Genomic DNA, 446,932 nt, shown 5'->3' with positions numbered 1-446,932 from the left:
CATGGGCGCCGCGGGGACCGACACCGCGATCGAGACGGCCGACGTGGCCCTGATGGACGACGACCCGCGCAAGCTCGCCGAGTTCATCGACCTGTCCCGCGCCACCAAGGCCGTGCTGTGGCAGAACATCACCCTCGCCCTGGGCATCAAGGTGGTGTTCCTGAGCCTCGCGGTGGTGGGTGAGGCCACGCTGTGGATGGCGGTGTTCGCCGACATGGGCGGCAGCCTGCTCGTGGTGTTCAACGGCCTGCGGCTGCTGCGCCACCGCCGGCGCTGATTCAGTAGGCGCGGTCGCGGTCCAGCAGGCCGCGCTGGACGAAGAGCGCGCGCAGCGCGTCGTGTTTGAAGACACCGCAGCGCTCCAGCACCTGGAGCGTGTTGCCGCAGCGGCTGCGCATGTGCGCGTGGCGCAGGCCCTTGCCACTCACCTTGCTCAGCACGCGTTCGGTGGCGGCGGCATCCAGGCCGGCATCGCCCAGCAGGCGGCGATGGAAGCCGTCGTCCCAGGTGTGGAAGGCCGCGATGACGTCGGGCAGCAGGCGGCCGAAGAAGGCCTGGCTGTTGCCGTCCAGCCGGGGCCAGATCCGCTCGAACAGGTGGGCGAAGTACTTCGCATGCACCCACTCGTCTTCCAGGTGCGCGAGCAGCATGCCCTGCACCGCCGTGTGCGCCGTGCCGCGCATGACGTCGACGATGGCCTTGGTGATCATGGTCTCGCCGACGAAGCCGACCATGAACCAGGCCAGGTCGCGCCGCTGCGCCGGCACCTGGGCCGCCAGCGCCTCGATGGCCGAGATCTTCAGGCTGGGTTCGTCGCGCGCCTCCAGCGCGAACACCTCGCGGATGGCGCGGCTCGCGTGGGCCGTGAAGTAGGCGTGGTAGCCCTCATCGGTGTACAGCTTCAACGCGTCGAGCGCGAGCGCTTCGGGCACGAAGGCGCGCAGGCGGTTTTCCGCGATGACCTGAGCCGCCACGTTGACGATGCGGTGCTCGGTGAGCGCCATGTCGTCCAGGAAATGCACCAGCCGCGCGGCGCACAGGCGGTTGCGCCGGGCCATGTCGAGGTGGCGCAGCGCCGGGTGCGACATGAGTTCGTCGGTCTGACCGAAGACGAACCACTGCACGCTGCTGAACTCGCCCGCGCTGCCGGACAGATCGAAGTCGGTCAATGAGGACTTGGCGCGCACCGAGGCGGTGGCGATCCAGTCCTTGAAGGGCGAGTCGGCTTCCTTTCTGGCGCGCATCCGGGTTCTTCCGCATTCGATTGAGGGGTTCTCGAGTATGTCAAGAATCCGTGGCGATATTCCCTAAAGGCGGTGACCTGCCCCTTAGGGCAGTGCCCAAAAGTGCATGGCGGGCCCAGAATCGACACGCCCATGAACCTGCTTCTCATCGATGACCACCCGATGTTCGGCGTCGGGTTCGTTCACGCCCTCACCCACCTGCGCCCAGGCATCGACGCCCGGGCGGTGCTGCACCTGGAACACGGGCTGGCGCTGGCCCGGCAATGGCCCGGGCTGAACGTGGTGCTGATCGACTACCGGCTGGCGGGCGACGATGGGCTGGCCGGCTTGCGGCGCTTCGGCACGCAACACCCGCTGGTCGCGCGCGTGCTGATCTCGGGCCAGGAAGACCGGCACCTGCTGGCGCAGGCGCGCACGGCCGGCGCCGCGGGCTTTCTGGGCAAGTCGTTGCCGATCGCCGAGATCCTCGCCGCGCTGGAGAAGATCGTCGGCGGTGGCGAACATTTTCTCCCGACGGCATCCACCAGCCAGGTGCCCGCGAATACCACCACCACCCCAGGGCCGACGGCACGCCAGCTCGAGGTGCTGCTGCTGATCGCGCGGGGCCAGCAGAACAAGCAGATTGCGCACGAACTGGGCATTGCCGAGCGCACCGTGAAGCTGCACGTCACCGCGCTGCTGGATGCGCTGGGCGCGCGCAACCGCACGCACCTGCTGGTGCTGGCACGCGACTCGGGCCTCATCTGAATGGACCTCCCCACCAGCGCCCCGGGCCCGACCGCGCTGGAGGTGGACCAGATCAACCGGCTGGTGCGCACCACTCCTGCGGTGTGGTTCCTGAGCACGCTGGGCGCGTTGATCTGCTACCTGCAGTTCGCCGACTCGCAGACCGATTCGCGCCTTGACTGGTGGCTGGCTGCCTTCTGCGCGGTGAGCACGCAGAGGCTGGTGGCGTCCCTGTTCGTGTACCGCGTGCCGCGCTCGGTCCGCCTGATCCGCTGGTGGCTGAGCAGCACGCTGGTGCATGCCGCGCTGTGGGGCCTGCTGAGCGTGGTCCTGCTGACCCCGGGGCCGCCCCAGGCGGAGTCCATCCTGCACATCACACTGGTGGCAATCGCCATGGGCGGCTCGGTGCGCCTGCCCGGCTTCCGCCTCACGCTGATCGCCCATGTGGGCCTGGTGCTCGGCCCACTGATCCTGCGCGACCTGTGGACGGCCAACCCGTACCACGCGGTGCTGGCGTTCCTGGTGTTCCTGATCGGGGTGTACGCCCTGGTCAGCGGTCGCAACCAGTCGCTGGCCCTGCGCGAGATTCACGTCCAGCGCCAGCGCAACGAGGAACTGATCGTCGCATTGCAAAGAGAGAACGAACGCAGCGAAACCGCGCGCGGCGTGGCCGAAGAGGCGAACGCGGCGCGCACCCGTTTCTTCGCGGCCGCCAACCACGACCTGCGCCAGCCCCTGCACGCCATGCGCCTGCTGTCGCAGACGCTGCTGGAACAGGGCCACAAGGTGGACGTGGCAGCGGTGTCCACCCACCTGGTCGAGTGCGTGGAGGGCATGGCGGAGGTGATCGACGACCTGCTGGAGATCACGCGGCTCGACGTGGGCCACATGGCGCCGCACTGGTCGAGTTTTCCGCTGGACGATCTGGTGCGGGAGTGCTGCCGGCCCCACGAACCGCTGGCGCTGGCCAAGGGCCTGCGGCTGGACATCGATGTGGGCCGACTCGCAGTGCACAGCGACCGCGCCCTGCTGGCCCGCGTGCTGAGCAACCTGGTCTCCAACGCCATCCGCTACACCGAGCGCGGCGCCGTGCGGGTGGCCTGCGCCCTGACAAGCGACGAAAGCCACGTCTGGCTCGATGTGGAAGACACCGGCATCGGCATCGATGAAGAGGACCTGCCGCGCATCTTCGAGGAGTTCTACCAGGTGGGCAACCCGGCCCGCGACCGCCACCTGGGCCTGGGACTGGGCCTGCGCAGCCCGTGAAGCGCCTGAGCGACCTGCTGTCGCTGGATGTGTCGGTGCTGCGCTCGGCGCCCGGCCAGGGCAGCGTGTTTTCCCTGAAGCTGCGGCGCGTCGCGCATGGACGAAGTCACGATGAGCGCCACGGCCCATCCCGAGCCGGGCGCCCAAGAGGCTTTGCTGCCCGGCCACCGCGTGCTGGTGATCGAGGACGACGCCGATGCGCGCGCCGCGCTCACGGGCCTGTTGCGCTCGTGGGGTTGCGACGTGCGTTCGGCGGCGGATGCGGCCACCAGCCTGAGCCACATTCGGACGGGGTTCCGGCCCGATGCCCTGGTGGTGGACCTGCGCCTGCCCGACGGTGCCAGCGGCATCGACGCCTTGCGCGACGTGCGCGCGCTGCTGGGTGACGAGGTGCCCGCCGTGATGGTGACGGGCGACGCCGGAAGCCCCCACATGCGGCGGGCTCAGGACGTCGGCCTGACGGTGATGGTCAAGCCGGTGCGGCCGGTGCAGCTGCGCGCGTTCCTGGGCCTGGTGTTCGCCAGGGAGCAGGCGCCGCAGCCCGACTGAGGAAGGGCTCAGCGCAACAGGGGGTTGCGCGCGGGCGGCGCGCCCTTGCGGCTGCACACCGCCTCGGACACCGAGCGCCCCAGCACGTTGAAGGACCCGCCGACGAAGCAGCCGTATTCCTGGCCGCTCTTGGTGCGCACGGCGTAGCGGGTGGTGGTGCCCTCGTCGACGCGGTTGCTCACGGTGAACGCGTTTCGCTCCAGGCCGAGCGCAAAGGCGGTGCGGTCGACGATGGCCTCGTCGGTCACGGCCATCGATGCGCAACCGGCGGTGAGCAGCAGCGCGGCAAGGGTGGGTACCCAGAGTCTGGGTGAGTGCATGGGTTCTCCTGTCCTGAAAGAGTGAGGTGGTGACGGCAAGGTCTGCCGCGAACCCATGCTAGGCAGGACCTCCCCGGCGGGGAACAGCACCTTCGGGCAGGTGATGCGCGCGCGCATCGCCCTGCCCGATGGTGCTATGGAGCCGCGCGCCCTTCGTTCCTAGCATCCGCCCCATGTACAACCATGGAGCACATGAATGAAATGGCAAGGAACGATCGCACGGCTGTCCGTGCTGGCGGCGGTGGCCGCCGTGCTGGGCGCCTGTGGAGGCTCGAACAACAGCAGTGGAAGTGGTGGCAACAGCCCCGCTCCCGCTCCGGACACCAGCAGGCTGGAGGTGACCGTGGTGGGCAGCGGCAACATCAGCTCACTGCCCACCGGGCTGGACTGCAACGACGCCTGCGGCGCACCCTTTGCGACCGGCAGCGCGGTGACGCTGACGGCCACACCGGCGGCGGGGCAGCAACTGGCGAGCTGGAGCGGCGCCTGCAGCGGCGCGGCGCTGACCTGCACCGTGTCGATGGACCAGGCGCGCTCGGCCACGGCCACCTTCGTGGCGCACCACGGCCACGCGCTTCGACCTGTCGGTCACGCGCACCGGCAGCGGCGATGTGACTTCGTCACCGGCGGGCATCAGCTGCGGCAGCAGCTGCGAGGCCCAGTTCAACGCCGGCACCCTGGTCACGCTGACGGCCAGCCCCGCGTCGGGCCAGGTGTTCGATGGCTGGAGCGGCGCCTGCCGCAACCAGGCCCTGAGCTGCGACGTGACGATGAGCGCGGCGCGAGCCGTGGCGGCCGCCTTCAAGGCAGCGCCCAGCCAGGCGGGCTGGGGTGAGCTGGTGAACCTGGCGGGCGCGGGCGCGGCGACGCCGGTGGTGGCGATCGACGACGCGGGCCGGGCCACCGCCGTGTGGCGCCAGCTGAACCCGGGCACCACCGAGCACCACGTCTGGAGCAGCCGCTCGGTCTCGGGAGGCACCTGGTCCACGCCCGAGCGGCTGGAGAGCAACACCGGCAACGTGAGCGAACTGCGCTTGTCGGTGGACGCGGCCACGGGGCGCGGCATGCTGCTGTGGATCCAGGCCGGCCCCACGGTGGACCTGCATGCGAGGCCGCTGGACCCCACCACCGGCTGGGGCGCCGCCGCGGTGGTGGACAGTGGCGCGGGCATGGTCGGCGTGAGCAGCGTGGGCACGGACCACAGCGGCAACGCGGTGGCGGTCTGGTCGCAGATCGGCCCGGCGACGCGCTTCAGCATCCACGCCAACCGCTACACGCCCGGCGGCGGCTGGGGTTCGCCGCAGCTGATCGAGACCAACGAGGTGGTCGGCAGCGTGGACGGTGACCCCGTGGTGGCGGTGACGCCCGCCGGCGACGCACTGACCGTGTGGAAGCGCTCCGGCGGCGGCGGTGACCTCTGGGGCAACCGCTTCACCGTGGGCGCGGGCTGGGGAACCGCTGCCGCCATCGTGACCGACGCGGGCGCCTTCCAGACCCTGGGCCGGCACGACCTCGCGCTCGATGCCGGTGGCAACGGCCTGCTGGCCTGGGGCCAGCTCGACATCGCGGGCGGCACCGGCAACAACGCCATCTGGTTCAAACGCTTCAATGCCGGCGCCTGGCAACCGGCGGTGGGCACCGTGGCACCAGCCGTGCCCAACACGCAAGGCTTCGTCAGCACGCCGGTGCTGCGCATGAACGCGGCGGGCACGGCGGTGGTGGTCTGGGGCGATGCCGACCAATCGCTGAACGCGGCGGCGGCCGCCCCGCAGGCGGTGGCCTTCAGCGGCCCGACCACGCTGCGCAGCGCCAACGGTGGCACCTGGGACAGCCTGCCGGTGGTGGGCGTGGACAGCGCGGACCGCGCGATGGTCGCCTGGGTCGATCCCGTGGGCAGCAACGTCACGGTGTCGCGCCTGACGCCGGGCAGCGGCTGGTCCACGGCGGAGGTGGTGGAAACCTACACCGACCCGTCGTACACCCCGGCCCTGGCGATGAACGGGCAAGGCCACGCGGTGCTCGGATGGGCGCAGCTCTTCTCCGCCACCGGCACGCAGATCGTGGTGCGCCGCTGGAACGCGGGGCCGTGAACGGCGACGGCCGTCAGGCCGCGGCCGACTCCGCCGACCTCGATGAGGCGGCGGGGTCGGCCTTTTTCATGGCCTGCAGCGCCTTCTGCACCACACCCTGCTGCGTATTGACCGGGCGCAACAGGCGGCTGGCGATCAGGCGTTCGCAGCTGCGCTTGGTCATCGAATGCGGCCGGCCTCCCCGGCTCACGAACATGAACAGCGTGCCCTTGCTGCTGGCCCAGATGAGTTGGGCGCGCAGCCACTCGCGGTGGGAATACAGGTCCACCCAGTCGCCTTCGTGCAGGCCCACCAGCGTAGCGGCGGCGTTGATGTCTTCCAGTTCGCCCTCTTCGGCCAGGGCCGCGGCCTGCGAATCGTCCTCGCTGGCGCGGGCCTGCACCTGGGTTTCGATGAGGTCGCCGTAATCGGTCGGCATGGTGTCCTCGAAACCGGCGGCCTCCAGCTCGCGCTTGCCCAGCCAGGGCTGCGCGCGCGGCTTCGGCTTGCGCTGCTCGGGCGTGGCGGGCAGGGTTTCGTCGAGGTCCATGGACATGGAGGAAGGCACCTCCTCCAGGGGCATCGCGCCGGAGTTCTCCATCGGCGGCAGGCCGGAGTGGCTCGCGTCGGCGCGGATGCGCGCGCGGCGCAGGCCCAGCACCGGCTGGTGCAGGCGCATCAGCGCATCGAAAAAGGGCTTGGTTTCCTCGCGCGTCTTGCCCAGCATGTCCAGCCCCGCGTGCAGCGTGGCGAGCATGCCCGGCACCATGGCGAACAACTCCTTGGGCCGCTTGAGCGTGACCTCCTTCTTCACGCTCCACAGCAGGTTGGACACCACCTTGCGGTAGCCGCCGGGGTCGGCCTCGTCCGGCTCGTTGAGCTTGGCCGAGGCGATCACCAACGACCAGGGGCCGTAGAGGAAATCGAGGATCACGCCGGGCGCGTTGTCCACGTCGGGCCGCTGGCTCAGGTCCCAGGCGATCTGGTCCGCCATGGCCTGCCGCTCTTCGGCATAGCGGATGGACTGCAGGCTGTTGTCCTGCAGCGCGAGTTCCTTCTGGTCCTGCGCTTCCCAGCCCTGCCGCAGCTCGGTGAGCACGTCGGCGAACGGCTGGGGGTCGCGGGTGGCGGTGGCATTGAGCTCGTTGAACGCGCTCTGCACCGGCTGGAAGAAGCTGTCGAATTCGGGCGCGAACTCGTCGTTGAACTTGAAGCTGCGCTGCGCCACGCTCTCGATCAGGCGCCGCGCGGGGTGTTCGTCTTCGTTGAAGAAGCGCGGGTTTGCCATGGCCAGGCGCAACAGCGCCGGCTCCAGCGCCACCACCGATTCGCGCACCGGCCCCAGAAGCAAGGGATCGCTCGCCACCTGGCTGACCAGCGTGCGCACCAGGTCCAGGCCCACGGCCTGGCTGACGCGCTGCGCTTTCTGCTTGAGGTGCATGAGCACGCGCGAGCGCTCGTGCGCGGCGGCGTAGGTGCCCCAGGCCTTGTGGCTGAGCTGGCTGGAGATGCCGATCTCGCGCGCCGGCCGGTCCACCACCGGCAGGTCGCGGTACTGCGTCTGCTGCTCCAGGATCATGGACTCGTCGAGCACCGGGATCGCGGCAAACGCCTCGATGGCGGCGAGCTCTTCGCTCACCTGCTCGTAGTAGTCCGGGGTCAGGTGGCGGTCGAAGTGTTTGCCGCCCTGCTTCAGGAAGTCATGGAAGACCTGGTGGTCTTCACCCGGCTGCATGCGCGCCAGCGTCTGCATGGACGGCAGTGGATCGGCACTGGCCCAGCCCGGCGCGTGGTGGCCGCTGCCCCCGGTGTCGCCGGCGTCCTGCCACTGGCTGCTGGGCGGGACGCCCAGCCCGGCCGCGCGGGACGACGTGCCCAGGTTGCCCGAGCGGGTGGACAGGCCGCCGGATCGGGTGGACGCGCCCGACTCTTCCACCAGCCGCACGCGGTAGCCGGCTTCCTGCACGTTGGCGCGCTGCAGGATCAGCGCCACGCGCTCGTAGAGTTTCTGCAGCTCGCGGGCCAGCGCGTCGCCCATGTGCCGCAACCACAGGGCGCGCACCTCGGGCTCGGACTCGGCCGAGGCCATGAGCTCGCGCAGCGCCCGCACGAAGACCGAGGGCCGCATGGGGTTGCGCTCGGCCTGCACCGTCTGCAGGCCGATCACCGAACTCATCAGGGCATCGAGCACGCCGAGTTGCTGCTCCACCACCGGCATGAGGCTGTGCACCAGCCGGGCCGATTCGAGCGACTCGTTGACCGCGTCGTCCTCCACCAGCGACAGCAGGGAGGACTCGGACAGCAGGGCCGGGCGCGAGCTGTTCATCTCGGGCGAGGCCATCAGGGCATCGCGCAGGTGCTGCGAGAAGCTGCGTCCCCACTGGATCTTGTTCTGCAACAGACCCCACCAGGCCAGAGCGAGGCGGTCGCGCTGGGCGACTTCCTTGGAGGCTTTTTCCGCGGCCTGCAGGCTGGCGATGGCCGAGTCGGCGCAGCGCGCCAGCATGTCGGGCGCGCCAGAGAGTGCTTCCTGAAAGCACTGCTGCAGCAAACGGGAGGGCGCCGTCATGGGCGGTGTGCGGGAATCGGCCGGGTGGGTATATGTATCAAGATGCTTTTATACCCGCTGGCAAGGCCCACCGCGTGAAGGGCGGCAAATATTCGGCAGCCGGGCGCAACACCAGCATCGGCGGCGCCCGGGTGGCCGGCCGGCTTCAGGCCGGCGCCAAAACGGTGCGCCGCACCCGGCGCACGTTGAAAGCGCTCGCGATGAGCACCGCCTGCACCACCGCCAGGCCGATCAGCACGCCCTGGAACTGGCCGTGGTCCATGAGCACGCCGAAGATCAGCGGCGAGATGGCCTGGCCGATGTCCAGCCCGGAATACACCACGCCGTACACACGGCCGGTGGCGTTGTCGGGCGTGGACTTCTTCACCAGCAGGTCGCGCGAAGGGCCCGCGATGCCGGCCGAGAAGCCCATGGCGCCGAACAGCACCGGCACCACCGCCGCCGGCACATGGGCAAAGGCCAGCACCAGCGCGATGACCGCCGCCAGGCCAAAGCCCACGCCCACCACGCGCTCGCAGCGCGCCGGATCGGACGCGAGGAAGCCACCCAGCACCATGCCGCCGGCCGCGCAGACCATGTAGATCGTCAGGCACACCGCCACCAGCGCGAGCGGCACGCCGTGCAGCTGGCGCGCGGCTTCGGGCGCGAAAGCCTGCACCACGCTGAGCGCCATGGCATAGAAAAAGAAGAAACCGAAACACATCCACACCGCCGGAATGCGCAGGAAAGCCGTGGAGCTTTCCGTGGCCGCGTGGGCCGGTCCCTGAACCGGCTTGGGCGCGGCCGGCAGGCTGAGGCGCTCGCGGTTGAACCACAGCACGGCCAGCACCGCGAAGGCCAGCACACCCGCGCTGGCCAGGGCCGCGCGCCAGGAGAAGGCCAGCGCGATCGGCACCATCATGGCCGGCGCCAGCGCCCAGCCCAGGCTGCCGGTGATGCCGTGCACGCTGTAGGCGTGCCCCAGGCGGGGCGCGCTCACCTTGCGGTTGAGCAGGGTGTAGTCCACCGGGTGGAACACCCCGTTGCCGATGCCGGCCACGATGGCGAAGAAGGCCATCATCCAGTAGCCGGTGCTGGCCGCGAACCCGAAAGCCGCCACGCCCAGCAGCGCCAGGCCGGCGAACAGCACCGGGCGGGGACCGAGGCGGTCCACCACGAAACCCGAGGCGGTCTGCACCGCGCACGAGGTGACGAAGAAGATGGTCATCAGGAAACCCAGTTCCGCGTAACTGGCGTTGAACGCGTCCTTGAGCCAGGGGAACAGCGGCGCGAGCAGCAGCTGGCTGAAATGGCTGACCATGTGGGCCAGGCCCACCAGCCCGATGAGGCTGGCGTCCTGCCGCAGGGCCACGGGCGGCGGCAGGGATGAGGTGGTGCTGGAGGAAGACATGGCGTGATCGTAGATCGGCCCGACTTCGCCGAATCGCGACGATCTGTCAGAATTCGTTGAAAGTCCGCCAACGCACCAAAACGATGCCTCAGCGCCCTCGCCCCGGCCCCACGCTCCTCGGAGACACCGATCCCTTCACGCCCGACGCGGCCCGCCCGGTGCGCGTGCGCGCCCGCGACCTGAGCGCGGACACCCACTTCGAACCGCACCGCCACCCCTGGGGGCAGTTGGCCTACTGCGCCACGGGCATCGTGCAGGCGATGGCCTCTCCCGACGACCCGAGCCTGCAGGCGGTGACCTACATCGTGCCGCCCTCGCGCGCGGTGTGGATTCCGCCCGGCATGCGCCACGCCGTCACGGTGCGCGAGGCCGCCGAGCTGCGCACGCTCTACATCCACGCGGGCGCCGCGCCCGCCGGCTGGACGGCCTGCCGCATGATCGTCGTCTCCCCCCTGTTGCGCGAGCTGATCCAGGCCATGGACGCGGCCACGCGGCGAGCGGCCGAACCGGCGCGCGACCGCCTGCTGACCGATCTGGTGCTCGACGAGCTGGCGCACGCCGACACCCAGACCCTGGGCGTGCCGCTGCCGCGCGACAAGCGGCTGCGCGCCCTGTGCGAGGCGGTGCTGCGCGCGCCCGGCGAACGCGCCACGCTGGCCGAGTGGGCGGCCGACACCGGCGCGAGCGAACGCACCGTGGCGCGGCTGTTCCGCGAAGAACTGGGCACCACCTACCAGCAGTGGCGGCAGCAGGCGGTGCTGGCACACGCCTTGCCTATGCTCGCCCGGGGCATGCCCATCGGTCAGGTGGCGGCGGCCACGGGTTACGCCAGCGACAGTGCGTTCAGCGCGATGTTCAAGGCGGCCATGGGCCATCCGCCAACGCGCTGGGGCTTGCGGGCCGACGGCCAGCAACGCTGAAGGAGACTCGGCGCGGCCGTCTTTCCGCCCTTCAAGGAGCTGTCATATCTGACAGGCAGCATGGGACATGCTCGGGCCAGAATGGTGCCGAGATTCGGGGAGTAAAAAGATGGAATGCAACAACCAACGCTACGTGAAGACATCCCGCGCCTGGGATGCCCTCACTTGGCCCGACCGACTGGGCCGCCAGACACACACCGTCCTGTTGCTGGCCAACGGCAGGCGCAGCGAGCAGGAACTGGTGGGCCTGCTGGGCAACGATGTGAAAGAACTTCTGCAGCGTTTGCAGCAAGAAGGTTTGCTGCAGTGCGCCACGACCGGGGCCACGGCGGAGACCGACGACGACGCGGTGGCGGGCGCCTGACTCAGAGCCAGCGCTTGAGCAACCCCATCACACGCTGGAACCGCGCCCCATACGGCGGGTAGAACAGCCAGCCCATCGCCCAACGCGACTGCACCAGCACCGGCTTCTGCTGCGTGAAGCGCAGGAAGCCGGCCTCGCCGTGGTACGAGCCCCAGCCGCTTTCGCCCACGCCACCAAAAGGCAGGCCTTCGTGCGCGATGTGCATCAGCGTGTCGTTCACGGTCACACCACCGCTGACCGTGCGGTTCAGCAACCTGTCTCGCGCGGCGGTGTCGCTGCCGAACCAGTACAGCGCCAGCGGTCGGGGTCGCAGGTTGATGAAGGCGATGGCGTCGTCGATGCCGTCGTAGGCCACCACCGGCAGGATGGGGCCGAAGATTTCTTCGCCCATCAGGCGCAGGCCCGGCGCCGCATCGAACACCAGCACGGGGTTCATCTGGCGCGCACCGCCGCTGGTGCCACCGGGTGGCGCCACATTCACCACGCGCGCGCCGCCTGCCTGGGCTTCGTCCAGCAGCGCGACCAGGCGCGCCTGGTGCCGCTCGCTCACGATGGCGGCGTAGTCGGGGTTGCCCGCGATGCTGGGGAACAGGCGCGCCACGGCGGCGGTGTAGGCGCGTTCGAACTCGGCCTCCCGGTCGCGCGGCAGCAGCACGTAGTCGGGCGCGATGCAGGTCTGGCCGGCGTTGAGCAGCTTGCCGTGCGCGATCTTGACGGCCGCATCGTTCAGGTCGCACGAGGCATCGATCACGCAGGGTGACTTGCCGCCCAGCTCCAGCGTGGTGGGCGTGAGGTTGGCCGCCGCGGCCGCCGCCACCTGGCGGCCGACCTGGGTGGAGCCGGTGAAGAACAGGTGGTCGAACGGCAGGCGGGAGAAGTCCTGCGCCACGTCCGGCCCGCCCAGCACCACGCTGAACTCGTCGGCCGCGAAAGCCTGCTGCACCAGCGTTGCGCATGAGGGCCGAGGTGTGGGGCGTGAGTTCGCTGGGCTTGAGCATCACGCGGTTGCCGGCCGCCAGCGCCGTGGCGGCCGGGCCGAACGTGAGTTGCAGCGGGTAGTTCCAGGGACCGATGACGCCGACCACGCCCAGGGGCTGGCGCTGGATGTGGGCCCGCGCGGGCTGCAGGTACAGCGGCGTGCGCAGCGCGCTGCGGCTTCATCCAGCCGGGCAGGTGCTTGTGCAGCTGGGCCATGCCCGCGCGCAGCACGAACAGGTCCGCCGCCTCGGTGAGCTGCGGCGAGCGCACGCCGAAGTCGGCCTCCACTGCCTCGGCCAGGGCCGGCGCGTGGCTGTCGATCAGGGCACGCAGTCGGGCCAGCCGGTCGCGCCGCAATGCCAGTGGCACGTCCACCTGGGCGCGGCTGGCGTTGTACTGCGCGTCGAACAGCGCCCGCAGAGGCAGGGAGGGAGGGATCTGGGTCATGGGTTTCATGATAGGCCGCCCCTCCCGTCAAGGGTAGAGCCCCTCCCCCATCCACGACGGACGGAGGAGCCCCCTGCCTCAGGCCTGCACGACGCCGTCGCCGAACTCGAACACGCCGGGGTTCTGCACCGGGTCCACGTCCACCGGAATGGACGACTTCGGTGGGTAGCGCCCTTCGAGCAGGAACTTCGAGAGCGGGTTCTCGATGCGCTGCTGGATCGCGCGCTTGAGCGGGCGCGCGCCGAAGACCGGATCGAAGCCGACCTTGGCCAGCTCGGCCAGGGCCGCCGGCGAGACATCCAGGTGCAGGTCCATCCTGGCCAGGCGCGCTTCGAGCACCTTGAGCTGGATCGCGGCGATCGATTCGATGTGCTTCGCGTCGAGCGCATGGAACACCACCGTCTCGTCGATGCGGTTGAGGAACTCGGGCCGGAAGTGGTTCTTGAGTTCGTCCCAGACCGCTTCCTTCACCTCGTCGTACGGCGCGCCGACCATGGCCTGGATCATGTGCGAGCCGATGTTGCTCGTCATGACGATCACGGTGTTCTTGAAGTCCACGGTGCGGCCCTGGCGATCGGTCAGGCGGCCGTCGTCGAGCACCTGCAGCAGCACGTTGAACACGTCGGGGTGGGCCTTCTCGACCTCGTCGAGCAGCACCACGCTGTAAGGCTTGCGGCGCACGGCTTCGGTGAGGTAACCGCCCTCCTCGTAACCCACGTAGCCGGGTGGCGCGCCGATCAGGCGCGCGACCGAGTGCTTCTCCATGAACTCGCTCATGTCGATGCGGATGAGGTGGTCTTCGCTGTCAAACAGGAAACCGGCCAGCGCCTTGCACAGCTCGGTCTTGCCCACGCCCGTGGGGCCGAGGAACAGGAAGGAGCCGGTCGGGCGGTTCGGGTCGGACAGGCCCGAGCGCGAACGGCGGATGGCGTTGGCGACGGCACCGATGGCCTCGTCCTGGCCGACCACGCGCTCGTGCAGCTTGCCTTCCATCAGCAACAGCTTGTCGCGCTCGCCCTGCATGAGCTTGGACACCGGAATGCCGGTGGCGCGCGCCACGACCTCGGCGATCTCTTCGGCGCCGACCTGCGTGCGCAGCAGCTGTGGGCGACCCTTGCCGTCCTTGTTCAGCGCCTTGCCCGACTCGACGGCCTGCGCGTCCTTCAGGCGCTTTTCCAGCTCGGGCAGCTTGCCGTACTGCAGCTCGGCGACCTTGTTGAAATCGCCCTTGTCGGTGAAGGTCTTGATCTGCGAGCGGATGCGATCCATCTCTTCCATCACGTCCTTGGAGCCGAGCGCGGCGGCCTTCTCGGCCTTCCAGATCTCGTCGTAGTCGGAGATCTCTTTTCCAGCCGCGCGATCTCTTCCTCGATCAGGCCAAAGCGCTTCTGCGAGGCCTCGTCCTTCTCGCGGCGCACGGCTTCGCGCTCGATCTGCAGCTGGATCAGGCGGCGGTCGAGCCGGTCCATCACCTCGGGCTTGGAGTCGAGTTCGATCTTGATCTTGGACGCGGCCTCATCGATCAGGTCGATCGCCTTGTCGGGCAGGAAACGGTCGGTGATGTAGCGGTGGCTGAGTTCGGCCGCGGCCACGATGGCCGGGTCGGTGATCTGCACGCCGTGGTGCACTTCGTACTTCTCCTGCAGGCCGCGCAGGATGGCGATGGTCGCCTCCACGCTGGGCTCGCCCACGAGGATCTTCTGGAAGCGGCGCTCCAGCGCGGCGTCCTTCTCGATGTATTTGCGGTATTCATCAAGCGTGGTGGCGCCCACGCAATGCAGTTCGCCACGCGCCAGGGCCGGCTTGAGCATGTTGCCCGCGTCCATCGCGCCTTCGGCCTTGCCCGCGCCCACCATGGTGTGCAGCTCGTCGATGAAGACGATGGTCTGGCCCTCGTCCTTGGCCAGTTCGTTGAGCACGGTCTTGAGGCGCTCCTCGAACTCGCCGCGGAACTTGGCGCCGGCCAGCAGCGCGGCCATGTCCAGGCTCAGCACGCGCTTGCCCTTGAGCGAGTCGGGCACTTCACCGGCCACGATGCGCTGCGCCAGGCCTTCGACGATGGCGGTCTTGCCCACGCCGGGTTCGCCGATGAGCACGGGGTTGTTCTTGGTGCGGCGCTGCAGCACCTGGATGGCGCGGCGGATCTCGTCGTCGCGGCCGATCACCGGGTCGAGCTTGCCCAGGCGGGCGCGCTCGGTGAGGTCCAGCGTGTATTTCTTGAGGGCTTCGCGCTGGCCTTCGGCCTCGGGGCTGTCCATCTTCTGCCCGCCGCGCACGGCGGTGATGGCCGCTTCCAGGCTCTTGCGGTTCAGGCCGTTTTCATTGGCGATGCGGGCGAGTTCGCCTTTGCTGTCGGCCACGGCGAGCAGGAAGAGCTCGCTGGCGATGAACTGGTCACCGCGCTTGATTGCCTCCTTTTCGGTGGCCTGCAGCAGCTTGGCCAGCTCGGGGCCGACCTGCACCTGGTCCTGCCCCTGCACTTCGGGCAGGCGCTGGACCGCCGCTTCCGCGGCCTTGGCCAGGCCCGGCACGTTCACGCCCGCGCGCTGCAACAGCGACTGCGGGCCGTCGGCCTGGCGCAGCAAGGCCAGCAACAGGTGGGCGGGTTCGATGTAGGCGTTGTCGGCGCCCAGGGCCAGGGTTTGCGCTTCGCCGAGGGCTTCCTGGAACTTGGTGGTGAGTTTGTCGAGACGCATGAAAAGGCTCTCCGTGAATTCAGAACTGCATCACACATGGCGCTGATCCCCGGGTTTTCAAGGCGCGGCACCCGCTGCCGCCACCCGGGTTGACGCCGATCAAACCGACGCAGGGTCGGGCCGTCGCCAGTAAGCGTAAGCCCAGGCCGTGGAAAAGCCCAGCCTCTGGTAGAGCGCGAGCGCCGGTGCGTTGCTGGCGTCGACCTGCAGGAAGGCTTGCGGAATGCCGCGTTGCGCGGCCTCCTGCGCCATCGCGCGCAGCAAGCGCCCAGCCAGGCCGCGGCCGCGCTGCGCGGCCGCGGTGCGCATGCCGTGCACCCCCAGCCAGCCGTGGCCGAACGAGGCCGCGCCACAGGCCAGCGTGTGGCCGTTCTCGCGCAGGCTGGCATACCGCGTGCCCGTGGCGCGGCTCAGCGAGCGGGCACGGCTGGCCCCATCCACCGGGTCCAGGCCCTCGCCCAGGAACATGGCCATCCAGGCCGCGTCGGGCACATCGGCCAGGACAGCGGCCGGATCGGCCTCGACGTTCAGCAGCGCCTCGATCGGGGCGGTCTGCGTCAGCGTGGGCTGCCGGCGCACGAAACCCTGCTGCCGCAAGGCCTGCTGGAAAGGCTCGAACGCGGGCAGGTCCGGCAGGCGGAGCGCGGGGGTGAAGCCACGGGCCTCGTACCGCGCCAGGATCGAGGCCAGCAAGCCAAGGTCGGGCGCTGCATGGTGCAGGGGCACGGCGCTGCGCGCGCGGCCCACGGTGCCGCTGTCCATGGGCAACAACCAGCCGGGCAAGGCCTCCACCACCTCCGGCGCCACCGCCTGCAGCGTGGCGCGTTCGATGGCTTCGACGTCGGCGGCGCGGGTCATGTCAACCGTTGCGCGCCTCGATGCCCCAGCGCGCGAGCGCCGCGTCGTCGCTCACGCGGGCGTCGACCCAGCGCGCGCCCTCGGGCGTCTGTTCCTTCTTCCAGAACGGCGCCTGGGTCTTGAGGTAGTCCATGAGGAACTCGCAGGCCTGGAAGCTTTCGCCCCGGTGCGCGGAGGTCACGGTCACCAGCACGATCTGGTCCAGCGGCTGCAGCAGGCCCACGCGGTGGATCACGCGCGCGCCGTACAGATCGAAACGCTGGAAGGCCTCATCGATCATGGCCTCGATCGATTTTTCGGTCATGCCTGGGTAGTGCTCCAGCTCCATCGTGCTCACGCTCTGGCCGTCGTTGCGGTCCCGCACGGTGCCGATGAAGCTGCAGACGGCGCCCACGCGCGCGTCCTGCAGGCGCAGTTGAGCGACCTCGGTGCTGAGGTCGAAGTCTTCCGTCTGGATGCGGACGCGGGGCGCCATTTCAACCACCCGTGACGGGAGGAAAGAACCCGACCTCGGCGCCCTCGGTGAGTGGGGCGGACTCCTCGCTCATGGCCTGGTTCAGGGCCACGCGCACCGCCCGGCCCGGCGCCAGCACGTCCGCGTACGCGCCCCCGCGCGCCACGAGCTCGGCGCGCAAGGCCGAGAGCGTGGTGGCCTGGGTGTCCACCGCTTCGCTGCCCATGCCCAGGGCCTCGCGGATGGCGGCGAAGTAGCGCAACTGAACTTTCATGCGAGCAGGTCCGCAAAGGAGATGTAGGACACGGGGTCGCCGTGGGCGATGGTGGTACCGGCCGGGTTGTCGACCAGGCCATCGCCCCAGACGGCGGAGGTGAGCACACCCGAACTCTGGTTGGGGAACAGGTCCAGCCCGCCCGCGGCGTTGCGGCGAACGCGCAGGAACTCGCGGCGCTTGTCGGCCCGCGCCACGGTGAAATGAGCGGGCAGCGTGGTGGCCGGCGGCAGCGCCTGGAAGCGGTTCGCGGGCACACCTTGCAGCTTGAGCAGGAAGGGCCGCACCAGCAGCAGGAAGGTGACGAAGCTGGACACCGGGTTGCCCGGCAGGCCGATGAAATGGCAGGCAACGCCCGCCGCCGCACCCGCGCCACCATCGCGCCGCACCGTGCCGTACGCGAAGGGCTTGCCCGGCTTCATGCCGATCTGCCACAGGTCCAGGCTGCCGAGCTGTTGCACCGAGGGCTTGATGTGGTCTTCCTCGCCCACCGACACACCGCCGCTGGTGAGGATCAGGTCGTGGTGGTCGGCCGCGGTCTTGAGTGCGGCCAGCGTGGCTTCGCGACGGTCGGGCACGATGCCGAGGTCGCTCACCTCGCAGCCCATGCGCTGGAGCAGCGTGCGCAGGAAGAACCGGTTGGAGTTGTAGATCGCGCCAGGTTTCATGGCTTCGGGCGGCACCTCGCCCGGCATCACGAGTTCGTCGCCGGTGGAGAACAGCGCCACGCGCGGCCGCGCGTTCACCAGCAGGTGTGCCAGACCCAGGCTCGCGGCCAGGCCCAGGCTCGCGGGCGAGAGCTGCTCGCCCCGGGCGAGCACCACGGCGCCGCGCGTCACGTCTTCGCCCGCGCGGCGCACCCATTGGCCCGCCTCGGGCACCGCCTGGATGTGCACGGCGTGGATGTCACCCCCCACCTCGATGGTGTCTTCCTGCATCACCACGGCATCGGCCCCGGCGGGCATGGGTGCGCCGGTGAAGATGCGCGCGCAGGTGCCCGGCTCCAGAGGCTGGCCCGCGTGGCCGGCGGCGATGCGCTGACTCACGCGCAGCACCTGGCCCGGCTCGGTCACATCGGCCACGCGCACCGCGTAGCCGTCCATGGACGAGTTGTCGTTCGGCGGCACCTGCAGGGCCGAGACCAGGTCTTGCGCGAGCACGCGGCGGTCGGCGTCGAACGTGGCGACGGTCTCGGTCGCGCTCAGCGCCTCGACACGGCCCAGCAGGTCGGTCATGGCGTCGGCCAGCGACATCAGCGGTGCGCGTGCGGGAGGTTGGGAGGCGTTCATGGCGTCGTGGAAGGCGGATGGGCCTGGTAGGCGAAGCGGTCTGCATTGTCGAGCAACCAGAGCGCCACGTCATCGGGGTGGTTCAAATCCAGCACCGTGCGTGGGGTGGGTGCGGGCAAGGCCTGCGGGCTGTCGGTCACGACGGCAACGATGCGATCGTCGGCGGGGTAACGCACCGGCTTGCCATGGGCCTGGCGCCAGACCTCGACCTTGGCGAGGTCGCTGTCCTTGAAACCCTCGACCAGCACCCAGTCCACCGCGGGGTGCAGCTCGGCGATGAGGCTGTGCACCGAGTGCTCCACGCGATCCTGCAGCTCGCGCATGATCACCAGCCGCCGGGGCGAGGCGGCCAGCACCTCGAAGGCGCCGGCCTCGCGGTGGCGCCAGGTGTCCTTGCCCGGGTGGTCAATATCGAAGTCATGGTGGGCGTGCTTGACCACCGAGACGCGCTGCCCGCGCAGCTGCAGCGCGGGAATCAGTTGTTCGACCAGCGTGGTCTTGCCGGATCCGGAGTAGCCCGCGAATCCGACCACCTTCATGCGCGGGCGCAGTGCTCGGCGATGAAGGCCTGCACGTCGGCGGTGCGGGCCGGCATGACCTTCACCCGCTTGGGCAGGTCTTCGATGCCCTGGAACTGCGCCGGGCGATCGGGCTGGCGGCCCAGGGCTTCGACAATGGTTTCGGCGAACTTGATGGGCAACGCGGTCTCCAGCACCACCATGGGGGTGCCGGCTTCACGGTGTTCGCGCGCCACCTTCACACCGTCGGCGGTGTGGGTGTCGATCATCAGGCGGTGGCGCTGGTACACGTCGCGAATCGTGTCGAGCCGGTTGGCATGCGTGCTCTTGCCGCTGCGAAAACCATAGTGGCTCGCGGCCTCGGCGAACACCGGGTCGGTGCTCAGGTCGAAGCGGCCCTCGCGCGACAGGCCTTCACCGAAGAAGGCCTTGACGCGATCGCCGTCGCGCCCGAGCAGGTCGAACACGAAGCGCTCGAAGTTGCTGGCCTTGGAAATATCCATCGACGGGCTGGAGGTCTCGTGCGTGTCGGCGCTGCCGCGCACGCGGTACACGCCGGTGCGGAAGAACTCGTCGAGCACGTCGTTTTCGTTGGTGGCGACCACCAGCGTGCGGATCGGCAAGCCCATCTGGCGCGCCACATGGCCCGCGCACACGTTGCCGAAGTTGCCGCTGGGCACGGTGAACGAGACCTGCTCGGTGTCCTTCGTGGTGGCCTGGAAATAGCCAGCGAAGTAGTAGACCACCTGGGCCAGCAGGCGGGCCCAGTTGATCGAGTTGACGGTGCCGATCTTGTGGGCGCGCTTGAACGCGAGGTCGTTGCTGACGTCCTTGACGATGTCCTGGCAATCGTCGAACACGCCTTCGATCGCGATGTTGTGAATGTTCTCGTCCATCAGGCTGAACATCTGCGCCTGCTGGAACGGGCTCATGCGCCCGTGCGGGCTGAGCATGAACACGCGCACGCCGTGCTTGCCGCGCATGGCGTACTCGGCCGCGCTGCCGGTGTCGCCGGAGGTCGCTCCCAGGATGTTGAGTTCTTCACCGCGGCGCGCCAGCTCGTACTCGAACAGGTTGCCGAGCAACTGCATCGCCATGTCCTTGAAGGCCAGCGTGGGGCCGTTGGACAAGGCTTCGAGGTAGAAGCCGTCTTCGAGCTTCTTCAGCGGCACGATCTGCGGCGTGCCGAAGACCGCCTCGGTGTAGGTCTTCTCGCACAACGCGCGCAGGTCGGCGGCGGGGATGTCGTCGATGTAGAGCGACAGGATCTCGAACGCCAGCGCGGCGTAGCCCCCGGGCCGGCCGCCGTTGAACGACTCGCGCAGGCGCTGCAGCGCAATGGCATCGACCTGCGGGTAACGCTCGGGCAGGTAGAGGCCGCCGTCGGGCGCCAGGCCTTCCAGCAGGATTTCACAGAAGCGCTTGCGGTCGGCATGGCCGCGGGTCGAGAGGTAACGCATCAGTTGAGCTCTTCCTTGCGGATGCGCACGATGGGCGCCAGCACGGTGGGCAGCGTCTGCAGTTGCGCCAGGGCGTCGTTCATGGTGCCCTCGCGCGTGTCGTGCGTGAGGATGATGAGGTCGGTGGAGGTGCCACCTTCGCCGCTCACCTCGTCGGCCTCGCGCTGCAGCACCGCGTCGATGCTGATGCCGGCGCCGGCCAGCAAACCGGTGACCTTGGCCAGCACGCCGGCCTGGTCGGCCACGCGCAGGCGCAGGTAGTAGCTCGTCACCACCTCGCTCATGGGCAGCACGGTGAGATCGCTCAAGGCGTCGGGCTGGAAGGCCAGGTGCGGCACGCGGTGGTGCGGGTCGGCCGTGTGCAGGCGGGTGATGTCCACCAGGTCGGCGATGACGGCGCTGGCGGTGGGCTCGCTGCCCGCGCCCTTGCCGTAGTAGAGCGTGGTGCCCACGGCGTCGCCGTTGACCACCACGGCGTTCATCGCGCCTTCCACGTTGGCGATCAGGCGTTTGCTCGGCACCAGGCTCGGGTGCACACGCAGCTCGATGCCTTGCGCCGTGCGCTTGGTGATGCCCAGCAGCTTGATGCGGTAGCCGAGCTGTTCGGCGTACTTGATGTCGGTGGCGCCCAGCTGGGTGATGCCTTCCACATAGGCCTTGTCGAACTGCACGGGAATGCCGAAGGCGATCGCGCTCATGAGCGTGACCTTGTGCGCCGCGTCCACGCCTTCGATGTCGAAGGTCGGGTCGGCCTCGGCGTAACCCAGGCGCTGCGCCTCCTGGAGCACGACGGCGAAGTCCAGGCCCTTGTCGCGCATCTCGGAAAGGATGAAGTTGGTCGTGCCGTTGATGATGCCGGCGATCCACTGGATGCTGTTGGCGGTGAGGCCTTCGCGCAGCGCCTTGATGATGGGAATGCCACCGGCCACGGCCGCCTCGAAGGCCACCATCACGCCCTTGGCCGAAGCGGCCGCGAAGATCTCGGTGCCATGCACGGCCAGCAGGGCCTTGTTCGCGGTGACCACGTGCTTGCCAGCGGCGATGGCTTCCATCACCAGGGCCTTGGCGATGCCGTAGCCGCCGATGAGCTCGATCACGATGTCGATCTCGGGGTTGGCGATCACGGCGCGCGCGTCGTTCACGACCTTCACGTCCGGACCCACGATGGACTGCGCGCGGGCCACGTCCAGGTCGGCCACCATGGTGATTTCAATGCCACGACCGGCGCGCCGGCGAATCTCCTCCTGGTTGCGCTGAAGCACGTTGAACGTGCCACTGCCTACGGTGCCTATGCCCAGGAGGCCTACTTGGATCGGTTTCATGTCGGTCATGGTTGGGAAGCGGAAAAATCAGGTGCCGTGGCGTTTTCGCCAGCCCTCGAAAAACTTGGCCACGCGGTGGATGGCCTCGCGCAGGTCGTCCTCGTGCGGCAGGAACACGATGCGGAAATGCTGGTTGTCCGGGTAGTTGAACCCGGTGCCCTGCACCAGCATCACGCGCGTTTCCTGCAGCAGTTCCAGGAACATCTGCTGATCGTCCTCGACCGGGTACATCTTCGGGTCGAGCTTGGGGAACATGTAGAGCGCGGCCGAGGGCTTGACGCAGCTCACGCCCGGAATGGCGGTGATGAGTTCGTAGGCAAGGTCGCGCTGGCGGCGCAGGCGACCGCCTTCGCACACGAGGTCGTTGATGCTCTGGTACCCGCCCAGCGCGGTCTGGATCGCCCACTGGCCCGGCACGTTGGCGCACAGGCGCATGTTCGAGAGCATGTTCAGGCCCTCGATGTAGTCCTTGGCGGGCTTCTTGTTGCCCGAGACCACGAGCCAGCCCGCGCGGTAGCCGCACGACCGGTAGCTCTTGGACAGTGAATTGAAGGTCAGCGTGAGCACGTCGTCCGACAGGCTGGCGATGGCCGTGTGTTTGGCACCGTCGTACAGCACCTTGTCGTACACCTCGTCGGCGAAGATCACCAGCCCGTGCTCGCGCGCGAGTTCCACGATGGCCTTGAGCAGATCGTCGGAGTACAGCGCACCCGTGGGGTTGTTCGGGTTGATCACCACGATGCCCTTGGTCGCTGGCGTGATCTTGCGGCGGATGTCGTCGATGTCCGGCATCCAGCCGTTGGACTCTTCGCACATGTAGTGCACCGGCGTGCCGCCCGACAGACTGGCCGCGGCCGTCCACAGCGGGTAGTCCGGTGCCGGCAGCAGCAGCTCGTCGCCGTTGTCCAGCAGCGCGTTGGTCGCCATCACGATGAGCTCGCTCGCGCCGTTGCCGAGGTAGATGTCTTCCAGGGCCACGCCTTTGATGCCCTGCTTCTGCGTTTCGTGCATCACCGCCTTGCGCGCCGCGAAAATGCCCTTGCTGTCGGAGTAACCCGCCGAGTTCGGCAGGTTGCGGATCATGTCCTGTTGAATCTCCTCCGGCGCATCGAAGCCGAACACCGCCAGGTTGCCGATGTTGAGCTTGATGATCTTGTGGCCTTCCTCTTCCATCTGACGCGCCGCGTCCATGATGGGCCCGCGGATGTCGTAGCAGACGTTGGCAAGCTTGGCGGATTTCTGGATGCTTTTCAAAGGCCCTCCGGAGGGGGTTGTGGGGTCATGACCAACATGCCCCGCCGAGGTGCACCGGGCGTTATATTCGGTCTCTTCAGCAGGGAAAACCTGCAATTTGACCACAGATCCCCAGCCCTTCTGATCCACTGCCTTCCCATGAAACTTCACGCCGACAAGCTGGACACACAGTCCATCACCTCCTACGGCGAGGGGTGGATCGCCGTGAACGGCCAGCGCCATGCCGGCAGCCTTGTGCTCGCCTCGGGGGGCCAGCTGATTCCCTGGGAATGCCAGCGCTTCGAAGACCTCACCGCCACGCACTTCGAGCAGTTGGCCAGCGTCATGCCCGAAGCACCTGAACTGGTGGTGTTCGGCAGTGGCTCCCGGTTGCGCTTCGTGCGGCCCGCGCTGCTGCAGGGTTTGATGGAGCGCCGCATCGGCGTGGAAACCATGGACACCGCCGCGGCCTGCCGCACCTACAACATCCTGGCTGGCGAAGGCCGCCGCGTCGTGGCGGCGCTTTTGATCGAAACCTGAAACGCCCTCGTTCCCCTCTCCAGCCAAACCGTGACGGAATGGCGCAATCAGGGTAAAATAGCGGATTGTTTCCTGCCACGGCCCCCTTTTGCATGTCCAGTGCAGGGCATGCCGTGAAGCACCCGGGAAGCCAACGAATCACCACCAACTTACGTCAGGGGTCCACGCAGTATGGCAGTCGTTGTCAACAAACCCATTCCCGAATTTGAATCGCAGGCCACCGGTGGCGTGAAGGTCAGCAACCAGACCCACCTTCGCCAGACCATCGTTCTGTATTTTTACCCCAAGGACAACACCCCCGGTTGCACGACCGAGGCCATGCAGTTCCGCGACAAATACAAGGATTTCGTCAAGGCCGGCGCGCAGGTGTTCGGCGTGTCGCGCGACAACATGAAGTCGCACGACGACTTCAAGACCAAGCTCGAACTGCCCTTCGAGCTGATCGCGGACACCGAAGAGAAGATGTGCCACATGTTCGGTGTGGTGAAGAACAAGATCATGTACGGCAAGAAGGTCAAGGGCATTGAGCGCAGCACCTTCCTGATCGGCCCGGATGGCGTGCTCAAGCAGGAATGGCGCGGCCTGAAAGTGCCTGGTCACGTGGAAGACGTGCTCAAGGCGGTCAAGGCGCTCAAGAAGGCGCCCTGACCCCCTGAATCGAGGGAGTGGGACCACGCTGATGCAGAGATTTCCGGGTCACACGACTCGTGCATAATGAATTCATGACAACGGGAAGCTTTTCAGCCCCACCCTCTTTCGACAAGCTCCGCAGCTCTCAAAGCCGCCCGGTTTTCCCGGCGGCTTTTTGTTTTCCGGCCCCGCGCTGACACCACAAGTCCTCCATGCCACTGCCTCCCGCACCCTCCAAACGCGCAGCCCTGCTAGCCCCCGACGCCTACTCCCTTCGAGCCGCCGAAGAGCCACTGGACTTGAACCCTGTTCTGGAACCGTCCGCACCGGTTGCACCCGCCACCCCGGCGGGCTCGGCGCCGAAGGGCAATGGGCGGGGTCGAAAACCCTCGACGACAGCTGCCGTTGCACGTGCCGAAGTGCCGAAGGCACCCGTGCGCCCGCCCGCGCCGGTGGTGCGCAAAGCCCCCGAGGTGCGCCAGCCCGTCCCCGAGGCGCCCGCCGAACCCCGGGCCCCCGTGGCACCAGTGCCAGCAACCGCCGGCGCACCGCAGGCAAGGCCGGCAACGGGCCGGCGCGGCTGTTCGTGCTGGACACCAACGTCCTGCTGCACGATCCCATGAGCCTGTTCCGCTTCGAGGAACACGACATCTTCCTGCCCATGATCGTGCTCGAAGAACTCGATGCGCAGCAAAAGGGCATGACCGAGGTGGCCCGCAACGGCCGCCAGACCAGCCGCACGCTCGACGCCCTGGTGGCCCAGCAAGGTGGCGACATGGCCAAGGGCCTCAAGCTCTCGGCCACCGGCCATCAGTCGGCCCGTGGCCTGCTGTTTTTCCAGACCGAGCCGCTGGACAACGCCCTGCCTTCCAGCCTGCCCCAGGGCAAGGCCGACAACCAGATCCTGGGCGTGGTGCATGCCCTGCGCGAACGGCATCCGCAACGCGAAGTCATCCTGGTGTCGAAAGACATCAACATGCGGGTGAAAGCGCGCGCGCTGGGCCTGGCCGCCGAGGACTACCAGAACGACAAGACCCTGGACGACGGGGAACTGCTCTACGCCGGCGCCCTGGCCCTGCCCCAGGACTTCTGGACGCGCCAGAGCAAGACCATCGAGAGCTGGCAGAGCGGCAGCCACACGTTCTACCGCGTGAGCGGCCCTGCCGTGGGCCAGTTCTACATCAACCAGTTCGTGTATTTCGAGGCGCCCGGCGAGCCCTCGCTGTACGCCCGTGTGACCGAAATCCGCGACAAGACCGCGGTGCTCAAGACGCTGAAGGACTACACCCATTTGAAAAATGCGGTATGGGGTGTGACCAGCCGCAACCGCGAGCAGAACTTCGCGCTCAACCTGCTGATGGATCCGGAGATTGACTTCGTCACGCTGGCCGGCACCGCGGGCACGGGCAAGACGCTGATGGCGCTGGCCAGCGGCCTGACCCAGGTGCTTGACGACCGCCGCTACACCGAGATCATCATGACGCGCGCCACCGTGAGCGTGGGTGAGGACATCGGCTTCCTGCCGGGCACCGAAGAGGAAAAGATGGGCCCCTGGATGGGTGCGCTCGACGACAACCTCGAATTCCTGGCCAAGGGCGACGGCGGCAATGCCGGCGAGTGGGGGCGCGCTGCCACCAATGAGCTCATCCGCAGCCGCATCAAGGTCAAGAGCATGAACTTCATGCGCGGCCGCACCTTCATGAACCGCTACGTGATCATCGACGAGGCGCAGAACCTGACGCCCAAGCAGATGAAGACGCTGATCACCCGCGCCGGCCCGGGCACGAAGATCATCTGCATGGGCAACCTCGCACAGATCGACACGCCCTACCTGACCGAGGGTTCGTCGGGCCTGACCTACGCGGTCGATCGTTTCAAGGGCTGGCCGCATGGCGGACACATCACGCTGGCGCGCGGCGAGCGTTCGCGCCTGGCCGATTTCGCCAGCGAAGTGCTCTGACCTGAAGGCTTTTCGCCATGAAAAAACCCGGCCTTGGCCGGGTTTTTTCATGCGCGTCACCTGTCGTCAGTAATCGCTGCCACCGCCCATGCCACCGCCTGCCAGGCTTTCGAAACGGGTGAGCATGTTCAGGAAGGCCAGCTTCACCACGCCGGTGGGGCCGTTGCGCTGCTTGCCGATGATGATCTCGGCCACACCCGGCTCCTTGCAGTTCTCGCGGTTGTAGTACTCGTCGCGGTAGATGAACATGATGATGTCCGCATCCTGCTCGATGGCACCGGACTCACGCAAGTCCGACATCATGGGGCGCTTGTCGGTGCGCTGCTCGACCGACCGGTTGAGCTGGGAGAGCGCGATCACCGGGCATTGCAGCTCCTTGGCCAACATCTTCAACCCCCGCGAGATTTCGCCCAGCTCGGTGGCGCGGTTGTCGCCCCCGGACGCGCCGGAGCCACTCATGAGCTGCAGGTAGTCGACCACGATCAGACCCAGCTTGCCGCACTGCCTGGCCAATCGGCGGGCATTGGCGCGCAGCTCGCTGGGCGTGAGACCCGGCGTCTCGTCGATGTGCAGCGACACGGTGCGCAGCTTTTCGATCGCCTCCGTCAGGCGGGGCCACTCGTCGTCGGTGAGCTTGCCGGTGCGCAGATGCCCCTGGTTGATCCGGCCGATGGAGCCGACCACACGCACCGCCAGCTGCGATGCGCCCATTTCCATGGAGAACACGGCCACAGGCAGCCCTTCGTTCAGGGCCACGTGCTCGGCGATGTTGATCGCGAACGCGGTCTTGCCCATGGAGGGACGCGCCGCCAGCACCACGAGGTCACCCGCCTGCAGGCCCGAGGTCATGCGGTCCAGATCGATGAACCCGGTGGGAACACCCGTCACGTCCGCCGGGTTGTCGGCCATCTCCTGCACACGGTCCAGGAGGTCCACCACGAGCTTGTCCATGCTCTGGAAGCCCTCCTTCATCCGGGAGCCTTCCTCGCCGATCTTGAAGACCTTCTGCTCGGCCTCGTCCAGGATCTTGGCGACCGGCCGTCCTTGCGGATTGAAGGCGGCGGTCGCGATCTCATCACTGGCGGTCACGAGTTTGCGCAGGATCGCGCGCTCGCGCACGATCTCGGCATAGCGGCGGATGTTCGCCGCACTCGGCACGTACTGCGCGAGCGAGTTGAGGTACGCCAACCCACCCGCCTCTTCGGCCTTGCCCAGGTTCTGCAAGTGCTCGAACACCGTCACCACGTCGGCAGGCTTGCTCCCGTTGACCAGGGTCGCGATCGCAGAATAGGTCAGCCGGTGCTCGTGCCGATAGAAATCGGAGTCGTTGATCAGGTCGGCCACACGGTCCCACGCGCCGTTGTCGAGCAGCAGGCCGCCCAGCACACTGGATTCGGCTTCGATGGAATGCGGGGGCACGCGCAACTGGGCGACCTGACGATCACCCACAGGGTCTTCAAAGCCCGCATCAAAGTCGGGGAAGGGACTGGAAAAGGCAGTGGACATGGAGGTATCGCAGCTAAAGAGCGATGGTACGCCCCAGGGGATGGATCAGGGGTGGACAACCCTGTGGAAATCCGGTGTGAATCGCGTGCAGAAGGCGGGATAACCCGCCCGCGCCGCGCAAAAAAAAGCCGCTGCCCGAAGGCAGCGGCTTTTTGCAGAACGCTGCGCGGAACTCAGGCGGTTTCGCCGAGCACCGAGACGTTGACGTCGACCGTCACGTCGGTGTGCAGGTTGACGCTGACGGTGTAGTCGCCCACGTTCTTGAGGGGGCCGTTGGGCATGCGCACTTGCGACTTGGCCACAGCGAAGCCTTGCTTGTTCAGCTCTTCGGACACGTCGTGGTTGGTCACGGAGCCGAACAGGCGGCCGTCCACGCCGGCCTTTTGCGACAGCTTGACCGTCACGGCAGCGAGCTTCTCGCCCAGGGCCTGGGCTTCGGCCAGCTTGGCCGCCGCCACCTTTTCGAGTTCCGCACGGCGGGCTTCGAATTCAGCGATGGCGCTCTGGGTGGCACGGCGGGCACGGCCGGTGGGGATCAGGAAGTTGCGGGCATAGCCCTCTTTGACCTTGACCACATCGCCGAGGGCGCCGAGGTTGATCACTTTGTCGAGCAGGATGATTTGCATGTCAGGCTCTCTTTCAGACGCGGTGCTGGTCGCTGTAGGGCAGCATCGCCAGGAAGCGCGCGCGCTTGATGGCGGTGTTGACCTGGCGTTGGTAGAACGCACGGGTGCCGGTCAGGCGCGCGGGAATGATCTTGCCGTTTTCGGCGATGAAGTCACGCAGAACGTCCACGTCCTTGTAGTCGACTTCTTCGACGTTGGCCACGGTGAAGCGGCAGAAGCGCTTGCGCTTGAAGAGCAGCGACTGGGTGTTGCGCTTCGGGCGCTTGTCTTTGTTGAAACGTTTGGGTGCAGCCATGATGGGCCTTCCTATGTTTTGCTGAAATCTTGGATGTGGAACACCACGCCTTTGCCATTGCGCGCATTCGTCATGAAACCGTGAAACTCACAAGCCGCATCCAGGCCCTGTCGGGAGAGGATTTCGGCCTGGGCACCGAAGGCCACGGCCCTCAGCTGCAATTTCACCTGTCTGGGGGTGTCCATCTCGACGACCTGGGACTCGTGTTCAAGCACGAGGTTGACGGCCGGGATGCCTGCCGGTGTGTAACGCAGGCTCTGCACCTGCACCACCACGGCGGACAATTGAAGACGGTTCACCCGATGACGATTGGCGCCACAGACTTAGGCGGCGGCCTGCTCCTGCGACTGGTGCGTGGCCGGCTGTTGAAGCTTGCGGGCTTCTTCGCGCTCGACCGACTTCATCATGGCCGACGGACCGGTGTCGGCCTTCTTGCGCAGCACGGTGAGGTGGCGCAGCACGGCGTCGTTGAACTTGAACGCGTGTTCCAGTTCGGACATCACGGCCTGATCGGCCTCGATGTTGACGCACAGGTAGTGGGCCTTGGACAGCTTGTTGATCTGGTAAGCCATCTGGCGGCGGCCCCAGTCTTCAACACGGTGGATCTTGCCACCACCGGTGGTGATCATGCCCTTGTAACGCTCCAGCATGGCCGGAACCTGTTCGCTTTGGTCCGGATGGATCAGCAAAACGATTTCATAGTGACGCATAGACACTCCTTGAGGATGAGCCGTGGGGAGCCACGGCGGGATTCAGCCACCCGCCGCGTCTGGAAGCGGTGTGGCAAGGCGAAAAGCTCACGATTATAGCAAATCGCGGCTTTTCGGTACCCCAGCTGCTTCAGCGGTTGTTCAGCGCCTTGTCCAGGGGCACGAACTTCTCGGGGCCCACGGCCTCGCGGATCCTGGGAGCCAGCTCGAGCAGTTGCTCGTAGTTGCCGGCGGCCTCCACCGCCAGATTCAGGCGAAACCCCCTCAAGCCCAGGCTGGCGGTGAGCCGGGTGGCGATGGGATAGGCATCCTGATAGCGCTGCACCGGACTGCGCGAGTTGTGCTCCTTGAGCACTTCGTCGTGGGCCGCGGCCACCGCCTGCTCCGCGGCCGAGGGCTTGGGTGCCGAATCGGTGATCAATCCGAGCGCGAACAGGTGCTCTACGTCTTCCTGGGACACCCCCATGGCGGCCGATGCCGCCAGCAGCTCCGCCATGGAACGCCGGCCATCCACGAGGATGAAGACCGACCGTTGTCGCGGCGTCAGCGGCACCGATCGGTCTTTCATGACCTGCAGGCCGGTTTCGGTTTTCACAATGCTCATGGGTTCTCTCGAGGAAGCTCCACCGGGGGTGGTTTGTACCGGTCACCGGGATGACTCAACGCGGAAGTTGGATGAAACGAGCTTTACATGCGACTGGCGGCATTTGAATTGGGGTTTATCCATACCGGAGCGCCCATGAAAAAGCCCGCACGGGGCGGGCTCTGTGAAGAAAGTCGCACCCGCCCGCGGGCGGGCGCGACCCTGCTCAAGCTCAGTCCTTGGCGTAGATGTCCACGTCCTTGGTCTCGCGGATGAAGATCATGCCGATGATGAACGTGCCGGCCGCCACGATCACCGGGTACCAGAGACCGTAGAAGATGTCGCCGGTGGCGGCCACCATGGCGAAGGCCGTGGTGGGCAGCAAGCCGCCAAACCAGCCGTTGCCGATGTGGTACGGCAGGCTCATCGACGTGTAGCGGATGCGCGTGGGGAACATCTCGACCAGCATCGCGGCGATCGGGCCGTACACCATGGTCACCAGGATCACGAGGAACACCAGGATCAGCAGGACCATGCCCTTGTTCATCTTGGCGGGATCCGCAGGGGTGGTCAGGCCTTCGGCCTTGGCGGTGTCGGTCAGTGCCTTGCGGAAGTCACCAATGGCCTTCGCGCTGCCAGCCGCAAAGGCATCGCGCTTCTCGTTGAGCACGCCCACCGGCGAGTTCAGCACCTTGTCGCCCAGCGTCACCGTCGCGGGTGCACCGGCCGGACCCTGCACGCTGGTGTACGGGATGTACGCCTGCGTGAGTGCGCGCTTGGCGATGTCGCACGAGGTACGGAAATCGATGTCGCGTGCAATCGGGCTGCCCTGGAACGAGCACTCCTTCAGATCGGCCGTCACGGTGACCTTGTTCGCCTGTTGAGCCGCCACCAGCGCCGGGTTGGCGTAGTTGAGCAACATCGGGAAGACGGTGAAGTAGGTCAGCGCAGCGATCAGGCAGCCGCCCATGATGATGGGCTTGCGGCCGATCTTGTCGGACAGCGTGCCGAAGAAGATGAAGAACGGCGTACCGATCAACAGCGAGGCGGCGATCAACAGGTTGGCGGTTGTGGCGTCCACCTTGGCGATCGTGGTCAGGAAGAACAGCGCGTAGAACTGCCCCGTGTACCAGACCACGGCCTGGCCGGCGGTCAGGCCGAGCAGCGCCAGGATCACGACCTTCAGGTTCTTCCATTGGCCGAAGGACTCGGTCAGCGGCGCCTTGGAGGTCTTGCCTTCGGACTTCATCTTCTGGAACGCCGGCGACTCATTGAGGCTCAAGCGGATCCAGACCGAAATGCCCAGCAGCAGGATGGACACCAGGAACGGAATGCGCCAGCCCCATTCGCCGAACTCCTTGTCGCCCATCGCGGTGCGCACGCCCAGGATCACCAGCAGCGACAGGAACAGACCCAGCGTGGCCGTGGTCTGGATCCATGCCGTGTAGGCGCCCCGTTTGCCGTGCGGCGCGTGTTCGGCCACATAGGTCGCGGCACCGCCGTACTCACCACCCAGCGCCAGGCCTTGCAGCATGCGCAGGATGATCAGGATGACGGGAGCGGCCAGGCCGATGGACGCGTAGCTGGGCAGCAGGCCCACGATGAACGTGGACGCGCCCATGATCAGGATGGTCACCAGGAAGGTGTACTTGCGCCCGATCATGTCGCCCAGGCGGCCGAAGAAGATCGCACCGAACGGCCGCACCAGGAAGCCCGCCGCGAAGGCCAGCAAGGCGAAGATGTAGGCGGATGTTGGATCCAGGCCGGAGAAGAACTGGCGCGCGATGATGGCCGCGAGCGAGCCGTAGAGATAGAAGTCATACCACTCGAAAACCGTCCCTAGAGAAGAGGCGAAGATCACCTTTCTCTCCTCCTTGGTCATCGGTGCAGAAGCACTGGCCGTCGAAGTTGCCATGATGTTGAAGTCTCCTAAGTTAGATGGCTGGCACAAGATGCCATCGCAGTGTTTTAGGAGCGTCTGACAAGAAACTGACAGAGGGTGTCCTGGGCACGCCAGCACCCTCGGAACTGGTGTAAACCCCTAAGCGCTGGCGCCCTTGCGGCGCTGCAACAAGCTCAGAAGACCGATCACCACAAAGCCCACCGGCACACCGAAGACCCCCGCCGACAGAGGTTGGATGCCGAACCAGAGGTCTTGCCCCGCAGGCATGGCGAAAAAGGCGCGCACGGAGGGGGCGTTGATCATCATGTAGAGCACCGTGGTGCCCAGGCCGATCAACATGCCGGCCACCGCGGCCGGGCCCGTGGTGCGGGACCAGAAGATGCCCATGATCATGGCGGGCACGAAGGCGGAGGCGGCCAGCGAAAACGAGGACGCCACCAGGGGCAGGATTTCGGCGGGCTTGAGCGCCGCGACGAAGGCCGCCACCGTGCGCACACTGAGCAAGGCGAACTTGGAGAGGATCACGCGCTGCTCGGGCGTGACGATGCGTTTGACCTCGTGGCAGTAGGTGTCGCGCACCAGCGAATTGCTGATCGTCAGCAGCAGGCCATCGGCGGTTGACAGCGCGGCCGCGAGCCCCCCGGCGGCCACCAGGCCCGAGACCACATAGGGCATGCCACCGAGCTCGGGGGTCGGCGCAGCATGATCACGTCGGCGCCAAGGCGGAGTTCGCTGAACTGCAGGATGCCGTCGCCATTGATGTCGCTCACCGAGACCAGCGAACCGTCCATGCGCGACCACTGCGCGATCCAGGGCGGCAAGGCATCGAAACTGCTGCCCACCACGTTCTGCATTACCTCGTACTTCACCAGCACCGCCAGCGCGGGCGCGCTCAGGTACAGCAGGGTGATGAAGAACAGCGACCACGCCACCGAAGAGCGTGCGGTCGCCACCGATGGCGTGGTGTAGTAGCGCGTGAGCAAATGCGGCAACCCCGCCGTGCCCACCATCAGGCAGAACATGAGGGCCAGGAAGTTCGCGCGCGAGGACTGGAAGGTCTCGCGCTCGGCGGGCGTGCCGTCCGGATCGCCCGCGAAGGCCTGGCTGTGCGGCATGAGCCCACCCAGCGGCCGGGACCGCTCCTCGCTTTCCTGCATGGCGCGCGTCCACCGCTCCCGCGCCGTCGCCACGTCAGGGGGCAAGGCCGCCAGTTCGCGCGTGGCCGCGACCACCAGCTCCATGTCGGCGTTCTGGGACTTGAGCGCGCGGACGCGCTCCTGCTTGGCGGCGCGCTCGCGCTTGAGCGTGCCCTCCACGTCCTGCAGCCACACCGCGTACTCGCGCGCGCGCCGCGCGAACTCGTCCTGCACCTGCTTCTCGGCCGGCGAGGCCATCAGATCGTGCTCGAGCTGGGCGATCTTCTCGAGTTGCTCGCCGTACACCAGGGGCGCCAGCGGGTTGCCCAGCTGCTTGTAGGCCAGCCAGGACACAGGGATGAGGAAGGCGAGCAGCAGGATGATGTACTGCGCCACCTGGGTCCAGGTGATGGCCCGCATGCCGCCCAGGAACGAGCACAGCACCACTCCACCCAGGCCCAGCATGATCCCGATCTCGAACTGCACACCGGTCAGCCGCGAGGCCACCAGACCGATGCCGTAGATCTGCGCGACCACGTAGGTGAAGGAGCACAGCACGGCCGAAAACGCCGCGATGCGCCGGGGCCAGCGCCCGCCGAAACGCTCCTTGAAGTAGTCCGGCACCGTGTACAGGTTGAGCTTGCGCAGGTGGGGCGCGATGAGCAGGGCCACGAGGCAGAAGCCCCCGGTCCAGCCCAGCACATAGGCCAGCCCGCCGGCCTGCGTTTCGGTGCCCCCGAAGCCCTGCAGGTACAACCCTCCCGCGAGGCTGATGAAGGAGGCCGCGCTCATCCAGTCGGCGGCGGCGGCCATGCCGTTGTAGACCGGCGGAATGCGCCGCCCGGCCACGTAGTACTCCTCGGGGTCGGCGGTGCGACCATAGATGCCGATGCCGCCGTACATCATCACCGTGGAGAACAGGAAGATGGGGCCCAGCCAGCGCCGGGACAGGCCGCTCTGCTCGGCCCAGGCCATCAGCAGCAGGAAAGCGATCAGGGCGAGGATGTAGAACGCCAGGATGCGGTGCAGCCGGCGCTTGTAGGCCGCGTAGGCCGGGCTGTCAGGCATCACTGGCCTCGCTCGCCTCGCCGCGCGCCTCCTCGGCTTCCAGACGGCTCATGACGCTGGCATAGACCACCACGATGACGATGAACACCAGGACCGCGCCCTGGGCCGCCATCCAGAAGTGCAACGGCCAGCCCATGACGACGACGCTCAGCTCACGCGCGAAGAAGCAGACCCCGAACGAGGCCAGCACCATGACCGACAACAGCACCGCCTTGAGCGCCAGGGCGCGGCGGTCGTGTTCGTCGGTCGTGGGGCGCTCGGACATCACCGGATCATCGCACCCGGGCGGCTCGCGCCGCCTAGGTATTTGCTCGCAGCAGCGAGGCGATCACTCCTTGGCCAGCTGCTTCCAGGTGTCGATCACGCTGTCCGGGTTGAGCGAGATCGAGCTGATGCCCTCGTCGCGCAGCCACTCGGCGAAATCGGGGTGGTCGCTGGGGCCCTGGCCGCAGATGCCCACGTACTTGCCTTCGGCCTTGCAGGCGCCGATGGCCATGGTCAGCATGGCCTTGACGGCCGGGTCGCGCTCGTCGAAGTCGTGCGCCAGCAGCTCCAGGCCCGAATCGCGGTCCAGGCCCAGCGTGAGCTGCGTCAGGTCGTTGGAGCCGATCGAGAAGCCGTCGAAGAACTGCAGGAACTGCTTGGCCAGCACCGCGTTGCTAGGGATCTCGCACATCATGATGACCTTGAGGTCGTTCACGCCGCGCGCCAGGCCCTTTTCGGCCAGCAGCCCGGTCACGCGCTCGGCCTGGGCCAGAGTGCGCACGAAGGGCACCATCACCTGCACGTTGCTCAGGCCCATGTCCTCGCGCACGCGCTTGAGCGCCTCGCACTCCATGGCGAAGGCTTCGCGGAACTCGTGGCTGACGTAGCGCGCCGCACCCCGGAAACCCAGCATGGGGTTCTCTTCCTCGGGTTCGTAGCGCGAGCCGCCCACCAGCTTGCGGTACTCGTTGCTCTTGAAGTCGGACAGGCGAACGATGACGGGCTTGGGCCAGAAAGCCGCCGCGATCGTGCGCCGCGCCTTCGGCCACCTTGTCGACGTAGAACGCGCGCGGCGAGGCATGTCCCCGCGCGACGGACTCCACCGCCTTCTTCAGGTCGGCATCGATGTTCGGGTAGTCGAGGATGGCCTTGGGGTGCACGCCGATGTTGTTGTTGATGATGAACTCCAGCCGCGCCAGGCCCACCCCGCCGTTGGGGATCTGGGCGAAGTCGAAGGCCAGCTGGGGGTTGCCCACGTTCATCATGATCTTCACGTCCAGCGGCGGCATGTCACCGCGCTGCACCTCGGTGATTTCGGTCTCCAGCAGGCCGTCGTAGATGTTGCCGGTGTCGCCCTCGGCGCAGCTCACGGTGACCAGCGTGCCGTCCTTGAGCAGGTCGGTCGCGTCGCCGCAGCCCACCACGGCCGGGATGCCCAGCTCGCGCGCGATGATGGCGGCGTGGCAGGTGCGCCCGCCCCGGTTGGTCACGATGGCGCTGGCGCGCTTCATCACCGGTTCCCAGTTCGGGTCGGTCATGTCGGTCACCAGCACGTCGCCGGGCTGCACCTTGTCCATCTCGCTGATGTTGTGCACCAGGCGCACGGGGCCGGTGCCCACCTTCTGGCCGATCGCGCGACCGCTGGCCAGCACGGCACCCTTGCCCTTGAGCTTGTAGCGCACCTCGGTCTTGCCGGCGCTCTGGCTCTTCACCGTCTCGGGCCGGGCCTGCAGGATGTAGATCTGGCCGTCGGTGCCGTCCCTGCCCCACTCGATGTCCATCGGGCGGCCATAGTGCTGCTCGATCACCAGCGCGTACTTCGCCAGTTGCTCGACGTCGGCATCGGACAGGCTGTAGCGGTTGCGCTGCTCCACCGGCACATCGATGGTCTTCACCAGCTTGCCGCTGCCGGCCTTTTCCTCGGGCGTGCTGAACACCATCTGGATCAGCTTGGAGCCCAGGTTGCGGCGGATCAGCGCGCGCTTGCCCGCCTTGAGCATGGGCTTGTGCACGTAGAACTCGTCCGGGTTCACCGCGCCCTGCACCACCGTTTCGCCCAGGCCGTAGCTGGAGGTGATGAAGACCACATCCTCGAAGCCGCTCTCGGTGTCGATGGTGAACATGACGCCGGCCGCGCCGGTGTCGGAGCGCACCATGCGTTGCACGCCGGCGGAGAGCGCCACGTCGGCATGGGCGAAGCCCTTGTGCACGCGGTAGCTGATGGCGCGGTCGTTGTACAGCGAGGCGAACACCTCCTTCATCTTGTGCAGCACCTCTTCGATGCCCACCACGTTGAGGAAGGTTTCCTGCTGGCCGGCGAACGAGGCGTCGGGCAGATCTTCGGCCGTGGCCGAGGAGCGCACCGCGAACGAGGCCTTGGCGTTGCCGGCGCTCAGGGTCACGAAGGCGTCGCGGATCGCTTTTTCCAGGTCGGCCGGGAACGGCTGGTTTTCGACCATGGCGCGGATCTCGGCACCGGCCTGAGCCAGAGCCCGCACGTCTTCGGTGTCCAGCTGGTCCAGCCGGGCGTTGATGCGCTCGGTCAGGCCGTCGTGCTTGAGGAATTCGCGGAAGGCGTGCGCCGTGGTGGCAAAGCCGGTCGGCACCTTCACGCCGGTGGGCAGTTGCGAAATCATCTCGCCGAGGCTGGCATTTTTGCCGCCGACGGACTCGACATCGCTCATTCGCAGTTTTTCGAACGGCACGACCAGATCGGTCGCTCCAAACAGCTGGGACATGGGAAAGCTCCTAAGGTTGAAAAACCGGGGTTCCAAGCGCCAGCGGGGCGACCTGTTGTTCTGTTGTGGGTCCGACGCCGGGCAGGGAAGCAGATACGGGGGCGCCTGCGGCAGGATAATGGCTGGCGCAGACACAACACCCAGCATTGTAAGGACGCGGCCCACATGCCCAATCGAACGGTCTTCTTCATCTCGGACGGCACCGGCATCACGGCCGAAACCTTCGGCAACGCCATCCTGAACCAGTTCGAGGCCACCATGCGCCGGGTCCGGCTGCCTTTCCTGGACAGCGTGGACAAGGCGCACCAGGCGGTGCGCCAGATCAACCACGTCGCCGACGTCGAAGGCAAGCGACCGCTGGTGTTCACGACGGTGGTCGACATGGACGTGCTGTCGGTGTTCCGAACCCAGTGCAAGGGCGTGCTGCTGGACATGTTCGGCACCTTCGTCGCCCCCCTGGAGCACGAGCTCGGCATCAAGTCCAATCACCGCGTGGGCCGTTTCTCGGACGCCTCCAAGAGCCAGGCCTACCACGACCGCATTGAGGCCATCAATTTTTCGCTGGCCCACGACGACGGCCAGAGCCACAAGGACCTGGAGGGCTCGGACGTGATCCTGGTCGGCGTGAGCCGCAGCGGCAAGACCCCGACCTCGCTCTACCTGGCGATGCAGTACGGCCTGAAGGCGTCGAACTACCCGCTGATCCCGGAAGACTTCGAGCGCCGCCAGCTGCCCCCGGCCCTGGTGCCGCACCGCAAGAAGATCTTCGGTCTGACGATCGCGCCCGAGCGGCTGAGCGAGATCCGCAACGAGCGCCGGCCCAACTCGCGCTACGCGCAACTCGACAACTGCCGCATGGAAGTGGCCGAGGCCGAGGCCATGATGCGCCGCGAAGGCATCCGCTGGCTCTCGACCACCACGAAGTCGATCGAGGAAATCGCCACCACGATCCTGCAGGAGATCCGGCCCGAGCGCCTGGAGTACTGAGGGCCCGGCTCGGGCGCTGTCAGAAAGACGTCAGCCAGTGCCCGAAAAATGGGCTGGCGGGCCCTGCCCGTTCCCGCCCTCCCCTGCCCTCGCGGCAGACGCCAACCAGTACACGAGACATGATCAAGATCTTCATCGCCTTCGCCATCTTCGCCGCCGTCGCCCTCTTTGCACTCATGAAGGGTGGCGACATCGACATGGGTGGCGAGAAGCACGGCATGGATGCGCCGCACACCGAACAGGCCGCTCCTGCTGCACCGGCAGCGGCACCTGCCACCCCCGCCGCACCCGCGCCGGCCGAACAGCCGAAGTAAGCCAGGAACAAGGCGCGGGTCAGCCCCGCGTCAGCCCGGGGTCAGTGCTCCGTAAGTGCCAGGTCCTACGCTCCATGTCACCCGAAATCAACCCGAGAGACATGCATGGACGAGAGTCTGGTTCAACAGATCGCGAGCAACCCCGCTTACCTTCAACTCAAGGCCAAACGATCGCGCTACGGCTGGTGGCTGACGCTGGCGATGATGGTCGTGTACTACGGCTTCATCCTGCTGGTGGCCTTTGACAAGGCCTTGCTGTCGCGGCTCACGGGCGATGGCGTCATGACCGTCGGCATCCCGCTGGGCTTTGGCGTCATCGTCTTCACGATCGTCATCACGGCGGTCTACGTCAAGCGAGCCAACACCGAGTTCGACGAACTCTCCGCGGCCGCTGCGCCAAGGCGGTGCGGAAATGAGGCGCGTGCTCACCCTGCTGGCCCTGGCCAGCGTGTCCGTCGCGGCCTGGGCCGCCGGCGCCGACCTCGGCCAGGCCGACAAACAGGCCACCAACTGGACCGCCATCGGCATGTTCGGCCTCTTCGTGCTGGGCACGCTGTACATCACCAAATGGGCGGCCGCCAAGACCCGCTCCGCGTCCGACTTCTACACCGCCGGCGGCGGCATCACGGGCTTCCAGAACGGTCTGGCGATCGCGGGCGACTACATGTCGGCGGCTTCGTTCCTCGGCATCTCCGCGGCGGTGATGGCCTCGGGCTTCGACGGCCTGATCTACTCCATCGGCTTCCTGGTGGGCTGGCCCGTCATCACCTTCCTGATGGCCGAACGTCTGCGCAACCTGGGCAAGTTCACCTTCGCCGACGTGGCCGCGTTCCGCTTCCAGCAGGCGCCCATCCGCATCTTCGCGGCCTCGGGCACGCTGGTGGTGGTCGCGTTCTACCTGATCGCGCAGATGGTGGGTGCGGGGCAGCTGATCAAGCTGTTGTTCGGCCTGGAGTACTGGATCGCCGTGGTGATCGTGGGCGCGCTGATGATGGTCTACGTGCTCTTCGGCGGCATGACCGCCACCACCTGGGTGCAGATCATCAAGGCCTGCCTGCTGCTCGGCGGTGCGTCCTTCATGGCCTTCATGGTGCTGCTGCACTTCGGCTTCAGCCCCGAAGCCATGTTCGCCGGTGCGGTGAAGATCAAGACCGAACTCGCGGTCCAGGACGGCAAGGTGGCCGAGGCGGCGGCCTCCATCGGGCAGTCCATCATGGGCCCGGGCAACTTCGTCAAGGACCCGATTTCGGCCATCAGCTTCGGCATGGCGCTGATGTTCGGCACCGCCGGCCTGCCCCACATCCTGATGCGTTTCTTCACCGTGCCCAGCGCCAAGGAAGCGCGCAAGTCCGTGATGTGGGCCACCGGCTGGATCGGCTACTTCTACCTGCTGACCTTCATCATCGGCTTCGGCGCCATCACCTTCGTGCTGACCAACCCGCAGTTCCTCGATGCCAAGGGCGGCCTGCTCGGCGGCAACAACATGGCCGCTGTGCACCTGGCCAGCGCCGTGGGCGGCAACGTGTTCCTGGGCTTCATCTCGGCCGTGGCCTTCGCCACCATCCTGGCCGTGGTGGCCGGCCTCACCCTCTCGGGCGCCTCGGCCGTGTCGCACGACCTCTATGCCACCGTGCTGAAAAAGGGCAAGGCCGATTCGGCCGCCGAGCTGCGGGTGTCCAAGATCACCACGCTCTGCCTGGGCGTTGTCGCGGTGGTGCTGGGCATTGCCTTTGAAAAGCAGAACATCGCCTTCATGGTCTCGCTGGCTTTCGCCATCGCGGCCTCGGCCAACTTCCCCGTGCTCTTCATGAGCGTGCTGTGGAAGAGACTGCACCACCAAGGGCGCGGTCATCGGCGGTTTCCTGGGTCTGGTGTCCTCGGTGGCCCTCACCGTGGTCTCGCCCTCGGTGTGGGAAGCCACGCTGGGCAACCCCAAGGGTTCGGCGCTGTTCCCCTACACCTCGCCGGCGCTGTTCTCGATGGCGATCGGTTTCGTCGGCATCTGGCTGTTCTCGGTGCTGGACAAGAGCCAGCGCGCGCGGGTGGACCGCGCCGGTTTCCTGGCCCAGCAGGTGCGCTCGGAGACGGGCATCGGCGCTGCGGCGGCCGCCGCGCATTGAGGGGCAGAAGCCAGGCCGAGGCGCCGCCTCGGCTCTGGCTTCGTCGCATCAGGCCGCGACGGCCTCGGCCGGTGCCACCACCGGCTGGCGGATCAGGTGGTCGAAGGCGCTGAGCGCGGCCTTCGAACCCTCACCGGCGGCAATCACGATCTGCTTGTACGGCACCGTCGTGCAGTCACCCGCCGCGAACACGCCGGGCACGTTGGTGTGGCCCTTGGCGTCCACCACGATCTCGCCGAAGCGGCTCAGCTCCACCGTGCCCTTGAGGAACTCGGTGTTGGGCACCAGGCCGATCTGCACGAACACGCCTTCGAGCTCGACGTGCTTCACGTCGCCGCTCGCGCGGTCCTTGTAGCTCAGGCCATTCACCTTGCCGTCGGCGCCGGTGATCTCGGTCGTCTGCGCATTCACGTGGATGTCCACGTTGCGCAGGCTCTTGAGCTTGCTCACCAGCACGGCATCGGCTTTGAGCGCATCGGCGAACTCGATCAGCGTCACGTGCTGCACGATGCCGGCCAGGTCGATCGCGGCCTCGACACCCGAGTTGCCACCACCGATCACCGCCACGCGCTTGCCCTTGAACAGCGGACCGTCGCAGTGCGGGCAGTAAGCCACACCCTTGTTGCGGTACTCGGCCTCGCCGGGCACGTTGACATTGCGCCAGCGCGCGCCGGTGGACAGGATCACGCTGCGCGCGCTCAGCACCGCGCCATTTGCCATCTGCACCTGCACCAGGCCGTTGGGCTCGCTCGCCGGGATCAGCTTGTCGGCGCGCTGCAGGTTCATGATGTCCACGTCGTAGTGGCGCACCTGCGCTTCGAGCGCGGCGGCGAACTTCGGGCCGTCGGTTTCGAGCACGCTGATGTAGTTCTCGATCGCCATCGTGTCATTGACCTGGCCGCCGAAACGCTCGGCCGCCACGCCCACGCGGATGCCCTTGCGGGCGGCGTACACCGCCGCCGCGGCACCAGCCGGGCCGCCGCCGACGATCAGCACGTCGAACGGGTCCTTGGCGTTGAGCTTCGCGGCTTCGCGCGCATCGGCGTTCACGTCCAGCTTGCCGACGATCTCTTCCACCGTCATGCGACCCGAACCGAACACCTGGCCGTTGAGGAACACGATGGGTACGGCCATGATCTCGCGCGCCGTCACCTCGTCCTGGAAGGCACCGCCTTCGATGACCGTGGTCTTGATCTTCGGGTTCCGGATCGCCATCAGGCTCAGTGCCTGCACCACGTCCGGGCAGTTGTGGCAGGTCAGGGACATGTAGACCTCGAAATTGAAGTCACCGTCCAGCGCCTGGATCTGTTCGAGCACGTCCTGCTCGACCTTGGGCGGGTGGCCGCCGGTCCACAGCAGGGCCAGCACCAGCGAGGTGAACTCGTGGCCCAGCGGCAGTCCGGCGAAGCGCAGCGAAGTGTCGCTGCCCGCGCGCTGCAGGGTGAACGAAGGCCGGCGCGCATCCTGGCCGTCGGTCTTCAGGGTGATCTTGTCGCTGCGCAGCGCCTGGATGGTCTGCAGCAGATCAAGCATTTCCCGGGAGCTCTCAGAGTCGCTCAAGGAGGCGACGATCTCGAAAGGTTGTGTCACGCGCTCGAGGTAAGCGCCGAGTTGAGCCTTGAGGGTGTCGTCCAACATGTTGTGTTTCCTTTATCTAAGCGACTTTGAGAACCGGCCTCCTCAGGGATTGAAAGGCGGCCAGGGGTCCACCCGGCGGGCCTTCTGGGCCCGCGGGTTCTTCGATGGGCAACCGGAGAGGCTGGGCCTCATCGCGGATGGAACGGAGGATCAGATCTTGCCGACCAGGTCCAGCGAAGGAGCGATGGTCTTGGCGCCTTCGTTCCACTTGGCCGGGCACACTTCGCCGGGGTGGGCGGCGGTGTACTGGGCGGCCTTGAGCTTGCGCAGCGTTTCCTTCACGTCACGGGCGATCTCGTTGGAGTGGATCTCGGCGGTCTTGATCGTGCCTTCGGGGTTGATGATGAAGGTGCCGCGCAGCGCCAGGCCTTCTTCAGGGATGTGCACGCCGAAAGCGTTGGTCAGCACGTGGGTCGGGTCGCCCACCAGCGGGAACTTGGCCTTGCCCACGGCGGGCGAGGTTTCGTGCCACACCTTGTGCGAGAAGTGCGTGTCGGTCGTGACGATGTAGACCTCGGCACCGGCCTTCTGGAATTCGGCGTAGTTCTCGGCCGCGTCTTCCACTTCGGTGGGGCAGTTGAAGGTGAAGGCAGCGGGCATGAAGATCAGCACCGACCACTTGCCCTTCAGCGTCTCGTCGCTGACGTCGATGAACTTGCCGTTCAGAAAGGCCGTGGTCTTGAAAGGCTGGACGGTGGTATTGATCAGGGACATGGTTTTCCTTGGGTTGGGGTTGAGAAAGAGGCGGCGATCAGAAAGGGTTTTCCGTATCGCCATGGGGTGAATGATAGCAAATAACTACCAATCTTCGGGATTGATAGTGTTTATCCACCCGATAGCTTTTCTTGTTGCTGTGCAGCAACTCGCCCGATGAGGGCCGTTCGTGTTTACCACATTCCGGCGACAGCAGCGTTTTGGCGAGATTTCAGAGGGCAAACCGCGTTCCCGCCGGAAGCTTTACGGCAGGCACCGAACGAGCTATCACAAAAAAATTATCAAAAACTTAACAAGAATGGTTTTCATTTGTAATAATAAGAAAAGTAGCCAGCCAGCCCCTCCCCAGCCCCCGTCCCTTGTGTGATGCGCGCGATACCGAGTGGATGCATGCCAGCCAACTCCATCAACGCATGCATACGTAAGGATTTTTGATGTCGAGAGCATCCACCCCGTCGGCTGGCCAGCGCGGCGTTTCGTCGGGCTACCGCTTCCCCTTGCAAGCCACCGCCGTGGCCTGCAGCCTGTACGCGCTGAGCCTGGGCGCGGCCCACGCCCAGCAAGCCGAGGGCTCGCTGTCCGAAGTCGTGGTGTCCGCTTCCGGCGTCGAACAGAAGATTGCCGATGCGCCCGCCAGCATTTCGGTGGTGACGCGCGAAGAGCTCGCGAAGCGCCCCTACACCACCCTGCTGGATGCCGTGCGCGACATCGAGGGCGTGGACGTGGGCGAGACCACGGACAAAACCGGTCAGGGCACCATCAGCATCCGGGGCATGGGCGCCGACTACACGCTGATCCTGATCGACGGCAAGCGCCAGAACAACAACGGCGACCTGTACCCCAACTCCTTCGGCGGCAACCAGTTCAACCACATCCCGCCGATCGAGACGATCGAGCGCATCGAAGTCATCCGCGGCCCCATGTCCACGCTGTACGGCGCGGACGCGCTGGGCGGCGTGATCAACATCATCACGCGCAAGATCCCCGACCAATGGACCGGCTCGGTCACGCAGTCCTTCACCGTGCAGGGCAACAGCGACTTCGGTGACGACAAGACCACCGACTTCAACCTCATGGGCCCGATCAAGCCCGGCGTGCTCGGCTTCCAGCTGCGCGGCAGCCTGTACGACCGGGACGCATCACGCCCCGAGTACGCGGACGTGGTGTATCCCAACGGCGCCGTGCGCCCGCGCGCCCTGGGCTTCGGCGGCGGCGGCAAGACAGTGGACAACAAGAACCAGAGCCTGGGCATGCGCCTGGCGCTCACGCCCAGCGCCCGCCACGAATTCCTGTTCGACGTCGACACGTCACGCCAGACATACAACAACCGCCCCGAAGCCGACGGCAGCTTCCCTCTGGGCACGGTGGACAGCATCGCCACGATCTGGCGCTCGAACAACGCCACGTTCGCAGCACCCCAGGTGGGCTACCTGCCTGAACAGAAGTTCACGCGCGACCAGTGGTCGCTGACGCACAAGGGCAAGTGGGACATCGGCAACAGCGAGATCTCGCTGTCCTACGTGGACACGGCCAACAAGGGCCGCACCTTGCCCTTCTCCCCCGAGGAGCGGGCGCGCCTGCAGGCCCTGTGGGCCGCGGTGCCCGGCGCCAACGCCACGGCCAAGCTCAACAACATGACGCCCGCGCAACGCGCCACGCTGGAGTCCTTCCTGCCGCGCCCCGCGCGCGTGATGGAGACCCGCCAGTACACGCTGGACGGCAAGCTCGACATCCCGCTGGGCAACCACCTCGTCGTGGTGGGCGGCCAGTACATCGACGGCGAAATGGAGGACGGCACCTTCGGCATGTTCGGCAACAACCCGCAGCCGGGCACCGTGCAGAAGCACGAGATGACCTCGGTGTTCGCCGAAGGCAACTGGCAGCTGCGCCCCGGCTTCACGCTCACCACGGGCCTGCGCCACGACAACCACAACATCTTCGGCGGACAGACCAGCCCGCGCGTGTACGGTGTCTGGGAGGCCAATCCTTCGTGGACCTTCAAGGGTGGCGTGAGCACGGGCTACAAGACGCCCAAGACCAGCCAGCTGTTCCCAGGCATCACCGGCTTCGGTGCGCAGGGCACCTCGCCCTTCGTGGGCAATCCGGATCTGAAGCCCGAGACCAGCGTCAACGGCGAACTCGCGGCCTACTTCAACAGCACGAACGGCCACAGCTTCAACGCCACGGTGTTCCAGAACCGCTTCAAGGACAAGATCGACAGCGGCGGCCCGACCATCGCCAACTGCGAAGGCGCGGCGCCTGGCGTGCCCTGTGCCGACGTCGGACTGGGCTGGCGCGACCTGGGCTTCGCTTCCTTCAGCCAGACGCAGAACATCAGCCGCGCGGAACTCAAGGGCCTGGAGCTGGCCGGCCGCTACCGCCTCTCGCCGACGTGGATGGTGCGCGCCAACTACACCTACACCGACTCGGAACAGAAGACCGGTGCAGCCATCGGCCGCCCCCTGTCGGAAAGCGCCAAGCACATGGCCAACGCTGCCCTCTCGTGGTCGGCCACGCCTTCGCTGGAACTGTTCCTGAACCTGGAGGCGGTGTCCGACCGCTACCGCGGCTGGGACGCGCCGACCAACAGCGCGATGTACTACAAGGCCTACAACATGCTGCACCTCGGTGGCAGCTACCGCATCAGCAAGAACGTGACGCTCAACGCCCGCATCAACAACCTGCTGGACCACGACTTCACGAGCTACAGCACCAGCTTCACGAGCTGCACCAGCGGCAACACCTGCGTGGGGGGCCAGCAGCCGGTCTTCCGCGACGACTACAACGTCAAGGCCAAGGCTCGCAATTTCTGGATCAGCCTGAACGCGCGGTTCTGACGCGCTTTTCCTCAATCGCTGACCCGTTCAGCGACCCCGCGCCACGGCCTCAGGGCCCTGGCGCCTTTCGTCGTTCCTGACGCCAATTCACAACAAAATGGAAAAATTGTGAATAGGAATGATTTTTATTTGTGATAATCCCGGCCGAAGCCAGCCAAAGCCCCCGACGACCTGCCGTGCCCTTGCACCGAGCCGGTGCGATGTGGACGCCTGCCAGCCAACACACCATCGCACCGCACCGCAAGGACTCACCCATGGCCCATATCCGCAGCCGCAAGCACAGCAAACCCGTCCACCTCCTGGCCCTCCTGGCCGCCTCCGTTCCTGCCGCCGGCATGGCGCAGCAGACCACCACCCTGCCCACGGTGACCGTCAAGGAAGCCCCCGAGGTGCCGTACAAGGCCGACAAATCGGCCAACGAGAAGATGACGGCCCCGCTGGTGGACACGCCCAAGACCATCCAGATCATCAAGAAGGAAGTGCTGGAAGAGCAAGGCGCGGTCACGCTGATGGAAGCCCTGCGCAACACCCCCGGCATCACCCTGCAGATGGGTGAGAACGGCAACACCTCGGCCGGCGACACCTTCCAGCTGCGCGGCTTCTCGCTGCAGCAGAACACCTTCGTCGACGGCATCCGCGACCTCGGCGCCGTCACGCGCGACACCTTCAACCTGGAACAGGTGGAGATCGTCAAGGGCGCCGCCGGTGCAGAAACCGGCCGTGGCGCTGCGTCGGGCTTCATCAACCTGATCTCCAAGCAGGCCCATCTGGGTGACGAAAGCAGCGCCTCCGGCACGGTCGGCACCGCCAGCCGCAAGCGCGCCACCGTCGATCTGAACAAGCAACTGAGCGAAACCTCCGCCTTCCGCCTGAACGCCATGGTGCAGGACAGTGGCGTGGATGGCCGCGACTATGTGGAGAACAAGGGTTATGGCGTGGGCCTGTCCTACGTCACCGGCCTGGGCACGCCCACCCGCCTGCACCTCTTCAGCCAGCACCTGCGCCAGAAGAACGTGCCGGACGGCGGCATTCCCGCCATCGGCTACGAAGGATTCACCTCGCCGCTGGGCGCCAAGGTGCGCCGCGAGAACTTCTATGGCAGCCCCAACGACCAGGAAAAGGTCGATGCCGACATGATCACGGCCAAGATCGAGCACGACCTGGGCCAAGGCACGACGATCCGCAACATCACGCGTTTCGGCAAGACCCACATGGACCGCACGCTGACCGGCATCATTGGCATCACCGCCACGAACACCGCCGCCACCGCTGTGAACCCGGCCGTGGTGGCCGCCAACCCGGCCACCTGGCTGGTGGCCCGCTCACGCCAGCGCGTCGATCAGGAAAACACCATCCTCGCCAACCAGACCAGCGTGAACACCGAGTTCAAGGCGGGCGGCATGGAGCACTCCCTGGCAGCCGGTGTCGAGTTGCTGTATGAAAAGCAGAACTCCTTCGACCATGGCACCGCCGTGGGCACGACGCCATCAGCCAACCTGTACAACCCGAACCCGTTCCAGACCATGGCCAGACTTCGGCGGGCGCACGGGAGGCGAAACGGGCGGCACCACCAACACCATCAGCGCCTATGCGTTTGACAACGCCAAGCTCAACGAGCGTTGGTCGATCAACGGTGGTCTGCGTGTGGACGTCTACAAGCTGAGCACCGACAACGTCACCTCAGGGGGCGTTCGCACCTTGTTGGACGATTCGCGCAGCCTCGTGAGCTGGAGCGTCGGCAGCGTCTACAAGCCGGCGGAAAACGGCAGCGTCTACGCCTCGTACGCCACCTCGGCCACCCCGCCCGGTACCAGCAACTTCCAGTTGAGCAACGCCGCAGGCAACCAGGCCAATTCGACGCTGGATCCGCAAAAGACCGACACGATCGAACTGGGCACGAAGTGGGAACTGCTGAACAAGCGCATGAACGTGGCCGCGGCCGTGTTCCGCACCGAGAACGATGGTCAGACGTCGCAAGACCCCATCACCGGCCAGGTGTTCCAGTACGGCAAGACGCGTGTGCAAGGTCTTGAGCTGTCGGCCGTGGGCCAGATCACCAACTTCTGGCAGATCACGGCCGGCCTGGCCAAGACCAGCACGAAGGCGCTCAGTCAGCGCTCGCGCAACGCCACCACCGGCGTGGTCACGGTCACCGACGGCGTGCGCTGGTCGCCCGACCTGACCGCCACCGTGTGGAGCTCGTACCAACTGGACAAGCTGACGCTGGGCCTGGGTGCTCGCTACACCTCCGAGCAAAAGCGCGTCGTCACCGTGGGCGGCACGGGCAACGTGCCCGACATCCCCTCGTCCTGGGTCGCCGACGCGATGGTCGCCTACCAACTCACCGACAAGGTCAGCCTGCGCCTGAACGTCTACAACCTGTTCGACAAGGAATACCTGATGGCCCTGAACAACGGTGGTGGCCGACTGGCGCTGGGCCTGCCCCGCTCCGCTGCGCTGACCGCCAACGTCAAGTTCTGATCCCGACCACCCGTCAGAACGCTACCATCGAAAAGGCCCGCCCCATGGCGGGCCTTTTCCCGTTTCAGGAACCCTGTCCATGCTGTTGCACATTCCCCAGGTCCTCACACCAGCCGAAGTGGCCGAGATCCGCCAGGTGCTCGACACCCAGGGCTGGGTGGACGGTCTGCGCTCCACCGGTCCGCAGGCGGCCAACGTCAAGCGCAACCTGCAGCTCGACACCGCGTCCCCCGTGTTCGCGCCGCTCTCGCAGCGCATCGCGCAGGCGCTGCAACGCCATCCGCTGTTCGTCTCTGCCGTGCTGCCAGCCACCATGCTGCCGCCGATGTTCAACCGCTACCAAGGCGGTGGGCACTATGGCAACCACATCGACAACACGATCCAGACCGACCGCTTCAGCGGCCAGAAGGTGCGCACCGACGTGTCCACCACCGTGTTCCTCAGCGCGCCCGACGAGTACGAAGGCGGCGAGCTGATCGCCGAGGACAGCTTCGGCACGCACGAGATCAAGCTCGATGCGGGCGACGCGATCGTCTACCCGTCCACCAGCCTGCACCGCGTGGAGCCGGTGACCAGCGGCGTGCGCGTGGCCTCGTTCCTCTGGACGCAAAGCCTGGTGCGCGACGCGTGGCGGCGCTCGATGCTGTTCGATCTGGACATGACCATCCTCAAGCTGCGCAACCAGCTGGGCGACACCGCCGAGGTGGTGGCGCTGACCGGCCACTACCACAAGCTGTTGCAGCAGTGGGCAGAGACTTGATCCCCCCGCGCCGGATGCGCCACCCGGTTCAATACACGTCGCGGCGGTAGCGACCGTCGGCGGTGAGCTGCTGCAGCGCCTCTTCGCCCAGGATGGTCTGCAGCGTGCCGTTGACTTCGCCGGCCATGCCTTCAAGGCTGCCGCACACGTACAACGCAGCACCCTGCCCGACCCATTCCTTCACGTCCGCTGCGGCCTCGGCCAAGGCGTGTTGCACATAGCGCCGCTCGGTCTGGTCACGCGAGAACACCCAGTCCACACGGCGAAGCCAGCCATCGCGCTGCCAGGCGTCGATCTCGTCGCGGTAGTGCGCGTCGCACGCCGCGTTGCGTTCGCCGAACAACAACCACATGGGCACCTGCCCCTTCCCCGCCGCAATACGCGCCCGCATGTGCCCGCGCAAACCCGCCAGGCCCGTGCCGTTGCCAATCAGGATCAACGGACGCTGAGCGTTGTCACCAATGCGAAAACCGCCATGCGAGCGCACGCGCAGCGTGACGGTGTCGCCGGTCTGCGCAGCTTGCGTCAGCCAGCCCGAGGCCAGGCCGGGGCTGCCGTCGGCGCGGCGCGTTCGGCGCACCAGCAGGTGCACGGCGCCATCCTGCGGCACGGAAGCGATGGAGTAGTCGCGCGGTTCGCCCGGCGCGGTGGGCACCTCCACCTGCACCAGGTCGCCCGCCTGCCACTCGGGCAACGCCGCGCCGGCCTCAGCAGGCACCAGTTCCAGGTGATGCACCTCCTCGCCCGCGCTGCCGGGGTTGAGGTGCTGGCGCGCGCGCAGCCGCCAAGGCTGCAAGGCCGGTGCCTCCCAATCCGGCAGGTCGCTGGTGCCGGCCAGGTGCGCGAGGTGCTGGCGCCAGCGCTGCAGCGCGTCGGGATCGCTCTTGTCCACGTCGATGCGCTCGAACAGGGCCTGCGCGCCGCGGTCCATCAGCCACTGGTCCAGCTGGCGGCCGAAGCCGCAGAAGTGGGCGTAGGTCTTGTCGCCCAGCGCGAGCAGGCCCACGTGCAGGTGCGACAGCGTCACACCCGCGTTGGCCATCACCTGCCGGGCGAACAGCACGGCGCTGTCGGGCGGATCGCCCTCGCCGTAGGTGCTCGCGATGCAGAGCAGGCGATCGGCCTGCTGCAGGTCGGCCAGGCTGATCTGGCTCAGCGGCGCCAGGCGCACCGGCACGCCCGCCGTGTGCAAGGCCTGCGCGGTCTGCAAGGCCAGCTCTTCGGCCTGGCCGGTCTGGCTCGCGTACGCCACCCACCACACGGGCACACCGGGCGTGGCCGGCAGCAGCGCATCCACCCGGCGCTGCGCGGCGCGCTGCCGGTTGCGGTGCTGCCAGGCGATGGCGCCGCACAGCAGCGCGTAGCACAGCAGCGCTGCGCCAGGGCGTAGAGCCATTTTTCGCTGGTCATCCGGCGAGTTCCTTCATCGCGGGTGTGAGGGTTTCGGTCAATCGGCCATCGGGCTCGCGCTGCACGAACAAGGCCGCGATGCCGTGCGCGGTGGCCAGGGCCAGGCCCTGCTCTCTTCCGAGCACGGTCAGCGCGGTGGACCAGGCATCGGCCCACAGGCATTCGGTGTGCAGCACGCTCACGGACGCCAGACCATTCGCCAGCGGCCGGCCGTTGCGCGGATCGATGGTGTGCGGCCAGCGCGCGCCATCGTGTGTGTACACGCGCCGGTAATCGCCCGAGGTGGCGACGCACAGCCCATGCAGGGCCACACGTGTGGTGGGCAGCGGTGCTTGTCCAGGCGCGGTGGGCGGCGATTCGAGGTCCACCCACCAGGGCTGCGCCACCCAGCCGCAGGCCCTGGCCCCGCAGCTCGCCCCCCACCTCCACCAGGCTGTGGGGCAAGCCCATGCCGCTCAACCGCCGCGACACCCGGTCCACCGCATAGCCCTTGGCAATCGCCGAGAAGTCCAGCCGCACGCCACCGGGCTGGTGAAGCTGGCGGCTGGCCGCCTGCCATTGCAGGGCGCGCCAGTCGTTGAGCGCCAGGGCGTGCTGCACCGCGCCCTCCGTGGGAGGGGCGAAGCCAGGGTCGGTGTAGCGCGGGCTGGGGCCGAAGCCCCAGAGGTTCACCAGCGCGCCCGCAGCGGGGTTGAACGCACCGCTGGAAATCTCGGCCAGCCACAGGGCCGCCGCCAGCACCTCGGCCATGGCCTCGGGCACGGTGTGCCACGTGCCGGCCGGAGCGCGGTTGAAGCGCTCCAGGTCGGCGCTCTCCAGCCAGGTGCTCATCTGGGCCACGACCAGATTCAGCTCATCCTGCACGGCGACGCGCACCGGCTCGCTGGGCGAGGCACCGGCCGCCACCCACCGCACCTGCCAGGTCGTGCCCATGGTCTGGCCGTCCAGGCAGTGTGCCTGGGCACCCAGCATGGGCATCGAAGCATCCAGCTCCAGGGGCACCAGCACACGGTTCATGTTGCGTGGGTCAGAAAACCAAAAAACAACCCCAGCCATCTGCATGGTCTGGGGCATGCCGGCTTGCGCCGGGGCATCAACGGGGCAGGACTTCCAGCGTCAGGCTGTAGCCCGAGCGGCGGACCGGCTCGGCCAGCGTGCCTGCCGGGCCCGTGGGCGCGGGACGCGGTGCGTCGGCGACAGGGGCTGCGCCCGCGGCGGCAGGCGCAGCGGGGCCACCGGCGCCAGGACCGCCAGCGCCGCCGGGACCGCCCATGCCAGGCGCGCGCGGCGGCGCGATGTTCACCCAGTACATGCCGGCCGCCGGCCACTTGACCTTGATCTCGCCCTTGTCGTCGGTGGTGGTGCGGATTTCACCCAGCTCGCTGCGGTAGCGCAGGCCGGCCAGGATGACGGTGGCCGCGTAACCGGCCGCGGGCTTGCCGTTGTCGATGAAACGGAAGGTGGCGGTGTCGCCTTCCACCAGATCGTTCGGGTGCGTCACCGGCACCAGCTCGATGCCGCGGCCCGTGGGCTTGAGGGCTTCGGTGGTGGGCTTGCCGGAGGTCACGAAGGTCTCCACGCGGTTCTGCGACTGGCTCACGCGCAAGTCTTCCGCATTGGCAGGGATTTCCTTGGCCAGCGACTCGGCGGTGCCGCGCAGGCGCTTGCTCTCGGTACCCACCTTGAAGCTGGCGATGAGGGCGTCGTTCACCAGCGCGAGGCGGTAGGTGCCGGGCTTGTCGAGCTTCACGTCGAACATGCTGCGGTAGCGGCCCTTGGCCTGGTTCTCGGCCTGCACCGGCTGGCCATCGGGACCGATCACCACCAGGTTGTCCAGGCCGGCGGCGTTGTGCTCGTAATAGAAGATGTCGTTGGAGACGGCGGCATCGACCGACACCCAGGGCAACTGGCCCGAGTAGATGGTGCCCGAGGGCAGCAGCCAGGAGCGGTGCGCATGCACGGCGGCCGGCAGGGCCAGCACGGCCGCGGCGGCCAGGGTGAGAACGCGGGCGCGAACGGTGGTGGTTTTCATGAGGGTCTCCAGTCGGGGTCAGGGTTTGACGGTGACGCTGATCGCGCCGAGTTCGTGTTCGCCACGGGCTTGTGTGGTGGTGGCGGCCTTGGGGGGGCCACACGAAGGGCACCTTCACCACTTCACGGCCACCCACTTCGCGCGCGGCTTCGAGCACGAGGCTGTATTCACCCGGGGCCAGCTTGCCCAGCGCGGTGCTGTCGGCGAACTGCACCGACTGCTCGCCGGGCGCGCGCGTGGCGCCACTGATGCCGTCCACCGGCATCGTGAGCTCGCGGCCGCTCTTGCGCCACCAGGCGCGCATGTCCTTGAGCCACTTGGTGCCCTCGTTGTTGCGCATCTTGATGTCGTACCGAACCGCGAGGTTGCCCGCGAAGGACTGGTCGTTCTTCTCGATCCAGATCGCCACGTAGGGGCGGTGGTACTCCGCCACGGTCAAGCGCGGAATCTCGACTTTGAGCGCCATGTCGGCGGCCAGGGCGGGGAAGGCAAACCCAGCCGCGGAAATGGCGGTGGCGTATCGGATCAACATGGGAACGCAGCTCCTTCGGCAGTCAATGGATGAACAGGATCACGAGCAACAAGGGAATCACCAGGCCCGCGCCCACCATGGGCCAGGTCGTGGGGCGGCTTGTCGCGTGGAACTTGAGGATGAACAGGCCGGTGATGCAGAACACCAGGCAGGCCACCGAGAAGATGTCGAGAAACCACTTCCAGGCCAGGCCGGTGTGGCGGCCCTTGTGCAGGTCGTTCAGGTAGGAGATCCAGCCCCGGTCGGTGCGCTCGTACTCCACGCTGCCCGACTCGCGCTCGATGCGCAGCCAGGCATCGCCACCAGGGCGCGGCAGCGAAAGGTAGATCTCTTCGGGCGACCACTCGGCGGTGGTGCCGGGCAGGGGCACGTCCAGCGCCTCGGCCAGCCAGCGGTGCACCTCGGGCGGCAGCACCGCGTTGTCCGGCTCGTCGTCCTTGGGTGCGAGCGCCGTCTGCAGTTCGGCGGGCAATTGCACCAGCTTCTGCTGCACCTGGGGAGCGGCCGCGATGTCGGCCGCGTGGTTGAGGGTGATGCCCGTGAAGGCGAACAGCAGCATGCCGATCAGGCACAGCGCCGAACTGATCCAGTGCCACTGGTGCAGGGTCTTGAGCCAGTAGGCACGGTTGGACGCCGCTTGGGCGGCTGGGGGGTTCTTCACGGGAGTAGAGACAACGCAGAAACGGATCGGAAGCCAACGGAAGGCGGGACATCGCGAGGGCGGAAACCGCCTGCGCTCATCAGCCTGAGAATTATAACTATTCTCATTTAGAAAAGCCCTTGGAGCCCCGCAAAAAGTTGCTGTCCTGCTTCTGTTTTTCAGGAAATCGGCGGCGGCGGACCGGCCCAGTCACCGCCCAGGGCCTTGTACATGTCCAGCGCGGCGGTCAGGCGCGAGAGGCTTTGCGTGCGCCAGGGCGTCCAGGGCGGCGAACAGGGTGCGCTGCGCGTCCAGCACCGAGAGCAGATCGCCACTGCCCTCGCGATACCGCAGCTCGGCCAGCTGCAGCGAGCGGCGCGCCTGCGCCACCACCTCGCGCTGCAGCGCTTCCTGGCGCTCGCTGCGCGCCACGTTGCCCAGGCCGTCGTCCACCTCCTTGAGCGCGGTGCGGATGGCCTTGCCGTAGTTCTCGATCAGCACCACGCGCTGGGACTCGGTGCTGCGGATCTGCAGGCGCTGGCGCCCGCCATCGAAGATCGATTGCGCCAGCGAAATGCCCAGCGACACGCTGCGCGTGGGGTCGGCCAGGCTGATCAGGGCCGAGGTGCCCAGGCTGCCCGACGCCGACAGCGACAGGCTCGGCAGCAGCGCCTTGCGCGCGACTTCCACGTTGGCATCGGACGCGGCCAGTTGGGCTTCCGCGGACGCCAGATCGGGGCGGCGCGTGAGCAGCGAGGACGGCAGGCCCGGCGACAGCGCGGGCACACGCAGCTGCGTGAACTCACCCGCTTCAGGCGCGTAGCCTTGCGGCACGCGTCCCAGCAACAGCGCGAGCGCGGTGGCGGTCTGGCGCTGCTGCAATTCGATGGGCAACAAGGCCGTGCGCTGCGACAGCACCGTCGTGCGCTGTTGCGACACTTCCAGCGCCGTGCGCAGCGCCGTTGCGCTGGCGCGCTTCCACGATCGCCAGCACGCGCTCGGCGATGGCCAGGTTCTCGCGCGCGATGCGCAGGCGCTCGGCGGTGTTGAGCCACAGGAAATAGTTGTTGCGCCACGGCCGTGAGCAGCGTCAGGCGCGCGGTCTTCCAGTCGTACTGGCTGGCCTGGAACGAGGCCTCGCCCGCGCGCACGCCGGCCGCGATGCGGCCCCAGAGATCAACCTCGTAGCTGACGGACAGCCCGGCACTGCTCGACTCGCGGGAGGTGGACGCGGTGCCCGGCGCGTCGGTCCGGCCGGCCGTGCTGCCCAGGCTGCCGTTGACCGACGGCAGGCGCGAGACGCCCGCCTGCTGCAGGGCGATGTCGGCCTGGCGCATGCGTTCGATCGCGATGCGCAGGTCCGGGCTGCCGGCCTGCGCCTCTTCGATCAGGCGCTCCAGCGGCTGCGAGCCGAAGGACTGCCACCAGGCGGTGGTCAGCTGCGGCGCGTCGGTCGCGGGCAGCGCGGGCGCGAAGGCGGCGGGCATCTCGACCACCGGCCCACGCGCCGGCTCGGTGCTGGCACAGGCCTGCAAGGCCAGCACGGCGGCCAGGAGCAGCGGTTTGCGCAAGGGGAACGTTGACGGTTTCATCACGGTGTTCATTCGGAAGACAGGGCCACGACGGGGTCGAGCCGCGCGGCCTTGCGCGCGGGCAGGTAGCCAAAGATCAGGCCGGTGGCGAAGGCGCAGCCGAACGCCAGCACGACCGGGGTGACGGAGAACTGCACCGCCGTGCCGGTGGCACCGATCACGAAGGCCACGCCCAGGCCGATGACGACGCCGATCAAACCGCCCAGCGCGGAGACCACCAGCGCCTCGATCAGGAACTGCTGGAGGATGTTGCGCATGCGCGCGCCCGTGGCGATGCGGATGCCGATCTCGCGGGTGCGCTCGGTCACGCTCACCAGCATGATGTTCATGACCCCGATGCCACCGACCAGCAGCGAGATCGCCGCGATCGAGCCCAGCAGGATGGTCATGGTGTTCTGCGTCTCGGTCGCGGTGTCGATGATCGACGCCATGTTGCGGATCTGGAAGTCGATCACGCCATGGCGCTCGGCCAGCAGGGATTCCACCGCCGACTGGGTTTCGTCGATGCGGCTCACGTCGGACACAGCCACCGTCACGTTGCGCAGGAAGCGCTGACCCGACAGGCGCAACTGGCTGGTGGCGTAGGGCACCAGCACCACGTCGTCCTGGTCCTGCCCGTTGGGCGAGGCGCCGCGCGTGCTCATCACGCCCACCACCTGGAAGATCAGGTTGTTCACCAGCACGAACTTGCCCAGCGGCTCCTCGCCACCCGGGAACAGGGCCTTGGCCACGGTCTGGCCCAGCACCGCCACGGTGGCGTATTCCTGCTCGTCCTCGTCGGTGAAGAAGGTGCCGCGCTGCACCTTCCACTGGCGCGCGAGCGGGAACTTGGACGAGGTGCCCAGGATGCTGCTCGAATAGTCGGACTCGCCATAGCGCAAGGTCGCGTTGCTGCTCTGTTCGGGCACGGCCGCCAGCACGTTGGGCACTTCCTTGTCGATCGCGTTCACGTCGGCGAGCACCAGCGTCGCGGTGTTGGAGAAGCCCCGCTGGTTGGGCGCGCCCGGGCGCACCAGCAACAGGTTGGAGCCCATGGCGCTGATGCGGTCGATCACCACCTGCTTGGCGCCGTCACCGATGGCCAGCATGGCGATCACCGAGGCCACGCCGATCACGATGCCCAGCAGCGTGAGGATGGCGCGGAACACGTTGGCGCGCAGGGCGCGCAGCGCGGTCTTGGCGGCCTCGACCACATCGCTCAGGTGCGAGATGCGGCCGGCGCGCGCCGTCCAGTTCTGCGCCGCCAGCGCGGCCTGGCCTTCGGGCGGACGTGGGCCCGGGTCGGCCAGGATGTGGCCGTCCTTGATCTCGATCACGCGCTGCGCGTGTTGGGCGACCTCGGCGGCGTGGGTGATGAGGATCACCGTGTGCCCCTGTGCCGCCAGCTCCTTGAGCAGGACCATCACGTCGGCGCCGCTCTTGCTGTCCAGCGCGCCGGTGGGTTCGTCGGCAAGGATCACGCGACCGCCGTTCATCAAGGCCCGGGCGATCGACACGCGCTGCTGCTGCGCACCCGAGAGCTGGTTCGGCCGGTGGTGCATGCGCTCGCCCAGGCCCAGCGAGCCGAGCAATTCGCTCGCACGCTGATGGCGCTCGGCCGGGGGGATGCCCGCGTAGACGGCGGGCACCTCGACGTTGTCGGCCGCGGTGCCGGTGGCGATGAGGTTGTAGCTCTGGAACACGAAGCCGAAGGCATCGCGGCGCAGCTCGGCGAGTTCGTCGCGCTCCAGTTCGGAGACATCGCGGCCCATGAAGAGGTAGCGGCCGGTGGTGGGCTTGTCCAGGCAGCCCAGGATGTTCATCAGGGTGGACTTGCCCGAACCGGACGCGCCCATGATGCGCAGCCAGCTCACCGGGGTAGATCTTCAGGTCGATGCCGTGCAGCACCTCGACCGACAGGTCACCGTTGTGGTAGGTCTTGGTGATGCCGCTCAGGTCGATCAGCGGCACGCCCGCGCTCTGCGGCGCGGCGCGCAGCGCCTCGGCCTCATGCGACTGCGGCAGCTGGCTGATCGGCGCGCCCCACCGGCGGCGCCACCCGGCATGCCACCAGGACCACCCATGCCCTGCGGCTGCCCCAGGCCCGTGCCTTGTGTCGGGTTGGCAGGACGGCGCTCGGGTTCGCGCACGCCGGCGATCACGCGGTCGCCTTCCTTCAGGCCCGACAGCACCTCGGCATGCACCCGGTTGCTGATGCCGATGGTGACGTCGCGCTCTTCGATCGTGCCGTCCTCGGCCATGACCTTGACCTTGGCCTGGCGGGGGCCGCGCGCCGGGCGGGTGGGCCCGTCGTTGCGGGGCATGCCGCTCACGTTCGGCGCCGTGGGCTTGGCGGCCGCGGCGTCCTTGCCGCCGGCATCGGTGCCCGAGGCGGCCCGCTTCTGCGTGGGAGCAGCACCATTGGCGCCGCCGGGTGCCGTGGCCGCGCTGCCACCGTTGGCCTGCGCCTGCTCGCGCTCCTTGCGGCGCTGCTCGCGGAAGCGGGCACGCTCCTCTTCGCTCATGTTCTGGAACGCTTCGGGGCTCATGCGCGGGCGATCGCCGCCCGCACCCGCCGCGTTGCCCGCGCCCGCGCCGCCCGGCGCGGCACCACCGGCGGCTTCGCGTTCCTTGCGGCGCTGCTCGCGAAAGCGTGCGCGCTCCTCGTCCGTCATTTTCTCGAAGGCCTCACGGTCCATGCGAGGACGCTCGCCGCCCGCCTGCGCGACCACGGTGTCGGCCACCGTCTTGAAGGACGCCGACGGAATGGCGGACGTGCTCGTGCCGCGCTGCGTCGGCGCCGCCGGGGCGGCGCCCGGCGCGCCGGGTGCGGGCGTGGCACCCGACGGCGCGGCCGGCGTGGGCGCAGTGCCCGCGCCCGGGTTGTTGCGCGCCCCGCCCGGCCCGCCTTGCTGCCCGCCGCGGTTGCCCTGGGCGCCGCGCTGGATCGTCAGCGCCGACATCGGCACCACCAGCACGTCCTTGGCCTCGGCCACCACGAAGAACACCTGCGCGGTCATCTGCGTCATCAGGCTGCGGTTGTTGTTGGGCACCTCGAACAGCGCGTTGTAGAGCACCACGTTGTTGGTCACCGTGGGCGTGGGTTCGATCTTCTTGAGTTCGCCGTACCAGCGGCGGCCCTGGCCACCCAGGGTGGTGAAGTACACCGGCATGCCGCCGCGCAGCTTGCTCACGTCGGCCTCGGACACCTGGGTCTGCACCGTCATCACCGAGAGGTCGGCGATGCGCATCAGCGTGGGGGCCTGCTGGTTGGTGTTCAGCGTCTGGCCCTGGCGCGCGGTGATGCTCACCACCGTGCCGGCCATGGGCGCGTAGATCTTGGTGTACTTGAGGTTGGCCTCTTCCACCCGCATGCTGGCCTGCAACTGCTCCATCGAGGCCTTGAGCGACTGGATCTGCGCACGCGCCGTCTTCACCGCGGTTTCCGCGTTCTGCAGCGTCTCGGCGGTGGTCGCCTCTTCGGCCATCAGGTTCTTCTGGCGCTGCAGGTCGCGCTCGGCCTTGGCCAGTGTGAGTTCGCGCTCGCCCATCTGGGCCTGTTGCGAGCGCAGCTGGGCGCGGCTGGCGTCCACGCGCGCCATCGAGGTCTCGGCGTCGATCTCGGCCAGCAGGTCGCCCTCCTTGACCTCGCTGCCCACCTCCACGTGGATCTTGCGCAACTGGCCCGACACCTGGGCGCCCACGTCCACATAGTCGCGTGGCTGCAGCGAACCGGTGGCGCTGACCTGGTCCTCGATGTCGCCGCGCTGCACCGTGGCGGTGATGTAGGCGCTCTCGGTCTTGGCGCCCGGCCCCCAGCGGTAGTACGCAAAACCGCCACCCCCGAGCACGGCCAGGCCCACGAGCGCGATCAGCGCCAGCTTCCAGGTCTTGCGGCGGCGGGCGGCGGGGGCCTTGCCCCCTTCACGTTGGACTTCGTTCATGACAATGCGTTGAGGTTCTGGATGGAGGGCGCCCGCAGGGCTTGCCGGGATGATGCGGGATATTGCCCGCGAAATATGGAAAGAATGAGCAAGCAGAACGCCCTGGCTTGCACAAAGTTTGAAAGATTTGGGTTTAGTCTCGACCACACCATGCAGACCGACCGTGCCACCCCCTCGTCCAGCCGCCGGGCCTGGCTTTCGCGCTTCGACACCCTGCGCGTCAAGCTCTTCCTGGCCATCGCGGGCGCCAACGTGGTGCTGGTCATGTCCGCCTACCTCATCTACAGCTGGAGTTTCGACAAGGGCCTGGTCGAGTACCTGAACAAGGCCGACGAAAACCGGCTGCAGCCCATGATCGTGCGGCTCGCCGAGGGGTACCGCCAGCAGGGCAGCTGGGCCTGGATCACCGAAGACCGCCAGCGCTGGCAGGACCTTTCGCGCGAAGTGCTGGGCACCGGCCGCATGCAGCGCCGCCCCGCCGAGCCGCAGGCAAGCTCACCCGGCCTCCCCCCGGCGCAGACGCCGGCCGACGTGCAGCCCCATGCGCATCCACCACCGCCGCCGCCATCCGCGCAGCCGGCACCCGGCACGCCGAGCGTGCCGCCGCCCCTCACCATCGACCCCCGGCTGCTGCTGCTCGACCCCGAGCGCAACCTGCTCGCCGGCCCGGAAGGCCGCACCGAACAGGCCGTGCTCAAACCCATCCAGGTCAACGGGCAGCTGGTGGGCTACCTGGGCTACGTGCCGCGCCTGCAGATGGTGGCCTCGCTCGAACGCGTGTTCCTGGCCCAGCAGACCCGCACCTTCGCCGCCATCGCGCTGGGCATGCTCGCGGCCGTGCTGCTCAATGCCGCGCTGATCGCGCGCTGGCTCTCCCGGCGCCTGCACGTGCTCGGCGAGGGCACGGCGGCCGTGGCCCGGGGTGACTACAGCGTGCGCCTGCCCGCGCGCGGCCACGACGAACTCGCGCAATTGGCCGATGCCTTCAACCACATGCGCAGCCTCGCTGCAGGCCGCGCAACAGGCGCGGCAGCAATGGATCGCCGACATCGCCCACGAGCTGCGCACGCCGCTGGCGACCTTGCGCGCCGAGATCGAGGCCTTGCAGGACGGCATCCGCCAGCCCGACACGGCCAACCTCGACTCGCTGGCGCAGGAGGTCAGCCGCCTGACGCGGCTGGTGGAAGACCTGCGGCTGCTCTCCCTGTCCGATCTGGGCGCGCTGGACTACCGCTTCGCCCCGCTCGACCTCGGCCGCTTCGTCGGCCACCACCTCAGCGACGCCGCGGGCCTGCCCGGCCGGCGCCTGCAGGTGCGCACCGAACTGGCCGACGGCGTGGAGATCCGCGCCGATGGTGATCGGCTCGACCAGGTGCTCAACAACCTGCTGCAGAACACGCAGCGCTACAGCGCCGACCCCGCCACGCTCAGCGTGCAGGTGCGCCGCCAAGACACCGAGGCCCAGCTGACCTGGGAAGACACCTCGCCGGGCGTGCCGCCCGACGCCCTGCCCCGCCTGACCGAGCGGCTCTACCGCGTGGACGAGTCGCGCGCCAGCGCCAGCGGTGGTTCGGGCCTGGGCCTGGCGATCGCGCACGCCATCATCGTCGGCCACGGCGGGCGCATGCAGGCCTCGGCCAGCGCGCTCGGCGGCCTGCGCTGGGACATCTGGCTGCCCCTGAACACGGAAGCCGCGCATGGCTGAGCGCAGCATGATCGGCCAGCCGCATCCTCATCGTCGAGGACGAAAACAAGATCGCCGGCGTGCTGCTGGACTACCTGAAGCAGTCCGGCTTCGACACGCACCACCTCACGCGCGGCGACGAGGTGGAGGACTGGCTGGAACACCACCCGGTGGACCTGGTGCTGCTGGACCTGATGCTGCCCGGCAAGAGCGGGCTGGACGTCTGCAAGGCCCTGCGCGCCGGCACGCCGGGCAAACAGGCGCCAGCCATCATCATGGTCACGGCGCGCGTGGAGGAGATCGACCGCCTGCTCGGGCTCGAACTCGGGGCCGACGACTACATCTGCAAGCCCTTCAGCCCGCGCGAGGTGGTGGCGCGCGTGAAGGCGGTGCTGCGGCGCGGCACGCACGCGGTGGAGGCCACGGCCGACGACCTGCCCCATGGCCTGCAGCTGGACGACGCCGCCTGGCGCGCCACCATCGCCGGGCACGACCTGGGCCTGACCGCCGTGGAGTACCAGCTGCTCAAGGTGCTGAGCGCGCGGCCCGGGCGCATCTTCTCGCGCGAACAGCTGATGGACTCGATGTACCAGGACGAGCGCATCGTCTCGGACCGCACGGTCGACAGCCACATCAAGAAGCTGCGCCGCAAGATCCAGGAGCACCTGCCGGAGCAGGAGCTCATCCACTCGGTCTACGGCCTGGGCTACAAATTCGAACCACCCCTGTAGCGGCTGCGCCGCTTTCCCCTCAAGGGGACGACACCAGCGGCCTGGCGAAGCCAGTTCCGCGGTGCCTCTGGAATCGACACCGTGCGCGCCGGACGCGCCCCTTCTCCTCCGTGCCTTCAGCGGGCGGCGATGGCGCCCAGGCGCTGGGCGTTCTCGCGCAATTCGCCCACCGGGTCGCGGCCCTCGGTCAGCAGCACTATGGCGCGCACGCCGGCCTGTTGCACGGCCTGCGCCACGGGCGGCGGCAGCTCGCGGTGGTGCAGCACGGCGGACACCGAGGCGCTGCGCAGCCGTTGCGTCAATTGCGTGAGCGCCTCCGGCGTCCAGGCTTCGTCGGCGCGGGCGTCGGTGCCCGCGAGGTCGAGGTTGAAACCGTTGACGAGGTAGTCGAGCCGGTCCGAGAGGCTGAACACCGCGAGGTTGCTCGCGTTCGCCAGGCGGGCTTCGCTCTGCGCCGTGATGCCCAGCAGCTGCTGGCGCAGCGCGCCCACATTGGCCTGCAGGCGCGGCTTGGCGGCGGGCACCAGCCGGCCGACGTCGCTGGCGATCACGTCGGCCATGCGGCCCAGGTTCACCGGGTCCAGCCAGGGCAGCGCGTTCGCCGCGGCGTCCTGCTCCTGCAGCGCCATGCCGGGCAGGGAGGCATCGAGCGGGCGCGCCGCGTCGATCTCGACCAGGCGGATGTTCTGCCGGCGCGCCAGCGGAAACAACGGGTCGTCGGGCCAGATGGAGCGCAGGGCGATCACGGCGTCGGCCTGGCGCGCGGCCTCACCGAGCCCGGCCGCGCCACGGCCGGAGAAGAAAGCCAGCTGCCGGTTCGGCGGCAGCGTCTCGGGCACCGGCCGCAGCACCACGATGCCGGTGTCGCGCACCAGCGAGGTGGTGAGCGCGGCCACCACGGGATGGGCCACCAGCAGGCGGGCCGGCGCCGCGGCGGCGGCCACGGGCGCGGCAGGCGCCTGCGCGGTGGCGGCACCGGCCGACAGGGCCAGCAGACCGGCCAGGCACCAGGCCGGCGGGGACAGAAGACGCGAGGTCATCCAGCATGTCCTTTCAGTGACGGGGTGAAGCCCCGGATGACCGCCGCGAGCGCGAACAGCGCTCCGGCGGTGAGGATGATGGCCGCGCCCGAAGGCACCGGCAGTTCGAGTTCGATCGGCACCAGGATGCCGATCTGCGTGCTGACAGTGGCGATCGCCACGCTCAGCCAGAAAAAGCCCCGCAGCGACAGGCTCAGCAGGCGCGCAGCGGCCGCGGGAATGATGAGCAAGGCACCGACCAGGATCGCGCCGATCACCTTGACCGAGGCCACCGTCACGATGGTCACCAGCACCACGAACAGGTAGTCCAGCAGCTTCACGCGCACGCCGCGCACGCTGGCCAGCTGCGGGTTGAAGCTGGCGAGCATGAAGCGGTTGTACAGCGGCACCGTGAGCGCCACCACCAGCGAGCCGACCACCGCGAGCACCAGCAGGTCCCCGGCGTCCACGGTCAGCACCGAGCCGAACAGCACGTTCTCCAGGATGTGGATGTTGACGCGGCCCGACAGCATCAGCAGCAGGCTCGCCCCCATGGCCAGCGAGACCGCGAGGAACACGCCGATCAGGGTGTCGGGCGAGAGGCCGGTGCGGTTGCGCAGGTAGTTCAGCAGCATGCCGAACAGCAGGCAGTACGCGAACAGGCTGCCGTAGGGCCCGGTGTAGGGCTCGCCCAGCAGGATGCCGATGCGCCACCCCGGTAAGCGCGGCGTGGCCCACGGCCTCGGAGAAGAAGGCCAGTCGCTTGACCACGACCAGCGTGCCCAGGCCACCGAGCACGGGGCCGATGAACAGCCCGGCCAGCACGGCGTTGACCACGAAACCGTAGGCCAGCGACGCGGGCAGCGTGCCCTGCTCGGCCAGGTGCTGGATGCCCTGGCGGAAGGTATCGAATGCGCTCATCAGGCCACCGCCTTGTCTTTTTCTTCTTCGCGCCGCTGCCGGCTGGAGAACAGCGCGAGCACGCGCTGCGGGGTCAGCGTCTCGGCGGCCGGGCCGTCGAACAGCACCTGCCGGCTCAGGCCGGAGACGTGGTCGGCCAGGCGCGTGACGGCATCGAGATCGTGCTCGATCCACAGCACGGTGACGCGGGTCTCGCGCCAGTGCGCGAGCAGCTTCTCGAAGATCGCTTCACCGGCTTCGTCCAGCGCGGACATGGGTTCGTCGAGCAGGATCAGGTCGGGCGAAGGAATCAGCGCCTGCGCCAGCAGCACGCGCTGGCGCTCACCGCCGGAGAGCGCGCCCATGCGGCGGCCCGCCTTCTCCAGCATGCCCACCTGCTGCAAGGCCTGCTCCACCGGCTCGCGCCAGCGCGGCGACAGGCCGAGGAACACCGGCCGGCGCTGGCACATGGCGCCCATGAAGTCCATCACCGTCATCGGCAGGCCGGCATCGAAAGCCAGGGCCTGCGGCACGTAGCCCACCACGCCCGGCAGCTCGCCAGGCCAGGTCAGGCTGATCTGCCCCCGGTGCGGCACCTGGCCGAGCAAGGCCTTGAAGAGCGAGCTCTTGCCGCCGCCATTGGGGCCCACGAGCGCGTGCACGGTGCCCGCCGCCACGTGCAGGTTCACCTGCCGCAGGATGTCGGTGTGGCCCAGGGTGAGGTCGACGGATTCGAATGCGATGCCGGGTCCACCCGCGATCGCGCTCACGCGGACTCCTTGATCGCGCGCACCACAGTGGCCAGGTTGCGGGCGATCTCGTTCTCGAACTTGTCGGCCGTGTACGGGCCGTGCGAGATGTGCGTCAGCGCGTACAGGCGCACGCCGGTTTCGCGGCGGATGGTGTCGACGTAGGCGGACGGGAAGTCCATCTCCGAGAAGATCACCTTCACGTCGAGCGAGCGGATCTGGTCGATGGTGCCCTTGAGCTGCGAGGGGCTGGGTTCGATGCCGTGCGCCGGCTCCACCACCGCCGCCACTTCCAGGCCGAACTCGCGCAACAGGTAGTCGTAAGCGCCGTGGATGGTGGCGATGCGCAGGCCGCTGGCGGGCGCCTGGGCCAGCTGGCCCAGCGCGTCGGCGCGCAGCTTGCGCAGCTTCTGCGCGTAGGCGCGCGCGTTCGCGGTGTAGGCGTTGGCGTTCGCGGGATCGAGCTTGCCCAGTTCGCGGGCGATGGTGTTCACCTGCGAGATCGATGCCGTGACCGACAGGAAGGTGTGCGGGTTCACCACCTTGCCCGAGGTGCCCCGGCCGGTGCCCACCGCAGCGAGCAGCGGCACCTGGGCGTTGGCTTCGATCACCTTCAGGTCGGGCTTCTCGCTCGCCGCGATCATGCGGCCGGCGAAGTCGTCGTGGCCCACGCCGTTGAGCACGATCACATCGAGCGAACCGATGCGCTTGATGTCTTCGGTGCGCGGCTCGTAGGCGTGCGGGTTGAAGCCGGCGGGAATGACGGGCACCACCTCGGCCAGATCGCCCACCACGTTGGCGACGTAGCTGTAGTAGGGGTGCAGCGTGACGCCAACGCGCAGCTTGCGCGCCTGCTGCGCCCAGGCCGGCACGCTGGTGGCGGCCAGGGCCATGGGGGCCCAGGCCAGCGCGGACAGCAGGTGTCGGCGGCGCGCGGAAGGCGGGTGGTGGTCTGACATGAGAGGGATCCCGAAAGAAAAGAAAACGGAAGCGCGAAAGACAGAGAGGTCAGTGCGCGGTGTCCTTGCGCGTCACGCCGGCGTCGTAGCGCACCACGACCTGGCGCCAGCCCTGGCGCGTGAGCGAGGCATCGTCCAGCTGCTCGGGCCAGGCGTTGGGGCCCTCGCGGTGCACCCAGACCTCGACCTCGTCGTCGTGCGCATGCGCCTTGGGCGATGCTTCACCCTCGCCTTTGGCTGGCAGGCGCAACAGGAAAGACGCCGCGACATCCGGTGCCGCGCTGCGGCCCACATAGGCCACGTCGTGGCCTTGCACCTGGGTGCGCCATTCGTTGCGCACCGCGCGCGGCGGCACCGACACCGGTGACGAAGGGCGGCAGGTCCATGCCACGCAGCTGCTCGATGGCCGGCAGAGCCTTGTCGGTCTCGATCAGCGCGGTGATTTCCTCGGCCGCCACCAGCAGGTCGGCGTGCACGCCCTGCTCCGCCGCGTTGAGCTGCGTGCGGGCGTCGATCTGGTGCGACGACAAGGCCGCCGCCGCCAGCGGCTGCGCGCGCGCGCCGATCAGGATCGCGGCCACCGCCAGCACGCAGGCCGCGGCCAGCACCACCCACAAGGTTTCGTGTCCCGCGCCGGCGGGGCGCACCACTTGCGTGGTCATGGCTTGACGTCGGTGTGATCGACCTCGGCCGAGTGCTCGCCGCCGTCCTCCAGGCGCACGAAGAATTCGCCCGCGGGCCGCTTGAACTGCAAAGCCGAATCGCCGCCCAGCGTGCCCTTGAACAGCACGCGCTCGTCGTAGGCCTTCACCTGCACCGACATGCCGACCGCGTCGCTGCCATCGGAGAACTCCCCGACGCAGCGCACCATGTTCTCGGCCGCGGGCTTACAGGTCAGCAACAGGCTGTGGGCCGACGCCAGACCGGGCAGCGCCGCGGCCCCCACGAACAGGGCGGACAGGAACAGGGGGTGAAAGCGTTTTTGCATGGACCAGGGTTCGTCGAGACATGCCCGGAGCGGCCGAACCGGCCCGGCATGGACAATAATGAACGATAAATGAGAATTGTTCCCATTATAAACAGCAGCTTGAATCCCCCAAAGGCTCTGCTCCTGTTTTTGCTGCACCGCTCCCAGGCCCGCCGCCCACCCACGAACCCATGACGCCCCAACACACGCACCCAGCCCTGCCCCCGGGCGTGACCACCCTGGCCGATCACGAGCGCCACGCCCGCGGCGTGCTGGACGAGGCCAGCTGGGCCTACCTGTTCGGCGCGGCGGCCGACGAATTGACCTTCGCCCGCAACATCGAGGCCTGGCGCGCGCTGGAGCTGCTGCCCCGCGTGCTCAAGCCTCTGGCCGGGGGCCACACCCGCGTCGAGCTGCTCGGCCGAACCCTCGCCCACCCCATCCTGGTCGCGCCCATGGCGCACCAGCGCCTGGCGCACCCCGATGGCGAACACGCCACCGCCCTGGCCGCCGCCGCACTGGGCGCGGGCCTGGTGTTCAGCACCCAGGCATCGGCACCGCTGGACGAGATCGCGGCCCGCTTCCTGCCGGAGCCTGGGCGCGGTCCCTTGTGGTTCCAGCTCTACCTGCAGCCCGACCGGGGCTTCACGGCCGAACTCGTGCAGCGCGCCGAAGCCGCCGGCTTCGAAGCGCTGGTGCTCACGGTGGACGCGTCGGTGCAAGGCGCTCGCGACAGCGAACGGCGCAGCGGCTTTCGGCTGCCGGCCGGCATCGGTGCGGTCAACCTCACTGGCCTGCGCCACCCGCCGCCCCACACACTGGCCGCGGGCCAGAGCGCCCTGTTCGACGACCTGCTCACCCACGCGCCCAGCTGGGACGACGTGGCCTGGCTGCGCTCGATCACGCGCCTGCCCGTGCTGCTCAAGGGCGTGCTGCATCCCGACGATGCCCGCCAGGCAGTGGCCTGCGGCGCCTCGGGGCTGATCGTGTCCAACCACGGCGGGCGCACGCTCGACACCGCCATCACCACAGCCAACGCCCTGCCCCGCATCGCGCAAGCCGTGCAAGGCGATCTGCCCCTGCTGGTGGACGGCGGCATCCGGCGGGGCACCGACGTGCTCAAGGCCATCGGCCTGGGCGCGAGTGCGGTGCTGGTGGGCCGCCCCGTGCTGCACGGCCTGGCCACCGCGGGCGCGACCGGCGTGGCCCATGTGCTGCGCCTGCTGCGCGACGAGCTGGAAATCGCGATGGCGCTCACCGGTTGCCGCACGCTGGCAGAGGCCTCCACGGTGCTGGCGCCCACCGGCCGCTAAAAAAACCGCTCTTTTTTTGGCACAATCATGAGAATGCGAAACATTCTCGTTTAGAATCGATAGCAGTTTCCTGTCACACGTCGCACTGTCGACCCACGCGAAAGGGATTTCCATGACCACCGGCCTCGCTGTCCTCGGCGCCAGCCTCATGCTCATGCTGATCGCCGCGTGGTGGATTTTTCGACACAGATAGTTCATAACGAGGCCTTCACCACGGCCCCACGCCACCGTCCTGCCGAGCCTCTTCCGACTTCACCATGCCGACCGCCAGCGCCACCATGGCGCCTCCCATCTCCCCCTCGCCTGACGCCCCACCGCGCCGCATGAACCGCCGCATCCTGGTGGTGGGCGCGGTGGTGGGCTTTCATGTGCTGGCCGTCTGGGCTCTGCAGAGCGGTCTGCTGCGCCGCGCCGTGGAGATGGTGATCCCGGTCGAAGTGCTGGCCGAGATCATCGAGCCGGCGAAGCCGCAGATCATTCCCGAGCCGCCACCGCCTGCGCCTGCGGTGCAAAAGCCCCAGCCCAAGCCAAAGCCCATCGCGCGCCCCGAGCCCACGCCGCAACCGGTGTTGCAGCAGGAGCCCTCGCCCATGGCGCCCGTGGTGGCGCCCCCGGAACCCGCGCCGCCCGTCGTGGCCGCCGAGCCCGCGCCACCGGCCCCGCCCGCGCCGCCAGCGCCACCCGCACCGCCGCGCGTGGAGCTGCCCTCCAGCAGCGCCGATTACCTGAACAACCCGCGCCCGCCCTACCCCGCCTTGTCCAAGCGCATGGGCGAACAGGGCAAGGTCGTGGTGCGCGTGTTCATCGAGACCAACGGCACGGCCAGCAAGGCCGAGGTCCGCACCTCCAGCGGCTTCGACCGGCTGGACCAGACCGCCGTACAGACCGTGCTGCGCTGGCGCTATGTGCCGGGCAAGCGCAACGGGGTGGCTGAAGCCATGTGGTTCAACATCCCGATCAATTTCGTTTTGGAATAAACCTCTTCCCCTGGAGTCAGAGAATCATGGATCCGCAAATCGCTTCGACGGGCTTGGCCCACGTCTGGACACAAGGTGACTGGGTCACCCGCTCGGTGGCGATCGTGCTGCTGGCGATGTCCCTGACCACCTGGGTCATCATCCTGTGGAAGGCCCTGGACCAGCGCGCCCAGCGCGCCCAGGCCAAGGGCATCGAAGGCTTCTGGCACAGCGCCGATTTCGCCGAAGGCCTGGACAAGCTGGGCTCGTCCGAAGGCAACCCCTTCCGCAGCGTGGCCCTGGAAGGCCGCGAAGCCACCCGCCACATCCTGCACAAGGACGGCCACAACGGCACGCCGCCGCAGCGCCAGCTGCACGACAGCCTGGACGTCAGCGACTGGGTCGAGCGTTCGCTGCGCAAGAGCGTGGACGACCACACCGCCCGCGCCCAGAGCGGCCTGTCGGTGCTCGCCTCGGTGGCCTCCACCGCGCCTTTCGTGGGCCTGTTCGGCACCGTCTGGGGCATCTACCACGCCCTGCTGAGCATCGGCGCGGCCGGCCAGGTCAGCATCGACCGCGTGGCCGGCCCGATCGGCGAGGCGCTGATCATGACCGCGCTCGGCCTGCTGGTCGCCATTCCCGCCGTGCTGGGCTACAACGCCCTGGTGCGCGGCAACAAGGGCATCAGCCACCAGCTCAACCGCTTCGCACACGACCTGCATGCCTACTTCGTCACCGGCGCCCGCGTCACCGCCGGCGCGGCCGACGGCAAGGTGCTGCCGATGAAGAAGGCCTCGTAAGGACCCGCCATGGCCATCGGAACCCAATCGGACAGCGACGAGGTGATGAGCGAGATCAACATGATCCCGTTCATCGACGTCATGCTGGTCCTGCTGATCATCTTCATCATCACCGTGCCCGTGATCAAGCACTCGGTCAACATCGAGCTGCCCCAGGCGAGCATGGAGAAGGTGCTGGACAAGCCCGAGAACATCCGCCTGTCGGTGGATGCGGACGGTGTCTATTACTGGAACGACCAGCGCGTGGAAGACGCCGACTTCGCCAACCGCCTCGCGGCGGCGGCCGCGCAAGATCCCCAGCCCGAGCTGCACATCCGTGGCGACAAGGCGGTGCGCTATGAGCGCGTGGCGCAAGCCATCGGCCAGCGCGCAGCGCAGCGGCGTGCGCAAGATCGGCTTCATCACGGAACCCGGCACGCCATGAACCCGAACCCGGACACCACCCCCGCGCCCGCCAACGCAACCGCATCCGATGCGCCGACGACGCTGCAGCTCCTGCACGAAGGCCATCCCGTGCCGGTGCTGCCCAGCGCCGAACTGCTTCGCGGCCAGAAGGTGGTGGCGATTCATCACAACGGATCGCTCTATCGGCTGCACGCGACGCGGCAGGGCAAGCTGATCCTCACCAAGTAACCAGGCGGCAGCGCAAGCCCGCCTCGCACCGTTTTTTCATCGTGGGGCGACCCGGGGACATCACCATCCCCGCGCGTCGTTTTTAGCCAGCCAAGGGGCCGAAGGTCCCGTTAGCCAGGCACTTTTTTCGGGTGTGCCACCCGGCAAAGCTCACAAGTTTATCGCAGCAATGCCCGCGCGCGCGATCTGCGCGTCTTCGGTCGACTTCACACCGCTCACACCCACCGCGCCCAGGCACTGGCGATCCTTGAGGATGGGCACACCGCCTTCGAGCATGCCCGAGAGCGTGGGCGCGCTCAGGAAGGACATGCGGCCCTGGTTGATCACGTCTTCGTAGATCTTGCTCTCGCGACGGCCCATCGCGGCCGTGTGGGCCTTGGCGGGGGCGATGTGGGCCGAGATCGCGGCCGCGCCGTCCAGCCGCTGCAGCCAGAGCAGGTGCCCGCCGTCGTCCACGATGGCGATGGTCACGGCCCAGTTGTTCTTCACGGCCTCGGCTTCGGCCGCGGCGGCGATGAGTTTGACGTCGGCGATTTCGAGCATTGCCTTGTTTTTCATGAACTTGGTCCTAAATGGGGGATCAGAGAAGGAATTGCAGAGCGGGAGCTTACCGCCCGGGCGCAAAGTGCGAACGATAACGCGTGCATTGGCACACCAGAGGTCACAAGTGACCATACCAAAAATGCGTTGTCCCGCGCCGGGTGCTCACGGCGGACCAGCCTCCTACAATGCAATTTCGCCGGTTGCGCGTCATTCCGACGCGCAGCGACCGGCCTAGGGCGTCAGATGATGAAGGAGATCACCACCATGACCGACCAAGCACAGACCAGCGGCCGCTTCGGCACCGCCGTCTCTTCCGATGCGCTGCGCAACAAAGTCATGCGCAACACCTACTGGCTGCTGGCCCTGTCCATGCTGCCCACCGTGCTGGGCGCCTGGATCGGCGTGCAGACCGGCATCACCGCCGCGCTCACGGGCGGCCTGGGCCTGATCGTCTTCCTGGGCGGCGCCTTCGCCTTCATGTTCGCGATCGAGAAGACCAAGAACTCCGCCGCCGGCGTGCCCGTGCTGCTGGCCTTCACCTTCTTCATGGGCCTGATGCTCTCGCGCCTGCTGGCGGCGGTGCTGGGCTTCTCCAACGGCTCCAGCCTGATCATGACCGCCTTTGGCGGCACGGCCGGCGTGTTCTTCATCATGGCCAACCTCTCGGCCGTGATCAAGCGCGACCTCTCCGGTCTGGGCAAGTGGCTCTTCGTGGGCGCCCTGGCCATCATGATCGGCGCGATCATCAACGTGTTCGTGGGCAGCCCGGCCGGCATGGCCGTGATCGCCACCCTGGCGATCGTGGTGTTCAGCCTGTACCTGCTGTACGACCTCAAGCGCATCGTGGACGGCGGCGAAACCAACTACATCACCGCCACCCTGGGCCTGTACCTGAGCCTGTTCAACATCTTCCAGAGCCTGCTGATGCTGCTGGGCATGTTCGGCGGCGACCGCGAGTAAACGGGCCCTCGCCCATCGAAAAAGGACCTTCGGGTCCTTTTTCTTGGCCTGTCGCACGGGCAATGTGACATTTTTGCCGCCTGGGGCGTCAAGTTCGGGCCCCAGGCGCCGAAACAAGGCTGAAACCCACTGCACAGCCATGCGACACACCGCCCTCACCCTCTGCCTCCTGGCCGCCGTCAGCCTGCTGACCGGCTGCGAAGCGCTGGGCATCGAGACCGCCACGCAGGTCGCGGCCAAGAAGGAAGCCGAGGGCAAGGCCATCGGCAGCGCCTGCCGGCATGCGGTGCGCAGCATCGAAAGCTGCTTCAGCAACTACCCGCGCGCCGGCAAGGCCGCCGTGTTCGCCGGCTGGCGCGAGATGGACCAGTACATGCGCGAGAACTCGGTGGTGGGCATGCCCTCCGAAACCGAGTCCGGCGCCGCGCCTGCCGCAGCCGACGGCGCCAAGCCCGGCGCCGAATCGCAGAAGTCCTGATTCAGCCCTCGTCGGCCACCGCCGGCGCCGCATCGGCGCCCGGCACCTTCGACGGGTCCAGCTCGAACACCGCCATGCTCTCGACGTGCGCCGTGTGGGCAAACATGTTGACCACCCCCGCCGCCACGCAGCGGTAACCCGCCTGGTGCACCAGCAGCCCCGCGTCGCGCGCGAGCGTGGCCGGGTTGCAGCTCACGTAGACGATGCGCTGCGGCGGCGTCCAGTCACCGCGCAGGGCCGGGTTCTGGTGCAGGTCGGCCATGGCCTTGGCCAGCGCGAACGCGCCCTCGCGCGGCGGGTCCACCAGCCACTTCTGCGCCACGCCATCGGCCACCAGTTGCTCGGGCGTCATTTCGAACAGGTTGCGCGCCGCGAAGGTGGTGGGCGCGAGCGCGCGGTCCCGGCCGGCCTGGTTGCCCGCCAGGTTTTCGCGGGAGCGCGACACCAGGGCCTCGCTGCCTTCGATGCCCAGCACCTCGCCCGCCGTCGTGGCGATCGGCAGGGTGAAGTTGCCCAGGCCGCAGAACCAGTCGATCACGCGCTCGTGCGCCTGCGCATCCAGCAGGCGCAGGGCGCGCACCACCAGCACACGGTTGATGTACGGGTTGACCTGGGTGAAGTCGGTCGGCTTGAACGGCATGGTGATGCCGAACTCGGGCAGCGAGTACGAGAGCACCGCCCCACCCTCGTCGAGCAGCTTGACCGTGTCCGGCCCCTTGGCCTGCAGCCACCATTGCACGCCATGCTGGAGGCCGAAGGCCCGCAGGCGGGCGCGGTCGTCCTCGCTCAGCGGCTCCAGGTGGCGCAGCACCAGCGCCGTCACGTCGTCGCCGCTGGCCAGTTCGATCTGCGGGCAGGTGTCGCGCGCGTCCATGCCGAAGATGAGTTCGCGCAAGGGCATGAGCATGTCGCTCACGTGCGCGGGCAGCACCGGGCAGACCTTCATGTCGGCCACATAGCGGCTCTTGCGCTCGTGGAAGCCGATCAGCACCTCGCCCTTCTTGTGCACGTGGCGCACCGAGAGGCGCGCGCGGTGGCGGTAGCCCCAGGCCGGGCCTTCGATGGGGCGCATCATGGTCTCGGCCCTGACCTTGCCCAGGTGCCAGAGGTTGTCTTCCAGCACGCGCTGCTTGACGGCCACCTGGGCGGCCTCGTGCAGGTGCTGCATCTTGCAGCCGCCGCACGCGCCGGCGTGCAGGCCGAAGTGCGGGCAGCCGGGCCGCACGCGCTGCGAGGATTCGCGGTGGATCGCCGTCACCGTGCCGGCTTCCCAGTTGTTCTTCTTGCGATGCACGTTCACGCTGACCTGCTCGAAGGGCAGCGCACCTTCGATGAACACCACCTTGCCGTCGGGCCGGCGGGCGATGCCCTGGGCATCGATGTCGAGAGATTCGATCGCGAGCCAGCCCTCAGGCAGGGTGCTGGCCGCTGTTTCGTGGGCCGCCTCGGTGCTGGCGGTGGTGAGAAGGCTGTTTTCGTGGAGGGAGGACGCTGTCATCCCCCGATTGTCTCAGGCCCAGGCCCGCAGGTACTCGTCCCAGTGCGGCTCGGCCGGGGCCAGGTTGCCCAGCGTCTCCTTGACCATGGCGATTTCCTGCTCGTATTCGGCCTCGGTCAACCCGCCGCGCATCTTCTGGAAACGGCAGTACACCAGGTAGGTGTTCATCACGTCGGTCTCGCAATAGCGGCGGATCTCTTCGGTCTGCCCCGCCAGGTACTGCGCGTACACCTGCGAGCCGTCCATGCCCAGCTTGCCTGGAAAGCCGCAGAGCTTGGCCATGGCGTCCAGTGGCGCGTTGTTCTTGGGCGAGTACATGGCCAGCAGGTCCATCAGGTCCAGGTGCCGCATGTGGTACCGGCTGATGTAGTTGTTCCACTTGAACTCGCGGTCGTCCTCGCCCAGGTCCCAGTACTTGCTGGCCTCCACGCCATGGCGCAGGCCGCGGTAGTGCAACACCGGCAGGTCGAAGCCGCCCCCGTTCCAGCTCACCAGATGGGGCGTGTGCTTCTCGATGGAATGGAAGAAGGCCTGCACCACCTTGCCTTCGCTCTGCCCGTCGCGGTCCACGAAGGAGTGGATGCGCAGGCCTTCGGCGTTGCGGAAGACGCAGCTGATGACCAGCACGCGCTGCAGGTGCAGCGGCACGAAGTCGCTCTGGCCCTTTTCCTTGCGCTCGGCCAGCCAGGCAGCGTGGACCTGCTCGTCGGTCAACTCGGGCGCCGCGCCGCGCAGGGCGCGCAGCCCGGCCACATCGGGAATGGACTCGATGTCGAAGACGAGAACCGGCCAGGCCATGCCGCGCCGGTGTTCAGCGCTTGGGCAGGTGGCCCATCGGGTCGACCGGCTTGCCCAGGCGGCGCACCTCGAAGTGCAGCTTCACGCGATCGGTGTCGCTGCTGCCCATCTCGGCGATCTTCTGGCCCTGGCGCACGGCCTGGTCCTCACGCACCAGCAGCGCCTGGTTGTGGGCGTAGGCGGTGAGGTAGGTGTTGTTGTGCTTGAGGATGATCAGGTTGCCATAGCCGCGCAGGCCGGCACCGGCGTAGACCACACGGCCATCGGCCGCCGCGACCACCGGGTCGCCGATCTTGCCGGCGATGGACACGCCCTTGTTGTTGGCCTCGTCGAACGGCGTGATGACGGTGCCCTGGGCCGGCCAGATGAAGCTGATCTCGTCGGCGCCGCCCGCGGCCGGGGCGGGTGCCGGGGCCGGCGGGGTGGTGGGCGAGGTGGAGGCCGCGGGGGGCGCGGTTTCCGACAGGGGCCGCGAGGCCACGCCCGAGCTGGTCACCGGGCTCGTGGTGGGGCCTGTCGGTGCCGTGGCCGTGGTGGTGGCGCCCGGCGGCTGCACGCGCAGCACCTGGCCCACTTCCAGCGCGTTCGGGTTGGTGAGGTTGTTCCAGGCCTGGATGTCGCGCCAGTTCTGGCCGTTGTCCAGCGCGATGCGGAACAGGGTATCGCCCGCCTTGACGGTGTAGTAGCCCGGCTTGCCGGCGTTCTCGGCGCCCGGCATGGGCACCACCTCGGCCGGGCGGGGGCCGGCGGAACCGCCTCGGTCTTCCACGGGCGCCGGGCGGTCCAGGCGGGTGGAGGAACAACCGGCGGCGACCATCAGCGCCGCCAGCATGGACATGACCGCGACGCCTCGCCATGCAGGACGACCCGACTCCTGGGGACGCCCCGAGCATTGGAAAACACGCTTGTTCATGAAAACTCCCACGAATTGCAAGGAACCCTGGCCGCCTGCGCGGTCAGGGCCCTGAAAAAGACACGTTGCACCGCCCGGGAGGCGGTGCAACATCATGCGACACCCGATTTTAGAGGCACAAAGAGCACGGCCTCCAGCTCGGTGCGGACGATGCCGGTGGCGGTTTTGTCCACCACCACCAGGTTCTGCCGACCGGCCGCCGTGACCGCGGGCGCCACCAGCCGGCCACCCACGGCCAACTGGTCGATCCACGCCTGCGGAATGTCGTTGCCACCCGCCGCCGCGATGATGGCCGCATAGGGTGCCCCTTTGGGGTAGCCCAGCATGCCATCGCCAAACAGCAGGTGCAGGTTGGAGAGGCGGAACCAGCGAAGGTTCTCGCGCGATTTTTCGTGCAGCCCCTTGAGCCGCTCGATGCTGTAGACCTCGCGCGCCAGGTGGCTGAGCAAGGCGGCCTGGTAACCACAACCGGTGCCGATCTCCAGCACCCGGCCCATCTTCTCGCCGCGGCCCTGGCAGAGCAGCTCCAGCATGCGCGCCACCACGCCGGGCTTGGAAATGGTCTGCCCCAGGCCGATGGGCAGGCTGGTGTCTTCATAGGCCTGGTTGACCAGCGCCGAATCGACGAAGCGGTGGCGTTCCACCGCCTGCAGGGCCGCCAGCACGCCCGGGTGCGTGACGCCCTGCCCCTGGATCTTGCGCACCATGGCGGCGCGCACCGCCTGCGATTCCATGCCCACGCCGGTGGGCGCCACCGGGTGTACCGGCACCCGGGGCGCGGCCTTGGGCTGCGGCAGGGCCGGCGGTGCCACGGCGCGCGCCGCCGGCCGGGGCTGCAGCTGGTTGCGCGGCACCGGTGCGGGCGCGGCGGCGGGCAGGCGCGCCGGAAAACCCGGCCTGGGCTTCGCGCCCGCCGCGGGGGCGGAAGACGGTGACGGTGGAACCGGCAGACCGCGCTTCACGAGCCGGCACCACCCGTGGACAGGCTCGCGGCCGTGGGCGCCCAGTAGGCGAGGCGGTCGTGGTCGGTCAGGTCCACCTGCAGGGGCGTGATGGTGGCATAGCCCTGCAGCGAGGCGTGGAAATCCGTGCCTTCGGCGTCGTCCTTGGCCTTGCCCGCGCTGCCGATCCAGTACATGGTGTCGCCGCGCGGGTTGGTCTGCGAGATCACCTGCTCGGCCGCGTGCCGGCGGCCCAGGCGCGCCACCTTGAAGCCGCGCAGCTCGGCCAGCGGCCGGTTGGGGATGTTGACGTTGAGCAGCCAGGGCTCGGCGGGCGGGCCGTTTTCCAGCGAGGGCAGCAGCTGCGAGACCAGGCGCGCGGCCATCTGCCCCGCGTCTTCCAGGTGGCCCCAACCCTTTTCGGTCTGTGAAAAGGCGATGGCGGGCACGCCGAACAGGTAGCCCTCCATGGCCGCGCCCACAGTGCCGGAATAGATGGTGTCGTCGCCCATGTTGGCGCCGTTGTTGATGCCGGAGACCACCAGATCGGGCCGGTAGCCCAGCAGGCCGGTGAGCGCGATGTGCACGCAGTCGGCCGGCGTGCCATTCACATAGCGAAAACCGTTGTAGGCCGTGTGCACGTAAAGCGGCGAATGCAGCGAGAGCGCGTTGGACTTGGCGCTGTTGTTGTGCTCCGGGGCCACCACCTCCACCTCGGCCAGCCCCTTGAGGGCCTCGTAGAGCGCCACGATGCCGGGCGCCTGGTAACCGTCGTCGTTGGAGATGAGTATTTTCATTGCCGCGATTTTAGGTGGATCGCCCCGGTCACGCCCGGGACACGCAAGGGGCTTACCCGCTGCGGAAGACGGCCCCCGCTGCCTATCATGGAACGGTTTCATGACCATTTGAACGAGGACACACCATGCATGCCTGGCTCTGCGAAAACCCCGTGGGCGTCGACGCCCTGACCTGGAAGGAACTGCCCACGCCAGCGCCCAAGGCGGGCGAGGTGCTGATCGAGATCCAGGCCGCGAGCCTGAACTTCCCCGACCTGCTCATCGTGCAGAACAAGTACCAGATGAAGCCCGCCCTGCCCTTCGTGCCGGGCTCGGAGTACGCCGGCGTGGTGCGCGCCGTGGGCGAAGGTGTGAAGCACCTGCAGGTGGGCCAGAGCGTGGCCTGCCTGAGCGGCACGGGTGGCTTCGGCACCCACACCATCGCACCGGCCGCGCTGTGCATGCCGCTGCCGCCCGGCTTTCCGGCGGTGGACGCGGCCGCCTTCATCATGATCTACGCCACCTCGTGGCACGCGCTGATGGACCGGGGCGCGCTCAAGGCCGGCGAGACCGTGCTGGTGCTGGGCGCTGCCGGCGGCGTGGGCACGGCGGCGATCCAGATCGCCAAGGCCGCCGGGGCGCGCGTGATCGCGGCCGCCTCGAGCGACGAGAAGTGCGAGCTGTGCCAGCAGCTGGGGGCGGACGCCACCATCAACTACAGCGTGCACACCCCCAAGGAGGGCCTGCGCGATGCGATCAAGCAGCTCACCGACGGCAAGGGCCCGGACGTGATCTACGACCCGGTGGGTGGGGACTTCGCCGAGCCCGCGTTCCGCTCGATCGCCTGGCGCGGCCGTTATCTGGTGGTGGGTTTTGCCAGCGGCCCGATTCCCGCCCTGCCGCTGAACCTCACCCTGCTCAAGGGCGCCAGCCTGGTGGGCGTGTTCTCGGGCGATTTCGCGCGCCGCGAACCCAAGGCCAACGCCGAGATGATGCAGGCGCTGGCGGGCATGTACGCCAAGGGCCAGGTCAAGCCGGTGATCGACCAGACCCTGCCCATGAGCGAGCTGCACAAGGCCTACGCGATCATGGGATCGCGTTCGGTCAAGGGCAAGCTGGTGATGGTGAACTGAAGAAGGCCGCGAAGCCTTCTTCGTTCAGAACGATTCCCAGTCGTCCGCGCCACCCGCCGTCGCGGGCACGGGAGCGGCCACCGGCGCGGGCTTGAGGCTCTTCGCCACCGCGACAGGGGCCGCGGCGGGCTTTGCCGCCGGTGCCTTGGCCACGGCCTTCACGGAAGCAGGTACCGCTTTCGGCGCGGCTGCCGCTGCGGCCACCGGCTTGGCGGCCACGGCGTTGCCGCGCTTGTGCAGGTCGTTGACGTTCAGTTGAGCGATCGAGCTGGCCGCATCGGCCGCGTCCACGCGGAAGATGCGCACCACCTCGGACAGGCGCAGCGCCTGGTCGTTCATGCTCGATGCGGCGGCCGCGCTTTCCTCGACCAGCGCCGCGTTCTGCTGCGTCATCTGGTCCAGGTTGGAGACGGAGGCGTTGATCTGGTTGACGCCTTCGGCCTGCTCGCTCGACGACGAGGCGATCTCGCCGATGATGTCGCGCACGCGCACCACGTTCTCCACGATCTCGCCCATGGTCTGGCCGGCCTGGCCCACCAGCTCGGTGCCGGCGGTCACCTTGTCGACGCTGGCGCCGATCAGCACCTTGATTTCCTTGGCCGCCTGGGCGCTGCGCTGCGCCAGGTTGCGCACCTCACCAGCCACCACGGCGAAGCCCCGGCCCTGTTCGCCGGCCCGCGCGGCTTCCACCGCCGCGTTCAGCGCCAGGATGTTGGTCTGGAAGGCGATGCCATCGATCACGCCGATGATGTCGCTGATCTTGCGCGAGGCCTGGTTGATCTCCTCCATGGTGGACACCACTTCGTTGACCACCTGGCCGCCCTTCTGGGCGCTCTGGCCGGCCACGTCGGCCAGCTGGTCGCCACGCGCGCCGAGTCGGCCGACTGGCGGATCGCGCCCGACATCTGCTCGATGCTGGCGGCGGTCTGCTGCAGGTTGGCGGCGGTCTGTTCGGTGCGGGCCGAGAGGTCGTTGTTGCCCGAAGCGATCTCGCGCGCCGCCACGGTGATGTTCTCGGTGCCACGCTTCACGTCGGCCACCACGTGCACCAAGCGATCGCGCATGTCGGAGAGGGATTTGGTCATCGCGCCGAACTCGTCGCGGCGGTCGTTGCGGATGCGCGCGGTCAGGTCGCCGCCGGCCACGCGTTCGGCAAACGCCACCACTTCGCGCAGCGGCGTGCGGATGTTGCGGATGAGGAAGAAGGCGCCCGCGATGATGCCCAGGATCAGCAGGCCGATCTGCGCGCTTGCCATGGTCAGGTTGCTGGCGCGATCGGCGGCGAACTTCACCTGGGCCTCGGCCTGCATGCTCACCTGCATCTGCGCGAACTCGCGCAGCGCCGCCACGTAGGGGGGCACGGCCGCGTTGAAGCGGGACGTGATTTCGGCCACGGCCCCGGCGGTGTCACCGTTCTTCTTCATCTCGTTGGCCTTGGCCAGCGAGCCCAGCACGGCCTGGCGCAGCCCGGCGATCTTCGCGAGCTGGGCCTTCTCGGCGTCGTTCATCGGCATCGCGTCCAGCCGCTTCTGCAGCGCGGAGATCGAGGCCACGCCCACGGGAATGACGTCCTTGTAGAGCTGGTCGATGGACGGGTCGGTGCTCAGGATCGAGGCCTGCACGCGCGTCACGTTGGTTTCGGTCAGGCCGGCCCATTCCGTGGCGATCACGGTCTTGTCGGACATCCGGCCGAGCACTTCGTCGGCTTCCTTGGTCAAGGCACTGGAGCGGGTGCCGGTGAAGGACAACATCGCGCCCAGGGCGAGCACGATGGCAAGAACGCCGGTCCAGAGTTTGGCGTTCACGGTCATGTGGCGAAAGAGGTTCATGTTGGGAGGTTCAGGCAAAAGGATCGGGTCACCTCCGGCCTATCGACATGAACCGCCGGCACTGAAATCCAGCCGACGAACGCGCTGTCCCCCTCGGGACCGGCCCTCTCGAGGCCCCGTTCAGCCGCCCGCGATGCGCTGCGCCAGGCGCCAGACGGCCAGGCGGTGGCCGGCCGCCAGGGCGTCGGGCGAGCCGTCGGTCAGCGGGACCTCGATGTCGGCCTGACCCAGCGTGGGCGGCGTGGCGCCGCCGCGCAGGTCGGTGAGCCACCAGCGGGCCTGCAGGCGCAGGGTGCGCCGGCCGCTGTCGGCCATCAGCGAATCGATCTCGACGCGCAGCTGCCGCGTCACGTTCGCCCCCGAGGGCGCGGGCGCGCGCCAGACCAGGCCCTCCCCCCGCAGCAGGGCCAGGTCGGCCACCAGGCGGCGTGGCACGCTCTCGCGCAGCGGCTCGGCCCAGCGGTGCCCGGGCAGCGGCAGCAGGGACGACGCGCCGCTGGAGACCATCAGCACGTCCCGGTCCAGGGAGCCGGGCAGGCGCACCAGGCCGGAGACCTCCCACACCGCGCCATTGCCCGGGCGGGGCGCCGGCCGGGGTTCCGGAGGCTCGGCGCGCAGCTCGTACCAGCGCGTGGGCGGCGCATCGGTGCCGGCGCAACCGGCGGCGAACACCACGGGCGCCAGGCCCAGGGCGGCGAGCAGGCCGCGTCGGTTCATGGCTGGGCGGTTCATTCGTTGACCTTTCTGCCCCGCAGGAGCGCATCGGGTTGTTGTTCCAGGGCCTCGGCCAGGTCGCGCAGCGCGCGGGCGGCGCGCGAGAGGTCGTCCAGCGCGCGGTCGGCCCCCACCATCAGCTGCGAATCGCCCGCGGTGGCCTCGCGCAGCGCGCCCGCGGTGCGGCTCACCTCGTTGGCCGCGCGCTGCAGGTTCTGCACCAGGGGCGCGTCGGGCGCCAGCAGGTCGGACACGCGCTCGGACGTGCGGCCAAAACCGACGGCGCTCTCGTTCACCGATTTGGCCGCCTTCTCCATGCCGTCCATCGCGGTGCGGGTGGACACGAGCGAGCGCTGCAATTCGTTGGCCAGCGGGTCCAGGCGCTTGTCGAGCCGCTCGGACACGCGCTTGAAGGTCGCGGTGATCTCGGCCAGGTCGCTCAGGGCCTGGTTGAGCTGAGGCCCCGAGATCACGGCGCGGGCCGAAGCCGCGATCGCCGCCAGGTCGTCGGTGATCTTGCGCAGGTCGATGCCTTCGAGCTGGTCGCGGAAGGTCTGGATCGCCGTGGGCGCGGTCGGGATTTCGGTCAGGCCGCGCCGCGTGCCATGCGTGCTGGCCGCGCGCTTGGGGCGCAGATCCAGGTCCACATAGAGCAGGCCAGTGAGCAGGCTTTGCATGGAGAGCTGCGCGCTCATGCCCCGCTCCACCAGCGCGGGCAGCGCCAGTTCGGAATCGGAAGCCGCATCGCCGTGCTTGCCATCGAGCCCACGCAGGGCATCGCTGTCAAGCGAGGCCACCACCGGGATGGAGAAGGCGTCGGTCTCGCGGTTGTAGGAGACCTCGATGGACTCCACGCTGCCCACGCGCACGCCACGGAACACCACCGGCGCGCCGACCTGCAGGCCGTAGACGGAGCCGCTGAAGTACATCACGGTGCGCTCCTTGCGCGTGAAGTAGCTGCTGCCGGCCAGCGTGATGATGGCCACCGCGATGAGTGCGAGGCCGGCCACCACGAAGGTGCCGATGAGGGTGGGATTGGCCTTGCGCTTCATGATGGGGTTTCCTCTTTGACGGGGGCGGCGGCACCGCGGCGCAGGAAGCGCTGGACCTCCTCCGGGCCGTCCTGCCGCAATGCCTTGGGCGGGCCGAGCGCCGTCATGGTCTTGCTTTGGGCGTCCAGGAACAGCAGGCGATCGGCCAGCGCGAAGATGCTCTCGAGTTCGTGGCTGACCATCACCACCGTGGTGCCCAGGTCGTCCCGCAGGTGCATGATCAGTTCGTCCAGGTGGGCGGAGGTCAGCGGGTCCAGGCCAGCGGAGGGCTCGTCCAGGAACAGCAGTTGCGGATTCAGCGCCAGGGCGCGCGCGATGGCCGCGCGCTTGCGCATGCCGCCGCTCAGCGTGGCGGGTTCGGCCTCGAAACTGCCCGCCAGCCCCACGAGCGCGAGCTTGAAGCGGGCCTCCTGTTCGCGGCGTTCGGGCTCCATGTCGGTCAGCACCTGCATGGGCAGCATCACGTTCTCGCCCACCGTCATGCTGCTCCACAGCGCGCCGGCCTGGAACATCACGCCGAAGGAGCGCAGCAGCGCGGCCTTCTCCTTGTCGTCGGCCGCGTACAGGTCCTGCGCACCGTAGAGCACCCGGCCCTTGGCCGGCACCTGCAAGCCGATGAGGTGGCGCAGCAGCGTGCTCTTGCCGCAGCCGCTGCCGCCGGCCAGGGCCAGCACCTCGCCAGGCAGGATCTCGAAATTCAGGTCGCGCTGGATCACGTTGCTGCCGAACGCCATGGTCAGGTTCTCCACGCGCACCAGCGGTTCCGCACCGGGCTCGGGCGGGGCGGGATGGGCGTGCAGGTGTTCGTTCATCTAGAAGTCCAGGCGTTGAAACACCACAGTGAGCGCGGAAGCGACCACCACGATCCACACGATGGCCTGCACCACCGAGGCCGTCGTCGCGTCGCCCACGGCCTGCGCGCTGCGCCCCGCCGCCATGCCCTGCAGGCAACCCGCGAGCGCCACCAGCACCGAGTACGTGGTGCCCTTGATCAGCCCCACCACCACGTGCGGCAGCGTGATGGCCTGGGCGCTGGCGTACACGTACTCCAGCGGTGTGACGCCATAGATGCCCACCGCCACCAGCCAGCCCACGGCCATGCCCACCAGCGCGCCGAAGGCGGTCAGCATGGGCCCGACGATGAGCAGCGCCAGCACGCGGGGCAGCACCAGGAAGTCCACCGGGTTCACGCCCATGGTGGCCAGCGCATCCACCTCTTCGTTGGCGCGCATGCTGCCGATCTGCGCCGCGAAGGCCGCGCCCACGCGACCGGCCAGCACGATGCCCACCAGCAGGGCCGCGACCTCGCGCACCACGCCCACCGTCACGAGGTCGGCGATGTAGTTCTGCGCACCGAAGCGCTGCAGCTGGGCCGCGCCCATGTAGGCCACGATGAGACCGACCAGGAAACACACCAGCGCCACGATGGGCAGGCTGCGCGGCCCCGTCTGTTCGATCTGCCACGCGAGGTCGGAGGCGCGCATGTCGCTGCGCCCGCGCAGCCACCGCCCCAGGGACAGCAGCACCTCGCCGAAGAAGGTCAGCGTCTTGCGGCGCAGGGCCCACCAGGCCGTGACGCGCGCACCCAGGCGGGCCACGCGGCCGCGTGTGGCGGCCGGGGCCGCCGTGGCGGGGGGCGGGGTGTCCAGCGCGAGCGCCAGAATCTGCTGGAGGCCTTCGGGCAGGGCCTGCAGATCGACATCCGCACCGCGACGCGCGAAGGGTTCGATCTGATGCCACAGCGCGGAAGCCAGGGGCGCGTCCCACGAGCGCAGGCCGTCCGCGTGGACGCGCACGGCGCCCACGACCTCGGTGGCCGGAAGCTCGGGGAGAGGGGCGCTGTGTTCGCGCCAGGCGCCGCTGAGTTCCAACACCCAGTCGTCGCCTTGTGAGAGCCAGCGTGCATCCGGGGCATGCGTCTCGTCATTCACCTCCATCGTGTCCGACACGGCATCTCCGCTCGGGGCATCGCGCATGGAAGAACCCATTCAGATTCGGAATCTGGATTCTATCGACCGGCCTGCGGGCTGGCCGCCGCCGCCCTGTAGGACAAGGCCGCGTCATCGGGCCGAAACCGAACGATCCGGCCCATGCTGCGTTCCAATGAAGCGTGGACGCTCAGACCAACCCTCCCCCATCGAAGAGGCGACGCCCTCGAACCCTCTGGATCGCCGGTGGCGTGCTCACCGTGCTCGTTCTGGGCGTGGCATGGGGCGAATACAGCGGCTGGCCCGTGCTGCGCCAACCCATCGAGAACGCCGCCACGCGCGGCGTCGGCGTGCCGGTGCAGATGCAGGGCCAGGTGCGCACGCACCTGCTGTGGCGGCCCCGACTGGAGGTGGAGCACCTGCGCATCGCCTCGGACGCGCGCTTCGGCGCCCCCCATCTGCTCGATGCGCGCCACATCACCCTGGTCTGGCACTGGGGCGACATCTGGCGCTGGCAGCGCGGGGATCGCCTGCTGCTGCAGCGGCTGCAGGCGGATCAGCTCGACGCGCACCTGATGCGCATCGCCGGTGGCGACGCCAACTGGCAGCTGGGCAATAAGGACGACAAGCCTCGCGCCGAAGAGAACAGCGATCCGCTGGGTGGCCTGCCGCGCTTCGGTTCGCTCGTGATCGGCCAGGGCCAGGTCGCCTGGAAGGATGCGGTGCAGGACGTCGATCTGGCCATCGGCGTGAAAGGCAGCGAAGGCGAGGCCGTGACCGGCGCCGCCTCGGGTTATGAGGCCACCTTCAAGGGCCGCTACCGCACCATGCCCATGGACCTGCAGGTGCGCGCGGGCAGCACCCTGCCCTTGCTGCAGGACCCCGAGGCCGCGCCCGATGCGCAGTGGGTGCCGGTGCGCGTGGCGGGCACGGTGGCCTCGGCCAAGCTGCTGTTCGACGGCCAGGCCGCCGCCTTGCTGGGCACACCCCGGCTCGATGGCGCGCTGTCGTTCCAGGGCCGCTCGCTGGCCGAGGTGGGCCGCCCGCTGGGCATCACCCTGCCGCAGACCCCGCCCTTCGACCTGCGCGGCCGGCTCTCGCAAGCCGACGGCGTGTGGCGCCTGCAGGCCTCGCGCGCCACCATCGGCAGCAGCCGCCTCGCGGGCGACCTGCGCTTTCACCAGCTCACCAGCCCGCGCCGCCTCACGGGCGAGCTCACCGGCCCCAAGCTCGCGTTCGCCGACCTGGGGCCGGCCATCGGTGGCGAAGGCGGCACCGCCAAGGCGCCACCGCAGCAGCAAGCCCAGGGCCGCGTGCTGCCGCAGCGCCGCTTCGACCTGCCCTCGCTGAAAGTGATGGACGCCGACGTGAACGTGGCGATCGATGAAGTGGACTTCGGCACCGACGCCATGGCGCCCTTGAAGGGACTCAAGACCCGCATCCACCTCGACGCGGGCGTGTTGCGCCTGGACGACTTGCAGGCCTCGGTGTCGGGCGGCCAGTTCAAGGGCATGACCCAGCTCGACGCCAACGCGCAACCCGCGAAATGGCAGGCGCGGCTGGACGTCGCCGGCGTGGACATCGCCGGCTGGATGCGCGGGATGCGCAAGGACGCCGCGCCCCCCGCCCCCTCGGCCAACGCCACCAAGGCCCTGAAGAAGGAACGTGAACAGGCGCGCCAGGGCGGTGAACAGGCGGTGCGTTCCTATGTCACCGGCGTGCTCTCCGCCAAGCTGGACGTGCGCGGCGCGGGCAACTCCACGGCCGACATCCTGGGCTCGCTGAACGGCCCGGTCGATCTGACGCTGCGCGACGGCACCATCTCCCACCTGGCCACCGAGGCCATGGGCCTGGACCTGGCGCAGGCCCTGGGCGTGCTGATCCGGGGCGACCACCCGCTGCCCCTGAACTGCGCGCGCTTCGACATGGTGGCGCGCAACGGCGTGCTCGAACCCCGGCTGGCGGTGATCGACAACCGCGACAGCACCGTGCGCATCGACGGCCACGTCAACCTGCGCGACGAGTCGATGGCCCTGCGCCTGGTCGCCAAGCCCAAGGACTGGTCGCCGCTCTCGCTGCGCACGCCCATCACCGTCACCGGCACGCTGGGCAACCCCGATGTGGGCATCGAGGGCCGGCGCCTGGCGGGCCGGGTGCTCGGTGCCCTCGCGCTGGGCGCGGCGGCGGGCCCGGCGGCAGCGGTGATCCCCTTGATTGAGCAGGGCGACAAGACCGGGGGCGACCCCTGCGTGCTGGTGCGCCACCGCGCCCGCACCGGCCAAAAAACCCTGACACATGCCGGGGGCACAATGGCCGGATGTCGACCCAGTCCAACCCCATTCCCGCGCGCCTGCTGAACAGCGCCTCCAATTTCCGCGACCTCGGTGCGCAGCGCCGGCCTGGACGGGCGGCGCGTGCGCCAGCGCCGCGTCTACCGCTCCGACCACCTCGCGGGCCTCACGCCCGAAGACCGGGCCACGCTGCAAAGCCTGGGCGTCACGCACCGCATCGACTTCCGTGGCGTGGCCGAAAGCGCCACCCTTCCCTCCGAGGTCGAGGGCCTGACCACGCTGGCGCTGTCGATCGAACCCACCGTGGTGCACCGCGTGCAGGAACTGCTCGCGGCCCAGCAGGTGCCCACCGAGGCCGAGACCGTGGCGCTGATGTGCCAGACCTACCGGGGCTTCGCGCGCGAAGGCGCGCCGGTGTACGCGCGCTTCTTCCGCCACCTGCTCGACCAGCCCACGCCGCTGGTGTTCCACTGCACCGCCGGCAAGGACCGCACCGGCTTCGCGGCCGCGCTGCTGCTCAGCGCGCTGGGCGTTTCGCGCAACGACATCGTGCAGGACTACCTGCTCACCAACCACCTCTACGTGCGCAGCCCGCTGGTGGAAGCGCGCGGCCCGGCGCATGTGATGGACGTGCTCTGGAGCGTGCAGCCCGCTTTTCTCGACGCGGCCTTCACCACCATCGAGCAGGAGTTCGGCGGCCTGCCCCGTTACCTGGAAAGCGCCATGGGCCTGGGCCCACGCGAGCTGGAGCGGCTGCGCGCCGCCTTGCTCGAGGCCTGACTCAGCCCGCGGGCGCCAGCACGCGGTGCAGGCAGGCGGCCGCCTCCAGCAGCGCGCGGTCGCTGCCCGGCGGCCCGACCAGCTGCATGCCGATGGGCAGGCCGCCCGGTCCCACGAGCCCGGGCACGTTCACGCAGGGCCAGCCCAGCAGCGTCCACACGCGGGAAAACACCGGGTCGCCGGTGGCCGCCAGGCCTTCGGGCGCTTCGCCGGGTGCGGCGGGCACCAGCCAGGCGTCCACCTCGCGCACCAGGCCGGACAGTGCCGCCCGGCCGGCGTGCGCCAGGGCCTGCGCACTCTCGTGGTCGGCACGCGACGTGGCGCGGCCGGTCTCCAGCAGCGCGCGCATGGCCGGGCTCAGCTGATCGGCATGGCGCTCGGCCTCGGCCGCCAGCTCGATCGCCGCCTCGTAGGCCATCACGGTCTTCTGCGCCTGCAGCAGGCCCACCAGGGTGTCCGGCATGGGCACCGGCACCACGGTGATGCCCGCCGCCTGCGCGCGCTCGGCAGCCTCTGCGAAGGCGGCCTGGCCGCCCGCGTCGGCCTGCGCCCATTCGTGCGTGCGGCACAGGCCCAGGCGCAGCGTGGCGGCCGGCCGCACACCGAGTTCGCGGTGGGCCTGGCCCGTGAGCAGGCAGCGCATGAGCTCCAGGTCGTCGGCGTTGCGCGCCAGCCAGCCCAGGGTGTCCAGCGAGGGCGCGAAGCGCTTGGCGCCGGCCCCGTCCACGCTGCCGAAGGTCGGCTTGAGCGCGAACACGCCGCAATAGGACGCGGGCCGGATGAGCGAGCCGGCGGTCTGCGTGCCGAAGGCCAGCGGCACCATGCCGTCGGCCACGGCGGCGGCCGAGCCGCTGGAGGAGCCGCCCGGGGTATGGCGGGTGTTGCGCGGGTTGGCGGTCGGCCCGGGGGAGAAGTAGGCGAACTCGGTGGTCACCGTCTTGCCCAGGGGCACGGCACCGGCGCCGCGCGCCAGCGCCACGCAGGCCGCGTCCTTCGTGGGCTGGTGGTTCGCGTAGATGGGGGAACCGTAGCGCGTGGGCATGTCGGCGGTGTCGAGCACGTCCTTGACCGCCAGCGGCACCCCGCCCAGCAGGCCGGGGGCGCCCTGGTGGTCGAGCGCGCGGGCGCGGGCCAGCGCGCCGGCCTCGTCCAGGTGCCGCCAGGCGTGGATGGCCGGTTCGCGCGCGTGGATGTGCGCGAACGCGGCCTCCACCACGGCCTGCACCGAGGTGCGGCCCGAGGCGATGGCTTTGCGCAGTTCGAGCGCGCCGAGGCGCGCATAGTCTTGGGGGTTCATGTCATCGGGCTCTCGGTCAGGATGCCAGCCATTCGCGCACCGCGGCGCGCACGAAGGCGGCGTCTTCGGGGCTGCGCTGCGGGTTGCCGGCCAGGTGCCCCCCACACGCTGGGGATGGGCAGCAGGCGCGCGTGGCGCAGGTGGGGCAGCTCCAGTTCGTTGTCGGCGACGCGGAAATAGAGGTCGGTGGCGCCCGGCATCAGCAGCACGCGCGCCGTGATGGCGCGCAGCGCCGCCGTGAGATCACCGCCATGCCGCGCGTTGGCGCTGATGTCGCTGGCGTGCCAGCCGCGCAAATGGGCCAGCAGGTCTTGCGCATGGCGCGCGGCGAAACGCCCGTCCCAGTTGGCCCGCAGGAAGGTCTCCAGGTCCGGCGCGCCAAAGGCCGAGCGGTGCAGGTCCGCGCGGAAGAAGTCCTGGCTCAGGGCCCAGGCCGCGTAGATGCGGCCGAAGGCGCGCAACGCGGCGGCCGGTGGCGCCGAGAAGCGCCCCTGCCCCAGGTGCTCGGGCGCGGCCTCCAGCGTGGCGATGAGCGAATCCAGAAAGACCTGGTTGTGCACCGCCGTGCGGGCGCTGCCGCAGTTGACGACGACCCGCTCCACCTCGTCCGGGTACAGCGCGGCCCAGTGGTAGGCCTGCTGCGCCCCCATGGACCAGCCGTAGACACAGGCCAGCCGCTGCACGCCCAGGTGCTCGCGCAGCAGCCGGCGCTGGGCGCTCACGTTGTCGGCGGCGCTCACCAGCGCCGGGTAGTCCGGCGTGTTGGACGGGCTGGAGGACAGCCCGTTGCCGAACATGTCCACGATCACGATGAACCAGCGCGTCGGGTCCAGGATGCCCTCGGGCGAGATCAGCCATTCGATGTCGCCGTGGCGCACGGCAAAGCTGGTCGGGTAGAGGATCACGTTGTCGCCGGAGGGCGAGAGCGTGCCGTGGGTCTTCCAGGCCAGGCGCGCGCGTGGCAGCTGCGCACCCGCGGCCAGCGGGTGGTCGCCCAGTTCGAAGAAGCCTTCATTCACAGGCCATGGCATGTCGGCTCCCATCAGAACAACCACCAGACGGTGACCAGCGCGATGCTGGGGAACATCACCGTGAGCGCCAGGCGCACGATGTCGCTGAGCACGAAGGGCAGCACGCCCTTGTAGGTCTCGACGATGGGCACGTCCTTGACGATGCCGTTGACGACGCAGACGTTCAGCCCGATCGGCGGCGCGATCAGCCCGATGCCCACGGTCATCAGCACCAGCACGCCGAACCAGATGGCCTTGTCCTCCGCGCCCAGGCCCCAGAGGTCGAGCGACATGATGGTCGGGAAGATCACCGGGATGGTGAGCATCAGCATCGACAGCTCGTCCATGACGCAGCCCAGCAGGATGTAGAGCAGCATCACGCAGGCCACGATGGTCACGGGCGACACGCCGAGCTGGCCGATCCACTCGGAGAGTTCGTGCGGCATGCGGGTGAGCGCCAGCGCGGCGTTCATCAGGTCGGCGCCCATGAAGATCATGAACACCATCGCCGACGTCTCCGCCGCGCCCACGAAGGAGCGCGCGATCTCGCGCTTGCGCAGCTCGCCGAAGGCCACGCCCGCCACGAAGGTGCCCACGGCGCCCACGGCCGCGCCCTCGGTCGGTGTGAACACGCCGCCGTAGATGCCGCCGAAGACCGAGAGGAAGATCAGCGCGATGGGCCAGATCTTCGCCAGCGCCTGGCGCCGCTCGCGCCAGCCGATCGCCGCGGCCGGCGGGGCCAGATCGGGGCGCAGGCGGCAGTAGAGCCAGACCACGCCCAGGTAGCCGAACATCGCGATGAGACCGGGGATCAGCGAGGCCGCGAACAGCTTGGCCATGTTCTGCTCGGTCAGCAGCGCGTAGATCACCAGCGGCACCGAGGGCGGAATCAGGATGCCCATGGTGCCGCCGGTGGCCAGCGCGGCGGTGGACAGCCGGCCGCTGTAGCCGTGGCGCTTCATCTCGGGATAGGCCACCTGGGTGATCGTGGCCGAGGTGCGCACCGAGGACCCGCAGACCGCGCCGAAGCCGCCCGCGGCCAGGATGGACGCCATCGGCCAGGCCGCCGCGCACGTGGCCCACCAGCGACGAGGCCGCCTGGAACAGCGCGCGCGACAGGCCCCCCTGGGTGGCGAACTGGCCCATCAGCAGGAACAGCGGCACCACCGTGAGGTCGTACACCGACAGCCGCCCGACGGCGGCGCCCTTGAGCAGGGCGAGCAGCGGCAGCGGCCCGGAGACCGCGAGGTAACCCAGCGCGCCGGCCACGAACATGGCGACCGCGATCGGGATGCGCACCGCCATCAGGAGCAGCATGCCGGCGAACATCAGCAGGGCAATGGTCATCATGCTCATGGCGCCACCCCCAGCAACGGCTCGCACGCGGCCTCGTCCTGGTCGGCGATGACGCCGGCCGCCTGCAGCAGCGCGATCAGCATCGTCATGGCCAGCCCGGGTGCGAGCACCGCGTAGACCAGCCACATCGGCAGACCCAGGATCATGGTGGTCTCCCCCACGGCGCGCGAGGCGGCCGCGCCCACGGCGGTCTGCCAGGCGAGCACGCCCATCATCGCGGCCAGTGCCACGGCGCCGATGGCGTCAAGCACCCGCACCGTGCGCGACGAACTGCGCGAAGTGAAGAAGTCCACGATGATGTTGCCGCGTTGCAGTTGGCACCATGGCAGGCACATCGAGATGCTGATGGCGATGCCGAACTGCGTGAGTTCCACGTCGCCGGGAATCGGCGCCGACCAGAACCAGCGCCCCAGAATGCTCAGCGTGGTCAACAGCGCGGCGGCCGAGGCGATCACGCCCGCGGCCACGGCGAAGACCGTGCTGGTCTTGTGAATCAGAGCGGCCATGCGCTTACTCGGCGGCTCGCGCGGCGTCCAGCAGCTTCCTGCCATCCTGGCCACGGGCCGTCACCTCCTTGATCCACTCGTCGGTGATCGGCTGGGCAACCGCCATCCAGCGGCGCGCCTCCTCGACGGGCACGGTGTGGAAGACGTTGTTGCGGTCTTCGGCCGTCTTGCGCGCGGGCACGCTGGCCGCATCGAACGCCTTGCCCGCCAGGGCCGAGGCCTCCTCGCCGCTGTTGGCGTCGATGACCTTCTTCAGGTCGGCCGGCAGCGAGTCGTAGCGCGCGTTGTTCATCACCATCGCGAACACGGTGTTGGACAGGCGCGGCAGCGACGCGTCGATGTCGGTGTGGAACTTCACGATGTCCTGCAGCTTGAGCGCGGGAATCACCTCCCACGGCAGGATCGCGCCGTCGATGACCTTCTTGGACAGCGCCTCCGGCACCGGTGGCATGGGCATGGAGATGGGCGCGGCGCCCAGGGCGGTGATCAGCTTGGCGTTGAGGCGCGTGGCCGCGCGCAGCTTCAGGCCCCGGAAGTCTTCCAGCGCCTTGATCTGGCGCCCGGTGGTGTGCACCAGGAAGCCGTCGTTGACGTGCAGCACCAGCGGGCGCACGCCGGCGAATTCGGCGCTGGAGTGCTGGGCCACATAGCGCCACAGCGCGCGGCTGCTGCGTTCGGCGTTGCTGGTGATGAAGGGCAGCTCGAAGACCTCGGTCAACGGGAAGCGGCCGGCCTGGTAGCCCGGCAGCGTCCAGACCACGTCGGCCACGCCGTCCTTGGCCTGATCGAACAGCTGCGGCGGCGTGCCACCCATCTGCATGGCCGGAAAGATCTGGCACTTCAGCCGGCCGGCCGACTGCGCCGAGATGCGCTCGCACCAGGGCTCGATCAATTGCTTCTGGGCCAGCGAGTACGGCGGCAGGTAGTGATGGACCTTGAGCGTGACCGTGGACTGGGCCAGGGCCGGCTGCAGGGCGCCAGCCAGAACCAGGGAGGTGGCAGCCAGCCATCGTTGAATCGTCGACATGGGGAGTTCCTTTTGAAGGGTGGTGGGGAGGGATCGGACGAAAAACCAAGCGTTGGACTCGAAAGTTTCCTATAAAGAACAAAACATGACAATAGGAAATTTATGCACCTTATTAGGGTTTTCATGCACATCAACGGTGCTTTTGAAGCGCAAATCGCTGCCTCGCATGCCCGAATCCGCGCCTGAGAGCCCCTGAAAAGGCTGTCGCAACGCCAGTGGAGACCGCGTGAGCAATATGCAAGCCAGGGCAAAAGGCAAGAAGTTCTTGATCGGAAACTAAGTTTCCTTTTAGAATCTTTTTTCCCTCAACCACCAGGAGCTTTGCTTTATGTCTGTTACCACCGCCACGGCCTTCAAGACCACGGAACTGGTTCCGCTGTTCAGGCGCATGCTGGAGCTGTGCAAGCTCAAGGCCACCGAATCGCTCATCGTGCTGACCGAGCCGGATGCCAACCAGGACTACGCAGCCGCGCTGTACGGTGCCGCGCGCGACATCGGGGCCGAGACGCTGATCCTCATGGTCCCCTCCGCGCCCCCCGAGCAGGTGCCGGTGATCCGCACCGGCAACGTGTCCTCCGCCATCCTGAGCGGCGGCACGCTGGCCATCGAGACGCTCAAGCAGGCCGATCTGGTGATCGACCTCTCCACGGGCGGGCTGCTGCACTCCAAGGAACAGCGCCTGATCCTGGAGAGCGGCACGCGCATGCTGATGGTCCATGACCCGGTCGAAGCGCTCGAGCGCATGTTCCCCACGATCGAGGACAAGGCCCGCGTGGAGCGCGGCATCGCCCGCCTGAAGGCCGCCAAGCGCATCCGCATCACCTCGGAGAACGGCTCGGACGTCTGGTTCGACATCGGCGGGCGCCCCATCATTGGCCAGTACGGCTACACCGACGAGCCGGGCCGCTGGGACCACTGGCCCGGCGCCTTCCAGTACACCATCCCGTCCGAAGGCAAGGGCGACGGCGTCATCGTGCTGGACCCGGGCGACATCTGGTACCCCGCCAAGCGCTACATCACCACCCCGGTGACCATGCGCTTCGAGAACGGCGCGGTGACCTCCATCGAAGGCGGGCTCGACGCCTTCCTGATCCGCGACTACATCCAGGGCTGGCAGGACCCCGAAGGCTTCGCGATCTCGCACACCGGCTGGGGCTCGCACCGCCGCGCGCTGTGGAACTCGCTGAACTTCCAGAATCCGCTGGACGTGATCGGCCAGGACGGGCGCACCGCCTGGGGCACGACGCTGTTCGCGCTGGGCGAGAACGCCACCTTCGGCGGCAAGCACACCACGGGCTGCCACCAGGACTTCGCGCTGCGCCACCACCAGTTCTACCTCGACGACGAACTGATCGCCGACAGCGGCCGCATCATTCCCGAGGACCTGCAATGAAGCCGTCCGTCCTCATCGCCGGCGCGGGGATCGGTGGACTGACCGCGGCCCTCAAGCTGCACCGCCTGGGCGTCAAGGTCAGCCTCATCGACGCCGCGCGCGAGCTGCAGCCGCTGGGCGTGGGCATCAACCTGCTGCCCCACGGCGCGGGCGTGCTCTACGGCCTGGGGCTGGGTGACGAGCTCAAGGCCACGGGCATCCAGACCCGGGCCATCGAGTACCGCACGCAGTACGGCCAGCTGATCCAGCGCGACCCGCGCGGCCTGCACGCCGGCTCGCCCTGGCCGCAGTACTCCATCCACCGCGGCCAGCTGCAGATGCTGCTGCACCGCGCCGTGCAGCGCGAGATCGGCGCCGTGCGCACCGACCACCGCATGGACCACTTCGAGCACGAAGGCAGCGGGGTGCGGGTGCACATGCGCCAGGGCAGCACCGGGGAGGTGACCAGCGAACGCTTCGACGCCCTCATCGGCGCCGACGGCATCCACTCGGCGACCTGCGCGCAACTGCACCCCGACGCATCGCCGCTGGTCTTCTCCGGCACGATGATGTGGCGCGGCGCCGTGGAGCGCGAGCCCTTCCTCGACACCGAGACCATGGTGATCTGCGGCCACCACGACAGCAAGGCCGTGATCTACCCGATCTCGCGCGAGGCGGCCCAGCGCGGCCGTTCGCTGATCAACTGGGTGGCCGAGATCAACATCGGCCGCGACGCCAAGTACCAGCGCGAGGACTGGAACCGCGCCGCCACGGTGGAGGAGTTCCTGCCGGCCTTCGCCGACTGGCACTTCGACTTCCTCGACGTGCCGGCGCTGTTCCGCGCCACCGAGCGGATCTTCGTGTACCCGATGGCCGACCGCGAGGCGCTGCCCTTCTGGAGCCAGGGGGGCGTCTCGCTGCTGGGCGATGCCGCGCACCCGATGTACCCCATCGGCGCCAACGGCGCGTCCCAGGCCATTCTGGACGCGGACGCGCTGGGCACCGCCTTCAGCGAGGCGGACCTGGACGTGCACGCCGCGCTCAAGCTGTACGAAAGCCGCCGGCTGCCGGCCACCGCGAAGGTCGTCGCGAGCAACCGCACGCTGGGCCCGGAAGCGGTGCTGCAACTGGCGCGCGAACGCATCAAGGGGCCCGACGACGTGGTCAGCGACCTGATCACACCCGAGGAAATCGCCGCGATCACCCAGGGCTACCAGAAGGTGGCGGGCTTCGACGCGGCGACCCTGAGCGCGCGCGCCCAGACCATGCAAAGCGCGGGTTGACCTGCGCCAGCGGAACCGGGGGGCTTCTCGTTCGATAATGTCTGGCACTGACCCAAGCCCGATGCCCAAGAAGCCCCCCGCCCCCACCAAGACCGCCCCCCCTCCCCCGCCCGCGGCGAGGGGTGCGCCGACCGCCCGCTCCTTCCGGCTGGGCGAACACGTCCGCCGCATCCGGGCGGACAAGGAACTCACCCTGGAAGAAGTGGCCCGGCGCGGCGAACTGGCGCGCTCCACGCTGTCCAAGATCGAGAACGAGCAGACCTCGCCGACCTTCGAGGTGCTGCTCAAGCTGGCCACCGGCCTGGGCGTGCCCATGGACGAGCTGCTGGCCCCCCGGACCATGCCGCCGCCCTCGGGCCGGCGCAGCATCACCCGCGCCGGCCAGGGCCGCCAGCACACGGCCACCAACTACACGCACGAATTCCTCTGCACCGACCTCACGCACAAGAACGTGGTGCCCTCCAAGGCCCGCGTGCACGCGCGCTCGACCAAGGATTTCCCCGACTGGGTGCGCCATGACGGCGACGACTTCATGATCGTCCTGGAAGGCGCCGTCGAGCTGCACACCGAGTTCTACGAACCCACGGTGCTCAACGTCGGCGACAGCGCCTACTTCGACGCCCGCATGGGCCACCTGTGCATCTCGGTCAGCCCCGAGGACGCGCTGGTGCTGTGGGTGCCCACGCACACCAGCGACGCCGAGGTCATGCAGGCCATCGGCCGGTCACCGGCCATCTGAGGCGCCCGCGCCCCGGTCCGGGCGTGGGGCGGGGCATCTACAATTCGCGCCCCCAAGCCTCTCCCTCAGCCTGACCCATGCACCTCACCGTCAACCCGGAACTCAAAGCCTACATCGACCCCCTCACGCCCGACGAGCACGATGCGCTGGAGCGCAGCATCCTCGCCGAAGGCTGCCGCGATGCGCTGGTGCTGTGGGGCGACGTGCTGGTGGACGGCCACAACCGCTACGGCATCTGCCAGAAACACGGCCTGCCCTTCCAGACCGTGCAGAACCCGCGCTTCCAGACCCTGGAGGACGTGCACCTGTGGATGATCGACCAGCACCTGGGCCGGCGCAGCGTGTCGGACTTCCAGCGCGGCGTGCTGGCCCTGCGCAAGCGCGAGATCCTGGCCGAGCGGCGCACCCGCATCCTGGCGACCTCGCCCTCGCCGGAGGACCTGCCGCCCGATGAGGAAGCCCCCGCGCCCGTGGCCGCGCAAAACCCGGCCGTCGCCGCGCTCGAACCCCGGCCGCTGCACAGCCGCGAAGACATCGCCAAGGCCGCGCGCCTGAGCAGCAGCCAGGTGGTGATGATCGAGAAGATCCAGAAGCAGGCCGCGCCCGAGCTCGTGGACGCGCTCAAGGCAGGGGCCGTGTCGCTCAACGCCGCCGCGGCCGTGGCCAGCCTGCCGCCGGAAGAACAGAAGGCCGCCGCCCTGGCCGGCAAGGACGAGCTCAAGCTCGCGGCCAAGCGCGTGCGCGAGGCCCGCCGCAAGCCGCCCGAGGCCGATGCGGACGCGGCCGGCGAAGCGGCCGAGCCAGGCACCGATGAACTCACGGCCCTGCGCCAGAAGGTCGCGGCGCTGCAGGCGGAGAACACCGCGCTGCGCGAGCAGGTGGCGACGTTGCGGGCGCAACTGGAAGAGGCGCCGTCGGCCTGACGGCCCCGCCTCCCGGACCTTCATGGGCACCTCGTCCGGCGATCTGATCAGCCTGGTCCTGGGCACCCTGCGCACGGACCGCGCCGTGACGGCGCGCTTCTCGCTCACGGCGCCGTGGGCGCTGCGCTCCGAAGGCGTGGAAGGCCTGCTGATGCGCGTGTGCACCGGCGAGCCCTACTGGATCCAGATGGACGGGCTGGACGCGGTGCACGTGCAGCCCGGCGACATCGTGATGCTGCCGCAGGGCGGCCCCCACGTCGCCGCCTCCGAGATCGGCCTGGACACCGTGCCGTTCCGCTCGCTGCTGCAGCGGCACATGCGCGGCGCGCACGGCGACCACCCCATCACCTTCGCCCACGGCGGTGGCGGCGCGGCCACCGAGCTCTTCTCGCTGCACCTGTGGATGCCGCAGCACCAGGGCGTCTCATTGCTGTCCTGGCTGCCGCCGCTGATCGTGCTGCGCGCGGCCGAGATCGCCACCACGCGCACCCTGGCGCTGCGCAGCCCAGGCCATGGTGGACGAGACCATCGAGCAGCGCCCCGGCTGGCAGCTGTCCACCGCGCGCATGGCCGACCTGCTGCTGGTGCACGTGCTGCGCGAGCACCTGCACCATGGCCCCGCCGGCGCCCAGGGCTGGCTCAACGGCGTGCGCGACAAGGCCATCGGCAAGGCCCTGGCGCAGATGCATGCCCACCCGGAACTGCCGTGGTCGGTGGAGAGCCTGGCCCGCGTGAGCCACCAGTCGCGCTCGGTGTTCAGCGAGCGCTTCGTGGAACTCATGGGCACCACCCCGCTGCGCTACCTCACCTCGGTGCGCATGGGCATCGCGCGCCAGCAGTTCCTCAAAGGAGCGGACGACGTCTGGCGCGTGGCGCAGGGCGTGGGTTACGGCTCGGAGAAGGCGTTTTCCCGCGCGTTCGAGCGCTGGGCCGGGCAGACGCCCAGCCAGTGCATCAAGTCGCGGACGATCGGTGCCCAGATCCGGCGCCCCGAAGGTTGAACACGGGCGGGGCCTGACCAAGAATCGACCGCGTCCGCGTTGCTCTTCTGGTTCCCCCATGAAAAAAGTTCTGATCGTTGGTGCCGGCATTGCCGGCTGTTCCGCCGCCCTGGCGCTCGCGCAGCGCGGCTGGCAGGTCGAGGTGATTGAAAAGCAGCCGCAATGGCGCTTCCAGAGTTCGGGCATCTTCGTCTACAGCAACGGCCTGGACCACTTCCGCCAGATCGGCGCGATGCAGGACCTGGTCGAGGCGGGTTTTCCCATCGCCTCCGGCCGCAACGTGTACCTGGACCAGGACGGGCGGCACCTGGTGGACGTGGTCTACCCCAGCCTGGGCTCACCGCCCGCGCCCGCCATCCTGGGCATCAAGCGGGCCGAGATGCACCGCGTGCTGTCCGGCCGGCTCGACGCGCTGGGGGTGCCGGTGCGCCTGGGCACCACGGTGTTGTCCCTGCGGCAGGACGAGGGCGGCGCGCACGTGCGCTTCTCCGATGGCGGTGAGGCGTCCTTCGACCTCGTGGTGGGCGCCGACGGCATCCGCTCGGGCCTGCGCGCCCTGCTCTGGCCCGAGGTGCAGCCCACCTACTCGGGCTTCGGTGTCTGGCGCAGCGTGCACCGGCGCCCGCCCGCGCTGGTGGACAAGATCATGATGATGGGCCTGGGCAAGCGGCTGGGCATCATGCCGATTTCGCCGGAGCGCCTCTACATCTTCGGCACCGTGGCGCAGCCGAAGGACACCTGGTTCGAGCCCGCCCACTGGCCCGAGACCATGCGCGCGAGCTTCACCGAATTCGGCGGGCCGGTGCGCCCCTTCCTCGACGAGATCTCGCCCGACACCGAGGTGCTCTACACCGCGGTGGAAGAGGTGGTGATGCCCCTGCCCTGGCACCAGGGCCGCGTGGTGCTGATCGGCGACGCCGCCCACGCCTCGACCCCCTTCATGGGGCAAGGCGGCGCCCTCGCGGTGCAGGACGCCGTGGTGCTCGCCCGCCTGCTCGAAGACGGCGCGCCGGTGCCGGCGGTCCTGGCCCGCTTCGGCGAGCGCCGCGCGCCCGTGTGCCGCTTCGTGCAGGAGGCCTCGCACCGCGTGGGCCGCGCCGGCGCCGAACAGGACCCGGCGCGCCATGCCCAGGCCCTGCAGGCCCTGCCCGCCAGCGCCCAGGCCCACGTGGACGACTTCTACCGCCAGCTTCACACCCTCAGCCATTGAAAGGACTTCCCATGCCCCGACTGTTCCGTCCCCTGGCCCGCACGAGCCGCCGCAGCGTGCTGGCACTGCTCATCGCCAGCGGCACCGCGTTCCCGCTGCTGACCCACGCGCAAGCGCAGGAAGTCACCTACCTGCTGCCCGCGCCGGCCACGCTGCCGGCCTTCGGCCCCTGGATGCTGGCCCAGGCCAAGGGCTACTACGAACAGGAAGGCCTCAAGGTCAACTTCGTCACCGCGCGCGGCGGCGTGGACGTGGCCAAAGCAGATCGGTGCCGGCAACGCCGTCATCGGCGGCGCCATCGGCGACACCCCCATCATCGCCCGCGCCCAGGGCATCCCCGTCAAGGCCGTGGCCGTGCTCGGCGCCGGCTCGCTCACCCAGCTCGTGAGCCACAAGGACGAGAAGATCGAGAGCCCGCGCGAACTCAAGGGCAAGACCGTCACCGTCCTGGCCTACACCGACACCACCTACTACGCCCTGCTGGGCATGCTCAGCAAGGTCGGCCTGACCAAGAACGACGTCAACATCCAGGCCGCCGGCCCGGGCGGTGTGTGGCAGCAGTTCGCGGCGAAACGCGCGTCCGCCATGGCACGGTGCCCGACTGGACGGTGAGCGCGATGGAGGCCGGCGCGCAGGTCGACATCCTGCCGGCCGACATCTACTTCAAGAGCATGGCCCAGGCCATCCTCGCCTCCGACGAGACCATCGCCAAGAACCCCCAGCTGATCCAGAAGCTGGTGCGCGCCACGCTCAAGGGCATGAAGGACATCATGGCCGACCCCAAGGCCGCCACCGCTGCCTACGTGGCGCACGTGCCGGTGCACAAGGGCAAGGAAGCCAGCATCCAGAAGGCCTTCGAACTCTTCAACAAGTACGTCTACGCCGCGCAGAAGGTGCCCGGCACGATGGACGAGGCCCGCCTGGCCGAGCTGCAGAAGTTCTACGTCACCAATGGCGTGGTGCCGCGCGAGACCCCGGTAAAAGAGCTCTACACCAACCAGTTCGTGCCCGGCGGCCGCTAGGGCTCAGTCGATCTTCACGGCGCCCGAGCGGATCAGCCCCCGGTAGTGCTCCAGCCGGTCCTTGATCAGGCTGCGGAATTCCTCGCGGGAGTTGCCCACGGGCTCGTAGCCCATCGCGGCGATCTGCTCGCGCACCTTGGGCAGCTTGATGGCCGCGCGGAAGGCCTCGCTCACGCGATCGAGGATCTCCTTGGGCACACCGGCGGGCGCCACATAGCCCACCCACCCGTCCGTCCGGAAATCGACGCCGAGTTCGGCGAAGGTCGGCACGTTGGGCAGGATGCCCACGCGCTGGCGGGACGTCACGGCGATGGGCTTGATCTTGCCGTCCTGGATGTAGGGCCGCGCCGACTGCCCGGCCAGCATGAACTCGATGGAACCGCCGGCCAGATCGATCAGCGCCGGCGCCTCCCCACGGTAGGACACGTGCGTGGCCTGGATGCCCAGCTTGTCCGTCAGCACCACGGTGTTGAAGTGGAAGCTGCTGCCGCTGCCGGGTGTGCCGTAGTTCATCTGCCCGGGGTGGGCCTTGGCCTTGCGCGCGAGTTCGCGCAGGTCCCCCGTGGCCGAGACGCGCGGGTGCGTGACCAGCACGTTGTACGTGTCCACCGCGATCGTGATGGGCTCGAAGTCCTTCAGGGGGTCGAACTTGTAGGTCTTCTCCGTCAGGGGCTGGAAGATCATCATGCCCGGCACCGTCGCGGCGAGGGTGTAACCGTCCTTCGGCGCGCGCGACAGCTGCTCCAGGCCGATGCGGCCGTTGGCGCCGGGCCGGTTCTCCAGGATCAGCGGTTGGCCCAGGATGCGGCTGACCTCCTCGGAGAGCGAGCGGCTGACCGCATCGGCCAGGCCCCCCGCGGGGAAGGGAACGATCAGGGTGATGGGCCGCTCGGGCCAGGCGGCCATAGCCGAACCCGACACCGCCAGTGCCACCACCGCCAGCCAGTTTTTCCAGAATTTCACGTCTTGTCTCCTTGGTGCATATCAAAACATCACAACGCGGTCTCGGCCGCCCGCTGACCGAACCGGCGCCATTGCCGGGTCGCTTCCCCGTACTCGCGCTCCAGCTCGTCCACCACCGCCGCCACCGGGCTGATGCGCTTGATGGCGCCCACGCCCTGGCCGGCGGTCCAGGTATCGACCCACTTGCGCTGGGTGAACGAGCGGTTGCTGTCGTAATTCCGGGGCGGTGTGGGCGGCAGGTCGTCCGGGTCCAGGCCCGCGGCGCGCAGCGAAGGCTTGAGCCAGCTCGCCGGGGTGCCGGTGATGCCGCTGCTGATGACGAGGTCTTCCGCCGTCGAATCGATCAGCATCTGTTTGTAGGCGGGTGAGGCCATGCTCTCCTGCGTCGGAATGAAGCGCGTGCCCATGTAGACCAGGTCGGCGCCGGCCATGGTGGCGCCCGCCACGCTGTAGCCGTCGGCGATGCCGCCACCGATGACGACGATGCCGTCGAAGAATTCGCGCAGCGCGCGAACGAAGGCGAACGGCGACATCCAGCCGGTGTGCCCGCCCGCGCCCGCACTGACACAGGCCAGGCCGTCCACGCCCGCGTCGGCCGCCTTCTTGGCCAGGCGCAGGTTGACGACATCGGCCAGCACGATGCCGCCGTAGCCGTGCACCACCTCCAGCGCGGGCTTGGGGCTGCCCAGCGCCGTGATGACGATCGGTGGCTGGTGCTTCTCGATCAAGGCCAGGTCCTGCGAGAGGCGCGCGTTGGACGAGTGCGTGACGACGTTGGCGGCCCACGGCCCCACGATGGCATCGGGGTGGGCCTGCCGGTGCGCCCGCAGCCCTTCGGTGATGGTGAGCAGCCACGACTCCAGCGTTTCGATGGGGCGCGCGTTCGGCGTGGGGAACGCCCCCACGATGCCGGCCTTGCAGGCTTCGAGCACCAGCTCAGGGCCTGACACGAGGAACATCGGCGCGGCCACCACGGGCAGGCGCAGCGGCGTGCGGTTGAAGAAGGACGTGACGGGGTCTGTTTTCATCATGCGATGCGTTGATCGATGGCGGTGGACGGCGGAGGGTCGATCGCGTCCAGCCCGTCCAGGATGTGTTGAAGGTCCTCGCCCACCCGAGGGAAGCGCGGCGGCGCGCGGCGCCCATGCCAGGGCGCCGCGCCGGGCACCCTGACCAGGGGGCATGGCCCGGCATCGGGCAGCGCCAGGGTTTCGATCAGATCGAGCCCGTCGCTGTGCTGCGATGCGAGGAAGTGGGGAATGTCGCGGGCCTCGCAGGCCATCACACCCTGGGGCGCGAGCAGTTGCTCCCACTGCGCCGCGGTCCGCGCCTGCAGAACCACCGCGAGTTCGCGCCGCAGGGCCTCGGCGTTCTGCAGGCGGGAGGCCGGCGTCGAGAAACGCGCGTCCTGCAGCAGCTCCGCCCGCCCCAGCAGCGCGAACAGCTTCTCCACGTCGGCCGGTTTCTGCACCGCCACGACCAGGGTGCCTTGCCGGGTCGGGTAGTCCCCGGTGGGCGCGGTGAATTCCGCGTTGCCCACCTTGCCGTCGCTGAGCGCGCTCGAGATGATGCGCGGCGCCAGGAACGCGGCCATGGCGCCCGCGAGCGTCACCTCCAGTTGCTGCCCCGTGCCAAAACGGAAGCGGCGAAGCACAGCACTGGCGATGGCCTGGTAGGCGTACAGCCCTGTGATCTGGTCCGCCAGCACCACGTTGCGCGTGCGTTGCGGCATGCCGCTCTCGTCCGCGTTGACGTGCATCCAGCCCGAGTAGGCCTGCGCGACGTGGTCGATGACCGGCCGGTCCCGGAGCTCGCTGTCGCGACCGAAACCGGTGACCGAGCAATAGACCAGCGTGGGCCGGTCCTGGCACAGCTGTTCGGCACCGAGTCCCAGGCGCTCGACCACGCCGGGCCGGTAGCTCTCGACCACCACATCGCAGGTCTGCGCGATGCGCTGCGCGAGGGCGAGTTCGCCCGGGTTCTTGAGATCGAGCTGGATGCTGTGTTTGCCCACGTTGACGGCGATCGCGGCCGGCGCGTGCCCCCGGATCTGGTTGCGCGCGTTTCGGATCCAGTCCCCGCCCGGCGGCTCGACCTTGATCACCTCGGCCCCGTGCGCCGCCATCAGCATGGTGGCGTAGGGGCCCGCGATGCCCTGGGTCAGGTCCAGCACGCGGATGCCGTCCATCGCCAGTGGTGTGGTGTTGTGGCTCATGGGGTGCGCACGATCCAGTGGGACAGGGCATCGGCCACCGCCTGCGGTTGCTCCAATGGCAGAAGGTGCCCCGCGCCCGGGATCTCCACGTACCGGCAGTGCCGGGCCTGGGCGGCCTCTTCGGCCTGCTGCTGGACGGGCACGACCGCATCGTGCGAACCCGCGAGCCACAGCATGGGCACGGACCCATCCAGCAGGTGCGAGCGGTCCTGGCGCTGCAGGGTGGCGCGCACATGGGCCAGGTAGCGCTGGGCGCCGTAGGCCGATGCCAGCTCACGGCGACGGGCCACGAGGTCGGGCCGCTGGCGGTTGTCCGGATGGAACGGGGCCACCGACGACGAAGCGGTGTCCACGTAGGTCGCGGCGTCGAGCGACTGGATCGCCTGCTGCCGTTTGAGCTTCTGCGCGTCGGAGTCGGCGCGGGCGCTCGACCCCATGAGGCACAGGCCCCGCACCCGCTCGCGCGCTTTTTCGAGCACGCCCAGGGCCACATAGCCGCCGAAGGAATACCCGGCCAGATAGAAGCGCTCCGGTACCTCGGCCAGCACCGCATCGGCCAGGGCCTCGATGTGCTCCAGCGGTGGCAGGTCCGGGCAATGGCTGCGCAGGTGGGTCGGCAATGCGGCGCTCACGTCGCGAAAGACGTCGCCGGTGTTGTTCAGACCGGGGATGAAGACGATGTCCATGGCTTTTTTCCTCAGGGCAGCATGCGGCTGTCGCGGTGCTCGCCGTGGATGCGATCGCCTTCGACCCAGCAGGCATGCACACCCACCGAAATCCGCTCGGGCAGGATCACCGTGGCCAGGGGCCCTCGGGCGATGTCGGTCGCGTCGAACACCAGGGCCTCGGAGCGGTCCTGCACCATGTCGGTGACGTAGACCAGCAGGTAGCCGTCGTCTTCGCCCGTCGCGCCCAGGCGGCGCGCCATCTGGGGCTCGCTGCCATAACGGCCGGGCCCGTACTCGAAACGCTGCGTGGCGCCGGTCTGCAGGTCGAACTTCTTCAAGCCGCAGAACAGCCACTCGCCCGGCTGGTAGAGGATGTTGTAGCTGTAGCGGTACGGACGGCCCACGTAGTCGTTGCTCACCACCGGGAACTCGGTGATCTCGTCGTCCAGGTACTGCTCCGTCGTCTGCCCCGTGCGCAGGTTGAAGCGCCAGCGGTGCATCATGGTCGGGTTGTTGTGCTTGTCCAGGCGCGCCTTCATGCGCGCATACACATCACCGCCTTCGGTCTTGCCCACAGGGTGCATCACGGGCCTGGGCATGATGCAGCCGTCCATGACGATCTCGTCGCCGTCCTCATAGCAGTTGGACAGGTGCAGGATGTGGCAGGACGTGGCCTCGAACCACTTCACGTCGGCCCCACTGCCCCGGCGCGGGATCACCCCGAAGCGCGCCGGCACCTCCGGGTGGAACGCCAGCTTTCTCACCCCCTTCTTCAACAGCGCCGGATCGAAGAACTGCGGCGTGTCGTGCAGGATGGTGTAGTTCTTCGTGATGCCCAGGTCGTGCGGCCAGCGCGCGCCGGGCAGCTCCACCGGCACGTAGTGCACCAGCTGGTTGTGGCGGTCCACCACGCCGTAGTGCATGTAGGGCCAGACCTCCGGGTAGTTGAAGAACATCATCTCCCCGGTCTCCGGGTCCACCTTGTAGTGCGATCCGATGCCGTGCGGCATGACGTGCCGGGCCCAGCTGGCGTCAGGCCCCTGCGTGTCCAGCGAGATCGGGTCCAGGCGCCAGGGCTCGCTGCCCTGCGACATCGTGGCCAGCAGCCTGCCCGCGTGGCAGATGATGTCGGTGCCCGCGTTGTCCTTCATCGACCCCATCGCGCCCCAGCCGCGCCGCGCGCCCTTGTCGGGTTCGAGAATGCCGGTCCACAGCGACGCCTGGGCCGCCTGCTCCGCCAGGAAGCCCGTGGTGCGCACGAAGCGGCTGCGGTAGGACGCCTGGCCGTTCTGGAAATGCACGGCGTGCAGCATGCCGTCGCCATCGAAGGGGTGGTAGATCCCCATGGGCTCGTGCACCTGGTTGTGCGTGTTGCGGATGTAGAGGCCGTCCAGGTCCCTGGGAATCTCCCCGATGACCTTCAGGCTGCCCACGTGCGCGACATGCTCGTTGAAATTGGGCCGGAAGGCGCCGTTCAGAAACGGGTTGTCGGTGGGCTTGAGGGTGCTGTGAACGGTGTTGACGACGGTGCTGCTCATGTCGATGCTCCTCTTTCTGTGGGTCTCAGGCGCGCAAGGCGGGCAGCTCGGACAGGAAGCCCAGCAGCGCGGCGTTGAACGCCGGCGCCTGCTCCGCGAAGGCGTAGTGCGCGGCGCCGTCGATGCAGACGAAGCGCGAATCGGGAATCAGCGCGGTGAGCGACTGCATGCCCTCTGGCCGCCCCACCTTGTCCTGCGCGCCCGCGATCAACAGCGTCGGCACGCTCACCGCCTTCAGGTTGTCCTCGCCGTCGTAGCCCACGATGGCTTCGATGGCGGCGCAGAACGTCTCCGCCCGCATGCCGGAGGCCACGTCCACCACCAGGTCCACCAGGGGCCCCGACGAGGTCGGCGCCAACATGCCGCGAATGACCGGCAAGGCCGCTTCCTTGAACGGCAGGCCGCGCCGGATGGGGCCGATGCGCTCTTCGGCGAAGGTCGCCTTGTCCTGCGCCGACTTGCGCGAGAAGGTGGCGACGGTGGCCGAGATCACCACGCCGTGCACCCGGCCCAGGGAGAGCAGCGAGGCCAGTGGCGCCACGATGCCGCCCATGCTGTGGCCCACCACCACATTGCGCCGGCTGCCTTCGCGTTCGATCAGGCGCGCGGCGGCTTCGGCCAGGCCTTCGATCGACAAGCCTCCTTGCGGCAAGGGGCTCAGGCCGTAGCCCGGCGCGTCCCAGGCCACCACCCGGTAGCCGGCCCGGACCAGGGTGTCGATGAGCGGGCGGAAGTAGGCTCGGCTGCCGTACGCACCGTGGAGCAGGAAAACCGTGGTGTCGGCATCGCCGGCCACTTCGTAGTCAGGAAATCGGTAGGTGTTCATGCGGTGCAACTCTAAGAAGCGGCCCGCATTCGGGCGACCGATATGCGCTTCAGTTCCGCATGCCGGAACTGAAGAGGGTTCCGTGGCCGATGGCGAGTGTTTCGATACCATGGCTGGCGACCTCCGCTTTGGCTCCCCCACGCACACCGACCGCGCATGTCCTCCATTCCCCACCCGAACGACCGGGGGTTCGTCGCCTCGCTGGCCAAGGGCTTGTCCATCCTGTCCGCCTTCGAGCAGTCGGACGTGCTGGGCAACCAGGAACTGGTGGAGATCACCGGCATGCCCAAAGCGACCGTGTCGCGCTTCACCGGCACCCTGGAGAAGCTGGGCTACCTGCGGTTCGACGACCAGGTCCGCAAATACCGGGTGGGCGGCCGCACGCTGAACTTCGGCTCCATCACCATGCAAAAGCATGGCATCCAACGCATCGCCGCCCCGCTCATGCGGCAACTGGCCCAGACGCTGGACGTCACCGTGCTGCTGGCCACGCGCGAACACGCCCACATGCTGCTGCTGGAGGTGGTCCGCCCGCCCGTCAGCACCATCACCATCAACAAGGCCGTGGGCGACCTGCTGGCGATGGAGACCACCTCCCTCGGGCTGGCCTACCTGGTGGCCGCCGCGGCCAACGAACGCACCGCCATCCTGAAAAACCTCCAGCGCATGGCCTCGGTGGACTGGACCAGCTACCGCGCGGACGTGGAGCGCGTCCATGCGGAGTACAGGCGGCTGGGGTTCGTCGTGTCCCGCCGCGTGCGCGGCGGCGTGTTGAGCGCGGCGGCGGTGCCCATCGTGACGGGCTCGGAAATCTTCGTGCTTTCCTGCGCGGGCCCTTCGCAGCAATTGAGCAAGACCCTGCTGGAAAAACGCGTCGGGCCCTTGGTGGCCCAGGCGGCCCGCAGCATCAAGGACGCCATGCGCGACCCGTGAATCGTCGCGCGCCCGGCCCCCGAGCCCTAGGGCTTGCGAATCACATAGGCCAGGGTGGCCCAGCTGTCGCCGGCAATGCGCCAACCGCCCGCCGTGAAGGCCTCGCTGTCGGTGGCCTCCAGGTTGCGCGCCGCGAGCGTGCCGGATACCGCGCCGCGATCCACGCTGTTCAACGTGGACCAGGCGCTGGCGTTCGCGATCACCGGGTCATCGTCCACGGCGCCCCAGCACACCAAGCGCCCGCCCCCATCGGTCGAGCCCGCGCTGAAGGCGGGCGACAGCACCGTGGTTTTCAGCGCCCCCCGCGCTCGCGCGCGTGGCGGTGGCGCCGACCGGTGTCGATGCGTCGAACTCGCCCGCGCGCACCTTGAGGACGGCGGCGGTCCACTGCTCGCTGGCACTCGGCGTGAACGTGCGCGTGCCGGCACTCCAGGCGCCCGTGGCGATGTACCGCCAGGCCTGCGCCCGCACCTCCGTGCCACTCGATGCGATCGGGCCCGCGATGGACGTCGCGACTTCACCGTTCGGGCCGGTGGGCGCGCTCACCGACGTGGTGTCCGTGCTGTCGTCCCAGGCCAGATGGAAGGTCAGCAGGTCGCCAGCCGCGGCAGCCGGATGGCTGACCGCCCAGCTGCTGCTCGCGGTGTTGTTGCCGCTGGCGGTCACGTCCGCAGCCACCGGGAAAGCGACCGTTGGCGCAACCGTGGCGAGGCTCGCCGGGGCCCAGGTCGCCAGGGTGATCGGCCCGGCGTACGTGTTCTGCGTCGTGGCGGTCTCGGTGCCCGTGACCGTGATGGGCTTGGACCGAAGGCGGGAGCTCGCCCAGTAGCCGAAGGTCCCGGAGGACTCTCCGGTGAGCACCGAATCCCAGCCCGACTGGTTGCCGGGAAAGGCACCGGACGACGCGTTCAGCCGGGTGTCCAGCGCGAGGGCCAGGCCGCCCGACACGCCGGACGCGCTGGCGCACGCCCGGCGTGGTGCCATCGCCCGTCGCCTGGCCATAGCCACGCGCGGTGACACCCGTGGTGTCCTGGATGAAGCAGACGAAGGCGTGTGCGCCAGCCAGTGAATTCGCTTGCGTGAACGCGATGGTGACACTGCGGCCGGCGGCCCAGTTCGCCACCGGTGCCGTGCACACCCAGCCACCCGCCGCCGTGGCGATGGCGCCGTTGCCCGTGTGGCTGAAGGCTGCCGCGAAGTCCGAAGCGATGGAGGCCAGATCGGTATAAGGCACAGCCGTGTCATCGCTGCCCACGATGTGCACGTCCACGAATTCCGCCCACTGCGGCACGTTGACGGTGCGCGCGCCGGGCGTGGCCGAGGTGCCCAGGTCCACGACCTGAGGCACACCGAGAATGCTGGGCAGGTAGGTGAAATCGCTGCCATCGCCGCACGGGTCGGCGGGATTGTCCGCCAGGGGAGGCTCGCCGGGCATCGTGTCGTCGAACCGCCCGCTGCCGGCATCCATCGGCCAGTTGTGGATCAGGTTGCGCGTGCGAAACGGCACCGTCGAGCGGTACTCGCGGCGGTGCTCCGCCTCGGTCAGCACGGCCGTCCACATGCGCCAGCGCGCGATCGTGCAGTCGGTGTAGCCCGCCAGCTCGCCATAGCCGCCCCATTGCAGCGAGCGCTCGCCGGCCGTGCCCGCATTGGGCACGAACGCCATGGAGAGCACCTCCGCGCCATCGAGCAACATGCGCACGGTGCCCGCGCCGTTGTAGTCGATGGCCAGGCGGTATTCCCGGCCCACCTCCAGCGTGTAGCTGGAGCTGACCGTGGGCGACCCGCCGTTGTAGCCCTCGAGCTGGCAGGTGATGCCGTCGGAATTCATGTAAAGCCCGACCCACGAAGCCGCGTTCGTGGTGCCGTACAGCGCGACGATCAGGGTATTGAGGTTGACGTCGGCTTCGAACCGGAACAGACCGGCGACCGACCATGGTGTGTTGAGCGCCGGGACCTCATGCCCCAGCGGCTCATGGATGTAGACCGCCTGATAAGGCGCGTTGACGCGGATCGCCACTGTGTTCTCCCTCGGCGACCATGGGGCTCAACGCCGGTGGTTGAGGTTCAGGCTTTGCCGTTCGCCGGCCATTTTGGCTTAACGGCGTGCGCCGGCGCCTACAGCGTGCGGATGTAGGCCAGCAGTTCGTCGCGAAGCGCCAGCGTGGCCGGCGACAGCGTGCCCTCGCGGCGCCGATAGAGCGCAAATCGGCGCACGGAGCGAACGTCCTGCAGAGGCAGGATGCGGATCGCACCCTCTCCCGGCCCGGACAACGAGGTCACGAGCTGGCGTGGCATCCAGCCCAGGAACGAGCCCCCGGCCACCAACTGGCGCAACGCCGCCATGGACCGGGACTCCACGGTGGCCTGCGGCGGCGGCAGGTGGTGGTCCAGGTACATCTGCTTCAACTCGTCACGCGGCTGCGTTCCCCGTGGGGCCAGGGCCCAGGCCTCACCCAGCAAATCCTGCAAGCGCAGATCCTGGCGCCCGCACAAACGGTGGGTGGCCCCGGTGACCACGTGGCAACCCTCCTGCCATTCGCTCTGGGAAACGGTGGTGATGTCATCGGAGGTGGACACGGCAAACGCCAAGGCCAGGTCGATCTCGCCACGGGCGAGCTGCTGCAGCAGGTCTTCCGAGAGCCCTTCGACCAAGACCACCTGCAGACCCGGCATCCGGGCCAGCAAGCGTTCCACCACGCCCGGCACGAAGCTCGCGAGCGCGCTGACCACCGCGCCAAAACGCACGACGCCCCCGGGCTGATCGCGCAGGGCATCGACTTCCTGCACGGCCCGGGAAGACTCGGACAGCATCAGCCTCGCATGAGGCTCCAGCCGCCGGCCGAAGTCCGTCAGCGCCACGCCGTACTGGTGCCGCTCGAACAAGGCCACGCCCAATTGTTCCTCCAGCCGCCGAATGATCCGGCTGAGCGCCGGCTGCGTGATGTGCAGGCTCTCCGCCGCCTTGCTCAGGGAGCCCGCATCGATCACCGCCTGAAACGCATGAAGCTCGCGCAGATTCAACAGCATGGAGGGCATGGCCGCGGCCTTGGAGGAAGGGGATCGGATCTTAGTCTGCTCCGGTTCTTGAGCATTCCGATTCGGTATGCCTCAGGGCCCACATGGCATGTCCGGCGCGATGGGGCGTCCCTAGACTGCGCCACACCACAACGTTGCCCCACCAGGAGACACACATGCCCCTCTTCAGACAACTCGGCGCGGCCCTCGTCGCGTCGCTGGCGATCACCGCCCTGGCCGCGGACCCCTACCCCACCAAGCCCATCAAATGGGTGGTGGGCTATGCGGCGGGCGGCGGAACCGACGCCTTGGCCCGCACGGTCGGCGCGCAACTGGCGATCCAGATGGAGCAGCCGGTGCTGATCGAAAACCGCCCGGGTGGCGCCACGGTCATTGCCGCCGATGCCACCGCGAAGGCCGCAGGCGATGGCTACACCATGATGAGCGTCGATGGTGGCACCCTGGTCTACAACACGGCCTTGTTCAAAAAACTCAGCTACCAACCGTCCAAGGACTTTGCTCCCGTGGCCCTGCTGGGGCGCTTCCCGTTGTTGCTGGCCGTCAACGCCATGTCCAACCTCACCGATGCGCGCCAGCTCATCGAAGAGATCAAGCGCAACCCCGGCAAGCTCAGCTACGGATCGCCCGGCGTGGGCGGGCCTCACCACCTCGCCATGGAAATGCTCAAGGACCGCAACAAGCTCGACGTGGTCCACACCCCCTACCGTGGCGCCGCGCCCGCCCTTCAGGACCTGCTGGGCGGCCAGATCCCGCTGATCGTGGTGGACACCGTCGCGGCCATGCCCATGATCAAGGCCGGCAAGATCAAGCCCCTCGCCACCTTCGGCAAGGCCCGCCTCGCCTCGCTGCCCAGCGTGCCGTCGCTCATCGAACTGGGCTACGCCGACATTGAAATGCTGCCCTGGCAAGGCATCGTCGTTCCCGCCGCCACGCCCAAGGACGTGATCGCCAAACTCAGCGCGGAGCTGCAGAAGGCGGTGGCCCATCCGTCGGTCAACAGCCGCCTGCTGGAGCTCGGCTTGATTCCGACGCCCACCGACACCGCCGCCATGGCACTGCAATGGAAACAGGATGCGGACTACTGGCCCAAGCTGATTCAGCAAAAGGGCATCTCCGCCGAGTGACACCAGGGCCCGCGAAGTGCGGCGCTCCTGCGCACCGCTCGCTCCCACGATGAAAGATTGACATGCTGAACAACGACGAACTCGCCGTCTTGCTGAAGGAACGGAAACAACTGCGCGAACAGGTCTCGCCCGAGGAATGGGCTGCCCGGGTGGAGCTGGCCGCCTGCTACCGGCTCATCGCCCATTTCCGCATGACCGACTGGATCTACAACCACATCTCCGCGCGGGTTCCAGGGTCGCACGAGCACTACCTCATCAACCCCTTCGGCCTGCTCTACGAAGAGGTGTCCGCCTCCAACCTGGTCAAGGTGGATGTGCACGGCAACCTGGCCGAGGACGTGCAGCTGGACGTGAACCCGGCGGCCTTCGTCATTCACGGCGCCATCCACAGCGCGCGCCCGGATGTGGGTTGTGTCCTGCACACGCACACCGCAGCCGGCGTGGCGGTGGCGGCACAGCAGGATGGCCTGCTGCCCATCTCGCAACACGCCATGCGCGTGTACGGGCAGCTCTGTTATCACGACTTCGAAGGCATCGCGCTGAACAACGACGAGCAGCAGCGATTGATTGCCGACGTGGGCGACAGAAACGTCCTGATCCTGCGCAACCACGGGCTGCTCACCATGGGGCGCACCGTGCCGGAGGCGTTCGAGCTGATGTTCTACCTGGAGCGCGCCTGCCAGATTCAGATCGCCGCCACCTCGGGCACCCAGAAACTCATCTACCCCGCTGAAGACGTGTGCCGACACGCCATCGCGCAATTCGATGGCTCACCGTCCTACATCCAGGGACGTGATTGGCAAGCCTTGCTGCGCCTGCTCGACCGAACCGACCCTTCCTACAAGGAGTGAGGTGGGCGGCGGCCGCCTCGTGCGCTACTTGCCCTTGCGCGCCTTCGCCACGCCCACGCCGCGGACGGGCTTTTTCACGGCAGGCTTGTTCACCGAAGGCAAAGGGGATCCCCTGCCTGCGGGTGTCTGGGGCGACATGCCCGCGGCCAGCAGCGCCATGTGCTGGACCGCTTCCATCTGCCGCTGCGGGGAGCACTGCGCCAGGCTGCCCAGCACGGCGCTCTGGATGGGGTCGAGGGTCAGCTTCGACGACATGCGCTCGCCCGTGAGGACATAGAACACATCCAGACCGTGCGGTGCGGCAAGCGCCAGAAATTCGGAACTCACTGCGGCAATGCCGCGCTCCCAATCTTGATAGGTCCGCAGCTTGAACTCGGCAAGCGCTGCCATTTGCACTTGGCTCAGATCAAGCCTCTCCCGCTCTTCACGCAGTCGGGCGCCGATAGACGAACGGATATCTGTTACCATAAAGTTTTACTGACAGAATTCCGTTATAAAATTCGGTTGATGTGTATTTTCCCGTTACTCAATGCTAACTGAGTGATGTGGTCACGCTCTGGTGAAACATGGTCAAAACCACCTTGCCCGCACGACGCAAACGAGCACCCAACGGCGCGATCAGCGAGCGCCCCATCGCACTGCGCTTGCTCCCAGACGAACTCGAACGCGTGAAAGAAAGGGCCGACAGGGAACAGCGCTCCATGGCCAGCGTGTGCCGCCTCGCGGTGCTGCGCGATCTGGGCCTGATGAAGAAGGACAAGCCGTGAAATTCCCCTGCCCCATTGCAATGCCCTGATCGGGCCACCGCAGCCGCGCGGCGCTACAACTCTCTGTCGCCATCCATCTTTTGAAGCGCGGCAGGCGGCACGCCCGTGTTGAATGTCAGGAGCTGGAGGTGCTGGCGCAGCTCATGCCACCCGGTCTTGACCTGTCCTCCGAACCGCTCCTCCGCGACCACGTGGCAGCGCCCCTTGTGGGCGTGCAGCACCTCGGAGGTGTCATCGTCACCGGTCATCTTGCGAAAGACCACAGCACCCGCGTCGGCGTCGTCGATCCAGCTCCCGCAAACGTCGCAGCAGATAACGGGCACGCTCCGGTGACCCTTGCTCATGACCTTGATCATCGCCCCTCCTGTTACAGGGTGAGTGAATGTCTCCGTCCATCCATCTTTGCATGCCTGCCCATCTCTGAGGATGGGTACAAATCCCGACCTCAGACCTGCGACTCGGGTAAGCGCTTGGTCAGATTGCGATGGCGCAGCGTGGAGGGCGCGATCCAACCCACCAACAAAAAAGCCCGGCAGGAGCCGGGCTTTTTGGGGAAATCATCTGGGGTGGCTGATGGGACTCGAACCCACGACAACAGGAATCACAATCCTGGACTCTACCAACTGAGCTACAGCCACCGCAAGCTAAGCATTATAGCCCGAACCGAAGCCCTCTCATCGGGCCGGTGCCGGCGTGGTGGCCGGCTCGGGCACCAGGATGCGGGCCTTGAAGCGTTCCTTGAGGCCTTCGACGTAGGCTTCGTTTTCGGCCGAGGCCCACCACTGGTTGTATTGCTGCACTTCCTGGGCCAGGGCTTGCGCCTCGCGCACGTCGCGCGGCAGCACCTTCTCCACCTTCACGATGGCGTAGCCCTGGTCGGCCAGGTTCACGCCCGTCCAGGCGGGCAAGGTCTTCGGGTCCACGCTCAGGGCGGCGGTCAGCACTTGCTGCGCGAGGCCTTGCGGGTTCTCGCGAGAGACCACCACGGCATTGCCCAGGCCCTTGGCATCGCCGCCCGCCTTCCAGGCCTGCAGCTGCTTCTCGCCTTCGGCGCGCGCCAGTTCGGCCGTGCGCTGAGCAACCAGGCGCGCACGCACCTGCTCGCGCACCTCCGCCAGGGGCTGGGTGTGGGCGGGCGAGTGCTTCACGACGCGCGCCGAGACCAGTTGGCCCGAACCCGTGTCGATCGCTTCGGTGTTGCGCTTCTTGTCGATCGACTCGGTGTCGAACAGCGCGCCGAGCAGGCGCTCGCTGGCCAGCGCGCCGGTGGCACCGGGTTGCGGCTGGCGTTGCACCGTGGCCTTGCGGACCTGCAGCTTCAGGCGATCGGCCGCGGGTTGCAGGGAATCGGCCTGTTCGTAGACGAGGTTGCTGAAGGTGTCGGCGGCTTCGGCGTACTGCTTCTGGGCCTGTTGCTTCCTCAACTCGGCCTCGATCTCGGGGCGCATGGATTCGAAGCTGCGCACCGGCGGCGCCTTGATGTCGGTGAGCTGGATGATGTGGAAACCGAAGTCGGTTTCCACCACATCGGAGATCGCGCCCTTGGCCAGCGAGAACACCGCGTCCTCGAAAGGCTTGACCATGGCACCACGGCCGAAGTAGTCGAGGTCACCGCCCTTGGCGGCCGAGCCCGGGTCTTGCGACTGGGCCTTGGCGAGCGTCGGCGAAGCTCGCGGGCTTGGCGCGCACCTGCGCGAGCAGTTCTTCGGCGCGCTTGCGCACGGCGTCCTTGTCGGCGGCGGGCGCGCCGGCCGGCACGGTCAGCAGGATGTGGCGCGCGCGGCGCTCCTCGGCGCCGGAGAGGCGCGAGGCGTTCTGTTCGTAATAAGTCTTCACGTCGGCTTCGTTGAAGGTCACGCTGTTCTGCAGCGCCGCCGCGTCGAGCACGAGGTATTCGATCTCGGCCTGCTCGGGCGCCTGGAACGATGCCTGGTTCGCGCTGTAGAAGGCTTCGATGTCGGCATCGGTCGGCTTGACCTGCGAAGCGAAGTCGCTGGCGGCGAAGCGCGCCACGCGCACTTCACGGCGTTCGAAGAAGGCGTTGAGCGAGACGTTCGCCAGCGCGGTGGGCGCGAAGCTCGAACCGAGGATGCCTTGCGACACCTGGCGCTGCGAGAGGTCGGCGCGCACGCGCGCTTCGAACATCTCGGGCGTCAAGCCCTGGCGGGCAACGAGCTGGCGGTAGGCCTCCACGTCGAGCGCGCCATCGGGCTTGCGCAGCGCGGCGATGGCTTCGTTCTGCTGCAGGTCGCGCGCCAGGCGCGCGTCGCTGGTGTACAGGTTGAGCTTGGTCGCGGCGGCGGCCAGCAGGCGCTGGCGCACCAGGCGCTCCAGCGTCGCGTAGCGCGCGCCATCGCTGTCGAGCAGGCGCGAGTCGAGCGAGGGCATCGCTTCGCGCAGGCGCTGAGACTCCTGCTGGTGCGCCTGGTCCCACTCGGCCTTGGTGATGTCTTTTCCATCGACGACGGCCACTGGTGCGCCGCTCTCGTTGAAGCGTGTGTAGCCTTCGATGCCGAACAGCACGAACGAGGGAATGATCAGGATCATCAGGAAGCCCATGAGGTACTTCTTGTGATTGCGGATGGAATCGAACATGCCTTGAATCCTGCTACGTGGTGCTGCCGTTTCCGACAACAAAAAAGGCGAACCCTGGTTCGCCTTTTCGATGGTGGTGGGTGCTGACGGGGTCGAACCGCCGACCTACGCCTTGTAAGGGCGCCGCTCTACCGACTGAGCTAAGCACCCCACCGGAAATCCGGTGAGCGCTTCAGTTCAGCGCATCCTTGAGTGCCTTGCCCGGGCGGAACTTCGGCACTTTGGCGGCCTTGATTTTAATCTCAGCGCCGGTGCGGGGGTTGCGGCCCTTGCGAGCGGGGCGTTTGGTCACGGCGAAAGAGCCAAAACCGACGAGCGACACAGTGCCACCCTTCTTGAGCGTGGTGCGGATCGCGGTGATGGTGGAATCCAGTGCACGCGTTGCAGCCGCCTTGGAGATGTCGGCGTGCTTGGCAATGTGTTCGACGAGTTCTGTTTTGTTCACAAATAGCCCCTCTTGAAGGTGAAATGAATGTTCCGTAAGGACAGGTTTTTTCCGAAGACGGCGCGGGCCGCGGGCAAAAAACCCCAATCGCTCTAGACCGCAGGACGATGCCAACACCGTGGCAAACGCTGGGTGATTAGACCCACTGGGCACAACCCCTGTCAATACTGAGGAGCCTGGGCCCGGTGCCTGTCGGCGCAAGAGGCGAGATTCTAGACGCTTTCATCCACCGGATGTCGCGCGCAACAATCTGTCGCAACTCCACCCATCCTTCACGAGGCCGCAAGCACCCCGGCAATGGCCTGGCCCACGTCGCGCGTGCCGGCCTGGCCCCCCAGGTCGGCGGTGCGCGGGGCACCGCTGCCGGGCTGCAGCACGGCCTCGATGGCCTGCATGATCGCGTCGTGTGCACCACGATGGCCCAGGAAGTCGAGCATCATTGCACCGCACCAAATCTGACCAATCGGGTTCGCGATCCCCTTGCCCGCGATGTCGGGCGCCGAGCCGTGCACCGGCTCGAACAGCGAGGGATGCTGGCGCGTGGGGTTGAGGTTGGCGCTGGGCGCGATGCCGATGGTGCCGGTGCAGGCCGGCCCGAGGTCGCTCAGGATGTCACCGAACAGGTTGCTGCCGACCACCACGTCGAAGAAGTCCGGGCGTTGCACGAAGTGCGCGGTGAGGATGTCGATGTGGAACTTGTCGACCTTCACGTCCGGGTATTCCTTGGCCATCTCGACCACGCGCTCGTCCCAGTAGGGCATGGTGATGGCGATGCCGTTGGACTTGGTGGCGCTGGTCAGGTGCTTCTTGGGGCGCGAGCGCGCGACCTCGAAGGCGTGGCGCAGCACGCGGTCCACGCCGATGCGCGACATCACGGTTTCCTGTACCACGATCTCGCGCTCGGTGCCGGGGAACATGCGCCCGCCGATGCTGGAATATTCACCTTCGGTGTTCTCGCGCACGATCACCATGTCGATCTCGCCGGGCGCGCGCGGGCTGCCGTCGCGCCGCACCACGGGCGCGGTGACGCCGGGCATGAGTCTTGCCGGACGGATGTTGACGTACTGGTCGAACTCGCGGCGGAACATCAGCAGCGAGCCCCAGAGCGACACGTGGTCGGGCACCTTGTCGGGCCAGCCCACCGCACCAAAGTAGATCGCGTCGTGGCCGCCGATCTGGTCCTTCCAGTTGTCGGGCAGCATCTTGCCGTGGCGCTCGTAATAGTCGCAGCTGGAAAAATCGAAGTGGTCGAACTGCAGGTCGATGCCGAACTTCGAGGCCGCGGCCTCCAGCACGCGGATGCCTTCGGGCATGACTTCGGTGCCGATGCCGTCCCCGGCGATGACGGCGATGCGGTGTTTGCTCATGGTTGCTCCTCGAAAGGGGATTGAAAAAAGGACAGGGCTTCGGCGATAAGGCGCTCGGGCGCCTCTTCCGCGATGTAGTCGCGACACGGCAGGGCGTGGCCCGAGACCTTGGCCGCGCGCTCGCGCCACAGCGCCAGCACATCGAAACAGCGCGCCACCGTGCCGTGTTCGCCCCACAGCACGCGCAGCGGCTGCAGGAGCCGGCGGCGGGCCGCCACATCGGCGCGGTCGTGATCGAGGTCGATGGTGGCGCTGGCGCGGTAGTCCTCGCAGACCGCCTCGGCGGTGCCGGGCAGCGCGGCGCAGCGCTCGTACTCGGCCAGCGCGGCCGGGTCGAACGGCGCCAGGCCCGCGTGGCGGCTGCCCATGACGCTGCGCACATAGCGCGCCGGGTCGGCGCTGATGAGAGCCTCGGGCAGCGGCGGCGGCTGGATCAGGAAGAACCAGTGCCAGTAGGCACGCGCGAAGGCTTCGCCGGTCTGCTCGTACATGGCCAGGGTGGGCGCGATGTCCAGCAGCAGCAGGCGCCGCACCGCCTCGGGGTGGTCGGCGGCCAGGCGGTGCGCCACGCGCGCGCCCCGGTCGTGCGCCAGCACGTCGAAGCGCTCGAAACCGTGGTGCGCCATGGCGGCGATGGCGTCGAACGCCATCTCGCGCTTGCTGTGGGCGAGGTGCCCCGCGTCGGCGGCGGGCCGCGCGGAATCGCCGTAGCCGCGCAGGTCCATCAGCACCAAGGTGAAGTGCCGGGCCAGGGTGGGCGCCACGCGGTGCCACATGGCGATGCTCTGCGGGTGGCCGTGCAACAGCAGCAAGGGCGGCCCTTCCCCGCCGATGCGGCTGTGCACGGCGACGCCATCGCGGTGCACGGTGTGGGGGAGGAATCCGTTCAACATGGGCGCCAGCATAGCCCGCATTGCGGCAATAATCCGGCAATTGATTCATTCCCAAAAGGAAACAATTGGACCGCCCCGATCTGGAACTCGTGCTCGCCGTCCGCCAGCATGGCAGCCTGGTGATGGCCGCGCGCGCGCTGCGCGTGGCGCCTTCGGTGGTCACCAAGCGCCTGGCCGCTCTCGAAGCCCGCCTGGGCCTGCGGCTGTTCCAGCGCACCACGCGGCGCGTGAGCCCCACCGCCGAAGGCGACACGCTGTGCGAGCGCGCGGTGCAGCTGCTGCGCGCCTTCGACGAGGTGGAGGCCGAGTTGCGCGAGCGCCAGGCCGAGCCCGCCGGCCCGATCCGGCTCGCGGCCACCTTCGGCTTCGGCCGACTCTGGCTCGGGCCCGCGCTGGCCGAGTTCCAGGCGCGCCATGCCGGCATTCAGGTGCAGCTGCAGCTGACCGAGCAGTTGCCCGATCTCGCAGTGGAAGGCTTCGACGGCGCCATCTGGCTGTGGAACGCCCCCACCGAGCGCGCGGCTGAATGGGTGTCGCGCCGCCTGGCGGCCAACCAGCGCGTGCTGGTGGCCTCGCCCGCCTACCTCGAGCGCCACGGTGCGCCCCGCAGCCTGCAAGAACTGCAACAACACGCCTGCCTGGTGGTGCGCGAGAACGGCGGCGGACCGGGCCAGCGCTTCGACCACTGGCGCCTGCAGCGCGCGTCGGACGCACAGGTGCAGCACGTGCCGGTGAGCGGCCCGCTGTCGAGCAACTCGGGTGAGCTGGTGCGCGACTGGTGCCTGGCGGGCCACGGCCTCATGTTGCGCAGCCTGTGGGACATCGCGCCGCAGATCGCCAGCGGTGAGCTGGTGCGCGTGCTGCCCAGTTACGCCATGCCCGACGCCGACATCCACTGGCTGGCGCCGTACCGGCCGCAGACGCCGCGCCGCATCCGCCTGCTGGTGGACTTTCTGGTGGAGAGCTTCCGCAAGGAGCCCTGGAAAAAACGCCTCAGCGCGACGAAGAGCGCACCACCAGCGCCACGCCAAAAGCGGTGAGCGCGGTGCCGGCCAGGGTGACTGCCGTGATGGGTTCGGCGAACAGCAGCCAGGCGATGAGCGCGGTGCACGGCGGCACCAGGTACATCAGGCTGGTGACCGAGGCCGCCGCGCCGCGCTGGATCAGCAGGTAGAGCAGCGAGCTGCCGCCCAGCGTGAGGCCCAGCACCGACCAGGCCATGGCGCCGATGAGTTCGCCGTTCCAGTCCATCAGCTCGGCTTCCAGCAGCGTGAGCGGCAGGGTCACCAGCAGCGCCGCGAGCAGCTGCACCGCGTTGGCGGTGCGCACATCGCAGGCGGCCACGAAGCGCTTCTGGTACAGCGTGCCCACGGTGATGGCGATCAGGGCCATCACGGCGAACGAGAGGTTGAGCCAGTTGGCCTGATCGCCCGGCCCGCCCGCGCCGAACTTGCGCGAGACCACCAGCACCAGGCCGGCGAAGCCCAGCACCAGGCCCAGCCACTGGCGTTTGGACACCTTGGAGCCGGTGCCCGAGAGCCAGATGGCGGTGAGCACCGGCTGCAGGCCGACGATGAGCGAGGACAGGCCCGAGCCCATGCCGGCCTTGACCGCCGCCCACACGCCGCCGAGGTAGCCCGCGTGCATGAGCACACCGGTGACCGCGAGGTGGAACCACTGGGTGCGGTTGCTCGGCCACTTCACACCGGCCAGGAAGATCCAGGGCAGGAAACACGCGATGGACAGCGCGTAACGCACGGCGAGGAACTTCATCGGCGGCGCGTGCGGCATGCCGTAGCGCGCCACGATGAAGCCCGTGCTCCAGATCAGCACGAACACCCAGGGCATGGCGCGCAGCCATGCGTTGTCTTGCGCCGGAGAATTCATGGCGGCGCCTCAGCGCGACTTGGCGCGGATCTCGGGGATGGCCTTCTGCAGGTAATACACCATGGACCAGATGGTCAGCACAGCGGATATCCAGATCAGCCAGGTGCCCCACAGCTGCGTGTCGATCATGCCGAACAGCGTGCCGTGGAACAGCAGGAAGGGAATCGCCACCATCTGCACGGTGGTCTTGACCTTGCCGATCATGTGCACGGCCACGCTCTTGGTCGCGCCGATGATGGCCATCCACTCGCGCAGCGACGAAATGGCGATCTCGCGGCCGATGATGATGAGGGCCACGAACACGTCGGCGCGGTCCAGGTGCACCAGCACCAGCAGGCTGGCGCACACCAGGAACTTGTCGGCCACCGGGTCGAGGAAGGCGCCGAAGGCCGAGGTCTGGTTGAGTTTGCGGGCCAGGTAACCGTCGGCCCAGTCGGTCAGCGCGAACACGATGAACAGCACCGTGGCGATCAGGTTCTGCTGGGCCGGGCTGAGGTTCTCCAGATAGAGACCCCCACGATCAGCGGGATGGCGACGATGCGGGCCCAGGTGAGCAGGGTGGGGAGGTTGAAGAACATGGGCCGATTATGCGTTGGCAACCCGGAAACCGCAGCAGGCGGGCTCTTCAGTGCAAGGCGCGGTAGATCGCGTCCGCCAGCTCGGGGGAGATGCCTTCCACCGTGCTCAGGTCTTCCACGCTGGCCGAGGCCACGCCGCGCACCCCGCCGAAGCGCTGCAGCAGGCGCGCGCGCTTCTTGGGGCCGACGCCGGGAATGTCCTCCAGCCTGCTGCCGCCGGTGCGCACCTTGGCACGCTGGGCGCGCATGCCGGTGATGGCGAAGCGGTGGGCCTCGTCGCGGATCTGCGCCACCAGCATGAGCGCGGCGGAGTCGTGGCCGAGGTAGACCTTCTCGCGGCCGTCGACGAACACCAGTTCCTCCAGGCCGACCTTGCGGCCCTCGCCCTTTTCCACGCCGACGATGAGCGACAGGTCCAGGCCGAGCTGCTCGAAGACCTCGCGCGCCATGCTGACCTGGCCCTTGCCGCCGTCGACCAGCACCAGGTCGGGCATGCGCGGGCCGGCCACGGACTCGACCGTGGGCTCGGTGCCAGCGCCTCGTCCGGCGCGTCGGCGGCCACCGCGGCCTCGGTGGGCGGGAGGGCGGGCGCGCCCTCTTCCGCCCGCAGGGCCTCGGCGATGCGGCCGTAGCGGCGCAGCAGCACCTGGCGCATGGCGGCGTAGTCGTCGCCCGGGGTGATGCCCTCGATCTTGTAGCGGCGGTACTGGCTGTTCTGCATCTTGTGGCCTTCGAACACCACGCAGGACGCCTGGGTGGATTCACCCGCGGTGTGCGAGATGTCGAAGCATTCGATGCGCAGCGTGTCGAGCTGGTCGTCGGGCAGGTTCAGCGCATCGGCCAGCGCGCGCGTGCGGGCCTGCTGGCTGCCTTCTTCGGCCAGCAGGCGCGCGAGCGCGATGTCGGCGTTCTTCTGCGCCATCTCCAGCCAGATGCGGCGGTGCTCGCGCGGGTGGTGCACGGCGTTCACCTTGGCGCCGATCTGCTCGGTCAGCGCGTCCAGCAGCGGCTTGCCCACCGCGTGGCTGGTCACCAGCGTGTGCGGCATCGCCACGCCCAGGTAGTGCTGCGCGATGAAGGCCTCCAGCACCTGCACGGCCACGCGCTCGGCGGGGTCCGCCGGCTTGGGGGCTTCACCGCCCTCCTCGGCCAGCGCGTTGTCGATGGCGGTGGCGTCGTCCACGTGGGCGGGGAAATACGGCCGGTCGCCCAGGTGGCGGCCGCCGCGGATCATCGCGAGGTTCACGCAGGCCCGCCCGCCGTGCACCTTCACCGCGAGCACGTCCACGTCCTTGTCCGACACGGTGTCCATGGCCTGCTGGTGCAGCACGCGCGAGAGCGCGCTCATCTGGTTGCGGATCTCGGCGGCCTGTTCGAACTCCAGCTTCTCGGCGTGCGCGAGCATGCGCTGCTCCAGCGTGTCGAGCACGGCCTGGGTCTCGCCGCGCAGGAAGCGCTCGGCGTCGCGCACGTCCTGCGCATAGGCCTCGTGGTCGATCAGATCCACGCAGGGGCCGCTGCAGCGCTTGATCTGGTACAGCAGGCAGGGCCGCGTGCGGTTGGCGAACACCGTGTCCTCGCAGGTGCGCAGGCGGAACACCTTCTGCAGCAGGGTGATGGATTCCTTCACCGCCCAGGCGCTGGGGTACGGGCCGTAGTAGCTGTGGCGGCGGTCGACCACGCCCCGGTAGTACGCCATGCGCGGAAACGCGAGCGAGGGCGAGGGCAGGCGGGCCGAGGGCTTGAACACCTCGCGCGTGCCGGTGATCTTGAGGTAGGGGTAGCTCTTGTCGTCGCGGAACAGGATGTTGAACTTGGGGTTCAACGTCTTGATGAGGTTGTTTTCCAGCAGCAGCGCCTCGGCCTCGGAGCGCACCACGGTGGTCTCCATGCGCACGATCTTGCCGACCATGTGGCCGATGCGCGTGCCGTCGTGGTTCTTCTGGAAATAGCTCGACACGCGCTTCTTGAGGTTGCGCGCCTTGCCCACGTAGAGCAGCTGCCCCTGGGCGTCGAAGTAGCGGTACACGCCGGGCAGGCCCGGCAGTGCGGCCACCTCGCTGAGCAGTTGTTCGGAATGCGTGTCGGACATGGGCGCGTATTGTGGCCCGTCCCCGCCAGCCCCGCCGGCGTGCGGGCCTCAGCGCGAGCCGAGCGTCTTGCGGAAGAAGGCCAGGATGGCCTGCGCGGCCTTGTCGCGCGCGGCGCGGTCGCCCTGCACGTGGGCGCCAATGGCGCTGCACGACTGCCGCGTGAGCGCCTGCAAGGCCTCGCCGCTCACGCGCTGGCCGGTGTTGCGGTCGTAGGTGGCCAGCGTGTCGATGTCGAGCTCCAGCGGGCAGGTTTCCAGCGTGCGCTGCGCGCCGCGCACGTTGAGGCGGCGCGTGTCGTCCTGGTCGAACTTGTGCATCGCGCCTTCGAGGGTGACGAACTCCACCGGCGTGCCGGCCTTGCCGATGCGATCCGCGTAGTCGCGGCAGGCGCCGATGGTCGTGTAGTCGTCCGCATCGCCGTGCACCCACAGCATGGGCGCCTTGGTGGTGAACACGCCGGGCTTGACCATCAGGCGGAACGCGCCCACGCAGCCGCCCGAATACATCGGCACGTGGGCGGCGAAACGCAGGTTGTCGGGCAGCTTCTGCGCCGCCGCGATGCGCTCGACCGCCGTGCGCCAGGTGGTGATGCCCCCGCGTGAGAACCCCATGATGGCGATGCGCGCCGGGTCCACGCGCGGGTGGCTGCGCCACGAGTTTGAGCGCGGCGAAGGCGTCGGCGGTGTCGGCGGCGAAGGGCACTTGCGACTGGTCCTCCGCCGTGCTCTTGACGCCCCGAGGCCCGAAGGAATCCACCGCCAGCACGGCGATGCCCGCGGCGTTGAACTGCCTGGGCCAGAAGTCGAGCATGGCGTCGTAGAGGCCGCCCGAGCCGTGGATCAGGATCACGGCGGGCCCGCGTTCCGTGCCGGCGGGCAGGAACCAGTGCCCCACCGGCTGCGCCGGCTCGCCCTGCCCCGGCCCCTTGAGCAGGTCCGGCAGGCTGCGCGGGGTGCTGCTGGCGAAGGCATAGCGGCCGGTGGGAGGGCCGGCGCTCATGTCGGCGATGAGGTCCTGCGCGGCCAGCAGGGGAGACAGGAGCACCAGGGGCAGTGCGGCCAGCCAGGGGGTGAAGCGTCGCAAGGCCATGGTGCGGGTCTCCGCGCCTTCAGCGACCCAGCGGGCCCGGCCTGCAGCGCCCGCAAACTGTAGCCCGGCCAGCGGGCGCCGCCAAGCCCCGACAATGGCGCCCATGCGCTGGGACATTTTCTGCAGGGTGATCGACAACTTCGGCGACGTGGGCGTCTGCTGGCGGCTCTCGGCCGAGCTGGCCCGCCGGGGCGAACAGGTGCGCCTGTGGCTGGACGACCCGCAGGCCCTGACCTGGATGGCGCCCGGCGCGCAGCAAGGCGGCGTGCCGAACATCGAGGTGCGGACCTGGACCTCGCCCCTGCCCGCCGGCCAGGCCGACCCGCAGCCGCCGGCCGACGTGTGGATCGAGGCCTTCGGCTGCGAACCGCCGGCCGAGTGCATCAAGGCCCTGGCCGCCCGCGTGGCCACCGGCGCGCGCGCGCCGGTGTGGATCAACCTGGAGTACCTCAGCGCCGAGCCCTACGTGGAGCGCTCGCACCGCCTGCCCTCGCCGGTCATGAGCGGGCCGGCGCGCGGGCTCGGCAAATGGTTCTTCTATCCGGGCTTCACCGCGCGCACGGGCGGCCTGCTGCGCGAACCCGATCTGCTGGCGCGCCAGGCCGCGTTCGACGCCGAGGCCTGGCTGGCCGATCTGCGGCTGCCGGTGCGCCCCGCGGCCCGCCGGGTCAGCCTGTTCTGTTACGAACCCGCCGCCCTGCCCGCCGTGCTGCGGCAGGCGGGGCAGGACGCGGCGCCCAGCGACTGGCTGGTCACACCGGGGCGGGCCTGGCAGGCCGTGCAGCAAACACCCCCGCCCGGCCGGGGCTGCCGGCTGCACGCCCTGCCCCTGCTGAGCCAGCGCGATTTCGACCACCTGCTCTGGGCTTGCGACCTCAACTTCGTGCGTGGCGAGGATTCGCTGGCCCGCGCCCTCTGGGCCGGCCGCCCCTTTGTCTGGCACATCTACCCCCAGCACGACGGCGCGCACCACGCCAAGCTGGAGGCGTTTCTGGACTGGCTGCAGGCACCGCCCTCGCTGCGCGCCTTCCACCTGGCGTGGAACGGCATCGGCCCGCAGGCGGCCGTCTGGCCGGATGCCGGCACCCTGGCCGACTGGCACGGCTGCGCCCGGGCGGCGCGCGAACGCCTGCTGGCCCAGGCCGACCTGTGCAGCCAGCTGGTCCGTTTCGCACTGGAAAAGCGATAAAATTCGAGGCTTTGCGGAAAACCGGGCCGGATTCGATCCCACGCACCATTCCGCGCCCAACCGTTGGAATCCCTATGAAAATCGCTCAAGAACTCCGCGCCGGCAACGTCATCATGCACGGCAAGGACCCGATGATCGTCCTCAAGACGGAATACAGCCGTGGCGGCCGTGGCGCCGCCACCGTGCGTCTGAAGCTCAAGGCCCTGTTGAACAACATGCGCACCGAAGTCGTCTGCAAGGCCGACGACAAGATGGACCAGATCATCCTGGACAAGAAGGAGTGCACCTACTCCTACTTCGCCGACCCGATGTACGTCTGCATGGACGCCGAGTACAACCAGTACGAAGTGGAAGCCGAGAACATGGGCGACGCCCTGAACTACCTCGAAGACGGCATGACCGTCGAAGTGGTGTTCTACGACGGCAAGGCCATCTCGGTCGAACTGCCCACCAGCGTCGAGCGCGAAATCACCTGGACCGAGCCGGCCGTCAAGGGCGACACCTCGGGCAAGGTGCTCAAGCCGGCCAAGATCGCCACCGGTTTCGAAATCTCCGTGCCGCTGTTCGTGGCCCAGGGCGACCGCATCGAAATCGACACGCGCACCGGCGAATACCGCAAGCGCGTCTGAGCGTTACACGCCCACGACCCACCCTCGAAGAGGCTCCTGCGGGAGCCTTTTCACTTTCCGGCCTCCGCACGCTGCCCCCTCCCTCCGCATGGACCTGATCGCCCGCATCGCCGACGTCATCATCCCGGTGTTCCTGATCGTGGCGATCGGCTTCGCTTACGCGCGCCGGCAGGCGCCCGACATGGGCACCTTCAACCGCATCGCGCTCGACGTGCTCGCGCCCATGCTGGTGTACTCGGCGCTCGCGTCGCGCGACTTCGTCATCGCCGAGCACCTGGTCCTGCTCGTGGGGGGCGCGGTGATCATCCTGGGCGGCGGCCTGCTGGCCTGGGCCCTGTCTCGGGCCTCGGGCGCGCAGCCGCGCACCCTGGTGCCGGTGGTGATGTTCAACAACTGCGGCAACATGGGCCTGCCCCTGGCGCTGCTGGCCTTCGGCCCGGCCCACTTCGGCGCGGCCGTGGCGCTGTTCTCGGTCAGCAACCTGCTGCACTTCTCGCTCGGCGCGCGCATCACCAGCCGCATGGCGCGCACGCGCGACCTGCTCACCAGCCCGCTGATGATCGGCACGGCGCTCGGCTTCGCGAGCGCCCTGACCGATGTGCGCCCGCCCGACGTGGTGCTCTCCGGCCTGAAGCTGCTGGGCGACGCGCTGCTGCCCATGATGCTGTTCTCCCTGGGCGTGCGCCTGACCGCGCTGACCCGCGAGGGCCTGGCGATCGGCCTGCTCGGCGCGCTGGCCCGCCCGCTCATCGGCCTGGCCATCGCCCTGCCGCTGGCCTGGGCGCTCGACCTGGAAGGTGCGGCGCGTCGCCAGCTGCTGCTGTTCGCCGCCTTGCCTCCCGCCGTGATGCAGTTCATGCTGGCCGACCGTTACCACCAGGAGCCCGACAAGGTCGGTGCCATGATCATGCTGGGCAACGCGCTGGCCGTGGTCTTCGTGCCGCTGGCCCTGGCGCTCGCCCTGTGAGCGGCATCATCCGAATCACACGACAAACGAAGGAATCCCACCATGGCAGCCCCCCAAGACCTCAATGAACGCCGCCTGGCCGATGCCTGGGCCGAACTCCAGACCCACGCCAACGAAGGACTGCCCCTGCAGGCCGACGCCTACCGCCTGGCGTTCGCCGACCCCGAATTCCTGCTGCGGCGCGAGACGCGCGGCATCCGCCTGCAACTCGAGATGCTCAAGCCCGACCTCGCTCAGCGCGAAGCGGGCATCGAGAACACCATCGTCGTGTATGGCAGCGCGCGCTTTCGCGAAGCCAGCGAGGCGCAGGAGCAGCTGGTGCGCGCCGAGCGCAGCGGCGACGCGCGCGAGATCGCGCGCGCGCAGGCCATGGTGCGCAACGCGCACTACTACGACAAGGCGCGCGAGTTCGCGCGCATCGTGGCCCGCTACAGCTCGAGATGCGCGAAGGCCGAGCAGCTTTTCATCTGCACCGGTGGTGGCCCCGGCATCATGGAAGCGGCCAACCGCGGCGCGCACGATGAAGGCGCGCCCACCGTGGGCCTGAACATCGCGCTGCCGCACGAACAGGCCGCCAACCCCTACGTTTCACCCGAGCTGAGCTTCAAGTTCCATTACTTCGCGCTGCGCAAGATGCACTTCATGATGCGCGCCAAGGCCCTGCTGGCCTTCCCCGGTGGCTTCGGCACGCTCGACGAGCTGTTCGAGGTGATCACGCTGGTGCAATGCAAGAAGTCCAAGCCGGTGCCGATCCTGCTGTTCGGATCGGACTACTGGAAGCGGCTGATCAACCTCGACGTGCTGGTCGAGGAAGGCACGATCTCGCCCGAGGACCTGAACCTGTTCAAGTACGTGGACGATCCGCAGACGGCGTGGGAGCACATCCTGCGCTTCTACGACTTGAAAGCCTGACTCACGGCGCGCGAGGCGCGTCTGCCAGAAACGCCGAGGAACCGGCTTCGCCGGGCCTCAGGCGTTGTCCCCTTTCAGGGGGAAGCCGCGTCAGCGGCGCAGGGGGTTACTCCGGCCCCCAGCCTCCGCCCAGGGCCTTGTACAGGTTCACCTGGTTCTGCTGTTGTGCCAGGCGCGTCTGCGCCAGCGCCTGCTGGGTGGCGAACAGCGAGCGCTGTGCGTCCAGCACGTCCAGGAAGCTCGCCACGCCATTGCGGTAGCGCAGCTCGGCCAGGCGGAAACGTTCGGCTTCGGCCGTGGCCTGCACCTGCTGCGCGCTGAGCTGGTCGCCCAGCGTCGCACTGCCAGCCAGCGCATCGGCCACTTCGCGGAACGCGGTCTGGATCGCCTTTTCGTACTGGGCCACCGCGATGTCGCGCCCGGCGTTGGACGAGTCCAGATTGGCGCGGTTGCGCCCCGCATCGAAGATCGGCAGCAAGGCCTGCGGCGCCATCGTGAAGCCCCAGGAGCCGTCTTTGAACAGGCCCGAGAGGCTGCTGCTGGCCGTGCCCGCCGTCGCGGTGAGCGAGATGCGCGGGAAGAACGCGGCGCGCGCGGCGCCGATGTTGGCGTTGGCGGCGATCAGCTGCTGCTCGGCCTGGCGGATGTCCGGGCGGCGCGTGAGCAGGTCCGACGGCAGGCCGGCCGGCACGTCGCGCAGCATGGACGCGGCAGGCACGGGCGCGGTCGGCACGACCACCTCGTTGGCATTGGCGCTCTGCGCGGGCACGGTCGGCGGCACGGGCAGCAGCTCGGCCGGCGGCGCCTGGCCGACCAGCAGCGTGAGGGCGTTGATGTCCAGCGCGCGCAGGCGGCGCTGCTGCGCCAGCGCGGACTGGGCCGCGGCGGTCAGCGACTCGGCCTGGCGCAGGTCCAGCGCGGAGGTGGCGCCGTTGTCGAAGCGCAGCTTGCTCAGGCGCAACGAGTCCTCGCGCGTTGCGCACGGTGCGCTCGGTCAGCACCAGCAGCTCGTCGTTGGCCTGCAGGCTCAGCCAGGTGCTGGCGACAGCCGCCACCAGGCTGGTCTGCGCGGCGTGGCGCGCTTCCTGGCTCGCGAGGTACTGGGCCAGGGCCGCTTCCTTCAACGCACCAAGGCGGCCGAAGAAATCGATCTCCCAGCTGCTCAGGGCCAGGCCCACGCTGTAGACGCTGGTGATGCCACCATTGCCGTCGGGCTGGCGGTTGCCGGTGGCGGCCAGGCCGATGGTCGGGAACTGGTCGGCGCGGCGGATCTGGTACTGCGCGCGCACCTGCTCGATGTTGAGCGTCGCCACGCGCAGGTCGCGGTTGTTCTTCAGCGCCAGCGCGATCAGCTCGCGCAGCTTGGCGTCACCGATGAACTCGCGCCAGGCGACGTCAGCGCCCGACTTGGCATCGGTCGCCGCCGCGGGCTGCGGGCCAGGAAACTGCGAGGCCACCGGCGCCTCAGGCCGCTCGTACTTCGGAATGAACGAACAAGCCGACATCGCGGCAACGGCCAGCAGCGTCAAGCCGAGGCGCGACAAGCGCCGAGGCGAAACATCCAGGGCATCGGCGGAACTGGCTTCGCCAGGCCGCACGGTGCGCCCCCTGAAGGGGGTGCCGCCGAAGGCGGCGCGGGGGTGGGCATTCTTAAACATCGATTTGCACTCCTGGGCCATGGTGGGCGGCCGCTTGTTCGGCATCCCGCTGGTGCTGGCGTTCGCTGCCCTTGAACAGGGTGCGAACCACCACAAAGAAGATCGGCACGAAGATCACCGCCAGCACGGTGCCGGTGATCATGCCGCCGATCACGCCGGTGCCGATGGCGCGCTGGCTGGCCGAGCCGGCGCCCGAGGCGATCGCCAGCGGCAGCACACCGAGCGTGAAGGCCATCGAGGTCATGATGATGGGGCGGAACCGGATGTGGGCCGCTTCCAGCGCCGCCGCGATCACGCTCTTGCCCTGCGCCTGCAGGTCCTTGGCGAACTCGATGATCAGAATCGCGTTCTTCGCCGAGAGGCCGATGATGGTGATCAGCCCCACCTGAAAGTACACGTCGTTCGAGTAGTCGCGCATCAACGTCGCCAGCAGCACCCCGAGCACGCCCAGCGGCACCACCAGAATCACCGACAGCGGAATGGTCCAGCTCTCGTACAGCGCGGCCAGGCAGAGGAACACGGCCAGGATGGCGAAGGCGTACAGGATGACCGCCTGCGAGCCGGCGAGCTTTTCCTCGCGCGTCTGGCCGGTCCACTCGTAGCCGATGCCTTGCGGCAACTGGGCCGCGAGCTTCTCCATCTCGGCGATGGCCGCACCCGTGCTCATGCCGGGGGCGGCGCTGCCGCTGATGCGCACGGATGGGTAGCCGTTGTAGCGCACCGTCTGCATCGGGCCGGTGATCCATTTCGTGGTGGCGAAGGCCGACAGCGGCACCGCCTGGCCCTTGTTGTTCACCACGTTCAGGCGCAGCAGGTCTTCCGGTTGCATGCGGGCGGGCGCGTCGGCCTGCACCACCACGCGCTGCAGGCGGCCGGCGTTGGGGAAGTCGTTGACGTAGCTCGAACCGAGCGAGGTGCCGATGGCGGCATTGATCACGTCGAAGCCCACGCCCAGGGCGTTGGCCTTGTCGCGGTCGATGTCGATCTGCAGCTGCGGCGCGTCTTCCAGGCCGTCCGGGCGCACCTGGGTGATCACCTTGCTCTGCGAGGCCATGCCCAGCAGCTGGTTGCGCGCGCTCATCAGCGCGTCGCGGCCCAGACCGCCCCGGTCCTGCAGACGGAAGCTGAAGCCGGACGAGGCCCCCAGTTCGGGAATGGGTGGCGGGCTCAGCGGGTAGATGAACGCGTCGCGGATGCTCGAGAGCGCGCCGAAGGCCCGCCCGGCCACCGCCTCGGCCGAACTGCCGGGCGCGGTGCGCTCGGCCCAGTCCTTGAGCGTCACGAAGGCCAGCGCCGCGTTCTGCCCCTGACCGGAGAAGCTGAAGCCCAGCACGCCGACCATGCTTTCCACCTCGGGCTGCTGCAGGATGAAACCTTCCACCTGCTTCATCACATCCAGCGTGCGCTCCTGCGTGGCGCCCGGCGGCAGCTGCACGTTCACCAGCAGCGTGCCCTGGTCTTCATTGGGCAGGAACGACGTCGGCAGGCGCATGTAGACCACGGCGGCGGCGGCGATGATGGTCACGTAGATGATCAGCGTGCGACCGGCGCGCGGCAGCAGCGCGGCCACGCCACGTTCGTAGCGTTTGGCGGTGCGAGAGAAGCCGCGGTTGAACCAGCCGAAGAAGCCCGTCTTCTCGTGGTGGTGGCCGGCCTCGACCGGCTTGAGCAGGGTCGCGCACAGCGCGGGCGTGAGCGACAGGGCCAGGAAGGCCGAGAACGCGATCGACACGCCCATCACCGCCGAGAACTGGCGGTAGATGTTGCCCACCGAGCCAGCGAAGAACGCCAGCGGCACGAACACCGAGATCAGCACCACGGTCACACCGACGATGGCGCCGGAGATCTGCGACATCGCCTTGCGGGTTGCCTGCAGGGGCGGCAGCCCCTCCTCGCTCATGATGCGCTCGACGTTCTCCACCACCACGATGGCGTCGTCCACCACGATGCCGATCACCAGCACCATGCCGAACATGGTCAGCACGTTGATGGAGAAGCCCATGGCCAGCAAGGCGCCGAACGTGCCCAGCAGGGCCACCGGCACGACGATGGTCGGGATGATGGTGTAGCGGATGTTCTGCAGGAACAGGAACATCACCAGGAACACCAGCAGCATGGCTTCGCCCAGGGTCTGGGCCACCTGCGTGATGGAGATCTTCACGAAGCGCGAGCTGTCGTAGGGGATCGACCATTTCATGCCGGTGGGGAAGAAGCGCTCGAGTTCGTGCATCTTGGTGCGCACCGCCTCGGCCGTGGCCAGGGCGTTGCCGCTGGGCGAGAGCTGCACACCGACACCGACCGCGGGCTTGCCGCTCAGGCGCGCCGACGTGGCGTAGGCCTGGCCGCCGAGTTCGATGCGGGCCACGTCCTTGAGGCGCACGGTGGCGCCGTCGGCGCTGGCGCGCAGCACGATGTTGCCGAACTGCTCGACGCTGCCAAGCTGGCCGTTGACCACCACGGTGGCCGCGATGCTCTGGCCGGCCACGTTGGGCAGCGCACCGATCTCACCAGCCGAGACCTGCGCGTTCTGCGCGCGGATGGCGTTGTTGACGTCGGACGCGCTCAGATTGAAGCCGAGCAGCTTGGCCGGGTCGATCCAGATGCGCATGGCGCGCTCGGAACCGAACAGCTGGGCCTGGCCCACACCGGGCAGGCGCTGCAGCTCGGGCACCACGCTGCGCGCGGCATAGTCGCCCAGCGCCACGGGGTCCAGCGCCGGATCGTCGCTCGAGAGCATGGCGAACAGCAGGAAGTTGCTGTTGGACTTGTCCACCCGCACACCCTGCTGCGTCACCGCCGCCGGCAGGCGCGGCGTGGCCCGGGACAAGCGGTTCTGCACGTCCACCTGCGCCAGTTCCGGGTCGGTGCCGGTCTCGAAGCTCAGCGTGATGCTGCCGCTGCCATCGGCCTGCGCGACCGATTCCATGTAGATCAGGCCGGGCGCGCCGTTCATCTCGCGCTCGATCACCGACAGCACGCTGTCTTCCAGCGTGGCGGCCGAGGCACCGGGGTAGGCGGTGTTGATGACGATGGCCGGCGGGGCCACCGGCGGGTACTGCGCGATCGGCAGCTGCGTGATCGACACGCCGCCGATCACCATGATGAAGAGCGCGATCACCCACGCGAAGATGGGTCGGTCAATGAAGAATTTCGCCATGTCGGGCGCTCCTTACTTCGCGGCCTCGGGCGCCGGGGCCGCGGCCGCCGGGGCGGCCGGTGCACTGCCGGGCGCCTGCCAGGGCACGGCCTTCACGGGCGTGCCAGGCGGCATCATCTGGAGCTTCTGGAAGCCGTCGACCATGATCTGTTCGCCGGCCTTCAAGCCGTCGAGGATGACCCACTGGCCGTTCTGCTGCCCGCCCACCTTGACCTGGCGAGGAGCGATCTTGCCGTCGGCGCCAACCACCGAGACGGTGTCGCCTTGAGCCGAGCGCGTCACCGCCTGTTGCGGCAGCGTGATCGCATTGCCGGCCTTGGCCTGCTCCAGGCGCACGCGCACGTACAGGCCCGGCAGCAGCGTGCCCTTGGGGTTGGGCACTTCGGCGCGCAGCGTCACCTGGCCGGTGGCGCTGTCCACCGTCAGGTCGGCGAACAGCAGGCGGCCGGGTTGTTCGTACACGGTGCCGTCTTCCAGCACCACCTGCACGGCAGCGGCTTGCGAGCCCGCGCCCTTGAGCTGGCCGTTGTCCATGGCCTTGCGCAGTTTGAAGACCTCGGCGGCGGACTGCGTGAAGTTCACGTACATGGGGTTGATCTGCTGGATCACCGCCAGCTGCGTGGCCTCGCCCTGCCCGACCAGCGCACCTTCGGTCACCAGCGCGCGGCCGATGCGGCCCGAAATGGGCGCCGTCACACGGGCATAGCCCAGGTTGATGTTGGCGGTCTGCACGGCCGCCTTGCCGGCCGCGACGTCGGCCTCGGCCTGCTTCTGGGACGCGACGGCCGAGGCGTATTCCTGCTGGCTGATGGCGTTTTCCTTCACCAGCGGAGCGTAGCGCTCGGCCAGCGCCGTGGCCTGCGTGAGGTTGGCTTGCGAGCGCGCCAGGCTGGCCTGGGCGCTTTGCAGGGCGGCCGAGTACGGCGCGGGATCGATGCGGAACAGGGGCTGGCCTGCCTTCACGTCGCTGCCCTCGCGGAACAGGCGCTCCTGCAGGATGCCGGCCGCGCGGGCCCGCACCTGCGCCACGCGCGACGCTTCCAGGCGGCCTGGCAGTTCGGTCGTCAGGCCCACGTCGCCGGGGGCGACCGTGACCACGCCCACTTCGGGGGCCGGCATGCCACCACCCGGGGCGGCAGCCTGCGGGGGAGCGGATTCGCCGCAGGCGGCCAGCACCGCGGCCAACGCGAGGACGGACAAGCCACGCCACAACGGGGCCGGGGGCAAGGGGGCGAACCGGGTGCGCGAAACGGGCACTGACTTGATAAGGCTCAAGGCGGGCATGGGAGTCCTTGGGTATGAAAGAGGGATGGCGCGCAACGGCAGGGAATACCCTGACGGGTTGTGCTGTCGCAAAACGGCGAAGTATACATACATACAAGAATGTATGTATAGTCCTAACCATCCCCACGGGCTTCCATTCTGGAGACACACACACCATGGTTCGACGCACCAAAGCCGATGCGCTGCGCCACCCGCCACAGCCTGCTGGATGCTGCCGAGCATTTGTTTCAGGAGCGAGGCGTCTCCCGCACCTCGCTCAACGACATTGCCACCGCCGCCGGCACCACGCGCGGCGCGATCTACTGGCACTTCAAGGACAAGGCCGACTTGTTCAACGCCATGATGGAGCGCGTGACCATGCCCCTGGAGGGCACGCTGGCCTGCACCGCGCGCACGGCGGACACCACCGCCAACCCCCTGCTCTCCCTGCGCGACTCGATCATGAACGCGCTCCAGCAGACCGCCAACGACGAACAGACCCGCCGGGTGTTTGAGGTCGCCACGCACAAGGTGGAGTACGTGGCCGAGATGCAGGCGGTGCGCGACCGCCATCTGCAGGTGCGCAACGAATGCATCGCCATGACCGAAGAGATCCTGCAGCAGGCGGTGCAGCGCGAAGGCATCCAGCTGCACATCCCGCTGGGCACCGCCGCGCTCGGCCTGCACGTGATCATCGACGGGTTGATCCAGAACTGGCTGCTCGACCCCGAGGCTTTCGATCTCGTGAAGAGCGGGCGCGACACGATGGACGTGTACCTCGCCGGGCTGGGCTTCACCCAACCCGCCGCGCGGGCCCCGCAACGCGCGGCCGCTCCGCGCAAGCTCGCACCCGCCTAAGGCATGCGCTGAGGCGCCTCGGCCGAAGGCGCCGGCAGGCGCCAGGCCAGCGGCGAACCCAGGCCGACCACCGCGCCCACGAGCCAGAACACCGCGCCCACCCCGATCAGGGCGCCGGCCGAGCCGAACATCAGCGGCATCACCACGCTGGACCCATTGACGGCAATGGCGCGCAGGCCCAGCGCCTCGCCGTGGCGGTGGTGCGGCGTCATCTGGTGCAGCGAACTCATGATCATGGGTTGCACCGACCCGAGTGCGAAACCCAGCAGCACCGAGAGCGTGCCCATGGCCCAGGCCGCGTGCACCATGGGATAGGCCGCGAACAGCAGCGCGGTGGCCAGCATGGCCGTGCCGATCACCACCGACTCGCGCAGGTGCGAGGCCAGCCAGGGCAGGAGCAGGCGGATCGCGGTGGCGGCCAGGGCGAAAGCGCCGAGGATGGTGCCGATCACGGTCGCGCTCAGGCCGCGCTCGTGGCCCAGCACCGGCACCAGGAAGGTGTGCACGTCCCAGCAGGACGACAGCATCCAGTTGATCATCATCAGCTGGCGAAAGCCCTTGTCCTTCAACAGGTTCCACGACGAGCCGCTGGCCTGGCGCAGCTCGGGCGCCACCGGCTCGTGCTCGACGGTGTGCCGCACGCCATACCAGGCCAGCGAGGGCAGCAACGCGAGCAGCAGAAAGGCGGCGCGAAAACCGAAGCTGTCGATCATCACGCCCGCGGCGAAGGGCCCGAGGAAGTTGGAGATCGAAGGGCCGATGGCCATCCAGCTGAACACCTGCTTGAGCTCGGTCGGGCCGTGCGCGAGGCGGCCCACGTGGCGCTGCAGCGCGATCATGGCCATGCCCGTGGCCGCGCCGCAGGTCAGCGCGGTCAGGCACAGCACCGGGAACACCGGAAAGGCCACCGCCAGCGCCGCGCCGGCCGAGGCCACGGCCACCGAAAGCATCACCGGTTTGCGCAGGCCACGCCGGTCGGCGTAGCGGCCGGCGGGCAAGGCCATGAAGACGGGCGCCAGCGCGAACAGGGCCAGCAGCATGCCCACCGCGGCCGGGCTGTAGCCCTCGCGCAGCGCCATGAGCGGCGCGGCCATGCGAAACCCTGTCATGCAGGCATGCAGGCAGATCTGCGCCGCGATGAGGCGCCAGAGGACGGATCGGAGCTGGGGGTTCAAGCGTCTCCGTTGTCGGTGGGGTCCAGCGGCAGCAGCGCGCTGGCCTGGTCCTGCGGCAGGGCTTCCACCGCCTTGAGCGCGCGGCCCATGGCGCGGCTGCGCGTCTCGGCACTGTCCAGCGTGTTGAGCACGGTCTGCGTCTGGCTCTTCACGCGCGCGAGCACGTCGCCGAACTTGCCGAACTCGGTCTTGACCGCGCCCAGCACCTGCCAGACTTCGCTGGAGCGCTTTTCCAGCGCCAGCGTGCGAAAGCCCATCTGCAGCGAGTTGAGCATCGCCATGAGCGTGGTGGGCCCGGCCAGGGTCACGCGGTGCTCGCGCTGCAGCACTTCCATCAGCCCCGGTCGGCGCAACACCTCGGCGTACAGGCCTTCGGTGGGCAGGAACAGAATGGCGAAGTCGGTCGTGTGCGGCGGCTGCAGGTACTTGTCGGCCATGGACTTCGCTTCGAGCCGGATGCGCTGCTCCAGCCCACGCGCGGCCAGGTCGGCGCCTTCGACGTCGGCGCGCTGCTGCGCATCGAGCAGGCGCTCGTAGTCCTCGTTGGGGAATTTGGCGTCGATGGGCAGCCAGCAAGGCGCGCCATCTTCGCTGCGGCCGGGCATCTTGATCGCGAAGTCCACCGTGAAGCGGCTGCCCGGCTTGGTCATCACCTGCACGGCGTACTGGTCGGGCGCGAACACCTGTTCGAGCAACGCGGCCAGCTGGGCTTCGCCGAACATGCCGCGCGTCTTCACGTTGGTCAGCAGGTGCTTGAGGTCGCCCACGCCCTGCGCCAGCGTCTGCATTTCGCCCAGGCCCTTGTGCACCTGCTCCAGGCGGTCGGCCACCTGCTTGAAGCTCTCGCCCAGACGCGCCTGCAGCGTGCTCTGCAGTTTCTCATCGACCGTGGCGCGCATCTCATCGAGCTTGGCGGCGTTGTTCTGCTGCAGTTGCGCGAGCTGCGCGTCCAGCGTGGTGCGGATCTCGGCCAGGCGCCGCGCGTTGCCTTCGCTCATGTCCTGCAGCTGGCGCGTGAGCGTGTCGCCCAGCGTGCCGCGCAACTGCACGAGTTGCAGGGCGAAGGCGTCGAGCTGGGCGTTCTGCGTGCGCGTGGCCTCGGCCTCCTGGCGCGACAGCGTTTCCTGGAAGGTTGCGCAGGGTCTGCTGCATTTCCTGGCGCCCGCCACGCGACTGCTCGCTGATCTCGCGCCGCAGTTCGCTTTCCACCCGCTCCACGCGCTGGCCCACCTGCTGCCCTTGCTGCTGCACCTGGTCGAGCAGGCGCTCTCGGTGCGCGAGCTCCTGGGCATCCACCGGCGCACGGCGCAGCAGCAGCCACAGGCCGAGCGCGAGGTTGAGCGCCACCCCGATCAGCAGCAGCCAGAGAAGCAGGTCGTTGCTCATCGTGTCGTTCAACGCTGGCCCGCCACTTCCGGGTTGAGCGGCGTGAGGGTCTTGCCCTGCGTGAGGTAGGCGATGACGTTGTCGGCCGCCAGGTGGGCCATCGCCTTGCGGGTGGTGATGGTGGCGCTGGCGATGTGCGGCGTGAGCACGATGTTGGGCACGGTGAGCAGGTCGGGGTGCACCTTGGGCTCGCCCTCGTACACATCCAGCCCGGCGGCGGCGATGCGCTTCTCGCGCAGCGCCACGGCCAGCGCCGCGTCGTCCACGATGCCGCCGCGCGCGATGTTGACCAGCGTCGCCGTGGGCTTCATCTGCGCGATCTCGGCCGCGCCGATGGCGTGGTGCGACGAGGCGCTATAGGGCAGCACGAGGATGAGGTGGTCGGCCGTCTTGAGCAGCTCTTCCTTGCTCACGTAGCTGGCCTTGCATTCGGCTTCCGTCGCCGCGTCGAGCCGCGAACGGTTGTGGTAGATCACCTTCATGCCGAAGCCGTGCGCGCCGCGCCGCGCGATGGCCTGGCCGATGCGGCCCATGCCGAGGATGCCCAGCGTGCTGCCATGCACTTCGGCGCCCGCGAACATGTCCAGCGCCCAGCGGTTCCACTGGCCGGCGCGCAGGAAATGCTCGCTCTCGGTGAGGCGGCGGGCCGTTGCGCAGCAGCAGCGCGAAGCCGAAGTCGGCGGTGGTTTCGGTCAGCACGTCGGGCGTGTTGCTCGCCAGCACGCCCGCGGCGGTGATGGCCGGCAGGTCGAAGTTGTTGTAGCCCACGGCGATGTTCGCCACGATCCTGAGTTGCGGGCAGGCCGCGATCAGGGCCGCGTCCACGCGCTCGCTGCCGGTGGTGATCACGCCCACCTTGCCCTGCAGGCGCTCGATCAGCTGGGCCGGCGCCAGCGGTGCGTCGTCCTCATTGGTGTCCACATCGAAGTGCTGCCGCAGCTTGTCCACCACCTCGGGGAAGACTTGGCGGGCAACGAAGATGGCGGGGCGGGAGGTCATGGCGGGAGGTTCCTTCAAGGGGTCAGACAAACCAGATCCAGGTCATCAGCGCGAACAGCGGCACCAGGATGCCGACCGACCAGAGCATGTAACCGAAAAAGCTGGGCATGCGGATGCCGCGGTCTTCGGCGATCGCCTTGACCATCAGGTTGGGCGCGTTGCCGATGTAGGTGTTGGCGCCCATGAACACGGCACCGGCGGAGATGGCCACCAGCGTGGGCGCCATGGTGGTCATCAGCGCCTGCGGATCGCCGCCGGCCGTGTTGAAGAACACCAGGTAGGTGGGTGCGTTGTCGAGGAAGGAACTCAGGGCGCCGGTGGCCCAGAAGTACATGGCCGGGTTGGGCGAGCCGTCCGCATTCGTCACGGCCCTGACCACCGCGCCGAACGGGCCGTCGACACCGGCCTTGAGCATGGCGATCACCGGGATGATGGTGAGGAAGATCGCGGCGAACAGCTTGGCCACCTCCTGCATCGGCCCCCAGGCGAACTGGTTGCTCTCGTGCACGCTGGACGGTGTGAGCTTGAGCGAGATGAGCGTGACCACGATCAGCCCGATGTCGCGCAACAGGCCCGGCAGGCCGACGTCGGTGCCCGCGATGTGGAACACCACGGGCGACTTCCACAGGCCGCTCATGAGCACGAGCGCCACGACCACACCCAGCAGCGCGAAGTTGAAGCCGCCGTCGAAACCCAGGCGCGCGGTGTCCGGCGTGGGGTCCTGCGGCTGGAGCTCTTCGCGGCGGTGGTAGTACCACCAGTCGATGGCGTAGAAGATCACCAGCAGCGCGCCGATGAGCGCCACGGTTTCCATCCACAGGTGAGCCATGGTCCAGAAGAAATCGATGCCCTTGAGGAAGCCCAGGAACAGGGGCGGGTCGCCCAGCGGCGTGAGCGAGCCGCCCGCATTGGAGACGATGAAGATGAAGAACACCACCACGTGCACCTGGTGCTTGCGGTTGTCGTTGGCGCGGATCAGCGGGCGGATCAGCAGCATCGACGCGCCGGTGGTGCCCATGAAGCTGGCGAGCACCGCGCCGATGGCCAGCAGGCCGGTGTTCAGGCCCGGGCTGCCATGCAGGTTGCCCCGCACGAAAATGCCGCCGGCCACCGTGAACAGCGCGGTCAGCAGCACGATGAACGGGATGTACTCGGCCAGCAGCGCGTGCACGACGCTGGTCCCTGCCAGGCCCGGACCCGCCACGATCGCGAACGGCACGAGAAAGGCCAGCGCCCAGGCGGCCGACACCTTGCCGAAGTGGTGGTGCCAGAAAGCCGGTGCCAGCAGGGGCATCAGGGCAATGGAGAGCAGGACGCCCGCGAACGGCACGCCCCACCACACGGACAGCTGGCTGCCGTCGAGATCTGCTGCCCGGGCCAGGCCGGGCAGCAGGGTGGCCGCCAGGCACAACCGGCGCAGGGTGGGTGATGTCATGTTGTCTCCGAAGCGCCTTCGCTGGGCGCGGTAGGGCGCCCATCAGAGCGCCGGCATGCCGTCAGACGGCCAGCAGGTCCACTTCGAACAGCAGCGTGGCGTTGGGCGGGATCACGCCGCCGGCACCGCGCGCGCCGTAGCCGAGCGCGGCCGGAATGACCAAGCGGCGCGTGCCGCCCACGGCCATGCCCTGCACGCCCTCGTCCCAGCCCTTGATGACGTGGCCGGCGCCGAGCGGGAATTCGAACGGCTGGCCGCGGTCCTTGCTCGAATCGAACTTGGAGCCCTGCACGCCATCGTTGTAGAGCCAGCCGGTGTAGTGCACTTGCACGGGACGGCCGGCCTGGGCCACTTCGCCGTTGCCGACCACGGTGTCTTCGTACTGCAGGCCGCTGGGGGTGGTGATCATGTTGTGTCCTTTGGAATGAAAAGTGGAACCGGCGATTATTCCAGCCAGTGGGTGAAGCTCTCGACCGGCTCGCGCGGTGTGTGGAAGCCGTTGACCAGGTGGCTGGGGTCGGCGTAGCCCAGGGCCATGCCACACACCAGCATTTCGTTGTCGCCGGCACCGATGTGCGGCAGGATGATCTTCGCGAAGCCGTTCCAGGCGGCCTGCGGGCAGGTGTGCAGGCCGTGGCCGCGCGCGGCGATCATGAGCGTCTGCAGGAACATGCCGTAGTCCACCAGCGAGCCCCGGCCCATGATGCGGTCCACCGTGAACATGAGGCCCACCGGGGCGTCGAACAGGCGGAAATTGCGCTGGTGCTGCGCGTGCATCTTGTCCTTGTCGCCTTTGGTGATGCCGAGCAGGCCGTACAGGCCCCAACCGTTCTCGCGGCGGCGGTCGATGTAGGGGCTGACCCATTTCTCGGGGTAGTAGTCGTACTCCTCGCGGTACTCGGCGGCCAGCGCCGGATCGGCGCGCAGCGCGTCGTGCGCGGCGCAGACCTTCTCCACCAGGCTGTCGCGGCTGGCGCCCTGCAGCACGTACACCTTCCAGGGCTGGGTGTTGGTGCCCGAAGGCGAGCGGCTGGCCAGCCGCAGCAGGTGCTCGATGGTCTCGCGCGGCACCGGGTCGGGCAGGAAGGCCCGGGTGGACATGCGGCTGTTGATCGCGGCATCGACGCTGGCGGCATCGATCAGGGGCGACGCGGGGTTCTGGCTCATCGCAGGGTCTCCAAAGTCTTCTTGAGGATGTCGGGCAGCGGCACGGGGCGGCGGGTTTCGCGGTTCACGTACACGTGGACGAAGTGCCCGCAGGCCGCGGCGGTCTCTTCACCGTCGGCGAACAGGCCCACTTCGTAGCGCACGCTGGAACTGCCCAGGTGCGCCACGCGCAGGCCGGCCCACACGGTCTGGGGAAACGCCAGCGGCGCGAAGTAGTTGCACTGGGTCTCGATCACCAGGCCGATCACCTCGCCGCCATGGATGTCGAGCGCGCCCTGCTCGATCAGGTGCGCATTGACCGCCGTGTCGAACCAACTGTAGTACACCACGTTGTTCACATGGCCATAGATGTCGTTGTCGCTCCAGCGTGTGCCGATGGGCCGGAACACCCGGTAGGCGCTGCGGGGCAAGGCTTGCGGACGCGGAGGTGGGCTGCTGGCGGTGCTCATGCCGGGGCATTGTGCCAGTGGGTTGATCCGGCAACCGCCGCCGCCCAGCCGCGCCAGCGCTGCCGGTACTGCAGCGCGGTGCGGTAGGTGTTGACCTGCACCTGCACCGTGGCCTCCAGGTCGTGGCCGTAGCCACCGCCCATGGCGATGGCCAGCGGCAGGCGCTTCTGCCAGGCCCAGTCCATCACCCGGCGGTCGCGCGCCTCCAGGCCATCGAAGCTGAGCTTGAGGCGCCCGAGCCGGTCGCCCTCGTGCGGGTCCGCTCCCGCCAGGTACAGCACCAGGCCCGGGTCGAAGCGGCGCTCCAGCTCACCCAGCGCCCGCTCCAGCGCGTCCCTGTAGGTATCGTCGTCGCAGCCATCGGGCAGCTCGACGTCGAGGTCGCTGGGCTCCTTGCGGAAGGGGAAATTCCTCGCGCCGTGCAGCGACAGTGTGAACACCGACGCGTCGTTGGCGAAGATGGACGCCGTGCCATTGCCCTGGTGCACGTCGAGGTCGATGATCGCGACCCGCAGCGGTCCCCGGGCGCGGTTCAGCCGCGCGTGCTCGGCCTGCATCAGGCGGGCCGCCACGGCGAAGTCGTTGAACACGCAGAAGCCACTGCCCTTGTCGGCATAGGCGTGGTGCGTGCCGCCGGCCAGGTTCGCGGCCAGCCCGGCACCGCCCAGGGCGCTGCGGCAGGCCTGCAGGGTGGCGCCCACCGAGCGGCGCGCCCGTTCGGCCATGGCCGGGCTCCAGGGAAAACCGATCTCGCGCTGCGCCGCCGGGCTCAGCGTGCCGCTGGCCACGGCCTCGATGTACGCCGGGGTGTGCACCAGGGCCAGCTCGCCGCGGCTCGCGGGCAAGGCCTCGAGCATCTGCACCTCGGGCAGCTCGGCCACCAGCCGCTCGCGCAGGCGCGCGTATTTCCCCATGGGAAAGCGGTGCCCGCTGGGCAGCGGCAGGACAAAGTGGTCGGCGTAGTAGGCGTGCACGGAAGGGAGATCGGGGCGAGGGATTCGGTCGGGCCGGGCCATTGTGGGCGCAGGACGATGCCGCAGTGCCACCACCGACTTTTAGAACACCGCATCTAGAATGCTGCGGCGCAACAAAAAGAGCTTGCACGTCCGCGGCATCTCCCTATAATTCGAGTCATGTTGCAGTGCAGCAAAGCGAACGAAAACAACAGCGTCCCGACAGCGCGGTGTTCTCAGCAGCCTTCAACTAAGCCCTTGTTTTACAAAGTTTAGGAGTATGAATATGTTGACCGCTGAACAAATCGTTGCCGCCCAGAAAGCCAACATCGAGACCCTTTTCGGCCTGACCCAGAAAGCCTTCGAAGGCGTGGAAAAGCTGGTCGATCTGAACGTGCAAGCCACCAAGGCTGCCCTGTCCGAATCCGCCAACAGCGCCCAGGCCCTGCTGAGCGTGAAGGACGCGCAGGAACTGCTGTCCCTGCAAGCCAACCTGATGCAGCCCCTGGCCGAGAAGACCGTGGCCTACAGCCGCCACCTGTACGACATCGCCGCCGGCACCGGCGCCGAGTTCGGCAAGGCCGCTGAAGCCCAAGCCAGCGACACCCAGAAGAAGTTCCTGGCTGTCGTGGACAACGCCGCCAAGAACGCTCCCGCCGGTTCCGAAACCGCCGTGGCCGTGATGAAGAGCGCCGTTTCCGCCGCCAACAACGCCATGGAATCGGTCCAGAAGGCCGTCAAGCAAGCCACCGAAATGGCCGAAGCCAACTTCAACACCGTGACCGCCTCGGCCGTGAACGCGACCAAGACGGCCGCCAAGAAGCGCTAAGCAGCACAGCACCGCGATCGTGCCGTTGATCGGCCCGCTTGACACACGTCAAAAAGGCCCCTCTAGTATCAAGTCACGGCGCGCTACCCCTCAAAGGCAGCGCTTGAATCTCAAGTCTGTTTTTCTGGTTGTCTCCTCGGGTCCTTTTCGAAATTCGATTTCATCGGACCCCTTAAGCCCTCACTGCAAGGTGAGGGCTTTTTTTATGGCCGGTTGGCCGGCAGGCGCCGGGCCAGCTGGGTGCGCAGCTGCGGCAAGGCCGCCTGCATCGCGGCCCGGCCCGCTTCGATGGCGCGCAGCCGCGCCGTGAAGTCCGCGCTGCCCACGCCCACCAGCGCGGGGCGCAGCACCACGTCGGCCCCCGCCAGTTCGTGGCGGTTGATGCTTTGCCCCATGATGGCGAAGGTCTGCAGCAGCACCTGCACGCTGCCGACCGCCGAATTGCCCTCGGGCGCGCTCGAGATGTCCACCGCCAGCACCACCTCGGCGCCCATGTCGCGGGCGTAGCGCACCGGCACCGGCGCCACCAGGCCGCCGTCCACATAGTCGCGCCCGGTGATGTTCACCGGTGCGAACACGCCCGGCACGGCGCTGGAGGCGCGCACGGCCTGAGCCGCGTCGCCCCGGCGGAACAGCACGCCCTGCCCGGTCGCCAGGTCGGTGGCCAGCACACCCAGGGGAATGGACATGTTCTCCAGCAGCTTGCCGCCCACGGCTTGGCGCACGTAGCGCGTGAGCGCCTCGCCGCGCAGCATGCCCCGGCCCATGATGGGCAGGGACCAGTCGGTCAAGGTGGCCTCTTCCATGCTGAGGGCCGTGGCCTCCAGCTCGGCGGCGGTCTTGCCGCTGGCGTACATCGCGGCCACCATGCTGCCGGCGGAGGTGCCCACCACCAGATCGGGGCGGATGCCGTTCTGCTCCAGCACCTGGATGACGCCCACATGGGCGAACCCGCGCGCGGCGCCACCACCGAGCGCCAGCCCCAGGCGGGGCGCGCGCGTGGGTACCTCAGGGGTTGGGGGAACGGTGGCAACCGGGGGGGTCTCCGGCAGCCGGCGTGGACCGCTGGAGCAGCCCGCGATCAGCAGGACGGCGGCCAGAATCCAGGCGGTTCGCGGCAAGTTGGGGCGTAAGTTTTTGATAAGAACCATTCTCGTTCGTGCTAGCATGCTCGGCGGAATTATCCCCTCGCCCACCGATCCGATCGACGGGGCGTCCCCCTCCTCTGCTCCGTTTCAAACCACCTCCAAGGACCGCGTCATGACCCGACTTCCCAAACTCGCCATGATGGCCATCGCCATGGCCGCCGCGCTGGGCGCCCATACCCAGATCCAGGCCCAGGACAAGGTGCTCAACCTGTATTCCGCCCGTCACTACCAGACCGACGAGGCCATGTACGAGACCTTCACCAAGACCACCGGCATCAAGATCAACCGCGTGGACGCGGACGACGCCGGCATCATCGCCCGCCTGCGCGCCGAGGGCGCGGCCTCCCCCGCCGATGTGATCATGCTGGTGGACGCCGCCCGCCTGGCCGTGGCCGACACCCAGGGCCTGTTCCAGCCGATCAAGTCGGCCAAGCTCGACGCCGCCATTCCCGCCAACCTGCGCGCCAGCGCCACCGCCGACGGCGTGACCTGGACCGGCTTTTCCACCCGCGCCCGCGTGATCGTGTACGACCCGGCCCGCGTGAAGGCCGAAGACGCCGCCGACCTACGAACAGCTCGCCGACCCCAAGCTCAAGGGCCTGGTCTGCACGCGCTCGGGCTCGCACCCCTACAACCTCTCGCTGTTCTCCACCATCGTCGAACACCTGGGCGACCAGAAGGGCGAAGCCTGGCTCAAGGGCGTGGTGGACAACATGGCGCGTGCGCCCAAGGGCGGTGACACCGACCAGATCAAGGGCGTGGCCTCGGGCGAATGCGGCGTGGCCTTGACCAACACCTACTACGTGGCGCGCCTGATCAAGTCCGACAAGGCGGAAGACAAGGCCGTGATGAGCAAGGTGAAGGTCATGTTCCCCAACCAGGCCACCAGCGGCACCCACGTGAACATCGCCGGTGCGGGCGTTGCGCAAGCACGCCAAGAACCGCGACAACGCGATCACCTTCATGGAGTTCCTGTCCAGCCCCTACGCCCAGGACTACTTCGCCAACGGCAACAACGAGTTCCCCACCGTCAAGGGCCTGAAGGTCGACAACCCGGCCATCAAGGCCATGGGCGGCGACAGCTTCAAGGCCGAGACCGTGCCGCTGGGCGTGGTGGCGAAGAACATGACCAAGGTGCAGCAAATGCTGGACCGCGTGGGCTATAAGTAAGAACACCCCCCGCCGCGCTTCGCGCGACCCCCTCAAGGGGGCAACATCTGCGGACCGGCGAAGCCGGATCCGCGATGTTCTGGACTTGAGGCGCTTCGGCTAAAGAAAAAAGCCCCCGTGTGAATGCATGGGGGCTTTTTCTTTTTTGTGGCGGTCAGTACACCTGAGGAACGTAGATCTCGCCGGGCACCTGGTGGCGCCGGTAGCCTTCGTGGCGCACGCGGTCGGGCAGCGTGATGGTGGCGCGCTCCACTTCGCCGTAGGGCATCTGCCGCAGCAGGTGGTGGATGCAGTTGAGGCGGGCCTTTTTCTTGTCGTCGGCCTGCACCACCCACCAGGGCGATTCGGGGATGTGGGTGCGTTCCAGCATCACTTCCTTGGCCTGGGTGTAGAGCTCCCAGCGGCGGCGGCTCTCCAGGTCCATGGGGCTGAGCTTCCACTGCTTGAGCGGGTCGTGGATGCGGCCCAGGAAGCGCAGGTGCTGTTCTTCGTCCGAGATCGAGAACCAGTATTTGATGAGCTGGATGCCCGAGCGCACCAGCATCTTCTCGAACTCGGGCACCGAGCGGAAGAACTCTTCGTATTGCTCGTCGCTGCAGAAGCCCATGACGCGCTCCACGCCCGCGCGGTTGTACCAGCTGCGGTCGAACAGCACCATCTCGCCCGCGGCGGGCAGGTGCGCGGCGTAGCGCTGGAAGTACCACTGCGTGCGCTCGCGGTCGTTGGGCGCGGGCAGCGCGGCCACGCGGCACACGCGCGGGTTCAGGCGCTGGGTGATGCGCTTGATCGCCCCGCCCTTGCCGGCCGCGTCGCGGCCCTCGAACACGATCACCACCTTGTGCCCGGTGCGACCACCCAGTCCTGCAGCTTCACGAGTTCGGCCTGCAGCCGGAACAGCTCGCGGAAGTAGGTGCGGCGCGCTTCCTTGTGTTTGGCCTCTTCATCGGCGTCCAGGGCCTGGTCCAGCACGCGGTCCTCGAGCTCCATCTCCAGCTCTTCGTCGTAACCGTCCATGAGGTCGGTGTGGATGCGGCGCATCAGCTCGTCCTGGCTGTCAAACATGTGGGCTCCATGATGGAAACAAAGTGCCCAGACTAGGGCACCCGCGTGACAAGGGCGTGACACGGGCATGTCGCATAATCCGGGTCGAATTGACGTTTACGTCAACGTCACATCCCCTCTCATCACACAGGAGCACACCCATGGACATTCAAGGCAAGGTATTCATCGTCACCGGCGGCGCATCGGGGCTGGGCGAAGGCACGGCGCGCATGCTGGCGGCCAACGGCGGCAAGGTCGTGATCGCCGACATGCAGGCCGACAAGGGCGAAGCCGTGGCCAAGGAGATTGGCGGCGCGTTCGTGAAGTGCGACGTGAGCAACGAGGCCGACGGCCAGGCGGTGGTGGCGCAAGGCCCTGTCCCTGGGCAAGCTCATGGGCCTGGTGAACTGTGCCGGCATCGCCCCGGCCGAGAAGACCGTGGGCAAGAACGGTGCGCACAACCTGGGCGTTTACACCAAGACCATCATGGTCAACCTGGTGGGCAGCTTCAACATGATCCGCCTGGCCGCCGAGGCCATGTGCAAGAACGAGCCCGAGGCCACCGGCGAGCGCGGCGTGATGATCTCCACCGCCAGCGTGGCGGCCTACGACGGCCAGATCGGCCAGGCGGCCTACGCGGCGTCCAAGGGCGGCATCGTCGGCATGACGCTGCCGATCGCGCGCGACCTGGCGCGCAACGGCGTCCGCAACATGACCATCGCCCCCGGCATCTTCGGCACACCCATGCTCTTCGGCATGCCCAAGGAAGTGCAGGACGCGCTGGCCGCCGGCGTGCCCTTCCCGAGCCGCCTGGGCACCCCGGAGGACTACGCCAAGCTGGCCAAAACACATCTTCGAGAACGACATGCTCAACGGCGAGGTGATCCGCCTGGATGGCGCGATCCGCCTGGCACCGAAGTAATCCCGAAACGGTTTCTTACGCCTCCATGGACCGCCAAGGCGGTCCATCCGCGTTTCTGGGATACGGTGGCCGTCTCGACAACGATCTTCAAGGAGCCATTGCCATGACACGCCTTGCCTGCCTGATCGCCTCGCTGAGCCTGCTCAGCGCCTGCGGCACACCCACCACCCCTTCCTCCTCTTCCATCCAGCAGCCCGAGGGTGCCTCGGGCCTCACGGTCAAACCGGGCTGGGCCTTCCCGCGCCAGGCCGTGGCGGCGGCCAACCCGCTGGCCACCGAGGCCGGCGCGCGCATCCTGCGCGCCGGCGGCAGCGCGGTGGACGCGGCCATCGCCGTGCAGATGGTGCTCACGCTGGTGGAGCCGCAGTCCAGCGGCATCGGCGGCGGTGCCTTCCTGCTGCACCACGACGGGCGCCGCGTCCAGGCCTTCGATGGCCGCGAGACCGCGCCCGCCGGGGCCAACGAGCAACTCTTCCTCGACGAACAGGGCAAGCCCCTGCCCTTCATGGTGGCCGTGGCCAGCGGCCGCTCGGTGGGCACCCCCGGCGCGGTGGCGATGCTCGCGCAGGCCCACCGCCAACACGGCAAGCTGCCCTGGGCGCGCCTGTTCGAGCCCGCCATCGCGCTGGCCGACCAGGGCTTCGCCGTCAGCCCCCGGCTGCACACCCTGCTGCTGGCCGAGACCGCGCTGAAGAACGACCCGGTCGCGGCCGCCTACTTCTACCGGCCCGACGGCCAGCCGCACCCGGTGGGCCATGTGCTGCGCAACCCCGAACTCGCGCAGGTGCTCAGGAACATCGCGGCCCAGGGCCCGATCGCCCTGCACGAAGGCCCGGTGGCCCAGGCCATCGTCAACAAGGTGCGGCAGCACCCGGTGCGACCCGGCAGCCTCAGCCTCGAAGACCTCCAGCGCTACCAGCCGCGCGAGCGCGAAGCCCTGTGCCACGACCACACGGCCGCGCAGCGCGCCTTGCGCGTCTGCGGCTTCCCGCCACCCAGCTCGGGCGCCATCGCGGTCGGCCAGATCCTCGGTCTGCTCGCGCGCACGCCGCAGGCCCAGGAGCCGCTGGTGAAACCCGCGATGGGCACCGCCCTGCCCTCGGCCGACTGGCTGCACAGCTACACCGAGGCCTCGCGCCTGGCGTTCGCCGACCGCGCGCAGTACGTGGCCGACCCGGATTTCGTCGCCGCCCCTGGTGGCCGCTGGAGCAGCTTGCTCGATGCGCGCTACCTGGACGAGCGCGCCCGCCTCATCAGCCCGAACGCCCGCATGCCGCAGGCGCCCGCCGGCGTGCCGGGCGGCGTGCAGGTGGGCTGGGCGCCCATGCCCGAGCAGCCCGAGTACGGCACCAGCCACATCAGCATCGTGGACGCCTACGGCAATGCGCTGGCCATGACCACCACCATCGAGGCCGTCTTCGGCTCGCGCCTCATGGTCACCACCGATCCGAGCCGCCCGGGTGGTTTCCTGCTCAACAACGAGCTCACCGACTTCAGCTTCGCTCCCCGCAACGCCCAGGGCCAAGCCATCGCCAACCGCGTCGAACCGGGCAAGCGGCCGCGCTCCTCGATGTCGCCCACCCTGGTGTTCGACAAGGCCAGCGGCGAGCTGCTGATGAGCGCGGGCAGCCCGGGCGGCGCGCTCATCATCCACTTCACCGCCAAGACCCTGCACGGCACGCTGCAATGGGGCCTGTCGCCGCAGGACGCGATCAACCTGCCCAACTTCGGCACCACCGGTGGGCCCTTGCTGCTGGAACAGAAACGGTTTGCGCCCGCCACCGTGGAGGCCCTGCGCCAGCGCGGCCACACGGTGGAGGAAGCGGACATGACCAGCGGCCTGCAGGCCCTGATGCGGGGCACGCAGCGCGGCCAGCGGGTGTGGCTGGGCGGAGCCGATCCCCGCCGCGAGGGCATCGTCGCCGGGGACTGAGCAACCGGGGTGCATCGGTCAGAATACCCCGGCGGCGATCCCCCCAGACCTTCATCCAGGAACTGCTCAACCGCGTGGACGTGGTTGACGTGGTGGGCCGCTACGTGCAGCTCAAGAAGGGCGGCGCCAACCTGATGGGCCTGTGCCCGTTCCACGGCGAAAAATCGCCCTCGTTCAGCGTCAGCCCGAGCAAACAGTTCTACCACTGCTTCGGCTGCGGGGCCAACGGCAACGCCATCGGTTTCCTGATGGAACACGCCGGCATGAGCTTCATCGAGGCGGTGAAAGACCTCGCCCAGCAGGCCGGCATGCAGGTGCCGGAAGACGAGGCCTCGCCGCAGGACCGCGAGCGCGCCGCGCAGCAGCGCCAGAAGCAGGCCACGCTCACCGACGTGCTCGAGAAGGCCGCGCAGGCCTACGCCAAGCAACTCAAGGTCTCGCCGCGCGCCATCGACTACCTCAAGGGCCGCGGCCTCTCGGGCCAGATCGCCAAGACCTTCGGCCTGGGCTACGCGCCCGAGGGCTGGCGCGCCCTGGCCAGCGTGTTCCCCGACTACCAGGCGCCCCTGCTGGTCGAGTCGGGCATGGTGATCGAGCACGAGGACGAAAAAGGCGCCGACGGCCAGGCCAAGCGCTACGACCGCTTCCGCGACCGGATCATGTTCCCGATCCGCAACGTCAAGGGCGAGTGCATCGGCTTTGGCGGGCGCGTGCTCGACAAGGGCGAGCCCAAGTACCTCAACTCGCCCGAAACGCCGGTGTTCAGCAAGGGCCGCGAGCTCTACGGCCTGTTCGAGGGCCGCACCGCCATCCGCGTGGCCGGCTACGCCCTCGTCACCGAAGGCTACATGGACGTGGTCGCGCTGGCCCAGCTCGGCTTCGCCAACGCCGTCGCGCGCTGGGCACGGCCTGCACGCCCGACCACGTGCAAAAGCTGTTCCGCTTCACCGACGCCGTGGTCTTCAGCTTCGACGGCGACGGCGCCGGCCGGCGCGCCGCGCGCAAGGCGCTCGATGCCGCCCTGCCCCTGGCCACCGACACGCGCAGCGTCAAGTTCCTGTTCCTGCCGGCCGAACACGACCCGGACAGCTTCATCCGCGCCAACGGCGAGGCGGCTTTCGCGCAGTGCGTGAAGGAGGCCGTGCCGCTGTCGCGCTTCCTGGTCGAATCCGCCGGTGCCGACTGCGACCTCAGCACCGCTGAAGGCCGCGCGCGCATGGCCAGCCAGGCGCGCCCACTCTGGAGCGCCCTGCCCGATGGCGCGCTCAAGCGCCAGCTCATCGGCGAACTGGCCGCCGGCATCGGCATCGGCAGCCCGGACCTGCTGCAGCTCTGGCAGCAGACCGGCGGCGGCCCGCGCAAGCCCCGGGCCGCCAGCCCGGCGCCCGCGCAGCCGGGGCACGACGCCGGTTACGACGGCGGCGGGGCCAGCGCGGCCTACACCTCGGACCCGGGCTACGACAGCGGCGCCGGCGGCGGTTACAGCAGCGGCGGTGGCGGCTACGGCGGTGGTGGCAAAACGCCACGGCGGCGGCGGCAAGGGCTTCGGCAAGTGGCGCAAAGGCCCGCCGCCCCCGCCCCGCATGCTGGGCACGCGCCGCGCGGGGGGCAGCCGGGCCGACCGCGCGGTGGGTCTGCTGCTGGCCAGCCCGCAGGCCTGGGACACGCTCTCGGCCGACGACCACGCCCTGCTGGCCCACCTGCCCGCGCCCCACGGCCCGGTGTTCGTCTGGCTGGAAGCCCAGCTGCACGAACACGGGCACCAGCCCTGGGCTGCGGTGCGCGAGGCCCTGCGCGGCCACGAACACGAGACCTTTGCCTGCGTCCAGGTCGAGCAGGCGACCCTGGGCGGCGACCCGAGCGCCGAGCTGTCCGAGCTGAACGACGTGATGCACCGCCTGCGCCGCGACGGGCTGGTGGAACAGGCTCGCCAGCTGGCCGAGCGCGTGGCCGCGGGAGATGCCAGCGCCATGGAGGACTACAAACGGGTCAACGCCCAGCTGCAGGCCCTCCAAAGCGACACGCCCGCCTGACAAAAAAACTTTGTCAGCGGTATAATCCAAGGTTTTGCACCGCAAGCGCGACAGCAGCACCTCCGGCACCGGCCCGGCCCCAGCAAGGGGCTAGATGGAACACCTTCCTGGCCGCCTCGGCGACCTCCCCGGCCCGACGGAACCCCGCAAGGACTGCACACCAAATGTTCGCCCCACAGCTTGCAGGCCTGCCCTTTCCGGCGAAAGGCAGGCGTTGTGCCCAACAAAATCACCGGAACGGACCGCGTCGCGCGGCCTTTCAGGCGTTTTTTGTGTGTTCTGCCGGCTCCAGTTCGACATTTTTTTGAGGTCCCCATGCCCGCGAAGAAATCCAGTACGTCCGTTGCGTCCAGCACCAAAACCGCCAAGAAGGCCAGCCCGCGCGCGGCCGCCCCGGTTTCTCCCCCGAAGAAAGCCCCCGCTGTGACCCAGAAGCCCCCCGTCAAAGCCGCCGCCAAGGCCGCGCCCGCCAAGAAGACCGCCGTGAAGGCCAAGTCCGAGGCCGAACTGCTCGAAGAACCCGCGAAGAAGAAGGCCGGTCGCCCGGCCAAGGCCGATGCGGGCGACAAGCCCGCGGCCAAGCGCGGCCGCAAGCCCAAGGCGGACGCCAAGGGCAAGGGAGGCGATGCCGACCTGGACGATGCCGACCTCAGCGACATCGAGGACGACCTGACGGGTGACGAGACCGAAGTCGAGGCGGTGGACACCACCGCCGCGCAGACGACCGAGAAGGTCAAACCCCTGCGCATGAAGATCAGCAAGGCGAAGGAGCGCGCGCTGATGAAGGAATTCGGCCTGGACGAAACCGTCCTGTCCGAAGAGGAAGCCCGCAACCGCCGCGAACGCCTCAAGACCCTGATCAAGCTGGGCAAGACGCGCGGCTACCTCACGCACGGCGAAATCAACGACCACCTGCCCGACAAGCTGGTGGAAGCCGAGACCCTGGAAGTGGTGGTCTCGCTGCTCAACGACATGGGCGTGGCCGTCTACGAACAGACGCCCGACGCCGAGACCCTGCTGCTGAACAACACCGGCCCGACCGCCGCCACCGAAGAGGAAGCCGAGGAAGAAGCCGAAGCCGCCCTGTCCACGGTGGACAGCGAATTCGGCCGCACCACCGACCCCGTGCGCATGTATATGCGCGAAATGGGCACGGTGGAGCTGCTCACGCGCGAAGGCGAAATCGAGATCGCCAAGCGCATCGAGGGTGGCCTCAACGACATGATGGCCGCCATCAGCGAGAGCCCGGCCACCATCGCCGAGATCCTGGTGATGGCCGAGGACATCCGCGAAGGCAAGGTCGTCATCTCCACCGTGGTGGACGGTTTCGCCGACGCCGACGAGGCCGATGACTACGTGGCCGAAGAAGACTTCGACGATTACGACGAAGCCGACGACGACGACGGCAAGGGCGGCTCCAAGGCCCTGACCCGCAAGCTCGAAGAACTCAAGCGCGAAGCCCTCACCCGCTTCGACAACATGCGCGCGCTGTTCGAGAAGCTGCACAAGACCTACGACAAGGAAGGCTACGGCACGCCGAGCTACCTCAAGACGCAGACGGCCATCACCGAAACGCTGATGTCCATCCGCTTCACCGCCAAGGCGATCGAGAAGCTCTGCGGCACCATGCGCAGCCAGGTCGACGACGTGCGCAAGAAAGAACGCGAGCTGCGCCGCATCATCGTGGACAAGTGCGGCATGCCGCAGGAAACCTTCATCAAGGAATTCCCGCCCAACCTGCTCAACCTCAAGTGGGTCGAGAAGCAGGCCGCCGCCGGCAAGCCGTGGAGCGTGATCATCGAGCGCAACATCCCGCCGGTGCAGGAGCTGCAGCAGGGCCTGATCAACATCCAGAGCAGCGTGGTCGTGCCGCTGGCGCACCTGAAAGACATCCACAAGCGGATGAACCAGGGCGAGTCCACCTCGCGCGACGCGAAGAAGGAAATGATCGAGGCCAACCTGCGCCTGGTGATCTCGATCGCGAAGAAGTACACCAACCGCGGCCTGCAGTTCCTGGACCTGATCCAGGAAGGCAACATCGGCCTGATGAAGGCGGTGGACAAGTTCGAATACCGCCGCGGCTACAAGTTCTCGACCTACGCCACGTGGTGGATCCGCCAGGCCATCACCCGCTCGATCGCCGACCAGGCGCGCACCATCCGCATCCCGGTGCACATGATCGAGACCATCAACAAGATGAACCGCATCAGCCGCCAGCACTTGCAGGAGTTCGGCTTCGAGCCCGATGCGTCCATCCTGGCCGAGAAGATGGAGATGCCCGAGGACAAGATCCGCAAGATCATGAAGATCGCGAAAGAGCCGATCTCGATGGAAACCCCCATCGGCGACGACGACGATTCGCACCTGGGCGACTTCATCGAAGACCAGGCCAACACCGCGCCCATCGAGGCCGCGATGCAGGCCGGCCTGCGCGAAGTGGTCAAGGAGATCCTCGACAGCCTCACGCCGCGCGAAGCCAAGGTGCTGCGCATGCGCTTCGGCATCGAGATGTCCACCGACCACACGCTGGAAGAAGTGGGCAAGCAGTTCGACGTGACGCGCGAGCGCATCCGCCAGATCGAAAGCAAGGCGGTGCGCAAGCTCAAGCACCCGAGCCGCTCGGACAAGCTGCGCAGCTTCATCGACACGCTGTAAGCGGCGGTCGGTCACAAAAAGGGAGCCACTGGCTCCCTTTTTTTCTGGGTGGCGCACGCCTCAGGCTTCGCGCGGCCGCACCACCAGTTCCGGGAAACCGGTGGCGGGGTCGGCCTCGCGCGAGAAACGCCATTCGGGCAGCAGGCCCAGCAGCACCTCGGCCGTGGTGCGCACGCGGCAGCCCGGCACCACGTGGCCGCCGAAGACGGCACCGCTGGCGGTGGACACGGCCATGTGCAGGTGCGAGTGGCTGCGGCCCTCGCCGTCCACCCCCACCGTGCCCGACAGGCTCAGGATCTCGCTGTCACCGTCCAAGGTCTGGGCCTGGTCCACGCCCGCGAAGCGCAGGCGCGCATCGCTCAGGCTGCCGATGCCCGAGATCACGAACGCGGCCTCACAGCCCTGCTCGCGCACTGCCGCCTCCAGGGCCGAGCGCAAGTCCTGGCCGGGAGTGAGGCGGAGCGGCAGGGTCTTCATCTCGTTCACGCCGACTCGTCCACTTCGGCACCCAGGTCCCCCGCAATCAGCTTGAACTGCTCCAGCGCGGCTTGCAGGTCTTCCACGATTTCCTGCGCAATCACATCGGGTGCCGGCAGGTTGTCGCTGTCTGCCAGCGAATCGTCCTTGAGCCAGAAGATGTCGAGGCTGGCCTTGTCACGGGCCATGATGTCTTCATAGCTGTAGTCACGCCACCGCCCCGTCGGCTGTTCGGCGCTCCAGGTGCCAGGCGCTGGTTGCGGTTGGCCATGTTGTAGAGCGCCACGAACTCGTCCAGGTGCTCGCGCCGCAATGGATTGGTCTTGAGCGTGAAGTGCTGGTTGGTGCGCAGGTCATAGATCCACAGCTTCCGTGTCCAGGGCGTTTCGCTGGCGGGCTTCTTGTCGAAGAACAGCACATTGGCCTTGACGCCTTGTGCGTAGAACAAACCTGTGGGCAAGCGCAGCAGGGTGTGCAGGTCGCATTCCTGCATCAAACGACGGCGAATGGTTTCGCCCGCCCCGCCTTCAAAAAGGACGTTGTCGGGCAGCACCACCGCCGCGCGCCCGTTCGTTGCGCAGCAGCGTCTTGATGTGCTGCACGAAGTTGAGCTGCTTGTTGCTCGTGGTGGCCCAGAAGTCGTCGCGTTCGATGATGTCTTTTTCCGTGCTCGTGCGGCCGTCTTCACCCACGATCACGGTGCTGCTTTTCTTGCCGAACGGCGGGTTGGCCAGCACCACGTCAAAGCGCGCGCCGGGATCGGCGCCCAACGCATCACCCACCACCACCGGCACCGACTTTTCGGATCCGATGCCGTGCAGCATCAGGTTCATCGCACACACGCGCGCCGTGGCCTGCACGAGCTCGTAGCCGGTGAAGGCCTTTTCCTTCAGGTGTTTGAGCTGGTCGCGTGTGAGATTCTTGTGGTGCGCGGTGATGTGGTGGTGCGCGGTGAACAGAAAACCGCCCGTGCCACAGGCCGGGTCGCAAATCGTCTCGCCCGGCCGCGGGCCGATGCAGTCCACCATGGCCTGAATGAGCGCGCGCGGCGTGAAGTACTGGCCCGCGCCGCTCTTGGTGTCTTGTGCATTGCGCTCCAGCAGGCCCTCGTAGGCATCGCCCTTCACATCCGCGCCCAGGATGGTCCAGGTTTCCGCGTCGATCAGGTCCGCCACCACGCGGCGCAGCTTGGCCGGGTCCTGGAACTTGTTTTGGGCCTTGGCAAAGATCAGGCCCAGCGTGCCGCGTTCCAGCCCGAGGCGCTCCAGGGTGTGGCGGTAGTGGTCAAACAGTGCGTCGCCATCTCGTGCCAGCAGCTCGGGCCATCCATAGCCCTTGGGCACGATGCTCGCCTGGTTATGCGGCGGCTGGCTGCGCTCATGCGCCATCTTGAGAAACAGCAGATAGGTCAGTTGCTCCACATAGTCGCCATAGCTCATGCCGTCGTCGCGCAGCACATTGCAGTAGTTCCAGAGCTTCTGGACGAGGGAATGGGTGTTGTTGTTCATGCTCAAGCAAAAAATGAAATCTGACTCAGACGCGCAAGGGCAGTCTCTTCGCGCTCCGGGTCGCTCAGGAGACCGGGCAAGGCATTGGTGAAGGTTGGCAAGGCCAGCAAATTTGCCACCGACCGGGCGATATGCAACCGCACATTGTCGGGCGCGGCCTTGACCTCCTTCACAAGGGCTGCACGCCCCTCCACCACGGTCATGATGTCCTCCAGATCATGGCTCACAAACACATCGTTGCGACCGCGATCCTTGAAGGCTTCGAACTTGGTGCGCAGGAAGTACGGCGCCGAAAGGTGCCGTAGAACCAAACCGTCTTCCCCTGTGGCCTGCTCCGCCGATTCGAAGCCCGCCCGGTACCACGGGTTGGCGAAACCCAGCACCTTTTCGTCCAGCGGGGCCAAGTCCAGTTGCAGGCGGTTCCAATACCAGCGAAACGGTGGCGTGTTGTCCGCCATGGTCTGCTTGAAGCCGCGTTGCGCCAAGTGCTCGGCCAGCTGGTGGTAACCCGCCAGTGACGTGACTTCCACGATGGCGTCCACATCTTCGGTGGGCCTCACGTCCATCAAGCCTGGGTTGTCGATGAGCAGCCCCGTGGCGCAACCGCCTACGAACACCACCTGCTCGCACAGTGGACCCATCGCGCGCGCCATGGCCATCAACAGCGCCAGATTCGGGTCAGCCACGCGGCGAATCCTTTTGCGGCGTGGGCGCACTCGGGTCGATCAAGGCCTGCAGCCGCTCCATGGCCATGTTCCGCTCGCGCGCCTTGCCCACGCGCAGAGCATCGAACAGCGCCAGCATGTCGTACAGCTTCGCGTCCTGCATGGCGGCAAAGGGCACAGAAGGGTGCAGCGGCTCCACCCCCATGCCGCGCACCGATCCGTTCGGGTGCGGCCAGACAAAGTCTGTGCTGCCGGGTGCGAACACGCCGGCAAACGCGGGCGCGCTGTGGCTCGTGGGCACCCCGACCGCCAGCGGCAGACGCACGCCGGGAAAAGCGTACTTGGCCCCGTGCAGGGCGAATTCCGCCAGCGCCTGGGCATGTACGCGCACCGGGTTATCCGGCAGCCCGACATCTTCTTCCGAGTGCACCGCACTGCGGCGCACCCGTTTGCGCGTGACCCGATAAATGCCCTGTGGCTCCCGCAGCGCTTGGGCTCCCGCGCCGGCCGCGCCCGCGAACGAAGCCGCCGAAGCGCGGTTCTGCAGCAGCAACCCGGACAGCAAACCCCGCTTTACCGAAGCATGGGCTTCCGAAGCGCTCAGCCCCAGCTCCTGCGCCAGGCGCGCATACGTCCAGCGCTGGTCGCCCCAAGCCACGAGCTTGAGGGCGACGAGAAAATCCTGGGGTTTGAGCTGCATTTGTTCAATATTCTCGATTTGCGAATATAGAATTTAACAGCCAAACGGCTTTTCCGCAAGTCGACACGGCAGGCCGTCAGGGATACAGCACCAGATCGCCCACCACCTGGATGACCTTGGCCTCTTCCAGACGCCGAGACAAGGCGTCCGCGTCTTCGGCCGTCGCTCCCTGCCCCACGATGGACTTCAGGTGGCGCAGCAGAGAAGTGAGCTTGATTGGGCGGTTCTTCCCCATCTTGGCCAAGGACGCTTTCGCCCGCGCCAATACCTTGTCCGCTGGAGCGGGCGTTGTCTGGGCCGTTGCCTGCACCGCAGACGCCGGCATTTTGGTCACCGCTTTTTTCGCCACCGCCGTCTTGGCAGGCACCTTCTTGGCCGGTGCCTTTTGCGCAGCAAGCTTCTTGGCTGGTGGCGCCACTTTCTTGGCCGGTGCGGCCTTCTTTGCCGTGACCTTCTTCGCTGGCGCGGCCTTCTTGGCGGCAGGCGCCTTCCTGGCCTTGAACCCCACCCGCGTCGCTCTGAACTCCAGCAACTTGGCGTGACCGAGCATCGAGTCATAGCCCTTGTCGTTCGCCACCACCACCAGGTTGGCCTCCGGGTGTTTGGCGGCCAGGTAGCCCAGGTAGAACGACAAGTGGAAGTCCAGCGCGTTCTTGCCCTTGCCTGAGTGCGGCACCAGCGTCACCCGCTCATGCGCCGCCTTCAGTTGCTCGGCGCGTTTGGTCTGGTTCGGGCCATGAAACAGCCATACATCGGTGAGCTTCGGCGCGATCTTCAACAAGTCTTCCATGCCGGGCTGAACATTTTCGAAGTCCACCAGCAAGTGTTGTTCTTTCATGTTGTCCCCCTGGTGGCCAATCGGCTTCGGCACGCCTCGCACAACCGTTGTTTACATCATCCTTGCTTGCTCTCAGCTTCTTGCAACTCTTTCAGCGTTCGCCCGCGGGAGTCTTTCCAAACAGTCCGGCCATTGGTCACGCTCCCCAGCACCATATCGGACGCCGCTGAAGGAGACGTAAAGGCAAAATCCTGAGCAAACCTGTAGCAGCTCTCGTCAGGCACCAGTACGCCGTTCGCGATCAGTTCATCACGGCGCCGAACGCTTCCCGGGAAAGTCTGAAACGAAGGCGTGACGACCTGCACTGCCTGTGAGCCTTTTTGCACCACAAAGCCTTGGCTCGACTCAAACCCAGCAGCTGAAACGCCCTTTGCGCTGCATGTCATCAACGTTCCAGCCTCATAGATGACCTCTCGTCCAGCGTCAGGTACTTCAGCTGGCGGGACCGGTCTCGGAGCAACCTGTTCGAACGCATGCACCCCCAACACCGGCAGCATGCCCAGAATGTGATCCAGAAACACCAACATGTCCGACCGGTCCGCCTCGCTCAGGCTGGGCTCGCTGGGATAGTTGCCGTTGTCCAACGGCACGCGCTTGGCCGCGCGGGCCAGCGCGATCAGCCGCGCCTCCAGAAACTGCACATGCGCCTTGTTCATCAACCCACCCACCGCCACGAAACCAATGGCGCGGGTCCAGAAGTCTTTCTGCGCGTAGTGGCTCTCCAGCCGGGGGCGAATGGGGTCGCCCTCGCCCACGTACAGCAGTTCACCCTCGCCGTCCGGCCGCGGGCCGAGCAGCAGGTACACCCCGGTCTGCTGCAATTCGGGCCGGGCCTTCACCTGCGGCAGCAAGGCCCGCGGGAACACCACGGCGCGGGCGCTGGCGTTGAAGCGCTCGACGATGCGCAGGCCGTCAGGATCGCCGTCGGCGACGAAGATGCGAAGGGAGAAAGGCTGAGTGTTGGCTGTCATCCTAGTCCAGCGCAGCAATCGGTATCGCAATGGCCTGCATCGCACGACTGTTCGCTTCGTAGACCTTGCTTTGCATCAACGCCCTCATTGGCACCCGGCGGTTGCTGTAGTGCGCTTCTCGATGATGGTTGGGACAAAGAGCAATGACGTTGGTTTCGCCATCCCCGCCTTTCTCAGACAAGGGGATCACATGATGAGTTTCCAAGAAAATTCGGCCGTCATATTTCACAAACCCAAGCGCACCACAGAATTCACATAGCCCAGCGGCTCTCCGAAGCACACGCTTCCGTATTTCAGCACTGCGAACAAAGACCTTTCCGTTTGCATCGCGCTGCTCCGGAGAGTGATAGTGATCACCGGGGACCTCGTCAAACTGATCAGTGAAGCGATCTGGCTCAGCACCACGTGTCACGACGCAAGCACCAGTTGTCTGATCGTAGAAGGTAATGGCCCATGGCTCGGGGTCCAACGCTCTTCGATAAACGTGGGAAGGCTCCGCATCAGGATCTTCTGCCGTTCTCATTTCGCCTTGGCAAACAATCACACGAATCGGCATCTTGGTCCTTGCTGACTGCTGAATACAGCGGTCCATTCTGGACGCTCGACGCTCCCAAGTCTTTCGTCCGGCTCTTCCCATGTCGATACCGAACTGACGTGGATTGATTTCCTGGCGCAATGTCTCGCCCTGCTCTTTCATCGAGTCAAACCAAAGATTTAGAACGACAACCTTGCCTGGTTCTACGAACGCCCATTCGTAACAGTACTTCGGATTGCTCGCGGCGCGTTCCGGCTTGGGGCCACTCTTGAAGTTTGACCAATCAGACACGTTCACCCCAGCTTCGCGCACAAGGTCAATAACGCGGCGATGTCCTTTTGGATCCACTTCACTCAATATGTTTGACATCTGCTCTTTCAAGTTGCATGAACTCAAGGCTACCCTTCAGTGTGCCCAACCAAGCTCCCGCAGCAAAAAACCCAAATTGTGTAGGCACAACTCTGCGTCCTCTTCAACGGGCAACCGAAGCGACCTAGAGACCTGCTCATTCGACTTGCCGCGCACATGCAAACGGGCCAACAATTGACCGACCCAAGCCGCACATTGCTTGGACGGGTTCACAGTTTCCATGGCCTTTGCCAGTGCCGCCAAGTCTTTGCCAGCAAAAGCCGAGTCCCCCGTGTCTGCAACCAGCCAGCGAGACAACACGACCGTCATCGCATTACGGCATTGATCGATGACGGAGACAGGTGTTTCACGGAACGCCGAATCCAGCACACGGTCCACCGCTGACCTGACAGCCGCTCGATCCGCTTCAGGAATGGCGGAGAGTGCGAGTTCGGGCAACACACCGAATGCACTCAGCGCCTTGAGTGTCAACATGACATCGTCACCGAGCACCATCTCCGCTTGGATCACCCGCCAAGCCGATGAGCCACGCACCTGCCCGATGAGCAACGTTTGTCCGAGGCCGCCATTCGGCATGTGCAGCACAGCGGTGCAAGGCATGTAGGTGTACAGCCTGCGAGTACGCCCACCGCCCGCCACGGAACGGAGTGCGTTCTCAATAAGTGGATGGCCTGCCGTAAGCACGGACTCTGGTTGGCTTTGGCTCTGAGGCTGAAATAGCCGCCCACGGCGTACTCGAGTCACCGTGTCAAAACTGTCCTCCCGGAACACCCAGGCAAACGGATCAGAAAACAAGCCTTTGGGTGGTGCGCTCCAGTCCTCGGGATTGGTGATCAACTTGGCCTGGGAGAGAAGCGGTGGAGGCAAAACGGCAAACTGCGGCGCACTGGCGCCTTCATATACATGGCCGGTATCGCTCTCAAACCCGATGCGCATAGTTCAGTCCGCTTTCATGAAAGCTTTGGCAAGCGTTGCTTTCCGCAACGAGTGCGCACGCAGGAGGTTAGCTGCAACTTCGGCCTCCACTTCGCGAATAACTGACAGGCAACGATCAAGCTCTTCGACAATCCGCACCTGCTCCCCAATGGGCGGCAAAGGGACTACGAACTTCCGGATGTGAGCGAGCCCCAAATCTGGCTGCGCAGTAGCGCGAACGTCTCGCTTGATCTGAGCCGTCACTACCTCTGAACGCAATGCTGCAATCAAGAATCTGACCGGGAAATTTTCTCTAACGGGCTTGAGGATCGCGACACTGTAAGACGCCTGAAACGGTGAGTCGACCGTCACCGCTCTGACCTCACCAACAGTGCCATATCGAGACAATAGTACGTCACCGCGCTCTGGTTTCACCTTTCGGCAGAGTGCCTCGTAGTCTTCTGACGAAATTCGTTTGGCTCCCGCGAAGTCGATGCCTTCATCGTCCAAGAAGTCCTTCGTACTGACGTACGGGACACCGTCCTGCTGCCCCTTTGGCATCCTGTGATCCACGTCAGCGATCTGAAGATGCAATTGCTCTAGCGAAGCCCATGTCCATCCTTCCGGAATGTCCACGCGGCTCACGTTTGTGAGGAACTCGGGTTCTTTGTACTTGCCACGCCCAGCCCACTGAATACGTCGTTGTTCGAGGATTCGTTGCAGTAGTTGGTTGCCAGTTTCGTAGCTGCGGCCTTCGCGGTGGGCGAGGCTGGCTTCGGTTTCTACGAGGCGGCCTTCGACGGCGGCTTTGAGGATGGCGGCTTTGTAGCGTTTGAGGTTGGCCTTGACGCGCTGGAGGTTGGCGACGGCTTCGTCGAGGCGGGAGAACTGCTTTTCGATTTCGGCGACGATCTCGCCCTGTACTTCTCGAGGAGCCACTGGGATGGGCAATTGCCTCAACACGCTCAGATTGATACGTGGTCGCGTGGTGCCCTTTGTGTGTAGTTCGAACTGTTTAATGATCTCTGGGGAGTTGATTGCGTAAGTGAGGTATCGGCGATCAACTTGGTTCTCATCTGGTCGCACCCGAACCAAATCCGCAACGATTACCCCACGCCCAATCGACTCAGGAACGATGCAGGCCTTGCCCAAAGGGTCACCGAGCTTGGTGATCAAGATGTCGTCTGGCTTGAACTCGTGGCGTGCCAAGTCCTGTGCTTTCTCAAGTGTCAAAAATCGAATGTTCTTAGTAACAAAAGCATTGCGATCAATGTTTTGCAAGCGTGCGATTGGAACGCCCTCGCTCACGTACTCTGAAGCCTTCAGGTCGGACCCGAAAGGCCCATCGACCACATCCTGCCTTGGATTTTTCGTGAGGCTCTGCAACGGCTTCCAAGCCCAGCCTGCGGGCAATTCGCTAAGAGCATTGAACTCAACGAGTGCGCTCACGCCGCCAACTCCCGATTCAGCGTCTCAATCACCTGTGGCAGCTCAGCCCCAAACAACTGATGCACCTTGCCCAGCCCGCCTTCCTGCTCAAAGGGGGCGTAGCTGAAGTCTTCGATGTCGATGCCGAGGTTGGCGGCTATGTGGTCGCGGATCATTTCTAGCCAGTGGAGTTGGTCGGGGGTGAAGGGGGAGCCCTCACCCCTGCCCTCTCCCGCACGCGGGAGAGGGAGTTGAGATTGTTGTGCGAACCAGGCTTTGAAGTTGGCTTGCACCCGTTCGGGGTACGGCACGAGTTCGTTGTCTTGTTGCATGGCGAAGCGCACCAGGCTCACCAGATCGGTGAGCAGGCGGCGCTGGCTGGTGCCTTTGACGCGGGTCTTGTTGAGCGCGGCGTAGGCCTGCCACAAGGCGCTTTCGTCGATCAGGTGTGGCGGGCTGTGCAGGGCGTCGGCCAGGGCCTTGATGTCTTCGAACTTCAGCGGAGCGCGCACCGGGCGGTTGTAGAGGATCTGCAGCGCGGTGATCTCGTCCTTGTGCTGGGCGATGAAGGCTTCGAAACTCTGCACCAGCTCCTTGGCGCGGTCGCTGCCTTCGGCAAAGCCGGCGTGCAGCAGCGCGTCTTGCGTGACGGTGTCGATGACGAGATCGGCTTTCTGTCTGAGCTTGAGGATGAGCTCGCGCAGGGTGGGGTTGGTGAAGGGTTGGGCGGCTTGTTGCAGGCGTGATTGCTGTGCGAAGGGGGTGGAGTCATCGTCTTCTTCGGCATTGAGGGCTTGCACGATGCCGCGTGCCAGTTCGCGCAGGCTGTGGCCGCCGCTGGCTTCGATGATGCGGGCCTGGTCTTCTTCGTCAAGGTCCTTGTCGAGCCGGCTCAGGCGGGCGGCCACGCTGCTGAGCACTTCGTCTTCCACATTGCCCAGGGCCACCGCCTGCAGCAGTTTGTCGAGCGGCACGCTCTTCTTCTGGTCCAGGGGGCGGCTGTCGGTCTTGTCGCGCTCGCACACGCCCACACAGTCGACGATGACGAAGTGGTCTTTGCGCAGGTGCTCGCCGGGGTTGACCTGCATGAGGTCGGTGGGGTTGCACACGCGCACGCCCCGGCCTTTCATCTGCTCGAAGAAGCTGCGGCTTTTCACCGAGCGCATGAACATGACGATTTCGACCGGTTTGATGTCGGTGCCGGTGGCGATCATGTCCACGGTGACGGCCACGCGCGGGTAGTAGGCGGTGCGGAAGTCCTTGATGAGCTGTTCGGGGCTGGTGCCGGTGGTGCGGTAGGTGATCTTCTGCGCGAACTCGTTGCCGCGGGCGAACTCTTCGCGCAGGATCTCGACGATCTTTTCGGCGTGGTTGTCGTCCTTGGCAAAGATGAGTGTCTTGGGCAGTTCCTGCCGGTGGGGAAACAGGTCCACATTCCAGTTGTCGCGCAGGGTCCGCACCACGGTGCGGATCTGGTCGGGCGTCTGCACGGCGCGGTCCAACTCAGTGGGGTCGTATTCAAAGTCTTCGTCGAGCTGCCAGGCGGTCTTGCGGCGGGTGGCTTTGTCTTGGGTTTCCAGCCAGTAGCCCTTGTCCACCTTGGCGCCGGCTTCGGTCACTTCGGTCTTGATGCGGTAGACGTCGTAGTTGACGTTGACGCCGTCGGCCACGGCCTGGGCGTGGCCGTATTCCATGACCAGGTTCTGGTTGAAGAATCCGAAGGTCTGCTTGTTGGGCGTGGCGGTGAGGCCGATGAGGTACGCGTCAAAGTATTCCAGCACCTGGCGCCAGAGGTTGTAGATGCTGCGGTGGGCTTCGTCGGTGACGACGATGTCGAACATCTCGATGGGGATGGCCGGGTTGTAGCCGATGGGCTCGGGGTCCTTGAACAGAGACTCGGCACCTTCCGTGCTAGTCTCGTCAGCCTCTTCGGGCAGGTCTTTGCCCTTGAGCATGCTGAACATGCGCTGGATGGTGCAGATGACGACGCGGGCGCTGGTGTCCAGGTTGTTGCCTTGCAGGTGCTGGACGATGTACTCCTCGCCAAACTTGTAGTTGTTGTGCGGGCTGGCGTAGGCGTCGAACTCTTTCTTGGTCTGGCGCGCGAGGTTGCCACGGTCCACCAGAAACAGCACGCGCCGGGCACCACCGAACTTGATGAGCCGGTAGATGAAGCTGATGGCGGTAAAGGTCTTGCCGCTGCCCGTGGCCATCTGGATCAGGGCCTTGGGCTTGTTGGCGGCCAGGCTCTTCTCCAGGTTCTGGATGGCCTTGATCTGCGCGGGCCACAGCTGGTAGCTGGCGCCGCCACTGCCCCATTCGGTCACGAGCGGGGGCATCTGCTGCAGGCGGGCGAGGAAGGTGCCGGATGAACCGTATCTCGCCGCTGGCTCCTGTACCGTTCGCCCTGAGCTTGTCGAAGGGTGGGCTTCGACAGGCTCAGCCCGAACGGGAGTGAGCCAGTGCAGCAAGAGATCAGGCCGGTAGAAGGCGAACAGCGGCCGGGCGCGGGGTGCAGGGTCCAGCCCGTTGGTGAAGCGGGTTTCCACCCCGGTAGACTCGAACACGAAGGGCAGCGGCCGGCGCCAGGCCGGCAGACTGACGGGCAGTCCCTGCGCATATCGGGCGCTTTGCCCTTCCACACCACTGAGCGTGGCGCCTTCCTTCTTGGCTTCGATCACGCCACAGGCTTTGCCGTTGACGTACAGCAGGTAGTCGGCGTAACCGTGGCCCGGGTTGAGGGGAAACTCGCGAATGGCGACGCCTTTGACTGCGCCATCACCTGCATGGATGTTGGCGTTGCGCAGCACTGCAGACGTGCCAGCCCGCTGCGATGAGCAATGCGTCGATGGTCTGGCGGGCGCGGGCCTCGGGCGTCATGCGTGTGGTAGTGGCGTTGTTTCCTCTTGTTGCATTCTAGGGGGCGGAAGGCAAGGTCACCGTCACCGCCAGCCCGGGGTGTGCATTGCGCACCGCGAAAGTGCCCCCGTGCGCCTGCGCCACCAGCCTGCACAGGTAGAGGCCCAGGCCCACGCCGCCGGCGTTGCGCGTGCGCGCGGTGTCGGGGCGGAAGAAGGCCTGCGCAAGGTGGGGCAACTGGTCGTCGGGTACGCCGGGGCCATGGTCGCGCACTTCGAGTTCGATGCCCTGCCCCGCTTCCAGCGCGCGGATGTGCAGTTCCACCGCCCGCGGCGCGCCGGTGCTGTGGCGCAGTGCGTTGTCGAGCAGGTTGCGCAGCAGCAGGCGCACGCGGATCTGGTCCAGCGGCAGCGTGGGCAGGCTGTAGGGAGCGTGCAGCTGGATGCTGCGGGCCGCGGGCTGCGTGATGGTGAGTTCGTCGATCACGTCACGGGCCAGCGCAACCGGGTCGGTGGGCTCGCGACTCAGCGCCTGGTGGCGCCCGGCCAGTCTCTCGCTTTCCAGCAGGTCGCTGATGAGGCGGGCCATTTCGCTGAGGTCGCGCAACAGGGCCTCGCGCTGCGGGGCGACGTCGACGCCCTCGGGCAGCAGCTCGGTGTTGAGCCGCGCGCGGGTCAGCGGGCTGCGCAGCTCGTGGCTGATAGCCAGCAGCAGGGAGCGCTGGGCGTCGAGCATCTGCTGGATGTCCTGGCCCATGGTGTTGATGGTCGCGGCCAGTTCGCCCAGTTCGTCGGGCCCCCGGGGGTGGCGCACAGGAATGGGCTGGTCGAACCGGCCCGCGCCGAAGCGCAGGGCGCCCTGCCGGATGTCGTCGAGCGGTCGCAGCAGGCGGCGCACGTACAGGAAGGCGAGCAGCGTGAGGATGAGCAAGGCCACCAGCGTGTAGCCCACGATTTTGGGCCGGCGGTCGAACACCGCTTCGTTCAAGCCGAATTCCAGGCGGTGGCGATCGGCCGTGGTGCGTTGCAGCAGCTGTTGCCAGTCCTTGTCGTCGCCCCAGCCGGCGTCGTCGTCCGCGCCCCGGTCCCGGGCCCGCTCGCGCAGCCAGTGCGGGCGCTGGTGGTCGGGGTGCGAACGCCAGTTGACCCGCGGGCCGACGATGTCGATGGTGAGCGGCAGGCGCTGCGTGAGGGCTTGCGCGCGCTCGATGCTGGGGCTGCCGCCGGCGGCCACATCGGCCGTCAGGCGGTCCACGTAGTCCATGAGCACCGGGCGCGCGGCCTCGCGCCAGCCGACCGAAAAAGCCTTCTGCGCCCCGCTGATGAAGGTGAACGACATCGCCATGGCCAGCAGCAGGAACACCATCACCATGCGCAGCTTGAGGGAGCAGCGCAAGGCCAGGAAAGCCCGGCGGTACCAGGGCAGCGCCTGGGTCATGGCGCGATGCGGCGCAACGCCAGCGAGTAGCCCGCGTTGCGCAGGGTCTTGATGCAGTCCAGCGGCTCGAGCTTCTTGCGCAGGCGGCTCACCACGATGTCGACCGCGCGCGTGTAGAGGTCGGCCTCGTGGCCGCGCAGCTGGTTGAGGATGTCGTCGCGGCTGAGCACGCGCCCGGCCTCGCGCGCGAGCAGGTGCAGCAGGTCGAACTCGGTGCTGGTGAGCTCCACCGCCTGGCCCTCGCGCAGCACGCTGCGGCGCGTCGGGTCGATGGTGAGGCCGTCGAACACCAGGGTGCCGGGCTCCACCGCGCTGGCGGGCGCGGCCGGCGGGCCGTTGCCGCCATGGCGGCGCCGCAGCACGGTCTGGATGTGCGCCACCAGCTCGCGCGGCTCGAAGGGCTTGGGCAGGTAGGCGTCGGCGCCGAGTTCGAGGCCGACCACGCGGTCCATCACGTCGCCGCGCGCGGTGAGCATCACGATGGGAATGTCGCTTTCCTTGCGGATGGTGCGGCAGAGTTCGAAGCCGTCCATCTCGGGCAGCATCACGTCGAGGATGGCGGCGTCGAAGGCTTCGGCGCGCAGGCGCGCCAAGCCCTCGCTGGGCCGCAGCGCGTGCGCCAGCGCCAGCTCGAAGCGCTGGAAGTAGGTCGCCAGCGGCGGGCCGAGCTGTTCGTCGTCGTCAATGAGCAGAACGCGGTGCATGCGGCATTGTCACATTGCGCCCGTCAGGCTGCGGTGGCGCACGATGAGGCGGCGAAGCCGTTGCTGCGCGCCACGGTCCAGCCCGTCGAAACGGTCGGCCACCGAGAGGATGGCCGGCAGCGCGGGCACGGCGTCGTTCGGCTGGCGGCGAGAGAGCCGCGCCCACAGCCCCAGCGCGTGCTCGCGGTCGAAGCGCGGGCCCCACACCAGGGCCAGCAGCTCGTCGTGCGGGTCGTCCACCCCGGCCAGCAGCGCCGGACCGTGGTCGCGCAGGCGCTGGGCGATCGGTTGCAGCACGGGCGACATGGGGTTCACCCCGCTCAGCCGCGCGAGAACCAGCCGCGGCGCTTGCCCATGCGCTCGCGCACCTCGGCCTGTTGCGTCGGGCTCAGGCTGTCGTAGAAGTCGGCCAGGGCGTTGATCACCTCGGGGCTGCTGACCTGCACCACGCGGGTCTTCTCGTCGAGCAGGTTCAGCGCGCGGGCGCGGTCGAACTTCTCGCCGGCGATCAGCGCCTGCATCTCGCCGCGCGGGTTCGTGGTCTGGCCGATCAGGGCCGTGCGCTGGGCCTGCACCTTGTCGGCCAGCACGTTGAGCTTCTGCTGCTGTTCGGCGTTGAGGTCGAGCTTGCTCGTGATGCGGTTGACCACCTTGCCGCGCACTTCGGCGATCTTCTCGGCGCTCATGGGCGCGCGCTCGTGGTGACCGCGCGTGCCGCAGGCGGCCAGGCCGCCGATGGCGATGGAGATGCCGGTGAAGGCCATGAGCGAGCGCTTGATCCAGGGTTTCATGACGGTGTCCTTTCAAAGGGACTGTTGAACATGACCGCCATGGTGCCGGCAGCGGTGCGCCTCGGGGTCTCAGCGCAGTTTCGGTTTTTTTCGTTTTGTATCGACGCCGGCCGCACGCACCTGGGCCAGGTAGTCGTTCACATGCGCGCCCAGGCGCTCGGCGACCATGCGCGCGATGCGCGGCAGCGAGCGGCTCGCGCTGATCGCCACGCCCACGGTCTGCGGCTGGGCACTCTTGTCCTTGAGGGGCACGAAGCACAGACTGCCCGCGAGGATCTCGGGACCGGCATCGAGCTCGGAGGTGAGCGCCACGTGGCTGCCGCTGCGCACCAGGCTCTTGACGAGCTGCAGCGAGTTCGTCACCAGCGGTGGCCGGGCTTCCTCCAGCAGCCAGTTGTGGCGCCGCTCCAGGTAGCGGCGGATCGCCAGCACCCGGCTTTGCGCGGCCATCGGCCAGGCCGCCACGTCCTTGAACGTCACCTGGGCCTGCGCGGCCAGCGGATGGCCCGGCGCCACCACGCAGCCCAGCGGCAGCTCGGCGCTGGCCACGATGTGCAGGTCGCGGCCGGGCTTGAGGTTGAAGGCCACCGCCAGATCGACCTCGCCCGCGCGCAGGCGCTGCACGGCGTCGTCGGTGCTGACGATGTCCACCTCCAGCACGATGCCCGGGTGTTCCCGCGCCACCACCGCCACGAACTCGGGCAGGAAGCCGTTGACGTGGCTGTCCATCGCGGCCAGGCGCAGCTGGCCCTGGCTCACGCCCTGCAGGTGCTTGATGTCGGACAGCGTGCGGTTGAGGTCGGTCTTCCATCGCTGCGAGAGCGCCAGCAGCAGTTCGCCCGCGGCCGTCAACCGCATGCCGCGCGGCTGGCGCTCGAACAGCGGCAGCCCGAGGTCTTCTTCCATCAGCAGGATGTGGCGGTCGATCGCGGAGGCGGAAATGGACACCTCGCGCGCGGCCGCCTGCACCGAACCGAGCTGCGCGACAGCCGCCAGGTAGCGCAGGGCCTTCGGATGCAGAAGCTGGTTCAGTGAACTCATGCGCACTGAAAATTCGAATGCAACATGCCCAATTATGCGATGGACAGCAATGCAATGGCGCCGCAAACTGCGACCGCATGAACACCCCGACACTCTCACCCCTGGCCTGGCATGCCCTGGCCTCCCTGGACGAAGCCACTTTCTGCGCGCGCCTGGGGCCGGTGGTCGAGCATTCGCCCTGGGTCGCCCGAGAGGCCTGGGCCGCCCGCCCGTTCGCCGACTGGGCGTCGCTGTACGACAGCTTGTCGCGGGTGATCCATGGCGCCGACGAGGCCCGCCAGCTGGCCCTGCTGCGCAGCCATCCGGAACTCGCCGGCCAGGAGGCGCGGGCCGGCACCATGACGGCGGATTCGCAGAGCGAACAAGGCCGCCTGCGCCTGCTGGCGCTGGACGCCGCCACCGTGCAGCGCATCGAATCGCTCAACCGGCGCTACCGCGAGCGCTTCGGCTTTCCCTTCATCGTCGCGCTGCGGCTGCACGGCTCGCTGGCGCACGGTGCTGCAGGCCGGTGAAGCGCGCCTGGCGAACGACGCGCGCACCGAGCGCCGAAACGCCCTGCAACAGGTCTGCGAAGTCATGCGCGGACGGCTGGCGCAGACCGTGTCACCCGAGCCCTCCCCTCCGTCCTCCCCGTCCGTCAACACCCTCGCAGGAACCCCGTCATGAACACCCCACGCCGCCTTCTTCTGGCCGTCAGTGCCTTGTCGATGCTGGCCTCGCCGCTGGTCCACGCACAGGCCTGGCCGCAACAGAAGCCGATCCGGATCATCGTGACCTTCTCGCCCGGCGGCTCGTCGGACATCGTGGCGCGCCTGCTGCAGCCCGGCCTGCAGGAGAAGCTGGGCCAGACCGTGATCGTGGAGAACAAGCCCGGCGCGGGCAGCACCATCGGCGCCAACGAGGTGGCGCGCGCCGCGCCCGACGGCTACACGCTGCTGCTGTCCAACACCGCGCCCATGAGCATCTCGCCCTTCATGATGGACAAGGCACCCTACGACCCGGTGAAGGGTTTCACGCACATCGCCTACATCGGCTCGGTGCCCAATGTGTTCGTGGTGCATCCTTCGGTGCCCGCCAAGACCATGCCCGAGCTGGTGAAGTGGATCAACGCGCAGGCCAAACCCGTCAACTACGGCTCGGGTGGCGTCGGCTCCATCGGCCACATCGTGGGCGAGATGTTCAAGCAGCAGTACCAACTGAAGATGGAACACGTGCCGTACAAGGGTTCTTCTCCCATGCACAACGACCTGCTCGGCGGCTCCCTGCAATTCGCGGTGGACACGCTGACGCAGAACGTGCCTTTCATGAAGGAGGGCAAGCTGGTCGGCATCGCGGTCACGTCGCGCGCCCGCGCGCCCATGTCGCCCACCGTGCCCACGGTGGGTGAAGCGGGTTACCCCAAGCTGGTGGCAGAGAACTTCCTCGGCATCTCCGGGCCCGCCGGCACGCCGGCGGACGTGGTCGACAAGGTCAACAAGGCGGTGACCGACGTCGTGGCGCGGCCCGACGTGGCCAGGCGACTGAGCGACCTGGGGGTGGAGTCGGAGCCCATGAGCGCCGCGCAGTTCACCCGATTCGTCACCGACCAGGTGAACGAATGGGCGCCCGCGGTCAAAGCGTCCGGCGCACGGTTGAATTGAACGCCATGAACGGTGGACTCTCCATTCATTGTGTGGACGTGGCCAGTGGCCGCGTCGCCGTCGGCCTGCAGGTGACCGTGGTGCGGCTGGGGCCGGACGGCCTGCCGCACGGCCCGGTGCTCGCCGAAGGCCGCGTGGGCGCCAACGGTCTGCTGCAGCACCCGGTGCTGATGAGCGAAGCCATCACCGCCGGCGGCTACGAGGTGCGCTTCGCGGTGGGCGACTTCTACCGCGACCAGGGCACCCCCGTGCCCGAGCCGGCGTTCCTGGAAACGGTGCCCTACCGCTTCCACATCGCCGACACCTCGCAGCACTACCACCTGCCGTTCAAGTTCACGGCCTGGGGCTTCTCGCTCTTTCGCGGCGGCGCCTGAAACGCCGTCGCGCGACTCAGGTTCAATACGTTTCGGTGTCGACTTCGCGGTTCGACTGCTCGTTGTAGCGGCTGCCGCTCACCGTGCGCTGGTTGATGAGTTCGTCCAGCCGGGCCAGCGTGGCCGCGTCCAGCGTCACGTCCACCGCGCCCAGGTTGTCGCGCAGGTGGTCTTCGCGCGAGGTGCCGGGGATGGGCAGCACGTCCGGCCCCTGGTGCAGCAGCCAGGCCAGCGCGAGCTGGGCCGGCGTGCAGCCCACGTCGTTCGCGATCGCGCGGTAGGCGGGCAGCAGCTTGAGGTTGGCGGCGAAGTGCTCGGGCGCGAAGCGCGGCATGGCGCGGCGGATGTCCTTGGCGTCGAAGGCGCTCACGTCCAGGTCGGGGCCGCACAGGAAGCCGCGCGCCACCGGGCTGAAGGCCACGAAGGCGATGCCGAACTCGCGGCAGGTGTCGAGCACCGCGATCTCGGGGTTGCGCGTCCACAGCGAGTACTCGGTCTGCACCGCGGTGATGGGGTGCACCGCCTGCGCCTTGCGGAGGGTGGCGGCCGACACCTCGGACAGGCCCAGCGCGCGCACCTTGCCCGCGCGCACCAGGTCGCTCATCGCGCCCACGCTGTCCTCCACCGGCACCTGCTTGTCCCAGCGGTGCAGGTAGTAGAGGTCGATCACGTCGGTCTTGAGGCGGCGCAGGCTGTCTTCGCAGTTCCTGCGGATGGCCTCGGGCCGGCCGTCGATCACGCGCTTCACGCCGTCGTCGAACTGCACACCGGCCATGCCGCCCTTGCTGGCCAGCGTGAACTTCTGGCGGTGCTTCGCGAGCACATGGCCCACGTGCGTTTCGCTGGCGCCGAAGCCATAGAGCGCCGCGGTGTCGAAGTGCGTCACGCCTTCGTCGAAGGCCGTGAGCAGCACGCGCTCGGCCTGTTCTTTCGACACCGGCGCGCCGTAGGCGTGGCAGATGTTCATGCAGCCCAGGCCGATGGCGCTGACGCTGAAGGGGCCCAGTTGGCGTTGGTTCATGGCGGGTTTCTTTCTCAAAACGGGTTTCAGGGACTGGCCTCGGCGATGGACGAGGTCAGGTCATCGAGGGGCGCGGCCAGGTCTCGCCGCCACAGCCGCCCATCGGCGGACCAAGGCGCGAAGCCCAGCTTCGCATACAGGTCGGCCACCACGGCGTTTCGCGCGCTGGCCAGGTATTCGCCCACCAGGGCCGACGCGCCCTGCTCGCGGGCCCACAGGACCAGCGCGCGCAGGATGAAGGCCTCGGCCCCGCGCGAGAAGACGCGGCAGCTCAGCAGCCAGCTGTCGATGCGCAGCGCCTGCGCTTCGCGCACCGCGAGCAGCGAGCCGACGAGGCCGTGATCGCCAAAGCGGTCCTTCAGGTGGAAGGCCAGCACCAGCCGGTCGGGCTGCTGCATCTGCGCCGCGAGCTGCGCCTGGGTGTAGCGCCGCGTGGTGAGATTGAACTGGTTGGTCTTGAGTTCCATCTGCGCCAGCCGGGGCAGGTCCTGCGCGCGCGCGGGCCCGGCGCGGCCCTGCATCGCCAGGCCCGCGAGGTAGCTGCCGATGTCGGCCGACGAGGTCTGCACCGCGCGCGCCTGGCGCAGCGCGGCGTAGGCGGCGCTGCGCCCCTGGTCCACCTCGGTGTAGGCCTGCTGGTCGAACCAGTGCCCGGCCTCCAGGCGCTCGATGAACTGCGCCGGGTCGGCGCCGATGTCCACCACCGCCACCTCGGGCAGCTGCTGCTGCACCAGCGCGCGCTCGGCCGGGTTGTCGTCGACGAACACGGCGGCGTCCAGCCCGAGGTTGAGTTCCTGCGCGATGCGCCGCAGGCCCGTGGCCTTGTCGCCCCAGCTGCAGACGAAGGCGGCGAAGTCCTCGCGGCGCAGGGCGCTGTCGGCGTGCTCGAAGCCGGTGGCGGCGATCTCGGGGGCGTTCTTGCTGCAGACCGCGAGCACCACGCCGCGCCGCGACAGGCCCGCCAGGTGCTGCTGCCAGGCGGCGAAGGCCTCGCCCTTGCCGCCATGGGTCGGCCCCAGGGCGATGCCGCCGAGACCGTCGTCGCCGATGGTGCCGCCCCACAGGGTGTCGTCCAGGTCCAGCACCAGCAGCTTGCGGGTGCGGCCCGTGGTGGCCCGCCAGGCGCCACGGAACCAGGGCAGGTAGTCCGGCAGGAAGCGCGGATCGAAGCCGAGCTTGCCGGCGTGGAAGAAGCGCGGCGCCGACCACGCGGCCAGGCCCACGCCGGCCGCGAGCCGGTCGGCTTCCAGCCAGGTCACGCGGCCCGCGCCGGCGTCGATCAGCGCGTCGTTGAGGGCCTGCACGCGGCGCGTGTCCGACGCGGGAGAACGGCGGTCGGCCACCCCGCGCCACAACGGCGCGGGCGGCACGAACAGGTGCTGCACGATGCGGCAGCCGCGCGCTTCCAGCGCGGCCCAGATCGCTTCGAAGCCTTGCACCTGCCGCGCGGTGTCGGCCGCGACCGCGTCGGCATCGGCGTCCAGCGGCAGGGGTTCGAGGGCCTGGCGCCAGTCGGGCACCAGCACCACCACCTCGGGCTCGAAAGCGTGCAGGGCCGAACCCCCATCGAGGCATGCCTGGCGCATCGCGCCATAGGGGGCGGCCTGCACCAGCGCCAGTTCGCCCTCCTGGGCGATGGCACAGGCGATGGCCTGGCGCAGCAGGTCGGGCGTGAGGTCGGCGGCCAGCGCGACATGCCGCACGGCACCGCCCGAAGCGGCGGCCTCGGCCGCGAGCTTGGCGATGTCCGTCGCGCAGGCCATCAGCTCGGGCAGCGGCGGCCGGGCCACGGCCAGGCGCTCGCGAATGCCCGCCCAGCTAGACATGGCGGGCGATGACCTCGCGCACCGCGCTCACGCTGGTCAGCCGCTCGATGTCGCTGTTGTCGAGCGTGATGTCGTAGGTGATCTCGATCATGCTGGCGAGCATGACGGTCTTGAGGCTGTCCCAGGACTCGACCGTCTCGGCGCCGTCGTCGTCGTGGAGGGCATCGGCAGGGATCTGCAGCACCGAGGCGATCAGGGCGCGGACTTCAGGCATGGGCGGTTTTCTCGAAAGACGTTGAAAGGAAGCGCGCCAGTATAGGGAGGCGTGGGGCTCTCACGAGGGCATCTCCAGCGCCACCGCCAGGGCCTCGCCGCCGCCCATGCAGAGCGTGGCGATGCCGCGCCGCGCGCCCCGCCGCTCCATCGCGTGCAGCAGCGTGACGAGCATGCGCGCGCCGGTGGCGCCCACGGGGTGGCCGAGCGCGCAGGCGCCGCCGTGCACGTTCACGCGCGCCAGCGGCACGCCCAGCGCCCGGCACACCGCCAGCAGGCCGACGGTGAAGCCCTCACCGACCTCCCACAGCTCGACCGTGTCGATCGGCCAGCCGGTTTTGTCCAGCAGCTTGCGCACCGCGCCCACGGGCGCGGTGCTGAACTGTGCCGGTGCCTGTGCGTGCGAGGCGTGCCCGCGCACCAGCGCGCGCACCGGCCAGCCGCGCTCGCGCGCCCGCGATTGCACGGTCATCACCAGGGCCGCGGCGCCGTCCGACAGGGGCGAGGCCGTGGCGGCCGTGGCCGTGCCGCCCGGGCCGCTCAAGGGCTTGAGTTCGGCGAACTTCGCCGGCAGGACGTTTTGCACCGGTTCATCGCGCTCGACCACACGGCCGTCGGCCAGCGTCACCGGCACGGTCTCGCGCTCGAACGCGCCGCTGTCCTGCGCCGCCCGCGCGCGCTCGAACGAGCTCAGCGCCTGGGCCTCCTGCAGGGCGCGCGTCAGGCACAGTTCCGCGGCGGTGGCATCGACGAAATGGCTCAGGCCGATCGGTGTCGCGCCGGTGCAGGCGTCCTGCATCACGTCGAACATCAGGTGGTCGAGCAGGCCGGCGAGGTGCGCGCCGCGCTCGCGCCCGAGCAGCATCGGCGCGCGGCTCATGTTCTCCATGCCGCCGGCCAGCGCGGTCGACACCGTGCCCGCCCGCAGCAGGTCGTGCACCAGCATCACCGCCTGCAGGCTGGAGCCGCAGACCTTGGAGATGGCCGTGCACGGCACCTCGGGCGCCAGCCCCGCGCGCAGCGCGGCCTGGCGCACCGGCACCTGGCCCAGGCCGGCCACCACCACGTGGCCGAAGAACACCTCGTCGATGTCCGCCGCCGCCCCACCGCCCTGGGTGAGCACGGCCTGCATCGCGCTCATGCCGAGGGCGGTCGCGGGCACGTCCTTGAACACGCCCTGGAAAGCGCCGATCGGCGTGCGCGCCGCGGCTGTGATCACCACCGAGTCAAGGTTCACGCGACGGTCCTCACCAACTGGTGTCGTATTCGATGTAGCGCTGGATGTACTCATAGTAGGTCCATTGCTGCGTGTGCCAGCGGTAGGCGAAGTCCGTGTGCCAGAAGCGCAGCTCCAAGGCCTCGGCGACCAGGGGATGGATGGGGTTTTGATGGACCCCCATGCCGCCGTCGTGCGATGCGGCGGCCAGGCAGGCCTCGGCCCGCGCGGCGCTGCCGCCGAGCACCGGCCGCGCGCGCTCGGCCACGCGGCGCGTCAGCTCGGCCATGGCGGGCGCGGACATGTGACCGCTGGTCCAGAACAGGTGCTCGTCGCGGAAACGGTCCAGCACGTAGTCGGTCAGCCGCACGTCGCTGTGGGCGTCGTAGTGGCGCATGCGGTCGATGTCGCGCTGCAGGCGCACCCGCAGGTCGGGCATCTTGCGCTCGGACAGGTCCATGTACGCCGCCACCGCCATCGGCCCGGTGAGCCCCGACTGCGCGATCCGCAAGCCCAGCATGTCGCCCAGCGGGTAACGCTTCCACAGCGTGTAGGCCGGGTCGTGATGCACACGCGGCTCCGGGCATTCGAAGGGCCAGGCGCTGAGCAGGGCGAAGCTGGGGTAGCGGATCACCGGGCAGTGGGCCGGCAGGCGCGAGGTCAGCGCGGTCAGGGCCGGGTTGTCCTGCTGGTCCTCGAACTGGCGCAGCAGCAGCACCACGTCCTTCAGGTCCTCGTCGGGAATGGCCGGCGCGAGCGCATCGCCCGGCAGCGCGTGGTTGAGCGCGACCACGAAACGGTAGTCGCCGTTCAGGTCGTCGAGCGACGCGAGCATCTGAGCCAGGTACGGGGCCTGACAGTTGCCGTAGACCAGCACCGTGCGCGCTCGCGCGCTGTGGCTCCCGAAGACCATGGCGTGGGGCGAACGTTGCGCGGCATCAGGGGCGTTGTCGTCGGCGGGCACTATTAATAAGAAAGCAGCAAGTCGAGGCAAATTGTGATGAGCAAGCGTGTCAATCGCGCATCAAAGCGGCCAATTCAACACGTTACAAGACATCACAGTGTGTATTATCAAACGCGCTTTCACCGCCCATCCCCATCCCAGGAGCCTGACCCCATGCGTGTGCCGGACACCCGACCACTGCGTTCCTCTGCCGTGGCGCTTGCCACCTGGAGCCTTTTCTGCACCGCTGCCTGGGCTCAGGCACCCAGCAACCCACCGCTGGAACGGCAGGTCGACGAGGCCTTCCGCCAATCGATGCGCTCGCCCGGCGATGCAGCGGCCACCACACGCTACGCCCAGTTGCTGGCGCAGTCAGGCAACTACGAAGGCGCGATCGCCGCGATCGAGCGCCAGCTGCTGGACCCGAACGCACCCGCCTCGGTGCGACTCGATCTGGGCGTGCTGTATTACCGGCTCGGCTCCTACGACATGGCCGCCGGCCTGCTGCGCCGCGCCATCGAAGACCCGCGCCTGGACCCCACTCAGCGCAGCCAGGCCGAGGCCTTGCTCAAGGACATCGGCAAGCGCACCCAGGTCTCGCGCCTGGACGGGCAGGTGGTGTTGGGCCTGCGGGCCCAGAGCAACCCCACCGCGCGCAGCGACAGCGCCAACCTGCTGGCGGGCGGCGCGCTGGTGAACAACCCCAACCGCCCCGAGAGCGACACCGACATCCAGGCCACCCTGCGGCTGGACCACCAATACGACCTGGGCCTGCAGAACGAAGCGGCCATCGTCAGCTCGCTGACGGCGCAGATGATCAAGTTCAGCTCGTCGTCGGGCAGCACGCTGCAGGCCAACCAGACCGACCCGTACAACCTGGGGTTGATCGAAGTCACCTCGGGCGTGCGCTTCAAGCCCTCGCCCACCGGCGCGCCAGCGTTGACGATCCGGCCCTACCTGGTCGCCGCCGGGCTGGTGGCGCAGGGCCACCGCTACCTGAGCAACCACGGCGCGGGCCTGGACGCGGCCTACAGCCTCAACGACCGCACCTTCATCGACGGCGGCTTCGAGTACCGCTACAACGACTACGCCACCCGCATCGACGTGCCCGCCGCGGACGAGCTCAGCGGCCCCAGCAACCTGCTGCGCGTGCGCCTGACGCGCGAACTCGCGCCCGGCCACGTGCTCAGCGGCGAGCTGCGCACCCGCTGGCAACGCACGAAGCGGAGCTATCTCGACCACGATGCCCAGGAAGTCCGCGTGACCTACGTGCGCAGCTACGCCAGCCCGCTCAAGAGCGGCGGCTTGTGGAGCACCTCGGTCTGGGGCGGGGTGCTGCGCCGCAGCTACGACGCGGCCGATCCGGCGGTCGATGCGAACACCGCGCGCCGCGACACCGAATGGCGCATCGGCGTCGGCCAGACCGTTCCGCTGTCGGACGCCTGGTCGCTGCTGGTGCAGCTGGAGCACATGAAGACCAACGCCAACCTGCCCAACAACGAGAGCAAGAACACCTCGCTGTACCTGGCGGCCGGCTACCGCTTCTGATGCCGATGCACGGCCCCGCACACCCCCCTTCGACCGCATTCCCGAGGACCCCGAAATGACCCCGCCGATTTCCAAGGACTGGTGGCTTGCCGCCGCACTGTCGACCGCCACCGTGCCCGCGACCATGGCCCAGAGCCCCACGGCCGCGGGCGGCGACGGCCGCACCGGCGTGGTGACGGCCGTCGCCCCCGGCGGCAAGGTCACCGGCAACAACGAGCTGATGGTGGTGGGCAGCAGCGTCGTGCCGGGCCAGCGCCTGCGCACCGATGCCGGCGGCTCGATGCATGTGCTGTTCATGGACCAGTCGGCCCTGACCCTGGGCCCGAATGCGGAACTCACCATCGACGAATTCACCTTCGACCCGGGCACCAAACAAGGCCGGATCCGCCTGGGTCTGGTCAAGGGCCTGGTGCGCGTGGTGGGCGGCCAGATCAGCAAGAACACCGCGACCACGATCGCGACGGCGCACGGCAAGATCGAGATCCTGGGCGGCATCACCATCGCCGAAACCGATGGCGCCAGAACGTCGGGCACCTTCCTGTTCGGCCAGGGAATGACCCTGACCGACAACAAGGGCAACACCCAGACCGTGACCCGGGCCGGCTTCGGCAGCGCGCTCACCATCAACGACCCGCCGACATCCCCGCAACGCCTCCCCGTTGCCGAACTCAACAACATGTTGCAGCGGCTGGAGAGCCGCCCTCCTGCGGGCAATACGGCCTCGAACCCGGCGCCGGCCCCTCCAGGCCAGCTGATCAGCACCGGCAACACGCCGGGCGGCGCGAACGGCCCTGGCTCGACCCTCGCCAACGACCGCCTGAAAAGCGTGGTCGACAGCGTCACCGGCGCCAATCCATCCAACATGCTGCGAAATCTGTTGGGCACCGGTCAGGTTCAAAACCAGTCCTGACCGAGGAACGGCCGCGCCCCTTCCACAGACCGGCGGCTCGCCTTGGCGCAGCCGCCGTTCTTTTTGCATTGATCCGCCACCATGCGCGTCCTGTTCGTCTCCACCTACCCGCACCTGCCCGACATCGTCGGCGGCCTGCAGACCACCACCCACGACCTGTGCCTGGCGATCCGCGCCATGGGGGCCGAGGCCGCCGTGCTCTGTGGCCAGGCGACGGCCGCCGCCGGTGACACGGAGGCGTCCCTCACACAGGACGGGCACCTGGGCTACCCGGTGCTGCGTTCGCCCCGGCCGGTGCAGGCCCTGCCCGCCGCCGCGGCCCGCTTCGACGCCGACGTGATCGTCGTGCAGAGCGGCACCACCCTGGCGCCCCTGGTGCTGGCCAGCCTGGACACCGGGCGGCCCACCGCCGTGTACCTGCACAACGTCGAGACCAGCCAGCTCGGCGGCCACCTCGTGGCCGACCCTTCGCTGCTCTACCTGGCCAACTCGGACTTCACGGCGCAGCGCTGGCACGCCCTCTACGGCCTCGATTGCGCGGTGATCCCACCGGTGGTCTCGCCGCAGGACTACCTTGCAGCGCGCACCGGCGACAAGGTGCTGTTCGTCAACCCCACGCCCATCAAGGGCGTGGAGCGGATGTTCGAGCTGGCGATGGCCTGCCCCGAACTGCCCTTCCTCGTGATGGAGAGCTGGCACCTCGACCCGCACTGGCGCGCGCACTGCCAGGCCCGCGCGGCCCAGCTGGGCAACATTCAATGGCGCGGCCCGAGCGCGGCCATGCACGAGGTGTTCGGCCAGGCGCGCGTGCTGTTGATGCCCTCGGTGTGGGAAGAGTCGTTCGGCCGCACCGTGGTCGAGGCCCAGCTCAACGGCCTGCCGGTGCTGGCCAGCCGGCGCGGCGCCCTGCCGCAACTGGTGGGTGGCGGCGGCATGGTGCTGGAACCGCACGCACCGCTGGAAGACTGGGCCGCCGCGCTGCGCCGCCTGTACGACCCCTTCGCCACCGCCGAGCGCGACGCCGCGCGGCGCCTGGGCGCGGCGCATGTCGCCGGCACCACCACCACCGTGGCCCGGCTGCTGGGCCTGCTGCAAGTGCACGCCGCGCAGACGGCCGGGCGCGAGCCCGTGCCGGCCCAGGACACCGTGCCACCGACCCCGGCCGGCGCAGCCGCCTGGCGCGAGGTTCCGCCGCGCCAGCCGCGCCGCGAAGACTGCCTGTTCTATCACTCGTACAACCTGGCCGATGGCGAGGAAGTCAGCGGTGACTGGGACCTGCGCCCGGCCACCGCCCAGTACTTGGGCGAGGTGGACTTCGCGGGCCGCTCGGTGATCGAGATCGGGCCGGCCAGCGGCTTCCTGTCCTTCCACATGGAGGCCGCCGGGGCCGAGGTCACCTGCCTGGAGCCGCCCATGTCGCACCTGTGGGACGTGGTGCCGTTCGAAGGCTTCGACACCCCGAAGTGGCGCAAGACCTTCACCCGCAACATCGAAGGCGTGCGCAATTCGTTCTGGTACGTGCACCAGCAGCGGCATTCGCGCGTGCGCATGGTCGAGGGCGACCCCTACGCCCTGCCCGAGGACTGCGGCCCGTTCGACATCGGTCTGCTCGCCGCCGTGCTGCTGCACTGCCGCCGCCCCTTCGACATGCTGCAGAGCGTGGCCCGGCGCACGCGCCGCACCCTGATCGTGACGGACCTGTACGACGCCACGCTCGGCCCGCGGGCGCTGGCCGAACTGCAACCGCACCGAGGTGTGGATCAGGTGGACACCTGGTGGCAGTTCACGCCCCAGTTCATCGTCTCCGCGCTGGGCCTGCTGGGCTTCACCGAGGTGCGGGTCAGCGTGCACCACCAGCGGCAGCCCTCGATGGACCGCATGGTGCCGCTGTTCACCGTGGTCGGCGAACGGCCCGAGGTGTGACCCCTTGAGCACGGACCCCCACGCCGGCACCGACGACCTGCTCGGCGAGGCCTGGCAGGCCTTCCGTGCCGGCCACCTCGACACGGCCTTGCACCTGGCGCTGCAGGCCCACGCCGACGCGCCGACGCCACAAGCCGCCGCCGCGCTCGGCCACTTCCTGACGCACGCCGGCCATCTGGTGGCGGCCGAAGACGTGCTGCTCGCCGCGTGCGAGCGCACGCCCGATCACGCCCCCCTGCACGCCTGCCTGGGCCTGCTGCGCCAGCGGCAGGGCGAACCGGCGCAGGCCGCCGCGTCCCTGCGCATGGCCTGCCTGCTGGACGAATCGCTGCACGAGACCGCCTTCGCCCTGGCCTGGCTGCTGCACGACCTGGACGAACTGCCCGAGGCGCGCGCCTGGGCCGAGCGCGCGCTGCAGGGCGCGCGCCTGCCGGGCCGGCTGCTGCAAGTGGGTTGGCTGCACCAGAAGGCGGGCGAATTCGAAGACGCGCTGGCCCTGTACGAGGAAGCCGTCGCGGCCTACCCCTGGAACGCGGCCGAACAGGTGCGCCTGCACCTGCACCGCGCGCAATGCCTGGTGGCGCTGGGACAGGCCGCGCGCGCCGCCGACTGCCTGGCCGACGGGCTCGCGCGCCACCCCGACGAGCCCGAACTCCTGACCGCCCTGGTGGACTGGGAGTGCGAGCACGGCCACCTGGACCGCGCCGTCGACGTGGCGCGCCGCCAGGTCGACGCCTTTCCCGATCAGGCCGCCGCCTGGCACCTGCTCGGCGCCCTGCAGCAGCGCGCGGGCGACCTGAAGGCGGCCGACCGCAGCTTCAACGAAGTCCAGCAGCGCGACATGAGCCGCTGGGACGCGCTGCTGCGGCGTGCGCAGATCCTGGTCGCGTGGCAGCACCCAGTGGACGCCGAATGGCTGTTGATGCAAGTCCTGGCCAGCCGGCCGGACTGCCTGCCCGCGCAGTCGCTGATGGCCCGCGTGCAGCTCGATCTCGGGCGCGTCGAGGCCGCGCGGCGCCAGTTGCTGCAGGGCTTGCGCGCCCACCCGCGCCACGCCGGCGCCTGGCTGGTGCTGGCGCAGGTGCACGCGCGGCGGCACCGCTGGGTGCTGGCGCGGCGCGCGCTCGCGCGGGCCGCGCGCGCCGGCGGCGACGAGGCCGAGGTGCTGCGCCTGCTGGGCTGGATCGCCAAGGACCAGGGCGACCTGGCCACCGCCAGCGGCGCCGTGCGCGAGTTGCTGCGGCACCGGCCCGACGAGCACCTGGCCCGGGTGCAGGCGGCGTTCGTGTTCGCCGCCGCCGGCGACCTGGCCCCCGCCGCCCTGCAAGCGCAGGCCGCCGTGGCCCAGGACCCGGCCAGCGTGCAGGCCTGGCGCGCGCTGGCCCAGGTGCGCTACCGGCAACAGCGGCTGGACGAAGCCCAGAGCGCCATCGAGACCGCCCTGCTGCTGCAACCCGAGCGCGTCGACAGCCTGCGCCAGCTCGGCTGGATCCTGCTCGACGCGCAACGCTTCGGCGCGGCCCGCCTGGCCTTTCTGCACGCCAGCGAACGCGCCGCCGACCCCGCCGTGCCGCTGCGCGAGCTGGCCGAAGCCTGCTTGCGGGGCGGCGCGTTCGCGCAGGGTCTGCAGGCGATCGACCGGCTGCAGACCCTGCACCCTGACGATGCAGAGGCGCGGCTGCTGCGGGCGCGTCTGCTGGGCGAAGACCCGACATCGACCGCCGACGACCTGGCGCGCGCGGTGGCCCTGTGCCGCGAGCTGATCGTCGAGCGCGAGCGCGGCGCCGAGGCCGTTCGCGCCCTGCTGCGCCTGCACAGCCTGGGCGCCGGCGGTGCGCCCGCCGCGCTGGCCCTGGTGCCGCACGCCGACCGCCGCGCCGCCTACCGGGCAGCGATCGCCGAGGGCACGGCCCGCCACGGCCACGACGCCCTGCAGCGGCTGGCGCAGGCCGCCGCGCACGACTTCCCGCAAGACCCCTGGCTCGCCAGCGCCGCGCTCTACACCCAGTCGCTCTGCGCCGACGCCACGCGCGACCGCCTGGCCGAGGCCGCGCGGCACGTGTTCCGCGATCTCAAGCTGCGCTCGGGCCTGCACACCTGGCAACGTCCCGACCTGCCGCGCCGACCGGGCGCGCGCCCCCGCATCGCCTACATCGCCGGCCAGCTGCACGAGCGCCTGCTGCGCCGCGTGCTCGCCGGCCACGATCCCCTGGCCGCCGAGGTCTTCCTCTTCGCGCACCGGCCCATGGCCGGCCTGCCCACCCACATCCACCAGGAACCCCTGGACCCGCCCGAGCTGGCGCGCGCCTGCGCCGCCAACCGCATCGACGTCGTCATCGACGCCGGCGGCCTGCACCCGTTCGAGGGCCAGTTCGAGGTGCTGCAAGCTCTCACACGGCGGCTGGCGCCGCTGCAGGTCGGCTGGCTGGGCTGCTGGGGCCCGGCCGGCGGCCTGTTCGACGCCCTGCTCTGCGACGCCGCGACCGTGCCCGCCGCCCACGAGGCGGCGCACGAAGAAGCGCTGTGGCGGCTGGACGGCGGCCAATGGTGCTGGGACCCGCCCACGCACGCCCCGCCGCCGCTGCCGCCGCCCGTGCAGCGCACCGGCGCCGTGACCTTCGGCGTGGTCGCGCGCGGCTTGCGGCTCAACGGCGCCAGCCTGCGGACCTGGGCGCGCTGCCTGGTGGCCTGCCCCGGCTCGCGCCTGCGCTTCGTCGGCCAGGTCGCCGCCGACTGGCCGCAGCGCGCGCGCATCCTCGCCACCCTGCACGCCCACGGCGTGGCCGCCGAGCGCGTGAGCTTCGACCCGCCGCGCTCCTACGAAGACCTGCTGCTGTGGTTCCAGCAGATCGACCTGGTGCTCGACAGCTTTCCCGGCAACGGCGGCCTCAGCCTGCTGGACCCGCTCTGGATGGGCGTGCCCGTCGTCACACTCAGCGGCGACCGCGCCGGCGCGCGCCAGGGCCATGCCATCCTGGACGCCCTCGGCCTGCAGGCCTGGGTGGCCGACACGCCCGAGCACTTCGTTCACATCGCCGCGGCGCTGGCCGGGGACGCGGCGGCCCTGGCGCAGCACCGCGCCACGCTGCGCGCGCGCCTGCTCGACGCGCCGCTGACCGACGGCCGGCGCGTGGCCCGCCAGATCGAAGCCCTGTGCGCGCAGGCCGTGGCCGGCGCCGACCCGGGCCTGTTCGCCGCCGACCCCAAGACCCGCCTGCGCGCCCAGGCCCGCCACGCGCTGCAGGTCTGGCTCGACAAGCCCGGCAGCCGCATCGCCCTGCCCGAACCCGCCCCGGACAGCGTGCCCGACCTCTCCGTCGTCGTGGTGCTCTACAACCAGGCCGGGCTGACGCGGCGCACGCTGCAGGCCCTGGCCGACCAGCGCGGCCTGTCCTTCGAAACCATCGTCATCGACAACGCCTCCCGCGACGAAACGGCCCAACTGCTCGCGCGCGTGTCGGGCGCGCGAACCGTGATCAATGCCGACAACACCGGTTTCCTGCTGGCCGCCAACCAGGGCGCGGCCCTGGCGCGCGGGCGCCACCTGGTGTTCCTCAACAACGACGCCATCGTGCAGCAGGGCGCCCTGCGGGCCGCGCGCGACCGGCTCGACGCCGACCCCGCCGTCGGCGCGCTGGGCGGGCGCATCGTGCTCAGCGCGGGCGGGCTGCAGGAGGTGGGCAACCTCATCTTCCGCGACGGCAACGCGCACGGCATCGGGCGCGACGAAGACCCCTTCTGCCCCGCCGCCATGACCAGCCGCGCCACCGACTACGTCTCCGGCGTGTTCCTGGCCGTGCCGGCGCCGCTGTGGCGCATGCTCGGCGGCTTCGACGAAGCCTTCGTCCCGGCCTACTACGAGGACGCCGACTTCTGCCTGCGCGTGTGGCGCGCCGGCTTTCGCGTGGTGGTCGAGCCCGGCGTGCTGGTGGAACACGTGGAATGGGGCAGCGCCCCCGGCGACGAAGCCGGCCACCGCATGCGCGAGAACCGCGCGCGCTTCCAGGCGCGCTACGCCGACTGGCTGCAGGACCGCCCCTACCCCATGGCCCCCCGGCTCGACGGCGACCGCTGGCGTTCGCCCGAAGACCAGCCGCGCCGCCCGCGCGTGCTCATCATCGACAACGAGGTGCCGCACATGGTCAAGGGCGGCGGGCTGCCGCGCGCGCGCCTCATGCTGCAGGCCCTGCGCGACTGGCCGGTGAGCTTCTTCCCGCTGTGGCAGACCGACGACGACTGGCGCGAGGTGCACGCCTCGGTGCCGTCCAGCGTCGAGGTGGTGCTGCACCATGGCCTGGCGCGGCTCGAGGACTTCCTCGAACGCCGGCGCGGCGTGTACGACGTGCTGCTGGTCAGCCGCCCGCCCAACCTGCGGGCCCTGCAGCCCTTGCGCGCGCGCCGGCCGGAACTCTTCGCCGGCATGCGCCTGGTCTACGACGCCGAAGCGCTGTTCGCGCTGCGCGAGATCGCCGAGGCCGGCGTGCGCGGCAAGCCGATGTCGCGCGCGGCGGCGCAGGCGCATCTGGCGCGCGAGATCGCCCTGGCGCGCGGCGCCAGCGACGTGCTGGTGGTGTCGCGGCGCGACGCCGAGTGTTTTCGCGCGGCCGGCCACCGCGTCACGCTGTTGAGCCACGGCATGGCCGTGCGCCGCGACGCGCCCGGGCCGGCCGGGCGCAGCGGCCTGCTGTTCGTGGGCGCGCTGCACCCCGACACGCCCAACGAGGACGGTCTGGTGTGGTTCATCGAACAGGTGATGCCGCTGCTGCGCGCGCAGCTGCCGCAGCCCCCGGTGCTCTCCGTCGTCGGCATCAACCGCTCGGCGCGGGTCATGGCGCTGGCCCGTGACGATGTGCAGGTGCTGGGCCCGCGCGAGGCGCTGGAGCCGCTGTACGACGGCGCGCGTGTCTTCATCGCGCCGGTGCGCTTCGCCGGCGGTGTGCCGGCCAAGGTGATCGAGGCCGCCGCGCAGGGCATCCCGGTCGCCGCCTCGGCGCTGCTGGTGCGCCAGCTCGGCTGGCGCGAAGGCCTCGACATCCAGGCCGGCCGCGACGCGCGCAGCTTCGCCGACGGCATCGCGCGCCTGCTGCGCGACGACGGCCTGTGGACACGGCAACAGCAGGCCGCGTGGCAGCAGTGCGCCGAACGTTACGCCCCGCAGCGCTTCGGGCAGCTGTTGCGGCAGGTGCTGGAAGGCGCCGCGTGAGCGCCCCCGTGCATCCGCTGGAGACCTCGGCCCTGCGCCGCTGGCGCCGCCTGAGCGCCGAGGGCGCGACCGCTGCCGCCGAAGCCGTGCTGTGGGACGCCCTCGCGCTCGAACCCAACCTGCCCGGCGTGCACGTGACCCTGGCCCGCCTGCGCTGGCCCGGGCCGGACTACCGCCACTGGCTCGCCTGGTTTCACCAACAGCTGAAGCCGCGGATCTACCTCGAGCTGGGCGTGGAGCATCGCCAGCACGCTGGCCCTGGCGGGGCCGGACACGCGGGTGATCGGCGTCGATCCCGCGCCCAAGGGCGATCCCCTGAGCCGCTGCGCGGGGCCGGCGCGGCTCTACCGCCGCACCAGCGCCGACTTCTTCGCCGCCGTGCCGGCGGACAGCGGCCTCGCCGACACCGGCTTCGACCTCGCCTTCATCGACGGCGATCACCGCTTCGACACCGTGCTCGACGACGTCATCGGTGCCGAGCGCCTGGCCGCGCCGGGCGCGGTGCTGCTGCTGCACGACACCGTGCCGCTGACCGCCGAGACCGCCGGCCGCGAACACCTCACCGGTTTCCACACAGGCGACGGCTGGAAGATCGTGCCCTGCCTGCGCGCCCTGCGGCCCGATCTGCGCATCGTCACGCTGCCCACCGCGCCCTCGGGACTCACCGTGGTGACCGGGCTCGACCCGTCGAACACCCGCTTGAGCGAACGGCGGGCCGCGATCCGCGAGAGCTACGCGCGGCTGCCGCCCGACGCCGCCCTGCATGCGCCCTCGCGCGTGCTGGCCCTGGGTCTCAACGATCCGGAGGCGGTGCGGCGCTGGCTGCGGCAGGCCGCGGACGCGCGATGACGCAGGCGAAGTCGTGCCCGATCTGCCCCGCGCGGATCAGCTCGTCCTCGGCCTCCATCAAGGCAGTCAGATAAGGCGCCTCGGCCGCCGGCGCGAAGTTCTGCGCGATGCTCCCCAGCACCAGGTGCAGCATCGAGCCGCCGTAGGGGCGCACGGCCTGCACCTCGAAATGGCCCGGCAGCAGCGGCAGCAACTCGGACGAGCGCACCGCTTCGCTGGCGTCCACCGCGATCACCTCCTGCACGCTCGGGCGGCGCGCGTTGCCCTTGAGCCGGCCGTCGGTCGTCATGCGCAGGCGCGGCGGCAACAGGTCCAGCAAGGTGTTGAGGTGGCGCTCTTGCGCCTGCGGCCACTGGAAGCGGTCCGGGCCCACGTACTCGTCGAGGAAGAACCAGCCGCCGGGCACCAGCAGCGCGGCCACGTCCGCGTACAGGCGCTCGAGGTCGCTGCCGTGGTGCACGCCGGCCACGCCCAGCACGGCGTCGAAGGTCCCGGGCAGGAAAGGCGCCTGCCCCAGGGGCAGGCGGTTCATGTCGGCATGGTGGTACTCGACGGCCAGCCCCTCGGCCTGGGCCTGCGCGCGCGCGCGCGCCAGCACCTGGGACGAGAAGTCGATCGCCACCGCCGAGGCGGCCCAGCCCCGGGACACCGCCTCGCGCTCCACATACCCCGCGCCGCAGGCCAGCACCAGGATCCGCCGCAGCGGCAGGGGCCGCTCGGCGGCCACCTGGCGGAAGAACCACTCCAGCGGGTGGATGCCCGCGTCGCCCGAGACCATCTCGGCGATGCGGGCCTTCACCGCCGGCAGGTGGGTCCAGTGCAGGCCGTGTTCGGTCCAGGTGGCCGGGTCGCCCCAGACGGCGTCGAGCTGGGCGGCGGCGCCGGGGTCGGCGGGGTTGGAAGGGGTCGCAGGGGACATCGCTGGGGCGTGAAAAGAGGATGCGGACCCGCCTAGTGTGCTCGATAGAATTTGTCCGCCCGACCGCCACCGCACCCGAGACCGCCCCCACCATGTTTCCGCCCGGCCACTACTACTCGCCCTTGCCCGATCTGGACGAGGTTCGGCGCCACGAGGCCCGGTTGTTCGGCGCGCCGCCCGCCACCCTGCCCGGCATCGACCTGCGCGAGCCCGAACAGCTGGCGCTGCTGCACGGCTTCGCGGCGCTCTACCCCGACATCCCCTTCGGCGACGAGCCCCGGCCCGGGCTGCGCTACCACTACCTGAACCCGGCCTACAGCTACTCCGACGCGATCATGCTGCATTGCATGCTGCGCACCCTGCGGCCCGCGCGCCTGGTGGAGGTGGGGTCGGGCCACTCGTCGTGCGTCACGCTGGACACCCGGCAGTACTTCCTGGACCCGTGGATGCACACCACCTTCATCGACCCCTACCCGCAGCTGCTGCAGTCGCTGCTGCGGCCCGAAGACCTGGCCACCACGACCGTGCTCGCCCAGGCGCTGCAGGAGGTGGACCTGGCGGTGTTCACCCAGCTGCGCGAGAACGACGTGCTGTTCATCGACTCCACGCACGTCGGCAAGATCGGCAGCGACGTCAACCGCCTGCTGTTCGAGATCCTGCCGGCGCTGGCCCCGGGCGTGGTGATCCACCTGCACGACGTCTTCTACCCCTTCGAGTACCCGAAGGAATGGATCTACGAAGGCCGGGTCTGGAACGAGGCCTACATGGTCCGGGCCTTCCTTCAGTACAACAGCGCCTTCGAGGTGCTGCTGATGAACACCTACATGGCCCACTTCCACCGCGATTTCTTCGCCGCGCACATGCCGGCCTGCCTGCGCAACACCGGCGGCAGCCTGTGGCTGCGCAAGACCGCCTGAGCCGCCACGCCAGGGCTCAGCCCAGGCCCTGGGGGTGGCCGGTCAGGCGGCGCAGGCGCGCGCCCTCTTCCGTGTGGTCCTGCGGGCACAGGATGCCCTGCACGCCGTGGCGGCGGCCATTCATGTAACGCCCCACCCGATCGAGCATGCGCGCGGGGTGGCGCTCAACGCAGGCCTCGTCCTTCACGAACACCGCCACGAAGTCGCTCCACACGTCGAGCTGCTGGTAGGCGGTGAACGACTCCAGCAGGGCCGGGCGGTGGCCCGAGCGCACGCCCCAGCGCACGAGCGCGCCGCCGGCGTCGGGGTAGAAGCGCCAGCAGTCCACCGGGTAGCGGTGGAAGTCGCCGTTGGAGGGCGCGTTGAGGTAGAACAGGCCCTCGGGCTTGAGCACCCGCAGCACCTCGTTGAAGCTCAGCCAGAACAGCTCGATGTGCTCGAAGCAGGAGCTGCTGACCACGGCGTCGATGCTCCCGTCGGCGAACGGCAGGTGGTACGGGTCGTCGAGCACCACGTCCACCCCGCGCCCGGGCGCGAAGTCCACGCCGATGTAGCGGCTGGCCGCTGGCGCCAGCGAGCGCAGCGAACCGTTCACGTCCTGCGCCCCGATGTCGAGCACGGTCGGTGCGGCCTGCGGATCGAGGTAGGTGTCGAAGAACAGGCGACCGTGGTCGAAGGCACTGGGGTGCATCTGGGCCGATCGGCGCGCCGGCTCAGCCGGCCGCGTTGAGCTGCTGCTCGAGCTGGTGCAGCACCTGGTAGCAGGCGAACACCCGGCCCACGCTCGAGTTGGGCTCGCGGCCTTCCTTGATCGCGGCGAAGAACTCGCGGTCCTGCAGCTCGATGCCGTTCATGCTCACGGCCACCTTGGACACGTCGATCTGCTCTTCCTTGCCGTTGAACAGGTCGTCGTAGCGCGCGAGGTAGGTCGCGGTGTCGCCGATGTAGCGGAAGTAGGTGCCCAGCGGGCCGTCGTTGTTGAACGAGAGCGACAGCGTGCAGATCGCGCCGTTGGCGGCCTTGAGCTGGATGCTCATGTCCATGGCGATGCCCAGCGTCGGGTGGATCGGGCCCTGCACGGCGTTGGCCTGCACGATGGGGCTGTTGGCCTGGTAGGCGAACAGGTCCACCGTGTGCGCGGCGTGGTGCCACAGCAGGTGGTCGGTCCAGCTGCGCGCCTGGCCCAGCGCGTTGGTGTTGGTGCGGCGGAAGAAATAGGTCTGCACATCCATCTGCTGGATGTTGAACTTGCCGGCCTGGATCTGGTTGTGCACGTACTGGTGGCTGGGGTTGAAGCGGCGCGTGTGGCCGCACATGGCGACCAGGCCGGTCTTCTTCTGCAGCTCCACCACGGCCTGCGCGCCCGCGAGGCTGTCGGCCAGCGGAATCTCCACCTGCACGTGCTTGCCGGCGTTCAGGCAGGCCAGGGTCTGCTCGGCGTGCATCTGCGTGGGCGTGCACAGGATGACGGCGTCCAGCTCCTTGAGCGCGAGCGATTCGGACAGCTCGGTGGTGACGTGGCCGATGCCGTACTTGGCGGCCACTTCCTTCGTCTTGTCCAGCTCGCGGCCGACCAGCGAGATGACCTCGACGCCGTCGATGTTCTTGATGCCGTCCAGGTGCTTGACGCCGAAGGCGCCAGCGCCCGCCAGGGCGACTTTGATGGTTTTGCTCATGTCAGGTGTTCTCCAGGATCAGGTGGCCCACCGCCGTGTTCGACGCGGGCACGTGGTAGAAGCGTTGCACGGCCTTCGGGCGGGGACCGCCGGCCGCATCGGCCATCGCGCCGCGCGCGATCAGCCACATCACGAGTTCGATGCCTTCGCTACCCGCATCGCGCACGTAGTCGATGTGCGGGATGTCGGCGGCGGCCTCGGGGTCGCTGATCAGCTTGTCGAGGAAGGCGTTGTCGAAGTCCTTGTTGATCAGGCCCGCGCGCGGTCCCTGCAGCTGGTGGCTCATGCCGCCCGTGCCCCAGATGTGCACGTTGATGTCCTCGTCGTAGCTGGCTACCGCCTTGGCGATGGCCTTGCCGAGGTTGTAGCAGCGCCGGCCGCTGGGCACGGGGTACTGCACCACGTTGACCGCGAACGGGATCACCGGGCAGGGCCAGGCGCCCTTGACCGGGTCCTGCGGGCCGCACATCAGCGAGAGCGGCACGGTCAGGCCGTGGTCCACGTCCATCTTGTTGACGATCGTGAGGTCGAAGTCCTGCTGGATCACCGACTGCGCGATGTGCGAGGCCAGGTCCGGGTGGCCGATCACCTTGGGCACGGGACGCGGGCCCCAGCCCTCGTCGGCCGGCTGGTACTCGGCGGCGGTGCCGATCGCGAAGGTGGGGATCATGTCCAGGCTGAAGGCCGTGGCGTGGTCGTTGAAAACCAGGAAGATGACGTCGGGCTTGTTGTCCTTCATCCACTGCTTGCCGAACTCGTAGCCCTGGAAGACCGGTTGCCAGTAGGGCTCGTGGGTCTTGCCGAGGTCGAGCGCGGCGCCGATGGCCGGGACGTGCGAGGTGTAGACGGATGCGGTGATGCGGGCCATGTCAGTTCTTTCCTTTTCCCTGTGGCTGGCGGTGCGCCTGGGCATCGCCGTCTTCGCCGACCACGCGGTTGCCTTCGGCCGAACGGCCGCCGGCCACCATCATGTTGCGGTACTCCTCTTCGGTCATGCCGGTCATGGAGCCCGCCATCTGCTGGAAGCTCTTGCCGTCGGTGGCACCGATCTTGGCCAGGAAGTAGATGTTGCCGCCCAGGCGGATGCACCAGTTCAGGTCGCGCGCGAGCACGGCCTGCTTCTGCTCTTCCGTCATGGCCCACTCGTCGAGGTAGGCGCGCTCGTCCTTCTTGAAGCGCTCGCGGTTCTCGGCCTTCATCAGGCTCATGCAGAACTGGTTGAGCCAGTAGCCCTTGCGGCTCTGCTCGGCGTCGAAGATGGTCGTGCCGGGCACGTCCAGGTAGGGTTTGTCCAGGGCCATGGTTATGCCTCCCGCCGAGCCGCCTCAAGGGCGGCATGCGCCCCCTCGGGGGGCAGCGAATACACGAAGTGATGAGCGTGGGGGTTCATACTTGTTCCTCGGGCCAGTAAAGGCGCATGGGGTTGGTGACGAGCAGCTTCTTCTGCAGCTCGGCCGTGGGCGCGATCTGCGGAATGAAGTCGACCAGCAGGCCGTCGTCGGGCATGTGGTCCTTGAGGTTGGGGTGCGGCCAGTCGGTGCCCCACAGCACGCGGTCGGGGAACTCCTCGACCACCTTGCGCGCGAACGGCACCACGTCCTGGTAGGCCGCCTGTTCACCGTTCAGCGCCTTGGGGCCGGTCACGCTCAGGCGCTCGGGGCAGCTCACCTTGCTCCACACATTGGGGTGCTGGCGCATGAACTTGAGGAACAGCTCGAACTCGGGGCCGTCCACCGGCTTGCTCACATCGGGGCGGCCCATGTGGTCCACCACCACGGTGGTGGGCAGCGCGGTGAAGAAGTCCCACAGCTCGGGCAGGTCCACCGCCTCGAAGTAGATGACCACGTGCCAGCCCAGCTTCTGGATGCGCGCGGCGATCTCCATCAGCTCGTCCTTGGGCGTGAAGTCCACCAGGCGCTTGACGAAGTTGAAGCGCACGCCGCGCACGCCGGCGGCGTGCAACTGCTGCAGTTCCTCGTCGGTCACGCTGCGCTTGACGGCTGCGCACGCCGCGCGCCTTGCCGCCGCTGGAGAGGCAGGCATCGACCATGGCGCGGTTGTCGGCGCCGTGGCAGGTGGCTTGGACCACCACGTTGCGCGAAAAGCCGAGGTGGTCGCGCAGCGCGTACAACTGGGCCTTGCTGGCGTCGCAAGGCGTGTACTTGCGCTCGGGCGCGTAGGGAAATTCGGCGCCCGGGCCAAACACGTGGCAGTGCGCGTCCACGGCGCCGGCCGGCAGCTGGAAACGCGGCTTGCTCGGGCCGTCGTACCAGTCGAGCCAGCCCGCGGTCTTGGTGAAATCACCGGAAGTCGGTTTTGTCATTCTCGAATCCTTCTGCATGAAGTGACGCTGTCCAGAAACACCGCGGAACCGGCTTTGCCGGGCCGCTGGTGTTGCCCCCTTTCAAGGGGGTCGCGCAAAGCGCGGCGGGGGTTAGTCGATATAGCGCAGGCCGGCGGCGGCCAGGGGCTCGCGCATCTTGTACATGTCCAGCCCGAGCACGCCGCTGGCCAGCTTGGCGCGCTTCTCGCCCTCGAAGCTCTCGCGCTTGCGCGCGGCCTCCAGCGTGGCGGCGGCGCGCGCGGCGGGCACGCAGACCACGCCGTCGTCGTCGGCCACGATCACGTCGCCCGGCGTCACCAGCATGCCGGCGCAGACGATGGGGATGTTCACCGAGCCCAGCGTGGCCTTGATGGTGCCCTTGCTGCTGATGGCCTTGCTCCACACCGGGAAGTTCATCTCCTGCAGCGTCTTCACGTCGCGCACGCCGGCGTCGATGATGAGCGCGCGGGCGCCGCGCGCCTGGAACGAGGTGGCGAGCAGGTCGCCGAAGTAGCCGTCGGTGCACTCGGCGGTGACGGCGGCCACCACGATGTCGCCGGGCTGGATCTGCTCCGCGGCCACGTGCATCATCCAGTTGTCACCGGGCTGCAGCAGCACGGTGACGGCGGTGCCGCTGACCTGCTGGCCCGCATAGATCGGGCGCATGTAGGGCTTGAGCAGGCCCACGCGGCCCATGGCCTCGTGGACGGTGGCCGAGCCCAGTGCGGCCAGGCCGTCGGCGGCCGCGCGGTCGGCGCGGGTGATGTTGCGGTAGACAACGCCCAGTTCGTACATGTGAAACTCCTTACAGGCCCTTGGCCTTGAGACGCGCATCCAGGCGCGGGAACACGCGGCGCACGTTGCCTTCGTAGATCTGGTGCTTGTCGTCCGCACTCAGGATCTTCGACGCCTCGATGTAGCGCTTGGTGTCGTCGTAGTAGTTGCCGGTCGTCGGGTCGATGCCACGCACGGCGCCGATCATCTCGCTGGCGAACAGCACGTTCTTCACCGGGATCACGGTGTTGAGCAGGTCGATGCCGGGCTGGTGGTACACGCAGGTGTCGAAGAACACGTTGTTCATCAGGTGCGTGTCCAGCAGCGGCTTCTTCATCTCCTGCGCCAGACCACGGAAACGGCCCCAGTGGTAGGGCACCGCGCCGCCGCCGTGCGGGATCAGGAACTTCAGCGTCGGGAAGTCCTTGAACAGGTCGCCCTGGATGAGCTGCATGAAGGCGGTGGTGTCGGCGTTGAGGTAGTGCGCGCCGGTGGTGTGGAAGCAGGCGTTGCAGCTGGTGCTCACGTGGATCATGGCCGGCAGGTCGTACTCGGCCATCTTTTCGTAGATGGGGTACCAGTGCTTGTCGGTCAGCGGTGGGCTGGTCCAGTGGCCGCCCGAAGGATCGGGATTGAGGTTGATGCCGACCGCGCCGTATTCCTTGACGCACTTCTCCAGCTCGGGGATGCAGGTCTTCGGATCAACACCGGGCGACTGCGGCAGCATCGCCACCGGCACGAAGTGGTCGGGGAACAGCGTGGAGACGCGGTGGCACAGCTCGTTGCAGATGGCGGCCCAGGTGCTGGAGACGTTGAAGTCACCGATGTGGTGCGCCATGAAGCTCGCGCGCGGCGAGAACAGCGTGATGTCGCTGCCGCGTTCCTTCATCAGCTTGAGCTGGTTGGTCTCGATGGACTCGCGCAGTTCGTCGTCGCTGATCTTCAGGTCGGCGACCTTCGGCATGAGCGCCGGGTCCTGGATGCCCGCGATCTGCTGGTTGCGCCAGGCCTCCAGCGCCTTGGGGGCGGTGGTGTAGTGGCCGTGGCAGTCGATGATGAGACTCATGTAGGGGCTCCTCTTGGGGGTCGGTGGATTCAGGCGGGTTCCATGCCCTGGCGGCGCTTGGCCGCTTCGGCATCGGGGGATGTCATGAATTCGAGCAGGGCGCGCACGCGCGCGGCCTGGGGTCCGTCGGCGGGCAGGCCGGCGGAAAAGACGGTGGTGATCTCGACCTCGGGCGGCATGCCGCCGACGAGGGTGATGCCGTCGACGTGGATCAGCTCGCTGAGCTGCTGGAAGCCCAGCTCGACCTCGCCGCGCGCCACCAGCGTGCCCACCGGCACACCGGGCGGTGCCTGCACGGTGCGCCCGCGCATCTCGTCGGCCACGCCCCAGCGTTCGAACAAAGCAGCCAGCGCCACGCCGCTGGGGCCGGTGGAGTAGCTGATGCTGCGCGCGGCCAGCACGGCGCGCTTCAGCGCGGCTTCGGAGCCGATGTCGGGCACCGGCGCGCCCGCGCGCACCGCGATGGCCACGCTCGAGCGCACCAGATCCACGCGGCTGCCGGCCTGCAGGTGGCCGGCGGCGATCAGCTTGTCGATCGCGTCGGAGGCGAGGATCACCACGTCGAAGCGCTCACCAGCGGCAACGCGTTTGGCCGCGTCCACGCCGCCGACGGCCTCGATCGCCACCGCGCCGCCCGCGCGTTGCTCGAACGCCGCGCCCAGTTCGGCCAGCACCTGGCGGGTGGCGATGGACGAAATGCCTCGGATGCTCGGTGGGGTCTCGGTGGTCATGGGCAGGGACTCGGGTTGAAGGGCGCATTGTGACCCCCAGCACCCCTCAAGAAAAGTCACAGTCGCGGCTATCAGCTAGAACAAAATCACATAACTATGATGGGGGCTGCAACCCGACCTTTTCCATGGACCTGAAACAACTCGAATACTTCGTGCGCGTGGCCGAACTCGGCAGCTTCACACGCGCCGCCATGGCGCTGAACGTGGCGCAGCCCGCGCTCTCGCGCCAGGTGCGCCTGCTGGAGGTGGAACTGCGGCAGAACCTGCTGGTGCGCAACGGCCGGGGCGCCACGCCCACCGAGGCCGGCAAGCTGCTGCTGGCGCACGGGCGCGGCATCCTGCACCAGGTGGAGCGGGCGCGCGAAGAGCTGGGCCGGGTGCGCGGCGCGCTGGCCGGGCGCGTGGCCATCGGCCTGCCGCCCAGCCTGGCGCGCGTGCTCACGGTGCCGCTCACGCGCGCCTTCCGCCAGCAGCTGCCGCAGGCCAGCCTGTCGATCAGCGAGGGCCTGTCCATGACCATGCAGGAATCGCTGGTGAACGGCCGGCTGGACATCGCCGTGCTCTACAACGCGCAGCCCTCGCCCGAACTCGAGATCCACCCGCTGCCCGACGAGGAACTGGTGCTGGTGGAGCCCCGCCCACCGGGCCTGCCGGAAGACCCGCCGCCCCTGGCGATCCCGCTGCGCGAGGTGGCCGAACTGCCGCTGGTGATCCCGAGCAGGCCCAACGCGATCCGCATGCACGTGGAAACCGAGATGGCCAACATCGGCTGCCGGCCCCACATCGCGCTGGAAATCGACGGCGTCTCGGCCATCCTCGACCTCGTGGCCGACGGCGCGGGCGCCGCCCTGCTCTCGCGCAACGCGGTGTTCAGCTCGATCCGGCCCTCGGCCTACCGCATGCGCCCGGTGAGCGACCCGCCCTTGCGCACCCGCCTGTGCCTGGCCGTGAGTTCCCAGCGCCCAGCCACGCTGACGCAGCAGACCACGCTGGAACTGATCAGGAAGCTGGTGACTTAGCCCAGCCACCCGGCGCTGTGGCGCATCAACCAGAGGATGGCGCTGAGCGTGAAGAACGAGGCCACGGTGGTGGCCAGCAGCGCGGCCGCGGTGAAGCCTTCATGGCCGTGGCGCTGCGCGAGCAGCGGGTAGATGCCCAGCATGGGCATGGCGGCGGACAGCACCACCGCGGCGCGCAGCTCGCCGGTGAGCGCGGGCAGGCCGATCAGGGGCAGGAGCATCACGGCGGCCCACACCGCGGCGGGGTGCAGCAGCAGCTTGCCGAGGGTGATCTGCGCCACCTGGCGGCGCAGGCCACGCACCTGCAGGCCCACCAGCGTGCCGCCGATGATGAACAGCGCCAGGCCGCCGCTGGCCGCGCCGAACAGATTGACCGTGCGCGCGATCACCGAAGGGATGGGCCAGCCCAGCAGCGCGACCACGAAACCCAGCACGATGGCGATGATCATGGGGTTGCGCACCAGGCGGTGCAGCGTCTCGCGCAAGGCGTGCCTCCAGGACGAGCGCGCCGTGTCCGACGCCCCCACATCGGCCAGCGTCATCAGCAGCGGCAGCTTGATGAGGTTTTCCACCAGCAGGTTCATCGCCAGCGCCACGCCCGCCAGCGGCCCGATCGCCAGCAGCACCACCGGGTAACCGATGAAGGTGCTGTTGCCGCAGGTCATGCCCATGGTGGTGTAGGCGCTCTCGGTCAGCGAGCGCTTCTGCAGGCGGTGCGCGCCCCACAGGCTGATCAGCAGCCACACCACCGAACCCACGCCGAAAGCCAGCAGGTAGGCCGGCTGCAGCAACTCGGCGATCGGCCGCGAAGCCAGCGCATTGAAAAGCAGCGCCGGCAGCGCGAACTGGATGACGAACTTGCCCATCACCCGCATGTCCGCAGGCGAAAACACCCGCCAGCGCACAGCCGCAAAACCCAGCGCGATGCAAAGGTAGATCGGCCCGGTGATGGCCAGGATATCGAGCAAGGGGGAGAGAAAAGAGAAGAAAAAGAAAACCAGGCAGCCGGCGCGCGTGCCTCAACCCAGAATGCCCGCGGAACCGGCTTTGCCGGGCCGCAGGGCATGCCCCCCTTCAGGGGGGACGCGCGTCAGCGCGGCGGGGGGTGCTCCGATCACTGCTTCTGGATCTTGGCCTTCTCGATCACACCGCTCCAGCGGCGGATGTCGGACGCGAGCAAGGCCGCGTTCTGTTCCGGCGTGCTCGAGCGCGCGTCGATGTTCAGGCCGCGCAGCTTTTCGCGCACACCGGGATCGGCCACGGCGGTGGCGATTTCCTTGTGCAGGCGCTCCACCACCGCGCGCGGCGTCTTCGAGGGCACGGCCAGCGCGTTCCAGGACGACGCGATGTAGTCCTTGACGCCGGCCTCGACCGCCGTGGGCACCTCGGGCAGCACGATGGATCGCTTCTCGCCGGTCACGGCCAGCGCGCGCAGGGCGCCGCCCTGGATCTGCGTGAGCACCGGCGCCAGGATTTCCACCGCCACGTCGACCTGCTGGCCACGGATGGCGCCGATCAGCGCGGGCGAGCCGTTGTAGGGCACGATCTGCGCGTCGATGCCGGCCGTGCTCTTGAACAGCTCGGCCGCGAGGTGCTGGGTGCTGCCGATGTTGATGCTGCCGATGTTGATCTTGCCGGGGTTGGCCTTGGCGAAGCTCACCAGCTCGCCCAGGGTCTTGTGCGGCGAGTTCGCGGGCACCACCACGGCGATGTCGAAGTAGCCCAGCGTGGAGACCGGCGTGAAATCCTTGATGGTGTCGAACGGCAGCTTCTGGAACAGGCTGGCCGTCACGGCGGTGCCGTTGGACATCAGGAACATGGTGTGGCCGTCGGGCTCGGAACGCGCGACCGACTCGGCGGCCACCACGCCACCGGCACCGGGGCGGTTGTCGATCACCACCGGCTGGCCGAGCTGGCTGGTCAGCTTCTCGGCCACGATGCGCGCGGTGAGGTCCCCCACGCCACCGGGGCCGAACGGCACCACGATGCGCAGGCCTTTGGACGGGAAGGCGGACTGCGCCACGGCCGGCAGGGCCACCAGACCCATGGCCGCAGCAGCCAGGGTGGCACCGAGCACGGCGCGGCGACGGAGATTCAGGAATGTCGTCATGTCATTTACCCCACAAATTGAACCAACCAGAGAGAGACGGCCGGGAAGAAGAGCACCAGCAGGGTGCGCACCACGTCGCTGGCCAGGAAAGGCATCACGCCGCGGTAGCTCTCGCCAATGGGCACGTTCTTGGCCAGGCCGTTGACCACGTAGACGTTCAGGCCCACGGGCGGCGCCAGCAGTCCAAAGCCCACGGTCATCAGCACCATGATGCCGAACCAGATCGCCACCGACTCCTGCGGCATGCCGAAGTCCAGGCCCATGACCACGGGGAAGAAGATCGGGATGGTCAGCAGGATCATGGAGAGTTCGTCCATCACCGCGCCCAACACCACGTAGAACAGCAGGATGCCGCCCACCACCATCAGCGGCGAGACGTCCCAGCCCTGGATGACCGAAGCCAGCTGCGCGGGCACCTGGGTGAGGGCCAGGGCCGAGTTCATGAGGTCGGCGCCGATGAAGATCATGAAGATCATCGCGCTGGCCGCTGCCGTGGAGTAGAAGCACAGCTTGACCTTGGCCCAGGTGAGCTCGCGCTTGAACAGGGCCGCGACAAAGGTGGCGGCCGCGCCGACACCCGCGCCCTCGGTGGGCGTGAACAGGCCGCCGTAGATGCCGCCGAAGACGACCAGGAACACGATCGCGATGGGCAGCACGCCCATCAGGGCCTGAAGCGTGAGTTTCTGGTCGTTCTCATCGTGCTCGGGCGCATCGCCAGGCACCAGGCGCACATAGACCGCGATGGCGATCATGTAGCCCACCATCGCGATGATCCCGGGGATCATGGCCGCGGCGAACAGCTTGGCGATGTTCTGCTCGGTCAGGATGGCGTAGATCACCAGCGGCACTGAAGGCGGGATCAGCACGCCCAGCGTGCCGCCCGCGGCCAGCGTGCCGGTGGCCAGACGACCGGAATAACCGTGGCGCTTCATTTCAGGCAGGGCCACCGAGGTGATGGTGGCCGCCGTGGCGACCGACGAACCGCAGATGGCACCAAAACCCGCGCTGGCCAGCACGGCGGCCATGGCCAGGCCGCCCTTGAAGCGGCCCATGACCACGGCGGCAAACTGGAACAGCGCCTTGGAGATGCCGCCCTGGGTGGCGAAGTTGCCCATCAGGATGAACAGCGGAATGACCGAGAGGTCGTAACTGGCGAAGCGCGCGAACGCCATGCCGTTGAGGTTGTTGAAGAAAGGTGGCAGGCCCACCTGGTAGATGTAGCCGAAGGTGCCGGCGGCGAACATGGAGACGGCGATCGGCACGCGGATCGCCATCAGGATCAGCATCACTGCGAAGATCGACCCCGCGAGACTCAAAGAACTCATTCACCCTGCTCCGAAAAATTGCCAATGAATGCCTGGTACAGGGCGATCAAGCCAGTCAGCACGAACGGCGGAACCATGAAGGCGTAGGTGATCCATTCAGGAAAGCCGAGCATCATGGTGGTGGTCTGCGAGCTGTGGGCGCTCATGCCGCCGATGGCGGTGCGCCACGCGAGCGCGAACATGAGGATCGCCAGCAGCAGGCTGCCGAAGCGGTCCAGGCGCGCGATGCCGGCTTCGGACACCTTGGCGGTGAAGAAGTCGACGATGATGTTCTCGCGCTTGAGCTGGCACCAGGGCATGAAGAGCGCGACCGCCGCGCCCGCGGTGACAGCGGTCAGCTCGTAGTCACCCACCAGCGTGACGCCGATGGTGTTGCGGCCGATCAGGCTGAAGCAGGTGATGATGGTGATCACCGTGAGCAGGACCCCGGCCAGGATGGCGCAGAACCTGGCCAATAAAGACAGCACTTTCAAACTTGTCACCTTCAAAAAAAGGACCAATTCACGTCCGCTGAGCACAGCGAAAGCGAATCGGTCACTCAGTAGAGGGACGGCCAGGAGGGCCGTCCCGTGGGGGGTGCGGGATTATCGCTGGTACTTCGCGATCAGCGCACGCGCTTCCGACAGGAGTTTGGCCCCGTCGATGTTCTTGCCCTTCATTTCGTTGACCCAGTCGGTCTCGACCGTGGCCGCGGTGCGGCGCCAGCGCTGCGTCTCGGCCGCGTCGAGCGCCACGATGTTGTTCTTGGCCTTCTCGGCGATCTCGCGGCCGGCCTTGTCGCCGTCGTCCATGGCCTTGCCGAACAGGGCGGCGGTCTCGATGCCGGAGTTGGAGTCGATCACCTTCTTCAGGTCGGGCGGCAGCTTCTCGTAGCTGGCGCGGTTCATGGAGAACGCGAAGGTCTGGGTGTACAGGCCCTGCTTGCCGGCGAAGGTGGTGTGGTTCTTCACCAGCTCCGTGACCTTGAGCGAGGGCGTGACTTCCCAGGGGATGGTGGTGCCGTCGATGGTGCCCTTGGACAGGGCGTCGGTCACGGCCGGCACCGGCATGCCCACGGGCGTGGCGCCCAGCTTGGTGAGCATGTTGTTGATGACGCGCGAGCCGCCGCGCACCTTCATGCCACGCAGGCTTTCCAGGCCGGTCACCGGCGTCTTGGTGTGGAACAGGCCGGGGCCGTGGGTGTGCACCGCGATCAGCTTGACCTCGCGGAATTCGTCGGCGGCGAACTTCTCGACGTATTCCTGGAAGGCGCGCGAGGACTCCTCGGCCGAGCCGCTCATGAAGGGCAGCTCGAAGACTTCGGACTTGTTGAAGCGGCCCGGGGTGTAGCCCAGCACGGTCCAGGTCAGGTCCACCACGCCGTCGCGGGCCTGGTCGTACAGCTGCGGGGGCGCGCCGCCCAGGGCCATGGCATGGAACAGCTGGACCTTGATCTTGCCGCCCGACTCGGCCTCCACCTTCTGCGCCCAGGGGATGAGCGCGCGCGCCGGGATGGTGGCCTGCTGCGGCAGCATCTGGTGCAGCCGCAGCGTGACCTGCTGCTGGGCCATGGCGTTGCCCGCCATCAGGGCACCAGCGAGGGCACCCACGGCCAGCAAGGCGGTTCGGCGTTGGATGAATCTCATGCTTGTCTCCAGTTCCTTGTGTTCGCCGGGTCGGTAGCGTGTGGGCGCACTCCGACTTCCGGCAGGCTTGAAGAACGTCTTGCCCACACTGTGCATGGCCGCCGGCATCTCCGCCAGCCAGATAACCGACTTTCAGTTATGCCGTTTTTCTATGAAACCTTCGGGTGGTCGCCCGCCTCAGCGGCGGCGGATGAGCTTGATGGCCGGCATGGAGGCCGGCGCGTGCACCGTGGCGTGACCGGCCAGCACCTCGCGCAGGTTGCGCTGGGCCAGGCGGGAGTGCTCGCGCATGATGGCCTCGGCGCGCGTGCCTTCGCGCTGTTCGATGGCGTCGAGCACCTGGCGGTGCTGGTCCTGCGCCACCACCAGCATGTCGCGCGCGCGCTGGGAATGGGCCTGCATCACGACGAAGCCCGAGGGCGAGGCGAACGGCAGGGTGAGCACTTTGTCCAGCTGGCGCGCGATGGTGGGGCTGTCGGCCATTTCCCAGACCAGGGCGTGGAACTGGCTGTTGAGCGCCACGTAGTCGGAAAAGCCCTTGTCGTCGAGCGCGGGCACGGCGAGCACGGTGTCCAGGCGGTTGAGGCATTGCCGGGCTTCGAGCAGCACCGCGCCGGGCGCGCCGCGCTCGGCCGCCAGCCGGGCCAGCAGGCCTTCGAGCGTGCCGCGCAGCTCGATCGCGTCGGCGATGTCGCGCTCGGAAAAGGTCTGCACCACGTAGCCGCCGTTGGGCAGGGCTTCGAGCAGGCCTTCCTGCTCCAGGCGCATCAGCGCGGCGCGGATGGGGGTGCGCGAGACGCCCAGGCGCTCCACGATGGCGAGTTCGGCGATGCGCGAGCCGCCGGCCAGCTCACCCGAGAGGATGAGTTCGCGCAGCTGCAGCAGGGCGCGCACCTGCGCGCTCTCGGTGGCGGCGCCCACGGGCTCGGGCGGGGACAGGGTGGTGGCGTCCAAGGTCATGGGATACGCAATGTATACAGAAACCGCCATTTTTCAAGCGATTTGCCATCGAGTCGGGGTTTTCCATAGGTTTATGTATGCATTGAAGGCTGGCAAAGTGCGCCTTCACCCCATTTCCAGAACCCAACGACCCGAGGACGTTTTCCACCATGAGCCTGCGCACCCATGCCCCGTTCCGCGCCGACCACGTCGGCAGTTTTCTGCGACCGGCCTACCTGCTCGAAGCCCGCGAGCAGAAGGCCAAGGGCGAGATCAGCGCGGCGCAGCTACGCGAGGTGGAGGACCGGGCGATCACCGAGATCGTGAAGTTCCAGGCCGATGTCGGCCTGCAGTCGATCACGGACGGCGAGTTCCGCCGCACGTATTTCCACATCGATTTCCTGGAGCAGCTGGGCGGTGTGAAGACGGACATTCCGGTGACGATCCGCAAACCCGACGGCACGGAGGAGCTGGCGCCGCCGGTGATCCGCGTGATCGACAAGGTGCGGCACGCGAAGAACATCCAGTTGGCGGACTTCGAGTACCTGAAGGCGCAGGTGGCGGCTATGGGTCTGCCCGCGCCGGTGACGCCGAAGGTGACGATTCCGTCGCCGACGATGTTGCATTTCCGGGGTGGGCGCGCGGGGATCAGCAAGGAGGCCTACCCGGAGCTGGACCCGGTGTTCTACGACGATGTGGCGAAGGCGTATGGCGAGGAGTTGCAGAGTCTGGCGGACGCGGGTTGCACTTACGTGCAGATGGACGACACGAACATGGCGTATCTGTGCGATGAGCGGATGCGGGAGGCGGCGCGGCAGCGGGGGGACGATCCGAACGAGTTGCCGCACCGGTATGCGGGTTTCATCAACAAGGTGGTGGCGCACAAGCCGGCGGGGATGACGCTGGCGATGCATTTGTGCCGGGGCAATTTCAAGAGCACGCACGCGGCGGCGGGGAACTACGAGCCGGTGGCGGAGGCTTTGTTGTCGGAGATGAAGCTGGACGCGTTTTTCCTGGAGTACGACGACGATCGTTCGGGGGATTTCCGGCCTTTGCGTTTTTTGAGCAAGGGCAAGGTCGTGGTGCTGGGGCTGGTGACGACGAAGTTCGGTCAGCTGGAGAGCAAGGACGATCTGAAGCGGCGCATCGATGAGGCGGCCAAGTACGCGCCGCTGGAGCAGATGTGTCTGTCGCCTCAGTGCGGGTTCTCTTCGACCGTGCATGGGAACAACATCGCTGTGGAGGATCAGCGTCGGAAGCTCGCCCTTGTGGTGGAGACGGCTCGGGAGGTTTGGGGCTGAGTTTCCTTTTCTGGCGTTGACCTCGCGTCAGGCCCGTGGCGACGCCCGCCTGCAAGAGGCGTGGGCACACCAAGCTTGGCGCGCCCACCCAGCAGGCACAAAAAAAGGCCGCCCCGAAGGAGCGGCCCATCCAAGAGAAACTTGAATTATTTGCTGTGCTTGGCAAGCAGGGCCCGAGCCTCGGACACCAGCTTCGCGCCGTCGATGTTCTTGGCCTGCACTTCCTTCACCCAATCGGCCTCCACAGCCGCCGCCGTCGCCTGCCAACGCTTGGTTTCAGCAGCGTCCAAGGTCACCACCTTGTTGCCCAGCTTCGTCGCCGACGCCAGACCCATGCGGTCACCCTCGTCCATCGCGCGACCGAACAACGCCGCCGTCTCCACACCCGAATTCGCGTCGATCACCTTCTTCAGATCCGCCGGCAGCTTGTCATAGCTGTTGCGGTTCATCGTCAGCGCGAACGTCTGCGTGAACAAACCCTGTGGGCCCGAGAACGTGGTGTGGTTCTTCACGATCTCCGCGATCTTCAGCGAAGGCACCACCTCCCACGGAATCGTCGTGCCCTGAATCACACCCTTGGTCATCGCCTCCGTCACCGCTGGCACCGGCATGCCCACCGGCGTCGCGCCCAGCTTCAACAACATGCTGCTGATCACCCGCGAACCGCCGCGCACCTTCTTGCCCTTCAGGTCTTCCAGCTTCGTCAGCGGCTCCTTCGTGTGGAACAGGCCCGGGCCGTGCGTGTGCGCCGCCAGCAGCTTCACGTCCTTGAACTCATCGGCCGCGTGCTTCTCCACGAACTCGTGGAACGCGCGCGACGCCGGCTCGGCCTTGCCGCTCATGAACGGCAGCTCGAACACCTCGGCCTTGTTGAAACGGCCCGGCGTGTAACCCAGCACCGTCCAGGAAATGTCCACCACGCCATCGCGCACCTGGTCGAACAGCTGCGGCGGCGAACCACCCATGGACATCGAGTGGAACAGCTGCACCTTGATGCGGCCACCCGACTCCGCCTCGACCTTCTTCGCCCACGGCACGATGGCCAGGGCGGGGATGGGCGCCGTCGGCGGCAGGAACTGGTGCAGGCGCAGCGTCACGGTCTGCTGCGCCAGGGCGCTGCCCGCCAGGGTGGCCGCGCCAAGGGCGGCCATCGCCACGATGGCGTTGCGGCGTCGAAGGAATGTCATGGAGATGCTCCTGAGAGAAAGGGGGAAGGCGAGAAAAAACGAAATCCGTGCGGTCCACCCCCTGAAGGGCGGCCAGGACATGACATGTGCCGCGTCAGGCACAAGAGGCACACTGTGCAGCCATCGCGCGCCCCGCGCCAGCCTGTTTAGGTACAAACAGCTATTCCATCTTGTTATGAAACCTGCTAGGCGGTTTTTGATCGCTCGCCCTCACCCATGAGCTCACCGATCCAGTTCCACTTCGACTTCATCTCGCCCTACGGCTACTTCGCCTCGCTGCGCATCGAGGCCCTGGCCGCCCGCCATGGCCGCGCGGTGGACTGGCGCGCCATGCTGCTGGGCGTGTCGGTGATGAAGGTGATGGGCCTCAAACCCTTGATGGACACGCCCCTGAAGGGCCCTTACACCGCGCGCGACGTGCTGCGCCACGCGCGCGAACACGGCCTCCCGATGAAGCGCCAGCCGAACGACCCGGTGATGAACCCCCTGCCCTGCGCGCGCGCCTTCGCCTGGGTGAAGCAGCACCAGCCGGCCCACGCGGCCGCGCTGGCGCACGCGATCTACGCGGCCTATTGGGGCGAGGGCCAGGACCTTTCCACGCCCGAAGCCCTGCGCGGCCTCGCCCTGCCCGAGGGTTTGTCGGCCGATGCCGTGGCCGAGGCGGCCGCGGGCGACGAAGCCGCGTCGCTGCTGCGCGCGATGGTCGACGCGTCGCTGAAAGCCGGCGTGTTCGGCTCGCCCACCGTGGTGGTGGACGGCGAACCCTTCTGGGGCGTGGACAAGCTCGATCAGGTCGAGCGCTGGCTCACGCGCGGCGGCTGGTAGCCCTCGCTCAGTCGAAGCGCAGCTCGGTCTCGACGGCCATGGCCGCGAGACCTTGCATGAGGCGCTCGCGCAGCGCTTCGTCGCGCGGACCGGACACGGTGATCACCGCGCACTGCCGCCCGCCCCGCTCCAGCGCCTGCACGCGCGCCGGCACACCGGGCGCCCATTCGCGCAGCGCCTCGGCCAGCTTGATCTCGATCGCGCGCAGCCGCAGCTCGGGCTTGAACACCTTGCCGATCGCGGTCATGGGCAAGGCCTCGAGCAGCACCACGCGTTTGGGCACCGCCGGCCGTTCGTAGACCTGCGGTGCAACCAGCGCCAGCAACTCATCGGCAAGCAGCGTCGTACCCGGCTTGAGCGTCACGAAGGCCACCGGCACTTCGCCCGCGTAGGCATCGGGCTCGGCCACCACGGCGCACAAGGCCACGGCGGGGTGCGCGAGGAACGCGTCTTCCACCAGGCCGGGGTCGATGTTGTGCGAGCCGCGGATGATCACGTCCTTCGCGCGGCCGGTGATGTGGATGCGGCCGGCATCGTCGAGGTGGCCCAGGTCGCCGGTGACGATCCAGCCCTGCTCGAACATCCCGGCGTTGCGCGCCGCGTCGGTGTAGCCCGGGCTCACGTGCGGGCCGCGCAGCACCAGCACGCCGGTCTCGCCCGCCGCGCAGCGTTCGTCCAGCTTCGCCTCGCCATCGCGCCAGGGCACGGCATGCACCTCGGTGTAAGGCAGGCGCAGGCCGGCCGAGCCGGGCGTGCGCGGCCCGAGCAAGGGCTCGATGCTCACCAGCCCCGCGCACTCGGTCATGCCCAGGATGTTGCGCACGGGGATGCCGCTGGCGGCTTCGAAGCGTTGCGCGAGTTCGGACGGCAGCGGCGAGCCACCGGTGTAGGCCGCGCGCACGGTGGTGATGTCCGCGTCCACCGGCACGCCCATCAGGGCCGCGAGCACCGTGGGCACGCAGGCCAGGTGCGTCACCCGCTCGCGCTCGCAGAACCGCCAGTAGCGCTGCACGAACCCGGTGTTGCGCATGCCGCTGAGTGTGGGCAGCACCTGCCGCGCGCCCACCGCGAGCAAAGCCAGGCCATAGACGAAGGCGCCGGCCACGTGGAACAGCGGAAAGCCGTTGATCTCCACCGCGTGTTCGTCCAGGTCGTAGAAGGCGTGGGCGAACCAGGCCGTGTGCGCCTCGTTGCCCTGGGTGTGCTGCGCGAGCTTGGGCGCGCCCGTGGTGCCGCCGGTGTGGAACAAGGCCACCACACGGTCGGGGTTCAGGTCGGGCTCGAAGCCCAGCGCCTCGGGCTGCGCGGCGAGCAGGTCCTGCAGCACCGGCACGTCGGGCGCGGTGGACTCGCCCACGCGGATCTGGATCAACGGCAGCGCATGGTGTTGCACCACCTGCTGCGCCACCGGCCACACCGCGAGCTCGCCGTTGGGCCCGAGCGCGACCAGCAGCCTGGCGTTCGAGGCTTTCAGCAAGGCCGCGATGTGATCGGGCTGCAGCAGGTAGTTGATGGGACACACGCGGCCCGCGAGCTGCGCGCCCCAGAGCACCGCATGCGCCTCGGGCAGGTTGGGCGCGAGCAGCGCCACCGCGTCGTCCGGCCCCACGCCCAGCGAGCGGAACAGGTTGGCCGCGCGGTGGATGTCGGCCACCAACGCGCGGTAGCTGATGCGGCGGGGCTCGGTGGCGAGATCGGCGTCGGGCAGAAAGCGGAACGCCTCGCGCTCGGGGAAACGCTCGGCCGTGGCGCGGATCAGCGCATACGGACTGCGGTGCGGTGCGGTCTGTTCGCGCGGGGTCTGCTCCAGCCGTTCGATGTCGGCCAGCGTGGTGAAGGCCTGCATGGGCGCGGCCTCAGGCATCCAGCCCCAGCAGGCGCACCGCGTTGCCCTTCAGGATGCCGGGCATCACCTCGGGCTTGAAACCGGCGACCTCGAAGTCCTTCATCCAGCGCTCGGGCGTGATCAGCGGGTAGTCGCTGCCGAACAGCACGCGGTCCTTCAGCAGCGTGTTGGCGTACTGCACCAGCTGCTTCGGGAAGTACTTCGGGCTCCAGCCCGAGAGGTCGATCCACACGTTGGGCTTGTGCGTTGCGCACGCTGAGCGCCTCGTCCTGCCACGGGAAGCTGGGGTGGGCCATGACGATCTGCATGTCGGGGAAATCGATCGCCACGTCGTCCAGGTGCATGGGGTTGCTGTACTCCAGCCGCAGGCCGCCGCCGCAGCGCATGCCCGAGCCGATGCCGCTGTGCCCGGTGTGGAAGATCGCGGGCAGCTTGTGCGCGTTGATCACCTCGTAAATCGGCCAGGCCATCTTGTCGTAAGGGTGGTAGCCCTGCACAGTGGGGTGGAACTTGAAACCCTTGACGCCCTCTTCCGCGATCAGCCGCTCGGCCTCGCGCGCGCCCATCTTGCCCTTGTGCGGGTCGATGCTGGCGAAGGCAATCATCATGTCGCTGTTCTCGCGCGCGGCCTGCGCGATCTCCTCGTTCGGGATGCGCCGGCGGCCGAGCTTCGATTCGCTGTCCACCGTGAACATCACCAGGCCGATCTTCTTCTCGCGGTAGTAGGCGATGGTCTCGGCGATGGTGGGCCGGCGGTTGCTGCCGAAGTACTTGTCGGCCGCGCGGTCGTACTCCTCGCCGTAGTTGTCGAAGGGGTTGCGGCAGCTCACTTCCGCGTGGGTGTGGATGTCAATCGCGAGCAGGTTCTTGTGGTCCATGGGTGTCTCTTTACCTAGGGTAAACACGGGGGTCGTTTTCGACCAGTGTGCTTGTTTTGGTTATTGTTTATAACAATAATGCGACCTCACTTCAAGCAAGCCCTTCCTGCCTCATGCCCATCCATTCCACCGACATCAGCCTGAGCCTGCAAGGCGAATCGTCCGAAATCGCGGTCATCACGCTGAACCGGCCCGCCAAGCGCAACGCGCTCAACGACGGCCTGATCCTCGCCTTGCGCGACATCTTCCAGGGCATGCCGCAAGGCGTGCGCGCCGCCGTGATCCACGGCGCGGGCGAGCACTTCTGCGCCGGCCTGGACCTCTCCGAACTGCAGGAACGCGACGCCGGCCAGGGCCTGCACCACTCGCGCATGTGGCACGCCGCGCTGGAGTGCGTGCAGCACGGCCCGGTGCCGGTGGTCGCGGCGCTGCACGGCGCGGTGGTCGGCGGCGGCCTGGAGCTGGCCAGCGCCTGCCACATCCGCGTGGCCGACGCCTCGTCCTTCTTCGCGCTGCCCGAAGGCTCGCGCGGCATCTTCGTGGGCGGTGGCGGCTCGGTGCGCATCCCGCGCCTGATCGGCGCCGCGCGCATGGCCGACATGATGTTCACCGGCCGCGTCTACAAGGCCGAGGACGGCGAGCGCATCGGCCTGGCGCAGTACCTGGTGCCCGAAGGCACGGCGCTGGAAAAAGCCATGGAACTGGCGCACGCGCATCGCCAGCAACGCACCGCTGACCAACTACGCGCTGATGCACGCCCTGCCGCGCATCGCCGAACAACCGGCCGACCAGGGCTTCTTCACCGAAGCGCTGATGGCCGCCATCGTGCAGAACGCCCCCGAGGCAAAAGAGCGCGTGCGCGCCTTCCTCGAAGGCCGCGCGAACAAAGTGCAACGCGACTGACGTCGCTCCCCCCGCGCCGCCTTCGGCGTCACCCCCCGGAGGGGGGCGATGCCAGCGGCCCGGCAAAGCCGGTTCCGCGGCATCTCTGGAATGAGACACGCGACTCGAGAAACTGATCGATAAAGAAAAGCCCGAGAGAGACATGAGCCAGAACCCCGCCACGGCCGCCCGTTATCGGCCCCTGACCTTCGGTGTCACCCGCGCCACGCTGCGCGACGGCGACACCGGCGTGCACTACCTGAGCGCGCAGCAGGACCTGCCCGCCTTCCCCGGTCGCATCACCGACCGGCTGGTGCACTGGGCCCGGACGCGCCCCGACCAGACCGTGTTCGCGCGCCGCGCGAAGAACGCCGACGGCACCACGGGCGACTGGCGCCACATCAGCTTCGCGCAGGCGCTGGACGCGGCGCGCCGCATCGGCCAGGGCCTGCTGAACCGCGGCCTGTCCGCCGACAAGCCGGTGCTGATCCTGAGCGAGAACGACCTGGAACACGCGCTGCTCGCGCTGGGCTGCGTCTACGCCGGCATCGCCTACTGCCCGACCTCGCCGGCCTATTCGCTGGTGAGCCAGGACTTCGACAAGCTGCACCACGTGGTGAAGACGCTCACGCCCGGCCTGGTGTTCGCCGCCGACGCGCAGCGCTACAGCCGCGCCATGCTGGCCACGCTGGGGCCCGACGTGGAGCTGGTGACGACCGCGGGCAGCGTGCCCGGCCGCGCCACCACCTCGTTCGCCTCGCTGCTGGCCACCGAGGCCACACCGGCGGTGGACGCCGCCATGGCCGCCACCGGCCCGGACACCATCACCAAGTTCCTCTTCACCTCGGGCTCGACCAAGATGCCCAAGGCCGTGATCAACACGCAGCGCATGTGGTGCGCCAACCAGCAGCAGATGACGGAGTCGATGCCGGTGCTGGCCGAGAACCCGCTGGTGCTGGTGGACTGGCTGCCCTGGAACCACACTTTCGGCGGCAACCACAACGTCGGCATGGTGCTGTACCACGGCGGCACGCTCTACATCGACGACGGCAAACCCACGCCCGCGCTGATGGCCGAGACGCTGCGCAACCTGCGCGAGATCGCGCCCACGGTGTACTTCAACGTGCCCACGGGTTTCGAGGCGATTGCCAACGCGATGAAGACCGACGAGGCCCTGCGCAAGACCCTGCTCTCGCGCGTGCGCATGTTCTTCTACGCGGGCGCCGCCCTGGCCCAGCCGGTGTGGGACGCCCTGCACGCGGTGCAGGAACAGGAGATCGGCGAGCGCATCGTCATGGGCACGGGCCTGGGCATGACCGAGTCGGGCCCGTTCGGCCTGTACGTGACCAGCGCCAACGTGAAGGCCGGCGACCTGGGCCTGCCCACGCCGGGCCTGGTGCTCAAACTGGTCGACACCGACGGCAAGACGGAGGTGCGCTACAAGGGCCCGAACATCACGCCGGGCTACTGGCGCATGCCGGCGGAGACCGCCGAGTCCTTCGACGAAGAAGGCTTCTTCAAGACCGGCGACGCGGTGAAGTGGATCGACGAGACCGACATCCACCAGGGCCTGAAGTTCGACGGCCGCATCGCCGAAGACTTCAAGCTCGCCACCGGCACCTTCGTGAGCGTGGGCCCGCTGCGCGCCAAGATCATCGCCGCCGGCGCGCCCTACATCCAGGACGTGGTGCTCACCGGCCTGAACATGAAGGAAGTCGGCGCCATGGTGTTCCCCACCGGCGCGGTGCGCGCGCTCAGCGGCCTGGGCGCCGAGGCCTCGCTGCACGAGGTGCTCGACAGCGCGCCCGTGCTCGCGCATTTCCAGCGCGTGGTGACCGAACTGGCCAAGACGTCCACCGGCAGCGCCAGCCGCATCGCGCGCCTGTGCCTGCTGGCCGACCCGCCCACCATCGACCGCGGCGAGATCACCGACAAGGGCTCGATCAACCAGCGCGCGGTGCTGGCCCACCGGGCCGAGACCGTGGAGCGCCTGCACGCCGACACGCTGCACGCCATCCTGAAACCCGAATAAACGAAAGACGACATGGCTTCCCGAGGATTCTTCAACGCGTTCGACGACGTCTGGCTGCTCGACGGCGTGCGCACCCCCCTGGTGGACTACTGCGGCGCGCTCGGCCACATCTCGCCCACCGACCTGGGCATCAAGGCCGCGCGCGAAGCGCTGGCGCGCGCGGGCGTGCCGGGCGAGCACATCGGCTCGGTGGTCACGGGCAACATGGCGCCCGGCGATTTCGACCAGTTCTTCCTGCCGCGCCACATCGGCCTGTACGCCGGCGTGCCGGTGGAGGTGCCGGCCATCATGGCGCAGCGCATCTGCGGCACCGGCTTCGAGCTGTTCCGCCAGGCCGGCGAACACATCCAGGGCGGCGCCTGCGAGGCCGCGCTGGTGGTGGGCACCGAGAGCATGACGCGCAACCCCATCGCCGCCTTCGACCACCGCACCGGCTTCAAGCTGGGCGCGCCGGTGGGCTTCAAGGACTACATGTGGGAAGCGCTGAAGGACCCGGCGGCGGGCATCAACATGATCCAGACCGCCGAGAACCTGGCGAAGCAATACAGCATCACCCGCGAAGAGGTGGATGCCTTCGCCTCGGCCTCGTTCGCCAAGGCCGTGGCCGCGCAGGAAAGCGGTTTTCTCGCCGGTGAGATCGTGCCGGTGGTGACCGAGAAGTTCGAGCTCGCGGGCTACAAGGCGCGCGGCATCAAGCTGCAAGGCAAGCTCACCGAGGTGCGCACCGACACCCACCCGCGCCTCTCGCCGGTGGAGGTGCTGGCCAAGCTCAAGCCCGTGTTCGAAGGCGGCGTGCAGACCGGTGGCAACAGCTCGGCCCTGGTGGACGCCGCCGCGGCCTGCGTGGTCGCCTCCGGCGCCTACGCGAAGGCGAACGGCAAGCAATCGCTGGCCCGCGTGGTCGCCGCCGCCGCCGTGGGCGTGCCGCCCGAGATCATGGGCATCGGCCCGGCGCCGGCCATCCGCCTGCTGCTGGAGCGCACCGGCCTGAGGCTGAGCGACATCGCGCGCTTCGAGGTGAACGAAGCGCAAGGCGCGCAGACCCTGGCGGTGGCGCGCGAGCTCGGCATGGACCTCGACAAGCTCAACGTCAACGGCGGCGCGATCGCGCTGGGCCACCCGCTCGCCGCCACCGGCGTGCGCCTGACGCTCACGCTGGCGCGCGAACTGCAGCGCAGCGGCCAGCGCTACGGCATCTCCAGCGCGTGCGTGGGCGGTGGCCAGGGCATGGCCCTCCTGATTCAAAATCCGAACGCCTGAAACCAGAGAAGAAGGAGACCTCTATGAACATTCAAGGACACGCGGCCCTCGTCACCGGTGGTGGCTCGGGCCTGGGCGAAGCCACCGCGCGCGAACTCGCGCGCCTGGGCGCCAAGGTCGCCGTGCTCGATGTGAACCTGGACAACGCCAAGCGCGTGGCGGCCGACATCGGCGGCGTGGCGCTGCTGTGCGACATCACCGACACCGAGAGCCTGCAGGCCGCGATCGACCAGGCCGCCGCGGCCCACGGCCCGGCGCGCATCCTGATGAACATCGCCGGCATCGGCTCGGCCAAGCGCGTGGTCGCCAAGGACGGCAGCCCCGCGCCGCTGGAAGACTTCGCCAAGGTCATCAACGTCAACCTGATCGGCACCTACAACGTCAGCCGCCTGTTCGCCGCCGCCTGCGCCAGGCTCGATGCGCTGGAAGACGGCGAGCGCGGCGTGATGGTGTTCACCGCCAGCGTGGCCGCGTTCGACGGCCAGATCGGCCAGCAGGCCTACAGCGCCTCCAAGGGTGGCCTGGTGGGCATGACGCTGCCGATGGCGCGCGACCTCGCGCAGCACGGCATCCGCGTCTGCACCATCGCGCCCGGCCTGTTCAGCACGCCGCTGATGAAGCAGCTGCCCGAGCCGGTGCAGCAGTCGCTGGCCGCCAGCATCCCCTTCCCGCCGCGCCTGGGCAAGCCCGAGGAGTTCGCCCAGCTCGCCGCGCACATCGTCACCAACACGCACCTCAACGGCGAAGTGATCCGCCTCGATGGCGCACTCCGCATGGCCCCCCGGTAAACCCCCTCATGACCAAGACCGTTGTTTACGAAGTGGAAGTGATGTTCGGCGACTGCGACCCCGCTGGCATCGTCTTCTTTCCGAATTTCTCGAAGTGGATGGACGCGTCCTCGCTGAACTTCTTCGTCAAGTGCGGCGTGCCGCCCTGGCGCGAGCTGGTCAAGACGCGCGGCATCGTGGGCACGCCTCTGCTGGAGATCCACACCAAGTTCAGCCGCCCGGCCACCTACGGCGAGCGCCTGCAGATTCACACCAGCGTGACCGAGTGGCGCGAGAAGGTGTTCATGCACCGGCACGTGGTGAAACGCGGCGACGAGGTGCTCTGCGAAGGCACCGAGACGCGCGCCTTCGTGATCCACCCGCCCGAGGCGCCCGAGCGCATCAAGGCCATTCCCGTGCCCGAGGACATCAAGGCCCTCTGTTCCTGACCCCTGCGTTTTCCCTGCCCTTTCCCTTTTCACCACCCCAGAAGGAGACTCGAATGAAAGCCGTCAAAACCCTCGTCGCCGTCGCCGTCACGGCCCTGGCCAGCACCGCGGCGCTGGCCGACATCAACGTCGGCGTGATCCTCTCGCTCACGGGCCCGGGCTCCGGCCTCGGCATTCCGATGCAGAACCAGTTCAAGCTGTTTCCGCAGACCATTGGCGGCGAGAAGGTCAACCTGATCATCCTGGACGACGCGAGCGACCCGGGCAAGGGCGCTGCCAACGCACGCCGCCTGGTGACCGACGACAAGGTCGACGTCATCATCGGTTCGACCCTCACCCCGGTGGCCGCGGCCATCGCCCCGGTGGCAGCCGAAGCCAAGACCGTGCAGCTGGCCGCTTCGCCCGTGGGCGTGCCGCCCGGTGCCGACCAATGGCTGTTCCGCCTGCCGCAGGGCAACGATGTGATGGGCTTCGCCGTGGTCGAGCACATGAAGAAGCAGGGCATCAAGACCATCGGCTTCCTGGGCTACACCGACGCCTACGGCGAGCTGTGGCTCAAGGCCATGACGCCGCTGGCCGAGAAGGCCGGCATGAAGATCGTGGCCGCCGAGCGCTTCGCGCGCGCCGACACCAGCGTGACGCCGCAGGCGCTCAAGCTCACCGCCGCCAACCCCGATGCGATCCTGGTGGTGGCGACCGGCTCGGGCGCGGCCATGCCGCACAAGGCCATCGTCGAGCGCGGCTACAAGGGCAAGATCTACCAGACGCACGCTGCCGCCACGCCCGACCTGGTGCGCATCGGTGGCAAGGACGTGGAAGGCTCCTTCGTGGTCTCCGGTCCGGCTGTGATCGCCGAACAGTTGCCTGACAACCACCCGTCCAAGAAGCTGGCCATGGACTTCGTCACCAACTACGAGAAGCTGGTCGGCCCAGGCATGCGCAACCAGTTCGCGGGCCACGCCTACGACGCCGCCATCGCACTGAACAAGGCCGTGCCGATCGCACTGAAGACCGCCAAGCCCGGTACGCCCGAGTTCCGCGCCGGTCTGCGCGACGCACTCGAAACCATGGGCCGCACCGTGTTCGCGCACGGCGTGATGAACTGGACCAAGGACGACCACTGGGGCTTCACCAATGAGACCGGTGTGATGCTGAAGGTCGTCGACGGCAAGTTCAAAGTCGAGTGATTCGAAACTCCCCCCTGCGCCGCTGACGCGGCTTCCCCCTCTGTGGCGCGCCTTCGGCGCTTCGAGGGGGGACGACACCTGGGGCCGGCGGAGCCGGACCCTCGGTGTCCCTGTTCGAGAGTGTCTCTTTCTTGCGCTGAGGCTTTTATGGATTTCTCAATCGCCAGCATCCTGGCGTTGGATGGTCTGACCAACGGTGCGGTGTACGCACTGCTGGGCCTGGCCATCGTCCTGGTGTTCACCGTCACCCGGATCATCTTCATTCCCCAGGGGGAGTTCGTCGCTTACGGCGCGCTCACCCTGGCGATCTTCCAGACCGGCAAGGTGCCCGGCACCGTGTGGCTGCTGTTGCTGCTGGCCAGCGTGGCCGCGCTCATGGAGCTGTTCGGCCGTTGGCAGCACCAGCGCAATGCGCTGATCGCCGTCAAGGCGGCCGCGCGCACGCTCGCCTTGCCCGTTGTCGTCTCTCTCGTCGCCATCTGGGCCGCGCCGCAGCAGTTCCCGCTGTGGGTGCAGGCGGTGCTCAGCGTGGCGGTGGTCACCGTGTACGGCCCGCTGGTGTACCGCGTGGCCTACCAGTCGCTGGAGAGCTCCACGCCGCTGGTGCTGCTGATCGTGTCGGTCGGCGTGCACTTCGCCTTGACCGGCCTGGGCCTGCTGTTCTTCGGCGCCGAGGGCTTCCGCAACCCGGCGTTCTCGGGACGCGCGCTACGCCATCGGCCCCGTCATGCTGTCGGGTCAGGCCATCATCACCTTCGCGGCGACGGTGGCCCTCATCGTCATGCTCTGGCTCTACTTCGAGCGTTCGCTGCGCGGCAAGGCGCTGCGCGCCATCGCCGTCAACCGCACCGGTGCCCGCCTGATGGGCATCTCCTCACAAGCCTCCGGCCAGCTGACCATGACCATGGCGGCCTTCATCGGCGCGCTCTCGGGCCTGCTGATCGGCCCGACCACCACGGTGTTCTACGACTCCGGCTTCCTGATCGGCCTCAAGGGCTTCGTGGCCGCCGTGGCGGCCGGCCTGGCGAGCTACCCGGGCGCGCTGGTCGCGGCCCTGGGCGTGGGCGTGATCGAGGCCTTCGGCTCCTTCTGGGCCAGCGCGTTCAAGGAAGTCATCGTCTTCACGCTCATTCTTCCGGTCCTGCTGTTCCGCTCGCTGCGCAGCAAGCACTCCGACGAGGACCACTGACATGCCAAAAAATCAAAACCTGGGCCTGCTGATCCTGGCCGTCGCGATCCCGTTGCTTGCGCTCGCGCCCCTGCCCGATTTCTGGGTCACACAGCTCAACTACATCGGCATCTACAGCATGACGGTGCTGGGCCTGATCCTGCTCACCGGCGTGGGCGGCCTCACCTCGTTCGGCCAGGCGGCCTTCGTCGGCATCGGCGCCTACACCACGGCCTGGCTCACGCTCAACCTGGGCGTGTCGCCCTGGATCACGCTGTTCATCGGCATGGCGCTGACCGCCGGCAGCGCGCTCATCGTGGGCCTGATCACGCTGCGCATGTCGGGCCACTACCTGCCGCTGCGCCACCATCGCCTGGGGCCTGTCGCTGTACTACCTCATGGGCAACCTGGACGCGCTGGGCAAGTACGACGGCCTGCTGGGCATCAAGAGCCTGTCCATCGGCGGCTTCGACATCGGCCAGGGCCGCGCCTTCTTCGTGTTGACCTGGGTCATCCTGCTGGCCTTCGTGGCCGCGCTGATGTTCCTGCTGGACTCGCGCGCGGGCCGCGCCATGCGCTCGCTCAAGAGCGGCTCGCAGATGGCCGAGGCGATGGGCATCAACACCTTCCGCTACAAGGTCACCATGTTCGTGCTGGCCGCGCTGTTCGCCTCGGTGGCGGGCTGGCTGCTCGCGCACTTCCAGCGCACGGTGAACCCCTCGGCCTTCGGCCTGAAGATGGGCATCGAGTACCTGTTCATGGCGGTGATCGGCGGCGTGGGCCACGTGTGGGGCGCCATCGTCGGCGCCGGCCTCATCCGCGTGCTGGAAGACCAGCTGCAGGTGCTGCTGCCCCGCCTGATCGGCACCAGCGGCAGCTACGAGGTGATCGTCTTCGGCATCGCGCTGGTGGTGGTGCTCAAGTACCTGCCCGACGGCCTGTGGTCCGTGGTCGGCAAGGGCAAGGCGCCGAAGCCGCGCGCGGTGGACTGGCAGAACGCCGCCGCCCTGCCCGAGCGCGCCAAGCCCGCCGCTGGCGAGCTGGTGCTGGACGTGCAGAAGGCGCGCATGCAGTTCGGCGGCCTGGTGGCGGTGAACGACATCAGCTTCCAGATCCACGCCGGCCAGATCGTCGGCCTGATCGGCCCCAACGGCGCCGGCAAGTCCACCACCTTCAACCTGATCACGGGCGTGCTGCCCGCCACCAGCGGCGAGGTGCGCTTCCAGGGTGGCAACGTGATCGGCAAGCCCTCGCGCGCCATCGCGCAGCTGGGCATGGCGCGCACCTTCCAGCACGTGAAGATGATCCCGGACATGACGGTGCTCGAGAACGTGGCACTGGGCGCGCACACGCGCGGCCGCAAGGGCGTGCTGCCCGCCATGCTGCGCGCCAACCGCGCCGAGGAACGCCAGCTGTTCCGCGAGGCGCAGCGCCAGCTCGAGCGCATCGGCATGGGCGAGTACCTGCACGAACAGGCCGGCAACCTGGCCATGGGCCCGCAGCGCCTGATGGAAATCGCGCGCGCCCTGTGTGCCGACCCGACCCTGCTGCTGCTGGACGAACCCGCCGCCGGCCTGCGCCACAAGGAGAAGCAGGCCCTGGCCGGCGTGCTGCGCCAGCTCAAGGCCGAGGGCATGAGCATCCTGCTGGTGGAACACGACATGGACCTGGTGATGCAGATCTGCGACCACCTGGTGGTGATGGAATTCGGCACCCTGCTCACGCAGGGGCCGCCCGAGCAGGTGCAGCAGGACCCCAAGGTGCGCGCCGCCTACCTGGGCACGGAACACTGAGGCACGAGACATGAGCAACCCCATTCTTCAAGTCAAGGGCCTGCGCGCCGGCTACGGCCGCGCCGAGGTGCTGCACGGCATCGACCTGCAGGCGCAAGCCGGCGGCGTGATCACCGTCATCGGCCCCAACGGCGCGGGCAAGTCCACGCTGCTCAACACCCTCATGGGCATCCTGCCCGGCCAGGGCGCGATCGAGTTCCGCGGGCAGGACATCAGCACCCTCACGCTCGAAGAGCGCGTGATGAACGGCATGGCCCTGGTGCCCGAGAAGCGCGAGCTGTTCGGCACCATGGCGGTGGAAGACAACCTGCTGCTCGGCGGTTTCCGCCAGATGCGCCTGGGCAACGCCCAGTGGCGCAGCCGCCTGGACGACGTCTACAGCATCTTCCCGCGCCTGCAGGAGCGCCGCGTCCAGCTCGCCGGCACGCTCTCGGGCGGCGAACGCCAGATGCTGGCCGTGGGCCGCGCGCTCATGTCCGCGCCCGACCTGCTCATGCTCGACGAGCCCAGCCTGGGCCTGGCGCCGCTGATCGTCAAGGAGATCTTCGCCATCATCGACCGCCTGCGCCAGACCGGCGTGACCATCGTGCTGGTGGAGCAGAACGCGCGCGCCGCGCTGCAGGTGGCCGACCACGGCTACGTGCTCGAGATGGGCGAACTCAGCGCCCAGGGCCCGGCCAGCGAACTCGCCAGCGACCCGCGCGTGATCGAGACCTACCTCGGCACCGCGCGCAAAGCCACCGCCGCATGAACGCCTACCAGCCCCGCGCCGCCGAACATGCCTTCGTGCTGTTCGACGTGCTGCGCGCGCACGAACACATCGCCGAACTGCCCGCGCTGGCCGAGCACGCCGACACCGGCCTGCTCACGCAGGTGATCGAGGAAGCGGGCAAGTTCGTCGGGGAAGTGATCGCCCCGCTCAACCGCGAAGGCGACGAAGTGGGCGCGCAATGGAACGCCGGCGCGGTCACCATGCCGCCCGGCTTCCGCGACGCCTACCAGGCCTTCTGGCAGGCCGGCTGGCCCTCGCTGGCCAGCGCCCCCGAAGACGGCGGCCAGGGCCTGCCCACCGTGGTGGAAGCGGTGCTGCACGAGATGCTCAACGCCGCCAACCACGGCTGGACCATGGCCCCCGGCCTGCTGCACGGCGCCTACGAATGCCTGCGCCACCACGCGAGCGACGAACTCAAGGCCCGCTACCTGGAGAAGCTGGCCTCGGGCGAATGGCTCGCCACCATGTGCCTGACCGAGCCCCACGCCGGCAGCGACCTGGGCCTGGTGCGCACCAAGGCCGTGCCGCTGGCCGACGGGCGTTGCGCCCTCAGCGGCACCAAGATCTTCATCTCGGGCGGCGAACACGACCTGGCCGACAACATCGTGCACCTGGTGCTCGCGCGCCTGCCCGACGCCCCGCCCGGCCCCAAGGGCCTCTCGCTCTTCCTCGTGCCCAAGTTCCACGAAGACGGCAGCCGCAGCGCCGTGCACTGCGAGCGCATCGAGGAAAAGATGGGCATCCACGGCAGCCCCACCTGCGTGATGCGCTTCGACGAGGCCGCCGCCTCCCTGGTCGGCGAGCCCGGCAAGGGCCTTAACGCCATGTTCGTCATGATGAACGCGGCGCGCCTGCTGGTGGGCCTGCAGGGCGTGGGCCTGCTCGACGCCGCCTGGCAGAAAGCCCATGCCTACGCGCAGGAGCGCCGCCAGATGCGCGCGCCCGGCACCACGAGCAAGGCCGGCGAGGCCGACCCGATCGCCCTGCATCCTGCGATCCAGCGCATCCTGGGCACCCAACGCGCCTGGATCGACGCCGGGCGCGTGATCGCCTACCGCACCGCGCTCGAACTCGACACCCAGAAACACCACCCCGACGCCGCCCGGCGCGAGGCCGCCGCGCGCTGGTGCAGCCTGGTCACGCCGGTGCTCAAGTCCGCCTGGACCGAGCAGGCCTTCAGCGGCGCCAGCGCCTGCCTGCAGGTGTTCGGTGGCCACGGCTACGTGCGCGAATGGGGCATCGAGCAGCACGTGCGCGACGCGCGCGTTGCGCATGATCTACGAGGGCACGAACGAGATCCAGGCGATCGACCTGCTGGTGCGCAAGACCCTGCCCGACGGCGCCACCGCGCTGCAGGCCCTGCTGGCCGACCTCAACAGCGACCTGGCCGCCCTGCCCGAGGCGGCGGCCACCCGTGGCGCCCTGGCGCGTTTCGGCGACTTCGTGCGCGAGCGCGTCGTGCCCATGGCCGGCGCCTCGGCCGAGCGCCCGTTCTGGCTGGCCGACGACTTCCTGCGCGCCACCGCCCTGCTGCTCATGGCCTGGGCCTGGGAGCGCCTGGCCGCCACCGCCGGCCACGGCGCCGAGGCCCGCGCCGCCTTCTGGCGCTGGGTCTGGCCCGAGTTCGAGATGCGCCTGGCCATGATGGACGCCACCCTGGTCACCTAAGCTCCGCGACCATGTCCGAAACCGCCCTCTCCACCGCCAATGCCCTGCGGCGCCCGCGCGGCCCGCGCAAGCCCGCCGCCCCGGCGCCGCTGGACAGCGCGCCGGAGAGCGCCGGGCCCGAGATCGACACCAGCTACCTCGAAACCCTGCTGGGCTACAACGCGCGGCGCACCGCGCTGGCCGTGATCACGGTGTTCCTGCGCCGCATGGAGCCCTTCGGCATGCGGCCGGTGGACTTTTCCGTGCTCTCGGTCGTCGCGCACAACCCGGGCGTGACCTCGCGCCAGATCTGCGCCGCCCTGGACATCCTGCCGCCCAACCTGGTGGGCATGGTCAAGAGCCTGCAGAAACGCGGCCTGATCCTGCGCAAACCCCACCCCACCGACCGGCGCGCCCAGGGCCTGCACCTCTCGGCGCCCGGCGAGCGCCTGTACCGCGAGGCCCAGGCCACGGCCACCGCGCTGGAGCGCGACGTGGCCGACCGCCTCTCGCCCGAGGAGCTGCAGACCCTCATCGGCCTGCTGCGCAAGGTCTACCGCCGCCCGGCCACGCCCGCGCAATCCGGGTAAGTCCGTAGCCTTGGCCTTTGCGCCACAGAACGGGGGTTCCCGCAGCTAGCAAACCGGTAGCGCGGGCCGTATATTGCGAGAACCAGACGGGCCCGTCGCAGGAGACCTCGCATGAGTGCCAAGGACAACGCTGCCGTGATGCAACTCTTCGACTTGCTGGAATCGCGCTACGCCATGCGCGTGATCTGGGCCCTGAGCGACGGCCACCCCCAGACCTTCCGGCTCCTGCAGGACAGCGTGGGCGGCGTCACCCCGAACACGCTCAACACCCGCCTGAAAGAGCTGCGCGCCGCCCGCCTGGTGGACCACAGCGGCCATGGCTACCGGCTCACCACCCAGGGCGCCGATCTGGCGCGCCGGCTGGTGGAAGTGCAGCAATTCGCGGGCAAATGGTCACACCAGCAGGCGCGCGCTACCCATCCCCTGCCCGCCGGGACATAGAATCACGCCCCTGGACAGGCCGCCTTCGCGCCGGCAGCGTCCACCGGTGGCGAAAGTGCCACCTCCCACCCTTGAATCCGGGCCCGTCGGCCCCAATTGCCCTGCATGGCCGTCCTGGCCATTGACTTCACGCACTTCAAAGACCCATGAGCCAGACGACACCCCATACCGCCCAGCCCGACCCGAACGCGCCTGTGAGCCCCGAAGAGGCCCTGGCCGCCGAGGCCGCCAACCAGGCCGATGCCGTCGCCGCCCTGACCCAGGATCTCTCCACGCTCAAGGCCCAGAACGCCGACCTGGCCGACCAGTTCCTGCGCGCCAAGGCCGAGGCCGAAAACGCCCGCCGCCGCGCCGAGGAAGAGGTCAGCAAGGCCCGCAAGTTCGCCGTGGAGAGCTTTGCCGAGAGCCTGCTGGCCGTGGCCGACAGCCTCGAAGCCGGCCTGGCCATCCAGGAAGCCACGCGCGAACAGCTGCGCGAAGGCACCGAGGCCACGCTCAAGCAGCTCAAAAGCGCGCTGGAGCGCCACAAGGTGCTGGAAATCAACCCGACCGGGGCCGCGAAGTTCGACCCCCACCAGCACCAGGCCATCAGCATGGTGCCTGCCGACCAGGAAGCCAACACCGTGGTCAGCGTGCTGCAGAAGGGTTACCTCATCGCCGACCGCGTGCTGCGCCCGGCCCTGGTGACGGTGGCAGCCCCCAAATGATCACCCGGCGGGCTTGAAATACCCACCGGTTATCCACACCTTCCCCACATCGTTTTTCACAACATCCTCACTTTTCGCATCGGAGCAACAACATGGGACGAATCATCGGCATTGACCTGGGCACCACCAACTCGTGCGTGTCCATCATGGAAGGCAACAACACCAAGGTGATCGAGAACGCCGAGGGTGCGCGCACCACGCCGTCGATCGTGGCCTACCAGGAAGACGGCGAAGTGCTGGTTGGCGCCTCGGCCAAGCGCCAGGCCGTCACCAACCCCAAGAACACGCTGTACGCGATCAAGCGCCTGATCGGCCGCAAGTTCACCGAGAAGGAAGTCCAGAAGGACATCAACCTCATGCCCTACTCCATCGTGGCCGCCGACAACGGCGACGCCTGGGTGGAAGTGCGCGGCAAGCAGATCTCGGCCCAGCAGGTCAGCGCCGACATCCTGCGCAAGATGAAGAAGACCGCCGAGGACTACCTGGGCGAGCCGGTCACGGAAGCCGTGATCACGGTGCCCGCGTACTTCAACGACGCCCAGCGCCAGGCCACCAAGGACGCCGGCCGCATCGCCGGCCTGGACGTCAAGCGCATCATCAACGAGCCCACCGCCGCGGCCCTGGCCTTCGGCCTGGACAAGCAGGAAAAGGGCGACCGCAAGATCGCCGTGTACGACCTGGGTGGCGGCACGTTCGACGTGTCCATCATCGAGATCGCCGACGTCGATGGCGAGAAGCAGTTCGAGGTGCTCTCCACCAACGGCGACACCTTCCTGGGCGGTGAAGACTTCGACCAGCGCATCATCGACTACATCATTGGCGAGTTCAAGAAAGAGCAAGGCGTCGACCTGTCCAAGGACGTGCTCGCGCTGCAGCGCCTGAAGGAAGCCGCCGAGAAGGCCAAGATCGAGCTCTCCAGCTCGGCCGCGACCGACCTGAACCTGCCCTACATCACGGCCGATGCCTCGGGTCCCAAGCACCTGAACATCAAGCTCACGCGCGCCAAGCTCGAAGCCCTGGTGGAAGAGCTGATCGAGCGCACCATCGCGCCCTGCCGCACCGCCATCAAGGACGCCGGCATCAGCGTGTCCGACATCCACGACGTGATCCTGGTCGGCGGCATGACCCGCATGCCCAAGGTGCAGGAAAAGGTGAAGGAATTCTTCGGCAAGGAACCGCGCAAGGACGTGAACCCCGACGAAGCCGTGGCCGTGGGTGCCGCCATCCAGGGCCAGGTGCTCTCCGGTGACCGCAAGGACGTGCTGCTGCTCGACGTGACCCCGCTGAGCCTGGGCATCGAGACCATGGGTGGCGTGATGACCAAGATGATCACGAAGAACACCACGATTCCGACCAAGTTCGCGCAGACCTTCTCGACCGCCGAGGACAACCAGCCGGCCGTGACCATCAAGGTGTTCCAGGGCGAACGCGAGATCGCCTCGGGCAACAAGCTGCTGGGTGAGTTCAACCTCGAAGGCATCCCGAGCGCGCCGCGCGGCATGCCGCAGATCGAGGTCTCGTTCGACATCGACGCCAACGGCATCCTGCACGTGGGCGCCAAGGACAAGGGCACCGGCAAGGAAAACAAGATCACCATCAAGGCGAACTCGGGCCTGTCGGAAGACGAGATCCAGCAGATGGTGAAGGACGCCGAGCTCAACGCCGCCGACGACAAGAAGAAGGTCGAGCTGGTGCAGGCCCGCAACCAGGCCGAAGCCATGGTGCACAGCGTGAAGAAGTCGCTGGGTGAACACGGCGACAAGCTCGAAGGCGCCGAGAAGGAAGCCATCGAAGCCGCGTTGAAGGACGTGGAAGAAGCCGCCAAGGGCGAGGACAAGGAAGCCATCGAGGCCAAGACCGAAGCCCTGATGGCCGCGAGCCAGAAGCTGGGCGAGAAGGTGTACGCCGCGTCGCAGGCCGAAGCCGCCGCCGCCGCGGGTGGTGCTGGCGCCGATGCCGCACCGCAAGGCAGCAGCAAGCCGGACGACGACGACGTGGTCGATGCCGAAGTCAAGGAAGTGAAGAAGGGCTGATCGGGGCCCGCTTCCCACCCCATTCGCCGCGTCCGGGCAACCTGACGCGGCGTTTGTGCTCCAAACGAACCGCAAGAAACCATGGCTAAACGCGATTTTTACGAAGTGCTGGGCGTGCCCAAGAACGCCGGCGACGACGAGATCAAGAAGGCGTATCGCAAGCTGGCGATGAAGCACCACCCCGACCGCAACCAGGGGGATGCGGCCAAGGCGGCCGAAGAGAAGTTCAAGGAGGCCAAGGAGGCCTACGAGATGCTGTCGGACCCGCAGAAGAAGGCGGCCTACGACCAGTACGGCCACGCGGGCGTGGACCCCAACATGCGCGGCGGTGCGGGTGGCGCCGAAGGCTTCGGCGGTTTTGGCGACGCGTTCGGCGACATCTTTGGCGACATCTTCGGTGGCGCGCGCGGCGGCCAGCGCGGCGGGCGCCAGGTGTACCGCGGTGCCGACCTCTCCTACGCGATGGAAATCTCGCTCGAAGAGGCCGCCGCCGGCAAGGAAACGCAGATCCGCATTCCCTCGTGGGACAACTGCGAGACCTGCAGCGGCACCGGCGCCAAGCCCGGCACCAGCGTGAAGACCTGCACCACCTGCCACGGCCAAGGCTCGGTGCAGATGCGCCAGGGCTTCTTCAGCGTGCAGCAGACCTGCCCCACCTGCCATCGCCAGGGCAAGATCATTCCCGAGCCCTGCACCACCTGCCACGGCCAGGGGAAGATCAAGAAGCAGAAGACGCTGGAGATCAAGATCCCCGCCGGCATCGACGACGGCCAGCGCATCCGCAGCACCGGCAACGGCGAACCCGGCCAGAACGGCGGTCCCTCGGGCGACCTCTACATCGAAGTGCGCCTGCGCAAGCACGACATCTTCGAGCGCGAGGGCGACGACCTGCACTGCCAGGTGCCGGTGAGCATGACGGTGGCCGCCCTGGGTGGCGAGATCGACGTGCCCACGCTGGCGGGCAAGGCCACCATCGACCTGCCCGAAGGCACGCAGAGCGGCAAGACCTTCCGCCTGCGCGGCAAGGGCGTCAAGGGCGTGCGCAGCAGCTACCCCGGCGACCTGTACTGCCACGTGGCGGTGGAAACGCCGATCAAGCTCACCGAGCACCAGCGCAAGCTGCTCAAGGAGCTCGACGAGTCGTTCAAGAAGGGCGGCCACAAGCACAGCCCGAACGACAAGGGCTGGTTCGAGAAGGCCAAGTCGTTCTTCAGCTGATCGGCCGGCTCAGACCTGACAGGCTCAGACCTGAATGAAAAAGCGGCGCCGAGGCGCCGCTTTTTTTTGCTTTCAGAATCGTTGCAGCGGTCTGAAGCAAGACACAGGGGACAGATTGGCCAGCGGCTTGTCAGGTGCCTTCTTCTTCAAAGTAATCGCTGTCCAGCTTCGGTATCTTCACCGCCCGCGCGGTGATGCCCACCTCATGTTGGATCATCAGCTCCGCGAGTCGGTTTCCATCGATCAGCACCATGCCATCGACCGATCCCGCAAACTCCCGGGCTTGCACCGTGTAGCCGGACGTGGTGATGAAGACACCCTTCTTGGCCTTCTGACCTGCCAGGGCACCATAGAACGCCTGCAAGTCGGGTCGGCCGACGGTCGATTGCCACCTCTTGGCCTGGACATACACCTTCTCAAGTCCCAGCTTGTCGAGCGAAATAATGCCGTCGATACCGGCATCGCCGCTGCCGCCAACCTGCTGGAGATCTGCACGGCTGGCCCCATAGCCCATTCGATGCAGAAGATCCAGAACAATCGTCTCAAAAAAGGCCGGGCTGACCTGCGCCAAAGCGTCCAGCAACTCGGTGGTTGCAGCTTCATGAAGCTCCGTCAGCGCCTGGCCAAGACGATCGTCTGGACTGACGGTCGCGGAAAAAGAGGTCGGGGCGAAAGCAGGAAGCGACGCACTGGATGTCGCGCCCGGAAGGCTTTGCGGCTTCAGTTTCACGCCGACAAACCCCATCGCCAGCTGCTCGACCAACTCCGGTGTGAAAGGGTCACCATGTTCTTTCGCGAAAGCCATTCCTTCGGGGGTTACTTTCCAGAAGCCCCTCTTTGGGCTGCTGGAGAGACCCGCACGCTTCAAACGGTCGTGGCCCCAACCCGCGCGGTTCTTGTACATCGGTTGACTGCCGCTGGGAAGAAGCTGCTCTCGATCTTCCGCGGTCAATCCGAGTTGGTTGGCGGCGGCCTCGTGAGCGACTTTCGCATCAACACCCAGAGGGTGCTGGGCCAGATACCTCAGCAGTGGCTCAATGAACTTGTCGTACGTGGGAACAGGCATGTCGTGCAACTCATCGAAAATGAAGCAAAGACTGAAGCGATGGGAGAAAGGCGTTCAAGATCGTCAATCTCCTCACCGGAAAGAGGTTTCATGCAAATGTAACGCTGCATGCCCTCACCGGCGGACCCAGCAAACCGCTCAGTAGTTGTAGAACGCCCGGATCACATTGCCGTCCGGATCGCGCACCACGAATTCGTGCAGCGGGGACCAGGGCTTGGACTCGGGCGGGTGCTGGATGTCGGCACCGTTGCGGACCCAGGCCGCGTGCAAGGCATCCACTTCCTCTTTGCTGTCGAGGTTCAGCCAGATCACCACCGGTGCTGGGTTGCCGAAGTAATCGCGAAACGAGGTGTCGGTGAGGAAGATGCGGCTCCGTCCCTGCGAGATGCCCGCGATCCCGCCCCCCCTCGCGACCCCAATCCACCGTGAAGCCCAACTTCTCTTCGTAATAGCTGAGCGCGGCGGCCATGTCGGTCACGGGGATTTCGGGTACGGCCTGAGGCAAGTCCTTGGTCATGACGGGTCCTTCAATGGCGAGGACCGATACACCACCTTGAAGCGCTCGCAGGCCAGCAGTTGGTCTTCGGTGAAGGCGCGGCCATGCAAGGCGCACTCGCGCTGGAAGAACTGCTCATGTGCTTCGCGCCAGTACGTCAGCGAGCCATCGCCCTCGCCCTCCGTGGCCGCGAACTCGGCGCTGACCTGGTTGAAGGGAACCCGGTCGACGGCCACGGTTTCGATGACGCATTGCGGCACACCGGCCCAGTTGGTCACGACGCTGAGGTCGCCCGGCACCGGCGCGCGCCTGCCCTGCGCCTCGAAAGTCCAGAAGGCCGAGGCCGTCGCGCGCTTCGTGCCGGACAGCACGAGGGCGGCCAGTGAATCCGCCAGGGCCTCGCTGTCGGCGAAGTAGAACGCCTCGTAGAAACGCGATTCGTCCACGCCGGCGGTCGACGCGACATAGGCTTGCCAGAACTCGGCGATGGGGGGAGGCATGGGTGACATGGCCGGCATTGTGCGGGAGGCACTCACCGCCTCAGGGCTTGGTGCCACCCGCAGCCCCGCGAAGGGCCGTGAGCTGATCGCCCAGCCAGCGGCGGCTTTCCACTGGCGCCTGGCCGCCACAGCGGACCTGGTACGGCCGGCCCGAGAGGCTGCTGCGCGACGCGGCCAGCTCGATGAACTGCTCCGCGCTCTGCACCGTGCCCCGCTTCTCGATGTAGGCGAGCTTGTCCAGCAGGTGCGCCTTGGCCCGCGCGCCGTCGTGCCAGCTGCCATTGCGCAGGAACTGGCAGCCCGAGGTTTCGAGGCGGTTCAGCATGGCGTCGATCTCCGCGCGCACGGGCGCAGGCGTGGGGTCGGCGAACGCGGCGCCCCACACGCCCGCCAGCACCAAGACCAGCACCGGCCAACGCGCCCATGCGCGCCGGGGTGGAGCGAGCCGGTCAGGCCGCACGGCGCAGCAAAGCCATGGCATGGCTGTCGATGAATTGGCCGTCCACCCGGAACGCCTGCCGTTGCACGCCTTCGTGCTGAAAGCCCAGGCGCTCGTAGAGCGTGCGCGCGTTGGGGTTGTCCGCGCGCACGGTGAGTTCGATGCGCGTCAGGCCCTGGCGCCACGCCTTGTCGATGGCCGCGACCATGAGCTGCCGGCCCAGGCCCCGGTGCCTCGCCGAAGGCAACAGGCCAATGCCCAGGACGCCGATGTGCGCCCGCGACTGGCCAAACACCGGCAGCACATCGCACCAGCCGACCACGGCACCGTCGATCAGCGCGACGAAATGCGGGCGATCGTGGTCCAGGTTCTGCCGAAAGAAGGCGATGGTCTCGGCCAAGGGCGGCGCCTGCGTCAGCGCGAGAAAGCGCTTTTCGCGCGCCACCGCATCGAGCACCGCGTGAAGCTCGTTGAAGTGCGGTTCGGCGAGGGGGGTGATCGACGAGTTCATCCTGCCCGACTGTACCGGCGCTCCCTATCCCCTTCATTGGCAACATCGATTGGCCTGCGACGATAGTTTTTGTCAAACTAAACGTCAAATTCCATTCGACGCGGGAGCTTCCATGGCCGAACTGATCCGACAAGTCCGACCCGCCTGGGTCCAGCTGCAGCAACTGCCGCCGCTGCCGCCCCACGCCCTGCGCAACGCCTTGCTGGCCCTGGGCACCGGCCTGCTGGTGATGGCAGGCCTGGCCTCGCTCAGCACCTTCTGGGCGCCCACGCGCGCCTGGTGGGACGCGGCCGAACACGGCAGCGCCATGGCGGCCGGCGTGCAGGCCTCGCTGCTGGCCGCGGTTGCGCACCGCCGTGGGCGCGCTGCCGGTGTTCCTGGTGCAGCGCGTGAGCAAGCTGCAGGAAGCCGCCCTGCTGTCGTTCTCGGCCGGCGTGATGCTGGCGGCGGCGATCTTCGCCTTGTTGCTGCCCTCGCTCGATGCGGGCCAGGCGCTGTTCGGTGGCCGCATCGGCGCGGCCGCGCTCAGTGGCGCGGGCCTGGCGCTGGGCATGGGCCTGATGCTGGCGGTGGACCGCTTCACGCCGCACGAACACGCGGTGCTGCCACCGGCCGCGCCGGGCCATGCCGCCAGCGCGCACACGCCCGGCGCTGTGCAGAGTGCCAAGCTCATGGTGCTGGCATCCTGATCCACAACGTGCCCGAAGGCCTGGCCGTGGGCGCCGCCTATGCCGGCCCGCAGGACGCGGCGGGCGCGCAGACCGGCGCCTCGGTGGCGCTGGCCATCGGCCTGCAGAACATGCCCGAAGGCCTGATCGTGGCCATGGCGCTGCGCACGCTGGGCCGCAGCGCGGCGCAGGCCTGGGGCGTGGCCGCGCTCACCGGCCTGGCCGAGCCGCTGGGGGCCATCCTCGGCCTCGCGGTGCTGGGCAGCCTGCCGGCGTTCTACCCGCTGGGCCTGGCCCTGGCGGCCGGCGCGATGCTGTTCGTGGTGAGCCACGAGATCATTCCCGAGACGCACCGCAACGGCTTCGAAACCCTGGCCACGGGCACGCTGCTGGCGGGTTTCGTGTTCATGCTGTTACTCGATGCCGCCTTGAACTGAGGCCCCCGGCGGGGTGCGTGGCTAAGATCGGGCGCATGAAAGCCCGACGCCCCGCCCCGCCCCTGCTCGCCGCCCTCTGCACCGCCCTGTTCGCCACCGCCGGCCTGGCACAGGCCCCCAACCCCACCCCGGCGCCCGCACCCCAGGAATTCGAGAACTGCCTGAACACGCTGCGCGCCCCCGCCCGCGCGGTGGGCGTGAGCGAGGCGACCTTCACGCAGCACACGCTGGGCCTGGTGCCCGACATGAGCGTGATCGACAAGCTGAACTTCCAGCCCGAATTCCGCACCGCGATCTGGGACTACCTCGCCGGCCTGGTGGACGAGCAGCGCGTGGCCGAGGGCCAGGCCATGCTGGCGCTGCACGCGGAGACGCTCAAGCGGGTGCAGGAGCGCTTCGGCGTGGACCCCGCCACGGTGGTGGCGGTGTGGGGGGTGGAGAGCAACTTCGGCCAGACCTTCGGCAAGTCGCCGCTGGTGCAGTCGCTGGGCACGCTGTCCTGCTTCGGCCGGCGGCAGGCCTATTTCCGCACCGAGTTCTACGCCACGCTGCGCATCCTGCAGGCCGGGCACATCGCGCCCAACCGGCTGGTGGGCTCGTGGGCCGGCGCGTTCGGCCACACGCAGTTCATGCCCAGCACCTTCGAGCGGCTGGCGGTGGACTTCGATGGCGACGGCCGCGCCGACCTGATGGACAGCACGCCCGATGCCCTGGCCTCGACCGCGAATTTCCTCGCCAAGGCCGGCTGGCAGAGCGGCCAGCCCTGGGGCTTCGAGGTGAAGCTGCCCCCGGGCTTCAACGCCGGCAACGAAGGTCGCCGCACCAAGCGCACCATGGAAGACTGGGTGTCGCGCGGCGTGAAGCGGGTGGATGGTTCGCCCCTGCCGGCCAGCGGCAGCGCCGGCCTGCTCACCCCCGCCGGGCCGCAGGGGCCGGCCTTCCTGGTGCTGCGCAACTTCGATGCGATCTACAGCTACAACGCGGCCGAGAGCTATGGCCTGGCGATCGCGCACCTGTCGGACCGGCTGCGCGGCGGCGGCCCCTTCGTCACGCCCTGGCCCACCGACGACCCGGGCCTCTCGCGCGCCGAGCGCCGCGAGGTGCAGACCCTGCTGATCGCGCGCGGCCACGACATCGGCGAGGTGGACGGCATGCTGGGCGAGAAGAGCCGCGTGGCGATCCGCGTCGAGCAGGAGCGCCTGGGCCAGGAAACCAGCGGGCGCGCCGGCCAGAAGCTGCTGAAGGCGCTGCGCGGCGGCTGAAATCAGCGGCCCGCGCGGGCCAGGTTGCGCGCCAGGCGCTCGCCGGCCGCGCGCAGGCGCTCGTGCAGCGCGGGCGGCTCCAGCACGTCGAAGTCCACGTCCATCGCCATGAGCCAGTAGGCCAGCGAGTCCAGAGAATCCAGTTGGCCGGCGCCACACCGCATGAGACAGCGCGTGTCGTCGATGGCCTCCAGCGTGGCGGCCGAGGCCGGGATGATGCGCGCCATGGCCTCGCGGGGCCGGTGCAGCACCACGCGCGCCTCGTCGCCGTGCTGCACCCCCGCCAGCGTGCCCGAGACATAGGCGCGCAGGTCGCCCGCCGGCGCGGCCCGTGGCGTGAAGTGCGCGCCGGTGCTCGGCGCGCCTTCCACGCGGTCGATGCGGAAGGTGCGCCAGTCGTCGCGCGCGGGGTCCCAGGCCACCAGATACCAGCGGCTGCCGGTGTGCACCAGGCCTTGCGGCTCCACCGTGCGCACGCTGCTCTGGCCGCGCATGTCGCGGTAGTGGAAGCCCACCTGCAACTGGTCGCGGCAGGCAACGGCCAACAGGGCCAGCACGCCCGCATCGATGGTCGGCCCGCCGCGCTGCAAGGGCACGATGGCCGAGCGCAGCGCGCCGGTGCGGCGGCGCAGCCGGGTGGGCATCACCTGCTCCAGCTTCACCAGGGCGCGCAGCGAGCTCTCTTCCACCCCGCTCACGGTGCCCGAGGCGGCGACCTGCAGCGCGATCGCCACGGCCAGCGCCTCTTCGTCGTCCAGCAGCAGCGGCGGCAGCGACTGGCCCGCGCGAAACGCGTACCCACCCGCCACGCCGCTGCTGGCGTGGATGGGGTAGCCGAGCTGGCGCAGGCGGTCGATGTCGCGCCGCAGGGTGCGGGGATGCACCTCCAGCCGCTCGGCCAGCTCGGTGCCCGCCCAGTGGCTGCGGGTCTGCAGCAGGGACAACACGCGCAGCAGCCGTGAAGACGACGAAAGCATGGCGCCACTCTACCTCGAATCGAGGGCCGAATCTGTCCTCAATAGGCGCGACATTGCAGGCACGTGCCCGACGCGGTGTCGGGCCGATGCTTCAACCCCCTTTCAGGAGTCCACCATGTCCCAGATCGTTCTCTACTGGCACCCCATGTCCAGCGCCACCCCGGTCGCCTGCGCCCTCGCCGAACTGGGCGTGAAACACGACCGCGTGAAGATCGACATCACGAAAGGCGAGCAGCGCCGCCCCGACTACCTGGCCCTCAACCCCAACGGCAAGGTGCCCACCATGACGGTGGACGGCGCACCCCTGTTCGAGGCGCTGGCGATCGAGATGTGGCTGGGCGAGACCTACGGCGTGAAGAAGGGCCTGTGGCCGGCCGAGGGCACGCCCGAGCGCCTGCAGGCGATGGCGTGGAGCACCTGGTCCTACGTGACCTACGGCGCGCAGCTGGTGCGCCTGCAGGCCGCGCGCGACATGGGCACGCCCGACGACGCCCACGGCACGTCGGCGCACAAGGGGCTGGACCAGTTGCTCGCGCTGCTGGACGCGCGCCTGGCGGCCCAGCCCTGGATGCTCGGCGCCGCCTATTCGCTGGTGGACCTGATCGTGGGCTCGGTGATCGGCTACAGCGCCTACATCGGCGCGCCGGTGGGCTCGCACCCGCACGTCGCGGCCTGGCTGGGCAAGGTGCAGGCCCGGCCGGCGATGCAGATCGACGCCTAGAGCTTCACCGCCGTGCCGCTCACGGCGACCATCATCATCCCGTTGGTCTCGCCGAGCACCTCGTAGTCGAAGTCGATGCCGATCACGCCGGTGGCGCCCATCTCGCGCGCCGATTCCATGAGGTCTTCCATGGCGGCGTCGCGCGCGCCCGAGAGGGCGCGCTCGTAGCCCCCGGCCCGCCCGCCCACCACATCGCGCACCGAAGAGAACAGGTCGCGGAAGATGTTGGCGCCGATGATGGCCTCGCCGTGCACGATGCCCAGGTACTGCGACCGCTCCACGCCTTCCGGCGTGGTGGTGCTGAGGAAGAAGCCGTCCTTGCTCTTGGAAAACCAGCCCATGTGAACACTCCCGCAAACGCACCACCCGCCGGGTGCCCGGGCATGGTACCGTGGGCCACACCCTCCACGAAAGCTCCCATGCCAGGCTACCAAGTCCGGACCGAGACCCTCAGCCTCGGCGGCGAAGACTGGCACATCCGTCGGCTGCTCGACGACCAGCAGTACACCGACACCCAGCACCACGCGGCCGACATCGGCCTGCCACCAGCGGGCTGGTCGCATTTCGGGCAGGTGTGGCCCTCCTCGCGCGTGCTCGCGCTGGCCATGCTCACGCACCCCATCGCGGGATTGCGCGTGCTGGAAATCGGCGCGGGCCTGGCGCTGGCCAGCCTGGTGATGCACCGGCGCGGCGGCGACGTGACGGTGAGCGACTGGCACCCGCTGACCGAAGAATTCCTGCGGCACAACCTGGCCCTCAACGGCCTGGGCCCCATGCCCTACCAGGCCGGCAACTGGGAAAGCACCGCCGCCACCGACAACCCGGCCCTGGGCCGCTTCGACCTCATCGTGGGCAGCGACCTGCTCTACGAGCGCCAGCAGCCGGCGCAGCTCGCGGCCTTCATCTTCCGCCACGCCGCGCCCCAGGCGGTGGTGATCATCGTGGACCCCGACCGCGGCAACCGCGCGGCCTTCGGCCGCGACATGGCCGCGCTGGGCTTCACGCTGAGCATGCAGGCGGCCGACCGGCTGCTGGAAGACGGCGAGGCCTACAAGGGCCGCTTCCTGAGCTTCACGCGCTGAGTTGCTGCGGCGCTCAGTGCGCGCCGCCCGCGTCCACGGAGCCGCCGAGCACCGGCTTGGAGAACCAGATCACCGCCACCAGCACGAAGAACAGCGCCGCCGAGAGGTAGAACAGGTCGGTCACGGCCAGCGTGAAGGCCTGCTGGTTGATCAGGCGGTCGATCGTGGTCAGCGCCTGTTCGCGGCTCATGCCGCTGCCCATGAGCTGGTCCAGCGTTGCCATGGCGGTGGCGTTGCCGGTGTGGATCGACTCCACCAGCTGCGCGTGGTGCAGCGAGGCCCGGCTTTCCCACAGCGTGGTGAACAGCGAGGTGCCCACCGCGCCCGCCGTGATGCGCACGAAGTTGGACAGACCCGCGGCCGACGGCGTCTGCTGCGGCTGCAGGCCCGAGAACACGATGGCCTGCAACGGAATGAAGAAGAACGCCATGGCCGCCCCCTGCAACAGCGTGGGGATCAGGATGGTCATGAAGTCGGCCTGGGTGTTGAAGTTCGAGCGCATCCACAGCACCGCGCCAAAGCCGAGGAAGGCCACGGTGGCGAGCTTGCGCGGGTCGATGCGGCTCACGTTCTTGCCCACCCAGGGCGAGAGCACGATGGCCAGCAGACCCACCGGCGCCGTCGCCAGGCCGGCCCAGGTGGCCGTGTAGCCCATGTGCTGCTGCAGCCACAAGGGCAGCAGCACCACGTTGCCGAAGAACAGGCCGTAGGCGATGGACAGCGCGAGCGTGCCGGTGACGAAGTTGCGCCGCGCGAACAGGCGGATCTCCACGATGGGGTGCTTGTCGGTCAGCTCCCAGGCCAGGAAGAACAGGAAGCTCACCACCGCGACGACGGCCAGCGCGATGATCTCGCCCGACTCGAACCAGTCCAGCTCCTTGCCCATGTCGATCATGATCTGCATGGCGCCGACGAACAGCACCAGCAACACCAGACCGATCACGTCCAGCGGCACGCGGCGCGGGCCGGGGTCGCGGCTGCGGTAGATGGACCAGGTGAGCGCGGCGGCCACCAGGCCCACCGGGATGTTGATGTAGAAGATCCAGGGCCAGGAGATGTTGTCGGTGATCCAGCCGCCCAGCAGCGGCCCGGCCACGGGCGCGACCAGCACGGTCATGGCCCACATGGCCATGGCGGTGCCCGCCTTGGCGCGCGGGTAGCTCGCCAGCAGCAGGGTCTGCGACAACGGAATCATCGGGCCGGCGACCAGGCCCTGCAGCACGCGGAACGCGATCAGCAGGCCGATGTTGGGTGCCAGGCCACACAGCCAGGAGGCGATCACGAACAGCAGCACGCTCATGGTGAACAGGCGCACCTGCCCGAAGCGCTGCGTGAGCCAGCCGGTGAGCGGCACCGAGATGGCGTTGCGCCACCGCGAACGAGGTGATGACCCAGGTGCCCTGCGCCGGGCTCACGCCCATGTCGCCCGCGATCGCGGGAATGGACACGTTGGCGATCGAGGTGTCGAGCACGTTCATGAACGTGGCCAGCGACAGCGCGAGCGTGCCCAGCACCAGCTGCGCGCCCTTGAGGGGCTCGAACACCGGTGGCGAGGCGCTCGGCGCGGGCGCCGGCGGTGGGGCCTCGGCGGGCAAGGCCCCCGAGGCGGGAAGGGCGTGGCTGTCGGCCATGGCGGTCAGCGCCGGTTCAACGGGCCAGGGCCACCGAGCCCGTGCTCACCGGGGCGGCCGGCAGGGCCGGCGCGGCGGGGGCGGCGGGCGCCCGCGTGGCGGCCGCCGTGCGCGACCCACCACCACCATGCTGGCCGATGATCTGCTGCACGCGCGTGTCGGCTTCGCGGTTGTCCTGTTCGAACACGGCGGTCTGCACCTCCTGCGGCGCGGCGGCCGCATCGGCCAGCATGCGGCCGTCGGTCTTGCTCACGTCCACGCGCGCTTCCATCGACAGGCCCAGGCGCAGCGGGTGGTCCACCAGTTCCTTGGCGTCCAGGCGCACGCGCACCGGCACGCGCTGCACCACCTTGATCCAGTTGCCGGTGGCGTTCTGCGCCGGCAGCAGCGCGAAGGCCGCGCCGGTGCCCGCGCCCAGGCCCTCGATGGTGCCGTGGTAGGTCACGTTCTTGCCGTACACGTCGGCGCTGAGTTCCACCGGCTGGCCCAGCCGCAGGTTCTTGAGCTGGCTTTCCTTGAAGTTGGCGTCCACCCAGACCTGGTCGAGCGCGATCACCGACAGCAGCGGCGAACCGGCCGGCACGCGCTGGCCCAGCTGCACGTTGCGGCGGGCCACGTAGCCGGCCACCGGCGCCTGCAATTCGACGCGCTTGAGCGCCACATAGGCCTCGCGCACGCGGGCCGACGCGCGCAGCACGCTGGGGTGCTGGTCGACCGCGATGCCTTCAGTCAGCGTCTGGTTCGAGGCCAGCTGTTCCTTCGCGGCGAGCACGGCCGCGCGGGCCGCCTCGGTGGCGCTGCGCGCGGCGGCGAGCTGCGCCGTGGCGTGCTTGAATTCTTCCTGGCCGACGGCACCCGAGGCCACCAGCGGCTGGCGCCGCGCCACGTCGTCCTGCAGGCGCTGCAGGTCGGCCTGCGCGCGCGCCAGGTCGGCTTCGCGCAGGGCGATCTGCGCGCCCTGGGGTGCGGTTGTTGGCGTACAGCGTGCGCACCTCGCGCACCGTCTGCGCGAGCTGGGCCTCGGCCTGTTCGAGCGCGATCTTCGCGTCCGTCGGGTCCAGGCGCACCAGCCACTGGCCGGCCTGCACGTGGTCGTTGTCGTTGGCGCTGATCGCCACCACGGTGCCCGCCACCTGCGGCGTGATCTGCACCACGTTGCCCTGCACATAGGCGTTGTCGGTGGTCTCGTAGTGGTTGAGCACCAGGGCCCAGTAGGCGGCGTAACCCAGGCCGGCGGCGAGCACGACCGCGCTCACGGCGGTCAGGGCTTTCTTGCGGGCGGGGTTGCCTTGCGGTGCGGTGGTGTCGGAAGGGGTGGTCATGAGGGGCTCCGTTGGTCGGTGAGCAAGATGAAAAAGGAAGTCAGTGCGAGGCCGGGGTGTCGGGCGCGAAGCCGCCGCCCAGAGCGCGCACCAGCGCCACCTGGGTGGACAGGGCCCGCGCCTGCAGGTCCACGGTCTGGCGCCGCTGGCTGAACAGCGAGGTCTCGGCGCTGAGCACGGTGAGGTAACCGCTCAGGCCCGCGCGGTAGCGCTGGGTGGCGATGTCGTAGGCCGCCTCGGCGGCGCTGCGCGCCTGCGCCTGCTGCTCGCGCTGGCGCTCCAGCGACTGGCGGGCGTTGAGCTGGTCGGCGGTCTCGCGCACGGCTTCGAGCACCGCGCCGTTGTAGCTCTCCACCGCGGCGTCGAGGTCGGCCGTGCGGGTGCGCAGCTGCGCGCGCAGGCGGCCGGCGTCGAAGATCGGCAGGTGGATCGCGGGGCCGATGCCGTAGTGCTGGCTGCCCGAGTCCACCAGGCGGTCCAGCCCGATGCTGGACAGGCCCACGAAGGCGGTGAGGCTCACGTTGGGATAGAACTGCGCCTTGGACACGTCCACGCCCTTGGTGGCCGCCTCCATGCGCCAGCGCGCGGCGGTGATGTCGGGGCGGCGGCCCAGCAGGTCGGCCGGCAGCACCTCGGGCAGCGCCAGGGTGCGCAGGGCCTGCAGGTCGGGCTTCAACTGGTCGTAGCTTGCCGGCGGCAGGGCCGCGAGCGCGGCCAGGGCGTGGCGCGTGGCCACGATCTGTTCGTCCAGCTGCTCGATCTGCACGCGCGCGTCGGGCAGCGCACCCTCGCCCTGCTTGAGCTCCACGCGCGTGTCCAGCCCGGCGTCCACGCGCTGGCGGATCAGGCCCAGCATCTGCTCGCGCTGGGTCAGGGCCTGCTGCGCGACCTCGCGCTGCGCGAGCAGGCGGCCGAGCTGCACATAGGTCTGCGCCACGTTGCTGGCGAGCACGTTGCGCGCGGCCTGCAGGTCGGCGGCGGCGGCGCGCTCGCTGCCCACGGCGGCTTCGATCGCGGAGCGGTGCAGGCCGAAGAAGTCGAACTCCCAGCTGCCGGCGATCTGCGCGTTCGCCAGCGTGCGCGTGGAGCCGCCCAGCGGCGCCGGGTAGATGCTGTTGGCGCTGAAGTGCTGGCGCGTGGCGTCGGCACTGCCGTTGATCTTCAGGCCGTCGTTGGCCTCTTCGCCGGCCGTGGCGGCCTGGGCGCGCCGCAGGCGGGCCTCGGCCACCTTCAGCGAAGGCTGGGCCTGCAGGGCCTGGTCGATCACCTGGGTCAGGGACACATCGCCCCAGCCGCGCCACCAGTCGGCGGGCACCGGTTCGGCGGTGGCCGCGCCGCTGCCGGCGGGCTGCGCCAGGCCCACGGCCTGCGGTTCCAGCACCGTGGATTGGGATTGAATGCCCGCGCTGCTGGCGCAGGCCGCGAGCACGGCGGCCAGGGCCAGGGTGCTCAGGGCGGCCACCGTGCGGCGTGCGGGGGATATTTGATGGGGCTTCATTTGCTTAGGCAAGTAATGGGGTCAACAAGGCGATGAGGCGGGGGTTCACGAACGGTCCGTCAACCGGAGTCCTTCAGTGCCTCGCCCGTCTCGACCATGCGGCGCAGGTAACCCAGCAGCGCCTGCCACTCGGTCTTGCTGAAACCGGCGAGGTGCTGGTTCATCACATCGGCCAGCACCTCGGGCACGTGTTCCATGGCGGCCTTGCCTTCGGGCGTGAGTTCCACCACCACCACGCGGCGGTCTTCGGTGGAGCGCACGCGCGTGCACAGGCCTTTCTTCTCCAGGCGGTCGAGCAGGCGCGTCATGGCTCCGGCGTCGATCTGCGACCAGCGCGCGAGCTCGGCCACGGTGGCCGTGCCCTGCATGCGCAGCTTCATCAGCGGCCCCCACTGCGCGGTGGTGAGGTCGTGCAGGCACAGGCGCTTGTCGGCCTGGTAGACGATGGACATCATCACGCGCTTCATGAGGTAACCCACGCTCTGGTCGGGCGTGAAGTTGTGTCCGTCGTAGAAGGCGGGGGTCGGGGTGGTGCGAGGCATGCCGCGAATATACATGCCTAGGCAATATTTGTCTTGGCTTCAAAAAAGCCCGCGAGCACGAGAGGGCCAAAAAAGCCGCGTCGAAAAAACGAAAAGGCCCGCGATGCGGGCCTTCTGTCTGGGGCCTGGCCGGGTGGGCCAGGGGGCGATCAGCCGCCCTTCTTCGAGCGCTTGCCCGGGTTCTTCTTGCTGCGCGTGCGCAGCACCACGCTCCAGGCTCACGCGCTGCGCCACGGCCGGGCGTGGTCAGGGTGACGCCAGCGACGGGCTTCGGACGGGGAGTGGCTTTGCGGTCGGCTTCGGTGACGATTTTGTTGCCCATGGCTGGTTCCTGAGAGAGATTGCAAAAGCCGCTATTAGGCCATAGACGGCGCGCCCTCTCCCAGGCACGCCCTCCCCCGCGTTCCAGGCCGGTCCGCCCGCCCAGGCCAATACCCCGCGGCCTTAGTAGGTTTTTGCAGACAAAGTGGGGCAACGGCCCTAGCATTGATTCTGTAATGAATCAACGTTTCATATACAAAACACCCTAATCCACCCGCAGGTCCCCATGAACGACGCACTTCACGGCTCCCGCGCAACCGCCCCGACCAGCGGCGGTTTGCATCCCGCGATCGAATTCATCGGGGTGGACAAGCGCTTTCCCGCACGGGGCAAGAACCCGGAAGTGATCGCCGCGCGCAACGTGACGCTGTCCATCCAGCCGGGCGAGGTGGTGTCCCTGATCGGCCCGTCGGGCTGCGGCAAGAGCACGCTGCTCAACATGGGTTCGGGCCTGGCCAAGGCCTCGGCCGGCACGGTCAAGGTCAACGGTGAAGTGGTCACCGGCCCCAACAAGCACGTCGCCTTCATGCTGCAGAAAGACCTGCTCATGCCCTGGCGCACGATTTCGCAGAACGTCGAGTTCGGCCTGGAGCTGCGCGGCGTGCGCGCCGCCGACCGCGCCGCCATCTCCGAGAAGCTGCTGGCCCAGTGCCACCTCAAGGGCTTCGGCAACAGCTACCCGCACCAGCTCTCCGGCGGCATGCGCCAGCGCGCCGCCATGGCGCGCACGCTCGCGGTGGACCCGATCGTGCTGCTGATGGACGAGCCCTTCTCCGCGCTGGACGCGCAGACCAAGATGATCCTGCAGCAGGACCTGGCGCGCACCGTGGCCGAGCACAAGAAGACCGTGCTCTTCATCACCCACGACCTGGCCGAAGCCGTCGCGCTGTCCGACCGCATCCTGGTCATGAGCGAGCGCCCCGGCACCATCGTCGAAGAGATCGTGGTCGACATCCCCGGCCGCGACAACCCGATGGCGCGCCGCAAGCACCCCGCCGTGGGCGACTACGTCTCGCGCCTGATGGACCTGCTCAAGCTCGACGCGCAGACCGACGTGCACTGACCCCCGCATTCCCATTCACCCACCTCCTGGAGTTGCCATGAAGATGACCCGCGCTTTCAACGGTACCCGCCGTGCCTGCCTGAGCCTGCTCGCCACCGCGGCGCTGGTCTCGCCCCTGGCGGCCCACGCCCAGCTGCAGGAGATCACCTACCTGCTGCCCGCGCCCGGCACGCTGCCCGCCTTCGGCCCCTGGATGCTGGCCCAGGCCAAGGGCTACTACGAGCAGGAAGGCCTCAAGGTCAACTTCGTCACCGCGCGCGGCGGCGTGGACGTGGCCAAGCAGATCGGCGCCGGCAACGCCGTCATCGGCGGCGCCATCGGCGACACCCCCATCATCGCCCGCGCCCAGGGCATCCCCGTCAAGGCCGTGGCCGTGCTCGGCGCCGGTTCGCTCACCCAGCTCGTGAGCCACAAGGACGAGAAGATCGAGAGCCCACGCGAACTCAAGGGCAAGACCGTCACCGTCCTGGCCTACACCGACACCACCTACTACGCCCTGCTGGGCATGCTCAGCAAGGTCGGCCTGACCAAGAACGACGTCAACATCCAGGCCGCCGGCCCCGCGGGCGTGTGGCAGCAGTTCGCCGCCAAGAAGGCCTCGGCCATGGCCGGCGTGCCCGACTGGACGGTGAGCGCGATGGAAGCCGGCGCGCAGGTCGACATCCTGCCGGCCGACATCTACTTCAAGAGCATGGCCCAGGCCATCCTCGCCTCCGACGAGACCATCGCCAAGAACCCCCAGCTGATCCAGAAGCTGGTGCGCGCCACGCTCAAGGGCATGAAGGACATCATGGCCGACCCCAAGGCCGCCACCGCTGCCTACGTGGCGCACGTGCCGGTGCACAAGGGCAAGGAAGCCAGCATCCAGAAGGCCTTCGAACTCTTCAACAAGTACGTCTACGCCGCGCAGAAGGTGCCCGGCACGATGGACGAGGCCCGCCTGGCCGAGCTGCAGAAGTTCTACGTCACCAACGGTGTGGTGCCCAAGGAGACCCCGGTCAAGGAGCTCTACACCAACCAGTTCGTGACGGCCAAGTGAGTCGCGCCCCCCTTCCCTTCCCGCATCTGAGAGTCGCGACATGAAAGACGTACTGCAGCGCTACAGCACAGCGCTCTGGAGCCTGCTGGTCCTGGTGGTGTTCATGGCGGTCTGGGAATACGTTCCCGGCCTGCTGGGCGTGCCGGAATTCGTGCTGCCGCCCTTCTCGCGCGTGTGGGAAGAAGCGGTCCGCATCTGGGGCACCGAGCGCCTGCTCTGGCACGCCGGCATCACCGGCGCGGAGGTCGTCATCGGCTTCATCCTGGGCTCGCTGCTGGGCGCGCTGATCGGTTACGCCCTGGGCCTCTCGCCCAAGGTGGAGGCCGTGCTCTCGCCCTACCTGCTCGCCCTGCAGATCGCGCCCAAGGTCGCGTTCGCGCCGCTGTTCGTGATGTGGCTGGGCTACACCATGTACCCCAAGATCCTGGTCGCGATCCTGATCGTGTTCTTCCCGGTGCTCATCAACGTGCTCTCGGCCATGCGCACCATGGACCACGACCTGATCAACCTCGCGCGCTCCTTCTCCGCCACCCGGCTGCAGGTGTTCCGCATGGTCGAGTTCCCGACCACGCTGCCGCCCCTGTTCTCGGGCCTGCGCATCGCCAGCACGCTGGCCGTCATCGGCGTGGTCGTCGGCGAACTCGTGGGCGGCAACATGGGCCTGGGCTACATGCTGGTGTTCTTCGAAGGCCAGGGCAACACCGCCGGGGTGTTCGTGGTCATCGGCGCGCTCACCGTGATCGGCATCGTCGCCTACTACGCCGTGGTGATCGCCGAGAAGCGCGTGCTTCACTACCTGCCCAGCGCCGAACGGCGCGTGGCCTGAGGAACACCATGGCACAGGAAATCCAACTCGACAACCGCCGCGTGCTCGTCACCGGCGCCGCGCGCGGCCTGGGCGCGAGCTTCGCCCAGTCGCTGGTGCAGGCCGGTGCGCGCGTCGTCATCAGCGACGTGCTGCACGAGGCCGGCCAACAACTCGCCAAGGACCTCGGCCCGAACGCGCACTACGTGCCGCTGGACCTGCTCGACGCGGCCAGCGTGCGCGCCGGCGTGGACGCCGCCGCGCAATGGCTGGGCGGCCTCGACGGCCTGATCAACAACGCGGCCATCACCAACTCCGGCGGCAAGGGCATGGGCGAACTCAGCCCCGAGACCTGGGACCTGGTGATGGACGTGAATGTGCGCGGCACCTGGCTCGTCACCGCCGCCGCGCGCCCGCACCTGGCCGCCGCCGGTGGTGGCCGCGTGGTCAACATCGCCTCCGACACCGCGCTCTGGGGCGCGCCCCGCCTGCTGGCCTACGTGGCGAGCAAGGGCGCGGTGATCGCCATGACCCGTTCGCTGGCGCGCGAGATGGGCGAGGACGGCACCACCGTCAACGCCATCGCCCCCGGCCTCACGCTGGTCGAAGCCACCGCCTACGTGCCGCAGGAGCGGCACGAGCACTACCTCAAGGGCCGCGCGATCCAGCGGCCGCAGATCCCCGAAGACGTCAACGCCGCCGCCCTGTTCCTGCTGACACAGGCCAGCGGCTTCATTACCGGTCAGCTGCTGCCCGTCAACGGCGGCTTCACGATGAACTGAAAAGGAGAAAACGCATGAGCACAGCCACCATCACCAAACCCGCAGCGGCCAACGCGCCCGTGTTCAACGAACGCGGCCTGATGGACGCGAACATTCCGTCCGAGGCCGAGACGCAGCGCGTGATGATGCGCCAGGAAGGCCAGAGCTTCGCGCAGTGGATGGAGAGCCGCGTGGCGCGCAGGAGCACGCGCAGCTACGACTGGGACGCGCTGAAGTTCCAGGCCGACTACGACCCCAAGTACCGCCGCGCGCAGATGCGCTACGTGGGCACCGGCGGCACCGGCGTGAACAAGGACACCAACACCGTGCCCGCCGCGCACTTCACCTTCTCCACCATGGTGATCCCGGCCGGCAACATCGGCCCTTCGCACATCCACTACGACGTGGAAGAGATCTTCTTCGTCATGCGCGGCGCGATGAAGGTGGTCTGCGAGAAGGACGGCGAGCGCTGGGAAACCATCGTCGGCGAGCGCGACCTGATCTCGGTGCCGCCCGGCGTGTACCGCGAAGAGCACAACGTGGGCGACGAAGACGCGCTGATGTGCGTGATGCTGGGTTCGCCCAAGCCCATCACCCCCACCTACCCGCCCGACAGCCCGCTCGCAAAAATCAAGCGTTGAGCCCCGCGACGCCCACCGCCATGACGCCTCTTCAAGCCCTCGCCCAACACCCGCTGCGCAGCGCCACGCTGCCCGGTGGCGCGCGCCTGTCCTACCGCGAGGCAGGATCGGCCAAGGACGTGACGCACGTGCTGCTGCACGGCATCGGCTCGGCCTCGGGCAGCTGGGTGCGCCAGCTCGACGCCGCGGCGGGCAAGCCCCTGCGCGTGCTGGCCTGGGACGCGCCGGGCTACGGCACCAGCGACCCGGTGAAAGCCGACTGGCCGCGCGCCGACAACTACGCCGAGCGCCTCTGGGCCTGGCTCGACGCGCTGGGCGTTGCAACGCCCATCACGCTGGTGGGCCACTCCCTGGGCGCGCTCATGGCCGGCCGGGCCGCCCTGCTGGCGCCTGCGCGCGTGCAGCGCCTGGTGCTGCTCTCGCCCGCCGGCGGGTATGGCAACGCCGAGCCGGCCGTGCGCGAGCAGAAACTGCGCGACCGCCTGGCCACGCTGGAGCGCCTGGGCCCGCAAGGCATGGCGCAGGCGCGCGGCGCGGCCATGCTCTCGCCCGGCGCGGCGCCCGAGCTGGTCGAGGCCGTGCGCGAAAGCATGTCGCAGGTGATTCCCGCCGGCTACACGCAGGCCGCGCGCCTGCTCGCCCACGGCACCCTGGCGGCCGACCTGACGCAGCTGCGCCTGCCGGTGGTGGTGGCGCAGCGGCGCCGCCGACGGCATCACCACCCCCGCCTCCTGCCAGGCCGTGGCCCAGGCCGCCGGCGTGGCATGGAATGATCTGGGTTCTGCGGGCCACGCGTGCCCGCTGGAAGCCCCCGGCGCGGTGAACGCCCTGCTGGGTCTCAACTGAACAAGGAGAAGACCATCGCCACCGAGAAAAACGACGACCGCTACACCGTGCCCGCGCTCATGCGCGGCCTGCAGCTGCTGATGCTGTTCAACCGCGACGAGCGCGAACTCACCGGTGCCGAAATCTCGCGCCGGCTCGAACTGCCGCGCGCCTCGGTGTTCCGCATGCTGCAGACGCTGGAGCAAGGCGGCTTCGTCGAGCGCGTGGGCGACGGCGCCTACTATAAGCTCGGCCTGTCCGTGCTGCGCCTGGGCTTCGAGTTCCTGGCCTCCATGGAACTCACCGAGCACGGCCGCCCCATCATCGAGGCGCTGCGCGACCAGTGCGGCTACTCGGCCCATGTGGTGGTGCGCGACGCGCGCGACGTGGTCTTCATCGCCAAGGTCGCCGGGCGCAGCGCCCTGTTCCATTCCATCCAGGTCGGCGCGCGCCTGCCGGCCCACGCCACCGTGCTGGGCCGCCTGCTGCTCAGCGACCTCGACCTGCACGCCCTGCGCCAGCTCTACCCCGAACCCGAGCTGCCGAAGTACACCCCCCGCACGCCGGCCACGGTCGAGCAGCTCAAGCAGCTGATCGACCAGGACCGCGCCAACGGCTACGGCGTGAGCCAGGGCGGATTCGAATCCGGCATCTCGACCATCGCCGCACCGGTCTTCAACGACCGGGGCGAGGTCTCGGCGGCCATCAGCATCACCGTGCCGGCGCAGCAGGTGCAGCCCGGCGAACTCGAAGTTCTCGTCAACCAGGTGCGCGAGGCCGCGGCCCAGCTCACCGAACGCATCAGCCACCTGCCCAACCGCGGTGGCTGGCAAACCAAACCGACCGAAAAGAAAGTCGCATGAGCCCATCTCACCAACGCATCACCGTGGGGGAACTCGCCGCCCGCTTCCTGGAGCAGTGCGGCGTGCGCGCCGCCTTCGGCGTGATCTCCATCCACAACATGCCCATCCTCGACGCGTTCCACACGCGCCAGAAGATCCGTTTCGTCTCGGCGCGCGGCGAGGCAGGTGCGTGCAACATGGCCGACGCCTATGCCCGCGTGAGCGGCACGCTGGGCGTGTGCGTCACCAGCACCGGCACCGGCTGCGGCAACGCGGCGGGCGCGATGGTCGAGGCCATCACCGCCGGCACGCCGCTGCTGCACCTCACCGGCCAGATCGAGTCCCCCTTCCTGGACCGCGACCTGGGCTACATCCACGAGCACCCGGCCCAGCTGGCCATGCTCAAGGCGGTGGGCAAAGACGCCTTCCGCATCCGCAACCCCGAGACCGCCCTGCGCAGCGCTGCGCGAGGCCGTGCGCCTGGCGCAGACGCCGCCCTGTGGCCCGGTGAGCATCGAGATCCCGATCGACGTGCAGAAGATGAAGCTGGACCTGCCGGCCGATCTCTCGCCGCTGGCCGTGCCACCCGTGCAGCCCAACCTGGCCGCCGTGGACCTGCTCGCCGAGCGCCTGCTCAGCGCCAAGCGCCCCCTGCTGTGGCTGGGCGGCGGCGCGCGCGGCGCCAGCGCCGCCGCGATGCGGCTGGTGAACATGGGCTGGGCCGTGGTGTCCTCCGTGCAGGGCCGCGGCATCGTGCCCGAAGACCACCCCGCCACGCTGGGCTCCTACAACCTGCAGAAGCCGGCCGAAGAGTTCTACGAAACCGTGGACGCCTTCCTCTCCGTGGGCACGCGCCTGCGCAGCAACGAGACGCTGAACTACAAGCTCAAGCTGCCGGCCACGCGCTACCGCATCGACGCCAACCCCCTCACCGACGGCCGCGGCTACAGCAGCGAACTGTTCGTGCACGGCGACGCCGAGATCACGCTCAACGCGCTGGCCGACCGGCTCGAAGGCCGCATGCGGATCGACCCGAAGCTGGCGACCGATGTGAAGCGCGCGCGCGCCGAAGCCGCCTCGCTGGTGGACGGCACGCTGGGCCAGTACGCCAAGCTCAAGAACACGCTGGCCGAGGTGGTCGGCAAGAAACTCTGGTGGGTGCGCGACATCACGCTCTCCAACAGCATGTGGGGCAACCGCGCCCCGGTGCTGGACCACCCGCGCGCCGGCGTGCACGCCCTGGGCGGCGGCATCGGCCAGGGCCTGGCCGATGGGCGTGGGCGCGGCCGTGGCCGATGCCGAACACGCGCTGGGCCGCCGCACCATCTCGCTCTGCGGCGACGGCGGCTTCATGCTCAACGTGGGCGAACTCGCCTGCGCCGCGCAGGAGAAGGCCAACGTGGTCTTCATCGTCATGAACGACCAGCGCTACGGCGTCATCAAGAACATCCAGGACGACATCTACGGCAGCCGCCACGCCTACGTGGAACTGCACACGCCCGACTTCGCTCAGCTCTGCGCCAGCCTGCAGGTGCCTCACCACAAGCTGGCCGACCCGGCCGCCGCCAAGGACACGCTGCAGAAAGCCCTGGCCCACGCCAGCGGCCCGGTGGTGGTGGAAGTGGACATGAACGCCTGGGGCCCGTTCGCCGTGAAGTTCGCCGGCCCCCCGAAGAAGAAGGAAGAAACATGAGCGACGCGCAGGGCCGTTCCCAAGCAAGCTCGCACCGCAGTGCGCAGCACGAAGGTTCTGGCATTCATTTTCAGCAGGTCACGCTGATCGGTTACGGCGCCATCGGCCGCACGCTCTTCGCGCGCATGGCCGGCCACCCCACGGTGCGCATCACGCACGTGGTGCTGTCCGAGAGCCACGTCGCCGACGCGCAAGCCGCGCTCGGCACGGCCGCGACCGTGTGCACCGAGGTGCCGCCCGAGACCGCTCTGCTGCTGGAATGCGCGGGCCACGCCGCCATCGGCAGCCACGTGCTGCCCGCGCTGGAGCGCGGCATCGAATGCGCCGTGCTGTCCATCGGCGCGCTGTCCGAAGACGGCCTGCCCGAGAAGCTGGCCGAGGCCGCGCAGCGCGGCGGCACGCGGGTGCACCTGCTGGCCGGCGCCATCGGTGGCATCGACGCCATCGCCTCGGCCCGCCTGGCCGGCCTGGACAGCGTCACCTACACCGGCCGCAAGCCGCCCGAAGGCTGGCGCGGCACCCCCCGCCGAACAGGTGGCGGACCTGGGCACGATCACCGAGCCCACCGTCATCCTCGAAGCCACGGCGCGCGAAGCCGCCCACCTGTACCCGAAGAACGCCAACGTGGCCGCCACCGTCTCGCTCGCCGGCCTGGGGCTGGACGCGACCCGCGTGCGCCTGATCGCCGACCCGACCGTGACCGAGAACATCCACGAGGTCGACGTGCGCGGCGCCTTCGGCGAGATGCGCATCACCATGCGCGGCAAGCCCCTGCCCGACAACCCCAAGACCTCGGCGCTGACCGTGTTGTCCGCCCTGCGTTTCCTGCACAACCGCACTTCCTCCGTGACGATATGAAGCCCACCCCCGCGCCGCGCTTGCAGCGCGTCACCCCCTCAAGGGGGCGGCGTCTGGGACCGGCGTAGCCGGATCCGCGACGCCTCTGGATCAACAGCCTTTCGCGCCGACAAAAGAGACATTCCATGACCGACAAACTTCAAAGCTACTTCGCAGGCCAATGGCGCGACGCCTCGGGCCCGGAATACACCACCGAATACCCGCACGACGGCAGCACCGTCGCCCGCCTGCACGCGGCCACCGCCGCCGACGTGGACGAGGCCGTGCAGACGGCCGAACGCGCCCGCCTGCAGCCTTCCTGGGCCAGGCTCAAGCACCACGAACGCGCCGGCATCCTCTACCGCATCGCCAACGGCATCCGCGAGCGCGGCGAAGAGCTCGCCCAGCTCCAGCGCCTGGACAACGGCAAGCCCATCAAGGAATGCCGCGCCCTGGTCGCCAGCGCCGCCGGCACCTTCCAGTTCTTCGGCGCCGCCGCCGAGACCTGGGAAGACACCATCACCCCCTCGCGCGGCGACTACCTCAGCATGAGCGTCAACGAACCCCTGGGTGTCGTGGGCGCCATCACGCCCTGGAACTCCCCCATCGCCAGCGAGGCCCAGAAGCTCGCCCCGGCTCTCGCCGCCGGCTGCGCCATGGTCTTCAAACCGGCCGAGATCACCCCGCGCATGGCCCTGGAGCTGGCGAAGATCGCCGAGCAGGCCGGCGTGCCCGCCGGCATCATCAGCGTGCTGCCGGGCAAGGGCAGCATCGTGGGCGACGCCCTGGTCAAGCACCCGCTGATCAAGCGCATCGCCTTCACCGGCGGCACCACCGTGGGCATGGGCATCCAGCGCCTGGCGGCCGAGAAGCTCATGCCGACCTCGCTGGAGCTGGGCGGCAAGTCCCCCACCATCGTCATGCCCGACGCGGACCTGGACCACGCCGTGGCCGGCGTGCTCTACGGCATCTTCAGTTCCTCGGGCGAGTCCTGCATCGCCGGCTCGCGCGCCTTCGTGCACGAGAGCGTCTACGACGAGTTCAAGGCCCGCCTGCTCGAAGGCGTGAAGAAGCTGCGCGTGGGCGACCCATCCAGGGAAGAGACGCAGATGGGCCCGCTGGTGAACCTGGGCCACCGCGCCTCGGTGGAGAAGTACGTGCAGCTGGGCCGCGACGAAGGCGGCACGGTGCTGTGCGGCGGCGAGCGGCCCACGGGCAGCTTCTACGACGGCGGCAGCTACTACCTGCCCACCATCTTCGAAGGCCTGCCCAACAGCGCGCGCATGTGCCAGGAAGAGATCTTCGGCCCGGTGCTGGCCTTGCTGCCGTGGAAGGACGAGGACGACCTGATCGCGCAGTGCAACGACAACATGTTCGGCCTGGCCTCGGGCATCTGGACGCGCGACTTCAAGAGCGCCTGGCGCATCGGGCGCGCGCTGCAGACCGGCACCGTGTGGATCAACACCTACAAGGTCTTCTCCATCAGCACGCCGTTCACCGGCGTGAAGATGAGCGGCTACGGCCAGGAGAAGGGCCGCCTGGGCATCCTCGAATACACCAGCCAGAAGAGCTTCTACTGGGGCTTGAACGAATCGCCCATGCCCTGGGCGACCAGCTGATTTTCTTTTTCCAACCTTGCAACCTTCTCTCGACATGACAAGCCGCCGCACCCTTCTCGCCCTCGCCTCGCTGTTCGCCCTCATGGGAACCGCGCAAGCCCAGACCGCCGCCGAGAAACAGCTGGCCTCCGACAAGTTCACCCTGGTCGCGCCCTTCCCCGCCGGTGGCGCCATCGATGCGCTGGCGCGCCTGCTGGCCGACGGCCTGGCCAAGCGCTACGACCAGACGGCCATCGTGGAAAACGCCCCCGGTGGTGCCGGCACCATCGGCATGGGCAAGATCAAGCGCGCCAAGGCCGACGGCCACAACCTGCTGGTGATCCCCGCCGGTAACCTCACCATCAACCCCACGCTGATGCCGAAGTTCCCCTTCGACGTGCAGAAGGACTTCGTGGCCGTCACCATGCTGGCCACCACGCCCAACGTGCTGGTGACCCACCCCAAGAGCGGCTTCAAGAACGTGGCCGACGTGATCAAGGCGGCCAAGGCCAAGCCCGGCACGCTGTTCTACGCCTCGACCGGCATCGGCAGCGGTCTGCACATCGCGGGTGAACTGTTCAAGGACCAGGCCGACATCGACATCCAGCACGTGGCCTACAAGGGCTCCACGCCGGCCATCAACGACCTGATGGCGGGCACGGTGCCGCTGATGTTCGGCAACCTGCCCACCATGCTGCCGCACCTGGAAAGCGGCCGCCTCGTGGCGCTGGGCCTGACCGATCGCGCGCGCACGCCCAACGCGCCCGACATCCCCACCCTGGCCGAACAAGGCGTGCCCGGCGTGGTGGTGCCCTCGTGGTACGGCCTGCTCGCGCCCGCGGGCACGCCGGCCAACGTGGTCGATCAACTCGCCAAAGACATGGTCGAGATCCTGGCGCAACCGCACGTGCGCGAGACGCTCAAGGCCCAGGGCATGACCGAGTGGACGATGAAACCCGCCGCCTTCGATGCGCACATCCGCACCGAAACGGCCAACTGGGCCAAAGTCATCAAGCAACGCAACATCACGATGGAATGACACCATGACCAACCGCCGCACCCTTCTTGCCGTCACCTCGCTGCTCGCCTTGCTGGGCACCACCACCGCCCACGCACAGACGGCCGCCGAGAAACAACTGGCCGCCGACAAATTCACGCTCGTCGCACCCTTCCCCGCCGGCGGCCCCATCGACACGCTGGCCCGCGTGCTGGCCGATGGCCTGGGCAAGCGCTACGGCCAGGTGGCCGTGGTCGACAACGCCCCCGGCGCGGCCGGCAACATCGGCATGGAGCGCGTCAAGCGCGCCAAACCCGATCGCCAGCACGCTGCTGGTGATCCCGGCCGGCAACCTCACGGTCAACCCCACGCTGATGCCGAAGTTCCCCTTCGACATCCAGAAGGACTTCGTGCCCGTTGGCAGTGCTGGCCAAGACGCCCAACGTGCTGGTGACGAACCCGGCCACGGGCATCAAGAGCGTGGCCGATCTCATCGCGCGGGCCAAGGCCAAGCCCGACTCGCTCGCCTACGCTTCGCCCGGCGTGGGCAGCGGCCTGCACCTCGCGGGCGAGCTGTTCAAGTCGCAGGCCAACGTGGACATCCTGCACATCGCCTACAAAGGCACGCCGCCCGCCATCAACGACGTGATCGGCGGCACCGTGCCCCTGATGTTCAGCAACCTGCCCACCGTGCTGCCGCACATCCGCAGCGGCAAGCTGGTCGCCCTGGCCGTGACCGACAGCGCGCGCACGCCCACGGCGCCCGAGATTCCGACGCTGACCGAACTGGGTGTGCCGGGCGTGGTGGTGCCGTCCTGGTACGGCCTGCTGGCGCCCGCCGGCACGCCGGCCGACGTGGTGGCGCAACTCGCGCGCGATGCGACCACCATCCTGGCCGAGCCTGCCGTGCGCGAGCGCCTGCAAGGCCAGGGCCTGAGCGCCTGGGACATCCAGACCTCCGCGTTCGACGCCCACATCCGCGACGAAACCGCGCGCTGGGCCAAGGTCATCAAGGCACGCAACATCACGATGGAGTGAAGGTCATGAGCGCAGCGCAGGGCCGCTCCCAAGCAAGCTCGCACCGCAGCCCGCAGGGCGAAGGTACGCCAGTGCACGCCTGCGCCAATGTGTTGATCACCATCGTGTTGAAACACCACGCCGGCCTCACGCTGGACGACGTGCAGGCGAAGCTCAAGGCCAGCGAATGGTGGGAGCGCTTCCCGGTGGAAGGCACGCGCGTGGTGTCGTGGACCGTTGCCATGGGCCTGGGCCAGATCGTCACGCTCGAAGTGCCACCGCACCTGCTGGGCCGCGTCAACCTCGAACTGGAGCGCTCCGCCTGGGGCGTCTTCCAGACCGAGTGCTACCCCACCTACGACTTCGTGCCGGTGCGCGAACGCATCAAGGAACGCGTGCGCGCCGGAGGCCAGTGATGACGACCGTCGCGCACAAGATCCAGAGCCCGCAGGTGCCCGACCTGCCCACCGCGAGCTGGACCAACGGCTACCGCATCGGCCAGGAGGTGGTGGTCTCGGGCATGACCGGCCATCCCGCCACGCGCCAGGCCGCCGAGCGCGGCGAAGCGCTGGGCGCCTACGAGCAGGCCATCGTCGTGCTCAAGAAGCTCGAAGCCCTGGTGACGGCCGCGGGCGGCCACCGGCACAACCTCATCAAGACCGTGGTCTACCTGACCGACATCGCCGACAAGGACGAGGTCGGCCGCGCCCGGCGCGATTTTTTTGGCGAGCACACGCCGTGCTCGACCCTGTTGGCCGTGAAGGCCCTCGTGTTCCCGGAGCTGCGCGTGGAGATCGACGCCTGGGCCCGGCTCGACGTGGACCTTCGCGAAGCCCAACCCCTTCTCTCTACTGAAAGCTGAACCACCATGGACCTGGGTATTGCCGGCAAGAAAGCGCTCGTGTGCGGCGCGAGTTCGGGGCTGGGCTATGCCTGCGCCGAGGCGCTGGTGAAAGACGGCGTGCACGTGGTGATCGCCGCGCGCACCGAAGGCCCGCTGCGCGAGGCCGCGCAACGCCTGGCCGCGCACGGCGCGGGCCAGGTGGACTGGGTCGCCGCCGATGTGACGACCGACGAAGGCCGCGCGCGCATCTTCGCCGCGCACCCCGATTTCGACATCCTCGTCACCAACGCGGGCGGCCCGCCGCCCGGCGACTTCCGCACCTGGGACCGCGAGACCTGGCACCGCGCGATCGACGCCAACATGCTCGCGCCGATCGAACTCATCAAGGCCACCGTGGACGGCATGATGGCGCGCGGCTTCGGCCGCATCATCAACCTCACCTCCAGCGCCGTGAAATCGCCGCTGGACGGCCTGGGCCTGTCCACCGGCGCGCGCAGCGGCCTCACCGGCTTCGTCTCGGGCCTGGCGCGCACCACCGTGGCGCGCGGCGTGACCATCAACAACCTGCTGCCCGGCACCTTCGACACCGCGCGCCTGGAAAGCAACTTCGCCGCCCAAGCCAAGCGCGAAGGCAAGACCGTGGACGAGGTGCGCACCGCGCGCCTGGCCAAGCACCCGGCCCACCGCATCGGCCAGCCCAGCGAACTCGGCCACACCTGTGCCTACCTGTGCAGCGTGCACGCGGGCTACATCAACGGCCAGAACATCCTGCTCGACGGCGGATCGTTCACCGGCGTGTTCTGAACAGGCACCCGACGGCCCCGCTTTCTCTGTTTCGGTTTCAGTTTTCCCTGCCAGCCCACCCCACTAGGAGACATCGAACATGACCGCCCGCCGCCCCCTGCTGCTCACCGCGCTCGCAGCAGCCGCCGCCCTCGCCCTGCCCACCGGCAGCGCGCTGGCGCAGACCTACCCCAGCAAGCTCATCACCCTCGTCGTGTCCTTCCCGCCCGGCGGCGACACCGACGCGCTGGCGCGCACCTTCGCCGAGAAGCTGCAGGCCCGCGTCGGCCAGACCGTGGTGGTGGAGAACAAGACCGGCGCCAGCGGTACCATCGGCAACGCCTTCGTGGCCAAGGCCGCGCCCGATGGCTACACGCTGCTGTTCACGCCCAACACCTTCGCCACCGCCCCGCTGGTGCTCAAGCCCGGCACCGGTGCCGTGTACAACCCGCTCACCGACTTCACGCCCATCCTGCTGGCCGGCACGCAACAGCTGTTCCTCGTCACCCACGCCGGCTCGGGCCTGAACACCGTGAAAGACGTGGTGGCCGCGGCCAAGAGCGGCAAGGTCACCAACTACGCCAGCCCCGGCAGCGGCTCGCCCATGCACATCCTGGGCGAGATGTTCAACCGCTCGGCCGGCGTGAAGCTCACCCAGGTGCCCTACCGGGGCAGCGGCCCGGCCATCGTCGACCTCGTGGCAGGCCACATTCCCATGATGTACACCACGCTCGGCCCGGTGGCGCAGTACATCGCCCAGGGCAAGCTGGTCAACGTGGCGGTGGCCGACCCGCAGCGCTCGCCGCTCGCGCCCAACGTGCCCACCCTGGCCGAGGCCGGCGTGAAAGACGCCGAAGTCGGCGCCTGGCAAGGCTTCATGGGGCCCAAAGGCATGCCCGCCGACGTGGTGCGCACGCTCAACGGCCACCTCAACGAAATCCTCAAGATGCCCGACGTGATCGCGCGCATGAACACCATGGCGCTGATTCCGGCCGGTGGCGACCCGGCGGCGCTGGCCAAGATCAACCAGTACCACAACGAACGCTACGGCAAGGTGATCCGGGAGACCGGCATCATGGCCGACTGAGCGAGGCGCGCGCAGCGATGAAGGAAGTCATCGACGTCGGCCTGCCGCCGTTCAAGCAGCCGTTCTCGTGGATGGTGCGCGCCGGCGGCGTGCTCTACACCGCCCACGGCCCGGTGCGCGAAGACGGCAGCGTGGACACCACCGGCAGCATCGAACAGCAGGCCCGCCTGACCTTCAGCAACCTGCAGCGCGCGGTGGAACGCGCGGGCAAGACCATGGACGACGTGGCGCAGGTGCTGATCTACATGACCGACGTGGCCGACATGGCCGCCATCGACGCCGTGTACCGCGAGTTCTTCCGCGCGCCCTGGCCCAACCGCTCCAGCGCCGGGGTGGCGCTGGTGGTGCCGGGGATGAAGATCGAGATCGTGGCCTACGTGGCCTGAGGGGCACCGCGCCGGCCTTCAGCGGGCCGAACAGCGGAAGGGGACAATGGCGTCCCCACCGCCGTTCCCTCGCCCTCACGCCGCGCATGCCACCTCCTCCCGCCCCGCCCGGCGCCGCCTCTTCCTCGGCCGAGTTTTCCCTCAAGCGAATCGCGGTGCCGGTCTTCGGCCCGTCCCTGCTCTTCGGGCTGGGCGAAGGCGCCATTCTCCCCATCATCCCGCTCGTGGCGCGCGAGCTGGGCGCCTCCGTGCCCATGGCCGCGCTGGTCGTCGCGCTGATGGGCCTGGGCTCGCTGCTCAACAACATTCCCGCGTCGCTCATCACCATGCGCTGGGGCGAGCGCTGGGCCATCGTCGCCGCAGGCCTCTGGAGCGCCCTGGGCATGGCGCTGTGCGTGGGGACCTCGCACCTGGCGCTGTTCGCCACGGGCTGCCTCATGGTGGGCATGTCCCGGGCCGTCTACAACCTGGCGCGCCAGAGCTACATGGCCGAGGCCGTGCCGATCGCGTACCGCGCGCGGGCGCTCTCGACACTGGGCGGGGTGAGCCGCATCGGCATGTTCATCGGCCCGTTCCTCGGTGCGGCCGCCGTGCATGTGTTCGGCCTGGCCGGCGCCTTCGGCGTCGGCATCGCAGGGGTGGTGGCTGCGGCCGCCCTCGGCGCGCGCGTGCCGGACCTGGAGACGCCTCACCTGCCGGCCGGCCAGACGCCGCCCGCGGCCACCACCATCGCCTCCACGCTCAGGGACCACCGCCAGGTGTTCCTCACGCTCGGCATCGGCGTGGTGCTGGTCAGCGCCGTGCGCGCCTCGCGCCAGGTGGTCATACCCCTGTGGGCGGATCACCTCGCGCTGGCGCCGGCCGTGGCCTCGCTCATCTACGGCCTGGCCGGCGGCATCGACATGCTGGTGTTCTACCCCGCCGGCAAGGTGATGGACCACAAAGGCCGGCGCTGGGTCGCCGTGCCATCCATGGTCATCATGGGCACGGCGCTGCTGCTGATGCCCTTCACCTCGGGCTTCACCACACTGCTGCTGGCCTCGCTGGCCATCGGCTTCGGCAACGGCATCGGCTCCGGGATGATCATGACACTGGGCGCCGACCATTCCCCGCGCCATGGCCGCGCGCACTTCCTGGGCGTGTGGCGCCTCATGTCCGACATCGGCGCCTCGTGCGGGCCGGTGCTGCTCTCGTTCCTGGCCGGCAGCCTCTCGCTGGCCACCGGCATCGCCGTCACCGGGCTCATCGCCTTCGCGGCGGCGGGCTCGCTGGCGTATTGGATTCCCCGGACACACGCCGCCGGACGGTGACGGCGCCTCACTCGGCCGTTGCTGCGATCGACTCGGTGTAGATGAAGCTGCTGCACGCCGCCACGAAGGCCCGTGGCGTCTGCCGCGCGCCGAAGCCGTACACACGCACCCCCTCGCGCCGCACACCGAGCGCCAGCGGCGTGAGATCGCTGTCCGACGACACCAGGCAGACCGCATCGAACTGCCCCGTGTTCACCAGCGACATCGCCTCCACGCTGAGCATGATGTCGGCCGCGTTCTTGCCCTTGGCGTATGGGAAAAGCTGCACCGCCTCGATCGCGTTGTAGAGCAACACGTTCTTGAAGCGGCTCATGTGGGGCCGCGTCCAGTCGGCGTACGCGCGCTTGACGATGAGCGCGCCGTAACACGCCGCGCGCAGCAGGATGGAACGGATCAGTGTGTGAGAGACGTTTTCCGCGTCGATCAACACGGCAATCTTCTGTTGCTTGTGCTGCAGCCTGGGCATGGAGTGCCTGCCTTCCCTGTTCGTTGGAGAACAGCCGCCGCCACACAACACAGAGTGGCGGCGGCCCGAACGGGCTGAGAACCGGGCATCGCAGTGGAAACCGGCAGGACCTTTCGGACCTCCCGTCCGGGCCGCCAAAACATGGGACCAGAACGACAGAGGCTGCAATCCTTGTCGATGTGATGCAGCCTCTTGGACTGCGATGCAACGGGTTCTCAGGCCCGTGCTCACCTTTTTCGTGAGCGGGGAAGACTTTACATCAATACGACGAAAGCATTCATGCAGAACGCAAGAAAAATCTGCCGCGGGCACCGGTCTCGGTGGCCGGTGCGGGTTGGACCTGTGCTGTTAGCCTTGCAGGGTCGGCAAGGCCTCCGCCATGCCGGCCCCGGCGAACGTGCCCCAATTTATAAAAGTGAATTCACCATGACCAGCCCGCTGTACAACGCCTCCGTCCCCGTCCTTCAGCAGATGCTGCGCGCCCTGTCCGATGTGCTCAAGAAAGCCGAAGACCACGCGACGCAAAAGAACATCGATCCCAACGCGCTGCTGCAAGCGCGGCTGTTCCCCGACATGTTTCCGCTGGTTCGTCAGGTCCAGATCGCCGCTGACTTCTCCAAGGGCATCGCATCCCGCCTGGCGGGCGCCGAGGTGCCTTCCTGGCCCGACACGGAAGCCAGCTTCGCGGACCTGCAAGCCTTGATCGCCAAGGCCTTGGCCCACATCGGCTCCTTCAAGCCCGAGCAATTCGATGCCAGTGAAAGCCGCGAAATCGTGTTGCGCCCCGGCACCCCCAAGGAAAAGAAGCTGATCGGCAGCGCCTATCTTCTGCACTACGGCCTGCCGCAGTTTTTCTTCCACGTGACCACCGCCTATGCCATCTTGCGCCACAACGGTGTTGAGGTCGGCAAGCGCGACTACATGGGTGCCTATTGACGCAAGACGCCTGAGTGCAGCCGGGCGCCAAGCGCGCCTTGCCGCGCTCGCTCAGGCGCCGGTCTCACGCAGCGCGGCCTCAAGGCTGGCAAGGATCTGGGCCCAACCCTGGCGTGCACGGTCGGCGTAATCCTTCCACTCAGGCTGCATCTCCGCCGTGAGATGCAGCGTGCAGCCGCCATCCGCTTCCGGCGTGATCTCGATGGTCACGATGTCGAAGGTCGGCGATGCGGCCGGGATACCGAATGTGAACACGAGCCGCCGTGGCCGCTCCATGACGAGGTACTCCCCGGTGTGCTCCACATCGCCGTCGGGACGCCTGTCGGTCAGCACGAACTGCCCGCCGACACGCGGGTCGATGTCGCAGCGGACCATCTCGCCGGTTTCAGTCGAGAACAGGAAGCGGCTCGCCAGGCGCGCATCGAGCCAGGCATCGAACACCCTCTCGGCCGATTGGCGGAATCTGTGATGGACAGCAACTGCGAGATGGTCTTCGCTCTTCATGATCGATGGACTCCTTTGGTTTGCCGGGATGAAATTGCATCCTCCTCGTCCAGCAGCGCCTGCAGGCGCTGCAATCGGCCCGCCCAGTCGCGTTGGCGCGACTGAAGCCAGTCCGACGCCTCTGCCAGCGGTCGCGGTTCGAGACGCAGGATATGTTCGCGGCCAGAGCGGCGGCGCGTGACAAGGCCGGCGCGCTCCAGGATGCGGATGTGCTTGGACACGGAGTTGAGCGAGATGTCGAACGGCACGGCCACCTCGGTCACTCGGGCTTCGCCCAGGGACAACCGCGCCAGGATGGCGCGACGGGTCTCGTCGGCCAAGGCGACGAACATGTTGTCGAGTCGGTTGGCCGTCAACGCGTTATTCATTCACCCATTTTGGTGAATATTTATCAAGCTGTCAACAGAACTCGAGACGGGACGTTCCACTGCCTGCTCGCGAAGCGGAGCGTGCGCGCTGCGCAACATCCAGTGGCAGCGCTGCGCCCCATCAAGCCTTCACTTCGACCACCTGTTCGAAGCCGCCGAAGATCATGCGTTTGCCGTCGAAGGGCATGGGCGGGTTGCCGGGTTTGGACGGGTCCATGCGCGGGTCTTCCATCATCTTCTTCATGGCCGCGTCGCGCGTGGCTTTGTCCGGCCATTCGACCCACGAAAAGGCCACCGTCTCCTCGGCCGTCGCCTGGACCGCACGGCGAAAGTCGGTGACTTTGCCGTCAGGGACGTCGTCGCCCCAGCCCTCGATCACACGAAGGGCGCCCAGCTCGATGAATATCGGGTCGAACTGGCGTGCGTGTTCAATGAACTTCTGCTTGTTGGCGGTGGGAACGGCGATCACGAAACCATCGATGTAAGACATATCAGACTCCTGTGGGGTTGACCTGCAAGGTGCCCCCTATGGGCACCTTGTAGCTACACGACGAACGACAGCAGGACAAATCGACACGACCTTCCAGCGTCAGGTCTCAACAGCCGTCGTGAACGTATCGAAGGACATGGTGAGCAATGCCGGAGCGCGAGGCTGTAGGACAGCCGCGCTTTTTGCGGGCGGGCCTCGCGTGCAAAAATCGACCGCAGCCGCGACGATCCAGCCAGGAAAGCACCAGCACCCATGGACAACGACCTGACCCAAGCCCTCGCCAGCGCCGAATGGCTCGGCCGCCACGCGGTCCCCATGCTCGCCGCCGCGCTGGTGCTGGTGCTCATCGCCGTCGCCGCCTTCGTCATCGGCTTCAGGCGCTACGGCAGCTACGCCGCGTGGGACCGCTGGCCGCGCCCGCTGCTGCTGGGCGTGTGCCTGGCGCTCGGCGCGGGTGTGCTGGTCGCCACAGCTTCGCTGTTCGCCGAGATGCTGGAGGTGTTCGACGCGGACGAGGAGATCGGCCAGTTCGATGTGCGGCTCACCGAGACCCTGGCGCGCGAGCTGCCGCCTTCTGCCCTGCGCTTCTTCGGCAACCTGACGCACCTGGGCGACCCTCTGCCGCTGACGCTGCTGGTGAGCGGCGTGGGTGTGCTGTTGCTCGTTCGCCGGCGCACCTCGCTGGCCTTGGGCTGGGTGGTGGCGTGCGCGGGTGCGGGCGCGCTCAACCGGGTGCTCAAGCACATCTTCGAGCGGGTGCGCCCCTTGCACGACCACGGCTTCGCGCAGGCCGATGGCTACAGCTTTCCCAGCGGGCACACCTCGGGTTCGCTGGTGGTGTACGGCATGCTGGCCTACTTGTGCCTGCGCTTGCTGCCGCCGCGCTGGCATCTGCCCAGCGTGCTGCTGGCCTCGGCCTTGGCTTTCAGCATCGGCTGGAGCCGCGTGATCCTGCAGGTGCATTGGGCGAGCGATGTGGTCGCCGGCTTCGCCTTTGGTGTGGCGTGGTTGACGGTGTGCATCGCCGCGATCGAGATCACCCGGCGCCGCGCCCGCGCGTAGCCGGTCGGTTCGGAAGGAGACATCATGGGTCGCAAGGAATTCGAAGTCTCGCTGGCGGGCGGCGTGCACGCCCAGCTGGCGCGCATGGCCGGGCAGTGGCAGGGGCGCTTTCGCCTCTGGTTCGAGCCGGGCGAGCCGGCCGAAGACTCGGTGCAGCGCGGCAGCATCCGCGTGCTGCTGGGTGGCCGCGTGCTGTTGCACGAGTACAGCGGCCACTGCGGCGGTGAGCCCATGGAAGGTGTGGCGCTGATCGCGCACCACCTGGACGAGCGCCGCTACGAGTCGGCGTGGGCCGAGAGTTTCGGCACGGGCACGTCCCTCATGTTCAGCACCAGCGCGCCTGGCGACCCGCGCCTGTCGATGCTGGGCAGCTACGCCGACGGCCAGGGCGGCCCGCGCTGGGGTTGGCGCACCGCGATCGATCAGCCGAACGACGACACGCTGGACCTGCGCATGTACAACATCTCGCCCACCGGCGAAGAGGCCTTGGCCGTCGAGGTGAATTACCGCCGCGTCTGACATGCACAGATGGGGTAAGAGCAGCGGCGAAACGGGCGCCAGCGGTTGATGCCAAGGGAAATCTTGCCCAGAATCCAGCAGCGTCCTCTGGCGCAAGACCTGCGGGCCGATCCGCCAGGTTCAACAACAACAACAAGGAACGCCTCTTGGCCAAGTCTCTCATCCGCGTGATGCTCTCCAGCCGTTGCCTGGACACCTTCCCCGCCGACAGCAAGACCACCTTGACGGACCTGCGCCAGGCGCTGAAATCCGAGATCGAGTCCGCGCAGGTGCTGGGGCGAAAGCTGTTCGAGGTCTGGATCAACGAAGACGCGCCGCCCGCCGAAGGCACGCAGGACAGCTGGGATGCCTGCCTGCAGGCCGTGCGCGACTGCGATGTGCTTATCGTGCTGAGCAACGGCAACGCGGGCTGGGCCGCGGGCGAGCAGGACATCGGCATCTGCCACGCGGAGTACATGGAGGGCCTTCGCTCGGCGCAGGCCAAGGTGCGACTGGTGGCGCTGCCGACCGTGGCCGAGGCCAAGGGCGCGGCGGGTGAGCGCAACCGGCGCTTCCAGGACTATCTCTCGCGGCAGACGGCCTTCCGGGGCGGCGAGGTGAAGACGGTGGCCGACGCGAAGAAGCGCGTGTTCGAAGCGCTCTCGGATGCCGTGATCTCGCTGGCGCAACGCGGCGTGCAGGCGGGTGCCTCGACGCGCTTCGATGTCGGCGCGGCCCTGGACGGTGTGGTGGTCAAGCTGGATGGCAAGGACGTGGCGGTGGTGGTTCATGCGATTCCGGCCTCGTTCAGCGTGGCCGCCGCGCGCGAGCTGGTGGGGCGGCCCTTTCTGGAGGATCACCAGCGCATCGACTTGCTGGCTTCGGCGCACGGGCCGCTGCACCTGATCGCCTGCCACCGGGGCGCGACGGAGACCCAGGCCACCTCGCTGCTGGGGTTTCCGGGCGCGACGGTGGTGAGCGGCCCCTTCGGGGTGTTCGTGGCGGACGACGTGCAGAAGGTGCAGTTCGCCTTCCTGGCCAACTGCCGCGACGACACGCAGACGCGCCACGCGAGCCAACGGTTTTTCGAATGGCTGCAGCAGACGGGCGAAGCGGCGCTGGTGGCGCGCAGGGCGGTGTCTCGCGCCCGCATCGTCAAGGTGGTGGCGAAAGAAATGGATGTTTGAAAGGGGAGACGACCGTGAATGAAAAGGATCTTCTGCTGGGGCCGGTGTTGTCGTTCCGCGGCATCGGCAAGGGTGATGTCTGGAAGGTGAGCGCGCTGATGGGCCTCAAGGCGGGCGCGGCCGTGCCTGTGCTGGAGGTGGACGGCAAGGCCTGCCCCGCACCGAAGGAGCTGCTGGCGATCCCCGGCGAACGCTATCTGCGCTACGACGTTTCCTGCAAGGTCCTGAAGAGCGAGCGCACGGTGAGCTACGGCGTGCCGGGCGGACCGACGTGGCGCATGACGGTGCCGGGCAAGGATTTCTCGCCGCGCATGGCCTATGTGTCGTGCAACGGGTTTTCCGACCCGGCCGTGATGCGCAAGCTCATCCGCACGTCCGATGCGGTGTGGGAAGACCTGCTCTACAGCCACGACCGCGCGCTGCGCAGGAAGAAGGGTGCGGGTGAAGTCAAGCTGCTGGACAAGGAACAGCTGTGGCACGAGACGCGCATCCACGACAAGGGCCTGCAGCGCTTTCACCTGATGCTGATGGGGGGCGATCAGATCTACTTCGACTCGATCTGGGAAGACATCAAGTCCCTGCGGCAGTGGGTGGCCTTGCCCCGGCAGGCGCAGCTGGACTTCAAGGTCACCAAGGCGCTGGAGCGCGAGATCGAGGCCTACTACTTCGGGCTGTACAAGCACCGCTGGCTGCCCGCTGAGCGCAAGCCCTGGTCGTCGCCCACGCCCGCGCTGGATGCGAGCGCGGCGATGGCGTCCATGCCCACCATCATGATGTGGGACGACCACGACATCTTCGACGGCTGGGGTTCGTACAGCTGCGAGATGCAGAACAGCCCGCTTTTCCAGACGCTGTTCCGCCACGCCCGGCGCGCCTTCTGGGTGTTCCAGATGCAGCATGCGCTGGAAGATCTGCCCGAACTGGAAGACACGACGCCGGCGGGTTTTTCCCGCCAGGACCCGCTGCTCAAACCCATCGCCTGGAGCCAGGTGCTCGCCAAGGATGCGCTGGCGCTGCCCCTGCTGGATGGCCAGCCGGGCTTCACCTCCGCGCACGCCATCGGGCCGGTGGCCATCGTGGCGGCCGACCTGCGCACCGAGCGCTCGCGGGCGCAGGTGATGGGCTCGGACACCTGGGGCCAGATCAAGAAATGGACGACCAGCCTGGCATCCGGCAACGCGGGCACCCAACCCAAGAGCGCGTGCCAGCACCTGCTGTTCATGTCCTCGGTGCCCGTGGTGCACCCGAAGCTGCCCCTGGCCGAGCTGCTGATGGACAAGTTCGGGCAAGAGCACGTCACCGACAGCAATGCCGACGACCTGAAGGACCATTGGTCCCACGACGACCACGAGGGCGAGCGAAAGCGCCTGCTGGAGGTGCTCTCCAACCTCGCGCGCGACAAGAAGATCCGCGTGTCCCTGGTGTCCGGCGATGTGCACGTCGCGGCCTGGGGCACGGCCTACCGCAAGGACCTGCCGGCCACGGAGACCTGGTCCCAGATCCATCAGTTCACCTCGTCGGCCGTGGTGCATCCCTCGCTCATGGGGGTGATGGAGCGGCTGTTCCTGTCGTGGCTGAACAGCAATGCCAAGCAGCCGCAGAACATCGACGTGCAGTACGTCGCGGAGGTGATGCCCTTCCCGGGGCACGACAAGCATGTGATGGCGGCCCGCAACTGGCTGGCCCTGGAGCTGGACATGGGGTCGGCCGAAGGGTGCAAGCTGTGGGCCACCTGGCGCTGCGAAACCGAGACCAGCTTTTCCAACCACCTGCTGGCCGTGGCGCCCATCGCGCCCTGAGTCAGTCCCCCGCCGACGCCGTGTGCGGATCGGTCATGGCGGTGCGCCGCGCCACCTCGCGCTTGGCATACGCCGTGGGCGACAGGCCCGACCAGCGCCGGAACGCGCGCGCGAACACCTTGTCGGACTCGTAGCCCGCGTCCTGCGCCACCTGGGCCAGCGGCAGGTGGCCGGCTTCCAGCTGTTCGGCCGCCAGCGCCATGCGGTGCCCGCCCAGGTAACCCATGGGCGTGTCGCCCACCAGGGCCTTGAAGCGGTCGCTGAAGCGCGAGCGCGACATGGCGGCCTCGCGCGCCAGGGTCTCCACCGTCCAGCTGCGCGCGGGTTCGCGGTGCATGGCGGCGATGGCACGGGCGATCGCGGGGTCGGACAGGCCGCGCCACCAGTTGGCCTCCACCGGGCCGGCGCCGCGCAGCAGGTGGCCGCGCAGGATGTTGATGAGCAGCAGCTCGCCCATGCGGCTGGCCGAGAGGCGCCAGCCCGGGCGCTGGTCCAGCGTTTCGGTGACGAGCGTTTCCATGGACGCGGCCAGGATCACGGCCGTGGGCAGTTCGCTCGCGCGCACGTGGATGAGCGGCGGCAGCACGCTGAGCACGGAGTGCCGGCAGTAGGCCGAGAACCAGAGCAGCGCGCTGAACATCTCGCAGCCCTCGCCGCCGCCGCCGTGGCGCAGGTCCAGCGGCGCTTCGTCGCGCGCGCCGGGCGTGCGCTGGGTGAGCAGCTGGGCGAAGGGCACGGTGGGCGCGTCGGGCGCGGAGCCCATGCGGTGGGCCGCGCCCAGCGGCATCATCACCAGATCGCCGGGCTCCACGCGCAGCGGCCCGCCGCCGCCGGCCGCTTCCACCCACCAGGGCGCGCCGCGCGCCATGCGGATCATGGCGGCGCCAGACACCCCATTGGAATGCAAGCCCCAGGGCGCAGACAGGTGGAACCGGGCCGTGACCGCGCGTTCGGCGCGGCAGATGGCGAGCACTTCGCTGAGGACATCCATGGACGAATCGTACCCATTTCAGGCGCCCAAGCGGTTGAGTGCGCGGGGCCCGCGCTGAACAATGCACGCTTCGACATTGCAGGAGCAGCCCCATGAGCAGTTTGAAAATCGGTATCGCCGGCGGCGGTGTGGGCGGTCTGGCCGCCGCGATCGCCTTGCGCAAGCAGGGCCACGAGGTGACCGTGTTCGAGCAGGCCAAGGGCTTCTCGCGCGTGGGCGCGGACATCAACCTCACGCCCAACGTGGTGCGCGCCATCGACGGCCTGGGTGCGGGCGCCTTTATCCGCCGCACCGGCGCCCAGCCCACCTTCCGCATCAGCCGAGACTGGGACACGGGCAAGGAAACCTCGCGCCTGGGCATGGGCAACGTCGCCGAAGAGCAGTACGGCGCGCCGCAGGTCACGATCCACCGCGCCGACATCCTGGCCGCGCTGGCCGAGCAGTTCCCCATCGAGCAGATCGCGTTCGACAAGCGCCTGAAGACGCTGAACCAGAGCGACGCGGGCGTGACCCTGCAGTTCGACGACGGCAGCGAAGCCAGCTTCGACGTGGTGGTGGGCGCCGACGGCATCCACTCGCGCGTGCGCACCGCCCTGTTCGGCGAAGAGAGCCCGCGCTTCACCGGCGTGGTGTCGTTCCGCTCGGTGGTGCCCACCGAGCGCGTGAAGCACGTGCCCGAGATCGAGGCCTTCACCAAGTGGTGGGGCCCCAACCCGCAGAGCCAGATCGTCACCTTCCCGCTCAACCAGGGCAAGGAGACCTTCGTCTTCGCCACCACCGGCCAGGAGAGCTGGACCGAAGAGTCCTGGACCAGCCCGGGCGACGTGCACGAGCTGCGCGGCTTCTACAAGGACTTCCACGCCGACGCCCGCGCCCTGCTCGAGGCCTGCGACACCACACTCAAGAGCGCGCTGTACGAGCGCGAGCCGCTGCCGCAGTGGTCGCAGGGCACGGTGACCCTGCTGGGCGATGCCTGCCACCCCATGCTGCCCTTCATGGCGCAAGGCGCGGGCATGGCGATCGAAGACGCCGTGGTGCTGGGCCGCGCGCTGGCCGGTGTGGGCACCCGTGCGCAGGCCGCCGAGGCGCTGCGCCGCTACGAGAAGACGCGCCAGGAGCGCACGGCCAAGATCCAGATCGGTTCGCGCGGCAACCAGTGGATGAAGGGCCAGGGCAACGCCGACTGGGTCTACGGCTACGACGCCTGGAACGTGCCGCTCGCCCAGGCCTGAGATTTCCCCACCTTTCCCTAGGAGACACACCATGAAAAACCAGAAACGCCACTTCACCCTGGGCCTGATCGGCCTCGCGCTCGCCTCGGCCCTGCCCTTCGCGGCGGCGCAGACCTTCCCGAGCAAGCCCATCACCATCGTCGTGCCCTTCCCGCCCGGCGGCGGCCCCGACCTGGCCGCGCGCGTGCTGGCCGAGAAGATGGCGCCCAAGCTGGGCCAGCCGGTGGTGGTGGACAACCGCCCCGGTGCCGGTGCGCTGCTGGGTGCCGGCGCGGTGGCGCGCTCGACCGCCGACGGCCACACGCTGCTGCTCACGCCCAACACCATGGTGATCTCGCCCCACGTGCTGCCGGCCGGCGCGGGCGGTGGCGTGGACGTGCACAAGGACCTGGTGCCCGTGATCTCGCCCGCCACCACGCCCATGGTGCTGGTGGCGCAACCCCTCGCTGGGCGTGACCAACCTCAAGGCCGCGCTGGAGGCCGCGCGCAAGTCGCCCGGCCTGCCCTACGGCAGCCCCGGCAATGGCTCGCCCATGCACTTCGCGGGCGAGATGCTCAAGAGCGCGGCCAAGGTCGATCTGATGCACGTGCCCTACCGTGGCGTGGGCCCCTCCATCACCGCCGCGCTCAGCGGCGAGGTCAAGCTGCTGTTCACCGGCCTGGGTGGCGCGGTGCCGCACATCAAGGGCGGCAAGCTGGTGCCGCTGGCGCTGACCGAAAAGAAGCGCTCGCCGCTGCTGCCGGATGTGCCGACCGCGACCGAGCAGGGCGTAAGCGGCGTCGAGGTGAACGCCTGGTACGGCGTGTTCGTGCCGACCGGCACGCCCGCGCCGGTGATCGCGCGCCTGAACCAGGCCTTCAACGAAGCGCTGCAGCTGCCCGACGTGCGCGAGAAGCTCGCCGGCGCCGGCCTGGACGTGCTGGGCGGCACGCCGCAGGTGCTGGCCGACTTCATGAAGGCCGACAACGAGCGCTACGGCAAGCTGGCCAAGGAACTCAACATCAAGGCCGATTGAGGCGCACAGCGGCATGGCACGGCGACCGAACTTCCTGCTGTTCATCACCGACCAGCACCGCGCCGACCACCTCGGCTGCTACGGCAACACCGAGGTGCGCACGCCGCACATCGACGCGCTGGCGGCGCAGGGCTGCCGCTTCGACGACTTCCACGTCGCCACGCCCATCTGCCAGCCCAACCGCGCCTCGCTCATGACCGGGCGCCTGCCCAGCGTGCACGGGCTGCAGATGAACGGGCGCGAGCTCTCGCTGGGCGAGCGCACTTTCGTGGAGACCTTGCGCGAGGCGGGCTACCAGACCGCGCTGGTGGGCAAGTCGCACCTGCAGAACATCACCACCCTGCCCACGGCCTGGCCCGGCAAGGGCCCGCGCCGCCCGCACGAGGCCCTGCGCCCCTACCCGGGGCGCTACGGCCAGGAGGTGTGGCAGCGCTGGGAGGAAGACCCGGCCCACGAGCTGGAGCTGCCCTACTACGGCTTCGAGCAGGTCGCGCTCACCATCGGCCACGCCGACGAACAGCACGGCCACTGGCGGCGCTGGCTGCGGCAGCAGACGCCCGACGCGGACCGCCTGATCGGCCCCGCCCACGCGATCCCCACGCCCGACCTGCACCTGGCCCGCATCGGCCACGCCTGGCGCACCCGCGTGCCCGAAGCGCTGTACCCCACGGCCTACATCGCCGAGCAGACCTGCCACGCGCTGGACCGCATGGCGAGCGCGGAGCAGCCGTTCTTCATCCAGTGCTCGTTCCCCGACCCGCACCACCCCTTCACGCCGCCCGGCCGTTACTGGGACCTGTTCCGGCCCGACGACGTGTCGCTGCCCGCGTCGTTCCACGCCGAGCTGACCGACCCACCACCGCCGGTGCAATGGCTGCGTGAGCAGCGCCGCGACAACCCCGCGTTCCGGCCCGGCTACGGCAGCTTCGCCTGCTCCGAACAGGAAGCGCGCGAGGCCATCGCACTGAACCACGGCAGCCTGGCCAACATCGACGACCACATCGGCCTGGTGATGGCGCGGCTGCGCGCGCTCGGCCTGGACGAACACACGGTGGTGATGTTCACCAGCGACCACGGCGACCTGCTGGGCGAGCGCGGCCTGATGTTCAAGGGCGGCCTGCACTACCCCGCCCTCACCCGCGTGCCCTTCATCTGGCGCGATGGCGCGCAGGCACCGGCCACGGCGGCCACGGCCGCGCTGACGCAGACCATCGACATCGCGGCCACCGTGCTGGAGCGCGCCGGCCTGGAGCCCACCAACGGCATGCAGGGCGCTTCCCTGCTGCCGGTGGTCACCGGCCAGGCGAGCGGGGTGCGCCAGCAACTGCTGATCGAGGAAGAAAGCCAGCGCAGCGATTTCGGCATGGACCGCCGCGTGCGCATGCGCACCCTGCGCAACCACGACCACCGCCTCACGGTGTACGACGGCCAGCCCTGGGGCGAGCTCTACGACCTGCGGCAGGACCCGCTGGAGCTGCGCAACCTGTGGGCCGACGCGGCCTCGCTGCCGCTGCGGCAGTCGCTCATGGAGCAGCTGGCGCGCGCCATGCTCACGGCGGCGGACACCAGCCCCTACCCGGGCGCCGCCGCCTAGAAAAAAAAGGCCCGCTCGAGCGGGCCTTTTCTTTTGAAGATGCGGTGGGTCAGACCAGCGTGCGCAGCCAGGCCGCGCAGTCCTGCGAGGCCTGCACCGGCCAGTGCACGGTGATGGTGGTGTCGCCGCGCCGCACTTCCACGCGGATGTCCTGACCCGAGCCGCCCCACAGGCGCGCCCAGAAGCCGGGGCGTTGCGCGCTCGCCTCCGGCGGCGGCGTGGGCTCGGGACGCGCCGGGGGCGGCGGCACCGGCTCCACGGGCACGGCGGCTTCGACGACCACCGGGGGCACCGGCACGTCCACCGCCGCCCCGGTGCCGCCGGCCAGGCGCGCCGCCGCGTTGACGCCGAACTCATCCCACATGCGGTCGGCCTTGGTCTTCATCACGCCCAGGCCGAAGGTGCCCATGCGGCCGAGCACGTCCACCTTGACCTTCATGCGCAGCTCGGTGCCACCGCCCTCGCGCTCCTGCAGCCACATCTCGCTGTTCTGCTTGAGCGAGCTGGCCGCCGAGGCGTCCTCGCCCGTGCCTTCGGCGCGCAGGTAGCGCGGCTCGTCGCGTTCGACGATGCGGGTCTTGAGCTTGAAGCGCGCGCTGATGAAGGCGATCTTCACCTTCATCACGGCCACGTACTCGTCGTCGCTCACGACCTCAATGGACTCCATGCCGGGCACGCAGGCGCCCATGGCATTCGGGTCCAGCAGCAGGGCCCAGACACGCGCCGGTGGCGCGTCCAGCAACAGGGTTTTTTCAATTTCCACGCATCTTCTCCGCAGCGGTCAGGATGGATTCGACGATCTGGGTGTAGCCGGTGCAGCGGCAGAGGTTGCCGTTGAGGCCATGGCGCACCTCGTCTTCGCTCGGCGAGGGGTTGGCCGCCAGCATCGCGCACGAGGTCATGAGGAAGCCCGGCGTGCAGTAGCCGCATTGCAGGCCGCCGCACTGCATGAAGCTCTCCTGCAAGGGGTGCAGGGTCTCGCCCTGCGACAGGCCTTCCACGGTGGTGATGGCGCGGCCGCTGTGTTGCACCGCCAGGCTCAGGCAGGACTTGACGACCTGCCCGTCGACCAGCACCGAGCAGGCGCCACAGATGCCGGTTTCGCAACCGCGCTTGGTGCCGGTGAGGTGCAGGTCGTCGCGCAGAAAGTCGGACAGCAGGCGCCGCGCGGGCACGGTGCTCTGCACGGCCTCGCCGTTGACGGTGAGGGTGATGGGGTGTTGGCTCATGGCTTACTCCTGGGGCAGGCCGAACAGGCCCGCGATGTTGCGCCGCGCGACCACGCGCACCATGTCGCGCCGGAAGTCGGCGTCGCCCCGGGCGTCGGACACGGGTTCGATGTCGGCGGCGACGATGTCGGCGGCCTCGGCCGCCACGTCGGCGGTGAGGGTCTTGCCGGCCAGGTACGCCTCGGCGCGCGGCAGGCGCACGGGAATGGGGGTGGACGCACCGACGGCGATGCGCGCCTCGGTGCAGACCGCGCCCTGGCGCCGCGCGACGAAGGCCACGCTGACCAGCGGCCGGTGCTCGGCCGCCGTGCGCAGGAAGCGCGCGTACTGGCCGCTCGCGTCGGCGGGCAGCGCGGGCACGCGGATCTCGCTGAGCAGCTCGTCGGGTTCGAGCGCGGTGGTGTAGTAGTCCACCAGGAAGTCGCTCAGGGCCAGCACGCGCTCGCCGCGCGCGCTGGCCAGCACCACCTGCGCGTTCAGCGCCAGCAGGCAGCCCGGCGGGTCGGTGGACGGGTCGGCGTAGCAGAGGTTGCCGCCGATCGTGCCCTGGTTGCGCACCTGCGGGTTGCGCGACGCGCGCGGCCATGCTGGCGAGCATGGGCCAGCGCTCGCGCACCAGGGGCGAGGCGGCCACCTCGGCGTGCAGCGTGAGCGCGCCGATGCGCAGGCCGCCGCGCTCGTCCAGCGCGATGCCGCGCAGCGCGCCGAGTCGGCCCAGCGACACCAGGTGCGAGGGCGTGAGCATGCGCTGGCGCATGCCGAGCATGAGCGCGGTGCCGCCCGCGATCACGCGGCACTCGTCGCCCAGGTCGGCCAGCATGCGGCTGGCCTCGGCCACGCTGGCGGGTTCGAGGAAGTCGAAGTCAAGCATGGGCCGTCTCCTTCAGGGCGCGCAGCGCGGCCAGCACCTTCTGCGGCGTGATGGGCAGGTCGGTGATGCGCACGCCCACCGCGTGGTACACCGCGTTGGCGATCGCCGGCGCGCCGGGCAGGATGGCGGTCTCGCTCGCGCCCTTGGCGCCGTGCGGGCCGTTGGGTTCGTGGGATTCCACCAGCCCGCCGCGCAGCAAGGGCACGGCGTCGGCGGTGGGCATGTTGTAGTCGGCGAAGTTGCCGTTCATGAGGCGGCCGCCTTCGAGCTGCAGCTGTTCGTAGAGCGTCCAGCCCATGGCCTGCACGGTGGCGCCGTTGGTCTGGCCGTGGATCGCCAGCGGGTTGAGGGCCTTGCCGCAGTCGTCGCTGACGTAGCTGTCGATCACCGTGACCTGGCCGGTCTGCGTGTCCACCTCGACCTCGACCGCCTGCGCCGCGAACGAGTAGGCGGGCGCGATGTTGCCGTGGACCTGGTCGTCGTGCATCTGGGTCTTGGCGTCCCAGCTGCCCATGACCTGGATGCCTTCGCCGCCGTGGCGCCAGATGTGCTGGCGCGCCACCTCGGCCAGCGTGCGCCGCTGCCCGGGTTGCTCGCGCACGCGGATGTGGCCTTCGGCGATCTCCAGCTGGTCGGCTGGCGCACCGAGCATCTGCGCGGCCAGGGCGAAGAGCTTGTCGCGCGCGGCCTGCGCGGCCACGATGGCGGCGTTGCCGGCCGCCATGGTCACGCGCGAGGCCAGCGTGCCGATGCAGAACGGCGCGCTGTCGGTGTCGGGCGCGACCACGAGCACATGGGCCAATGGCACGTTGAGCTCGTGGGCCACGATCTGGCTCAGCATGGTCATGGCGCCCTGCCCCATGTCGCCTTCGCTGCAATGCACCACCAGGCGGCCGTCTTCGTTGACCTTGATCATCACGGTGGAGCCGTCCCAGTTGCCGATGGTGCGGTTGCCGCTCACGTGCATGGCCGCGGCCATGCCCACGCCGCGCCGGCGGCTGCCCGTGCCCGGTGAGCGCGCGCGCTTCTCGCCCCAGCCGATGGCTTCGGTGCACTGGGCGATGCATTCGAGCAGGCCGGTGCTGCCGATCTGCCAGCCGTGGATGGAGGTCTCGCCACGGCCGATGGCGTTGCGCTGGTGGATCTCCACCGGGTCGAGCCCGAGCCGCTCGGCCATGGTGTGGATGTGGCTGTTGAGCGCGAACAGCATCTGCGTGCCGCCAAAGCCACGGAACGCGCCGTGCGGCGGTGTGTGCGTGTAGGCCATGGTGGCGTGCGAGCGCACGTGCTGCAGCCGGTGCATGTTGTCGCTGCGCATGGCGCTCACGTGCATGACCTCGGGCGAGAGGCCGCAGTAGGCGCCGCAGTCGGCCACGATGTGCACGTCCTTGGCGACGATCAGGCCCTCGCGCGTCATGCCCAGCTTGAGCGTGATGCGCTCGGGCACGCTGGAGCACGCGGCCTGGAAGTCCTCCAGCCGGTTGTTGACGAGGCGCACCGCGCGCCCGGTCTTGAGCGCGAGCAGGCCGGCCACCAGTTGGTTGTCGTCCTCGACGATCTTGCCGCCGAAGCCCCCGCCCACGGTGGCCGCCAGCACCCGCACGCGCGAGACCGGCAGCTCCAGGGCCGCGGCCAGGCGCGCGCGCGCCAGGAACACCGACTGCGTCGAGGTCCAGACCTGCAGGCGGCCGTCCGCGTCGATCGCCGCGACGCTGGCCATGGGCTCGAGGTAGCCCGGGTACTGCGCGTGCGTGGTGTAGGTGGCCTCATGGATCAGGTCCGCCTGCGCGAACCCGGCGTCGACGCTGCCGCGCTCGAAGCGGATCTCGTGCGCCACGTTGCCGCGCCCGGGGTGCACGCCGGGCGCGCCCTCGGCCAGCGCTTCCTCGGGGGTCAGCAGCGGCGGCAGTTCCTCGTACTCGATGTGGATCAGGTCCAGCGCGTCGCGCGCGATCTCTTCGGTGGTGGCCGCCACGGCCGCCACCTCTTCGCCCGCGAAGCGCACCACGCCGTCGGCCAGGATGCGGCGCTCCTTCTGGTGCACGCCCCACATCGTGCGCGGCGCGTCGGCGCCGGTGAGCACCGCCTTGACACCGGGCAGGGCCAGCGCCGCCGAGGTGTCCACGCGGACGATGCGCGCATGGGGGTAAGGGCTGCGCAGGATCTTGCCGTGCAGCATGCCGGCGACCTTGATGTCGCCGGCGTACACCGCGCGGCCCAGCACCTTGGCGCGGGCGTTGACCTGCGGCGTGTCGCGGCCCAGGGTGGATTCGCTCATGGGAGTTCCTCGCCTGGGCTCAGTCGGCCTGGATGTTCAGGTCTTTGATGAGCTTGGAGAGGCGCGCGTAATCGTCGGCGTTGATCTTCGCCAGCGCCTCGGGCTTGCCGCCCACCGGGCGTGAGCCGAAGGTCGCCATCTTCTCGACCACGTCGGGCATGCGCAGGATCTCGTTCATGTGCTCGTTGAGCTGCTTGACCACGGCCGGGGGCGTGCCCTTGGGCGCGAAGATGCCGTTCCAGGCGCCGAGCTTGACGTCCTTGTAGCCCTGCTCGGCCACGGTGGACAGGTTGGGCAGCAGCGGTGTGCGCTCGCCGTCGGTGAGCGCCACCGCCACCAGCTTGCCGGACTTGAGGTGCTGCTCCACCGCGCCCAGGGTGACGTAGCCCATGCTGACCCGCCCGGCCAGCATGTCGGGAATCATCGGGCCGACGCCGCGGAACGGGATGTGCTGCACCTGGATGCCGGCAGCGCGGTTCAGCCACTCGGCCACGATGTGCATCGGCGAGCCCGCGCCCGGGCTGGCGTAGGTGAGCTGCTTGCCGGCCTTGGCCTGGGCCACGAGGTCGGCCACGCTCTTGATGCCGCTCTCGGGGTGCGTCACCAGCAGCACCGACTGCATGGCGCTCAGCACGACCGGGTCGAAGCCGTTGAGCGCGTCGTAGCTGGCGTTGGGCGCGAGCTTGAGCACCATGGGCGCGGTGGTGAAGGGGTTGGGTGTGAAGAGCAGCGTGTAGCCATCGGGTTTGGCGCGCGAGACGTAGGTGTTGCCCACCGTGCCGCCCGCGCCGGGCCGGTTGTCCACGATCACGGGTTGCTTGAGCCGCTGCGACAGCTTCTCGGCGAACAGCCGGGCGGTGGCGTCCGAGTCGCCACCGGGTGGATAGGCCACGACCAGGCTGATGGTTTTCTCGGGGTAGGCCTGGGCGGCCGCGCCACCCGCAAACAAGGCCGTGGCCGCCAGGGCCAAGGCCATCCACTGTCGACGATCCGTTTTCATCAATGCACTCCTGTGAAGGCGATTCATGCCGTTGGGTGGGGTCCAGGCCGGTGTCCGTCCGCGCCATTTAGACGTTTCATATTGGAAACATGGGTTCACAACAGAAACACCTTCATCGTATGCCTTCGTCGTTGACTGATCAACGATGAAATCCCGATTTCTGACAATTTGTTGCAATTTAATTGACTGATCAACAACGAGATCGCGGCGCGAAGCCGATCGGGCGCGCCGCTTCCCTGAGAATCCCCGCATGCCCCAAGAAGAGCCCCTGACGAACCCCTCTGCCCTGCCGCCCGAAGGGGTCGACGACGGCGCCAGCAACCCCTGGGCCGATCTGGCGCCCGATGGCGCGGGTCTGGCGGTGCACGACTTCTTGACCACCATGTTCAGCCACACCAGCAATGGGCTGCGGCGCGCGATCACCCTGCCCTATGCCAACCGCTTCGAGCTCACGGTGTCGGAGTGGCGCATCCTGTCCGTGCTGGCGCACGCGGGCTCACTGCCGTTCGCGGAACTGGTGGAACTGGCGGCCGCCGACAAGGCGCAGGTCAGCCGCGCGCTGCGCCTGCTGGGCGACCGGGGCCTGGTGGAGATGCAGACACCGGGTCCCCGGGGTCGCAAGGGCCTCATCTGCTTGATGACCGAAGCCGGTCAGGCGCTGTACCAGGAAATCATGCCGCTGGCGCGGCGCAGCCAGGCGCAGATGATCCTCACGCTCAGCCGGGACGAGCGCCGCGTGCTGTACACGGTGCTCGGCAAGCTGCGGCGGCAGTGCGGGGCTGCCGACGCCGACGGCTCGATCGACGCTTAGATATCGAGCACCAGCCGGTCGCTCTTGCAACCGGAGACGCAGACCATCATGGCCTTGTTGGCCGCGCGCTCGGCGTCGGTCAGCACCATGTCGCGGTGGTCGGGGATGCCTTCGAGCACCTTGGTTTCGCACGAACCGCAGATGCCCTCTTCGCAGCTGAAGGGCACGTCGGCGTTGATCTCGATCAGGCGCTTGTGCAGCGTGGTGTCGGGCGTGACCTCGAACATCTGGCCACTGCGGCGCAGCTCGACGGTGAAGCTGGTCTTCGCGTCGTCCGCGGCCGCCACCTCGACCGCCGTGAAGCGCTCGATGTGGGCGTTGCTGTGGCCCAGCGCGGCGCAGGTCTTCTCGAAGTTGTCGAGCATCACGGCCGGGCCGCAGGCGTAGAAGTGCTCGCTGGCCGCGGGCGCGCGCCGGCCCAGCAGGGCCGTGAGGTCGGGCGGGCCGCCCTTCTCGTCGTCGAAGTGCCAGGTCACGGGCACGCCCAGGGCCTCGATCTCGGCGATGAAGGCCGCGCTCTTGCGCGAACGCGCGAAGTACAGGAATTCGAAGCTGCGGCCCAGGTCTTTGAGGCGGCGCGCCATGCACAGCACGGGCGTGACGCCGATGCCGCCGGCCACCAGCACCGTGTGGCTGGCCTCTTCGTGCAGGCCGAAGTGGTTGCGCGGCGCGCTGATGGTGATGCGCATGCCCACGCGCAGCTGCTCGTGCACGCAGCGCGAGCCGCCCCGGCTGGTGCGGTCCTTGAGCACGCCCACCACGTAGCGGTGGCGCTCCTGGCTGTTGTTGCACAGCGAGTAGCTGCGCACCATGCCGTTGGGCAGGTGCAGGTCGATGTGCGAGCCGGCCTCGAACGGCGGGAACACGACATCGGGGGCGGGACGCAGGTCCACGCTGATCACGTCATCGGCTTCGTGGCGCAGCGTGTGGACCCAGGCTTGCAGGGTGGTGGCGTTGTTGCTCATCCCGCGATTCTCACATGGGCTTGTCGAGCTGGGCCTTGGCCAGGTTTCTGAGGTGGCGGCGCAGGCGCACGATGCCCATGTCGTGCGCGTACAGGTGCTCGCGCTTGTTGGCGTCGGGCTCCATGTTCTCCACCGCCACGCGGTCCTGCTCCAGCACGTTCCAGTGGCGCTCTTCCAGGCGGTTCTTGTAGAGGAAGCGCCAGGTGTCGCGCTGCCAGCCGCTCACGCGGCGGCAGCGCCAGTGGAACACCCCCGAGGTGCGGTTGCTGATGGGCGTGTAGCTGCCGATGATGGTGAAGTTGCCACCGGGGCCGCCGGTCTTGGGGTACGGGATCTCCAGGCGCATCACGTGGATGCCCAGGTCCATCCACTCGGTCCAGTCGAAGTTGACGCCGCGCTGGCCCTTCTTCTCGAAGCAGAAGCCGTTGGGGATGTCGCGGATCTGGAATTCGGCCTGGCTGTCGCCCTCGCTCATGGTGTGCGACTGCTTGTGCAGGTACACGCCGTGCATCGGGTCCATGACGTTGTCGACCACGTAGCGGTAGTCGCCGCCCCACTCGGTGTAGCAGAGGAAGTTCGACCACTCGGGCGAGGTCAGTTCCTCGGGCAGCTGCAGCGGCGGCGCGTCGTCCAGGATGGGGTTGCTCGCGTTGTAGAGAAAGATCGCGCCGGCCGCTTCGGCGGCGTGGAACATGCGCGCGGGGCGCGAGCCTTCGAGCTTGCAGCCGGGGCTGCCGGGCACGCGGGTGACGGTGCCGTCGCAGCGCACTTCGACGCCGTGGTACGGGCAGGCCAGGCGGTCGCCCAGGTTCACACCCAGCGAGAGCGGCGCGCCGCGGTGCGGGCAGTGGTCTTCCAGCGCATGGACCTGGCCGGCCTGGTCGCGCCAGAGCGCGATCTTGTAGCCCAGGCGGCGGATCGAGATCGGGTCGTTCTTCACGAAGCTGGACGGGCAGACCGGGAACCACAGGTCTTTGAGGCCGACTTCGAGGACGGCGTCGACCGGGTCGAGCTGAACGTTGATGACAGAGGTATCCATGGACGTGTCTCCTGGCGGTGGGGCTGGGGTCGGGCGGCGGGGTTCAGGCGCCGAGGCGGGCCATTTCCTGCTGGAAGGACTGCTCGGTCCAGCGCTGGCCATTGGGGCCCGAGGGCCCCGCGTCGTTGAGGTACTTCACCAGGCCTTCGAGGTCGTGGATGCCCTGAGCGTAGGCGCGTTCGATCGAATCGCCCAGCAAACCCTCATACGAGGTCGGGGGTGCGGTGCGCGTCTGGTGGGTTTCGTTGTAGAGGTCGGGGGTTCGCATGCGGTGTCTCCTTCGGTGTCGTCATTCCGTGGGCGGCTTGGGCTTGTCGGTCATGAATTTGCCGCTGGGCGCACCGGCGTTCACCTGGCGGCGCGTATGGCCGTCGATGCCGCCCTTGATGGCCCATTCGGCGAACACCGTCGGACCGGGCGTGAATTCACGCGGCTCCCAGTCGGCGGTGAGTTCGTCCTCGTCGGTGTAGTACTCCACCAGCGCGCCGGCCGGGCTCTCGAAGTACCAGAACATCGCCGAGGAGATCGGGTGTCGGCCCGGGCCGAGCTCGGTGCTCCAGCCGCTGCGCGACATGTGCATGCCGCCGCCGACCACTTCGTGCAGGTCGCGCACGGAGAAGGCCACGTGGTTCAGGCCCTTGCGCGGCTCGGGCGGCTGCAGCAGGAACAGGTCGTGGTGGCCGCCCTCGGCCGCGCAGCGCAGGAACAGGCCGCGCTCGGGGTACAGGTCGGAGACCACGAAGTCCAGGTTGTCGATGTAGAAGGCACCGGTGGCCTTGAGGTCGGTCACGAAGAACACCACGTGGCCCACCTCGACCGGCGTGGCGCGGTCGTAGGCCGGGCTGCGCTGGTTGCGGCGCGGGCGGTCGCTCCAGGTGTTGACGAGCGCGCTCTCGATCTGCACCTCGCGCTTTTTCGTGAGCTGCAGGCGCACCGCCAGGCCATTGGGGTCGGTGCAGCCGAAGCGGCCATCGGCCTCCACGAAGCCGGGCTGGCCCTGCAGGCGGCTGCGGTAGAGCGCCAGGCTCTCGGCCGTGTCCACGCCCCAGACCACCTCGCGCAGCGTCGGGTCGGGCTCCACGCCGGCCGGCAGGCCGGGCTTGTCGGAGTGCGCCACGACCACGCGGCAGCCGTTGAGCGATTCGAACACCAGTTCCTGTGGAGATTCCTGCACCAGCGACAGGCCCCAGTCCAGGAAGAACTGGCGGCAGCGCGGCAGGTCGGCGGCGCCGTAGGTGATTTGATCGATGCCCAGTACGCTCATCTGCAATCCTTGAAGTGCCTGGCCGCCTCCGGGCGCCAAACGTTTCTTTAGTAAACCCGTGTTTCTTACTTGAAACGAACTGAATTCTACCGGCAAACGTTCGGCGTGGGAAGTGGCATGCAGACTAATTTGGTCGGCTATGCCCTGTCGGGCGTCGGGCAAGGCCCGTCGGCCAGCACCTTTTGCGTGACGTGGAACAGGCGGCCCTGGAACCAGGGCCGGATCTGCGCGAGCTGGGCTTTCAGCACCTGGCGAACGGGATCGGCAAAGGCGCGCTCCATGGCGTCCACCGAGTCGTAGGAGGATTCGAAGGTCATGTGCAGGCGCGGGCCGCCGTCCTCGATGGACAGGGCGCGCAGCACCCGCACGGCGCGCACGCCGGGAAAGCGCTTCATCAGCGGCACCAACTGCTCGATCACGAAGGCATCCAGGCGGTCCACGTCCTCCGGCTTCACGGTGCCTTCGAGACACGCGGTTCGAACGATCATCGCGGCCTCCTTACAGGCCCAGGCCGCCCAGCGACTTGCCACCATCCACGAACAGGGTCTGGCCCGTGATGAAGCGGGTGCGCGGCGACGCGAGGAAGGCAATGGCATGGGCGATCTCGCCCGGATCGGCGGGCCGCCCGCTCGGTTCGAAAGCGCTGGCCGCCGCGTGCTGCTCGGGCGTCATGGCGCGCGTCATGCCGGTGTCGGTGAAGCCCGGCGCGATCGAGTTGACCGCGATCTGCCGCTGGCGAAGGTCCATCGCCATGGCCCGGGTCAGGCCCACCACCGCGGCTTTCGAGGCCACGTAGTGCGCAAAACCAGTGCCGCCCAGCGCCGCGCGCGAGGACACCGTCACGACCCGACCGCCCGGCTTCATGCGCCGCGTGGCTTCCTGCGCGGCGATGAAGACGCCCAGCACATTCACGTCCAGCACAGAGCGGAAGTCTTCGTCGCGGATGTCGTCGAAGGACCGGGCGGGGCCGATCCCCGCCGCGCACACCATGACGTCGACCCGCGCCTCGGCGGCGATCAGCGCCGCGATGGCCGGGCGGTCGCACACGTCGACCGCGTGGCCGGCCGCGTCGCGCCCGGCCTGGGTGAGTTCCGCGAGCAGCGTGTCGACCTGCGCCGCGTTGCGGTCGATCACCACGACGCGGAAACCGTCCTCGGCCAGGCGCAGCGCCGTGGCGCGGCCGATGCCGGAGGCGCCTCCGGTGATGAAAGCGGTTTCCCTCTCGGCGGGGGTGGGGGTGGTCTGCATTCTTTTTCCTCTCAAACAGCGGATGGATCCAGGCGCCGGTGGGCCTGCAGCAGGCCGGCCAGGCGCTGGTACCACGCCGCCTTCGGGTCGCGCAGGCAGGTGTGGGTCGCAAAATGGTCCAGGCCGGGCTCTTCGTGCAGCTGGGACGGCGCCGGCTGCCTGGCCAGCAAGGCCGCCATGCGGCGGTTCGAATGAACCACCCGGGCACTGTCGGACTCGCCATGGCTGAGGTACATGGGGATGGTGTTGCCCACCGTCCAGCACAGCGGGCTCATCACGGCGTCGTGCGCCGCGTCGCTCAGCACCATGCTGTAGATGCGCTCTTCCAGGCTGGCCGCGGGGGGATCGGGGTGGTGCAGATCCATGATGCCGCTCACGGGCAGGCAGGCCCGGATCGCGCCCGGGGGAATGCCGGCGCCGCCCGCTTCCTCGCGCCGCAAGGCCACCAGCGCCGCCAGATGCGCGCCCGCGGAATGCCCCGCCAGGTAGATCTGGTCGCCGCGACCGCCGAAGTCGGCCGCATGGGCGATCACATGGCGGGTGAGCGCCAGGCCGTCTTCGAACGCCGCCGGCAGCCGGTGCCCCGGCGCCAGCCGGTAGCCCGGCGCCACCAGCACCATGCCCAGGCCGACCACGGCTGGCGCCATGAAGGCAACGTACTCCTTGTAGCCGTTGGTCCAGCCGCCGCCGTGCCAGAAGATCAGGATGGGGGCGTCGTCCCGCGCATCGGTGGACCGGTACACGTCGCAGCGGTGCTGCGGATCGGGGCCATAGGCGCGGTCGCGCGCGACGGCGATGCCGGCCGGCAGCGGCGCGTCGGCGGCCCAGCCCAGCACGGTCTCTTCGTAGGCCTGCGCGGCTTCGAAGGGAAGCGGCGGCTGCGGTGAAAGGCGGGACAAAAGGTTCTGTGGATGGTGGGTCACGGTGCTTGCGGCGCTCAGTCCGCCTTGATACCAAATTCGGCCACGACCTTGCCATAGCGGACATAGTCGGCGGCCACCAGCTTCGCGAGCTTGCCAGGGTCTCCACCCGCTGGCGCGAGCGCGATGGTCTCCATCCGCGCGATCACATCGGGCATCTTGAGGATTTCGTTGACATGCTGGTTGATCAGCTGGACCAGGTCGGCGGGCATGCCCTTGGGCCCCATCAGCGCCTGCCAGGCCCCGACCTCGGCCCCCATGATGCCCTGCTCGGCGAGCGTGGGCACATCGGGCAGAAAGGGCGAGCGCTTCAGGTCGGCCACCGCCAGCGGCACCAGGCGGCCCGACTTGATGTGCGGCGCGGCGGGACCCAGCGTGGTGTACATCAGCGGGATCGCCCCGCCCACCACGTCGGCGATGGCGGGCATGCTGCCCCGGTACGGAATCTGCGTGATCTTCGTGCCGGTGGACTTGTTGAAGAGTTCGCCGAGGATGTGCATGGGCGAACCGTTGCCAGGGCTGGCGTAGCTCACGATGCCGCCGGCCTTGGCCTTGGCCACCAGTTCCTTCACGGAAGAAACGCCGGTCGAGGTCGCCGCGACGACGAACAGCGATTGGCTGCCCAGCTGGACGATGGAGGTCAGTTCCGTGCTCGGGTCGATCGCGCTGCCGGCGGCCGTCATCACGTGGGGCGTGATGGCCGCGGTGTTGGGGGCCAGCAGCAGGATGCTGGCGATCCGGGCGTGCCTTGGAGACGTAGTTGGTCGCGATGGTGCCGGCGGCGCCGGTGCGGTTGTCGACCACCACGGGTTGTCCCAGGCGGGGGGCGAGCTTCTCGGCGATCAACCGCGCCAGCACGTCGGTGTCGCCGCCAGCGGGGTAGCCCACCACGATGGTGACCAGCTTGTTGGGGTAGTTCGGCGCCTGGGCCTGCGCCTTCGGCGCGAGCAGCGCCGCGGCGGCGAAGGTGGCGAGCAGCAGCCGCAGCGAGGAGCGGCGATGGAAGGAGGTGTTCATGGTGTCTGAAGGCAATGGAGGGAAGGACGCTTCTGGCGCGCGGCAGGCGTCAGAAGGCATGGCGGATGCCGACGTTGTAGGCCCGGTTGCCCAGCCCTTGTTCGGTGGCGTTGCCCACCCGGTAGAAGCCGGTGGGGGAGCCTGCGGGCACGCTGTTGTCGATGCGCGCGATCGAGGCGTAGACACCCGTTCGCCTGGACAGGGCGTGCGTGTAGCCCAGCGCCCACTGGCTCGCATCGTGGTGGGCGGCGGTCCGGTCGTTCTTGCGGATGTACGAGGCCATGAACCGCCCTGCCCCATAAGGCACCGACACCCCCAGCAGCACGTCGCGCGAGTCCGCGTTGACCAGGCCGAACACCGCCGAGCCCTTGTTCACCACGTAGTTGAAATGCGCCGTCGCCACGCCAAAGTCGTATTTCGCCCCGAGGAAGCTCATCTTCGCCGGCACCGATGCGGCGCTGTTGACGTTGTGGTGGCCCAGCTTGACGTACACCGGACCCGACACATAGCCGATCGCGCCACCGTACTGGCGCCGCGCGCTGCTGTCGCCGGGCGTTTCGCCCAGGCCGTAGACCACATCGGCGGTCCAGCCGGCCTTGGCCGCGTAGGTGTAGCGCACGGTGTTGTCCATGCGGTTGTTGCCGCCCGCGCCGCCGGCGCTGATCAGGTTGGCGGACGTCCCGGCCAGGCCCGTGATGAAGGGATCCGTCTCGGTCTGGACGAAGGCGATGGGGGTGTACTGGCGGCCGAGCGAGAGGCTGCCGAAACCGCCCTGCAGGCCCACGAGCGACTGCCGCCCGAACGCGAGACCGCCCTGCCCCAGCGTGCCGTTGTCCGCGTTGAGCCCCATTTCCAGGACATAGAACGCCGAGAGCCCCGCACCGAGGTCTTCGGTGCCGCGAAAGCCCAGCCGCGAGCCGCCGGCAACGCCGCTGGTGAGCTTGGAGGCGCTGGCGCCGTTGGGCCCGCCGCTTTCGCGCACGAAGGCCAGGTCGACGAGGCCGTAGACCGTGCTGGTGCTCTGGGACCACGCGGCGCCGCTGACCAGGACCAGCGCGGGGAGAAGGGTGCATCGTTTCAGTTTCATGGGTACTTTCGGGACAGGGGGGTGAAAACGCCTCTTTCGCGGCGGGGAGAAGGCGGCTCACCGGCCCACGGAGGGCGGTCGGTGCGATAATTTCTCCGTTTGCGAAAGTCGCTGAATTTCATGAAATATACGTTTTTCATGAAATATTGTGTTTCGTATAAACTCCTATTTACTTCATGAATCAGTTCGTTGTAGAAGACCCCGCCCTCGATTCGGGCTCGCGCACCGAGCGCGCGTACCACCGCCTGCGGCAGGAAATCCTGTTGGGCGACCTGGGGGCGAACGACCGCTTGCGGGTCGCGGAGCTGGAAGAGCGGTTCGGCCTGGGGCTCACGCCCATCCGCGAGGCGCTGGCCCGCCTAGCCAGCGAGGGGCTGGTGTCCATGGAAGCGCGGCGGGGCGCGCGCGTCCTGGAGATCTCACTCGCCGAGCTGGCCGATCTGATGAAGACGCGCCGTGAGATCGAACGCCTTTGCCTGACCGAATCCATCCAGCACGGCGACGCCCGCTGGGAAGCAGAGGTGGTTGCCGCCCTGCACGTGCTGGGGCGCACCCCCCTGCCCGGGAGCGAAGGCAGCACCACGGATCTCGAGTGGGAGAAGCAGCACCGCCACTTTCATGCGGCGCTGGTGAGCGCCTGTGGTTCGGAGTGGCTGCTGCGGTTCTGGAACCAGTTGATGGACCATTCGCAGCGCTACCGCAAGGCCCGCCACAAGGGCCCGCTGGTGGCCCGGGACGTGCAGGCGGAACACCAGGCGATCCTCGACGCGGTCCTGCGCAGGGATACGACGGCCGCGGTCGCCCTCATGGAGCAGCACCTGCTCGCCACGGAGAAAGCGGCCCGCGCCGCGCTTGAGCAGCGTTAGCCGCCCGCCTGCCAGCCGCCGTCGGTCGACAAGGCCTCGGGCCGGTGCACCGGCATCAGCCAGCCGTGCTGCGGGCTGGTCTGGGCCGAGATGTCGATGCGCGGCGCGTGCGTGACCACCCCGCCGAAGATGGTGGCGAACGAGGCGTCGGCCGCGTCGCGCCCGGTGCCGATGCGCAGGAAGCCCATGGGGATCGCGGTGCCCGAGGGATCGAAGATGTACCAGCGGTGGCCCACATAGGCTTCCACGTAGGCGTGGAAGTCGGTCGGGCCCAGGGCGGGGTCGGCGCCGAAGTCGACCGCGGTGGTGAAGCGCGCGGGAATGTTGAGCGCGCGGCACATCGTGATCATGAGGTGCGCGAAATCGCGGCACACCCCCTTGCGGTCGTTGAGCGTGTCCAGCGCCGAGGTCATGGAATTGCTGGTGTTCGACTCGAACGTCACCTGGCTCTGCACCCATTGCTGGATCGCCTGCACCCGTGTGTAACCCATGGGCAACTGGCGAAACAGCTCGTTGGCCATGGCGGTGACGCAGTCGGACTGGCAGTAGCGGCTGGGGTAGATGTAGGCCAGCGCCTCGGGCGGCAGCTGGGCCACGGGCGTCTCGAACACGCTGTCGGGCTGCGCCACGTGGTGCTCGATGTCCACCGTGGCGCGGTAGCGCACCGACAGCGCGCCCGGCCCGGCGCTCAGGCGCAGCGTGCGCGTGCGCGTGGCCGCGTCGGTGTGCATCAGCAGGGGCACGGGCTGGCTGACCTGCAGCTGCTCCCAGCTCACGGTCTGCTGGGGCGAATGCGCGGCCTGCACGTTGAAGATGAAATCGGCACCGGGTGGGTGGATCTCGTACTGCAGATCGATGGCGAGGTGGATGCGAACCATGGGGGTCACCGTGTGGGGAGAAGTGGACCCGCCTTGCGGCGGGCGGCAGCGCGTGAAGGCGCTGTGTGATCGGTGAACGCCAGACAACCGTTGGACCATCTTAGGCCTTTGCCGCGGCTTCGTCGGTGCGCTGCCTCACCAAGCGCGAGGGCTTAAGCTCCACGCCATGCGCGCGCTGCTCTCGACCTTCTCCTTGCAAGAGTTGCGCCACCACCCCTGGCGCAACGCCTCGGCGGTGGTGGCGGTCATGCTGGGCGTGGCGCTGGCCTTCGCGGTGCACCTGATCAACGCCTCGGCGCTGGCCGAGTTCTCCAGCGCGGTGAGCTCGGTCAACGGCCAGCCCGACGTGGAGCTGCGCGCGCGTCAGGGCTCGCTGGACGACACCCTGCTCGCCCGCGTGGCCGCGCACCCCGGCGTGGCGCTCGCCAGCCCGGTGCTGGAAGGCCCCGTGCAGGCCCTCGCGCGCGACGGCGAGCGCCTGGGCGCGAAGCTGGTGGGTGTGGACGCGCTGGTGGTGGCCGGCCTCTCGCCCGCCCTGATGCCGGTGACCGACGGCGAAAACACCACGCGGCGCTTCGACCTCTTCGCGCCCGACACCGTGTTCCTCAACGCGGCGGCGCAACAGGCCTTCGCGGGGCAGAGCACCGTGCGGCTGCAGAACGGCGCGGTGCTGCGCGTGGCCGGCCGCGTGAACGCCCCCGGCGCGCCGCTGCTGGTGATGGACGTGGCCGCCGCGCAAGCGCTGATGGACCGCGTGGGCCAGCTCAGCCGCATCGACCTGCGCCTGGCCAGCGGCGCGCGCGCCAGCGAGGTGCTGGCCGCGCTGGACCTGCCGCCGAACGTGATCGCGCAGCGGCCCGAGCAGTCGGGCGAGCGCGTGAGCAACCTCTCGCGCGCCTACCGCGTCAACCTCACGGTGCTCGCGCTGGTGGCCCTGTTCACCGGCGCCTTCCTGGTGTTCTCGGTGCTCTCGCTGTCGGTGGCGCGGCGCCAGCCGCAGTTCGCGCTGTTGGGCGTGCTGGGCCTGTCCAGCCGCGAACGGCTGCGCCTGGTGCTGGCCGAGTCGGCCCTGCTCGGCCTGCTGGGCAGCGCGCTGGGCATCGCGCTGGGCACGGCCCTGGCCGCGCTCGCGCTGCGCCTGCTCGGCGGCGACCTGGGCGGGGGTTATTTCTCGGGCGTGGCGCCGCCGCTGCTGTGGAGCCCGCTCGCGGCCATGGTCTACCTGCTGCTGGGCGTGGTGGCGGCGCTGGTGGGCGGCTGGTGGCCCGCGCAGGCCACCGCGCGCCTGGCGCCCGCGCTCGCGCTCAAGGGCCTGGGCGCGCCGCCGCGGCCCGGCGCGCGCCGCCACACGCTGGCATTGGCCCTGGTGCTGCTGGCCGCCGCCATGGCCTGGGCACCACCGGTGGCGGGCATTCCCCTGGCGGCCTATGTGTCGGTGGGCCTGCTGCTGGTGGGTGGCATCGCGGCGCTGCCGCTGGGCGTGGGCTGGCTGCTGGACCGCATCGCGCCGCGCATCGCGCGCCACGCCCTGCCGGTGCTCGCGGTGGAGCGCGCGCGCCGTTTGCGCGAGACCGCCGCCGTGCGCCCCAGCGGCGTGGTCGCGAGCCTGGCGCTGTCGGTCGCGCTCACGGTGATGGTGGCGAGCTTTCGCGACTCGGTCACGCATTGGCTCGACGCCGTGCTGCCCGCCCAGCTCTACGTGCGCAGCGTGGGCAGCGGCGCGGGCGACGGCAGCCACCTGCCCACCGGGTTCGTGACCGCCGTGGCCGGTGTCCCCGGCGTGGCGCGCGTGGACACGCTGCGCGCCACGCCGGTGCAGCTCGCGCCCGAGCGCCCCGCCATCGCGCTGCTCACGCGCCCGCTGGAGAGAACCACCGGCGGCACGCTCAGCCTGCCCCTGGTGGGCAACCCCCTGCCCGCCCCTGCCGTGCCCGAGGGCGAACAGCGCGTGGTCACGGTCTATGTGAGCGAGGCCATGGTGGACCTGTACGGTGCCCGGCCCGGCAGCTGGCTGCCCGCGCTCGCGCAGGCCTTCGCCGAGCCGCAGGTGCGCGGCACGCGCTTCTTCGTGGCCGGCGTGTGGCGCGACTACGCGCGCCAGCACGGCAGCGTGGTGATGGACCGCGCCGACTTCGTGCGCCTCACCGGCGACGCGCGCGTGAACGACCTCGCGCTGCACCTGGCCGAAGGGGCCGACGAAAACGCGGTGCGCGAACGCATCCGCGCGCTGGCCGAGGCACAGGGTGCGGCGAATGCCATCGAGTTCGCCTCGGTCGGCCAGATCCGCGCCAACTCGCTGCGCATCTTCGACCGCAGCTTCGCCGTCACCGTGTGGCTGCAAGCGGTGGCGATCGGCATCGGCCTGTTCGGCGTGGCCGCGAGCTTCAGCGCGCAGGTGCTGGCGCGCCGCCGCGAATTCGGCCTGCTCGCGCACCTGGGCCTCACGCGGTCGCAGATCCTGGGCGTGGTGGCGCTCGAAGGCCTGGCCTGGACGGTGCTCGGCGCGCTCGCCGGCCTCGCGCTCGGCCTGGCCGTGAGCCTGGTGCTGGTGCACGTGGTCAACCCGCAGAGCTTCCACTGGACCATGGACCTCGTGCTGCCCTGGGCCCGCCTGCTCGCGCTGTGCGCCGCCGTGGTGGTGGCCGGCACGCTCACCGCCTGGCTCGCCGGCCAGGCCGCCGCCAACCGCGATGCGGTGCGCGCGGTGAAAGAAGACTGGTAATACACAATGCCTGCCTCCCCCCGCCTTCACCGAAGATCGACATGACCCCCTCCACCGCCTGGGTGCACCAGGCCATCGCGCGCATCGAGGCCGACTTCTGCCGCAGCGCCGACACGCACCTCATCGCCCTGCCCCTGCCCGGCTGGGCGGCGCACGGCATCGACTTCTATCTCAAGGACGAGTCCACCCACCCCACCGGCAGCCTGAAGCACCGGCTGGCGCGCTCGCTGTTTCTCTACGCGCTGTGCAACGGCTGGGTGCACGAAGGCACCACCATCGTGGAAGCGTCCAGCGGTTCCACCGCCGTGAGCGAGGCCTACTTCGCCCGCCTGCTCGGCCTGCCCTTCATCGCCGTGATGCCGCGCAGCACCTCGCAGGAAAAGCTGGACCAGATCGCCCTCTACGGTGGGCGCTGCCACTTCGTGGAGACCACCGGCGAGGTGTACGCCGCGGCCCACGCGCTCGCGAAGGAAACCGGTGCGCAGCTACATGGACCAGTTCACGAACGCCGAGCGCGCGACCGACTGGCGCGGCAACAACAACATCGCGCAGAGCATGTTCGAGCAGATGGCGCACGAACGCCACCCGGTGCCGCGCTGGATCGTGGTCGGCGCGGGCACGGGCGGCACCAGCGCCACCATCGGCCGCTTCCTGCGCTACCGGCGCCACGCCAGTCAGCTGTGCGTGGCCGACCCGGCGGGCTCGGTGTTCTGCGCCTACCACCGGCTGCGCGACGGCACGCTCACCGCGCCGGGCTCGCGCATCGAAGGCATCGGGCGCCCGCGCGTGGAACCCAGCTTCATCCCCAGCCTGATCGACCGCATGCTGGAGGTGTCCGATGCCGATTCGCTGGCCGCGATGCACGCCCTGTCCGACCTGCTGGGCCGTCGCGTGGGCCCGTCCACCGGCACCAACCTGGTGGCCATGCTGGACCTGGCACAGGGCATGAAGGCGCGGGGTGAGAGCGGTGCCCTTCTTTCGCTGCTCTGCGACAGCGGCGAGCGCTACCGCCAGACCTACTTCGACCCCGGCTGGGCGCAGGAGCGCTTCGGCGATGTCGCGCCCTCGCTCGCGAGCGTGCGGGCGCAGCTGCAAGGTTGATGGCGCCATGAATCGGCCCGGGCTTCCCACGCGGCGGCACCTGCTGCTGGGTGCGGCGGGGCTGGCCTGGCCCCTGGTTCATGCACAACCGGCGCACCGCCCGGGCGATGCGCTGCGGCCGCGCCCACTCGTGTTCCCGCGCGACCACGGCACGCACAACGAGACGCGCACCGAATGGTGGTACCTCACCGGCCAGGCGAAGGACGCGGCCGGGCGCGACTTCGGTTTCCAGGTGACGTTCTTCCGCAGCCGCGTGGACGGCACGCAGGCCCTGCGCGGCCCGCTGGCCGCGAAGCAGCTGCTGTTCGCGCACGCGGCCATCACCGACGTGCAGGGCGGCCGCTTGCTGCACGACCAGCGCATCGCGCGCTGGGACGGCGAGCCGCCCGCGCCAGTCGCCGAGCGCGGCGTGTTCGCCAGCGCCGAGGACACGCAGGTGGTGCTGCGCGACTGGTCGCTGCGGCGCCGGCCCGACAACGGCCACTACACCGCGCGCGTGGTGGGCGACGAACTCGGCATCGATCTGCAGGCGGTGCCGCAGCAGGCCTGGCTGCTGCAGGGCGACCAGGGGTTTTCGCGCAAGGGGCCGGACGCGTCGCAGGCCAGCTTCTACGTGAGCCAGCCGCACCTGGCCGTGCAAGGCACGCTGGCGCTCAAAGGCCAGCGCTTCGAGGTGCGCGGCACCGCCTGGCTGGACCACGAATGGAGCGAGGCCCTGCTGCACCCCGAGGCGGTGGGCTGGGACTGGATCGGCATGAACCTCTTCGACGGCCACAGCCTCACGGCCTTCCAGCTGCGCCGCAAGGACGGCAGCAAGCTCTGGGCGGGCGGCTCGTTCCGCGCGGCGGGCAGCGCGCAGAGCGCCACCGACCTCTACCGCTTCAGCCCGGGCGAGGTGGACTTCCAGGCCCGGCGCTGGTGGACCAGCCCACTCACGCGCGCGCGCTACCCGGTGGAGTGGGTGGTGCGCACGCCGGGCGATTTCTACACGGTGAAGGCCGTCATCGACCCGCAGGAACTCGACAGCCGTTCGAGCACCGGCACGGTGTATTGGGAAGGGCTGTCCGACCTGATCGACAGCAACGGCAAGGCTGTGGGGCGGGGGTATCTGGAGATGACGGGCTACGTGCAGCGGCTGGTGCTGTGAGCGCGGTGCGTCAGCGTTCGGTGAACGCGAGTTGCGCGCCCAGGCCGGCGAAGGCGGCGGAGAAGCCGCGGCGCAGCCAGTCCTGCACGCGCGGCGAGTCGATGACCGCGCGGCGGAAGGCGTGCGCGAGCAGGCCGTAGAGCACGAAGACGCCGAAGGTCATCGGCCATGAAGACGCCGCTGAGCAGCAGCAGTTGGCCCAGGGGCGAGGTGGCGGCGGGGTCGACGAACTGGGGCAGGAAGGCGAGGAAGAAGATGGTGAGTTTGGGGTTGAGGATGTTGAGGAGGAAGGCTTTGACGGTGAGGCTGAGGGCGCTGCGCCGTGCGCCGCCTTCCTGCACCACGAAGGCCGAGCGGTCGCGCCAGGTGGCGATGGCCAGGTAGAGGAGGTAGGCGACGCCGGCGTATTTGAGGAGTTGGAAGGCGAGCGCGCTGGTGTGCATGACGGCGGCGAGGCCGAGCACGGTGGCCAGCAGGTGGGGCACGATGCCCAGGGTGCAGCCGAGTGAGGCGAACAGGCTGGCCCGCTTTCCCTGCACCAGCCCGGCGGACACGGTGAACACCACGCCTGTGCCGGGGATGAGGACGACGATGAGGGAGGTGATCAGGAATTCCAGGGTGATCATGTGGTGGCTCCTTTTAGGGTGGTCATGTTGCCACAGGGCGTGGTTTTGGTTCGTGTGGCTTGGCTGGGGTGACTTGGTCTCGGGGCCCTTGTGCCAACTTGGTCTCGGGGCCGCTGGTGCGGGTGGCCGTTCTCCGGCGCTGCTCGCGGACGGCTGCCCGGGCGCTCGCATACCACTTCGTCAATACCGTGTGGGCACACGACCTCTGTGGCAACCGCGAATGGGCGCCTGCGCCCGGCCACCCGCACCATCGACCCAGTGGCATGGTGCAATTCAAGTGTTTGAATTCAAGTTTCAATTGAATGGCGTTCCATTCCCTCCCTCTCGACGGATGGTGGGGTTCGCGGGCGCAGGCGCCCATTCGCGGTTGCCACAGAGGCTGTGTGAAGCAGCGGTGTTGATGGGGTAACGCATGAGCGCCAGGGCAGACGCCCGCGAGCAGCGCCGGAGAACGCGGACCACGTCAGCCGTCAGCGCGAGGTGCAAGGCCAGAAACTAGCGCGAGTCCTCAGGCCGCCACTCCCGAAAAAACCGAATGCGTTCCAAGTGATCCGGATGGCTGCCAATCGCGATGGGCAACGACACACGGTCCTCCTCATCCTGCGGAGAAGAGTCCTTGTCGGCCTCAACAAGCATGCGCTCGAAAAACACCGCCATGGCCGCCGGCGGCACACCCCCCGCGTGCATCAGCCGAGCCGCATGCGCATCCGCGCGCCGCTCGGTGTCGCGCGAATAGGCCTGGGTCGCCAACGTCGCCGGCACCGTCGCCAGAAAACCGCTCGCATCCCCCAACACCACCCCCACCAACGCACTGATCAGACTCGCGCGCACCACCATGTCCAGCCCATCGCGGTGCTCCACATGGCCCAACTCGTGCGCCAACACACCCACCAACGCATCCGGCTGGTCGTGCAACAACTCCACCAACTCATCCGTCATCACCATGTAACCACCCGGCAACGCAAACGCATTCGCGCCCAACACCGGCGAGGCATGGAACGCCAGCTCCCAGTGCGGCGCATCCCCCTGCGGATAAGCACGATCCACCAGCGACTTGAAACGCTGGCGCAACTCGTCCTGCCGCTTCTGCGGCAAGGCGCTGGGCCGCAGAAACAGGCGGTCCAGCTGCTGCAAGCTCTGCTGCCCCACATGCCGGTCCAGCGAATCCGGCACCTGGTGCGCCAGCGTCTGGCTCAACCACGGCACGCCCCACAACCAGGCGGCCCCCAGGAACACCACCGAACCCGCGAGCGCCACCAGCGCGGCGCGCCAGCTCTGCATCCAGCCCACCACCGCGCTGTCCTGCAAACCGCTGGCCTGCGCCCAGGCGTCCCACGCCGCCGCATCGGCGTGCTGGATGAGACCGCCGTCCGGCAACTCGGCCTGGCGCTGGCCGTGCGTGCGCCGCTCCGGCCAGCGCACGCGCGCCAGCGGGTAGCGCCGCGTGTCCTCACCCGCTTGCATGAGCAGCTCGCCCGCCTCCACGCGCAGCGTCACCGCGCGCGGCTTGGGCGACTGGCCGTCGAACCACTGGCTGTGCAGCGAGGCAGGCGCAGCGCCCATCAGAGCCCCATGTCCATGCCGAAGAAGTCGCCGGCCGCGTCGCCCAGCACCCCCTTGCCGGCCTGCTGCGCGCTCGCCAGCCAGTCATCCACCGGCCCATCGACCGCCAAGGACATGGCCTCGAGCTTCAGGCGCGCGGTGCGCACCTTGGCGAAGGGCCAGTACAGGCCCAGCGTGACCACGATCAGCAGCCAGTTGACCAGGGTGACGCGGAACAGGCTGCGAAAGCGCAGCGCGCTGCCGAAGCGGACCTTCTCGCTGCGCGTGCCGTTCCACAGCAGGTCCTGGAAACGCGCGCCGAAGTACGGGGCGCTCACCAGCGGGATCAGCAGGTAGATCACCCCCAGCGCCACCGGCACCACCAGCGCCACCAGGGCCCGCCGCTGGCCGGCCGCCAGGTCGCCGAACATGCCACGCGCCAGCACGAACAGCACCAGGGCGACCAGCGCGGCGCCCACCAGGCCCACCAGCAGGCTCACGCCACCCGTTTTCAGGAACAGCCCGTAGAAGCGGCCGGTGCCGGTGTCCAGCTGCGTGCGCTGCTGCGCGAACACATAGCCCCCATGCTGGTAGCGTTTGATGCGCGCCAGGAGCCAGGGCATGAGCGCCGTGAAGAGCAGCACCACCGAGCCGATCACGATGCCGCTGCGTCGGGCCACCTCGGGCGCCATCTCTTCGCCTTCGGTCACGGCGGGCAGGAACAGCACGAAGGCCAGCGCGGGCAGGAAGAAGGGCAGCATGCTGAGGTAGGCGCCCTTCAGATCCCCCGCGAAGCTCAGGCGCACGCCGCGCCAGCTGGTGTTGCGCAGCCGGAACTGCAGCGAGGCGCGCCACAGCGCGGGCCAGAGCACCATGAAAACCAGCAGCGCGATCCACGCCAGGTGGGGCAGGAAGTTCGACACCGCCCAGTAACCCACGCCCAGCAGCAGCACCAGCAGGTAGCCGCGGAACATCTTCCAGGGGTCGGCGTGGAAGCCCAGCGGGTCGCCGCCGACCAGGGTGTTGTTCTGGAAGTAGGCGATGCGCCGCGCGCGCGCGAACGGCGCATACAGGGTGAGGGTGACCAGCGTGAGCAGCAGGTTCACGATCCAGATGCGGAAGTACTCGCTGCCCGAGCCGGTGAACCGGATGTCCAGCGCCTGCGCCGCCGCCGCGGCGCGCTCATCCGCCAGCGCCACGGTGGGCGCGAAATCGTCCTGTTGTGCCATCCCCGTCCCTTGAAATTGAAAAATTGGGAGGCATCCTAGCACCGAGCCCCCATTCACGCCCGGCCCCCAAAACCGGCACACTCTGCACCATGCCCACACCCTCCTCCGACCGCCCCAAAGCCGAATCGCCCACCTCGCTCGGCGGCCTGCTGCCCTTCATGCGGCCCTACCGCACCCAGATCGTGCTGGCGATGCTGTTCCTGGTGCTGGCGGCCGTTGCCACGCTGCTGTTTCCGGTGGCCCTGCGCGGCCTGATCGACGGCGGCCTGGTGGCGGGCGACCGCAGCGCGCAGGCCATGGGGCTGCGCGGCCACTTCCTCGAACTCTTCGCCGTGGCGGTGGCCCTGGGCCTGTTCTCCGCCGCGCGCTTCTACTTGGTGAGCTGGCTGGGCGAACGCATCACGGCCGACCTGCGCCACGCGGTCTACAGCCACGTGCTGCGGCAGAGCCCGCAGTTCTTCGAGACCACGCAGACCGGCGAGGTGCTCTCGCGCCTGACCACCGACACCACGCTGGTGCAGACCGTGGTGGGCTCCTCGCTCTCCATGGGCCTGCGCAATGGCGTGATGGGCATCGGCGCGCTGATCATGCTGGTGTGGACCAACCCGTATGTGATGCTGCAGGTGCTGCTGATCATCCTGCTGGTGGTGCTGCCCAGCATGTGGTTCGGCCGGCGCGTGCGCAAGCTCTCGCGCGCCAGCCAGGACCGCGTGGCCGACTCCAGCGCGATCGCGGCCGAGGTGCTCAACGCCATCCCCATCGTGCAGAGCTACACCGCCGAAGACCGCGAGGCGGGGCGCTTCAAGGACTCGACGGAGAGCGCCTTCGTCACCGCCATCCGCCGCACCAAGGCCCGCGCCGGCATGGTGGCCTTCATCATCATCAGCACGGCCGCGCTGCTGCTCTGGGGCCTGTACCAGGGCACGCAGGCGGTGCTGGCCGGCACCATCACGCCCGGGCACCTGGGCCAGACCGTGGTCTACATCATCATCCTGGCCGGCGCGGTGGGGGTGCTGGGCGAGGTGTATGGCGACCTGCTGCGCGCCGCGGGCGCGAGCGAACGGCTGATGGAGCTGCTGGCCAGTGAATCGCCGGTGCAGTCACCCGCGCGGCCCTTGCAGGCGCCGGCACCGCAAGGCGGCAGCGCGCTGGCCTTCGACGACGTCACCTTCCACTACCCCTCGCGCCCGGCGCAGGCGGCGCTCAGCGGTTTCACGCTGGCCGTGCAGCCGGGGCAGACGGTGGCGCTGGTCGGGCCCAGCGGCGCGGGCAAGACGACCGTGTTCGGCCTGCTGCTGCGCTACTACGACCCGGCGCTGGGCAGCATCCGGCTCGACGGTGTGCCGATCGACCAGCTGGACCTGCACGCGCTGCGCCAGCGCATCGGCATCGTGCCGCAGGACCCGGTGATCTTCTCCAGCAGCGCGATGGAGAACATCCGCTACGGCAAGCCCGGCGCGAGCGACGCCGAGGTGCGCGCGGCGGCGGCGGCCGCCTTCGCCGACGAGTTCATCGAGAAACTGCCAGAGGGTTACGACACCTTCCTGGGCGAGCGCGGCGTGCGGCTCTCGGGCGGGCAGCGCCAGCGCATCGCGATCGCGCGCGCCATGCTCAAGAACCCGCCCCTGCTGCTGCTCGACGAGGCCACCAGCGCGCTGGACGCGCAGAGCGAGCGCATGGTGCAGGCCGCGCTGGAATCGGCCATGAAGGACCGCACCACGCTCGTGATCGCCCACCGCTTGCGCACGGTGCAGCAGGCCGACCGCATCGTGGTGCTCGACCACGGCCGGCTGGTGGAACAGGGCACGCACGCCGAGCTGGTGGCGCAGGGCGGCGTGTACGCGGGGCTGGCGGCGCTGCAGTTCAACGTGTAGCCCATCTGTAGAAAAAAGTTCAACTATGCAATCGATGCATAACACGATGGCATCATGGCCTTGGACATGAAGAAGGCATCTCCGTAAGCTTCCGCTTGTTGGCTCAGCACAGGGCCACACACCACAAGGAATCTTCCATGTCACAAACACCGCCCCTTCCGGCCGGCAGCGCCACCAGCGCCCCGGCCGTTTTCACGCAAGCCCTCCCCTCCTACCTCGACCCCAAGCACCTCGGCCCCTGGGGCGTCTACCTGCAACAGGTGGACCGTGTCGCGCCCTACCTGGGCCCGCTGGCGCGCTGGGTCGACACCCTCAAGCGGCCCAAGCGCACGCTGATCGTGGACGTGCCGATCCACCTGGACAACGGCACCGTGGCCCACTTCGAGGGTTACCGCGTGCAGCACAACACCTCGCGCGGCCCGGGCAAGGGTGGTGTTCGTTTCCACCAGGACGTGACGCTGTCCGAGGTGATGGCCCTGTCGGCCTGGATGTCGATCAAGAACGCGGCGGTGAACGTGCCCTACGGCGGTGCCAAGGGCGGCATCCGCGTGGACCCGCGCCAGCTCACGATCGGTGAGCTCGAGCGCGTGACGCGCCGCTACACGAGCGAGATCGGCATCATCATCGGTCCGACCAAGGACATCCCGGCGCCGGACGTGAACACGAACGAGCAGATCATGGCCTGGATGATGGACACCTACTCGATGAACGAGGGTGCCACCGCCACCGGCGTGGTCACCGGCAAGCCGGTGGACCTGGGCGGCTCGCTGGGCCGGCGCGAGGCCACGGGCCGCGGCGTGTTCACCGTGGGCGTGGAAGCGGCGCGCCGCATCGGCCTGGACGTGTCCACCGCGCGCGTGGCCGTGCAGGGCTTCGGCAACGTGGGCGGCGTGGCCGGCAAGCTGTTCGCCGAGGCCGGCGCCAAGGTGGTCGCGGTGCAGGACCACGGCGGCACCATCTACCGCGAGGCCGGCCTCGACGTGCCCGCGCTGCTGGACCATGTGAAGCGCGCCGGCACGGTGGCGGGTTTTGCCGGTGCCGAAGTGATGGCCAACGACGCCTTCTGGGACGTGCCCTGCGACATCCTCATCCCCGCCGCGCTCGAATCGCAGATCACCGAGGCCAACGCCGGCCGCATCCAGGCGCGCATGGTGATCGAGGGCGCCAACGGCCCGACCACGCCGCAGGCCGACGACATCCTGCACGAGCGCAACGTGCTGGTGCTGCCCGACGTGATCGCCAACGCCGGCGGCGTGACGGTGAGCTACTTCGAGTGGGTGCAGGACTTCTCCAGCTTCTTCTGGAGCGAGGACGAGATCAACGCCCGCCTGGTCAAGATCATGAAGGACGCCTTCGCCGCCGTGTGGCAGGTGGCCGACGAGAACAAGGTGAGCCTGCGCACGGCGACCTTCATCGTGGCCTGCAAGCGCATCCTGCACGCGCGCGACCTGCGAGGCCTGTATCCGTAACTCCCCCTGCGCCGCTGCGCGGCTTCCCCCCTCTCTGGCGCGCCTTCGGCGCTTGGAGGGGGGACGATGCCTGTGGCCCGGCGAAGCCGGTTCCACGGCATCTCTGGGGTGAGGCACGCGCCTCGGAGAGGCTACTGCAGCGTTTCTTTGATGCCGGGCACGGAGGGCAAGGCGATCACCTCGATGCCCTCCTCCATCAGTTCGAGGGCTTCCTGCGGGCTGGCCTGGCCCCGGATCTGCCGATGCTCGACCTCGCCATGGTGCATGGCCCGGGCTTCGTCGGCGAAACGTTCACCCACGTCTTCGGTGTTCGCCATCACCTCGCGCAGCGCCTGCATGATGCGCGCCTGCATGCGCACCAGGTCGGGCTGGCCACCGTGGTTGCTCATGCGCACCGCGGTGCCGGCGGCCGGTTCGGCCGGCGCCTGCGCCTCCTGGCGACCGGCGCGCAGATTCAGCCTCGGTGCCGAGAGCTTCTTCTGAATGTGCACATCGCCACACATCGGGCACGACACCAGGCCGCGCTCGAGCTGGCTCGTGTAGTCGTCTTCGGAGCCGAACCAGCCTTCGAACTCGTGCTGGTGCGCGCACTGCAGGTTGAGGACCTTCATGCCCCGGATTGTCCCGCATCCGCCCCGTTCGGGTGGGTGGCCCACTCCAGAACCCATTCGCCGCGCTGCACGTTCTGCAGCCACATGGAGCCGATCAGGGTCTTGCAGTCGATCACCTCGCCGCTGAAACACCAGGCCTGCAGCTCGGCGGGGGTGGCGGCGAACACGTCCAGGAATTCGCCTTCGTCGAGCTGGCGCTCACCGAGCGTGAGGCCGCGCGCGAACCAGATGTCGATGACTTCGTCGGAATAGGCGATGGTGGGCGCGAGCCGGCCGGCGAAGGCCCATTCGCGGGCGCTGTAGCCCGTTTCCTCGAGCAGCTCGCGCTGCGCGCAGGCCAGGCTGCCCTCGCCCGCGTCGAGCTTGCCGGCGGGGAATTCGATCATCACCGCCTGCATGGGGTGGCGGAACTGCCGCTCCATCACCACACGGCCGTCGTCCAGCAGGCCGATCACCATCACGGCGCCCGGGTGCAGCACGAACTCGCGCGTGGCGTGGGCGCCATCGGGCATGCGCACGGTGTCGCGCACCACGTGCAGGAAATGCCCGCGCAGCAACTCGGTGCGCGACAGCGGGGTTTCTCGGAGGTGGCTGTCGTCGGCCATGGGCAGCTCGGCCATCAGCCGCGGCGGCGAAACAGGTAGCGGTAGACGAAGCCGGGGAAGGCCAAGGTCAGGAACAGCGAACCCGTGGTGGCGTAGAACTCCCAGCCCTGGGGGGCGATCTGGCCGGCGTCGCGTTCGAGCGCCAGGCCCAACGCACCGACCAAGAAGTACAGCAGCACCAGTTCACCCACGCGCATCCACAGCGTCTTGGGCGCGCGGCGCGGCAGCACGGCCAGCCAACGGTTGTTGAGGAAGGGCAGGTTGGCCGCGACGAAGGCGGTGATCAGCACCAGCCAGACAGAGAGTGTGTGGGTCATGGAACGGTGTGAGCCGGCGGCCACCGGCAAGTTCACCGGTGCGCCGCCAACGCGATCAGGCCAGCAGTTGCGCCACGGCCTGGGCGCACAGGGTCATGAGGCCGCCAGGCACGATGCCGAGCACCAGCACCAGCAGGCCGTTGACCGAGAGCACCGCGCGCGCGTCCAGCCCGGCCTCGATCTCGGCGGTCTGCGTGGGCGCATCGAAGTACATGATCTTGACCACGCGCAGGTAGTAGAACGCGCCGATCAGCGACATGATCACCGCGAACACGGCCAGGCCCACATAGAACGCGGCGCTCGAAGCCAGCAGCGCCTGCAGCACGGCGAGCTTGGCGTAGAAACCCACCAGCGGCGGCACACCGGCCAGCGAGAACATGCAGACCGCCATGACGCCGGCGTACAGCGGGCTGCGCTGGTTCAGGCCGGCCAGGTCGCTGATGTTCTCCGACTCGAAGCCGCTGCGCGAGAGCAGCAGGATCACACCGAAGGTGCCCAGCGTGGTCAGCACGTAGGTGACGACATAGAACATGGACGAGCCGTAGGCGTTGGCCATGTTGCTGCTGTCCAGGCCGTCGGCGCCCTGCACCACGCCCGCGAGCAGGCCCAGCATCAGGAAGCCCATCTGCGCGATGGTCGAGAAGGCCAGCATGCGCTTGAGGTTGTTCTGCGCGATGGCGGCGAGGTTGCCCACCAGCAGCGACATGACGGCGAGCACCGCGAGCATCTGCTGCCAGTCCACGGCCAGCGGCTGCAGGCCTTCGACCAGCAGGCGGATCACGATGGCGAAGGCGGCCAGCTTGGGTGCGCCACCGATCATCAGGGTGATGGCGGTCGGGGCACCGTGGTACACGTCGGGCACCCACATGTGGAAGGGCACCACGCCGAGCTTGAAGGCCAGGCCGGCCACCACGAACACCAGGCCCAGGGTGAGCACCTGCGGCGAGCCCACGAGCGTGTCGTCGCCGCCCGCGATGGTCAGCATCACCTCGGTGAGGTTCAGCGAACCGGTGGCGCCATAGACCATGGACAGGCCGTAGAGCAGGAAACCGCTGGCCAGCGCGCCCAGCACGAAGTACTTCATGGCCGCTTCCGTGGCCTTCACGTCGTCGCGGCGCAGCGCCACCAGGGCGTAGCTGGAGAGCGTGAGCAGCTCCAGACCGAGGTAGATCACCAGGAAGTGGTGGCTGGAGATCATGACGAACATGCCCAGCAGCGCGAACATGCCCAGGCTGAACAGCTCGCCGCCGCGCAGCATGTCGCGCTGGCCCGAGTAGGCGCGGCCGTACACGAAGGTGACCATCATGGCGATGGAGGCGAAGCACTTGAGCCAGTTGCCCATCGGGTCGCTGACGATCATGCCGCCGAAGCCGTAGACGGTGTTGCCCGAGCTCGCGGCCAGGCCCTGCAGCACCGCGATGACGCCCAGCGTCAGCAGCGTCAGGCCGTAGGTGACGCCGCGCAGCGGCGTCTTCACCGCCAGATCAACCAGCGCGATCACGCAGGCCATCGTCATCAGGAGGATTTCTGGGTAGGCCGCGACCCAGCTGAGCTTGTCAATCATGTGAGCGTTCTCTCGTGTAGCGTGAGCTCAGTTCAGTTTGGAGATGGCGACGTGGCGCAGCAGTTCGGCCACGGACGCATCCATCACGTCGGTGAAGGGCTTGGGATAGACACCCATGTAGAGCACGGCCAGCGCCAGCACGCCCAGTACCAGGAATTCGCGCGCGTTGATGTCGACCAGGGCCTTGACGTTGTCGTTGCCCACGCTGCCGAGGTAGACCCGCTTGTACATCCACAGCGAGTACGCGGCGCCGAAAATCAGGGCCGAGGCGGCCAGCAGGCCGATCCAGAAGTTGGCCTTGACGGCGGCGATGATGACCATCCACTCGCCCACGAAACCGGCGGTGCCCGGCAGGCCGCAGTTGGCCATGGTGAAAAGCAGCGCGAAAGCGGCGAACTTGGGCATGGTGTTGACCACGCCGCCGTAGTCGGCGATCTCGCGCGAGTGCACGCGGTCGTACAGCACGCCGATGCCCAGGAACATCGCGGCCGAGACGAAGCCGTGAGCGATCATCTGCACGATCGCGCCGGAGACGCCGAGGTCGCTGAAGACGAAGAAGCCCAGGGTGACGAAGCCCATGTGGGCGACCGACGAATAGGCCACGAGTTTCTTCATGTCCTGCTGCACCATGGCGACCAGGCCCACGTAGATCACGGCGATGAGCGAGAGCGCGATCATCAGCCAGGCCCATTCGTGCGCGGCATCGGGCAGGATGGGCAGCGAGAAGCGCAGGAAACCGTAGGCACCCAGCTTGAGCATGATGGCCGCCAGCACGGCCGAACCGCCGGTGGGGGCTTCCACGTGCACGTCGGGCAGCCAGGTGTGCACCGGCCACATCGGCACCTTCACCGCGAAGGCGGCGAAGAAGGCGAAGAACAGCAGGGTCTGCGCGGTGCCGCCCAGGGGCAGCTTGTACCAGTCGGCCAGCGCGAAGCTGCCGCCGGACTGCGTATACAGGTAGATCAGGGCCACCAGCATGAGCAGCGAGCCCAGCAAGGTGTACAGGAAGAACTTGAAGGCCGCGTAGATCTTGTTCGGGCCACCCCAGATGCCGATGATCAGGTACATCGGGATCAGCGTGGCTTCGAAGAACACGTAGAACAGCATCGCGTCCTGCGCGCTGAAGACACCGATCATCAGGCCCGAGAGGATCAGGAAGGCGCCCATGTACTGGTTGACGCGCGAGGTGATCGACTCCCAGCTCGCCACCACCACCACCACGTTGATGAAGGCGGTCAGCAAGATCAGCCAGAGCGAGATGCCGTCCACGCCCAGGTGGTAGTTGACGTTGAAGTTCTCGATCCAGGCGCGCTTCTCGACGAACTGCATGGCGGCGGTGCCCAGCTCGAAGCCGGTGTACAGCGGCACGGTGACGGCCAGGCCGGCAATGGCGCCCACCAGCGCGACCCAGCGCACCACGTGCGCCTGATCGTCGCGGCCCAGGGCCAGCAGCACGACGCCGAAGAAGATCGGCGTCCAGATTGCAAGGCTCAGCAAACCCATCTTGTTATCCCTCTTCTTATTTGGCGAGCCAGACGAAATACGTCATGAACAGCAGCACGCCCACGATCATCATGAGCGCGTAGTGGTAGAGGTAACCGGTCTGCGCGCGGCGCACGACCGAGGACACCACACCCACCAGCTTCCAGCTGGCGTTGACCACGCCGCCTTCGATCACGCCCCGGTCGCCGCCCTTCCAGAGGCCGACACCCAGCGCGCGCGCGCCACGGGCCAGCACGTTCTCGTTGAACCAGTCCAGGTAGTACTTGTTCTCCAGCACCACGATCAGCGGGCGCAGCGCGCGCGCGATGGCGGCCGGCACGGCCGGGTTGATCAGGTACATGTACCAGGCGCACACCGCGCCGGCCAGCGCCAGGTACAGCGGCGCGGTCGACAGCGCGTGGGTCGCCATCGCCAGGGGGCCGTGGAACATCTCGCCGAACTTCACCATGGCCGGGTGGGCCGCGGTGTTGATGGTGATGGCGTCCTTGAAGAAGTCACCGAACAGCATGGGCTGGATGGTGATGAAACCGATCACCACCGAAGGAATGGCCAGCAGCAGCAGCGGCACCGTCACCACCCAGGGCGACTCGTGCGGCTTGCCATCGCCGTGGCCGTGCCCATGGTCGTCGTGGTGGTCGCCATGGTCATCGTGGTGACCGTGGTGGGCGTCCGGGTTCTGGTCGTAGCGCTCCTTGCCGTGGAACACCAGGAAGTAGAGGCGGAACGAGTAGAACGAGGTGACGAACACGCCCGCGAGCACCGCGAAGTGCGCGAAGCCGGCGGCGGGCAGGTTGCTGAAGTGCACCGCCTCGATGATGCTGTCCTTGGAATAGAAACCGGAGAACAGCGGCGTGCCGATCAGGGCCAGCGTGCCCAGCAGCGAGGTGATCCAGGTGATGGGCATGTACTTGCGCACGCCACCCATCCAGCGGATGTCCTGGTTGTGGTGCAGACCCATGATGACCGAGCCGGCGGCCAGGAACAGCAGCGCCTTGAAGAAGGCGTGGGTCATCAGGTGGAACACGGCCACCGAGTAGGCAGAGGCGCCCAGCGCCACCGTCATGTAGCCCAGCTGCGAGAGCGTGGAGTACGCCACCACGCGCTTGATGTCGTTCTGGATGATGCCCAGGAAACCCATGAACAGCGCGGTGATCGCGCCGATGACCAGGATGAAGTTGAGCGCGGTGTCCGACAGTTCGAACAGCGGCGACATGCGCGCGACCATGAAGATGCCGGCGGTCACCATGGTGGCGGCGTGGATCAGCGCCGAGATGGGCGTGGGGCCCTCCATGGAGTCGGGCAGCCAGACGTGCAGCGGGAACTGCGCGCTCTTGCCCATGGCGCCGATGAACAGGCAGATGCAGATCACGGTGATCAGCATCCAGTCGGTGCCGGGGAAGCCCAGCGTGCCGAGTTCGGGCGCCTTGGCGAACACCTCGGTGTAGTTCATGGTGCCGGCGTAGGCCACGATCAGGCCGATGCCGAGGATGAAGCCGAAGTCACCCACGCGGTTGACCAGGAAGGCCTTCATGTTGGCGAAGATGGCCGTGGGCTTGTTGAACCAGAACCCGATCAGCAGGTAGGACACCAGGCCCACCGCTTCCCAGCCGAAGAACAGCTGCAGCAGGTTGTTGCTCATGACCAGCATGAGCATGGAGAAGGTGAACAGCGAGATGTAGGCGAAGAAGCGGTTGTAGCCGTCGTCCTCTTCCATGTAGCCGATGGTGTAGAGGTGCACCATGAGCGAGACGAAGGTGACGACCACCATCATCATCGCGGTGAGGCCATCGACCAGGAAGCCGATCTCCATCTTCAGGCCGCCCACCACCATCCAGGTGTAGATGGTCTCGTTGAAGCGCGCGCCGTCCACGGCCACGCTCTTGAGCGTCATGGCCGAGAGGATGAAGGCCACCAGCACGCCCAGGATGGTGAAGGTGTGCGAGGCGCGGCGGCCGATCACGTTGCCGCCGAAGGTGGTGCCCAGGATGCCGGCGATCGCCGAACCCAGCAATGGGGCCAGCGGAACGGCGAGCAAGGTGCTTGCAGAGAGGGTGGTGCTCATGGGGTTCTTGCCTGAGTTCTCGTGTGGGGTGGCCCTGGCCTCAACCCTTGAGGGTGTTGAGTTCTTCGACGCTGATCGACGACTTGTTGCGGAACAGCAGCACCAGAATCGCCAGACCGATCGCCGATTCGGCGGCGGCCACGGTCAGGATGAAAAACACGAAGACCTGGCCGTGCATGTCGCCCAGGAAATGCGAGAAGGCCACGAAGTTCATGTTCACGGCCAGCAGCATCAGTTCGATGGCCATGAGCAGAACGATGAGGTTCTTGCGGTTCAGGAAGATGCCCACGACCGAGATCGCGAACAGGATCGCGCCGACGGCGAGGAAATGGCCCAGCGAGACGGTCATGGTTTCTGGCCCTCCTGGGCGGCTGCCGCTTCGGCGGCGGGGGCGGCTTTCTGCGTGGCGTTCATGGGCAGCACCACCAGGCGGTCGCTGGCGCGCACGTGCACCTGCAGATTGGGGTTGATGGCCTTGCTGTCCTTGCGCTGGCGCAGGGTCAGCGCGATGGCCGCGATCATGCGCGCCAGCAGGATCACGGCGGCCACTTCGATCGGGTACAGGTACTCGGTGTACAGCAGCACGCCCAGTTCACGGGTGTTGGAGTAGCCCGGGTCGGCGGCCACCGCGCCCGGATTGCCCGTGACCGTGGGGAAACCGGCCCACAGCACGGCGATGAGTTCGGCCGCCACGAAGGCGCCGAGCAAGGCCGCCACCGGGAAGTGCTTCCAGAAGCCCTGGCGCACCGTGTCCAGGTTGATGTCCAGCATCATCACGACGAAGAGGAACAGCACCATCACCGCGCCCAGGTACACCAGCACCAGCGTGATGCCCAGGAACTCGGCGCGCAGCAACAGCCACAACGCCGCCGCCTGCGAGAACGCGAGCATGAGGTGCAGCACGGCATGCACCGGGTTGCGCGCGGTGATCACGCGGTAGCCTGCGTACAGCAGCACCGCGGCGAACAGGTAGAAAAAGCCGGTCTGGTAATCCATGGCGTCGTGGTTCTTGTGTCGTCTGGTCCGGCCGAATCGGTTCGGCACCGGTCAGCGGTAGGGGGCGTCGGAGGCCCGGGCGGCGGCGATCTCGGATTCGTAGCGGTCGCCCACGGCCAGCAGCATCTCCTTGGTGAAATACAGGTCGCCGCGCTTCTCGCCGTGGTATTCGAGGACGTGCGTCTCGACGATGGAATCGACCGGGCAGCTTTCTTCGCAGAAGCCGCAGAAGATGCACTTGGTCAGGTCGATGTCGTAGCGCGTGGTGCGGCGCGAACCATCGGCGCGCACATCGGATTCGATGGTGATCGCCATCGCCGGGCAGACGGCTTCGCAGAGCTTGCAGGCGATGCAGCGCTCTTCACCGTTCTCGTAACGGCGCAGGGCGTGCAGGCCACGGAAGCGCGGCGACAGCGGCGTCTTCTCCTCGGGGAACTGCACCGTGACCTTGCGCTTGAAGGCGTAGCGGCCCGTCAGGGCCATGCCCTTGAACAGCTCCACCAGCAGGAAACTGTTGAAGAAATCGCGGAAGGAGAACGGCGCGGCGTGCGCGGACGGCGCGGTGGAATTGGCGGTGGTGGTGGACATGGTCGTTCGCCCGGCTTATTTCCAGAGGTTCCACGGGGTCTGCATGAGCGCGCCCACGAGGAGCAGCCAGATCAGCGTGACAGGGATGAAGATCTTCCAGCCCAGACGCATGATCTGGTCGTAGCGGAAGCGGGGGAAGGTGGCGCGGATCCAGATGAACATGGACACCACGACGCAGGTCTTGATGCCGAGCCAGATCCAGCCGGGGATGAAGTCGAGCGCGGCGATCGGCGACAGCCAGCCGCCCAGGAACATCAGCACGGCCAGCACGGACACCAGCCACATGCTGGCGTACTCGGCCAGGAAGAAGATGGCGAAGCCCATGCCCGAGTACTCGACCATGTGGCCGGCCACGATCTCGGCCTCGCCTTCGACCACGTCGAAGGGGTGGCGGTTGCGTTTCGGCCACGCCGGAGATCAGGTAGACGAAGAAGATCGGCAACAGGGGCAGCCAGTTCCAGGACAGGAAGCCCAGGCCCATGTTGGCGCCCATGCCGCGCGCCTGAGAGGCCACGATCTCACCCAGGTGCAGGCTGCCGGCGGTCATGACCACCACCAGGAAGCAGAAGCCGATGGCGATTTCGTAGCTCACCATCTGTGCCGAGGCGCGCAGCGCGCCCAGGAAGGCGTACTTGGAGTTGGACGCCCAGCCGGCGATGATCACACCGTAGACCTCGATCGAGGTGATGGCCAGGATCACCAGCAGGCCGGCGTTCACGTTGGCGATGATCGCCTCCGGGCCGAAAGGAATCGCGACCCACGCGGCCAACGCCGGCATGATGCCATGACGGGGCCGAGGCGGAACAGGCCGTTGCTGGCCGCGCTGGGGCGGATCAGTTCCTTGGTCAGCAGCTTGAGCGCGTCGGCGATCGGTTGCAGCAGGCCGAAGGGGCCCACGCGGTTGGGACCGTGGCGCACCTGGATCCAGCCGAGCAGCTTGCGCTCCCACAGCGTGAGGTAGGCCACCGCGCCCATCAGGGGAGCGAGCACGACCACGATCTTGATCAGGTTCCAGATGACGGGCCAGGCACCGGTGGCCCACCAGTCGGCGGCGATCAGGCCCAGGCCGCCGTTGTACATCGCATCGATCACGCTGCGGCTCCTTCCAGGGCTTGAGCGGTCCGCGCATCGGCGGTGAGTTGCAGGGCGGTCGAGCGGCGCACCAGGCCGTCGAGCTGGTAGATGGACGCCACGCAGGGCGCCACTTCGGCGGGCGACGTGTCGATCGCCGCGCTGCTCGCGTTGGACAGGCGGGCGGCATCAACCACGGCGCCGTTGCTCACGCCCGGCAGCGCCGCGGCCAGCACGGCCTGCGACGAATCGGCGTCGAAGCCCGGCAGGTCCAGCAGGTTGCCGAGCACGCGCAGCACCTTCCAGGCCGGGCGCGTGTCGCCCAGCGGGCGCACGACGGCGTGGAAGCCTTGCAGGCGGCCTTCGGCGTTCACGAAGGAACCCGAGGTTTCGGTGAACGGCGCGATGGGCAGCAGCACGTCGCTCACGTCGAGGTTGGTCTTGAAGGGGCTGAGGGTGACGACCATGCCGGCCGCCGCCAGACCCGTGGCACCGACGGCGGTGTCCTGGGCGGGTTCGGTGTTGAGCAGGATGGCGGCCTTGAGCTGGCCCACCAGCATCTGGCCGGCGTTCAGACCGCCCTGCCCCGGCACCGCGTTCACCAGCTGCGCGCCCACGGTGTTGGCCGCTTCGCTGAGGTAACCCACCGTGGCGCCAGTCTGTTGCGCGATCCAGTTCGCGAGCGCGAGCAGGCTGGCCGCCTTGGCATGGTGCGCTGCCGCGTTGCCCAGCAGAATGGCTTTCTGTTCGCCACCCAGCAGGGACTTGGCCACCGCGCGGTGCGCGTCCGTGGCCTCGCCACTCACGGGCGTCGCGGCACCCGTTTCGGCGCCGATGGCGGCCGCGATGCCGGCCAGCGCCGACACCCACAGGCCGCTGTCGGCCAGCACGGTGTTCTTCACCGGCATGGCCCAATCCTGCGCCACGGCGTTGAGCACGTTGACCTGCGCGCCCTTGCGCTGGGCCTGGCGGATGCGCTGCGCGAACAGCGGGTGGTCCTTGCGCAGGTTGGAGCCGATCACGAGCACGCGCTGCAGCGTGGAGAGCGATGCGATCGGCAGACCCAGCCAGCGGGCAGCACCGGTGGGTGCCGTGTTCGAGAAATCGGCGTGGCGCAGGCGCGCGTCGATGTTCTGGCTGCCCAACCCCCGCACCAGGGCACCGGCCAGGGCCAGCTCTTCGAGCGTGCTGTGCGGGCTGGCCAGCAGGCCGATGGCGGCGGCGCCGTGGTCGGCCTTGACCTGCTTCAGGCCATTGGCCACGTACTCGAGCGCGGTCTGCCAGTCGACCGTCTTCCATTCACCGCCCTGCTTGAGCATGGGCGAGGTCAGGCGTTCTTCGCTGTTGACGGCTTCGTACGAGAAGCGGTCACGGTCGGCGATCCAGCATTCGTTGACGGCTTCGTTTTCCAGCGGCACCACGCGCATGACCTTGTGGTTCTTCACCTGGACGATCAGGTTGGCGCCGGTGGAGTCGTGCGGGCTCACGCTCTTGCGGCGCGAGAGCTCCCAGGTGCGGGCGCTGTAGCGGAAGGGCTTGCTGGTGAGCGCGCCGACCGGGCAGATGTCGATCATGTTGCCCGAGAGTTCGGAGTCCACCGTGTCGCCCAGGAAGGTCTCGATCTCGGCGTGTTCGCCGCGGTGCGACATGCCCAGCTCCATCACGCCGGCCACTTCCTGGCCGAAGCGCACGCAGCGGGTGCAGTGGATGCAGCGGCTCATCTCTTCCATGGAGATCAGCGGGCCCACGTCCTTGTGGAACACCACGCGCTTTTCTTCTTCGTAGCGCGAACCGGAGCCGCCATAGCCCACGGCCAGATCCTGCAGCTGGCATTCGCCACCCTGGTCGCAGATGGGGCAGTCCAGCGGGTGGTTGATGAGCAGGAACTCCATCACCGACTGCTGAGCCTTGATCGCCTTGTCGCTCTTGGTGCGCACGATCATGCCCTGCGTAACCGGCGTGGCGCAGGCCGGCATGGGCTTGGGCGCCTTCTCCACGTCGACCAGGCACATGCGGCAGTTGGCCGCGATGGACAGCTTCTTGTGGTAGCAGAAGTGGGGGATGTAGGTGCCCGCCTTCTCGGCCGCATGCATGACCATGCTGCCCGGGGGCACTTCCACCTTCTTGCCGTCGAGTTCGATTTCAACCATGGGAATGTCTTCTCTTAAGCGGCCTTGGCGGGCGTCTGAGCAGCCGTGATCTTGGCCTCGAACTCATGCCGGAAGTGTTTGATCATGGCGCGCACCGGCATGGCCGCCGCATCGCCCAGGGCGCAGATGGTGCGGCCCATGATGTTCTCGGCCACGTTGTCGAGCAGCGCCATGTCAGCGGGCTTGCCCAGGCCGCGATCGATGCGGTCCACCATGCGCCAGAGCCAGCCCGTGCCTTCGCGGCAGGGTGTGCACTGACCGCAGGATTCGTGCATGTAGAAGTAGGACAGGCGCTTGAGCGACTCGACCATGCAGCGCGAGTCGTCCATCACGATGACGGCACCCGAGCCCAGCATGGAGCCGGCCTTGGCGATGGAGTCGTAGTCCATCGTGCACTCCATCATGATGTGCGCAGGCAGCACCGGAGCCGACGAGCCGCCGGGGATCACGGCCTTGAGCGTGCGGCCCTTGCGCACGCCACCGGCGAGCTCCAGCAGCTTGCTGAACGGCGTGCCCAATGGCACTTCGTAGTTGCCCGGCATCTCCACGTCGCCCGAGACCGAATAGATCTTGGTGCCACCGTTGTTCGGCTTGCCGCAGGCCAGGTAGGCCGCACCGCCGTTGCGGATGATCCAGGGCACCGCCGCGAAGGTCTCGGTGTTGTTGATGGTGGTGGGCTTGCCGTACAGGCCGAAGCTGGCCGGGAACGGCGGCTTGAAGCGAGGCTGGCCCTTCTTGCCTTCGAGCGATTCGAGCAGCGCGGTTTCTTCACCGCAGATGTAGGCGCCGAAACCGTGCGCGGCGTGCAGCTGGAAGTTGAAGCCGCTGCCCATGATGCCGTCGCCCAGGAAGCCGGCGGCGCGCGCCTCTTCCAGTGCCGCCTCGAAGCGCTCATAGGCTTCGAAGATCTCGCCGTGGATGTAGTTGTAGCCCACGCTGATGCCCATCGCATACGCCGCGATAGCCATGCCTTCGATGACGATGTGCGGGTTGTACAGCAGGATGTCGCGGTCCTTGCAGGTGCCGGGCTCGCCTTCGTCCGAGTTGCACACCAGGTACTTCTGGCCCGGGAACTGGCGCGGCATGAAGCTCCACTTCAGGCCGGTGGGGAAGCCCGCACCGCCCCGGCCGCGCAGCGCCGATTCCTTGAGCGTGGCGATCACCTGGTCCTGCGTCATGCCCACGACGGGCGGATCACCGGCCGGCGGTGAGCCGTCCTGGCCCAGCACCTTGCGCAGGGCCTGGTAACCACCGCGGGCCACGTAGTCCTCGAGCGACCAGTTGCTGCCATCGAGGCCGGCGTAGATCTGCGGTTCGATGTGGCGGCCGTGGAAGCAGGTCTGCACGCCGGTGGCGCGGAACTGCGAGAGGATCTGCTCGGCGTTCATGCTTGTCCTTCCGAGGCCTGCACGGACGATTTGAGGCCGTCGACCAGCTGGTCCAGCTTCTCATTGCTCATGAAGCTGCACATGTGGCGGTCGTTGACCAGCATCACGGGGGAGTCGGCGCAGGCACCCAGGCATTCGCTCTGCTGCAGCGTGAACAGGCCGTCGACCGTGGTCTCGCCCATGGTGATGCCCAGCTTCTGCTCCAGGTGGTGCAGGGCCTTGTTGCCGTCGCGCAGCTGGCACGGCAGGTTGGTGCAGACGTTGAGCTTGAACTTGCCCACCGGCCGCTGGTTGTACATGTTGTAGAAGGTCGTGACCTCGTGCACCGCGATCGGTTCGACACGCAGGTAGGCGGCCAGCGCCACCTCGGCTTCAGGGCTCACGTGGCCCTCTTCCTGCTGGATGATGGACAGGCAGGCCATCACCGCGGAAATGCGCTGCTCGTCGGGGTACTTCGCGACCTCGCGGTCGAAGCGCCGGATCGTGGCCTCCTGGAAGGACTCGGGCGTGACGGTGCTCATCGGTCGATCTCTCCGAAAACGATGTCCATGGTGCCGATGATGGCCACCGCGTCGGCCAGCATGTGGCCGCGCGCCATCTCGTCCATGGTGGCGAGGTGCGCGAAACCGGGCGCGCGGATCTTCAGGCGGTAGGGCTTGTTGGCGCCATCGCTCACGAGGTAGATGCCGAACTCGCCCTTGGGGTGTTCGACCGCCGCGTAGGCCTCGCCTTCGGGCACGTGGAAACCTTCGGTGAAGAGCTTGAAGTGGTGGATCAGCTCTTCCATGTTGGCCTTCATGGCCTCACGGGCGGGCGCGGCCACCTTGTGGTTGTCGGTGATCACCGGGCCGGGATTGGCGCGCAGCCATTTCGAGCATTGTTCGATGATGCGGTTGGACTGCTTCATCTCCTCCATGCGGACGAGGTAGCGGTCGTAGCAGTCGCCGGTCTTGCCGACCGGGATGTCGAAGTCCATCTGGCCGTACACGTCGTAGGGCTGCTTCTTGCGCAGGTCCCAGGCGATGCCGGAGCCGCGCAACATGGGGCCGGTCATGCCCAGGTTGAGCGCGCGCTCGGGCGTGACCACACCGATGCCGACGGTGCGCTGCTTCCAGATGCGGTTGTCGGTCAGCAGCGTGTGGTATTCGGCCAGGTAGGTCGGGAAGCGCCGGGTGAAGTCGTCGATGAAGTCCAGCAGCGAACCCTGGCGGTTCGTGTTCATCTGCTCCATGGCGCGCGCGTTGCGGATCTTGCTGTGCTTGTACTGCGGCATGCTGTCCGGCAGATCGCGGTACACGCCGCCCGGACGGAAGTAGGCCGCGTGCATGCGCGCACCCGAGACGGCTTCGTACATGTCGAACAGGTCTTCACGCTCGCGGAACGCGTAGATCAGGATGGTCGAGCTGCCGCAATCGTTGCCGTGCGAACCCAGCCACATCAGGTGGTTGAGCAGGCGCGTGATCTCGCTGAACATCACGCGGATGTACTGCGCGCGGATCGGCACCTCGATGCCCAGCAGCTTCTCGATGGCCAGGCAGTAGGCGTGCTCGTTGCACATCATGGACACGTAGTCCAGCCGGTCCATGTAGGGCAGCGACTGGATGTAGGTCTTGTGCTCGGCCAGCTTTTCGGTGGCGCGGTGCAGCAGGCCGATGTGCGGGTCGGCGCGTTGCACGACCTCGCCGTCCAGCTCCAGCACGAGGCGCAGCACGCCGTGCGCGGCCGGGTGCTGCGGGCCGAAGTTCAGGGTGTAGTTCTTGATCTCTGCCATGTCAGGGCTCCCGCCGGGCCGTCCCAAGGGAAGCCCGCGCCCCCTCGGGGGGCAGCGAATACACGAAGTGATGAGCGTGGGGGTGCATCAGTGAAGCCCGCCGTAGTTGTCTTCGCGGATGATGCGCGGCGTGATCTCGCGCGGCTCGATGGTCACCGGCTCGTAGATCACGCGCTGGCGCTCGGCGTCGTAGCGCATTTCGACGTGGCCCGACAGCGGGAAGTCCTTGCGGAACGGGTGGCCGATGAAGCCGTAGTCGGTCAGGATGCGGCGCAGGTCGTCGTGGCCTTCGAAGACGATGCCGTACAGGTCGAAGGCCTCGCGCTCGTACCAGTTGGCCGCGGCCCACAGCGGGGTCACCGACGCCAGCACCGGGAAATCGTCTTCGGGGCAGAACACGCGCACGCGAACGCGGTGGTTGTGGGTGACGGACAGCAGGTGCACCACCGCCGCGAAGCGCTGGCCTTCCCAGCGGCCATCGCCGTAGGTCTGGTAGTCCATGCCGCAGAGGTCGATGAGCTGTTCGAAGCGGGCCTCGGGCGCATCGCGCAGGGTCTGCATGACGGCCAGGTAGTCGGCCGCCTTCACCGTGAGCGTGAGCTCTTCGCGGACCACCTGGAGGGATTGGGCCTTGTCGCCCAGCAGACCCGCCAGCGAGTTCTTCAGCGCCTCGGGCTCGACGGCAGGGGGAGTCATGGCGGTGTCGGTCATGAACAGGGTTCTTTCAGGGCCAGTGACGTGCTAGCGATGTCAGGGGCGCCGCGCTCAGGCACGCGCAATGGTGTGGGTGCGGCGAATCTTCTGCTGCAGCTGGATGATTCCGTACAGCAGCGCCTCGGCCGTGGGCGGGCAGCCGGGCACGTACACGTCCACCGGCACGATGCGATCGCAGCCCCGCACCACCGAATAGCTGTAGTGGTAGTAGCCGCCGCCGTTGGCGCACGAGCCCATGGACAGCACCCAGCGCGGTTCGGCCATCTGGTCGTAGACCTTGCGCAGGGCCGGCGCCATCTTGTTGCACAGCGTGCCGGCCACGATCATCAGATCGGACTGGCGCGGGCTGGCGCGGAACACTTCGGAGCCGAAGCGGCCGATGTCGTAGCGCGCGGCGGCCGCGTGCATCATCTCGACCGCGCAGCAGGCCAGACCAAAGGTCATGGGCCAGAGCGAGCCGGTCTTGGCCCAGTTCACCACCGAGTCGTAGCTGGTGGTGACGAAACCTTCCTTGAATACACCTTCAATCATGAACCGCTCCGGTGCGCGCGCACGCGTCTGTCGAACTCATTCCCAATCCAGCGCGCCTTTTTTCCATTCGTAGGCGAAGCCCACGGTCAGGATCGCCAGGAACACCACGCCAGCGAAGAAGCCCGTGGCCCCGATGTCGGAGAACGCCACGGCCCAGGGAATGAGGAATGCAATTTCGAGGTCGAACAGGATGAAGAGGATGCGCCACCAGGTAGTAGCGCACATCGAACTTCATGCGGGCGTCTTCGAAAGCCTCGAAGCCGCATTCGTAAGGGGAGTTTTTCTCGGCGTCCGGGAGGTTGGGGCCAAGGATGTAGCCCAGAACCTGCGGGATGATCCCTACGGCAATACCCACCAAGATAAACAGGAGCACAGGAAGGTATTGTTCGAGACTCATCTTGGGTAGATTCCGCTGACACGGCGTGGGACCGTGTTGTCCAATGATTGGTGCCGACGGCGAGACTCGAACTCGCACAGCTTTCGCCACTACCCCCTCAAGATAGCGTGTCTACCAATTTCACCACGTCGGCTGGGTCTGCATTGATGGGCTCGCGAGGAATGGTGCGAGCCTTGCTGACAACCCATAGAGTTTACCCTGAAACGCCCCCTGTTTCCGGGGGCTGCCCCGGTTTTTCCGAAGGAATCGGTCGGGTTGTCGCAGCGCAGGAAAAGTCCGCCCAGCGTGGTGTCCGGGCGGATGGAGGATTCGCTTACTTGGCGGGAATCTGGGCCGCGCCGGTGGCCGGTGCGGCATCGCCTGCGGCAGCCGGCGCGGGCGCCGTGCCGGTGCCCGGGATCTGCTGGGCGGCTCCGGCCGGTTGCGCGGGCAAGGCAGCGCCTTCCAGCACGCTGCCCGTGCTCGGTGCGGCGGTGCGCAGGTTGCCGAAATACGCCAGAGCCAGCGTGCAGGCGAGGAAGATGGCGGCCAGCACGGCCGTGGTGCGCGACAGGAAGTTCGCGCCACCCGAGGCGCCGAACAGGCTGGCCGAACCGGCGCCACCACCGAAGGCCGCGCCCGCATCGGCACCCTTGCCGTGCTGCATGAGGATCAGGCCGATCATGCCCAGCGCGGCCAGGATCTGAACCGCCAGCAGGATGGTCAACAAAACGTTCATCTTTTTTCTCCGGAGATATCGGTTGTCGCCGCGCCACCCAGGGCGCGAGCGGGGATTAAGGGGCCGAAGCCACGATCTGAAGGAAGTCGGGCGCCTTGAGCGACGCACCGCCAATGAGGCCGCCGTCGATGTCGGGCTGGGCCAGCAGGCTCGCGGCGTTGGCGGCGTTCATGCTGCCGCCGTACAGGATGTGAACCCGACCGGCATTCTGCGTCGCCGCCGAAATCTGGGCGCGCAACACGGCGTGCACCTGCTGCGCCTCTTCGGGCGTGGCGGTCTTGCCGGTGCCGATGGCCCAGACCGGCTCGTAGGCCACGACGATTTCGGTGATGCAGTGGCCGCAGAGATGGATGACGGCCGCCAGCTGGCGCTTGACCACCTCCTCGGTGTGACCGGCCTCGCGCTCGGCCAGCGTTTCGCCGACGCAGACGATGGGCGTGATGCCCTTGGCCAGCGCGGCTTTCGCCTTCTCGGCCACCAAGGTGTCGGTTTCGCCGTGGTACTGACGGCGCTCGGAATGGCCCACGATGGCGTAGCGGCAGGCGAAGTCGCGCAGCATGGCCGCCGACACCTCACCGGTGTAGGCGCCCTGCTCCTGGTTCGACACATCCTGCGCACCCCAGGCGATCGGGCTGCCTTGCAGCAGCGCGCCCACCTGCGCCAGGTAGGGCGCGGGCACGCACAGAGCCATGTCGGCCTTGGGCGACTGGCCGCCGAGGCCATCGAGCATGGCCTTGACCAGCGCTTCGTTGGCGGCCAGCGAGCCGTTCATCTTCCAGTTGCCTGCAATCAGTTTTCTCATGACGGGTTCTTCTCTGACCGGGTCAGGCCCAGCTCAACACGAGCTTGCCGACGTGCTGGTTGGACTCCATCAGCGTGTGCGCCGCCGCGGCCTGCGCGGCGGGGAACACCTGGTGAATCACCGGCTGGATGCGGCCTTCGGCCAGCAAGGGCCACACACGCGCGCGCAGCGAGGCCGCGATCGCCGCCTTGAACGCCACCGGCCGGGGCCGTAGGGTGGACCCCGTGATGGTCAGGCGGCGGCGCAGCACCAGGCCGGCGTTGAACTCGGCCTTGACGCCGCCCTGCACCGCGATGATCACCAGCCGGCCGTCTTCGGCCAAGCATTCGATCTCGCGGCTCACGTAGCTGCCGGCGACCATGTCGAGGATGACGTTGACGCCTTGCTTGCCCGTGAGCTCGGCCACGGCGGCCACGAAGTCCTGGGTCTTGTAGTTGATGGCGTGGTCGGCGCCGAGCTTGAGGCAGGCGGCGCACTTGTCGTCGCTGCCGGCGGTGGCGATCACGCGAGCGCCCAGGGCCTTGGCCATCTGGATCGCGGTCACGCCGATGCCGCTGGTGCCGCCCTGCACCAGCAGGGTTTCACCGGCCTGCAGGCGACCGCGGTCGAACACGTTGCTCCAGACGGTGAAGAAGGTCTCGGGCAGCGAAGCGGCGGCGATGTCGTCCAGACCTTCGGGCACCGGCAGGCATTGCCCCACGGGCGCCACGCACCACTGCGCATAACCACCCCCGGCGACCAGCGCGCACACGCGGTCGCCGGCCTTCAGGCCGGCTTCCGCCATCGCGGCGGCATCGCCCGATTCGATCACGCCCGCCACCTCGAGGCCGGGAATGTCGGACGCGCCAAGCGGCACCGGGTAGTTGCCGGTGCGCTGCAGCACGTCAGGGCGGTTCACGCCCGACGCACTCACACGGATCAGCACCTCGCCCGCACCCGCGACCGGCACCGGGCGTTCGCCCAGGCGCAGGACTTCGGGTGCGCCATAGGCGCTGATTTCAACGGCTTGCATGACCGGCACCACCGGTGACATCACGACTGAGGCTGCTGAGGTGCCTGCTCGCCGGTGTTGCGTTCGGCCAAGGCCTTCATGGACAGCTTGACGCGGCCCTTTTCATCCGTCTCCAGCACCTTCACGCGCACGATCTGGCCTTCGGTCAGGTAGTCGGTGACCTTCTCGACGCGCTCGTGGGCGATCTGGCTGATGTGCAGCAGGCCGTCCTTGCCGGGCAGCAGGTTGATCAGGGCACCGAAGTCCAGGATCTTGGTGACCGGGCCTTCGTAGACCTTGCCCACTTCCACTTCGGCCGTGATCTGCTCGATGCGGCGCTTGGCTTCGTCGGCCTTGGCCGAGTCGGTCGAGGCGATGGTGATGGTGCCGTCTTCGTCGATGTTGATCTGCGTGCCGGTTTCTTCGGTCAGCGCACGGATGACGGAGCCGCCCTTGCCGATCACGTCACGGATCTTCTCGGGGTTGATCTTCATGGTGAAGAGCTTGGGCGCGAAGTTGGACACTTCGGTCTTGGCTTCGCCCATGGCTTCCTGCATCTTGCCCAGGATGTGCATGCGGGCTTCCTTGGCCTGGGCCAGCGCGACCTGCATGATTTCCTTGGTGATGCCCTGGATCTTGATGTCCATCTGCAGCGCCGAGATGCCGTTGGTGGTACCGGCCACCTTGAAGTCCATGTCGCCCAGGTGATCTTCGTCACCCAGGATGTCGGTCAGCACGGCGAAGCGGTTGCCGTCTTTGATCAGGCCCATGGCAATACCGGCCACGTGCGCCTTCATGGGCACGCCGGCGTCCATCAGCGCCAGGCAGCCGCCGCAGACCGAAGCCATCGACGAGGAGCCGTTGGACTCGGTGATCTCGGACACCACGCGCATGGTGTAGGGGAAATCTTCCTTGCTCGGCAGCGCGGCGATCAGCGCGCGCTTGGCCAGGCGGCCGTGACCGATCTCGCGGCGCTTGGGGGTGCCGAAGCGGCCGGCTTCGCCGGTGGCGAAGGGAGGCATGTTGTAGTGCAGCATGAAGCGGTCTTCGAACTCGCCGGCCAGCGCGTCGATGCGCTGCGCGTCGCGGTCGGTGCCGAGCGTGCGCCACGACCAGCGCCTGCGTTTCACCGCGGGTGAACAGGGCCGAGCCGTGGGTGCGGGGCAGCACGCTGTTGCGGATTTCGATGGCGCGCACGGTGCGGGTGTCGCGGCCGTCGATGCGGGGCTCGCCGGCCAGGATCTCGCGACGCACGATCTTGGCTTCGATCTCGAACAGCAGGGCTTCGACGGCCACGCTGTCGAATTCCACGCCTTCGGCCTTCAGGGCGGCGAACACGTCGGCATAGGCCGTGCGGCAGGCCTGGGTGCGGGCCTGCTTGTTGCGGATCTGGTAGGCGGCTTCGAGCTTGGCCTTGCGCCAGAGCGTCGACCTTGGCGATCAGCGGCTCGTCCTTGGCCGGCGGCTGCCAGTCCCAGGCCGGCTTGCCGGCGTCGCGCACGAGTTCGTTGATGGCGGCGATGGCGATCTTGCCCATGTCGTGGCCGTAGACCACGGCGCCCAGCATGACTTCTTCCGACAGCTGGTCGGCTTCGGATTCCACCATCAGCACGGCGGCTTCGGTACCGGCGACCACGAGGTCGAGTTGGCTGTCCTTGAGCTGGGTCTGGCCCGGGTTGAGCACGTACTCGCCGTTGACATAGCCCACGCGGGCGGCGCCGATGGGGCCGTTGAACGGGATGCCGCTGACGGCCAGCGCGGCGGAGGTGGCGATCATCGCGGCGATGTCGGCCTGCACTTCGGGGTTCAGGCTCACCACGTGCACGATCACCTGCACTTCGTTGTAGAAGCCTTCAGGGAACAGCGGGCGGATCGGGCGGTCGATCAAGCGGCAGGTCAGCGTCTCGAGTTCGCTCGGGCGGCCTTCGCGCTTGAAGAAGCTGCCGGGGATCTTGCCGGCGGCGTACGACTTCTCGGTGTAGTCCACCGTCAGGGGGAAGAAGTCCTGGCCGGCCTTGGCCTCGGTCTTGGCGACCACGGTCGCCAGGACCACGGTGTCATCGATGTTGACCAGCACGGCGCCGGTGGACTGGCGCGCGATTTCGCCGGTTTCCATCGTGACGTGGTGGGGGCCCCACTGGAAGCTCTTGGTGACCTTGTTGAACATGCTCATGGTGTCTCTCCGTTAAATGCGTGCAGCTTCGCTGCACAAAACCCGGAGACACAACCCAGAACACGATGCCATTCCAGAAGGACTGTGGGCGCCACACCTGGCGCACAACCCGTTTGGAATGACACAGCTTCGCTCTGTTGTCGGGGCTCCGGAATCAAAAAAGGCGCGTGACAAGCAAAAAACGCCCGAGCCAGCGAACCAACTCAGGCGTTTCGTGTGTCACAGCCGTGCCAATTACTTGCGCAGGCCCAGTTTCTGGATCAGGGCGATGTAACGCTCGGCGTCCTTGGACTTCAGGTAGTCGAGCAGCTTGCGGCGGCGGCTCACCATGCGCAGCAGACCGCGGCGGCCATGGTGGTCCTTGGCGTGGGTCTTGAAGTGAGGGGTGAGCTCGTTGATGCGGGCGGTCAGCAGTGCGACTTGCACTTCGGGGCTGCCGGTGTCGTTGGCGGCGCGGGCGTTGGCCGCGACCACTTCGGCTTTGATGGATTGGGCGATCATTGAAAGTTCCTTCGCCAGTTGCCTGGCGTTACGTGCGTCCCGCCGCAGCCGATGTGGGCCGCCGCGGGCGTGAAATTGCCGCCCGTGAAGACAGCAACCGCGAATTATAGACCAGAAGGACTCAGGAGGCAGCCGGCGGCTGGGCGGCCAGCCAGTGGCGCAGGCGCTCCACGCCCTGCACCAGGCGGTCCGTGTCGCGGCTGGCGAAGCACCAGCGCAGCCAGCCCCTGGCCTCGGGGCTGAAGGCGCTGCCGGGCGCCAGGCCCAGGCCGGCTTCGCGCACCAGGCGCTTGCGCACCGCCAGGCAATCGTCCTGCCCCGCCAGCCGGAAGAAGGCGTACATGCCGCCCAGCGGCTCGGCCAGGGTCACCCCGGGCAGCGCGCGCAGCAGCGGCACCAGGGTGTCGCGGCAGTGCCGCAGGTGCGCCACCAGGGCCGGGGTGACCTCGTCGCCGCGCTGCAGCGCCACGGTAGCCGCGCGCTGCACGAACACCGGCGCGCAGGAGGTGTTGTATTCAATGAGCTTGCCGATGGCGGCGGTGAGCGCTGGCGGCAGCACCAGCCAACCCAGGCGCCAGCCGGTCATGAGGAAGCTCTTGGAGAAGCTGTGGGCGACGATGACGCGGTCGTCCGGTTCGGCCACGTCCAGGAAGCTGGGCGCGGCGCCGTTGGGCGTGTCGTCCGCGAAATAAAGCCGCTCGTAGACCTCGTCGGCCAGGATCCAGGTGCCGGTGCGGCGGCAGTGCGCGAGGATGGTGCGCTGCTCGGCGGCGCTGAGCGTCCAGCCCGTGGGGTTGTTGGGGGCGTTGACCACCAGCAGGCGGGTCGAGGGCGTGATGGCAGCGAGCAAGGCGTCCATGTCCAGCACCCAGGCCCCCGCCCGGGGGCCATCGGCCTGCACGCGCAGCGGCACGGTCTTGACCTTCGCCCCCAGGATGAGCGGCTGCGCCACCAGGTTGGGCCAGGCCGGCGAGACCACGATCACCTCGTCACCCGCCTCCACCAGGGCCTGCGAGGCCAGCATGAGCCCGTTGACGCCGCCCGAGCTGACGGCCAGGCGATCGAACCAGTGGCCCGCGCCGCGCCCGGGGTGGAGCTTGTCGGTGTACGCCGCCAGCGCCTCGCGCAGCTCCTGCAGGCCCAGGTTGTGCGCGTAGAAGGTCTCGCCGGCCTGCAGCGAGGCCACGGCCGCGTCGCGGATGAAGCCGGGCGTGACCTCGTCGCTCTCGCCGAACCAGAACTTGAGCACATCGGCCCGGCCCAGGCCCTCGTTCGCACTTCCCGGATGCGCGAGGCCTCCAGCTGCTCCACCACCTGTCTCATCGGCACACGCTCCCGCAAAGCTATATCAAGGTCGCTGCATGGTACAGGTGTGCGGCAGCTCGGCCTGCTGCGGGCTGAGGTTGCGGATCACGCGAAAGCCGTAGCCCGAGCCTTCGACGTCGAACTTGACGCCGGGCGCGCCCTGCCGGTCCATCACGGCCACGGCCAGCGATTGCTGGAACTGGTGGTCGGCGCCGCGCATGCGGGCGCGCTGGCCAGCGAGGGTGACGTCGGCCTTTTCCAGCTGGGCGGCGATGGTGGCGGCGTTGACCGGGCCGGCCGCGCCCGCGCGCTCGATGGCCTGCGCCAGTGCCTCGACCAGCAGCTGCATGCGCATGTGCACGTAGTCGTCGGCCGGGCTGGGGAAGCGCTCGCGGAACGATTTGTAGAAGGCCTCGGACTCGGGCGTGGGCACGTTGGGGAACCAGTCGGCCACGGCGATCACCTTGCCGATGCCGGCGTCGCCCATGGCGGCGGGCGCGCCCAGCGCGTTGCCGTAGAAGGTGTAGAAGCTGCCATCGAAGCCGCTTTCGCGCGCGGCCTTCACCAGCAGCGTGAGGTCGTTGCCCCAGTTGCCGGTGAGCACGGCCTGCGCGCCGCTGGCCTTGATCTTGGCGGCGTAGGGCAGGAAGTCCTTCACGCGCGCCATGGGGTGCAGCTCGTCGCCGACGATGGTCACATCGGGCCGCTGGGCCGCGAGCTGGCTGCGCGCCTCGCGCAGCACGGCCTGGCCGAAGCTGTAGTCCTGCCCGATCAGGTAGATGTTCTTGAGCTGCTTGTCCTTGCGCAGCACGCTCATGAGAGCCTTCATGCGCATGTCGGCGTGGGCGTCGAAACGGAAATGCCAGAAGCTGCATTTCTCGTTGGTCAGCACCGGGTCCACCGCCGAGTAGTTGAGGAACAGCACCTGGCGCGCCGTGTCGCGCTCGTTGTGCTTGTTGATGGCGTCGATCAGCGCGCTCGCCGCCGCCGAGGAGTTGCCCTGGGCGACGATGGTGACGCCCTTGTCGATCGCCGAGCGCAGCGCCGAGAGGGCCTCGTCGGTCTGGCCCTTGCTGTCGAAACGCTCGATCACCAGCGGGCGGTTGCCGCCGGGCAGCTTCACGCCGCCGCGGGCATTGACCCGCTCGGTGGCCCAGACCAGGTTGCGGAACACCGCATCGCCGGTGTTGGCGATCGGGCCGGAGAGGCCTTCGATCATGCCGATGCGGACCGGGGCGCCGGTGGCGGGCGCCTGCGCCACGGCCAGGGTGGTGGTCAGGCCGCCCACGAGGGCCGCGACGAGCGCGCGGCGGCGCGGCGAAAACAGGGAATCCAACAGGTGTTTCATCAGAGAAGGGCTCCGGGTGCAAAGGCCGGGGGCCGGGAATGGCCCACGCAGCCGAGTCGCCAAGGCGACAGCGCCGGAAGTTTAATTCATAATTACAGGAATCGCCCGCCCGCTCATCCAGCGGTGGCAGGGCGGCCCAGGTCGGAGAGGGGCCAGCGCGGTTTCACGTCGAAGGGGTAACCGCCGGCGCCCGCTGCGTCGGCGCCGGCCAGCCCGGCCTGGGCCCGCATGCCGCCGGCCAGCGCGATCATGGCGCCGTTGTCGGTGCACAGGTGCAGCTCGGGGTAGTGCACGCGCACGCCGGCCTGGGCGCAGGCGGCGCCCAACTGCTCGCGCAGCAGCGCATTGGCCCCCACCCCACCAGCCACCACCAGGCGGCGCAGACCGGTCTGGCGGATCGCCATGAAGGATTTCTTCACCAGCACCTCGACGATGGCGGCCTGCACGCTGGCGGCCACATCGGCCTTCTGCTGCGCGCTCAGCGGGTCGGCCAGGTGCAGCGTGGCCGGGCCGTCCGGGTGGGCATGGGCCAGCTTCTTCACCTGGGTGAGCACCGCCGTCTTGAGGCCGGCGAACGAAAAGTCGAGATCGCCGCTGTGCAGCAGCGGGCGCGGGAATTTGTAGGCCTGGGCGTCGCCCTGCTGGGCCAGGCGCGAGAGCGCCGGGCCGCCCGGGTACGGCAGGCCGAGCAGCTTGGCCGATTTGTCGAAGGCCTCGCCGGCCGCGTCGTCGATGGTCTCGCCCAGCAGTTCGTAGCGGCCCACGCCGTCCACCCGCATCAGCTGGCTGTGGCCGCCCGAGACCAGCAGCGCCACGAAGGGGAATTCGGGCGGGTCGGCGCTCAGGAAGGGCGAGAGCAGGTGGCCTTCGAGGTGGTGCACGCCGATCACCGGCTTGCCCAAGGCAAACCCGAGGGCGCAGGCCACGCCCGAGCCGACCAGCAAGGCGCCGGCCAGCCCCGGCCCCCGGGTGTAGGCGATGGCGTCCACGGCCGAGAGCGGCAGGCCGGCCTGGGCCAGCACGGCGTCGGTCAGCGGCAGGACGCGGCGGATGTGGTCGCGGCTGGCGAGCTCGGGCACCACGCCGCCATAGGCCTGGTGCATTTCAATCTGGCTGTGCAGGGCATGCCCCAGCAGCCGGGGGGTGGCGTTGCCGCTGGCATCGACCAGGGCCACGCCGGTTTCGTCGCAGGACGACTCGATTCCCAAAATCCGCATGCGGGAAGTGTACGGGGCGGCATGGTTGTTGCTCAGTGGCAGGGGCATGCCCCCTACCCCACGAACATCCCCCATGAAATCGGGCCTGAGTTTCCTTGTCGCCGCCAAGCGCTGCGAAATCGCCGAGCTGCAGGAGCTCGCGCTGACCAGCGCGCTGGTGAATGTCACCGGCCGGCTCGTGCACGGTCTGCAGCGCGAGCGCGGCCTGTCCAACCTGCACATCGGCTCCCAGGGCGCGCGCTTCACCGACATGCGCGCCCGCCAGATCGAGGAATGCCGCCAGACCGAGGCCGAGCTGCGCGCCTGTTTCGACAGCCTGGACACCGAGTCCGCCCGCGTCGGCCATGGCGCGCGCCTGTTCAGCCGCATCGCCTACGTGCTGCACGGCCTGAACGCGCTCGAAGACCTGCGCGAGCGCGTGGCCTCGCTGGCCTGGACCACCCGCCAGGCCACCGACGCCTACGTGCGCCTGATCGCGGGCCTGCTGGCGGTGGTGTTCGAGGCCGCCGACAGCGCGAGCGACCCCGAGGTCTCGCGCCTGCTGGTGGCGCTGTTCAACTTCATGCAGGGCAAGGAGTTCGCGGGCCAGGAACGCGCCGCCGGCTCGGCCCTGTTCGTCAGCGGCCGCGCCGAGGCGATCGAGCAGCAGCGCCTGCTGCACCTGATCGAGTCGCAGGAGCGCTGCCTTCAGGTGTTCGCCGAGTTCGCCAACCCGAAAGCGGTGGACCTGTGGGCGGCCAGCCAGGCCAGCGCCACGCTGGCCGAACTGGAGCGCCTGCGCCGCGTGCTCTGCACCGCCGCGCAGGGCGCGCCGCTCAACGTGCAGCTCAGCCAGGTCTGGTTCGACTGCTGCAGCCAGCGCATGGACCGCATGAAGGCGGTCGAGGACCGGCTCGCGCTCGACCTGCTGCGCGCCTGCGAGGACAAGATCGGCGCCGCCCGGACCGAGCTGGAGGCCTACCAGGCCCTCAGCACCACCGCCCCGCGCGAGGCCAACGCCCTCTCCTTCTTCCAGGACGCACCTTCCGCGGCCGTGCCCGCCGGCTTCGGCGCCGCCGCCCAGGGCTATGGCCTGCAGCTGGATCGCTCCATCCTCGAGCTGGTGCAGGACCAGGCGCGCCGCCTGCAGACCATGGGCGAGGAGCTGGACACGGTGCGCGCCAGCCTGAACGAGCGCAAGCTGATCGAGCGCGCCAAGGGCCTGCTGATGGCGCACCGCCAGCTCAGCGAGGAAGAAGCGCACAAGACCATGCGCCAGATCGCCATGAACCAGAACCGCCGGCTGATCGAGGTGGCCGAGGCCGTGCTGGCGATGGCCGACGTGCTGCCCGCCCGGCCCCACTGACACGCGGCCCGGTGCTGCGGTGCACAAATAGCGTGCCCGCCGGATCGGCTCGCACCAGTTTGAAGCCCACCACCCGGATGCCGCCCCACCGGCCGTCGGGTTTTTTCCTTGGAAATCAAGCGCTTCCCACGCGACCCCGGGACAACCCTGAGGCTGGCACGCTAACTGCTTTGATCCAGGCAAAGGAAAACGGGCCAATGGCGGCCTGAGTTCCAGACAGTCTTCCCAGACACGGACAACGGCGTCCATTTCCCGCCCGCTCAGCGCAGGCACGGAAATGGGCGCCGTTGTGCTTTGGGGCACCGCTTTTTTTCATCAGCAAGGAGTTGGACATGAACGCAGACATCCCCACCCCAGCCGACGGCCCCACCGCCTCGCGCCGCGAGTTCATCAAGAAGGGCAGCGCCGTCGGCACGGCCGCCCTCTTCTCCACGCTGGGCCACCACGGGGTCTGGGCCGCCGGCTCCGACGCACCTGAAAAAACCGAAGTCAAGATCGGCTTCATTCCCCTGACCGACTGCGCCAGCGTGGTCATGGCCGCCGAACTCGGCCTGGACAAGAAGCACGGCGTCAAGATCGTCCCGACCAAGGAAGCCAGCTGGGCCGGCGTGCGCGACAAGCTGGTCAACGGCGAACTGGATTTCGCCCACGTGCTCTACGGCCTGATCTACGGCCTGCAACTGGGCACCGCCGGGCCGAAGAAGGACATGGCCATCCTGATGAACCTGCAGCAGAACGGCCAGGCCATCACGCTGTCGAAGAAGCTGGCCGAAAAAGGCGCGGTGGACGGCCCAACGCTTGCCAAGCTGATGCGCCACCGAAAAGCGCGAATACACCTTCGCCCAGACCTTCCCCACCGGCACCCACGCCATGTGGCTCTACTACTGGCTGGCGGCGGCCGGCATCGACCCCTTCAAGGACGCGCGCGCCATCGTGGTGCCGCCGCCGCAGATGGTGGCGAACATGCGCGTGGGCAACATGGACGGCTTCTGCGTCGGCGAGCCCTGGAACCACCGCGCCATCATGGACGGCATCGGCATCACGGCCAACACCACGCAGGACATCTGGAAGGACCACCCCGAGAAGGTGCTGGGCACCACGGCCGAGTTCGTGCAGAAGAACCCCAACACCGCGCGCGCCGTGACGGCGGCCATCCTGGAAGCCGGCAAGTGGATCGACGCCGGCCTGCAGAACAAGAACAAGATGGCCGAGACCATCGCCCAGCGCTCCTACGTGAACACCGGCGTGGACGCGATCAACCAGCGCATCCTGGGCCGCTACCAGAACGGCCTGGGCAAGACCTGGGACGACCCCAACCACATGAAGTTCTACAACGACGGGGCGGCCAACTACCCCTACCTGAGCGACGGCATGTGGTTCCTCACCCAGCACAAGCGCTGGGGCCTGCTCAAGTCGCACCCCGATTACCTGGCCGTGGCCAGGCAGGTCAACCGCATCGACATCTACAAGGAAGCCGCGTCCGCCACCAGGACGCCGCTGCCCAAGTCCGACCTGCGCAGCGCCAGGTTCATCGACGGCGTGGTGTGGGACGGCAAGGACCCGGCCAAGTACGCCGACAGCTTCAAGATGAAGGCGGCCTGACCCGGCCCGCCGCACCCGAGGAACACCACCATGGTCAGTGCCGTTTTTCACACCCCCCTGGAGGCCGTGGCGCCCGCCGCCCCCGCGGTGGCCGCCGTGCCCCACCCCAAGCCTTCGGTGGCCGCGCCGCTCGCGCCGGCCGCCGTCGAGCCCGCCCGGCCGGCCTCGCCTTCGCCCTGGCGCGAGCGCGCCGCGGGCTTCTTCCGCGGCGTGCTGCCGCCACTGCTCGGCCTGGGCTTCCTCGTGCTGGTCTGGTCGCTGGTGGCCGGCAGCAGCGACAGCGGCATCCCCACGCCGCTGCGCAGCCTGGGCGCAGGCCGTGGGCGTGTTCTCCGACCCGTTCTACCAGGCCGGCCCGAACGACCAGGGCGTGGGCTGGAACGTGCTCATGTCGCTGCAGCGCGTGGCCGTGGGCTTCGGCCTGGCCGCGCTGGTGGGCATTCCGGCCGGCTTCGCCATCGGCCGCTTCGACTTCCTCAGCCGCATGTTCAACCCGCTCATCAGCCTGCTGCGCCCGGTCTCGCCGCTGGCCTGGCTGCCGATCGGACTGCTGGTGTTCAAGGGCGCCAACCCGGCCGCGATCTGGACCATCTTCATCTGCTCGATCTGGCCCATGATCATCAACACCGCCGTGGGCGTGCAGCGCGTGCCGCAGGACTACATGAACGTGGCGCGCGTGCTCAACCTGAGCGAGTGGAAGATCTTCACCAAGATCCTGTTCCCCGCCGTGCTGCCCTACCTGCTGACCGGCGTGCGGCTGGCGGTGGGCACGGCCTGGCTGGTGATCGTGGCCGCCGAGATGCTGACCGGCGGCGTGGGCATCGGCTTCTGGATCTGGGACGAGTGGAACAACCTCAACGTCGCCAGCATCATCATCGCCATCTTCGTGATCGGCATCGTCGGCCTGGTGCTCGAGTTCGGCCTCATCAAGCTGGCCACGCTGTTCACGTTCGAAGAGGTGAAGTCATGAGCGCCGCCCGGCCGCCCGAAGGCGATCGCACCGCAAAGCGCAGCATGGAGGTTTCCAAATGAGCGATGCGTCCAAGTACATCGAGATCCAGGGCGTCGAGCAGACCTTCAAGACCCGCAAGGGCCTCTTCCCCGCGCTGCGCCAGATCGACCTCACCGTCGCCAAGGGCGAGTTCGTCACGCTGATCGGCCACTCGGGCTGCGGCAAGTCCACGCTGCTCAACCTCATCGCCGGCCTGACCACGCCCACCAGCGGCGTGCTGCTGTGCGCCGACAAGGAGATCGCCGGCCCCGGCCCCGAGCGCGCGGTGGTGTTCCAGAACCACTCGCTGCTGCCCTGGCTGACCTGCTTCGAGAACGTGCATCTCGCGGTCGAACGCGTCTTCGGCGCCAACGAAAACAAAGCGCAGCTCAAGGCGCGCACCGAAGCCGCGCTGGCCCTGGTGGGCCTCACCGCCGCCGCGCAGAAGCGCCCCGGCGAAATCTCCGGCGGCATGAAGCAGCGCGTGGGCATCGCGCGCGCCCTGTCGATGGAACCCAAGGTGCTGCTCATGGACGAACCCTTCGGCGCGCTCGACGCGCTCACCCGCGCCAAGCTGCAGGACGAGCTGCTGGAGATCGTGGCGCGCACGCACAGCACCGTGGTGATGGTCACGCACGACGTGGACGAGGCCGTGCTGCTGAGCGACCGCATCGTGATGCTCACCAACGGCCCGGCCGCCACCATCGGCGAGGTGCTGCGCGTGGACCTGCCGCGCCCGCGCCAGCGCGTGGCGCTGGCCGACAACCCGACCTACCAGCAATGCCGCAAGGAAGTGATCGACTTCCTCTACACCCGCCAGACCCACGTGGAGAAGCTGGCCTGACCGGCCGCCCAGGAGAACCCCATGGACATGCGCCTGCCCCCCTCGCAACGCCTGAAACTGGTCATGGTCGGCAACGGCATGGCCGGCGTGCGCACGCTCGAAGAGCTGCTCAAGATCGCGCCCGAGCTCTACGACATCACGGTGTTCGGCTCGGAGCCCCACCCCAACTACAACCGCATCCTGCTCTCGCCGGTGCTGGCGGGCGAGCAGACGCTGGACGAGATCGTGCTCAACGACTGGGCCTGGTACCAGGAGCACGGCATCACCCTGCACGCGGGCAAGACCGTGACCGAGGTGGATCGCGTCAGGCGCGTCGTGCGCGCCAGCGACGGCCAGGGCGGCGTGATCGAGGCGCCCTACGACCGCCTCATCATCGCCACCGGCTCCAACCCCTTCATGCTGCCCATCCCGGGCAAGGACCTGCAGGGCGTGCTGGCCTACCGCGACATCGCCGACACCCAGGCCATGATCGACGCGGCCACGCAGTACCAGCATGCGATCGTCATCGGCGGCGGCCTGCTCGGCCTGGAAGCGGCCAATGGCCTGATGAAGCGCGGCATGGCGGTGAGCGTGGTGCACGTCGCGCCCTGGCTCATGGAACGCCAGCTCGACGACGTGGCCGGCAAGCTGCTGCAGCAGTCGCTGGAGCAGCGCGGCATGCGCTTCCTGATCGGCGCGCAGACGCAGGAACTGGTGGACAACGAGGCTGGCCGCGTGAAGGCGATCCGCTTCAAGGACGGCACCGAGCTGCCGGCCGACCTGGTGGTGATGGCGGTGGGCATCCGCCCCAACACCGCGCTGGCGGAGTCCATGAACCTGCACGTGAACAAGGGCATCGTGGTCAGCGACACGCTGCAGACCGTGACCGACCCGCGCATCTACGCGGTGGGCGAGTGCGCGGCGCACCGCGGCATCGCCTACGGCCTGGTGGCGCCGCTGTTCGAACAGGGCAAGGTGCTGGCCACGCACCTGGCCGAATTCGGCATCGGCCGCTACATTGGCTCGCTCACCTCCACCAAGCTCAAGGTCACCGGCATCGACCTCTTCTCCGCCGGCAACTTCATGGGCGGCGAGCACACCGAAGAGATCGTGATGAGCGACCCCTCGGGCGGTGTCTACAAGAAGCTGGTGATCCAGGGCGACAAGCTGGTGGGCGCCTGCCTGTACGGCGACACGGTGGACGGCAGCTGGTACTTCAAGCTGCTGCGCGATGGCCGCAGCGTGGCCGACATCCGCGACCGCCTGATGTTCGGCGAATCCAACATCGGCGACGTGGGCCACCAGGGCCACAGCAAGGCCGCCGCCATGGCCGACAGCGACGAGGTCTGCGGCTGCAACGGCGTGACCAAGGGCAGCATCTGCAAGGCCATCAAGGACAAGGGCCTGTTCACGCTGGAGGAGGTGCGCAAGCTCACCAAGGCCAGCGCCTCCTGCGGCTCGTGCACCGGCCTGGTGGAACAGATCCTGATGTTCACCGCCGGCGGCGACTACTCCGCCACGCCCAAGCTGAAAGCCATGTGCGCCTGCACCGACCACGGCCACCAGGCCGTGCGCGACGCCATCCGCGACAGCCGGCTGCTGAGCATCGGCGCCGTGTTCGAAGGCCTGGGCTGGCGCACGCCCAACGGCTGCGCCACCTGCCGCCCGGCCGTCAACTACTACCTCATCAGCACCTGGCCCAAGGAGGCCAGGGACGACCCGCAGAGCCGCTTCATCAACGAGCGCGCGCACGCCAACATCCAGAAGGACGGCACCTACAGCGTGATCCCGCGCATGTGGGGCGGCGAGACCACGGCCGACGAGCTGCGCCGCATCGCCGACGCGGTGGACAAATACAAGATCCCCACCGTGAAGGTCACCGGCGGCCAGCGCATCGACCTGCTGGGCGTGAAGAAGGAAGACCTGGTCAACGTCTGGAAGGACATCGGCATGCCCAGCGGCCACGCCTATGCCAAGGCCCTGCGCACGGTGAAGACCTGCGTGGGCAGCGAGTGGTGCCGCATGGGCACGCAGGACAGCACGCAGATGGGCAAGGACCTGGAGCGCGCGATGTGGCGCATGTACGCGCCGCACAAGGTGAAGTTCGCGGTCAGCGGCTGCCCGCGCAACTGCGCCGAGGCCGGCATCAAGGACGTGGGCATCATCGGCGTGGACTCGGGCTGGGAGATGTACATCGCCGGCAACGGCGGCATCAAGACCGAGGTGGCCGAGTTCTTCACCAAGCTCAAGACCGCCGAGGAAGTGCTGGAGTACACCGGCGCCTTCATGCAGCTCTACCGCCTCGAAGGCTGGTACCTGGAGCGCACGGTGCACTACGTGAACCGCGTGGGCCTGGATCACGTGAAGAAGAAGATCCTCGACGACGCCGAAGGCCGCAAGGCGCTGTGGGAACAGCTGCAGTTCGCGCTCGACGGCGAGCCCGATCCGTGGTTCGAGCACCAGAAGGCGGCGGTGGACACGCGCCAGTTCATTCCCATCCAAGCGGTGGCACTGGAAGGGAGCGCGGCATGAGCAGCTGGATTCCGATCGCCCGCCTGGACGACATCCCCGTACTCGGCTCGCGCTGCGTGCAACGCGACAAGGGCCTGGACGTGGCCGTGTTCCGCAATGACCGCGACGAGGTCTTCGCCCTGCTCGACCGCTGCCCGCACAAGGGCGGCCCGCTGAGCCAGGGCATCGTCTTCGGCACCCACGTGGCCTGCCCGATGCACAACTGGACCATCGGCCTGGACAGCGGCTGCGCCAAGGAGCCGGACGAAGGCTGCACGCCGCGCTTCGCGGTGAAGGTGCAGGACGGCGTGGTGCACCTGGACGCGCACGAACTCGCGACCCAGGCGACCGATCTCACGCGGCCCGTGGCCGGCCCTCAGCGCAGGGCAACCGACCCCCACGCTCCGCCGCTGCGCGGGTCGCTGCCCCCCGAGGGGGAGCGGCCTGGCTTGGGGCGGCCCGGCGCGGCGGCCACCGTCCCCGCATGAGCCCGATCACCACCCGCTCCACCTGCCCCTACTGCGGCGTGGGCTGCGGGGTGTTGATCGAAAGCGTGGGCAGCCAGATCACCGGCGTGCGCGGCGACCCGCAGCACCCGGCGAACTTCGGCCGCCTCTGCACCAAGGGCCAGACCCTGCACCTCACCGCGTCGCCCGCGATCGCCCAGCAGACACGCCTGCTGCACCCCATGCAGCGCGCACAACGCGGCGCGCCCGCGTCGCCCCTGGCCTGGGACGCGGCGCTCGACCTCGCCGCCGAGCGCTTCGCCTCGGTGGTCGAGCGGCACGGCCCGGACGCGGTCGGCTTCTACATCAGCGGACAACTGCTCACCGAGGACTACTACGCCTTCAACAAGCTCGCCAAAGGCCTGATCGGCACCAACAACGTCGACACCAACTCGCGCCTGTGCATGAGCAGCGCGGTGGCCGGCTACAAGCTCACGCTGGGCGCCGACGCGCCGCCCACCTGCTACGACGACGTGAACCACGCGCAATGCCTTTTCATCGTCGGCAGCAACGCGGCCTTCGCGCACCCGGTGCTGTTCCGCCGCATCGAGGAAGCGCGCAAGAACAACCCGGCCATGAAGGTGATCGTGGCCGACCCGCGCCGCACCGACACCGCCGGTTTCGCCGACCTCTACCTCCCTCTGCAGCCGGGCAGCGACGTGATGCTGTTCCACGGCCTGCTGCACATCATGCTGTGGGAAGGCTGGATCGACAGCGGCTACATCGCCGCGCACACCACCGGCTTCGACGCACTCAAGGCCCTGGTGCGCGAACACACGCCCGAGCGCGTGGCCCAGGTCTGCGGCCTGCGGCGCGAAGACCTGTTCACCGCCGCCAAGTGGTTCGCGACCTCGCCCGCCACGCTCAGCCTCTACTGCCAGGGCCTGAACCAGAGCAGCAGCGGCACGGCCAAGAACGCCACCCTGATCAACCTGCACCTGGCGACGGGCCAGATCGGCCAACCCGGCGCCGGCCCGTTCTCGCTCACCGGCCAGCCCAACGCCATGGGCGGGCGCGAGGTCGGCGGCCTGGCCGAACCTGCTGAGCGCGCACCGCGACCTGGCCAACCCCGCGCACCGCGCCGAAGTGGCCGCGCTCTGGGGCCTGCCTTCGGTGCCCGAGAAGCCCGGCCTGAGCGCGGTCGAGCTGTTCGAGGCGGCCGCCGACGGCCAGGTGAAGGCGCTCTGGATCGCCTGCACCAACCCGGCCCAGTCCATGCCCGACCAGGCCACCGTGCGCCGCGCGCTGGCGCGCGCCGAATTCGTCGTGGTGCAGGAGGCCTACGCCACCGCCGCCACCTGCGAATACGCCGACCTGCTGCTGCCCGCCACCACCTGGGGCGAGAAGGACGGCACCGTCACCAACAGCGAGCGCCGCATCAGCCGCGTGCGCGCCGCCGTGCCCGCGCACGGCCAGGCGCGGCACGACTGGCGCATCGTGGTCGACGTCGCGCAGCGCCTCGAAGCCCGCTGGCGCCCCGGCCAGCCCACGCTGTTCCCCTACCCCGATGCCGAAAGCCTGTGGCTGGAGCACCGCGAATCCACGCGCGGGCGCGACCTCGACATCACCGGCCTGAGCTACGCCATGCTGCAGCAGCAGGGGCCGCAGCAATGGCCCCTCAAGGCCGGCGAATCGCAGGGCCGCCAGCGCCTTTACGAAGACGGTGTGTTCGCCACGCCCGACGGCAAGGCCCGCTTCGCCGCCCTGCCCTTCGTGCCGCTGGCCGAGCCGCGCGAGTCGCGTTACCCGTTCTCGCTCACCACCGGCCGCCTGCGCGACCAGTGGCACGGCATGACCCGCACCGGCACGTTGGGCCGCCTGTTCGGCCACGTCGCCGAACCCTCGGTGCAACTGCACCCGCAAGACATGGAACGCCGCGGCCTGAAGGACGGCGACCTGGTGCACGTGACCAGCAAGCGCGGCTCCATCCTGGTGCCCGCCATGGCGTCCGACGAGATCGGCCTGTCGCAGGCCTTCATCGCCATGCACTGGGGCGCGGAATACCTCAGCGGCCTGAGCAGCACCGGCGAGCCGCTGGCCGGCGTCAACGCGCTGACCACCTCGGCCTACTGCCCCACCTCCAAACAGCCCGAGCTCAAGCACGCGGCGGTGAAGGTGCTCAAGGCCGAACTGCCCTGGACGCTGCTGGCCTTGGGCTGGCTGCCCGACACCCAGGCACTGGAAGCGCGGGAAGGCCTGCGCGCGCTGATGGCGGAGTTTCCGTTCGCCTCGTGCGTGCCCTTCGGCCGCGAACGCACCGGCGTCCTGTTCCGCGCCGCCGCGCACGATGCACCCGAGCCCGGACTGATCGAACGCATCGAAGCCCTGCTGGGCCTGCAGACGGCCGATGCGCTGCGCTACGTGGACAAGCGCCTGGGCCAGCGCCGCACCGCGCGCCTGGTGCGCGAGGGCGACACCACCCGGCTCGAGGCCTTCGTGCTGGCCGGCGACACGCGCGCTGAGGTCTGGATCAAGCCCCTGCTGCAGGACGGGCTGCCCGCCGCCGCGTACGGCCGCCTGCTGCTGATGCCGGGCGCCAAGGCCCCCGTGGCCGTGGTGGCCAAGGGCCGGCAGGTGTGCACGTGCTTCAACGTGGGTGAAGACGCCATCCAGGCCCGGCTGGCCAGCTGTGAAGGCAGCGACGACCAGCGCCTGGCCGCCCTGCAGGCCAGCCTGCAATGCGGCACCCACTGCGGCTCCTGCGTACCCGAACTCAGGCGGCTGGTGCGCGCCAGCGCGCCCCTGGCCCAGCCCGCCTGAGCGGCCAGAACGCCCATATAACGATAAGTCATCAAACTTGCCTGACAATTCGCCGAAATTTGCAAGTCATGGCCATCAGTCAATACATCAAGGAAATCGGTCGGGGCAAGGACGGCGCCCGCTCGCTCACGCGCGAGCAGGCCACCGACCTGCTCGGCCAGGTGCTGGACGGCACCGTGACCGACCTGGAGGTTGGCGGCTTCTGCCTGGCCATGCGCATCAAGGGCGAAACGCCCGACGAGATGGCCGGCTTCCTCGATGCCACCCACGCGCGCCTGCGCCGCCTGCCCGACAACGGCCTGGCCACCGTCGTGCTGCCCAGCTACAACGGCGCGCGCAAGCTGCCGGTGCTCACCCCGCTGCTGGCCCTGCTGCTGGCGCGCCGGGGCGCGGCGGTGCTGGTGCATGGCACCGCCACCGAGAACCAGCGCGTGTTCGCCTCCCAGGTGTTCGAAACACTCGGCGTGCCTTCGGCCAGCGCGGTGCCCACGCTCGGCGCGGGCGAGGTCGCCTTCGTGCCCACCGAGGTGCTCAGCCCCGGCCTCAAGCGCCTGCTGGACGTGCGCCGCGCGGTCGGCCTGCGCAACCCCGCGCACAGCCTGGTGAAACTCATGAACCCGTGCGAAGGCAAGGCCTTCATCGTCGGCAGCTACACCCACCCCGAATACGCGACCTCCATGGCCGCCACCTGGGCGCTCACCGGCGCTCATGCGCTGCTGCTGCGCGGCACCGAAGGCGAACCCGTGGCCGACGCACGCCGCACGCCGCGCATGGAAGTGTTCCGCGACGGCGAGCGCACCGAGGTGCAAGCCCTGCAGGACGGGCCGCTGGCCAGGCTGCCGTCGCTGCCCGCGGTGGACGCCTCGCACACCGCCGCTTACATCCGCGCCGTGCTCGATGGCACGGAGCCCATCCCCACACCGATTGCCCTGCAGGTGGAACACATCTTGCGAGAGGTCGTGCAACATGAAACCGCAACCCATGCCCTCGCCGTCTGAGTTCCTGCCCGGTACCGTGGCCCTGGTGGGCGCCGGCCCCGGCGACCCCGAACTGCTCACGCTCAAGGCCGTCAAGGCCATCAGCGCGGCCACCGTGCTGCTGGTCGACGACCTCGTGAGCGACGGCGTGCTCGCCCACGCGTCGCCGCGCGCGCGCGATCGTGCACGTGGGCAAACGCGGCGGCTGCAAAAGCACGCCGCAGGCCTTCATCGAGAAGCTCATGGTGATGGCGGCCCAGGAAGGCGAAATGGTGGTGCGGCTCAAGGGCGGCGACCCCTTCATCTTCGGCCGGGGCGGCGAAGAGGTGGAGCACCTGCGCGCCGCCGGCATCGAGGTGCAGGTGGTCAATGGCATCACGGCCGGACTGGCCGGTCTCACCTCGCTGGGCGTGCCGCTCACCCACCGCGAACACGCGCACGGCGTGGTCTTCGTCACCGGCCACGCCAAGCCGGGTGACGCCGGCACCGACTGGCAGACCCTGGCCGCCACCGCGCGCGACGCCAAGCTCACGCTCGTGATCTACATGGGCGTGTCCAGCGCCGCGCAGATCGAGCAGGACCTGCTCACCGGCCTGCCGGCCGACACGCCCCTGGCCGTGATCCAGCACGCCACGCTGCCCCAACAACGGCACGCGCTCACCACACTGGGGCAATTGAGCGCCACCATCGAGCGCGAAGGCCTGGGCAGCCCGGCCGTGATCGTGGTCGGTGACGTGGTCCGCGGCATCGCGGCCGTGCAGGCGCCCGAGGCGGTCGCGCGCGCCGCCTGAACGCCGCCCGGGCCACCATGGCCCGGCGATTGCTTGATGTCAGCCCCATGACATCCCTCGCCCCCACCCGACCCGTTCGCCGCGACACGCCCGCCCACATCGCGGGCCTCTCGCTGGTCAACCTCGCCGCGCGCCAGCGCATGCTCTCGCAACGCATGATCCTGCAGACCGTGCTCGCCGCCAACGGCGAGGCCGGGCGACTGCAGGCCGCGCAGCGCAGCCTGCAGATGTTCAGCGAAAGCCAGCAACACCTGCTGGGCACGGTGGGCCAGCTCGAGGCACAGGGCGCCCGCAAGATCCAGGAGACCTACCACGGCACGCGCGGGGTCGGGCCGGTGGTACAGGCCTTCATGCAGCTCATGCACAGCGCGCTCGAACAGATCGAGGCCTACAGCCCGCGCGTGCCCACCACCCTGGCCGAGCTGGTGGACCACACCGACCGCATCCTCGACGCCCTCAACACCGCGACCACCGCCTTCGACGAGGTCGCCAAGGCGCGCGCCGACGCGATGATGAAGGAGCTCACCGGCATAGTCGGCGACATCCAGAGCGTTGCGCAAGGAGGCCAAGGTGGTGAGCTTCAACGCGCAGGTGGTGGCCGCGCGGGCCGGGCAACACGGCCGCGAGTTCGCCGTGGTGGCGAACGTGCTCTCGGACATCACGGGCGAGATCGACGGTCTCACGCGCAAGGCCGCGATCCTCGCCGAAAGAAGTCAGCACGCAGGCTGAAGGCGCGCTGCGCCTACACTGCCCGCCATGCAAGATTTCGACGCCATCGTCATCGGCGCGGGCGCGGCCGGCCTTTTTTGCGCCGGCATCGCCGGCCAGCGGGGCCAGCGCGTGCTGGTGCTCGACCACAGCGACAAGGTCGCGGAGAAGATCCGCATCTCCGGCGGCGGGCGCGCCAACTTCACCAACCGCGAACTCGACCCGCAGGCGCCGCACAAGCACTTCCTGAGCGCCAACCCGCATTTCTGCCGCTCGGCGCTCTCGCGCTACACGCCGGCCGACTTCATCGGCCTGGTACAGCGCCATGGCATCGCCTTCCACGAAAAGCACAAAGGCCAGCTGTTCTGCGACCACTCGGCCGACGACCTGATCCAGATGCTGCTGCGCGAATGCGACGCGGGCGGCGTGCAGCGCTGGCAGCCCTGCGGCGTGAAGGCCGTGCGCCAGGGCGGTGACGGCGTGTACGAGCTCGACACCGACCGGGGCCCGGTGCGCGGCCGCGCGGTGGTGGTCGCCACCGGCGGCCTGTCCATCCCCAAGATCGGTGCGAGCGACTTCGGCTACCGCATCGCCAGCCAGTTCGGCCTGCGCCTGGTGGCGCAGCGCCCGGGCCTGGTGCCGCTCACCTTCGACGGCGATGGCTGGGCGCCCTACGCTGGCCTGGCCGGGCTCGCGTTGCCGGTGCGCATCGAGACCGGCGAGAAAAAGGGCCGCATGGCTTTCCTGGAAGACCTGCTGTTCACCCACCGTGGCCTGTCCGGCCCGGCCGTGCTGCAGATTTCCAGCTACTGGCAGGAAGGCACGCCGATCCGCCTGAACCTGGCCCCCGAGACCGAACTGCCCGCCGCCCTGGCGCGCGCCAAGGCCAGCTCGCGCAAGCTGCTGGGCAACGAACTCGCCAGCCTGGTGCCCAGCCGCCTGGCCGAGGCCTGGGTGCAGCAGGACGCCGACTGGCAGCGCCCGGTGGCCGAAGCCTCGGACAAGGCCCTGGCCCGGCTGGCCGAGCGCCTCTCGCGCTGGGAACTCACCCCCACCGGCACCGAGGGCTACCGCAAGGCCGAGGTCACGCTGGGCGGTGTGGACACCCGCGACCTTTCGTCCCAGACCCTGGAATCGAAGCAGCCGGGCCTGTATTTCATCGGGGAGGTGGTGGACGTGACCGGCTGGCTGGGCGGCTACAACTTCCAATGGGCCTGGGCCAGCGCCCACGCCTGTGCACAGGCGCTGTGACCCCCACGCTGCGCCACTGCGGTAGCCAACCCCATGAAAATGGCTATAATCCAGGGCTTTGCTGGCAAATCCCCGTCGGCCAATACTAGTTAATGACGGGACATTTTGCGGAAACGACGCCCGGGCCCGATCTTCCCGTTCATCCTCTTTCCGCGCATTCTGGACATCCTTCGCCAATGACGACCATCCGTGTAAAAGACAACGAGCCCTTTGACGTCGCCCTGCGCCGTTTCAAGCGCACCATCGAAAAGCTCGGCCTGCTGACCGATCTGCGCGCCCGCGAGTTCTACGAAAAGCCGACCGCCGAGCGCAAGCGCAAGAAGGCCGCCGCCGTCAAGCGCCACTACAAGCGTGTGCGCTCGATGCAGCTGCCCAAGAAGCTGTACTGAGCACGAGCCACCGGGCCCTGCCGCCCGGTCGCGAACAAGCCCGCTGGAGGACGCTCAGGCGGGCTTTTTTGTTTCCGATTCCTCTCTCGACCACCCCAGGAGCCTCCATGAGCCTGAAAGACCAGATCACCGAAGACATGAAAGCCGCCATGCGCGCCAAGGACAGCGAGCGCCTGGGCACCATCCGCCTGCTCACCGCCGCGATGAAGCAGAAGGAAGTGGACGAGCGCGTGGAGCTGGACGACGCCATGGTCATCGCCATCGTGGACAAGCTGGTCAAGCAGCGCAAGGACAGCATCGAGGCCTTCACCAAGGCCGCGCGCCAGGACCTGGTGGACAAGGAAGCCGCCGAAATGGCCGTGCTGCAGGGCTACCTGCCCGCGCGCCTGTCGGCCGACGAAGTGGCCGCCGAAGTCAAGGCCATCGTGGCCGAACTCGGCGCCAAGGGCCCGGGCGACATGGGCAAGGTCATGGGCGCGGTGAAATCGCGCCTGGCCGGCAAGGCCGACATGGGCCAGGTGTCTGCCGCCGTGAAGGCCGCGCTGTCCAACTGAGCAGCCCATCCAGAATGCCGTGGAACTGGCTTTGCCAGGCCACAGGCATTGCCCCCTTGAGGGGGTGACGCGCCGCAGGCGCGGCGCGGGGGTGGGTCAGGTCAGCTCCCTGCCACCTTCATCCGGTTGATCAGGATCGAACCGGTCGTTTTCGCACCGTAGTTGTAGGCATCGGCCCCGATGGCCTCGATGCCCAGCAGCATGTCCTTAAGGTTGCCGGCGATGGTGATCTCGTGCACCGGGTAGGCGATCTCGCCGTTTTCCACCCAGTAGCCCGAGGCGCCGCGCGAGTAGTCGCCGGTCACGTAGTTCACGCCCTGGCCCATGAGCTCGGTGACGAACAGGCCGCGCCCGAGTTTCTTCAGCATGGCGCGCAGGTCGTCGCCCGGCTGCGTGAGCCGGCTGGTGAGCGTGAGGTTGTGCGAGCCGCCGGCGTTGCCGGTGGTGCGCATGCCCAGCTTGCGCGCCGAGTAGGTGGAGAGGAAATAGCCCTGCACCCGCCCACCCGAGAGCACCTTGCGCTTGGCCGTGCGCACGCCTTCGTCGTCGAACGGCGCGCTGCCCTTGCCATTGCGCACGTGCGGGTCTTCCAGGATGTCCAGGTGCTTGGCCGTCACGCGCTTGCCCAGGCTGTCGTGCAGGAAGGTGGTGTTGCGGTACAGCGCGCCGCCGCTGGTGGCCTGCACGTAGCTGCCCAGCAGACCGGCCGCCAGGGGCGACTCGAACAGCACCGGGCATTCGGTGGTGGCGATCTTGCGGCCGTTGAGGCGCGCCAGCGTGCGCTCGGCGGCGTAGCGGCCCACCGCCTCGGGCGTGGCCAGCTCGCCGGGCGAGCGCATGGAGCTGTACCAGTAGTCGCGCTGCATGTTCGCGCCCTTGCCCGCGATCGGCGCCACCGACAGGCTGTGGCGCGAACTGGCGTAGCCCCCGCTGAAGATGCCGGGCTTGCCACGCTCGCCGCCGCGCAGGTGCGCGGTGAAGAAGTGCGACTGCTGGGCCGACACGCCGGCCCCTTCGCTGTTGTTGATCTTCCTGCTGGTGGCGAAAGCGGCCGCCTCACAGGCCAGGGCGATGCGCGCGGCCTCTTCCGAATCGAGCGACCAGGGGTGGAACAGGTCCAGGTCGGGGTAGCTGTCGGCCACGTCCTGGGCGTCGGGCAGGCCGGCCACCGGGTCTTCGGCGGTGAAGCGGGCGATGTCGTAGGCGGCCTGCACCGTCTGGCGCACGGCGGCGGCGGAGAAATCGGAGGTGGAGGCATTGCCGCGCTTCTGTCCCAGGTAGACCGTGACACCCAGCGACTTGTCGCGGTTGCGCTCCACGTTCTCCAGCTCGCCCTTGCGCACCGAAACGCTCAGGCCGGCGCCCTCGGACACCTCGGCCGCCGCGTCCACAGCACCGAGCTGTTTCGCGTGGCCCAGGGCCAGATCGACCAGTTCCTCGAACTGGCTGCGGGCGTACTGGAAACCGGAAAGGGGGGAACGGGGGGCTGCCGCAGGGGCTTGGGAGGGGTTTTTCATGTCGACGGCTATGATACTTGCCGCCCCTTCCGGCCGCTGCCATTCGCGCAGAAGGCCTATTCAACGATCCACATGTCCCGCAAACCCACCAAAGGCTATTTCGTTCGTGGCCAGTTCGTCGCCCTGGGCAGCGAGCTGGACCTGGAGCTCAAGCGCGAGCTCAAGGGCGACGCCGAAATGAGCAAGACCGACCTGAAACGGGAGAGCGACCGCCTCCAGGCGCTCGGCGAGAACCTGCTCACCCTGCGCGCCGACCTGACGCAGAAGCTCGACCTGCCGGAAAAACTGCTGGACGCGGTGGCCGAGGCCAAGCGCATCACCAACTTCGAAGGCCGCCGCCGCCAGATGCAGTTCATCGGCAAGCTGATGCGTGCGCTGGACGAAGACACCATCGCCGCGGTGGAAGCCGCGCTCGACGAGCAGAACAAGGGCTCGGCCAAGGGCACGCTCTCGCTGCACCTGGCCGAACAATGGCGCGACCGCCTGATCGCCGACGACGACGCGCTCACCCAGTGGCTGCAGCTCGACGCGGGCGCCGACGTGCAGCACCTGCGCGCGCTGATCCGCCAGGCGCGCAAGGACGCCCAGGCCACGCAGGCACAGGAGCGCCCGGGCGAGGCCGTGCGCCACGGCAAGGCCTACCGGGAGATCTTCCAGATCGTCAAGGCCACGCTGAACCAGGGCGAGGACGACGACGGCGCCCCCACCGACGAACCAGACCAGCCATGAGCGAGACCACCACGCCCTCCTCCGCCGACCCGGTGCGCATCGGCATCGTGTCCATCAGCGACCGCGCCAGCACCGGCGTGTACGAAGACAAGGGCCTGCCCGCGCTGCAGGACTGGCTCACGCGCGCGCTCAGGAACCCGATCACCTTCGAACCGCGCCTCATCCCCGACGAGCAGGCGCGCATCAGCGCCACGCTGATCGAACTGGTGCACGCCGGCTGCTCGCTGGTGCTCACCACCGGTGGCACCGGCCCGGCGCTGCGCGACGTGACGCCCGAGGCCACGCTGGCCGTGGCGCACAAGGAAATGCCGGGTTTTGGCGAGCAGATGCGCCAGATCAGCCTGGCCTTCGTGCCCACCGCCATCCTCTCGCGCCAGGTGGCGGTGATCCGCAGCCAGAGCCTCATCATCAACCTGCCCGGCCAGCCCAAGGCCATTGCCGAGACGCTCGAAGGTCTGAAAAACGCCGACGGCACGCAGCGCATCAACGGCATCTTCGCCGCCGTGCCCTACTGCATCGACCTGATCGGCGGCCCCTATCTTGAAACGCACGACGACGTCTGCAAGGCCTTCCGCCCGAAGTCCGCCGTGCGCCCCGCCCGCTAACCCATTCCAGCGACCCGCCATGAAGATCACCAAAGACACCATCGTCACCCTCACCTTCCGCGCCGTCGACGCCAAGGGCAAAGTGCTCGAAGACGGCAAGGAGCCGCGCGCCTACCTGCACGGCGGTTACGGCAACACGCTGCCGGGCGTCGAGATGGCCCTGGAAGGCCAGGAGAAGGGCTTCAAGACCACCGTGAAGCTGCTGCCGGCCCTGGCCTTCGGCGAGCGCGACGAAAGCCTGGTGACCTCCATCCCGAAGAAGGATTTCCCGCCCGGCGTGAAGGTGGGCGGCCAGCTCGAAGGCAGCGATGCGGATGGCAACCGCCAGATCTTCACCGTCACCAAGATCAAGGGCGACACGGTGATGCTCGACGGCAACCACCCGCTGGCCGGCCAGGACCTGACGTTCACGCTGAACGTGATCGACGTGAAGGCCGCATCAGCCGAAGAGATCGCCCATCGCCACGCGCATGGCGCGCACGGCCACCATCACTGAGCGAGGCTTCGCCGCGCACCACCACGCGTGACGCGCAGCGCCGGGTGGCCGGTGCAGCGAAGTGAAGGAGGAGGCGGCCGAAGGCCGCCGGGGGACATGAGCGGAGCCGGCCACCCGGCGCTGCGCGTCACTTCCCGACCAGCTGATTGAGCTTTTCGGCCTCGAAGCATTCCTCGCGCGCCGCGTCCTGCGGCACGCAATCGCGCTTCTTCGTCTCGGCCAGGGTCTCGATGGCCTGCCAGAGCAGCGCGATCTGGTGCTCCTGCCCGGCGGCGTTGTCGATCAGGCCGCGCATGGCCTGCGACAAGGGATCGTCGTCCTGCGTGATGCCGTAGGCCTGGAACTTCTGGCCCTGCTCGGTCACATCGGCGCTCTCGCCGGTCTTGCTCGGGATGATGCGGGCCGGAATGCCCACCGCCGTCGCCCCTGCGGGCACCGGCTTGATCACCACCGCGTTGCTGCCGATCTTGGCGCCGTCGCCGACGACAAAACCGCCCAGCACTTTGGCGCCCGCGCTCACCACCACGTCGCGGCCCAGCGTCGGGTGGCGCTTGGTGCCTTTGTAGAGCGAGGTACCGCCCAGCGTCACGCCCTGGTAGATCGTGCAGCCGTCACCGATCTCGGCGGTCTCGCCCACCACCACGCCCATGGCGTGATCGAAAAACACGCGTTCGCCCAGCTTGGCGCCCGGGTGGATCTCGATGCCCGTGAACCAGCGCGAAATGTGCGAGATGAAGCGACCCAGCCACTTGAAGCCGTGGTTCCAGCACCAGTGCGCCGGGCGGTGCAGCCAGACGGCGTGCAGCCCGGGGTAGCAGGTGATCACCTCCCAGGTGCTGCGCGCGGCCGGGTCGCGGTCAAGCACGCACTGGATGTCGGAGCGGATGCGGTCGAACATAAGCCGGCAGTCTATCGCTTCGCCTTCTCGGCGGCTTGCAGCATGGCCTTGGCGACACCTCGAAGAATGTGGATTTCCTCGTCGCTGGGCGCGGCCCGGTTGAAAAGCTGGTTCAGGCGCGGCATGAGCTTCTTGGGCGCCTCGGGGTCGAGAAAGTCCACCGCCACCAAGGCGCGCTCCAGGTGGTCGAGCATGCCGCCCAGGGCCTGGGCATCGGCCTGCGGCCGCTCGGCCACCACCGGTGGCGCCCCGAAGCCGCCGAGCGCCTGGCGCCAGTCGTAGGCGATCAGCTGCACCGCCGCGGCGAGGTTGAGCGAGCCGAAGGTCGGCGCGGTGGGGATGCTCAGCGCCACATGGCAGCGGTACACGTCTTCGTTGCGCATGCCGAAACGCTCGGACCCGAACAGGAAGGCCACCCCTGACGGCGGATCGCCCGCGCCCAGCAGCCCCGTGAAGTGCTCGCGCGGCGCGCGCGTGGGCGGGCCGAAGTCGCGCGGGGTCATGGCGGTGGCGCAGAGGTGGCTCATGCCTTCCAGCGCCTCGTCCAGCGTGTCCACGATGCGCGCCTGGGCCAGCACGTCGTTGGCCCCGCTGGCGCGCTGGATGGTTTCCTCGCGCCGCAGCACGTTGGCCCAGCGCGGCTGCACCAGCACCAGGTCGTCGAAACCCATGACTTTCATGGCGCGGGCGACACCGCCCACATTGCCGGCGTGGCTGGTCTGGATCAGGACAAAACGGGTGCGCATGCGAAAAAGGGCGGGGACGGTAAAATCCCGGGTATTGTCGCCGCCCGCATCGCCGGGCTTCGTCACCCGCTCTTCCACCACTGCCGCGCCCTCCCCTGCGGAGCGCGCCGAGGTTCACAATTCATGTCGTCCACACTCCACCCCATGCTCAACGTGGCCATCAAGGCCGCACGCACCGCTGGCACCCTCATCAACCGCGCCGCGCTGGACGTGGAGTCGGTCCGGGTCTCGGTCAAACAGACCAACGATTTCGTGACCGAGGTCGACCAGGCCGCCGAGGCCGCGATCATCGACACCCTGCTCACCGCCTACCCCGACCACGCCATCTGGGCCGAGGAGTCGGGCAAGCGCCCGGGCAAACATGGCGGTGCAGACCATGTCTGGATCATCGACCCGCTGGACGGCACCACCAACTTCATCCACGGCTTCCCGGTCTACTGCGTGAGCATCGCGCTCATGGTGGGCAACCGGCTGGAGCAGGCCGTCGTCTACGACCCCTCGCGCAACGACCTCTTTCTGCGCCACGCGCGGGCGCGGCGCCTACCTGAACGACCGCCGCATCCGCGCTGCGCAAGCGCACCACGCTGCGCGACTGCCTGATTTCCACCGGCTTCCCGTTCCGCCCGGGCGACGCCTTCCAGACCTACCTGCAGATGTTCGGCGACGTGATGCCGCGCGTGGCCGGCGTGCGCCGCCCCGGCTCGGCCGCGCTCGACCTGGCCTATGTGGCCGCGGGCTTCACCGACGGCTTCTTCGAAATGGGCCTCTCCCCCTGGGACGTGGCCGCGGGCGCCTTGCTGGTCACCGAAGCCGGCGGTCTGGTGGGCAACTTCACCGGTGAGTCCGACTTCCTCGAACAGAAGGAATGCCTGGCCGCCAACCCCAAGATCTACGGCCAGCTGGTCGGCCTGACCGGCAAGTACAGCAAGTTCGCCAGCGCGGGCGACAAGGCGGCGGTGCGCCAGGCGCGCAAGACGGCCGCCCAGGCGCCCGACAGCGCCGCTGACGCGGCCCCGGCCGCCACCCCCGCCCCCGACGCCGCGAACTGAGCCGCGCCGCGCGAGGGCGTCAGCCCAGCGGCAGGCGCAGCCAGAAGGTCGCGCCCTCTCCGGGCGCGGATTCGGCCCAGACGCGCCCGCCATGGCGCTCGACGATGCGCGCCACGATCGCGCAGCCCCACCCCCATGCCGGGCACGTTGCTGCCCGCGTGCAGGCGCTGGAACAGGCCGAACAGCTTCTCGGCGTGCGCCATGTCGAAGCCCATGCCGTTGTCCCGCACGAAATACGCGCGCTGACCCGAATCGAAACCCACCGCCAGTTCGGGTTGCGCCAGGTGGCGCGAGTACTTGAGCCCGTTGTCGATCAGGTTGGACAACACCTGGCGCAGCAAGGTGGCATCGCCCATCGCCTGCGGCATGGCCTGGATGTCGATGCGCGCGTGGTTGGTCTGCGGCGAGAGCGTTTCCACCACCGACTGCGCCAGCGCGGCCATGTCCACCGGCACGGGTTCGAGGTCCACGCGGACCACGCGCAACAGCTCGAGCATGTCGGTGATCATCTGGCCCATGTTGCGCGACGAGCGCGCGATGCGCTCGAACATGTCGCGCCCGGTCGGGCTCAGGCGGTCGGCCTCGTCCTCCAGCACGATGGACGCAAAACCGTTGACCGAACGCAGCGGCGCGCGCAGGTCGTGCGCGATCGAGTACGAGATGGCCTCCATGTCGCGCATGGAGCGCTCCAACTCGGCCGTGCGCGCGCCCACCCGCTGCTCCAGGCTGGCGTTGAGCGCCTTCACCTGCTCCTGCGCGGCCACGCGCTCGGTGATGTCCAGGTGCGTGCCCGACATGAACGTGGCGCGGTCCTGCGCATCGCGCTTGTGCACCCGGCCGCGCGTGTTGACCCAGATCCAGTGGCCCGCCTTGTGGCGCATGCGGATGTCGCACTCGTAGTACGGCAGGATGCCCGCGATGTGCTGGTCGCGGATCTGGTCGGCCCGCTTCAGGTCGTCGGGATGCACCAGCGCCTCCCAGGTCTCGGCGCGCATGGGCTGCAGCTCGCGCAGGGTGTAGCCCAGCATCTCGGCCCAGCGTTCGTTGACCGTGAGCACGTTGTCGGCGATGTTGTTTTCCCAGATGCCCGGCCGCGTGGCCTCCAGCACCCAGGCCAGGCGCTGGCGCTGCTCGCGCAGCGCCTCCTGGGCCTGCATGTAGGAACTCACGTCGGTGAAGGTGCGCACCATGCCCCCGTCGGGCAGCATCCGGGAGCGCATCTCCAGCGTGCGGCCATCGCGCGTCTTGCGCCAGTACTTCTCGGGCGGTGGCACCGGCGGTCCGTGCATGAGGTGGGCGTGGGCGATCGGGTCCACCCAGGACAGCCCGGGCCCGAAGTCGCCGCGCTCGGTCTGGAAGCGCCGCACCTGTTCCAGCGTGGGTTGCCCCTGCAACAAGGCTTCGGGCAGGTCCAGCATGTCGAGCAGGCGGTGGTTGTAGGCCGTGATACGGTGGTCCGCGTCCACCCGGCACAGGCCCTGCTCGATGCTCTCCAGCGTGGCCCGCAGGTCCAGGCTCTTCTCGGTCAGCAGCTCGCTGGTGATCTCCAGCTGCTCGCGCGTGCGGCGCCGCTCGATGTGGCCGCGCCAGGCCAGCACCAGCTGGCGCACCGCGCCCAGCAAGGGCTGCAGGAACTCGATGTCGTCTTCGCTGTAGCCCCCGGGCTGGTTGGCCAGGCCCACCATGGCCACGAGCCGGTCGCCCACGGCCAATGGCACGCACAGAAAGGCGTCCATGGGCGGATGACCGCCCGGCAGCCCCCCGGCGTGCGGGTGGCTGGCCGGCTGGTTGGCGATCAGGGGCTCGCCGGTGAGCATGGCGCGCCCGAACAGGGTGTCGAGGTTGCGGAACGCCATGCCCGCCTCGGCCTGGCTGGCGTACATCAGGCGGGACGCCTCGTCCCAGGCGATGTTGGTGATGGCACTGGTGCGCAGGTAGGGCGCGCCGGTGTCGCTGTAGAGCACCTCGCCCACGAAGCCGTAGGCGCTGCCGGTCACCGAGAGGAAGGCCTGCAGCAGCCCCTCGAAGGCCTTGCGCTTGTCCTCGGCCTCGATGAAGACCGACTGGGCCAGGCGCACCGCCTCGAGCATGCGGTGCTGCCGCTCCAGCTTCTGCGTCGCGCAGCCTCGCCTCGGTCACGTCGGTGGAGAACCCGTGCCAGACCACCGAGCCGTCGGTCTCGCGCTGGGGCATGGCCTCCACGTGGTGCCAGCGGGTGCCGGCCTTGGGCAGGCACACGCGGTAGGTCTGGCGCCAGGGCGCCAGATGCCGGGCCGAGGTCGGCGCAGCGAGGCGATCATTTCCGCGCGGTCATCGGGATGCACCCGCCGGAACAGCACGTCCGCATCCTCCTCCAGCTCGGCCGGCTCGATCTCGAGCATGCTGCGGACCACGTCGTTCACATACGAGATCACGCTCTTGCCATCGGCCCGCAGGCGCGCCTGGTACATCATGCCGGGCACCCGGGCCGCGATGTTCTGCAGCAGCTTGAGCTGTTCGGTCAGGCGCTCGCTGGCCTCGCGCTCGGCCGTGATGTCCTGCACCACGCCGAAATCGGTCTGCGGGTTGCCGGCCACGCTGGTCTGGCCGATGCGGGTGCGGAACCAGCGCTGCTGGCCATCGGGCAGCCGCCAGCGGAACTCGACCTGGCGCCCGTCCATCGCCTCGCGCGCGGCCTGCCAGGCGGGCCGGTCGTCCGGGTGGATGCCCGCGCGGCCGTCGCCGCGCGCGATCAGGTCGCGCGGCTCCAGGCCGGCGATCTCGAACAGCCCCAGCGACCACACCACGCTGTCGGAATGCTGGGCGTTGGTCCAGTGGCCCACGCGCGCCAGCTTCTCGATCGCGGCATGCAGCTCCACCTGCTGCTGCAGCCCGAGGTTCGCCTCGCGCAGGGCCGCCTCGGTCTGCAGCCGGGCTTCCGTCGCCTCGAACTCGCGGGTGGCTTCGGTGATGTAGACCAGCGCCAGGGGCTCGGGCAGCGTGTCCATCACCGTGGTGTGCAGGCGGACCCGGTGCATCACGCCGTCGCGCAGGCGCAGGTGCTGCACCGTGTCGGGCGACGGCAGCTGGTTCACGAAGCGCGCGCGTTCGTCGGCGCTGGGCCAGTGCCCGAGCTCCACGGTCGTGCGGCCGATCACGTCCTCGCGGCGCTGGCCGGTGAGCGCCAGCCAGGCGTCATTGACCGCCAGCAGGCGCCCATCGCTCAGGCGCGAGACGATGGCGGCCAGCGGCGAGGCCAGGAACAAGGCCTCGAAAGGCAAACCCGCCTCCTGCTGCGGGGAAACGCTGCGCACCCGATGGTGGACGGGGGTTCGGGAACAGCTTCGGCCATGCGCGCTCGTGAAAGGGTGGGAGGACGGAAACAGGCTCAAATTGTGCCGGACTGTGTGGCTTGCGGTGCGTGAAATTGGCCTGCTAAAGTGGCTTGCTGTTCACCACCACGTGCCCTGGAGACCATGAAACCCACCTCGCTGCGCCAGCAACTCACGCGCGCGGCCATGCTCACCACCTTGCTGGCGATCCTGCTGAGCGCCGGCGCCTTGCTGACCTACGAGCTGATGGTGTACCGCCGCGTCGGCATCGCCGACATGCGCACCCAGGCCGATCTGATCGCGCGCTCCACCGCCCCGGCGCTGGCATCGAGCGACGCCCAGGCGGCCTGGGAAAACCTCTATCTGCTGCGCCAGCAACCCCAGATCCGCGCCGCCGCCGTGTACGGCCGCGACGGCGCGCTCATCGCCTCGCACACCACCACCGCGAAAAACGAACTGCGCGCCCGCATTCCGCTGACATCGGAGGCCTGGGGCCCGCGCTTCAGCGGCTCGTCGCTGGAGATGGTCCGCCCCATCGAGCACAACGGCGCGCGCATCGGCATGCTCTACCTCAAGGCCGAACACGGCGTGTGGCAGCGTTTCGTGGACTTCGCGCTGATCGTGCTGGCCGTCAGCGCGGTGAGCCTGGTCGCGGCCTACTACCTGTTCGTGGTCCTGCAGCGCCGCATCACCGCGCCGCTGGAGAAGATGACGTCGGTGGCGCGCGACGTGATCGGCAGCCACAACTGGTCTCTGCGGGCACCGGCCACCGACTACAAGGACCTGGACGTGCTGGTCGACGCCTTCAACCGCATGCTCTCCGAGTGCGAGATCCGCACCACCGAGCTCGAACGCGAGATGGTGACGCGCCAGGGCGTCGAACGCGAACTGCGCCAGGCCGACCGCCAGAAGGACACCTTCCTGCGCAGCCCCTCGCCCACGAATTGCGCAACCCCCTCTCGCCCATGACGAGCGCGGTGGCCCTGCTGCAGATGCCGCAGGTGTCGCCGCAGGCACGGGAGAAGGCGCTGGCGGTGCTCGAGCGCCAGCTGCAGCACATCGTGCGCCTGGTCAACGACCTGCTGGACGCCTCCCGGGTGCGCACCGGCAAGCTGTCGCTCGACACGGCGCCGGTGAACATCGGCGAGCTGCTGCACACCGCCACCGAAGGCGCGCAGGCGCTGGCGCAACAGCATGGCCTGCAGCTCACGCTGCACCTGCCCGATGCGGCGCTGTATGTGAACGGCGACGCGGTGCGGCTGACGCAGGTGTTCTCCAACCTGCTGAACAACGCCTGCCGCTACACCCCGCACGGCGGGCGCGTGGACCTCTCGCTCACCTCGACGCCATCCTCGGTCGAGGTGACGGTGGTGGACACCGGCATCGGCGTGGAGCCCGCCATGCAGGAACGCATCTTCGACCTGTTCGAACAGGCGGACCAGTCCATGCAGCGCGGCAGCGCCGGGCTGGGCGTGGGGCTGACGCTCTCGCGCCAGATCATCGAGCTGCACGACGGTTCGCTGTCCATGCACAGCGAGGGCCTGCACCGCGGCTCGTGCTTCACGGTGCGGCTGCCCCGCCTGCATCGAGAGCCACCGCGCGACGAGCCCCCCACCGTGGCGCCGTCCCACGCCCAGCCCTCGCGCCCGCTGCGCCTCCTGATCGCGGACGACAACGTCGATCTGACGGTGAGCCTGTCGGCCGTGCTGTCCTCACATGGGCACTTGGTCGAGGTCGTGCACGATGGCGAAGCGGCGGTTCGCGCGGCGCGCGCGCAGGTGCCGGACGTGGCGCTGCTCGACATCGGCATGCCCGGCCTCGACGGCCACCAGGTGGCGCGGGCGCTGCGCGCCGATGCCACCACGCAGGGCATCCGCCTCGTGGCCATCACCGGCTGGGGCCGCGACGCCGACCGCGAGGCCGCGCGCCTGGCCGGCTTCGATCAGCACCTGCTCAAACCGGTGAACCCCGAACAGCTGCTGCGGCTGCTGAGCGAGCCGCCAGAAGCGCCCCGCGCCCCGCCGGCCTGAGCCTCAGGCCGAGACGGCCAGGCCGTCATGGCGCTTGCGCCGGCCCACGGCCTCGATGCGCAGCATCTGACGGTACTTGGTGACGGTGCGCCGCGCCACCGTCAGGCCCTGCCGGGCGAGCTGGCGCGTGATCTCGGCGTCCGACAGCGGCCGATCGGTCGACTCCGCTTCGATGATGTCCTGGATCAAACCCCGGATCGCGGTGCCCGAGCAGGCCTTGCCATTGGCGCTCACCATCGCGCGCGAGAAGAAGTGCTTGAGCTCGTACACGCCGGTGGGCGTGGCGATGTACTTGTTGTTGGTGACGCGCGAAACCGTGGATTCGTGGATGCCGACCTCGTCGGCGATCTCGCGCAGGCCCAGCGGCTTCATCGCCATGCTGCCGTATTCGAAGAAGTGGCGCTGGCGCCGCACGATGGCCTGCGACACGTCGAGGATGGTCGAGAAGCGCTGCTCGACGTTGCGCAGCGTCCAGCGCGCCTCCTGCAGGTGCGCGCCCATCTCGGCGTTCTCGGCGCAGCGGTGGCGCTGGAACAGCTGGGCGTACACCTCGTTGATGCGCACCTTGGGCACGACCGCGGCGTTGAGCCGCACGTTCCACGCGCCCCGGTCCTTCTTCACGATCACGTCGGGCACGATGTAGTTCACCCGGGAAGAACTCAGGCGCCAGCCCGGTCGCGGGTCGAGGTGGCGGATGCGGTCACACACCGCCTCGACCTCGCCCACCGAGGCGTCCAGCGCCCGCGCCAGGGCAGGCACATCGCGCGCCGCCAGGCTGTCCATGTGGTCGTTGACGATGGCGCGCGCCATCGCGCGCACGTGGGGGCATTCGATCTCGCCCAGCTGCAGGCTGAGGCATTCCGCCACATCGCGCGCGGCCACACCGGCCGGCTCCAGCGACTGCACCAGCTTGAGCGCGATCTGCAGGTCTTCCAGCGTCGCTGCGGGCACCACGTCCGCTACCTCGCGCAGTTCGTTCAGGGGCGTGCGCAGGTAGCCGTCGTCGTCGAGCGACTCGACCACCACACCGGCCAGCGCGAGGTCGCGCGGCGACAGGGCCATGGTGCCGAGCTGCCCGTGCAGGTGGGCATTGAGCGGGGTTTCCTCCATCATGAAATCGAGCGCGGACACATCCCCGTCATGTCCCTGGCGGGCCGGGGTCAGACCATCGGCGAGCCACAGGTCGCTGTCGGACGCGGTGGACCGGTCGACCTCGGCCTCCGCCGGCGCCGCCAGATCGGTCTCGCGCGGTCCGTCGTACACCTCGCCGGCCGCTTCGCCCGATCGGCTGTCGATGTCACCATCCCGCAGGCCTTCGCGCTCGTCCTCGTCATCGCCCTCTTCCGCTTCCAGGAACGGATTGCGCCCCAGCACGTCGCGCACCACGATGCCGAAATCCAGCGAGGACATCTGCAGCAGGCGCACGGCGTGCTGCAAGCGGGGAGACAGGGTCTGGCTCTGGCGCTGGTCGGCGCGGGCGTCCATCTGGATCATGCGGTTCTCCTCCGGTAAGGCATGGTCGGCGGTGTCGCGAGGTGCGGCCGCCTCAGACCAACACCCTATGCAACCACCATGCCGCACGAGCGCGGAAGACACAAATTCCCACAAAACCACGTAACCGTCAGGCCCTCACAGAGGGACACGGTGCGCACCTTCCCGAACATTCAGACACAGTCGATCGGAACGCCCTTCAGGCCGACCCGCGCAAGGGCGCATCTTGCGGCAAGATTTGCCGAAACGGCCCGCGCGGACTAGTGCATCGATTCGTGTCGAAAGAGGTTGATGAGCGCCAGCAGGATGATGGCGCCGATCAGCGACACGAGCATGGCGCCCACGTTGAAGACGCTGTCGTTGAGGGTGTCCACCCCCATCAGGGGTGAGAGCACCCAGCCACCGATGGCGGCGCCCACGATGCCGGCCACGACATTGCGCACGATGCCCTGGCGCCCATCCGTGGACAGGACCACGCTGGCCAGCCTGCCCAACAGGCCGCCGACCGCCAACCAGAGGATGATGTTGATCATGGCGTTGCTCCTCGTTAGAGTGGTCGCAGGAAGTTCCTTCGAACCTGCCGGGGGCAATCCCCGCTCCCGGTGGCCGCGGGCACAGCACCTGCCCTGTCAAGGTCCCACCCGCCGGCATGCGGCGGGCCAACGCCACAACCGCAGCAGGAGATTTCCCATGAAGCAAGTGAAAGATGTGATGACCAGTGGCGTGCGCACGCTCGGGCCCCAGGACAGCGTGGTGCTCGCGGCCCAGGCCATGGAAGAACTGGACATCGGGGCGCTGCCGGTCTGCGATGGCCAGCGCATCCTCGGCATGGTGACCGACCGCGACATCGTGGTGCGCGGCGTCGCCCAGGACCTCGCGCCCGGCAAGACCAAGCTCGAGGACGTGATGAGCGCCCAAGTCGAATGGGTGTTCGAGGACGAAGGCCTGGCCGAGGTCGCGGCCAAGATGCAGCAACTGCAGATCCGCCGCCTGCCCGTGCTCGACCGCGACAAGCGCCTGGTGGGCATCCTCTCGCTGGGCGATCTGGCCGCCAAGGGCGACGTGCAGCAGGCCGGCGCCGCGCTGGCCGACATTTCCGAGCCCGCCCGCCCGACCCGCACCGGCCAATCGGTCGCCAGCGGCCCCGCCGGGGGCGGGGAAAGCCTCTGAAAGGCACGCGATGCTCTTTCGCGTGATGAAAGCCGCCGTCGTCAACTGGATCGACGACGACGCGCCCAGCATGGGCGCCGCCCTCGCCTTCTACACCCTGTTTTCCGTCGCGCCCATCCTGCTGATCGTGATCTCGGTCGCGGGCCTGTGGTTCGGTGAAGCCGCCGCGCGCGGCGAGATCTTCGCGCAGCTCTCGCAACTGGTCGGCAGCGACAGCGCGCTCACCATCAACAGCCTGGTGGAAGACGCGAACCGCCCGGCCGCCGGCATCGTGGGCACGGTGGTGGGCCTGGGCGCGCTGCTCATCGGCGCCACCACCGTGTTCGCCGAGCTGCGCAACGCCATGGACCGCATCTGGCGCACGAACGCCGAGCATCCCAAACGGGGCGGCGTGCTCGAGCTGCTGCGCGCGCGCCTGGTCTCGCTGGGGCTGGTGCTGGCCGATCGGTTTCCTGCTCATGGTCTCGCTGGTGCTCAGCGCCGCCCTGGCGGCCCTGGGCAAGTGGGCCGCGCCCTGGCTGGGCGAGCTGGCGATGCTCGCGGGCGCGGTCGACTTCGCCCTGAGCCTGGCCTTCCTCAGCGTGCTGTTCGCCATGATCTTCAAATGGATGCCGCGCGTGCCGCTGGCCTGGGGCGATGTGTGGATCGGCGCCGTGATCACCGCCGTGCTGCTCACCGTGGGCAAGTCCGTCATCGGCACCTACATCGGGCGCAGCGGCGTCGCCTCGGTGTTCGGCGCGGCCTCCTCGCTGGTCATCTTCCTGCTCTGGGTGTACTACTCGGCACAGGTGTTCCTGCTCGGCGCGGAGTTCACGCGCGCCTTCACCCTGCGGCATCAGACCGCCGACCGCACCACCGAGGACCCCGCGCCGTGAACCGTGCTTTCACCTGCATCTGCGGGCAACCGATCTTCTTTCGCAACAGCGTGTGCCTGGGCTGCGGCCGGGCGCTGGGCTACGACGCCGCGCGCGGCAAGCTGCTGCCCCTGGAGCCCACCGACGAACCCGGCTGGTGGCGCAGCAGCGAGACCGGCACGCGCCAGCGCACCTACCAGCGCTGCGAGAACCTGTCCTCGCCGGCCGCGTGCAACTGGCTCATCCCGCCGGCCAAGCCACGCGAGCACACGCCCTCGCTGTGCCTGTGCTGCCGGCTCACGCGCACGCTGCCCGACCTCGACGTGCCGGAACACGCCGGCTGGTGGCACCGCATCGAACAGGCCAAACGGCGCATGGTGTCCTCGCTGCTCGCCCTGCGCCTGCCCATCGTGCCGCGTGGCGAAGACCCGCAGCGCGGGCTGGCCTTCGACATCCTGGTCTCGCAGCCCGGCATGCCGCCCGTGGTCACCGGCCACGCCGGGGGCGTGATCACCCTGGACGCGGCCGAGGCGGACGACGCCACGCGCGAGCACCGCCGCACCTCGCTGCGCGAGCCCTACCGCACGCTGCTGGGCCACCTGCGCCACGAATCGGGCCACTACTTCTGGCAGCGCCTGGTCGATGGCAAGGAATGGCTGGAGCCGTTCCGGGCCGTGTTCGGCGACGAGCGCACCGACTACGCCCTGGCGCTGCAGAACCACTACAACCACGGCGCGGCAGCGGACTGGAGCTCGCGCCACGTCACTGCCTACGCCAGCTGCCATCCCTGGGAGGACTGGGCCGAGACCTGGGCGCACTACCTGCACATGCGCGACACGCTGGGCACGGCGCGCGGCTTCGGCATCCGGGGCGACCGCGTGGAACTGGCCTGCGAACCCTTCGGCCCCGACGTGCTGAGCGAGGACGGAAACGGCAACGGGGCCCTGGACGCCACCGACGAGCAATTCCTGCTCTGGCTCAACCACTGGCTGCACCTCACCGTGGCTTTGAACGAGATCTCGCGCAGCATGGGCGTGGCCGACTTCTACCCCTTCGTGCTGTCGCGGCCCGCCGTGCGCAAGCTGCACCTGGTGCACCGCGTCATCGCCCACCACACCCCCCCGGGCGGCCGGCGCCGGCGCCCGCTGACGCCACCCCCGCCTCAGTCGTAGGCGAGCGGGAACATGATCTGGAAGGTCGTGCCGGAGTGGTCCGAGTCCACCTGCACCGTGGCATCGAGCACCTCGCACAGGCGCTTGACGATGGACAGGCCGATGCCCTCGCCGTGCACGTAGTGCTCGGTGGACTCGCCCGGCGCGGGCACGCCAGCGTCCTCATCGTGAATGTGCGTGATCTGGTTCGCGTGCGTATCGCTCACGACCTGCTCTGCGTGCTGGGTGCGCACCTCCAGCGCGTCCTTCAGCTCCGAGGACTTGGCCTGGTGGATGCCCGGACCCGTGTCTTTCACGATCAGCTTCCAGCGATCCGGGTCCTGGGCGCCGCCATCGGCCCAGGTGACCTCCACGCCTCCGGTGCGCGTGTAGCGGATCGCGTTGAGCACCAGGTTCTGCACGATGCGTCGCAGCTTCACCGCATCGGACTGCACCACGAAGGGCGACGGCCCGTTCAGGCCGAAGGTCAGGCCCTTCTGCTGCGCGTGGTCCTCCAGCGCCTCCCACAGATCGCGCAGCGGCGGCGCGACGTCCATGGACTCGAGGTTGCGCTCCTCCTGCCCGCTTTGCAGCCGCGCCAGGGTGGTCACATCGTCCAGCAGCTTGTGCAGCGCCTGCACGTTGTGGCCCAGCAGGCGCAGGAAGGTCTCGCGTGCCGCCGGATCGGCCTGGCGCGCACCCAACCCGGCCGTGGCGTTGGTCACCACACCCAGGTTGCCGCGCAGGTCGTGCGCGGCTTCCTGCCAGAGCAAGGCGCGCTGCTGCTCCAAATGGCGCAGGGCCTCCAGGGCCTGCTCCAGCCCACGCGCGTAGGCGGTGGCCTCCAGTTGCTGCAACTTGAAGTACTGCGCGGTGCTGGCGCTCACGGCCAGGCTGTAGACCTGCGCCCACACCGCGCGCGCCATGGCCATCGCCGCCACCGAGTGGCCCGAGGCCACCGCTTCCAGCGCGTTGACCACGCATTCGTTGAGCCGGCCGAGCTCCCGCACCACCTCGGCCAGGCCGAAGCCCTGCTGCCAGCGGTGCAGGCCGTGCGCGGCGGCGTCGCCCAGGTGCGCGGTTTCCACGCGGGGTGCGCGCAGTTGCTCCTCGAAGCCCTCCAGCACGGCGGGGATGTGGTCGTTGAGCTGCGTGTGTGGCAGCGAGGCGCCGGTGGTCAGCGTGGCGTCCGCCGCGACGCTGGCGCGCCACGCCTGCAGAATGGCTTCACGCCTTTGCGTCAGTTCGTTCGCCAGCGCGATGAGTTCTTTTCCATGCAGGGGCATCGGTAGGCCTTGAAGGTGGGTGGCGACAGCGGCGCTCAGGGCTCGCGCGTCATTCTGCACCCGAAAGCCACCGACCGTTCAATGTCCCCCGCCTGTCGGGGGGTCGGCCTCCTTCTCCTTGCGGATCGAACGCCCCCAGCGGCGCAGCCACACAAGCACCAGCAGGATGAAGGCCGTGGCCAACACGGCGGTGCCCGTCTGGCCGAGCCCGGCGGCCACGCCGATCGCGGCGGTCGCCCAGATGGTGGCGGCCGTGGTCAGCCCGTGGATCCGCCCCTCGCTCTCGTCCTTGAGCACCGCGCCCGCGCCGAGAAAGCCGATGCCCGAGACAAGGCCCTGCACCACGCGGCTGAGCTGCTCCTCGTTCATGCCGGATGCCTGGGGCACCAGCACGAACAGGGCCGCGCCCAGCGCCACCAGCATGTGGGTGCGCAGCCCGGCCTCGGCATCCCGCCGCTCGCGGTCCCAGCCGATGGCCGCGCCCAGCAGCAGGGCTTCGCCCATGCGCCAGGTGGCGCGCGTGATGCGCTCGACATCGGCGAGGTCGCCGAACTCGGCCTGCACCGTGGTCCAGATGGTTTGCAGCACGGACATCGCGGTCAGCCTTGCGGGGGCGTGGACGGCGACAGCGCCGCGCCTTCGTCCCGCCATTGGGCAAGGCTGCCCATGAGCGCGCCCAGCGGAATGGGCTTGGTGAAATACAGGTCGAACCCGGCGGCCATCGAGCGTGCCCGGTCGTCCTGCTGCGAGCGACCGGTCACGGCGACGATCATCATGCGCTGCTCCGGCAAGGCATCGCGCAGGCAGCGCGCCACCGTGTTGCCATCCATGCCGGGCATGCCGATGTCGAGAATGCAGACGTCGGGCCGCAGCCGCTGCGCCATCTCCAGGGCTTCGCGCCCGTCGTTGGCGATCTGCACGGTGTGGCCGTCCACCTCCATCAGCAGGGCCAGCGACTCGGCGGCGTCTCGGTTGTCGTCCGCGACCAGCAGCCGCAGGCCGCTGCCCGCAGGCGATGGATGGGGCTCGTACATGCTTGGCTCGCCCGCGCCGGTGGTCTGAAGAACCATTCTTTTTCCATGGGTTGTCGGATCAGGCCTACACAGGGCAAACGGCGCGCCCGGTTCGATTCCCCCAGGCAAAAAAAGGGATGCCGGGGCTCGGCATCCCGAAAAATGCGCCGAAACCGGCCTCAGAACCGGTGCATGTAGCCGATGCTGGTGGTGTCCACCTCGCGCTTGCCGATGCCCACGAAGCGCACGTCGTAGCGGTTCCACTCCAGCACGATGGAGGAGCGCGGGCTCAGGTCGAAGCCGATGCCCGCACCGTAGGAACCTTCCCACCCGCTGGCCTTGCCGGTGGCGATGCCCGAGCCCGGGCTGGCCGAGACCTCGCTGCGGCCATAGGTGGTGCCGACCTTGCCGAACAGGTGCACCACGCCCAGCGGCACGCGTCCCACCAGGCTCAGGTTGATGCCGTGTGCCTCGGCCTTGCCGCCGCCACGCTCCATGTCGCCCAGGTTCACGTAACCCAGTTCGGCACCGAAGTAGCGGTTGAACATCCCGCCGGTGTACAGGTGGTACGAGGTGCTGTTGTCCGAACAGGCGAAGCCCCCCCACGCAGCCCAGGTCGTAGTCGGGTTTGCCGACGTTGATGCCGACGTAGCCGTGCGAGGTGTACGGAATCACGGAGAAGTTGCCTTCGCCCGGTGCGTAGGCGCGCCGCTGCGCCGTGGTGTTGGTGGTGCCTGCCTGGGCCACCACCGTGGTGTCCAGAGGGGTGGGCGGCGTGCCCGACTGCGCGGAGACCGAGCACGCAACGGCCAGGCCGATCGCGGCCAGCGGCCACGCCTTGAGATGGTGAAGTGAGCGGTTCATGGGGAGTCCTGGTGGGTTGGAGAAACACTGCGCCTGAAAGGGAATGCAGCACTTCACCACGGCAAGCGGGATGCCAGGTGCCCGCAGGCGGACATCGAACCGCGGACGGGCACATGGATTGCCCTCATCCTCCAGGGCGCCATGAATGTGTGCAGTGACAGTGCGGCACCCTTGGGCCAGGCATCCGATGTTTTCCCTACTTCCTTCGAAGCGCGAACCGGGTGCCTTGTCGGCCCGAGGCTTCTCCATCCGGACGCGCCTGATCGCCCTGGTGCTGGCGGTGCTGCTGCCCGCGCTGTGCGCCGCCGCCTGGGTGCTGAGCCTCACCTACCGCATGGAACGCGAGAGCAGCGAACACGTGCTCGAAGAGACCACCCGCGCGCTGTCCATGGTGCTCGACCGCGAGTTGACCCAGCGGGCCGTCGTGGTGCGCGCGCTCGCGAGTTCCAGCCTGCTCGACACAGCACCCCAGCTGTCGCCCGCCGCCCTGCGCGATTTCGACCAGCAGGCGCGGCGCACGCTGACCGGGCTGGAAGGCTGGCTGGAGCTGCGCAGCGCGGACCAGGTGCTGGTCAACACCCGCCAGCCACCCGGCACCCGGCCGCGCGCGGGCCCCCGGCTTGCGCTGGTCGACCGCCCGATGATCCAGCCGCTGCGGCAGGACGCGGCGCTGGGCATTCAGTACGCCGCGCTGGTGCAGCCGGTGCTGCGCGAGGGCCAGGCGGTGCTCAACCTGTCGCTCACGATGCTGCCGAACGAGTTCCAGCGCATCATCGACGAACAGCGCCTCCCTGCGGGCTGGCTGGCGGCCATCATCGACAACCAGGGCCGCGTGGTCGCCCGCCATCCCGGCGGCGGCGTCCACATCGGGCGGCCGGCCACGGCGGACCTCAAGGCCCACCTGGACGCCGAACGCGAGGGCCTGATGCACTCGGTCTCGCTCGATGGCCGTCCCGTGACCCTGTACTTCCACACCTCGCCGCAAGGCTGGACCTACGTCACGGGCATGTCGCGCGAGCAGTTCGAGGGCACGGTCCCGCGCGCCGTGCTGCAGGTGGCCGCCGCCATGCTGGCGCTGCTGGTGGTCTCGCTCATCGCGGCGGCCTGGGTGGCGCGGCGCATCGTCCAACCCATCCACACCATCGAGCAGATGGCGCTGGACCTGCGCGAAGGCCGCCCCCTGCGGCGCACGCGCACCGGCCTGCTGGAGTGCGACCAGGTCGCGCTGGCGCTGCACGATGCGGGGCACGCCATCCGCCACGCGCGCATCGAGCTGGAACGCCAGGTGAGCGATGCGGTGGAACGCACCCGCAAGCTGGAGCAGCGGGCCTCGCACAACCACCGCGTGGAAGCCCTGGGCCGGCTCACCGGCGGCATCGCTCACGAGTTCAACAACCTGCTGGGCATCATCAGCAATTGCGCGCACCTGATGCGCCGCCTGGCCCCGGCCCCCGCCATCCAACCCGCGATCGACGCCACGCTGAGCGCGGTCGACACCGGCAGCCGCCTGACCCAGCACCTGCTGCGCTTTGCCGGCCGCCAGACCGTGCACCCGCGCGTGATGCAGCTCCAGACCTTCCTGCCCGAGACCGCCGAACTGCTGCGCACCCTGCTGGACCGCCGCGTCACGCTGACCACCGAGGTCGACGAAAACACGCCCGCCGTGCAGCTGGACCCGAGCGAGCTGGAGCTCTCGCTCATCAACCTGGCGCTGAACGCGCGCGAGGCCATTCCTGCCCATGCGCCACCTCTGGCTGCGCGCCGCTGCGGCCGAGCCCGACGATCTGGAGGGCCTGCCCAGCGGCAGCTATGTGCGCATCACCCTGCGCGATGACGGCCATGGCATGGACGACACCGTCGCCCACCGCGCCTTCGAGCCCTTTTTCTCCACCCGGGAACCGCACGAAGTCGCCGGGCTGGGCCTGAGCCAGGTGTATGGCTTCTGCTTGCAGGCCGGCGGCCGAGCGCGCCTGGAGAGCATGCCGGGCCTGGGCACCACGGTCACGCTGGTGCTGCCCGCCCACACCGGTGAGCCCGCCGACGCGCGCGCCGCCCTGCCGGTCTCGCCCGCCGCCATCGCCGGCACCCGCCTGCTGCTCGTCGAGGACAACGAGGCCCTGTGCGAGGCCACCGCCGCCGTGCTCCGCTCCTACGGCTGCGACGTGGTGTGCACCGCCAGCGCGGAGGACGCGCTGCGGCTGATCGACACCCCGCCGGGCTTCGATGTGGTGGTCACCGATGTGCTGATGCCCGGCAAGATGGACGGCGTCGCGCTCGCGAACCATTTGCGGCAAATCTTGCCGCAGCTGCCCGTGGTGCTGATCAGCGGCCACCACGGCGACACGTCGCCCCCGCCGGGCGTGCGCCTGCTGCGCAAACCCTGCCCGCCCGAGGTGCTGGCGGGCGCCATCGAAGCGGCCATCGCGCAGCGCCCCCTCTGACAAAGACCGCCCAACGGGTACGCCATGTGCCCATGAACAGACGTCGGATGGGTTGGGACTTCCAGTCCCCCGGTTCGGCGTCCTGTTCACAACTTCGAAGGAACGCCATGAAAGACACACGCACCATCAACACGCTCAACAACCTCATCGAGACCTGCAAGGACGGTGAGTACGGCTTCAAGGCCAGCGCGGACCACGCCGTGGACCCGCAGATCAAGTCCCTCTTCATGACCCGCGCGGAAGACTGCCGGCGCGCCGCCGCGGAACTGCAGACCATCGTGATGCAGCAAGGTGGCAAACCCGAAGACAGCGGCACCGCCACCGGTGCGGCCCACCGTGGCTGGGTGGCCGTCAAGGGCACCCTGGCCGGCTACACCGACCTGGCCATGCTCGAAGAGACCGAGCGCGGCGAAGACACCGCCCTGGCGCGCTACCGCTCCGCGCTGAAGGACGAGTTGCCCGCCGACATCCGCAGCGTGGTCGAGGCCCAGATGCAAGGCGTGCAGCGCAACCACGACCAGATCCGTGCGCTGCGCGACCAGCACAAGGCCGCCGCCACCCACTGACCTCCCCATCCTCCCCCTTGGCCCGCGCTTGCCGCGGGCTTTTTTTCGCGCGGCGGCCTCAACCGCCTTGGGGATGGCGCTCGGCCCACTCGGCGTCGCTGTGCCCATCGCCCACCGGGTCGGCGCTTTCGTCTTCGGGCGGGGCGGAGGGAACGGGGGTGGGCGCGGGCGGTGGCTGGGGAGCCCCGGGGGCGTTCGCACCGTCGGCCGTGGCATCCGCGCACAGCAGGGCACACGGGCGCGGTTCGGGCGGAGATTCGGCGCGCGAGGCCGGGCTGGCATCGGCCATTTCCAGCACACATGGCTTCTTCTCGCCTGCGGCGGTGACATGGGACATGGGGCACTCCTGTGGCGGCGGCGACCGGTGGGTCACCTCCTGCCCCCGCGCGGCAAGCGGCGTGCCTTGCGCAGCCCCCGAGCGCGCCCTAGGGCTGAGGCCCGTCGGCCGGGTCTTCGGCCGCGTACTGCTTGAGGCGGTTGTAGAGCGTCTTCAGGCTGATGCCCAGGGCCGCGGCGGTGCGCTCCTTCTGGCGGCCGTAGTGCTGCAGCGTCGCCAGGATCAGGGTCTGCTCGGCCTGCGCGAGCGAAATGCCCAGCGGCAGCACCACCGAACCTTCCGGGCGGCTGGCGCCCACCGTCGCCGGCGCGCTCGCCACGGCCGGCGCCGGCGCTGGCGCGACCGCGCCCACCGGCGGTTCGGAGGCGCTTGGCAGCCACTGCGCGCCGATCGCCTCGCCAGACGTCATCACGTAGGCGCGCTGCACCGCATTGCGCAGCTCGCGCACGTTGCCCGGCCAGGCATAGGCCGTGAGCCGATCCAGCGCTTCGGGCGAGAAGCTCTTCTCCTTGCCCTCCTGCTCGCCGATGAGCCGCAGGAAACGGTTCGCCAGCAAGGGCACATCGTCCAGGCGCTCGCGCAACGGCGGCAGGTCGATCGGGAACACGTTGAGGCGGTACATCAGGTCCGTGCGCAGGCGCCCGTCGGCCACGGCCTGCATGGGCTGGCGATTGGTCGCCGCGATGATGCGCACATCGGTTTCCTGGCTCTGGGTCGCGCCCACGCGCAGGAAGCGGCCGGTCTCGAGCACGCGCAGGAGCTTGACCTGCAGGTCCAGCGGCATCTCGGTGATCTCGTCGAGGAACAGCGTGCCGCCCGCCGCGCGCTCGAAGAAGCCCTGGTGCTGGCGGTCCGCGCCGGTGAAGCTGCCTTTCTCGTGACCGAAGATCTCGCTCTCGATCAGGTTGGGCGAGATGGCGCCGCAGTTGACGCCCAGAAAAGGCATCTTGCGCCGACGGCTGAGCTCGTGGATGGTCTGCGCCACCACCTCCTTGCCGGTGCCGCTCTCGCCCGTGATGAACACCGACACGCCGGTGCCCGCCACGCGGGTGATCTGCTCGTACACCTGCAGCATCGAGGGCGAGCGCCCCCACAGCTGGCCGAAATGGCCGGTGCTGGCGACCTTGGCGGTCAGGCCCGCCACCTCGGCCTTGAACACGGAAGGTTTGCTCACGCGCGAGAGCACGCCCTGCAATTGTTTGGGCGTGATCGGCTTGACGATGTAGTCCACCGCGCCCAGGCGCAGCGCGAGGATGGAGGTCTCCAGGCTGGCGTGCCCGGTGACCAGCACCACCTCGGAGTTGGCGAGCAGCTCGGGGTCAGCGAACAGGTCCATGCCGCTGCCATCGGGCAGGCGCAGGTCCAGCAGCACCAGATCGGGGGCCTGCAAGGCCAGCTGTTTGCGCGCATCGCGCAGCGTGTTCGCGGTGCGCACGGTCAGGCCCTGCATGGCGATCAGCTCGCCGAGCATCGCGGAAGCGTCAACGTCGTCGTCCACGATCAGGACATGGGTCATCTCTTGCGGTTCCTTGGTCTGCGCCCGCCCACGGGCGTGTTCGTGCATCGAAGCGGCGCCCATGATGCCACCGTTTGCCCGGCCCACACACGGCCGCGCGCCGGTTTCCGGGCCGGCCTTGTCAGTGCAAGGACACGATGGGCGTGGGCTGCCGCGGCGGGTCGCCCGCCGGGGGCGTCTGCTCGTCCGGCACCTCGGGTTCGCGGATGTCCGGCGGCAACTGCGTGGGCGTTTCAGGCGGCACGTCGGGCTGTCCCGGTGGCGGCGGGGGCGGCACCGGGGGCGTGGGCTTGGGCACGTCGGGCACATGAGCGTGAACCATGGTCATTCGGGGACTCCTGTCTGTGGGTGTCTGAAGAAAGAAGCCCCTGCATGGCAAGGCGTGTGCCTGTCTTGCCGCAAGAAGCATCGGGAACGCCGTTCGCCCCGGGCACACACCCCCTTCGTCAACCAGGAGTTCACCATGGCAAACACCTCCACCAAAAGCCGATCCGAAGCCATCACCGAGCGCAAGATGAAAAAGGTCATGCACGAGTTCAAGGAAGGGGAGCTGGAAAGCAGCTCTGGCGACAAGGTGCGCAGCCGCAAGCAGGCCATCGCCATCGGCCTGTCGGAAGCGCGCCAGGCAGGCGGCAAGGCGCCGCCCGCTCCGAAGGAGCGCCAGCGCCACTGAGGCAGGGCGAACCGGATCTACTGGGTGGTGCCGCCAGGCGCCGGTGTCGCGGGCGAAGCAGCCGGCGGTGCCGGGCTGGTCTCGGGCGTGGGCACCGCGGGTGCGCTCGGTGGCATGGGCGGGTTGGTGGTGCGGTCGCGATCGCGCTCCATCTCGCCCGTCGTGGGCGGTGGCACATCGGTGGGCCGCCGGTCGCAACCGGCCAACAGCATCAGCGAGGCGGCGGCGGCCGCCACGCCGAGCACCATGCGGGATGAAAGCAAAGGTTTCATGGTGATCTCCTGAAGGCGCACAGGACTTTCCTGCGCCTGAAATCGGGGCAAGTCGAGTGCCTGTGCGCCGGCCGCGCGTCAGCCGGCGGGCACATGCCTTGCCGCTGCCACCGGGTGGACACCTTCCACGCACCAGGAGATTCGAGATGAGCAAGCCCCGCGCAGATGCGCCCCACCGACCCTCCGGCGCGCCGCGACGCGACCCTTCGAACCCGGTGAGCCGCACGCCCGACGCCCCCGGCTCGACACCGGCCAAGGCAACCGACGACCACCTGGAGCTGCCGCACGAACGCGACCAGTCCACCGACAGCACGGCCAGCGCGCCGGACCCCGACATGCATCAGGCGCACCAGGACCTGCAGGACGGCCAGGTGGACACGGACATGCGCGCCACACCCGGCCTGGACGCGGGCCGGCGCGCCGGCTACGTGCCCGGCGCGGGCGGCAAGTCCCCGTCGCAGAAGGCGCCGCCCTCCTCGCCCACCGCCCCGCGCAAGGACCCGCGCCGCTGAAGAACAACCGCACAAGCCTTGCCAGAATGGGCGCCGCGCCTACAATACCCCCCATGGCATCCCGGTCCACCCTCACTTTCCACCTGCACACGCGCCTGCCCCTGATGGCAGGTTCGGCCGTGGCCGGTCGCAAGCTGATGGGCACGGCGGGACTGCGCCAGCCGGCCGCACATTCCTAAGCCCGGCGATACCCCCTCCTCCTTTTTGCGCAAACCATCTATCGCCGGGCCCCAGCCCAGCGCGATCGTGGCCGCTGCACATCCGCAGCATGGCCGCACCAGATGGAGTGCTCCATGCACAAGACCCTGACCGGTGAACGCCTGCTCACCGAACTCGATTTCACGCGCCTGAACAACCTGCGCGGCGGCAAGATGCCGCCCGAGCTGGCGGACACGCTGGACTCGCTGGACCTCGTGCCCTCGCGCGAGGTGCCGGCCAATGTCGTCACGATGTACTCGCAGGTCATCCTCGAAGACGTCGCCACGGGCAAGCGCCAGAAGCTCACGCTGTGCTACCCGGCCGATGCGGAGCCGCACCTGGGCTTCATCTCCGTGCTCTCGCCCGTCGGCGCCAGCCTGCTCGGCCAGCGCGTGGGCGCCATCGCGCGCTGGCGCACGCCCAACGGCGATGCCTGCGAGGCCGAGGTCGTCGAGCTGCTGTTCCAGCCCGAGGCCAGCGGCGACTACACCACGTAGTTCCCTCGCGCCCGCGCCGCGCCCCCTTCGTCACGCTCCCATCGGCCCACGCCATGGGGTTGGCCCCCGCACGTCCAGGATGTCCCATGACCTTCGATTCCATTCTCGCCCTCACCGACTTCACGACACAGTCCGAGCACGCACTGGATCGGGCCGCGCTCCTCGCCGGCCAACACAACACGCCCTTGCGGCTCATCCATTTCGCGGAAGAACCCCACCGCTTCTTCTCCGACCCGATCGCGCGCCTGTCGCAGCGCGCGCGCCAGCTGACCCGGCGCCATGGCATCCGGGCCGTGGCCCTGGAGCGCAACCCCGTGACGCTGGACGACGTCATGCAGGAATGCCGCAACGCCAGCCTGCTGGTGATGGGCCCCCTGTGGCAACGCAGCTGGAAAACCTTCTACCGCGGCACCACGCTCGACCAGTTCGTGCACGACAGCCCCTGCCCGGTGCTGGTGGTCAAGCAGGCGGCCGGGCGCACCTACGAGCAGGTGCTGGTGGCGGTGGACCTCACGCCGCGCTCGCGCGACCTGATCGCCTACGCGCGCCGCTTCGCCAGCCCCTCGGCGCTCCAGCTGTTCCACGCCATCGACACGATCGAGGAATCCAAGCTGCGCTCGGCCGACGTGTCCTTCGAGGCCATCCGCGCGAATCGCCTCGACTCGCGCCAGCACGCCAAGGAGCGGCTGATGCAGCTCACCCGCGCGCTGGGCATGGCCGGCAGCGCCATGGCCTTCGACGTGGGCAACGGCGACCCCGCGTACCAGACCGCCGTGCAGCAGCAGGCCACCCGCGCCGAACTGGTGGTGGTCGGCAAGCGCCGCGCCTCCGCGTTCGCGCGCTTTCTCACCGGCAGCGTGGCCCAGCGGCTGGCCAAATGGGCCGAGAGCGATGTGCTGGTGGTGCCCTTCGACGGCCTGGCCGAACCCGTGCCCGTGATGGCGAGCCAGGGATGACGCCGGCCATGGACCTCACCAAACAGTTCATCAAGACCAAACAACCCTGCGCCGACGGTTTCCGCTGGTTCCTGCGCCACCACGAGAACGGCAGCAACTACCAGGACCTGCTCGACGCCCTGGTGGAGGCCGGCCGCGTGAGCGACGCCTGCTGGCTGCTCTCGCAGTTCGGCCCCACCAACGCCGTGATGGAGGTGGACGCCGTGGCCGCCGAGGCCCTGGTGTTCGCGGGCTCGCTGGTGGTGCGCGGCAACATCGAGGTCGACACCCTGATCCGCACCGGGCGCGGCATCCAGGCCGGCGGCAGCATCGTGGTCGGCCAGTCGCTGGTCTCGGGCGACGACATCAAGGCCGGCGGCAGCGTGCGCAGCGACGGCTCGCTGGAGGCCACCGGGCACATCAAGGCCGCCTGGGGCATCGACGCGCGCGAGCAGTTGCGCTGCGGCGGCGACATCCGCGCGGCCTGGGACCTGTGGTGCGGCGGCCCGCTGCATGTGGCCGGCAACGCCCACGTGGGCCAGGACCTGATCACCCAGGGCCCGATCGAGTGCGGCAAGAGCCTGGTGGTGGGCGGCCGGCTCACGGCGCGCGACAGCATCCGCGCGGGCGACGGCATCCAGGCCGGCGGCACCATCGAATGCGCCATGCACCTGGAGGCCGGCTGGGGCATCAAGGCCGGCCGCTCCATCGTGGCCGAGGGCGCGATCCGCGCGGGCGAGAGCCTCAGCGCCCACGAGGTCATCCGCGCCGGCGCCGGCTACGGCGTGTTCGCCGGCCTGAACGTGCAGGTGGAGGCCTGGGAATGCAGCGCGCGCGTGTGCGCCTGCACCAAGCCCGCCAGCCTCATGAGCGGCTGGTGGGCCGGCGCGCGCGAAGTCTGAAACCCGGGGTGACAGCGCGCCGGGGGGCCTTCTGAAATAATCCCCCGATGCCCGAAGCCCCCACCTCCGACGGCCGCCCGGACGATCCGGCCACCGCCCCCGACACCCCCTACGCCCTGCAATACCCGTGTGGTGAGCCGCCCGCGCCCGGCCAGGTGCGCGAGGTCGCGCCCGGTGTGCTGTGGCTGCGCATGCCGCTGCCGTTCGCCCTCAACCACATCAACCTCTGGGCCGTGGCCGACGAGGACGAACAGGGCACGGGCTGGGCCGTCATCGACACCGGCACCAAGACGCCCGAAGCGCTGGCCGCCTGGCGCCAGCTGACCGCGCCCGAAGGCCCGCTGGCCGCCACGCCGCAGGGCGCGCGCATCACGCGCGTGTTCTGCACCCACATGCACCCGGACCACGTCGGCATGGCGGGCTGGCTCACGCGCAAGTTCCAGTGCCGGCTGTGGATGACCCGGCTCGAGTACCTCACCTGCCGCACGCTGGTGGCCGACACCGGGCGCGAAGCGCCGCAGGACGCCATCGACTTCTACCGCCAGATGGGCTGGAACGAAGAGGCGCTGGACATCTACCGCACCCGCTTCGGCGGCTACAGCAAGTACATGCACACGCTGCCCGACAGCTTCCGCCGCCTGAGCGATGGCGAAACCGTGCGCATCGGCGCGCACGGCTGGCGCGTCATCGTCGGCCGCGGCCACTCGCCCGAGCACGCCTGCCTGGTCAGCGACGACCTCGGCGTGCTGGTCTCGGGCGACCAGGTGCTGCCCCGCATCTCGTCCAACGTGAGCGTGTTCCCCACCGAACCCGATGCCGACCCGCTGGGCGACTGGATCGCCAGCATCGAGCACCTGCGCCGCACGCTGGGCGACGAACTGCTGGTGCTGCCCGCGCACGGCGAGCCCTTCCGCGGCCTGCACGCGCGGCTGGACCGCCTGGCGCAAGGCCACGAGCGCGGCCTGCAGCGCCTGCGCCGCAGCCTGGGCGAATCACCCAAGCGCACGGTGGACGTGTTCGGCGCGCTGTTCGCGCGCGCCATCGACAGCAACGGCGAACTGCTGGGCATCGCCGCCGGCGAAGGCGTGGCCCACCTCAACCACCTGCTCGCGCGCGACGAGGCCGTGCGCGAAACCGGTGCGGACGGGGTGTACCGCTACCGCATGAAATGACGCGATGAGCGACAAGAAGCCGGGGCAACCCCTGGTGACCGCGCTGCTGCGCGGGCTGGCGGTGCTGCGCTGCTTCGACCACGGGCGCGAACGCCTGGGCAGCAGCGAGATCGCGCGCATGACCGGCCTGCCGCAGCCCACCGTGTGGCGCCTGTGCAAGACGCTGGAGCACGGCGGCTACCTCACGGCCGACCAGGAAGGCGCCCGCTTCCGGCCCGGCCTGGCAGTCCTCACCCTGGGCTACTCCGCGCTCGACACGCTCGAACTGGCCGAACTCGCGCGCCCCATGCTGGAGGAAATCGCCGCGCGCTTCAACGCCGCGGCCAGCCTCTCCACGCGCGAGGGCACCTCGATGCTCTACGTGCAGCGCACGGAGTCGCCGCAGGCCTTCCTCAAGCTCAACGTGCGCGCCGGTTCGCAGGTGCCCATCATCAGCTCGGGCACCGGCTGGGGCTACCTCGCCGGCCTGCAGCCGGAGCAGCGCAAGCAGGTGATGCAGGAATGCCGCAAGGCCGACCCCGCGCTGCACCGCCGCGTGGAGAAGCAGGCGCTCGCCGCCATCGCGGAATACCCCAGGCAGGGCTACGTCACCAACGTCGACGTGTTCTTCCCCGGCCTGACCACCGTGTCCATCCCGCTCTCCTCGCCGGCCAGCACCACGCCCTTCGTGCTGATCTGCACCTCGGCCACCCCGGTGTTCGCCGACCTCTCGGTGCGCGCCGAGGCCGGGCAGGCCCTGATGCAGGCCGCGCAGCAGCTGCGCCCGGTGATCGAGCGGCTCGAGCGCGAGTGATCCGCCCGGCCCCGGCAGCGCGCCGGCGGCTATTCATTCAACTTCCGTACATGCCCTAGTCACGGGCGCCGACACCCGCGACAGAATGGCGCTCATTGAATGAATATGTAATTCACTCAATGAATAAAAGGAGTTTTGAATGATCAGCTATCCGATGGCCGTTGGGGCCGTCACCACCCGCGTTCTCGAGGCCGGCGGCGGCGACCAGGTCGTGGTGCTCGTGCATGGCACCGGCGGCCGCGCCGACCGCTGGGTGCGCAACGTCGACGCGCTCGCCGCCGCCGGTTTCCACGTCTACGCCATGGACCTGCCCGGCCATGGTTTTGCCTCCAAGGGGCCGGGCGTCGCGTGCTCCGTGCCGGCGTACCGCGCCTTCCTGGCCGCTTTCATCGACGCCATCGGCGCGGCGAAACCCGTCATCGTGGGCACCTCGCTCGGCGGGCACGTGGTCGCGTCCTACGCCTGCGAACAGCCCGAGCGCGTGCGCGCCATCGCCCTGGTGGGCAGCATGGGCCTGGTGCCCATCGGCGACGAGGCGCGCGGCCGCATCCAGGCCGGCGCCAACAACCAGACCCGCGACGGCGTGCGCACCAAGATGCAGCGCGTGATCTTCGACCCGGCGCTCGTCACGCCCGAGATGCTCGAAGAGGAATGGCGCATCAACAACTCGCCCGGCGCGCTCGAATCGTTCGCCACGCTCGGCCAGTACATCGCCACCGACCTGGACAAGGAAGTCGTGGGCGAGCAGCTCGCGCGCGCCCCATTCCCCGTGCTGCTGGTCTGGGGTGAGCAGGACAAGACCGTGCCCCCGGCCGTGGGCGAGAAGGTGCGGGCCCTGCTGCCCCACAGCCGCCTGGCCCTGCTGGCCGACGCCGCGCACACCGCCTACTACGAACGCGCGGACGACTTCAACGCCGTGCTGGTCGACTTCCTCGCCGAGCGCGCGGGCCAGACCCCACGCGACGGCGTGCGCTGGAGCTGATGGTGGCGCGGCACTACCTGGTGGGCGGCACCCTGATCGACGGCACGGGCGCCGCGCCGCGCCCGCTGCACTGGCTGGCGATGGAGGGCGATCGCATCGCCCACATCGAAGCCGGCGAAGGCCCCGGCGCCCCGCTGCCCCCCGACGCCGAGGTGGTCGAGAACGCGGCCGGCAAGACCGTGATGCCCGGCCTGGTCGACGCGCACTGCCACATCAGCTACGGCGTGGCGCGCGGCATCGAGGAGCAGGACCTGTTCGCCTCGGCGGAGTACCGCGCGATCCGTGGCGTGTACCACGCGCGCACGGTGCTGCAATCGGGCGTCACCTCGTTCAGCGATCCCGGCGGCAGCTGGTTCGTGGCGGTCGCGGTGCGCAACGCGATCAAGGCGGGCCTGTTCCCCGGGCCGCGCATCTCGGCCGCCGCGCGCTACCTCAGCACACACGCGGCGCTGACCGACTACTTCCCCTCGTGGGTGGGCACGCCGCGCTCCGGCGTGGGCGCCCTCACCGAAGGCGAAAGCCAGATGGTCAACGAGGTGCGCGACCAGGTGAAGAACGGCGTGGACTTCATCAAGATCGCGGCCAGTGGCGAGTCGTCCATCCTCACGCCAGGGGGTGGCAGCGTGCCGGCGTTCAACGCCGCCGAGCTCAAGGTGATCGTGCAGGAGGCCCATCGCCTGGGCCGCCGCGTGACCGCCCACGCCCGCAGCGGGCAATCGGTGATGGACTGCGTGGACGCCGGCATCGACTGGATCATGCACGCCGACTTCATGAACCCGCAGCAGGCCGACCGCCTGGCCGAGAGCGGCATCCCCTGCTGCCCGGCCCTCACCTTCACCGCCAACGTGGCCGACTGGGGCCACATCGCCGGCTGCTCGCAGGCGCGCATCGACCGCTTCAAGCGCGACCTCGAGAAGGCCGTCACCAACCTCACCTACGCGCACCGCAACGGCGTGACCATGATGTGCGGCACGGACAGCGGCTTTGCCGTCACGCCGTACGGCGAATGGCATGCGCGCGAGCTCGAGCTGTTCGTGACCCTGCTGGGCATGAGCCCGCTGGAGGCGATCACCTGCGGCACGCGCAACGCGTCCATCACCGTGGACGGCGAAAACACCGGCACGCTGCAGACCGGCAAGTTCGCCGACCTGCTGGTGGTCGACGGCGACCCCCTGGCCGACATCCGCATCCTGCAGGACCGCAGCAAGCTCTCGGCCATCTACCTTGGCGGGCAGGCGGTGGACCGCACGCCCCAGCCCCCGATGCAGCGCTGGCCCTGGGAACGCAGCCTGCAGATCTCGGAGCGCGAGCTGTACCAGCACACGGTGCGCCACCGCGCTCGCCGCCGCCTGACCTCTCACCGACCCACGACACCACAGGAGACAACACCATGAAACTGCCCTTGTCCCGCCGGCACTTCGTCGCGCTGGCCGCCGCGGCCCTCACCTGCACCGCGCAGGCCGCCGACCCCATCACCATCATCGTGCCCTACCCCCCGGGCGGCCTGTCGGACACGCTGGCCCGCCTCACCGGCAAGGTGATGGGACAGAACATGGGCGTGCCCGTGATCGTCGAGAACCGGCCCGGCGCCAACGGCGTGCTGGGCCTGCAGGGCATCGCGCGCGCCAAGCCCGACGGCTCGGTCATCGGCATGGTGCCCGCCAGCGTGATGACGGTGAACCCCGCGCTGTACAAGAACATGAACGTCGACACCGTGCGCGACATCACGCCGCTCACCCTGGCCATCACCCTGCCCAACGTGCTGGTGGTCAACCCCTCGGTGCCGGCGCAGAACATGCAGGAACTGATCACCTACCTCAAGGGGGCGGGCAACAAGGTGTCGTATGGCTCCATGGGCACCGGTTCGAGCGCGCACCTCAACGGCGAGCTGCTCTCGCGCTCGGCGCAGCTGCAGATCATGCACATCCCCTACAAGGGCAGCGCGCCCGCCATGCAGGACCTCGTGGCCGGCAACATCCAGATGGCGTTCGAGAACCTGCCCGTGGCCCTGCCCATGATCCAGTCCGGCAAGCTGCGCGCCCTGGGCGTGACCAGCACCAGCAGCTCCTCGCAGGCGCCCGACATCCCGCCCATCGGCAAGACCATTCCGGGTTTCGAGGACAACATCTGGTTCGGCTTCATCGCGCCCGCCGGCCTGCCCCCCGCCACCGAGAAACGCCTGAACGAAGAACTCATCAAGGCCATCCGCTCCGACGAGGTGAGCAAGGCCATGGTGGGCCGGGGCGCGGCCATCACCACGAGCACGCCCGACGAGATGCGCAAGGTGATCGCGGCCGACCGCGAGAAATGGGGCGCCCTCGTGCGCGAACGCAACATCGTGGTGGAGTGAACAACCGATGACCCGATACGCCTTCGAACCCGCACCCGCCACCTCGGTCGGCGGATCCAGGGGCGCGCCGAGCGCTTTCCGGTGCGCCGCGTGTACTGCGTCGGCCGCAACTACGAAGCCCATGTGCGCGAGATGGGCCACGACCCCGACCGCTCGCCACCGATCTTCTTCTGCAAGCCGGCGGACGCGGTGGTCGAGGTCGCCGACGGCGAGGAAGGCCGCTTCCCCTACCCCGGCGAAACCAGCAACTGCCACCATGAGATCGAACTCGTGGTCGCCATCGGCGAGGGCGGGCGCGACATCCCGCAGGACCAGGCGCGCCGCCACATCTTCGGCTACGCCATCGGCCTGGACATGACGCGCCGCGACCTGCAGCGCGCCGCCGCCAAGGCCGGCCAGCCGTGGGAGACCGGCAAGGCCTTCGACGCCTCGGCGCCCATGGGCCCCATCCACGCCGTGCAGGACACCGGCTACCTCGACACCGGCGCGCTCTCGCTGCACGTCAACGGCGAAACGCGCCAGCAGGCCGACCTCTCGCAACTGATCTGGAACGTCGACGAGACCATCGCGACGCTCTCGCGCCTGTTCGAGCTTCAGCCCGGCGACCTGATCTTCTCGGGCACGCCCGAGGGCGTGGGCGTGGGCGAGGTGCGGCGCGGCGACGTGATGAGCGGGCGCTTCGACGGCCTGGGCGAACTGCGCGTGCGGGTGATCTGAACCGGGGGACGTCGGATCCCCGATGATGTGGGGCATGACGTCCTCCCTGAACCCCAGCGCCACCGCCGCCGCGCTGCCCTACCCCGAGCTGGCCGACGAGATCGAGGCGCTGCTGAGCGACCCCACGGTGGCGGTCCCCGCGCGCATCGTGCAGGCCCTGCCCGGTGGCGGCACCCTGTTCGCGATGCCCGCCGTCGACGCGCGCGTGGCCATCACCAAACTCATCACCCTGATCCCGGACAACGCCGCGCGCGGCCTGCCCAGCATCCAGGGCGACATCGTGGTGTTCGATGTCGCCACCGGCCAGCGCACCGCCCTGCTCGACGGCCCCACCGTGACCTCGCGCCGCACCGCCGCCGTGTCGCTGCTGGGCGCGCGCCTGCTCGCGCCCAGCAGCGACGGCCCGCTGCTCATCGTCGGCGCGGGCGTGCAGGGCCGCGCGCACCTGGAAGCCTTTGCCGCCGGCCTGGGCGTGCGCGAGGTGCGCATTGCCTCGCGCAATCCGGCCAGCGCCGACGCGCTGGTGGCCCACGCGCGCACGCTGGGCCTGGACGCGCGCCGCGTGGACGATGCCGACGCCGCGCTGGCCGAGTGCCCGCTGGTGGTGAGCACCACGCCGGCCCGGCAGGTGGCGCTGCGCGGCACGCCGCGCGACGACGCCTTCGTGAGCGCCGTGGGCGCCTACACGCCGCAGATGGTGGAGTGGGCGCCCGAGGTCTGCCGCGACCTCGCCGCGCGCGGCACGCTGGTGGTGGACACGCGCGACGCCGACCACGAGGCCGGCGACCTGCTGCAGGCCGGCATCGATGTCACCGCCGTGCCCACCCTGGCCGACTGGCTCGCATCGCCCCGGCCGGTGCGCGGCCCGGTGTTCTTCAAGAACTGCGGCTGGGGCGGCTGGGACCTGGCGGCGGCCCGCCTGGTGAGCCGCCGGCAGCAGGCCCGCTGAGCGGGGCGCGCGGCGGCGGCACCGGCGCGTCCAGCGCCGCGCCCGGGTCTTCCTCGCCAGCCACCGAGGACAGCAGCTCGCTGGCATCGGCCTTCCTGCCGTCGGACGGCGGCGGGGGGGATGGTGGCAATCGAATGGTGCGGCTCATGGTCGTTCCCAGGGGCAAACGGCGCTCCCGCTCCCCACCAGCGCCCGCACGGGCATGCCACTTGCCGGTGGACGGGCTCCCCAACGGATTCAAGGAGCCCCCGCATGAACCACCGAGCAAGCCCCCTGACCGCCCTGGCGTTCACCACCGCCCTGCTGTGGAGCACCACGGCCTTCGCGCAAGGCCTCGCGCCCATCGACAAGAGCTTTCTGCAGCAGGCCGCCGAAAACGGCCACGCCGAGGTCTCGGCCGGCCGCCTGGCCCTGACCAAGGCGCGCAACCCCAAGGTGCGCGACTTCGCGCAGCGCATGGTCGACGAACACAGCAAGGTCGGCGAAGAGCTGCGCACGCTCGCCGCCGCCAAGCAGCAGGAGCTGCCCACCGAGCCCTCGATGCTGCAGAAGGGCAAGGAGATGATCATCGCCGGCCTGGGCGACGAGACCTTCGACCGCCGCTACCTCAACCAGATGGGCGTGGAGGCGTACAAGAGCGCCATTCCCCTGTACGAAAAAACCGCGCTCGAATCGCGCGACCCGGAGGTCAAGGCCTTCGCCTCCAAACACCTGCCGGCCCTGCGCGAGCAGCTGCAGGCCGCGCAGGACCTCAAGGTCTCGGTGGACCAGCGCCCTGCCTCGACGAAGTGAGCGCGTTCAGGGCGGCGTGGGCAGCAGCAGATCGCGGTCGAGCTGCCCGCAGCCGGTGACGCCCAGCATCGGCCATGTTGCGGTCGATCTCGGCGCGCAACAGCTCGATGGCGTGCGCCACGCCGCGCTGGCCCGCCACCGCCAGCGCGTGGTTGAACGGCCGGCCCACGAACACGAAGCGCGCCCCGAGCGCGAGCGCCTTGAGCACGTCCGAGCCGCGGTGGAAGCCGCCGTCCACCATCACCGGCATGCCGCCCACGCCGTCGACAATGCGCGCCAGCACCTGTATGGGCGCCACCGCGCCGTCGAGCTGGCGCCCGCCGTGGTTGGAGACCACGATGCCGTCGGCCCCGAGCGCCTTGGCCTTCACCGCATCGGCCACGCTGAGGATGCCCTTGATCACCAGCGGGCCGGGCCAGAAGGCGCGGATGCGCTCGACGAACGACCAGTCCAGGTGGTCGCGGTGCGAGAAGTCGCGCAGCACGTTGCTCGACAGAATGGGGGCGCCGCGCTCGGCGAACGAGTTCTCGAAATGCGGCATGCCGTGGCGCCACAGCGTCTTCGCGAAGGTGCCGAGCAGCCAGCGCGGGTGTGACACCCCTTCCCACGCCAGCCGCAGGCTGGGCCGCAGTGGCGTGGAAAAGCCGTTGCGCACGTTGTTCTCGCGGTTGGCGCTCACGGGAATGTCCACCGTGACCACCAGCGTCTCGTAGCCCGCGCGGCGCACGCGCTGCAGCAGCGCGAGGATGCGCGCCTCGTCGCCCGGCAGGTAGGCCTGGAACCAGGTGCCCGGCGCGGCCTGGGCCACGTCCTCCAGCGGCGTGAGCGACGAACCGCTCAGGATCGCGGGAATGCCGGCCTCGCGCGCGGCCTGGGCCAGCGCGATGTCGCCGCGGTAGGCCGAAAGCGCGGCCAGGCCCATGGGTGCGATGCCGAAGGGGCTCGCGTAAGTGGTGCCGAACAGCGGCTGCTGCTGCGTGCGGCGCGACACGTCCACCAGCACGCGCGGCACGAAGCCATGGGCGTTCATCGCGTCCTGGTTGCGGCGCAGCGAGACGTTGTCCTCCGCCGCGCCCGCCACATAACCGTGGATGGGCCGGGGCAGGCGGCGCTGCGCGAGCGGCGCGAAGTCCTTGAGCGCGAGGATGTTCGAGAGGGCGGAGGGCATGGTGAAGCGACAGGAAGGCTCCCGCCCCGGCCAGGTCGCCGGGGCGCGGGATTCGAAAAGGAAAAGCCGGGGGTCAGGCGAGCGTCTGCCCGCCGTCCAGCGTGATGGTGCTGCCGGTCACGTAGGCCGAGGCGTCCGAGGCCAGCCACACGGCGATGTCCTGGATTTCCTCGGGCCGGCCGATGCGGCCCAGCGGCACCTGGCGCACGAAGGCCGCGTACTTCTCGGGCACCGACATCTCGGCCTCGGTCAGCGGCGTGAGGAAACGCCCCGGCGCGAGCACGTTGACGCGAACCCCTTTCGGCGCCCACTCCATCGCCAGCGCGCGCGAGAGGTTGATGACCGCCGCCTTGGCCGCCGAGTACGGCGCGTTGCCGGCCCGGCCGCGCATGCCGGCGGTGGACGAGAGGTTGATGATGGAGCCGCCGCCCTGTGCCAGCATGTGCCGGCCCACGGCACGGCACACCTTGAAGGTGGACGAGAGGTTGGCCGAGATGACCCCGTCCCACTCCTCGTCGGTCACGTCCACGCTGGGCTTGCGCAGGCTGCCGCCGGCCGCGTGGGCCAGCACATCGATGCGGCCGAAGCGCGCCACCGCCTGTTCCACCACCGCATCGACCTGGCGCGAATCGGTGGCGTCGGCCACGGCCACCAGGGCTTGGCGGCCCAGCGCCTCGACCTCGCGGGCCACGGCATCCAGGTCGGCGCGCGTGCGCGCCATCAGCACCACGTCGGCCCCCGCGCCGGCAAAGCCCAGCGCGATCGCGCGGCCCAGCCCCTTGCCCGCGCCGGTGACGAGGGCGGTGCGCCCCGCCAGGCGACCGCCGGCCTGTTCCTTGTCATTCATGAGGTCCGCTCCTGATGCTGATGCTGCTGAGTCTTCAATCCGCCGTGATGCCGGCCGAGCGGATGATGCCACCCCACTTGGTGGCATCGGCCTGCACGAAGGCCTTGGTGGCCGCCGCGTCCGAGGCCAGCGTGGTCAGGCCCAGTTGCGCGAGCTGCGTCGTCACCGACGGCTGGCGCAGCGCGTGCGTGAACGCGTTCTGCAGCTGCGTCACGATCGGCGCGGGCACACCGGCCGGGGCGAAGACCGCGTACCACACCGAAGCGCCGAAGTCGGCCAGGCCCGAGGCCGCCAGGGTCGGCGTGTCGGGCAGTTGCGCCACGCGCTGCGACGAGGTGACCGCCAGCGCCTTCAGGGCACCGCTGCGGATCTGCGGCAGCAGCGGCGGCATGTTCTCGAACGCCAGCGTGACGCGGCCGGCCAGCAGGTCCTGCATCGCGGGCGCCGTGCCTTTGTAGGGCACGTGGATCATCTCGGTGCCGGTCATGCGCTCGAACAGCTTGGCGCAGAGGTGCTGCGTCGAGCCGTTGCCCACCGAGGCGTAGGCCACCTGGCCCGGCCGCGCCTTGATGTAGGCGATGAGTTCCTGCACCGAGTTCACCGGCAGCGAGGGCGGCACCACCAGCACGTTGGGCACGGTCGCCACGCCGATGATGGGCGTGAAGTCCTTGAGCGGGTCGTAGGGCAGGTTCGGGTACAGCGCGGGCGCGGTGGCGTAACCGGGCGTGCTGCCCAGCGTGAGCGTGTAGCCGTCCGGCTTGGAGCGGGCCACGGCCGTGGTGCCCACGACGCCGCTGGCGCCCGGCTTGTTGTCCACCACCATGGGCTGGCCCAGCACGCCGCCGGCCTCGCGCGCCAGCAGGCGGCACAGCAGGTCGTTCGTGCCGCCGGCCGCCCAGGGGCTCACCAGCGTGATGGGGCGGGAAGGAAAAGCCTCGGCAAAGGCCGGCCATGCCGACGTGAGGCTGCCGAGGCCCAGGGCTTGGATGAGATGACGTCTTTGCATGGCGGTGGTCCTTTGCGCGGGGTGAGGGGGTGAAGGGTCAGGGTTGGATTTCGAAGGTGCAGATCGTCTCGACCGGCGCCGTGTAGATCAGGTCGGGCACGCTCAGGCTGGCGCGCGCCATCGCCGCGCGCTCGGCGCCCAGCACCTCCACGAACAGGTCCGACGCGCCGTTGGACACGTAGGGCGCGCGCTCGAAACCGGGCGCGCCGTTGACGTAGATCAGCAGCTGCACCACACGCACGATCCGGTCCAGGTCGCCGAGCACGGCCTTGGCCTGGGCCAGGTGGTTGATCGCGCACAGCCGGGCCGACTGGTAGGCCTCGTCCACCGAGACCTTGTCGCCCACCTTGCCCAGGTAGGGGAACTCGCCGTTGTGGTGCCCCAGGGCACCCTGGCAGAAGAACAGGTTGCCCACCGCGACGCCGGGCACCAGCGCCGGGTTGGCCTTGATGATGGGCGCATCGGGCAGCACGATGCCCAGCTCGGCCAGGCGTGATTCGATCTTGCCCATGGGTCTCACTCCACTTCGGCGACGCACTCGATTTCCAGCAGGAAATCCTTGCGCGGCAGGCGGGCCTCGACGGTGGTGCGGGCCGGCCAGGTCTGCGGGTCGTTGCCGAAGAACTCGCGGTAGATCTCGTTCATCTCGTCGAAGTCGGCGCGGCGGTCCAGGAACACATTGACCTTCACCACCTGCGCCAGCGACGAGCCGGCCTCTTCCAGGATGTTCTGCAGGTTGGTCATGCACTGGCGCATCTGCGCGGTGAAGTCGCCCTTGGCCAGCTGCATCTCGCCGTGGTAGGCCGGGCAACCGGAGACGAACACGAGGTTGCCGGTGCGCACGGCGTGGGCGTGGGGCGCCTTCGTGCGGGTCACCTTGGGGCTGTAGATCACTTGTTTGGTCATGGGAACTCCTGTGTGCGGAAAAACGTTGGAAACGCAAATGTGCCTGCCGTTTGGCGTCGCAACAAACGATTTGTTTTGAACAATGAGTTGCCATTTTCGCAACACACATCCTAGAATCGCCGCATGATCCTGCAGACCTCCCTGCTGCGCTACCTCGAAGTGGCGCAAAGCGGCTCCATCCGCGCCGCCGCCGAGCGGCTCTTCGTCACGCCCTCCGCGCTCAGCCGCGAGCTGCAGAAGCTGGAGGAAGACCTGGGCGTCACCCTGTTCGAGCGGCGCGCGCGCGGCATGGTGCTCACCGCCGCCGGCAAGGTCTACCTGAACCACGTGCGCGACGCGCTCAACGGCATCGAGCGCATGCGCTCCGAACTCGACGCGCTGCAGAACCTGCACCGCGGCCACGTCTCGCTGCTCTCGGTGGAGGGCTACGCCTCGGACTTCCTCGCCCCCGCCATCGCCCAGTTCCAGGACGCCTACCCGAACATCACCTTCTCGCTGCGCATCACCGGCACCGGCGCGGTGGAGAACGGCATCGCCAGCGGCGAGGCCGACATCGGCCTGGTCTTCAACCTGCAGCCCAAGGCCGAGATGCACTCGGCCCTGCACCTGCACGCGCCCCTGCTCGCCGTGATGGCGCCCAGCCATGCACTGGCGCGGCGCAAGAGCCTCACGCTCTCGCAGATCGCAGGGCAGCGCCTGGCGCTGCCCGACAACAGCTTCGGCGTGCGCCGCCTGATCGACTTGCAGAGCCACATGTCCAAGGTCCACATCACGCCGGCGCTCGAAGCCAACTCGCTCGCGGTGCTGCGCGGCTTCGCGCGCAACGGCGGCGGCATCACCCTGCTCTCGCACATGTCCATCCGCAACGAGCTGGCCATGGAGCAGCTGGTGGGCGTGCCACTGGACGACGCGCTGCTCTGCCAGGGCGGCATCGACGTCTGCGTGCTCTCCGAGCGCAAGCTGCCCGTGGCCTCGGCGGCCTTCCTCAAGCACCTCACCGAAGTGGGGCGTGCCGCGCTCTGAAGCGGTGCGTCAGCGTTGCGCGCAGATCAACGCTGCGTGCAAAAGAAGTCGTTTGTGGTTGCACAGTCGACTCCGTAAGCTCGGGACCATTCAGGCAAGGCACTGGCGCCTTGCGGTTGGAACCCGGAGCCCCGAATGCCCCAGAAACTCGACGTGCACGCCGGTGCCATCGAAACCCTGCCCCCCGCCGATTTCCGCTGGCCCGGCGGCCAACGCCTCGGCATCTTCTTTCGCGTCGCGCTGGAAGGCTGGTCCGACGACCAGTGGCCGGGCTTCGGCCCCATGGGCAACCCGCTCAAGCCCGGCACGCCCGACCTGAACGCGCTCGGCTGGGTCGAGTACGGCATCCGGCGCGGCATCCACCGCATCCTCGACGTGCTGGAGCGCCAGCAGATTCAGACCAGCATGCTGGTCTGCGGCGTGCTGGCCGAGCGCTACCCTGAAACGCTGCGCCGCATCGCCGATGCCGGCCACGAAATCGTGGCGCACTCCTGGGGCATGGACGTGATCCCAGCCTACCTCGACGAAGCCGCCGAACGCGCCAACATCCGCCGCACTACCGAGGCACTGGAACAGGCCTGCGGCGTGCGCCCCGTGGGCTGGATCAGCCCGCGCGCCTCGCCCAGCGTGCGCACCGCGCGCCTGCTCGCCGAAGAAGGCTACGAATGGCACGGCGACACCATGAACGACGACCTGCCCTACCTCGTGCGCTTCGGCGACCGCGAGATCGCGGCCTTCCCCGGCGGCATGGAGATGAACGACACGCCGCACGCCATCCGCTATGGCAACGCACCGCGCCAGATGCTGGAGCTGTTCGACGACTGGCTCGACTTCGTGCAGCGCCACGAGCCCGGCGCGGTGCGCCTGAACCCTTCCATCCACGGCCACGTGTTCGGCCGGCTCAGCGGCATCGGCGTGTTCGAGGAACTGATCCGCCGCGCCCGCGCGCTCGACGACACCTGGATCGGCCGCCAGGGCGATGCCATCCGCCACCTGCGCCAGTCGCTGCGCTGAACACCCCTCACACCCCCACCAGGAGAAGCTCCATGAACGCACACCACCCGCATGGCCTCACCCGCCGCCACGTTGTTGCCGGCGGCACGGCCCTGGCCGCCCTGATGGGCAGTGGCCTGTCCCGCGCCGCCGGCTACCCCGAACGCCCCATCCGCATGGTGGTGCCCTACCCCGCCGGCGGCTCCACCGACATCGTGGCCCGCCTGGTCGCCAAGCACCTTGGCGAGGTGCTCAAGGGCACCGTGGTGGTGGACAACAAGGGCGGTGCGGCCGGTGCCATCGGCGCGGCCGACGTGGCCCGCGCCGCACCCGACGGCTACACCCTGCTCTCCAACATCGTCACCTCGGCCGTGCTCACGCCCATCACCCAGGCCAAGACGCTCACCTACGACCCCATCGGCGCCTTCCAGCCCGTTGGCGATGGTCGCCAAACTGCCCAACGTGCTCATCATCAACAAGGACATTCCGGTGCGCACCTTCAAGGAGTTCGCCGCCTGGGCGCGCGCCAACCCCCAGCGCGCCAGCTACGGCACGGGCGGCACCGGCAGCGTGATGCACCTCACCGGCGAACTCCTCAAGCGCGATGGCGACTTCGCCATGGAACACGTGCCCTACAAGGGCGCGGCCGCCGCCATCCAGGACCTCATGGGCGGCAGCATCGTCGCGGTGCTCGACAACATCACCGGCGTCATCGGCCCCATCCGCTCCGGCCAGGTGCGCGCCCTGGGCGTCTCCACCGACCAGCGCTCGCCCGCCCTGCCCGACGTGCCCACCTTCGCCGAAGCGGGCGTCAAGGGCTTCTCCAACGCCAGCTGGTTCGGCGTCTTCACGCGCGCGGGCACGCCGCGCGACATCGTCGCCCAGCTCGAAAAAGCCACGCTGGAAGCCTGCGCGCGGCCCGAGGTGGTGCGCACGCTGACCGAACTCGGCGCCGTGCCCGACCCCATGGGCGCCCAGGCCATGGACACCTTCTGGAAAGCCGAATTCACCTACTGGAAACGCGCCATCGACGCCGCCGGCATCCCCCTGAACTGAACCCCGACCCCAAAGGCCTCTCTTGAAATTCGCCAGCTTCCTGCACCAGGGCACCGCCACCTACGGCGCCGTGATCGACGACCAGCACCTTGTGGACCTGCGCCCCGCCCTGGGCGCGCTCGCGCCCGATCTCCAGAGCGCGATCGCGCAAGGCCTGCTTGACAAAGCCGCCACCCTCGCGCGCGCCGCCACCGAGCGCATCCCGCTCGACACCGTCGAGTTCCTGCCCGTGATCGGCCGGCCGGCCAAGATCGTCTGCGTGGGCCTCAACTACGCCGACCACGTGCGCGAGACCGGCCGGCAAGTCACGCAGCAGCAAGCGCCCACGCTGTTCCTGCGCGTGGCGAACTCGCAGGCCGGGCACGGCCAGGCCCTGCTCATCCCGCCCGAATCGCCCGCGCTCGACTTCGAAGGCGAGATCGCCGTCATCATCGGCAAGCCCGGGCGCCGCATCGCCGAGAGCGCGGCCTGGGCGCACGTGGCCGGCTACGCCTGCTACAACGACGCCAGCATCCGCGACTGGCAGACCGCCACCTCGCAATGGACGGCCGGCAAGAACTTCGCGCGCACCGGCGCCTTCGGCCCCTGGATGGTCACGGCCGACGAGATCCGCCCCGACCAGGTCATGACCCTGGTCACCCGCCTCAACGGCGAAGAAGTGCAGCGCACCACCACCGACCTGCTCATCCACAGCATCCCCTCGCTCATCGCGCACATCAGCTGCTTCACCGAACTCGAAGCGGGCGACGTCATCGTCACCGGCACCCCGGGCGGCGTCGGCTTCAAGCGCCAGCCGCCGCTCTACATGCGGCCGGGCGATGTGGTGGAAGTGGAAGTGGATGCGCTGGGCGTGCTGCGCAACCCCATCGAGGCAGAAATGGCCTGAACGCCCCGGGCAGGACCGGGGCTCAGTCCCCGGTGATCTTGCCCAAGAGCCGGATCAGTTCGGCGGTCTCGGCATCGGAGAGCGCGGCGCGCAGCGCCGCCTCGTGCTCGCGCACGATGCGCGCGGCGCGGCTCCAGCACTTGCGCCCCTCGGGCGTGAGCTTCAGGTACACCGTGCGCCGGTCGTGCTCCTGGCGCGTGCGGTCGATCAGGCCGCGCTCGGCCAGCTTGTCCGCCAGCGGCACCATCGACGGGTTCGTCAGCCCCACGCCGCGCGCCAGCTGGCCCTGCGGCAACTCCACATTGCAGCTCAACAGCTCCAGCACGCCATACATGGCCGTCGTCAGCTGCAGCTTGCCCAGCGCGAGGTCCAGGCGGCGCAGCGCCTGGTTGTGCGCTTTTCGAAGGTGGTACCCGACGTAAGCGTCGAGCGCGGGAGAAGAAGGAGGAGTGCAATCGGCCATGGGCAGCCGGCAGGATAGCACGCAGCCACCCGATCATTCTCTGTCTATTAGTTTGACATCGAACTATTCGATGACTACACTTCGACCCAACATCAATCAGGAGACCGCATGTTCGTCGTCGACAACCACATCCACCTGGGCCAGCCGGGTGTTCACGTCTCGCAGCACATCTACAGCGAGCTGCGCAAGAACTGGAGCGATCGCGGCTTCCGGTACCACAGCACCGAAGTGAAGTCCGAGCGCCGCGACGGTGAGATGCTCGTCCACGTGATGGACGAAGTCGGCATCGACGTGTGCTGCGTGCTCGCCGGCAACTGGAACCGCGTGCTCCCGCCCGAGCAGCGCCCCTACAACGTGCCCAACGAATTCGTGGCCCAGCAGGTCAAGGCCTCCAAGGGCCGGCTCATCGGCATCTGCAGCGCCGACCCCATCATCGACCCCTGGGGCGCCGCCGACGAACTCGAGCGCTGCGTGCGCGAGCACGACTTCCGCGGCATCAAGCTCTACCCCACCTACGCGCACTTCGACCCGCGCGACAAGGCCTGCGAACCCCTGTACGAAGCCGCCTCCGCGCTCGGCGTGCCGGTGCACTTCCACATGGGCTTCACGCCCGTCTGCGGCGCCGACATGAAACTGCAGCAACCCTGGCTGCTCGACGAAGTGGGCCAGCGCTTCCCCAAGATGAAGGTGGTCATCTGCCACCTGGGCTACCCCTACGCCGCCGAAGCCATGGGCGTGGTCGCGCGCAACCCCAACTTCCATGCCGACCTCAGCGCGCTGGGCTTCTACCATCCGCGCACCGTCTACCAGCTCATCCACGACTTCGGCTGCGTCAACCCCTGGGAACGCCTGCTCTACGGTTCGGAAAACCCCTTCATGTGGACCTTCCACAAAACCGTGCAGAACATCAACGAACACGCGCGCGCGCTCGACATGCCCGAGATCCCCGACCACGCGCTCGAACTCATCCTCGGCGGCAACGCCACGCGCCTCTACCGCATCGACCAGAGCAAACAGCACCGCCCCGCGACGCCGCCCGCCAAGGCCGCCGCCTGACCACCCCATCACACCGGAGACAAGACACCATGAAGAAGATCGCTCGCCGCTCCCTGCTGGCCGCAGCCCTGGCACCCGCCTTCGGCACCCTCGTCGTCCCACTGGCCCATGCGCAAGGGGCCTTCCCCGCGCGCCGCATCTCCGTCGTCGTGCCCTTCCCCGCCGGCGGCCCGGCCGACATGGTCGCGCGCGTCATGCAACCGCTGATGCAGAAAGCCCTGGGAGAAACCGTCATCGTGGAAAACTTCGCCGGCGTCGGCGGCGCCATGGGCGTGGGCAAGGTGCTGGCCGCACCGGCCGACGGCCACACCATGCTGCTCACCACCGTGGCCGAGCCCATCCTGCCGCCGCTCACCATGCCCAGCGTGCGCTACAAGCCCGACGACCTCGTGCTCGTCTCGCAGCTCTCGTACACCAACATCGCGCTCGTCGTGCGGCCCAGCTTGCAGATCAACTCGGCGCAGGCCCTGGTGGACTACCTCGAGAACCCGTCCAACAAAGCCCTGACCTACGCCACGCCCGGCAGCGGCACGCTCTACCACCTCATGGGCGAGCACTTCAAGATGCTCACCGGCACGCAGCAGCTCATGCACGTGCCCTACAAGGGCCTGGCACCGGCCGTCAACGACCTCATCGGCGGCCAGGTGGACGTGGCCTTCCTGCCCATGGCCGGCAGCACCGCCAAACTGATCGAAGCCGGCACCCTGCGCGCCCTGGCCCACACCGCCGACAAGACCGTGGCCGGCCTGCCGCGCCTGAGCGAAGTCGACGCCAGCCTGAAAGACTTCGTCTACACCGTGTGGACCGGCGTCTTCCTGCCGCGCCAGACACCCACCGACGTGGTGACCGCCGTGCACAAAGCCATCGACACCGCACTGCAAGGGCCGGAATTCGGCGTGTACACCCGCGAAGCCGGCGGCGTGGCGCTCACGCGCGCCATGCCGCTGAAACAGGCGCAGACCTTCTACAGCGCCGAAGCGCAACGGCTGCAGCGGGTGTTTCAGGCGGTGAAGCTGAAGGCGGACTGAGCGCGAGCGCAGCTTCAAGAGCAAGGGCCCCGATGGGGCCCTTTGTTTTTTCGCATCTCAGCTAGGATGGCTGCCGGCCAACAGCGAGCACGCGCCAGAGCCCTCACAAGCCTGTCACCCCGAAGCCATGAAAAACGGAACAACCGCTGAACTTCAGATCATCCTTGCTGTCACGGCATTCCCACCCGGGGTCCGTTTTGCGGTGCAACACGGTCGCGATGGCTTGCTGCCGCCCTACGCGTCGACGGCCGAGCTCGTGTCGTTCGCCATCACCATGAGTCTCGGCCCCACGCTGCCGGACGGATCGTTCAACTTCCGTGGCCCGTTCGCGCAAGGCACACCGTCCGACCGCTTCATTTACCTGAACTCGGGGACCTACGCAGGCCAACCCGATTCACGCTGGGAGCGAAGGGCGAAGATCAAGTTGGCCGGCATCCCCCAGCCCTTGGTGGAGACCGCCACAGGAGACGCCAACCGCGCCATCGAAGGTCGCATCCACGGCACGGCGCGAGACGGCGGGCCGGTGTGCGCGACCGTGGGCCTTCAAGCGATCAGCTGGCACTTGGTCAAGCGCTCCGCGCCCGCTGGGTGACGCGGACTTCCGCTTCATCGATCTCCGTCGGGCATCAGCACACGACGCGGCTGGCCCATCAAGAAGCACGGGCTACTCTGCTGAAGCGGCCAGCCGGCGCAGTGCAAGGAAGCTCCATCTGACGTCCGCCCGCCCAAGCATGTCTTCGCGCTCGGCCTGGTGGTGGCAGCGCAGCCCGTGCCGTGCGGCCAACCGAACCGTGTCCTCAGCGGAGACGTCGAACATTCTTCGGCCTTCCGGTATCGGGCCGTGCCGCAGAGACATGAAGACTTGACCGTTTTCGGCCGTCAGCGCGGCAACAGCTTCCATGGCCAACTCCCGCTCCTGAGGATCCAGATGCATCCACACGGCGGTGAGAAGGACGACGTCGAACCGGCGCTTTGCTTGCCGCAACACGTCCAGCGTCGGCAGATGGTCGTCCATCCAATCGATGGGCAGTGCGCCATGAAGGCGCTGACCCTCGCGGCGAAGTTCGCCTGTGGGCTCCACGGCGACGACCTGATTGCCACAACGGGCGAGTGCCGCGGCATCGCGCCCCGACCCCGCGCCGATGTCGACCACCGTGGCCGGCTGTGTGGGAAACAGGTGAATCAGGTCTCGGTAGACCTCAGCGAAAGTGATGCTCTCGTATTGAGAGGCCAAGGCCGATGCGTTCGCACCGTATCCAGCCGCTCCGGGGACTGTAGAGGTCATGGATGCCATACGTGGTTTGGACAAGCGCTTGCGGAGCGCAGCGCGCGACTGCTTCTGGCCGATGCCCGACATGCTAGCTCAGGCTGAACCATCGAGGCGACCCACGGCCGCTCATTGCAGTTCAACATGCCCAGCAAACGCCCCGCCGCTGCGCACCACCTCCCCATGCTCCACCCCATGCGCGAAGCGCACGGCGGGGTCGGCCTGCAGGCGCTCATACAGGGCGTTCAACGCCGGGTAGTCGCGGCGGTCCAGCACCTGGTGGAATTCGTTCCAGCGTGCGATGCCCATGAGGTACGCGTCCGCCGCGCTGCGGTGCTCGCCCACCAACCAGTCGCGCCCGCCCAGCAAGCCTTCCAGCGCGGCATGGGCACGCCGCACCTTGTCGTGCCCCATGGCCGTTACCGCGCGCAGCGCTTCGCCTTGCAGGCCATGCTCCATTGCGTACCAGAGCGGTGCGAATGACTCGAAGAAATCGGTGTTCAGAAACGCCAGCATCTCGTTGAAGCGATCGAACTCCGCGCTGCCCTGCGCAGGCACTAAGCCGCTGGAAGCAGCAGCCGCCCCGATGTGATGCAGGATTGCCACGCTCTGGCTCACGAAGCGGCCATCGGCCGTGCGCAGCGAGGGCGTTTCGCCCACCGGGTTGATGCGCTTGAAGGCCTCGCTGCTCACCACCTCGGGCATCTGGATGCGGCACAGCTGGTAAGGCAGGCCGCTCCACTCCAGCGCCACGATGGCGCCAAACGAACAGCCCTCGGGCACGCCGTAGAAAAGAAGAATGGGTTTCATGGTTGGTTTCAACTCCTGTTGCATTGACGAAGGAGTGCATTCTTGCGGCGTGGACGATGGCCGCCTAGACGGGCAAAAGGCAACGCATCGTCCACATCTGTGGACAATGGCGGCATGAACCTGAACGACCTCACCTTGTTCGCCCAGGCCGTGGAAAGCGGCGGCTTCGCGCCCGCGGCCCGGCGCTTCTCGGTGCCGAAATCCACCCTGAGCAAACGCGTGGCCGCGCTCGAAGCCAGCCTGGGCGTGCGCCTCATCGAGCGCAACTCGCGCAGCTTTCGCCTCACCGACACCGGGCACGACTTCTACCAACACGCGCGCGCCGCGCTGGTGGAGGTGGAGAGCGCGCAGCAGGTGGTGCAGTCGCGCCTGGCCGAGCCCAGCGGCACCGTGCGGCTCACCGCCGCCGTGCCGGTGGTGCAGTTCCAGCTGGCGCCCCACCTGCCCGCGCTCGCGCGCACCTGGCCCCGCTTGCAACTGCAGCTGCACGCGAGCGACCGGTTTGTGGACCTGGTGCAAGAAGGCTTTGACATCGCGCTGCGCAGCCACTTCGCCCCCCTGCCCGACTCGGGCCTGGTGCAGCGCACGCTCAAGGTGGAGCCCGTGATGGTGGTCGCGGCCCCCGCCTACCTGCGCGAGCACGGCACACCGCGCCAGCCGAGCGACCTCGCGGCGCACCAGGCCCTGCTGACGGGTGTGGACGCCACGCGCTGGACGCTGCGCAACAGCAAGGGCGAAGTGCAGATCGCCGAGCCGCCGCCGCGTTTGGTGGCCGACGAATCCGTGGCGCTGCTGCACGCGGCCACGGCCGGCCTGGGCATCGTGTGCCTGCCCGAGAGCATCTGCCAGCACCACTTGGCGCGCGGTGAACTGGTGCGCGTGCTGACGCGCTGGACGGCGGGCAGCGTCACCACCACCGCGCTGGTGCCGCACCGCCGCAGCCTGCTGCCTTCGGTGCGCGTGGTGCTGGAGTTTCTTTCGGAGCGGCTGGGCTCGACGGCTTGAGTAAGACCCCGCAGCAAAAAATACTGTATTAACGTACAGTACAATGACGCCAGGCCAGACACCATGCGGTGTGTGGCGCCAAGCAGTTGCTGTTGTTGTCTCTTTGTGGATCTGCAGCTTTAGCCCGTCCGCCTTGCTGGTGGCCGGGCTTTTTCTTGTTGTCCTTTTAGCGACGGGTAGACGCAAGGGGTTGGTCAACAGCCGCTAAGCAGCGTTACCGGACAAACACTTTGTCAAAGTGAGCAGCGGATAAGCGCGCTAAACCCGACATCTAGCGCGGTCAAGTCCCAGCCTTCGCGGCACAAGAAGCTCCGAGCCGCTGTGAGTCAGACGATGCAAGGGCGGACGTACCACGACATAGGGCTCCCGTCTTACGCCGCTCAAGAACTGCTCAACGCTCGGTCATTGAAGTGCAAGCCGAGCTACAAGTCGTGTTCGCGGTGCACTCGACGAAATGCGGTGGGCGGATCACAGCATCCCCAACAAGTTCTTCGAAGCTCGCACCTAGGTCCGCTACGATGGCGTCGATAGGGATTGGCAGGCTGGCCGCGAGGACCAAATATGGCGATGTATTGCAGGGAGCGCAATTATGGCTGACGAAGAGGAAATTCATCGGAACAAACTTGTAGGCAAAACCTGTTGAATTTCACTGATCTCTGACCCGAGATTTCCATCGAATACTGACCCACCCGTTGTGTGAGCAAAGAAGCTCACGGTGTGGATAAGTGCTTCGTTTTCTCCTTTTCAGATCTAGGTGTGTGGAGCTGCAGCAAAGTGCGCCGCTGTTTGCGCGACTTTGTTGCCTCGATCGACAGCCATGTTGAAAGTTTGTCGGCGAATGGATCGAGCTTGCTGGAGCTCGCACGCCTGGCGTAGCGGGGCTCTTCATCGCCCGCCCGCAGGTACTTCTTAACGGTGTTGCGAGCCAGGCCTGTACGCCTGGAGATCTCGCGGATGGACATCTGCTCGCGCAGTGCCCAGCGTCTTATGACACTCAGTGTCGCCACGTCTATCACTCCTGAAATCTCCTGCTGCCAAAAGCAGCAGGATAGGGTTCTTACGTGGGTCAGCTTTCAATGGAAATTGATGCTCTAACTGGGTCAGTTTTCAGTGGAAGACAACACCCGAGGGGCCTTTCTGCTCTTTTGGAGCTACACCTCAATTACTTTTATTGCCCTTGGCTTCGGCTCCCTTCGTCCGGGACTTGTGAACCTGTTTGGAAGGCGCAGACGGCATCGCGCCCTCAGCCAATAGCGCCATGTACCTCACCGCTTCGATCTTCATCTCGTCCGTACAGCGGTCGAAGTCATCGAGCACGGCTCTTTGCATCGGCTCCAGGCCCAGCCTGGTCGAGATGCGCTTGCCCGTCAGCAGGTAGCAGACGTTCACACCCACCTCCCCCAACTTGACGAGTACTTCCGCGTCCGGGTTGCGCTCCCCTCGCTCGTAGTTTCCGATCGAGCGCTTCGAGATCCCAACAGCGTCGGCGAGCTCCTGTTGGTTGAGTTTGAGCCGACGCCTCTCCTCCAAAAATCGCTCCACGAAGTTACTCATTTTTGCCACAGCTGGGATATGATGGAATGGACATGTACCAAAAAAGTACCTGTTGTGTATTTTTCCGTTACTCAATGCTAGCCCAGGGAAAGGAGCAACTTCGACCATGTCCACATTCGCTGTCTCTTCGTCTCGCAAACGCGTCCCCAACGGGGTCAACAGTTCGCGTCCCATCGCGCTGCGGCTCACGCCCGCAGAGCTGGAGCATGTGAAGGAGCGGGCCAGGCTCGAACACCGCTCCATGGCCAGCGTGTGCCGCCTCGCGGTGCTGCGCGAGTTGGGCTTGAACGACGATGAAAAGGTGACCTCATGAAACTCTTTGGCCGCAAACCATCCCCTCAGGCAGCAGCTTCAGCAGCAGTGCCCACATGCACGCCCGATCCGGAGCACATGCCCTTCTTCCCGAAACCGGTGTCGACGCAGCGCATGTGGTTTTCGCTTCACCACAGCACGTCGGCGGAGCTGAAGGTGTCCACGCGTCGCACGAAGGTGAAAGATGCCCCTTATGACGTGGTGCTGCAGGCCTGCAAGGCGCCGCTGGAAACGGAATGGACCCTCAGCGCCGAGCAGGCGCGCGAACTCGCGGCCCGCCTGCTCGACGCCGCTGCCGACTGCGGCGAGTTCGACAACGCGACGTTCTCCCTTCGCTGGGACTGAACGGGCCGAACGGGGCCAAGCCAAGCCCCTGTGGCTACGATGTGGGCTGCCAGCCCTGCGCAGCGGCCCACATCGGGCGCGCGCCTCGTGCCGGCGCAGCTTGGGGGCATGGGCATGACGACTTTTCTGCGATCCATCGCGCTGGCGGCGTGGCTGCTGGGCGCTTCCTTGCTTTCGCATGCGGCGCCGAGCGTGCAGGTGGGCTTCTCGCCGGAGGGCTCGGCGCGCCAGCTGGTGCTGGAGACGATCGCCAGCGCGCAGCAGAGCATTCACATCCTGGCCTATGCGCTCCAGGCGCCAGACATCATGCAGGCGCTGGTGGACGCGAAGAACCGGGGCGTGGAGGTGCGCGTGGTGGTGGACAAGAAGCGCAACCGGGGCAAGACGAGCAGGAAGGCGATGGACTTCGTGACCCGCCACGGCGTGGAGCTGCGGACAAACGACCATTTCCACATCCACCATGACAAGACCATCATCGTGGACGGCCACACGGTGCAGACGGGTTCGTTCAATTTCGCGCCGTCGGCCGAGACGATGAATTCCGAGAACGTGGTGGTGATTCGCGGCATGCCCGAGGTGTCGAGCCAGTACATGGCGCACTGGCAATCGCGCTGGAAGCTGGGCAAGCCGTATCCTGCACAACCATGACCCAACGATCTTCTCCCTCTTCTTCCTCCTCCTCCATTTCCAAGCGCCGTCAGATCATCACGGTGATGATGCTGGTGCTCGCGCTCATCGGCGGCCTGGTGCGCTGGCTCGCGCCACAGCCTTCGCTGGCGCGCGATCTGGGCTCGGTGCTGATGGTGTTGTGGCTGCCGATCATCGGCAACATCATCGGCTGGCTGATCCAGCGTGCGAAGGCGCCGAAGCACCTGCCGCAGGGTTTCGCGGCGGGCACAGTGTTCAAGCCAGATGCGCGGATCGAGCTCACCTTGCTCGCAGCCGACACGCCGGTGCTGAGCCGGCCGATCCGTGCGGGCTACTTCGATGGCGCGCTGGTGGTGGGCTCCGAGGGGTTTACCACGCGCCTGGCGGTGCCCACCGATGGGGAGCCGGTGCCCGAGATGCCTTGCACGCTGGAGGTGCAGTTCCTGCGCCCGGAGCTGGCGCTGGCCCAGCTCAAGAATGGCACCAAGTTCGCGCTGCTGTCGGGCCGCACTTTGTTGGGCACGGGGCATGTGCTGCCGCTGGCTTGATTCGAGTTTTGGCTGCGATGGGCGTCCATCGGCCAAGAAAGGAATGCAGTTTTGACTCCCTCTGACTTTGACGAACGCCGCGAACTCGAGGCGGCCTGCCATTGTGGTGCCGTGCGCTTTCGTTTGGTTCTGACTGATGGGCTGCGCAGCGTGCGGCGGTGCAACTGCTCGTACTGCAGCATGCGTGGCGCAGTGGCCGTCTCAGCCAACCTGGACGATATCCATGTCGTGCAGGGCGCGGACAAGCTGACGCTCTACCAGTTCAATACTGGACAGGCGAAGCACTACTTTTGCTCGGTGTGCGGCGTCTATACCTTTCACTCCAGGCGTTCCGTCCCCAGCCAATACGGTGTAAACGTGGCATGCATTGCTGGCCTGAGCCCGTTTGACTTTGATGAAGTGCCTGTGTTGGAAGGCCGAAACCATCCCAAAGACCGGGGCGACGGCGGGCCGATGACGGCCGGCTGGCTCAGTTACCGTGCCAACACGGATCATCGGCGTTGACGGTCATCAGCCAGTGACATCCGTTCTTCACCTCGTCGGTCCGTCGTTGCAGCGCCAGACGAGATTGCGTCGCACATCGAGCGGAATGTTCATCTTGCCCAGTTCCAGCCCTACTGACACTCAGGGCACTCCAATTCCAGGAAAATTGCGGCATGTTCAATTTCAACGTCGTCCAACCCACGTTCGCTGCCTAGCTGCGTCCTTTCGATGGCAATCGGAAGGAGATGACCTTCCGGCCCCACAACCCCGGCAGGCATGGTCTTCCGGGGTTTTTGTTTTTTCAGGTTCCAACATGTTCACGCGCACTTACGACAAGCTGATCGCCACGATTTCCGCCCGCCGGAACGTGGGATACGTGCGCGTGCGCCCGTGGTCCGGCCGACCCATTCCCTCCTGAGCCAGCCCTGGTGAATCCATGCCGGGGCGGCTTGATCGTCCTGACATGTGGACCCTCGAGGGGTCCGGAAAGATTCACCATGAACCGCATCAACAACAACAACGGCATCCGCAACATCGGCATCATTGCCCATGTGGACGCGGGCAAGACCACGACCAGCGAACGCATCCTCTACTACACGGGCGAGAGCCACCGCATGGGCGAAGTGCACGACGGCGCTGCCCACATGGACTTCGACCCCGAGGAGCGCCGACGCGGCATCACCATCAACAGCGCCGCCACCACCGTGCATTGGCGCGGGGTGCAGATCAACCTGATCGACACACCCGGCCACATCGACTTCAACATCGAGGTGGGCCGCGCGTTGCGCGTGCTCGACGGCGCCGTGGTGGTGCTCGACGGTGTGGCTGGCGTGGAGCCGCAGACCGAAACCAACTGGCGCCTGGCGGACCGGCACGAGGTGCCGCGCATCGCCTTCGTCAACAAGCTCGACCGCACGGGCGCGAACTTCGAACGCGTGATCGCGTCGATGCGCGAACGCCTGGGCGTGCAGGCCGTCCCGGTGCACCTGCCCATCGGCGCCGAGGGCGAGTTCCGCGGCGTCGTGGACCTGGTGCGCATGCGTGCCCTGCTGTGGGAGCGCGACGATGCATCGCAGCCGGTGCAGGAAGCCGCCATTCCCTCTGACCTCCTGGCCGAAGCCCAGGCGGCCCGCGCGCGCCTGCTGGAAGCCGTGGTCGAGCAAGACGATGAGGCCCTGGAGGCCTGGCTGCGGGGCGAAGAGCCCTCGGTGGAACTGCTGCAACGCTGCATCCGTGCGGGCGTGCGCAAGCGTGCCTTTGTGCCGGTGCTGGCGGGTTCGGCCTTCCGCAATCGCGGTGTCGAGCCGCTGCTGGATGCGGTGGTCGACTGGCTGCCCGCGCCTGGCGAGCGCGAAGGCACGGCCACGGGCCTCGACAGCGCGCCGCTGGCCGCCCTGGCATTCAAGGTGGTGACCGACGAGCACGGCAGCATGGTCTTCGTGCGCCTGTATGCGGGCCGGTTGCGGCGTGGCGACTCGGTGCTCAACACCAGCACCGGGCGCATGGAACGCGCGGCCCGCCTCTACGAGGTGCATGCCGACAAGCGCATCGAACGCGATGAACTCGTGGCGGGCGAGATCGCCGCGGTGGTCGGCTTCAAGGACACCCTCACGGGCCAGACCCTGAGCGATCCCAGGCACCCGGTGCAGCTGGAGTCCATTGCCGTGCCGGAGCCGGTGATCCACATGGCGCTGGAGCCGCGCACCAAGGCCGACCAGCAAGGCCTGTCCAAGGCGCTGCAGAGCATGCTGCGCGAGGACCCGAGCCTGCGCGTGCGCCAGGACGAGGAATCGGGGCAGACCATTCTGTCGGGCATGGGCGAGCTTCAGCTGGAGGTCGCCGTGCACAAGCTGCGCGACCGTTATGGCGTGGGCGTGGTGGTGGGCCGTCCTCAGGTGGCCTACCGCGAGACCATTGCCACGGTCGCGGAGCTGACGCACGTGCACAAGAAGCAGACCGGCGGCCCGGGCCAGTTCGCGCAGCTCACGCTGCGCCTGGAGCCTCTGGAGCCTATGGAGCGAGGTGCGGGCGTGCAGTTCGAAAGCCGCATCGTCGGCGGCGCCATTCCCCGCGAGTTCATTCCCGCGGTGGAAGCGGGTATCCGGCGCGCGGCCGAAGCCGGTCCGGCTTCGGGCTACCCGGCCGTGGACTTCCGCGCCGTGCTGCTCGATGGTGCTTTCCACGAGCGCGACTCCTCGGCCATGGTCTTCGAGCTGGCTGCAAGCCATGCGCTGCGCGATGCTTTCGCCAAGGCCAGGCCGCACCTGCTGGAGCCGGTGATGGCCGTGGAGGTGATCACGCCCACCGAATACCTGGGCGACGTGATCGGCGATCTGCACCGCCGCCGTGGCCAGGTGCGAGGGCATGAGGTGCGCGGCACGGCCACGGTGGTCGACGCGCTGGTGCCGCTGAAGGAGATGTTCGGCTACATCAGTGGGCTGCGCGCGCTTTCATCAGGCCGTGCGCAGTACACGATGCAGTTCGATGGCTACCAGGTGGCGCCGCCCGCTGTGGCCGAGTTGGCTGCAGCTTGACCAGAGGGGTGCAATCCTGAGGGATTGCACCCCTCGAACTCATGGTGTGGCAAGGCCCTATTAATATGCGGTCATGAATGATGCAAACCTCGACGCCATTGTTGAACTCGAAGAACGGCTGGCGCGCGCCATGCGCACCTCCGATGTCCCGGTTCTGGACGAACTGCTGGCGGACGATCTGCTGTTCACGAACCACCAAGGCATGCTTGTGACGAAGCAGGAAGACCTTGACGTTCACAGGTCGGGCTTGTTGAAGCTGGACTCGCTCGATGCGTCGGACCGCAGCGTCCGGCTGCTCGGCAATGTGGCCGTTGTCGCGGTGCGAGTGCAGCTGGCTGGACGCTATGGCAACGATTCTTTTGAAGGCAGGTTCAGATACACCCGCGTTTGGGCACTGCTGGGCGCGCACTGGCGAATCGTCGCCGCGCACGCGAGCGTGGTGGCCGCGTAATACCGTCGGCGCCTGTCGAAAGACGGCAGTGCCCGACTTGTCCCGTCTTTCTGTGCATAACTTTGTGGATGTCGCTGGAGCAACCTTGCCGCAGCGAGTGCCTGCGGGGCCTGCCGCTGTGTTGCCCAGGAAATGAGCAGGCAGCGCCAACCGCGCCATGCGCGGCGCGCGCGTCAAAGCGATTTGAACGCCGCCCGCATGCAGGCGATGAAGAAGGTCGCATGGGTGTCGCGCGGTGCGAGCTGCGACCTGAGCAGGTAGCTGGTGAACGGGATGTTGGGTTTGAAGGGGACGGTGACGATCCCTGGGAGCTTCATGGTCCGGGTCAGGATCGGGTTGACCAGGCTCACGCCCAGGCCTTCGCTGACCATTCTGCAGATGGTGGCGGCGAACGGTGTCTCCAGCGCGAGGATGCGGCCATCCTTGGGAAAAGCGGCATCGATGGCGTGGCGCGAAGAGCCTCCATTGGGCAGGGAAATGAAGCGCTCCCCGTTCAGGTCCTGCGGCGACAGGCGCTGCTTCTTCGCCAGCCGGTGGTCCGAAGGCATGACGCACACCGCGTTCTCGGTGTGCAGCACGGACGCCACCACGCCAGGTTTGTCGGAGACGTTGGAGACGAACCCCATGTCGCAGTGCTGGATGGCGGTCCAGTTGGCGATCACGGCGGACTCGCTGGTGTCGACGACGATGCGAACGGCGGGGTAGCGTTCACTGAACATCCGGATGGCCAACGGAACGACGCTGATGGAGATCGAGGCCGCCGCCGCGACACGAAGCGTGCCCACGCCCGCCTCGCGGATCGACAGCGCCGATTCGGCGAGGCTGTCCAACCCCACGAACGCTCGCGCGACCTCCCGGAACAGGGCCTCGCCGCCCTTGGTGGCGACCACGCGCCCGGAGAGGCGGTCGAACAACTCGAAGCCGACTTCGTTCTCCAGCTTGCCGATCACGCGGCTCACGTTGGGCTGCGAGGTGTGAAGTTGCTGCGCGGCCGCGGTCATCGATCCGGTCAGCATGACGGCACGGAATGTCTCGATCTGTTTGAAGTTCATGGCGCGATGGTACGCCCGACAGGCCATATCAAAAGCGTATGGTCGTACCAGAAACTGTCATTTGACGGCATGCATGGCGGTTCCGATACTTCGTCCATCTCGAAAGGATTTGACGATGGAATCGAAAGTCAGTCGGCGGCTCACGCAGCCCCTAGCGCAAGAGATTTGCGAGCACATCTACGGGCCACGCCTCGCGCGTGACTTCACGAAACAGTTCACCTACCTCACCGACGTGAACCAGGCGCATCTGCTGATGCTGCACAAGACGGGCCTGGTCTCACCGGACATCGCCAGAAAGCTGGCGAACGGTCTGCTGCGGATGGAGACGGAGGGGCCGGCCGCGGTGGAGCTCGACCCCGCCAAGGAAGACCCGTACTTCAACTACGAAGCCCGGCTGATGGCGCTCACGGGGCGCGATGTGGGGGGCCGCTTGCACATGGCGCGCAGCCGCAATGACATCGCCGCCACGATCGACCGCATCCGGGCGAGAACGGTGGTGCTCGACACGATCGAAGCGATGGGCCGCGTGCGGCAGGTCGCTCTGGAACGGGCCGAGGCGTTCAAGGAAGTGGTGATGCCGGGCTACACCCACCTGCAGCCCGCGCAGCCCATCACCTTCGGTTTCTACCTGAGCGCGGTGGCGGAGGCCCTTGGCCGCGACATGGATCGCCTGCAGGGCGTCCTGCCTCGCATCGACGCACTGCCTCTGGGCGCGGGCGCCCTGGCGGGCACCCGGTTCCCCATCGACCGGGATGTCACGGCCGAGGCACTCGGTTTCAGCTCGGTCGTGGCGAACACGCTGGATGCGGTCGCCTCGAGGGATTTCGCCTGGGAGGCCATGTCGGCGATCGCGTCCTGGCCCAGACCTGGGGCCGTGTGGCGCAGGACTTCTATGTGTGGTCCACCGCCGAGTTCGGGCTGATCACCTTCCCGGACCGGGTGGCGAGCACGTCGAGCATCATGCCGCAGAAGAAGAACCCGGCCGTGCTCGAATACCTGAAGGGAAAGACCAGCCACGTGATCGGGCTGCTCACGACGTCCCTGATCGCGGTGAAGGGCACGCACTTCACGCACTCGGGCGACAGCAGCCGGGAAAGCATGCGGAGCTTCTGGGAGTGTTCGGAAGAGACCCTGCGCTGCCTCTCGCTCTTCGAGCTGATCCTGAGCAGCGCCGAGCCGAAGCGGGAGCACATGCTGCAACACGTGCGGTTCGACTTTTCGGTTGCGCACGGATCTGGCCGACGGCCTCGTGGCCGAAGCAGGCCTGTCTTTCCGCGATGCGCACCACGTGGTCGGCGGTCTGGTGCGGCTCGCCCTGGACTCGGGCAAGTCGGCACTGGAACTGACCAGCGACATGTTGGACCGCGTGGCCGTCGATGTGGTCGGGACCGCCATCGGGTGGCCTGAGGACAAGCTGAGCCAGTACCTGGACCCTGTCGCGAGCGTGAATGCCCGGCGCCACGGCGGGCCCGCCCCGGCGGAGGTGGTGCGGGCTGTCGAGCGGCAACGCCGCCACCTCGAGAGCGTGCTGGCCAGCGTGCAGGCAATCAGGCGCCGGCTCGGCACGGCACGCCAACAGATGAAACGCGACATCGGGGCCATCGCGGCCAGCTGAATCCCCTTCACCTCCCTTCAAGGCTGTTGACCATGAACACCATTTCCAAAATGCTCATCGGGGTTGCCTCTGCCGTTCTGCTTGCCACGGGCGCTTCGGCGGCCCCGTATCCGGAGAAGCCCATCCGGCTGATCGTGCCTTTTGCACCGGGAGGCACGGTGAATCTGATCGGCCGGGTGCTTGCGCAACGCCTGTCGGAAAGCCTGGGCCAACAGGTGATTGTGGACAACAGGCCGGGCGCGGGCGGCACGGTGGGCGCGGACATCGTTGGCCAAGGCCCCGCCGGATGGCTACACGCTGCTGCTCGCCTCATCGAGCCATCAGTCGTTCCACCCGCTGCTCTACAAGAACCTGTCGTACGACGCGAACAAGGCCTTCGCCCAGGTGGCCCTGTTTGCCTCCGTGCCCAATGTGCTGGTGGTCTCGTCCAAGGTGCCCGCGAAGAACGTCAAGGAGTTGATCGTTTACTCGAAATCGAGCGGCAAGAAGCTGTTCATGGGCTCCGCGGGCAATGGCAGCGTCAACCAGATGGTGGGCGAGCTGTTCCAGCACAAGACGGGCACCGAGTTCGAGCACGTGTCTTTCAAGGGCGCCGGCCCGGCGACCACGGACCTGCTGTCCGGTCAGATCGACCTGATGTTCGTCAACCTGCCGAACGTGCTGCCGTACATCCAGAGCGGAAAGATCCGTGCACTGGCGATGGCGAGCGCACGGCGATCGGCCAGCGTGCCCGACGTGCCCACCATGGAAGAGGCCGGGGTTCCCGACGTGGTCGTGGATTCCTGGACGGGTGTGCTGGCGCCAGCGGCCACGCCGAAGGCGATCATCGACAGGCTCTCCGCCGAGATCCACAAGATCAGCCGGGAGAAGAGCACCACCGAAAGCCTGGCAGCCCAGGGGGCCGTGCCGCTGTCGGGGTCGAGTGCGGACTATGCCGCGCTGGTGCAGTTCGAAACCCAACGCTGGAGCGAGGTGATCAAGAAGGGAAAGATCACCATGGATTGAGCGGGTCCATGAGTGGGGCAGCCCGGTCGACCTGACCGCCGAACAACGCGATGGGGATTTGCATCAATGCTGGGTGTGCTTGGAGGCATGGGGCCTGCCGCGGGAGCGTACTTCGCCTATCGCCTGGCGTTGCTGACCGATGTCGGCAGCGATCAGGAGCACCTTCCGGTGTTGCTGGTCAACGACCCGCAGATCCCGGACCGCTCCGATGCGGTGCTCGGGCGTGGAACAAGCCCTTTGCCGGCGATGCGAAAAGGCCTGCAGTTCCTCGAGGCCAGCGGATGCAGCTGCGCCGTGATCCCCTGCAACACCGCGCACCACTGGTACCCCGAGCTGGCGATGTGCGTGAAGATGCCCTTGATCCACATCGTCTCGTCGGTCGTTGAAAGGCTCCGGGCCAGTGGCATCCCTGGCGGGCGCGTCGGCCTGCTTGGCACGCCGGCGACCGTGCATTCGAGCCTGTACCGGGACGCACTGGCGCAAGCGGGCTATGCGGTGCTGCCGCTCAGCGAAGACGACGTGCAGCGGCTTTGCGTGCGGCCGATCAAGGCGGTCAAACAGAATCGGCTGCCGCAGGCCAGCGCGGCGCTTGCCCACTCGGTGCGGGTGCTGCACGACCGAGGGGCGGCGGCGGTGATCCTGGGTTGCACGGAGCTCCCGGTTGCGCTCGCGGCCCTGGGCAGGGGGCCGCTCGACCTGCCGGTGGTGGACTCGATCGACTCCCTCGCCGTCGGTGCCTTGAGGCACTTCGGCCTGAACGTGAAACCGGCGAACGCGCTGTAGGCGCCCATCGGGGATGGCTCCCACCCCGAGTTGTCCCTTCTTTCTGTGCATAAGTTTGTGGATGTCGCTGGAGCAACCTGGCGGCAGCGAGTTCCTGCGGGGCTTGGCACTGTGTTGCCAAAAAAACGGGCAGTGCCGCCGACGCCCCTGTCGTAAGACATAAGATATAGCTCGGGCATCGAAGCCGCCTTCCACAGACCCACCCGCGCCGTTCACCGTTCCCACCGCCCTTCGCCCGCTGCCACCGATGCAGCCCGTGCCACGGCACAGCGCGGTGAACCCCTGGCCAGAAATTCACGACCTCATCGATGAAAAAGGATTTTTCCGACAGCCCTTCCGCCCAGCCGGACCTGTCGCAGCACACGCCCATGATGCAGCAGTACCTCGGCCTGAAGGCCGGGCATCCGAACACGCTGCTGTTCTACCGCATGGGCGATTTCTACGAGCTGTTCTTCGCGGATGCGGAGAAGGCCGCGCGCCTGCTGGACATCACGCTCACGCAGCGCGGCCAGTCGGCCGGCCAGCCGGTGATCATGGCCGGCGTGCCCTTCCACTCGGTGGACACCTACCTGGCGCGCCTGATCAAGCTGGGCGAGTCGGTGGCGATCTGCGAGCAGGTGGGCGACGTTGCGCACGGCCAAGGGGCCGGTGGAGCGCAAGGTGGTGCGCGTGGTGACACCGGGCACGCTGACGGACAGCGAGTTGCTGTCGGACAAGTCCGAAGCGCTGCTGATGGCGGTGCACCCGGGTGCGCGCACGGGTTGTGGGCTGGCGTGGATGTCGGTCACGCAAGGCATCGTGTTCCTGGCGCAGTGCGCGAGCGACGAGCTGGCCGACTGGGTGGCGCGCGTCTCGCCCGGCGAGGTGCTGTACAGCGCCGACGCCACGCCCGCGTTCGAAAAGTCGGTGCAGGCGCTGGCCAGCCAGAGCGGCAGCAATGGCGGGCGGCTGGTGGCGGTGTTGCGCCCGGCCTGGGCGTTCGACGCCGCGCTGGGCCAGCGCAAGCTGCTGGAGCAGTTGCAGGCCGCGAGCCTGGCCGCCTGGGACGCGCAGGACATGCCGGACGCGCACGCGGCCGCCGCCGCGCTGCTGAACTACGCCGAACACACGCAGGGCCGCGCGCTCACGCACGTGAGCAGCCTGCAGGTGGCGCGCAGCGGCGAGCGCATCGACCTGCCGCTGAACACGCGGCGCAACCTGGAACTGACGCAGACGCTGCGCGGCGAAACCAGCCCCACGCTGTTTTCGCTGCTGGACGTGTGCTGCACCGGCATGGGCAGCCGCGCGCTGCGCAGCTGGCTGCTGGAGCCCCGGCGCGACCGCGCGGAGGCGCGCGCGCGGCTGGCCGCCATCGACTCGCTGCGCGGTGGCCTGTGGCAGTCGCTGCGGCAGTCGCTCAAGGGCGCGAGCGACGTGGAGCGCATCACCGCACGCACGGCGCTGCGCCAGGTCAAGCCGCGCGAGCTGGTGGGCCTGGGCCAGACGCTGGAGCGCGCGCGCCAGCTGGCGGCGCAGCTGGGCCCGCAGGCCGCTGGCGGCCTGCTGCACGGCATTGCCTCGCACCTCACACCACCCGACGGCTGCGCCGAGCTGTTGCGCGACGCGCTGCTGCCCGAGCCGGCCGCGCTGGTGCGCGATGGCGGCGTGATCGCCGACGGCTTCGATGCCGAGCTGGACGAACTGCGCGGCATCCAGAACCACAGCGACGCCTTCCTGATCGAGCTGGAGCAGCGCGAGCGCGCGCGCACCGGCATCGCCAACCTGCGCGTGCAGTTCAACAAGGTGCACGGCTTCTACATCGAGGTCACGCAGGGCCAGGCCTCGAAGGTGCCGGACGACTACCGCCGCCGCCAGACGCTGAAGAACGCCGAGCGTTTCATCACGCCCGAACTCAAGGCCTTCGAGGACAAGGCCTTGTCGGCGCAGGACCGCGCGCTGGCGCGCGAGAAGTGGCTGTACGACCACCTGCTGGACGAGCTGCAGGCCTACATTCCCGCGCTCACGCAGCTGGCGCGCGCCATGGCCGCGCTGGACGCGCTGTGCGCGCTGACCGAGCGCGCGCTCACGCTGAACTGGTGCGCGCCGCAGTTCGTGCCCGAGCCCTGCATCGACATCCGCGGCGGCCGCCACCCGGTGGTGGAGGCGCGGCTGAACGAAAGCTCGGGCGGCAGCTTCATCGCGAACGACACCGTGATGGGCCCCAAGCAGCGCATGCAGGTGATCACCGGCCCCAACATGGGCGGCAAGAGCACCTACATGCGGCAGGTGGCGGTGATCGTGCTGCTGGCCAGCATGGGCAGCCACGTGCCGGCCACCTCGTGCCGCCTGGGCCCGATCGACGCCATTCACACCCGCATCGGCGCGGCCGACGACCTGGCCAACGCGCAGTCGACCTTCATGGTGGAGATGACCGAGGCCGCGCAGATCCTGAACGCCGCCACGCCCGAGAGCCTGGTGCTGATGGACGAGATCGGCCGGGGCACGTCCACCTTCGACGGTCTGGCGCTGGCCGGCGGCATCGCCACGCACCTGCACGACAAGTCGCGCGCGTACACGCTGTTCGCCACGCACTATTTCGAGCTGACCGAATTCCCCGCCAGCCACCACGCGGCGGTGAACGTGCACGTGAGCGCGGTGGAGTCGGGCGGCAAGGGCGGTGGCGGCATCGTGTTCCTGCACCAGATCGAACCGGGCCCGGCCAGCCGAAGCTACGGCATCCAGGTGGCGCGCCTGGCCGGCGTGCCGGCCGGGGTGGTGCAGCATGCGCGCCACGCCCTGGCCGCTCTGGAGGCCCAGAGCGAAGAAAGCCGCAGCCAGGTGGACCTGTTCGCGCCCCCACCTGCCACACTGGAGCCTGAAGCGCACCCGCTGCAGGCGGCCGTGGCGCAGATCGACCCCGACACCCTGAGCCCGCGCGAAGCGCTGGAACAGCTTTACGCCCTCAAGAAACTCGCTGCCTTATCATGACTTACTGCGTCGCCGTCAAACTCAACGCGGGCATGGTCTTCCTCTCCGACTCGCGCACCAACGCGGGCCTGGACCAGATCAGCACCTTCCGCAAGATGATCGTCTATGAAAAGCCGGGCGACCGCTTCATGTGCCTGCTGTCGGCCGGCAACCTGAGCATTTCGCAGTCGGTGCGCGAGATCCTGCAGGTGGAGCAGCTCACCGACCCCGATGGGGGTGAGCCCATCACGATCTGGAACGCCAAGAGCATGTTCGATGCCGCGCGCGTGCTGGGCTCGGCGGTGCGCCATGTGTACGAGCGCGACGGCGATGCGCTGCAGCGCGCGGGCGTGGATTTCAATGCCTCCATGATCTTCGGCGGCCAGGTGCGCGGCGAGGGCATGCGCCTGTTCCAGGTGTATTCGGCCGGCAACTTCATCGAGGCCACGTCGGAGACCCCGTTCTTCCAGATCGGCGAGTCGAAGTACGGCAAGCCGGTGCTGGACCGCGTGATCGCGCCCGAGACGCCGCTGGACGAGGCCGCCAAATGCGTGCTGGTGTCGATGGACTCCACGCTGAAGTCCAACCTGTCGGTGGGTCTGCCGCTGGATCTGGCGGTGTACGAGGCCAACATGCTGCAGTCCGACAAGATCACCTGCATCGACAACGACAACCCCTACTTCCGCATGCTGCACAAGACCTGGGGCCAGAAGCTGCGCGAGGTGTTCGACGAGATCGAGGACCCGACCTGGGACGACGCGCACACCGACGTGCCGCTGCTGAGCGACAACCCGCGCAACGCGCCGCTCAAGAAGATCACCAACGCTCGAGAGAAGCTGATCTGAGGCATGTCGCTGATCGTCTTTTCCCACGCCAACAGTTTCCCCGCGAGCACCTACGGGGTGCTCTTCAAGTCGCTGCGCGCCCGCGGCCACACGGTGCGCGCGGTGGACCGCTTCGGCCATGAACCGCAGTACCCGGTGACCAGCAACTGGCCCCATCTGGTGCAGCAGCTGGCGGACTTCGCCGCCCCCGAGGTGGAACGCCACGGCCAGGGCGCCTGGCTGGTGGGCCATTCGCTGGGCGGTTTCCTCAGCCTCATGTGCGCCGCGCGCCACCCCAGGCTGGGCGGCCACGCGGTGCGCGGCGTGGTGCTGATCGACTCGCCGGTGCTCGGTGGCTGGCGCGCGCGCACGCTCGAACTGATCAAGCGCACGCAGCTGGTGGGCTCGGTCTCGCCCGGCAAGGTGAGCCGGCGCCGGCGCCACAGCTGGCCCGATGCGCAGACCGCGCACGCCCATTTCAGCAGCAAGAAGGCGTTTGCCCAATGGGACCCGCACGTGCTGCGCGACTACATCCACCACGGCACGCGCGACGCGGCCGACGCGCAAGGCCGGCCGCATCGCGTGCTGGCCTTCGACCGCGAGGTGGAGACCGCGATCTACAACACCCTGCCCCACAACCTGGACCGCCTGCTGCGCCGCCACCCGCTGCAATGCCCGGTGGGCTTCATCGGCGGCACGGACTCGCAGGAGATGAAGCAGGTGGGCATGGCGATGACGCTGCGCCTGGTGGGCAAGGCGCACCCCGAGCGGCTTCGCATCCTGGAGGGCAGCCACCTGTTCCCGATGGAAAAGCCGCTGGAGACGGCCGCCGCCATCGACGATGTGCTGGGCGCTCTGGCCCCCGCCGGCCGGCCTCCGGGGCACCCCGCCTGACACGAGCCGGTGTAAGCTGGGCACCCCCTCGGACCGCGCGCCCATGACGACCCCACCGTCCTCCACGAACCTGCTGCAGCAAGGCTGGCAGCGCGTGGCGAACTGGCAACCCGAAGAACACAGCCTTTGGCTTCGCTGCGCGGTGGCCGTGCTGCTCACCTTCGCGGCCGTCTGGCTGCGCATGGCGCTGGCGCCGGCCGATTCGGGCGGGCGCTTCATCACCCTCTCGCTCGCGACCGCGCTGGCCGCGCTGTACGGCGGCTTCCTGCCCGGCATGCTCAGCGCGGTGCTGGGCACGGTGTTGATCAACTTCCTGATGGTCAAGCCGTACTGGAGCCTGGCGATCGACCACCCGGTGGAGGCCTTCTGGCTCAACCTCTGGCACCTGCTGGCGCAGATCGTGGTGGTGGGCGCCATCACCCTGATGCAGCGCCGCAACCAGCGTTTTCAGGAGGCCACCGAGCAGCTCCAGCAAAGCAAGCGGCAGCTGGAAGACACGTTCGAACAGAGCGCCACCGGCATGGCGCACAACGACCTCCATGGCCGCTGGATCCGACTGAACCAGACCTATTGCGACATCGTGGGCTACACGAAGGAAGAAATGCTGACCAAGCATTTCCGCGACTTCACCCACCCCGACGACCTGGAGCTGGACATGCGCCAGCTCAAGCGCACGCTGGCCGGCGAGATCAACCACTACAGCTTCGAGAAGCGCTACATCCACCGGCAGGGCCATGTGGTCTGGGCGCACGTCACCATTTCGCTGGTGCGCAAGGCCTCGGGCGAGCCGGACTACCTGATCGCGGTGGTGCAGGACATCAGCGCGCGCAAGGCCATCGAGGACGCGCTTCGCACCAGCGAGCACCTGCTGCGCCAGGCCCATGGCCTGGCGGGCCTGGCGAGCTGGCGCGCCGACCTGACCACCGGGCGCTTCGTCACGCTGGCGGGCTCGCACGAAATCCTGGGCCTGCCTTCGGCGGACTTCAGCGCCCAGGACCTGGTCGCGCTGACACACCCCGACGACTTTCCAAGGGCATTCGAGCTGTGGAAGCTCGCGGTGCAGGGCAAGGCCGACTACCACATCGAGTACCGGCTGCTGTTCGGCGGCGAGGAGCACTGGTTCCTGGTGCAGGCCGAGTTCGAGCGCGACGCGCAGGGCCGCGCGGTGCGCGCGCTCGGCGTGATCCAGGACGTGACCAAGCGCAAGCGCGCGGAGCTGGAGATCCAGCAGCTCAACGCCTCGCTGGAGCAGCGCATCCACCGCCGCACCGAGGCCCTGAAGGCCGCCTACGACGAACTGGAAAGTTACTCGTACGCGGTAGCGCACGACCTGCGCTCGCCGCTGCGCATCATCAACGGCTTCGCGCAGGCGCTGCACGAAGACAACCCCGGCATGGGCAGCGACAGCCAGTCACACCTGCAGCGCATCACGGCCGCGAGCAAGAAGATGGGCGAGCTGATCGATGGCCTGCTCACGCTGTCGCAGTTCGCGCGCGGCGAGCTGCAGCGCAAGCCGGTGCACCTCAGCGCCATCGCCACCCGGCTGCTGGAGGAGTTCGCGGGCGCCGAGCCGCAGCGCCGGGTGCGCTGGCAGATCGAGCCGGGGCTGCATGTGATGGCCGACCCGGCCCTGGTGGAGGCCTTGATGCAGAACCTGCTGCACAACGCCTGGAAATACACGGCGAACACGCCCGAGGCGCTGATCCGCGTGGAGGGTGCCTACGAGCACGGCCAGCAGCGCTTCAGCGTGCTCGACAACGGCGCGGGCTTCGACATGGCGCGCGCGGCCAAGCTGTTCCAGCCTTTCCAGCGGCTGCACATGCCGCACGAGTTCAGCGGCCTGGGCATCGGCCTGGCCACCGCGCTGCGCATCGTGCAGCGCCATGGCGGAGAACTGCAGGCCAGCGCCGAGCCTGGGCGCGGCGCCACCTTCAGCTTCACGCTGAGCGCCAAACCCCTGGCGAGCTGAGTTCCCCCGCCTGCATTTCGCGCCGCGCTGGCGGCGTTTCACCCCAGGCATCGGCGATTCGGTCGCAGGCCGCTGGCACCCGGGCGGCGCCCCCGGCACAGTGCGCTCCATCCCCTCCGATGGAGCCCACCATGCAACTCACGCCCCTCATCGCCGTTCACATGACCGCCGCCATCGCCGCCGTGCTGCTGGGCCCGGTGGCGCTCTGGGCACGGCGCGGGCACGCCGCGCGCCAGGCCCACAGCCAGCGCCCGCGCCTGCACCGCGCCATCGGCTACGCCTGGGTCACGCTGATGCTGGTCACCGCGATCTCGGCCATCTTCATCCGCGATTTCAAGCTGCCCAACATCGCGGGCTACACGCCGGTGCACCTGCTGGTGCCCATCGTCTTCGGCAGCCTCTTCCTGGCGTTCCGCGCCCTGCTGCGCGGCAACGTGAACACCCACCGCCGCGTGATGGTGTGGCTGTACGTGAGCGCCTGCCTGGTGGCCGGCGCCTTCACCCTGCTGCCCAGCCGCTACCTCGGCGGCCTGGTCTGGCACCAGTGGCTGGGCCTGGCCTGAACCCTTCCTTTCTTTCCCCCTTGAACTGGAGCACACCATGAACCTCTCGAACCCCCAACACCAGGACCTGGACCGCCTGGCACGCCGCCGCGCGGGCGCCCGCATGGGCTGGTACGTGCACGCGCTGGTCTTTCTTTCGGTCAACAGCGTGCTGGCGATGCTGTCCTTCTCCAGCGGCCGCCACTGGGCCATCTACCCCGCGCTGGGCTGGGGCCTGGGCCTGCTGATCCATGGCCTGGTGGTCTGGCTCGTGCTGGGCGGCGGCGGGCTGCAGCAGCGCCTGGTGGCGCAGGAACGCGAGCGGCTGCAGCGGGAACACGGCCGGTGAGCCCCGTGGCGGCGGCAGGCATGCGGGATACTGCGGCCATGCCGCCGTTCAAGTTCAAGCCCGACATCGCCGCCCGCCGCGCCCTGGTGGTCGTGGTGGTCAACACCGTGATCGCGCTGATCATCACGGCGGTCAACGGCGACGCGTTCGCGGTCAACCTCGTGTACTCGCAGTGCATCGGCCTGGGCATCTGGGCGATGATCGACGGTGGCCGCCACGTGCTCAACCCCAGCGGCTGGCCCGGCGCCTGGCGCATGGCCTTGCTGGTGGTGGTCGCGGTGCTGACGTCCTATGGGGGCGGCAGCGTGGTGGCGAACCTGCTGCTGGGCCGCGATCTGTTCGCGAGCCTGAGCAACGTGCCCCGCGCCACGCTGGGATTCGTGCTGATGTCGCTGGCCGCCGGGGGCTTTGGCGCCTACTACTTCACCAGCCGGGCCATGCTGGCCCATGCGCGCCTCGCGCAGGAAGAGGCCCAGCGCCAGGCCAGCGAGGCGCGCCTGAGGCTGCTCGAATCGCAGCTCGAACCGCACATGCTGTTCAACACCCTGGCAGACCTGCGCGTGCTCATCGGCACCGACCCGGTGCGCGCCACGGCCATGCTGGACCGGCTCAACGACTTCCTGCGCGCCACGCTGACCGCTTCGCGCACCGAGGCCAGCGCCGGCCGCCACACGCTGGATCAGGAGTTCGCCCGGCTGCGCGACTACCTGGAGCTGATGGCGGTGCGCATGGGCCCGCGCCTGCGCTACACGCTGGACCTGCCCGACGAGCTCACCACCCAGCCCGTGCCGCCCTTGCTGCTGCAGCCGCTGGTGGAGAACTGCATCCGCCACGGCCTGGAGCCCAGCCTGCAGGGCGGCGAGGTCCGCGTCAGCGCGCGCCACAAAGGCAGCGACCTGGTGCTGGAGGTCAGCGACACGGGCGTGGGCAGCGAGCCCTCGCCCACACCCGGTTTCGGCCTTTCGCAGGTGCGCGAGCGGCTGGAGACGGCCTACCCGGGCCGTGCGCGCATGGACTGGCAAGGCCAGCCCGGCGGCGGCACGCGCACCCTGCTCACACTGCCATGGACCCCATCCCCATGAACGCCACCGCCCTGCTGGCCGAAGACGAACCGCTGCTGGCCCAGGCCCTGCAGGCCGAACTCGCCCGGGTCTGGCCCGGCCTTCAGGTGCTGCGCCACCGTGGGCGATGGCGACGCGGCGGTGGCGCACGCGCTGCGCCTGCAGCCCGATGTGCTGTTCCTCGACATCCGCATGCCCGGCCAGACCGGCCTGCAGGCCGCTGCCGAGCTGGCGGACGAGTGGCCCGACGGCGTGCCGTTCCCCGCGCTGGTGTTCGTCACCGCCTACGATGCCTACGCGGTGCAGGCCTTCGAGGCGCAGGCGGTGGACTACGTGCTCAAGCCGGTGCAGCCCGATCGGCTGGCGCGCACGGTGCAGCGCGTGCAGCAGGTGCTGGCGCAAAGGCAGCCTGCCAGCGCCGGGGGCGCGGCGTTCGACGAGGCCACGCTCGTGCGCCTGCGCGCCCTGCTCTCGGGCCATGCGCCGGCACCGTCGGCACCACCGCGCCTGCAGGTGATCCAGGCCAGCGTGGGCCAGGGCATCCGCATGGTGCCCATCGGCGAGGTGCTGGTGTTCGAGGCCGCCGACAAGTACGTGCGCGTGCTCACCGCGAAGGGCGAGGTGCTGATCCGCACGCCGCTCAAGGAGCTGATTCCGCAGCTGGACCCGGCGGTGTTCTGGCAGGTGCACCGCGGCACGGTGGTGCGCGCCGATGCCATCGACAGCGTGCAGCGCGACGAAGCGGGCAAGCACAGCCTGCGCCTGCGCGGCCGCCCCGAGAACTGGCCGGTGAGCCGGCTCTACGCGGCGCAGTTCAAGGCCATGTGAGGCCAGCGGTGCGGCTCAGAAGCTGCCGGTGAACTGGTAACGCGATGCGGGGTGCCACATCGCGGCCACCGAGGCCACCTGCCCTTGCGACTGCGTCTGCCGGCGCAGCACCAGGCAGGGGTCGCCCGGCGCCATGTGCAGCATCTCGGCCACCTCGGGTGGCGGCGCGCTGGCTTCGATCACGAAATGCACGCCCTGCAGCGGCGCCACGCGCATCAGGTAGGCGTTGGGCGTCTGGCTGTTGAAGTCCTGCGCCATGTAGTCCGGCGCGACCCGGGGGTTGACCCAGCGGTCTTCGACCTGGATCGGTTCGCCGTTCTCGAAGTGCACCACCACCGAGTGGAACAGCGGCTGATCGGCCTTGAGCCCGAAGCGGCGCGCCAGCGCTTCGCCCGCCTTGGCGCGTTCGAGCTTGTGCAGCTCGCTGCGGTGGGCGTGGCCGCGCGCGGTGATCTCGTCGGCGATGTTGCGGATCGCCACCAGCGTGGCCTGGTACTTCTGCTGCGCCACGTAGGTGCCCGAGCCCTGCACGCGCTCGACGATCTGCTCGTCGCTCAGCTCGCGGATGGCGCGGTTCACCGTCATGCGTGAGACGCCGAACTCGCGCGCCAGCGCCTCTTCGGCCGGGATGGCGTCGCCCTCGCGCCAGACGCCGGCCTGGATCTGCGACAGCACGTGCTGCTTCACCCGCAGGTAGGCAGGGGTTCGTTCGGCGGCGGGCAAGGCGGGAGGAGCGGAGGTCATAGGGTTTCTACCAGGGCGTGAACCGCTGAAGTGGTCTTGACAGCATCGATTATCGGCAGATAAAGTTGTCTATACATATTCAAGATTATCCGGAAAATATGTACACCATCACCAGCCGCCACCCGCCTGAAGGAACCCGCCCCGTGACCACCACCGTCGACCCCCGTCTGGACCCCACCCGCGTGATCCGCGCCCCGCGCGGCAACACCTTGCATTGCAAGAACTGGGTGGCCGAAGCCGCCTACCGGATGATCCAGAACAACCTGGACCCCGAGGTGGCGGAGAACCCGCAGCACCTGGTGGTTTATGGCGGCATCGGCCGCGCCGCGCGCGACTGGGCCTGCTTCGACCAGATCCTGGCCTCGCTGAAAGACCTCGAAGAGGACGAGACCCTGCTCGTGCAGTCGGGCAAGCCGGTGGGCGTGTTCAAGACGCACGTCAACGTGCCGCGCGTGCTGCTCGCCAACAGCAATCTGGTGCCCAAATGGGCCAACTGGGAACACTTCAACGAACTGGACCGCCAGGGCCTGTTCATGTACGGGCAGATGACGGCAGGCTCGTGGATCTACATCGGCAGCCAGGGCATCGTGCAGGGCACGTTCGAGACCTTCGTCGAGGCCGGCCGCCAGCACTACGGCAACGACCTGGCCGGCCGCTGGATCCTCACCGCCGGCCTGGGTGGCATGGGCGGCGCGCAGCCGCTGGCCGCCACGCTGGCCGGTGCCTGCTCGCTCAACATCGAGTGCCAGCAGAGCAGCATCGACTTCCGCCTGCGCACGCGCTACGTGGACAAGCAGGCCAGCGACATCGACGACGCGCTGGCGCTGATCCGCCACCACACGGCGCGCAAGGAAGCCGTCTCGATCGCGCTGCTGGGCAACGCGGCCGAGGTGCTGCCCGAACTGGTGAAACGCGCCCAGGCGGGCGGCCTGCGGCCCGACCTCGTGACCGACCAGACCTCGGCTCACGACCTGATCAACGGCTACCTGCCCATGGGCTGGAGCGTGGCGCAGTGGAAGGCCGCGCAGCGCGATTCGGCCCAGCACGCGCAGCTGGTCGACGCCGCCGCGAAAAGCTGCGCGGTGCACGTGCAGGCCATGCTCGACTTCCACGCCATGGGCATCCCCACCGTGGACTACGGCAACAACATCCGCCAGGTGGCTTTCGACCAGGGCTTGAGCAACGCCTTCGACTTCCCCGGCTTCGTGCCGGCCTACATCCGCCCGCTGTTCTGCGAGGGCAAGGGCCCGTTCCGCTGGGTGGCGCTCTCGGGTGACCCGGAAGACATCCACAAGACCGACGCCAAGATCAAGGAGCTGTTCCCGCACAACCACCACACCCACCGCTGGCTGGACATGGCGCGCGAGCGCATCGCCTTCCAGGGGCTGCCGGCCCGCATCTGCTGGCTGGGCCTGGGCGAGCGCCACCTCGCGGGGCTGGCATTCAACGAGATGGTGCGCACGGGCGAACTCAAGGCGCCGATCGTGATCGGCCGCGACCACCTGGACACCGGCTCGGTGCGCAGCCCCAACCGCGAGACCGAGGGCATGCGCGACGGCACGGACGCGGTGAGCGACTGGCCCTTGCTCAACGCCCTGCTCAACACCGCCGGTGGCGCGAGCTGGGTCAGCCTGCACCACGGCGGCGGCGTGGGCATGGGCTACTCGCAGCACGCCGGCATGGTGATCGTGGCCGACGGCAGCGACGCGGCCGCCGAGCGCCTGGCGCGCGTGCTGGTGAACGACTGCGGCTCGGGCGTGATGCGCCACGCCGATGCGGGCTACGAGCTGGCGATCGCCACTGCGAAGAAGCACGGCCTGAAACTCCCGATGGTGGCCTGAACGCAGGCGCGAGACACTCCCTCCCATGACCCTTCCCACCCTCACCCTCCAGCCCGGCCAGATGGCGCTGGGCGACCTGCGCGCCGTCTGGCAGCAGGCTGTGCCCGTGCAACTCGCGCCCGAGGCCCAGGCCGGCATCGCGGCCTCGGCCGCGGCGATCCACGCCATCGTTCAGAAAGGCGACGCGGCCTACGGCATCAACACCGGCTTTGGCAAGCTCGCGCGCACGCGCATCCCGGACGAACAGCTCGAGACCCTGCAGCGCAACCTGATCCTGTCGCACTCGGTGGGCACCGGCGAGCCCATGAGCGACGCCACGGTGCGCCTGGTGATGCTCATGAAGGCCGCCAGCCTGGCGCGTTGCGCACTCGGGCGTGCGGCCGGTGGTGATCGACACCTTGCTGGCCCTGCTCAACGCGGGCATCTCGCCGCTGATCCCGGTCAAGGGCTCGGTGGGCGCCTCGGGCGACCTCGCCCCGCTCTCGCACATGACGCTGGCGCTGATGGGCGAAGGCGATGTGTTCGTGCAAGGCCGGCGCGTGCCCGCCGCCACCGCCTTGAAGAACGCCGGCATCTCGCCCCTGGTGCTCGCCGCCAAGGAAGGCCTGGCCCTCATCAACGGCACCCAGGTGTCGACCGCGCTCGCGCTGCACGGCCTCTTCATGGCCGAGCGCCTGCTGGAGGCCGGCACCGTGATCGGCGCGCTGTGCGTGGACGCCGCCAAGGGCAGCGACGCGCCGTTCGACCCGCGCATTCACACGGCGCGCGGCCAGCCCGGCCAGATCGCCGTGGCCGCCGCCACGCGCGCGCTGCTGGCGGGCAGCCAGATCCGCCTCTCGCACCTGGACAACGACGAGCGCGTGCAGGACCCCTACAGCCTGCGCTGCCAGCCCCAGGTGATGGGCGCCTGCCGCGACCTGATTTCCAACGCCGCGCGCACGCTGCTGATCGAAGCCAACGCCGTGACCGACAACCCGCTGGTGTTCACCGACACCAACGAAGTCATCTCGGGCGGCAACTTCCACGCCGAGCCGGTGGCCTTCGCGGCCGACACGCTGGCGCTGGCCATCGCCGAGATCGGCGCCATTTCCGAGCGGCGCATCGCGCTGCTGATCGACAGCACGCTCTCGGGCCTTCCACCCTTCCTGGTGGACAACCCGGGCCTGAACTCGGGCTTCATGATCGCGCACGTGACCGCCGCCGCGCTGGCCTCGGAAAACAAGTCGCACGCCCACCCCGCCAGCGTGGACAGCCTGCCCACCAGCGCCAACCAGGAAGACCATGTGAGCATGGCCACCTTCGCCGGGCGCCGGCTCGACGAGATGGCGCGCAACACCGCGACCATCCTCGGCATCGAGTGGCTGGCCGCGGCGCAGGGCGTGGACTTCCACCGCCCGCTGGCCACCAGCCCGCGCCTGGCGCGCACCCACGCCGCGCTGCGCGAGCGCGTGCCCTTCTACGCGCAGGACCGCCTGTTCGCGCCCGACATCGAGGCCGCGCTGCGGCTGGTGCTGCAAGGCGAGGCCGGCGCGGGGCAGCAGGACCTGTGCGCCGCCATCTGGGCGACCCCCTGAGGCCCGCGCCGCCATGAGCCGCCTCACCCTCTGGCGCAACGCCCGACTGGCCACGCTGACCCCGGCCCGGGGCGGCGACGGCTGGGGCCTGATCGACCGGGGCGCCCTGCTCACCGAGGGCGGTCGCATCGCCTGGGTGGGCGCGCTGGCCGACCTGCCCGCCCTCGCCCGCCCCGCCCAGGAGGTGGACCTGGGCGGCGCGCTCGTCACCCCCGGCCTGGTGGACTGCCACACCCACCTGGTCTACGGCGGGCAGCGCGCGACCGAGTTCGAACAGCGCCTGCAGGGCGTGAGCTACGAAGCCATCGCGCGCGCGGGTGGCGGCATCCGCTCCAGCGTGGCCGCGACGCGCGCCGCGAGCGAAGCGCAGCTGCTGGCCAGCGCCCGCCAGCGCGCGCTGTGCCTCATGGCCGAAGGCGTGACCACGCTGGAGATCAAGTCCGGCTACGGCCTCTCGCTGGAGGCCGAGGTGCGCTGCCTGCGCGTGGCGCGCCGCCTGGGCACCGAACTGCCGCTGACCGTGCGCACCACCTTCCTGGGCGCCCACGCCGTGCCACCGGAGTTCGAAGGCCGGCCGGACGGCTACATCGACGCCGTCTGCGCCTGGCTGCCCGAGCTGCACGCGCAGGGCCTGGTGGACGCGGTCGATGCCTTCTGCGAGCGCATCGGTTTTTCACCCGCGCAGACGCGGCGCGTCTTCGACACCGCGGTCGGCCTGGGCCTGCCGGTCAAGCTGCACGCGGAGCAGTTGTCCGACCAGGGCGGTGCCGCGCTCGCGGCCTCCTACCGGGCGCTCTCGTGCGACCACCTCGAACACCTGAGCGCCGAGGGCATCGCGGCCATGCGGGCGGCCGGCACCGTGGCCGTGCTGCTGCCGGGCGCGTACTACTTTCTCCGGGAGACGAAACTGCCGCCCATCGAGGCGCTGCGCGCGGCCGGCGTGCCGCTGGCCGTGTCCACCGACCACAACCCTGGCACCTCGCCGGGCCTTTCGCTGCTGCTCATGGTCAGCATGGCCTGCACCCTGTTCCGCCTCACGCCGCTGGAAGCGGTGCAGGGCATCACGGTGAACGCCGCGCGCGCCCTCGGCCTGGCCGACCGTGGCCGGCTCGCCGCCACCCAGCGCGCCGACTTCGTGGCCTGGAACCTCGACCACCCGAACGAACTGGCCTACTGGTTTGGCCGCAACCCCTGCCACCGCGTGGTGGTGGGCGGACAGGAAAGGACACCCCATGGACATGGCACCCCCCTTTGAATGGAGCGGCCGCGTGGACGCCGAAGAGACCGGCGTCACCACCCGCTGGCACCAGCACGTGCGCGCGGCCACCACCAGATCCACCGGTGGCGTCACGCTGATCGGCTTCGCGGTGGACGAGGGTGTGCGCCGAAACGGCGGCCGCCCCGGCGCGGCGCGCGGGCCCGTGTCGCTGCGCCACGCCCTGTGCAACCTGCCCGTGCTGGGCGAGCCCGCGGTGTGGGACGCCGGCGATGTGAGCTGTGGGAAGGGTGGGCTCGAGGACGCCCAGACCCGGCTGGCCGCGCGCGTGGCCCAGGCCATTCAACACAAGAGCCTGCCGCTGGTGCTGGGCGGCGGCCACGAAATGGCCTGGGGCACTTTCCAGGGCATCGTGAAGAGACGCCCCGACACGAACCGCCTGCTGGTGGTCAACCTCGACGCCCATTTCGACCTGCGCACCGCGGCCCAGGCCAACTCGGGCACACCCTTCCGCCAGATGCACGACTGGTGCGTGCAACACCAGCAGGCCTTCAACTACCGGGCGCTGGGCATCAGCCGTTTCGCCAACACCCAGGCCCTGTTCGACCGGGCGCGGCAGATCGGCGCGCGTTACTGGCTGGACGAGCACCTGCAGGACGCGGGCGGCGTGCACGACGCGCAGCAGGCGCTGTCTCTCGACCTCGCGCAGTGCGATGCCGTGTACCTCACGGTGTGTCTGGATGTCTTGCCCGGGGCGCAGGCCCCGGGGGTGTCAGCGCCAGCGACGCTGGGCGTGCCGCTGGCCCATGTGGAGCGGCTGATCGATCAGGTGATGGCGTCTGGCCGCGTCGTCGCGGCCGACATCGCCGAACTCTGCCCGGTGCTCGACCGCGATTGCATCACCTCGCGCCTGGCGGCGCGGCTGGCCGCGCGCATCGCCCGCGGCGCGGCCTGATCACCACGCATGCGCCTTGCTCAGCGGCGGCGACCGTCGTAGCGGCCGTCGTCACGGTCGTGGCGATGGCCGTGTCGGCGGCCTTCCCACCGTGGCGCGGGGCCCCAACCGGAGCGGTAGACGGGGCGCGGCGCGTAGTACACCGGCGGCGGCCCGTAGTAGATCGGGCGGGGAGCGTAGTAGATCGGACGGGGGGCGTAGTACACCGGCGGCGGCGCGTAATACACGGGGGGCGGGGCGTAGTAGACCGGCGGTGCGTTCGACACGCCCACGACCACGCCCGGGGTATTCACACCAATGGACCAATGCACGTCGCTGCGGGCGTGGGCCTGCGAGCCCATGGCCGACAAGGCCCAGGCACCAGCGGCCAGGGTGGCGAGGGTGAGGCCACGGGCCAGCGCCGAGGTGCGGCTCCAGGGGGTTTTCAAGGTCTGTGTGTTCATGTGGGCTCCAATGCAGGGTGGTTTGCGCACCCCGTGACCGTATTACAGGCAATTCCGCGCTAACCTGTTCCACATACTCGGTCAAAGTCGTTGCCAGACGTAACGCCTGCCCCATCTTTACATTGAAACCCCCATGAAAACCCTCATGCCACCCACCGCGCAGGACGTGCTCGACTTCTGGCTCGGGGACGGCCTGGAACGCGGCTGGTGTTCGGACAAGCGCGACGAGCTCTGGTTTGGCGGCAGCCCCGAGATCGACACGCGCATCCGCGAGCGTTTTGGCGCGCTGGTGGCACAGGCGCTGGACGGCGGCCTGGGCGAGTGGGAGGCGCGCATCGACACGCGCCTGGCCCTGGTGCTGCTGCTCGACCAGTTCACCCGCAACGTGCACCGGGGCCAGGCGCGCGCGTTCGCGGGCGATGCGCGGGCCCAGCAGCTGTCGCTGCAGGCGCACGCCAGCGGCATGGACGCCGAACTCGCCACCGTGGGCCTGGTGTTCCTGAACATGCCGCTGATGCACGCGGAGGACGCCGCCCTGCAGGCCGAGAGCGTGCTGCGTTTCCAGCGCCTGCTCGACACCTGCGCGCCCGAACTGCGCGACACCCTGGAGCGCAACCTCGAATTCGCGCGGCTGCACCGCGACATCGTGGACCGCTTCGGCCGCTTTCCGTACCGCAACGCCGTGCTCGGGCGCACCAGCACGCCCGCGGAAGAAGACTTCCTGAAAGACGGGCCGCGCTTCGGGCAGTGAGGCCGGCGCGTCCCAGGGAAACGTCACCAAAAAGACACGAATAAGTCACGATCGCGTCACGGCCGGTTTCTACAACCGTGGTTTTCAACCACCACGTCGAGACCGCCCGAATGCGCCCCCTGCTGCCCAGCACCCCCACCACCCGCCTGTTCACCGCCTCGCTGCTCATGACCGCCGTGCTCGCCGCCTGCGGTGGCGGCAGCGATGCCCCGGCGCCCACCACGCCGACGCCCGAGGCCACGCCGGTGAGCCTGAAGCTGGAGAAGATCGGCGGCTACAGCACGGGCCAGTTCGGTGTGAGCGCGGCGGAGATTCCGGCCTTTGACGCCGCCAGCAAGCGCCTGTTCGTGGTCAACGCGCAGCTCGGCGCGGTGGACGTGCTCAACCTGGCCAACCCCGCCAATCCGGTGAAGATCGGCGTGATCGACGCCACCGCGGTGCTGGCCGGCGCCGAGATCAACAGCGTGGCGGTGCACAACGGCATCGTGGCCGTGGCGCATCCAGGCCCCGGTGAAGACCGACACCGGCCGCATGGCGCTGTACCGCGCGAGCGACCTGAGCCTGATCAGCTCGGTCACCATCGGCGCCCTGCCCGACATGGTGACCTTCACGCCCGATGGCAACACCGTGCTGGTGGCGAACGAGGGCGAGCCCAGCGACGACTACCAGGTGGACCCCGAAGGCAGCGTGAGCGTCATCGACGTGCGCAACCCCGCCGCGCCGGTCGTGCGCACCGCGACCTTCACCGCGTTCAACGGCCAGGAAGCCACCCTGCGCGCCGCCGGCGTGCGCATCTACGGCCCGAACGCCACCGCCGCGAAGGACTTCGAGCCCGAGTACATCGCCGTCTCGGCCGACAGCAAGACCGCCTGGGTGACGCTGCAGGAGAACAACGCGATGGCCAAGGTGGACATCGCCACCGCCACCGTCACCGGCGTGCTGCCGCTGGGCCACAAGGACCATGGCGTGGCCGGCAACGAACTCGACGCCTCGGACACCGACGGCGGGACCATCAACATCAAGACCTGGCCCGGCGTGCGCGGCATGTACCTGCCCGACGCCATGGCCTCGTACACCGTGGGCGGCGCGACCTACCTGGTCACCGCCAACGAAGGCGACGCGCGCGCCTGGGGCGAAGGCAACGCGGCGTACTGGGGCGGTGACGCCACCAAGGGCTTCGTCGAGGAGTTCCGCGTCAAGCACCTGGTCAACAAGAACGGCTGGGCCGGCCGCGCGGGCGACGACCTGCCACCGCAGCTCAACGCCATGGCCGCGGGCGGCCTGCTGAACCCCGCCACCTTCGGCTACTGCGGTGCCATTGCCGGCGACCCGATGGGCTGCCGCGCCGATGCCGCCCTGGGCCGCCTGAACATCAGCTGGACCATGGGCTACCGCACCAACCCCGATGGCTCGCCCATGATGTTCAGCGCCGCCGGCGTGGCCGATCCGCTGGGCAACCGCCTGATGTACGACCAGCTGTACAGCTACGGCGCGCGCTCCTTCAGCATCTGGAACGCCAATGGCGGCCTGGTGTGGGACTCGGGCGCGGAGATCGAGAAGTTCCTCGCCAGCAGCGACTGCAAGCTCGGCCGCGACCGCAGCATTCCCTGCGCGACGTACTTCAACTCCGGCCACGACGAGGGCAACGCGAAGGACAGCCGCAGCGACGCCAAGGGCCCGGAACCCGAGGGCATCGCGCTCGGCCAGATCGGCACCAAGACCTTCGCCTTCATCGGCCTGGAGCGCATGGGCGGCGTGCTGGTGTACGACATCACCAGCCCCACGGCACCCAAGCGCGTGGACTACCTCAACACCCGCGACGAGTGGGTCACCAACCCGCCGAGCCTGGCCACGGCGGGCGACCTGGGCCCCGAAGGCCTGGTGTTCATCCCCGCGGCCCGCTCGCCCAACGGCAAGCCGCTGCTGGTGGTGGGCAACGAAGTGAGCGGCACCACCGCGGTGATGCAGCTCAACCTCACGTATTGAAGGGCTCCCCCCGCGCGCCTTCGGCGCTCCCCCCTCTCTCGCCTTCGGCGGGAGGGGGGCGACACCTGGGGCCGGCGGAGCCGGACCCTCGGTGTCTCTGGATGCGGTCACTTCATTCGGGACGCGCCAGTGGCTTCAGTGCTGCCGGCAGCCAGTCGGCCAGCCGGGCGTGGAGGCGGTCTTCGTTGCGCTGCCACCAGATGCCCAGCGCCACCACCCCCAGGCCCAGCAGGGTGAGCGCGAACGGGAACAGCAGGCTGTCCTCGAACACGCGGTAGGCCAGGTAGCCCAGGTAGCTGGCGCACGCCGATGGCGCCCAGCACGGTGAACACGCGCCGCCCGATGGCCGCGCCGAGAAACACCAGGAACACGTTGATCAGCGCGTACAGGAACTTGTTGAGCTCGGAATCGCTGTCGCGCAGGCTGAGGCCGCCCCAGAACATGATCGCGCCGAACAGGTAGAGCCAGAAGGCGAAGTCCTGCCGGTCTTCGGCGTTGTCGGCGGTGCGCGTGCGCAGGTCCACCCACACCGCGATGGCGCAGGCTGCGCAGGCCGAACACCAGCGACACGTCGCGCGTGAATGTCCAGTCGAAGCCGTCCTTCTGCATCAGCATGTGCGCCACATCCATGCTGAGGTACCAGATCGTCACCGCCACCGGCATCACCATGAAGGGCAGCTTGTAGCGGTACAGCAGCACCACGGCGGCGGCCAGCGTCGCCAGTTCCAGCGTGAGCCAGCGCCAATCGATGTAGCGGTGGTAGTCGCGGTAGCTGTCGGGCCCACCCTCGGGCCACAGGCCGATGCCCGACTGGAACGCCCACACCGCCAGCGGCACCAGGCACACGGCCAGCGTCGCCAGCACGCCGGCGGGCGTGCGCAGGCCCTTCTCCAGCAGGTTGCCCGCCACCAGCAGCGCCCCCGTGAGGTAGCCCAGGGCCAGCACGAACACGCCCCAGGCGCCGAAAAGCTCCCAGCCCAGCGTCATGAACAGCGTCATGGCGCCGATGGCCAGCATGCCGCCGAAGTAGTAGAGGGTGTTGGTGAAGCTGAACGCCGGGCCCCGGTCCAACGCTGGGCGCGGGGCCTGGGCCGGCGGTGCCGCCCAGCCGGCGGCGAGGTCTTCCTGGGCGAGCTCGGCCGCCGTGGGCACCACGGAGGGGGACGGCGAGGCACCTGCCGCCACCCGCAACGGGCTGCCCGGCGACGCCCACGACGCCCAGAGCGCATGCGCCTCGGCCGGCTGGATGGCCCCACTCTCCACGGCGGCCTCCACGTCGCGCCAGCCCAGCTGCACGCGCACCGAGGGCAGGAACACGTCCTCCGTCTGCGTGATTTCCCACCGCGTCGGCTCGTCGGTGGGCATGGTGTCGGGGTTGTCGTTGTTGTTCATCTCGGGCTTCCTCTTCCTCGTCCGGGAACGGCCACGATACCGGAAAGCGCCACCCTGGAACCAAAGTAGCACTCGGCCCGGCGCGGTGGGCATCGGGCCGGATCAATAGAATGGCGCATGAGCTCCACCCACCCCAGCAACAAAACCAGCACCCCCGCCACCGAGGGCGAACACAAGGTCAGCAACTTCCTGCGCCAGATCATCGAGAACGATCTGGACAAAGGCACCTACCAGAGCCGCCGCTGGGCGGGCAGCCCCGGCGACGCCGCGCACCAGGCCCAGGGCCAGCCCGACCCGGCCAAGATCCGCACCCGCTTCCCCCCCGAGCCCAACGGCTACCTGCACGTGGGCCACGCCAAGAGCATCTGCCTGAACTTCGGGCTGGCGCGCGACTATGGCGGCGTGTGCCACATGCGCTTTGACGACACCAACCCGGAGAAGGAAGACACCGAGTACGTCAACAGCATCATCGATGCCGTGAAATGGCTCGGTTTCAGCTGGGAGGCCCACGGCCGGCAGCACCTCTACCAGGCCAGCGACTACTTCGACTTCATGTACCGCGCGGCCGAGTACCTGGTGCAAGCCGGCCACGCCTACGTGGACGAGCAGACCACCGAACAGATGCGCCTGAACCGGGGCGACTTCGGCAAACCCGGCGTGGACAGCCCCTTCCGCAGCCGCACGCCCGCCGAAAACCTCAAGCGCCTGCGCGAGATGCGCGACGGCCTGCACGAGGACGGCAGCATGGTGCTGCGCGCCAAGATCGACATGCGCCAGCCCCAACATCAACCTGCGCGACCCGGCGATCTACCGCATCCGCCGCGCCACGCACCACAACACGGGCGACACCTGGTGCATCTACCCGATGTACACCTTCGCGCACCCCATCGAGGACGCGCTGGAGCAGATCACCCACAGCTTCTGCACGCTGGAGTTCGAAGACCAGCGCCCGTTCTACGACTGGCTGCTCGAACGCCTGTGCGAAGGCGGCCTGCTGCAGACCCCGCCACCGCGCCAGTACGAGTTCGCGCGGCTCAACCTCACCTACGTGATCACCAGCAAGCGCAAGCTCGCGCAGCTGGTGTACGACCACAAGGTCAGCGGCTGGGACGACCCGCGCATGCCCACCATCGTCGGCCTGCGCCGGCGCGGCTACACGCCCGAGAGCATCCAGCTGTTCGCCGAGCGCATCGGCGTGACCAAGAGCGATTCCTGGATCGACTACAGCACGCTCGAAGGCTGCCTGCGCGAAGACCTGGAGAACAAGGCCCACCGCGGCATGGCCGTGCTCGACCCGGTCAGGCTGGTGCTTACCAACTGGGCCGAGACCTTCGGCAGCGATGACTACACCGAAGACTGCACCCAGCCCGCTCTGCCCCACTCGGCCATCGCCGAAGGCCAGCCCGAGCCCGCGCCGCGCGTGTTCAAGATCGGCCAGGCCGTGTGGATCGAGCGCGAGGACTTCGAGGAAGTGCCACCCAAGGGTTACAAGCGCCTGTTCCCCGGCAACGTGGTGCGCCTCAAGGGCGGCTACGTCATCGAATGCACCGGTTGCGCGAAAGACGCGGACGGCAAGGTCACCGAAGTGCACGCCAAGGTCATCCCCGGCACCAAGAGCGGCACCCCGGGCGCCGACAGCGTGAAGGCCAGGGCCGCCATCACCTGGGTGAGCGTGGCCGATGGTGTGCAAGCCGAAGTGCGGCTCTACGACCGCCTCTTCCTCGATGCGCAGCCCGACGCCGGTGGCAAGGACTTCATCGAAGCCCTGAACCCGAACAGCCTGAAGGTGGTGACCGCCTACGTGGAGCCTTCACTGGCCCAGGCGAAGCCGGACGACAAGTTCCAGTTCGAACGACACGGCTACTTCGTGGCCGACCGCCAGGACCACGTGGCGGGCAAACCGGTGTTCAACCGGGCGACGGGGTTGAAAGACTCCTGGGGCAAATAAACACATCCAAGGGAACATCCCACCATGCTCACCAACCTCACGCCGTTCCTGCTGCACTGGGCCATCACGGGGTTCGCGCTCTGGGTGGCGAGCCATGTGTTCAAGGGCATCCAGTTCAGCAGCACGTCATCGCTGGTGGTGTCGGCGCTGCTGCTGGGCCTGGCCAACGCGATCGTGCGACCCTTGCTCGTGCTGCTGACCTTGCCCTTGACGCTGCTGACCTTCGGCCTGTTCCTGCTGGTCATCAACGCGCTGATGCTGTTGCTGGTGGCCAAGGTGGTGAACGGCTTCAAGGTCGATGGCTTCTGGACGGCGTTCTGGGCCAGCCTGTTCATGTCGTTGCTCAGCGTGGTGCTCGGCGCCTTCGTGCTGGGCGGCTCGCCGGAGTACACCATCGAGACCAGCCCGGGGCCTGGGTCTGTCTGGCTTTGAGTCCTGAAGACGCGACCGAGCAAACCGTTTCACCGCCGCTCATGGCGGCACGTGGGCGCAAGCTCAGCAATTCAGTTCGCGATAGCGCTTGCGGCTCTGGAACAGGTCCCACTGCGCTGCATGCAAGTTTTGCGGACTCGCACTGCGCTCCACTGCCTCCTGGCTCTCCAACCGCGAATCCAGCAGCGCGCATTCCAGCTTGGCAGCGTGCGGTAGCTTGAATCGCCGATGCAGGGTGGCGCGCTGTGAATCGTCCAACCCTGTGATCGGGCGCATGGCATCTCCCATGACCTTGTCCAACTCCGCACGGCGCACGTCAACCCCCTTGCGGCTTACCCCGCTGGATTTGTCCAGCCCCTGCGTGGGCGTGGTGTCTACCGCTCGGGCACCGACGCAGGGCTCGTGAAAGTAGGTAACCTGACCTTTGGCCTCGCAGCGGTACACGGTCTGTGCCTGCCCGGCAAACGTCACCAGGGCCAAGACCAGGACCGCTGGTCGGCCCAGCGTGATCGTTCGCCGGTTGCCCCACACTTTCGTTCGCATTCGCCTCTCCCCCATGTTTTGGTCTGCGGCATCATGCCTGCGCCGACACCACAAAGAACAGGGGAGTTCCGCCAATTGCGCAAACCGCCACATCGCCGATCGCGCCGACGAGACCAACGGCCCTTTCTGAAAAGGGGTGTGACCGCCCTGATGGTCGGGGCCGGCTTCTTTCTGGCGTTCCTGATGCTGTCCGGGCACCCCCGGTTTGGTGCGATGGGTGTCGCGCTGCTCACACCGGCATGGCTGGCAACCGGCTTCGGCGTGCTGCTGGTGGGCATCCACTACGTGCTGCAGGAAAAGACCGGAGAAGCCAAACAGCCGCTGCCGAAAATCTCACCGCCACCGCTGCGTGCCGCTGCGGCCCCCACGGCAACGGAGACCAAAGCAACCAGCCCTCCCCCCACCAACTGGAGTCCTGCCGTTTTCAAGGCCATCGAATGGCGGCGCTTCGAAGCGGTCTGCGAAGCGCTGTTCGCGCAAGCCGGGTTTGAGGCGCGCACGCAGTCGCATGGACCCGACGGCGGGGTGGACGTGTGGCTGCATTCAAAGCACGCGCAAGGGCCCGTGTCGGTGGTGCAATGCAAGCATTGGCTGTCCAAGCCGGTGGGCGTCAAGGAAGTGCGCGAGTTCTTCGGTGTGATGGCATCGCACCAGCTGAAACGCGGCACCTACGCGACCACCTCGACATTCACGCCCGACGCATTGACGTTCGCCAGGAGCAACGGCATTCACGCGCTGGACGGTGTCGGTCTGCTCAAGCTGATTGCCACGCGCACATCCGAGCAGCAGCAAGCCTTGCTGGCCGTGGCTTTTGAGGGCGACTACGCGCGGCCGACCTGCGCCAGCTGTGGCACCAAGATGGTGGAGCGCCAGTCCCGCAAGGACAGCTCCATGTTCTGGGGATGTGCGAACCACCCCCGATGCAGGAAGACCCTGACAATGGCACGGCAGGCCGCGTAAACAACAGCCCCATGCACCAGCACGTCTGCCCTCACTGCCGCAACGCCTCGGTGCCCAATCTGGCCGTTCGTTGGTCCAGCAGAGAAAGCCCCGCCGAGTGCGCGGCATGCGGCCAGCTTTCTCATGTCGTCAGCAGCACGTCCAGCGGCATCTGGGTGTTCGGTGTGCTTTTGGTGGTTGCTTCAGGGATTGCCGCGTTGGTGACGCAATCCCTTTGGGTGGGCCTTGCGGGTTTGGCGCTGATGGTTGCCTGCAACGTATGCGCATGGCGGCGTACAGAGCTGTGGCCGATCAGCAAGACCGATGCCCGGACGGCCAACAAGGTGGGTTGGTGGGCGGCCATCGGGGCCTGGGTCGTGGCGCTTTTCGTGAACTGATCGCTGGCGTCTGCACCCATGGCCCGCCCCCACCACCACGTCTACGTGATCGAACTCTCCAGGGACGTGCTGAACGAAAGCAAATTCCGCAAGAACAACCCGGGCTACATCGACGGCAAACCCTGCGTCTACGTCGGCATGACCGGCCTCGACCCGGACGTGCGTTTCGACAAGCACAAGGCCGGCATCCAGGCCAATGCCTACGTGTTCAAGTACGGGCTGCGCCTGCTGCCCGACCTCTACGAGGCCTTCAACCCCATGCGGTACGAAGCGGCCGTGGAGAAGGAAATCGAGATCGGCATCGACCTGCGCTCGGCCGGTTTCGGCGTCTGGCAGGCCTGAGTCGGCCGGCTCAATGGGTGGTGCCGGCGCCCAGCGCGTGGTCCTTGTCCACCTGCAGCGCGCTGCGCACGGCCACCCGCAGCCCGCGCACGATGTCGTCGAGCGCCATGTTCGGCACCCCCTGTTCCGGCAGCCACGGCACGTGCACGAAACCACCGCGCGTGTGCGCCAGTTCTGGCACCGTGGACAGGGTGCGCATCAGGCCGTAGAACACGTGGTTGCAGACAAAGGTGCCGGCGGTCTGCGACACCTCGGCGCCCACGCCTTCTTCGTGCAGCGCGGCGAGCATGGCCTTGATGGGCAGGCCGGTGAAGTAGGCCACGGGCGCGTCCCGGACCACCGGCGTGTCCACGGGCCTCGCGCCCGCGTTGTCGGCCAGGGGCGCGTCGTTCACGTTGATCGCAGCACGCTCCAGCGACAACACCTTGCGCCCACCGGCCTGCCCCACACAGATGACGAGGGCAGGCTGATGCTGCCGCAGCAGCGCGTCCAGCTCGCACAGCGAGGCGTCGAACACGGTGGGCAACTGCGCCGCCACCACGGTGTGGCCGAGCACTTTGCGGCCGTGCAGCGCCTGCACGGCCAGCCAGCTGGGGTTGAGCGATTGGCCGCCGAAGGCGTCGAAACCGGTGAGCAAGACCTTTTTTCTGCATCGCGTCAATCTACCGCACGCAGCGCCTGCAGCCGCCCGTGGGCCTCGGAGGCGATGTCCAGCGGGGTGCTGCGCTTGATGCTGAGGTAGTGCGCGGTGAACACGTCCAGCCACGCGGCCAGCGTCTGTGCCGCATGGCTTTCACCGGCCAGGTCCAGGCAGAGCGCCGCCACTTCGGATGTGCAGAAGTGGCTCTCGCGGAACGACCGCCTCAGGCGGTAGTTGGAGACCACCTGTTCGGGGTGCAGGCTGAGCACGGGCAGGTGGTCCAGATAGGGGCTCTTGCGGAACATCTTGCGCGCTTCGGACCAGGTGCCGTCGAGCAACACGAACAAGGGTTTCCTGGCGCTTCCGTGTGCGGGCTCCGCGTGCTGCAGTTCGGTCACCACGCGCTCGGGCGGCACGAACTCGCCGGGAAACACGAGGTAAGGCTGCCATTGCGGGTCAGCCAGCAGGGCGGGCAGGCCGGGGTCCACTTCGGTGCGGGACCATTTGAAGGCCCAGGTGTCGGCCACCACGTCGGCCACCAGCCAGCCGGTGTTGCTGGGCTTGAGCGCTTCGATGTCGCCCATGATGAGGCAGACGCCGGCGTGCGTGGGCGTCCGCGGGCGCCAGGCGCACAGGCAATGGCTGGCGGTCAGCCGGCAACCGGCGCAGCGCCCCAGGCCCGAGCCGCGGGCCACAAAAGGTTTGGCACTGGCGGCCAGGCGGGCGGTGCGCAGGCGCGAGACGGCATGCCCGGAGGCGGAAACAGAATGCATGCAAGGAATGTAGGCGCAAGTGCCCAGGCAGGGATTTTTCTTACACCCGCGGTCGCCAGATGTAACGCCTTTCGCGGTCAGCCGGCCCTGGCTCCGTTGGTCGCCCTGCGGGGCGGCCTGAACGGCGTTTGGCACATGATGGCGGGGATTTCTCATGACCAAGACCACCAGCTCCAAGACCAAGTCCGGGCGGCGCAAAGCCCATCGGCGCAGAACCCAACCCCTGCTTTTCAACGGCCTCGGCGCGCTGTTGGCAGGCATCTTCCTGTGGATGGTGTCCTTGGCGATGGCGACCGAGGCTTCGCTCAAGTCCGCCGCCAAGGCCTTGCTTGCACCGGCCTGGATGGCGCTGGGCCTGGGCGTGGGGCTGCTGGTGCTGCACGTGATGTCCAAACGCCGCGCGCAGGCCGAAGCGGCCATGCTGCTGCGCCAGCACTCGACCTTCCTCGAACCGATGCCGCGGCTCAAGCCCCGCCCCAGCAAGCCCAGGCACAAGGAGCCCTTTCAGGGACAGCAGCAGCGCACATCGGCCACGGGCCGGTAGCGCTTGCGCTGCTGGATCCGCACGCAATGCGAAAGGGCGTGACAAACTTGACGGGATAGGACCTCGCCCTCCCGGTCGACTCCCGATAATCCTCGCATGCCCATTGCCGAAATCGCTGTCTGGTCCGCCATGCTGGGTGGCTTGTGCACCCTCGCGGCACTGGCACTGGCTGACCTGTTCCAGGGCCACAGCATCGGCTCTCTTCGCAACCTGCTGTTCGTGTCGATCACCGGCGCCAGTTGCGTGGTGATGACGGGTTTGCCCGAGGTCTTCTTTCCCGATCTGCCCGAGCGGCTGATGATGGTGCTCAAGGCCGGCCTGGGCCCGGCGGCCGGGGCCATGGGCCTGTACTACGTGGGCACGTGGCTGGGCGGCGCCCGCGAGGACGGGCGGGTGCACCGGCTCACAGCGGTGGGCGGTGCGCTGCTGGTGTCTGCCACGGTCATCCTGGTGGTGCTGGCCAGCCAGATCGAACCCGACAATTTCCGCGAATTGCTGGTTGCGCACCGCGGTGGTGAACATGGTGCCGGTGTTGCTGGCGCTGGCTGCCGCGTTGCGCGCCGCCCGGCTGGGTGACCCGCTCGCGCGCTGGATGGTGGTGGCGCATCGGCTGCCTGGCCGTCACGACGATCGGCCACTACCTGCGCGGCCTCGACGTGCCGGGGCTGGGCCTGGGCGCCTGGCTGTTCACCGCGGTGATCACGCTGGTGTTTTTCCTCATGGCCTCGGTGCTGGGCCTGCTGCGCAACCGGCACAACCGCGAGATCGCGCGCCTCTCGCGCCTGTCGAACAGCACGGACCCGGCCACCGGCCTGTCCACGGGTTCGGCCCTCATCGCCGACGTGGAGCACGCCCTCTGGCGCGCCGCCCGCCTGGACTGCGAGGCAGCCGTGTTGTGCCTGTACGTGAGCAACCTGTACGAACTGGCCGAATCGGCCGGTCCCAGCGCGGAGCATCAGATCCTGTCCACCGTGGCGGCGCGCATCCGCCGCGCGGCGGGCTTTCGTTGCGTGGTGGGGCTGTACCACCCCCGGTGCTTCGTGGTGGTGCTCACCATGGACCCGCACCAGCCCCCCGTGCGCGCCACGGCCGCGCGCATGGCCTTGACGGTGTCCAACCCCTTGACGGTGTTCGACGAGCAGCGCAAGCGCCAGCCGTTTCGCCCGCGCATCGGCCTGGGCGTGGTCACGGTGGACCCCGCCAGCGCCACGCCCACCGACGTGATCAACGAAGCCGAGCGCCAGGCGCTGGCGATCGCCAGCACGGCACCCCGCGACGGCGAACAAGGGGTGGAAACCGAGCCCGCGCGCCTGCGCTGACGGCCCTGAGCGCCCAGTCCGTGCCGGACAATGGCCTCATGAACGCCAACATCCTGCGCCTGAGCCCCGCCGCCGAACGCAACAAGCGGCCCATTCTGGACGTGCTCCGCCAGGTGCTGCCCGAGCAAAGCCGCGTGCTGGAGATCGCCTCGGGCACGGGCCAGCACGCGGCCTGGTTCGCCGCCGCCATGCCGGGCTGGCGCTGGCAGCCCACGGACTTCCAGGCCGACGCCCTGCCCTCCATCCGCGCCTGGGCAGCCGACACCACCGCAGGCCATGTGCTCGCGCCGCTGCAGCTGGACGTGCTCGCACCCGCGTGGCCGGTGGGCCCCGAGCCTTTTGACGGCATCTATTGCGCCAACATGCTGCACATCGCGCCCTGGGCGACCTGCGCGGCGCTCATGCAGGGCGCGGCCCGGCACCTCACGCCGCTGGGTGCGCTCATCACCTATGGTCCCTACCTGGAAGACGGTGTGCCCACCTCGCCCGGCAACCTGGCGTTCGACGAGAGCCTGCGGCGCGAGAACGCTGCCTGGGGCATCCGCCGGCGGGAAGCCGTGGAGGGTGAAGCCCGGCGCGCCGGCCTGGTGCTGAGCGAACGGCATGCCCTGCCGGCCAACAACCTGCTGCTGGTCTGGCGCCGGGAACCCTGAGCCCTCGCCCCGGCTCCACCTCTCTACCACCGCGCCACACCTTTTCCACACCATGCTCAGAAACCTCAAGGACCTGTTCGACACCCTCACCGCCAGCCTCACGGCACCGGCCGGCGCCCAGGCGCCCGCCGAGCAGGAACACACCCTGCAGCTCGCCACCGCCGTGCTGCTGGTGGAAGTGATGCGCGCCGAGCCCAGCCTGCAGGACAGCGAGCGCGACGCGGTGCTGACGGCCCTGCGCCGCAAGTTCGCGCTGAGCGACGACGAGCTGCAGCGCCTGTTGGAGCTGGCCCACGAGACCGCGCGCACCGCCTACGACTACCAGCGCTTCACCGCGCTGATGAACGAGCGCTTCACCCAGGCGCAGAAGATCCGTGTGGTGGAAGCGATGTGGGAGGTGGCCTTCGCCGACCACCACCTGGACGCGCACGAGCACCATGTCATCAGCAAGGTGGCCGGCCTGCTGCATGTGACACATGGTGAGTACATCGCGGCCAAGCTGCACGCCCAGGCCGCCATGAAAGGCTGAGCCGCGCGGCTTCGGCGGCCGGCACAAGCCGGTACAGAACTTTGCACAGGCGGAGCGCGGCATTTACCGGGCGTTCACATGCGCCGGACACGATGGAGTCTCACCAACCCCAGGAGAAAGCTCCATGAAATCCCGAAACCTTGTTGTGTACGCCCTGGCGGCCGCCTCCCTCGGCGTGAGTTCGCTGTCCTTCGCGCAAGGTGCGCGATTCGAGCCCAGCCACCTGCAGCGCGTGGACGACCGGCGCGATGACCGCCGGGACTACCGCCAGGACCGGCGCGACGATCGCCGCGATTTCCGCCACGACCGCCGTGACGACCGGCGCGACTACCGCCACTCGCGCAACGACCGGCACTACCACCACTACTACTACAACGCGCGCGGCCCCGAGTTCCGCCGCGGTGGCTACATCCCCTACGAATACCGCAACCGCCAGTACGTGGTGGTGAACCCGCACCAGCACCGCCTGTACGCGCCGCCGCGCGGCCACCAGTGGGTGCAGGTCGGCACCGACTATGTGCTGGTCGCCATCGCCACCGGCCTGATCGCCAACCTGATCCTGAACAACTGACGTTCCACGGCGCAGACACCGCCGCGCCCAGGGCGCAGCACATCCGCAAGCCGGGGTGCTGCGCCCTTTGCCATGGGCCCCACGCTCACGGGGGTGCGCCTTCTCTGCGATGATGCGGCCCAGGAAAACCACCGATGCGATCCGCCATGAAACTCCGCCACATCACCCTCCCCCTGATGGCCGCCCTGGCCCTTTCGCTGGCCGCCTGCTCCAAGGAAGAAACCACCGGCGCGCCGAGCGCCGCTGGCGCCCCCGCGGCCGACACCAGCCCCATCCCCCCGGCCCAGGCCTACGATGTGCTCGCCGCGCAAGGCAAGGGCTTCACCGCCGGTGCCCTGATGAGCGCCAACACGGTCTACGTGCTGTTCGACCCGCAGTGCCCGCACTGCGGCCACCTGTGGCAGGCGTCCGTGCCGCTGCAGAGCAAGGTGAAGTTCGTGTGGCTGCCCGTTGCGCATCATGAACGCCAAGAGCGCGCCGCAAGGCGCGGCCATCATGACCGCCGCCAACCCGGTGGAAACCATGAACGCGCACGAGCAGCAGCTGCTCACGGGCCAGGGCGGCATGTCGGCCTCGGCCAGCATTCCGGACGACGTGATGGCGAGCATCAAGGCCAACACCGCGCTGCTGGAGCGCCTGGGCGCCACCTCGGTGCCGTTCATGGTGGCCAAGCACCAGCGCACGGGTGCCGTGATCACGCAAAGCGGCGCCCTCGGCGTCGAGGCCCTGGCGAATTTCCTGGGCATGGGGCAGTAGCCCGAGGCTGCGCGTTCCGGGCGCCCGGCAGGGGCTTGAAACGCGCATTTTGTCGCTTACCATCGGCGCATCTGCCGCGTTTCGCGGTGTCAATTGGAGGTCCCCATGGGCAAGGAACAACGCAACGAAAAAATGGCCAAGAAACCCAAGAAGGACACCTCGGCGCCCAAGGGCCCCGTGTCCTCCGACCGGCCGGTGCCGCCGGTCACGTCCGTGATGCCGCGCGGCAAAGAGAAGAACAAGTGAGCGCCGCCGCATGAAGGCGACGTGGAACGGCGTGACCATCGCCGAGAGCGACGACACCGTGGTCGTGGAAGGCAATCACTACTTCCCGGAGAGTTCGCTCAACCGCGATCACGTCACCTTCAGCAACCACCGCACCACTTGCGCGTGGAAGGGCCAGGCGAGCTACTACTCGCTGCTGGTCAACGGTGAGCTCAACACCGACGCCGCCTGGTACTACGCCGACCCCAAGCCCGAGGCCGAGATGGTCAAGGGCCGCGTGGCGTTCTGGAAAGGCGTGAAGATCGAGGCCTGAGTACCGGCACGCCTCAGGCCGCGTCGCGGCCGAGCCGGCGCAGCTTGGCCTGCCACTGGGCCACACCGGCCTCCCCCAGTTGCTCGACCGAGCCCACCAGCGTTTCGTGGATCGGCGCGAAGCCGATGAACCCGAGGATGTTGCGCTCCAGCGCCTTGATGCTGTGCGCGCGGAAGTACCAGCGGTAGGCCAGCGCCGGCATGCCCATGGTCACCACCACACGGGCCGAGCGGCCGCTCAGGGGCTTGCGGCCGAACTCCTTGGGCCCCTCGGGGCCGACCGCGAAACCCGGCCGCGCCACCTGCTCCAGCCAGGCCTTGAGCAGCGCCGGCATCTCACCCAGCCAGAGCGGAAAGAACAGCACCACGTGCTGGGCCCAGAGGATGTGCTGCTGCGAGGCCTGCAGCGCCGGGGGCACGCCGCCGTGTTTCCAGTCGTGCGCGCTGCGCAGCACGGGAAAGTCCAGTTCACCCACCGCCACGCGGCGCACCTCGTGGCCGGCCGCGATCGCGCCGCCCGCGTAGGCCTCGACCAGCAGGTGGTTGAGGTGCCGGCCCGAGGTGTCGGGATGGCCTTCGATCAGCAGGATGCGGCGGGGAGAGGTGCTCATGGCAGGCTCCAGAAGGGGTGGAGCCCATGCTCGCACCGCGCGGGCGCGGGCGCCTTGACGCGGGTCAAGGCCCGCTCACCGGCTCAGCGCCGGTCGGGCTTGCGCGGTTTGGCCGCGCGTTCCTTCTTGCGGCCCTGGCGCTCGGCGTCCGCCTTCTGCCCGGCCTGAAGCCAGCGCACGAACTGCTCGGGCGTCTCCAGCGTGATGCGCCCGAGCGTGCCGCTGCGGAAGTCCGCGATCACCAGCTCGGCCGCCTTCTGCCAGTTCACCGCGCCACCGCCCGCCAGCGCACCGCGCTTGCGGCCGATCGCCTCCATGAGCTCTTCGTCCGGCAGGGCCGCGATGGCCTCGGGCGCGAGGCCCAGCTTGTAGCGCGCCTCCAGCAGGGGTGCGTAAGACAGCTTGAGCTTGTTGAGCAGCTCCAGCGCCACCTCCTGGTCGTCGTAGGCGTTGCGGCCCACCGCGCCGCTGGCGGCGAGGTTGAAGCCACTTTCAGGCACCACGATGCGCGGCCAGAGCATGCCAGGCGTGTCGAACAGGTAGAAGTCGTCGGCCAGGGCGATGCGCTGCTCGGTGCGGGTGATGCCGGCCTCGTCGCCGGTCTTGGCCGCGCGCTTGCCCATGAAGGTGTTGATCAGCGTGGACTTGCCCACGTTGGGAATGCCGCAGATCAGCACCCGCATGGGCTTGACCATGCCGCCCCGGTTGGGCGCCAGCTCGTGGCAGGACGCGATGATGGCGCGCGCCGGTGCCGTCACGCTGGCGTCCAGCGGGATCGCGCGCGTGTTCGGCTGGGCGTTGTAGTGCGCGAGCCAGAGCGCGGTGCGCTCGGGGTCGGCCATGTCCTGCTTGTTGACCACCTTGAGCGTGGGCTTGGCCGAGGTGAGTTCGGCCAGCAGCGGGTTGGCGCTGGAGCCGGGCAGGCGCGCGTCGAGCATCTCGATCACGACATCGATGTCCTTCACACGCTCGGTGATGGCCTTGCGCGTGAGGTGCATGTGCCCGGGAAACCACTGGATGCTCATCGGGGGAATCTCTCTGGGGAAACGGGGGTTGCGGGGCGGGTGCAGGGATTGTGCCTTGGTGTAACTCCCGGGGTCGCGCGCCTGGGCCGTCCCTACAATCGGCCTCAATCCAACACCCGCAGAGGCGCCTCATGAGCATCACCGTCAAGATCGATCTGGGCTACGAGTTCGACGTCAAGGCCAAGGCGGCCGAGGTGTTCGAAGTGCTCTCCAATGTGCCCGAGTCGGTCAGCCATTTCCCGAAGGTGGAGAAGCTCAGCGACCTGGGCGGCGGTGTCTACCAGTGGGAAATGGAAAAGGTCGGCACCGCGCAGGTGAACATCCAGACCGTGTACGCCAGCAAATACGTGAGCGACCAGGCGCGCGGCACCGTTAAATGGACCCCGGTCAAGGGCGTGGGCAACGCCCTGGTGGGCGGCAACTGGAAGATCGTGGACAACAAGAAGTCCACCGGCCTGACCCTGGCCGATCCAGGGCGAGATCGAGGTGCCTCTGCCCGGCCTGATGAAGATGGTGGTGGCCCCCGTGGTCGAGGGCGAGTTCGAGAAGCTGGTCGAAAAGTACATCGCCAACCTCATCAAGCGCTTCGGCGGCGAGGCCTGATCCGCCCCTTGCCGCCTTCAGTGAGCGCGTTTCAAGTCCTGCGCGCGATCCGCACGATGGCGTCGTAGATCTCGTGCTCGGCATCCACCGGGTCGAGTTCGCCCGCGGCCGCCGCGAACGACACGGCCTCCGCCGTGCCCAGCATGGCGCGCATGCCCGCCGGCCCGATGGGCTGCTTCGCGAACGGCTGCAGCGCGGCCTGGCACTTCGCCTGGAACGCCGCCTCCAGCTTCTTCTTCAGGGCGTCGAGTTCGGGTGAGCCCGCCAGCGCCGCGCTGACGCCGGGCATCTCGCGGCCCATCGCCATGACGCAGTTGAGATAGGTGGCAGCGATCACCTTCGCCACGGCCGGGAGCGACTTGCCCGATGCCTGCAAGGCCTCGTCCATCAAGGCGTGCTGCCGGTTGTCGTACTCCTCGTAGAGCGCGCTGAGCAGGCCGGTGCGCGTGCCGAAATGGTCGTACACCACGGGCTTCGTCACCCCCGCGCGCTCCGCCAGGTAGCCCAGCGTGAGCGCATCGGTGCCTTCGCCCCGCACGATGGACCACGCGACCTCCATGAGCTGGCGGTTGCGGTCTTCCTTGGACAGGCGCTTCTTCGGCGCGGCTTGATCAGCAGGGTTCATCGGATGGCTTGACATTGTTAACCTACCAAAGGTAACCTACAGACAGTAGATTACCAAAGGTAGTTTACACCCAAACCCCAAGGAGCCACCATGCACGCCCTCATCGTCGTCAGCCATCCCGATGCCCAGTCCCTCACACACGCCGTCGCGCGCTCGTTTGCCGAGGGCATTGCGGCCTCGGGCGAGCACACCACCGAGTTCGCCGACCTTGCCGCGGAAGGCTTCGACCCCGGCTTTCAACCAGGCCGACCGCAACGCCTACTTTCTCCAGAAGCCCTTGCCTTCGGACGTCCTGCGCGAGCAGGCGCGCATCGACCGCGCCGACGCGCTCGTGCTGGTCTATCCCGTCTATTGGTGGTCGTTCCCCGGTCAGCTCAAAGGCTGGATCGACCGCGTGTTCGCCAATGGATGGGCCTACGACGAGGCGCCCGACGGCACGCTGGGCAAGCGGCTGGGCCGCCTCGCGGTCCACCTCATCGGCATCGGCGGCGCGGACGGCGGCACCTATGCGCGGCACGGCTACGACAAGGCGATGCGCACCCAGATCGACCACGGCATCTTCGATTTCTGCGGCGCGCGGGGTCGTCACCTCGGAGTTCCTGCTCGATGTGAATGGGCAGGCGGCGGCGTCCCATGTGGTCACGGCGCGGGCCCTGGGCGGGAATGCGTTCGCGGAAAGCGCCACGTCGGCCGGTGGCGAACGGCTGATCACACCAGGTGCTGCCTGAAGAACGCCAGCGTGCGGTCCCACGAGAGTTTGGCCGCGGCGGCGTCGAAACGCGGCGTGGTGTCGTTGTTGAAGCCGTGCTGGGTGCCCGGGTACTGGTGCGCGGTGTAGCGCACGCTCGCCGCCTTGAGCGCGGCCTCGTAGGCCGGCCAGGCCGCGTTGATGCGCTCGTCCACCCCCGCGAAATGGATCAGCAGCGGCGCCTTCACCTTGGCCGCGGCCTCCACCGGCGGGTGGTTGCCGTAGTAGGGCACGGCCGCCGCCAGGTCGGGCAGCTCGGTTGCGCAGCGTGTGGGCCACGCCCCCGCCATAACAGAACCCCACCACGCCGATGCGCCCGTTGCCGTCCGGCCGGGCCTTGAGCGTGGCGGCCGAGGCCAGGAAGTCCTGCTTCGTCTTGGCCTGGTCGAGCTGGGCGAACAGGGCGCGCGCCTTGTCCTCGTCGCCCGGGTAGCCGCCCAGCGGCGTGAGCGCATCGGGCGCGAATGCCAGATAACCGTCGAGCGCCAGGCGGCGCGCGATGTCTTCGATGTGGGGGTTCAGACCCCGGTTCTCGTGCACCACCAGCACGGCCGGCAGGCGCCCGCCGGCGGGGGGCGCCACGGGCTTGGCGACATAGGCCTTGATGGTGCCGTAACCCATCGGCGAAGGCACGCTCACCGTCTCGGTCTTGATGCGGGGGTCGTTCGCCGGCACCACCTGGGCGGCGGCGAAGTTCGGGCTGAGCGCGGCCAGCAGGCCCGCCGCCGTCATGCCGCCCACCGCGAACTTGGACGCGCGGTCCAGGAAGGCGCGGCGGTCGATGTCGCCATGCACGTAGGCGTCAAACAGGATCAGCAGTTCCTGATCGAAGTCGGCGGCGGTCAGACGAGTCATGGGCGATCTCCGGCAAAAAGATCGCAGGATAGGTCCCCCCGGGGCCGGGCGGGCCATTGCCCATCCGGTCAGGCGGGCTTTGCCGCCCTGCCTCAGGCCGCCAGCGACGCGGTCTGCGCCTGCGGACGGCCCAGCCGCGCCGGCGAGGTGTATTCCTGCCGGTAAATCTCGAACGGCATGGAGTCGGCCGCTTCGATGGCGCGCTGGTCTTCCACCGACTTCGTGGCGCATCGCTTCGTACTTCGCCTGCAGCTTGCTGGCCCAGGGCAGGCCCGCCAGGTGCTGGTGCGTCACGCGCGACTGGGCGCGCGCGAACGCGACGAAGGAATCGCCATGGTGCTTGTGCATGGCCTGCAGCACGCGGGCCGAGGGCAGCTTGTCGGGGTCCTGCAGATGGCCTTGCGCCAGGGCCACGGCCAGGGCGTGCTCGTTGCCGCCGTGGGCCTCGTCCAGCAGCGCGGCGATCGGGACGAGCTGCTCCAGCAGCTCGGCGCCCCACTGCATCAGCGGCACGCTCTGGCCGTTGCGCATCAGGTTCAGGCCGGGTTCGCGGCCGCGCGCGGCGGTCAGGTGCTGGTTGTGCGCGAGCTCGCGGATCTCGGCCGGCGTGTCGGGCGGGCTGTCCGACAGCAGGCAGTGCAGCAGGAACACGTCGAGGAAACGCAGCGTGGGCGCGCCGATGCCGATGGGTTCGAAGGGGTTGAGGTCCATCAGCCGGACCTCGATGTACTCCACCCCGCGCTCGCGCAGGGCGTGCAGCGGGCGCTCGCCAGGGCGGATCACGCGCTTGGGGCGGATGGTGCCGTAGAACTCGTTCTCGATCTGCAGCAGCGTGGTGGCGAGCTGGTTGTAGTCGCCGCCCGGGTTGCGGATGCCCACCGCCTCGTACGCGGGCCAGGGGCGCGTGAGCGCGTCGTGCAGCGAGGCCGCGTAGCCTTCGAGGCCGTTGTAGCTCACCGCCAGCGTGGCCTGGGCCTCGCTCTGGTAACCCAGGCGGCCCATGCGCAGCGAGGTGCCGTGCGGCATGTACAGCGTGCCGGTGTCGCCCAGTTTCTGCAGCTCGTGCTGGCGGCCTTCGACGAAGGTGGAGCACAGCGCGGGCGAGGCACCGAACAGCGTGAGCAGCAGGAAGGCGTGGCGGCGGAAGTTGCGGATCAGCGCGAAGTAGCCGTCGTTGTCCACGCCCGGCAGCGACCAGTTGTAGTGGATGCCCGAGATGGTCTGCATGCGCCGGCCATAGCGGTGCGCCAGGCCCATGCGGTAGACGCTCTTGGCGCGGCCCACGTTGGACGAGCCGTAGCGGCCGATGGGGATGGTTTCGTCGGGCGGCAGGCCGCAGGGCATGCTCGACGCCCACATCATCTCGTCGCCCTGGGCGCGCAGGCTGCGCACGGTGTACTGGTGGACTTCGGTCAGCTCGGCCAGACAGGCTTCGACGCTGTCGTGCACGCCCGTGATCAGTTCGAGCTGGGACTCGCTGTAGTCGGTGGTGATGTGGGGGTGCGTGAGCGCACTGCCTAGCGCGGCCGGGTGTGGCGTGAGCGCCAGTTTGCCGTCGGGCTGGGCGCGCAGGCTTTCCTTTTCAATGCCGCGACGCATGCCGCGCAGACGGTCTCCTGGGAGGGCGGCCAGCCGTTGTTCGAGAGAGGTCATACAGGCGTCGTGGTTCGGGTCCGGGGCCGGAAGTTAACACGCCGGCGCCATTTCTGCTGGCAGCGCCCGGATCGACTCTGTGGTAAGGATGTCCGGTCCCTGGGCCCGCCGCAGCCAGGCCTCGATGTCGTCGGGCTCGTTCACCAGGCGCAGTTCGTCGAACGCGGCCTGGGCCTCGGGATAGCGTTTGCGCAGGTAGTTGAGCCATTGTTTGAGCCGCCCGGAGCGGTGGCGGCGCTCCACGCGGGCGCTCACCTGCCGCCAAAAGATCTCGAACAGCGGGGGCAGGACCGACCAGGGCACACCGCCCAGGCCTTTGATCGCCAGGGCCAGGCCGGGGTCGGTCACCATGCCTCGGCCGATCATGAGGTGTTCGCAGCCGGTCACCTCGCGGCAGCGCGCGGCGTCGGCCGCGGTCCAGATTTCGCCATTGGCGATCACCGGCAGGCGCCGGTGGGCCGGTGGCAGCGAGGCGCGCACCTCGGCCAGCCGGTCCCAGTAGGCGGGAGGCCGGTAGCCGTGGGCCTTGGTGCGCGCGTGGATCACGAGTTCGTCCGCCCGGCCTCGGCGATGGCGTGGGCGCAGTCTTCGGCGCGTTCGTCGTCGTTGTAGCCCAGCCGCATCTTGGCGGAGACGGGCATGTGGGCCGGCACGGCGCGGCGCACGGCCGCCACGATGCGCCCGACCAGCTCGGGTTCGTCGAGCAGCACGGCGCCGCCCCGGCTCTGGTTGACGGTCTTGGCGGGGCAGCCGAAGTTCAGGTCGATGCCGTGCGGGCCCAGGCCGGCCAGGCGTTCTGCGTTTTCCGCGAGCAGGGTCGGGTCGGAGCCGAGCAGTTGGGCGCGCACGGGCACGCCGGCACGGGTGCGGCCGCCATTGAGCAGTTCGGGCACCACGCGGATGAAGGCACGCTCGGGCAGCACGGTGTTGGTCACGCGGATGAATTCGCTCACGCAGCGGTCGATCCCGCCCGTGCGCGTGAGCACATCGCGCAGGGTGGCGTCGAGCAATCCTTCCATGGGGGCCAGCAGCAGCATGCTGCGTATTGTCCTTTGCCTGGAGAATGTGTGGATGTGTTGCTCTTTTTCTCCGGCTGGTCCGGTCATCGGCGACCGGGGGGGACGGCTCCGCTCATGTCCCCCGAACCGGCTTCGCCGGTTCTCCTCCTTGACTTCGCTGCGCCGTCCCCCCCGGTCGCCGATGACCTCCTGGGTATTCGGAAGACTGCATGCCTACATCGCTTCCGGCGCGTGGGCGCATGGCGCTCTGCGCAGCGGGGTAAAGGAGGAGGCGGCACCAGCCGCCGGGGGACACCCGCGGAGCAGAGCGCCATGCGCCCACGCGCCCGCGAGGTGCAGCGAGTGAGCACCCTAAAGGTAATCCACGAAGACGAACAAATGATCGTCCTCGATAAACCCGCAGGCCTGCTCGCCGTCCCCGGAAGAGGCCCCGACAAGCAGGACTGCCTCAGCGCAAGGGCCCAGGCGAAATGGCCCGACGCCCTGGTGGTCCACCGGCTCGACATCGCCGACCTCCGGCCTCGTCGTCATGGCCAGAGGCATCGAAGCCCAACGCCAGCTCAGCCGCGCCTTCGAACAAAGGGAAGTCCACAAACGCTACACCGCTGTCGTCGCCGGCACCCTGCACAAACCCCAACCCGACAACGGCTGGAACACCATCGACCTGCCCCTCACCATCGACTGGCCCAACCGGCCCCGCAGCATCGTCAGCGCCGAACTCGGCAAACCCAGCGTCACCCGCTGGCGCCTCGCCAGCCCCCTCACCGACGACGACACCACCACCCGGCTCGAACTCGAACCCGTCACCGGCCGCACCCACCAACTGCGCGTGCACCTGCAAGCCATCGGCCACCCCAGTACTCGGCGACATGCTGTACGCCACCCCCGAGCAGCAGGCCCGCGCCCCGCGCCTGCTGCTGCACGCCCACCAACTCTCGTTGCCCCATCCGCAGCACGGCGACACCGTGCACTTCCACAGCCCCTGCCCCTTCTGACATGACCACCACCCCACTCCAACTCACCATCCTCACCGGCGGCTCGCGCGGCATGGGCCTGGCGATGGCCCTGCAGTCGCTGCGGCCCAACGGCCACCTGCTCTGCATCTCACGCCACATCAACACCCAGCTCGCCGACGAAGCCCAGCGACTCGACGCCACCCTCACACAATGGGCGCAAGACCTCGCCGACACCACCGGCGCCGCGCAGCGCCTGGAGGACTGGTTGAATGAGCAGGCCGCCCAGGGCTTCGCCAGCGCCACCTTGATCAACAACGCTGGCGTGATCCCGCGCATCGGCCCCATCGACGACTGCCCGCCCGACGACCTCGCCAACGCGCTGCGCGTGGGCCTGGAGGCGCCCATGCAGCTCACCGCCGCCTTCCTGCGCGCCACCGGCGCCTGGGTGGACACCGGCTGGCGCGGCCCGCGCAAGGTGCTCAACATTTCCTCGGGCCTGGGCCGGCGCGCCATGGCGGCCCAGGCGCCCTACTGCGCCGCCAAGGCCGGCATGGACCACTTCACCCGCTGCAGCGCGCTCGACGAAGCGCAGCGCCCACATGGCGCGCGGCTGGTGTCGCTGGCTCCGGGTGTGATCGACACCGACATGCAGTCGCAACTGCGCTCGGGCGACCCGGCGGCGTTCCCCGACGTCGGACGCTTCAAGGACCTGAAAAGCCAGGGCCAGCTCAGCACCCCGCAAGACGCCGCCGCGAGCGTGCTGGCCTGGCTGGACCGGCCCGACTTCGGCAGCAACCCTGTCGCCGACGTGCGCGATTGACCGCGACCGGGAGACCCCATGCAACGACGCCACTTCACCCAGGCCACCGCCCTCGCCCTCACCACCCTGCCCACCCTCGCCTTCACGCAGGACGCGGGCTTCTGGACCCTGCTGCGCGAAGGCGGTTGCGTGCTGCTGATGCGCCACGCGCAGACCGAGCCCGGCGCGGGCGACCCGCCGGGCTTCACGCTCGGCGACTGCCGCACCCAGCGCATGCTCAGCGACACCGGCCGCAAACAGGCCAACAAGATGCACGAAGCCTTTCTGCGCGAGCGCGTGAAGATCAACGAGGTGCGCTCCAGCGCCTGGTGCCGCTGTGTGGACACCGCCATGCTGGCCTTCAAGAAGAACACCGTCTGGGCGCCGCTCAACGCCTTCTTCAGCCCCGACGAGCGCGACGAGCAGACGCGCGAGGTGCTCGATGCCGTGCAAGGCTGGTCGGCCCCGCGCAACCTGGCGCTGGTCACGCACCACATCAACGTCGCCGCCCTCACCGGCCAGACCCCGGCCATGGGCGAGATCCTGCTCACCCGGCCGGGCAAGGACGGCAGCGGCACGCAGCTGCGGGTGGTGGCGCGGCAGGCCTTCTGAACGGTCCTGCCGCGCTACGATGGCAGGCGCCCCCCTTCATCACCCGGAGAACACCATGAGCAACCAGCGAGAAGTTTTTGTCGTCAGCGCCGTGCGCACCGCCATCGGCACCTTTGGCGGCAGCCTGAAAGACCAGCCTCCCACCGAACTCGGCGCGCTCGTCGTGCGCGAGTCGCTCGCGCGCGCGGGCGTCGAAGGCAAGGACGTGGGCCACGTGGTGTTCGGCCACGTGGTCAACACCGAGCCGAAAGACATGTACCTCTCGCGCGTCGCGGCCATCCAGGGCGGCTGCGCCGAAGGCACGCCCGCCTTCAACGTCAACCGCCTCTGCGGCTCGGGCCTGCAGGCCATCGTGTCGGCCGCGCAGGGCATCCTGCTGGGCGACACCGACGTGGCCATCGGCGCCGGTGCCGAATGCATGAGCCGCGCGCCGTTCGCCAGCCTCAACATGCGCTGGGGCGCGCGCATGGGCGACACCAAGATGGTGGACATGATGGTCGGCGCGCTGCACGACCCCTTCCACACCATCCACATGGGCGTGACGGCCGAGAACATCGCGGCCAAGTGGGGCATCACGCGCGAGGACCAGGACAGGCTCGCCGTGGAAAGCCACAACCGCGCGCAGCGCGCCACCGAGGCCGGCCTGTTCAAGGATCAGATCGTGCCCGTGATGCTCAAGAGCAAGAAGGGCGACGTGGCCTACGCCACCGACGAGCACTTCCGCGCCAACGCCACCCTGGACGACCTGGCCAAGCTCAAGCCCGTGTTCCTGAAGGAGAACGGCACCGTGACCGCCGGCAACGCCTCGGGCATCAACGACGCGGCCGCGGCCGTGGTGCTGATGGATGGCGGCGCGGTCAAGGCGCGCGGCGCGAAGCCGCTGGCCCGCCTGGTGGCGTATGCGCACGCGGGCGTGGACCCGAAATACATGGGCATCGGCCCGGTGCCGGCCACGAAGCTGGCGCTGCAGAAGGCCGGCCTCACGGTGAAGGACCTGGACGTGATTGAGGCCAACGAAGCCTTCGCCGCGCAGGCCTGCGCCGTCACGCGCGACCTCGGCCTGGACCCGGCCAAGGTCAACCCCAACGGCTCGGGCATCTCGCTGGGCCACCCGATCGGCGCCACGGGCGCGCTGATCACCGTGAAGGCCCTCCACGAGCTGCAGCGCATCCAGGGCCGCTACGCGCTGGTGACGATGTGCATCGGCGGCGGCCAGGGCATCGCTGCGATCTTCGAACGGGTTTGAACACAGGGGGCGCCACATGAAAGCCGAACAACGCGACGAGCTGCTGCGCACCTTGAAGCAGCGGTTCGAGAAGCACATGAAGCGGCATGCCAAGGTCGGCTGGGCCGACGTGCTGGCCCGCCTTCAGAGCAAGCCCGACAAGCTGAACACCCTGGCCGAGATGGAGAGCACGGGCGGCGAGCCCGACGTCATCGGCACGGCGGACGAGCACGGCGCCTACCTGTTCTGCGATTGCGCCGCCGAAAGCCCGGCGGGGCGCCGCAGCCTGTGCTTCGACGGCGAAGCCCTGGCCGCGCGCAAGGAGAACAAGCCGGCGGGCAGCGCGGCCGAGATGGCCCAGGCCATGGGCGTGTCGCTGCTGACCGAGGCGCAGTACCGCCAGCTTCAACAATTCGGCGAGTTCGACCTGAAGACCTCCAGCTGGGTGCGCAGCGCCGCCCGAGATCCGCAAGCTGGGGGGCGCCCTGTTCTGCGACCGGCGCTACGACCAGGTGTTCACGTACCACAACGGCGTGCAGTCGTATTACGCCTCGCGCGGGTTCAGGGGCTGGGTGAGCGTCTGAATCGGCGCATCGGTTCGTGGTGGGGCTTGGTTTATATAATGAAACACATTTCATTTAATGAACCAGTCACATGCCCTCCACCCACGAGTCCACCCTGGTCGCCCACCTCGCCAGCCTTCAGCAGCGGCCCCTCTCTGACGCCACGCGCGAGCGGCTGGCCCAGGCGCTGCTGGACTGGTTCACCGCCGGCTGGGCCGCCGTCGGCATGCCGGGCGCCTCGGCGCTGAGGGCGCTGGCCCGCACCAGCGTGCCCGGCCCCGGGCCGGCGCCGGTGTTCGGTGGCGCCCCGGCGCAGCCCCTGGCGGCCGGCTTCGCCAATGCGGGCATCGCGCACCTGCGCGAGATCGACGACGCGCACCGCGCCGCCATGCTGCACCCGGGTGTGGTGGCGATCTCGCCGGTGCTCGCGCTGGCGGCCACGCAGGCGCTGTCGATGCGCCGCGCGGCGGACGCCATCGTGGCCGGCTACGAGGTGGCGCTGCGGGTGGGCGAGGCCTTGGGCACCCGCCACGCCGCGGGCTTTCACGCCACCGCGACGGCGGGCACGGTGGGGGCGGCGGCGGCCAGCGCGGTGGCGCTGGGCCTGCCGCAGGCACAGCTGCACCACGCCCTGGGCATCGCGGCCACCCAGTCGGCTGGCCTGTGGCAACTGGTCGATGACGAGGCCCACGAGGCCAAATCGCTGCACCCCGGCTTCGCGGTGCGCAACGGCCTGATGGCCGCCTGGGCGGCACAGGCAGGTTTCCCCGGCGCGCGCGCATTCGTCACGGGGCGGCGCGGCCTCTACGCGCTGCTGGGTGGCGACGGCCCCTTGACCGCGCTGGACAGCGACCTGGACGCGCCCGAGCGCCTGAACACCGCCACCATCAAGGCCTGGCCTTGCTGCGCCCAGCTCTTCACGCCGCTGGACGCCACCCGCGAGATCCTCGACCAGCATGCGCCTGCCGTGCAGGACATCGAGTCGGTGCAGGTGGTCATCTTTCCGCACGCGCTGAAGATCGCTGGCGTGCACTGGCCCACCAAGCCCGCGGAGACGCCGTTCTGCCTGCGCTACGTGGTGCGCAGCGCTGCTGATCCAGGGTCGGCTCGGCATCGCCGACATGGAAACGCCCGACCTGTCATCGCCCGTGCTGCTGGCCCTGGCCGATCGCGTGCACGTGAGCACGGACGAGGCCTTTCAGCGCGGCTTCCCGGAAAAACGCCCCTCGCGCGTGACGGTCACGCTGAAGGACGGCCGCAGCCTGAGCGCCTACCGCGAGCTGCGCCGGGGCGACCCGGAAGACCCTTTCGACTGGGCGCAGTTGCAGGCGCGCATGCGGGCCTTCGCGCCGGCCATGACCGACCCGCAGGCCGCGCAGCTGACCCGCTGGTGCGGGGCCTTCGCGGACGCGTCGAACGACGAGGCGCCCTGCCGGCCCAGCGCCGACCTCTTCGGCATTTGAGCAGGGCCGCGTCAGGCGGTCGGCACGCGCCAGCCATTGGGCGCGGCACTGGCGAAGCCCTGCAGCGCGAGTTCCTGGCGCACGATGTCCGCCGCCTTGCGCTGGGCCACTATGTTGTGGCGCGAGGCCAGGCCGATGACGACCATGGCGCCCAGGAAGGTCCCATCGCCGTCGAACACCGGCAGCGCCACCGAGGCCATCTCGTCCACGCGTTCGGCACGCGTCATGGCGTAGCCCTTGGCGTCGATCTCGGCCTGGTGCGGCGTGGGGCTGCCGGTGAAGGCCAGCAGGATGTGGGCCGATGAGCCGCCCGCCGCCAGCGGCAGGCGCGTGCCCACCTCCACATGGTGGCGCACCTCCTTGACCGTGTTCTCGCGGTAGAGGCACACGCGGTCGTCGCCGCTGCGGATGTAGAAGGCCACGGTCTCACCCGTCTGCTGCATGACCGCGTGCAGCACGGGCTGCAGGCGCGTGCCCAGATCGAAGGTGCTGCGGTAGAGCATGCCCATGTGCAGCAGCGCCGGGCCCGGCGCGTAGCTGCCGCTGTCGAACCGGTGGACCATGCGCGCGCGCTGCAGCACGCCCAGCAGGCGCAGCAGCGTGGCCTTGTCCAGCCCGGTGCACTCGGCCAGTTCGCGCAGGGACATGCGCAGGCGGTCCTCGCGAAAGCATTCGAGGATGGAGATGCCGCGCTCGAGCACGCCCGCGGGCGGCTTGGGGGCGCTGGCGTTCGCCGGCTCGCCAGAAAGGACCGATGGGGCTGGGTGGTTTTTGCTTGGCTTCATGGTGGGTGTCCGCGACTGCGGATTATCTCGGTTGACAGCGGGGGTGGCCGGATTTATAGTTTCATTCATTGAATCATAGTTCATTGAATGAAATGAACAAACCCAACACACCCACCATGTCGAATGCCCCTGACCCCCTGGTTGCCGAACTGATCGCGATCGTCGGCGCCAGCCATGTGCTGACGGACGACGCGGCCACCGCGCGTTACGTCGGCGACTGGCGGCGCAACTTTCCCGGCGCCGCGCGCGCCGTGGTGCGCCCCGCCAGCACGGCGGAGGTGTCGCGCGTGGTGGCCGCGTGCGCGGCGAACCAGGTGGCGGTGGTGCCGCAAGGCGGCAACACGGGCCTGGTGGGGGGCTCCACGCCCGACGCCTCGCGCAGCGAAGTGCTGCTGAGCCTGGACCGCATGACCGCCGTGCGGCGCGTGGACCCGCTGGACAACAGCATGACGCTGGAGGCCGGCTGCACCGTGCTGGCGGCGCAGGAAGCCGCCGCCGCCCAAGGGCGCCTGTTCCCGCTCTCGCTGGCCTCGGAGGGCAGCGCCACAGTGGGCGGTGTGGTGTCGACCAACGCCGGCGGCGAGCAGGTGCTGCGCTACGGCAACACGCGCGACCTGACCCTGGGCCTGGAGGTGGTGCTGGCCGATGGCCGCGTGCTCGACGCCCTGGGCGCCCTGCGCAAGGACAACACCGGCTACGACCTCAAGCAGCTGTTCATTGGCGGTGAGGGCACCCTGGGCATCGTGACGGCCGCCACCTTCAAGCTGTTCGCGCCACCCCGGCAGGTGGTCACCGCCTGGGTGGCCGTGCGCGATCCGCAGGCCGCCGTGGAGCTGCTGGCCGAGCTGGGCGCGGCGGTCGGCGAACGGGTCACGGCCTTCGAGCTGATGGGGCGCCAGGCGCTGGACCAGGTGCTGGCGCACGGCACACCGGGCATGCGCGATCCCCTGCCCGGCGGGTACGGCTGGGCGGTGCTGTTCGACGTGTCGGAAACCTCCACCCGCATGGACCCCTCGCCCGCGGTGGAAGACGTGCTGGGCCAGGCGATCGAACAAGGCCTGGTGCTGGACGCGGTGCTGGCCCGCTCGGGCCAGCAGAGCCACGACCTGTGGGCCTTGCGCGAGCACGTGCCCGAGGCCCAGCGGCTGGACGGGCCGTCCATCAAGCACGACATCTCGGTCGCCGTCTCGCGCATCCCCGAGTTCATCGCCGAGGCCGGCGCGGCGCTGCAGGCCTTGCTGCCCGGCGTGCGCGTGGTCTGCTTCGGCCACGTCGGCGACGGCAACCTGCACTACAACCAGAGCAAGCCCCCGGGCATGCCGGACAGCGACTTCCTGCGCCACGAAGACACGATCCACGACACGGTGCACGCCATCACCGCGCGCCTGCATGGCTCGATCTCGGCCGAACACGGCATCGGCCGCCTCAAGCAGGCCGCCTTCCTCCACCACAAGCCGCCCATCGCGCTGGAGCTGATGGCGCGCATCAAGCAGGCGATCGATCCCGCCAACACCTTCAACCCCGGGCGCGTGCTGCCGCGCGCGCTGCCCGTCCCCCAACCCGTTCTCTAACCCTTCAGGATTTCCATGCCCGTTTCCGTCTTCGACATGCAATCGCTCCAGCACCTCTGGGGCACCGATGAGCTGCGCCGCATCTTCGGCGAAGAGAACCGCATCCAGAAGTGGCTCGACTTCGAGGCCGCCCTGGCCGCCGCCCAGGCCGAGCTGGGCCTCATCCCGGCCGCCGCCGCCCAGGAGATCGCGCAGCAGGCGCGGGTCGAGCACATCGACATCGCCACCATGTCGGCCGAGATCCGCCGCATCAAGCATTCGCTGGTGCCGGCGCTCAAGCAGCTGCAGGCCCGCTGCAGCAAGGACAACGGCGAATGGGTGCACTACGGCGCGACCACGCAGGACGTGGTCGACACCGGCGTGGCCCTGCAGCTCAAGGAGTTCCACGCCGTGGCGCTGCGCGACCTGAAGGCGGTCGGCCAGGAGCTGGCCCGCCTGGCCATGGCGCACCGGGACGTGCCCATGGCCGGCCGCACCCACGGCGTGCAGGCCCTGCCCATCACCTTCGGCCACAAGTGCGCGATCTGGCTCGACGAGCTCGGTCGCCACCACGAGCGCCTGGTGCAGGCCGCGCCGCGCGTGCTGGTCGGCATGCTGGCCGGCGCCGTGGGCAGCCAGGCCTCGCTGGGCCCCAAGGCACAGGAGCTCGAACAGCTCATGCTCACCAAGCTGGGCCTGGGCACACCCGCCATCAGCTGGGCGCCCGCGCGCGACCGCTTCACCGAGTACGCCAACCTGCTGGCCATGCTGGGCGCCACGCTCTCCAAGATCGGCAACGAGCTGTTCAACATGCAGCGCAACGAATTCGGCGAGGTGGAAGAAGGCTTCTCCGACGGCAAGCTGGGCTCGTCGACCATGCCGCACAAGCGCAACCCCACCTCCGCCGAAAACCTGGCCGGCCTCTCGCGCCCGCTGCGCTACAACGCCGCCATGATGGTCGAGGGCATGGTGCAGGAAAGCGAGCGCGACGGCATCGCCTGGAAGATGGAATGGAAGGCCCTGCCCGAGTGCTGCCTGATCGCCGGCGCCATGCTGTTCCAGGCCAGGAACCTGCTGGCCGGCCTGAAGGTCAACGCGGACGTGATGGCGGCCAACCTCGACAAGATGCGCGGCTACCTGCTGTCCGAGCGCGTGATGCTGGAGCTCTCCGAGCGCGTGGGCAAGCAGACGGCCCACGAGTGGATCTACGAGGCCTCCATGCACGGCATCACGTCCCGGCTCGACTTCGCCGACGCCATGCGCCAGCACGAAGGCCTCTCCAAGCTGCTGAGCGACGACGAGATCCGCGACTTCACCGACCCGCTGCAGTACCTCGGCCAATGCGGCGCCACGGTGGACCGCGTGGTGGCCCAGCAGCAGCCCTGGCTGCGGGACTGAGATTCTCTGCCTGCGGCACAGCTGCTTCCTTCCCCCACAACAATGGAGACCAACCGATGAACCACCCTGCCCTCAAAGCCCTTCGCCGCCGCACCATGCTGGCCCTCGCGCTCTCGCTCGGCCTGGGCGCGGCCGCACCGGCCTTCGCGGCCTACCCCGACCAGCCCATCAAGCTGGTGATCGGGTTCCCGCCCGGTGGCGGTGGCGACCTCTACGGCCGGCTGATCGCCAACGCGCTGAGCAAGAGCCTGGGCCAGACCGTCGTGGCCGACAACCGCACCGGCGCGGGCGGCAACATCGCCGCCGACCTGGTGGCCAAGGCCAAGCCCGACGGCTACACCCTGCTGCTGGCCATGAGCGGCAACCTCGCGGTGGCGCCGGCCACCCGGCCGCAGAGCATCCCCTACAAGGTGCCCGAAGACTTCGCGCCCATCGGCATGATCCTGGAAGCGCCGCACGGCCTGTTCGTCGCGCACGGTTCGCGCTTCAAGACGGCGCGCGAGCTGCTGGACGCGGCCAAGACACAGAAGCTCAGCTTCGCCTCCACCGGCGCCGGCGCGGCCGCGCACATGGGCATGGAGATGGTGGTCAAGGAGGCCGGCGTGGAGATGCTGCACGTGGCCTACCGGGGTTCCGGCCCGGCCATCACGGACATGCTGGGCGGCCAGGTCGACAGCTTCTTCGCCACCGCCTCGCCGCTGGTGAACCAGGTGCGCCAGGGCCAGCTGCGGCTGCTGGCCATCACCGGCGACAAGCGCAACCCGGCCATCCCCGATGTGCCGACCTTCAAGGAGCTCGGCGTGAACGTGCCGGTGACGCAGTGGTACGGCCTGGTCGCGCCAGCAGGCACGCCCGAGGCCGTGGTCAAGCACCTGTCGGACCACCTGAGCCGCGCGCTCGCCACACCGGAAGTGCGCGACGCCATCCGCCGCGACGCCGCCACCGAGCGCAACCTGCCCATGGACGCGTTCCGCGGCTTCATCCTCGAAGACATCGCGCGCTACAAGGCCGCGCTCACGCCGGCCCTGCTCAAGGAAATCTCCAGCAAGTAAGGGCACCCGCTTCATGATCACCTTCGACACCCTGATCTCCGCCGACGAACTCGCGGCCGCCCAGAAGAGCGGCGCACCGCTGATGGTGCTGGACTGCAGTTTCGAACTCACCGACCCGCAAGCCGGCCAGCGCGCCTACGACAGCGGGCACCTCCCGGGCGCGCGCTACGTGCACCTGGACCAGGTGCTGTCCACCGCGAAGACCGGCCGCAACGGCCGCCACCCGCTGCCCAGCCGCGAGACCTTCGCCGCGGCCATGGCCGCCCTCGGGCTCGATGCGGACACGCAGGTGGTCGCGTACGACAACGCCGGCGGCATGTACGCGGCGCGCCTGTGGTGGATGCTGCGCTGGGCCGGCCACCCGGCCGTGGCGGTGCTCGACGGCGGCATCGCCGCCTGGAAAGCGGCGGGCCACGCGCTGAGCCAGGACGCGCCGGGCGCGCCCGCCCCGGGCAGCTTCCGCCTGAAACCCTCGCTGGTCACCACGGTGTCGTACGACGAGGTCAAGGCCAACATCGACAGCGCCGAGCGGCTGGTGCTGGACGCGCGCGCGCCGGACCGCTTTCGCGGCGAGAACGAAACCATGGACCCGATCGGCGGGCACATCCCCGGCGCGCGCAACCGGCTGTTCAAGGACAACCTGGGTGCGGACGGCCGCTTCAAACCGGCCGCGCAGCTGCGCCAGGAATTCGACGCCATCACCGGGAGCCGGCCGGCGGCGCAACTGGTCAACCAGTGCGGCTCCGGCGTGACCGCCTGCCACAACCTGCTGGCCATGGAGGTCGCCGGGCTGCGCGGCGCGGCGCTCTACCCCGGCTCGTGGAGCGAATGGAGCGCCCAGCCGGGCGCCCCGATCGCCACCGGCGCGGCCTGACACCCTCTCACCAAAAAACACTGGAGACCTTCATGCACCTCACACCCCTGCTGCGCCGCGGCGCCCGCGCGGTCGTGGCCGCCGGGCTCATGGGCCTCGCCGCCGTGGCCTCGGCCCAGTACCCGGATCAGCCGATCCGCCTGCTGATCGGCTTCCCACCCGGGGGCGGGGGCGACCTCTATGGGCGCACCATCGCCAACGAGCTGGGCAAACACGTCGGCAAACCCATCGTGGTCGAGAACCGGCCCGGGGCGGGCGGCAACATCGCCGCCGAACTGATGACGCAGGCCAGGCCCGATGGTTACACCCTGCTGCTCGCCATGAGCGGCAACGTGGGCAGCGCGCCGGCGATCCGCACCAACCTGCCCTACAAGGTGCCCGACGACTTCGTGTTCGTCAGCCAGCTGGTGGAAACGCCCTATGGCCTGGTGGTCCGTGGCGACTCCCCCATCAAGACCATCCAGGACTACATCGCCACCGCCAAGGGCGGCAAGATGACCTACGCCTCCACCGGCACGGGCGGTGCCGCGCAGATCGTGATGGAGATGGTCAAGCAGCAAGGGGGCCTGGACATCCTGCACGTGCCCTACAAGGGCTCGGGCCCGGTCATGACCGACCTCATGGGCGGCCTGGTCGACAGCTTCTTCGCGCCCTACACGCCGCTCATGGGCGCCATCAACGGCGGCAAGCTGCGCCTGCTCGCGGTCAGCACCGACAAGCGCATCCCCAGCATGCCCCAGGTGCCCACGCTCAAGGAGTCGGGCATCGACGTGGTGATGACGCAGTGGTACGGTCTGGCCGCGCCCAAAGGCACGCCGCAGCCCGTCATCGACAAGATCACCCGGTCCGTGAAACAGGCCATGCAGGCACCGGAGGTGCAACGCGTCTACAGCGCGGACGGCGCCCAGGCCTCGTCCCTGACCGGGGCGGCCTTCCGCGACTTCGTGCTCAAGGACATCGCCAACTACAAGCGCGGCGTGGAGCGCGGCAACCTCAAGGCGGAATAGTGTCTTTGCCCTCCTCGTTTTCATCTGAACCCGACATCGCCCTGCGCCCGCACAGCGCCCACTGGGGTGTCTTCTCCGCCGGTTGGCAGAACGGCGAACTCGTCGTGCGGCCCCACGCGGGCGACCCCGACCCGAACCCGCTGATCGACAACTTCAAGACCGCCCTGCACCACCGCGCCCGCGTCACCACGCCGATGGTGCGGCGCGGCTGGCTCGAGAACGGCCCGGGGCCCGACGCGCGGCGCGGCGACGACCGTTTCGTGCCCATGGCCTGGAACGAGGTGCTGGACCGGCTCGCGGACGAACTGCGGCGCGTGCAGCAACAACACGGCTGCGAGGCCATCTTCGGCGGCTCCTACGGCTGGTCGAGCGCGGGGCGCTTCCACCACGCGCAAAGCCAGGTCCACCGCTTCCTGAACACCACCCTGGGCGGTTACGTGCGCTCGGTGAACAGCTACAGCGCCGGCGCCTCGGGCCCGATGCTGCCGCACGTCATCGGCACCATGGAGGAGGTGGCGCGGCGCAACGTCACCTGGGAGCAGATCGTCGAACACACCGACGTGGTGCTGGCCTTCGGCGGCATGGCGCTGAAAAATTCGCGCGTGGCCTCGGGCGGCATCAGCCGGCACATCGAGCGCGAGTCCATGCGCGCGGCCGCCGCGCGCGGTTGCCGCTTCGTCTCCATCAGCCCGCTCAAGAGCGACCTGCCCGACGAGGCGGCGTTCGACTGGCTGCCCGCCGTGCCCGGCACCGACACCGCGCTGATGCTGGCCCTGGTGCACCAGCTCGTGAGCGACGGCGCGCTCGACCGCGCCTTCATCGATCGGTACTGCGACGGCTGGGAAGCCTTCGAGGACTACCTGATGGGCCGCGGCGACGGCGTGCCCAAGAGCTGCGCCTGGGCCGCGCCGATCTGCGGCCTGCCCGAGCGGCAACTGGTCGACCTGGCGCGCGCGCTGGTTGGCCAGCGCGTGCTCGTGGTGGTGGCGCATTCGCTGCAGCGCTCGCAGCACGGCGAACAACCGGTCTGGATGGGGGCGGTGCTCGCGGCCGCGCTGGGCCAGCTCGGCCTGCCCGGCGGGGGCTACAACTACGCGCTGGGCACGCTGGCGCACTACGGCAAGCGCAACAACGCGGTGCCCGCCGCCGCGCTGCCGCAGGGCGACAACGGCGTGAAGGCCTTCATTCCGGTGGCGCGCATCAGCGACATGCTGCTGCACCCGGGCCAGCCCTTCGACTACAACGGCCAGCGCCGCACCTACCCGCACATCCGCCTGGCCTACTGGGCCGGTGGCAACCCCTTCCACCACCACCAGGACCTCAAGCGCCTGGCCGACGCCTTCCGCACGCTCGACACCTTCGTCGTGCACGAGATCGCCTGGACCGCCACCGCGCGCCACGCCGACATCGTGCTGCCCTGCACCATGACGCTGGAGCGCGAAGACATCGGCGCGACCCCCACCGACCCGCTGGTGGTCGCCATGCACCGCATCGCCGAACCCCATGGCCTGGCGCGCGACGACTACGACATCTTCTGCGACCTGGCCGGGCGCCTGGGCGGCCTGCAGGCTTTCAGCGAAGGCCGGAACACGCGCCAATGGCTGGCGCACCTGTACGAGCGCACGCGCGCCGGGCTCGAAGCCATGGGCCAGGAGGCACCGGACTTCGAGACCTTCTGGCAACGCGGCGAGCTCCTGCTGCCGCAGAAGGACGACGATGGCGGCATCCTGCGCGCCTTCCGCCACGACCCCGAGGGCGCGAAGCTCGCCACGCCCAGCGGCAAGGTTCAGATCAGCTCACCCGTGGTGGCCGGCTTCGGCTACGCGGACTGCCCCGGCCACCCGGCCTGGCTGCCCCCGAGCTTCGCGCCCGATGCGGCCCACCCGCTGTGGCTGGTGGCCAACCAGCCGCATTCCAAGCTGCACAGCCAGCTCGACTTCGGCGCCC

General features: G+C 68.5%; 392 protein-coding genes, 3 tRNA genes and 77 pseudogenes (2 of these 472 cut by a window edge). 232 read left to right on the top strand and 240 right to left on the bottom strand.

Features of this window, described 5'->3' with window-relative positions; translation table 11 throughout:
- Positions 1–277, top strand: the final stretch of a protein-coding gene (locus tag ACFJGX_RS14795) for a heavy metal translocating P-type ATPase (RefSeq protein ID WP_382320374.1). The gene continues 1,220 nt to the left of window position 1, outside the view; the window shows 277 of its 1,497 coding nt (coding positions 1,221–1,497); its start codon lies beyond the left edge, outside the window; its stop codon occupies positions 275–277.
- A gap of 1 nt (position 278) precedes the next feature.
- On the opposite strand, the gene ACFJGX_RS14790 is transcribed toward ACFJGX_RS14795, so the two are convergent.
- Complete coding sequence (locus ACFJGX_RS14790) at positions 279–1,244, bottom strand: diiron oxygenase (RefSeq protein ID WP_382320376.1); 966 nt, start codon at positions 1,242–1,244, stop codon at positions 279–281.
- Positions 1,245–1,376: 132 nt separating this feature from the next.
- Between ACFJGX_RS14790 and ACFJGX_RS14785 the strand changes: the two genes are divergently transcribed.
- The 3 genes from ACFJGX_RS14785 (at position 1,377) to ACFJGX_RS14775 (ending at position 3,785) form a co-directional block, all read left to right on the top strand.
- Positions 1,377–1,991, top strand: a complete 615-nt coding sequence (locus tag ACFJGX_RS14785) for a LuxR C-terminal-related transcriptional regulator (protein WP_382320378.1) — start codon at positions 1,377–1,379, stop codon at positions 1,989–1,991.
- The gene (locus ACFJGX_RS14780) at positions 1,992–3,236 is read left to right on the top strand and encodes a sensor histidine kinase (protein ID WP_382326459.1); all 1,245 of its coding nucleotides are present in this window, start codon (positions 1,992–1,994) and stop codon (positions 3,234–3,236) included.
- Between the two features lie 96 nt (positions 3,237–3,332).
- Positions 3,333–3,785 (top strand): response regulator, encoded by a 453-nt coding sequence (locus ACFJGX_RS14775; protein ID WP_382326457.1) that lies wholly within the window; start codon positions 3,333–3,335, stop codon positions 3,783–3,785.
- Between the two features lie 8 nt (positions 3,786–3,793).
- On the opposite strand, the gene ACFJGX_RS14770 is transcribed toward ACFJGX_RS14775, so the two are convergent.
- A complete protein-coding gene (locus ACFJGX_RS14770; RefSeq protein ID WP_382320382.1) occupies positions 3,794–4,105 on the bottom strand; it encodes a hypothetical protein in 312 nt (103 codons plus the stop codon).
- A 196-nt stretch (positions 4,106–4,301) separates the two neighbouring features.
- Between ACFJGX_RS14770 and ACFJGX_RS14765 the strand changes: the two are divergent.
- Together ACFJGX_RS14765 and ACFJGX_RS14760 are read left to right on the top strand one after the other, a co-directional pair.
- Positions 4,302–4,604 (top strand): annotated as a pseudogene (locus ACFJGX_RS14765) (hypothetical protein); the annotation flags it as partial.
- A 112-nt stretch (positions 4,605–4,716) separates the two neighbouring features.
- Positions 4,717–6,195 (top strand): hypothetical protein, encoded by a 1,479-nt coding sequence (locus ACFJGX_RS14760; protein ID WP_382326455.1) that lies wholly within the window; start codon positions 4,717–4,719, stop codon positions 6,193–6,195.
- A gap of 13 nt (positions 6,196–6,208) precedes the next feature.
- Here the strand turns inward: ACFJGX_RS14760 and ACFJGX_RS14755 are convergent, their stop codons facing one another.
- Both ACFJGX_RS14755 and ACFJGX_RS14750 read right to left on the bottom strand, forming a co-directional pair.
- Positions 6,209–8,743: a DUF1631 family protein gene (locus ACFJGX_RS14755; protein ID WP_382326453.1), complete on the bottom strand. Its 2,535-nt coding sequence runs from the start codon at positions 8,741–8,743 to the stop codon at positions 6,209–6,211.
- Between the two features lie 145 nt (positions 8,744–8,888).
- Positions 8,889–10,133 carry an MFS transporter gene (locus tag ACFJGX_RS14750; RefSeq protein WP_382320386.1) on the bottom strand — a complete coding sequence of 415 codons (1,245 nt, stop codon included), beginning with the start codon at positions 10,131–10,133 and terminating at the stop codon, positions 8,889–8,891.
- Positions 10,134–10,216: 83 nt separating this feature from the next.
- On the opposite strand from ACFJGX_RS14750, the gene ACFJGX_RS14745 reads away from it, so the two are divergent.
- Complete coding sequence (locus tag ACFJGX_RS14745; RefSeq protein WP_382156990.1) at positions 10,217–11,053, top strand: AraC family transcriptional regulator; 837 nt, start codon at positions 10,217–10,219, stop codon at positions 11,051–11,053.
- 109 nt (positions 11,054–11,162) lie between these two features.
- Positions 11,163–11,417: a hypothetical protein gene (locus tag ACFJGX_RS14740; RefSeq protein WP_382326451.1), complete on the top strand. Its 255-nt coding sequence runs from the start codon at positions 11,163–11,165 to the stop codon at positions 11,415–11,417.
- 1 nt (position 11,418) lies between these two features.
- On the opposite strand, the pseudogene ACFJGX_RS14735 reads toward ACFJGX_RS14740, so the two are convergent.
- The 10 genes and pseudogenes from ACFJGX_RS14735 to ACFJGX_RS14690 all read right to left on the bottom strand — a co-directional run bounded on the left by ACFJGX_RS14735 (position 11,419) and on the right by ACFJGX_RS14690 (position 22,967).
- Positions 11,419–12,842 (bottom strand): annotated as a pseudogene (locus ACFJGX_RS14735) (coniferyl aldehyde dehydrogenase).
- Between the two features lie 78 nt (positions 12,843–12,920).
- Positions 12,921–15,538 (bottom strand): annotated as a pseudogene (gene clpB / locus ACFJGX_RS14730) (ATP-dependent chaperone ClpB).
- A gap of 99 nt (positions 15,539–15,637) precedes the next feature.
- Positions 15,638–16,396 (bottom strand): GNAT family N-acetyltransferase, encoded by a 759-nt coding sequence (locus tag ACFJGX_RS14725; RefSeq protein WP_382320389.1) that lies wholly within the window; start codon positions 16,394–16,396, stop codon positions 15,638–15,640.
- A 1-nt stretch (position 16,397) separates the two neighbouring features.
- Positions 16,398–16,871 carry a molybdenum cofactor biosynthesis protein MoaE gene (locus tag ACFJGX_RS14720; protein ID WP_382320391.1) on the bottom strand — a complete coding sequence of 158 codons (474 nt, stop codon included), beginning with the start codon at positions 16,869–16,871 and terminating at the stop codon, positions 16,398–16,400.
- 1 nt (position 16,872) lies between these two features.
- Positions 16,873–17,124, bottom strand: coding sequence for a MoaD/ThiS family protein (locus ACFJGX_RS14715; protein ID WP_382156978.1), 252 nt, complete (start codon positions 17,122–17,124; stop codon positions 16,873–16,875).
- The gene (gene glp / locus ACFJGX_RS14710; protein ID WP_382320393.1) at positions 17,121–18,413 is read right to left on the bottom strand and encodes a gephyrin-like molybdotransferase Glp; all 1,293 of its coding nucleotides are present in this window, start codon (positions 18,411–18,413) and stop codon (positions 17,121–17,123) included. Before glp ends, ACFJGX_RS14715 begins: the two co-directional genes overlap by 4 nt.
- Complete coding sequence (gene mobB / locus ACFJGX_RS14705; RefSeq protein ID WP_382320395.1) at positions 18,410–18,952, bottom strand: molybdopterin-guanine dinucleotide biosynthesis protein B; 543 nt, start codon at positions 18,950–18,952, stop codon at positions 18,410–18,412. The genes glp and mobB overlap by 4 nt, the downstream gene beginning before the upstream one ends.
- Positions 18,949–20,391, bottom strand: a complete 1,443-nt coding sequence (gene thrC, locus ACFJGX_RS14700) for a threonine synthase (RefSeq protein ID WP_382320397.1) — start codon at positions 20,389–20,391, stop codon at positions 18,949–18,951. Before thrC ends, mobB begins: the two co-directional genes overlap by 4 nt.
- On the bottom strand, positions 20,391–21,713 hold the full coding sequence (locus ACFJGX_RS14695) for a homoserine dehydrogenase (RefSeq protein ID WP_382320398.1): 1,323 nt from the start codon (positions 21,711–21,713) through the stop codon (positions 20,391–20,393). The genes thrC and ACFJGX_RS14695 overlap by 1 nt, the downstream gene beginning before the upstream one ends.
- Before the next feature lie 27 nt (positions 21,714–21,740).
- Positions 21,741–22,967 carry a pyridoxal phosphate-dependent aminotransferase gene (locus ACFJGX_RS14690; RefSeq protein ID WP_382156968.1) on the bottom strand — a complete coding sequence of 409 codons (1,227 nt, stop codon included), beginning with the start codon at positions 22,965–22,967 and terminating at the stop codon, positions 21,741–21,743.
- Positions 22,968–23,105: 138 nt separating this feature from the next.
- On the opposite strand from ACFJGX_RS14690, the gene ACFJGX_RS14685 reads away from it, so the two are divergent.
- The 3 genes and pseudogenes from ACFJGX_RS14685 to ACFJGX_RS14675 all read left to right on the top strand — a co-directional run bounded on the left by ACFJGX_RS14685 (position 23,106) and on the right by ACFJGX_RS14675 (position 26,076).
- On the top strand, positions 23,106–23,486 hold the full coding sequence (locus ACFJGX_RS14685; protein WP_382320402.1) for an Mth938-like domain-containing protein: 381 nt from the start codon (positions 23,106–23,108) through the stop codon (positions 23,484–23,486).
- 171 nt (positions 23,487–23,657) lie between these two features.
- The gene (locus tag ACFJGX_RS14680) at positions 23,658–24,134 is read left to right on the top strand and encodes a peroxiredoxin (RefSeq protein WP_382326449.1); all 477 of its coding nucleotides are present in this window, start codon (positions 23,658–23,660) and stop codon (positions 24,132–24,134) included.
- A gap of 194 nt (positions 24,135–24,328) precedes the next feature.
- Positions 24,329–26,076, top strand: a pseudogene (locus ACFJGX_RS14675) (PhoH family protein).
- Between the two features lie 66 nt (positions 26,077–26,142).
- On the opposite strand, the gene dnaB reads toward ACFJGX_RS14675, so the two are convergent.
- The 10 genes and pseudogenes from dnaB to ppsA all read right to left on the bottom strand — a co-directional run bounded on the left by dnaB (position 26,143) and on the right by ppsA (position 36,626).
- The gene (gene dnaB / locus ACFJGX_RS14670; protein WP_291111389.1) at positions 26,143–27,582 is read right to left on the bottom strand and encodes a replicative DNA helicase; all 1,440 of its coding nucleotides are present in this window, start codon (positions 27,580–27,582) and stop codon (positions 26,143–26,145) included.
- Between the two features lie 173 nt (positions 27,583–27,755).
- Positions 27,756–28,208 (bottom strand): 50S ribosomal protein L9, encoded by a 453-nt coding sequence (gene rplI / locus ACFJGX_RS14665; RefSeq protein ID WP_382156962.1) that lies wholly within the window; start codon positions 28,206–28,208, stop codon positions 27,756–27,758.
- A 13-nt stretch (positions 28,209–28,221) separates the two neighbouring features.
- Positions 28,222–28,503 (bottom strand): 30S ribosomal protein S18, encoded by a 282-nt coding sequence (gene rpsR, locus ACFJGX_RS14660; protein WP_068166407.1) that lies wholly within the window; start codon positions 28,501–28,503, stop codon positions 28,222–28,224.
- Positions 28,504–28,514: 11 nt separating this feature from the next.
- A complete protein-coding gene (gene priB / locus ACFJGX_RS14655; RefSeq protein WP_382320404.1) occupies positions 28,515–28,787 on the bottom strand; it encodes a primosomal replication protein N in 273 nt (90 codons plus the stop codon).
- A gap of 39 nt (positions 28,788–28,826) precedes the next feature.
- Entirely contained in the window at positions 28,827–29,213 is a 387-nt protein-coding gene (gene rpsF, locus ACFJGX_RS14650; protein WP_291111398.1) for a 30S ribosomal protein S6, read from the bottom strand.
- A 130-nt stretch (positions 29,214–29,343) separates the two neighbouring features.
- Positions 29,344–29,817 (bottom strand): hypothetical protein, encoded by a 474-nt coding sequence (locus ACFJGX_RS14645; RefSeq protein WP_382156960.1) that lies wholly within the window; start codon positions 29,815–29,817, stop codon positions 29,344–29,346.
- Between the two features lie 211 nt (positions 29,818–30,028).
- Positions 30,029–31,711 carry an MFS transporter gene (locus ACFJGX_RS14640; protein ID WP_382320406.1) on the bottom strand — a complete coding sequence of 561 codons (1,683 nt, stop codon included), beginning with the start codon at positions 31,709–31,711 and terminating at the stop codon, positions 30,029–30,031.
- Positions 31,712–31,837: 126 nt separating this feature from the next.
- Positions 31,838–33,903: pseudogene (locus tag ACFJGX_RS14635) on the bottom strand (VC_2705 family sodium/solute symporter).
- A complete protein-coding gene (locus ACFJGX_RS14630; RefSeq protein ID WP_382320408.1) occupies positions 33,896–34,168 on the bottom strand; it encodes a DUF4212 domain-containing protein in 273 nt (90 codons plus the stop codon). The pseudogene ACFJGX_RS14635 and the gene ACFJGX_RS14630 overlap by 8 nt, the downstream one beginning before the upstream one ends.
- A 63-nt stretch (positions 34,169–34,231) precedes the next feature.
- Positions 34,232–36,626, bottom strand: a pseudogene (ppsA, locus tag ACFJGX_RS14625) (phosphoenolpyruvate synthase).
- Between the two features lie 165 nt (positions 36,627–36,791).
- Between ppsA and ACFJGX_RS14620 the strand changes: the two are divergent.
- From ACFJGX_RS14620 to ACFJGX_RS14605, 4 genes and pseudogenes are all read left to right on the top strand, one after another.
- A complete protein-coding gene (locus ACFJGX_RS14620) occupies positions 36,792–37,613 on the top strand; it encodes a pyruvate, water dikinase regulatory protein (protein WP_291111404.1) in 822 nt (273 codons plus the stop codon).
- Positions 37,614–37,732: 119 nt separating this feature from the next.
- On the top strand, positions 37,733–37,927 hold the full coding sequence (locus tag ACFJGX_RS14615; protein ID WP_382320410.1) for a hypothetical protein: 195 nt from the start codon (positions 37,733–37,735) through the stop codon (positions 37,925–37,927).
- A 105-nt stretch (positions 37,928–38,032) separates the two neighbouring features.
- Positions 38,033–38,317: pseudogene (locus ACFJGX_RS14610) on the top strand (DUF485 domain-containing protein); the annotation flags it as partial.
- A gap of 22 nt (positions 38,318–38,339) precedes the next feature.
- Positions 38,340–40,047: pseudogene (locus tag ACFJGX_RS14605) on the top strand (cation acetate symporter).
- A gap of 48 nt (positions 40,048–40,095) precedes the next feature.
- Here the strand turns inward: ACFJGX_RS14605 and ahpF are convergent.
- Positions 40,096–41,685 (bottom strand): alkyl hydroperoxide reductase subunit F, encoded by a 1,590-nt coding sequence (gene ahpF / locus ACFJGX_RS14600; protein ID WP_382320416.1) that lies wholly within the window; start codon positions 41,683–41,685, stop codon positions 40,096–40,098.
- A gap of 150 nt (positions 41,686–41,835) precedes the next feature.
- Positions 41,836–42,399 (bottom strand): alkyl hydroperoxide reductase subunit C, encoded by a 564-nt coding sequence (ahpC, locus tag ACFJGX_RS14595; protein WP_291111412.1) that lies wholly within the window; start codon positions 42,397–42,399, stop codon positions 41,836–41,838.
- A 434-nt stretch (positions 42,400–42,833) separates the two neighbouring features.
- Here ahpC and ACFJGX_RS14590 point away from each other — a divergent pair, with 434 nt between their 5' ends.
- From ACFJGX_RS14590 to ACFJGX_RS14575, 4 genes are all read left to right on the top strand, one after another.
- Positions 42,834–45,236 carry a TonB-dependent receptor domain-containing protein gene (locus ACFJGX_RS14590; protein ID WP_382326447.1) on the top strand — a complete coding sequence of 801 codons (2,403 nt, stop codon included), beginning with the start codon at positions 42,834–42,836 and terminating at the stop codon, positions 45,234–45,236.
- Between the two features lie 254 nt (positions 45,237–45,490).
- Positions 45,491–46,834 (top strand): TonB-dependent receptor plug domain-containing protein, encoded by a 1,344-nt coding sequence (locus ACFJGX_RS14585; RefSeq protein WP_382326445.1) that lies wholly within the window; start codon positions 45,491–45,493, stop codon positions 46,832–46,834.
- Positions 46,815–47,717: a TonB-dependent receptor domain-containing protein gene (locus tag ACFJGX_RS14580; RefSeq protein ID WP_382328714.1), complete on the top strand. Its 903-nt coding sequence runs from the start codon at positions 46,815–46,817 to the stop codon at positions 47,715–47,717. The genes ACFJGX_RS14585 and ACFJGX_RS14580 overlap by 20 nt, the downstream gene beginning before the upstream one ends.
- A gap of 79 nt (positions 47,718–47,796) precedes the next feature.
- Positions 47,797–48,477 (top strand): Fe2+-dependent dioxygenase, encoded by a 681-nt coding sequence (locus ACFJGX_RS14575; RefSeq protein WP_382320421.1) that lies wholly within the window; start codon positions 47,797–47,799, stop codon positions 48,475–48,477.
- Between the two features lie 28 nt (positions 48,478–48,505).
- Here ACFJGX_RS14575 and ACFJGX_RS14570 read toward each other — a convergent pair whose 3' ends face one another.
- The 7 genes and pseudogenes from ACFJGX_RS14570 to ACFJGX_RS14540 all read right to left on the bottom strand — a co-directional run bounded on the left by ACFJGX_RS14570 (position 48,506) and on the right by ACFJGX_RS14540 (position 54,030).
- Positions 48,506–49,873: a sulfite reductase subunit alpha gene (locus ACFJGX_RS14570; RefSeq protein WP_382326443.1), complete on the bottom strand. Its 1,368-nt coding sequence runs from the start codon at positions 49,871–49,873 to the stop codon at positions 48,506–48,508.
- 10 nt (positions 49,874–49,883) lie between these two features.
- On the bottom strand, positions 49,884–50,273 hold the full coding sequence (locus ACFJGX_RS14565; RefSeq protein WP_382326441.1) for an FAD:protein FMN transferase: 390 nt from the start codon (positions 50,271–50,273) through the stop codon (positions 49,884–49,886).
- 79 nt (positions 50,274–50,352) lie between these two features.
- Positions 50,353–50,820 (bottom strand): annotated as a pseudogene (locus tag ACFJGX_RS14560) (FAD:protein FMN transferase); the annotation flags it as partial.
- A gap of 160 nt (positions 50,821–50,980) precedes the next feature.
- Complete coding sequence (locus tag ACFJGX_RS14555) at positions 50,981–51,919, bottom strand: DUF4198 domain-containing protein (protein ID WP_382320424.1); 939 nt, start codon at positions 51,917–51,919, stop codon at positions 50,981–50,983.
- A gap of 18 nt (positions 51,920–51,937) precedes the next feature.
- Positions 51,938–52,451: pseudogene (locus tag ACFJGX_RS14550) on the bottom strand (DUF2271 domain-containing protein).
- A gap of 22 nt (positions 52,452–52,473) precedes the next feature.
- Positions 52,474–53,112, bottom strand: coding sequence for a PepSY-associated TM helix domain-containing protein (locus ACFJGX_RS14545; RefSeq protein ID WP_382320426.1), 639 nt, complete (start codon positions 53,110–53,112; stop codon positions 52,474–52,476).
- A gap of 189 nt (positions 53,113–53,301) precedes the next feature.
- On the bottom strand, positions 53,302–54,030 hold the full coding sequence (locus ACFJGX_RS14540) for a TolC family protein (RefSeq protein WP_382326439.1): 729 nt from the start codon (positions 54,028–54,030) through the stop codon (positions 53,302–53,304).
- 10 nt (positions 54,031–54,040) lie between these two features.
- On the opposite strand from ACFJGX_RS14540, the gene ACFJGX_RS14535 reads away from it, so the two are divergent.
- Positions 54,041–54,175: a hypothetical protein gene (locus ACFJGX_RS14535; protein WP_382328844.1), complete on the top strand. Its 135-nt coding sequence runs from the start codon at positions 54,041–54,043 to the stop codon at positions 54,173–54,175.
- Between the two features lie 25 nt (positions 54,176–54,200).
- On the opposite strand, the pseudogene ACFJGX_RS14530 reads toward ACFJGX_RS14535, so the two are convergent.
- The 3 genes and pseudogenes from ACFJGX_RS14530 to ACFJGX_RS14520 all read right to left on the bottom strand — a co-directional run.
- A pseudogene (locus tag ACFJGX_RS14530) lies at positions 54,201–54,578 on the bottom strand (TolC family protein); the annotation flags it as partial.
- Between the two features lie 113 nt (positions 54,579–54,691).
- A pseudogene (locus tag ACFJGX_RS14525) lies at positions 54,692–56,660 on the bottom strand (MacB family efflux pump subunit).
- Positions 56,624–58,606, bottom strand: coding sequence for an efflux RND transporter periplasmic adaptor subunit (locus ACFJGX_RS14520; RefSeq protein ID WP_382320433.1), 1,983 nt, complete (start codon positions 58,604–58,606; stop codon positions 56,624–56,626). The pseudogene ACFJGX_RS14525 and the gene ACFJGX_RS14520 overlap by 37 nt, the downstream one beginning before the upstream one ends.
- A gap of 21 nt (positions 58,607–58,627) precedes the next feature.
- Between ACFJGX_RS14520 and ACFJGX_RS14515 the strand changes: the two are divergent.
- From ACFJGX_RS14515 to ACFJGX_RS14500, 4 genes and pseudogenes are all read left to right on the top strand, one after another.
- Positions 58,628–59,545, top strand: a pseudogene (locus ACFJGX_RS14515) (hypothetical protein); the annotation flags it as partial.
- Between the two features lie 40 nt (positions 59,546–59,585).
- Positions 59,586–59,759 (top strand): annotated as a pseudogene (locus ACFJGX_RS14510) (histidine kinase dimerization/phospho-acceptor domain-containing protein); the annotation flags it as partial.
- Between the two features lie 159 nt (positions 59,760–59,918).
- Positions 59,919–60,311, top strand: a complete 393-nt coding sequence (locus tag ACFJGX_RS14505) for an ATP-binding protein (RefSeq protein ID WP_382328712.1) — start codon at positions 59,919–59,921, stop codon at positions 60,309–60,311.
- Between the two features lie 59 nt (positions 60,312–60,370).
- On the top strand, positions 60,371–61,021 hold the full coding sequence (locus ACFJGX_RS14500; protein WP_382326437.1) for a winged helix-turn-helix domain-containing protein: 651 nt from the start codon (positions 60,371–60,373) through the stop codon (positions 61,019–61,021).
- 116 nt (positions 61,022–61,137) lie between these two features.
- On the opposite strand, the gene ACFJGX_RS14495 is transcribed toward ACFJGX_RS14500, so the two are convergent.
- The 7 genes and pseudogenes from ACFJGX_RS14495 to ACFJGX_RS14465 form a co-directional block, all read right to left on the bottom strand.
- Positions 61,138–62,061: a metal ABC transporter solute-binding protein, Zn/Mn family gene (locus tag ACFJGX_RS14495; protein ID WP_382326435.1), complete on the bottom strand. Its 924-nt coding sequence runs from the start codon at positions 62,059–62,061 to the stop codon at positions 61,138–61,140.
- A pseudogene (locus ACFJGX_RS14490) lies at positions 62,058–62,961 on the bottom strand (metal ABC transporter permease). The gene ACFJGX_RS14495 and the pseudogene ACFJGX_RS14490 overlap by 4 nt, the downstream one beginning before the upstream one ends.
- Positions 62,961–63,710, bottom strand: a complete 750-nt coding sequence (locus ACFJGX_RS14485) for a metal ABC transporter ATP-binding protein (RefSeq protein WP_382320447.1) — start codon at positions 63,708–63,710, stop codon at positions 62,961–62,963. The pseudogene ACFJGX_RS14490 and the gene ACFJGX_RS14485 overlap by 1 nt, the downstream one beginning before the upstream one ends.
- Positions 63,707–64,648 carry a metal ABC transporter solute-binding protein, Zn/Mn family gene (locus ACFJGX_RS14480; protein ID WP_382156916.1) on the bottom strand — a complete coding sequence of 314 codons (942 nt, stop codon included), beginning with the start codon at positions 64,646–64,648 and terminating at the stop codon, positions 63,707–63,709. The genes ACFJGX_RS14485 and ACFJGX_RS14480 overlap by 4 nt, the downstream gene beginning before the upstream one ends.
- A gap of 49 nt (positions 64,649–64,697) precedes the next feature.
- Positions 64,698–64,898 carry a hypothetical protein gene (locus ACFJGX_RS14475; RefSeq protein WP_382320450.1) on the bottom strand — a complete coding sequence of 67 codons (201 nt, stop codon included), beginning with the start codon at positions 64,896–64,898 and terminating at the stop codon, positions 64,698–64,700.
- On the bottom strand, positions 64,870–65,310 hold the full coding sequence (locus tag ACFJGX_RS14470; protein WP_382326433.1) for a DUF6162 family protein: 441 nt from the start codon (positions 65,308–65,310) through the stop codon (positions 64,870–64,872). Before ACFJGX_RS14470 ends, ACFJGX_RS14475 begins: the two co-directional genes overlap by 29 nt.
- Entirely contained in the window at positions 65,307–65,636 is a 330-nt protein-coding gene (locus ACFJGX_RS14465; RefSeq protein WP_382156912.1) for a hypothetical protein, read from the bottom strand. Before ACFJGX_RS14465 ends, ACFJGX_RS14470 begins: the two co-directional genes overlap by 4 nt.
- Before the next feature lie 170 nt (positions 65,637–65,806).
- Between ACFJGX_RS14465 and ACFJGX_RS14460 the strand changes: the two genes are divergently transcribed.
- From ACFJGX_RS14460 to hemP, 5 genes and pseudogenes are all read left to right on the top strand, one after another.
- Entirely contained in the window at positions 65,807–66,928 is a 1,122-nt protein-coding gene (locus ACFJGX_RS14460; protein WP_382326431.1) for an alpha-hydroxy acid oxidase, read from the top strand.
- A gap of 323 nt (positions 66,929–67,251) precedes the next feature.
- Positions 67,252–67,905, top strand: a complete 654-nt coding sequence (locus ACFJGX_RS14455; protein WP_382320454.1) for an energy transducer TonB — start codon at positions 67,252–67,254, stop codon at positions 67,903–67,905.
- Positions 67,906–67,931: 26 nt separating this feature from the next.
- Positions 67,932–68,684, top strand: coding sequence for a MotA/TolQ/ExbB proton channel family protein (locus ACFJGX_RS14450; RefSeq protein ID WP_382156906.1), 753 nt, complete (start codon positions 67,932–67,934; stop codon positions 68,682–68,684).
- 9 nt (positions 68,685–68,693) lie between these two features.
- Positions 68,694–69,108, top strand: a pseudogene (locus ACFJGX_RS14445) (ExbD/TolR family protein).
- On the top strand, positions 69,105–69,317 hold the full coding sequence (gene hemP / locus ACFJGX_RS14440) for a hemin uptake protein HemP (protein WP_382326429.1): 213 nt from the start codon (positions 69,105–69,107) through the stop codon (positions 69,315–69,317). The pseudogene ACFJGX_RS14445 and the gene hemP overlap by 4 nt, the downstream one beginning before the upstream one ends.
- 150 nt (positions 69,318–69,467) lie before the next feature.
- On the opposite strand, the gene ACFJGX_RS14435 is transcribed toward hemP, so the two are convergent.
- Positions 69,468–69,875, bottom strand: coding sequence for a heme-binding protein (locus ACFJGX_RS14435; RefSeq protein ID WP_382320459.1), 408 nt, complete (start codon positions 69,873–69,875; stop codon positions 69,468–69,470).
- A gap of 249 nt (positions 69,876–70,124) precedes the next feature.
- Here ACFJGX_RS14435 and ACFJGX_RS14430 point away from each other — a divergent pair, with 249 nt between their 5' ends.
- Both ACFJGX_RS14430 and ACFJGX_RS14425 read left to right on the top strand, forming a co-directional pair.
- Positions 70,125–70,820 (top strand): Bax inhibitor-1 family protein, encoded by a 696-nt coding sequence (locus tag ACFJGX_RS14430; RefSeq protein WP_382156898.1) that lies wholly within the window; start codon positions 70,125–70,127, stop codon positions 70,818–70,820.
- 139 nt (positions 70,821–70,959) lie between these two features.
- Positions 70,960–71,298, top strand: coding sequence for a hypothetical protein (locus ACFJGX_RS14425; protein WP_382320461.1), 339 nt, complete (start codon positions 70,960–70,962; stop codon positions 71,296–71,298).
- 1 nt (position 71,299) lies between these two features.
- On the opposite strand, the gene rlmD is transcribed toward ACFJGX_RS14425, so the two are convergent.
- From rlmD to surE, 5 genes are all read right to left on the bottom strand, one after another.
- A complete protein-coding gene (gene rlmD, locus ACFJGX_RS14420) occupies positions 71,300–72,796 on the bottom strand; it encodes a 23S rRNA (uracil(1939)-C(5))-methyltransferase RlmD (RefSeq protein WP_382320463.1) in 1,497 nt (498 codons plus the stop codon).
- Between the two features lie 12 nt (positions 72,797–72,808).
- Positions 72,809–73,594, bottom strand: a complete 786-nt coding sequence (locus ACFJGX_RS14415) for a 3'-5' exonuclease (protein ID WP_382320465.1) — start codon at positions 73,592–73,594, stop codon at positions 72,809–72,811.
- A 13-nt stretch (positions 73,595–73,607) separates the two neighbouring features.
- Positions 73,608–74,432, bottom strand: a complete 825-nt coding sequence (locus ACFJGX_RS14410; RefSeq protein WP_382320467.1) for a peptidoglycan DD-metalloendopeptidase family protein — start codon at positions 74,430–74,432, stop codon at positions 73,608–73,610.
- Positions 74,433–74,599: 167 nt separating this feature from the next.
- Entirely contained in the window at positions 74,600–75,469 is an 870-nt protein-coding gene (locus tag ACFJGX_RS14405) for a protein-L-isoaspartate(D-aspartate) O-methyltransferase (RefSeq protein WP_382320469.1), read from the bottom strand.
- Positions 75,466–76,245 (bottom strand): 5'/3'-nucleotidase SurE, encoded by a 780-nt coding sequence (surE, locus tag ACFJGX_RS14400; protein WP_291116305.1) that lies wholly within the window; start codon positions 76,243–76,245, stop codon positions 75,466–75,468. The genes ACFJGX_RS14405 and surE overlap by 4 nt, the downstream gene beginning before the upstream one ends.
- Positions 76,246–76,370: 125 nt before the next feature.
- Between surE and ACFJGX_RS14395 the strand changes: the two genes are divergently transcribed.
- Positions 76,371–77,357 (top strand): NADPH:quinone oxidoreductase family protein, encoded by a 987-nt coding sequence (locus ACFJGX_RS14395; RefSeq protein ID WP_382326427.1) that lies wholly within the window; start codon positions 76,371–76,373, stop codon positions 77,355–77,357.
- A 24-nt stretch (positions 77,358–77,381) separates the two neighbouring features.
- On the opposite strand, the gene ACFJGX_RS14390 is transcribed toward ACFJGX_RS14395, so the two are convergent.
- The 6 genes from ACFJGX_RS14390 to ACFJGX_RS14365 all read right to left on the bottom strand — a co-directional run bounded on the left by ACFJGX_RS14390 (position 77,382) and on the right by ACFJGX_RS14365 (position 82,901).
- Positions 77,382–78,155: a methyl-accepting chemotaxis protein gene (locus tag ACFJGX_RS14390; RefSeq protein ID WP_382328710.1), complete on the bottom strand. Its 774-nt coding sequence runs from the start codon at positions 78,153–78,155 to the stop codon at positions 77,382–77,384.
- Complete coding sequence (locus ACFJGX_RS14385) at positions 78,095–79,186, bottom strand: methyl-accepting chemotaxis protein (RefSeq protein WP_382326425.1); 1,092 nt, start codon at positions 79,184–79,186, stop codon at positions 78,095–78,097. The genes ACFJGX_RS14390 and ACFJGX_RS14385 overlap by 61 nt, the downstream gene beginning before the upstream one ends.
- 120 nt (positions 79,187–79,306) lie before the next feature.
- Positions 79,307–79,903 carry a membrane integrity-associated transporter subunit PqiC gene (locus ACFJGX_RS14380; protein WP_382320473.1) on the bottom strand — a complete coding sequence of 199 codons (597 nt, stop codon included), beginning with the start codon at positions 79,901–79,903 and terminating at the stop codon, positions 79,307–79,309.
- An 11-nt stretch (positions 79,904–79,914) separates the two neighbouring features.
- Positions 79,915–80,952 (bottom strand): MlaD family protein, encoded by a 1,038-nt coding sequence (locus ACFJGX_RS14375; RefSeq protein ID WP_382320475.1) that lies wholly within the window; start codon positions 80,950–80,952, stop codon positions 79,915–79,917.
- On the bottom strand, positions 80,949–81,764 hold the full coding sequence (locus ACFJGX_RS14370) for an ABC transporter ATP-binding protein (RefSeq protein WP_382320477.1): 816 nt from the start codon (positions 81,762–81,764) through the stop codon (positions 80,949–80,951). The genes ACFJGX_RS14375 and ACFJGX_RS14370 overlap by 4 nt, the downstream gene beginning before the upstream one ends.
- Complete coding sequence (locus ACFJGX_RS14365) at positions 81,765–82,901, bottom strand: MlaE family ABC transporter permease (RefSeq protein ID WP_382320480.1); 1,137 nt, start codon at positions 82,899–82,901, stop codon at positions 81,765–81,767.
- Between the two features lie 230 nt (positions 82,902–83,131).
- On the opposite strand from ACFJGX_RS14365, the gene ACFJGX_RS14360 reads away from it, so the two are divergent.
- Both ACFJGX_RS14360 and ACFJGX_RS14355 read left to right on the top strand, forming a co-directional pair.
- Positions 83,132–85,237 carry an AsmA family protein gene (locus ACFJGX_RS14360; RefSeq protein ID WP_382326423.1) on the top strand — a complete coding sequence of 702 codons (2,106 nt, stop codon included), beginning with the start codon at positions 83,132–83,134 and terminating at the stop codon, positions 85,235–85,237.
- 27 nt (positions 85,238–85,264) lie between these two features.
- Positions 85,265–85,951 (top strand): tyrosine-protein phosphatase, encoded by a 687-nt coding sequence (locus ACFJGX_RS14355; protein ID WP_382326421.1) that lies wholly within the window; start codon positions 85,265–85,267, stop codon positions 85,949–85,951.
- Between the two features lies 1 nt (position 85,952).
- Here the strand turns inward: ACFJGX_RS14355 and ACFJGX_RS14350 are convergent, their stop codons facing one another.
- The 6 genes and pseudogenes from ACFJGX_RS14350 to ACFJGX_RS14325 all read right to left on the bottom strand — a co-directional run bounded on the left by ACFJGX_RS14350 (position 85,953) and on the right by ACFJGX_RS14325 (position 91,147).
- Positions 85,953–87,248 (bottom strand): amidase, encoded by a 1,296-nt coding sequence (locus tag ACFJGX_RS14350; protein WP_382320486.1) that lies wholly within the window; start codon positions 87,246–87,248, stop codon positions 85,953–85,955.
- On the bottom strand, positions 87,245–88,279 hold the full coding sequence (locus ACFJGX_RS14345; RefSeq protein WP_382328708.1) for an alpha/beta fold hydrolase: 1,035 nt from the start codon (positions 88,277–88,279) through the stop codon (positions 87,245–87,247). The genes ACFJGX_RS14350 and ACFJGX_RS14345 overlap by 4 nt, the downstream gene beginning before the upstream one ends.
- An 11-nt stretch (positions 88,280–88,290) precedes the next feature.
- Entirely contained in the window at positions 88,291–89,313 is a 1,023-nt protein-coding gene (locus ACFJGX_RS14340) for a TRAP transporter large permease (RefSeq protein ID WP_382326419.1), read from the bottom strand.
- 64 nt (positions 89,314–89,377) lie between these two features.
- A pseudogene (locus ACFJGX_RS14335) lies at positions 89,378–89,533 on the bottom strand (C4-dicarboxylate ABC transporter permease); the annotation flags it as partial.
- Between the two features lie 77 nt (positions 89,534–89,610).
- Positions 89,611–90,120: a TRAP transporter small permease gene (locus ACFJGX_RS14330; protein ID WP_382320492.1), complete on the bottom strand. Its 510-nt coding sequence runs from the start codon at positions 90,118–90,120 to the stop codon at positions 89,611–89,613.
- A gap of 4 nt (positions 90,121–90,124) precedes the next feature.
- Positions 90,125–91,147: a TRAP transporter substrate-binding protein gene (locus ACFJGX_RS14325; protein WP_382320494.1), complete on the bottom strand. Its 1,023-nt coding sequence runs from the start codon at positions 91,145–91,147 to the stop codon at positions 90,125–90,127.
- Between the two features lie 328 nt (positions 91,148–91,475).
- Here ACFJGX_RS14325 and ACFJGX_RS14320 point away from each other — a divergent pair, with 328 nt between their 5' ends.
- From ACFJGX_RS14320 to ACFJGX_RS14280, 9 genes and pseudogenes are all read left to right on the top strand, one after another.
- Positions 91,476–92,540: a 2,5-dihydroxypyridine 5,6-dioxygenase gene (locus ACFJGX_RS14320; RefSeq protein ID WP_382326417.1), complete on the top strand. Its 1,065-nt coding sequence runs from the start codon at positions 91,476–91,478 to the stop codon at positions 92,538–92,540.
- Positions 92,537–93,802 (top strand): flavin-dependent oxidoreductase, encoded by a 1,266-nt coding sequence (locus ACFJGX_RS14315; RefSeq protein WP_382320498.1) that lies wholly within the window; start codon positions 92,537–92,539, stop codon positions 93,800–93,802. The genes ACFJGX_RS14320 and ACFJGX_RS14315 overlap by 4 nt, the downstream gene beginning before the upstream one ends.
- A gap of 61 nt (positions 93,803–93,863) precedes the next feature.
- Complete coding sequence (locus tag ACFJGX_RS14310; RefSeq protein ID WP_382320500.1) at positions 93,864–94,541, top strand: helix-turn-helix domain-containing protein; 678 nt, start codon at positions 93,864–93,866, stop codon at positions 94,539–94,541.
- Positions 94,542–94,618: 77 nt separating this feature from the next.
- Complete coding sequence (locus tag ACFJGX_RS14305; protein WP_382156864.1) at positions 94,619–95,464, top strand: plasmid replication/partition related protein; 846 nt, start codon at positions 94,619–94,621, stop codon at positions 95,462–95,464.
- A pseudogene (locus ACFJGX_RS14300) lies at positions 95,352–95,882 on the top strand (cupin domain-containing protein); the annotation flags it as partial. The gene ACFJGX_RS14305 and the pseudogene ACFJGX_RS14300, both read left to right, overlap by 113 nt.
- Before the next feature lie 94 nt (positions 95,883–95,976).
- On the top strand, positions 95,977–96,465 hold the full coding sequence (locus ACFJGX_RS14295; RefSeq protein ID WP_382326415.1) for a helix-turn-helix domain-containing protein: 489 nt from the start codon (positions 95,977–95,979) through the stop codon (positions 96,463–96,465).
- A gap of 58 nt (positions 96,466–96,523) precedes the next feature.
- The gene (locus tag ACFJGX_RS14290) at positions 96,524–97,675 is read left to right on the top strand and encodes an FAD-dependent oxidoreductase (RefSeq protein WP_382320501.1); all 1,152 of its coding nucleotides are present in this window, start codon (positions 96,524–96,526) and stop codon (positions 97,673–97,675) included.
- A gap of 264 nt (positions 97,676–97,939) precedes the next feature.
- Entirely contained in the window at positions 97,940–98,287 is a 348-nt protein-coding gene (locus ACFJGX_RS14285; protein WP_382328706.1) for an ABC transporter substrate-binding protein, read from the top strand.
- The gene (locus tag ACFJGX_RS14280) at positions 98,269–98,697 is read left to right on the top strand and encodes an ABC transporter substrate-binding protein (protein ID WP_382326413.1); all 429 of its coding nucleotides are present in this window, start codon (positions 98,269–98,271) and stop codon (positions 98,695–98,697) included. Before ACFJGX_RS14285 ends, ACFJGX_RS14280 begins: the two co-directional genes overlap by 19 nt.
- Positions 98,698–98,700: 3 nt before the next feature.
- Here ACFJGX_RS14280 and ACFJGX_RS14275 read toward each other — a convergent pair whose 3' ends face one another.
- From ACFJGX_RS14275 to ACFJGX_RS14250, 6 genes are read right to left on the bottom strand one after another with little or no spacing between them, the layout of a single operon-like run.
- The gene (locus tag ACFJGX_RS14275) at positions 98,701–99,660 is read right to left on the bottom strand and encodes a Bug family tripartite tricarboxylate transporter substrate binding protein (protein WP_382326411.1); all 960 of its coding nucleotides are present in this window, start codon (positions 99,658–99,660) and stop codon (positions 98,701–98,703) included.
- A gap of 29 nt (positions 99,661–99,689) precedes the next feature.
- Positions 99,690–100,688 (bottom strand): NAD(P)H-dependent flavin oxidoreductase, encoded by a 999-nt coding sequence (locus ACFJGX_RS14270; RefSeq protein ID WP_382320505.1) that lies wholly within the window; start codon positions 100,686–100,688, stop codon positions 99,690–99,692.
- Complete coding sequence (locus tag ACFJGX_RS14265) at positions 100,688–101,875, bottom strand: CaiB/BaiF CoA transferase family protein (RefSeq protein ID WP_382320507.1); 1,188 nt, start codon at positions 101,873–101,875, stop codon at positions 100,688–100,690. Before ACFJGX_RS14265 ends, ACFJGX_RS14270 begins: the two co-directional genes overlap by 1 nt.
- Positions 101,872–102,561: an alpha/beta fold hydrolase gene (locus ACFJGX_RS14260; protein ID WP_382320509.1), complete on the bottom strand. Its 690-nt coding sequence runs from the start codon at positions 102,559–102,561 to the stop codon at positions 101,872–101,874. The genes ACFJGX_RS14265 and ACFJGX_RS14260 overlap by 4 nt, the downstream gene beginning before the upstream one ends.
- Positions 102,562–102,572: 11 nt before the next feature.
- Positions 102,573–104,081 carry a carotenoid oxygenase family protein gene (locus tag ACFJGX_RS14255; protein ID WP_382156849.1) on the bottom strand — a complete coding sequence of 503 codons (1,509 nt, stop codon included), beginning with the start codon at positions 104,079–104,081 and terminating at the stop codon, positions 102,573–102,575.
- A gap of 25 nt (positions 104,082–104,106) precedes the next feature.
- Positions 104,107–104,907 carry an alpha/beta fold hydrolase gene (locus tag ACFJGX_RS14250; protein WP_382320511.1) on the bottom strand — a complete coding sequence of 267 codons (801 nt, stop codon included), beginning with the start codon at positions 104,905–104,907 and terminating at the stop codon, positions 104,107–104,109.
- A gap of 156 nt (positions 104,908–105,063) precedes the next feature.
- Here ACFJGX_RS14250 and ACFJGX_RS14245 point away from each other — a divergent pair, with 156 nt between their 5' ends.
- On the top strand, positions 105,064–105,840 hold the full coding sequence (locus tag ACFJGX_RS14245) for an IclR family transcriptional regulator (protein ID WP_382326409.1): 777 nt from the start codon (positions 105,064–105,066) through the stop codon (positions 105,838–105,840).
- Between the two features lie 26 nt (positions 105,841–105,866).
- Here the strand turns inward: ACFJGX_RS14245 and ACFJGX_RS14240 are convergent, their stop codons facing one another.
- The 4 genes from ACFJGX_RS14240 to ACFJGX_RS14225 form a co-directional block, all read right to left on the bottom strand.
- Positions 105,867–106,058, bottom strand: a complete 192-nt coding sequence (locus ACFJGX_RS14240) for a hypothetical protein (RefSeq protein ID WP_382320518.1) — start codon at positions 106,056–106,058, stop codon at positions 105,867–105,869.
- Positions 106,048–106,386, bottom strand: coding sequence for a hypothetical protein (locus ACFJGX_RS14235; protein WP_382320520.1), 339 nt, complete (start codon positions 106,384–106,386; stop codon positions 106,048–106,050). Before ACFJGX_RS14235 ends, ACFJGX_RS14240 begins: the two co-directional genes overlap by 11 nt.
- Positions 106,358–107,860: a LamG-like jellyroll fold domain-containing protein gene (locus ACFJGX_RS14230; RefSeq protein WP_382326407.1), complete on the bottom strand. Its 1,503-nt coding sequence runs from the start codon at positions 107,858–107,860 to the stop codon at positions 106,358–106,360. The genes ACFJGX_RS14235 and ACFJGX_RS14230 overlap by 29 nt, the downstream gene beginning before the upstream one ends.
- Before the next feature lie 98 nt (positions 107,861–107,958).
- Complete coding sequence (locus ACFJGX_RS14225; RefSeq protein WP_382320525.1) at positions 107,959–108,879, bottom strand: LysR family transcriptional regulator; 921 nt, start codon at positions 108,877–108,879, stop codon at positions 107,959–107,961.
- A 155-nt stretch (positions 108,880–109,034) separates the two neighbouring features.
- On the opposite strand from ACFJGX_RS14225, the gene ACFJGX_RS14220 reads away from it, so the two are divergent.
- Positions 109,035–110,003 (top strand): Bug family tripartite tricarboxylate transporter substrate binding protein, encoded by a 969-nt coding sequence (locus tag ACFJGX_RS14220; RefSeq protein WP_382320527.1) that lies wholly within the window; start codon positions 109,035–109,037, stop codon positions 110,001–110,003.
- A gap of 62 nt (positions 110,004–110,065) precedes the next feature.
- Positions 110,066–110,854 carry a class II aldolase/adducin family protein gene (locus ACFJGX_RS14215; protein ID WP_382320529.1) on the top strand — a complete coding sequence of 263 codons (789 nt, stop codon included), beginning with the start codon at positions 110,066–110,068 and terminating at the stop codon, positions 110,852–110,854.
- A gap of 24 nt (positions 110,855–110,878) precedes the next feature.
- Here the strand turns inward: ACFJGX_RS14215 and ACFJGX_RS14210 are convergent, their stop codons facing one another.
- A complete protein-coding gene (locus tag ACFJGX_RS14210) occupies positions 110,879–111,244 on the bottom strand; it encodes a hypothetical protein (protein WP_382326405.1) in 366 nt (121 codons plus the stop codon).
- Between the two features lie 176 nt (positions 111,245–111,420).
- On the opposite strand from ACFJGX_RS14210, the gene ACFJGX_RS14205 reads away from it, so the two are divergent.
- A complete protein-coding gene (locus tag ACFJGX_RS14205; protein ID WP_382320533.1) occupies positions 111,421–111,621 on the top strand; it encodes a hypothetical protein in 201 nt (66 codons plus the stop codon).
- Between the two features lie 53 nt (positions 111,622–111,674).
- Here ACFJGX_RS14205 and ACFJGX_RS14200 read toward each other — a convergent pair whose 3' ends face one another.
- The 8 genes and pseudogenes from ACFJGX_RS14200 to ACFJGX_RS14165 form a co-directional block, all read right to left on the bottom strand.
- Complete coding sequence (locus ACFJGX_RS14200) at positions 111,675–111,977, bottom strand: hypothetical protein (protein WP_382320536.1); 303 nt, start codon at positions 111,975–111,977, stop codon at positions 111,675–111,677.
- Between the two features lie 206 nt (positions 111,978–112,183).
- Positions 112,184–112,259, bottom strand: a tRNA-His gene (locus ACFJGX_RS14195).
- 36 nt (positions 112,260–112,295) lie between these two features.
- Positions 112,296–113,222: pseudogene (locus tag ACFJGX_RS14190) on the bottom strand (peptidylprolyl isomerase); the annotation flags it as partial.
- A gap of 7 nt (positions 113,223–113,229) precedes the next feature.
- Positions 113,230–114,216, bottom strand: coding sequence for a SurA N-terminal domain-containing protein (locus tag ACFJGX_RS14185; RefSeq protein ID WP_382326403.1), 987 nt, complete (start codon positions 114,214–114,216; stop codon positions 113,230–113,232).
- 74 nt (positions 114,217–114,290) lie between these two features.
- A tRNA-Val gene (locus ACFJGX_RS14180) sits at positions 114,291–114,366 on the bottom strand.
- A gap of 22 nt (positions 114,367–114,388) precedes the next feature.
- Entirely contained in the window at positions 114,389–114,661 is a 273-nt protein-coding gene (locus tag ACFJGX_RS14175) for an HU family DNA-binding protein (protein ID WP_066158910.1), read from the bottom strand.
- A gap of 272 nt (positions 114,662–114,933) precedes the next feature.
- Complete coding sequence (locus ACFJGX_RS14170) at positions 114,934–116,028, bottom strand: tartrate dehydrogenase (protein ID WP_382156829.1); 1,095 nt, start codon at positions 116,026–116,028, stop codon at positions 114,934–114,936.
- On the bottom strand, positions 116,025–116,921 hold the full coding sequence (locus tag ACFJGX_RS14165) for an alpha/beta fold hydrolase (protein ID WP_382326401.1): 897 nt from the start codon (positions 116,919–116,921) through the stop codon (positions 116,025–116,027). The genes ACFJGX_RS14170 and ACFJGX_RS14165 overlap by 4 nt, the downstream gene beginning before the upstream one ends.
- 65 nt (positions 116,922–116,986) lie before the next feature.
- Between ACFJGX_RS14165 and ACFJGX_RS14160 the strand changes: the two genes are divergently transcribed.
- On the top strand, positions 116,987–117,961 hold the full coding sequence (locus tag ACFJGX_RS14160; protein WP_382320540.1) for a LysR family transcriptional regulator: 975 nt from the start codon (positions 116,987–116,989) through the stop codon (positions 117,959–117,961).
- Here ACFJGX_RS14160 and ACFJGX_RS14155 read toward each other — a convergent pair.
- The 4 genes and pseudogenes from ACFJGX_RS14155 to ACFJGX_RS14140 form a co-directional block, all read right to left on the bottom strand.
- The gene (locus tag ACFJGX_RS14155) at positions 117,915–118,808 is read right to left on the bottom strand and encodes a DMT family transporter (protein ID WP_382320542.1); all 894 of its coding nucleotides are present in this window, start codon (positions 118,806–118,808) and stop codon (positions 117,915–117,917) included. The genes ACFJGX_RS14160 and ACFJGX_RS14155 overlap by 47 nt on opposite strands.
- A 9-nt stretch (positions 118,809–118,817) precedes the next feature.
- Positions 118,818–119,386 (bottom strand): annotated as a pseudogene (pgsA, locus tag ACFJGX_RS14150) (CDP-diacylglycerol--glycerol-3-phosphate 3-phosphatidyltransferase).
- Between the two features lie 47 nt (positions 119,387–119,433).
- Positions 119,434–121,478: pseudogene (gene uvrC, locus ACFJGX_RS14145) on the bottom strand (excinuclease ABC subunit UvrC).
- A gap of 48 nt (positions 121,479–121,526) precedes the next feature.
- Positions 121,527–122,231 (bottom strand): dienelactone hydrolase family protein, encoded by a 705-nt coding sequence (locus ACFJGX_RS14140; protein ID WP_382328704.1) that lies wholly within the window; start codon positions 122,229–122,231, stop codon positions 121,527–121,529.
- A 440-nt stretch (positions 122,232–122,671) separates the two neighbouring features.
- Between ACFJGX_RS14140 and earP the strand changes: the two genes are divergently transcribed.
- The 4 genes from earP to ACFJGX_RS14120 all read left to right on the top strand — a co-directional run bounded on the left by earP (position 122,672) and on the right by ACFJGX_RS14120 (position 126,265).
- The gene (earP, locus tag ACFJGX_RS14135; RefSeq protein WP_382320548.1) at positions 122,672–123,757 is read left to right on the top strand and encodes an elongation factor P maturation arginine rhamnosyltransferase EarP; all 1,086 of its coding nucleotides are present in this window, start codon (positions 122,672–122,674) and stop codon (positions 123,755–123,757) included.
- A 74-nt stretch (positions 123,758–123,831) separates the two neighbouring features.
- Entirely contained in the window at positions 123,832–124,386 is a 555-nt protein-coding gene (gene efp / locus ACFJGX_RS14130; protein WP_382320550.1) for an elongation factor P, read from the top strand.
- Between the two features lie 88 nt (positions 124,387–124,474).
- Positions 124,475–125,353 carry an AEC family transporter gene (locus tag ACFJGX_RS14125; protein ID WP_382320552.1) on the top strand — a complete coding sequence of 293 codons (879 nt, stop codon included), beginning with the start codon at positions 124,475–124,477 and terminating at the stop codon, positions 125,351–125,353.
- A 42-nt stretch (positions 125,354–125,395) separates the two neighbouring features.
- Positions 125,396–126,265 carry a TIGR00730 family Rossman fold protein gene (locus ACFJGX_RS14120; protein ID WP_382320554.1) on the top strand — a complete coding sequence of 290 codons (870 nt, stop codon included), beginning with the start codon at positions 125,396–125,398 and terminating at the stop codon, positions 126,263–126,265.
- A 106-nt stretch (positions 126,266–126,371) separates the two neighbouring features.
- Here the strand turns inward: ACFJGX_RS14120 and ACFJGX_RS14115 are convergent.
- The 3 genes and pseudogenes from ACFJGX_RS14115 to ACFJGX_RS14105 form a co-directional block, all read right to left on the bottom strand.
- Positions 126,372–127,770 (bottom strand): annotated as a pseudogene (locus ACFJGX_RS14115) (efflux transporter outer membrane subunit).
- Between the two features lie 145 nt (positions 127,771–127,915).
- Positions 127,916–131,080: an efflux RND transporter permease subunit gene (locus tag ACFJGX_RS14110; RefSeq protein WP_382320556.1), complete on the bottom strand. Its 3,165-nt coding sequence runs from the start codon at positions 131,078–131,080 to the stop codon at positions 127,916–127,918.
- Positions 131,081–131,092: 12 nt separating this feature from the next.
- Positions 131,093–132,364, bottom strand: a complete 1,272-nt coding sequence (locus ACFJGX_RS14105) for an efflux RND transporter periplasmic adaptor subunit (RefSeq protein WP_382320558.1) — start codon at positions 132,362–132,364, stop codon at positions 131,093–131,095.
- Positions 132,365–132,541: 177 nt separating this feature from the next.
- Here ACFJGX_RS14105 and ACFJGX_RS14100 point away from each other — a divergent pair, with 177 nt between their 5' ends.
- Entirely contained in the window at positions 132,542–133,201 is a 660-nt protein-coding gene (locus ACFJGX_RS14100) for a TetR family transcriptional regulator (RefSeq protein ID WP_382326399.1), read from the top strand.
- Here the strand turns inward: ACFJGX_RS14100 and ACFJGX_RS14095 are convergent.
- From ACFJGX_RS14095 to ACFJGX_RS14060, 8 genes and pseudogenes are all read right to left on the bottom strand, one after another.
- Complete coding sequence (locus tag ACFJGX_RS14095) at positions 133,198–134,310, bottom strand: MFS transporter (protein ID WP_382328702.1); 1,113 nt, start codon at positions 134,308–134,310, stop codon at positions 133,198–133,200. The two genes, ACFJGX_RS14100 and ACFJGX_RS14095, sit on opposite strands and share 4 nt — an antisense overlap.
- A 62-nt stretch (positions 134,311–134,372) precedes the next feature.
- Positions 134,373–135,762: pseudogene (locus tag ACFJGX_RS14090) on the bottom strand (DNA recombination protein RmuC).
- 8 nt (positions 135,763–135,770) lie between these two features.
- Positions 135,771–136,761 (bottom strand): annotated as a pseudogene (locus ACFJGX_RS14085) (2-hydroxyacid dehydrogenase).
- Between the two features lie 22 nt (positions 136,762–136,783).
- The gene (locus ACFJGX_RS14080) at positions 136,784–138,196 is read right to left on the bottom strand and encodes a sodium:proton antiporter (RefSeq protein WP_382320565.1); all 1,413 of its coding nucleotides are present in this window, start codon (positions 138,194–138,196) and stop codon (positions 136,784–136,786) included.
- 61 nt (positions 138,197–138,257) lie between these two features.
- Complete coding sequence (locus tag ACFJGX_RS14075; RefSeq protein ID WP_066271574.1) at positions 138,258–138,605, bottom strand: FKBP-type peptidyl-prolyl cis-trans isomerase; 348 nt, start codon at positions 138,603–138,605, stop codon at positions 138,258–138,260.
- Positions 138,606–138,640: 35 nt separating this feature from the next.
- Positions 138,641–139,363: a nitroreductase gene (locus ACFJGX_RS14070; RefSeq protein ID WP_382320567.1), complete on the bottom strand. Its 723-nt coding sequence runs from the start codon at positions 139,361–139,363 to the stop codon at positions 138,641–138,643.
- Positions 139,360–139,812: a thioesterase family protein gene (locus ACFJGX_RS14065; protein ID WP_291116178.1), complete on the bottom strand. Its 453-nt coding sequence runs from the start codon at positions 139,810–139,812 to the stop codon at positions 139,360–139,362. The genes ACFJGX_RS14070 and ACFJGX_RS14065 overlap by 4 nt, the downstream gene beginning before the upstream one ends.
- Entirely contained in the window at positions 139,809–140,786 is a 978-nt protein-coding gene (locus ACFJGX_RS14060) for a histone deacetylase (protein ID WP_382320569.1), read from the bottom strand. The genes ACFJGX_RS14065 and ACFJGX_RS14060 overlap by 4 nt, the downstream gene beginning before the upstream one ends.
- 265 nt (positions 140,787–141,051) lie before the next feature.
- On the opposite strand from ACFJGX_RS14060, the gene ACFJGX_RS14055 reads away from it, so the two are divergent.
- Positions 141,052–141,594 (top strand): phasin family protein, encoded by a 543-nt coding sequence (locus tag ACFJGX_RS14055; protein ID WP_204733310.1) that lies wholly within the window; start codon positions 141,052–141,054, stop codon positions 141,592–141,594.
- Positions 141,595–141,797: 203 nt separating this feature from the next.
- Here ACFJGX_RS14055 and ACFJGX_RS14050 read toward each other — a convergent pair whose 3' ends face one another.
- Positions 141,798–142,715, bottom strand: coding sequence for a patatin-like phospholipase family protein (locus tag ACFJGX_RS14050; protein WP_382326397.1), 918 nt, complete (start codon positions 142,713–142,715; stop codon positions 141,798–141,800).
- A gap of 139 nt (positions 142,716–142,854) precedes the next feature.
- Between ACFJGX_RS14050 and ACFJGX_RS14045 the strand changes: the two are divergent.
- Positions 142,855–143,912 (top strand): annotated as a pseudogene (locus ACFJGX_RS14045) (extracellular solute-binding protein).
- 154 nt (positions 143,913–144,066) lie between these two features.
- On the opposite strand, the pseudogene ppk2 reads toward ACFJGX_RS14045, so the two are convergent.
- Positions 144,067–144,974, bottom strand: a pseudogene (gene ppk2, locus ACFJGX_RS14040) (polyphosphate kinase 2).
- A gap of 140 nt (positions 144,975–145,114) precedes the next feature.
- Between ppk2 and ACFJGX_RS14035 the strand changes: the two are divergent.
- The 4 genes and pseudogenes from ACFJGX_RS14035 (at position 145,115) to rpoD (ending at position 152,496) form a co-directional block, all read left to right on the top strand.
- Positions 145,115–145,875 (top strand): annotated as a pseudogene (locus ACFJGX_RS14035) (3-hydroxyacyl-CoA dehydrogenase).
- Between the two features lie 103 nt (positions 145,876–145,978).
- Positions 145,979–147,808: a gamma-glutamyltransferase family protein gene (locus tag ACFJGX_RS14030; protein WP_382326395.1), complete on the top strand. Its 1,830-nt coding sequence runs from the start codon at positions 145,979–145,981 to the stop codon at positions 147,806–147,808.
- 23 nt (positions 147,809–147,831) lie between these two features.
- A pseudogene (gene dnaG, locus ACFJGX_RS14025) lies at positions 147,832–149,841 on the top strand (DNA primase).
- A gap of 315 nt (positions 149,842–150,156) precedes the next feature.
- Positions 150,157–152,496, top strand: a complete 2,340-nt coding sequence (gene rpoD, locus ACFJGX_RS14020) for an RNA polymerase sigma factor RpoD (protein ID WP_382156779.1) — start codon at positions 150,157–150,159, stop codon at positions 152,494–152,496.
- Between the two features lie 60 nt (positions 152,497–152,556).
- Here rpoD and ACFJGX_RS14015 read toward each other — a convergent pair whose 3' ends face one another.
- The 16 genes from ACFJGX_RS14015 to ACFJGX_RS13940 form a co-directional block, all read right to left on the bottom strand.
- Complete coding sequence (locus ACFJGX_RS14015; protein WP_382325651.1) at positions 152,557–152,973, bottom strand: PPC domain-containing DNA-binding protein; 417 nt, start codon at positions 152,971–152,973, stop codon at positions 152,557–152,559.
- Positions 152,974–153,073: 100 nt separating this feature from the next.
- Positions 153,074–153,529: an N-6 DNA methylase gene (locus ACFJGX_RS14010; RefSeq protein WP_382326393.1), complete on the bottom strand. Its 456-nt coding sequence runs from the start codon at positions 153,527–153,529 to the stop codon at positions 153,074–153,076.
- Positions 153,501–154,481, bottom strand: coding sequence for an N-6 DNA methylase (locus tag ACFJGX_RS14005; RefSeq protein ID WP_382326391.1), 981 nt, complete (start codon positions 154,479–154,481; stop codon positions 153,501–153,503). The genes ACFJGX_RS14010 and ACFJGX_RS14005 overlap by 29 nt, the downstream gene beginning before the upstream one ends.
- 2 nt (positions 154,482–154,483) lie before the next feature.
- Positions 154,484–155,167 carry a hypothetical protein gene (locus tag ACFJGX_RS14000; RefSeq protein WP_382326389.1) on the bottom strand — a complete coding sequence of 228 codons (684 nt, stop codon included), beginning with the start codon at positions 155,165–155,167 and terminating at the stop codon, positions 154,484–154,486.
- Positions 155,160–155,846, bottom strand: coding sequence for a hypothetical protein (locus ACFJGX_RS13995; protein ID WP_382320576.1), 687 nt, complete (start codon positions 155,844–155,846; stop codon positions 155,160–155,162). Before ACFJGX_RS13995 ends, ACFJGX_RS14000 begins: the two co-directional genes overlap by 8 nt.
- Before the next feature lie 76 nt (positions 155,847–155,922).
- Positions 155,923–156,684, bottom strand: a complete 762-nt coding sequence (locus tag ACFJGX_RS13990) for a PIN domain-containing protein (RefSeq protein WP_382326387.1) — start codon at positions 156,682–156,684, stop codon at positions 155,923–155,925.
- A 56-nt stretch (positions 156,685–156,740) separates the two neighbouring features.
- Entirely contained in the window at positions 156,741–157,655 is a 915-nt protein-coding gene (locus tag ACFJGX_RS13985; protein WP_382326385.1) for a GIY-YIG nuclease family protein, read from the bottom strand.
- A 1-nt stretch (position 157,656) separates the two neighbouring features.
- Complete coding sequence (locus ACFJGX_RS13980) at positions 157,657–158,571, bottom strand: HNH endonuclease (protein WP_382320584.1); 915 nt, start codon at positions 158,569–158,571, stop codon at positions 157,657–157,659.
- Positions 158,572–158,595: 24 nt separating this feature from the next.
- The gene (locus tag ACFJGX_RS13975) at positions 158,596–159,495 is read right to left on the bottom strand and encodes a hypothetical protein (protein WP_382320586.1); all 900 of its coding nucleotides are present in this window, start codon (positions 159,493–159,495) and stop codon (positions 158,596–158,598) included.
- Between the two features lie 3 nt (positions 159,496–159,498).
- Positions 159,499–160,923 carry a restriction endonuclease subunit S gene (locus ACFJGX_RS13970; protein WP_382320588.1) on the bottom strand — a complete coding sequence of 475 codons (1,425 nt, stop codon included), beginning with the start codon at positions 160,921–160,923 and terminating at the stop codon, positions 159,499–159,501.
- Positions 160,920–163,712 carry a type I restriction-modification enzyme R subunit C-terminal domain-containing protein gene (locus tag ACFJGX_RS13965; RefSeq protein ID WP_382326383.1) on the bottom strand — a complete coding sequence of 931 codons (2,793 nt, stop codon included), beginning with the start codon at positions 163,710–163,712 and terminating at the stop codon, positions 160,920–160,922. Before ACFJGX_RS13965 ends, ACFJGX_RS13970 begins: the two co-directional genes overlap by 4 nt.
- Positions 163,713–163,818: 106 nt before the next feature.
- Entirely contained in the window at positions 163,819–165,198 is a 1,380-nt protein-coding gene (locus tag ACFJGX_RS13960) for an ATP-binding protein (RefSeq protein WP_382326381.1), read from the bottom strand.
- A complete protein-coding gene (locus tag ACFJGX_RS13955) occupies positions 165,195–165,902 on the bottom strand; it encodes a response regulator transcription factor (protein ID WP_382156773.1) in 708 nt (235 codons plus the stop codon). Before ACFJGX_RS13955 ends, ACFJGX_RS13960 begins: the two co-directional genes overlap by 4 nt.
- 9 nt (positions 165,903–165,911) lie before the next feature.
- Positions 165,912–166,208, bottom strand: a complete 297-nt coding sequence (locus tag ACFJGX_RS13950) for a hypothetical protein (RefSeq protein WP_291118856.1) — start codon at positions 166,206–166,208, stop codon at positions 165,912–165,914.
- Positions 166,209–166,222: 14 nt separating this feature from the next.
- Positions 166,223–166,693, bottom strand: a complete 471-nt coding sequence (locus ACFJGX_RS13945) for a Spy/CpxP family protein refolding chaperone (protein WP_382320594.1) — start codon at positions 166,691–166,693, stop codon at positions 166,223–166,225.
- Between the two features lie 69 nt (positions 166,694–166,762).
- Positions 166,763–167,734: a LysR family transcriptional regulator gene (locus ACFJGX_RS13940; protein WP_382156769.1), complete on the bottom strand. Its 972-nt coding sequence runs from the start codon at positions 167,732–167,734 to the stop codon at positions 166,763–166,765.
- Between the two features lie 77 nt (positions 167,735–167,811).
- Between ACFJGX_RS13940 and uraD the strand changes: the two genes are divergently transcribed.
- Genes uraD through ACFJGX_RS13920 form a run of 4 tightly spaced genes read left to right on the top strand, consistent with a single transcriptional unit; the run spans position 167,812 to position 169,748 of the window.
- Positions 167,812–168,246, top strand: coding sequence for a 2-oxo-4-hydroxy-4-carboxy-5-ureidoimidazoline decarboxylase (uraD, locus tag ACFJGX_RS13935; RefSeq protein WP_382326379.1), 435 nt, complete (start codon positions 167,812–167,814; stop codon positions 168,244–168,246).
- Positions 168,230–168,400 (top strand): 2-oxo-4-hydroxy-4-carboxy-5-ureidoimidazoline decarboxylase, encoded by a 171-nt coding sequence (locus ACFJGX_RS13930; RefSeq protein WP_382326377.1) that lies wholly within the window; start codon positions 168,230–168,232, stop codon positions 168,398–168,400. Before uraD ends, ACFJGX_RS13930 begins: the two co-directional genes overlap by 17 nt.
- A complete protein-coding gene (locus tag ACFJGX_RS13925) occupies positions 168,397–169,374 on the top strand; it encodes a Bug family tripartite tricarboxylate transporter substrate binding protein (protein ID WP_382320597.1) in 978 nt (325 codons plus the stop codon). The genes ACFJGX_RS13930 and ACFJGX_RS13925 overlap by 4 nt, the downstream gene beginning before the upstream one ends.
- 5 nt (positions 169,375–169,379) lie before the next feature.
- Entirely contained in the window at positions 169,380–169,748 is a 369-nt protein-coding gene (locus ACFJGX_RS13920; protein WP_382156763.1) for a hydroxyisourate hydrolase, read from the top strand.
- Between the two features lie 22 nt (positions 169,749–169,770).
- Here the strand turns inward: ACFJGX_RS13920 and ACFJGX_RS13915 are convergent, their stop codons facing one another.
- Genes ACFJGX_RS13915 through ACFJGX_RS13895 form a run of 5 tightly spaced genes read right to left on the bottom strand, consistent with a single transcriptional unit; the run spans position 169,771 to position 174,937 of the window.
- A complete protein-coding gene (locus ACFJGX_RS13915; protein ID WP_382320599.1) occupies positions 169,771–170,769 on the bottom strand; it encodes an aldo/keto reductase in 999 nt (332 codons plus the stop codon).
- 26 nt (positions 170,770–170,795) lie between these two features.
- Positions 170,796–172,595 carry an HAD-IIIC family phosphatase gene (locus ACFJGX_RS13910; protein ID WP_382320601.1) on the bottom strand — a complete coding sequence of 600 codons (1,800 nt, stop codon included), beginning with the start codon at positions 172,593–172,595 and terminating at the stop codon, positions 170,796–170,798.
- A complete protein-coding gene (locus ACFJGX_RS13905) occupies positions 172,588–172,809 on the bottom strand; it encodes an acyl carrier protein (protein WP_382156757.1) in 222 nt (73 codons plus the stop codon). The genes ACFJGX_RS13910 and ACFJGX_RS13905 overlap by 8 nt, the downstream gene beginning before the upstream one ends.
- Before the next feature lie 60 nt (positions 172,810–172,869).
- Positions 172,870–174,045 (bottom strand): thiolase family protein, encoded by a 1,176-nt coding sequence (locus ACFJGX_RS13900; RefSeq protein WP_382320603.1) that lies wholly within the window; start codon positions 174,043–174,045, stop codon positions 172,870–172,872.
- A 10-nt stretch (positions 174,046–174,055) separates the two neighbouring features.
- Positions 174,056–174,937 (bottom strand): WcbI family polysaccharide biosynthesis putative acetyltransferase, encoded by an 882-nt coding sequence (locus ACFJGX_RS13895; protein ID WP_382320605.1) that lies wholly within the window; start codon positions 174,935–174,937, stop codon positions 174,056–174,058.
- A gap of 243 nt (positions 174,938–175,180) precedes the next feature.
- On the opposite strand from ACFJGX_RS13895, the gene ACFJGX_RS13890 reads away from it, so the two are divergent.
- The 5 genes from ACFJGX_RS13890 to ACFJGX_RS13870 all read left to right on the top strand — a co-directional run bounded on the left by ACFJGX_RS13890 (position 175,181) and on the right by ACFJGX_RS13870 (position 185,400).
- Entirely contained in the window at positions 175,181–176,515 is a 1,335-nt protein-coding gene (locus ACFJGX_RS13890) for a surface lipoprotein assembly modifier (protein WP_382326375.1), read from the top strand.
- A 55-nt stretch (positions 176,516–176,570) separates the two neighbouring features.
- Complete coding sequence (locus ACFJGX_RS13885) at positions 176,571–177,425, top strand: FecR domain-containing protein (RefSeq protein WP_382320609.1); 855 nt, start codon at positions 176,571–176,573, stop codon at positions 177,423–177,425.
- 81 nt (positions 177,426–177,506) lie between these two features.
- Positions 177,507–179,348: a glycosyltransferase gene (locus ACFJGX_RS13880; RefSeq protein ID WP_382320611.1), complete on the top strand. Its 1,842-nt coding sequence runs from the start codon at positions 177,507–177,509 to the stop codon at positions 179,346–179,348.
- Between the two features lie 4 nt (positions 179,349–179,352).
- Positions 179,353–184,551 (top strand): glycosyltransferase, encoded by a 5,199-nt coding sequence (locus ACFJGX_RS13875; RefSeq protein WP_382326374.1) that lies wholly within the window; start codon positions 179,353–179,355, stop codon positions 184,549–184,551.
- 279 nt (positions 184,552–184,830) lie between these two features.
- Positions 184,831–185,400 (top strand): class I SAM-dependent methyltransferase, encoded by a 570-nt coding sequence (locus tag ACFJGX_RS13870; protein WP_382326372.1) that lies wholly within the window; start codon positions 184,831–184,833, stop codon positions 185,398–185,400.
- Here ACFJGX_RS13870 and ACFJGX_RS13865 read toward each other — a convergent pair.
- Positions 185,345–186,319 (bottom strand): class I SAM-dependent methyltransferase, encoded by a 975-nt coding sequence (locus ACFJGX_RS13865; RefSeq protein WP_382326370.1) that lies wholly within the window; start codon positions 186,317–186,319, stop codon positions 185,345–185,347. The genes ACFJGX_RS13870 and ACFJGX_RS13865 overlap by 56 nt on opposite strands.
- A 92-nt stretch (positions 186,320–186,411) precedes the next feature.
- Here ACFJGX_RS13865 and ACFJGX_RS13860 point away from each other — a divergent pair, with 92 nt between their 5' ends.
- Positions 186,412–187,236, top strand: a complete 825-nt coding sequence (locus ACFJGX_RS13860; protein ID WP_382320617.1) for a class I SAM-dependent methyltransferase — start codon at positions 186,412–186,414, stop codon at positions 187,234–187,236.
- A 16-nt stretch (positions 187,237–187,252) separates the two neighbouring features.
- Here the strand turns inward: ACFJGX_RS13860 and ACFJGX_RS13855 are convergent, their stop codons facing one another.
- The 9 genes and pseudogenes from ACFJGX_RS13855 to ACFJGX_RS13815 form a co-directional block, all read right to left on the bottom strand.
- Positions 187,253–187,927, bottom strand: a complete 675-nt coding sequence (locus tag ACFJGX_RS13855) for a class I SAM-dependent methyltransferase (RefSeq protein WP_382320620.1) — start codon at positions 187,925–187,927, stop codon at positions 187,253–187,255.
- 22 nt (positions 187,928–187,949) lie between these two features.
- Positions 187,950–188,912, bottom strand: coding sequence for a Gfo/Idh/MocA family oxidoreductase (locus ACFJGX_RS13850; protein ID WP_382156733.1), 963 nt, complete (start codon positions 188,910–188,912; stop codon positions 187,950–187,952).
- A gap of 1 nt (position 188,913) precedes the next feature.
- Positions 188,914–189,780, bottom strand: coding sequence for a class III extradiol dioxygenase subunit beta (locus ACFJGX_RS13845; RefSeq protein ID WP_382320623.1), 867 nt, complete (start codon positions 189,778–189,780; stop codon positions 188,914–188,916).
- Between the two features lies 1 nt (position 189,781).
- Complete coding sequence (gene ligA, locus ACFJGX_RS13840; RefSeq protein ID WP_382320625.1) at positions 189,782–190,213, bottom strand: protocatechuate 4,5-dioxygenase subunit alpha; 432 nt, start codon at positions 190,211–190,213, stop codon at positions 189,782–189,784.
- Between the two features lie 85 nt (positions 190,214–190,298).
- A complete protein-coding gene (locus ACFJGX_RS13835) occupies positions 190,299–191,114 on the bottom strand; it encodes an amidohydrolase family protein (RefSeq protein WP_382326368.1) in 816 nt (271 codons plus the stop codon).
- Positions 191,077–191,235: pseudogene (locus ACFJGX_RS13830) on the bottom strand (2-pyrone-4,6-dicarboxylate hydrolase); the annotation flags it as partial. The gene ACFJGX_RS13835 and the pseudogene ACFJGX_RS13830, both read right to left, overlap by 38 nt.
- 111 nt (positions 191,236–191,346) lie before the next feature.
- Complete coding sequence (ligK, locus tag ACFJGX_RS13825) at positions 191,347–192,030, bottom strand: 4-carboxy-4-hydroxy-2-oxoadipate aldolase/oxaloacetate decarboxylase (protein ID WP_382156725.1); 684 nt, start codon at positions 192,028–192,030, stop codon at positions 191,347–191,349.
- A 10-nt stretch (positions 192,031–192,040) separates the two neighbouring features.
- Positions 192,041–193,075: an amidohydrolase family protein gene (locus ACFJGX_RS13820; RefSeq protein WP_382156723.1), complete on the bottom strand. Its 1,035-nt coding sequence runs from the start codon at positions 193,073–193,075 to the stop codon at positions 192,041–192,043.
- A 29-nt stretch (positions 193,076–193,104) separates the two neighbouring features.
- A complete protein-coding gene (locus ACFJGX_RS13815; RefSeq protein WP_382326366.1) occupies positions 193,105–193,806 on the bottom strand; it encodes a substrate-binding domain-containing protein in 702 nt (233 codons plus the stop codon).
- Between the two features lie 125 nt (positions 193,807–193,931).
- On the opposite strand from ACFJGX_RS13815, the gene ACFJGX_RS13810 reads away from it, so the two are divergent.
- A complete protein-coding gene (locus ACFJGX_RS13810) occupies positions 193,932–194,825 on the top strand; it encodes a LysR substrate-binding domain-containing protein (protein ID WP_382326364.1) in 894 nt (297 codons plus the stop codon).
- On the opposite strand, the gene ACFJGX_RS13805 is transcribed toward ACFJGX_RS13810, so the two are convergent.
- The 6 genes from ACFJGX_RS13805 to ACFJGX_RS13780 form a co-directional block, all read right to left on the bottom strand.
- Positions 194,822–195,793, bottom strand: coding sequence for an AEC family transporter (locus tag ACFJGX_RS13805; protein ID WP_382320629.1), 972 nt, complete (start codon positions 195,791–195,793; stop codon positions 194,822–194,824). The two genes, ACFJGX_RS13810 and ACFJGX_RS13805, sit on opposite strands and share 4 nt — an antisense overlap.
- A gap of 146 nt (positions 195,794–195,939) precedes the next feature.
- Complete coding sequence (locus ACFJGX_RS13800; RefSeq protein ID WP_382320631.1) at positions 195,940–196,935, bottom strand: Bug family tripartite tricarboxylate transporter substrate binding protein; 996 nt, start codon at positions 196,933–196,935, stop codon at positions 195,940–195,942.
- Between the two features lie 5 nt (positions 196,936–196,940).
- Complete coding sequence (locus ACFJGX_RS13795; RefSeq protein ID WP_382326362.1) at positions 196,941–198,260, bottom strand: TRAP transporter large permease; 1,320 nt, start codon at positions 198,258–198,260, stop codon at positions 196,941–196,943.
- Positions 198,257–198,727, bottom strand: a complete 471-nt coding sequence (locus tag ACFJGX_RS13790; RefSeq protein ID WP_382325655.1) for a TRAP transporter small permease — start codon at positions 198,725–198,727, stop codon at positions 198,257–198,259. Before ACFJGX_RS13790 ends, ACFJGX_RS13795 begins: the two co-directional genes overlap by 4 nt.
- 117 nt (positions 198,728–198,844) lie before the next feature.
- Complete coding sequence (locus tag ACFJGX_RS13785; protein ID WP_382320633.1) at positions 198,845–199,885, bottom strand: TRAP transporter substrate-binding protein; 1,041 nt, start codon at positions 199,883–199,885, stop codon at positions 198,845–198,847.
- Positions 199,886–200,062: 177 nt separating this feature from the next.
- Positions 200,063–200,824 carry a GntR family transcriptional regulator gene (locus ACFJGX_RS13780; protein ID WP_382325657.1) on the bottom strand — a complete coding sequence of 254 codons (762 nt, stop codon included), beginning with the start codon at positions 200,822–200,824 and terminating at the stop codon, positions 200,063–200,065.
- Positions 200,825–200,994: 170 nt separating this feature from the next.
- On the opposite strand from ACFJGX_RS13780, the gene ACFJGX_RS13775 reads away from it, so the two are divergent.
- Positions 200,995–202,125, top strand: coding sequence for a 5-methyltetrahydropteroyltriglutamate--homocysteine S-methyltransferase (locus tag ACFJGX_RS13775; RefSeq protein WP_382320635.1), 1,131 nt, complete (start codon positions 200,995–200,997; stop codon positions 202,123–202,125).
- Between the two features lie 146 nt (positions 202,126–202,271).
- Here the strand turns inward: ACFJGX_RS13775 and ACFJGX_RS13770 are convergent, their stop codons facing one another.
- The gene (locus tag ACFJGX_RS13770; RefSeq protein WP_382326360.1) at positions 202,272–203,222 is read right to left on the bottom strand and encodes a TRAP transporter substrate-binding protein; all 951 of its coding nucleotides are present in this window, start codon (positions 203,220–203,222) and stop codon (positions 202,272–202,274) included.
- A gap of 306 nt (positions 203,223–203,528) precedes the next feature.
- Here ACFJGX_RS13770 and ACFJGX_RS13765 point away from each other — a divergent pair, with 306 nt between their 5' ends.
- Positions 203,529–204,137, top strand: coding sequence for a 2-hydroxychromene-2-carboxylate isomerase (locus tag ACFJGX_RS13765; RefSeq protein ID WP_382320638.1), 609 nt, complete (start codon positions 203,529–203,531; stop codon positions 204,135–204,137).
- Between the two features lie 7 nt (positions 204,138–204,144).
- On the opposite strand, the gene ACFJGX_RS13760 is transcribed toward ACFJGX_RS13765, so the two are convergent.
- Entirely contained in the window at positions 204,145–205,983 is a 1,839-nt protein-coding gene (locus ACFJGX_RS13760) for an AMP-binding protein (RefSeq protein ID WP_382320640.1), read from the bottom strand.
- A 10-nt stretch (positions 205,984–205,993) separates the two neighbouring features.
- Positions 205,994–206,861: pseudogene (locus tag ACFJGX_RS13755) on the bottom strand (amidohydrolase family protein).
- A 113-nt stretch (positions 206,862–206,974) separates the two neighbouring features.
- Here ACFJGX_RS13755 and ACFJGX_RS13750 point away from each other — a divergent pair.
- The 15 genes and pseudogenes from ACFJGX_RS13750 to dnaJ all read left to right on the top strand — a co-directional run bounded on the left by ACFJGX_RS13750 (position 206,975) and on the right by dnaJ (position 223,807).
- Positions 206,975–207,764: pseudogene (locus ACFJGX_RS13750) on the top strand (crotonase/enoyl-CoA hydratase family protein).
- A gap of 142 nt (positions 207,765–207,906) precedes the next feature.
- On the top strand, positions 207,907–209,775 hold the full coding sequence (locus ACFJGX_RS13745) for a feruloyl-CoA synthase (RefSeq protein ID WP_382326357.1): 1,869 nt from the start codon (positions 207,907–207,909) through the stop codon (positions 209,773–209,775).
- 12 nt (positions 209,776–209,787) lie between these two features.
- Entirely contained in the window at positions 209,788–211,035 is a 1,248-nt protein-coding gene (locus ACFJGX_RS13740; protein ID WP_382320644.1) for a thiolase family protein, read from the top strand.
- Between the two features lie 23 nt (positions 211,036–211,058).
- On the top strand, positions 211,059–211,823 hold the full coding sequence (locus tag ACFJGX_RS13735) for an SDR family NAD(P)-dependent oxidoreductase (RefSeq protein ID WP_382320647.1): 765 nt from the start codon (positions 211,059–211,061) through the stop codon (positions 211,821–211,823).
- A gap of 8 nt (positions 211,824–211,831) precedes the next feature.
- Positions 211,832–212,251: an acyl-CoA thioesterase gene (locus ACFJGX_RS13730; RefSeq protein ID WP_382320649.1), complete on the top strand. Its 420-nt coding sequence runs from the start codon at positions 211,832–211,834 to the stop codon at positions 212,249–212,251.
- 53 nt (positions 212,252–212,304) lie between these two features.
- Positions 212,305–213,438, top strand: coding sequence for an ABC transporter substrate-binding protein (locus tag ACFJGX_RS13725; RefSeq protein ID WP_382320651.1), 1,134 nt, complete (start codon positions 212,305–212,307; stop codon positions 213,436–213,438).
- Between the two features lie 147 nt (positions 213,439–213,585).
- Positions 213,586–214,627: pseudogene (locus ACFJGX_RS13720) on the top strand (branched-chain amino acid ABC transporter permease).
- 1 nt (position 214,628) lies between these two features.
- Positions 214,629–216,399 (top strand): annotated as a pseudogene (locus ACFJGX_RS13715) (ATP-binding cassette domain-containing protein).
- A 10-nt stretch (positions 216,400–216,409) separates the two neighbouring features.
- Positions 216,410–217,150 (top strand): ABC transporter ATP-binding protein, encoded by a 741-nt coding sequence (locus ACFJGX_RS13710; RefSeq protein WP_382320655.1) that lies wholly within the window; start codon positions 216,410–216,412, stop codon positions 217,148–217,150.
- Positions 217,147–218,839, top strand: a pseudogene (locus ACFJGX_RS13705) (acyl-CoA dehydrogenase family protein). The gene ACFJGX_RS13710 and the pseudogene ACFJGX_RS13705 overlap by 4 nt, the downstream one beginning before the upstream one ends.
- Positions 218,840–218,850: 11 nt before the next feature.
- Positions 218,851–219,408 (top strand): MarR family winged helix-turn-helix transcriptional regulator, encoded by a 558-nt coding sequence (locus tag ACFJGX_RS13700; protein WP_382328581.1) that lies wholly within the window; start codon positions 218,851–218,853, stop codon positions 219,406–219,408.
- A 111-nt stretch (positions 219,409–219,519) separates the two neighbouring features.
- Positions 219,520–219,849, top strand: a complete 330-nt coding sequence (locus ACFJGX_RS13695) for a winged helix-turn-helix transcriptional regulator (RefSeq protein WP_382320657.1) — start codon at positions 219,520–219,522, stop codon at positions 219,847–219,849.
- A 146-nt stretch (positions 219,850–219,995) separates the two neighbouring features.
- Positions 219,996–220,556 (top strand): nucleotide exchange factor GrpE, encoded by a 561-nt coding sequence (grpE, locus tag ACFJGX_RS13690; RefSeq protein WP_382320659.1) that lies wholly within the window; start codon positions 219,996–219,998, stop codon positions 220,554–220,556.
- A 92-nt stretch (positions 220,557–220,648) separates the two neighbouring features.
- Complete coding sequence (gene dnaK / locus ACFJGX_RS13685; RefSeq protein WP_382156671.1) at positions 220,649–222,589, top strand: molecular chaperone DnaK; 1,941 nt, start codon at positions 220,649–220,651, stop codon at positions 222,587–222,589.
- A gap of 81 nt (positions 222,590–222,670) precedes the next feature.
- Positions 222,671–223,807, top strand: a complete 1,137-nt coding sequence (gene dnaJ, locus ACFJGX_RS13680) for a molecular chaperone DnaJ (protein ID WP_382320661.1) — start codon at positions 222,671–222,673, stop codon at positions 223,805–223,807.
- Between the two features lie 130 nt (positions 223,808–223,937).
- Here the strand turns inward: dnaJ and ACFJGX_RS13675 are convergent, their stop codons facing one another.
- The 5 genes from ACFJGX_RS13675 to ACFJGX_RS13655 all read right to left on the bottom strand — a co-directional run bounded on the left by ACFJGX_RS13675 (position 223,938) and on the right by ACFJGX_RS13655 (position 226,819).
- On the bottom strand, positions 223,938–224,873 hold the full coding sequence (locus ACFJGX_RS13675; RefSeq protein ID WP_382320663.1) for a restriction endonuclease: 936 nt from the start codon (positions 224,871–224,873) through the stop codon (positions 223,938–223,940).
- A 138-nt stretch (positions 224,874–225,011) separates the two neighbouring features.
- Positions 225,012–225,239 (bottom strand): VOC family protein, encoded by a 228-nt coding sequence (locus ACFJGX_RS13670; RefSeq protein WP_382328700.1) that lies wholly within the window; start codon positions 225,237–225,239, stop codon positions 225,012–225,014.
- Between the two features lie 147 nt (positions 225,240–225,386).
- Complete coding sequence (locus ACFJGX_RS13665) at positions 225,387–225,878, bottom strand: ASCH domain-containing protein (protein WP_382328579.1); 492 nt, start codon at positions 225,876–225,878, stop codon at positions 225,387–225,389.
- A 31-nt stretch (positions 225,879–225,909) separates the two neighbouring features.
- Entirely contained in the window at positions 225,910–226,278 is a 369-nt protein-coding gene (locus tag ACFJGX_RS13660) for a DUF5329 domain-containing protein (RefSeq protein WP_382320667.1), read from the bottom strand.
- A 40-nt stretch (positions 226,279–226,318) separates the two neighbouring features.
- Positions 226,319–226,819: a GNAT family N-acetyltransferase gene (locus tag ACFJGX_RS13655; RefSeq protein WP_382320670.1), complete on the bottom strand. Its 501-nt coding sequence runs from the start codon at positions 226,817–226,819 to the stop codon at positions 226,319–226,321.
- Positions 226,820–227,163: 344 nt separating this feature from the next.
- Between ACFJGX_RS13655 and ACFJGX_RS13650 the strand changes: the two genes are divergently transcribed.
- Genes ACFJGX_RS13650 through ACFJGX_RS13640 form a run of 3 tightly spaced genes read left to right on the top strand, consistent with a single transcriptional unit; the run spans position 227,164 to position 229,186 of the window.
- Complete coding sequence (locus tag ACFJGX_RS13650; protein WP_382328577.1) at positions 227,164–227,508, top strand: hypothetical protein; 345 nt, start codon at positions 227,164–227,166, stop codon at positions 227,506–227,508.
- A gap of 8 nt (positions 227,509–227,516) precedes the next feature.
- Complete coding sequence (locus tag ACFJGX_RS13645) at positions 227,517–227,924, top strand: ZIP family metal transporter (RefSeq protein WP_382328575.1); 408 nt, start codon at positions 227,517–227,519, stop codon at positions 227,922–227,924.
- A 35-nt stretch (positions 227,925–227,959) separates the two neighbouring features.
- A complete protein-coding gene (locus ACFJGX_RS13640; RefSeq protein ID WP_382328573.1) occupies positions 227,960–229,186 on the top strand; it encodes a lytic murein transglycosylase in 1,227 nt (408 codons plus the stop codon).
- 2 nt (positions 229,187–229,188) lie between these two features.
- Here the strand turns inward: ACFJGX_RS13640 and ACFJGX_RS13635 are convergent, their stop codons facing one another.
- Positions 229,189–230,163 (bottom strand): YafY family protein, encoded by a 975-nt coding sequence (locus tag ACFJGX_RS13635; protein WP_291116900.1) that lies wholly within the window; start codon positions 230,161–230,163, stop codon positions 229,189–229,191.
- Between the two features lie 115 nt (positions 230,164–230,278).
- Between ACFJGX_RS13635 and ACFJGX_RS13630 the strand changes: the two genes are divergently transcribed.
- Positions 230,279–230,884: a glutathione S-transferase family protein gene (locus ACFJGX_RS13630; RefSeq protein WP_382156655.1), complete on the top strand. Its 606-nt coding sequence runs from the start codon at positions 230,279–230,281 to the stop codon at positions 230,882–230,884.
- On the opposite strand, the gene ACFJGX_RS13625 is transcribed toward ACFJGX_RS13630, so the two are convergent.
- Positions 230,881–231,225, bottom strand: a complete 345-nt coding sequence (locus tag ACFJGX_RS13625; protein WP_382156650.1) for a heavy metal-binding domain-containing protein — start codon at positions 231,223–231,225, stop codon at positions 230,881–230,883. The two genes, ACFJGX_RS13630 and ACFJGX_RS13625, sit on opposite strands and share 4 nt — an antisense overlap.
- A gap of 78 nt (positions 231,226–231,303) precedes the next feature.
- Between ACFJGX_RS13625 and ACFJGX_RS13620 the strand changes: the two genes are divergently transcribed.
- Positions 231,304–231,966 carry a class I SAM-dependent methyltransferase gene (locus tag ACFJGX_RS13620; RefSeq protein WP_382320674.1) on the top strand — a complete coding sequence of 221 codons (663 nt, stop codon included), beginning with the start codon at positions 231,304–231,306 and terminating at the stop codon, positions 231,964–231,966.
- 13 nt (positions 231,967–231,979) lie between these two features.
- Here the strand turns inward: ACFJGX_RS13620 and ACFJGX_RS13615 are convergent.
- The 4 genes and pseudogenes from ACFJGX_RS13615 to ACFJGX_RS13600 all read right to left on the bottom strand — a co-directional run bounded on the left by ACFJGX_RS13615 (position 231,980) and on the right by ACFJGX_RS13600 (position 236,959).
- A pseudogene (locus ACFJGX_RS13615) lies at positions 231,980–233,597 on the bottom strand (DHA2 family efflux MFS transporter permease subunit).
- A gap of 16 nt (positions 233,598–233,613) precedes the next feature.
- A pseudogene (locus ACFJGX_RS13610) lies at positions 233,614–234,919 on the bottom strand (HlyD family efflux transporter periplasmic adaptor subunit).
- Between the two features lie 40 nt (positions 234,920–234,959).
- A complete protein-coding gene (locus tag ACFJGX_RS13605) occupies positions 234,960–236,417 on the bottom strand; it encodes an efflux transporter outer membrane subunit (protein WP_382328571.1) in 1,458 nt (485 codons plus the stop codon).
- Between the two features lie 59 nt (positions 236,418–236,476).
- The gene (locus ACFJGX_RS13600) at positions 236,477–236,959 is read right to left on the bottom strand and encodes a MarR family winged helix-turn-helix transcriptional regulator (protein ID WP_382156641.1); all 483 of its coding nucleotides are present in this window, start codon (positions 236,957–236,959) and stop codon (positions 236,477–236,479) included.
- Between the two features lie 547 nt (positions 236,960–237,506).
- Here ACFJGX_RS13600 and ACFJGX_RS13595 point away from each other — a divergent pair.
- The 20 genes and pseudogenes from ACFJGX_RS13595 (at position 237,507) to ACFJGX_RS13500 (ending at position 253,808) form a co-directional block, all read left to right on the top strand.
- Positions 237,507–238,343: an ABC transporter ATP-binding protein gene (locus ACFJGX_RS13595; RefSeq protein WP_382320679.1), complete on the top strand. Its 837-nt coding sequence runs from the start codon at positions 237,507–237,509 to the stop codon at positions 238,341–238,343.
- A 43-nt stretch (positions 238,344–238,386) separates the two neighbouring features.
- A complete protein-coding gene (locus tag ACFJGX_RS13590) occupies positions 238,387–239,382 on the top strand; it encodes an ABC transporter substrate-binding protein (protein WP_382163928.1) in 996 nt (331 codons plus the stop codon).
- Between the two features lie 40 nt (positions 239,383–239,422).
- On the top strand, positions 239,423–240,208 hold the full coding sequence (locus tag ACFJGX_RS13585; RefSeq protein WP_382156637.1) for an ABC transporter permease: 786 nt from the start codon (positions 239,423–239,425) through the stop codon (positions 240,206–240,208).
- An 8-nt stretch (positions 240,209–240,216) separates the two neighbouring features.
- Positions 240,217–240,969, top strand: coding sequence for an SDR family oxidoreductase (locus ACFJGX_RS13580; RefSeq protein ID WP_382320681.1), 753 nt, complete (start codon positions 240,217–240,219; stop codon positions 240,967–240,969).
- Positions 240,970–241,091: 122 nt separating this feature from the next.
- The gene (locus ACFJGX_RS13575; protein ID WP_382163926.1) at positions 241,092–241,589 is read left to right on the top strand and encodes a cupin domain-containing protein; all 498 of its coding nucleotides are present in this window, start codon (positions 241,092–241,094) and stop codon (positions 241,587–241,589) included.
- A 20-nt stretch (positions 241,590–241,609) separates the two neighbouring features.
- Positions 241,610–242,435: pseudogene (locus tag ACFJGX_RS13570) on the top strand (alpha/beta fold hydrolase).
- Complete coding sequence (locus ACFJGX_RS13565; protein WP_382328569.1) at positions 242,384–243,277, top strand: IclR family transcriptional regulator; 894 nt, start codon at positions 242,384–242,386, stop codon at positions 243,275–243,277. The pseudogene ACFJGX_RS13570 and the gene ACFJGX_RS13565 overlap by 52 nt, the downstream one beginning before the upstream one ends.
- A pseudogene (locus ACFJGX_RS13560) lies at positions 243,274–243,573 on the top strand (thiamine pyrophosphate-binding protein); the annotation flags it as partial. The gene ACFJGX_RS13565 and the pseudogene ACFJGX_RS13560, both read left to right, overlap by 4 nt.
- Positions 243,574–243,796: 223 nt before the next feature.
- Positions 243,797–244,195 (top strand): annotated as a pseudogene (locus ACFJGX_RS13555) (hypothetical protein); the annotation flags it as partial.
- 307 nt (positions 244,196–244,502) lie between these two features.
- Positions 244,503–244,949, top strand: a pseudogene (locus tag ACFJGX_RS13550) (thiamine pyrophosphate-dependent enzyme); the annotation flags it as partial.
- A gap of 125 nt (positions 244,950–245,074) precedes the next feature.
- Positions 245,075–245,807: pseudogene (locus ACFJGX_RS13545) on the top strand (aspartate dehydrogenase).
- Positions 245,808–245,932: 125 nt separating this feature from the next.
- Positions 245,933–247,405, top strand: coding sequence for an aldehyde dehydrogenase (locus tag ACFJGX_RS13540; RefSeq protein WP_382320689.1), 1,473 nt, complete (start codon positions 245,933–245,935; stop codon positions 247,403–247,405).
- Positions 247,406–247,439: 34 nt separating this feature from the next.
- Positions 247,440–248,423 (top strand): Bug family tripartite tricarboxylate transporter substrate binding protein, encoded by a 984-nt coding sequence (locus tag ACFJGX_RS13535; protein WP_382156625.1) that lies wholly within the window; start codon positions 247,440–247,442, stop codon positions 248,421–248,423.
- Between the two features lie 4 nt (positions 248,424–248,427).
- Positions 248,428–249,419, top strand: a pseudogene (locus ACFJGX_RS13530) (Bug family tripartite tricarboxylate transporter substrate binding protein).
- A gap of 5 nt (positions 249,420–249,424) precedes the next feature.
- Complete coding sequence (locus tag ACFJGX_RS13525) at positions 249,425–249,814, top strand: hypothetical protein (protein ID WP_382320691.1); 390 nt, start codon at positions 249,425–249,427, stop codon at positions 249,812–249,814.
- Entirely contained in the window at positions 249,814–250,260 is a 447-nt protein-coding gene (locus ACFJGX_RS13520) for a RidA family protein (RefSeq protein ID WP_382320694.1), read from the top strand. Before ACFJGX_RS13525 ends, ACFJGX_RS13520 begins: the two co-directional genes overlap by 1 nt.
- A 6-nt stretch (positions 250,261–250,266) precedes the next feature.
- Positions 250,267–251,046 carry an SDR family oxidoreductase gene (locus ACFJGX_RS13515; protein WP_382156617.1) on the top strand — a complete coding sequence of 260 codons (780 nt, stop codon included), beginning with the start codon at positions 250,267–250,269 and terminating at the stop codon, positions 251,044–251,046.
- A gap of 79 nt (positions 251,047–251,125) precedes the next feature.
- Positions 251,126–252,112: a Bug family tripartite tricarboxylate transporter substrate binding protein gene (locus tag ACFJGX_RS13510; RefSeq protein ID WP_382320696.1), complete on the top strand. Its 987-nt coding sequence runs from the start codon at positions 251,126–251,128 to the stop codon at positions 252,110–252,112.
- A gap of 17 nt (positions 252,113–252,129) precedes the next feature.
- On the top strand, positions 252,130–252,498 hold the full coding sequence (locus tag ACFJGX_RS13505) for a RidA family protein (RefSeq protein WP_382156613.1): 369 nt from the start codon (positions 252,130–252,132) through the stop codon (positions 252,496–252,498).
- Positions 252,499–252,584: 86 nt separating this feature from the next.
- The gene (locus tag ACFJGX_RS13500; RefSeq protein WP_382328567.1) at positions 252,585–253,808 is read left to right on the top strand and encodes an MFS transporter; all 1,224 of its coding nucleotides are present in this window, start codon (positions 252,585–252,587) and stop codon (positions 253,806–253,808) included.
- 7 nt (positions 253,809–253,815) lie between these two features.
- Here ACFJGX_RS13500 and ACFJGX_RS13495 read toward each other — a convergent pair whose 3' ends face one another.
- Positions 253,816–254,274, bottom strand: a complete 459-nt coding sequence (locus ACFJGX_RS13495; protein WP_382320698.1) for an NYN domain-containing protein — start codon at positions 254,272–254,274, stop codon at positions 253,816–253,818.
- A 426-nt stretch (positions 254,275–254,700) separates the two neighbouring features.
- Between ACFJGX_RS13495 and ACFJGX_RS13490 the strand changes: the two genes are divergently transcribed.
- Positions 254,701–255,210, top strand: coding sequence for a DUF1993 family protein (locus ACFJGX_RS13490; RefSeq protein ID WP_382320700.1), 510 nt, complete (start codon positions 254,701–254,703; stop codon positions 255,208–255,210).
- 51 nt (positions 255,211–255,261) lie between these two features.
- Here ACFJGX_RS13490 and ACFJGX_RS13485 read toward each other — a convergent pair whose 3' ends face one another.
- The 3 genes from ACFJGX_RS13485 to ACFJGX_RS13475 all read right to left on the bottom strand — a co-directional run bounded on the left by ACFJGX_RS13485 (position 255,262) and on the right by ACFJGX_RS13475 (position 256,572).
- Entirely contained in the window at positions 255,262–255,714 is a 453-nt protein-coding gene (locus ACFJGX_RS13485) for an SRPBCC domain-containing protein (RefSeq protein ID WP_382320702.1), read from the bottom strand.
- Entirely contained in the window at positions 255,711–256,046 is a 336-nt protein-coding gene (locus ACFJGX_RS13480) for an ArsR/SmtB family transcription factor (protein WP_382320705.1), read from the bottom strand. The genes ACFJGX_RS13485 and ACFJGX_RS13480 overlap by 4 nt, the downstream gene beginning before the upstream one ends.
- Positions 256,047–256,203: 157 nt before the next feature.
- Positions 256,204–256,572 (bottom strand): DUF1428 domain-containing protein, encoded by a 369-nt coding sequence (locus ACFJGX_RS13475; protein WP_382156601.1) that lies wholly within the window; start codon positions 256,570–256,572, stop codon positions 256,204–256,206.
- A 252-nt stretch (positions 256,573–256,824) separates the two neighbouring features.
- Between ACFJGX_RS13475 and ACFJGX_RS13470 the strand changes: the two genes are divergently transcribed.
- The 4 genes from ACFJGX_RS13470 to ACFJGX_RS13455 all read left to right on the top strand — a co-directional run bounded on the left by ACFJGX_RS13470 (position 256,825) and on the right by ACFJGX_RS13455 (position 261,118).
- Positions 256,825–257,634 (top strand): phosphatase PAP2 family protein, encoded by an 810-nt coding sequence (locus ACFJGX_RS13470; RefSeq protein WP_382328565.1) that lies wholly within the window; start codon positions 256,825–256,827, stop codon positions 257,632–257,634.
- A 24-nt stretch (positions 257,635–257,658) separates the two neighbouring features.
- Complete coding sequence (locus ACFJGX_RS13465) at positions 257,659–258,153, top strand: DUF1579 domain-containing protein (protein WP_382320709.1); 495 nt, start codon at positions 257,659–257,661, stop codon at positions 258,151–258,153.
- A 146-nt stretch (positions 258,154–258,299) separates the two neighbouring features.
- Positions 258,300–259,319, top strand: a complete 1,020-nt coding sequence (locus ACFJGX_RS13460; protein WP_382328563.1) for a DUF4062 domain-containing protein — start codon at positions 258,300–258,302, stop codon at positions 259,317–259,319.
- Positions 259,320–259,333: 14 nt separating this feature from the next.
- Entirely contained in the window at positions 259,334–261,118 is a 1,785-nt protein-coding gene (locus ACFJGX_RS13455) for an alkaline phosphatase family protein (RefSeq protein ID WP_382320713.1), read from the top strand.
- A 1-nt stretch (position 261,119) separates the two neighbouring features.
- On the opposite strand, the gene ACFJGX_RS13450 is transcribed toward ACFJGX_RS13455, so the two are convergent.
- Complete coding sequence (locus tag ACFJGX_RS13450; protein ID WP_382320715.1) at positions 261,120–262,109, bottom strand: cupin domain-containing protein; 990 nt, start codon at positions 262,107–262,109, stop codon at positions 261,120–261,122.
- Between the two features lie 92 nt (positions 262,110–262,201).
- Here ACFJGX_RS13450 and ACFJGX_RS13445 point away from each other — a divergent pair, with 92 nt between their 5' ends.
- From ACFJGX_RS13445 to ACFJGX_RS13430, 4 genes and pseudogenes are all read left to right on the top strand, one after another.
- Entirely contained in the window at positions 262,202–263,341 is a 1,140-nt protein-coding gene (locus ACFJGX_RS13445; protein WP_382320717.1) for an FAD-dependent monooxygenase, read from the top strand.
- 31 nt (positions 263,342–263,372) lie between these two features.
- Positions 263,373–263,723 (top strand): annotated as a pseudogene (locus ACFJGX_RS13440) (Bug family tripartite tricarboxylate transporter substrate binding protein); the annotation flags it as partial.
- A gap of 70 nt (positions 263,724–263,793) precedes the next feature.
- Positions 263,794–264,357 carry a Bug family tripartite tricarboxylate transporter substrate binding protein gene (locus tag ACFJGX_RS13435; protein ID WP_382328561.1) on the top strand — a complete coding sequence of 188 codons (564 nt, stop codon included), beginning with the start codon at positions 263,794–263,796 and terminating at the stop codon, positions 264,355–264,357.
- A 13-nt stretch (positions 264,358–264,370) separates the two neighbouring features.
- On the top strand, positions 264,371–265,951 hold the full coding sequence (locus ACFJGX_RS13430) for a sulfatase (protein WP_382320722.1): 1,581 nt from the start codon (positions 264,371–264,373) through the stop codon (positions 265,949–265,951).
- Positions 265,952–266,000: 49 nt separating this feature from the next.
- Here the strand turns inward: ACFJGX_RS13430 and ACFJGX_RS13425 are convergent, their stop codons facing one another.
- From ACFJGX_RS13425 to ACFJGX_RS13405, 5 genes and pseudogenes are all read right to left on the bottom strand, one after another.
- Complete coding sequence (locus ACFJGX_RS13425; RefSeq protein ID WP_382328559.1) at positions 266,001–266,714, bottom strand: CoxG family protein; 714 nt, start codon at positions 266,712–266,714, stop codon at positions 266,001–266,003.
- A complete protein-coding gene (locus ACFJGX_RS13420; protein WP_382320726.1) occupies positions 266,704–267,180 on the bottom strand; it encodes a (2Fe-2S)-binding protein in 477 nt (158 codons plus the stop codon). Before ACFJGX_RS13420 ends, ACFJGX_RS13425 begins: the two co-directional genes overlap by 11 nt.
- Before the next feature lie 3 nt (positions 267,181–267,183).
- Positions 267,184–268,051 (bottom strand): annotated as a pseudogene (locus ACFJGX_RS13415) (FAD binding domain-containing protein).
- The gene (locus tag ACFJGX_RS13410) at positions 268,044–270,329 is read right to left on the bottom strand and encodes a xanthine dehydrogenase family protein molybdopterin-binding subunit (RefSeq protein ID WP_382320729.1); all 2,286 of its coding nucleotides are present in this window, start codon (positions 270,327–270,329) and stop codon (positions 268,044–268,046) included. Before ACFJGX_RS13410 ends, ACFJGX_RS13415 begins: the two are co-directional and overlap by 8 nt.
- 19 nt (positions 270,330–270,348) lie before the next feature.
- Entirely contained in the window at positions 270,349–271,329 is a 981-nt protein-coding gene (locus tag ACFJGX_RS13405) for a Bug family tripartite tricarboxylate transporter substrate binding protein (RefSeq protein WP_382156575.1), read from the bottom strand.
- A gap of 250 nt (positions 271,330–271,579) precedes the next feature.
- Between ACFJGX_RS13405 and ACFJGX_RS13400 the strand changes: the two genes are divergently transcribed.
- Positions 271,580–272,140, top strand: coding sequence for a MarR family winged helix-turn-helix transcriptional regulator (locus ACFJGX_RS13400; protein ID WP_382320731.1), 561 nt, complete (start codon positions 271,580–271,582; stop codon positions 272,138–272,140).
- Here the strand turns inward: ACFJGX_RS13400 and ACFJGX_RS13395 are convergent.
- The 9 genes and pseudogenes from ACFJGX_RS13395 to ACFJGX_RS13355 all read right to left on the bottom strand — a co-directional run bounded on the left by ACFJGX_RS13395 (position 272,137) and on the right by ACFJGX_RS13355 (position 279,680).
- On the bottom strand, positions 272,137–273,105 hold the full coding sequence (locus ACFJGX_RS13395) for a PDR/VanB family oxidoreductase (protein ID WP_382320733.1): 969 nt from the start codon (positions 273,103–273,105) through the stop codon (positions 272,137–272,139). The two genes, ACFJGX_RS13400 and ACFJGX_RS13395, sit on opposite strands and share 4 nt — an antisense overlap.
- A gap of 10 nt (positions 273,106–273,115) precedes the next feature.
- Positions 273,116–274,144 carry a Rieske 2Fe-2S domain-containing protein gene (locus ACFJGX_RS13390; RefSeq protein WP_382320735.1) on the bottom strand — a complete coding sequence of 343 codons (1,029 nt, stop codon included), beginning with the start codon at positions 274,142–274,144 and terminating at the stop codon, positions 273,116–273,118.
- A gap of 43 nt (positions 274,145–274,187) precedes the next feature.
- Positions 274,188–274,412 (bottom strand): recombinase-like helix-turn-helix domain-containing protein, encoded by a 225-nt coding sequence (locus tag ACFJGX_RS13385; protein ID WP_382156567.1) that lies wholly within the window; start codon positions 274,410–274,412, stop codon positions 274,188–274,190.
- Positions 274,413–274,433: 21 nt separating this feature from the next.
- Entirely contained in the window at positions 274,434–275,408 is a 975-nt protein-coding gene (locus ACFJGX_RS13380) for a VOC family protein (RefSeq protein WP_382320738.1), read from the bottom strand.
- A gap of 137 nt (positions 275,409–275,545) precedes the next feature.
- Entirely contained in the window at positions 275,546–275,896 is a 351-nt protein-coding gene (locus ACFJGX_RS13375) for a hypothetical protein (protein ID WP_382320740.1), read from the bottom strand.
- 10 nt (positions 275,897–275,906) lie between these two features.
- Positions 275,907–276,656 (bottom strand): SDR family NAD(P)-dependent oxidoreductase, encoded by a 750-nt coding sequence (locus ACFJGX_RS13370; RefSeq protein ID WP_382328557.1) that lies wholly within the window; start codon positions 276,654–276,656, stop codon positions 275,907–275,909.
- Between the two features lie 11 nt (positions 276,657–276,667).
- Positions 276,668–277,555 carry an alpha/beta hydrolase gene (locus ACFJGX_RS13365; RefSeq protein ID WP_382328555.1) on the bottom strand — a complete coding sequence of 296 codons (888 nt, stop codon included), beginning with the start codon at positions 277,553–277,555 and terminating at the stop codon, positions 276,668–276,670.
- A 38-nt stretch (positions 277,556–277,593) separates the two neighbouring features.
- Positions 277,594–278,593, bottom strand: a pseudogene (locus ACFJGX_RS13360) (Bug family tripartite tricarboxylate transporter substrate binding protein).
- Positions 278,594–278,642: 49 nt separating this feature from the next.
- Positions 278,643–279,680, bottom strand: coding sequence for a porin (locus tag ACFJGX_RS13355; protein ID WP_382320744.1), 1,038 nt, complete (start codon positions 279,678–279,680; stop codon positions 278,643–278,645).
- A gap of 176 nt (positions 279,681–279,856) precedes the next feature.
- Here ACFJGX_RS13355 and ACFJGX_RS13350 point away from each other — a divergent pair, with 176 nt between their 5' ends.
- The gene (locus ACFJGX_RS13350; RefSeq protein ID WP_382320746.1) at positions 279,857–280,546 is read left to right on the top strand and encodes a GntR family transcriptional regulator; all 690 of its coding nucleotides are present in this window, start codon (positions 279,857–279,859) and stop codon (positions 280,544–280,546) included.
- Here the strand turns inward: ACFJGX_RS13350 and ACFJGX_RS13345 are convergent.
- On the bottom strand, positions 280,543–281,424 hold the full coding sequence (locus ACFJGX_RS13345) for a transglutaminase family protein (RefSeq protein ID WP_382328553.1): 882 nt from the start codon (positions 281,422–281,424) through the stop codon (positions 280,543–280,545). The genes ACFJGX_RS13350 and ACFJGX_RS13345 overlap by 4 nt on opposite strands.
- Positions 281,425–281,590: 166 nt before the next feature.
- Here ACFJGX_RS13345 and ACFJGX_RS13340 point away from each other — a divergent pair, with 166 nt between their 5' ends.
- The 3 genes and pseudogenes from ACFJGX_RS13340 (at position 281,591) to ACFJGX_RS13330 (ending at position 286,394) form a co-directional block, all read left to right on the top strand.
- On the top strand, positions 281,591–284,146 hold the full coding sequence (locus ACFJGX_RS13340) for an FtsX-like permease family protein (protein ID WP_382328551.1): 2,556 nt from the start codon (positions 281,591–281,593) through the stop codon (positions 284,144–284,146).
- Positions 284,147–284,187: 41 nt separating this feature from the next.
- A pseudogene (locus ACFJGX_RS13335) lies at positions 284,188–285,247 on the top strand (PLP-dependent cysteine synthase family protein).
- A 7-nt stretch (positions 285,248–285,254) separates the two neighbouring features.
- Positions 285,255–286,394, top strand: coding sequence for a lipocalin-like domain-containing protein (locus ACFJGX_RS13330; protein WP_382320752.1), 1,140 nt, complete (start codon positions 285,255–285,257; stop codon positions 286,392–286,394).
- On the opposite strand, the gene ACFJGX_RS13325 is transcribed toward ACFJGX_RS13330, so the two are convergent.
- The 3 genes from ACFJGX_RS13325 to ACFJGX_RS13315 form a co-directional block, all read right to left on the bottom strand.
- Entirely contained in the window at positions 286,370–287,020 is a 651-nt protein-coding gene (locus ACFJGX_RS13325; RefSeq protein WP_382328549.1) for a LysE family translocator, read from the bottom strand. The genes ACFJGX_RS13330 and ACFJGX_RS13325 overlap by 25 nt on opposite strands.
- Positions 287,021–287,515: 495 nt before the next feature.
- Positions 287,516–288,583: a M48 family metallopeptidase gene (locus ACFJGX_RS13320; protein ID WP_382320754.1), complete on the bottom strand. Its 1,068-nt coding sequence runs from the start codon at positions 288,581–288,583 to the stop codon at positions 287,516–287,518.
- The gene (locus ACFJGX_RS13315) at positions 288,583–289,791 is read right to left on the bottom strand and encodes a YjgN family protein (protein WP_382320756.1); all 1,209 of its coding nucleotides are present in this window, start codon (positions 289,789–289,791) and stop codon (positions 288,583–288,585) included. The genes ACFJGX_RS13320 and ACFJGX_RS13315 overlap by 1 nt, the downstream gene beginning before the upstream one ends.
- An 89-nt stretch (positions 289,792–289,880) precedes the next feature.
- Between ACFJGX_RS13315 and ACFJGX_RS13310 the strand changes: the two genes are divergently transcribed.
- The gene (locus tag ACFJGX_RS13310) at positions 289,881–291,665 is read left to right on the top strand and encodes an ABC transporter transmembrane domain-containing protein (protein WP_382328547.1); all 1,785 of its coding nucleotides are present in this window, start codon (positions 289,881–289,883) and stop codon (positions 291,663–291,665) included.
- Positions 291,666–291,802: 137 nt separating this feature from the next.
- Positions 291,803–293,134 (top strand): Glu/Leu/Phe/Val dehydrogenase, encoded by a 1,332-nt coding sequence (locus ACFJGX_RS13305; protein WP_382320760.1) that lies wholly within the window; start codon positions 291,803–291,805, stop codon positions 293,132–293,134.
- Between the two features lie 131 nt (positions 293,135–293,265).
- Here ACFJGX_RS13305 and ACFJGX_RS13300 read toward each other — a convergent pair whose 3' ends face one another.
- The 26 genes and pseudogenes from ACFJGX_RS13300 to tsaD all read right to left on the bottom strand — a co-directional run bounded on the left by ACFJGX_RS13300 (position 293,266) and on the right by tsaD (position 318,457).
- The gene (locus ACFJGX_RS13300; RefSeq protein WP_382328545.1) at positions 293,266–293,745 is read right to left on the bottom strand and encodes a DUF1178 family protein; all 480 of its coding nucleotides are present in this window, start codon (positions 293,743–293,745) and stop codon (positions 293,266–293,268) included.
- Complete coding sequence (locus ACFJGX_RS13295) at positions 293,742–294,365, bottom strand: NUDIX domain-containing protein (protein ID WP_382320765.1); 624 nt, start codon at positions 294,363–294,365, stop codon at positions 293,742–293,744. Before ACFJGX_RS13295 ends, ACFJGX_RS13300 begins: the two co-directional genes overlap by 4 nt.
- Complete coding sequence (locus tag ACFJGX_RS13290) at positions 294,365–294,667, bottom strand: DUF2818 family protein (RefSeq protein ID WP_291120470.1); 303 nt, start codon at positions 294,665–294,667, stop codon at positions 294,365–294,367. Before ACFJGX_RS13290 ends, ACFJGX_RS13295 begins: the two co-directional genes overlap by 1 nt.
- A gap of 55 nt (positions 294,668–294,722) precedes the next feature.
- Complete coding sequence (gene nuoN / locus ACFJGX_RS13285; protein ID WP_382320767.1) at positions 294,723–296,231, bottom strand: NADH-quinone oxidoreductase subunit NuoN; 1,509 nt, start codon at positions 296,229–296,231, stop codon at positions 294,723–294,725.
- Positions 296,232–296,258: 27 nt separating this feature from the next.
- Positions 296,259–297,734 (bottom strand): NADH-quinone oxidoreductase subunit M, encoded by a 1,476-nt coding sequence (locus ACFJGX_RS13280; RefSeq protein ID WP_291120474.1) that lies wholly within the window; start codon positions 297,732–297,734, stop codon positions 296,259–296,261.
- 16 nt (positions 297,735–297,750) lie between these two features.
- Entirely contained in the window at positions 297,751–299,796 is a 2,046-nt protein-coding gene (gene nuoL / locus ACFJGX_RS13275; RefSeq protein ID WP_382320769.1) for an NADH-quinone oxidoreductase subunit L, read from the bottom strand.
- A gap of 40 nt (positions 299,797–299,836) precedes the next feature.
- On the bottom strand, positions 299,837–300,145 hold the full coding sequence (gene nuoK / locus ACFJGX_RS13270; protein ID WP_291120478.1) for an NADH-quinone oxidoreductase subunit NuoK: 309 nt from the start codon (positions 300,143–300,145) through the stop codon (positions 299,837–299,839).
- A complete protein-coding gene (locus ACFJGX_RS13265; protein ID WP_382328543.1) occupies positions 300,142–300,792 on the bottom strand; it encodes an NADH-quinone oxidoreductase subunit J in 651 nt (216 codons plus the stop codon). Before ACFJGX_RS13265 ends, nuoK begins: the two co-directional genes overlap by 4 nt.
- Before the next feature lie 51 nt (positions 300,793–300,843).
- Positions 300,844–301,380, bottom strand: a complete 537-nt coding sequence (gene nuoI, locus ACFJGX_RS13260) for an NADH-quinone oxidoreductase subunit NuoI (RefSeq protein WP_291120482.1) — start codon at positions 301,378–301,380, stop codon at positions 300,844–300,846.
- A gap of 15 nt (positions 301,381–301,395) precedes the next feature.
- Positions 301,396–302,472, bottom strand: a pseudogene (nuoH, locus tag ACFJGX_RS13255) (NADH-quinone oxidoreductase subunit NuoH).
- Positions 302,469–304,601: an NADH-quinone oxidoreductase subunit NuoG gene (gene nuoG, locus ACFJGX_RS13250; RefSeq protein ID WP_382328541.1), complete on the bottom strand. Its 2,133-nt coding sequence runs from the start codon at positions 304,599–304,601 to the stop codon at positions 302,469–302,471. The pseudogene nuoH and the gene nuoG overlap by 4 nt, the downstream one beginning before the upstream one ends.
- 14 nt (positions 304,602–304,615) lie before the next feature.
- Complete coding sequence (nuoF, locus tag ACFJGX_RS13245) at positions 304,616–305,989, bottom strand: NADH-quinone oxidoreductase subunit NuoF (RefSeq protein WP_382320773.1); 1,374 nt, start codon at positions 305,987–305,989, stop codon at positions 304,616–304,618.
- A complete protein-coding gene (gene nuoE, locus ACFJGX_RS13240; protein ID WP_382320776.1) occupies positions 305,986–306,510 on the bottom strand; it encodes an NADH-quinone oxidoreductase subunit NuoE in 525 nt (174 codons plus the stop codon). Before nuoE ends, nuoF begins: the two co-directional genes overlap by 4 nt.
- Complete coding sequence (locus tag ACFJGX_RS13235) at positions 306,507–307,760, bottom strand: NADH-quinone oxidoreductase subunit D (RefSeq protein ID WP_382156518.1); 1,254 nt, start codon at positions 307,758–307,760, stop codon at positions 306,507–306,509. Before ACFJGX_RS13235 ends, nuoE begins: the two co-directional genes overlap by 4 nt.
- An 87-nt stretch (positions 307,761–307,847) precedes the next feature.
- Positions 307,848–308,456, bottom strand: coding sequence for an NADH-quinone oxidoreductase subunit C (locus ACFJGX_RS13230; RefSeq protein ID WP_382325663.1), 609 nt, complete (start codon positions 308,454–308,456; stop codon positions 307,848–307,850).
- Between the two features lie 69 nt (positions 308,457–308,525).
- Entirely contained in the window at positions 308,526–309,005 is a 480-nt protein-coding gene (locus ACFJGX_RS13225; protein WP_066270388.1) for an NADH-quinone oxidoreductase subunit B family protein, read from the bottom strand.
- Between the two features lie 36 nt (positions 309,006–309,041).
- Positions 309,042–309,402 (bottom strand): annotated as a pseudogene (locus tag ACFJGX_RS13220) (NADH-quinone oxidoreductase subunit A).
- Positions 309,403–309,450: 48 nt separating this feature from the next.
- Positions 309,451–309,535: transfer RNA gene (locus ACFJGX_RS13215), tRNA-Leu, on the bottom strand.
- Positions 309,536–309,715: 180 nt separating this feature from the next.
- Positions 309,716–310,120 (bottom strand): preprotein translocase subunit SecG, encoded by a 405-nt coding sequence (gene secG / locus ACFJGX_RS13210; protein ID WP_291117827.1) that lies wholly within the window; start codon positions 310,118–310,120, stop codon positions 309,716–309,718.
- 55 nt (positions 310,121–310,175) lie between these two features.
- The gene (gene tpiA, locus ACFJGX_RS13205; protein WP_382320778.1) at positions 310,176–310,922 is read right to left on the bottom strand and encodes a triose-phosphate isomerase; all 747 of its coding nucleotides are present in this window, start codon (positions 310,920–310,922) and stop codon (positions 310,176–310,178) included.
- A gap of 22 nt (positions 310,923–310,944) precedes the next feature.
- Positions 310,945–311,934, bottom strand: coding sequence for an NAD(P)H-quinone oxidoreductase (locus ACFJGX_RS13200; RefSeq protein WP_382328539.1), 990 nt, complete (start codon positions 311,932–311,934; stop codon positions 310,945–310,947).
- 20 nt (positions 311,935–311,954) lie between these two features.
- Positions 311,955–314,086 (bottom strand): annotated as a pseudogene (gene pnp, locus ACFJGX_RS13195) (polyribonucleotide nucleotidyltransferase).
- A gap of 234 nt (positions 314,087–314,320) precedes the next feature.
- Positions 314,321–314,587 (bottom strand): 30S ribosomal protein S15, encoded by a 267-nt coding sequence (gene rpsO, locus ACFJGX_RS13190; RefSeq protein WP_291117839.1) that lies wholly within the window; start codon positions 314,585–314,587, stop codon positions 314,321–314,323.
- A gap of 121 nt (positions 314,588–314,708) precedes the next feature.
- Positions 314,709–315,910 (bottom strand): annotated as a pseudogene (locus ACFJGX_RS13185) (pyridoxal phosphate-dependent aminotransferase).
- 25 nt (positions 315,911–315,935) lie between these two features.
- Positions 315,936–317,240, bottom strand: coding sequence for a branched-chain amino acid ABC transporter substrate-binding protein (locus tag ACFJGX_RS13180; RefSeq protein WP_382320784.1), 1,305 nt, complete (start codon positions 317,238–317,240; stop codon positions 315,936–315,938).
- Positions 317,241–317,353: 113 nt separating this feature from the next.
- Positions 317,354–318,457, bottom strand: coding sequence for a tRNA (adenosine(37)-N6)-threonylcarbamoyltransferase complex transferase subunit TsaD (tsaD, locus tag ACFJGX_RS13175; RefSeq protein WP_382320786.1), 1,104 nt, complete (start codon positions 318,455–318,457; stop codon positions 317,354–317,356).
- 73 nt (positions 318,458–318,530) lie between these two features.
- Between tsaD and ACFJGX_RS13170 the strand changes: the two genes are divergently transcribed.
- The 13 genes and pseudogenes from ACFJGX_RS13170 (at position 318,531) to ACFJGX_RS13110 (ending at position 333,665) form a co-directional block, all read left to right on the top strand.
- Positions 318,531–319,802 carry a nitrate- and nitrite sensing domain-containing protein gene (locus ACFJGX_RS13170; RefSeq protein ID WP_382320789.1) on the top strand — a complete coding sequence of 424 codons (1,272 nt, stop codon included), beginning with the start codon at positions 318,531–318,533 and terminating at the stop codon, positions 319,800–319,802.
- Positions 319,803–320,134: 332 nt separating this feature from the next.
- Positions 320,135–321,404 (top strand): annotated as a pseudogene (locus ACFJGX_RS13165) (CmpA/NrtA family ABC transporter substrate-binding protein).
- A 30-nt stretch (positions 321,405–321,434) separates the two neighbouring features.
- Positions 321,435–322,374, top strand: a pseudogene (gene ntrB / locus ACFJGX_RS13160) (nitrate ABC transporter permease).
- Between the two features lie 58 nt (positions 322,375–322,432).
- Entirely contained in the window at positions 322,433–323,239 is an 807-nt protein-coding gene (locus ACFJGX_RS13155) for an ABC transporter ATP-binding protein (protein WP_382320791.1), read from the top strand.
- A 21-nt stretch (positions 323,240–323,260) separates the two neighbouring features.
- The gene (gene nirB / locus ACFJGX_RS13150) at positions 323,261–325,750 is read left to right on the top strand and encodes a nitrite reductase large subunit NirB (protein ID WP_382320793.1); all 2,490 of its coding nucleotides are present in this window, start codon (positions 323,261–323,263) and stop codon (positions 325,748–325,750) included.
- Positions 325,747–326,118: pseudogene (gene nirD / locus ACFJGX_RS13145) on the top strand (nitrite reductase small subunit NirD); the annotation flags it as partial. The gene nirB and the pseudogene nirD, both read left to right, overlap by 4 nt.
- Positions 326,119–326,213: 95 nt before the next feature.
- Positions 326,214–328,995 (top strand): annotated as a pseudogene (locus tag ACFJGX_RS13140) (molybdopterin-dependent oxidoreductase).
- A gap of 68 nt (positions 328,996–329,063) precedes the next feature.
- Positions 329,064–329,993 (top strand): DNA-binding protein YbiB, encoded by a 930-nt coding sequence (gene ybiB / locus ACFJGX_RS13135; protein ID WP_382320795.1) that lies wholly within the window; start codon positions 329,064–329,066, stop codon positions 329,991–329,993.
- Positions 329,962–330,763 (top strand): annotated as a pseudogene (gene cobA, locus ACFJGX_RS13130) (uroporphyrinogen-III C-methyltransferase). The gene ybiB and the pseudogene cobA overlap by 32 nt, the downstream one beginning before the upstream one ends.
- A 573-nt stretch (positions 330,764–331,336) precedes the next feature.
- On the top strand, positions 331,337–331,492 hold the full coding sequence (locus ACFJGX_RS13125; RefSeq protein ID WP_382328537.1) for a hypothetical protein: 156 nt from the start codon (positions 331,337–331,339) through the stop codon (positions 331,490–331,492).
- A 27-nt stretch (positions 331,493–331,519) separates the two neighbouring features.
- Positions 331,520–332,722, top strand: a complete 1,203-nt coding sequence (locus ACFJGX_RS13120; RefSeq protein WP_382320801.1) for an NAD(P)/FAD-dependent oxidoreductase — start codon at positions 331,520–331,522, stop codon at positions 332,720–332,722.
- Between the two features lie 176 nt (positions 332,723–332,898).
- Positions 332,899–333,111, top strand: a complete 213-nt coding sequence (gene rpsU, locus ACFJGX_RS13115) for a 30S ribosomal protein S21 (protein ID WP_056273869.1) — start codon at positions 332,899–332,901, stop codon at positions 333,109–333,111.
- Between the two features lie 107 nt (positions 333,112–333,218).
- Positions 333,219–333,665: a GatB/YqeY domain-containing protein gene (locus ACFJGX_RS13110; RefSeq protein WP_382320802.1), complete on the top strand. Its 447-nt coding sequence runs from the start codon at positions 333,219–333,221 to the stop codon at positions 333,663–333,665.
- Between the two features lie 101 nt (positions 333,666–333,766).
- Here the strand turns inward: ACFJGX_RS13110 and pmbA are convergent, their stop codons facing one another.
- On the bottom strand, positions 333,767–335,182 hold the full coding sequence (gene pmbA, locus ACFJGX_RS13105; protein WP_382320804.1) for a metalloprotease PmbA: 1,416 nt from the start codon (positions 335,180–335,182) through the stop codon (positions 333,767–333,769).
- A gap of 72 nt (positions 335,183–335,254) precedes the next feature.
- Between pmbA and yjgA the strand changes: the two genes are divergently transcribed.
- The 3 genes from yjgA to ACFJGX_RS13090 are packed head-to-tail and all read left to right on the top strand — an operon-like array spanning position 335,255 to position 337,012.
- Positions 335,255–335,911, top strand: a complete 657-nt coding sequence (gene yjgA, locus ACFJGX_RS13100) for a ribosome biogenesis factor YjgA (RefSeq protein WP_382328535.1) — start codon at positions 335,255–335,257, stop codon at positions 335,909–335,911.
- Complete coding sequence (gene mog / locus ACFJGX_RS13095; protein ID WP_382325665.1) at positions 335,908–336,516, top strand: molybdopterin adenylyltransferase; 609 nt, start codon at positions 335,908–335,910, stop codon at positions 336,514–336,516. The genes yjgA and mog overlap by 4 nt, the downstream gene beginning before the upstream one ends.
- A gap of 19 nt (positions 336,517–336,535) precedes the next feature.
- On the top strand, positions 336,536–337,012 hold the full coding sequence (locus ACFJGX_RS13090) for a peptidylprolyl isomerase (RefSeq protein WP_382328533.1): 477 nt from the start codon (positions 336,536–336,538) through the stop codon (positions 337,010–337,012).
- A 127-nt stretch (positions 337,013–337,139) separates the two neighbouring features.
- Here the strand turns inward: ACFJGX_RS13090 and cysE are convergent, their stop codons facing one another.
- Together cysE and ACFJGX_RS13080 are read right to left on the bottom strand one after the other, a co-directional pair.
- Positions 337,140–337,910, bottom strand: coding sequence for a serine O-acetyltransferase (cysE, locus tag ACFJGX_RS13085; RefSeq protein WP_382320808.1), 771 nt, complete (start codon positions 337,908–337,910; stop codon positions 337,140–337,142).
- Positions 337,911–337,921: 11 nt separating this feature from the next.
- Entirely contained in the window at positions 337,922–338,656 is a 735-nt protein-coding gene (locus ACFJGX_RS13080) for an RNA methyltransferase (RefSeq protein WP_382156472.1), read from the bottom strand.
- A gap of 123 nt (positions 338,657–338,779) precedes the next feature.
- Here ACFJGX_RS13080 and ACFJGX_RS13075 point away from each other — a divergent pair.
- Positions 338,780–339,705 (top strand): annotated as a pseudogene (locus ACFJGX_RS13075) (inositol monophosphatase family protein).
- 19 nt (positions 339,706–339,724) lie between these two features.
- On the opposite strand, the gene ACFJGX_RS13070 reads toward ACFJGX_RS13075, so the two are convergent.
- The 3 genes and pseudogenes from ACFJGX_RS13070 to ACFJGX_RS13060 all read right to left on the bottom strand — a co-directional run bounded on the left by ACFJGX_RS13070 (position 339,725) and on the right by ACFJGX_RS13060 (position 342,998).
- The gene (locus ACFJGX_RS13070; protein ID WP_382328698.1) at positions 339,725–339,820 is read right to left on the bottom strand and encodes an ATP-binding protein; all 96 of its coding nucleotides are present in this window, start codon (positions 339,818–339,820) and stop codon (positions 339,725–339,727) included.
- A gap of 31 nt (positions 339,821–339,851) precedes the next feature.
- Positions 339,852–341,795 (bottom strand): annotated as a pseudogene (locus ACFJGX_RS13065) (PAS-domain containing protein); the annotation flags it as partial.
- A 45-nt stretch (positions 341,796–341,840) separates the two neighbouring features.
- Positions 341,841–342,998, bottom strand: a complete 1,158-nt coding sequence (locus ACFJGX_RS13060; RefSeq protein ID WP_382328531.1) for a PAS domain-containing protein — start codon at positions 342,996–342,998, stop codon at positions 341,841–341,843.
- Positions 342,999–343,160: 162 nt separating this feature from the next.
- Between ACFJGX_RS13060 and ACFJGX_RS13055 the strand changes: the two genes are divergently transcribed.
- A complete protein-coding gene (locus ACFJGX_RS13055) occupies positions 343,161–343,985 on the top strand; it encodes a CHASE sensor domain-containing protein (RefSeq protein WP_382328529.1) in 825 nt (274 codons plus the stop codon).
- A complete protein-coding gene (locus ACFJGX_RS13050) occupies positions 343,982–345,046 on the top strand; it encodes an ATP-binding protein (RefSeq protein ID WP_382320810.1) in 1,065 nt (354 codons plus the stop codon). The genes ACFJGX_RS13055 and ACFJGX_RS13050 overlap by 4 nt, the downstream gene beginning before the upstream one ends.
- Positions 345,047–345,049: 3 nt before the next feature.
- On the opposite strand, the gene rpoN is transcribed toward ACFJGX_RS13050, so the two are convergent.
- The gene (rpoN, locus tag ACFJGX_RS13045) at positions 345,050–346,540 is read right to left on the bottom strand and encodes an RNA polymerase factor sigma-54 (RefSeq protein ID WP_382320812.1); all 1,491 of its coding nucleotides are present in this window, start codon (positions 346,538–346,540) and stop codon (positions 345,050–345,052) included.
- Between the two features lie 257 nt (positions 346,541–346,797).
- Positions 346,798–347,070, bottom strand: coding sequence for a GlsB/YeaQ/YmgE family stress response membrane protein (locus ACFJGX_RS13040; RefSeq protein WP_382320814.1), 273 nt, complete (start codon positions 347,068–347,070; stop codon positions 346,798–346,800).
- Positions 347,071–347,227: 157 nt separating this feature from the next.
- Here ACFJGX_RS13040 and ACFJGX_RS13035 point away from each other — a divergent pair, with 157 nt between their 5' ends.
- From ACFJGX_RS13035 to ACFJGX_RS13020, 4 genes and pseudogenes are all read left to right on the top strand, one after another.
- Complete coding sequence (locus ACFJGX_RS13035) at positions 347,228–347,707, top strand: CBS domain-containing protein (protein ID WP_382156458.1); 480 nt, start codon at positions 347,228–347,230, stop codon at positions 347,705–347,707.
- A gap of 10 nt (positions 347,708–347,717) precedes the next feature.
- Positions 347,718–348,086 (top strand): annotated as a pseudogene (locus ACFJGX_RS13030) (YihY/virulence factor BrkB family protein); the annotation flags it as partial.
- A gap of 79 nt (positions 348,087–348,165) precedes the next feature.
- A complete protein-coding gene (locus ACFJGX_RS13025) occupies positions 348,166–348,582 on the top strand; it encodes a YihY/virulence factor BrkB family protein (protein WP_382328696.1) in 417 nt (138 codons plus the stop codon).
- The gene (locus ACFJGX_RS13020; RefSeq protein ID WP_382328694.1) at positions 348,579–349,733 is read left to right on the top strand and encodes a putative zinc-binding metallopeptidase; all 1,155 of its coding nucleotides are present in this window, start codon (positions 348,579–348,581) and stop codon (positions 349,731–349,733) included. Before ACFJGX_RS13025 ends, ACFJGX_RS13020 begins: the two co-directional genes overlap by 4 nt.
- On the opposite strand, the gene ACFJGX_RS13015 is transcribed toward ACFJGX_RS13020, so the two are convergent.
- The 4 genes and pseudogenes from ACFJGX_RS13015 to ACFJGX_RS13000 form a co-directional block, all read right to left on the bottom strand.
- On the bottom strand, positions 349,724–350,998 hold the full coding sequence (locus ACFJGX_RS13015) for an ATP-binding protein (RefSeq protein ID WP_382320821.1): 1,275 nt from the start codon (positions 350,996–350,998) through the stop codon (positions 349,724–349,726). The genes ACFJGX_RS13020 and ACFJGX_RS13015 overlap by 10 nt on opposite strands.
- A 78-nt stretch (positions 350,999–351,076) precedes the next feature.
- Positions 351,077–351,592 carry an MgtC/SapB family protein gene (locus ACFJGX_RS13010; RefSeq protein WP_382320824.1) on the bottom strand — a complete coding sequence of 172 codons (516 nt, stop codon included), beginning with the start codon at positions 351,590–351,592 and terminating at the stop codon, positions 351,077–351,079.
- A 5-nt stretch (positions 351,593–351,597) separates the two neighbouring features.
- On the bottom strand, positions 351,598–352,068 hold the full coding sequence (locus ACFJGX_RS13005) for a response regulator (protein WP_382320826.1): 471 nt from the start codon (positions 352,066–352,068) through the stop codon (positions 351,598–351,600).
- A 122-nt stretch (positions 352,069–352,190) separates the two neighbouring features.
- A pseudogene (locus ACFJGX_RS13000) lies at positions 352,191–352,610 on the bottom strand (outer membrane beta-barrel protein); the annotation flags it as partial.
- A 452-nt stretch (positions 352,611–353,062) separates the two neighbouring features.
- On the opposite strand from ACFJGX_RS13000, the gene ACFJGX_RS12995 reads away from it, so the two are divergent.
- The 3 genes from ACFJGX_RS12995 to ACFJGX_RS12985 all read left to right on the top strand — a co-directional run bounded on the left by ACFJGX_RS12995 (position 353,063) and on the right by ACFJGX_RS12985 (position 355,882).
- A complete protein-coding gene (locus ACFJGX_RS12995) occupies positions 353,063–354,709 on the top strand; it encodes a hypothetical protein (RefSeq protein ID WP_382328527.1) in 1,647 nt (548 codons plus the stop codon).
- Positions 354,615–355,316 (top strand): response regulator, encoded by a 702-nt coding sequence (locus ACFJGX_RS12990; RefSeq protein ID WP_382328525.1) that lies wholly within the window; start codon positions 354,615–354,617, stop codon positions 355,314–355,316. The genes ACFJGX_RS12995 and ACFJGX_RS12990 overlap by 95 nt, the downstream gene beginning before the upstream one ends.
- Positions 355,317–355,423: 107 nt before the next feature.
- Positions 355,424–355,882 (top strand): PA2169 family four-helix-bundle protein, encoded by a 459-nt coding sequence (locus ACFJGX_RS12985; RefSeq protein WP_382156442.1) that lies wholly within the window; start codon positions 355,424–355,426, stop codon positions 355,880–355,882.
- A 58-nt stretch (positions 355,883–355,940) separates the two neighbouring features.
- On the opposite strand, the gene ACFJGX_RS12980 is transcribed toward ACFJGX_RS12985, so the two are convergent.
- From ACFJGX_RS12980 to ACFJGX_RS12970, 3 genes are all read right to left on the bottom strand, one after another.
- Positions 355,941–356,219: a hypothetical protein gene (locus ACFJGX_RS12980; protein ID WP_382320836.1), complete on the bottom strand. Its 279-nt coding sequence runs from the start codon at positions 356,217–356,219 to the stop codon at positions 355,941–355,943.
- Positions 356,220–356,307: 88 nt separating this feature from the next.
- Positions 356,308–357,735 carry a sigma-54-dependent transcriptional regulator gene (locus ACFJGX_RS12975; RefSeq protein WP_382328523.1) on the bottom strand — a complete coding sequence of 476 codons (1,428 nt, stop codon included), beginning with the start codon at positions 357,733–357,735 and terminating at the stop codon, positions 356,308–356,310.
- A gap of 121 nt (positions 357,736–357,856) precedes the next feature.
- The gene (locus tag ACFJGX_RS12970; RefSeq protein WP_382320838.1) at positions 357,857–358,063 is read right to left on the bottom strand and encodes a hypothetical protein; all 207 of its coding nucleotides are present in this window, start codon (positions 358,061–358,063) and stop codon (positions 357,857–357,859) included.
- Positions 358,064–358,198: 135 nt separating this feature from the next.
- Between ACFJGX_RS12970 and ACFJGX_RS12965 the strand changes: the two genes are divergently transcribed.
- The gene (locus ACFJGX_RS12965; protein ID WP_382320840.1) at positions 358,199–358,408 is read left to right on the top strand and encodes a DUF6496 domain-containing protein; all 210 of its coding nucleotides are present in this window, start codon (positions 358,199–358,201) and stop codon (positions 358,406–358,408) included.
- A 17-nt stretch (positions 358,409–358,425) separates the two neighbouring features.
- Here ACFJGX_RS12965 and ACFJGX_RS12960 read toward each other — a convergent pair whose 3' ends face one another.
- Positions 358,426–358,680 (bottom strand): hypothetical protein, encoded by a 255-nt coding sequence (locus tag ACFJGX_RS12960; protein WP_382156432.1) that lies wholly within the window; start codon positions 358,678–358,680, stop codon positions 358,426–358,428.
- 146 nt (positions 358,681–358,826) lie between these two features.
- On the opposite strand from ACFJGX_RS12960, the gene ACFJGX_RS12955 reads away from it, so the two are divergent.
- The 13 genes and pseudogenes from ACFJGX_RS12955 to ACFJGX_RS12895 all read left to right on the top strand — a co-directional run bounded on the left by ACFJGX_RS12955 (position 358,827) and on the right by ACFJGX_RS12895 (position 369,479).
- Positions 358,827–359,192 (top strand): hypothetical protein, encoded by a 366-nt coding sequence (locus ACFJGX_RS12955; protein ID WP_382320842.1) that lies wholly within the window; start codon positions 358,827–358,829, stop codon positions 359,190–359,192.
- 53 nt (positions 359,193–359,245) lie between these two features.
- Positions 359,246–359,371, top strand: a complete 126-nt coding sequence (locus tag ACFJGX_RS12950) for a hypothetical protein (RefSeq protein WP_291115850.1) — start codon at positions 359,246–359,248, stop codon at positions 359,369–359,371.
- A gap of 114 nt (positions 359,372–359,485) precedes the next feature.
- A complete protein-coding gene (locus ACFJGX_RS12945) occupies positions 359,486–359,887 on the top strand; it encodes a GreA/GreB family elongation factor (protein WP_291115847.1) in 402 nt (133 codons plus the stop codon).
- Positions 359,888–359,973: 86 nt separating this feature from the next.
- Entirely contained in the window at positions 359,974–360,843 is an 870-nt protein-coding gene (locus tag ACFJGX_RS12940) for a universal stress protein (RefSeq protein WP_382320844.1), read from the top strand.
- Positions 360,844–360,851: 8 nt separating this feature from the next.
- Complete coding sequence (locus ACFJGX_RS12935; protein WP_382320846.1) at positions 360,852–361,724, top strand: hypothetical protein; 873 nt, start codon at positions 360,852–360,854, stop codon at positions 361,722–361,724.
- A 47-nt stretch (positions 361,725–361,771) separates the two neighbouring features.
- Positions 361,772–362,896, top strand: a complete 1,125-nt coding sequence (locus tag ACFJGX_RS12930) for an MBL fold metallo-hydrolase (protein ID WP_382328521.1) — start codon at positions 361,772–361,774, stop codon at positions 362,894–362,896.
- A 4-nt stretch (positions 362,897–362,900) separates the two neighbouring features.
- On the top strand, positions 362,901–363,689 hold the full coding sequence (locus tag ACFJGX_RS12925; RefSeq protein WP_382328519.1) for an IclR family transcriptional regulator: 789 nt from the start codon (positions 362,901–362,903) through the stop codon (positions 363,687–363,689).
- A 139-nt stretch (positions 363,690–363,828) separates the two neighbouring features.
- Positions 363,829–364,671 carry an alpha/beta fold hydrolase gene (locus ACFJGX_RS12920; protein WP_382328517.1) on the top strand — a complete coding sequence of 281 codons (843 nt, stop codon included), beginning with the start codon at positions 363,829–363,831 and terminating at the stop codon, positions 364,669–364,671.
- Positions 364,672–364,673: 2 nt separating this feature from the next.
- Entirely contained in the window at positions 364,674–366,065 is a 1,392-nt protein-coding gene (locus ACFJGX_RS12915; protein WP_382328515.1) for an amidohydrolase family protein, read from the top strand.
- On the top strand, positions 366,062–367,021 hold the full coding sequence (locus ACFJGX_RS12910; RefSeq protein ID WP_382320855.1) for a Bug family tripartite tricarboxylate transporter substrate binding protein: 960 nt from the start codon (positions 366,062–366,064) through the stop codon (positions 367,019–367,021). Before ACFJGX_RS12915 ends, ACFJGX_RS12910 begins: the two co-directional genes overlap by 4 nt.
- Before the next feature lie 7 nt (positions 367,022–367,028).
- Positions 367,029–367,738: pseudogene (locus ACFJGX_RS12905) on the top strand (fumarylacetoacetate hydrolase family protein).
- A gap of 34 nt (positions 367,739–367,772) precedes the next feature.
- Positions 367,773–368,687 carry a delta(1)-pyrroline-2-carboxylate reductase family protein gene (locus ACFJGX_RS12900; protein ID WP_382320860.1) on the top strand — a complete coding sequence of 305 codons (915 nt, stop codon included), beginning with the start codon at positions 367,773–367,775 and terminating at the stop codon, positions 368,685–368,687.
- Between the two features lie 252 nt (positions 368,688–368,939).
- On the top strand, positions 368,940–369,479 hold the full coding sequence (locus ACFJGX_RS12895; RefSeq protein WP_382320862.1) for a DUF4142 domain-containing protein: 540 nt from the start codon (positions 368,940–368,942) through the stop codon (positions 369,477–369,479).
- A gap of 6 nt (positions 369,480–369,485) precedes the next feature.
- Here ACFJGX_RS12895 and ACFJGX_RS12890 read toward each other — a convergent pair.
- The 5 genes and pseudogenes from ACFJGX_RS12890 to ACFJGX_RS12870 all read right to left on the bottom strand — a co-directional run bounded on the left by ACFJGX_RS12890 (position 369,486) and on the right by ACFJGX_RS12870 (position 373,406).
- Positions 369,486–370,647 (bottom strand): annotated as a pseudogene (locus ACFJGX_RS12890) (alpha-hydroxy acid oxidase).
- A gap of 73 nt (positions 370,648–370,720) precedes the next feature.
- Entirely contained in the window at positions 370,721–371,494 is a 774-nt protein-coding gene (locus tag ACFJGX_RS12885; RefSeq protein ID WP_382320864.1) for an SDR family NAD(P)-dependent oxidoreductase, read from the bottom strand.
- Between the two features lie 34 nt (positions 371,495–371,528).
- Entirely contained in the window at positions 371,529–372,500 is a 972-nt protein-coding gene (locus tag ACFJGX_RS12880; RefSeq protein WP_382320867.1) for a Bug family tripartite tricarboxylate transporter substrate binding protein, read from the bottom strand.
- A gap of 37 nt (positions 372,501–372,537) precedes the next feature.
- Positions 372,538–373,011, bottom strand: a complete 474-nt coding sequence (locus ACFJGX_RS12875; RefSeq protein WP_382156402.1) for a RidA family protein — start codon at positions 373,009–373,011, stop codon at positions 372,538–372,540.
- 5 nt (positions 373,012–373,016) lie between these two features.
- Positions 373,017–373,406, bottom strand: coding sequence for a RidA family protein (locus ACFJGX_RS12870; protein WP_291115815.1), 390 nt, complete (start codon positions 373,404–373,406; stop codon positions 373,017–373,019).
- 123 nt (positions 373,407–373,529) lie between these two features.
- Here ACFJGX_RS12870 and ACFJGX_RS12865 point away from each other — a divergent pair, with 123 nt between their 5' ends.
- The 5 genes and pseudogenes from ACFJGX_RS12865 (at position 373,530) to ACFJGX_RS12845 (ending at position 377,364) form a co-directional block, all read left to right on the top strand.
- Positions 373,530–374,429, top strand: coding sequence for a LysR family transcriptional regulator (locus ACFJGX_RS12865; protein WP_382156400.1), 900 nt, complete (start codon positions 373,530–373,532; stop codon positions 374,427–374,429).
- Positions 374,430–374,564: 135 nt separating this feature from the next.
- Positions 374,565–375,443 carry a polysaccharide deacetylase family protein gene (locus tag ACFJGX_RS12860; protein ID WP_382320869.1) on the top strand — a complete coding sequence of 293 codons (879 nt, stop codon included), beginning with the start codon at positions 374,565–374,567 and terminating at the stop codon, positions 375,441–375,443.
- 32 nt (positions 375,444–375,475) lie between these two features.
- Positions 375,476–375,799 (top strand): annotated as a pseudogene (locus ACFJGX_RS12855) (Bug family tripartite tricarboxylate transporter substrate binding protein); the annotation flags it as partial.
- A 64-nt stretch (positions 375,800–375,863) separates the two neighbouring features.
- On the top strand, positions 375,864–376,478 hold the full coding sequence (locus ACFJGX_RS12850) for a Bug family tripartite tricarboxylate transporter substrate binding protein (RefSeq protein ID WP_382328513.1): 615 nt from the start codon (positions 375,864–375,866) through the stop codon (positions 376,476–376,478).
- 22 nt (positions 376,479–376,500) lie between these two features.
- The gene (locus ACFJGX_RS12845; RefSeq protein ID WP_382328511.1) at positions 376,501–377,364 is read left to right on the top strand and encodes a fumarylacetoacetate hydrolase family protein; all 864 of its coding nucleotides are present in this window, start codon (positions 376,501–376,503) and stop codon (positions 377,362–377,364) included.
- A gap of 22 nt (positions 377,365–377,386) precedes the next feature.
- On the opposite strand, the gene ACFJGX_RS12840 is transcribed toward ACFJGX_RS12845, so the two are convergent.
- Positions 377,387–377,827 (bottom strand): MarR family winged helix-turn-helix transcriptional regulator, encoded by a 441-nt coding sequence (locus ACFJGX_RS12840; RefSeq protein WP_382320874.1) that lies wholly within the window; start codon positions 377,825–377,827, stop codon positions 377,387–377,389.
- A gap of 108 nt (positions 377,828–377,935) precedes the next feature.
- Here ACFJGX_RS12840 and ACFJGX_RS12835 point away from each other — a divergent pair, with 108 nt between their 5' ends.
- From ACFJGX_RS12835 to ACFJGX_RS12825, 3 genes are all read left to right on the top strand, one after another.
- Entirely contained in the window at positions 377,936–378,883 is a 948-nt protein-coding gene (locus ACFJGX_RS12835) for an amidohydrolase family protein (protein WP_291115798.1), read from the top strand.
- A 29-nt stretch (positions 378,884–378,912) separates the two neighbouring features.
- Positions 378,913–379,911: a Bug family tripartite tricarboxylate transporter substrate binding protein gene (locus tag ACFJGX_RS12830; RefSeq protein WP_382328509.1), complete on the top strand. Its 999-nt coding sequence runs from the start codon at positions 378,913–378,915 to the stop codon at positions 379,909–379,911.
- Positions 379,912–380,038: 127 nt separating this feature from the next.
- Entirely contained in the window at positions 380,039–380,503 is a 465-nt protein-coding gene (locus tag ACFJGX_RS12825) for a DUF5990 family protein (RefSeq protein WP_382320879.1), read from the top strand.
- A 72-nt stretch (positions 380,504–380,575) separates the two neighbouring features.
- Here the strand turns inward: ACFJGX_RS12825 and ACFJGX_RS12820 are convergent, their stop codons facing one another.
- Both ACFJGX_RS12820 and ACFJGX_RS12815 read right to left on the bottom strand, forming a co-directional pair.
- Complete coding sequence (locus ACFJGX_RS12820; RefSeq protein ID WP_382328692.1) at positions 380,576–381,196, bottom strand: class I SAM-dependent methyltransferase; 621 nt, start codon at positions 381,194–381,196, stop codon at positions 380,576–380,578.
- A gap of 111 nt (positions 381,197–381,307) precedes the next feature.
- Positions 381,308–381,988, bottom strand: coding sequence for a glutathione S-transferase family protein (locus ACFJGX_RS12815; protein WP_382320881.1), 681 nt, complete (start codon positions 381,986–381,988; stop codon positions 381,308–381,310).
- Positions 381,989–382,102: 114 nt separating this feature from the next.
- Between ACFJGX_RS12815 and ACFJGX_RS12810 the strand changes: the two genes are divergently transcribed.
- Positions 382,103–382,993, top strand: a complete 891-nt coding sequence (locus ACFJGX_RS12810) for a LysR substrate-binding domain-containing protein (protein WP_382320883.1) — start codon at positions 382,103–382,105, stop codon at positions 382,991–382,993.
- Between the two features lie 758 nt (positions 382,994–383,751).
- Here ACFJGX_RS12810 and ACFJGX_RS12805 read toward each other — a convergent pair.
- Positions 383,752–384,009, bottom strand: a pseudogene (locus tag ACFJGX_RS12805) (IS21 family transposase); the annotation flags it as partial.
- A gap of 142 nt (positions 384,010–384,151) precedes the next feature.
- Positions 384,152–384,547 (bottom strand): helix-turn-helix domain-containing protein, encoded by a 396-nt coding sequence (locus ACFJGX_RS12800; protein WP_382320886.1) that lies wholly within the window; start codon positions 384,545–384,547, stop codon positions 384,152–384,154.
- A 106-nt stretch (positions 384,548–384,653) separates the two neighbouring features.
- Here ACFJGX_RS12800 and ACFJGX_RS12795 point away from each other — a divergent pair, with 106 nt between their 5' ends.
- The 7 genes from ACFJGX_RS12795 (at position 384,654) to ACFJGX_RS12765 (ending at position 389,868) form a co-directional block, all read left to right on the top strand.
- Positions 384,654–384,860 (top strand): hypothetical protein, encoded by a 207-nt coding sequence (locus ACFJGX_RS12795; RefSeq protein ID WP_382320887.1) that lies wholly within the window; start codon positions 384,654–384,656, stop codon positions 384,858–384,860.
- Positions 384,857–385,204: a hypothetical protein gene (locus tag ACFJGX_RS12790; protein WP_382320890.1), complete on the top strand. Its 348-nt coding sequence runs from the start codon at positions 384,857–384,859 to the stop codon at positions 385,202–385,204. Before ACFJGX_RS12795 ends, ACFJGX_RS12790 begins: the two co-directional genes overlap by 4 nt.
- A 114-nt stretch (positions 385,205–385,318) precedes the next feature.
- A complete protein-coding gene (locus ACFJGX_RS12785; protein WP_382320892.1) occupies positions 385,319–385,852 on the top strand; it encodes a phospholipase D family protein in 534 nt (177 codons plus the stop codon).
- On the top strand, positions 385,849–386,400 hold the full coding sequence (locus ACFJGX_RS12780) for a hypothetical protein (RefSeq protein WP_382320894.1): 552 nt from the start codon (positions 385,849–385,851) through the stop codon (positions 386,398–386,400). The genes ACFJGX_RS12785 and ACFJGX_RS12780 overlap by 4 nt, the downstream gene beginning before the upstream one ends.
- A gap of 51 nt (positions 386,401–386,451) precedes the next feature.
- Positions 386,452–386,904, top strand: coding sequence for a GFA family protein (locus ACFJGX_RS12775; RefSeq protein ID WP_382320896.1), 453 nt, complete (start codon positions 386,452–386,454; stop codon positions 386,902–386,904).
- A 476-nt stretch (positions 386,905–387,380) separates the two neighbouring features.
- Positions 387,381–389,417 carry an elongation factor G gene (gene fusA / locus ACFJGX_RS12770; protein WP_382320898.1) on the top strand — a complete coding sequence of 679 codons (2,037 nt, stop codon included), beginning with the start codon at positions 387,381–387,383 and terminating at the stop codon, positions 389,415–389,417.
- 73 nt (positions 389,418–389,490) lie between these two features.
- Positions 389,491–389,868, top strand: a complete 378-nt coding sequence (locus ACFJGX_RS12765; RefSeq protein WP_382320900.1) for a nuclear transport factor 2 family protein — start codon at positions 389,491–389,493, stop codon at positions 389,866–389,868.
- A gap of 173 nt (positions 389,869–390,041) precedes the next feature.
- Here the strand turns inward: ACFJGX_RS12765 and ACFJGX_RS12760 are convergent, their stop codons facing one another.
- Positions 390,042–390,920, bottom strand: coding sequence for a LysR substrate-binding domain-containing protein (locus tag ACFJGX_RS12760; RefSeq protein WP_382320903.1), 879 nt, complete (start codon positions 390,918–390,920; stop codon positions 390,042–390,044).
- A 115-nt stretch (positions 390,921–391,035) separates the two neighbouring features.
- Here ACFJGX_RS12760 and argH point away from each other — a divergent pair.
- The 11 genes and pseudogenes from argH (at position 391,036) to ACFJGX_RS12705 (ending at position 403,736) form a co-directional block, all read left to right on the top strand.
- Positions 391,036–392,535 (top strand): annotated as a pseudogene (gene argH, locus ACFJGX_RS12755) (argininosuccinate lyase).
- A 32-nt stretch (positions 392,536–392,567) separates the two neighbouring features.
- Positions 392,568–393,540, top strand: a pseudogene (locus ACFJGX_RS12750) (Bug family tripartite tricarboxylate transporter substrate binding protein).
- Positions 393,541–393,606: 66 nt separating this feature from the next.
- Positions 393,607–394,323 carry an aspartate/glutamate racemase family protein gene (locus ACFJGX_RS12745; protein ID WP_382328506.1) on the top strand — a complete coding sequence of 239 codons (717 nt, stop codon included), beginning with the start codon at positions 393,607–393,609 and terminating at the stop codon, positions 394,321–394,323.
- Between the two features lie 308 nt (positions 394,324–394,631).
- A pseudogene (gene mutS, locus ACFJGX_RS12740) lies at positions 394,632–397,290 on the top strand (DNA mismatch repair protein MutS).
- On the top strand, positions 397,287–398,114 hold the full coding sequence (locus ACFJGX_RS12735; protein ID WP_382156352.1) for a peptidase: 828 nt from the start codon (positions 397,287–397,289) through the stop codon (positions 398,112–398,114). Before mutS ends, ACFJGX_RS12735 begins: the two are co-directional and overlap by 4 nt.
- A gap of 3 nt (positions 398,115–398,117) precedes the next feature.
- Positions 398,118–398,987, top strand: coding sequence for an alpha/beta fold hydrolase (locus ACFJGX_RS12730; protein ID WP_382320912.1), 870 nt, complete (start codon positions 398,118–398,120; stop codon positions 398,985–398,987).
- 43 nt (positions 398,988–399,030) lie between these two features.
- Complete coding sequence (locus ACFJGX_RS12725) at positions 399,031–400,956, top strand: PAS domain S-box protein (RefSeq protein ID WP_382320913.1); 1,926 nt, start codon at positions 399,031–399,033, stop codon at positions 400,954–400,956.
- 131 nt (positions 400,957–401,087) lie between these two features.
- Complete coding sequence (locus ACFJGX_RS12720) at positions 401,088–401,519, top strand: DUF2306 domain-containing protein (RefSeq protein WP_382320915.1); 432 nt, start codon at positions 401,088–401,090, stop codon at positions 401,517–401,519.
- Positions 401,520–401,556: 37 nt separating this feature from the next.
- Positions 401,557–401,847, top strand: coding sequence for a 2TM domain-containing protein (locus ACFJGX_RS12715; RefSeq protein WP_382320917.1), 291 nt, complete (start codon positions 401,557–401,559; stop codon positions 401,845–401,847).
- Positions 401,848–401,885: 38 nt separating this feature from the next.
- Entirely contained in the window at positions 401,886–402,929 is a 1,044-nt protein-coding gene (locus ACFJGX_RS12710) for a sensor histidine kinase (RefSeq protein ID WP_382328504.1), read from the top strand.
- A pseudogene (locus tag ACFJGX_RS12705) lies at positions 402,926–403,736 on the top strand (LytR/AlgR family response regulator transcription factor). Before ACFJGX_RS12710 ends, ACFJGX_RS12705 begins: the two are co-directional and overlap by 4 nt.
- 15 nt (positions 403,737–403,751) lie before the next feature.
- Here ACFJGX_RS12705 and hutC read toward each other — a convergent pair.
- Positions 403,752–404,480, bottom strand: a complete 729-nt coding sequence (gene hutC / locus ACFJGX_RS12700) for a histidine utilization repressor (protein WP_382156338.1) — start codon at positions 404,478–404,480, stop codon at positions 403,752–403,754.
- Positions 404,481–404,623: 143 nt separating this feature from the next.
- On the opposite strand from hutC, the gene hutU reads away from it, so the two are divergent.
- The 4 genes and pseudogenes from hutU to hutG all read left to right on the top strand — a co-directional run bounded on the left by hutU (position 404,624) and on the right by hutG (position 410,066).
- On the top strand, positions 404,624–406,321 hold the full coding sequence (gene hutU / locus ACFJGX_RS12695) for a urocanate hydratase (RefSeq protein WP_382328502.1): 1,698 nt from the start codon (positions 404,624–404,626) through the stop codon (positions 406,319–406,321).
- Positions 406,322–406,346: 25 nt separating this feature from the next.
- Positions 406,347–407,895 (top strand): annotated as a pseudogene (gene hutH / locus ACFJGX_RS12690) (histidine ammonia-lyase).
- Between the two features lie 13 nt (positions 407,896–407,908).
- The gene (gene hutI, locus ACFJGX_RS12685; RefSeq protein WP_382320921.1) at positions 407,909–409,150 is read left to right on the top strand and encodes an imidazolonepropionase; all 1,242 of its coding nucleotides are present in this window, start codon (positions 407,909–407,911) and stop codon (positions 409,148–409,150) included.
- On the top strand, positions 409,128–410,066 hold the full coding sequence (hutG, locus tag ACFJGX_RS12680; protein ID WP_382320923.1) for a formimidoylglutamase: 939 nt from the start codon (positions 409,128–409,130) through the stop codon (positions 410,064–410,066). The genes hutI and hutG overlap by 23 nt, the downstream gene beginning before the upstream one ends.
- A 20-nt stretch (positions 410,067–410,086) precedes the next feature.
- Here hutG and ACFJGX_RS12675 read toward each other — a convergent pair whose 3' ends face one another.
- Positions 410,087–410,509, bottom strand: coding sequence for a hypothetical protein (locus tag ACFJGX_RS12675; protein ID WP_382156328.1), 423 nt, complete (start codon positions 410,507–410,509; stop codon positions 410,087–410,089).
- A 133-nt stretch (positions 410,510–410,642) separates the two neighbouring features.
- Between ACFJGX_RS12675 and ACFJGX_RS12670 the strand changes: the two genes are divergently transcribed.
- Complete coding sequence (locus ACFJGX_RS12670; RefSeq protein ID WP_382320925.1) at positions 410,643–411,260, top strand: DUF924 family protein; 618 nt, start codon at positions 410,643–410,645, stop codon at positions 411,258–411,260.
- A 56-nt stretch (positions 411,261–411,316) separates the two neighbouring features.
- Here the strand turns inward: ACFJGX_RS12670 and ACFJGX_RS12665 are convergent, their stop codons facing one another.
- The gene (locus ACFJGX_RS12665; RefSeq protein WP_382320927.1) at positions 411,317–411,784 is read right to left on the bottom strand and encodes a hypothetical protein; all 468 of its coding nucleotides are present in this window, start codon (positions 411,782–411,784) and stop codon (positions 411,317–411,319) included.
- On the opposite strand from ACFJGX_RS12665, the gene ACFJGX_RS12660 reads away from it, so the two are divergent.
- Positions 411,771–413,246, top strand: a complete 1,476-nt coding sequence (locus ACFJGX_RS12660; RefSeq protein ID WP_382320929.1) for a choice-of-anchor I family protein — start codon at positions 411,771–411,773, stop codon at positions 413,244–413,246. The genes ACFJGX_RS12665 and ACFJGX_RS12660 overlap by 14 nt on opposite strands.
- Before the next feature lie 135 nt (positions 413,247–413,381).
- On the opposite strand, the gene ACFJGX_RS12655 is transcribed toward ACFJGX_RS12660, so the two are convergent.
- Positions 413,382–414,638: a hypothetical protein gene (locus ACFJGX_RS12655; RefSeq protein WP_382328500.1), complete on the bottom strand. Its 1,257-nt coding sequence runs from the start codon at positions 414,636–414,638 to the stop codon at positions 413,382–413,384.
- A gap of 117 nt (positions 414,639–414,755) precedes the next feature.
- Between ACFJGX_RS12655 and ACFJGX_RS12650 the strand changes: the two are divergent.
- Both ACFJGX_RS12650 and ACFJGX_RS12645 read left to right on the top strand, forming a co-directional pair.
- Positions 414,756–416,586, top strand: a pseudogene (locus tag ACFJGX_RS12650) (glutamine--tRNA ligase/YqeY domain fusion protein).
- Between the two features lie 24 nt (positions 416,587–416,610).
- Positions 416,611–417,018, top strand: coding sequence for a phage holin family protein (locus tag ACFJGX_RS12645; protein WP_382320934.1), 408 nt, complete (start codon positions 416,611–416,613; stop codon positions 417,016–417,018).
- A gap of 63 nt (positions 417,019–417,081) precedes the next feature.
- Here ACFJGX_RS12645 and ACFJGX_RS12640 read toward each other — a convergent pair whose 3' ends face one another.
- A complete protein-coding gene (locus ACFJGX_RS12640) occupies positions 417,082–417,561 on the bottom strand; it encodes a DUF4124 domain-containing protein (protein WP_382320936.1) in 480 nt (159 codons plus the stop codon).
- A gap of 138 nt (positions 417,562–417,699) precedes the next feature.
- On the opposite strand from ACFJGX_RS12640, the gene ACFJGX_RS12635 reads away from it, so the two are divergent.
- The 3 genes from ACFJGX_RS12635 to ACFJGX_RS12625 are packed head-to-tail and all read left to right on the top strand — an operon-like array spanning position 417,700 to position 419,240.
- Positions 417,700–418,521, top strand: a complete 822-nt coding sequence (locus ACFJGX_RS12635) for a restriction endonuclease (protein WP_382320938.1) — start codon at positions 417,700–417,702, stop codon at positions 418,519–418,521.
- A gap of 11 nt (positions 418,522–418,532) precedes the next feature.
- Positions 418,533–418,898, top strand: coding sequence for a hypothetical protein (locus ACFJGX_RS12630; RefSeq protein WP_382320940.1), 366 nt, complete (start codon positions 418,533–418,535; stop codon positions 418,896–418,898).
- Between the two features lie 18 nt (positions 418,899–418,916).
- A complete protein-coding gene (locus ACFJGX_RS12625; protein WP_382320942.1) occupies positions 418,917–419,240 on the top strand; it encodes a hypothetical protein in 324 nt (107 codons plus the stop codon).
- 10 nt (positions 419,241–419,250) lie between these two features.
- On the opposite strand, the gene pcp is transcribed toward ACFJGX_RS12625, so the two are convergent.
- Positions 419,251–419,877, bottom strand: a complete 627-nt coding sequence (pcp, locus tag ACFJGX_RS12620; RefSeq protein WP_382328498.1) for a pyroglutamyl-peptidase I — start codon at positions 419,875–419,877, stop codon at positions 419,251–419,253.
- A 20-nt stretch (positions 419,878–419,897) separates the two neighbouring features.
- Positions 419,898–420,653: a tRNA-uridine aminocarboxypropyltransferase gene (locus ACFJGX_RS12615; protein WP_382320945.1), complete on the bottom strand. Its 756-nt coding sequence runs from the start codon at positions 420,651–420,653 to the stop codon at positions 419,898–419,900.
- Between the two features lie 154 nt (positions 420,654–420,807).
- Between ACFJGX_RS12615 and ACFJGX_RS12610 the strand changes: the two genes are divergently transcribed.
- The 9 genes from ACFJGX_RS12610 to ACFJGX_RS12570 all read left to right on the top strand — a co-directional run bounded on the left by ACFJGX_RS12610 (position 420,808) and on the right by ACFJGX_RS12570 (position 425,563).
- Positions 420,808–421,197, top strand: coding sequence for a hypothetical protein (locus tag ACFJGX_RS12610; protein WP_382156306.1), 390 nt, complete (start codon positions 420,808–420,810; stop codon positions 421,195–421,197).
- Positions 421,198–421,293: 96 nt separating this feature from the next.
- Positions 421,294–421,773 carry a hypothetical protein gene (locus tag ACFJGX_RS12605; protein ID WP_382328496.1) on the top strand — a complete coding sequence of 160 codons (480 nt, stop codon included), beginning with the start codon at positions 421,294–421,296 and terminating at the stop codon, positions 421,771–421,773.
- Positions 421,770–422,516 (top strand): GGDEF domain-containing protein, encoded by a 747-nt coding sequence (locus ACFJGX_RS12600; protein WP_382328494.1) that lies wholly within the window; start codon positions 421,770–421,772, stop codon positions 422,514–422,516. Before ACFJGX_RS12605 ends, ACFJGX_RS12600 begins: the two co-directional genes overlap by 4 nt.
- A gap of 38 nt (positions 422,517–422,554) precedes the next feature.
- Positions 422,555–423,169 carry a DUF938 domain-containing protein gene (locus ACFJGX_RS12595; protein WP_382325675.1) on the top strand — a complete coding sequence of 205 codons (615 nt, stop codon included), beginning with the start codon at positions 422,555–422,557 and terminating at the stop codon, positions 423,167–423,169.
- Positions 423,170–423,221: 52 nt separating this feature from the next.
- Positions 423,222–423,698 (top strand): TerB family tellurite resistance protein, encoded by a 477-nt coding sequence (locus tag ACFJGX_RS12590; RefSeq protein ID WP_382320948.1) that lies wholly within the window; start codon positions 423,222–423,224, stop codon positions 423,696–423,698.
- A gap of 124 nt (positions 423,699–423,822) precedes the next feature.
- The gene (locus ACFJGX_RS12585; RefSeq protein ID WP_291113444.1) at positions 423,823–424,269 is read left to right on the top strand and encodes an RcnB family protein; all 447 of its coding nucleotides are present in this window, start codon (positions 423,823–423,825) and stop codon (positions 424,267–424,269) included.
- A 459-nt stretch (positions 424,270–424,728) separates the two neighbouring features.
- Entirely contained in the window at positions 424,729–425,025 is a 297-nt protein-coding gene (locus ACFJGX_RS12580; RefSeq protein ID WP_382328492.1) for a hypothetical protein, read from the top strand.
- A 105-nt stretch (positions 425,026–425,130) separates the two neighbouring features.
- On the top strand, positions 425,131–425,271 hold the full coding sequence (locus tag ACFJGX_RS12575) for a hypothetical protein (protein WP_382328490.1): 141 nt from the start codon (positions 425,131–425,133) through the stop codon (positions 425,269–425,271).
- Between the two features lie 10 nt (positions 425,272–425,281).
- A complete protein-coding gene (locus tag ACFJGX_RS12570; RefSeq protein ID WP_382156294.1) occupies positions 425,282–425,563 on the top strand; it encodes a DUF427 domain-containing protein in 282 nt (93 codons plus the stop codon).
- A 13-nt stretch (positions 425,564–425,576) separates the two neighbouring features.
- Here ACFJGX_RS12570 and ACFJGX_RS12565 read toward each other — a convergent pair whose 3' ends face one another.
- Together ACFJGX_RS12565 and ylqF are read right to left on the bottom strand one after the other, a co-directional pair.
- Entirely contained in the window at positions 425,577–426,173 is a 597-nt protein-coding gene (locus tag ACFJGX_RS12565; RefSeq protein ID WP_382320952.1) for an NAD(P)H-dependent oxidoreductase, read from the bottom strand.
- Positions 426,174–426,256: 83 nt separating this feature from the next.
- Positions 426,257–427,198 carry a ribosome biogenesis GTPase YlqF gene (gene ylqF / locus ACFJGX_RS12560; RefSeq protein WP_291113434.1) on the bottom strand — a complete coding sequence of 314 codons (942 nt, stop codon included), beginning with the start codon at positions 427,196–427,198 and terminating at the stop codon, positions 426,257–426,259.
- Between the two features lie 131 nt (positions 427,199–427,329).
- On the opposite strand from ylqF, the gene ACFJGX_RS12555 reads away from it, so the two are divergent.
- Positions 427,330–427,869, top strand: a complete 540-nt coding sequence (locus ACFJGX_RS12555) for a hypothetical protein (RefSeq protein WP_382328488.1) — start codon at positions 427,330–427,332, stop codon at positions 427,867–427,869.
- Here the strand turns inward: ACFJGX_RS12555 and ACFJGX_RS12550 are convergent.
- The gene (locus tag ACFJGX_RS12550; RefSeq protein WP_382320953.1) at positions 427,833–428,441 is read right to left on the bottom strand and encodes a TetR/AcrR family transcriptional regulator; all 609 of its coding nucleotides are present in this window, start codon (positions 428,439–428,441) and stop codon (positions 427,833–427,835) included. The genes ACFJGX_RS12555 and ACFJGX_RS12550 overlap by 37 nt on opposite strands.
- Before the next feature lie 75 nt (positions 428,442–428,516).
- On the opposite strand from ACFJGX_RS12550, the pseudogene ACFJGX_RS12545 reads away from it, so the two are divergent.
- Positions 428,517–429,154 (top strand): annotated as a pseudogene (locus ACFJGX_RS12545) (NAD(P)H-dependent oxidoreductase).
- Here the strand turns inward: ACFJGX_RS12545 and ACFJGX_RS12540 are convergent.
- The 4 genes and pseudogenes from ACFJGX_RS12540 to ACFJGX_RS12525 all read right to left on the bottom strand — a co-directional run bounded on the left by ACFJGX_RS12540 (position 429,135) and on the right by ACFJGX_RS12525 (position 432,719).
- Complete coding sequence (locus tag ACFJGX_RS12540; RefSeq protein WP_382328690.1) at positions 429,135–429,464, bottom strand: dienelactone hydrolase family protein; 330 nt, start codon at positions 429,462–429,464, stop codon at positions 429,135–429,137. The pseudogene ACFJGX_RS12545 and the gene ACFJGX_RS12540 overlap by 20 nt on opposite strands.
- 55 nt (positions 429,465–429,519) lie before the next feature.
- Positions 429,520–429,795 (bottom strand): annotated as a pseudogene (locus tag ACFJGX_RS12535) (dienelactone hydrolase family protein); the annotation flags it as partial.
- 326 nt (positions 429,796–430,121) lie between these two features.
- A pseudogene (gshA, locus tag ACFJGX_RS12530) lies at positions 430,122–431,682 on the bottom strand (glutamate--cysteine ligase).
- A gap of 33 nt (positions 431,683–431,715) precedes the next feature.
- A pseudogene (locus tag ACFJGX_RS12525) lies at positions 431,716–432,719 on the bottom strand (tRNA dihydrouridine synthase).
- Positions 432,720–433,013: 294 nt separating this feature from the next.
- On the opposite strand from ACFJGX_RS12525, the pseudogene ACFJGX_RS12520 reads away from it, so the two are divergent.
- From ACFJGX_RS12520 to ACFJGX_RS12490, 7 genes and pseudogenes are all read left to right on the top strand, one after another.
- Positions 433,014–433,696 (top strand): annotated as a pseudogene (locus ACFJGX_RS12520) (RluA family pseudouridine synthase).
- A 1-nt stretch (position 433,697) separates the two neighbouring features.
- The gene (locus tag ACFJGX_RS12515; protein WP_382320959.1) at positions 433,698–434,477 is read left to right on the top strand and encodes an SDR family NAD(P)-dependent oxidoreductase; all 780 of its coding nucleotides are present in this window, start codon (positions 433,698–433,700) and stop codon (positions 434,475–434,477) included.
- A gap of 18 nt (positions 434,478–434,495) precedes the next feature.
- Positions 434,496–435,068 carry a histidine phosphatase family protein gene (locus tag ACFJGX_RS12510; protein ID WP_382320962.1) on the top strand — a complete coding sequence of 191 codons (573 nt, stop codon included), beginning with the start codon at positions 434,496–434,498 and terminating at the stop codon, positions 435,066–435,068.
- 55 nt (positions 435,069–435,123) lie between these two features.
- A complete protein-coding gene (bktB, locus tag ACFJGX_RS12505) occupies positions 435,124–436,314 on the top strand; it encodes a beta-ketothiolase BktB (protein ID WP_382320964.1) in 1,191 nt (396 codons plus the stop codon).
- 16 nt (positions 436,315–436,330) lie between these two features.
- Positions 436,331–436,711: pseudogene (locus ACFJGX_RS12500) on the top strand (DUF4256 domain-containing protein); the annotation flags it as partial.
- 94 nt (positions 436,712–436,805) lie between these two features.
- On the top strand, positions 436,806–436,877 hold the full coding sequence (locus ACFJGX_RS12495) for a DUF4256 domain-containing protein (protein WP_382328688.1): 72 nt from the start codon (positions 436,806–436,808) through the stop codon (positions 436,875–436,877).
- Positions 436,878–436,947: 70 nt separating this feature from the next.
- A pseudogene (locus ACFJGX_RS12490) lies at positions 436,948–437,625 on the top strand (MmgE/PrpD family protein); the annotation flags it as partial.
- Between the two features lie 35 nt (positions 437,626–437,660).
- Here ACFJGX_RS12490 and ACFJGX_RS12485 read toward each other — a convergent pair.
- Positions 437,661–437,834 carry a hypothetical protein gene (locus ACFJGX_RS12485; protein WP_382328487.1) on the bottom strand — a complete coding sequence of 58 codons (174 nt, stop codon included), beginning with the start codon at positions 437,832–437,834 and terminating at the stop codon, positions 437,661–437,663.
- Between ACFJGX_RS12485 and ACFJGX_RS12480 the strand changes: the two are divergent.
- Positions 437,782–437,892 (top strand): annotated as a pseudogene (locus tag ACFJGX_RS12480) (hypothetical protein); the annotation flags it as partial. The gene ACFJGX_RS12485 and the pseudogene ACFJGX_RS12480 sit on opposite strands and share 53 nt — an antisense overlap.
- An 85-nt stretch (positions 437,893–437,977) precedes the next feature.
- Positions 437,978–438,319 (top strand): hypothetical protein, encoded by a 342-nt coding sequence (locus ACFJGX_RS12475; RefSeq protein WP_382320968.1) that lies wholly within the window; start codon positions 437,978–437,980, stop codon positions 438,317–438,319.
- Between the two features lie 11 nt (positions 438,320–438,330).
- On the opposite strand, the gene ACFJGX_RS12470 is transcribed toward ACFJGX_RS12475, so the two are convergent.
- The gene (locus ACFJGX_RS12470; RefSeq protein ID WP_382320970.1) at positions 438,331–439,104 is read right to left on the bottom strand and encodes an IclR family transcriptional regulator; all 774 of its coding nucleotides are present in this window, start codon (positions 439,102–439,104) and stop codon (positions 438,331–438,333) included.
- 116 nt (positions 439,105–439,220) lie between these two features.
- On the opposite strand from ACFJGX_RS12470, the gene ACFJGX_RS12465 reads away from it, so the two are divergent.
- The 6 genes in view from ACFJGX_RS12465 to ACFJGX_RS12440 are tightly spaced (at most 56 nt apart) and all read left to right on the top strand, a layout consistent with a single transcriptional unit that may run on beyond the window.
- Positions 439,221–440,675 (top strand): FAD-binding oxidoreductase, encoded by a 1,455-nt coding sequence (locus ACFJGX_RS12465; RefSeq protein WP_382320972.1) that lies wholly within the window; start codon positions 439,221–439,223, stop codon positions 440,673–440,675.
- Between the two features lie 15 nt (positions 440,676–440,690).
- The gene (gene purB, locus ACFJGX_RS12460; protein WP_382320975.1) at positions 440,691–442,052 is read left to right on the top strand and encodes an adenylosuccinate lyase; all 1,362 of its coding nucleotides are present in this window, start codon (positions 440,691–440,693) and stop codon (positions 442,050–442,052) included.
- A gap of 56 nt (positions 442,053–442,108) precedes the next feature.
- On the top strand, positions 442,109–443,104 hold the full coding sequence (locus ACFJGX_RS12455) for a tripartite tricarboxylate transporter substrate binding protein (RefSeq protein WP_382328485.1): 996 nt from the start codon (positions 442,109–442,111) through the stop codon (positions 443,102–443,104).
- A gap of 13 nt (positions 443,105–443,117) precedes the next feature.
- The gene (locus ACFJGX_RS12450) at positions 443,118–443,978 is read left to right on the top strand and encodes a sulfurtransferase (RefSeq protein WP_382320980.1); all 861 of its coding nucleotides are present in this window, start codon (positions 443,118–443,120) and stop codon (positions 443,976–443,978) included.
- 32 nt (positions 443,979–444,010) lie between these two features.
- Complete coding sequence (locus tag ACFJGX_RS12445; protein ID WP_382328483.1) at positions 444,011–444,985, top strand: Bug family tripartite tricarboxylate transporter substrate binding protein; 975 nt, start codon at positions 444,011–444,013, stop codon at positions 444,983–444,985.
- Positions 444,985–446,932 carry the 5' portion of a molybdopterin-dependent oxidoreductase gene (locus ACFJGX_RS12440; protein ID WP_382320984.1) on the top strand. It continues 374 nt past the right edge of the window, so the window shows 1,948 of its 2,322 coding nt (coding positions 1–1,948); it begins with the start codon at positions 444,985–444,987; its stop codon lies beyond the right edge, outside the window. Before ACFJGX_RS12445 ends, ACFJGX_RS12440 begins: the two co-directional genes overlap by 1 nt.

This window comes from Hydrogenophaga sp. UC242_50 (genome assembly GCF_042697355.1).
Taxonomy (GTDB): Bacteria; Pseudomonadota; Gammaproteobacteria; order Burkholderiales; family Burkholderiaceae_C; genus Hydrogenophaga.
Note: the sequence above shows the minus strand (reverse complement) of the source record. Positions and strands in the feature narration are given on the sequence as shown.

Excerpts from the sequence above, each read along its gene's own strand:
- ACFJGX_RS14790 (WP_382320376.1), bottom strand. The coding sequence starts at position 1,244 with ATGCGCGCCAGAAAGGAAGCCGACTCGCCCTTCAAGGACTGGATCGCC.
- ACFJGX_RS14785 (WP_382320378.1), top strand. The coding sequence starts at position 1,377 with ATGAACCTGCTTCTCATCGATGACCACCCGATGTTCGGCGTCGGGTTC.
- ACFJGX_RS14780 (WP_382326459.1), top strand. The coding sequence starts at position 1,992 with ATGGACCTCCCCACCAGCGCCCCGGGCCCGACCGCGCTGGAGGTGGAC.
- ACFJGX_RS14775 (WP_382326457.1), top strand. The coding sequence starts at position 3,333 with ATGGACGAAGTCACGATGAGCGCCACGGCCCATCCCGAGCCGGGCGCC.
- ACFJGX_RS14770 (WP_382320382.1), bottom strand. The coding sequence starts at position 4,105 with ATGCACTCACCCAGACTCTGGGTACCCACCCTTGCCGCGCTGCTGCTC.
- ACFJGX_RS14755 (WP_382326453.1), bottom strand. The coding sequence starts at position 8,743 with ATGACGGCGCCCTCCCGTTTGCTGCAGCAGTGCTTTCAGGAAGCACTC.
- ACFJGX_RS14750 (WP_382320386.1), bottom strand. The coding sequence starts at position 10,133 with ATGTCTTCCTCCAGCACCACCTCATCCCTGCCGCCGCCCGTGGCCCTG.
- ACFJGX_RS14745 (WP_382156990.1), top strand. The coding sequence starts at position 10,217 with ATGCCTCAGCGCCCTCGCCCCGGCCCCACGCTCCTCGGAGACACCGAT.
- ACFJGX_RS14740 (WP_382326451.1), top strand. The coding sequence starts at position 11,163 with ATGGAATGCAACAACCAACGCTACGTGAAGACATCCCGCGCCTGGGAT.
- ACFJGX_RS14725 (WP_382320389.1), bottom strand. The coding sequence starts at position 16,396 with ATGACCCGCGCCGCCGACGTCGAAGCCATCGAACGCGCCACGCTGCAG.
- ACFJGX_RS14720 (WP_382320391.1), bottom strand. The coding sequence starts at position 16,871 with ATGGCGCCCCGCGTCCGCATCCAGACGGAAGACTTCGACCTCAGCACC.
- ACFJGX_RS14715 (WP_382156978.1), bottom strand. The coding sequence starts at position 17,124 with ATGAAAGTTCAGTTGCGCTACTTCGCCGCCATCCGCGAGGCCCTGGGC.
- glp (WP_382320393.1), bottom strand. The coding sequence starts at position 18,413 with ATGAACGCCTCCCAACCTCCCGCACGCGCACCGCTGATGTCGCTGGCC.
- mobB (WP_382320395.1), bottom strand. The coding sequence starts at position 18,952 with ATGAAGGTGGTCGGATTCGCGGGCTACTCCGGATCCGGCAAGACCACG.
- thrC (WP_382320397.1), bottom strand. The coding sequence starts at position 20,391 with ATGCGTTACCTCTCGACCCGCGGCCATGCCGACCGCAAGCGCTTCTGT.
- ACFJGX_RS14695 (WP_382320398.1), bottom strand. The coding sequence starts at position 21,713 with ATGAAACCGATCCAAGTAGGCCTCCTGGGCATAGGCACCGTAGGCAGT.
- ACFJGX_RS14685 (WP_382320402.1), top strand. The coding sequence starts at position 23,106 with ATGAAACTTCACGCCGACAAGCTGGACACACAGTCCATCACCTCCTAC.
- ACFJGX_RS14680 (WP_382326449.1), top strand. The coding sequence starts at position 23,658 with ATGGCAGTCGTTGTCAACAAACCCATTCCCGAATTTGAATCGCAGGCC.
- dnaB (WP_291111389.1), bottom strand. The coding sequence starts at position 27,582 with ATGTCCACTGCCTTTTCCAGTCCCTTCCCCGACTTTGATGCGGGCTTT.
- rplI (WP_382156962.1), bottom strand. The coding sequence starts at position 28,208 with ATGCAAATCATCCTGCTCGACAAAGTGATCAACCTCGGCGCCCTCGGC.
- rpsR (WP_068166407.1), bottom strand. The coding sequence starts at position 28,503 with ATGGCTGCACCCAAACGTTTCAACAAAGACAAGCGCCCGAAGCGCAAC.
- rpsF (WP_291111398.1), bottom strand. The coding sequence starts at position 29,213 with ATGCGTCACTATGAAATCGTTTTGCTGATCCATCCGGACCAAAGCGAA.
- ACFJGX_RS14645 (WP_382156960.1), bottom strand. The coding sequence starts at position 29,817 with ATGAGCATTGTGAAAACCGAAACCGGCCTGCAGGTCATGAAAGACCGA.
- ACFJGX_RS14640 (WP_382320406.1), bottom strand. The coding sequence starts at position 31,711 with ATGGCAACTTCGACGGCCAGTGCTTCTGCACCGATGACCAAGGAGGAG.
- ACFJGX_RS14630 (WP_382320408.1), bottom strand. The coding sequence starts at position 34,168 with ATGTCCGAGCGCCCCACGACCGACGAACACGACCGCCGCGCCCTGGCG.
- ACFJGX_RS14620 (WP_291111404.1), top strand. The coding sequence starts at position 36,792 with ATGCCCAATCGAACGGTCTTCTTCATCTCGGACGGCACCGGCATCACG.
- ACFJGX_RS14615 (WP_382320410.1), top strand. The coding sequence starts at position 37,733 with ATGATCAAGATCTTCATCGCCTTCGCCATCTTCGCCGCCGTCGCCCTC.
- ahpF (WP_382320416.1), bottom strand. The coding sequence starts at position 41,685 with ATGTTGGACGACACCCTCAAGGCTCAACTCGGCGCTTACCTCGAGCGC.
- ahpC (WP_291111412.1), bottom strand. The coding sequence starts at position 42,399 with ATGTCCCTGATCAATACCACCGTCCAGCCTTTCAAGACCACGGCCTTT.
- ACFJGX_RS14590 (WP_382326447.1), top strand. The coding sequence starts at position 42,834 with ATGTCGAGAGCATCCACCCCGTCGGCTGGCCAGCGCGGCGTTTCGTCG.
- ACFJGX_RS14585 (WP_382326445.1), top strand. The coding sequence starts at position 45,491 with ATGGCCCATATCCGCAGCCGCAAGCACAGCAAACCCGTCCACCTCCTG.
- ACFJGX_RS14575 (WP_382320421.1), top strand. The coding sequence starts at position 47,797 with ATGCTGTTGCACATTCCCCAGGTCCTCACACCAGCCGAAGTGGCCGAG.
- ACFJGX_RS14570 (WP_382326443.1), bottom strand. The coding sequence starts at position 49,873 with ATGGCTCTACGCCCTGGCGCAGCGCTGCTGTGCTACGCGCTGCTGTGC.
- ACFJGX_RS14555 (WP_382320424.1), bottom strand. The coding sequence starts at position 51,919 with ATGAAAACCACCACCGTTCGCGCCCGCGTTCTCACCCTGGCCGCCGCG.
- ACFJGX_RS14520 (WP_382320433.1), bottom strand. The coding sequence starts at position 58,606 with ATGAACGAAGTCCAACGTGAAGGGGGCAAGGCCCCCGCCGCCCGCCGC.
- ACFJGX_RS14495 (WP_382326435.1), bottom strand. The coding sequence starts at position 62,061 with ATGACCTCGCGTCTTCTGTCCCCGCCGGCCTGGTGCCTGGCCGGTCTG.
- ACFJGX_RS14480 (WP_382156916.1), bottom strand. The coding sequence starts at position 64,648 with ATGTCAGACCACCACCCGCCTTCCGCGCGCCGCCGACACCTGCTGTCC.
- ACFJGX_RS14470 (WP_382326433.1), bottom strand. The coding sequence starts at position 65,310 with ATGACCACGCAAGTGGTGCGCCCCGCCGGCGCGGGACACGAAACCTTG.
- ACFJGX_RS14465 (WP_382156912.1), bottom strand. The coding sequence starts at position 65,636 with ATGCAAAAACGCTTTCACCCCCTGTTCCTGTCCGCCCTGTTCGTGGGG.
- ACFJGX_RS14460 (WP_382326431.1), top strand. The coding sequence starts at position 65,807 with ATGACGCCCCAACACACGCACCCAGCCCTGCCCCCGGGCGTGACCACC.
- ACFJGX_RS14455 (WP_382320454.1), top strand. The coding sequence starts at position 67,252 with ATGAACCGCCGCATCCTGGTGGTGGGCGCGGTGGTGGGCTTTCATGTG.
- ACFJGX_RS14450 (WP_382156906.1), top strand. The coding sequence starts at position 67,932 with ATGGATCCGCAAATCGCTTCGACGGGCTTGGCCCACGTCTGGACACAA.
- hemP (WP_382326429.1), top strand. The coding sequence starts at position 69,105 with ATGAACCCGAACCCGGACACCACCCCCGCGCCCGCCAACGCAACCGCA.
- ACFJGX_RS14435 (WP_382320459.1), bottom strand. The coding sequence starts at position 69,875 with ATGAAAAACAAGGCAATGCTCGAAATCGCCGACGTCAAACTCATCGCC.
- ACFJGX_RS14430 (WP_382156898.1), top strand. The coding sequence starts at position 70,125 with ATGACCGACCAAGCACAGACCAGCGGCCGCTTCGGCACCGCCGTCTCT.
- ACFJGX_RS14425 (WP_382320461.1), top strand. The coding sequence starts at position 70,960 with ATGCGACACACCGCCCTCACCCTCTGCCTCCTGGCCGCCGTCAGCCTG.
- rlmD (WP_382320463.1), bottom strand. The coding sequence starts at position 72,796 with ATGACAGCGTCCTCCCTCCACGAAAACAGCCTTCTCACCACCGCCAGC.
- ACFJGX_RS14415 (WP_382320465.1), bottom strand. The coding sequence starts at position 73,594 with ATGGCCTGGCCGGTTCTCGTCTTCGACATCGAGTCCATTCCCGATGTG.
- ACFJGX_RS14410 (WP_382320467.1), bottom strand. The coding sequence starts at position 74,432 with ATGTCCATGCTGGCGGCGCTGATGGTCGCCGCCGGTTGTTCCTCCACC.
- surE (WP_291116305.1), bottom strand. The coding sequence starts at position 76,245 with ATGAAAATACTCATCTCCAACGACGACGGTTACCAGGCGCCCGGCATC.
- ACFJGX_RS14395 (WP_382326427.1), top strand. The coding sequence starts at position 76,371 with ATGCATGCCTGGCTCTGCGAAAACCCCGTGGGCGTCGACGCCCTGACC.
- ACFJGX_RS14385 (WP_382326425.1), bottom strand. The coding sequence starts at position 79,186 with ATGAACCTCTTTCGCCACATGACCGTGAACGCCAAACTCTGGACCGGC.
- ACFJGX_RS14380 (WP_382320473.1), bottom strand. The coding sequence starts at position 79,903 with ATGAACCGACGCGGCCTGCTCGCCGCCCTGGGCCTGGCGCCCGTGGTG.
- ACFJGX_RS14375 (WP_382320475.1), bottom strand. The coding sequence starts at position 80,952 with ATGAAGCGCAAGGCCAATCCCACCCTCATCGGCACCTTCGTGGTGGCC.
- ACFJGX_RS14370 (WP_382320477.1), bottom strand. The coding sequence starts at position 81,764 with ATGAACGAACACCTGCACGCCCATCCCGCCCCGCCCGAGCCCGGTGCG.
- ACFJGX_RS14350 (WP_382320486.1), bottom strand. The coding sequence starts at position 87,248 with ATGAACCCCCAAGACTATGCGCGCCTCGGCGCGCTCGAACTGCGCAAA.
- ACFJGX_RS14345 (WP_382328708.1), bottom strand. The coding sequence starts at position 88,279 with ATGCCATGGCCTGTGAATGAAGGCTTCTTCGAACTGGGCGACCACCCG.
- ACFJGX_RS14340 (WP_382326419.1), bottom strand. The coding sequence starts at position 89,313 with ATGGCGTCCATCCTGGCCGCGGGCGGCTTCGGCGCGGTCTGCGGGTCC.
- ACFJGX_RS14330 (WP_382320492.1), bottom strand. The coding sequence starts at position 90,120 with ATGGCCGCTCTGATTCACAAGACCAGCACGGTCTTCGCCGTGGCCGCG.
- ACFJGX_RS14325 (WP_382320494.1), bottom strand. The coding sequence starts at position 91,147 with ATGTCGACGATTCAACGATGGCTGGCTGCCACCTCCCTGGTTCTGGCT.
- ACFJGX_RS14320 (WP_382326417.1), top strand. The coding sequence starts at position 91,476 with ATGTCTGTTACCACCGCCACGGCCTTCAAGACCACGGAACTGGTTCCG.
- ACFJGX_RS14315 (WP_382320498.1), top strand. The coding sequence starts at position 92,537 with ATGAAGCCGTCCGTCCTCATCGCCGGCGCGGGGATCGGTGGACTGACC.
- ACFJGX_RS14310 (WP_382320500.1), top strand. The coding sequence starts at position 93,864 with ATGCCCAAGAAGCCCCCCGCCCCCACCAAGACCGCCCCCCCTCCCCCG.
- ACFJGX_RS14305 (WP_382156864.1), top strand. The coding sequence starts at position 94,619 with ATGCACCTCACCGTCAACCCGGAACTCAAAGCCTACATCGACCCCCTC.
- ACFJGX_RS14295 (WP_382326415.1), top strand. The coding sequence starts at position 95,977 with ATGGTGGACGAGACCATCGAGCAGCGCCCCGGCTGGCAGCTGTCCACC.
- ACFJGX_RS14290 (WP_382320501.1), top strand. The coding sequence starts at position 96,524 with ATGAAAAAAGTTCTGATCGTTGGTGCCGGCATTGCCGGCTGTTCCGCC.
- ACFJGX_RS14270 (WP_382320505.1), bottom strand. The coding sequence starts at position 100,688 with ATGAAAACAGACCCCGTCACGTCCTTCTTCAACCGCACGCCGCTGCGC.
- ACFJGX_RS14265 (WP_382320507.1), bottom strand. The coding sequence starts at position 101,875 with ATGAGCCACAACACCACACCACTGGCGATGGACGGCATCCGCGTGCTG.
- ACFJGX_RS14260 (WP_382320509.1), bottom strand. The coding sequence starts at position 102,561 with ATGGACATCGTCTTCATCCCCGGTCTGAACAACACCGGCGACGTCTTT.
- ACFJGX_RS14255 (WP_382156849.1), bottom strand. The coding sequence starts at position 104,081 with ATGAGCAGCACCGTCGTCAACACCGTTCACAGCACCCTCAAGCCCACC.
- ACFJGX_RS14250 (WP_382320511.1), bottom strand. The coding sequence starts at position 104,907 with ATGAACACCTACCGATTTCCTGACTACGAAGTGGCCGGCGATGCCGAC.
- ACFJGX_RS14245 (WP_382326409.1), top strand. The coding sequence starts at position 105,064 with ATGTCCTCCATTCCCCACCCGAACGACCGGGGGTTCGTCGCCTCGCTG.
- ACFJGX_RS14225 (WP_382320525.1), bottom strand. The coding sequence starts at position 108,879 with ATGCCCTCCATGCTGTTGAATCTGCGCGAGCTTCATGCGTTTCAGGCG.
- ACFJGX_RS14220 (WP_382320527.1), top strand. The coding sequence starts at position 109,035 with ATGCCCCTCTTCAGACAACTCGGCGCGGCCCTCGTCGCGTCGCTGGCG.
- ACFJGX_RS14215 (WP_382320529.1), top strand. The coding sequence starts at position 110,066 with ATGCTGAACAACGACGAACTCGCCGTCTTGCTGAAGGAACGGAAACAA.
- ACFJGX_RS14210 (WP_382326405.1), bottom strand. The coding sequence starts at position 111,244 with ATGGCAGCGCTTGCCGAGTTCAAGCTGCGGACCTATCAAGATTGGGAG.
- ACFJGX_RS14205 (WP_382320533.1), top strand. The coding sequence starts at position 111,421 with ATGGTCAAAACCACCTTGCCCGCACGACGCAAACGAGCACCCAACGGC.
- ACFJGX_RS14200 (WP_382320536.1), bottom strand. The coding sequence starts at position 111,977 with ATGATCAAGGTCATGAGCAAGGGTCACCGGAGCGTGCCCGTTATCTGC.
- ACFJGX_RS14185 (WP_382326403.1), bottom strand. The coding sequence starts at position 114,216 with ATGTTCGATTCCATCCGCAATCACAAGAAGTACCTCATGGGCTTCCTG.
- ACFJGX_RS14170 (WP_382156829.1), bottom strand. The coding sequence starts at position 116,028 with ATGAGCAAACACCGCATCGCCGTCATCGCCGGGGACGGCATCGGCACC.
- ACFJGX_RS14165 (WP_382326401.1), bottom strand. The coding sequence starts at position 116,921 with ATGTTGAACGGATTCCTCCCCCACACCGTGCACCGCGATGGCGTCGCC.
- ACFJGX_RS14155 (WP_382320542.1), bottom strand. The coding sequence starts at position 118,808 with ATGAATTCTCCGGCGCAAGACAACGCATGGCTGCGCGCCATGCCCTGG.
- earP (WP_382320548.1), top strand. The coding sequence starts at position 122,672 with ATGCGCTGGGACATTTTCTGCAGGGTGATCGACAACTTCGGCGACGTG.
- efp (WP_382320550.1), top strand. The coding sequence starts at position 123,832 with ATGAAAATCGCTCAAGAACTCCGCGCCGGCAACGTCATCATGCACGGC.
- ACFJGX_RS14125 (WP_382320552.1), top strand. The coding sequence starts at position 124,475 with ATGGACCTGATCGCCCGCATCGCCGACGTCATCATCCCGGTGTTCCTG.
- ACFJGX_RS14120 (WP_382320554.1), top strand. The coding sequence starts at position 125,396 with ATGGCAGCCCCCCAAGACCTCAATGAACGCCGCCTGGCCGATGCCTGG.
- ACFJGX_RS14110 (WP_382320556.1), bottom strand. The coding sequence starts at position 131,080 with ATGGCGAAATTCTTCATTGACCGACCCATCTTCGCGTGGGTGATCGCG.
- ACFJGX_RS14105 (WP_382320558.1), bottom strand. The coding sequence starts at position 132,364 with ATGCCCGCCTTGAGCCTTATCAAGTCAGTGCCCGTTTCGCGCACCCGG.
- ACFJGX_RS14100 (WP_382326399.1), top strand. The coding sequence starts at position 132,542 with ATGCGCTGCGCCACCCGCCACAGCCTGCTGGATGCTGCCGAGCATTTG.
- ACFJGX_RS14095 (WP_382328702.1), bottom strand. The coding sequence starts at position 134,310 with ATGACAGGGTTTCGCATGGCCGCGCCGCTCATGGCGCTGCGCGAGGGC.
- ACFJGX_RS14080 (WP_382320565.1), bottom strand. The coding sequence starts at position 138,196 with ATGACATCACCCACCCTGCGCCGGTTGTGCCTGGCGGCCACCCTGCTG.
- ACFJGX_RS14075 (WP_066271574.1), bottom strand. The coding sequence starts at position 138,605 with ATGATCACCACCCCCAGCGGCCTGCAGTACGAAGACACCGTGGTCGGC.
- ACFJGX_RS14070 (WP_382320567.1), bottom strand. The coding sequence starts at position 139,363 with ATGAGCCAGAACCCCGCGTCGCCCCTGATCGATGCCGCCAGCGTCGAT.
- ACFJGX_RS14065 (WP_291116178.1), bottom strand. The coding sequence starts at position 139,812 with ATGAGCACCGCCAGCAGCCCACCTCCGCGTCCGCAAGCCTTGCCCCGC.
- ACFJGX_RS14055 (WP_204733310.1), top strand. The coding sequence starts at position 141,052 with ATGTTGACCGCTGAACAAATCGTTGCCGCCCAGAAAGCCAACATCGAG.
- ACFJGX_RS14030 (WP_382326395.1), top strand. The coding sequence starts at position 145,979 with ATGACACGCCTTGCCTGCCTGATCGCCTCGCTGAGCCTGCTCAGCGCC.
- rpoD (WP_382156779.1), top strand. The coding sequence starts at position 150,157 with ATGCCCGCGAAGAAATCCAGTACGTCCGTTGCGTCCAGCACCAAAACC.
- ACFJGX_RS14015 (WP_382325651.1), bottom strand. The coding sequence starts at position 152,973 with ATGAAGACCCTGCCGCTCCGCCTCACTCCCGGCCAGGACTTGCGCTCG.
- ACFJGX_RS14005 (WP_382326391.1), bottom strand. The coding sequence starts at position 154,481 with ATGAACAACAACACCCATTCCCTCGTCCAGAAGCTCTGGAACTACTGC.
- ACFJGX_RS13995 (WP_382320576.1), bottom strand. The coding sequence starts at position 155,846 with ATGCAGCTCAAACCCCAGGATTTTCTCGTCGCCCTCAAGCTCGTGGCT.
- ACFJGX_RS13990 (WP_382326387.1), bottom strand. The coding sequence starts at position 156,684 with ATGAAAGAACAACACTTGCTGGTGGACTTCGAAAATGTTCAGCCCGGC.
- ACFJGX_RS13985 (WP_382326385.1), bottom strand. The coding sequence starts at position 157,655 with ATGACAGCCAACACTCAGCCTTTCTCCCTTCGCATCTTCGTCGCCGAC.
- ACFJGX_RS13975 (WP_382320586.1), bottom strand. The coding sequence starts at position 159,495 with ATGCGCATCGGGTTTGAGAGCGATACCGGCCATGTATATGAAGGCGCC.
- ACFJGX_RS13960 (WP_382326381.1), bottom strand. The coding sequence starts at position 165,198 with ATGACCCAGGCGCTGCCCTGGTACCGCCGGGCTTTCCTGGCCTTGCGC.
- ACFJGX_RS13955 (WP_382156773.1), bottom strand. The coding sequence starts at position 165,902 with ATGCACCGCGTTCTGCTCATTGACGACGACGAACAGCTCGGCCCGCCG.
- ACFJGX_RS13950 (WP_291118856.1), bottom strand. The coding sequence starts at position 166,208 with ATGTCGCCCGTGCTGCAACCGATCGCCCAGCGCCTGCGCGACCACGGT.
- ACFJGX_RS13945 (WP_382320594.1), bottom strand. The coding sequence starts at position 166,693 with ATGAAACCCTGGATCAAGCGCTCGCTCATGGCCTTCACCGGCATCTCC.
- ACFJGX_RS13940 (WP_382156769.1), bottom strand. The coding sequence starts at position 167,734 with ATGAGTTCACTGAACCAGCTTCTGCATCCGAAGGCCCTGCGCTACCTG.
- uraD (WP_382326379.1), top strand. The coding sequence starts at position 167,812 with ATGAACACCCCGACACTCTCACCCCTGGCCTGGCATGCCCTGGCCTCC.
- ACFJGX_RS13925 (WP_382320597.1), top strand. The coding sequence starts at position 168,397 with ATGAACACCCCACGCCGCCTTCTTCTGGCCGTCAGTGCCTTGTCGATG.
- ACFJGX_RS13920 (WP_382156763.1), top strand. The coding sequence starts at position 169,380 with ATGAACGGTGGACTCTCCATTCATTGTGTGGACGTGGCCAGTGGCCGC.
- ACFJGX_RS13915 (WP_382320599.1), bottom strand. The coding sequence starts at position 170,769 with ATGAACCAACGCCAACTGGGCCCCTTCAGCGTCAGCGCCATCGGCCTG.
- ACFJGX_RS13910 (WP_382320601.1), bottom strand. The coding sequence starts at position 172,595 with ATGTCTAGCTGGGCGGGCATTCGCGAGCGCCTGGCCGTGGCCCGGCCG.
- ACFJGX_RS13905 (WP_382156757.1), bottom strand. The coding sequence starts at position 172,809 with ATGCCTGAAGTCCGCGCCCTGATCGCCTCGGTGCTGCAGATCCCTGCC.
- ACFJGX_RS13895 (WP_382320605.1), bottom strand. The coding sequence starts at position 174,937 with ATGGTCTTCGGGAGCCACAGCGCGCGAGCGCGCACGGTGCTGGTCTAC.
- ACFJGX_RS13885 (WP_382320609.1), top strand. The coding sequence starts at position 176,571 with ATGACCCCGCCGATTTCCAAGGACTGGTGGCTTGCCGCCGCACTGTCG.
- ACFJGX_RS13880 (WP_382320611.1), top strand. The coding sequence starts at position 177,507 with ATGCGCGTCCTGTTCGTCTCCACCTACCCGCACCTGCCCGACATCGTC.
- ACFJGX_RS13865 (WP_382326370.1), bottom strand. The coding sequence starts at position 186,319 with ATGTCCCCTGCGACCCCTTCCAACCCCGCCGACCCCGGCGCCGCCGCC.
- ACFJGX_RS13860 (WP_382320617.1), top strand. The coding sequence starts at position 186,412 with ATGTTTCCGCCCGGCCACTACTACTCGCCCTTGCCCGATCTGGACGAG.
- ACFJGX_RS13855 (WP_382320620.1), bottom strand. The coding sequence starts at position 187,927 with ATGCACCCCAGTGCCTTCGACCACGGTCGCCTGTTCTTCGACACCTAC.
- ACFJGX_RS13850 (WP_382156733.1), bottom strand. The coding sequence starts at position 188,912 with ATGAGCAAAACCATCAAAGTCGCCCTGGCGGGCGCTGGCGCCTTCGGC.
- ACFJGX_RS13845 (WP_382320623.1), bottom strand. The coding sequence starts at position 189,780 with ATGGCCCGCATCACCGCATCCGTCTACACCTCGCACGTCCCGGCCATC.
- ligA (WP_382320625.1), bottom strand. The coding sequence starts at position 190,213 with ATGGCCCTGGACAAACCCTACCTGGACGTGCCCGGCACGACCATCTTC.
- ligK (WP_382156725.1), bottom strand. The coding sequence starts at position 192,030 with ATGTACGAACTGGGCGTTGTCTACCGCAACATCACCCGCGCCGACCGC.
- ACFJGX_RS13820 (WP_382156723.1), bottom strand. The coding sequence starts at position 193,075 with ATGAGTCTCATCATCGACTGCCACGGCCACTACACCACCGCCCCCAAG.
- ACFJGX_RS13815 (WP_382326366.1), bottom strand. The coding sequence starts at position 193,806 with ATGACCACCGAGACCCCACCGAGCATCCGAGGCATTTCGTCCATCGCC.
- ACFJGX_RS13810 (WP_382326364.1), top strand. The coding sequence starts at position 193,932 with ATGGACCTGAAACAACTCGAATACTTCGTGCGCGTGGCCGAACTCGGC.
- ACFJGX_RS13800 (WP_382320631.1), bottom strand. The coding sequence starts at position 196,935 with ATGACGACATTCCTGAATCTCCGTCGCCGCGCCGTGCTCGGTGCCACC.
- ACFJGX_RS13795 (WP_382326362.1), bottom strand. The coding sequence starts at position 198,260 with ATGAGTTCTTTGAGTCTCGCGGGGTCGATCTTCGCAGTGATGCTGATC.
- ACFJGX_RS13785 (WP_382320633.1), bottom strand. The coding sequence starts at position 199,885 with ATGAGATTCATCCAACGCCGAACCGCCTTGCTGGCCGTGGGTGCCCTC.
- ACFJGX_RS13775 (WP_382320635.1), top strand. The coding sequence starts at position 200,995 with ATGAGCCTGCGCACCCATGCCCCGTTCCGCGCCGACCACGTCGGCAGT.
- ACFJGX_RS13765 (WP_382320638.1), top strand. The coding sequence starts at position 203,529 with ATGAGCTCACCGATCCAGTTCCACTTCGACTTCATCTCGCCCTACGGC.
- ACFJGX_RS13760 (WP_382320640.1), bottom strand. The coding sequence starts at position 205,983 with ATGCAGGCCTTCACCACGCTGGCCGACATCGAACGGCTGGAGCAGACC.
- ACFJGX_RS13745 (WP_382326357.1), top strand. The coding sequence starts at position 207,907 with ATGAGCCAGAACCCCGCCACGGCCGCCCGTTATCGGCCCCTGACCTTC.
- ACFJGX_RS13740 (WP_382320644.1), top strand. The coding sequence starts at position 209,788 with ATGGCTTCCCGAGGATTCTTCAACGCGTTCGACGACGTCTGGCTGCTC.
- ACFJGX_RS13735 (WP_382320647.1), top strand. The coding sequence starts at position 211,059 with ATGAACATTCAAGGACACGCGGCCCTCGTCACCGGTGGTGGCTCGGGC.
- ACFJGX_RS13730 (WP_382320649.1), top strand. The coding sequence starts at position 211,832 with ATGACCAAGACCGTTGTTTACGAAGTGGAAGTGATGTTCGGCGACTGC.
- ACFJGX_RS13725 (WP_382320651.1), top strand. The coding sequence starts at position 212,305 with ATGAAAGCCGTCAAAACCCTCGTCGCCGTCGCCGTCACGGCCCTGGCC.
- ACFJGX_RS13710 (WP_382320655.1), top strand. The coding sequence starts at position 216,410 with ATGAGCAACCCCATTCTTCAAGTCAAGGGCCTGCGCGCCGGCTACGGC.
- ACFJGX_RS13700 (WP_382328581.1), top strand. The coding sequence starts at position 218,851 with ATGTCCGAAACCGCCCTCTCCACCGCCAATGCCCTGCGGCGCCCGCGC.
- ACFJGX_RS13695 (WP_382320657.1), top strand. The coding sequence starts at position 219,520 with ATGAGTGCCAAGGACAACGCTGCCGTGATGCAACTCTTCGACTTGCTG.
- grpE (WP_382320659.1), top strand. The coding sequence starts at position 219,996 with ATGAGCCAGACGACACCCCATACCGCCCAGCCCGACCCGAACGCGCCT.
- dnaK (WP_382156671.1), top strand. The coding sequence starts at position 220,649 with ATGGGACGAATCATCGGCATTGACCTGGGCACCACCAACTCGTGCGTG.
- dnaJ (WP_382320661.1), top strand. The coding sequence starts at position 222,671 with ATGGCTAAACGCGATTTTTACGAAGTGCTGGGCGTGCCCAAGAACGCC.
- ACFJGX_RS13675 (WP_382320663.1), bottom strand. The coding sequence starts at position 224,873 with ATGCCTGTTCCCACGTACGACAAGTTCATTGAGCCACTGCTGAGGTAT.
- ACFJGX_RS13665 (WP_382328579.1), bottom strand. The coding sequence starts at position 225,878 with ATGTCACCCATGCCTCCCCCCATCGCCGAGTTCTGGCAAGCCTATGTC.
- ACFJGX_RS13655 (WP_382320670.1), bottom strand. The coding sequence starts at position 226,819 with ATGAACTCGTCGATCACCCCCCTCGCCGAACCGCACTTCAACGAGCTT.
- ACFJGX_RS13640 (WP_382328573.1), top strand. The coding sequence starts at position 227,960 with ATGAAAGCCCGACGCCCCGCCCCGCCCCTGCTCGCCGCCCTCTGCACC.
- ACFJGX_RS13635 (WP_291116900.1), bottom strand. The coding sequence starts at position 230,163 with ATGCTTTCGTCGTCTTCACGGCTGCTGCGCGTGTTGTCCCTGCTGCAG.
- ACFJGX_RS13630 (WP_382156655.1), top strand. The coding sequence starts at position 230,279 with ATGTCCCAGATCGTTCTCTACTGGCACCCCATGTCCAGCGCCACCCCG.
- ACFJGX_RS13625 (WP_382156650.1), bottom strand. The coding sequence starts at position 231,225 with ATGGGCTGGTTTTCCAAGAGCAAGGACGGCTTCTTCCTCAGCACCACC.
- ACFJGX_RS13620 (WP_382320674.1), top strand. The coding sequence starts at position 231,304 with ATGCCAGGCTACCAAGTCCGGACCGAGACCCTCAGCCTCGGCGGCGAA.
- ACFJGX_RS13605 (WP_382328571.1), bottom strand. The coding sequence starts at position 236,417 with ATGAAGCCCCATCAAATATCCCCCGCACGCCGCACGGTGGCCGCCCTG.
- ACFJGX_RS13600 (WP_382156641.1), bottom strand. The coding sequence starts at position 236,959 with ATGCCTCGCACCACCCCGACCCCCGCCTTCTACGACGGACACAACTTC.
- ACFJGX_RS13595 (WP_382320679.1), top strand. The coding sequence starts at position 237,507 with ATGAACGACGCACTTCACGGCTCCCGCGCAACCGCCCCGACCAGCGGC.
- ACFJGX_RS13590 (WP_382163928.1), top strand. The coding sequence starts at position 238,387 with ATGACCCGCGCTTTCAACGGTACCCGCCGTGCCTGCCTGAGCCTGCTC.
- ACFJGX_RS13585 (WP_382156637.1), top strand. The coding sequence starts at position 239,423 with ATGAAAGACGTACTGCAGCGCTACAGCACAGCGCTCTGGAGCCTGCTG.
- ACFJGX_RS13580 (WP_382320681.1), top strand. The coding sequence starts at position 240,217 with ATGGCACAGGAAATCCAACTCGACAACCGCCGCGTGCTCGTCACCGGC.
- ACFJGX_RS13575 (WP_382163926.1), top strand. The coding sequence starts at position 241,092 with ATGATGCGCCAGGAAGGCCAGAGCTTCGCGCAGTGGATGGAGAGCCGC.
- ACFJGX_RS13540 (WP_382320689.1), top strand. The coding sequence starts at position 245,933 with ATGACCGACAAACTTCAAAGCTACTTCGCAGGCCAATGGCGCGACGCC.
- ACFJGX_RS13535 (WP_382156625.1), top strand. The coding sequence starts at position 247,440 with ATGACAAGCCGCCGCACCCTTCTCGCCCTCGCCTCGCTGTTCGCCCTC.
- ACFJGX_RS13525 (WP_382320691.1), top strand. The coding sequence starts at position 249,425 with ATGAGCGCAGCGCAGGGCCGCTCCCAAGCAAGCTCGCACCGCAGCCCG.
- ACFJGX_RS13520 (WP_382320694.1), top strand. The coding sequence starts at position 249,814 with ATGACGACCGTCGCGCACAAGATCCAGAGCCCGCAGGTGCCCGACCTG.
- ACFJGX_RS13515 (WP_382156617.1), top strand. The coding sequence starts at position 250,267 with ATGGACCTGGGTATTGCCGGCAAGAAAGCGCTCGTGTGCGGCGCGAGT.
- ACFJGX_RS13510 (WP_382320696.1), top strand. The coding sequence starts at position 251,126 with ATGACCGCCCGCCGCCCCCTGCTGCTCACCGCGCTCGCAGCAGCCGCC.
- ACFJGX_RS13505 (WP_382156613.1), top strand. The coding sequence starts at position 252,130 with ATGAAGGAAGTCATCGACGTCGGCCTGCCGCCGTTCAAGCAGCCGTTC.
- ACFJGX_RS13500 (WP_382328567.1), top strand. The coding sequence starts at position 252,585 with ATGCCACCTCCTCCCGCCCCGCCCGGCGCCGCCTCTTCCTCGGCCGAG.
- ACFJGX_RS13495 (WP_382320698.1), bottom strand. The coding sequence starts at position 254,274 with ATGCCCAGGCTGCAGCACAAGCAACAGAAGATTGCCGTGTTGATCGAC.
- ACFJGX_RS13490 (WP_382320700.1), top strand. The coding sequence starts at position 254,701 with ATGACCAGCCCGCTGTACAACGCCTCCGTCCCCGTCCTTCAGCAGATG.
- ACFJGX_RS13485 (WP_382320702.1), bottom strand. The coding sequence starts at position 255,714 with ATGAAGAGCGAAGACCATCTCGCAGTTGCTGTCCATCACAGATTCCGC.
- ACFJGX_RS13480 (WP_382320705.1), bottom strand. The coding sequence starts at position 256,046 with ATGTTCGTCGCCTTGGCCGACGAGACCCGTCGCGCCATCCTGGCGCGG.
- ACFJGX_RS13475 (WP_382156601.1), bottom strand. The coding sequence starts at position 256,572 with ATGTCTTACATCGATGGTTTCGTGATCGCCGTTCCCACCGCCAACAAG.
- ACFJGX_RS13470 (WP_382328565.1), top strand. The coding sequence starts at position 256,825 with ATGGACAACGACCTGACCCAAGCCCTCGCCAGCGCCGAATGGCTCGGC.
- ACFJGX_RS13465 (WP_382320709.1), top strand. The coding sequence starts at position 257,659 with ATGGGTCGCAAGGAATTCGAAGTCTCGCTGGCGGGCGGCGTGCACGCC.
- ACFJGX_RS13450 (WP_382320715.1), bottom strand. The coding sequence starts at position 262,109 with ATGGATGTCCTCAGCGAAGTGCTCGCCATCTGCCGCGCCGAACGCGCG.
- ACFJGX_RS13445 (WP_382320717.1), top strand. The coding sequence starts at position 262,202 with ATGAGCAGTTTGAAAATCGGTATCGCCGGCGGCGGTGTGGGCGGTCTG.
- ACFJGX_RS13430 (WP_382320722.1), top strand. The coding sequence starts at position 264,371 with ATGGCACGGCGACCGAACTTCCTGCTGTTCATCACCGACCAGCACCGC.
- ACFJGX_RS13420 (WP_382320726.1), bottom strand. The coding sequence starts at position 267,180 with ATGAGCCAACACCCCATCACCCTCACCGTCAACGGCGAGGCCGTGCAG.
- ACFJGX_RS13410 (WP_382320729.1), bottom strand. The coding sequence starts at position 270,329 with ATGAGCGAATCCACCCTGGGCCGCGACACGCCGCAGGTCAACGCCCGC.
- ACFJGX_RS13405 (WP_382156575.1), bottom strand. The coding sequence starts at position 271,329 with ATGAAAACGGATCGTCGACAGTGGATGGCCTTGGCCCTGGCGGCCACG.
- ACFJGX_RS13400 (WP_382320731.1), top strand. The coding sequence starts at position 271,580 with ATGCCCCAAGAAGAGCCCCTGACGAACCCCTCTGCCCTGCCGCCCGAA.
- ACFJGX_RS13395 (WP_382320733.1), bottom strand. The coding sequence starts at position 273,105 with ATGAGCAACAACGCCACCACCCTGCAAGCCTGGGTCCACACGCTGCGC.
- ACFJGX_RS13390 (WP_382320735.1), bottom strand. The coding sequence starts at position 274,144 with ATGGATACCTCTGTCATCAACGTTCAGCTCGACCCGGTCGACGCCGTC.
- ACFJGX_RS13385 (WP_382156567.1), bottom strand. The coding sequence starts at position 274,412 with ATGCGAACCCCCGACCTCTACAACGAAACCCACCAGACGCGCACCGCA.
- ACFJGX_RS13380 (WP_382320738.1), bottom strand. The coding sequence starts at position 275,408 with ATGAGCGTACTGGGCATCGATCAAATCACCTACGGCGCCGCCGACCTG.
- ACFJGX_RS13375 (WP_382320740.1), bottom strand. The coding sequence starts at position 275,896 with ATGATCGTTCGAACCGCGTGTCTCGAAGGCACCGTGAAGCCGGAGGAC.
- ACFJGX_RS13370 (WP_382328557.1), bottom strand. The coding sequence starts at position 276,656 with ATGCAGACCACCCCCACCCCCGCCGAGAGGGAAACCGCTTTCATCACC.
- ACFJGX_RS13355 (WP_382320744.1), bottom strand. The coding sequence starts at position 279,680 with ATGAAACTGAAACGATGCACCCTTCTCCCCGCGCTGGTCCTGGTCAGC.
- ACFJGX_RS13350 (WP_382320746.1), top strand. The coding sequence starts at position 279,857 with ATGAATCAGTTCGTTGTAGAAGACCCCGCCCTCGATTCGGGCTCGCGC.
- ACFJGX_RS13345 (WP_382328553.1), bottom strand. The coding sequence starts at position 281,424 with ATGGTTCGCATCCACCTCGCCATCGATCTGCAGTACGAGATCCACCCA.
- ACFJGX_RS13340 (WP_382328551.1), top strand. The coding sequence starts at position 281,591 with ATGCGCGCGCTGCTCTCGACCTTCTCCTTGCAAGAGTTGCGCCACCAC.
- ACFJGX_RS13330 (WP_382320752.1), top strand. The coding sequence starts at position 285,255 with ATGAATCGGCCCGGGCTTCCCACGCGGCGGCACCTGCTGCTGGGTGCG.
- ACFJGX_RS13325 (WP_382328549.1), bottom strand. The coding sequence starts at position 287,020 with ATGATCACCCTGGAATTCCTGATCACCTCCCTCATCGTCGTCCTCATC.
- ACFJGX_RS13320 (WP_382320754.1), bottom strand. The coding sequence starts at position 288,583 with ATGGGCGCTGCGCCTGCCTCGCTGCACAGCCAGTGGTTCGACGGCCAG.
- ACFJGX_RS13315 (WP_382320756.1), bottom strand. The coding sequence starts at position 289,791 with ATGGCACAACAGGACGATTTCGCGCCCACCGTGGCGCTGGCGGATGAG.
- ACFJGX_RS13310 (WP_382328547.1), top strand. The coding sequence starts at position 289,881 with ATGCCCACACCCTCCTCCGACCGCCCCAAAGCCGAATCGCCCACCTCG.
- ACFJGX_RS13305 (WP_382320760.1), top strand. The coding sequence starts at position 291,803 with ATGTCACAAACACCGCCCCTTCCGGCCGGCAGCGCCACCAGCGCCCCG.
- ACFJGX_RS13300 (WP_382328545.1), bottom strand. The coding sequence starts at position 293,745 with ATGAAGGTCCTCAACCTGCAGTGCGCGCACCAGCACGAGTTCGAAGGC.
- ACFJGX_RS13295 (WP_382320765.1), bottom strand. The coding sequence starts at position 294,365 with ATGGCCGAGCTGCCCATGGCCGACGACAGCCACCTCCGAGAAACCCCG.
- ACFJGX_RS13290 (WP_291120470.1), bottom strand. The coding sequence starts at position 294,667 with ATGACCCACACACTCTCTGTCTGGCTGGTGCTGATCACCGCCTTCGTC.
- nuoN (WP_382320767.1), bottom strand. The coding sequence starts at position 296,231 with ATGATTGACAAGCTCAGCTGGGTCGCGGCCTACCCAGAAATCCTCCTG.
- ACFJGX_RS13280 (WP_291120474.1), bottom strand. The coding sequence starts at position 297,734 with ATGGGTTTGCTGAGCCTTGCAATCTGGACGCCGATCTTCTTCGGCGTC.
- nuoL (WP_382320769.1), bottom strand. The coding sequence starts at position 299,796 with ATGAGCACCACCCTCTCTGCAAGCACCTTGCTCGCCGTTCCGCTGGCC.
- nuoK (WP_291120478.1), bottom strand. The coding sequence starts at position 300,145 with ATGACCGTCTCGCTGGGCCATTTCCTCGCCGTCGGCGCGATCCTGTTC.
- ACFJGX_RS13265 (WP_382328543.1), bottom strand. The coding sequence starts at position 300,792 with ATGGATTACCAGACCGGCTTTTTCTACCTGTTCGCCGCGGTGCTGCTG.
- nuoI (WP_291120482.1), bottom strand. The coding sequence starts at position 301,380 with ATGTCCACCACCACCGCCAATTCCACCGCGCCGTCCGCGCACGCCGCG.
- nuoG (WP_382328541.1), bottom strand. The coding sequence starts at position 304,601 with ATGGTTGAAATCGAACTCGACGGCAAGAAGGTGGAAGTGCCCCCGGGC.
- nuoF (WP_382320773.1), bottom strand. The coding sequence starts at position 305,989 with ATGAACGCCGAGCAGATCCTCTCGCAGTTCCGCGCCACCGGCGTGCAG.
- nuoE (WP_382320776.1), bottom strand. The coding sequence starts at position 306,510 with ATGAGCACCGTCACGCCCGAGTCCTTCCAGGAGGCCACGATCCGGCGC.
- ACFJGX_RS13235 (WP_382156518.1), bottom strand. The coding sequence starts at position 307,760 with ATGGCAGAGATCAAGAACTACACCCTGAACTTCGGCCCGCAGCACCCG.
- ACFJGX_RS13230 (WP_382325663.1), bottom strand. The coding sequence starts at position 308,456 with ATGACTCCCCCTGCCGTCGAGCCCGAGGCGCTGAAGAACTCGCTGGCG.
- ACFJGX_RS13225 (WP_066270388.1), bottom strand. The coding sequence starts at position 309,005 with ATGATTGAAGGTGTATTCAAGGAAGGTTTCGTCACCACCAGCTACGAC.
- secG (WP_291117827.1), bottom strand. The coding sequence starts at position 310,120 with ATGAACGTTTTGTTGACCATCCTGCTGGCGGTTCAGATCCTGGCCGCG.
- tpiA (WP_382320778.1), bottom strand. The coding sequence starts at position 310,922 with ATGAGAAAACTGATTGCAGGCAACTGGAAGATGAACGGCTCGCTGGCC.
- ACFJGX_RS13200 (WP_382328539.1), bottom strand. The coding sequence starts at position 311,934 with ATGCAAGCCGTTGAAATCAGCGCCTATGGCGCACCCGAAGTCCTGCGC.
- rpsO (WP_291117839.1), bottom strand. The coding sequence starts at position 314,587 with ATGATCGCCCAATCCATCAAAGCCGAAGTGGTCGCGGCCAACGCCCGC.
- ACFJGX_RS13180 (WP_382320784.1), bottom strand. The coding sequence starts at position 317,240 with ATGAAACACCTGTTGGATTCCCTGTTTTCGCCGCGCCGCCGCGCGCTC.
- tsaD (WP_382320786.1), bottom strand. The coding sequence starts at position 318,457 with ATGCGGATTTTGGGAATCGAGTCGTCCTGCGACGAAACCGGCGTGGCC.
- ACFJGX_RS13170 (WP_382320789.1), top strand. The coding sequence starts at position 318,531 with ATGAAATCGGGCCTGAGTTTCCTTGTCGCCGCCAAGCGCTGCGAAATC.
- ACFJGX_RS13155 (WP_382320791.1), top strand. The coding sequence starts at position 322,433 with ATGAGCGATGCGTCCAAGTACATCGAGATCCAGGGCGTCGAGCAGACC.
- nirB (WP_382320793.1), top strand. The coding sequence starts at position 323,261 with ATGGACATGCGCCTGCCCCCCTCGCAACGCCTGAAACTGGTCATGGTC.
- ybiB (WP_382320795.1), top strand. The coding sequence starts at position 329,064 with ATGGCCATCAGTCAATACATCAAGGAAATCGGTCGGGGCAAGGACGGC.
- ACFJGX_RS13120 (WP_382320801.1), top strand. The coding sequence starts at position 331,520 with ATGCAAGATTTCGACGCCATCGTCATCGGCGCGGGCGCGGCCGGCCTT.
- rpsU (WP_056273869.1), top strand. The coding sequence starts at position 332,899 with ATGACGACCATCCGTGTAAAAGACAACGAGCCCTTTGACGTCGCCCTG.
- ACFJGX_RS13110 (WP_382320802.1), top strand. The coding sequence starts at position 333,219 with ATGAGCCTGAAAGACCAGATCACCGAAGACATGAAAGCCGCCATGCGC.
- pmbA (WP_382320804.1), bottom strand. The coding sequence starts at position 335,182 with ATGAAAAACCCCTCCCAAGCCCCTGCGGCAGCCCCCCGTTCCCCCCTT.
- yjgA (WP_382328535.1), top strand. The coding sequence starts at position 335,255 with ATGTCCCGCAAACCCACCAAAGGCTATTTCGTTCGTGGCCAGTTCGTC.
- mog (WP_382325665.1), top strand. The coding sequence starts at position 335,908 with ATGAGCGAGACCACCACGCCCTCCTCCGCCGACCCGGTGCGCATCGGC.
- ACFJGX_RS13090 (WP_382328533.1), top strand. The coding sequence starts at position 336,536 with ATGAAGATCACCAAAGACACCATCGTCACCCTCACCTTCCGCGCCGTC.
- cysE (WP_382320808.1), bottom strand. The coding sequence starts at position 337,910 with ATGTTCGACCGCATCCGCTCCGACATCCAGTGCGTGCTTGACCGCGAC.
- ACFJGX_RS13080 (WP_382156472.1), bottom strand. The coding sequence starts at position 338,656 with ATGCGCACCCGTTTTGTCCTGATCCAGACCAGCCACGCCGGCAATGTG.
- ACFJGX_RS13055 (WP_382328529.1), top strand. The coding sequence starts at position 343,161 with ATGAAACCCACCTCGCTGCGCCAGCAACTCACGCGCGCGGCCATGCTC.
- ACFJGX_RS13050 (WP_382320810.1), top strand. The coding sequence starts at position 343,982 with ATGACGAGCGCGGTGGCCCTGCTGCAGATGCCGCAGGTGTCGCCGCAG.
- rpoN (WP_382320812.1), bottom strand. The coding sequence starts at position 346,540 with ATGATCCAGATGGACGCCCGCGCCGACCAGCGCCAGAGCCAGACCCTG.
- ACFJGX_RS13040 (WP_382320814.1), bottom strand. The coding sequence starts at position 347,070 with ATGATCAACATCATCCTCTGGTTGGCGGTCGGCGGCCTGTTGGGCAGG.
- ACFJGX_RS13035 (WP_382156458.1), top strand. The coding sequence starts at position 347,228 with ATGAAGCAAGTGAAAGATGTGATGACCAGTGGCGTGCGCACGCTCGGG.
- ACFJGX_RS13025 (WP_382328696.1), top strand. The coding sequence starts at position 348,166 with ATGGTCTCGCTGGTGCTCAGCGCCGCCCTGGCGGCCCTGGGCAAGTGG.
- ACFJGX_RS13015 (WP_382320821.1), bottom strand. The coding sequence starts at position 350,998 with ATGCCCCTGCATGGAAAAGAACTCATCGCGCTGGCGAACGAACTGACG.
- ACFJGX_RS13010 (WP_382320824.1), bottom strand. The coding sequence starts at position 351,592 with ATGTCCGTGCTGCAAACCATCTGGACCACGGTGCAGGCCGAGTTCGGC.
- ACFJGX_RS13005 (WP_382320826.1), bottom strand. The coding sequence starts at position 352,068 with ATGGTTCTTCAGACCACCGGCGCGGGCGAGCCAAGCATGTACGAGCCC.
- ACFJGX_RS12995 (WP_382328527.1), top strand. The coding sequence starts at position 353,063 with ATGTTTTCCCTACTTCCTTCGAAGCGCGAACCGGGTGCCTTGTCGGCC.
- ACFJGX_RS12990 (WP_382328525.1), top strand. The coding sequence starts at position 354,615 with ATGCGCCACCTCTGGCTGCGCGCCGCTGCGGCCGAGCCCGACGATCTG.
- ACFJGX_RS12985 (WP_382156442.1), top strand. The coding sequence starts at position 355,424 with ATGAAAGACACACGCACCATCAACACGCTCAACAACCTCATCGAGACC.
- ACFJGX_RS12980 (WP_382320836.1), bottom strand. The coding sequence starts at position 356,219 with ATGTCCCATGTCACCGCCGCAGGCGAGAAGAAGCCATGTGTGCTGGAA.
- ACFJGX_RS12975 (WP_382328523.1), bottom strand. The coding sequence starts at position 357,735 with ATGACCCATGTCCTGATCGTGGACGACGACGTTGACGCTTCCGCGATG.
- ACFJGX_RS12970 (WP_382320838.1), bottom strand. The coding sequence starts at position 358,063 with ATGACCATGGTTCACGCTCATGTGCCCGACGTGCCCAAGCCCACGCCC.
- ACFJGX_RS12965 (WP_382320840.1), top strand. The coding sequence starts at position 358,199 with ATGGCAAACACCTCCACCAAAAGCCGATCCGAAGCCATCACCGAGCGC.
- ACFJGX_RS12960 (WP_382156432.1), bottom strand. The coding sequence starts at position 358,680 with ATGAAACCTTTGCTTTCATCCCGCATGGTGCTCGGCGTGGCGGCCGCC.
- ACFJGX_RS12955 (WP_382320842.1), top strand. The coding sequence starts at position 358,827 with ATGAGCAAGCCCCGCGCAGATGCGCCCCACCGACCCTCCGGCGCGCCG.
- ACFJGX_RS12950 (WP_291115850.1), top strand. The coding sequence starts at position 359,246 with ATGGCATCCCGGTCCACCCTCACTTTCCACCTGCACACGCGCCTGCCC.
- ACFJGX_RS12945 (WP_291115847.1), top strand. The coding sequence starts at position 359,486 with ATGCACAAGACCCTGACCGGTGAACGCCTGCTCACCGAACTCGATTTC.
- ACFJGX_RS12940 (WP_382320844.1), top strand. The coding sequence starts at position 359,974 with ATGACCTTCGATTCCATTCTCGCCCTCACCGACTTCACGACACAGTCC.
- ACFJGX_RS12935 (WP_382320846.1), top strand. The coding sequence starts at position 360,852 with ATGGACCTCACCAAACAGTTCATCAAGACCAAACAACCCTGCGCCGAC.
- ACFJGX_RS12930 (WP_382328521.1), top strand. The coding sequence starts at position 361,772 with ATGCCCGAAGCCCCCACCTCCGACGGCCGCCCGGACGATCCGGCCACC.
- ACFJGX_RS12925 (WP_382328519.1), top strand. The coding sequence starts at position 362,901 with ATGAGCGACAAGAAGCCGGGGCAACCCCTGGTGACCGCGCTGCTGCGC.
- ACFJGX_RS12920 (WP_382328517.1), top strand. The coding sequence starts at position 363,829 with ATGATCAGCTATCCGATGGCCGTTGGGGCCGTCACCACCCGCGTTCTC.
- ACFJGX_RS12910 (WP_382320855.1), top strand. The coding sequence starts at position 366,062 with ATGAAACTGCCCTTGTCCCGCCGGCACTTCGTCGCGCTGGCCGCCGCG.
- ACFJGX_RS12900 (WP_382320860.1), top strand. The coding sequence starts at position 367,773 with ATGACGTCCTCCCTGAACCCCAGCGCCACCGCCGCCGCGCTGCCCTAC.
- ACFJGX_RS12895 (WP_382320862.1), top strand. The coding sequence starts at position 368,940 with ATGAACCACCGAGCAAGCCCCCTGACCGCCCTGGCGTTCACCACCGCC.
- ACFJGX_RS12885 (WP_382320864.1), bottom strand. The coding sequence starts at position 371,494 with ATGAATGACAAGGAACAGGCCGGCGGTCGCCTGGCGGGGCGCACCGCC.
- ACFJGX_RS12880 (WP_382320867.1), bottom strand. The coding sequence starts at position 372,500 with ATGCAAAGACGTCATCTCATCCAAGCCCTGGGCCTCGGCAGCCTCACG.
- ACFJGX_RS12875 (WP_382156402.1), bottom strand. The coding sequence starts at position 373,011 with ATGGGCAAGATCGAATCACGCCTGGCCGAGCTGGGCATCGTGCTGCCC.
- ACFJGX_RS12870 (WP_291115815.1), bottom strand. The coding sequence starts at position 373,406 with ATGACCAAACAAGTGATCTACAGCCCCAAGGTGACCCGCACGAAGGCG.
- ACFJGX_RS12865 (WP_382156400.1), top strand. The coding sequence starts at position 373,530 with ATGATCCTGCAGACCTCCCTGCTGCGCTACCTCGAAGTGGCGCAAAGC.
- ACFJGX_RS12860 (WP_382320869.1), top strand. The coding sequence starts at position 374,565 with ATGCCCCAGAAACTCGACGTGCACGCCGGTGCCATCGAAACCCTGCCC.
- ACFJGX_RS12850 (WP_382328513.1), top strand. The coding sequence starts at position 375,864 with ATGGTCGCCAAACTGCCCAACGTGCTCATCATCAACAAGGACATTCCG.
- ACFJGX_RS12840 (WP_382320874.1), bottom strand. The coding sequence starts at position 377,827 with ATGGCCGATTGCACTCCTCCTTCTTCTCCCGCGCTCGACGCTTACGTC.
- ACFJGX_RS12835 (WP_291115798.1), top strand. The coding sequence starts at position 377,936 with ATGTTCGTCGTCGACAACCACATCCACCTGGGCCAGCCGGGTGTTCAC.
- ACFJGX_RS12830 (WP_382328509.1), top strand. The coding sequence starts at position 378,913 with ATGAAGAAGATCGCTCGCCGCTCCCTGCTGGCCGCAGCCCTGGCACCC.
- ACFJGX_RS12825 (WP_382320879.1), top strand. The coding sequence starts at position 380,039 with ATGAAAAACGGAACAACCGCTGAACTTCAGATCATCCTTGCTGTCACG.
- ACFJGX_RS12820 (WP_382328692.1), bottom strand. The coding sequence starts at position 381,196 with ATGACCTCTACAGTCCCCGGAGCGGCTGGATACGGTGCGAACGCATCG.
- ACFJGX_RS12815 (WP_382320881.1), bottom strand. The coding sequence starts at position 381,988 with ATGAAACCCATTCTTCTTTTCTACGGCGTGCCCGAGGGCTGTTCGTTT.
- ACFJGX_RS12810 (WP_382320883.1), top strand. The coding sequence starts at position 382,103 with ATGAACCTGAACGACCTCACCTTGTTCGCCCAGGCCGTGGAAAGCGGC.
- ACFJGX_RS12800 (WP_382320886.1), bottom strand. The coding sequence starts at position 384,547 with ATGAGTAACTTCGTGGAGCGATTTTTGGAGGAGAGGCGTCGGCTCAAA.
- ACFJGX_RS12795 (WP_382320887.1), top strand. The coding sequence starts at position 384,654 with ATGTCCACATTCGCTGTCTCTTCGTCTCGCAAACGCGTCCCCAACGGG.
- ACFJGX_RS12790 (WP_382320890.1), top strand. The coding sequence starts at position 384,857 with ATGAAACTCTTTGGCCGCAAACCATCCCCTCAGGCAGCAGCTTCAGCA.
- ACFJGX_RS12785 (WP_382320892.1), top strand. The coding sequence starts at position 385,319 with ATGACGACTTTTCTGCGATCCATCGCGCTGGCGGCGTGGCTGCTGGGC.
- ACFJGX_RS12780 (WP_382320894.1), top strand. The coding sequence starts at position 385,849 with ATGACCCAACGATCTTCTCCCTCTTCTTCCTCCTCCTCCATTTCCAAG.
- fusA (WP_382320898.1), top strand. The coding sequence starts at position 387,381 with ATGAACCGCATCAACAACAACAACGGCATCCGCAACATCGGCATCATT.
- ACFJGX_RS12765 (WP_382320900.1), top strand. The coding sequence starts at position 389,491 with ATGAATGATGCAAACCTCGACGCCATTGTTGAACTCGAAGAACGGCTG.
- ACFJGX_RS12760 (WP_382320903.1), bottom strand. The coding sequence starts at position 390,920 with ATGAACTTCAAACAGATCGAGACATTCCGTGCCGTCATGCTGACCGGA.
- ACFJGX_RS12745 (WP_382328506.1), top strand. The coding sequence starts at position 393,607 with ATGCTGGGTGTGCTTGGAGGCATGGGGCCTGCCGCGGGAGCGTACTTC.
- ACFJGX_RS12735 (WP_382156352.1), top strand. The coding sequence starts at position 397,287 with ATGACTTACTGCGTCGCCGTCAAACTCAACGCGGGCATGGTCTTCCTC.
- ACFJGX_RS12730 (WP_382320912.1), top strand. The coding sequence starts at position 398,118 with ATGTCGCTGATCGTCTTTTCCCACGCCAACAGTTTCCCCGCGAGCACC.
- ACFJGX_RS12725 (WP_382320913.1), top strand. The coding sequence starts at position 399,031 with ATGACGACCCCACCGTCCTCCACGAACCTGCTGCAGCAAGGCTGGCAG.
- ACFJGX_RS12720 (WP_382320915.1), top strand. The coding sequence starts at position 401,088 with ATGCAACTCACGCCCCTCATCGCCGTTCACATGACCGCCGCCATCGCC.
- ACFJGX_RS12715 (WP_382320917.1), top strand. The coding sequence starts at position 401,557 with ATGAACCTCTCGAACCCCCAACACCAGGACCTGGACCGCCTGGCACGC.
- ACFJGX_RS12710 (WP_382328504.1), top strand. The coding sequence starts at position 401,886 with ATGCCGCCGTTCAAGTTCAAGCCCGACATCGCCGCCCGCCGCGCCCTG.
- hutC (WP_382156338.1), bottom strand. The coding sequence starts at position 404,480 with ATGACCTCCGCTCCTCCCGCCTTGCCCGCCGCCGAACGAACCCCTGCC.
- hutI (WP_382320921.1), top strand. The coding sequence starts at position 407,909 with ATGAGCCGCCTCACCCTCTGGCGCAACGCCCGACTGGCCACGCTGACC.
- hutG (WP_382320923.1), top strand. The coding sequence starts at position 409,128 with ATGGACATGGCACCCCCCTTTGAATGGAGCGGCCGCGTGGACGCCGAA.
- ACFJGX_RS12675 (WP_382156328.1), bottom strand. The coding sequence starts at position 410,509 with ATGAACACACAGACCTTGAAAACCCCCTGGAGCCGCACCTCGGCGCTG.
- ACFJGX_RS12670 (WP_382320925.1), top strand. The coding sequence starts at position 410,643 with ATGAAAACCCTCATGCCACCCACCGCGCAGGACGTGCTCGACTTCTGG.
- ACFJGX_RS12655 (WP_382328500.1), bottom strand. The coding sequence starts at position 414,638 with ATGAACAACAACGACAACCCCGACACCATGCCCACCGACGAGCCGACG.
- ACFJGX_RS12645 (WP_382320934.1), top strand. The coding sequence starts at position 416,611 with ATGCTCACCAACCTCACGCCGTTCCTGCTGCACTGGGCCATCACGGGG.
- ACFJGX_RS12640 (WP_382320936.1), bottom strand. The coding sequence starts at position 417,561 with ATGCGAACGAAAGTGTGGGGCAACCGGCGAACGATCACGCTGGGCCGA.
- ACFJGX_RS12630 (WP_382320940.1), top strand. The coding sequence starts at position 418,533 with ATGCACCAGCACGTCTGCCCTCACTGCCGCAACGCCTCGGTGCCCAAT.
- ACFJGX_RS12625 (WP_382320942.1), top strand. The coding sequence starts at position 418,917 with ATGGCCCGCCCCCACCACCACGTCTACGTGATCGAACTCTCCAGGGAC.
- ACFJGX_RS12615 (WP_382320945.1), bottom strand. The coding sequence starts at position 420,653 with ATGCATTCTGTTTCCGCCTCCGGGCATGCCGTCTCGCGCCTGCGCACC.
- ACFJGX_RS12610 (WP_382156306.1), top strand. The coding sequence starts at position 420,808 with ATGACCAAGACCACCAGCTCCAAGACCAAGTCCGGGCGGCGCAAAGCC.
- ACFJGX_RS12605 (WP_382328496.1), top strand. The coding sequence starts at position 421,294 with ATGCCCATTGCCGAAATCGCTGTCTGGTCCGCCATGCTGGGTGGCTTG.
- ACFJGX_RS12595 (WP_382325675.1), top strand. The coding sequence starts at position 422,555 with ATGAACGCCAACATCCTGCGCCTGAGCCCCGCCGCCGAACGCAACAAG.
- ACFJGX_RS12590 (WP_382320948.1), top strand. The coding sequence starts at position 423,222 with ATGCTCAGAAACCTCAAGGACCTGTTCGACACCCTCACCGCCAGCCTC.
- ACFJGX_RS12585 (WP_291113444.1), top strand. The coding sequence starts at position 423,823 with ATGAAATCCCGAAACCTTGTTGTGTACGCCCTGGCGGCCGCCTCCCTC.
- ACFJGX_RS12580 (WP_382328492.1), top strand. The coding sequence starts at position 424,729 with ATGAACGCCAAGAGCGCGCCGCAAGGCGCGGCCATCATGACCGCCGCC.
- ACFJGX_RS12575 (WP_382328490.1), top strand. The coding sequence starts at position 425,131 with ATGGGCAAGGAACAACGCAACGAAAAAATGGCCAAGAAACCCAAGAAG.
- ACFJGX_RS12570 (WP_382156294.1), top strand. The coding sequence starts at position 425,282 with ATGAAGGCGACGTGGAACGGCGTGACCATCGCCGAGAGCGACGACACC.
- ACFJGX_RS12565 (WP_382320952.1), bottom strand. The coding sequence starts at position 426,173 with ATGAGCACCTCTCCCCGCCGCATCCTGCTGATCGAAGGCCATCCCGAC.
- ylqF (WP_291113434.1), bottom strand. The coding sequence starts at position 427,198 with ATGAGCATCCAGTGGTTTCCCGGGCACATGCACCTCACGCGCAAGGCC.
- ACFJGX_RS12555 (WP_382328488.1), top strand. The coding sequence starts at position 427,330 with ATGAGCATCACCGTCAAGATCGATCTGGGCTACGAGTTCGACGTCAAG.
- ACFJGX_RS12550 (WP_382320953.1), bottom strand. The coding sequence starts at position 428,441 with ATGTCAAGCCATCCGATGAACCCTGCTGATCAAGCCGCGCCGAAGAAG.
- ACFJGX_RS12540 (WP_382328690.1), bottom strand. The coding sequence starts at position 429,464 with ATGGCGGGGGCGTGGCCCACACGCTGCGCAACCGAGCTGCCCGACCTG.
- ACFJGX_RS12515 (WP_382320959.1), top strand. The coding sequence starts at position 433,698 with ATGACCACCACCCCACTCCAACTCACCATCCTCACCGGCGGCTCGCGC.
- ACFJGX_RS12510 (WP_382320962.1), top strand. The coding sequence starts at position 434,496 with ATGCAACGACGCCACTTCACCCAGGCCACCGCCCTCGCCCTCACCACC.
- bktB (WP_382320964.1), top strand. The coding sequence starts at position 435,124 with ATGAGCAACCAGCGAGAAGTTTTTGTCGTCAGCGCCGTGCGCACCGCC.
- ACFJGX_RS12485 (WP_382328487.1), bottom strand. The coding sequence starts at position 437,834 with ATGTCCTGCACGGCAGGCGCATGCTGGTCGAGGATCTCGCGGGTGGCG.
- ACFJGX_RS12475 (WP_382320968.1), top strand. The coding sequence starts at position 437,978 with ATGGAAACGCCCGACCTGTCATCGCCCGTGCTGCTGGCCCTGGCCGAT.
- ACFJGX_RS12470 (WP_382320970.1), bottom strand. The coding sequence starts at position 439,104 with ATGAAGCCAAGCAAAAACCACCCAGCCCCATCGGTCCTTTCTGGCGAG.
- ACFJGX_RS12465 (WP_382320972.1), top strand. The coding sequence starts at position 439,221 with ATGTCGAATGCCCCTGACCCCCTGGTTGCCGAACTGATCGCGATCGTC.
- purB (WP_382320975.1), top strand. The coding sequence starts at position 440,691 with ATGCCCGTTTCCGTCTTCGACATGCAATCGCTCCAGCACCTCTGGGGC.
- ACFJGX_RS12455 (WP_382328485.1), top strand. The coding sequence starts at position 442,109 with ATGAACCACCCTGCCCTCAAAGCCCTTCGCCGCCGCACCATGCTGGCC.
- ACFJGX_RS12450 (WP_382320980.1), top strand. The coding sequence starts at position 443,118 with ATGATCACCTTCGACACCCTGATCTCCGCCGACGAACTCGCGGCCGCC.
- ACFJGX_RS12445 (WP_382328483.1), top strand. The coding sequence starts at position 444,011 with ATGCACCTCACACCCCTGCTGCGCCGCGGCGCCCGCGCGGTCGTGGCC.